General features: G+C 67.6%; 448 protein-coding genes, 1 tRNA gene, 2 other RNA genes, 1 pseudogene and 1 riboswitch (1 of these 453 cut by a window edge). Of the genes and pseudogenes, 256 read left to right on the top strand and 196 right to left on the bottom strand.

Annotated elements, in window-relative coordinates; genetic code table 11:
• From AC1REK_RS09215 to chpT, 3 genes are all read right to left on the bottom strand, one after another.
• Positions 1-50, bottom strand: partial view of a chemotaxis protein CheW gene (locus tag AC1REK_RS09215; protein WP_492268285.1) — the 5' portion only. 451 nt of this gene lie to the left of the window's left edge; 50 of the gene's 501 nt are visible here — the first part of the coding sequence; its start codon is at positions 48-50; its stop codon lies off the left edge, out of view.
• The gene (locus AC1REK_RS09210) at positions 47-2,641 is read right to left on the bottom strand and encodes a chemotaxis protein CheA (RefSeq protein WP_492268286.1); all 2,595 of its coding nucleotides are present in this window, start codon (positions 2,639-2,641) and stop codon (positions 47-49) included. The genes AC1REK_RS09215 and AC1REK_RS09210 overlap by 4 nt, the downstream gene beginning before the upstream one ends.
• A gap of 129 nt (positions 2,642-2,770) precedes the next feature.
• A complete protein-coding gene (chpT, locus tag AC1REK_RS09205; protein ID WP_316016851.1) occupies positions 2,771-3,409 on the bottom strand; it encodes a histidine phosphotransferase ChpT in 639 nt (212 codons plus the stop codon).
• Between the two features lie 239 nt (positions 3,410-3,648).
• On the opposite strand from chpT, the gene AC1REK_RS09200 reads away from it, so the two are divergent.
• Complete coding sequence (locus AC1REK_RS09200) at positions 3,649-4,494, top strand: 3'(2'),5'-bisphosphate nucleotidase CysQ family protein (RefSeq protein WP_316016850.1); 846 nt, start codon at positions 3,649-3,651, stop codon at positions 4,492-4,494.
• Positions 4,495-4,497: 3 nt separating this feature from the next.
• Here AC1REK_RS09200 and AC1REK_RS09195 read toward each other — a convergent pair whose 3' ends face one another.
• Entirely contained in the window at positions 4,498-5,145 is a 648-nt protein-coding gene (locus tag AC1REK_RS09195) for a YHS domain-containing (seleno)protein (protein WP_492268287.1), read from the bottom strand.
• Positions 5,146-5,213: 68 nt separating this feature from the next.
• Here AC1REK_RS09195 and AC1REK_RS09190 point away from each other — a divergent pair, with 68 nt between their 5' ends.
• Together AC1REK_RS09190 and AC1REK_RS09185 are read left to right on the top strand one after the other, a co-directional pair.
• Entirely contained in the window at positions 5,214-5,789 is a 576-nt protein-coding gene (locus AC1REK_RS09190) for a DUF1134 domain-containing protein (protein ID WP_492268288.1), read from the top strand.
• Positions 5,790-5,874: 85 nt separating this feature from the next.
• Positions 5,875-7,125 (top strand): hypothetical protein, encoded by a 1,251-nt coding sequence (locus tag AC1REK_RS09185; protein WP_492268289.1) that lies wholly within the window; start codon positions 5,875-5,877, stop codon positions 7,123-7,125.
• Positions 7,126-7,138: 13 nt separating this feature from the next.
• On the opposite strand, the gene AC1REK_RS09180 is transcribed toward AC1REK_RS09185, so the two are convergent.
• On the bottom strand, positions 7,139-7,858 hold the full coding sequence (locus AC1REK_RS09180) for a nucleoside deaminase (RefSeq protein WP_327524019.1): 720 nt from the start codon (positions 7,856-7,858) through the stop codon (positions 7,139-7,141).
• A gap of 261 nt (positions 7,859-8,119) precedes the next feature.
• Here AC1REK_RS09180 and AC1REK_RS09175 point away from each other — a divergent pair, with 261 nt between their 5' ends.
• Together AC1REK_RS09175 and AC1REK_RS09170 are read left to right on the top strand one after the other, a co-directional pair.
• Complete coding sequence (locus AC1REK_RS09175; protein WP_492268290.1) at positions 8,120-9,052, top strand: sugar kinase; 933 nt, start codon at positions 8,120-8,122, stop codon at positions 9,050-9,052.
• Positions 9,049-9,909: a TIGR01459 family HAD-type hydrolase gene (locus AC1REK_RS09170; protein ID WP_492268291.1), complete on the top strand. Its 861-nt coding sequence runs from the start codon at positions 9,049-9,051 to the stop codon at positions 9,907-9,909. The genes AC1REK_RS09175 and AC1REK_RS09170 overlap by 4 nt, the downstream gene beginning before the upstream one ends.
• 3 nt (positions 9,910-9,912) lie before the next feature.
• Here AC1REK_RS09170 and AC1REK_RS09165 read toward each other — a convergent pair whose 3' ends face one another.
• Both AC1REK_RS09165 and ribA read right to left on the bottom strand, forming a co-directional pair.
• Positions 9,913-12,309: a glycosyltransferase family protein gene (locus tag AC1REK_RS09165; protein ID WP_492268292.1), complete on the bottom strand. Its 2,397-nt coding sequence runs from the start codon at positions 12,307-12,309 to the stop codon at positions 9,913-9,915.
• A 67-nt stretch (positions 12,310-12,376) separates the two neighbouring features.
• Entirely contained in the window at positions 12,377-13,504 is a 1,128-nt protein-coding gene (ribA, locus tag AC1REK_RS09160) for a GTP cyclohydrolase II RibA (protein WP_316016842.1), read from the bottom strand.
• A gap of 292 nt (positions 13,505-13,796) precedes the next feature.
• Between ribA and AC1REK_RS09155 the strand changes: the two genes are divergently transcribed.
• Positions 13,797-14,360 carry a cytochrome b gene (locus tag AC1REK_RS09155; RefSeq protein WP_492268293.1) on the top strand — a complete coding sequence of 188 codons (564 nt, stop codon included), beginning with the start codon at positions 13,797-13,799 and terminating at the stop codon, positions 14,358-14,360.
• Between the two features lie 2 nt (positions 14,361-14,362).
• Here the strand turns inward: AC1REK_RS09155 and AC1REK_RS09150 are convergent, their stop codons facing one another.
• The gene (locus AC1REK_RS09150; protein ID WP_492268294.1) at positions 14,363-14,881 is read right to left on the bottom strand and encodes an NUDIX domain-containing protein; all 519 of its coding nucleotides are present in this window, start codon (positions 14,879-14,881) and stop codon (positions 14,363-14,365) included.
• 337 nt (positions 14,882-15,218) lie between these two features.
• Here AC1REK_RS09150 and AC1REK_RS09145 point away from each other — a divergent pair, with 337 nt between their 5' ends.
• Positions 15,219-16,115, top strand: a complete 897-nt coding sequence (locus AC1REK_RS09145) for a metallophosphoesterase family protein (protein WP_492268295.1) — start codon at positions 15,219-15,221, stop codon at positions 16,113-16,115.
• A 151-nt stretch (positions 16,116-16,266) separates the two neighbouring features.
• On the opposite strand, the gene AC1REK_RS09140 is transcribed toward AC1REK_RS09145, so the two are convergent.
• On the bottom strand, positions 16,267-17,013 hold the full coding sequence (locus AC1REK_RS09140; protein WP_316016838.1) for a glucose 1-dehydrogenase: 747 nt from the start codon (positions 17,011-17,013) through the stop codon (positions 16,267-16,269).
• 237 nt (positions 17,014-17,250) lie between these two features.
• Here AC1REK_RS09140 and AC1REK_RS09135 point away from each other — a divergent pair, with 237 nt between their 5' ends.
• On the top strand, positions 17,251-18,345 hold the full coding sequence (locus tag AC1REK_RS09135; RefSeq protein WP_492268296.1) for a linear amide C-N hydrolase: 1,095 nt from the start codon (positions 17,251-17,253) through the stop codon (positions 18,343-18,345).
• A 63-nt stretch (positions 18,346-18,408) separates the two neighbouring features.
• On the opposite strand, the gene AC1REK_RS09130 is transcribed toward AC1REK_RS09135, so the two are convergent.
• Complete coding sequence (locus tag AC1REK_RS09130) at positions 18,409-20,217, bottom strand: ATP-binding cassette domain-containing protein (RefSeq protein ID WP_492268297.1); 1,809 nt, start codon at positions 20,215-20,217, stop codon at positions 18,409-18,411.
• Positions 20,218-20,346: 129 nt separating this feature from the next.
• Here AC1REK_RS09130 and AC1REK_RS09125 point away from each other — a divergent pair, with 129 nt between their 5' ends.
• A complete protein-coding gene (locus AC1REK_RS09125; RefSeq protein ID WP_492268298.1) occupies positions 20,347-20,703 on the top strand; it encodes a hypothetical protein in 357 nt (118 codons plus the stop codon).
• Between the two features lie 32 nt (positions 20,704-20,735).
• Here the strand turns inward: AC1REK_RS09125 and AC1REK_RS09120 are convergent, their stop codons facing one another.
• The 7 genes from AC1REK_RS09120 to mdoH form a co-directional block, all read right to left on the bottom strand.
• A complete protein-coding gene (locus AC1REK_RS09120; protein WP_492268299.1) occupies positions 20,736-21,779 on the bottom strand; it encodes an acyltransferase family protein in 1,044 nt (347 codons plus the stop codon).
• A 61-nt stretch (positions 21,780-21,840) separates the two neighbouring features.
• Positions 21,841-22,845 carry a glucokinase gene (locus tag AC1REK_RS09115; RefSeq protein WP_492268300.1) on the bottom strand — a complete coding sequence of 335 codons (1,005 nt, stop codon included), beginning with the start codon at positions 22,843-22,845 and terminating at the stop codon, positions 21,841-21,843.
• Entirely contained in the window at positions 22,842-23,621 is a 780-nt protein-coding gene (gene otnI / locus AC1REK_RS09110) for a 2-oxo-tetronate isomerase (protein ID WP_492268301.1), read from the bottom strand. Before otnI ends, AC1REK_RS09115 begins: the two co-directional genes overlap by 4 nt.
• Before the next feature lie 124 nt (positions 23,622-23,745).
• The gene (locus AC1REK_RS09105; protein WP_492268302.1) at positions 23,746-24,501 is read right to left on the bottom strand and encodes a sulfite exporter TauE/SafE family protein; all 756 of its coding nucleotides are present in this window, start codon (positions 24,499-24,501) and stop codon (positions 23,746-23,748) included.
• 179 nt (positions 24,502-24,680) lie between these two features.
• Positions 24,681-25,664 (bottom strand): hypothetical protein, encoded by a 984-nt coding sequence (locus tag AC1REK_RS09100; protein ID WP_492268303.1) that lies wholly within the window; start codon positions 25,662-25,664, stop codon positions 24,681-24,683.
• A 165-nt stretch (positions 25,665-25,829) separates the two neighbouring features.
• Positions 25,830-26,588, bottom strand: a complete 759-nt coding sequence (locus tag AC1REK_RS09095) for an FkbM family methyltransferase (protein ID WP_492268304.1) — start codon at positions 26,586-26,588, stop codon at positions 25,830-25,832.
• Positions 26,585-28,402 (bottom strand): glucans biosynthesis glucosyltransferase MdoH, encoded by a 1,818-nt coding sequence (mdoH, locus tag AC1REK_RS09090; protein WP_492268305.1) that lies wholly within the window; start codon positions 28,400-28,402, stop codon positions 26,585-26,587. The genes AC1REK_RS09095 and mdoH overlap by 4 nt, the downstream gene beginning before the upstream one ends.
• On the opposite strand from mdoH, the gene AC1REK_RS09085 reads away from it, so the two are divergent.
• The 5 genes from AC1REK_RS09085 to AC1REK_RS09065 all read left to right on the top strand — a co-directional run bounded on the left by AC1REK_RS09085 (position 28,401) and on the right by AC1REK_RS09065 (position 32,378).
• Positions 28,401-29,462 (top strand): zinc-dependent alcohol dehydrogenase, encoded by a 1,062-nt coding sequence (locus AC1REK_RS09085; protein WP_492268306.1) that lies wholly within the window; start codon positions 28,401-28,403, stop codon positions 29,460-29,462. The two genes, mdoH and AC1REK_RS09085, sit on opposite strands and share 2 nt — an antisense overlap.
• A 62-nt stretch (positions 29,463-29,524) precedes the next feature.
• Positions 29,525-29,926: a 6-pyruvoyl trahydropterin synthase family protein gene (locus AC1REK_RS09080; protein WP_316016827.1), complete on the top strand. Its 402-nt coding sequence runs from the start codon at positions 29,525-29,527 to the stop codon at positions 29,924-29,926.
• Positions 29,923-30,975, top strand: coding sequence for a glycosyltransferase family 4 protein (locus AC1REK_RS09075; RefSeq protein WP_492268307.1), 1,053 nt, complete (start codon positions 29,923-29,925; stop codon positions 30,973-30,975). Before AC1REK_RS09080 ends, AC1REK_RS09075 begins: the two co-directional genes overlap by 4 nt.
• The gene (locus AC1REK_RS09070; RefSeq protein ID WP_492268308.1) at positions 30,972-31,811 is read left to right on the top strand and encodes a class I SAM-dependent methyltransferase; all 840 of its coding nucleotides are present in this window, start codon (positions 30,972-30,974) and stop codon (positions 31,809-31,811) included. The genes AC1REK_RS09075 and AC1REK_RS09070 overlap by 4 nt, the downstream gene beginning before the upstream one ends.
• Before the next feature lie 66 nt (positions 31,812-31,877).
• Complete coding sequence (locus tag AC1REK_RS09065) at positions 31,878-32,378, top strand: GNAT family N-acetyltransferase (RefSeq protein ID WP_316016824.1); 501 nt, start codon at positions 31,878-31,880, stop codon at positions 32,376-32,378.
• A gap of 64 nt (positions 32,379-32,442) precedes the next feature.
• Here the strand turns inward: AC1REK_RS09065 and AC1REK_RS09060 are convergent, their stop codons facing one another.
• From AC1REK_RS09060 to AC1REK_RS09045, 4 genes are read right to left on the bottom strand one after another with little or no spacing between them, the layout of a single operon-like run.
• Positions 32,443-34,530, bottom strand: a complete 2,088-nt coding sequence (locus tag AC1REK_RS09060) for a hypothetical protein (protein ID WP_492268309.1) — start codon at positions 34,528-34,530, stop codon at positions 32,443-32,445.
• 35 nt (positions 34,531-34,565) lie between these two features.
• On the bottom strand, positions 34,566-37,388 hold the full coding sequence (locus tag AC1REK_RS09055; protein WP_492268672.1) for a DUF4159 domain-containing protein: 2,823 nt from the start codon (positions 37,386-37,388) through the stop codon (positions 34,566-34,568).
• 16 nt (positions 37,389-37,404) lie between these two features.
• Positions 37,405-38,319: a DUF58 domain-containing protein gene (locus tag AC1REK_RS09050; RefSeq protein ID WP_316016822.1), complete on the bottom strand. Its 915-nt coding sequence runs from the start codon at positions 38,317-38,319 to the stop codon at positions 37,405-37,407.
• 10 nt (positions 38,320-38,329) lie between these two features.
• Positions 38,330-39,358 (bottom strand): AAA family ATPase, encoded by a 1,029-nt coding sequence (locus AC1REK_RS09045; RefSeq protein WP_066471049.1) that lies wholly within the window; start codon positions 39,356-39,358, stop codon positions 38,330-38,332.
• A 184-nt stretch (positions 39,359-39,542) separates the two neighbouring features.
• Between AC1REK_RS09045 and AC1REK_RS09040 the strand changes: the two genes are divergently transcribed.
• The 4 genes from AC1REK_RS09040 (at position 39,543) to AC1REK_RS09025 (ending at position 42,375) form a co-directional block, all read left to right on the top strand.
• On the top strand, positions 39,543-40,124 hold the full coding sequence (locus AC1REK_RS09040) for a DUF1285 domain-containing protein (RefSeq protein WP_492268310.1): 582 nt from the start codon (positions 39,543-39,545) through the stop codon (positions 40,122-40,124).
• Positions 40,124-40,801 (top strand): CoA pyrophosphatase, encoded by a 678-nt coding sequence (locus AC1REK_RS09035; protein WP_492268311.1) that lies wholly within the window; start codon positions 40,124-40,126, stop codon positions 40,799-40,801. Before AC1REK_RS09040 ends, AC1REK_RS09035 begins: the two co-directional genes overlap by 1 nt.
• Positions 40,802-40,871: 70 nt before the next feature.
• Complete coding sequence (locus AC1REK_RS09030; RefSeq protein ID WP_316016819.1) at positions 40,872-41,138, top strand: DUF6111 family protein; 267 nt, start codon at positions 40,872-40,874, stop codon at positions 41,136-41,138.
• Positions 41,125-42,375, top strand: coding sequence for a CCA tRNA nucleotidyltransferase (locus tag AC1REK_RS09025; RefSeq protein ID WP_492268312.1), 1,251 nt, complete (start codon positions 41,125-41,127; stop codon positions 42,373-42,375). Before AC1REK_RS09030 ends, AC1REK_RS09025 begins: the two co-directional genes overlap by 14 nt.
• Positions 42,376-42,447: 72 nt before the next feature.
• Here the strand turns inward: AC1REK_RS09025 and hemF are convergent, their stop codons facing one another.
• The 3 genes from hemF to AC1REK_RS09010 are packed head-to-tail and all read right to left on the bottom strand — an operon-like array spanning position 42,448 to position 44,366.
• Positions 42,448-43,371, bottom strand: coding sequence for an oxygen-dependent coproporphyrinogen oxidase (hemF, locus tag AC1REK_RS09020; RefSeq protein ID WP_492268313.1), 924 nt, complete (start codon positions 43,369-43,371; stop codon positions 42,448-42,450).
• Between the two features lie 20 nt (positions 43,372-43,391).
• Positions 43,392-43,862: a tRNA (cytidine(34)-2'-O)-methyltransferase gene (locus AC1REK_RS09015; protein WP_492268314.1), complete on the bottom strand. Its 471-nt coding sequence runs from the start codon at positions 43,860-43,862 to the stop codon at positions 43,392-43,394.
• Between the two features lie 45 nt (positions 43,863-43,907).
• Positions 43,908-44,366, bottom strand: coding sequence for a RidA family protein (locus AC1REK_RS09010; RefSeq protein WP_316016815.1), 459 nt, complete (start codon positions 44,364-44,366; stop codon positions 43,908-43,910).
• Positions 44,367-44,643: 277 nt separating this feature from the next.
• Here AC1REK_RS09010 and AC1REK_RS09005 point away from each other — a divergent pair, with 277 nt between their 5' ends.
• The 9 genes from AC1REK_RS09005 (at position 44,644) to AC1REK_RS08965 (ending at position 54,297) form a co-directional block, all read left to right on the top strand.
• A complete protein-coding gene (locus tag AC1REK_RS09005) occupies positions 44,644-46,509 on the top strand; it encodes an ABC transporter ATP-binding protein (protein ID WP_492268315.1) in 1,866 nt (621 codons plus the stop codon).
• A gap of 194 nt (positions 46,510-46,703) precedes the next feature.
• Positions 46,704-47,255, top strand: a complete 552-nt coding sequence (petA, locus tag AC1REK_RS09000; RefSeq protein ID WP_316016813.1) for a ubiquinol-cytochrome c reductase iron-sulfur subunit — start codon at positions 46,704-46,706, stop codon at positions 47,253-47,255.
• Positions 47,256-47,315: 60 nt separating this feature from the next.
• A complete protein-coding gene (locus AC1REK_RS08995) occupies positions 47,316-48,599 on the top strand; it encodes a cytochrome b (protein ID WP_492268316.1) in 1,284 nt (427 codons plus the stop codon).
• A 13-nt stretch (positions 48,600-48,612) separates the two neighbouring features.
• Complete coding sequence (locus tag AC1REK_RS08990) at positions 48,613-49,479, top strand: cytochrome c1 (protein WP_327523501.1); 867 nt, start codon at positions 48,613-48,615, stop codon at positions 49,477-49,479.
• A gap of 150 nt (positions 49,480-49,629) precedes the next feature.
• Entirely contained in the window at positions 49,630-50,511 is an 882-nt protein-coding gene (locus AC1REK_RS08985; RefSeq protein ID WP_492268317.1) for an S-methyl-5'-thioadenosine phosphorylase, read from the top strand.
• A gap of 121 nt (positions 50,512-50,632) precedes the next feature.
• Positions 50,633-51,178, top strand: coding sequence for an adenine phosphoribosyltransferase (locus AC1REK_RS08980; protein ID WP_316016809.1), 546 nt, complete (start codon positions 50,633-50,635; stop codon positions 51,176-51,178).
• Between the two features lie 7 nt (positions 51,179-51,185).
• Positions 51,186-52,295 (top strand): S-methyl-5-thioribose-1-phosphate isomerase, encoded by a 1,110-nt coding sequence (gene mtnA, locus AC1REK_RS08975; RefSeq protein ID WP_492268318.1) that lies wholly within the window; start codon positions 51,186-51,188, stop codon positions 52,293-52,295.
• Positions 52,292-52,936 carry a class II aldolase/adducin family protein gene (locus AC1REK_RS08970; RefSeq protein ID WP_316016807.1) on the top strand — a complete coding sequence of 215 codons (645 nt, stop codon included), beginning with the start codon at positions 52,292-52,294 and terminating at the stop codon, positions 52,934-52,936. Before mtnA ends, AC1REK_RS08970 begins: the two co-directional genes overlap by 4 nt.
• Before the next feature lie 53 nt (positions 52,937-52,989).
• Positions 52,990-54,297, top strand: coding sequence for a GGDEF domain-containing protein (locus AC1REK_RS08965; protein WP_492268319.1), 1,308 nt, complete (start codon positions 52,990-52,992; stop codon positions 54,295-54,297).
• On the opposite strand, the gene AC1REK_RS08960 is transcribed toward AC1REK_RS08965, so the two are convergent.
• A complete protein-coding gene (locus AC1REK_RS08960; RefSeq protein ID WP_492268320.1) occupies positions 54,298-55,320 on the bottom strand; it encodes a MaoC family dehydratase in 1,023 nt (340 codons plus the stop codon).
• Between the two features lie 66 nt (positions 55,321-55,386).
• Positions 55,387-56,484, bottom strand: coding sequence for a redox-regulated ATPase YchF (gene ychF / locus AC1REK_RS08955; RefSeq protein ID WP_316016804.1), 1,098 nt, complete (start codon positions 56,482-56,484; stop codon positions 55,387-55,389).
• Positions 56,485-56,685: 201 nt separating this feature from the next.
• On the opposite strand from ychF, the gene AC1REK_RS08950 reads away from it, so the two are divergent.
• Positions 56,686-57,288, top strand: a complete 603-nt coding sequence (locus AC1REK_RS08950; RefSeq protein ID WP_492268321.1) for a hypothetical protein — start codon at positions 56,686-56,688, stop codon at positions 57,286-57,288.
• Positions 57,289-57,294: 6 nt separating this feature from the next.
• Here AC1REK_RS08950 and pth read toward each other — a convergent pair whose 3' ends face one another.
• From pth to AC1REK_RS08910, 8 genes are all read right to left on the bottom strand, one after another.
• The gene (gene pth / locus AC1REK_RS08945) at positions 57,295-57,906 is read right to left on the bottom strand and encodes an aminoacyl-tRNA hydrolase (RefSeq protein ID WP_492268322.1); all 612 of its coding nucleotides are present in this window, start codon (positions 57,904-57,906) and stop codon (positions 57,295-57,297) included.
• 88 nt (positions 57,907-57,994) lie between these two features.
• Entirely contained in the window at positions 57,995-58,603 is a 609-nt protein-coding gene (locus AC1REK_RS08940) for a 50S ribosomal protein L25/general stress protein Ctc (protein WP_492268323.1), read from the bottom strand.
• 136 nt (positions 58,604-58,739) lie between these two features.
• Positions 58,740-60,590, bottom strand: coding sequence for a bifunctional diguanylate cyclase/phosphodiesterase (locus AC1REK_RS08935; RefSeq protein ID WP_492268324.1), 1,851 nt, complete (start codon positions 60,588-60,590; stop codon positions 58,740-58,742).
• A gap of 100 nt (positions 60,591-60,690) precedes the next feature.
• Positions 60,691-61,254: a VUT family protein gene (locus AC1REK_RS08930; RefSeq protein ID WP_316016799.1), complete on the bottom strand. Its 564-nt coding sequence runs from the start codon at positions 61,252-61,254 to the stop codon at positions 60,691-60,693.
• Positions 61,244-61,987: a 7-cyano-7-deazaguanine synthase QueC gene (queC, locus tag AC1REK_RS08925; RefSeq protein ID WP_492268325.1), complete on the bottom strand. Its 744-nt coding sequence runs from the start codon at positions 61,985-61,987 to the stop codon at positions 61,244-61,246. Before queC ends, AC1REK_RS08930 begins: the two co-directional genes overlap by 11 nt.
• Positions 61,988-61,997: 10 nt before the next feature.
• Positions 61,998-62,942 carry a ribose-phosphate pyrophosphokinase gene (locus AC1REK_RS08920; protein ID WP_316016797.1) on the bottom strand — a complete coding sequence of 315 codons (945 nt, stop codon included), beginning with the start codon at positions 62,940-62,942 and terminating at the stop codon, positions 61,998-62,000.
• A gap of 184 nt (positions 62,943-63,126) precedes the next feature.
• Positions 63,127-63,690, bottom strand: coding sequence for a hypothetical protein (locus tag AC1REK_RS08915; protein WP_492268326.1), 564 nt, complete (start codon positions 63,688-63,690; stop codon positions 63,127-63,129).
• 202 nt (positions 63,691-63,892) lie between these two features.
• Positions 63,893-65,044 carry a M24 family metallopeptidase gene (locus AC1REK_RS08910; RefSeq protein WP_492268673.1) on the bottom strand — a complete coding sequence of 384 codons (1,152 nt, stop codon included), beginning with the start codon at positions 65,042-65,044 and terminating at the stop codon, positions 63,893-63,895.
• Positions 65,045-65,222: 178 nt separating this feature from the next.
• Between AC1REK_RS08910 and AC1REK_RS08905 the strand changes: the two genes are divergently transcribed.
• The 6 genes from AC1REK_RS08905 to AC1REK_RS08880 all read left to right on the top strand — a co-directional run bounded on the left by AC1REK_RS08905 (position 65,223) and on the right by AC1REK_RS08880 (position 70,498).
• The gene (locus tag AC1REK_RS08905; protein ID WP_066472549.1) at positions 65,223-65,477 is read left to right on the top strand and encodes an accessory factor UbiK family protein; all 255 of its coding nucleotides are present in this window, start codon (positions 65,223-65,225) and stop codon (positions 65,475-65,477) included.
• A gap of 293 nt (positions 65,478-65,770) precedes the next feature.
• A complete protein-coding gene (locus AC1REK_RS08900) occupies positions 65,771-66,277 on the top strand; it encodes a type III secretion system chaperone family protein (RefSeq protein ID WP_066471096.1) in 507 nt (168 codons plus the stop codon).
• Positions 66,278-66,428: 151 nt separating this feature from the next.
• Complete coding sequence (proC, locus tag AC1REK_RS08895; RefSeq protein WP_327524094.1) at positions 66,429-67,244, top strand: pyrroline-5-carboxylate reductase; 816 nt, start codon at positions 66,429-66,431, stop codon at positions 67,242-67,244.
• A 65-nt stretch (positions 67,245-67,309) separates the two neighbouring features.
• The gene (locus tag AC1REK_RS08890) at positions 67,310-68,050 is read left to right on the top strand and encodes a TetR/AcrR family transcriptional regulator (RefSeq protein ID WP_492268327.1); all 741 of its coding nucleotides are present in this window, start codon (positions 67,310-67,312) and stop codon (positions 68,048-68,050) included.
• Positions 68,051-68,153: 103 nt separating this feature from the next.
• The gene (locus tag AC1REK_RS08885; RefSeq protein WP_316016791.1) at positions 68,154-70,142 is read left to right on the top strand and encodes a methyl-accepting chemotaxis protein; all 1,989 of its coding nucleotides are present in this window, start codon (positions 68,154-68,156) and stop codon (positions 70,140-70,142) included.
• A 2-nt stretch (positions 70,143-70,144) separates the two neighbouring features.
• Positions 70,145-70,498, top strand: a complete 354-nt coding sequence (locus AC1REK_RS08880) for a tRNA-binding protein (RefSeq protein WP_492268328.1) — start codon at positions 70,145-70,147, stop codon at positions 70,496-70,498.
• Between the two features lie 3 nt (positions 70,499-70,501).
• Here AC1REK_RS08880 and AC1REK_RS08875 read toward each other — a convergent pair whose 3' ends face one another.
• Together AC1REK_RS08875 and AC1REK_RS08870 are read right to left on the bottom strand one after the other, a co-directional pair.
• Positions 70,502-71,419 (bottom strand): pyridoxamine 5'-phosphate oxidase family protein, encoded by a 918-nt coding sequence (locus tag AC1REK_RS08875; protein ID WP_492268329.1) that lies wholly within the window; start codon positions 71,417-71,419, stop codon positions 70,502-70,504.
• A 5-nt stretch (positions 71,420-71,424) separates the two neighbouring features.
• Positions 71,425-72,048, bottom strand: a complete 624-nt coding sequence (locus tag AC1REK_RS08870; protein WP_492268330.1) for a glutathione S-transferase family protein — start codon at positions 72,046-72,048, stop codon at positions 71,425-71,427.
• Positions 72,049-72,116: 68 nt separating this feature from the next.
• Here AC1REK_RS08870 and AC1REK_RS08865 point away from each other — a divergent pair, with 68 nt between their 5' ends.
• Entirely contained in the window at positions 72,117-73,052 is a 936-nt protein-coding gene (locus tag AC1REK_RS08865) for a LysR family transcriptional regulator (RefSeq protein ID WP_492273791.1), read from the top strand.
• Between the two features lie 14 nt (positions 73,053-73,066).
• Here AC1REK_RS08865 and AC1REK_RS08860 read toward each other — a convergent pair whose 3' ends face one another.
• On the bottom strand, positions 73,067-73,990 hold the full coding sequence (locus AC1REK_RS08860; protein ID WP_492268331.1) for a transcriptional regulator GcvA: 924 nt from the start codon (positions 73,988-73,990) through the stop codon (positions 73,067-73,069).
• A gap of 105 nt (positions 73,991-74,095) precedes the next feature.
• On the opposite strand from AC1REK_RS08860, the gene AC1REK_RS08855 reads away from it, so the two are divergent.
• Positions 74,096-74,320, top strand: a complete 225-nt coding sequence (locus tag AC1REK_RS08855; protein WP_492268332.1) for a DUF1127 domain-containing protein — start codon at positions 74,096-74,098, stop codon at positions 74,318-74,320.
• 86 nt (positions 74,321-74,406) lie between these two features.
• Here AC1REK_RS08855 and AC1REK_RS08850 read toward each other — a convergent pair whose 3' ends face one another.
• The 3 genes from AC1REK_RS08850 to AC1REK_RS08840 all read right to left on the bottom strand — a co-directional run bounded on the left by AC1REK_RS08850 (position 74,407) and on the right by AC1REK_RS08840 (position 77,170).
• Positions 74,407-75,807, bottom strand: coding sequence for an ATP-binding protein (locus AC1REK_RS08850; protein ID WP_390893218.1), 1,401 nt, complete (start codon positions 75,805-75,807; stop codon positions 74,407-74,409).
• A 53-nt stretch (positions 75,808-75,860) separates the two neighbouring features.
• Entirely contained in the window at positions 75,861-76,589 is a 729-nt protein-coding gene (locus AC1REK_RS08845) for a response regulator (RefSeq protein WP_492268675.1), read from the bottom strand.
• A 62-nt stretch (positions 76,590-76,651) separates the two neighbouring features.
• Positions 76,652-77,170, bottom strand: coding sequence for a MarR family winged helix-turn-helix transcriptional regulator (locus AC1REK_RS08840; protein WP_492268676.1), 519 nt, complete (start codon positions 77,168-77,170; stop codon positions 76,652-76,654).
• Between the two features lie 176 nt (positions 77,171-77,346).
• On the opposite strand from AC1REK_RS08840, the gene AC1REK_RS08835 reads away from it, so the two are divergent.
• On the top strand, positions 77,347-78,234 hold the full coding sequence (locus tag AC1REK_RS08835) for a branched-chain amino acid aminotransferase (protein ID WP_316016784.1): 888 nt from the start codon (positions 77,347-77,349) through the stop codon (positions 78,232-78,234).
• A gap of 57 nt (positions 78,235-78,291) precedes the next feature.
• Here the strand turns inward: AC1REK_RS08835 and AC1REK_RS08830 are convergent, their stop codons facing one another.
• The 5 genes from AC1REK_RS08830 to uvrC form a co-directional block, all read right to left on the bottom strand.
• Positions 78,292-79,374, bottom strand: coding sequence for a DUF1176 domain-containing protein (locus AC1REK_RS08830; protein ID WP_492268333.1), 1,083 nt, complete (start codon positions 79,372-79,374; stop codon positions 78,292-78,294).
• A gap of 2 nt (positions 79,375-79,376) precedes the next feature.
• Positions 79,377-79,832 (bottom strand): molybdenum cofactor biosynthesis protein MoaE, encoded by a 456-nt coding sequence (locus tag AC1REK_RS08825; protein WP_492268334.1) that lies wholly within the window; start codon positions 79,830-79,832, stop codon positions 79,377-79,379.
• A gap of 162 nt (positions 79,833-79,994) precedes the next feature.
• Positions 79,995-80,246 (bottom strand): MoaD/ThiS family protein, encoded by a 252-nt coding sequence (locus tag AC1REK_RS08820; RefSeq protein WP_492268677.1) that lies wholly within the window; start codon positions 80,244-80,246, stop codon positions 79,995-79,997.
• A 23-nt stretch (positions 80,247-80,269) separates the two neighbouring features.
• Positions 80,270-80,881, bottom strand: coding sequence for a CDP-diacylglycerol--glycerol-3-phosphate 3-phosphatidyltransferase (gene pgsA, locus AC1REK_RS08815; RefSeq protein ID WP_316016781.1), 612 nt, complete (start codon positions 80,879-80,881; stop codon positions 80,270-80,272).
• 138 nt (positions 80,882-81,019) lie between these two features.
• Complete coding sequence (uvrC, locus tag AC1REK_RS08810; RefSeq protein WP_492268678.1) at positions 81,020-83,116, bottom strand: excinuclease ABC subunit UvrC; 2,097 nt, start codon at positions 83,114-83,116, stop codon at positions 81,020-81,022.
• A gap of 391 nt (positions 83,117-83,507) precedes the next feature.
• Here uvrC and AC1REK_RS08805 point away from each other — a divergent pair, with 391 nt between their 5' ends.
• The 8 genes from AC1REK_RS08805 to AC1REK_RS08770 all read left to right on the top strand — a co-directional run bounded on the left by AC1REK_RS08805 (position 83,508) and on the right by AC1REK_RS08770 (position 88,472).
• On the top strand, positions 83,508-83,717 hold the full coding sequence (locus AC1REK_RS08805) for a cold-shock protein (protein ID WP_066471138.1): 210 nt from the start codon (positions 83,508-83,510) through the stop codon (positions 83,715-83,717).
• A 141-nt stretch (positions 83,718-83,858) separates the two neighbouring features.
• Entirely contained in the window at positions 83,859-84,134 is a 276-nt protein-coding gene (gene rpsU, locus AC1REK_RS08800; protein ID WP_492268335.1) for a 30S ribosomal protein S21, read from the top strand.
• Positions 84,135-84,167: 33 nt separating this feature from the next.
• Positions 84,168-84,425, top strand: a complete 258-nt coding sequence (locus tag AC1REK_RS08795; RefSeq protein ID WP_492268336.1) for a hypothetical protein — start codon at positions 84,168-84,170, stop codon at positions 84,423-84,425.
• A gap of 149 nt (positions 84,426-84,574) precedes the next feature.
• On the top strand, positions 84,575-85,417 hold the full coding sequence (lgt, locus tag AC1REK_RS08790) for a prolipoprotein diacylglyceryl transferase (RefSeq protein WP_492268337.1): 843 nt from the start codon (positions 84,575-84,577) through the stop codon (positions 85,415-85,417).
• Positions 85,414-86,520 carry a class I SAM-dependent methyltransferase gene (locus AC1REK_RS08785; RefSeq protein ID WP_492268338.1) on the top strand — a complete coding sequence of 369 codons (1,107 nt, stop codon included), beginning with the start codon at positions 85,414-85,416 and terminating at the stop codon, positions 86,518-86,520. Before lgt ends, AC1REK_RS08785 begins: the two co-directional genes overlap by 4 nt.
• Before the next feature lie 17 nt (positions 86,521-86,537).
• On the top strand, positions 86,538-87,302 hold the full coding sequence (pgeF, locus tag AC1REK_RS08780; RefSeq protein WP_492268339.1) for a peptidoglycan editing factor PgeF: 765 nt from the start codon (positions 86,538-86,540) through the stop codon (positions 87,300-87,302).
• A gap of 100 nt (positions 87,303-87,402) precedes the next feature.
• The gene (locus AC1REK_RS08775) at positions 87,403-87,687 is read left to right on the top strand and encodes a DNA methyltransferase (protein ID WP_066471148.1); all 285 of its coding nucleotides are present in this window, start codon (positions 87,403-87,405) and stop codon (positions 87,685-87,687) included.
• Between the two features lie 155 nt (positions 87,688-87,842).
• Positions 87,843-88,472: a 2-hydroxychromene-2-carboxylate isomerase gene (locus AC1REK_RS08770; protein WP_492268340.1), complete on the top strand. Its 630-nt coding sequence runs from the start codon at positions 87,843-87,845 to the stop codon at positions 88,470-88,472.
• A gap of 13 nt (positions 88,473-88,485) precedes the next feature.
• Here AC1REK_RS08770 and AC1REK_RS08765 read toward each other — a convergent pair whose 3' ends face one another.
• Together AC1REK_RS08765 and AC1REK_RS08760 are read right to left on the bottom strand one after the other, a co-directional pair.
• Complete coding sequence (locus AC1REK_RS08765; protein ID WP_492268341.1) at positions 88,486-89,235, bottom strand: SDR family oxidoreductase; 750 nt, start codon at positions 89,233-89,235, stop codon at positions 88,486-88,488.
• Positions 89,225-90,022 (bottom strand): glycosyltransferase family 2 protein, encoded by a 798-nt coding sequence (locus AC1REK_RS08760; protein ID WP_492268342.1) that lies wholly within the window; start codon positions 90,020-90,022, stop codon positions 89,225-89,227. The genes AC1REK_RS08765 and AC1REK_RS08760 overlap by 11 nt, the downstream gene beginning before the upstream one ends.
• A 398-nt stretch (positions 90,023-90,420) precedes the next feature.
• Here AC1REK_RS08760 and AC1REK_RS08755 point away from each other — a divergent pair, with 398 nt between their 5' ends.
• Complete coding sequence (locus AC1REK_RS08755; protein ID WP_492268343.1) at positions 90,421-91,071, top strand: outer membrane protein; 651 nt, start codon at positions 90,421-90,423, stop codon at positions 91,069-91,071.
• 210 nt (positions 91,072-91,281) lie between these two features.
• Here the strand turns inward: AC1REK_RS08755 and AC1REK_RS08750 are convergent, their stop codons facing one another.
• From AC1REK_RS08750 to AC1REK_RS08725, 6 genes are all read right to left on the bottom strand, one after another.
• Positions 91,282-91,887, bottom strand: coding sequence for a glutathione S-transferase (locus AC1REK_RS08750; RefSeq protein ID WP_492268344.1), 606 nt, complete (start codon positions 91,885-91,887; stop codon positions 91,282-91,284).
• Between the two features lie 35 nt (positions 91,888-91,922).
• The gene (locus tag AC1REK_RS08745; RefSeq protein WP_492268345.1) at positions 91,923-92,774 is read right to left on the bottom strand and encodes a 23S rRNA (adenine(2030)-N(6))-methyltransferase RlmJ; all 852 of its coding nucleotides are present in this window, start codon (positions 92,772-92,774) and stop codon (positions 91,923-91,925) included.
• 149 nt (positions 92,775-92,923) lie between these two features.
• Positions 92,924-93,598, bottom strand: a complete 675-nt coding sequence (locus AC1REK_RS08740) for a ribonuclease T2 family protein (RefSeq protein ID WP_492268346.1) — start codon at positions 93,596-93,598, stop codon at positions 92,924-92,926.
• A gap of 9 nt (positions 93,599-93,607) precedes the next feature.
• Entirely contained in the window at positions 93,608-94,111 is a 504-nt protein-coding gene (locus AC1REK_RS08735) for a hypothetical protein (RefSeq protein ID WP_492268347.1), read from the bottom strand.
• A 130-nt stretch (positions 94,112-94,241) separates the two neighbouring features.
• Complete coding sequence (gbd, locus tag AC1REK_RS08730) at positions 94,242-95,375, bottom strand: 4-hydroxybutyrate dehydrogenase (RefSeq protein WP_492268348.1); 1,134 nt, start codon at positions 95,373-95,375, stop codon at positions 94,242-94,244.
• Between the two features lie 178 nt (positions 95,376-95,553).
• On the bottom strand, positions 95,554-96,459 hold the full coding sequence (locus tag AC1REK_RS08725) for a DMT family transporter (protein ID WP_492268349.1): 906 nt from the start codon (positions 96,457-96,459) through the stop codon (positions 95,554-95,556).
• A 168-nt stretch (positions 96,460-96,627) separates the two neighbouring features.
• On the opposite strand from AC1REK_RS08725, the gene AC1REK_RS08720 reads away from it, so the two are divergent.
• Both AC1REK_RS08720 and AC1REK_RS08715 read left to right on the top strand, forming a co-directional pair.
• On the top strand, positions 96,628-96,936 hold the full coding sequence (locus AC1REK_RS08720) for an ArsR/SmtB family transcription factor (protein WP_316016762.1): 309 nt from the start codon (positions 96,628-96,630) through the stop codon (positions 96,934-96,936).
• Complete coding sequence (locus tag AC1REK_RS08715) at positions 96,936-97,478, top strand: SRPBCC family protein (protein WP_316016761.1); 543 nt, start codon at positions 96,936-96,938, stop codon at positions 97,476-97,478. Before AC1REK_RS08720 ends, AC1REK_RS08715 begins: the two co-directional genes overlap by 1 nt.
• Before the next feature lie 18 nt (positions 97,479-97,496).
• On the opposite strand, the gene AC1REK_RS08710 is transcribed toward AC1REK_RS08715, so the two are convergent.
• The 4 genes from AC1REK_RS08710 to AC1REK_RS08695 all read right to left on the bottom strand — a co-directional run bounded on the left by AC1REK_RS08710 (position 97,497) and on the right by AC1REK_RS08695 (position 101,050).
• Positions 97,497-98,048 (bottom strand): winged helix DNA-binding protein, encoded by a 552-nt coding sequence (locus AC1REK_RS08710; protein ID WP_316016760.1) that lies wholly within the window; start codon positions 98,046-98,048, stop codon positions 97,497-97,499.
• A gap of 105 nt (positions 98,049-98,153) precedes the next feature.
• Positions 98,154-99,149, bottom strand: a complete 996-nt coding sequence (locus AC1REK_RS08705) for a TRAP transporter substrate-binding protein (RefSeq protein ID WP_327520725.1) — start codon at positions 99,147-99,149, stop codon at positions 98,154-98,156.
• 41 nt (positions 99,150-99,190) lie between these two features.
• Positions 99,191-100,498, bottom strand: a complete 1,308-nt coding sequence (locus tag AC1REK_RS08700) for a TRAP transporter large permease (RefSeq protein WP_316016758.1) — start codon at positions 100,496-100,498, stop codon at positions 99,191-99,193.
• 3 nt (positions 100,499-100,501) lie between these two features.
• On the bottom strand, positions 100,502-101,050 hold the full coding sequence (locus tag AC1REK_RS08695) for a TRAP transporter small permease (RefSeq protein WP_316016757.1): 549 nt from the start codon (positions 101,048-101,050) through the stop codon (positions 100,502-100,504).
• A 246-nt stretch (positions 101,051-101,296) separates the two neighbouring features.
• On the opposite strand from AC1REK_RS08695, the gene AC1REK_RS08690 reads away from it, so the two are divergent.
• Together AC1REK_RS08690 and AC1REK_RS08685 are read left to right on the top strand one after the other, a co-directional pair.
• Positions 101,297-104,896, top strand: coding sequence for a hydantoinase B/oxoprolinase family protein (locus AC1REK_RS08690; RefSeq protein WP_492268350.1), 3,600 nt, complete (start codon positions 101,297-101,299; stop codon positions 104,894-104,896).
• A 127-nt stretch (positions 104,897-105,023) separates the two neighbouring features.
• Positions 105,024-105,719 (top strand): SDR family oxidoreductase, encoded by a 696-nt coding sequence (locus AC1REK_RS08685; RefSeq protein WP_492268351.1) that lies wholly within the window; start codon positions 105,024-105,026, stop codon positions 105,717-105,719.
• A 16-nt stretch (positions 105,720-105,735) separates the two neighbouring features.
• On the opposite strand, the gene AC1REK_RS08680 is transcribed toward AC1REK_RS08685, so the two are convergent.
• The gene (locus tag AC1REK_RS08680; RefSeq protein WP_492268352.1) at positions 105,736-106,353 is read right to left on the bottom strand and encodes a LysE family translocator; all 618 of its coding nucleotides are present in this window, start codon (positions 106,351-106,353) and stop codon (positions 105,736-105,738) included.
• Positions 106,354-106,447: 94 nt separating this feature from the next.
• On the opposite strand from AC1REK_RS08680, the gene AC1REK_RS08675 reads away from it, so the two are divergent.
• The 4 genes from AC1REK_RS08675 (at position 106,448) to AC1REK_RS08660 (ending at position 110,884) form a co-directional block, all read left to right on the top strand.
• The gene (locus AC1REK_RS08675; protein ID WP_492268353.1) at positions 106,448-107,032 is read left to right on the top strand and encodes a GNAT family N-acetyltransferase; all 585 of its coding nucleotides are present in this window, start codon (positions 106,448-106,450) and stop codon (positions 107,030-107,032) included.
• An 87-nt stretch (positions 107,033-107,119) separates the two neighbouring features.
• Positions 107,120-107,923, top strand: a complete 804-nt coding sequence (dapB, locus tag AC1REK_RS08670; RefSeq protein ID WP_492268354.1) for a 4-hydroxy-tetrahydrodipicolinate reductase — start codon at positions 107,120-107,122, stop codon at positions 107,921-107,923.
• Between the two features lie 138 nt (positions 107,924-108,061).
• The gene (locus AC1REK_RS08665) at positions 108,062-109,723 is read left to right on the top strand and encodes a methyl-accepting chemotaxis protein (protein ID WP_492268355.1); all 1,662 of its coding nucleotides are present in this window, start codon (positions 108,062-108,064) and stop codon (positions 109,721-109,723) included.
• A gap of 69 nt (positions 109,724-109,792) precedes the next feature.
• The gene (locus AC1REK_RS08660) at positions 109,793-110,884 is read left to right on the top strand and encodes an ATP-dependent DNA helicase (protein WP_492268356.1); all 1,092 of its coding nucleotides are present in this window, start codon (positions 109,793-109,795) and stop codon (positions 110,882-110,884) included.
• Positions 110,885-110,896: 12 nt separating this feature from the next.
• On the opposite strand, the gene AC1REK_RS08655 is transcribed toward AC1REK_RS08660, so the two are convergent.
• A complete protein-coding gene (locus AC1REK_RS08655; protein ID WP_492268357.1) occupies positions 110,897-111,598 on the bottom strand; it encodes a GntR family transcriptional regulator in 702 nt (233 codons plus the stop codon).
• A gap of 239 nt (positions 111,599-111,837) precedes the next feature.
• On the opposite strand from AC1REK_RS08655, the gene AC1REK_RS08650 reads away from it, so the two are divergent.
• Together AC1REK_RS08650 and AC1REK_RS08645 are read left to right on the top strand one after the other, a co-directional pair.
• Positions 111,838-112,818: a glycosylasparaginase gene (locus tag AC1REK_RS08650; RefSeq protein WP_492268358.1), complete on the top strand. Its 981-nt coding sequence runs from the start codon at positions 111,838-111,840 to the stop codon at positions 112,816-112,818.
• A gap of 48 nt (positions 112,819-112,866) precedes the next feature.
• Positions 112,867-113,889 carry an amino acid ABC transporter substrate-binding protein gene (locus AC1REK_RS08645; RefSeq protein ID WP_492268359.1) on the top strand — a complete coding sequence of 341 codons (1,023 nt, stop codon included), beginning with the start codon at positions 112,867-112,869 and terminating at the stop codon, positions 113,887-113,889.
• Between the two features lie 151 nt (positions 113,890-114,040).
• Here the strand turns inward: AC1REK_RS08645 and AC1REK_RS08640 are convergent, their stop codons facing one another.
• The 3 genes from AC1REK_RS08640 to AC1REK_RS08630 form a co-directional block, all read right to left on the bottom strand.
• Positions 114,041-114,358 (bottom strand): DMT family transporter, encoded by a 318-nt coding sequence (locus tag AC1REK_RS08640; protein WP_316016747.1) that lies wholly within the window; start codon positions 114,356-114,358, stop codon positions 114,041-114,043.
• A 193-nt stretch (positions 114,359-114,551) separates the two neighbouring features.
• On the bottom strand, positions 114,552-115,307 hold the full coding sequence (locus AC1REK_RS08635; protein WP_492268360.1) for an anti-sigma factor: 756 nt from the start codon (positions 115,305-115,307) through the stop codon (positions 114,552-114,554).
• Positions 115,304-115,867 (bottom strand): sigma-70 family RNA polymerase sigma factor, encoded by a 564-nt coding sequence (locus AC1REK_RS08630; protein ID WP_492268361.1) that lies wholly within the window; start codon positions 115,865-115,867, stop codon positions 115,304-115,306. The genes AC1REK_RS08635 and AC1REK_RS08630 overlap by 4 nt, the downstream gene beginning before the upstream one ends.
• 201 nt (positions 115,868-116,068) lie before the next feature.
• On the opposite strand from AC1REK_RS08630, the gene AC1REK_RS08625 reads away from it, so the two are divergent.
• Positions 116,069-116,857, top strand: a complete 789-nt coding sequence (locus AC1REK_RS08625) for a DUF4394 domain-containing protein (protein WP_492268362.1) — start codon at positions 116,069-116,071, stop codon at positions 116,855-116,857.
• Between the two features lie 139 nt (positions 116,858-116,996).
• Here the strand turns inward: AC1REK_RS08625 and leuD are convergent, their stop codons facing one another.
• The 5 genes from leuD to AC1REK_RS08600 all read right to left on the bottom strand — a co-directional run bounded on the left by leuD (position 116,997) and on the right by AC1REK_RS08600 (position 120,077).
• Positions 116,997-117,599, bottom strand: a complete 603-nt coding sequence (gene leuD, locus AC1REK_RS08620; protein ID WP_492268363.1) for a 3-isopropylmalate dehydratase small subunit — start codon at positions 117,597-117,599, stop codon at positions 116,997-116,999.
• Positions 117,600-117,647: 48 nt separating this feature from the next.
• Positions 117,648-118,106: a metallopeptidase family protein gene (locus AC1REK_RS08615; protein WP_492268364.1), complete on the bottom strand. Its 459-nt coding sequence runs from the start codon at positions 118,104-118,106 to the stop codon at positions 117,648-117,650.
• Between the two features lie 13 nt (positions 118,107-118,119).
• Complete coding sequence (locus tag AC1REK_RS08610; RefSeq protein ID WP_291638809.1) at positions 118,120-118,365, bottom strand: hypothetical protein; 246 nt, start codon at positions 118,363-118,365, stop codon at positions 118,120-118,122.
• 26 nt (positions 118,366-118,391) lie between these two features.
• Complete coding sequence (gene leuC, locus AC1REK_RS08605; protein WP_492268365.1) at positions 118,392-119,810, bottom strand: 3-isopropylmalate dehydratase large subunit; 1,419 nt, start codon at positions 119,808-119,810, stop codon at positions 118,392-118,394.
• A 90-nt stretch (positions 119,811-119,900) separates the two neighbouring features.
• On the bottom strand, positions 119,901-120,077 hold the full coding sequence (locus tag AC1REK_RS08600; RefSeq protein WP_316016741.1) for a hypothetical protein: 177 nt from the start codon (positions 120,075-120,077) through the stop codon (positions 119,901-119,903).
• 223 nt (positions 120,078-120,300) lie between these two features.
• On the opposite strand from AC1REK_RS08600, the gene AC1REK_RS08595 reads away from it, so the two are divergent.
• Positions 120,301-120,699, top strand: coding sequence for a hypothetical protein (locus AC1REK_RS08595; RefSeq protein WP_327520742.1), 399 nt, complete (start codon positions 120,301-120,303; stop codon positions 120,697-120,699).
• A gap of 135 nt (positions 120,700-120,834) precedes the next feature.
• On the opposite strand, the gene kynA is transcribed toward AC1REK_RS08595, so the two are convergent.
• Positions 120,835-121,683, bottom strand: coding sequence for a tryptophan 2,3-dioxygenase (gene kynA / locus AC1REK_RS08590; RefSeq protein ID WP_492268366.1), 849 nt, complete (start codon positions 121,681-121,683; stop codon positions 120,835-120,837).
• A 103-nt stretch (positions 121,684-121,786) separates the two neighbouring features.
• On the opposite strand from kynA, the gene AC1REK_RS08585 reads away from it, so the two are divergent.
• The 3 genes from AC1REK_RS08585 to AC1REK_RS08575 all read left to right on the top strand — a co-directional run bounded on the left by AC1REK_RS08585 (position 121,787) and on the right by AC1REK_RS08575 (position 124,991).
• Positions 121,787-123,010: an aminotransferase class V-fold PLP-dependent enzyme gene (locus AC1REK_RS08585; protein ID WP_492268367.1), complete on the top strand. Its 1,224-nt coding sequence runs from the start codon at positions 121,787-121,789 to the stop codon at positions 123,008-123,010.
• Positions 123,011-123,129: 119 nt separating this feature from the next.
• Positions 123,130-124,728: an AMP-binding protein gene (locus AC1REK_RS08580; protein WP_492268368.1), complete on the top strand. Its 1,599-nt coding sequence runs from the start codon at positions 123,130-123,132 to the stop codon at positions 124,726-124,728.
• An 11-nt stretch (positions 124,729-124,739) separates the two neighbouring features.
• Positions 124,740-124,991, top strand: a complete 252-nt coding sequence (locus AC1REK_RS08575) for an acyl carrier protein (RefSeq protein ID WP_327520745.1) — start codon at positions 124,740-124,742, stop codon at positions 124,989-124,991.
• Between the two features lie 12 nt (positions 124,992-125,003).
• On the opposite strand, the gene AC1REK_RS08570 is transcribed toward AC1REK_RS08575, so the two are convergent.
• Both AC1REK_RS08570 and rplS read right to left on the bottom strand, forming a co-directional pair.
• Positions 125,004-126,530: a hypothetical protein gene (locus AC1REK_RS08570; protein ID WP_492268369.1), complete on the bottom strand. Its 1,527-nt coding sequence runs from the start codon at positions 126,528-126,530 to the stop codon at positions 125,004-125,006.
• Between the two features lie 148 nt (positions 126,531-126,678).
• Entirely contained in the window at positions 126,679-127,074 is a 396-nt protein-coding gene (rplS, locus tag AC1REK_RS08565; protein ID WP_316016734.1) for a 50S ribosomal protein L19, read from the bottom strand.
• Positions 127,075-127,292: 218 nt separating this feature from the next.
• Between rplS and AC1REK_RS08560 the strand changes: the two genes are divergently transcribed.
• The 4 genes from AC1REK_RS08560 to AC1REK_RS08545 all read left to right on the top strand — a co-directional run bounded on the left by AC1REK_RS08560 (position 127,293) and on the right by AC1REK_RS08545 (position 133,329).
• Positions 127,293-128,033, top strand: a complete 741-nt coding sequence (locus AC1REK_RS08560) for a sulfite exporter TauE/SafE family protein (RefSeq protein WP_316016733.1) — start codon at positions 127,293-127,295, stop codon at positions 128,031-128,033.
• A gap of 106 nt (positions 128,034-128,139) precedes the next feature.
• Complete coding sequence (locus AC1REK_RS08555; protein WP_492268370.1) at positions 128,140-128,928, top strand: SDR family NAD(P)-dependent oxidoreductase; 789 nt, start codon at positions 128,140-128,142, stop codon at positions 128,926-128,928.
• Between the two features lie 386 nt (positions 128,929-129,314).
• The gene (locus AC1REK_RS08550; RefSeq protein WP_492268371.1) at positions 129,315-131,393 is read left to right on the top strand and encodes an elongation factor G; all 2,079 of its coding nucleotides are present in this window, start codon (positions 129,315-129,317) and stop codon (positions 131,391-131,393) included.
• Between the two features lie 211 nt (positions 131,394-131,604).
• A complete protein-coding gene (locus AC1REK_RS08545) occupies positions 131,605-133,329 on the top strand; it encodes an AMP-binding protein (protein ID WP_492268679.1) in 1,725 nt (574 codons plus the stop codon).
• A gap of 28 nt (positions 133,330-133,357) precedes the next feature.
• Here AC1REK_RS08545 and AC1REK_RS08540 read toward each other — a convergent pair whose 3' ends face one another.
• The 3 genes from AC1REK_RS08540 to dapF all read right to left on the bottom strand — a co-directional run bounded on the left by AC1REK_RS08540 (position 133,358) and on the right by dapF (position 136,171).
• A complete protein-coding gene (locus AC1REK_RS08540) occupies positions 133,358-133,930 on the bottom strand; it encodes a hypothetical protein (RefSeq protein ID WP_316016730.1) in 573 nt (190 codons plus the stop codon).
• Between the two features lie 83 nt (positions 133,931-134,013).
• Entirely contained in the window at positions 134,014-135,288 is a 1,275-nt protein-coding gene (gene mtaB, locus AC1REK_RS08535) for a tRNA (N(6)-L-threonylcarbamoyladenosine(37)-C(2))-methylthiotransferase MtaB (protein WP_492268372.1), read from the bottom strand.
• Between the two features lies 1 nt (position 135,289).
• Positions 135,290-136,171, bottom strand: a complete 882-nt coding sequence (gene dapF / locus AC1REK_RS08530; protein ID WP_492268373.1) for a diaminopimelate epimerase — start codon at positions 136,169-136,171, stop codon at positions 135,290-135,292.
• A gap of 143 nt (positions 136,172-136,314) precedes the next feature.
• Here dapF and AC1REK_RS08525 point away from each other — a divergent pair, with 143 nt between their 5' ends.
• Positions 136,315-137,241 (top strand): GyrI-like domain-containing protein, encoded by a 927-nt coding sequence (locus tag AC1REK_RS08525; RefSeq protein WP_492268374.1) that lies wholly within the window; start codon positions 136,315-136,317, stop codon positions 137,239-137,241.
• Positions 137,242-137,258: 17 nt separating this feature from the next.
• Here the strand turns inward: AC1REK_RS08525 and AC1REK_RS08520 are convergent, their stop codons facing one another.
• The 3 genes from AC1REK_RS08520 to AC1REK_RS08510 all read right to left on the bottom strand — a co-directional run bounded on the left by AC1REK_RS08520 (position 137,259) and on the right by AC1REK_RS08510 (position 139,628).
• Positions 137,259-138,317: an MBL fold metallo-hydrolase gene (locus tag AC1REK_RS08520; RefSeq protein ID WP_492268375.1), complete on the bottom strand. Its 1,059-nt coding sequence runs from the start codon at positions 138,315-138,317 to the stop codon at positions 137,259-137,261.
• A 74-nt stretch (positions 138,318-138,391) separates the two neighbouring features.
• A complete protein-coding gene (locus AC1REK_RS08515) occupies positions 138,392-138,991 on the bottom strand; it encodes a class I SAM-dependent methyltransferase (protein WP_492268376.1) in 600 nt (199 codons plus the stop codon).
• Between the two features lie 10 nt (positions 138,992-139,001).
• Positions 139,002-139,628 (bottom strand): LysE family translocator, encoded by a 627-nt coding sequence (locus tag AC1REK_RS08510; RefSeq protein ID WP_316017852.1) that lies wholly within the window; start codon positions 139,626-139,628, stop codon positions 139,002-139,004.
• A 218-nt stretch (positions 139,629-139,846) separates the two neighbouring features.
• Here AC1REK_RS08510 and AC1REK_RS08505 point away from each other — a divergent pair, with 218 nt between their 5' ends.
• The gene (locus tag AC1REK_RS08505) at positions 139,847-140,290 is read left to right on the top strand and encodes a hypothetical protein (protein ID WP_492268377.1); all 444 of its coding nucleotides are present in this window, start codon (positions 139,847-139,849) and stop codon (positions 140,288-140,290) included.
• Between the two features lie 9 nt (positions 140,291-140,299).
• Here AC1REK_RS08505 and AC1REK_RS08500 read toward each other — a convergent pair whose 3' ends face one another.
• Both AC1REK_RS08500 and AC1REK_RS08495 read right to left on the bottom strand, forming a co-directional pair.
• Positions 140,300-140,887 carry a CAP domain-containing protein gene (locus AC1REK_RS08500; protein ID WP_492273789.1) on the bottom strand — a complete coding sequence of 196 codons (588 nt, stop codon included), beginning with the start codon at positions 140,885-140,887 and terminating at the stop codon, positions 140,300-140,302.
• Between the two features lie 99 nt (positions 140,888-140,986).
• Complete coding sequence (locus AC1REK_RS08495) at positions 140,987-141,400, bottom strand: hypothetical protein (RefSeq protein WP_492268379.1); 414 nt, start codon at positions 141,398-141,400, stop codon at positions 140,987-140,989.
• Between the two features lie 304 nt (positions 141,401-141,704).
• Between AC1REK_RS08495 and ffh the strand changes: the two genes are divergently transcribed.
• The 7 genes from ffh to trmD all read left to right on the top strand — a co-directional run bounded on the left by ffh (position 141,705) and on the right by trmD (position 147,115).
• Positions 141,705-143,282, top strand: a complete 1,578-nt coding sequence (gene ffh, locus AC1REK_RS08490) for a signal recognition particle protein (RefSeq protein WP_492268380.1) — start codon at positions 141,705-141,707, stop codon at positions 143,280-143,282.
• A complete protein-coding gene (locus AC1REK_RS08485) occupies positions 143,279-143,812 on the top strand; it encodes a GNAT family N-acetyltransferase (protein WP_492268381.1) in 534 nt (177 codons plus the stop codon). Before ffh ends, AC1REK_RS08485 begins: the two co-directional genes overlap by 4 nt.
• Positions 143,813-143,824: 12 nt before the next feature.
• A complete protein-coding gene (rpsP, locus tag AC1REK_RS08480; RefSeq protein ID WP_316017847.1) occupies positions 143,825-144,184 on the top strand; it encodes a 30S ribosomal protein S16 in 360 nt (119 codons plus the stop codon).
• A 97-nt stretch (positions 144,185-144,281) separates the two neighbouring features.
• A complete protein-coding gene (gene rimM, locus AC1REK_RS08475) occupies positions 144,282-144,806 on the top strand; it encodes a ribosome maturation factor RimM (RefSeq protein WP_492268382.1) in 525 nt (174 codons plus the stop codon).
• A complete protein-coding gene (locus tag AC1REK_RS08470; protein ID WP_492268383.1) occupies positions 144,796-145,467 on the top strand; it encodes an HAD family hydrolase in 672 nt (223 codons plus the stop codon). Before rimM ends, AC1REK_RS08470 begins: the two co-directional genes overlap by 11 nt.
• A 231-nt stretch (positions 145,468-145,698) precedes the next feature.
• On the top strand, positions 145,699-146,343 hold the full coding sequence (gene catB / locus AC1REK_RS08465) for a type B chloramphenicol O-acetyltransferase (protein WP_492268384.1): 645 nt from the start codon (positions 145,699-145,701) through the stop codon (positions 146,341-146,343).
• 76 nt (positions 146,344-146,419) lie between these two features.
• Entirely contained in the window at positions 146,420-147,115 is a 696-nt protein-coding gene (gene trmD / locus AC1REK_RS08460) for a tRNA (guanosine(37)-N1)-methyltransferase TrmD (RefSeq protein WP_492268385.1), read from the top strand.
• Positions 147,116-147,198: 83 nt separating this feature from the next.
• Here the strand turns inward: trmD and AC1REK_RS08455 are convergent, their stop codons facing one another.
• The 7 genes from AC1REK_RS08455 to AC1REK_RS08425 all read right to left on the bottom strand — a co-directional run bounded on the left by AC1REK_RS08455 (position 147,199) and on the right by AC1REK_RS08425 (position 151,043).
• Positions 147,199-147,582 carry an ACT domain-containing protein gene (locus AC1REK_RS08455; protein WP_492268386.1) on the bottom strand — a complete coding sequence of 128 codons (384 nt, stop codon included), beginning with the start codon at positions 147,580-147,582 and terminating at the stop codon, positions 147,199-147,201.
• Positions 147,583-147,884: 302 nt separating this feature from the next.
• Complete coding sequence (locus AC1REK_RS08450) at positions 147,885-148,307, bottom strand: rhodanese-like domain-containing protein (RefSeq protein ID WP_492268387.1); 423 nt, start codon at positions 148,305-148,307, stop codon at positions 147,885-147,887.
• 74 nt (positions 148,308-148,381) lie between these two features.
• A complete protein-coding gene (locus tag AC1REK_RS08445) occupies positions 148,382-148,981 on the bottom strand; it encodes a sugar O-acetyltransferase (RefSeq protein WP_492268388.1) in 600 nt (199 codons plus the stop codon).
• Between the two features lie 51 nt (positions 148,982-149,032).
• On the bottom strand, positions 149,033-150,235 hold the full coding sequence (locus AC1REK_RS08440; protein ID WP_316017840.1) for a pyridoxal phosphate-dependent aminotransferase: 1,203 nt from the start codon (positions 150,233-150,235) through the stop codon (positions 149,033-149,035).
• A gap of 144 nt (positions 150,236-150,379) precedes the next feature.
• The gene (locus AC1REK_RS08435; RefSeq protein ID WP_327520765.1) at positions 150,380-150,583 is read right to left on the bottom strand and encodes a hypothetical protein; all 204 of its coding nucleotides are present in this window, start codon (positions 150,581-150,583) and stop codon (positions 150,380-150,382) included.
• 35 nt (positions 150,584-150,618) lie between these two features.
• Positions 150,619-150,849, bottom strand: a complete 231-nt coding sequence (locus AC1REK_RS08430; RefSeq protein WP_316017838.1) for an RAG2 PHD domain containing protein — start codon at positions 150,847-150,849, stop codon at positions 150,619-150,621.
• A gap of 8 nt (positions 150,850-150,857) precedes the next feature.
• Entirely contained in the window at positions 150,858-151,043 is a 186-nt protein-coding gene (locus AC1REK_RS08425) for a hypothetical protein (RefSeq protein ID WP_492268389.1), read from the bottom strand.
• Between the two features lie 132 nt (positions 151,044-151,175).
• Between AC1REK_RS08425 and AC1REK_RS08420 the strand changes: the two genes are divergently transcribed.
• A complete protein-coding gene (locus AC1REK_RS08420; protein ID WP_327520767.1) occupies positions 151,176-151,655 on the top strand; it encodes a YaiI/YqxD family protein in 480 nt (159 codons plus the stop codon).
• Here the strand turns inward: AC1REK_RS08420 and AC1REK_RS08415 are convergent.
• Complete coding sequence (locus AC1REK_RS08415) at positions 151,652-152,464, bottom strand: crotonase/enoyl-CoA hydratase family protein (RefSeq protein ID WP_492268390.1); 813 nt, start codon at positions 152,462-152,464, stop codon at positions 151,652-151,654. The genes AC1REK_RS08420 and AC1REK_RS08415 overlap by 4 nt on opposite strands.
• Before the next feature lie 150 nt (positions 152,465-152,614).
• Here AC1REK_RS08415 and AC1REK_RS08410 point away from each other — a divergent pair, with 150 nt between their 5' ends.
• From AC1REK_RS08410 to AC1REK_RS08395, 4 genes are all read left to right on the top strand, one after another.
• Positions 152,615-153,589, top strand: a complete 975-nt coding sequence (locus AC1REK_RS08410; RefSeq protein WP_316017834.1) for a Bug family tripartite tricarboxylate transporter substrate binding protein — start codon at positions 152,615-152,617, stop codon at positions 153,587-153,589.
• A 154-nt stretch (positions 153,590-153,743) separates the two neighbouring features.
• Positions 153,744-155,045, top strand: a complete 1,302-nt coding sequence (locus AC1REK_RS08405; protein ID WP_492268391.1) for an NAD(P)H-dependent oxidoreductase — start codon at positions 153,744-153,746, stop codon at positions 155,043-155,045.
• A gap of 114 nt (positions 155,046-155,159) precedes the next feature.
• A complete protein-coding gene (locus AC1REK_RS08400; protein ID WP_492268392.1) occupies positions 155,160-156,110 on the top strand; it encodes a phosphatase PAP2 family protein in 951 nt (316 codons plus the stop codon).
• Positions 156,111-156,189: 79 nt separating this feature from the next.
• Complete coding sequence (locus AC1REK_RS08395) at positions 156,190-157,311, top strand: PQQ-dependent sugar dehydrogenase (protein WP_492268393.1); 1,122 nt, start codon at positions 156,190-156,192, stop codon at positions 157,309-157,311.
• A gap of 3 nt (positions 157,312-157,314) precedes the next feature.
• Here the strand turns inward: AC1REK_RS08395 and AC1REK_RS08390 are convergent, their stop codons facing one another.
• The 4 genes from AC1REK_RS08390 to AC1REK_RS08375 are packed head-to-tail and all read right to left on the bottom strand — an operon-like array spanning position 157,315 to position 159,084.
• Positions 157,315-157,617 carry a hypothetical protein gene (locus AC1REK_RS08390; RefSeq protein ID WP_492268394.1) on the bottom strand — a complete coding sequence of 101 codons (303 nt, stop codon included), beginning with the start codon at positions 157,615-157,617 and terminating at the stop codon, positions 157,315-157,317.
• Positions 157,618-157,645: 28 nt separating this feature from the next.
• Positions 157,646-158,407, bottom strand: coding sequence for a class I SAM-dependent methyltransferase (locus AC1REK_RS08385; protein WP_492268395.1), 762 nt, complete (start codon positions 158,405-158,407; stop codon positions 157,646-157,648).
• A 5-nt stretch (positions 158,408-158,412) separates the two neighbouring features.
• Positions 158,413-158,769 carry a DMT family protein gene (locus AC1REK_RS08380; RefSeq protein ID WP_492268396.1) on the bottom strand — a complete coding sequence of 119 codons (357 nt, stop codon included), beginning with the start codon at positions 158,767-158,769 and terminating at the stop codon, positions 158,413-158,415.
• Positions 158,770-158,823: 54 nt separating this feature from the next.
• The gene (locus AC1REK_RS08375) at positions 158,824-159,084 is read right to left on the bottom strand and encodes a SemiSWEET family sugar transporter (RefSeq protein WP_316017827.1); all 261 of its coding nucleotides are present in this window, start codon (positions 159,082-159,084) and stop codon (positions 158,824-158,826) included.
• 165 nt (positions 159,085-159,249) lie between these two features.
• Between AC1REK_RS08375 and AC1REK_RS08370 the strand changes: the two genes are divergently transcribed.
• On the top strand, positions 159,250-160,428 hold the full coding sequence (locus AC1REK_RS08370) for a lytic murein transglycosylase (protein WP_327520776.1): 1,179 nt from the start codon (positions 159,250-159,252) through the stop codon (positions 160,426-160,428).
• Between the two features lie 6 nt (positions 160,429-160,434).
• Here AC1REK_RS08370 and AC1REK_RS08365 read toward each other — a convergent pair whose 3' ends face one another.
• Genes AC1REK_RS08365 through thiB form a run of 3 tightly spaced genes read right to left on the bottom strand, consistent with a single transcriptional unit; the run spans position 160,435 to position 163,685 of the window.
• A complete protein-coding gene (locus AC1REK_RS08365) occupies positions 160,435-161,133 on the bottom strand; it encodes a thiamine ABC transporter ATP-binding protein (RefSeq protein WP_492268397.1) in 699 nt (232 codons plus the stop codon).
• Positions 161,126-162,661, bottom strand: a complete 1,536-nt coding sequence (locus AC1REK_RS08360; protein WP_492268398.1) for an ABC transporter permease subunit — start codon at positions 162,659-162,661, stop codon at positions 161,126-161,128. The genes AC1REK_RS08365 and AC1REK_RS08360 overlap by 8 nt, the downstream gene beginning before the upstream one ends.
• A 4-nt stretch (positions 162,662-162,665) precedes the next feature.
• Positions 162,666-163,685 carry a thiamine ABC transporter substrate binding subunit gene (gene thiB / locus AC1REK_RS08355; RefSeq protein ID WP_492268399.1) on the bottom strand — a complete coding sequence of 340 codons (1,020 nt, stop codon included), beginning with the start codon at positions 163,683-163,685 and terminating at the stop codon, positions 162,666-162,668.
• 57 nt (positions 163,686-163,742) lie between these two features.
• Positions 163,743-163,854, bottom strand: a riboswitch (TPP riboswitch).
• A gap of 121 nt (positions 163,855-163,975) precedes the next feature.
• On the opposite strand from thiB, the gene leuB reads away from it, so the two are divergent.
• The gene (leuB, locus tag AC1REK_RS08350; RefSeq protein ID WP_316017822.1) at positions 163,976-165,085 is read left to right on the top strand and encodes a 3-isopropylmalate dehydrogenase; all 1,110 of its coding nucleotides are present in this window, start codon (positions 163,976-163,978) and stop codon (positions 165,083-165,085) included.
• A 96-nt stretch (positions 165,086-165,181) separates the two neighbouring features.
• Here leuB and AC1REK_RS08345 read toward each other — a convergent pair whose 3' ends face one another.
• Positions 165,182-166,291, bottom strand: a complete 1,110-nt coding sequence (locus AC1REK_RS08345) for a branched-chain amino acid ABC transporter substrate-binding protein (protein ID WP_492268680.1) — start codon at positions 166,289-166,291, stop codon at positions 165,182-165,184.
• A gap of 334 nt (positions 166,292-166,625) precedes the next feature.
• On the opposite strand from AC1REK_RS08345, the gene msrP reads away from it, so the two are divergent.
• Both msrP and AC1REK_RS08335 read left to right on the top strand, forming a co-directional pair.
• Positions 166,626-167,582, top strand: a complete 957-nt coding sequence (gene msrP / locus AC1REK_RS08340) for a protein-methionine-sulfoxide reductase catalytic subunit MsrP (RefSeq protein ID WP_492268400.1) — start codon at positions 166,626-166,628, stop codon at positions 167,580-167,582.
• A gap of 65 nt (positions 167,583-167,647) precedes the next feature.
• Complete coding sequence (locus AC1REK_RS08335; protein WP_492268401.1) at positions 167,648-168,211, top strand: methylated-DNA--[protein]-cysteine S-methyltransferase; 564 nt, start codon at positions 167,648-167,650, stop codon at positions 168,209-168,211.
• Positions 168,212-168,655: 444 nt separating this feature from the next.
• Here the strand turns inward: AC1REK_RS08335 and AC1REK_RS08330 are convergent, their stop codons facing one another.
• From AC1REK_RS08330 to AC1REK_RS08320, 3 genes are all read right to left on the bottom strand, one after another.
• A complete protein-coding gene (locus tag AC1REK_RS08330; protein WP_066471375.1) occupies positions 168,656-169,546 on the bottom strand; it encodes a LysR family transcriptional regulator in 891 nt (296 codons plus the stop codon).
• Positions 169,547-169,686: 140 nt separating this feature from the next.
• On the bottom strand, positions 169,687-170,652 hold the full coding sequence (gene trxB / locus AC1REK_RS08325) for a thioredoxin-disulfide reductase (RefSeq protein ID WP_492268402.1): 966 nt from the start codon (positions 170,650-170,652) through the stop codon (positions 169,687-169,689).
• Between the two features lie 107 nt (positions 170,653-170,759).
• Complete coding sequence (locus AC1REK_RS08320; protein WP_492268403.1) at positions 170,760-171,755, bottom strand: mitochondrial fission ELM1 family protein; 996 nt, start codon at positions 171,753-171,755, stop codon at positions 170,760-170,762.
• 158 nt (positions 171,756-171,913) lie between these two features.
• Here AC1REK_RS08320 and AC1REK_RS08315 point away from each other — a divergent pair, with 158 nt between their 5' ends.
• On the top strand, positions 171,914-172,378 hold the full coding sequence (locus AC1REK_RS08315) for an Lrp/AsnC family transcriptional regulator (protein WP_316017816.1): 465 nt from the start codon (positions 171,914-171,916) through the stop codon (positions 172,376-172,378).
• A 14-nt stretch (positions 172,379-172,392) separates the two neighbouring features.
• Positions 172,393-172,845 (top strand): GNAT family N-acetyltransferase, encoded by a 453-nt coding sequence (locus tag AC1REK_RS08310; RefSeq protein WP_492268404.1) that lies wholly within the window; start codon positions 172,393-172,395, stop codon positions 172,843-172,845.
• Between the two features lie 4 nt (positions 172,846-172,849).
• On the opposite strand, the gene AC1REK_RS08305 is transcribed toward AC1REK_RS08310, so the two are convergent.
• From AC1REK_RS08305 to carB, 5 genes are all read right to left on the bottom strand, one after another.
• Positions 172,850-173,338: a hypothetical protein gene (locus AC1REK_RS08305; protein WP_492268405.1), complete on the bottom strand. Its 489-nt coding sequence runs from the start codon at positions 173,336-173,338 to the stop codon at positions 172,850-172,852.
• Position 173,339: 1 nt separating this feature from the next.
• On the bottom strand, positions 173,340-173,819 hold the full coding sequence (locus tag AC1REK_RS08300) for a hypothetical protein (RefSeq protein ID WP_492268406.1): 480 nt from the start codon (positions 173,817-173,819) through the stop codon (positions 173,340-173,342).
• Positions 173,812-174,294: a hypothetical protein gene (locus tag AC1REK_RS08295; RefSeq protein WP_492268407.1), complete on the bottom strand. Its 483-nt coding sequence runs from the start codon at positions 174,292-174,294 to the stop codon at positions 173,812-173,814. The genes AC1REK_RS08300 and AC1REK_RS08295 overlap by 8 nt, the downstream gene beginning before the upstream one ends.
• A 95-nt stretch (positions 174,295-174,389) precedes the next feature.
• Positions 174,390-174,863, bottom strand: coding sequence for a transcription elongation factor GreA (gene greA / locus AC1REK_RS08290; RefSeq protein WP_066471398.1), 474 nt, complete (start codon positions 174,861-174,863; stop codon positions 174,390-174,392).
• 105 nt (positions 174,864-174,968) lie between these two features.
• Positions 174,969-178,301 carry a carbamoyl-phosphate synthase large subunit gene (gene carB, locus AC1REK_RS08285; protein WP_316017811.1) on the bottom strand — a complete coding sequence of 1,111 codons (3,333 nt, stop codon included), beginning with the start codon at positions 178,299-178,301 and terminating at the stop codon, positions 174,969-174,971.
• Between the two features lie 417 nt (positions 178,302-178,718).
• Here carB and nhaA point away from each other — a divergent pair, with 417 nt between their 5' ends.
• A complete protein-coding gene (nhaA, locus tag AC1REK_RS08280; protein WP_316017810.1) occupies positions 178,719-179,921 on the top strand; it encodes a Na+/H+ antiporter NhaA in 1,203 nt (400 codons plus the stop codon).
• Between the two features lie 121 nt (positions 179,922-180,042).
• Complete coding sequence (locus tag AC1REK_RS08275) at positions 180,043-181,104, top strand: class I SAM-dependent methyltransferase (RefSeq protein WP_492268408.1); 1,062 nt, start codon at positions 180,043-180,045, stop codon at positions 181,102-181,104.
• A gap of 730 nt (positions 181,105-181,834) precedes the next feature.
• Here AC1REK_RS08275 and AC1REK_RS08270 read toward each other — a convergent pair.
• Together AC1REK_RS08270 and AC1REK_RS08265 are read right to left on the bottom strand one after the other, a co-directional pair.
• A complete protein-coding gene (locus AC1REK_RS08270; RefSeq protein WP_492268409.1) occupies positions 181,835-183,010 on the bottom strand; it encodes an AAA family ATPase in 1,176 nt (391 codons plus the stop codon).
• A gap of 68 nt (positions 183,011-183,078) precedes the next feature.
• On the bottom strand, positions 183,079-184,290 hold the full coding sequence (locus AC1REK_RS08265) for an MFS transporter (protein WP_492268410.1): 1,212 nt from the start codon (positions 184,288-184,290) through the stop codon (positions 183,079-183,081).
• Between the two features lie 137 nt (positions 184,291-184,427).
• On the opposite strand from AC1REK_RS08265, the gene AC1REK_RS08260 reads away from it, so the two are divergent.
• A complete protein-coding gene (locus AC1REK_RS08260; protein WP_492268411.1) occupies positions 184,428-184,775 on the top strand; it encodes an ArsR/SmtB family transcription factor in 348 nt (115 codons plus the stop codon).
• Between the two features lie 274 nt (positions 184,776-185,049).
• Here AC1REK_RS08260 and AC1REK_RS08255 read toward each other — a convergent pair whose 3' ends face one another.
• Positions 185,050-186,432 carry an amidohydrolase family protein gene (locus AC1REK_RS08255; protein ID WP_492268412.1) on the bottom strand — a complete coding sequence of 461 codons (1,383 nt, stop codon included), beginning with the start codon at positions 186,430-186,432 and terminating at the stop codon, positions 185,050-185,052.
• Between the two features lie 302 nt (positions 186,433-186,734).
• Here AC1REK_RS08255 and zigA point away from each other — a divergent pair, with 302 nt between their 5' ends.
• The 3 genes from zigA (at position 186,735) to AC1REK_RS08240 (ending at position 190,034) form a co-directional block, all read left to right on the top strand.
• Positions 186,735-187,949, top strand: coding sequence for a zinc metallochaperone GTPase ZigA (gene zigA, locus AC1REK_RS08250; RefSeq protein WP_492268413.1), 1,215 nt, complete (start codon positions 186,735-186,737; stop codon positions 187,947-187,949).
• A 186-nt stretch (positions 187,950-188,135) separates the two neighbouring features.
• Positions 188,136-189,434, top strand: coding sequence for a hypothetical protein (locus tag AC1REK_RS08245; protein ID WP_492268414.1), 1,299 nt, complete (start codon positions 188,136-188,138; stop codon positions 189,432-189,434).
• Positions 189,435-189,629: 195 nt separating this feature from the next.
• Entirely contained in the window at positions 189,630-190,034 is a 405-nt protein-coding gene (locus tag AC1REK_RS08240) for a GtrA family protein (RefSeq protein WP_327520796.1), read from the top strand.
• Here AC1REK_RS08240 and AC1REK_RS08235 read toward each other — a convergent pair whose 3' ends face one another.
• A complete protein-coding gene (locus AC1REK_RS08235; protein WP_492268415.1) occupies positions 190,035-190,766 on the bottom strand; it encodes a class I SAM-dependent methyltransferase in 732 nt (243 codons plus the stop codon).
• 212 nt (positions 190,767-190,978) lie between these two features.
• Between AC1REK_RS08235 and AC1REK_RS08230 the strand changes: the two genes are divergently transcribed.
• A complete protein-coding gene (locus AC1REK_RS08230; protein ID WP_492268416.1) occupies positions 190,979-192,235 on the top strand; it encodes a class I SAM-dependent methyltransferase in 1,257 nt (418 codons plus the stop codon).
• Between the two features lie 184 nt (positions 192,236-192,419).
• Positions 192,420-192,911 (top strand): hypothetical protein, encoded by a 492-nt coding sequence (locus AC1REK_RS08225; RefSeq protein ID WP_492268417.1) that lies wholly within the window; start codon positions 192,420-192,422, stop codon positions 192,909-192,911.
• Positions 192,912-192,945: 34 nt separating this feature from the next.
• On the opposite strand, the gene AC1REK_RS08220 is transcribed toward AC1REK_RS08225, so the two are convergent.
• Positions 192,946-193,911, bottom strand: coding sequence for a LysR family transcriptional regulator (locus AC1REK_RS08220; RefSeq protein WP_492268418.1), 966 nt, complete (start codon positions 193,909-193,911; stop codon positions 192,946-192,948).
• 166 nt (positions 193,912-194,077) lie between these two features.
• Here AC1REK_RS08220 and AC1REK_RS08215 point away from each other — a divergent pair, with 166 nt between their 5' ends.
• The 3 genes from AC1REK_RS08215 to AC1REK_RS08205 all read left to right on the top strand — a co-directional run bounded on the left by AC1REK_RS08215 (position 194,078) and on the right by AC1REK_RS08205 (position 196,576).
• Positions 194,078-194,797 (top strand): PIG-L deacetylase family protein, encoded by a 720-nt coding sequence (locus AC1REK_RS08215; RefSeq protein ID WP_327523702.1) that lies wholly within the window; start codon positions 194,078-194,080, stop codon positions 194,795-194,797.
• Between the two features lie 48 nt (positions 194,798-194,845).
• Positions 194,846-195,817: a Bug family tripartite tricarboxylate transporter substrate binding protein gene (locus AC1REK_RS08210; RefSeq protein ID WP_492268419.1), complete on the top strand. Its 972-nt coding sequence runs from the start codon at positions 194,846-194,848 to the stop codon at positions 195,815-195,817.
• A 69-nt stretch (positions 195,818-195,886) separates the two neighbouring features.
• A complete protein-coding gene (locus AC1REK_RS08205; RefSeq protein ID WP_492268420.1) occupies positions 195,887-196,576 on the top strand; it encodes a 4-carboxy-4-hydroxy-2-oxoadipate aldolase/oxaloacetate decarboxylase in 690 nt (229 codons plus the stop codon).
• Positions 196,577-196,635: 59 nt separating this feature from the next.
• Here AC1REK_RS08205 and AC1REK_RS08200 read toward each other — a convergent pair whose 3' ends face one another.
• Positions 196,636-197,535, bottom strand: a complete 900-nt coding sequence (locus tag AC1REK_RS08200) for a DMT family transporter (protein WP_492268421.1) — start codon at positions 197,533-197,535, stop codon at positions 196,636-196,638.
• 91 nt (positions 197,536-197,626) lie between these two features.
• Here AC1REK_RS08200 and AC1REK_RS08195 point away from each other — a divergent pair, with 91 nt between their 5' ends.
• Positions 197,627-198,562: a LysR family transcriptional regulator gene (locus AC1REK_RS08195; RefSeq protein WP_492268422.1), complete on the top strand. Its 936-nt coding sequence runs from the start codon at positions 197,627-197,629 to the stop codon at positions 198,560-198,562.
• A 28-nt stretch (positions 198,563-198,590) separates the two neighbouring features.
• Here the strand turns inward: AC1REK_RS08195 and AC1REK_RS08190 are convergent, their stop codons facing one another.
• From AC1REK_RS08190 to carA, 4 genes are all read right to left on the bottom strand, one after another.
• Complete coding sequence (locus AC1REK_RS08190; protein ID WP_492268423.1) at positions 198,591-199,685, bottom strand: helix-turn-helix transcriptional regulator; 1,095 nt, start codon at positions 199,683-199,685, stop codon at positions 198,591-198,593.
• 450 nt (positions 199,686-200,135) lie between these two features.
• Positions 200,136-200,939, bottom strand: coding sequence for a prephenate dehydrogenase/arogenate dehydrogenase family protein (locus tag AC1REK_RS08185; RefSeq protein ID WP_492268424.1), 804 nt, complete (start codon positions 200,937-200,939; stop codon positions 200,136-200,138).
• Positions 200,940-201,115: 176 nt separating this feature from the next.
• On the bottom strand, positions 201,116-201,442 hold the full coding sequence (locus AC1REK_RS08180) for an NIPSNAP family protein (RefSeq protein WP_492268425.1): 327 nt from the start codon (positions 201,440-201,442) through the stop codon (positions 201,116-201,118).
• Between the two features lie 14 nt (positions 201,443-201,456).
• Positions 201,457-202,665: a glutamine-hydrolyzing carbamoyl-phosphate synthase small subunit gene (gene carA / locus AC1REK_RS08175; protein ID WP_492268426.1), complete on the bottom strand. Its 1,209-nt coding sequence runs from the start codon at positions 202,663-202,665 to the stop codon at positions 201,457-201,459.
• Positions 202,666-202,799: 134 nt separating this feature from the next.
• Here carA and AC1REK_RS08170 point away from each other — a divergent pair, with 134 nt between their 5' ends.
• Positions 202,800-203,261, top strand: a complete 462-nt coding sequence (locus AC1REK_RS08170) for a GatB/YqeY domain-containing protein (protein ID WP_492268427.1) — start codon at positions 202,800-202,802, stop codon at positions 203,259-203,261.
• Here AC1REK_RS08170 and AC1REK_RS08165 read toward each other — a convergent pair whose 3' ends face one another.
• Both AC1REK_RS08165 and AC1REK_RS08160 read right to left on the bottom strand, forming a co-directional pair.
• Complete coding sequence (locus AC1REK_RS08165) at positions 203,262-203,648, bottom strand: BrnA antitoxin family protein (RefSeq protein ID WP_492268428.1); 387 nt, start codon at positions 203,646-203,648, stop codon at positions 203,262-203,264.
• Positions 203,627-203,914 (bottom strand): BrnT family toxin, encoded by a 288-nt coding sequence (locus AC1REK_RS08160; protein WP_492268429.1) that lies wholly within the window; start codon positions 203,912-203,914, stop codon positions 203,627-203,629. Before AC1REK_RS08160 ends, AC1REK_RS08165 begins: the two co-directional genes overlap by 22 nt.
• A 240-nt stretch (positions 203,915-204,154) precedes the next feature.
• Here AC1REK_RS08160 and dnaG point away from each other — a divergent pair, with 240 nt between their 5' ends.
• Positions 204,155-206,047 (top strand): DNA primase, encoded by a 1,893-nt coding sequence (gene dnaG, locus AC1REK_RS08155; protein ID WP_492268430.1) that lies wholly within the window; start codon positions 204,155-204,157, stop codon positions 206,045-206,047.
• A 202-nt stretch (positions 206,048-206,249) separates the two neighbouring features.
• Positions 206,250-208,274, top strand: coding sequence for an RNA polymerase sigma factor RpoD (gene rpoD / locus AC1REK_RS08150; protein WP_492268431.1), 2,025 nt, complete (start codon positions 206,250-206,252; stop codon positions 208,272-208,274).
• A 35-nt stretch (positions 208,275-208,309) separates the two neighbouring features.
• Here the strand turns inward: rpoD and gcvA are convergent, their stop codons facing one another.
• Positions 208,310-209,233, bottom strand: coding sequence for a transcriptional regulator GcvA (gene gcvA, locus AC1REK_RS08145; protein WP_492268432.1), 924 nt, complete (start codon positions 209,231-209,233; stop codon positions 208,310-208,312).
• A gap of 228 nt (positions 209,234-209,461) precedes the next feature.
• Between gcvA and AC1REK_RS08140 the strand changes: the two genes are divergently transcribed.
• The 4 genes from AC1REK_RS08140 to AC1REK_RS08125 all read left to right on the top strand — a co-directional run bounded on the left by AC1REK_RS08140 (position 209,462) and on the right by AC1REK_RS08125 (position 212,210).
• Positions 209,462-210,649, top strand: coding sequence for an aminotransferase class V-fold PLP-dependent enzyme (locus AC1REK_RS08140; protein ID WP_492268433.1), 1,188 nt, complete (start codon positions 209,462-209,464; stop codon positions 210,647-210,649).
• 112 nt (positions 210,650-210,761) lie between these two features.
• Positions 210,762-211,037 carry a hypothetical protein gene (locus AC1REK_RS08135; RefSeq protein ID WP_492268434.1) on the top strand — a complete coding sequence of 92 codons (276 nt, stop codon included), beginning with the start codon at positions 210,762-210,764 and terminating at the stop codon, positions 211,035-211,037.
• A 127-nt stretch (positions 211,038-211,164) separates the two neighbouring features.
• Complete coding sequence (locus tag AC1REK_RS08130; RefSeq protein ID WP_492268435.1) at positions 211,165-211,776, top strand: LysE family translocator; 612 nt, start codon at positions 211,165-211,167, stop codon at positions 211,774-211,776.
• A gap of 2 nt (positions 211,777-211,778) precedes the next feature.
• The gene (locus AC1REK_RS08125) at positions 211,779-212,210 is read left to right on the top strand and encodes a secondary thiamine-phosphate synthase enzyme YjbQ (RefSeq protein WP_492268436.1); all 432 of its coding nucleotides are present in this window, start codon (positions 211,779-211,781) and stop codon (positions 212,208-212,210) included.
• A gap of 4 nt (positions 212,211-212,214) precedes the next feature.
• Here AC1REK_RS08125 and AC1REK_RS08120 read toward each other — a convergent pair whose 3' ends face one another.
• The 3 genes from AC1REK_RS08120 to AC1REK_RS08110 form a co-directional block, all read right to left on the bottom strand.
• Positions 212,215-212,769, bottom strand: a complete 555-nt coding sequence (locus AC1REK_RS08120) for a TetR/AcrR family transcriptional regulator (RefSeq protein WP_492268437.1) — start codon at positions 212,767-212,769, stop codon at positions 212,215-212,217.
• A complete protein-coding gene (locus AC1REK_RS08115) occupies positions 212,766-213,137 on the bottom strand; it encodes a hypothetical protein (protein WP_492268438.1) in 372 nt (123 codons plus the stop codon). Before AC1REK_RS08115 ends, AC1REK_RS08120 begins: the two co-directional genes overlap by 4 nt.
• 184 nt (positions 213,138-213,321) lie before the next feature.
• A complete protein-coding gene (locus tag AC1REK_RS08110; protein WP_492268439.1) occupies positions 213,322-213,636 on the bottom strand; it encodes a hypothetical protein in 315 nt (104 codons plus the stop codon).
• A gap of 253 nt (positions 213,637-213,889) precedes the next feature.
• Here AC1REK_RS08110 and AC1REK_RS08105 point away from each other — a divergent pair, with 253 nt between their 5' ends.
• Together AC1REK_RS08105 and AC1REK_RS08100 are read left to right on the top strand one after the other, a co-directional pair.
• Positions 213,890-214,174 carry an HlyU family transcriptional regulator gene (locus AC1REK_RS08105; RefSeq protein ID WP_316017780.1) on the top strand — a complete coding sequence of 95 codons (285 nt, stop codon included), beginning with the start codon at positions 213,890-213,892 and terminating at the stop codon, positions 214,172-214,174.
• A gap of 277 nt (positions 214,175-214,451) precedes the next feature.
• A complete protein-coding gene (locus AC1REK_RS08100; protein WP_492268440.1) occupies positions 214,452-215,726 on the top strand; it encodes a putative bifunctional diguanylate cyclase/phosphodiesterase in 1,275 nt (424 codons plus the stop codon).
• Here the strand turns inward: AC1REK_RS08100 and AC1REK_RS08095 are convergent.
• Positions 215,723-216,760: a 2-dehydropantoate 2-reductase gene (locus tag AC1REK_RS08095; RefSeq protein ID WP_492268441.1), complete on the bottom strand. Its 1,038-nt coding sequence runs from the start codon at positions 216,758-216,760 to the stop codon at positions 215,723-215,725. The two genes, AC1REK_RS08100 and AC1REK_RS08095, sit on opposite strands and share 4 nt — an antisense overlap.
• Before the next feature lie 178 nt (positions 216,761-216,938).
• Between AC1REK_RS08095 and AC1REK_RS08090 the strand changes: the two genes are divergently transcribed.
• Positions 216,939-218,162, top strand: a complete 1,224-nt coding sequence (locus AC1REK_RS08090) for an MFS transporter (protein ID WP_327524624.1) — start codon at positions 216,939-216,941, stop codon at positions 218,160-218,162.
• Here the strand turns inward: AC1REK_RS08090 and AC1REK_RS08085 are convergent.
• Both AC1REK_RS08085 and AC1REK_RS08080 read right to left on the bottom strand, forming a co-directional pair.
• Entirely contained in the window at positions 218,131-218,577 is a 447-nt protein-coding gene (locus AC1REK_RS08085) for a VOC family protein (RefSeq protein ID WP_492268442.1), read from the bottom strand. The genes AC1REK_RS08090 and AC1REK_RS08085 overlap by 32 nt on opposite strands.
• 71 nt (positions 218,578-218,648) lie before the next feature.
• Entirely contained in the window at positions 218,649-219,461 is an 813-nt protein-coding gene (locus tag AC1REK_RS08080) for an AraC family transcriptional regulator (protein ID WP_492268443.1), read from the bottom strand.
• Between the two features lie 164 nt (positions 219,462-219,625).
• On the opposite strand from AC1REK_RS08080, the gene AC1REK_RS08075 reads away from it, so the two are divergent.
• The 5 genes from AC1REK_RS08075 (at position 219,626) to AC1REK_RS08055 (ending at position 224,617) form a co-directional block, all read left to right on the top strand.
• The gene (locus AC1REK_RS08075) at positions 219,626-219,994 is read left to right on the top strand and encodes a hypothetical protein (RefSeq protein WP_492268444.1); all 369 of its coding nucleotides are present in this window, start codon (positions 219,626-219,628) and stop codon (positions 219,992-219,994) included.
• Positions 219,987-220,397, top strand: a complete 411-nt coding sequence (locus tag AC1REK_RS08070; protein ID WP_316017773.1) for a hotdog domain-containing protein — start codon at positions 219,987-219,989, stop codon at positions 220,395-220,397. Before AC1REK_RS08075 ends, AC1REK_RS08070 begins: the two co-directional genes overlap by 8 nt.
• Before the next feature lie 509 nt (positions 220,398-220,906).
• Entirely contained in the window at positions 220,907-223,309 is a 2,403-nt protein-coding gene (locus AC1REK_RS08065; RefSeq protein ID WP_492268445.1) for a methyl-accepting chemotaxis protein, read from the top strand.
• Between the two features lie 129 nt (positions 223,310-223,438).
• Positions 223,439-224,431 carry an iron exporter MbfA gene (gene mbfA / locus AC1REK_RS08060; RefSeq protein WP_492268446.1) on the top strand — a complete coding sequence of 331 codons (993 nt, stop codon included), beginning with the start codon at positions 223,439-223,441 and terminating at the stop codon, positions 224,429-224,431.
• A 110-nt stretch (positions 224,432-224,541) separates the two neighbouring features.
• Positions 224,542-224,617, top strand: a tRNA-Ile gene (locus tag AC1REK_RS08055).
• 60 nt (positions 224,618-224,677) lie between these two features.
• Here the strand turns inward: AC1REK_RS08055 and AC1REK_RS08050 are convergent.
• The gene (locus AC1REK_RS08050) at positions 224,678-225,265 is read right to left on the bottom strand and encodes a TetR/AcrR family transcriptional regulator (protein WP_316017770.1); all 588 of its coding nucleotides are present in this window, start codon (positions 225,263-225,265) and stop codon (positions 224,678-224,680) included.
• Between the two features lie 225 nt (positions 225,266-225,490).
• Between AC1REK_RS08050 and AC1REK_RS08045 the strand changes: the two genes are divergently transcribed.
• From AC1REK_RS08045 to AC1REK_RS08025, 5 genes are all read left to right on the top strand, one after another.
• Positions 225,491-226,903, top strand: coding sequence for an FAD-binding oxidoreductase (locus AC1REK_RS08045; protein ID WP_492268447.1), 1,413 nt, complete (start codon positions 225,491-225,493; stop codon positions 226,901-226,903).
• Positions 226,904-226,935: 32 nt separating this feature from the next.
• Entirely contained in the window at positions 226,936-227,223 is a 288-nt protein-coding gene (locus AC1REK_RS08040) for a YciI family protein (protein ID WP_492268448.1), read from the top strand.
• Positions 227,224-227,285: 62 nt separating this feature from the next.
• A complete protein-coding gene (locus tag AC1REK_RS08035) occupies positions 227,286-228,104 on the top strand; it encodes an SDR family NAD(P)-dependent oxidoreductase (protein WP_492268449.1) in 819 nt (272 codons plus the stop codon).
• A 273-nt stretch (positions 228,105-228,377) separates the two neighbouring features.
• On the top strand, positions 228,378-229,325 hold the full coding sequence (locus tag AC1REK_RS08030) for a TAXI family TRAP transporter solute-binding subunit (protein ID WP_492268450.1): 948 nt from the start codon (positions 228,378-228,380) through the stop codon (positions 229,323-229,325).
• A gap of 150 nt (positions 229,326-229,475) precedes the next feature.
• Positions 229,476-231,428: a TRAP transporter permease gene (locus AC1REK_RS08025; RefSeq protein ID WP_492268451.1), complete on the top strand. Its 1,953-nt coding sequence runs from the start codon at positions 229,476-229,478 to the stop codon at positions 231,426-231,428.
• Positions 231,429-231,437: 9 nt separating this feature from the next.
• Here AC1REK_RS08025 and AC1REK_RS08020 read toward each other — a convergent pair whose 3' ends face one another.
• Together AC1REK_RS08020 and AC1REK_RS08015 are read right to left on the bottom strand one after the other, a co-directional pair.
• The gene (locus tag AC1REK_RS08020) at positions 231,438-231,884 is read right to left on the bottom strand and encodes a hypothetical protein (protein WP_492268452.1); all 447 of its coding nucleotides are present in this window, start codon (positions 231,882-231,884) and stop codon (positions 231,438-231,440) included.
• A gap of 237 nt (positions 231,885-232,121) precedes the next feature.
• On the bottom strand, positions 232,122-232,868 hold the full coding sequence (locus AC1REK_RS08015; RefSeq protein WP_492268453.1) for a superoxide dismutase: 747 nt from the start codon (positions 232,866-232,868) through the stop codon (positions 232,122-232,124).
• Positions 232,869-233,084: 216 nt separating this feature from the next.
• Between AC1REK_RS08015 and AC1REK_RS08010 the strand changes: the two genes are divergently transcribed.
• The 12 genes from AC1REK_RS08010 (at position 233,085) to AC1REK_RS07955 (ending at position 244,456) form a co-directional block, all read left to right on the top strand.
• Positions 233,085-234,539: a methyl-accepting chemotaxis protein gene (locus AC1REK_RS08010; protein ID WP_492268681.1), complete on the top strand. Its 1,455-nt coding sequence runs from the start codon at positions 233,085-233,087 to the stop codon at positions 234,537-234,539.
• Positions 234,540-234,625: 86 nt separating this feature from the next.
• A complete protein-coding gene (locus AC1REK_RS08005) occupies positions 234,626-235,093 on the top strand; it encodes a response regulator (protein ID WP_316017762.1) in 468 nt (155 codons plus the stop codon).
• A 171-nt stretch (positions 235,094-235,264) separates the two neighbouring features.
• Positions 235,265-235,546: an STAS domain-containing protein gene (locus AC1REK_RS08000; RefSeq protein WP_327524608.1), complete on the top strand. Its 282-nt coding sequence runs from the start codon at positions 235,265-235,267 to the stop codon at positions 235,544-235,546.
• Positions 235,547-235,551: 5 nt separating this feature from the next.
• Positions 235,552-235,911, top strand: coding sequence for a response regulator (locus tag AC1REK_RS07995; RefSeq protein WP_066471565.1), 360 nt, complete (start codon positions 235,552-235,554; stop codon positions 235,909-235,911).
• A gap of 9 nt (positions 235,912-235,920) precedes the next feature.
• Positions 235,921-238,188 (top strand): chemotaxis protein CheA, encoded by a 2,268-nt coding sequence (locus AC1REK_RS07990; RefSeq protein WP_492268454.1) that lies wholly within the window; start codon positions 235,921-235,923, stop codon positions 238,186-238,188.
• A 2-nt stretch (positions 238,189-238,190) separates the two neighbouring features.
• Entirely contained in the window at positions 238,191-238,694 is a 504-nt protein-coding gene (locus AC1REK_RS07985) for a chemotaxis protein CheW (RefSeq protein WP_291635457.1), read from the top strand.
• Positions 238,695-238,782: 88 nt separating this feature from the next.
• Positions 238,783-240,756 (top strand): methyl-accepting chemotaxis protein, encoded by a 1,974-nt coding sequence (locus AC1REK_RS07980; protein WP_492268455.1) that lies wholly within the window; start codon positions 238,783-238,785, stop codon positions 240,754-240,756.
• Positions 240,757-240,814: 58 nt separating this feature from the next.
• Positions 240,815-241,630 carry a CheR family methyltransferase gene (locus tag AC1REK_RS07975; protein WP_327524604.1) on the top strand — a complete coding sequence of 272 codons (816 nt, stop codon included), beginning with the start codon at positions 240,815-240,817 and terminating at the stop codon, positions 241,628-241,630.
• A 10-nt stretch (positions 241,631-241,640) separates the two neighbouring features.
• Positions 241,641-242,234 carry a chemoreceptor glutamine deamidase CheD gene (locus tag AC1REK_RS07970; RefSeq protein ID WP_327524603.1) on the top strand — a complete coding sequence of 198 codons (594 nt, stop codon included), beginning with the start codon at positions 241,641-241,643 and terminating at the stop codon, positions 242,232-242,234.
• Positions 242,234-243,343 (top strand): chemotaxis-specific protein-glutamate methyltransferase CheB, encoded by a 1,110-nt coding sequence (cheB, locus tag AC1REK_RS07965; protein WP_316017756.1) that lies wholly within the window; start codon positions 242,234-242,236, stop codon positions 243,341-243,343. The genes AC1REK_RS07970 and cheB overlap by 1 nt, the downstream gene beginning before the upstream one ends.
• Positions 243,344-243,353: 10 nt before the next feature.
• Positions 243,354-243,740: a response regulator gene (locus AC1REK_RS07960; protein ID WP_492268456.1), complete on the top strand. Its 387-nt coding sequence runs from the start codon at positions 243,354-243,356 to the stop codon at positions 243,738-243,740.
• A gap of 155 nt (positions 243,741-243,895) precedes the next feature.
• Complete coding sequence (locus tag AC1REK_RS07955; protein ID WP_492268457.1) at positions 243,896-244,456, top strand: glutathione peroxidase; 561 nt, start codon at positions 243,896-243,898, stop codon at positions 244,454-244,456.
• Between the two features lie 21 nt (positions 244,457-244,477).
• Here the strand turns inward: AC1REK_RS07955 and AC1REK_RS07950 are convergent, their stop codons facing one another.
• The 6 genes from AC1REK_RS07950 to fliK all read right to left on the bottom strand — a co-directional run bounded on the left by AC1REK_RS07950 (position 244,478) and on the right by fliK (position 250,714).
• The gene (locus AC1REK_RS07950; protein WP_492268458.1) at positions 244,478-245,896 is read right to left on the bottom strand and encodes a mannose-1-phosphate guanylyltransferase/mannose-6-phosphate isomerase; all 1,419 of its coding nucleotides are present in this window, start codon (positions 245,894-245,896) and stop codon (positions 244,478-244,480) included.
• A gap of 220 nt (positions 245,897-246,116) precedes the next feature.
• A complete protein-coding gene (gene mog / locus AC1REK_RS07945) occupies positions 246,117-246,662 on the bottom strand; it encodes a molybdopterin adenylyltransferase (RefSeq protein ID WP_492268459.1) in 546 nt (181 codons plus the stop codon).
• A 9-nt stretch (positions 246,663-246,671) separates the two neighbouring features.
• Positions 246,672-247,679: an NAD-dependent epimerase gene (locus tag AC1REK_RS07940; RefSeq protein WP_492268460.1), complete on the bottom strand. Its 1,008-nt coding sequence runs from the start codon at positions 247,677-247,679 to the stop codon at positions 246,672-246,674.
• A 61-nt stretch (positions 247,680-247,740) separates the two neighbouring features.
• Positions 247,741-248,886, bottom strand: a complete 1,146-nt coding sequence (locus AC1REK_RS07935) for a GNAT family N-acetyltransferase (protein ID WP_492268461.1) — start codon at positions 248,884-248,886, stop codon at positions 247,741-247,743.
• On the bottom strand, positions 248,883-249,155 hold the full coding sequence (locus AC1REK_RS07930; protein WP_327524597.1) for an EscU/YscU/HrcU family type III secretion system export apparatus switch protein: 273 nt from the start codon (positions 249,153-249,155) through the stop codon (positions 248,883-248,885). Before AC1REK_RS07930 ends, AC1REK_RS07935 begins: the two co-directional genes overlap by 4 nt.
• Entirely contained in the window at positions 249,152-250,714 is a 1,563-nt protein-coding gene (gene fliK, locus AC1REK_RS07925; RefSeq protein ID WP_492268462.1) for a flagellar hook-length control protein FliK, read from the bottom strand. Before fliK ends, AC1REK_RS07930 begins: the two co-directional genes overlap by 4 nt.
• 116 nt (positions 250,715-250,830) lie before the next feature.
• Here fliK and AC1REK_RS07920 point away from each other — a divergent pair, with 116 nt between their 5' ends.
• On the top strand, positions 250,831-251,841 hold the full coding sequence (locus tag AC1REK_RS07920; protein ID WP_316017747.1) for an aldo/keto reductase: 1,011 nt from the start codon (positions 250,831-250,833) through the stop codon (positions 251,839-251,841).
• A gap of 117 nt (positions 251,842-251,958) precedes the next feature.
• Here AC1REK_RS07920 and AC1REK_RS07915 read toward each other — a convergent pair whose 3' ends face one another.
• Positions 251,959-252,369 (bottom strand): DUF2000 family protein, encoded by a 411-nt coding sequence (locus AC1REK_RS07915; protein ID WP_492268463.1) that lies wholly within the window; start codon positions 252,367-252,369, stop codon positions 251,959-251,961.
• On the opposite strand from AC1REK_RS07915, the gene AC1REK_RS07910 reads away from it, so the two are divergent.
• The 3 genes from AC1REK_RS07910 to AC1REK_RS07900 all read left to right on the top strand — a co-directional run bounded on the left by AC1REK_RS07910 (position 252,368) and on the right by AC1REK_RS07900 (position 253,897).
• Positions 252,368-253,225, top strand: a complete 858-nt coding sequence (locus AC1REK_RS07910) for an AraC family transcriptional regulator (protein ID WP_492268464.1) — start codon at positions 252,368-252,370, stop codon at positions 253,223-253,225. The two genes, AC1REK_RS07915 and AC1REK_RS07910, sit on opposite strands and share 2 nt — an antisense overlap.
• A 188-nt stretch (positions 253,226-253,413) precedes the next feature.
• Positions 253,414-253,638, top strand: coding sequence for a helix-turn-helix domain-containing protein (locus AC1REK_RS07905; protein WP_492268465.1), 225 nt, complete (start codon positions 253,414-253,416; stop codon positions 253,636-253,638).
• 13 nt (positions 253,639-253,651) lie between these two features.
• Positions 253,652-253,897 carry a hypothetical protein gene (locus AC1REK_RS07900; protein WP_316017743.1) on the top strand — a complete coding sequence of 82 codons (246 nt, stop codon included), beginning with the start codon at positions 253,652-253,654 and terminating at the stop codon, positions 253,895-253,897.
• A gap of 75 nt (positions 253,898-253,972) precedes the next feature.
• Here AC1REK_RS07900 and AC1REK_RS07895 read toward each other — a convergent pair whose 3' ends face one another.
• Both AC1REK_RS07895 and AC1REK_RS07890 read right to left on the bottom strand, forming a co-directional pair.
• Positions 253,973-254,287 carry a hypothetical protein gene (locus AC1REK_RS07895; RefSeq protein ID WP_492268466.1) on the bottom strand — a complete coding sequence of 105 codons (315 nt, stop codon included), beginning with the start codon at positions 254,285-254,287 and terminating at the stop codon, positions 253,973-253,975.
• A 111-nt stretch (positions 254,288-254,398) separates the two neighbouring features.
• Positions 254,399-255,010: a TetR/AcrR family transcriptional regulator gene (locus tag AC1REK_RS07890; RefSeq protein ID WP_492268467.1), complete on the bottom strand. Its 612-nt coding sequence runs from the start codon at positions 255,008-255,010 to the stop codon at positions 254,399-254,401.
• A gap of 100 nt (positions 255,011-255,110) precedes the next feature.
• Between AC1REK_RS07890 and AC1REK_RS07885 the strand changes: the two genes are divergently transcribed.
• A complete protein-coding gene (locus AC1REK_RS07885; protein ID WP_492268468.1) occupies positions 255,111-255,851 on the top strand; it encodes an SDR family NAD(P)-dependent oxidoreductase in 741 nt (246 codons plus the stop codon).
• Positions 255,852-256,017: 166 nt separating this feature from the next.
• Complete coding sequence (locus AC1REK_RS07880; protein WP_492268469.1) at positions 256,018-257,130, top strand: acyltransferase family protein; 1,113 nt, start codon at positions 256,018-256,020, stop codon at positions 257,128-257,130.
• Here AC1REK_RS07880 and AC1REK_RS07875 read toward each other — a convergent pair.
• A complete protein-coding gene (locus AC1REK_RS07875; RefSeq protein ID WP_492273788.1) occupies positions 257,108-257,878 on the bottom strand; it encodes an MBL fold metallo-hydrolase in 771 nt (256 codons plus the stop codon). The two genes, AC1REK_RS07880 and AC1REK_RS07875, sit on opposite strands and share 23 nt — an antisense overlap.
• Positions 257,879-258,017: 139 nt before the next feature.
• Positions 258,018-258,590 carry a hypothetical protein gene (locus AC1REK_RS07870; RefSeq protein ID WP_492268471.1) on the bottom strand — a complete coding sequence of 191 codons (573 nt, stop codon included), beginning with the start codon at positions 258,588-258,590 and terminating at the stop codon, positions 258,018-258,020.
• A gap of 155 nt (positions 258,591-258,745) precedes the next feature.
• Between AC1REK_RS07870 and ettA the strand changes: the two genes are divergently transcribed.
• The 5 genes from ettA (at position 258,746) to AC1REK_RS07845 (ending at position 263,112) form a co-directional block, all read left to right on the top strand.
• On the top strand, positions 258,746-260,398 hold the full coding sequence (gene ettA / locus AC1REK_RS07865) for an energy-dependent translational throttle protein EttA (RefSeq protein ID WP_327523239.1): 1,653 nt from the start codon (positions 258,746-258,748) through the stop codon (positions 260,396-260,398).
• Positions 260,399-260,620: 222 nt separating this feature from the next.
• Positions 260,621-260,974, top strand: coding sequence for a PAAR domain-containing protein (locus AC1REK_RS07860; protein ID WP_492268472.1), 354 nt, complete (start codon positions 260,621-260,623; stop codon positions 260,972-260,974).
• Between the two features lie 10 nt (positions 260,975-260,984).
• The gene (locus AC1REK_RS07855; RefSeq protein WP_492268473.1) at positions 260,985-261,959 is read left to right on the top strand and encodes a DUF4123 domain-containing protein; all 975 of its coding nucleotides are present in this window, start codon (positions 260,985-260,987) and stop codon (positions 261,957-261,959) included.
• Between the two features lie 10 nt (positions 261,960-261,969).
• Positions 261,970-262,587, top strand: a complete 618-nt coding sequence (locus AC1REK_RS07850) for a hypothetical protein (protein ID WP_492268474.1) — start codon at positions 261,970-261,972, stop codon at positions 262,585-262,587.
• A 27-nt stretch (positions 262,588-262,614) separates the two neighbouring features.
• Complete coding sequence (locus AC1REK_RS07845; RefSeq protein ID WP_492268475.1) at positions 262,615-263,112, top strand: hypothetical protein; 498 nt, start codon at positions 262,615-262,617, stop codon at positions 263,110-263,112.
• A 27-nt stretch (positions 263,113-263,139) separates the two neighbouring features.
• Here the strand turns inward: AC1REK_RS07845 and AC1REK_RS07840 are convergent, their stop codons facing one another.
• A complete protein-coding gene (locus AC1REK_RS07840) occupies positions 263,140-264,054 on the bottom strand; it encodes a LysR family transcriptional regulator (protein ID WP_492268476.1) in 915 nt (304 codons plus the stop codon).
• A gap of 90 nt (positions 264,055-264,144) precedes the next feature.
• Between AC1REK_RS07840 and AC1REK_RS07835 the strand changes: the two genes are divergently transcribed.
• Complete coding sequence (locus tag AC1REK_RS07835; RefSeq protein WP_492268477.1) at positions 264,145-265,068, top strand: hypothetical protein; 924 nt, start codon at positions 264,145-264,147, stop codon at positions 265,066-265,068.
• Positions 265,065-266,078 (top strand): DUF2891 domain-containing protein, encoded by a 1,014-nt coding sequence (locus AC1REK_RS07830; RefSeq protein WP_492268478.1) that lies wholly within the window; start codon positions 265,065-265,067, stop codon positions 266,076-266,078. Before AC1REK_RS07835 ends, AC1REK_RS07830 begins: the two co-directional genes overlap by 4 nt.
• Before the next feature lie 12 nt (positions 266,079-266,090).
• On the opposite strand, the gene AC1REK_RS07825 is transcribed toward AC1REK_RS07830, so the two are convergent.
• The gene (locus tag AC1REK_RS07825; RefSeq protein ID WP_492268479.1) at positions 266,091-267,236 is read right to left on the bottom strand and encodes an alpha-hydroxy acid oxidase; all 1,146 of its coding nucleotides are present in this window, start codon (positions 267,234-267,236) and stop codon (positions 266,091-266,093) included.
• A 69-nt stretch (positions 267,237-267,305) separates the two neighbouring features.
• Positions 267,306-267,932, bottom strand: coding sequence for a YitT family protein (locus tag AC1REK_RS07820; RefSeq protein ID WP_492268480.1), 627 nt, complete (start codon positions 267,930-267,932; stop codon positions 267,306-267,308).
• A 118-nt stretch (positions 267,933-268,050) separates the two neighbouring features.
• Here AC1REK_RS07820 and AC1REK_RS07815 point away from each other — a divergent pair, with 118 nt between their 5' ends.
• The 3 genes from AC1REK_RS07815 (at position 268,051) to AC1REK_RS07805 (ending at position 271,236) form a co-directional block, all read left to right on the top strand.
• Positions 268,051-270,249, top strand: coding sequence for a glycoside hydrolase family 3 N-terminal domain-containing protein (locus tag AC1REK_RS07815; protein ID WP_492268481.1), 2,199 nt, complete (start codon positions 268,051-268,053; stop codon positions 270,247-270,249).
• A 135-nt stretch (positions 270,250-270,384) separates the two neighbouring features.
• Positions 270,385-270,588 carry a cold-shock protein gene (locus tag AC1REK_RS07810; RefSeq protein WP_327522053.1) on the top strand — a complete coding sequence of 68 codons (204 nt, stop codon included), beginning with the start codon at positions 270,385-270,387 and terminating at the stop codon, positions 270,586-270,588.
• 84 nt (positions 270,589-270,672) lie between these two features.
• A complete protein-coding gene (locus AC1REK_RS07805) occupies positions 270,673-271,236 on the top strand; it encodes an MOSC domain-containing protein (protein ID WP_492268482.1) in 564 nt (187 codons plus the stop codon).
• A 13-nt stretch (positions 271,237-271,249) separates the two neighbouring features.
• On the opposite strand, the gene AC1REK_RS07800 is transcribed toward AC1REK_RS07805, so the two are convergent.
• Positions 271,250-272,113 (bottom strand): DMT family transporter, encoded by an 864-nt coding sequence (locus AC1REK_RS07800; protein ID WP_492268483.1) that lies wholly within the window; start codon positions 272,111-272,113, stop codon positions 271,250-271,252.
• Positions 272,114-272,197: 84 nt separating this feature from the next.
• On the opposite strand from AC1REK_RS07800, the gene AC1REK_RS07795 reads away from it, so the two are divergent.
• From AC1REK_RS07795 to AC1REK_RS07775, 5 genes are all read left to right on the top strand, one after another.
• Positions 272,198-273,625, top strand: a complete 1,428-nt coding sequence (locus AC1REK_RS07795) for an aminotransferase-like domain-containing protein (RefSeq protein WP_492268484.1) — start codon at positions 272,198-272,200, stop codon at positions 273,623-273,625.
• A gap of 248 nt (positions 273,626-273,873) precedes the next feature.
• Positions 273,874-274,887, top strand: coding sequence for an ArsR/SmtB family transcription factor (locus AC1REK_RS07790; protein ID WP_492268485.1), 1,014 nt, complete (start codon positions 273,874-273,876; stop codon positions 274,885-274,887).
• Entirely contained in the window at positions 274,887-275,798 is a 912-nt protein-coding gene (gene metF, locus AC1REK_RS07785; RefSeq protein ID WP_492268486.1) for a methylenetetrahydrofolate reductase [NAD(P)H], read from the top strand. Before AC1REK_RS07790 ends, metF begins: the two co-directional genes overlap by 1 nt.
• Positions 275,799-275,939: 141 nt before the next feature.
• A complete protein-coding gene (metH, locus tag AC1REK_RS07780; RefSeq protein WP_492268487.1) occupies positions 275,940-279,689 on the top strand; it encodes a methionine synthase in 3,750 nt (1,249 codons plus the stop codon).
• 83 nt (positions 279,690-279,772) lie between these two features.
• Positions 279,773-280,117 (top strand): endonuclease domain-containing protein, encoded by a 345-nt coding sequence (locus tag AC1REK_RS07775; protein WP_492268488.1) that lies wholly within the window; start codon positions 279,773-279,775, stop codon positions 280,115-280,117.
• A 120-nt stretch (positions 280,118-280,237) separates the two neighbouring features.
• On the opposite strand, the gene AC1REK_RS07770 is transcribed toward AC1REK_RS07775, so the two are convergent.
• A complete protein-coding gene (locus tag AC1REK_RS07770) occupies positions 280,238-281,134 on the bottom strand; it encodes a LysR family transcriptional regulator (protein ID WP_492268489.1) in 897 nt (298 codons plus the stop codon).
• Positions 281,135-281,251: 117 nt separating this feature from the next.
• Between AC1REK_RS07770 and AC1REK_RS07765 the strand changes: the two genes are divergently transcribed.
• Positions 281,252-282,451 carry an MFS transporter gene (locus AC1REK_RS07765; protein WP_492268490.1) on the top strand — a complete coding sequence of 400 codons (1,200 nt, stop codon included), beginning with the start codon at positions 281,252-281,254 and terminating at the stop codon, positions 282,449-282,451.
• 186 nt (positions 282,452-282,637) lie between these two features.
• Here the strand turns inward: AC1REK_RS07765 and AC1REK_RS07760 are convergent, their stop codons facing one another.
• Positions 282,638-283,108: a VOC family protein gene (locus AC1REK_RS07760; protein ID WP_327522043.1), complete on the bottom strand. Its 471-nt coding sequence runs from the start codon at positions 283,106-283,108 to the stop codon at positions 282,638-282,640.
• Between the two features lie 460 nt (positions 283,109-283,568).
• On the opposite strand from AC1REK_RS07760, the gene AC1REK_RS07755 reads away from it, so the two are divergent.
• On the top strand, positions 283,569-284,135 hold the full coding sequence (locus AC1REK_RS07755) for a manganese efflux pump MntP (RefSeq protein WP_492268491.1): 567 nt from the start codon (positions 283,569-283,571) through the stop codon (positions 284,133-284,135).
• Between the two features lie 54 nt (positions 284,136-284,189).
• On the opposite strand, the gene AC1REK_RS07750 is transcribed toward AC1REK_RS07755, so the two are convergent.
• The 7 genes from AC1REK_RS07750 to AC1REK_RS07720 form a co-directional block, all read right to left on the bottom strand.
• A complete protein-coding gene (locus AC1REK_RS07750; RefSeq protein ID WP_492268492.1) occupies positions 284,190-285,158 on the bottom strand; it encodes a diguanylate cyclase domain-containing protein in 969 nt (322 codons plus the stop codon).
• Between the two features lie 109 nt (positions 285,159-285,267).
• Positions 285,268-286,500 carry an ABC transporter permease gene (locus AC1REK_RS07745; protein WP_316017715.1) on the bottom strand — a complete coding sequence of 411 codons (1,233 nt, stop codon included), beginning with the start codon at positions 286,498-286,500 and terminating at the stop codon, positions 285,268-285,270.
• On the bottom strand, positions 286,497-287,243 hold the full coding sequence (locus tag AC1REK_RS07740) for an ABC transporter ATP-binding protein (RefSeq protein WP_492268493.1): 747 nt from the start codon (positions 287,241-287,243) through the stop codon (positions 286,497-286,499). The genes AC1REK_RS07745 and AC1REK_RS07740 overlap by 4 nt, the downstream gene beginning before the upstream one ends.
• Positions 287,244-287,253: 10 nt before the next feature.
• Entirely contained in the window at positions 287,254-288,903 is a 1,650-nt protein-coding gene (locus AC1REK_RS07735; protein ID WP_492268494.1) for a hypothetical protein, read from the bottom strand.
• 112 nt (positions 288,904-289,015) lie between these two features.
• Positions 289,016-289,804 carry an N-acetylmuramoyl-L-alanine amidase gene (locus AC1REK_RS07730; protein ID WP_492268495.1) on the bottom strand — a complete coding sequence of 263 codons (789 nt, stop codon included), beginning with the start codon at positions 289,802-289,804 and terminating at the stop codon, positions 289,016-289,018.
• On the bottom strand, positions 289,801-290,547 hold the full coding sequence (locus AC1REK_RS07725) for a TerB family tellurite resistance protein (protein WP_316018758.1): 747 nt from the start codon (positions 290,545-290,547) through the stop codon (positions 289,801-289,803). Before AC1REK_RS07725 ends, AC1REK_RS07730 begins: the two co-directional genes overlap by 4 nt.
• Before the next feature lie 224 nt (positions 290,548-290,771).
• Entirely contained in the window at positions 290,772-291,062 is a 291-nt protein-coding gene (locus tag AC1REK_RS07720; RefSeq protein ID WP_066472615.1) for a YMGG-like glycine zipper-containing protein, read from the bottom strand.
• 295 nt (positions 291,063-291,357) lie between these two features.
• Here AC1REK_RS07720 and AC1REK_RS07715 point away from each other — a divergent pair, with 295 nt between their 5' ends.
• Complete coding sequence (locus AC1REK_RS07715) at positions 291,358-292,026, top strand: lytic transglycosylase domain-containing protein (protein ID WP_492268496.1); 669 nt, start codon at positions 291,358-291,360, stop codon at positions 292,024-292,026.
• Positions 292,027-292,071: 45 nt separating this feature from the next.
• Positions 292,072-292,464: RNase P RNA component class A (gene rnpB, locus AC1REK_RS07710), an RNA gene on the top strand.
• 68 nt (positions 292,465-292,532) lie between these two features.
• Here the strand turns inward: rnpB and AC1REK_RS07705 are convergent.
• Complete coding sequence (locus tag AC1REK_RS07705) at positions 292,533-292,958, bottom strand: organic hydroperoxide resistance protein (RefSeq protein WP_327522036.1); 426 nt, start codon at positions 292,956-292,958, stop codon at positions 292,533-292,535.
• A gap of 205 nt (positions 292,959-293,163) precedes the next feature.
• On the opposite strand from AC1REK_RS07705, the gene AC1REK_RS07700 reads away from it, so the two are divergent.
• The 13 genes from AC1REK_RS07700 to murB all read left to right on the top strand — a co-directional run bounded on the left by AC1REK_RS07700 (position 293,164) and on the right by murB (position 307,939).
• Complete coding sequence (locus tag AC1REK_RS07700; RefSeq protein ID WP_492268497.1) at positions 293,164-293,652, top strand: MarR family winged helix-turn-helix transcriptional regulator; 489 nt, start codon at positions 293,164-293,166, stop codon at positions 293,650-293,652.
• Between the two features lie 372 nt (positions 293,653-294,024).
• A complete protein-coding gene (locus AC1REK_RS07695) occupies positions 294,025-294,483 on the top strand; it encodes a division/cell wall cluster transcriptional repressor MraZ (protein ID WP_492268498.1) in 459 nt (152 codons plus the stop codon).
• 26 nt (positions 294,484-294,509) lie between these two features.
• Complete coding sequence (gene rsmH / locus AC1REK_RS07690) at positions 294,510-295,505, top strand: 16S rRNA (cytosine(1402)-N(4))-methyltransferase RsmH (protein WP_492268499.1); 996 nt, start codon at positions 294,510-294,512, stop codon at positions 295,503-295,505.
• A 2-nt stretch (positions 295,506-295,507) separates the two neighbouring features.
• A complete protein-coding gene (ftsL, locus tag AC1REK_RS07685; RefSeq protein ID WP_316018753.1) occupies positions 295,508-295,897 on the top strand; it encodes a cell division protein FtsL in 390 nt (129 codons plus the stop codon).
• Positions 295,894-297,672, top strand: a complete 1,779-nt coding sequence (locus AC1REK_RS07680; RefSeq protein ID WP_316018752.1) for a peptidoglycan D,D-transpeptidase FtsI family protein — start codon at positions 295,894-295,896, stop codon at positions 297,670-297,672. Before ftsL ends, AC1REK_RS07680 begins: the two co-directional genes overlap by 4 nt.
• Before the next feature lie 12 nt (positions 297,673-297,684).
• On the top strand, positions 297,685-299,148 hold the full coding sequence (locus tag AC1REK_RS07675) for a UDP-N-acetylmuramoyl-L-alanyl-D-glutamate--2,6-diaminopimelate ligase (RefSeq protein WP_492268500.1): 1,464 nt from the start codon (positions 297,685-297,687) through the stop codon (positions 299,146-299,148).
• Position 299,149: 1 nt separating this feature from the next.
• Positions 299,150-300,577: a UDP-N-acetylmuramoylalanyl-D-glutamyl-2,6-diaminopimelate--D-alanyl-D-alanine ligase gene (locus tag AC1REK_RS07670; RefSeq protein WP_492268501.1), complete on the top strand. Its 1,428-nt coding sequence runs from the start codon at positions 299,150-299,152 to the stop codon at positions 300,575-300,577.
• Between the two features lie 19 nt (positions 300,578-300,596).
• On the top strand, positions 300,597-301,679 hold the full coding sequence (mraY, locus tag AC1REK_RS07665) for a phospho-N-acetylmuramoyl-pentapeptide-transferase (RefSeq protein ID WP_327522031.1): 1,083 nt from the start codon (positions 300,597-300,599) through the stop codon (positions 301,677-301,679).
• A 4-nt stretch (positions 301,680-301,683) separates the two neighbouring features.
• Complete coding sequence (gene murD, locus AC1REK_RS07660; protein ID WP_492268502.1) at positions 301,684-303,111, top strand: UDP-N-acetylmuramoyl-L-alanine--D-glutamate ligase; 1,428 nt, start codon at positions 301,684-301,686, stop codon at positions 303,109-303,111.
• A 219-nt stretch (positions 303,112-303,330) separates the two neighbouring features.
• Positions 303,331-304,470, top strand: coding sequence for an FtsW/RodA/SpoVE family cell cycle protein (locus AC1REK_RS07655; RefSeq protein WP_327522028.1), 1,140 nt, complete (start codon positions 303,331-303,333; stop codon positions 304,468-304,470).
• Positions 304,467-305,567, top strand: coding sequence for an undecaprenyldiphospho-muramoylpentapeptide beta-N-acetylglucosaminyltransferase (gene murG / locus AC1REK_RS07650; RefSeq protein ID WP_492268503.1), 1,101 nt, complete (start codon positions 304,467-304,469; stop codon positions 305,565-305,567). Before AC1REK_RS07655 ends, murG begins: the two co-directional genes overlap by 4 nt.
• Positions 305,568-305,606: 39 nt before the next feature.
• The gene (gene murC / locus AC1REK_RS07645) at positions 305,607-307,019 is read left to right on the top strand and encodes a UDP-N-acetylmuramate--L-alanine ligase (RefSeq protein WP_492268504.1); all 1,413 of its coding nucleotides are present in this window, start codon (positions 305,607-305,609) and stop codon (positions 307,017-307,019) included.
• Positions 307,016-307,939: a UDP-N-acetylmuramate dehydrogenase gene (gene murB, locus AC1REK_RS07640; protein ID WP_492268505.1), complete on the top strand. Its 924-nt coding sequence runs from the start codon at positions 307,016-307,018 to the stop codon at positions 307,937-307,939. The genes murC and murB overlap by 4 nt, the downstream gene beginning before the upstream one ends.
• Here the strand turns inward: murB and AC1REK_RS07635 are convergent.
• Together AC1REK_RS07635 and AC1REK_RS07630 are read right to left on the bottom strand one after the other, a co-directional pair.
• Positions 307,894-308,814 carry a DMT family transporter gene (locus AC1REK_RS07635; protein WP_492268506.1) on the bottom strand — a complete coding sequence of 307 codons (921 nt, stop codon included), beginning with the start codon at positions 308,812-308,814 and terminating at the stop codon, positions 307,894-307,896. The genes murB and AC1REK_RS07635 overlap by 46 nt on opposite strands.
• Before the next feature lie 34 nt (positions 308,815-308,848).
• Positions 308,849-309,430 (bottom strand): nitroreductase family protein, encoded by a 582-nt coding sequence (locus tag AC1REK_RS07630; protein WP_492268507.1) that lies wholly within the window; start codon positions 309,428-309,430, stop codon positions 308,849-308,851.
• Positions 309,431-309,542: 112 nt separating this feature from the next.
• On the opposite strand from AC1REK_RS07630, the gene AC1REK_RS07625 reads away from it, so the two are divergent.
• From AC1REK_RS07625 to recN, 8 genes are all read left to right on the top strand, one after another.
• Positions 309,543-310,058, top strand: coding sequence for a MarR family winged helix-turn-helix transcriptional regulator (locus AC1REK_RS07625; protein WP_492268508.1), 516 nt, complete (start codon positions 309,543-309,545; stop codon positions 310,056-310,058).
• Positions 310,059-310,165: 107 nt separating this feature from the next.
• Positions 310,166-311,080 carry a D-alanine--D-alanine ligase gene (locus tag AC1REK_RS07620; protein ID WP_492268509.1) on the top strand — a complete coding sequence of 305 codons (915 nt, stop codon included), beginning with the start codon at positions 310,166-310,168 and terminating at the stop codon, positions 311,078-311,080.
• Between the two features lie 26 nt (positions 311,081-311,106).
• Positions 311,107-312,012 carry a cell division protein FtsQ/DivIB gene (locus AC1REK_RS07615; RefSeq protein WP_316018739.1) on the top strand — a complete coding sequence of 302 codons (906 nt, stop codon included), beginning with the start codon at positions 311,107-311,109 and terminating at the stop codon, positions 312,010-312,012.
• Entirely contained in the window at positions 312,009-313,334 is a 1,326-nt protein-coding gene (ftsA, locus tag AC1REK_RS07610) for a cell division protein FtsA (RefSeq protein ID WP_066471751.1), read from the top strand. The genes AC1REK_RS07615 and ftsA overlap by 4 nt, the downstream gene beginning before the upstream one ends.
• Before the next feature lie 129 nt (positions 313,335-313,463).
• Positions 313,464-315,173, top strand: a complete 1,710-nt coding sequence (gene ftsZ, locus AC1REK_RS07605) for a cell division protein FtsZ (RefSeq protein ID WP_492268510.1) — start codon at positions 313,464-313,466, stop codon at positions 315,171-315,173.
• 318 nt (positions 315,174-315,491) lie between these two features.
• The gene (lpxC, locus tag AC1REK_RS07600) at positions 315,492-316,442 is read left to right on the top strand and encodes a UDP-3-O-acyl-N-acetylglucosamine deacetylase (RefSeq protein WP_316018737.1); all 951 of its coding nucleotides are present in this window, start codon (positions 315,492-315,494) and stop codon (positions 316,440-316,442) included.
• Between the two features lie 175 nt (positions 316,443-316,617).
• Complete coding sequence (locus AC1REK_RS07595; RefSeq protein WP_327522017.1) at positions 316,618-317,520, top strand: outer membrane protein assembly factor BamD; 903 nt, start codon at positions 316,618-316,620, stop codon at positions 317,518-317,520.
• 113 nt (positions 317,521-317,633) lie between these two features.
• Positions 317,634-319,322 carry a DNA repair protein RecN gene (gene recN / locus AC1REK_RS07590; protein ID WP_492268511.1) on the top strand — a complete coding sequence of 563 codons (1,689 nt, stop codon included), beginning with the start codon at positions 317,634-317,636 and terminating at the stop codon, positions 319,320-319,322.
• A gap of 4 nt (positions 319,323-319,326) precedes the next feature.
• On the opposite strand, the gene aidB is transcribed toward recN, so the two are convergent.
• A complete protein-coding gene (gene aidB / locus AC1REK_RS07585; protein ID WP_492268512.1) occupies positions 319,327-320,145 on the bottom strand; it encodes an AidB family quorum-quenching N-acyl homoserine lactonase in 819 nt (272 codons plus the stop codon).
• 232 nt (positions 320,146-320,377) lie between these two features.
• Here aidB and AC1REK_RS07580 point away from each other — a divergent pair, with 232 nt between their 5' ends.
• Positions 320,378-322,423 carry a DEAD/DEAH box helicase gene (locus AC1REK_RS07580; protein WP_492268513.1) on the top strand — a complete coding sequence of 682 codons (2,046 nt, stop codon included), beginning with the start codon at positions 320,378-320,380 and terminating at the stop codon, positions 322,421-322,423.
• A 440-nt stretch (positions 322,424-322,863) separates the two neighbouring features.
• Positions 322,864-323,118, top strand: coding sequence for a PepSY domain-containing protein (locus tag AC1REK_RS07575; protein ID WP_492268514.1), 255 nt, complete (start codon positions 322,864-322,866; stop codon positions 323,116-323,118).
• A gap of 119 nt (positions 323,119-323,237) precedes the next feature.
• Here the strand turns inward: AC1REK_RS07575 and AC1REK_RS07570 are convergent, their stop codons facing one another.
• The gene (locus tag AC1REK_RS07570) at positions 323,238-324,047 is read right to left on the bottom strand and encodes a DUF2189 domain-containing protein (protein ID WP_492268515.1); all 810 of its coding nucleotides are present in this window, start codon (positions 324,045-324,047) and stop codon (positions 323,238-323,240) included.
• A gap of 194 nt (positions 324,048-324,241) precedes the next feature.
• On the opposite strand from AC1REK_RS07570, the gene ligA reads away from it, so the two are divergent.
• On the top strand, positions 324,242-326,392 hold the full coding sequence (ligA, locus tag AC1REK_RS07565) for an NAD-dependent DNA ligase LigA (protein WP_492268516.1): 2,151 nt from the start codon (positions 324,242-324,244) through the stop codon (positions 326,390-326,392).
• Between the two features lie 144 nt (positions 326,393-326,536).
• Here the strand turns inward: ligA and pepT are convergent, their stop codons facing one another.
• Both pepT and AC1REK_RS07555 read right to left on the bottom strand, forming a co-directional pair.
• Positions 326,537-327,772 (bottom strand): peptidase T, encoded by a 1,236-nt coding sequence (gene pepT / locus AC1REK_RS07560; protein ID WP_492268517.1) that lies wholly within the window; start codon positions 327,770-327,772, stop codon positions 326,537-326,539.
• A gap of 91 nt (positions 327,773-327,863) precedes the next feature.
• Complete coding sequence (locus AC1REK_RS07555; RefSeq protein WP_492273787.1) at positions 327,864-328,943, bottom strand: alpha/beta hydrolase; 1,080 nt, start codon at positions 328,941-328,943, stop codon at positions 327,864-327,866.
• A 27-nt stretch (positions 328,944-328,970) separates the two neighbouring features.
• Here AC1REK_RS07555 and AC1REK_RS07550 point away from each other — a divergent pair, with 27 nt between their 5' ends.
• Positions 328,971-329,216: a hypothetical protein gene (locus AC1REK_RS07550; protein WP_492273786.1), complete on the top strand. Its 246-nt coding sequence runs from the start codon at positions 328,971-328,973 to the stop codon at positions 329,214-329,216.
• Between the two features lie 188 nt (positions 329,217-329,404).
• Here AC1REK_RS07550 and AC1REK_RS07545 read toward each other — a convergent pair whose 3' ends face one another.
• On the bottom strand, positions 329,405-330,421 hold the full coding sequence (locus AC1REK_RS07545; RefSeq protein ID WP_492268519.1) for an AraC family transcriptional regulator: 1,017 nt from the start codon (positions 330,419-330,421) through the stop codon (positions 329,405-329,407).
• A gap of 73 nt (positions 330,422-330,494) precedes the next feature.
• On the opposite strand from AC1REK_RS07545, the gene AC1REK_RS07540 reads away from it, so the two are divergent.
• From AC1REK_RS07540 to AC1REK_RS07525, 4 genes are all read left to right on the top strand, one after another.
• Positions 330,495-331,709: an MFS transporter gene (locus AC1REK_RS07540; RefSeq protein WP_492268520.1), complete on the top strand. Its 1,215-nt coding sequence runs from the start codon at positions 330,495-330,497 to the stop codon at positions 331,707-331,709.
• A 97-nt stretch (positions 331,710-331,806) separates the two neighbouring features.
• The gene (locus AC1REK_RS07535) at positions 331,807-332,670 is read left to right on the top strand and encodes an AraC family ligand binding domain-containing protein (RefSeq protein WP_492268521.1); all 864 of its coding nucleotides are present in this window, start codon (positions 331,807-331,809) and stop codon (positions 332,668-332,670) included.
• Between the two features lie 15 nt (positions 332,671-332,685).
• A complete protein-coding gene (locus tag AC1REK_RS07530; RefSeq protein WP_327522006.1) occupies positions 332,686-333,399 on the top strand; it encodes an AzlC family ABC transporter permease in 714 nt (237 codons plus the stop codon).
• On the top strand, positions 333,396-333,695 hold the full coding sequence (locus tag AC1REK_RS07525; protein WP_066471812.1) for an AzlD family protein: 300 nt from the start codon (positions 333,396-333,398) through the stop codon (positions 333,693-333,695). Before AC1REK_RS07530 ends, AC1REK_RS07525 begins: the two co-directional genes overlap by 4 nt.
• A gap of 9 nt (positions 333,696-333,704) precedes the next feature.
• Here AC1REK_RS07525 and AC1REK_RS07520 read toward each other — a convergent pair whose 3' ends face one another.
• Positions 333,705-335,549 (bottom strand): aminopeptidase P family protein, encoded by a 1,845-nt coding sequence (locus AC1REK_RS07520; RefSeq protein ID WP_492268682.1) that lies wholly within the window; start codon positions 335,547-335,549, stop codon positions 333,705-333,707.
• Between the two features lie 305 nt (positions 335,550-335,854).
• On the opposite strand from AC1REK_RS07520, the gene AC1REK_RS07515 reads away from it, so the two are divergent.
• Both AC1REK_RS07515 and AC1REK_RS07510 read left to right on the top strand, forming a co-directional pair.
• Entirely contained in the window at positions 335,855-336,097 is a 243-nt protein-coding gene (locus AC1REK_RS07515; protein WP_316018723.1) for a hypothetical protein, read from the top strand.
• Positions 336,098-336,165: 68 nt separating this feature from the next.
• Positions 336,166-336,294 (top strand): hypothetical protein, encoded by a 129-nt coding sequence (locus AC1REK_RS07510; protein ID WP_316018722.1) that lies wholly within the window; start codon positions 336,166-336,168, stop codon positions 336,292-336,294.
• 26 nt (positions 336,295-336,320) lie between these two features.
• Here the strand turns inward: AC1REK_RS07510 and AC1REK_RS07505 are convergent, their stop codons facing one another.
• From AC1REK_RS07505 to AC1REK_RS07490, 4 genes are all read right to left on the bottom strand, one after another.
• Positions 336,321-337,268 (bottom strand): 50S ribosomal protein L11 methyltransferase, encoded by a 948-nt coding sequence (locus AC1REK_RS07505; RefSeq protein WP_492268522.1) that lies wholly within the window; start codon positions 337,266-337,268, stop codon positions 336,321-336,323.
• A 163-nt stretch (positions 337,269-337,431) separates the two neighbouring features.
• Complete coding sequence (locus tag AC1REK_RS07500) at positions 337,432-338,646, bottom strand: MFS transporter (protein WP_492268523.1); 1,215 nt, start codon at positions 338,644-338,646, stop codon at positions 337,432-337,434.
• Between the two features lie 33 nt (positions 338,647-338,679).
• A complete protein-coding gene (locus AC1REK_RS07495) occupies positions 338,680-340,107 on the bottom strand; it encodes an FAD-binding oxidoreductase (RefSeq protein ID WP_492268524.1) in 1,428 nt (475 codons plus the stop codon).
• A 121-nt stretch (positions 340,108-340,228) separates the two neighbouring features.
• Positions 340,229-341,140: a LysR substrate-binding domain-containing protein gene (locus tag AC1REK_RS07490; RefSeq protein ID WP_492268525.1), complete on the bottom strand. Its 912-nt coding sequence runs from the start codon at positions 341,138-341,140 to the stop codon at positions 340,229-340,231.
• 96 nt (positions 341,141-341,236) lie between these two features.
• Here AC1REK_RS07490 and argH point away from each other — a divergent pair, with 96 nt between their 5' ends.
• The 7 genes and pseudogenes from argH to AC1REK_RS07455 all read left to right on the top strand — a co-directional run bounded on the left by argH (position 341,237) and on the right by AC1REK_RS07455 (position 346,845).
• The gene (gene argH, locus AC1REK_RS07485) at positions 341,237-342,652 is read left to right on the top strand and encodes an argininosuccinate lyase (RefSeq protein WP_492268526.1); all 1,416 of its coding nucleotides are present in this window, start codon (positions 341,237-341,239) and stop codon (positions 342,650-342,652) included.
• Positions 342,649-343,542, top strand: coding sequence for an amino acid ABC transporter permease (locus tag AC1REK_RS07480; protein ID WP_492268527.1), 894 nt, complete (start codon positions 342,649-342,651; stop codon positions 343,540-343,542). The genes argH and AC1REK_RS07480 overlap by 4 nt, the downstream gene beginning before the upstream one ends.
• A complete protein-coding gene (locus AC1REK_RS07475; RefSeq protein ID WP_492268528.1) occupies positions 343,539-344,318 on the top strand; it encodes an amino acid ABC transporter ATP-binding protein in 780 nt (259 codons plus the stop codon). Before AC1REK_RS07480 ends, AC1REK_RS07475 begins: the two co-directional genes overlap by 4 nt.
• Before the next feature lie 44 nt (positions 344,319-344,362).
• The gene (locus AC1REK_RS07470) at positions 344,363-345,193 is read left to right on the top strand and encodes an ABC transporter substrate-binding protein (RefSeq protein WP_316018714.1); all 831 of its coding nucleotides are present in this window, start codon (positions 344,363-344,365) and stop codon (positions 345,191-345,193) included.
• Positions 345,194-345,314: 121 nt separating this feature from the next.
• Positions 345,315-345,575, top strand: a complete 261-nt coding sequence (locus AC1REK_RS07465) for an AbrB/MazE/SpoVT family DNA-binding domain-containing protein (protein ID WP_244494940.1) — start codon at positions 345,315-345,317, stop codon at positions 345,573-345,575.
• 11 nt (positions 345,576-345,586) lie between these two features.
• Positions 345,587-345,967, top strand: a pseudogene (locus tag AC1REK_RS07460) (type II toxin-antitoxin system death-on-curing family toxin); the annotation flags it as partial.
• Entirely contained in the window at positions 345,964-346,845 is an 882-nt protein-coding gene (locus tag AC1REK_RS07455) for a beta-keto acid cleavage family enzyme (RefSeq protein WP_492268529.1), read from the top strand. The pseudogene AC1REK_RS07460 and the gene AC1REK_RS07455, both read left to right, overlap by 4 nt.
• Here AC1REK_RS07455 and pdxR read toward each other — a convergent pair.
• The gene (pdxR, locus tag AC1REK_RS07450; protein ID WP_492268530.1) at positions 346,829-348,289 is read right to left on the bottom strand and encodes a MocR-like pyridoxine biosynthesis transcription factor PdxR; all 1,461 of its coding nucleotides are present in this window, start codon (positions 348,287-348,289) and stop codon (positions 346,829-346,831) included. The genes AC1REK_RS07455 and pdxR overlap by 17 nt on opposite strands.
• Positions 348,290-348,389: 100 nt before the next feature.
• Between pdxR and AC1REK_RS07445 the strand changes: the two genes are divergently transcribed.
• The 10 genes from AC1REK_RS07445 (at position 348,390) to AC1REK_RS07400 (ending at position 356,823) form a co-directional block, all read left to right on the top strand.
• Positions 348,390-349,025 (top strand): FMN-binding negative transcriptional regulator, encoded by a 636-nt coding sequence (locus AC1REK_RS07445; protein ID WP_492268531.1) that lies wholly within the window; start codon positions 348,390-348,392, stop codon positions 349,023-349,025.
• Positions 349,022-349,801, top strand: a complete 780-nt coding sequence (locus AC1REK_RS07440; RefSeq protein WP_492268532.1) for a YggS family pyridoxal phosphate-dependent enzyme — start codon at positions 349,022-349,024, stop codon at positions 349,799-349,801. Before AC1REK_RS07445 ends, AC1REK_RS07440 begins: the two co-directional genes overlap by 4 nt.
• A gap of 78 nt (positions 349,802-349,879) precedes the next feature.
• Positions 349,880-351,244 (top strand): ABC1 kinase family protein, encoded by a 1,365-nt coding sequence (locus tag AC1REK_RS07435; RefSeq protein WP_492268533.1) that lies wholly within the window; start codon positions 349,880-349,882, stop codon positions 351,242-351,244.
• Between the two features lie 21 nt (positions 351,245-351,265).
• On the top strand, positions 351,266-351,931 hold the full coding sequence (locus tag AC1REK_RS07430) for a hypothetical protein (RefSeq protein WP_492268534.1): 666 nt from the start codon (positions 351,266-351,268) through the stop codon (positions 351,929-351,931).
• A 164-nt stretch (positions 351,932-352,095) separates the two neighbouring features.
• Complete coding sequence (locus tag AC1REK_RS07425) at positions 352,096-352,383, top strand: aa3-type cytochrome c oxidase subunit IV (RefSeq protein WP_316018706.1); 288 nt, start codon at positions 352,096-352,098, stop codon at positions 352,381-352,383.
• Between the two features lie 23 nt (positions 352,384-352,406).
• Positions 352,407-353,546, top strand: a complete 1,140-nt coding sequence (locus AC1REK_RS07420; RefSeq protein WP_492268535.1) for a Re/Si-specific NAD(P)(+) transhydrogenase subunit alpha — start codon at positions 352,407-352,409, stop codon at positions 353,544-353,546.
• A 25-nt stretch (positions 353,547-353,571) separates the two neighbouring features.
• The gene (locus tag AC1REK_RS07415) at positions 353,572-354,003 is read left to right on the top strand and encodes an NAD(P) transhydrogenase subunit alpha part 2 (protein WP_316018704.1); all 432 of its coding nucleotides are present in this window, start codon (positions 353,572-353,574) and stop codon (positions 354,001-354,003) included.
• Positions 354,004-354,007: 4 nt separating this feature from the next.
• On the top strand, positions 354,008-355,414 hold the full coding sequence (locus AC1REK_RS07410) for an NAD(P)(+) transhydrogenase (Re/Si-specific) subunit beta (RefSeq protein WP_492268536.1): 1,407 nt from the start codon (positions 354,008-354,010) through the stop codon (positions 355,412-355,414).
• A gap of 66 nt (positions 355,415-355,480) precedes the next feature.
• Positions 355,481-355,963, top strand: a complete 483-nt coding sequence (locus AC1REK_RS07405) for a GNAT family N-acetyltransferase (RefSeq protein WP_492268537.1) — start codon at positions 355,481-355,483, stop codon at positions 355,961-355,963.
• The gene (locus AC1REK_RS07400; protein ID WP_492268538.1) at positions 355,960-356,823 is read left to right on the top strand and encodes an alpha/beta hydrolase; all 864 of its coding nucleotides are present in this window, start codon (positions 355,960-355,962) and stop codon (positions 356,821-356,823) included. Before AC1REK_RS07405 ends, AC1REK_RS07400 begins: the two co-directional genes overlap by 4 nt.
• A 106-nt stretch (positions 356,824-356,929) precedes the next feature.
• Here AC1REK_RS07400 and AC1REK_RS07395 read toward each other — a convergent pair whose 3' ends face one another.
• From AC1REK_RS07395 to AC1REK_RS07375, 5 genes are all read right to left on the bottom strand, one after another.
• On the bottom strand, positions 356,930-357,787 hold the full coding sequence (locus AC1REK_RS07395) for a tetratricopeptide repeat protein (protein WP_316018700.1): 858 nt from the start codon (positions 357,785-357,787) through the stop codon (positions 356,930-356,932).
• A 181-nt stretch (positions 357,788-357,968) separates the two neighbouring features.
• The gene (gene rpsU, locus AC1REK_RS07390) at positions 357,969-358,202 is read right to left on the bottom strand and encodes a 30S ribosomal protein S21 (RefSeq protein WP_316018699.1); all 234 of its coding nucleotides are present in this window, start codon (positions 358,200-358,202) and stop codon (positions 357,969-357,971) included.
• A 170-nt stretch (positions 358,203-358,372) separates the two neighbouring features.
• The gene (locus AC1REK_RS07385) at positions 358,373-359,473 is read right to left on the bottom strand and encodes a 5-(carboxyamino)imidazole ribonucleotide synthase (protein ID WP_492268539.1); all 1,101 of its coding nucleotides are present in this window, start codon (positions 359,471-359,473) and stop codon (positions 358,373-358,375) included.
• Complete coding sequence (gene purE / locus AC1REK_RS07380) at positions 359,470-359,967, bottom strand: 5-(carboxyamino)imidazole ribonucleotide mutase (protein WP_327521985.1); 498 nt, start codon at positions 359,965-359,967, stop codon at positions 359,470-359,472. The genes AC1REK_RS07385 and purE overlap by 4 nt, the downstream gene beginning before the upstream one ends.
• A 101-nt stretch (positions 359,968-360,068) precedes the next feature.
• A complete protein-coding gene (locus AC1REK_RS07375) occupies positions 360,069-360,287 on the bottom strand; it encodes a YdcH family protein (protein ID WP_066471873.1) in 219 nt (72 codons plus the stop codon).
• A 230-nt stretch (positions 360,288-360,517) separates the two neighbouring features.
• On the opposite strand from AC1REK_RS07375, the gene AC1REK_RS07370 reads away from it, so the two are divergent.
• Entirely contained in the window at positions 360,518-360,706 is a 189-nt protein-coding gene (locus AC1REK_RS07370; RefSeq protein WP_066471875.1) for a YdcH family protein, read from the top strand.
• Between the two features lie 170 nt (positions 360,707-360,876).
• On the opposite strand, the gene AC1REK_RS07365 is transcribed toward AC1REK_RS07370, so the two are convergent.
• Positions 360,877-361,806, bottom strand: coding sequence for a LysR family transcriptional regulator (locus tag AC1REK_RS07365; protein ID WP_492268540.1), 930 nt, complete (start codon positions 361,804-361,806; stop codon positions 360,877-360,879).
• Positions 361,807-361,903: 97 nt separating this feature from the next.
• Between AC1REK_RS07365 and AC1REK_RS07360 the strand changes: the two genes are divergently transcribed.
• The 3 genes from AC1REK_RS07360 (at position 361,904) to AC1REK_RS07350 (ending at position 363,865) form a co-directional block, all read left to right on the top strand.
• Positions 361,904-362,506: an NAD(P)H-dependent oxidoreductase gene (locus tag AC1REK_RS07360; protein ID WP_492268541.1), complete on the top strand. Its 603-nt coding sequence runs from the start codon at positions 361,904-361,906 to the stop codon at positions 362,504-362,506.
• A 30-nt stretch (positions 362,507-362,536) separates the two neighbouring features.
• Positions 362,537-363,541 carry an NADP-dependent oxidoreductase gene (locus AC1REK_RS07355; protein WP_492268542.1) on the top strand — a complete coding sequence of 335 codons (1,005 nt, stop codon included), beginning with the start codon at positions 362,537-362,539 and terminating at the stop codon, positions 363,539-363,541.
• 108 nt (positions 363,542-363,649) lie between these two features.
• Positions 363,650-363,865: a DUF4287 domain-containing protein gene (locus AC1REK_RS07350; RefSeq protein WP_316018693.1), complete on the top strand. Its 216-nt coding sequence runs from the start codon at positions 363,650-363,652 to the stop codon at positions 363,863-363,865.
• Positions 363,866-364,001: 136 nt separating this feature from the next.
• On the opposite strand, the gene AC1REK_RS07345 is transcribed toward AC1REK_RS07350, so the two are convergent.
• Positions 364,002-364,889, bottom strand: coding sequence for a LysR substrate-binding domain-containing protein (locus AC1REK_RS07345; protein WP_492268543.1), 888 nt, complete (start codon positions 364,887-364,889; stop codon positions 364,002-364,004).
• A 207-nt stretch (positions 364,890-365,096) separates the two neighbouring features.
• Between AC1REK_RS07345 and AC1REK_RS07340 the strand changes: the two genes are divergently transcribed.
• A complete protein-coding gene (locus AC1REK_RS07340; protein WP_492268544.1) occupies positions 365,097-365,720 on the top strand; it encodes a glutathione S-transferase family protein in 624 nt (207 codons plus the stop codon).
• A 113-nt stretch (positions 365,721-365,833) separates the two neighbouring features.
• Positions 365,834-366,793, top strand: a complete 960-nt coding sequence (locus tag AC1REK_RS07335; protein WP_492268545.1) for an LLM class oxidoreductase — start codon at positions 365,834-365,836, stop codon at positions 366,791-366,793.
• A gap of 37 nt (positions 366,794-366,830) precedes the next feature.
• On the opposite strand, the gene AC1REK_RS07330 is transcribed toward AC1REK_RS07335, so the two are convergent.
• On the bottom strand, positions 366,831-368,459 hold the full coding sequence (locus AC1REK_RS07330; protein ID WP_492268546.1) for an acyl-CoA synthetase: 1,629 nt from the start codon (positions 368,457-368,459) through the stop codon (positions 366,831-366,833).
• A gap of 121 nt (positions 368,460-368,580) precedes the next feature.
• Positions 368,581-369,339 (bottom strand): sulfite exporter TauE/SafE family protein, encoded by a 759-nt coding sequence (locus tag AC1REK_RS07325; RefSeq protein WP_492268547.1) that lies wholly within the window; start codon positions 369,337-369,339, stop codon positions 368,581-368,583.
• A gap of 209 nt (positions 369,340-369,548) precedes the next feature.
• Here AC1REK_RS07325 and AC1REK_RS07320 point away from each other — a divergent pair, with 209 nt between their 5' ends.
• A complete protein-coding gene (locus AC1REK_RS07320) occupies positions 369,549-371,465 on the top strand; it encodes a propionyl-CoA synthetase (protein WP_492268548.1) in 1,917 nt (638 codons plus the stop codon).
• Positions 371,466-371,556: 91 nt separating this feature from the next.
• Here the strand turns inward: AC1REK_RS07320 and AC1REK_RS07315 are convergent, their stop codons facing one another.
• The 3 genes from AC1REK_RS07315 to AC1REK_RS07305 all read right to left on the bottom strand — a co-directional run bounded on the left by AC1REK_RS07315 (position 371,557) and on the right by AC1REK_RS07305 (position 374,374).
• Positions 371,557-372,441, bottom strand: coding sequence for an MBL fold metallo-hydrolase (locus AC1REK_RS07315; protein WP_492268549.1), 885 nt, complete (start codon positions 372,439-372,441; stop codon positions 371,557-371,559).
• A 33-nt stretch (positions 372,442-372,474) separates the two neighbouring features.
• Entirely contained in the window at positions 372,475-373,206 is a 732-nt protein-coding gene (locus tag AC1REK_RS07310; RefSeq protein ID WP_316018685.1) for a DUF1013 domain-containing protein, read from the bottom strand.
• Positions 373,207-373,375: 169 nt separating this feature from the next.
• Positions 373,376-374,374 carry an NAD(P)H-quinone oxidoreductase gene (locus AC1REK_RS07305; protein ID WP_492268550.1) on the bottom strand — a complete coding sequence of 333 codons (999 nt, stop codon included), beginning with the start codon at positions 374,372-374,374 and terminating at the stop codon, positions 373,376-373,378.
• 143 nt (positions 374,375-374,517) lie between these two features.
• Between AC1REK_RS07305 and AC1REK_RS07300 the strand changes: the two genes are divergently transcribed.
• Both AC1REK_RS07300 and rcdA read left to right on the top strand, forming a co-directional pair.
• On the top strand, positions 374,518-374,718 hold the full coding sequence (locus AC1REK_RS07300) for a DUF1192 domain-containing protein (RefSeq protein ID WP_327521972.1): 201 nt from the start codon (positions 374,518-374,520) through the stop codon (positions 374,716-374,718).
• Between the two features lie 536 nt (positions 374,719-375,254).
• Positions 375,255-375,779 carry a protease adaptor protein RcdA gene (gene rcdA / locus AC1REK_RS07295; protein WP_492268551.1) on the top strand — a complete coding sequence of 175 codons (525 nt, stop codon included), beginning with the start codon at positions 375,255-375,257 and terminating at the stop codon, positions 375,777-375,779.
• Between the two features lie 220 nt (positions 375,780-375,999).
• Here the strand turns inward: rcdA and rpmE are convergent, their stop codons facing one another.
• A complete protein-coding gene (gene rpmE / locus AC1REK_RS07290) occupies positions 376,000-376,233 on the bottom strand; it encodes a 50S ribosomal protein L31 (RefSeq protein WP_066471911.1) in 234 nt (77 codons plus the stop codon).
• 161 nt (positions 376,234-376,394) lie between these two features.
• Here rpmE and AC1REK_RS07285 point away from each other — a divergent pair, with 161 nt between their 5' ends.
• Positions 376,395-378,158 carry an ABC transporter transmembrane domain-containing protein gene (locus AC1REK_RS07285; RefSeq protein ID WP_492268683.1) on the top strand — a complete coding sequence of 588 codons (1,764 nt, stop codon included), beginning with the start codon at positions 376,395-376,397 and terminating at the stop codon, positions 378,156-378,158.
• Positions 378,159-378,383: 225 nt separating this feature from the next.
• On the opposite strand, the gene AC1REK_RS07280 is transcribed toward AC1REK_RS07285, so the two are convergent.
• Complete coding sequence (locus AC1REK_RS07280) at positions 378,384-379,139, bottom strand: SDR family oxidoreductase (RefSeq protein ID WP_492268552.1); 756 nt, start codon at positions 379,137-379,139, stop codon at positions 378,384-378,386.
• Positions 379,140-379,263: 124 nt separating this feature from the next.
• Here AC1REK_RS07280 and AC1REK_RS07275 point away from each other — a divergent pair, with 124 nt between their 5' ends.
• Complete coding sequence (locus AC1REK_RS07275; RefSeq protein WP_327523799.1) at positions 379,264-379,659, top strand: winged helix-turn-helix transcriptional regulator; 396 nt, start codon at positions 379,264-379,266, stop codon at positions 379,657-379,659.
• A gap of 142 nt (positions 379,660-379,801) precedes the next feature.
• Here the strand turns inward: AC1REK_RS07275 and AC1REK_RS07270 are convergent, their stop codons facing one another.
• The 4 genes from AC1REK_RS07270 to AC1REK_RS07255 all read right to left on the bottom strand — a co-directional run bounded on the left by AC1REK_RS07270 (position 379,802) and on the right by AC1REK_RS07255 (position 383,911).
• Positions 379,802-380,098 carry a type II toxin-antitoxin system HicB family antitoxin gene (locus tag AC1REK_RS07270; protein WP_492268553.1) on the bottom strand — a complete coding sequence of 99 codons (297 nt, stop codon included), beginning with the start codon at positions 380,096-380,098 and terminating at the stop codon, positions 379,802-379,804.
• 1 nt (position 380,099) lies between these two features.
• Entirely contained in the window at positions 380,100-380,294 is a 195-nt protein-coding gene (locus tag AC1REK_RS07265) for a type II toxin-antitoxin system HicA family toxin (protein WP_492268554.1), read from the bottom strand.
• 198 nt (positions 380,295-380,492) lie between these two features.
• Positions 380,493-382,856: a UvrD-helicase domain-containing protein gene (locus AC1REK_RS07260; protein WP_492268555.1), complete on the bottom strand. Its 2,364-nt coding sequence runs from the start codon at positions 382,854-382,856 to the stop codon at positions 380,493-380,495.
• Between the two features lie 128 nt (positions 382,857-382,984).
• A complete protein-coding gene (locus tag AC1REK_RS07255) occupies positions 382,985-383,911 on the bottom strand; it encodes an alpha/beta hydrolase (protein ID WP_492268556.1) in 927 nt (308 codons plus the stop codon).
• A 153-nt stretch (positions 383,912-384,064) separates the two neighbouring features.
• Between AC1REK_RS07255 and AC1REK_RS07250 the strand changes: the two genes are divergently transcribed.
• Complete coding sequence (locus AC1REK_RS07250; RefSeq protein WP_327523786.1) at positions 384,065-385,705, top strand: acyl-CoA dehydrogenase family protein; 1,641 nt, start codon at positions 384,065-384,067, stop codon at positions 385,703-385,705.
• Between the two features lie 191 nt (positions 385,706-385,896).
• Here the strand turns inward: AC1REK_RS07250 and msrB are convergent, their stop codons facing one another.
• Positions 385,897-386,328, bottom strand: a complete 432-nt coding sequence (msrB, locus tag AC1REK_RS07245) for a peptide-methionine (R)-S-oxide reductase MsrB (RefSeq protein ID WP_316018763.1) — start codon at positions 386,326-386,328, stop codon at positions 385,897-385,899.
• A gap of 216 nt (positions 386,329-386,544) precedes the next feature.
• Between msrB and AC1REK_RS07240 the strand changes: the two genes are divergently transcribed.
• Genes AC1REK_RS07240 through AC1REK_RS07230 form a run of 3 tightly spaced genes read left to right on the top strand, consistent with a single transcriptional unit; the run spans position 386,545 to position 389,303 of the window.
• Positions 386,545-387,798 (top strand): BtaA family protein, encoded by a 1,254-nt coding sequence (locus tag AC1REK_RS07240; RefSeq protein ID WP_492268557.1) that lies wholly within the window; start codon positions 386,545-386,547, stop codon positions 387,796-387,798.
• A 44-nt stretch (positions 387,799-387,842) separates the two neighbouring features.
• Positions 387,843-388,460, top strand: a complete 618-nt coding sequence (locus AC1REK_RS07235; RefSeq protein ID WP_492268684.1) for a class I SAM-dependent methyltransferase — start codon at positions 387,843-387,845, stop codon at positions 388,458-388,460.
• A gap of 42 nt (positions 388,461-388,502) precedes the next feature.
• Positions 388,503-389,303: an ion channel gene (locus tag AC1REK_RS07230; RefSeq protein WP_327523784.1), complete on the top strand. Its 801-nt coding sequence runs from the start codon at positions 388,503-388,505 to the stop codon at positions 389,301-389,303.
• 72 nt (positions 389,304-389,375) lie between these two features.
• Here the strand turns inward: AC1REK_RS07230 and AC1REK_RS07225 are convergent, their stop codons facing one another.
• Positions 389,376-390,038 carry a MarC family protein gene (locus AC1REK_RS07225; protein ID WP_492268558.1) on the bottom strand — a complete coding sequence of 221 codons (663 nt, stop codon included), beginning with the start codon at positions 390,036-390,038 and terminating at the stop codon, positions 389,376-389,378.
• An 89-nt stretch (positions 390,039-390,127) separates the two neighbouring features.
• Complete coding sequence (locus AC1REK_RS07220) at positions 390,128-390,688, bottom strand: thioesterase family protein (protein ID WP_316018672.1); 561 nt, start codon at positions 390,686-390,688, stop codon at positions 390,128-390,130.
• Between the two features lie 200 nt (positions 390,689-390,888).
• Between AC1REK_RS07220 and AC1REK_RS07215 the strand changes: the two genes are divergently transcribed.
• Both AC1REK_RS07215 and AC1REK_RS07210 read left to right on the top strand, forming a co-directional pair.
• Positions 390,889-392,310 (top strand): FAD-binding oxidoreductase, encoded by a 1,422-nt coding sequence (locus AC1REK_RS07215; protein ID WP_492268685.1) that lies wholly within the window; start codon positions 390,889-390,891, stop codon positions 392,308-392,310.
• 103 nt (positions 392,311-392,413) lie between these two features.
• Positions 392,414-396,160, top strand: a complete 3,747-nt coding sequence (locus AC1REK_RS07210; protein ID WP_492268559.1) for an AsmA family protein — start codon at positions 392,414-392,416, stop codon at positions 396,158-396,160.
• Between the two features lie 97 nt (positions 396,161-396,257).
• On the opposite strand, the gene AC1REK_RS07205 is transcribed toward AC1REK_RS07210, so the two are convergent.
• Positions 396,258-396,866, bottom strand: coding sequence for a LysE/ArgO family amino acid transporter (locus AC1REK_RS07205; RefSeq protein WP_492268560.1), 609 nt, complete (start codon positions 396,864-396,866; stop codon positions 396,258-396,260).
• A gap of 93 nt (positions 396,867-396,959) precedes the next feature.
• Here AC1REK_RS07205 and AC1REK_RS07200 point away from each other — a divergent pair, with 93 nt between their 5' ends.
• Positions 396,960-397,868, top strand: a complete 909-nt coding sequence (locus AC1REK_RS07200) for a LysR family transcriptional regulator ArgP (RefSeq protein ID WP_492268561.1) — start codon at positions 396,960-396,962, stop codon at positions 397,866-397,868.
• Here AC1REK_RS07200 and AC1REK_RS07195 read toward each other — a convergent pair.
• From AC1REK_RS07195 to AC1REK_RS07170, 6 genes are all read right to left on the bottom strand, one after another.
• Positions 397,852-398,094 (bottom strand): ribbon-helix-helix domain-containing protein, encoded by a 243-nt coding sequence (locus tag AC1REK_RS07195; protein WP_492268562.1) that lies wholly within the window; start codon positions 398,092-398,094, stop codon positions 397,852-397,854. The genes AC1REK_RS07200 and AC1REK_RS07195 overlap by 17 nt on opposite strands.
• Positions 398,091-398,291: a DUF4169 family protein gene (locus AC1REK_RS07190; RefSeq protein ID WP_492268563.1), complete on the bottom strand. Its 201-nt coding sequence runs from the start codon at positions 398,289-398,291 to the stop codon at positions 398,091-398,093. The genes AC1REK_RS07195 and AC1REK_RS07190 overlap by 4 nt, the downstream gene beginning before the upstream one ends.
• Before the next feature lie 3 nt (positions 398,292-398,294).
• Positions 398,295-399,689, bottom strand: a complete 1,395-nt coding sequence (gene fumC / locus AC1REK_RS07185) for a class II fumarate hydratase (protein ID WP_492268564.1) — start codon at positions 399,687-399,689, stop codon at positions 398,295-398,297.
• Positions 399,690-399,698: 9 nt separating this feature from the next.
• Complete coding sequence (locus AC1REK_RS07180) at positions 399,699-400,313, bottom strand: SspB family protein (protein ID WP_492268565.1); 615 nt, start codon at positions 400,311-400,313, stop codon at positions 399,699-399,701.
• Between the two features lie 111 nt (positions 400,314-400,424).
• Positions 400,425-400,810: a transfer-messenger RNA gene (gene ssrA, locus AC1REK_RS07175) on the bottom strand.
• A 92-nt stretch (positions 400,811-400,902) separates the two neighbouring features.
• Complete coding sequence (locus AC1REK_RS07170) at positions 400,903-401,175, bottom strand: PepSY domain-containing protein (protein WP_492268566.1); 273 nt, start codon at positions 401,173-401,175, stop codon at positions 400,903-400,905.
• 231 nt (positions 401,176-401,406) lie between these two features.
• Between AC1REK_RS07170 and AC1REK_RS07165 the strand changes: the two genes are divergently transcribed.
• From AC1REK_RS07165 to AC1REK_RS07125, 9 genes are all read left to right on the top strand, one after another.
• Positions 401,407-402,201: a thymidylate synthase gene (locus AC1REK_RS07165; protein WP_492268567.1), complete on the top strand. Its 795-nt coding sequence runs from the start codon at positions 401,407-401,409 to the stop codon at positions 402,199-402,201.
• Entirely contained in the window at positions 402,198-402,680 is a 483-nt protein-coding gene (locus tag AC1REK_RS07160) for a GNAT family N-acetyltransferase (RefSeq protein WP_327520945.1), read from the top strand. Before AC1REK_RS07165 ends, AC1REK_RS07160 begins: the two co-directional genes overlap by 4 nt.
• A gap of 4 nt (positions 402,681-402,684) precedes the next feature.
• Positions 402,685-403,212 carry a dihydrofolate reductase gene (locus tag AC1REK_RS07155; protein ID WP_327520910.1) on the top strand — a complete coding sequence of 176 codons (528 nt, stop codon included), beginning with the start codon at positions 402,685-402,687 and terminating at the stop codon, positions 403,210-403,212.
• A gap of 168 nt (positions 403,213-403,380) precedes the next feature.
• A complete protein-coding gene (hflK, locus tag AC1REK_RS07150) occupies positions 403,381-404,556 on the top strand; it encodes an FtsH protease activity modulator HflK (RefSeq protein ID WP_492268568.1) in 1,176 nt (391 codons plus the stop codon).
• The gene (hflC, locus tag AC1REK_RS07145; RefSeq protein ID WP_316021441.1) at positions 404,553-405,488 is read left to right on the top strand and encodes a protease modulator HflC; all 936 of its coding nucleotides are present in this window, start codon (positions 404,553-404,555) and stop codon (positions 405,486-405,488) included. Before hflK ends, hflC begins: the two co-directional genes overlap by 4 nt.
• Before the next feature lie 23 nt (positions 405,489-405,511).
• Entirely contained in the window at positions 405,512-405,697 is a 186-nt protein-coding gene (locus AC1REK_RS07140) for a DUF2065 domain-containing protein (RefSeq protein WP_066471979.1), read from the top strand.
• Between the two features lie 209 nt (positions 405,698-405,906).
• On the top strand, positions 405,907-407,427 hold the full coding sequence (locus tag AC1REK_RS07135) for a DegQ family serine endoprotease (protein WP_492268569.1): 1,521 nt from the start codon (positions 405,907-405,909) through the stop codon (positions 407,425-407,427).
• Positions 407,428-407,707: 280 nt separating this feature from the next.
• A complete protein-coding gene (locus AC1REK_RS07130) occupies positions 407,708-408,769 on the top strand; it encodes a hypothetical protein (RefSeq protein WP_492268570.1) in 1,062 nt (353 codons plus the stop codon).
• The gene (locus AC1REK_RS07125; RefSeq protein ID WP_492268571.1) at positions 408,766-409,038 is read left to right on the top strand and encodes a hypothetical protein; all 273 of its coding nucleotides are present in this window, start codon (positions 408,766-408,768) and stop codon (positions 409,036-409,038) included. The genes AC1REK_RS07130 and AC1REK_RS07125 overlap by 4 nt, the downstream gene beginning before the upstream one ends.
• A gap of 129 nt (positions 409,039-409,167) precedes the next feature.
• Here AC1REK_RS07125 and serB read toward each other — a convergent pair whose 3' ends face one another.
• Positions 409,168-410,064 carry a phosphoserine phosphatase SerB gene (gene serB / locus AC1REK_RS07120; RefSeq protein ID WP_492268572.1) on the bottom strand — a complete coding sequence of 299 codons (897 nt, stop codon included), beginning with the start codon at positions 410,062-410,064 and terminating at the stop codon, positions 409,168-409,170.
• Here serB and miaA point away from each other — a divergent pair.
• Positions 410,063-411,001 (top strand): tRNA (adenosine(37)-N6)-dimethylallyltransferase MiaA, encoded by a 939-nt coding sequence (gene miaA, locus AC1REK_RS07115; protein ID WP_492268686.1) that lies wholly within the window; start codon positions 410,063-410,065, stop codon positions 410,999-411,001. The two genes, serB and miaA, sit on opposite strands and share 2 nt — an antisense overlap.
• Before the next feature lie 9 nt (positions 411,002-411,010).
• On the opposite strand, the gene AC1REK_RS07110 is transcribed toward miaA, so the two are convergent.
• Entirely contained in the window at positions 411,011-412,471 is a 1,461-nt protein-coding gene (locus tag AC1REK_RS07110; RefSeq protein ID WP_492268573.1) for a GGDEF domain-containing protein, read from the bottom strand.
• 334 nt (positions 412,472-412,805) lie between these two features.
• Here AC1REK_RS07110 and AC1REK_RS07105 point away from each other — a divergent pair, with 334 nt between their 5' ends.
• From AC1REK_RS07105 to AC1REK_RS07075, 7 genes are all read left to right on the top strand, one after another.
• Positions 412,806-414,569, top strand: a complete 1,764-nt coding sequence (locus AC1REK_RS07105; RefSeq protein ID WP_316017423.1) for an acetolactate synthase 3 large subunit — start codon at positions 412,806-412,808, stop codon at positions 414,567-414,569.
• A 138-nt stretch (positions 414,570-414,707) separates the two neighbouring features.
• The gene (locus AC1REK_RS07100) at positions 414,708-415,421 is read left to right on the top strand and encodes an aspartate/glutamate racemase family protein (protein ID WP_492268574.1); all 714 of its coding nucleotides are present in this window, start codon (positions 414,708-414,710) and stop codon (positions 415,419-415,421) included.
• Entirely contained in the window at positions 415,418-416,125 is a 708-nt protein-coding gene (locus tag AC1REK_RS07095) for a glutathione S-transferase family protein (protein ID WP_492268575.1), read from the top strand. Before AC1REK_RS07100 ends, AC1REK_RS07095 begins: the two co-directional genes overlap by 4 nt.
• Before the next feature lie 2 nt (positions 416,126-416,127).
• Positions 416,128-416,664: an acetolactate synthase small subunit gene (gene ilvN, locus AC1REK_RS07090; RefSeq protein ID WP_316017426.1), complete on the top strand. Its 537-nt coding sequence runs from the start codon at positions 416,128-416,130 to the stop codon at positions 416,662-416,664.
• A gap of 82 nt (positions 416,665-416,746) precedes the next feature.
• Positions 416,747-416,962: a hypothetical protein gene (locus tag AC1REK_RS07085; RefSeq protein ID WP_316017427.1), complete on the top strand. Its 216-nt coding sequence runs from the start codon at positions 416,747-416,749 to the stop codon at positions 416,960-416,962.
• A gap of 78 nt (positions 416,963-417,040) precedes the next feature.
• Positions 417,041-417,781, top strand: coding sequence for a helix-turn-helix domain-containing protein (locus AC1REK_RS07080; protein ID WP_327524633.1), 741 nt, complete (start codon positions 417,041-417,043; stop codon positions 417,779-417,781).
• A gap of 278 nt (positions 417,782-418,059) precedes the next feature.
• Positions 418,060-418,779 carry a haloacid dehalogenase type II gene (locus tag AC1REK_RS07075; RefSeq protein WP_492268576.1) on the top strand — a complete coding sequence of 240 codons (720 nt, stop codon included), beginning with the start codon at positions 418,060-418,062 and terminating at the stop codon, positions 418,777-418,779.
• A 3-nt stretch (positions 418,780-418,782) separates the two neighbouring features.
• On the opposite strand, the gene AC1REK_RS07070 is transcribed toward AC1REK_RS07075, so the two are convergent.
• On the bottom strand, positions 418,783-419,328 hold the full coding sequence (locus tag AC1REK_RS07070) for a DUF924 family protein (RefSeq protein ID WP_327522573.1): 546 nt from the start codon (positions 419,326-419,328) through the stop codon (positions 418,783-418,785).
• Between the two features lie 161 nt (positions 419,329-419,489).
• Between AC1REK_RS07070 and AC1REK_RS07065 the strand changes: the two genes are divergently transcribed.
• The 6 genes from AC1REK_RS07065 (at position 419,490) to AC1REK_RS07040 (ending at position 422,714) form a co-directional block, all read left to right on the top strand.
• On the top strand, positions 419,490-420,140 hold the full coding sequence (locus AC1REK_RS07065; protein WP_327522572.1) for a TetR/AcrR family transcriptional regulator C-terminal domain-containing protein: 651 nt from the start codon (positions 419,490-419,492) through the stop codon (positions 420,138-420,140).
• A 34-nt stretch (positions 420,141-420,174) separates the two neighbouring features.
• Positions 420,175-421,194 (top strand): ketol-acid reductoisomerase, encoded by a 1,020-nt coding sequence (ilvC, locus tag AC1REK_RS07060; RefSeq protein WP_492268577.1) that lies wholly within the window; start codon positions 420,175-420,177, stop codon positions 421,192-421,194.
• Between the two features lie 171 nt (positions 421,195-421,365).
• Positions 421,366-421,554 carry a hypothetical protein gene (locus AC1REK_RS07055; protein WP_316017433.1) on the top strand — a complete coding sequence of 63 codons (189 nt, stop codon included), beginning with the start codon at positions 421,366-421,368 and terminating at the stop codon, positions 421,552-421,554.
• A 50-nt stretch (positions 421,555-421,604) separates the two neighbouring features.
• Entirely contained in the window at positions 421,605-421,826 is a 222-nt protein-coding gene (locus tag AC1REK_RS07050) for a hypothetical protein (protein WP_316017434.1), read from the top strand.
• 81 nt (positions 421,827-421,907) lie between these two features.
• Positions 421,908-422,036 (top strand): hypothetical protein, encoded by a 129-nt coding sequence (locus AC1REK_RS07045; RefSeq protein ID WP_316017435.1) that lies wholly within the window; start codon positions 421,908-421,910, stop codon positions 422,034-422,036.
• A 294-nt stretch (positions 422,037-422,330) separates the two neighbouring features.
• Complete coding sequence (locus tag AC1REK_RS07040) at positions 422,331-422,714, top strand: DUF1127 domain-containing protein (RefSeq protein WP_492268578.1); 384 nt, start codon at positions 422,331-422,333, stop codon at positions 422,712-422,714.
• A gap of 160 nt (positions 422,715-422,874) precedes the next feature.
• Here the strand turns inward: AC1REK_RS07040 and AC1REK_RS07035 are convergent, their stop codons facing one another.
• Both AC1REK_RS07035 and AC1REK_RS07030 read right to left on the bottom strand, forming a co-directional pair.
• Positions 422,875-423,252: a ComEA family DNA-binding protein gene (locus AC1REK_RS07035; RefSeq protein WP_492268579.1), complete on the bottom strand. Its 378-nt coding sequence runs from the start codon at positions 423,250-423,252 to the stop codon at positions 422,875-422,877.
• A 204-nt stretch (positions 423,253-423,456) separates the two neighbouring features.
• A complete protein-coding gene (locus tag AC1REK_RS07030; RefSeq protein ID WP_316017438.1) occupies positions 423,457-423,996 on the bottom strand; it encodes a DedA family protein in 540 nt (179 codons plus the stop codon).
• A 210-nt stretch (positions 423,997-424,206) separates the two neighbouring features.
• Between AC1REK_RS07030 and AC1REK_RS07025 the strand changes: the two genes are divergently transcribed.
• The 11 genes from AC1REK_RS07025 (at position 424,207) to AC1REK_RS06975 (ending at position 435,075) form a co-directional block, all read left to right on the top strand.
• Positions 424,207-425,082, top strand: a complete 876-nt coding sequence (locus tag AC1REK_RS07025; protein WP_492268580.1) for an ABC transporter ATP-binding protein — start codon at positions 424,207-424,209, stop codon at positions 425,080-425,082.
• Positions 425,079-425,867, top strand: a complete 789-nt coding sequence (locus AC1REK_RS07020; protein ID WP_492268581.1) for an ABC transporter permease — start codon at positions 425,079-425,081, stop codon at positions 425,865-425,867. Before AC1REK_RS07025 ends, AC1REK_RS07020 begins: the two co-directional genes overlap by 4 nt.
• An 11-nt stretch (positions 425,868-425,878) precedes the next feature.
• Positions 425,879-426,367, top strand: a complete 489-nt coding sequence (locus tag AC1REK_RS07015) for a hypothetical protein (protein ID WP_492268582.1) — start codon at positions 425,879-425,881, stop codon at positions 426,365-426,367.
• A gap of 96 nt (positions 426,368-426,463) precedes the next feature.
• A complete protein-coding gene (locus AC1REK_RS07010; RefSeq protein WP_316017442.1) occupies positions 426,464-427,492 on the top strand; it encodes an ABC transporter substrate-binding protein in 1,029 nt (342 codons plus the stop codon).
• 155 nt (positions 427,493-427,647) lie between these two features.
• Positions 427,648-428,700 carry a sensor histidine kinase gene (locus AC1REK_RS07005; protein ID WP_492268583.1) on the top strand — a complete coding sequence of 351 codons (1,053 nt, stop codon included), beginning with the start codon at positions 427,648-427,650 and terminating at the stop codon, positions 428,698-428,700.
• A 90-nt stretch (positions 428,701-428,790) separates the two neighbouring features.
• On the top strand, positions 428,791-429,195 hold the full coding sequence (locus AC1REK_RS07000; RefSeq protein ID WP_492268584.1) for a nuclear transport factor 2 family protein: 405 nt from the start codon (positions 428,791-428,793) through the stop codon (positions 429,193-429,195).
• Positions 429,196-429,287: 92 nt separating this feature from the next.
• Positions 429,288-430,136 (top strand): pyridoxal kinase PdxY, encoded by an 849-nt coding sequence (pdxY, locus tag AC1REK_RS06995; RefSeq protein ID WP_492268687.1) that lies wholly within the window; start codon positions 429,288-429,290, stop codon positions 430,134-430,136.
• A gap of 4 nt (positions 430,137-430,140) precedes the next feature.
• The gene (locus AC1REK_RS06990) at positions 430,141-431,268 is read left to right on the top strand and encodes an endonuclease/exonuclease/phosphatase family protein (protein WP_492268585.1); all 1,128 of its coding nucleotides are present in this window, start codon (positions 430,141-430,143) and stop codon (positions 431,266-431,268) included.
• Positions 431,268-432,170 carry a PhzF family phenazine biosynthesis protein gene (locus AC1REK_RS06985; RefSeq protein ID WP_492268586.1) on the top strand — a complete coding sequence of 301 codons (903 nt, stop codon included), beginning with the start codon at positions 431,268-431,270 and terminating at the stop codon, positions 432,168-432,170. Before AC1REK_RS06990 ends, AC1REK_RS06985 begins: the two co-directional genes overlap by 1 nt.
• A gap of 13 nt (positions 432,171-432,183) precedes the next feature.
• Positions 432,184-432,906: an NUDIX hydrolase gene (locus AC1REK_RS06980; protein WP_492268587.1), complete on the top strand. Its 723-nt coding sequence runs from the start codon at positions 432,184-432,186 to the stop codon at positions 432,904-432,906.
• A 96-nt stretch (positions 432,907-433,002) separates the two neighbouring features.
• The gene (locus tag AC1REK_RS06975) at positions 433,003-435,075 is read left to right on the top strand and encodes a M3 family metallopeptidase (protein WP_492268588.1); all 2,073 of its coding nucleotides are present in this window, start codon (positions 433,003-433,005) and stop codon (positions 435,073-435,075) included.
• 115 nt (positions 435,076-435,190) lie between these two features.
• Here the strand turns inward: AC1REK_RS06975 and AC1REK_RS06970 are convergent, their stop codons facing one another.
• Positions 435,191-435,520, bottom strand: a complete 330-nt coding sequence (locus tag AC1REK_RS06970; protein WP_327524724.1) for a hypothetical protein — start codon at positions 435,518-435,520, stop codon at positions 435,191-435,193.
• 111 nt (positions 435,521-435,631) lie between these two features.
• Between AC1REK_RS06970 and AC1REK_RS06965 the strand changes: the two genes are divergently transcribed.
• Positions 435,632-436,114, top strand: a complete 483-nt coding sequence (locus AC1REK_RS06965; RefSeq protein ID WP_327524725.1) for a hypothetical protein — start codon at positions 435,632-435,634, stop codon at positions 436,112-436,114.
• Positions 436,115-436,411: 297 nt separating this feature from the next.
• Positions 436,412-437,977 carry a 2-isopropylmalate synthase gene (locus tag AC1REK_RS06960; RefSeq protein ID WP_492268589.1) on the top strand — a complete coding sequence of 522 codons (1,566 nt, stop codon included), beginning with the start codon at positions 436,412-436,414 and terminating at the stop codon, positions 437,975-437,977.
• Positions 437,978-438,041 lie beyond the last annotated feature (64 nt).

Here is a 438,041-nt window from a genome sequence, read left to right as displayed (position 1 = left end):
TCCTCGAAGCCGGATTCGTCGGCCTCGTCCCTGGAGACTATCGTGCTCATGCCGCTTGCCTCTGTGCCCGGCACTCGGCCAGCTCCGCGATCAAGGCGCGGCGGTCGAATTTGGTGACGACCTCGTCGAAGCGGGCCTGTGCCGCGGCGAGGTGCAATTCGGGGGTCGGCAAAGTCGACAGCCCGATGATCCGCAGGCCGGCATGCCTCGGCTCGGCGCGGAGGCGGGCCGCAAGCGCCAGGCCGGCAGCCGGATCGCGGTCCAGATCGAGCACGACCGCTGCAAGATCGGCATGGCCGGCGGCGATGCCCGCCGCGACCCCGATGTCGGCGCTCTGGCTGACCCGCATGCCCGAGGCCTTGAGCACCGGCAGCAGCATCTCGCGCAGGAAGTCGGAAGGCTCGATCAGCAGCACATGCGGCGCGTCGGCGAGGGTCGCATCGCGGCGGCTGCGCAGCCAGTTGGCGTTCGCCTTCGGCAGATAATGGGCGAGATCGAGGATCTCGGTCGCGCGGCCGCGGATGATCGCCGAACCGACCACACCTTGTTCGGCCATGGCGACCATCTCGATGTCGAGCGTCTCCTCGACGATGTCGACGATGGCATCGACCGCGAGCGCCATGGTGAAGTCGCCATCCGAGAAGATCACCAGCGGCTGCAGGCCGCTGGCCCGGATCTCGACGCCCTCGACGGGCACGATCGGCATCAGCCGGCCGCGGTAGTTGAGCAGGGAACGCCCGCCGCCGCTTTCGAAGATTGCGGCATCGACCTCCTCGAGCCGGGTCACCAGTGCCAGCGGTACGGCCTTGAGCCGGTTCGCTCCGGCCCGGAAGACCAGCATGGTGGTCCGCTCGGCAGCGGTGGCGACGTCACCGGCCGTGCCGGGGAGGGGGCCGTCCTGGCCGGCGGTCAGAGCCCCGACCAGGCGCGCGACGCCGTTCGGGTCGATGATCAGCACGACGGCGCCGTCGCCCAGGATCGTATTTCCGGAGAAGAGCGGAATGTGCCGCAGCTTCGTCGACATCGGTTTGACGACGATTTCTTCGGTGTGGAACACCGAGTCGACGAGGATGCCGAACTGGCGCTCGCCGACCTGCGTCACGACGATGAAGCCGTCCTCCAGCGAGGCCGTGCCGCGGTCCATGACGCCGGCGAGCGCGATGATCGGCAGCAGCCGGTCGCGCAGGCGCAGCACCGGCGAATCGTTGATGCTCTCGATGCGGTGCTCGCTGCCCGCCTTGACCCGCACCAGTTCGCGCACGACGACCTGGGGAATGGCGAAGCGCTGCGCGCCCGAGGCGACGATCAGCGCCGAGACGATGGCCAGCGTCAGCGGGATCTTGATGGTGATCGCCGTGCCGGCTCCGGCGATGCTGGCGATGTCGACGACCCCGCCGATCGCGTCGACATTGACCTTGACGACGTCCATGCCGACCCCGCGCCCGGAGATCGCGGTTATGTCCTCGGCGGTGGAGAAACCGGGGTGGAAGACGAAGCGCAGGACCTGCGCCTCGCTCATCTTCTCGAGCTCGGCCTCGCTGGCCAGCCCTTTCTGCAGCGCCTTGTTGCGGATGCGGGCGACATCCATGCCGCGGCCGTCATCGGCGATGGCGATGGTGACCGCGCCGCCCTCGTGATAGGCCGAGACGCGGATCGTGCCGGCTTCCGGCTTGCCGAGTGCCAGCCGCTCCGCCGGCGGCTCGATCGCGTGGTCGGCGCAGTTGCGCACCATATGGGTCAGTGGATCCTTGATCTGGTCGAGGATCTGGCGGTCGAGTTCGGTGTCTTCGCCCTCCATCACCAGCTCGATCTTCTTGTCGAGATCCGTGGAGAGGTCGCGCACGATGCGCGGCAGTTTCGACCAGGCGTTGCCGATCGGCTGCATCCGGGTCTTCATCACGCCGTCCTGCAGCTCGGCGGTGATCAGGGAGAGGCGCTGCAGCGGCGCCTTCAGCCCGGCATCCTCCTGCTGACGCGCGATCTCGAGAAGCTGGTTGCGGGTCAGCACCAGCTCGGAAACCATGGTCATCAGGTGTTCGAGCGTGTCGACATTGACGCGTAGCGTGGCCGGCCCGACGGGACGCGTCGCCTCTTCGCTGCCAGCCGCGCGCGGCTGGTCAAGCGGGCTCGGTGCCGCCCTGAAGACCAGGTCGATATCGTCGGACTTTGTGTCGCTGGCAGGCCTGTTCTCGGCCGCCGATCTGGCGAGGTAGGCCGCGACCGGGTCGAGGTCAGCGGGTCCCTCGCGGCTCGCCAGTTCCTGCTTGGCCTTGGCGGCCAGGGCACGCAACTGGCCGATCAGAGGCTCGTCATTGCCCGGCGGCTCCTGCCCCTTCTCGGTCAGCTCGGCCATGATCTCCTTGATCTGGTCGATCGTCTCGAGGATCGCGGTGACGGCGGTCGAGGAGACCGAGGCGCCGTCGCGGAGCTGGCCCATCACCGATTCCGCGGCGTGGGTCAGCGCCTCCAGGCGCGGCAGGCCGATGAAGCCGCAGGTGCCTTTGACGGTGTGAACCAGCCGGAAGATGTTGCGCAGGATATCGGTGTTGTTCGGTTCCTGCTCGAATCTGACGAGCTCGCGATCGACCGTGTCGAGATGCTCGCCGGTCTCGCTAAGGAACTCTTGCAGCAACTCGTCCATGCGAGGACCGTTCACTCACGCCACTGATGCCGCCGGGATTGTGCGGGCGAAGGGTTTATGATCGGTTGAGAACGCCCGGAAAAACGGTGTTTCCGAGCGCTTGCCCTTTGGTTTTTCGAGCGTTTCGGCTCAGGCCTGATCGGCGGAGATGCTGACGGTGTCGCCCTCGATGCTGAAGGCTATCGCCATTCCGGCCGCGCGGGCGACCATTCCGGTATAGACCGGCTGCACGGCATGGGCGTCGATCGCGCCACTTTCGGAGCGGCCGGCGATGAGGTCCTCGACATGGGCGGGAATGCGGGCATGCGAGCCGGTCGCAGTGATCCGGAAGGTGCCCTGCTCGCCAGTGACCGTGGTACGGCAGGTGATCTTGCCGCCGCGCGGGATCGCCTGCGTCGCCAGCACCAGCAGGTTGAGGACGAGCTTGACCTGGTTCTTCGGCAGCAGGGCGCGCGGCGCCTCCCAGTCGAGCGAGAGCTTCTCGTCGTTGAGGAAGCCGTTGGCGACGTTGCCGGCATCGCCGAGGTCGATCATCGCTCCGGCGGAGCCGGCCGCGCCGAAGGCGAGGCGGGCGAACTGCAGGCGGGCGGAGGCATTGCGGGCGCTCTTCTTGATCAGGTCGAGCGCGAATTCCTTCATCGAGGGATCGTCCTCCTCGAGAACCTCGAGCGCGTTGACGATGGCGCCGACCGGGCTGATCACGTCATGGCAGACGCGGCTGCACAGAAGCGCTGCCAGATCGAGCGGCTCGAGCGTGATGGCGGTCATGATCTGGTCCTGGGTCACAAGGGGGCAGCGCCACCGGCGCCGGCATAGGTGTCGCAGAATGCGCGAGTCTGGTTTGCGGGAAGTTAAGCATAAGAGCCGGGGGCGAATAACTTCGGCCAGCATGTCCGCCCGGGATGGCGGCCAGAAGGCGAGCCGGCTTTCCCTTTCTCCTGCAATGCACTAGGTGGTTATCTCTCGCGCAGCGTGTCCGACATGGGCTGCGGGTAGGCTCGGAAACCATGACGATTGCTCCCGACGATCCGCTGCTCGACGACCGGGACCGGCTTGCCGGCCTCCTCGGCGAGGCGGCGCGGCGCAGCGCGGCGGTCCTGCTCGCCAAGCGTTCGGCCCGCGACGTCAAGCTCAAGCCGGACGGCTCGCCGGTCTGCTCGGCCGACATGGCTGCCGACGAGGCGGCGAAGGCGGCGCTGGCGCAACTGCTGCCCGATTTTCCGGTGATCAGCGAGGAGAGCGTCGGCGAGATCGAGGTCGCGCCGGTCTTCATCCTGCTCGACCCGCTCGATGGAACGCGCGAATTCCTGGCGGGCGGCGACAGCTATTGTGTCTGCATCGCCATCATCTGCGCCGGCCGGCCGATCGCGGGCGCGATCGCCGCGCCGGGTCTCGGCCGGCTCTGGTATGGCGGCGAACGCGCTTTTGCGCAGCCGCTGGGGCCGGATGCGGCGCCTGCCGGCGCTCCCGTCATGATCCAGGTCAGGGCCGAGCCCGCGGCCGGGCCACGCATGCTGGTCAGCCGGTTCCATGGCGATCCCGTCAGTGCCGGAATCGCCGCCGCGATCGGCGACGGCGAGGGGGCCCCGGTGTCTTCGGCGGTGAAGTTCGGCCTGATTGCCGCCGGCGAGGCCGATCTGCATGTCCGCTGCGGCACGACCATGGAATGGGATGTCGCCGCTGGGGAAGCGATCCTGGACGCAGCCGGCGGTGTGGTGCGGACCCTCACCGGCGCGGTAACGGCCTATGGCTGCAGTGAGCGGGCCTTCCGCAATCCGCCTTTCGTCGCGGCGGGCAGCGAGGACCTCGCGGCTCGCGCCATCGCGCAGGCCCTCTGCAGCCCCTCCGCCTGAGGCTCAGCGGGCGATCTGCCGGGCCACGGCCGGCCAGTTGATCTGCGCCTTCTCTTGCAGGCCCGCATCGGCCAGGAAGCGGCGGCGGCTCTCTTCATCGCGGAAGAAGAACAGCTGGTTGCCGATGAGCGCGAAGCGGCGCGGATCGGCATCGGCAGCATAGCCATCGGCGACCGCACTGGCGTCGAAGCCGGCGAAGCGCGGCTCGTAGAGCGCGGGAGCGTCGAGGAAGGCGTCGCGATTGGCGGCGCTGGCGAAACGCCAGACGGCCCCGGCATGGGTCAGCTCGTGCTCGGGCAATCCCGGCATCGGCTCGCCGAGATGGTAGGCGACAGGATCGAAACCGGCGAGTGCGATCGGCGAGCGCGTGCTGCGCATCATGGTTTCGCCGATGCCGGGCAGGTCGGGCAATCCGGCCGGCAGGGACCGGGCCTGGTCCTGTCCACGGGCCGCGCCGACAGACAGCGCAAGCACGGCTCCGATCAGGGCGAGGATGTGCCGATTTTGCCTTGCTGCGGCCTTCATTGCCGGAAAATCCTCGGAAATGCGTCGTCGCGCGCGGCAGGCGGGCGGTTGTTCACCGCTTGGATACATATGCAGGGTATCCAAGCAGTTACCGTAATCGCGTGGAATCGACGCGTATTGGCGCACTTCTGCGCCGCCGCCGCCCGGATCGAAGGCAGAATGCCTGGCGCCCGGGCCGGCCTGGAGACGATGTGATGAACCAAACCCGCCGCAACCTGCTGGCTGCCGCGCTCCTGCTCGCGGCCAGCGCCGCGAGCGTAGTCAGCGCTCCTGCTGCCGCTCAGCAGAACTCCTTCTCGCAGAACGAGCTGGTCACCTCCGGCCATCAGTTCTTCGGCAATGTCTCGCGCGGCTTCGCGCTCACCGTCGAGGAGGCGGTGCGCCGCTGGGGTGAGCCCAACGGCTATGTGCTCGGCCAGGAGGCGTCCGGCGCCTTCGTTGGCGGGCTGCGCTATGGCGAGGGCACGCTGTTTACTCGCAATGCCGGTGACCGCAAGGTCTTCTGGCAGGGGCCCTCGGTAGGCTTCGATTTCGGCGGGGAGGGCGCCCGCACGATGATGCTGGTCTACAACCTGCCGAGCGTCAGCGCGCTGTACCAGCGCTTCGCGGGCATCGACGGCTCGGTCTACTTCGTCGGTGGCTTCGGCTTCACGGCGATGGCCGCCGAAGGCGTCACGCTGGTGCCGATCCGCACCGGTGTCGGCTGGCGGCTCGGCGTCAATCTCGGCTATCTCAAGTTCACGCCGGAAGCGACCTGGAACCCGTTCTGAGCAGTCGAGCTGCCGTTACTGGAATTGTGCTTTCGATCATGGCAAGCTGACTTTTCGGGCGTAGTCTAGAATGGAGCTGCCAGCCTTGATCGAAGCCGTCATGCTCGTTGCGCTCGGCTTCCTGGCTGCCAGTCTGCTTGCGCTCGCGGCGCTGCCGGCTCTGGCGCGGCGGGCTGATCGGCTGGCGCGAAGGCGGGCCGAAGCGGCATTTCCGCTGTCGCTGGCGGAGATCGCAGCCGACCGCGATCATTTGCGGGCCGAGCTCGCCATGCGCGAGCGGGCGCTCGAGCAGCGGGCGGAGAGCGGCTTTGCCGCCAAGGCCGGCGCGATGACCGAGGTCGGCCGGCGCGACATGGCGATCAGCCGGCTCGAGCGCGATCTTTCCGATCATCGCAAGCGCATCGAGGGCCTCGAAGCGGATCTGACGCAGACCCGGCACGATCTTGCCCTCACCCGCGAGGAACTCGCCCGCGAGAGCGCCGGTCACCGGACCACGCAGGCGACACTTTCGGAGCGGGTCGACGATCTTGCTGCGCTGGAAGAGCAGCTCGCTGAGACGCGGACCGCGCTCGGCGGTACCGGTGCCGACCTTGCGGCGCGCAGCCACGAACTCGCCGAAAGCAGGGAGACGAACGGTCGGCTCGAAACGCTCCTGGCGGAGCGCGAGGCGGAACTGGGGGCGATCCGGATTTCGCATGACGGCCAGCGTGTCGCATTGGTCGAGGCCGGCACGCAGCGCCTGACGCTGGAGACGAAGCGCGACGAGCTTGCGTCAAGGCTGGCCGCGAGCGAGAAGGCGCTGGCCGAGGTGAGGACGTCGCTGGCGGCGATGAAGATCGACCGCGACAGCGAGCGCCTGCGCGCCGACGCCGTCACCGGTCGCGCCGTCGAAGCCGAGGCCGCACATGCGGCGGCCGATGCCAATGCCGTCAAGCTCGGAGCCGAGATCGTCAGGCAGGAGGCCGCAGTGAAGCAGGGATCGGTCGAGCTCGCCGAAGCACTCAGCCGGATCGCGACCTTGGAGAAGCAGCTGGAAACCGCCGCGGCCGCCAAGGCCGAGCTCGAGCAAGGGCTGGCGACAGAGGCCACGCGGCAGCGCGAGACCATGCGCGAGCGCGACGAGACGATCGAGGCGCTGCATGGCGAGGTGCTGACCCTGCGCGGCGCGCGCGATCAGGCGCGGGCCGATCGGGCCGGGCTGAAGCGCGAGCTTGCGACGCTGCGGCGCCAGGGCGGCACGGGCGACAAGGCCGACGAGACCGCCTTGCGCCAGGAGATCGTCAGGCTGGCCGACACCTTGCTGGCATCGGCCGAAAGCCGCGAGGCGGCGGAGTAGGCCGCGCCCTTCCTCAGTAGGGATGACGGTCCTTCTTGTTCATCCAGGCCTCATAGGCCTTCAGACCGGTTTCCCGCTCGAAGTTCTCGGCGACCTTGATGCGCCGGTCGGCCCAGGGCTTGGCGAAGTCCTCGTACTGGAAGGCGTCGTCGAAGCCGATCGCGCTCGTGTCCTTCAGGCTCGCAGCGAAATAGACGTTGTCGATGCGTGACCAGTAGATCGCGCTCATGCACATCGGGCAGGGCGCGCCGTTGATGTAGATGCTGCAGCCCTTGAGCATGCGGGCGCGCTCGGGAACCGGATCGGGCGAGCCCTGCTCGCGCGGGATCATTTCGAGGATGGTGCCGGCGCCGTAGTCGCTGCCGAGCAGAGCTTTCGGGTTCAGACGTGCCGAGGCGTCCATGATCGCGGTGACTTCGGCATGGAAAACCGGGATGCCGGTGAGCAGCACGCGATTCTGGCCGCGGCCGATGATCTCGCCGTCCTTGACGATCACCGCGCCGAACGGGCCACCCCAGCCCTTCTCGACGGATTCGATGGCGAGGCGGGTGGCCTCTTCCATGAACTTCTTGTCGCCGGGTGGCGGCGGGGCGGCGTTGGCCGAGCGGGCCGATAGGCCGATCATGCCGGCAGCGCCGGTGGCAACCGCCGTCGCCAGGAATTTGCGCCGTCCCGGCGCCGCGGGCGCCTCGCACCCCGCCTCATGGGCGGCCTTGCAACTGCAGCTCTTCATGCCGTTTGGCTCTCTCGCTTGGTGAGGGAATTCTGACAGGCCGGATGCGGACGCCGCCCTTCTGCTTGCGACAGGATAGGGTGGCGCGCAGAGCCGCGCCTCTCCTTACGGCAGAAGTGCTGTGCGATTGGTTACCTAGCGTCAGGTTCTGGTCGGCGAGAGAGCGGAAAACCGGTTTCCCCTTTTCGGCGGGATGCTCTAGGGAGACGACGCGTCTTCGCTTGGGCGCAGCCTCTCTGTGCGGCTCTATCGGTAGGGATGATGACGGATATCGTTTGTATCGGCGAGCCCCTGGGCGAGTTCAACGCGACACGCGACGAGGCGGGCGCCTACCGCTTCGGCCTGGGAGGCGACACCTCGAACTGCGCCATCGCGGCGGCACGGCAGGGCGCCAGCGTCGCCTATGCCGGGGCACTCGGCAATGACGAGCCGGGGCGAGCGCTTCGAACGGCCTGGGCGCAGGAAGGCATCGACGACAAGCATGTCTCGACCCATGCGACGGCGCCGACCGGGCTCTATTTCGTGGCGCATGGCGAGCAGGGACACGTCTTCTCCTATCTGCGCGCGGGCTCGGCTGCGAGCCTCTACGGCCCGGCCGATCTGCCGCGGGAGCTGATCGCCTCGGCCAAGGTGGTCCAGGCTTCCGGCATCAGCCAGGCGATCTCGGCCAGCGCCTGCGACGCGGTGTTCGAGGCTTTCGAGCTGGCGCGCCAGAACGGCGTGCTGACCGCCTACGACACCAATCTGCGCCTCAAGCTCTGGCCGCTGACCCGGGCCCGGTCGATCGTCCATACCGCCTGCCAGATGGCCGACATCGTCCTGCCGGGCGACGGCGACGCCAAGCTCCTGACCGGCCTCGAAGAGCCCGACGCCATCGTCGATTTCTATCTCAGGCTCGGTGCCAAGGTGGTGGCGCTGACGCTCGGCCATGAGGGCTCGCTGGTCGCGACGCCCGAGCGCCGCCAGCGCTTCGTGCCGATCAAGGTCGAGGCGGTCGACGCGACCGGTGCCGGCGACTGCTATGACGGCGCTTTCCTCGCCGAGTACATCCGTACCGGCGACGCTTTCGTCGCCGGCGCCTATGCGAATGTCGCGGCGGCGCTCTCCACCCAGGGCTATGGTGCGGTAGCCCCCCTGCCGCGCCGGGCCGAGGTCGAGGCGCGGATCGCAGCAGAGGCAGCTCTCAAGGCATGACTATTCCGATCCTGACGCAAGCGGGCGAGCTCCTCGCCCGCTACGAAGTGCTGATCAGCGACGTCTGGGGCGTCGTCCATGACGGCGTGCTGGCGCTGCCGCCGGCCTGCGAGACCCTGACGCGCTATCGCGAGGCGGGCGGCACCGTCGTCCTGCTCTCGAATGCGCCGGGGCCGTCGGAGCAGATCGCCGGCGTGCTCGACGACAAGCGCGTGCCACGCACTGCCTGGGACCGGCTGGTCACCTCTGGCGATGTGACGCGGGCGCTGATCGGGGCGAGCCATCTGCGCAAGGCCTACCATATCGGCTGGCATGAGGACCGCGCTGTGTTCAAGGGCTTCGACGTCGAGCTCGTCGACGAGGACGAGGCCGAATTCGTCGTCGCGACCGAGCTCAACGACTATCGTACCGAGCAGCCCGAGCAGTACCGGCCGCAGCTCGAGCGCTTCGCGGCGCGGGGGCTGCCCTTCATCTGCGGCAACCCCGACCTCGTCGTCCATGTCGGCCATGATCTCCTGCCCTGCGCCGGTGCGCTGGCGACGATCTACGAGGAGCTCGGCGGCCGGGTCGCCTGGGCCGGCAAGCCGCATCGGCCGGCCTACGACCTTGCTCTTGCAGCGGCGCGCGATGCGCGCGGCGGCCGCGACGTCGATGCCGGCAAGGTGCTGGTGATCGGCGACGCCGTGCGCACCGATCTCGCCGGCGCGCGGCTGATGGGCTTCGACAGCCTGTTCATCGCCGGCGGCATCCATCGCGACGAGACGATCCGCGATGGCGCGGTCGATCCTGCGGGGCTCGCCAAGGTGCTGGCGACGCATGCGCCGCTCCCCGTCGCCGCGATCGCAGCGCTGGCCTGAGGCTCACACCGGCGGCGGGTTCGCCTTGCGGATCCGCTCGCCTATCGCCTGGAAGAGGCCTTCGAACGGCCGGAAGGTGAAGCGGATCGTCGAGCGGCCGGGCGGCACCTGCACGGCGCGGAAGATCACATTGGCACGCAGCAGCTCGGCCGGCTTGCCGTCGACCTCGACCTGCCACCAGGGCTGCCAGACATCGTTGAGGACGACGAAACCGCCCGCGGGCGCGTCGGCCTCCAGCGTGACGTCGGTGGTGCCGTAGTCGCGGATGCTCACCGTGCCCGGCCCGGCGGGGCCGCCCGGCAGCTTCGGCGGTGCCTTGTCCAGCAGCACGGTGCGCCGCGGATCGAAGCCCGCCGGCCATTGCCCGCTCTTCAGGATGGCGTCGAAATCGGCCTGCTGCGCATTCGTGACGAGCAGGACGCGCGGCAGGGCCCGCGGATTCTCGTAGACGAAGGCGTCGGCGGTCCGGGCGATCTGGACGAGGTCACCGGGCTTCAGCGCCTTGTCGATCTGCTCGACCGGTACGCCGGTGGCGATGAAGCGCAGGCCGAGCATGTCGGCGAGCAGCGAGCGGTAGGACGGCATCAGCGCCGAGAAAGTCCGCTGATCGGGCAGGGCGACATGGTCGCCGGCGCCGGTGGCGGCGCTGTAGAGGCCAAGCCGCAACGGATTGTAGCCGAGCGTATTGTCGAGCCCGTGGACCAGGCTGGCATTGGGCCAGTGGAAGTCGATGCCGGCGAGCTCGATGCGGTCGCGACGATCGGGGCCGGCGGTGCGCGCGGTCTCGCGCTTGAGCAGGGCGATGGTCTCGTTGCTGCTGTCGGCGCGCAGGACCTCGTAGCGCGAGGAGGGCAGGGCAGTCGACTCGCTCGGGCCGTTGTTGACCGAGAGGTCGATGGTCATCGTCATGGCGAGGATCAGCGTGGCGGCCATGCCGGCGCCCTGCAGCGCGAGGCCGCGGGCCGCGACGAGGGCGCCGGCGACCAGCAGCAGGCACAGCAGGGCGGTGATTGTCGGCAGCGCCGCGATGGCGAGCCGGCCCGTCGTCCAGGCGAGCCAGATGGCGAGGCCGAAGGCGGCGCCGAGCAGGGCGGCTTCCAGGGCTATCTGCCAGGGCCGGGCGCGCGGCGCGGTGTCGGTCAGGACGAGATGGGTGAAGTAGCCGCCGAGGATGGCGAAGAGCGCGCCGAGGATGAAGAGCGCATCGGCCGGCCGGCGGTAGAGATCGATGCCGGGCAGGGCCGCGAACATCAGCTGGAAGCCCGGCGTATAGCGCCCGAGCGCGTAGACCAGCACCAGGATGGCGGCGACGCTGAGAGCGATGATCTCACGCCGCCAGAGGCCACCACGCACGACGCCGACGCCGATGATCATCAGCAGCGGCAGCAGGCCGAGATAAAGCACGCTCATATTGCGGGCGAGGTAGAGATCGACCGGGCCAAAGCGAGCTTCCCAGGCTGGGCTCGGCGGCCCCCAGAAATTCTCCAGCGGGCCGGCGGCACCGTAGAGATTGGCGATCAGCCCGGTGAGCAGCGAGGCCGGATGCAGCGAACCCTTGCCCGCTCCCACGAGATCGATCGCCGGGCGGTTCGATTCCTGGGCGAGGAAGGCGGTGAGCAGGATCGGTATGGCAGCGACCAGCAGAGCGCCGAGCACGCCGAGGGACAGCGGCATCAGGCTGCCCTTGAGGGCGCGCAGCGGCTGCTTCGCCATGGCGATCGCGGCGACGACGAGCCCGGCGAGGACGTAGACGCCGATCAGCGCGACCTGGTCGCGTCCCAGCACCATGAAGCCGGCGACGATGCCGGCGAAGAAGCCATAGCTCCAGGAGCCGCGCTCTAGGGCGCGCGAGAGCAGCAGCAGCGTGATGGCGAAATAGGCCAGGCTCAGCACCTGCCCGACATGCTGGATGCGCCAGGCGGCCGAAGCTCCGAAGGCGAAGGCGAGGGCGCAGACCACGGCACCGCCCGGATGCCAGTTGCGGTCGCGGAAGACGAGGACGAGGCAGAGCGCGCCGACCAGCAGCGAGCCGAGCAGCGCGCCGTCGCTCCAGCGGAAATCCGGTGTCGGATTGATCAGCGCGATCAGCGCGAAAGGCGGCGAGAAGATCAGCGATTGCGGATCGGCGACCTGCGGCGAGCCGGCAAAGACGAAGGGCGTCCAGAACGGCGACAATCCCTTGTGCAGGGCGCTGGCGAGGAACTGGAGCTGCGGGTGGAAATGCGCCTTGGCGTCCCAGGGCACGGTGACGACGCCCGACAGCCAGGGCCAGGACAGAGCGAGCCAGGCGGCGCAGACGATCAGGAAGACCTTGGCGACAGGCCAGGGCGCGCTCACCGCCGCGGGATCGGACCGTTCTTGCTCGGACAGCTTCTGCTCGGACCGCTTCTGTTCGGACATGGCGGCTTCCTGCCCCAGGCCCCGCACCGGATCAATGCCCGGCGCGGGCTCGCTGCCTGGAGCGAGGTCAATCCTTCGGGGCGGCACGCGCCATCAGCGCGTCCATGTCGATGAAATGGCCGGCGCGATCGCGCTTCGAGGCGAGATAGCGGACATTGTGGATATTCGGGCGGCCGAGCACGCGCTGGGTCGCGGCCACCTCGAGTCCGGCGGCCTTGATCGCGCCGACCTTGAGCGGATTGTTGGTCAGCGCCGTAACGCGGGTCACGCCGAGCTGCTTCAGCATTTCGGCGGCGAAGTCGAAATGGCGCTGGTCGAGATCGAAGCCGAGCACTTCATCAGCGTCGTAGGTATCCCAGCCCTGGCTCTGCAGCTTGTAGGCGCGCATCTTGTTGGAGATGCCGTTGCCGCGCCCTTCCTGGTCGAGATAGAGCAGGATGCCGCCCTCGTTCTGGGCCATCCACTCGACGGTCTCGCGCAGCTGGTCGCCGCAATCGCATTTCAGCGAGCCGAACAGGTCGCCGGTCAGGCAGGCGGAATGCAGGCGCACCGGCACGGCGGCCGACAGGTCCGGCTTGCCGACGATGATCGCGACCTGGTCGCGCAGGCCCTCGCCGCCACGAAAGACGACGAATTCGGTGTCGGGGGCGCCCTCCAGCGGCACCGGCGCGCGGCCGACGATGGCGAGGGTCGCGACCTGCGCCGCGCGATAGCCGTTGATGGCGGCGATGGCGACCTCGACCAGCGGCTCCCCGGCGATCTGCGCCGCGGCGACCGGGACCAGGATGATGGCGGGCAGGACGAGCGCAAGGCCGGCGAGCTCGAGCGCCGCAGCGTCGAGCGTATTGGCCGGGCCGACCGGCGCATCGACGCGCGCATCGATCTTGAGGGCGAGGGTTTCGACGCGGGCGATGTCGATCGCGGGCATGGCGAGGACGCCGGTCTCGCTGCGGCCCTTGGCGCCGAGGCGGCGCAGGCGCGCGGCGCTCAGCACCAGCCTGGCATTGCCTTCCGCAAGCGTTTCGAGCCGCTCGGCGATGTCGACATCCGCAAGCTCTGCCGAGAGGGCCAGCGCCAGGTTCTCGCCGTCGCGCAACAGGACGGGGCGGCCGGCCCGAAATTCGGCGAGCGCCCGGTCGACTGCGATGATCTCGGTCTCGCCGGGACGGCCGAAAAGCGTACGCGACTTAGGCATGGCTGAGTCCGTCAGATTGCGCCGGCTGGCGGCGGAGGAGATGGTCTTATACGCTCGTTTCGGCGGGACGGATGCCATCCGGCGCAATACGGCGTTCCTACAACGTGTCCGGTGCTGCGTGGTTCCCAACTTCGTGAGCGCAGCCGGGCTTTCAGGCGGTTTTCCAATGCCATCCGGTCGACTGCATGGTGGGCTATAAAAGCGAGACGTTGAACGCGAGATGAATGCGGGTGCCAGACCCTTATCTGGGGCGCCGGCAAGTGGATGCGAAATGATGCAGGCACATGACCCCATGACAAGGATGGGAGATTGCGAGGCGGTCTACAGCGCCGCGGCGCGGCGGTTCCATTGGATCACCGTGGCGGCCGTCTTCACCATGATCCCGCTCGGCCTCGGCATGACCTATCGCGGCAATACGCTCGATATCTGGGACGGGCTGACCAACGCGCTCTATTCCGCGCACAAGCTGCTCGGCTTCCTGGTGCTCTGGCTGACGGCGGGACGGCTGGCCTATCGGCTCCTGCACGGCGCGCCACCGGACGAGCCGACGCTGGCCTGGTGGCAGAAGGCAGCCTCCCATCTCGTCCACTGGGCGCTCTACGGGCTGCTGCTGATCGTGCCGCTGCTCGGCTGGATCGGCGTCTCACTATATCCCGCCCTGACGATCTTCGATCTGTTCAACCTGCCGGCGCTGGCTGCACCGAACGAGGAGGTGGCGAAGCGCGTGCTCGCTCTGCATGGCTGGCTCGCGATCCTGCTCGCGCTCGCGGTCGGCGGGCATATCGTCGCGGCGCTCTCTCACCATTTCATCCGCAAGGACGGCGTGCTGCGGCGGATGCTGCCGGGGCTTAGATAGCTTCACCAGCGGCTGTCTATCGGAGCGCCCGCCGTAATCTCGGCAAGGCGGCGGCGTGTACCGGCAGTCGTCGTTTCCGGCAGGGCCGAAAGCGCGAAGAAGCCGATTTCGGCGATCTCCAGATCGGAGCTTTTCGGCGCGGTCCGGGTGAAATCGCGGATGACGAAGACCGCGACATGATCGCGCCGCGCCCCTTCATAGCTCAAAAAAAGGCCGTGCAGTACGGCCGGGCCCGTCAGCGCGACATTGGCCTCCTCGCGCAATTCCTTGCTGATCGCGTCAGCAACCGTCTCGCCAGGCTCTACGCCGCCGCCCGGCAGATGCCAGCCGGGCGAGTAGGTGTGGCGGACCAGCAGGACCTCGCCCGCCTCGTTCAGCACGGCACCGCGCACGCCCAGCGTCAGGCCACGGCTCATCCGGAAATACAGGTGAAGGAACCGGCCGACCAGGCGCCATAGCGGCTTGGGCAGCCTGTCGAGCAGCGCGCGCCGTGGCACAGGCGAAGGCGAAGAGCTGCTCATCTTGGTGGCATTTTTCGCTGTGCGGCGAAATGTCTATGCAATAGGCGCATATCGGACCCCATATTTGCCCTCTCGTACCAACACAAACGCGCCTTAAATCATGCGGATAAGGCCTCACCTACCGCTGGGGAATTTGTCATGCTTCTCGCCTTCATCACCTCCTGGTTTCAGGCCAAGCCCGCCTTCGTCTGGAAGCCGGCGCTGACCCTGACCGATCCGCGCATCGTCTCGGAACTGACCGACTCCTTCAACTGAGACGTTGCGGACCCTGCGTCACATTGGTCGGATCGTCCGTCTTTGCTTGACTGCGCCTGCCTGCTGAGGGCAAGCGCAAGGTGTGTTCACGCTTGCGCATCTGTCGGACCCGCATCTCGGGCCGCTCGCCCGGTTCTCCCTACGGGAGCTGATCGGCAAGCGCGCGACCGGCTACGTCAACTGGCGGCGCAAGCGTCGCCATGCCCATGACATGGAGATCCTCGGGCTGATCGTCGCCGATATCCTGGCGCAGAAGCCCGACCATATCGCCTGTACCGGCGACGTCTCGCATATCGGCCTGCCGAACGAGTTCAAGACGGCGCTGACCTTCCTCGACACGCTCGGCCCGCGCGACAAGGTCTCATTCGTTCCCGGCAACCACGACGCCTATGCCCGTTCCTCGTTGAAGGCGCTGGCCGGCGAGCTCGGCCCCTGGTGCGCCAGCGATGGCGGCGAGGCCGGCTATCCCTGGTATCGTCGGCGTGGTCCCGTCGCGCTGATCGGCATGAATTCGGGCATCCCGACACTGCCGCTGATGGCGACCGGGCGAATCGGTCCGGCGCAGATCGTCATGGCCGAAAAGCTCCTGGCGCAGGCCAAGGCCGAGGGGCTGATCCGCGTCATCCTGATCCATCACCCGCCCTATGTCGGCGGTGCCCGGCGCACCCGCGAACTGCTCGACGCGCCGGCCTTCGAGGCGATGCTCGCCCGCGTCGGTGCCGACCTCGTCCTGCACGGTCATAACCACCGCTTCTCGCTGGCCTGGCGGCCGGGTGCGGGCCACGACGTGCCGATCGTCGGCGTGCCCTCGGCCTCGATCGGCCCGCGCGGGCATGGCGAGCTCGCATCCTGGCACCTGCTGCGGATCGAGGGGACGGCGGAGGCGCCGGCGATCACGCTCGAGCGGCGCTGCTTCGATCTCGACGGCACGGTGAAGCTGCAGCAGTCGATGCCGCTGACCGGTGGCGGCATCGTCTGACATTCCAGCAGCTCTCAGCCCTCATCCTGAGGAGGCCGCTCAGCGGCCGTCTCGAAGGATGCTCCAGGAGGGGCGGAAGTCGCTGAAGCATCCTTCGAGACGCAGCCTGAGGGCTGCTCCTCAGGATGAGGCGGAGTTGTGCGATTGCCGCTCAGACGCAGCGGCCGCCGTCGACCGCCAGCACCGAGCCGGTGACCATTTCGGACTCGTCCGAGCACAGGAACAGCGCGGCGTTGGCGATGTCCTGCGGCGTCGAGAAACGGCCCCAGGGAATGGTCGCGGTGAAGGCCTTGCGCTTTTCAGGCGTGTCCTCGCCCATGAAGGTCGCGAGCAGTGGCGTCTCGCCGGCAACCGGGGCGATGGCGTTGACGCGGATCCGGTCGGGCGCAAGCTCGACCGCCATCGATTTGGACAGCAGGTTCGCGGCGCCCTTCGAGCCATTGTACCAGGTCAGGCCGGGGCGCGGCCGCACGCCGGCGGTCGAGCCGATGTTCAGGATGACGCCGCCGCCATGCTCGCGGAAATGCGGCACCGTCGCCTTGGCCATCAGGAAGATCGACTTCACGTTGACGTCGAAGACGCGGTCGAACTCGGCCTCGCTGACATCGAGCATCGGCTGGTTGCGGTGGCTGATGCCGGCATTGTTGACGACGATGTCGAGCCGCCCGAAGCGCTTGATCACGCGGGCGGCGGCGCTGTCGACGCTGCGGGCCTTGCCGACATCGCAGGCGACGGCGAAGGCCTTGCGGCCGATCGCTTTGGCCGCTTCCTTCGCCTTGTCGCCGTTGATGTCGAGCACCGCAACGCGCGCGCCCTCGCGCACGAAGGTCTCGGCGATGCCGAAGCCGAACCCTTGCGCCGCACCGGTGATCAGCGCGGTCTTGCCCTTCAGTCTCATGGTGTTTCCTCGGGATTCTTCGTGTCCGAGGAGTTTGGGGCGTTTTGCCGGCCGGGATAAATACGCTTTCGCGATCGGGCGGATAGCGAAAACGTATGGGCGGTCGGTCATGGCAGCCGGCGGCAGCATTCGGATCGGCGGGCACCCCCTTGCAGCGCGGCCATGCAGGGATGTCTCGGCATTGTCGGGTTGTCGGCGCTAGGATGCGATTCCGAGACGACCATCACGAGATTGCCGATGACCAGACCTTCCCATCGCCCGGATCAGCGGTCGCGCTTTGCGGGGCGTCGCGTCGCGGCCTTGGCGCTCGTCGCCACTCTGCTCGCGGATACGGCCGCCCAGGCCTGCACCCGCCTCGTCTACTTCGGCGCCGACGGCCGAAACCTGACGGCGCGCTCTATGGACTGGAAGAGCGATGTCGCGACCAATCTCTGGATCCTGCCCCGCGGTATCGAGCGCAATGGCGAAGCCGGGCCGAACTCGCTGAAGTGGACGGCGAAATACGGCAGCGTCATCGCCTCCGGCTACGACATCTCGACGACTGATGGCCTGAACGAAGCCGGGCTTTCCGCCAATCTGCTCTGGCTGGTGGAATCGGAGTATCCGAAGTTCGATGCAGGATCGAAGCCGGGCCTGACCATCGCCGCCTGGGCCCAGTACGTTCTCGACAGCTTCGGCACCGTGGCGGAGGCCGTGGACGCCCTGCGCAAGGAGCCGTTCACGATCGTCACCGACGCCGTCCCGGGCGAGACGCGGCTCGCGACGCTGCATCTTTCGATCTCGGATGCGACGGGCGACAGCGCGATCGTCGAGTACATCGGCGGCCGGCAGGTGATCCACCATGACCGGGCCTACCAGGTCATGACCAATTCACCGATCTTCGACCAGCAGCTCGCGCTCAACACATACTGGAAGCAGATCGGCGGCACCGCGATGCTGCCGGGGACCAACCGGGCCTCGGACCGCTTCGCCCGCGCCTCGTTCTACGTCAATGCGATCCCGAAATTCGAGGATCCCGACCGCGCCGTCGCCAGCGTCTTCAGCGTCATCCGCAATGTCTCGGTGCCGTTCGGGCTGACGACGCCGGACCAGCCGAACATCTCCTCGACGCGCTGGCGCACCGTCGTAGATCACGCGCGAAAGCTCTATTTCTTCGAATCCGCGCTGACGCCGAACACGTTCTGGGTCGACCTGAAACAGGTCGATTTCTCGGCCGCCGGCGGTGTCCGCAAGCTCGATCTCGGCAAGGACCAGACCCAGATCTACTCCGGCAATGCGACTGCCCGCTTCGTTCCGGCCAAGCCGTTTCCGTTCCTGGGCAAGAATCCGTAGCTCAATGATTTCCAGCGCCGGCAGGCAAACTGCGGCCGGCGCCTGTGTTCAGGCGAGGCGCGCTCAGGCGCCGATTTCCTCGCGCAGCATTTCCAGCTCGAGCCAGCGTTCCTCGGCCTCGGCGATCTCGCGCGCCACCTCGTCCAGCCGCGTCGTCGCCTTGGCGAAGAGCTTAGGGTCGCGGGTGTAGAGATCGCCCGCCAGCGCGGTGTTGAGCTTGCCGGCCTCGGCCTGCAGCTTCTCGATCTGCTGGGGAAGGGTCTTCAGCGCGTGCTGCTCGTTGAACGACAGCTTGCGCTTCGACGTTGCAGGACTTGCTGTGGCAGATTTGGTGGCTTCCGACGCTGCTGCCTTTACCGGCACCGCCCGCGCCTTGGCGCCGACGCCGCGGCCGCGCTGGGCCAGCATATCGGAGTAGCCGCCGGCGAATTCGGTCCAGACGCCGTCGCCATCCGAGATCAGGGTCGAGGAGACGACGCGGTCGAGGAAGTCGCGGTCGTGGCTGACCAGCAGCACGGTGCCGGCATAGTCGGCGAGCAGTTCCTGGAGGAGGTCGAGCGTCTCGATGTCGAGATCGTTGGTCGGCTCGTCCAGCACCAGGAGATTGGAAGGCTTGGCCAGGGCGCGGGCCAGCATCAGCCGACCGCGCTCGCCGCCCGACAGCGCGCCGACTGCGGTGCCGCGCTGGATCGGCTGGAACAGGAAGTCCTTCATGTAGCTGATGACATGGCGCGGCTGGCCGCCGACCATGACCTGGTCCGAGCCGCCGCCGGTCAGCGCGTCGCCGAGCGGCGTCGCAGGGTCGAGGCTCTCGCGACGCTGGTCGAGCGTCACCATTTCGAGGGAGGCGCCGAGCTTGATCTTGCCTGAATCGGGAGCGAGCGCACCGGTCAACAGATTGATCAGCGTGGTCTTGCCGGCGCCATTGGGGCCGACGATGCCAATGCAGTCGCCGCGGGCGACTCGGATCGAGAAGTCCCGGACGATCGGCTTGTCGCCATAGCTCTTGGAGACATTGATCGCTTCGATCACCAGCTTGCCGGAGGCCTGCGCCTCGCTCGCTTCGAGCCGGACCGAGCCGACGGCATGGCGGGCGGTCCGGCGCTGGTCGCGCAGGGCGTGGAGCTCGCCGAGACGGCGCTGGTTGCGGGTACGGCGCGCGCTGACGCCATAGCGCAGCCAGTCCTCCTCGCGGGCGATCTTGCGGTCGAGCTTGTGCCGGTCGAGTTCCTCCTGCGCCAGCACCTCGTCGCGCCAGGCCTCGAACTCGCCGAAGCCGCGTTCGACGCGCCGCGTCACCCCGCGGTCGAGCCAGATCGTGGCGCGCGAGAGCGAGCTCAGGAAGCGACGATCGTGGCTGATCAGCACCATGGCCGAGCGCAGCGATTTCAGCTCCTGCTCCAGCCATTCGATCACCGGCAGGTCGAGATGGTTGGTCGGTTCGTCGAGCAGCAGGATGTCGGGCTCGGGCGCTAGGACGCGGGCGAGGGCGGCGCGGCGGGATTCGCCGCCCGACATGCTTGCCGGATCCTCTTCGCCGGTCAGGCCGAGTTCCTCGACGAGATAACGGGCGCGATAGGGATCGTCACCCGGTCCGAGGCCGGCCTCGACATAGGCGAGCGAGGTCTTGTAGCCGGAGAAATCAGGCTCCTGCGGCAGATACCGCACGGTCGCGCCGGGCTGCAGGAAGCGCTCGGCGCTGTCGGGCTCGACGATGCCGGCGGCGATCTTCAGCAGCGTCGACTTGCCGGAGCCGTTGCGGCCGACCAGGCAGACCCGCTCGCCGGCGGACACCGCGATCTCGGCGCCCTCGAGCAGCGGGTGGCCGCCGAAGGTCAGAGCAACGTCGCGGAGATGCAGCAGGGGGGCCATGGCGATCCTTTGATGTCAGGCCGCCCGGATAGACCGCCCGGCCTCTGCTGTCACCTCCGGCACGGGCTTGTCTGTTTCGGAATCCATTATAGGATACATTTCGTATCCCTTATTGGACGAAGGCACTCCATGAGACAGCCGGCGCCCCGCAAGCCCCGTGCCGCCCGCATCGGTGATAATGGCGGTCCTCCGCTGGAGGAGAAGCGGCCTGCGCCGGAAACCGGAAAGGGCGAGATCGGCCGCCATTTCGACTGGCGCTTCGCCCATCGCCGGGCCTGGAAGAAGCCCCGCGAGATCGCGCTCAGGCGCGAGGAGCGGGCCGAGGCGCTCGGCCTCACCTATGAGGAATATACGCTCGAAGTGCTGGAGCGCGGCTATTTCCCGCAAGCAGAGTATGTCGAGACGATTGTCGCGAAGAGGCCGGAGCGGCGGCGCGATGGCGGCGTGGTCGGGCAGTCGCTGAAGGGCATGCGGCTGAAGAGGTAGGGCTGCTCCTCAGGATGAGGCAAGCGAGCGGGTCAGGCGCGCAGCAGGCGCCGCAACAGCTTCGTCATCGGCTTCTCGAACCAGCGATAGACAGCCATTGCCCCAAGCACTGCGGCCGCCAGGGCGGCAATGATGAAGGCCGTCGTTGCGCCGGGCGCGGTGTGCAGAAAGATCTGGCGCACGGCTCGCATGGCGAAGGGGTGGATGAGATAAAGCGCATAGGAGGCGTCGCCGAGCCGCGCGAGCTGGCGCACCAGCGCCGAGGGCGCCGATTGGCCACGGCCGCAGGCCGCGGCTGTGACGAGGAGCAGCGCGGCCGGGCCGCGATAGGCGAGAGACCCCCAGGGCGTATGCGCCCAGTCGCTGCCTGCCGCGGCAACCAGTATCGCCACGCCGGCCGCGACCATCAGCCAGCGCAAGCGGCCTTCGAGACGCAGGCCGCGGTTACGCAGCAGCGCGATCGCCATGCCGCCGGCGAACTCGAGCACGATCGGCTGGGCCCAGAAGCCGAAGGGCAGCGGCAGGGGGATCATCGCTTGCGTGGCGACGAGGCCAAACAGAGCGAGGGCCGTCGCCGGCACGACGAGGCGCGCCGGCAGCAGCAGCGCCGCGCCGAACAGCGTGTAGAACAGCATCTCGTAGTTCAGCGTCCAGCCCAGCGAGTAGACCGGCTGGATTGCTCCCGCCGCATCCTGCAGCGGCCAGAACAGGTAGGAGGCGAGAATCTGTCCGGCGCTCGGAGCGCCCGAATTGAGCAGGGCCGGCGAGGCCAGCATCACCAACAGGAACAGCGTGGTCGCGGCCCAGTAGAGCGGCACGATCCGGGCGATCCGGCGGGCGAGGAACAGCCGCGCGCCGCCCGCCTGCCCGAACAGGCCGGACGAGGCGTGCACCATGATGAAGCCGGAGATGACGAAGAACAGGTCGACGCCGGCATCCCAGGGCAGGATTGTCCAGGGCGCGAACGGCACGCCGGCCTGTCCGGCCAGGAAGCCCGCATCCGACTGGACATGGTGCACGGCGACCATCAGCGCAGCGAGCGCGCGCAGGACCTGGATGCCGTAGAGCTGGGACAAGGCGCGAAGGGCTCGAAAGCGGGAACGGGATCGCTACGGCGTCAGGCGAGCCGCAACGCGTTCACGCAAACCACAACCGGGCGGGGTCGTCGAGCCCGAAACGTTCCGGCGCGCTGGCGATCGCGGCAATTCCGTGCTCGGCGGCCGCGTCGGAGGTGATGACATGCAGGGCAAAACGCGCGGCGAGATCCTCGACCGGCGGCTTGGCGCTGAAGACGGCGTGGATCGTCGCCTTGTCGGCTAGTGGCAGGATGCGCGGCGCTATGCCGCCGGCGAGGTAGACGCCGCCGGTCGCCTTGTAGGCCAGGGCGAGATCGCCGGCGACGCGCGCCAGAAGGCGCCAGAAGCAGATCACCGCCATCAACGCGGCCGGGTTGCCGTCGAGAGCGAGGGTGGTGACGTCGGCGGCGCTGATATCCGGCTCGGCGAGGCCGGATTCACGCACGACGGCACGGTGAAACCGGACGAGACCGTCGCCGCGCAGCAGCGCCTCGATGGTGACGCGCGGCAAGCCGTCAGCCAGCGCCGGCCAGAGACGGGTCTCGGTGGGATCTTCCGGACCGATGCCGATATGGCCGCATTCGGTCGGCACCAGCATGCCGGTCTTGCCGCGGCTCAGCAGGGCCGCGGCGCCGAACCCGGTTCCAGGGCCGAGCACCAGACGGGGGCCGGCCGGTTCCGGCTTGCCGGGCACGAGTGTGACGGTGTCCTCCTCCCGCAGCACCGCGAGATAGGCCGCCAGCCCCTCGAAATCATTGACCAGCAGCCCCTGTTCGAGGCCGAGGGTCCGCGCCAGTTTCGGCCCGTCGAAATGCCAGTTGGCATTGGTGAGCTGGGCGGTGCGCCCGTCGAGCGGACCAGCGACCGCAAGGATCGCCGAGCGCGGCCTTGTGTGGAGCGTCGAAAGCACCGATTCGAGCGCGGCCTCCGGTGTCGGATGAGCGCCGGTCGCGATCCGGGCGAGCGGCTGCGGCACTCCGCCCGGCTGCGAGAGCAGCGACAGCCGACAGTTCGTGCCGCCGATATCGGCGATCAGAACGGGGCCTGGGAAGCGCGGGGCCCTCAAGCCGGCGCCTTCCAGTCGGCGAACCAGCCAAGCCCTTCGAGGGTGCCGGCGCGCGGCCGATACTCGCAGCCGACGAAGCCGGGATAGCCGAGCGAGTCGAGCTGGGCGAACAGGCTCGGATAGTCCGGCCGCGTGCCGTCGGGCTCGTGGCGGCCTTCGGCGTTGGCGATCTGGACATGGCCGACGAGCGGGTAGAGCGCTTCCAGCCGCGCGCCGACTTCGCCGTGGATCAGCTCGCAATGGTACATGTCGAACTGCAGCTTGACGTTCGGCCGGCCGGATTCGCGGACATAGGCGGCCGCGGAGTCGAAATCGTTGAGGAAATAGCCCGGCATGTCCTTGCCGTTGATCGGCTCCAGCAGGAGATCGATGCCGTGCTCGCCGAGCTTGTCGGCGGCATAGGCGATCGAGGCGCGATAGGCCTGCTGCGCAGCGGGGTCCTTGGGGTCGGCATGGCCTGCCATCATGTGCAGGCGCTTGACGCCGGTTTCATGGGCGTAGGCCAGGGCGGTCTCGATGCCCTTGCGGAATTCCGCCTCGCGGCCCGGGATCGCGGCCATGCCGCGTTCACCCTTCTCCCAGTCGCCCGGCGGCAGGTTGAACAGCGCCTGCTCGAGCTCGCCGCCGGCCAGAGCAAGGCCGACCTGTTCGGGCGGATGCTCATAGGGGAACAGGAACTCGACAGCCTCGAAGCCGGCATCGGACGCCGCCTTGAAGCGGTCGAGGAAGGCCCATTCGTTGAACATCATCGAGAGATTGGCGGCAAAGCGAGGCATGGAGTTCTCTTCAGTCGATTCAGCCCGGGCAGGCTAGTCCGATCCGCCCGCTGCGTCATGCGGATAACGCGACTGGAGGCACTCCGTTCCGGAATGCGCGGTCTGCACTCGGGGTTTTCCGGGCTCAGAGGCGGCCGACAAGCTGCGGCAAGGACGATGCGAGCAGGGCAAAGCCGGACAAGGTGAGGAGGCCGAGCACGATCCTGCGGAAGCTCGCCTCGCTGATGCCGATATAGAGCCGCGTGCCGAACAGCGTGGGGATCAGCATGGCCGGCGCGACCACCGCGAAACCCGGCAGCATCTCGCGGGTGACGGCGCCGCTGGCGAGATAGGCCAGCATGGTGGCGGCGAGCGTCGCCAGGTTGAAGTTCTGGATGATGCTGCGCTGGGCGTGCTTGTCGTAGCGGCGAAGCGTGCACCAGAGCGTCGGCAGCACGCCGGTGAAGCCGCCGAAGCCGCCCATGATGCCGCCGGCGAGCCCGACCGCGCCATCGGCTGCGCGCCCGCCAAAGCGGATGGCCGGCAGATGCGTCGCGAACAGCATGGCGGGGCACCAGATGACGAGCAGGAGCCCGAGCGCTGCCTTGAACATGTTGGCGTCGAGCAGGGGCAGGATGGCGACGCCGATCGGGATGCCAGCGAGCCCGCCGAGCAGGAAGGGCCAGAGCCGGACGAAATCGAAGCCGCGACGGACCGAGAAGGCGGCGATGACCTGCCCGGTCAGGCTGCCGAACACCGCCATCACGGCGGCGAGCTTCGGGTCCAGCGTCCAGGCCCAGATCGACATCGCGACCAGGCTGAAGGCGAAGCCGGAGAGCCCCTGGACGAAGCCGGCGAGCGCCGCGCCGAGGGCGAGGCTCAGGATGATGGTGGTGTCCATGAAGGGCCCCCGGTCCGCAATATGTCGCCTAGCCCATGCGTCCCGCTCGAAACACTCACTGTCGTCCCGGGCGACCGGAGGGAGACCCGGTATTCATGCCGGAACGGTTCAGGCATGGGTCCCGGATCGGCGCCGCTTTGCGGCTTGTCCGGGACGACCAGTCGAGAGCTTGAGGAAGGCTACTTCTTCGCCTCCGGCTTGGCCGGCGGGTTCGGGTCCTTCGAGAAGCTGCGGAAGACCATGTCGGGCGAGGAGGTGTTGTGGCGCGAATGGGTGGCGCGGCCCATCCAGACATCGGTCGCCTTGCCGCCGGCGAAGGGCATTAGCGGCTCCTCGCGCCAGCCCTTGGCGCCGGGCTCGCGGATGGCGATGCGGGCGACGTCGTTGTTGAACTCGGTGACATACATCGAGCGCAGGGCGGCGAAGGCCTTGCCGCCGGTGACCGGCTTGTCGAGCACTGCGTCGAGCACCATGCGGTCCTGATCGACGCTGTCGAGCTTGAGGGTGCCGGAGGAGCCGTCCTTGAAGGCGAGATTGAAGGAGAGCGTCTTCGGATCGAAGGCGATCTCCTTGATGTTCACGACCGGCCGTGCGCCGTCCTGCTCGATCGGCCCGAACAGGAAGGAGGAGCCGTAGGCGGCGGCGGAGAGCTGCGGCGGCGGCAGCGGCCGGACGCGCCAGTAGCCGTCCTGCGGATAGACCACCAGAACCTCATAGGAACCGGTCTTGCCGAGCTTCCAGAGCTGGACGAGATGCAGCCCCTTCTCGACGCGGTCGCCGACCCGGAAGGTGGTGTCGGCCGGGCGCCAGAAGCTCTCGAAGGTGTAGCCGACCAGCCAGTACTCGATGCTCTCGTAGAAGGTGATGCGCTGCGGCGGCACCGGCGCCTTGTGGACGGGATCGCCACTCATGTCGCAATCGGTCCAGTCGGCATCCCAGTTGTCGCGCAGCAGCCCGGCGATATAGGCCGGGTGCGCCGCTTCGATGCGGAAGCGCCGGACCTCGGGCGAGATCGCCTTGATGGTGACGTTGTCCTTCTCGGCGCAGAGCACCGGCTCCGACTCGTTCTTGACCTCGACGACGACGTCGCTGGCGGCATGGCCGGTGGCGGCCGAGATCAGCAGGGCGAGCGAGACGGCGAGCGGGCGGGCGAGGCTGAGCATGTCCATCCTTCGAAAGCGGAGCGGGCCGCCATGGTGAGTGCGGCGAGATGAACGCAGGCTGGCTGGCGCCGGCCGGCATTCCCATGGCTTCATAAAGAAGGCCGCGCGCCGGCGAAAGCGCGCGGCGATGCTGCCTCGCCCGTCAGGCCGCTCGGATCGCCGCCGTCAGCGCGGCAGAACCGCATAGACGTCGCCGGAATTCGCGGCGTGCGGCAGATCGCGCAGATGGCCGCCCATCGCCTCGGCGCCGACGGCCTCGGGAAAGACGAGCGTCTGGCTCTCGCCGAGTGCGACGTTGAACCGGTAGGGGCCGAGCGCCTCGACCAGCGCCAGGCAGGCCTCGGCGACGTCGCGCTGGATCGTGGTGAACTCGAAGGAGAGCGCCGGGATCGGCCGCGTCAGGCCGGCGAGGACATGCGCCTCGAAACCCTCGACGTCGACCTTGATGAAGGCCGGCATGCCGTGCTGGCAGATCAACGCGTCGAGCGTGGTGCAGGGAACCTCGATCTCACGATCCCAGATCTGCTCGCGCCAGCCATCGGCGTCGACGGCGGCACCGACGAAATCCGTCGAGACGGTCGAGACCGTCGGGTTCGCGCTGTTGATCCTGAGCGTCACCGTGCCCGGCCGGTCGCCGCAGGCGGCCTCGACCAGGGTGACGTCGGGATCGCGGCCATGGATCAGCCGGATGGCGCGGGCCGGGCCGGGCTGCGGTTCGAGCGCCACGACGCGCGCGCCGAGCCGGCGAAAGCTGGAGATGCGGTCGCCGACATGCGAGCCGATGTCGAAGGCGAGGTCACCAGCTCTTAGGAAGCGCGCATAGAGCGCGTCCATGGCGGCGTTGCGGGCGCTATCGCCATAATAGACGCGCAGCGAGCGCGACAGGCTCTTCGCGGTGCCCCTGGGATAGGCGACGGGCTTCATTTCGGCTCGTCCGCCTGGATGGCGACCAGCTCGCGCGGCGGGTCGAAATCCTCGGGGATGCCGCAGAGGCCGCGACGTGCGAACCAGCGGCCGAGTGCAGGCGAAGCCGTCAGCATCGCGAAGGGGATCGCAAGGAGATAGCCGGCCGTCAGCGGCAGCGACCAGATCAGTACCGTCGGCGAGAGCAGAGCGAGCGTGCCGAAGATGTAGAGACCGAAGAGCAGATGCGGCCACAGGCCTTCGAAGGCGGTGGCGAAGGAGAGGGCGTGGGCATCGCGGGCCTGGCCGTTCCAGCCGATCTTCGCCTTGCCGAAGGCGAGGCCGACCATGAAGATCGTGGTCCGGAAGGTCGAGACCGCGCCCTGCAGGAAGGCGAAGACCACTTCGATCAGCGAGGAGGTGACGAAGCGGGCGGTGCCGCCATAGCGCTTCGTGCCGTCCTTGCTGAGCAGGATGTCGGCAAAGCCCGCGAGCTTCGGCGAGAGATACATCGTGAAGAACAGGACATAGAGGAAGGCGGCGAGGCCGGCGGGATAATCGAGGATGCCGCGGTCCTGCCAGACCTTGAGCGGCAGCAGCGCGATCATCAGCGTCCAGGCAGGCAGGCCGATGAACATCAGGATCGCCCAGGCGAGCTGGAAGCGGCTCATGAACTTGAGCCCCGGAATATCCATCAGCTTGAGATATTGCAGGTTGCCGAGGCACCAGCGCAGGTCGCGCCTGGCGAATTCGAGCATGGTCGGCGGGTTCTCCTCCCAGCTGCCCATCTCGACCGGCAGCACGCGGACCTCGTAGCCGGCGCGGCGCATCAAGGTCGCCTCGACCTGGTCATGGCTCATCACGGCGCCGCCGAGCGGCGGGCCGCCCGGCAGCACCGGCAGGTGGCATTGGTCACGGAAGGGCGCGATGCGGACTAGGGCGTTATGGCCCCAGAACGGGCCGCAATCGCCGATCCACCAGGCCGAGCCCATGGTGTAGGGCCGCATGCCGTGGCGCATGCCGAACTGGAAGATGCGCGCAAACGCGGACTTGCTGGGCATGCCGACGACCAGGCTCTGCAGGATGCCGAGCTTCGGCCAGGCCTGCATCATCCGCGTCAGTTTGATGATGGCGTCGCCTGACATGACGCTATCGGCGTCGAGCGGCAGCATCAGCTCGTAGCGGTCGCCCCAGCGCTCGCAGAAATCGCGGACATTGCCGGCCTTGTAGCCGGCATTGTCGGTGCGGCGGCGATAGGTCAGGCGCGAGGCGTCGCCGATCGTCGCGGCGAAGGCGGCTGCGAGCTCTTCCTCGGCTTCGGCCACGGCGGCGTCATTGGTGTCGGAGAGCACGAAATAGTCGAACCAGGCGCCTTCTCCAGTGGCGTCGAGGCTCTGCTTGACGATGGCGAGACGGCGGAAGGCGCGTGCCGGGTCCTCGTTGCGCAAGGTCATCAGGATCGCCGTGCGGATGGCGAGCGGGGTGGCCGCGTCGCCGGCCGCGGCGAAGGGCGCGACGCGCTCGAGCCCGTCCTCGACGCCATGCAGCAGCCAGAGGCCGATCGCGGCGTTCCAGAAGCCCAGCACCGTCCAGGGCGCGCCGAACAGGAAGGCGACGAAGATCACGATGTCGGCGAGGCTCCAGCCGCCTGCTGCCAGCACATGGGCGAGGCCGTAGAGCAGGGCGGCGAGCGTCGCGAGATTGAGGCCTGCGACCAGCAGCCGGCGCGAGCGCAGGCTGGCGGTCCGCTGCAGGCCGGCCGGTGTCAGGCCGCGGTCGAGTCCTGGCTCTTGCGCCGCCGCCTGGAACGTGGTCGGACCGGGACGCTGGTTCATGGCGGTCTCTGTCATGCGCTGGGCTGAGCTGAAGCTGCAGGGAACGTCGCGGAGGATCTGCGTGATAGAACCGGCAAAGCCCGCCAAGGCAAGCGGCAAAGCGGCTGCGACAGCGCTCTGGTATGTCGCGCCGCGTGAATGCGCCCTGAACGATCTTCCTCTGCCGCAGCGCGGGCCGGAGGACTGCCTCGTCCGGACGCTGTGGAGCGGCATTAGTCGCGGCACCGAGCGGCTCGTCTTCGAGGGGCGGGTGCCGGTCGCCGAGCATGAGCGCATGCGCGCGCCCTTCCAGGAAGGGGCGTTCCCGTTCCCGGTGAAATACGGCTATTGCGCCGTCGGGATCGTCGAGGAAGGGCCCCCTGCGCTGCTCGGCGAGACGGTGTTCTGCCTCTACCCGCATCAGGACCGCTTCGTGGTGTCGGCGAGCCGGGTTTCGCGCGTGCCGAATACGGTGCCGGCGAGGCGGGCCGTGCTTGCCGCCAACATGGAGACCGCGCTGAACGCGCATTGGGATGCCGGCTCCGGCCCGGCCGACCGCATCGTCGTGGTCGGCGGCGGGGTGCTCGGCCTGCTGAGCGCGTTCATCGCCGCGCAACTGCCGGGCGCAGAGGTGACGTTGGTCGATGTCGATCCCGCCCGCGCCGCATTGGCAGAGGCGCTCGGCTTTGGCTTCGCCCAGCCGCAGGACTGCCCGGGAGACGCCGATCTCGTCTTTCATGCCAGCGCCAGCGCGCCCGGACTCGCGACCGCGATCGGCGCGGCCGGCTTCGAGGCCCGGATCGTCGAATTGAGCTGGTATGGCGAGGGCGCGGTCGCCGCCCCGCTCGGCGGGGCCTTCCATTCGAAGCGCCTGCAGCTGGTCTCGTCGCAGGTCGGGCAGGTTTCGCCGTCGCGCCGGTCGCGCTTCGACTACGCGCGCCGGGCGCAGGCCGCGCTGGCGCTGCTGGCCGACGAGCGGCTCGACGCGCTGATCACTGAGGAGATCGCCTTCGCGGAGGCGCCCGCGCGGCTGCCGCTGCTGTTTGCGGGCAAGGGGATCACGGCGGTGCTGCGCTATTGATGTTGAAGGGTAGGCAGAAGCGCGCGACGGGCTTAAGCAGGCTGGGCTGAAGGAGACTGTCCATGTTTTCCGTCGAAGTCCGCGACCGCATCATGATCGGCCATTCGCTGCCCGATCCGTTCTTCGGCCCGGCGCAGGCCATGCATGGCGCGACTTTCGTGGTCGATGTCGCCTTCTTCCGCGAGAGCCTGACCCGGCACAACGTGGTGGTCGATATCGGTGCGGCGCTTTCCGTGCTGAACCAGACGCTGAAGCCGCTGAACTACAAGAATCTCGACACCCTGCCGCAATTCCAGGGCGTGCTGACCACCACCGAATTCCTCTGCAAGTACATTTTCGACGCGATGGCGGCGGCGGCCCGTTCCGGCAAGCTCGGCGCCGATGCCGCCGATCTCGCCAAGATCCGTGTCACCCTGCACGAGACCGATCTTGCCCGCGCCAGCTATGAGGGCGCGCTCGCGTGAGCGAGATCGCCTTCGCCATCCCCGGCGATCTTTCGCTGCCGACCGGCGGCTACGCTTATGATCGGCGGCTGCTGGCTGAATGGGCCCAGATCGGCGTGGCGGCGCATCATCTCAAGCTGCCCGGCAGCTTTCCGGCACCGAGCGAGGCCGATCTCGCCGAGGCCGGCCGGCTGATCCTGTCGCAGCCCTATGACCGGGTGCTGCTGATCGACGGGCTCGCCTATGGCGCCTTCCCGGAAGGGCTCGCCGCTGGGCTCGCCGGACGTGTCGTCGCGCTGGTCCATCATCCGCTCGGTCTCGAGACCGGACTTGACCCGGAGCGCGCCGCCGCCCTGCTGGCGCGGGAGACGGCGGCTCTCCGCTATGCCAGCGCCGTCATCGCCACCAGCCAGAACACCAAGCGCATGCTGGTCGTGGATTTCTTCGTGCCGGAAGCACGGATCACCGTGGCGGAGCCCGGTGTCGACCCTGCGCCGCGCGCTTCCGGCTCACCGGACGGAGGGCCGCTTCAGCTCCTGGCGGTCGGCTCGTTGGTGCCGCGCAAGGGCTATGACGTGCTGGTCTCGGCCCTTGCCGGGCTCGAAGAGAAGAACTGGCGGCTGACCATCATCGGCGCGGCCGACCGTTCGCCGGAGACGGCGGCGGCGCTGGCGGCGCAGATCGCCGAAGCGGGCCTCGGCGATCGCATCCGGCTCGCGGGGGCGCTCGACCAACCGTCGCTGGAAGCGGCCTATGCCGGCACCGACCTCTTCGTGATGCCCTCGCTGTTCGAGGGCTATGGCATGGTGCTGACGGAAGCCCTCGCCCGTGGCCTGCCGATCCTCTGCACCACCGGCGGTGCGGCGGCCGAGACCGCGCCGGACGCAGCCGCGCTCAAGGTCCCGCCCGGCGATGTCGCGGCGTTGCAGGCCGGGCTCGCCCGGCTGCTCTCCGATGCCGGGGAGCGTAGAAGACGCGCCGACGCCGCGTGGCATGCAGCCGGTGCATTGCCGCGCTGGCGAGACACCGCGACAATCGTCGCGCAAACCTGTGCGAAGGTGTCGCCATGAGTGGATTCTCTCCGGATTGGCTCGCCCTGCGCGAGCCGGCCGACCATGCCGCCCGCAATCCGCAGGTGCTGGCCGCGGTCGGTGCCGCCTTCGCCAGCCGGCAGTCGCTGACGGTGATCGATCTCGGCTGCGGCGCCGGCTCGAATCTGCGCGGCACCTATTCGGTGTTGCCGGCGCGCCAGTACTGGACGCTGGTCGATTTCGACCCGGCCCTGCTGGCCGTGGCCCGCGAGCGCCTCACCGCCTGGGCCGACGAGGCGGAGGCGCTGGGCGAGGAGCTGGTGCTGCGCAAGGGCGACAAGTCGCTGACCGTCGATTTTCGCAAGGCCGATCTCAACACGGATCTGGAATGGGTGCTCGGCTGGCAGCCCGACCTCGTCACCGCCGCCGCCCTGTTCGACCTGACCTCGGTGCGCTGGCTCGAGCGTTTCGTCGCCTCGCTGGTGAGCCAGCGCCTGCCGCTCTACACGGCGCTGACCTATGACGGGCGCGAGAGCTGGGAGCCGGCCCATCCCGCCGATGCGAAGATGCTGGCCGCCTTCAACCATCACCAGCACACCGACAAGGGTTTTGGCCCTGCCGCCGGCCCGGAAGCGACCGAGACGCTGGCGCAGGCTTTCCGCAAGTCGGGAAGCGCCGTCACCGTGGGCGAGAGCCCCTGGGTGCTGGACGCCGGCAGCGCCGCGCTGACGCGCGAGCTCACGGCCGGCATCGCGGCGGCAGTGGCGGAGACCGGCCATGTCGATGCGGAGACGATCGCGAGCTGGCTCGCCGCCCGCGCCAAGGCGGGTTCCGGCCGGATCGGCCATCTCGACCTGTGGGCCCGGCCGGTCTGACTCCGCCGGGTCGCGGCCACCACACGATTGCCATTTCATGCAAATTCCGCCATCCCGCTGCCGACCATGACCTCCCTGCCTCTGACCATCCGCCAGGAACTGCCGGGCGACGCCGCGGCGATCGAGCGCCTGCACGAGCGCGCCTTCGGGCCGGGGCGCTTCGCCCGCACCGCCTCGCGCCTGCGCGAGGGCCGGCCGCACGAGCCGACGCTCTCCTTCGCCAGCCATGTCGGCACCTTCCTGGTCGGCTCGGTCCGGGTGACGCCGATCCTCGCTGGCGGCGGTCCCGGGCTGATGCTTGGCCCGCTGACGGTCGATCCGGCCTTCGAGGGCAGGGGAATCGGCGCTGCGCTGATGAACGCGGCGATCGAGGCGGCGCGCGGCCAGGGCCATGAGCTGATCCTGCTGGTCGGTGACGCGCCCTATTACGCCCGCTTCGGCTTCAAGCCGGTGAAGCCCGGCCAGCTCGTCCTGCCCGGGCCGGCCGATCCCGGCCGCTTCCTGGCGCTCGAACTCGCCGAAGGCGTGCTGGCGAGGCGCAGCGGCGCGGTGGCGGCGCTGCGGTAGGACCAGGCTCTCTGTCGCCATTCCGGGTTCGTGCCTGCGGCATGCCCCGGAATGACGGCGCGGGTCAGCTTTCCTTGCGGAATCTGCGGCCGCTCTCGCCGATCCAGCCGGCGACCAGCGCGCCGAACAGCAGGGCAAGCCCGATCAGCCCGATGAACAGCGGCGAGATCTGCACGCCGCGGACGATGCCGGAATCGCTGATGCGCAGGCCGATCCAGTCGGCGCCGGCGAATTGCCGGCCCGAGCGCACCGGCACGATGCGCGGCACGCTGACGCCGGAGCCGTTCTCCTGGCCGATGCGGCGCGAGGAGCCGCCGGTCGCTTCCGCCAGTGCCTGCAACTGGGTGGGGTCGCTGACCACTTCCATCAGTTCGCGCGGGTTCTCCGGGCCGACGCTGGCGAAGGCAGTGAGATTCTCGGTGGTGACCTTGTGCAGACCGAACTCGGTCGTCGCGGTGCGGGCGGTGAACAGGCCGGGGCGGCCGGGCTCGAAGGGCACGGTGCGCGTCGAGCCGTCGGGCGCGGTGATCGTCGCGGGAGCCGGCGCATCGCCAAGCGTCTGGCGCTCGATCTCGAGATTGCGGCCGCGGGCGACAGCACGCAGCGCCTCCTCCTCCAGATCGGGCTCCTTCATCAGCCAGTGGCCGAGACGGCGCAGCAGATCGAGATGCGGGCCGCCATCGCGGAAGCCGCGGGCCCAGAGCCAGGCATGGTCGGAGAGGAAGAGGGCGACGCGGCCCTTCTGCTCGCGCGCCAGCATCAGCAGCGGGCGCTCGCCCGGACCGGTCATCACAGCCGAGCCAGTGCGGGCGCGGGCGCCGACCATGCGCAGCCATTCGCCCCAGCGCGGCGGCTCGACCTCGGCGCCCGGCAGGTCGCGGGTGACCGGGTGGCGGCGGCCGGGCTCGCTGACGCGGGCGCGGTAGGCCTCGTCGATGACGCTGCCATCGGGCTGCGCCGGCAGGATCTGGCCGAGCGGCGTGCGCGCGAGCGATTGCGAGCCGGAATATTCCGGGCCAGCTGCGACGAGCAGGGCGCCGCCCTCGCGGACATAGCGGACGATGTTGTCGAAGTAGAGCAGCGGCAGGATCGACTGGTTGGCGTAGCGGTCGAAGATGATCAGGTCGAAATCCTTGATCTTGACCTGGAAGAGCTCGCGCGTCGGGAAGGCGATCAGCGACAGCTCGTTGATCGGCGTGCCGTCCTGCTTCTCCGGCGGGCGCAGGATGGTGAAGTGGACGAGGTCGACATTGGCGTCGGCCTTGAGCAGGTTGCGCCAGGTGCGCTCGCCCGGATGCGGCTCGCCGGAGACCAGAAGCACGCGCAGCTTGTCCCTGACGCCCTCGATGGTGATGACGGCGCGGTTGTTGGCGAGCGTCAGCTCGTTGTCGAGCGGCGCGGCCTCGATCTCGACGACGTTCGGCCCACCGCGGTCGATCCTGACCGGCACCTGCACCGTCTGCCCGGCGATGACCTCGCGGCGCGCGATGACCTCGCCGTCGCGACGCACGGTGAGAGCGGCGCGGCCCGGGCCGCCCTTCTCGACGACGCGCAGGCGGATGTTCTGATCCTTGCCGACGATGCCGAAGCGCGGGGAATCGACCAGCACGATGCGGCGGTCGATCTCACGCTCGCGGCCGGTGGTCAGAACGTGGAGCGGGGCGCGCAGGCCGAGCGCCTCGGCATTGGCCGGTGCATCATGGGCGAGTCCGTCGGTGATCACGATCGCTCCGGCGACACGCTCCGAGGGAACGTCGGCGAGGCTGGAGGCCAGCGCCTCGAACAGCCTTGTGCCGTCGCCGGCGCCCTGCGCGTCGGTAACTTCGACGGTACGCGTCTCGACTCCGCTGACGCCGCGCAGCTGGTTCTCGACCTCGGCCTGGGCGGCCTGTGTCTGCGCACTGCGATCGGAGAGGCGGTTCGAGCCGGAGCGGTCGACGACGACGGCGACGACGTCCTTGACCGGCTCGCGCTCCTCGAAGACCAGTGACGGGTCGGCGAGCGCGATCGTCAGCACGGTCAGCGCCAGGGCGCGCAGGATGGCGCTGCGGCCGGCGAGCACCAGCGCCGCGCCGGCGGCGAGCGCGGACAGAACCGCGAGTCCGATCAGCAGCGGCAGCGGCACCAGCGGGGCGAAGGTCAGGCTCCACATCGGCTAGAATTCCAATCCCATGCCGGTCCGCCGCATCACTGCCCCAGCCTTTCCAGCAGGGCCGGGACGTGAACCTGGTCAGCCTTGTAGTTGCCGGTGAGAGCGTACATCACGAGGTTGACGCCGGCGCGCAGCGCCATTTCGCGCTGGCGCGGATCGCTGCCCGACATCGGGACGAGCGCTTCGCCACGCCGGCCTACGGCCCAGGCTGAAGCGAGGTCGTTCGAGGTGATGACGATCGGCGAGACGCTGTCGCCGGCGCGGGCCGGGCGCCGGCCATCCTCGCCGGCCGGCGGCAGGATCTCGACCCAGGTCGTGCCTGTGTCGTAGCGACCGACGAAGCCGTCGAGGATGTAGAAGGTCTTGGTCAGGACGTGGTCGCGCGGGATCGGCTCCAGCTCCGGAATATCCAGGGTCTGGAGCATGCGGCGGAGCTGGTCGCCCTCGGGCGTCGCGCCGCCGCCGGGCCGGGCGCTCATCGCGTCGCGGGTGTCGAAGATCACGAGGCCGCCGCCCTTCATATAGGCTTCGAGCTTGCGCAGAGTCTCGGCGGAAGGGATCGGACGGCCGGCGACGACGGGCCAGTACAGGATCGGGAAAAAGGCGAGCTCGTCGCGGGCGACGTCGACGCCGACCGCTTCGCCGGGTTCTAGGGCGGTGCGGGCGCCGAGCACGATGTTGAGCCCGGCGAGCCCGGCCTTCGACATCTCGTCGACCGATTTGTCGCCGGTGACGACATAGGCGAGGCGCGTCACCGCGCCGGCGGCGAAGAGTTCGCGCGGGATCGGCGGGCGCTGGTCGGCCGGAGCCGCGGGCACAGGCGTGGTGGCGGGCTGCGCCCGTAGTCCTTCGGGGGCGGCGAGCAGGCCGAAGCCGAGCGCGAACAACAGCGCGACCGGCGCGGCGCGGCGGCGCGCGATGTTGAGCCGGCCGCCGAGCCAGAGCGTCGCCAGCGTGTCGGCGACGAGCAGGACGAGCGCCAGCACAAGGAGCAGCGGCCTCATGTCCTTGGCGACCGGCTGGTCGACCGGCAGCAGCGGGGCGCCGAGCGAGGCAAGGTCGAGCGCGGCGAGATTGTCGGCCGGAGCGAGCGTGTTCACGGCCATGGTTCCGTCGCTGGGCCCGTAGATGCCGGGCGGGTGGGCGAGGATGGCGCGGCCGGTGAAGCTGCGCGGCACCGGCTGTGCCGTCACCGGCGGGCTGCGGAAGGCGCCGAGCCCGTCGAGAACCCGGGTCGGCGACAAGGTCTCGATCCTGACATCGCCGGCCTGCGCCTCCGCGGCGTCGGTCCCGGACAGGGCAACGATCTTGCGCAGCATCTCGACGAAGAGGCCCGAGAGCGGCAGGTTCGACCAGGTCGTGTCGGCGGTGACGTGCATCATGGCGAGCATGCCGTCGCCGCGTCGCTCGCCGGTGACGACGGGCGTGCCGTCCTCCAGCGCCGCCCAGGTCTTGCGAGCGAGGTCGGGCTCGGGTTCGGCCAGGATCTGGCGGCTGACCCTGATCTCGTCGCTGACCTGCGTGCCGAAGAAGGGGCTCTCGCGGTTGAACGGGGCGAGCTTGCGCGGCGTCTCCCAGGACAGGCCGCCGCCGAGGGTGCGGCCGCCGCGGCGCAGGCGCACCGGCGTCAGCTCGTCGGAAGCCGCGGCGAGGCGTGCACCGGCGAAGCGCAGCAGCACGCCGCCACGCTCGATGAAGGCGTTGACCTTGTCGGCGGTGTCGCGATCGAGCGCGCCGATATCGGCCAGCACCAGCACGGAGAGGTTCTGGGCCAGCAATTCGCCGATCGGATCGGTCGAGCCGGCGCGCGGCTCGCGAATCTCGGCGAAGGGCGAGAGCGCCCGCGAGACATAATAGGTCGGCGAGAGCAGGGGCTGGGCGGTGTCGGCGGTGGTGCCGGAGACGATGCCGACACGGCGGCGCTTGGCGCGGTCGTCGAGCAAAGCGACGGCCCCGGCGCTGCGCTCGCCGACGATCTCGAGCCTGGAGACGGCGTTGCGGACCTCGATCGGCAGCGTCAGCCTGGCCGTGGTCTGCAATTCGGTGGTGCCGAAGACGAAGGGCGCGTCGCCGAGCGGCAGGCCCTTGAGGTCGAGCGCCCTGACCTGGCCGCTGGCGGCGGCATTCACGCTCGGACGCAGCACCTTGACGGTGAGCGCGCCGGCGAGGTTCTCCGGCGCCGTCAGCGCGAGCTGATCGGCCGGGCTGGTATGGATCGACAGGCGTCCGCCCGAGGCCTCCTGCCGCATCCTTGCGAGAAAGTCGTCGTCGCCGCCGAGCCCGAGCCCGTCGGCGATCCAGACGGTCTCGGCCTGCGGTTGAGCCCGCCAGAAGGCTTCGAGGCGCTGCAGATGGGCGCCGCGATCGGGCGCGTGCGGCTGCAGCGAGAAGGCGCGCAGGCGCTCGACGGCGGCGCGCGGCTCGGAGAGCGCGATCTCGGCCGGGGCCTCGGCGAGGCCGACCAGGGCGACGGCGCGACCATCGCGGGCCGCGGCGGCGACCCGGTTCTCGGCAATGGCGAGCCGCTCGGTCCAGTCGGTGGCGGCGCCGAAGCCGTTGTCGATCACCAGCAGCAGCGGGCCGCGCAGGGCGGCGGCGTCGCGCACCGGGTTCCAGACCGGGCCGGCGACGGCGAGGATGGCGAGCGCCGCCACCGCCATGCGCAGCGCCAGCAGCCACCAGGGCGTATGGGCCGGCATTTCGCGCTTGGCGACAAGGTCGCGCATGATCTTCAGCGGCGGGAAGTCGATCCGCCGCGGCCGGGGCGGCGTGACCCGCAAGATCAGCCAGAGCGCGGGCAGCAAAGCGAGCGCGATCAGGGCCAGCGGGGCGGAAAAGGCGATCGGCAGGGATGACAGCATGGCTCGCCCTCCCTCAGCCGCCCGGGCCGCGCGAGGCGGCGATCAGGCTGGCGATGCGCAGCACGCCCTCGCTGGCTGGCCGGTCGGTGCGGTGAAGGGTCAGGGTCCAGCCGGCATGGCGGCAGGCCTCGCGGATGGCGTCGCGATGCGCCTGCAGGCGCTGGCGATACTCCTCGCCCCAGGCGCCGGCATCGCCGACGCGCAACGACAGCCCGTCCTCGAGATCGAACAATTCGGCCTGGCCGGAGAAGGGGAAGGTCTCCTCGATCGGATCGACGATCAGGAGGAGGTGGCCCTTGGCGCCGCTGCTCGCCATGGTGGCGATGCGCCTGGCAAGGCCCTCGGCCGGCGTGAGCGCGTCGGTGATCAGGATGGCTTCCGCCAGGCGCGGCAGCGGCTGGTCAGGCGGCAGGTCGGCATCGCCGCCATGCCTGTCGGCGAGGATCGCCTGCGCCAGGGACTCGACGATGCGGCGCGAGGCCAGCGCCCGGGTCAGCCCCATATGGCCGACGCGCTCGCCGCCCTCGACCAGCGCCTCGGCCAGAGCGAAACCGGCGACGAGGGCGCGGTCGACCTTGCTGGCCAGCGCCAGCGACGAGGAGAAACCCATCGAAGCCGAGCGGTCGATCCACAGCCAGATCGCGTGCGAGGCCTCCCATTCGCGCTCACGCACGAAGAGATGGCCGTCGCGGGCGGAGCGGCGCCAATCAATGCGCGAGGCGGATTCGCCGGCGACCAGCGGCCGGTATTGCCAGAAGGTCTCGCCCGGGCCGGAGCGGCGGCGACCATGGATGCCGTGCACGCTGGCCGAGACCCGGCGCGCCTCGAGGACCAGCCGCGGCAGGCGGGCGGCGAGATCGAGCGAAGCCTTGAGGACCGGCTGGGCCGGCTGGCGTTCGGCCGGTCCGAGGACGCGCGTGCGGAGCATCAGCTTTCCCTCATCCCAGGCGCTCGACCAGCCTGGCGACGACGCTTTCGACGGTCTCGCCATCGGCGCGCGCGGCGAAGGTCAGGGCGATGCGGTGCTTCAGCACCGGCGCCGCCAGGGCCGCGACATCGTCGATCGAGGGCGCGAGCCGGCCTTCGACCAGCGCACGGGCGCGGGCGGCGAGCGTCAGCGCCTGGCTGGCGCGCGGACCCGGCCCCCAGGCGAGCTTGTCGGTGACCGCCTTGTCGCCATCGCCCGGGCGGGCCGAGCGGACGAGGTCGAGAATGGCGTCGACGACGGCTTCGCCGACCGGCAGGCGGCGCACCAGCCGCTGTGTCGACATCAGCGTCTCGGCCGTCATCGCCTGGACGGGCTTGTGCTCGGCGACGCCGGTGGTCTCGAGCAGGATGCGGCGCTCGGCCTCGCGATCGGGATAGTCGACGTCGATCTGGAGCAGGAAGCGGTCGAGCTGGGCCTCGGGCAGCGGATAGGTGCCTTCCTGCTCGATCGGGTTCTGGGTGGCGAGGACATGGAAGGGCGCCGGCAGGTCATGGCTCTCGCCGGCGACGGTGACATGGTGCTCCTGCATCGCCTGGAGCAGGGCCGACTGGGTGCGCGGCGAGGCGCGGTTGATCTCGTCGGCCATCAGGAGCTGGGCGAAGACCGGGCCGCGGATGAAGCGGAAATGGCGCTTGCCGTCGGCGCTCTCGTCGAGAACCTCGGAGCCGAGAATGTCGGAAGGCATCAGGTCGGGGGTGAACTGCACGCGCCGCGCCGAGAGGCCGAGCACGGTGCCCATCGCCTCGACGAGCTTGGTCTTGGCGAGGCCGGGCACACCGACCAGGAGGCCGTGTCCGCCGGCGAGCAGCGTGACCAGCGAGAGGTCGACGACCTTCTGCTGGCCGAAGATCACCTGGCCGATCTCGTCGCGGGCGGCGCCGATGGCGGCAAGGGCCGCCTCGGCCGCCTCGACGACGCCGTCGTCGAGATTGATCGGGGCTCCGGCTTCCTGGGACTGTGCGCGGGCTTGCGCCACCATGGCGATCTCCTTCAGCCTCGCCGCGGCGCGGCCATGACCTGTAATCCGGAACTGTGGCCCCGGGGAGGGACCGGCTCAAGGGGCCTGTGCGTGCCGGTGCACAACACTGCGCTTCACGATTATGTAGAGTTCAAGGCGAGAAAGCGATGCAACCGGCATGCCGCAGGCAGGAAACAGGTCACAGATGAGTGAGACGGGAAGCGCCATGGACCGGCTGCTCGGCGCGTTGGGTAACGGTAAAACGCGCGGCCTGCCGCCGGTAGAGCGCTGGAATCCGCCTTTTTGCGGCGATCTCGACATGCGCATCGCCAGCGACGGCACCTGGTTTTATCTGGGCACGCCGATCGGCCGTCCGGCTCTGGTCAAGCTCTTCTCCTCGGTGCTGTGGCGCGAGGGAGGCGATTACTTTCTCGTGACCCCGGTCGAAAAGGTCGGGATCAAGGTCGAGGATGCGCCGTTCCAGGCGGTCGAGATGGCGGTGTCAGGGGAGGGCGACGGGCGCAGCATCGCCTTCCGCACGCAGGTCGACGAGGTCGTGAATGTCGATGGCGAGCATCCGATTCGGTTCGAGCGCTCAAGCAGTGATGGGGTGAAGCCCTATGTGCATGTCCGTCGTGACCTCTGGGCGCGGGTGACGCGGGCGCTGACCTACGACCTGCTGGCGCTCGGGGAAGTCCGCGAGGTCGACGGCGCCCGCCAGTTCGGCGTCGCGGTCGCGGGGGCATTCTATGTCGTCGCGCCGGCGAGCGAGATCGAGGGGCTGTGATGCCGGTTTCCGGACGTTTGCTAAGGCAGGGACGGGATTGGGATTTCTCCGATATCGCCGATGTGCTGGCAGGAAGGCTGCGCGCCGTGCCTCCGGCTTTCGGCGACCTGATCGCCCGGCCGCGCGGCGACCACGACCTGCAGGAGGAGCCGGTCGAGATCCCCGACGAGGCGGGCGCGATCGCGGCGGCAGTGCTGATCCCGATCGTGCTGCATCCTGGCGAGCCGACCGTGCTGCTGACGCAGCGGGCGACCGCGCTGCGCAACCATTCCGGGCAGGTTGCCTTCCCCGGCGGGCGGGTGGACGCGGTCGACGGCTCGCCGCTGATCGCGGCACTGCGCGAGGCGGAGGAGGAGATCGGGCTGGCGCGCGACAGGGTCAGGACCGTCGGCTATCTCGACGCCTATCTGACCGGAACGGGTTATCGCGTCGTGCCGGTGGTCGGGCTGGTCGAGCCGCCGCTCGCACTGACGATTAATCGGCATGAGGTCGACGAGGCCTTCGAGACCCCGCTGTCCTTCCTGATGGATCCGGCCAACCACCAGCGCCATGCCCGCGAATGGAAGGGGCGACATCGCACCTACTATGCGATGCCGCATGACGGTCACTATATCTGGGGTGCAACGGCCGGGATGATCCGCAATCTTTACGAGCGCCTGGCCACCGGAGAGTTCTGAAGCAGATGATGTCGTTCGAAGACCAGAAGCCAGCGTTCGGCGTCATGCTCGCTGGAATAGGTCACGCCTGATGCTGCGCACGCTGATCGAGGAGTTCCTGCTCTTCGTCCTGCCCTTCTGCCTGTTCGCGGGCTACCTCGTGATCCGGCGGCGCAATCCCTTCGACGTCGAGCACTGGAGCGGCCACCTGTTCTGGCTTTCGGTGGTCGGGCTCGTCCTCGGCATCTCCGCCTTCATCTATGCCGGCATCGTCGCCCCGCGGCACACCGGCGCCTTCGTGCCGCCGCATGTCGAGGGCGGCCAGCTGGTGCCGGGCCAGTTCAATGACAAGCCCTGAGCAAGGCCGGCTCGCGCCGTTGCTGGCGCGGGGCGAGGTCGCGGCGCTGATGGCGGCGCTGAACCGGGACGGCGAGGAGGCGCGCATCGTGGGCGGCGCCGTCCGCAATGCGCTGCTCGGCGAAGAGGTGGCGGATATCGATGTCGCGACGACCGCGCTGCCGGAGGAAACGGTGCGGCGGGCGAAGGCGGCCGGCTTCAAGCCCGTACCGACCGGGATCGAGCATGGGACGATCACCGTCGTGGTCGCCGGCATGCCTTTCGAGGTCACGACGCTGCGCCGCGATGTCGAGACCGACGGCCGACACGCCGTCGTCGCCTTCGGTCGCGATTTCCGGCAGGACGCGCTGCGGCGCGACTTCACCATCAATGCGCTCGGGCTCGATGCCGAAGGTCGGCTGCACGACTATGCCGGCGGAGTGGGCGATCTGGCGGCGCGCCGGGTCCGCTTCATCGGGCAGGCGCGCGAGCGCATCGCCGAGGATTATCTGCGCATCCTGCGCTTCTTCCGCTTCCATGCCCGCTATGGCGCGGGCGAGCCGGACAAGGCGGCGCTCGAAGCCTGCACCGAGGGGCGGGCCGGGCTCGAAGGCTTGTCGCGCGAGCGGGTGCGGGCGGAACTGCTGAAGCTGCTCGCCGCACCGCGCGCCGCCTCGACATTGCGGGCGATGGCTGGGGCCGGGCTGTTGGTGCCGGTCATCGGCGGCGTGCCGCAGCTCTCGCGCTTCGAGGCGATGGCCGGCGACGGCGAACAGGGTGGGGATCGCGTCCATCCGGATTTCAGGCTGGCGGCCCTGGCGGTCCTGACCCGCGAGGACGCGGCGCGGCTGCGCGAAAAGCTGCGGCTGTCGAATGCCGAGTCAGGGCGGATCGAGGCGATCGCGCTGGCGCTCGAGACTGTTTCAGGGCGCGAGAGCCTGCCTGCCCTCGCCGAGCTGCGCGAGACGGCGCACCGTGTCGGGACCGATGCGGTCGCCGCGGCGCTCGTGCTGCTGAACGCCACCGCGGGCGCGGCGCGGGCGGAAGAAGGGCAGGCGCTCATCGCCGGCCTCGGCCAGACGCCGCGCTTCCTGCCGAGCGGCAAGGATCTGCTGGCGCTCGGCGTGGCGGCGGGGCCGCTGCTCGGGCAGGTGCTGGAGCAGGCGCGGCGCGACTGGACCGCGGCCGGCTGTCCGGCCGGGCGCGACGAGCAGATGGCGCTGGTCGCAAAAGCGGCCGCTATGCTGTCGCCGGCATAAGCTTACCGGTCGCCCGGAGCGCCGCTGCTGCGGTGCTCCGGGGCGATAACGTGCCTCAGCGGCGGGCCGTGATTACGGCCACCGCACCGTCGGCGGCAGCGAGGACAGGATCGAATCGACATTGCCGCCGGTACGCAGGCCGAAGATCGTGCCGCGGTCGTAGAGCAGGTTGAACTCGACATAGCGGCCGCGGCGGACCTGCTGCTCGTGCCGGTCGGCCTCGGTCCAGGGCGTGCCGAGATTGGCGCGCATGATCCTCGGGTAGATGTCGAGGAAGGCCTCGCCCACGGCGCGGGTGAAGGCGAGATCGGCCTCCGGCTCGCCGCTCCAGACATAATCGTAGAAGATGCCGCCGATGCCGCGCGGCTCGCCCCGATGCTTCAGGAAGAAATACTCGTCGCACCAGGCCTTGAAGCGGGCATAGTCGGCGACGCCGGCATGGGCCTCGCAAGGCGTCCGCATCGCGGCGTGGAAGGCCTGCGCATCGGGGTCGTCCTGCTCGCGGCGCCGCACCAGCACCGGCGTCAGGTCGGCGCCGCCGCCGAACCAGGGCTTGGTCGTCACGACGAAGCGGGTGTTCATGTGCACGGTCGGTGCGTGCGGATTCCAGGGATGGGCGATCAGCGAGATGCCGGTGGCGTGAAAGCGCGGATCCTCGGCCGAGCCCGGAATTTGGCCGGCGAATTCCGGCGCGAAGGTGCCATGCACGGTCGAGACATGGACGCCGACCTTCTCGAAGACGCGCCCGCTCATCAGCGACATCACGCCGCCACCGCCAGGGGCGCCGTCATGGTTGCGGCGCTGCCAGGGTGTGCGGACGAAGCGGCCGGGCGTCGAGCTCTCGGGCGGGTAGGGGCCCGCCGCCTCGTCCTCGATCGCCTCGAAGGCGGCGCAGATGCGGTCGCGCAGGCTCTCGAACCAGGCGGCGGCGCGCGGCTTCAGCGCCTCCACGGCGGCGGGGTCGAAGCTAGGGCTCGCAGTCTCTTGCTGTTGCATGTCTTTCTCGTTCGAATGCGTCAGGCGGCCGGGACTGGATAGCCGCCAAGCTGCCGCAAGGCCTCGCCAACTACCAGCGCGGCGGCGATGGCGACATTGAGCGAACGCAATCCCGGGCGCATCGGCACATGCACGCTGGCATCTGCCGCTGCCGCGACCTCGGAGGGTACGCCGGCCGATTCGCGCCCGACCAGCACGATGTCGCCGGGCCGGAAGGCGAATGCGGTATGGGCAACGGCGCCGTCCGTCTCAGCCAGGACCAGGCGGTGACCGGCGTCGCGGCGCCAGCTCTCGAAGGCGCCGAAGGAAATATGCCGCGTGATCGCGGCGCGTTCGAGATAATCCATGCCCGAGCGACGGAAATTGCGGTCGGACACGTCGAAGGAGGCCGGCTCGACGATGTCGACGGCGACACCGAGGCAGGCCGCCATGCGGATCATCGTGCCGGCGTTCTGCGGAATGTCGGGCTGGTAGAGGGCGAGGCGCAGCATGGGCGCGTCATCCGCGCTGCGCCTGCCGGCGTCAAGGCATCACGCTCAGGGGCGGACGGCGATGGCGACGATCTCGACCTTCGCATCCAGGGGAAGGCGCGCGACCTCGACCGTGGCGCGTGCCGGCGGGGCGGTCTTGAAATAACTGCCATAGACCCCGTTCATCTTGCCGAAATCGTTGAGGTCCTTCAGGAAAACGTTGGTCGAGACGATATGGTCCATGGTCAGGCCGTCGGCTTCGAGCACGGCCTTGAGGTTTTCGAGCGTCTGCCTCGTCTGGTCCTCGATGCTGGCGTCCTTCATGAACTGCTTGGTCTTCGGATCGATCGCGACCTGCCCGGCGAGAAACACCATGTTCCCGACCTTGATCGCCTGCGAATAGGGGCCGATCGCCTCGGGCGCGTTCGGTGTCGCGATCACCGTCTTGCCCGCGGTCTGGGCGATGGCCTGTGTGGCCAGAAGGAGTGTGCCCGCCAAAGCGAGCGCGGCGTGAAACCTGATCATCGAGCAGACCTCCGGATCGCCGCCTTCATGCGCGGCGCGGCCTCATGCTCTGCGGGGTGATGATGCGCGGCAAGCAGGAAACCGGCGCGATTGCAACTTAAGTCGGGAGTCTTTCGTCGTAGATCCTGCGGCCACTGCAGGGCGGCGCGCTTGCGCCATGCTGCAGTCTGCTGTCATGGCATGACGGAGCCGCGCTTGCAGGCTCTGGTTGCCGCAAGCTGCACGCACCATATCGGTCACGTAGCCATTGCCTGCCTAGGAGGGCGATCCCACGTCCATGTTCGCCCCGCTGTTCCGGTTCCTCGAAAGCCGCGTCGACGTCTTCGAGCCCTTCGACGAGACCAGGACGCCGCCGCGCGGCGTCTTCCCCTTCATGTGGCACCACATCAAGGGCGTGAAGGGCTGGATGGCGCTGATCATGCTGACCGGCCTCGGCTTTTCCGGCATCGAGGCGGCGATGTATCTGATGGTCGGCTGGTTCGTCGACCTGCTCACCACCCAGTCGCCCGAGACGGTGTTCCGCGAACATGGCTGGCTACTCGCCGGCGCGGCCTTTCTCGTGGTGGTGGTGCGGCCGCTGGTCTATTTCGCCAACCATGCCATCGTCGACCAGGTCGTGGTGCCGCAGATCACCAACCAGATCCGCTGGCGCAACCATGTCTACACGCTCGGCCACGCGCTTTCCTATTTCCAGAACGATTTCGCCGGCCGGCTCTCCGCCCGGGTGATCCAGGCCGGCCAGGCCATTCGCGGCGCGACCATCGAGGTGATCGACGATCTCTGGTACGCGCTGATCTTCGCCTCAGTGGCGATCGGCTTCTTCGGCTCGACCAGTCTGTGGCTCGCTTTGCCAGTGATCGTCTGGCTCGCCGCCTATGTGACGCTGCTGATCTATTTCGTGCCGCGCGCCAAGAAGCGCTCGGAGGCGAACTCGCTCGGCCGCTCGACCACGACCGGGCGCATCGTCGACGCCTACACCAACATCCTCACGGTCAAGCTCTTCGCCCGCGCCGACGCCGAGCGCTCGGCGGTGCGCGATTCGCTGACGCGCTGGAACGATTCCTTCCTCAACCTGTCGCGGCTGATCACCGGCGTCAGCGTCATCCTGCAGACGATGAACAGCCTGCTCGTCGTGGTGACGGCCTGGCTCTGCCTGACGCTGTGGAGCCACGGCGAAATGACCCCCGGCGCGGTGGCTGCGTCAATCGGTCTCGTCCTGCGTCTCGTACAGATGTCGACCTGGCTGATCCATCTGGTCCGCGGCATCTTCGAGAACATCGGCTCGGTGCAGGAGAGCATGGAGACGATCGCCAAGCCGCACGATCTCAGCGACGCGCCGGACGCGAAGCCGCTGGCGGTCACCGACGGCGCGGTGCGCTTCGAGCAGGTCCGCTTCAATTACGGCCGCAAGACCGGGCTTTTCGAGGGGCTCGACCTCGACATCCGCCCCGGCGAGAAGGTCGGCCTGGTCGGCCCGTCAGGGGCCGGCAAGTCGACCCTGGTCAACCTCCTGCTGCGGCTCTACCCGCTCGAAAGCGGCCGCATCCTGATTGACGGCCAGGACATCGCCGGCGTCACGCAGGAATCGCTGCGGGCGCAGATCGGCATGGTCACGCAGGACAATTCGCTCCTGCACCGCTCGATCGGCGACAATATCGCCTATGGCCGGATCGGCGCCACGGAAGCTGAAATCGCCGAGGCCGCGCGCCGGGCGGCCGCCCATGAGTTCGTGCTCGGCCTGACCGACCAGGACGGGCGCAAGGGCTTCGAATCGCGGGTCGGCGAGCGCGGCGTCAAGCTTTCGGGCGGGCAGCGCCAGCGCATCGCTATCGCGCGCGTGCTGCTCAAGGACGCGCCGATCCTGATCCTCGACGAGGCGACCTCCGCGCTCGATTCGGAGGTGGAAGCCGAGATCCAGGCGCAGCTCGCCACGCTGATGGAAGGCAAGACAGTGATCGCGATCGCCCACCGGCTTTCGACGATCGCGGCGCTCGACCGGTTGATCGTGCTCGACAAGGGCAGGATCGTCGACAGTGGCAGCCATGCAGAGCTCGTCGCGCGCGGTGGCCTCTATGCGCGGCTCTGGGCGCACCAGTCCGGCGGCTTCCTGGCGTTGGCGGACAGCGACCAGATTCCGGTCTGAGCCTGCCGCAAGGCCGGGTTGCTGCGCCGCGACAGGCTGCGGCGCGAGCGACAGTAGACTTCATCAAAACTGCATGCCAAAGAGCCCCGAGCCGACAAGCTGCCTCACGGCGGCTGAGGCAGGCGTTCGCATTGCGGACGCCTGACATTTTTGTTTGAGCCGGCAGGGCCGGCGGCCGAGTAGGGAACTGGATCGTGGCGCACGCGACCGAGACGACAGGCACCGAGACCACCCGCCGTGACTTCCTGATGCTGGCGACCGGTGCTGCAGGCATTGTTGGAGCCGGCGCGGTCCTGGTGCCGCTGATCAGCCAGCTCGCCCCCGACGCGCAGACCGTTGCCGCCGGCGCCCCGATCGAGCTCGATCTGGCCCCGATCGCGGAAGGTCAGGCGATCAAGCTGTTCTGGCGCGGCAAGCTGATCTTCGTGCGTCACCGCACCAAGAAGGAAATCGACGAGGCCCGCGCGGTGAACGTCGCGACGCTGCCCGATCCGCAGTCCGACCAGGAGCGCGTCAAGGAAGGCCATGCGCAGTTCCTCGTGGTCTACGGCAACTGCACCCATCTCGGCTGCGTGCCGCTCGGCAATGCGCCGGGCGACCCGAAGGGTGATTACGACGGCTGGTTCTGCCCCTGCCATGGCTCGCACTACGATTCGTCGGGCCGCATCCGCAAGGGACCTGCGCCGCTGAACCTTCCCATTCCGCCCTATGCGTTCATGGCGGACACCAAGATCAAGATCGGCTGAGCCTGAGTAGACGGGCGAAGACGGCATTCAGCGGATTTGAGAGAGCTTGAGGCGAGCAGCATGAGCGGGCACAGCACCTATCAACCGAAGACGGGTATCGAGCGTTGGCTCGACGCGCGCCTGCCGATCGTGCGGCTGATGCACGATTCCGCGGTGTCCTATCCGGTGCCGCGCAACCTTAACTATCTGTGGACCTTCGGCGGCATCCTGATGTTCATGCTGGTGGCGCAGATCATCACCGGCATCGTCCTGGTGATGCACTACACGCCGCATGCCACCATGGCGTTCAACTCCGTCGAGCACATCATGCGCGACGTGAACTACGGCTGGCTGCTGCGCTATCTGCACTCCAACGGCGCCTCGATGTTCTTCGTCGCCGTCTACATCCACATCTTCCGCGGCCTCTATTACGGCTCCTACAAGGCTCCCCGCGAGGTGCTCTGGATCCTCGGCGTCGTCATCTTCCTGCTGATGATGGCCACCGCCTTCATGGGCTACGTGCTGCCCTGGGGGCAGATGTCCTTCTGGGGCGCGACCGTCATCACCAACCTGTTCTCGGCCCTGCCGGTGATCGGTGAGACGATCGTCACCTTCCTGTGGGGCGGCTACTCGGTCGACAACCCGACGCTGAACCGCTTCTTCTCGCTGCACTACCTGCTGCCGTTCATGATCTTCGGTGTGGTGATCCTGCACGTCTGGGCGCTGCACCATGTCGGCCAGAACAACCCGACCGGCGTCGAGGTGAAGAACGTCGCCAAGGACACGGTTCCGTTCACCCCCTATGCGACGATCAAAGACCTGTTCGGCATGGTCTGCTTCATGTTCGTCTTTGCCTATTTCGTCTTCTACCAGCCGAACTTCATGGGCCACGCCGACAACTACATCCCGGCGAACCCGGCGGCGACGCCTGCGCACATCGTCCCGGAATGGTACTTCCTGCCCTTTTACGCGATCCTGCGCGCCATCCCCGATAAGCTCGGCGGCGTCATCGCCATGGGCGGCGCGATTGCGATCCTCGCCTTCCTGCCCTGGATCGACACCTCCAAGATCAAGTCGATGACCTATCGTCCGATCGCCCGCCAGTTCTTCTGGGCGTTCTTCGTGGTCTGCATCGCGCTCGGCTATCTCGGCGCCATGCCGGCGGAAGGCGGCTACGTCATCGCCTCGCAGATCTTCACCGTCCTCTATTTCGGCTACTTCGTCGCGCTGGCTCTGATCGGCATCTTCGAGCGGCCGCGGCCTCTGCCGGCTTCCATCGCGGACTCGGTGCTGGGCAACCTCCAGGGCGGTTCGGGCGCGCGTCTCGGCGCCGCCACCGCCTCCGCACCGAACGCCAAGGGTTGATGAGACCATGCGCATGATCCCTTTCCGTCTCTCGCTCGCCGCTGGCCTGGCCGTCATGGCCCTGGCCGGCCCGGCCTTCGGCGCCGGTGAGCGCGTCAAGCCGCCGGCCGAGACCTGGTCCTTCTCGGGCCCCTTCGGCAAGTTCGACCAGGCTCAGCTCCAGCGCGGCTTCAAGGTCGTCAAGGAAGTCTGCGCCAGCTGCCATTCGATGAACCTGATCAAGCTGCGCAACCTGTCGCAGCCGGGTGGCCCGGGCTTCACCGCCTCGCAGGTCGCGGCGCTGGCGGCGACCTACACGGTCAAGGACGGGCCGAACGAGTCCGGCGAGATGTTCGACCGGCCGGGCCGTCCGGCGGATGCCTTCCCGGCTCCGTTCCCGAACGAGCAGGCTGCGCGCGCCGCCAGCGGCGGCGCCTATCCGCCGGACCTCTCGGTCCTGGCGAAGGCGCGGACCTATGAGCGCGGCTTCCCCTGGTTCATCTTCGACATCTTCACCCAGTACCAGGAGCAGGGGCCCGACTACATCACGGCCCTGCTGCGCGGCTACACCGAGCCGCCGGCCGGTCACTCGCCGCTGCTGCCGGGCCAGTACTACAACACCTATATGCCCGGCCATCTGATCGCGATGCCGCAGCCGCTCAATGACGGCCAGGTCGAGTATCCGAAGGGGCCGGACGGCAAGCCGCAGGTGCCGGAGACGGTGGCGCAGTACGCCAAGGACGTCTCGGCCTTCATGATGTGGATGGCCGAGCCGCATCTCGAGGCGCGCAAGCGCATCGGCATGCAGGTGATGCTGTTCCTGATCATCTTCGCGGGCCTGCTCTACTACACCAAGAAGAAGGTCTGGTCGCGCCTGCCCGAGCACGCCTCGTCGCACTGAGCTTTGACAGCGTTCGAAATCGAGAGCCCCGGCAACGGGGCTCTTTTCGTTTGCGCAGCCGGCTGTGGACGCCGCTTCTGACGGCCGGTAGCGGTTGCTGCAACGTCACAAACTCCTGATCCTGATCCGGAACGATAACGGAGAACGAGCATGGCTGAAGCGGTTCTGGGGATCATCGGCGGCTCGGGCATCTACGATCTGCCGGGGCTGACCGATCTGCGCGAGGAGCGCATCGAGAGTCCCTGGGGCGAGCCTTCCGACGTGCTGCGCATCGGGCGGATGGGGGCGACCAAGATCGTCTTCCTGCCGCGTCACGGCCGGGGCCATGCGATCCCGCCCTCCGAGATCAACTACCGCGCCAATATCGACGTACTGAAGCGCGCCGGCGTCACCGATCTCGTCTCGCTCTCGGCCTGCGGTTCCTACAAGGCCGAGCTCTATCCCGGCCTGTTCGTGCTGGTCGACCAGTTCGTCGACCGCACGGCGGGGCGCCAGAGCTCGTTCTTCGGCCGGGGCTGCGTCGCCCATGTCTCGCTGGCGCACCCGGTCGGTCCGGCCCTGCGGGCGCGGATCGCCGAGGCGGCGACGGCGGAGGAGCTGCCTTTCGTCAATGGCGGCACGCTCGTCACCATGGAAGGCCCGCAATTCTCGACCTATGCGGAATCGCTGACCTATAAGGGCCTTGGCTACGATCTGATCGGCATGACGGCGATGCCGGAAGCCAAGCTCGCCCGCGAGGCCGAGATCACCTATGCGACCGTTGCGATGGTGACCGACTACGATTGCTGGCATGAGGAGCATGGCGCGGTCGACGTCGCCTCGGTGATCGCAGTCCTGCATGCGAACGCCGACAAGGCACGCCGGCTGGTGGCGCGGCTCGCAGCCGATTTTCCGGCGGAGCGGGTGCCGTGCCCGGCCGGCTCCCACAACGCGCTCGACTTCGCGCTGGTCACGGCGCCGGAGTTCCGCGATCCCGCTTTGCTCGCCAAGCTCGATGCGGTGGCGGGGCGCGTGCTGAAGCCGGCCGGCTGAGCCGCTCACCCTGTCGCGGCGCCGGCGATACCGGCAAGTCTAGGGGGAGCATCGCGAAAGCGGGTTCCCAGTGCTTCGCCTCCTGCTCTAAGAGGGAGCACCGCAGCCGATGGAAGACCTGATGGACCGGCCCTCTTTCTCCGATCTGAAGAACGCGATCCGGACGATCCCCGATCATCCGGCGCCGGGAATCCTGTTCCGCGACATCACCACGCTGCTCGGCGATGCGCGGGCCTTCCGCCGTGCGGTCGACGAACTCGTCCAGCCCTTCGCGGGGTTGAAGATCGCCAAGATCGCCGGAATCGAGGCGCGCGGCTTCATTCTCGGCGGGGCCGTGGCGCACCAGCTCTCGGCCGGCTTCGTGCCGGTGCGCAAGAAGGGCAAGCTGCCCTTCCAGACCGTGAGCATGCCTTACTCGCTGGAATACGGCAGCGACGAGATCGAGGTTCACAAGGACGCCGTTTCGCCTGGCGAGCGCGTGCTGCTGGTCGACGACCTCGTCGCGACCGGCGGCACGGCGGAGGCGGCGGTCAAGCTGCTTTCCTCGCTCGGAGCCGAGGTCGTCGCCGCCTGCTTCATCGTCGACCTGCCGGATCTCGGCGGTGCCGACAAGGTTCGCCGCCTCGGCGTGCCCGTGCGCACGCTGGTCTCCTTCGAAGGACATTGAGGCGGGCATGAAGATCGACGGCAAGGCCTATCGCACGATCTGGCTCGGCGAGGATGGCTGGAGCGTCGTGGTCATCGATCAGACTCAGCTGCCCTTCAGCTTCGAGACGGTCCGGCTGATGCGGGTCGAGGAGGCAGCAGACGCGATCCGCCACATGACCGTGCGCGGCGCGCCGCTGATCGGCGCGACCGCCGCCTATGGCGTGGCGCTCGCCCTGAGGGGCGATGCCTCCGATGCCGCGCTTGAGCGGGCGCTCGCCTTGCTCGGCGCGACGCGGCCGACAGCGGTGAACCTGCATTGGGCGCTGGCGCGGATGCGGGCGCGGCTGATCGAGCTGCCCGAGACGGAGCGCGTCGCTGCCGCCTATGCCGAGGCCGCGGCGATCTGCGACGAGGATGTCGCGCTCTGCCGCGCCATCGGCGAGCATGGCCTCGGGCTGATCCGCGCCATCGCTGCGGCCAAGCCGGCCGGCGAGCGGATCAACATCCTGACCCATTGCAATGCCGGCTGGCTCGCGACTGTCGACTGGGGCACTGCGCTGGCGCCAATCTATCTGGCGCATGATGCGGGCATTCCGGTGCATGTCTGGGTCGACGAGACGCGGCCGCGCAATCAGGGCGCGGCTCTGAGCGCCTATGAGCTCGGCGCCCATGGCGTGCCGCACACGGTGATCTCCGACAATGCCGGTGGCCATCTGATGCAGCATGGCGAGGTCGACATGGTGATCGTCGGCACCGATAGGACGACGGCGACCGGCGACGTCGCCAACAAGATCGGCACCTATCTCAAGGCGCTGGCGGCCCATGACAACGGGGTGCCGTTCTATGTCGCCCTGCCGTCGCCGACCATCGACTGGTCGCTCAGCGATGGCCTCGCGGAGATCCCGATCGAGGAACGCGCGGCCGGCGAAGTCACGCATCTGCGTGGGGTCGGCGAGGATGGCCGCCCGGGCATTTTCCAGGTCACGGCGCCGGGCAGCCCGGCCGCCAACCCGGCCTTCGACGTCACGCCGGCCCGGCTCGTCACCGGCCTCGTCACCGAGCGCGGCGTCGCGCCCGCGAGCTTCGAGGGGCTGAGCCGGCTTTTCCCTGAACTGGCGCAGGAGCGCATGAAATGACCGAGACCGAACTTCGCCAGCAGATCGTCGAGGTGGCGCAGGCGATCGACCGAGCCGGGTTCTGCCCGTCGAAGTCGGGCAATGTCTCGGCGCGCTTCGAAGGCGGTCTGCTGATCACGCCGTCTGGCCTGCCTTATGCGAAGACGAAGCCGCAGGACCTGATCCATCTGACGCTCGACGGCAGCGTGCTCTCGGGTGCCGGAAAGCCCTCCTCGGAATGGCCGTTCCATACCGAGATCTACAAGGCCCGCCCGGACGCGCAGGCGATCGTGCACACGCATTCTCCGCGCGCCACTGCGCTCGCCAGCGCGCGGCGCGGCATTCCCGCCTTCCACTACATGATCGCGCTCTGCGGCGGGGCCGATGTGCGCTGCGCCGAATACGCCACCTTCGGGACGCCGGAACTCGCGGCGAATGCCGTCAAGGGGCTGGAGGGGCGCAAGGCGGTGCTGCTCGCCAATCATGGCGTGATCGCGCTCGGCGGCAGCCTAGCCGGCGCCCACACCATCGTCGCCGAAGTCGAGAACCTCGCCGGGCAGTATCTCGACCTGCTGGCCTCCGGGCTCGAGCCGGTCATCCTCGATGCGGCCGAGATGGAGAGGGTCTCGGCGCGGTTCGCGGGTTACGGAAAGGTAGGTTGATCTTAACGGCGCGTCTTACTGGTTGTTAAGGCCTCTTCTTTAATCAAGGGAGCATGAAGCTCTCGCGCTATCTGCTCGATTCGCTCGACGCCCTCGGTATTGGGGCTTGTGAATACGACGCCGATATGCGGGCCCTGGGCTGGAACAGCACCTTCCTCCAGCTCTTCCCGGAGGATGAAGGCGAGATTTATGTCGGCGAGCCCTATGCCGACAATCTCGTGCGCTTCTATCGCCGCCGCCTGCCGCCCGAGGAACTGCCGGATATCGACCGGCATGTGGCCGAAGGCGTCGCGCGGCATGAGAACCAGACCCAGCCGTTCGAATTCAGCCATCACGGGCGGCGCCTGCGCGCCGCATCCCTGCAGGCTCCGGATGGCGGGCGCGTGCGCCTGTGGCAACGGCTCGATGTCGACAGCCAGGCGGAGACGGCGCCTGAGATGACGCTGCCGCTGATCGACGCGCTTCCCTTCATTCCCGACGGCGCGACGATTCTCGATGCGAATGACCGCATCATCGCCGCCAACAATGCCTTCCGACGGCTCTACGACCTGCCTCGCGGCGCGCCCGTGGTCGGGCGCAAGCTCGACGAGATCATTGCCCGCTGCTGGGCAGGAACCTCGCCCGTGGCGGCCTGGAGGGCGGCGATCAGCAACGGCTTGCGCTATGATGGCGTGCCGTTCGAGATCGAGCTTCCCGGCCAGCGCTGGCTCAGGCTGATCGCGCGGCACAGCGCCGGCGGCCTCAGCTTCTTCACCCATGCCGACATCACCGTGGCCAAGCGCCAGCAGATGGAACTGCTGGAGGCGCAGGAGGCGTTACGCCGGGCCAATGCGGCGCTGGCGGAGCTGGCGGAGACGGACGGGCTGACGGGGCTCGCCAATCGTCGCCGTTTCGTGGCGCGGCTGACCGATGCCGTCGCTCTCCCGCAAACGCTTTCGCTGATGATGATCGATGCCGACCACTTCAAGTCGATCAATGACCGCTTCGGCCATCTGGTCGGCGATGCCTGCCTGCGCATGATCGGCAAGGTCGTCGCGGACCAGGTCGCGCCGGTCTCGGCGCTCGTCGCGCGGATCGGCGGCGAGGAGTTCGGCGTGCTGCTCGCCGGGGTACGCCTCGAGGCGGCATACGGCATGGCGGCGGCCATTCGCCGCTCGCTCGCCCTTGTGCCCTGGCAGACGCTCCACCCCGATCTGACGGGCGTCACCGTATCGATCGGCCTCTGCGCAGGCGAAGGACCACTGGACGCCACCAGCCTGCATGCACTGGCTGATGACGCGCTCTATGCGGCCAAGCGCAATGGCCGCGATCGCATCGAGACGGCGAGCGGGCCCGCGCTGCCACGGCGCATCGCCGGCTGATCAGGCCCGACGTTCGACGAAGGCGCAGCCCTCGAAGCTGAACACGGTCTCGCCGTTCTGGTTCACGCCGGTGTTGTGGTGGAAGAACAGCCCCCATTGCGGGCGCGAGGCGCTGGCGCGCTTGTCGGCAAGAACCGAGTGATAGGTGATGCGGTCGCCCGCATAGACCGGCTTCAGCCAACGTAGGTTCTTGAAGCCGGGGGAGGGGCCGAGGCGAGGCGCGCTGGCGTCTCCGAAGGCGGCCTTGAAGGCAGCCTCCTGGCCGCGCCGATGGACGACCATCGCCGCCATCCAGCCGGCCGCAGTGTGCCAGCCCGAGGCGCAGAGCCCGCCGAATGAGCTCTGGCGAGCCGCGTCCTCATCCATATGGAAGGGCTGCGCGTCGAAGGAGCGGGCGAAGGCGACGATCTCCTCGGCGGTGAAGAGGAGGCTGCCGAGCTCATGACTCTCGCCGACTACGAGATCGTCGAAGAAGCGGGCCGGCGTCGCTGGGCCGGCGGCCGGCTCGACCTCGCTGGTACGAGCCGGCGCGACATAGCTCGGTGAATGCGCCAGCCAGTTGCCGGCAGGAGCCTCGAAGCCCGAGCCGCGGCGGCCGAACATGATCCAGTTGGTCTGCTCCAGCACGGGCTCGCCGCGCTGGTTGAGAAGCTCGAAGCGGAACTTGACCAGGCCCATTTCCGGGCGCGAGCGCGATTCCTTGGTTTCGATGACGGTCCAGCGCAGGCTGACGACGTCGCCCGGCTTGAGGGGCCGCAGCCATTTCACCTCTTCGATGCCGGGTGCACCCATCGAGGTTGAATCGAGGATGAAGCTTTCGGCGATCAGCCGCATCAGAAGCGCGCAGCTATGCCAGCCGGACGCGATCAGGCCGCCGACGAAGCTCGCCTTGGCGGCCTCCGGATCGGTGTGGAAGTCCTGCGCGTCGAAGCGGCGGGCATAGGCGAGGATGTCCCCCTCCGAGATCGCGAGCGAGCCCCCCTCGACGACCGCGCCCGCGACAAAATCCTCGAAGTACCGCATTGCCTATGCCCCCTGTCCGGCGCGAGTTGCGAGCGTTCGCCCGTTGGCGGGCGAACGCAAAGCGCGTTAGTTGGCGAAGCGGAAATGCAGCACGTCGCCATCGGCGACGACATATTCCTTGCCTTCGAGCCGGAACTTGCCGGCCTCGCGCGCGCCCGCCTCGCCCTTGTTGGCGATGTAGTCGTCATAGGCGATGGTCTCGGCGCGGATATAGCCCTTCTCGAAATCGGTATGGATCACGCCGGCGGCTGCGGGGCCCTTGGTGCCGTTCTCGATCGTCCAGGCGCGGGCTTCCTTCGGGCCGACGGTGAAGTAGGTGACGAGGTTGAGCAGGGCGTAGCCGGCGCGGATCACCCGGTTGAGGCCGGGCTCCTCGAGCCCGACCGCGTCGAGATAGTCCTTCTGGTCGGCCTGCGGCAGCACCGCGATCTCGCTCTCGATCTTGGCGGATACGACGACGGCGACCGCGCCTTCCTCGGCGGCGCGCGCCTTGACCAGTTCGGAGAAGGCGTTGCCCTTGTCGGCGCTCGCCTCCTCGACATTGCAGACATAGAGCACGGGCTTCGACGAGAGCAGGCCGAGCATCGCAAAGGCCCTGCGCTCCTCGGCGGCGACCTGCACCAGCCGCGCCGGCTTGCCGTCGCGCAGCAGGACAAGGCAGCGGTTCATCAGCTCGGCCGCTTCCTTGGCCTCCTTGTCGCCGGACTTCGCCTTTTTCTCCAGCGGCTGGACACGCTTCTCGAGGCTCTCGAGATCGGCGAGCATCAACTCGGTCTCGATGGTCTCGATGTCGTCGATCGGCGAGATCTTGCCCTCGACATGGGTGATGTCGCCATCCTCGAAGCAGCGCACGACATGGGCGATGGCATCGCATTCGCGGATATTGGCGAGGAACTGGTTGCCGAGGCCTTCGCCGCGCGAGGCGCCGCGGACCAGCCCGGCGATGTCGACGAAGGTCAGCCGGGTCGGGATGATCTCCTTCGAGCCGGCGATCGCGGCGAGCTTCTCCAGCCGGTCATCGGGCACCGCGACGTCGCCGACATTCGGCTCGATCGTGCAGAAGGGATAGTTCGCCGCCTGGGCCGCCGCGGTCTGCGTCAGCGCGTTGAACAGGGTCGACTTGCCGACATTGGGCAGGCCGACGATACCGCATTTGAAGCCCATTTTTGCTCGCTCATCAGGTCGCGGCCACGCTCCGGCGGCTGCGATACAGCATTTCGGTTCTCGGGGGCGTTATTGGGTGCATGGCAGCAAAAGACAAGATGGCACGCCGGAGACTAGCTCGCGCGAAAGTGCATGGCGGTCGCCGCTGGCGGGGCGCAGGACTGGTCCTCAGCCATCTGTCGGCGGCCGGAGATCGGTTCGATGCGCCTCCCTTCGTTTGCCCTCGCCACTGTGCTTGTCAGTTCCGCCGTCTTCGGCGTGGCGGCGCAGACGCAGCAGGTCCGCATCCGCGGCAGCGTCGAGAGAATTGAGGGACAGATGCTGACGGTGAAGACGCCGGACGGCATAGCTTCCGTCGCTCTGGCGCCGAACTATGCGGTCGGTGCCATCGTCAGGGCGTCGATGGCGGACATCAAGAAGGGCAGCTTCATCGGGGTCGGGGCACGCACGTCGTCAGGAGGCGAGCTTCAGGCGGTGCAGGTCGTCATCTTCCCAGAGGCGATGCGCGGCACCGGCGAGGGGCATCGACCCTGGGCGGTGCTCCCCGAGGCGACGATGACCAACGCCACGGTCGCCGAGACAGTCACGCAGGTCGGGGGCGGCAGCGTCACGCTGACCTATCCCGGCGGCGAGCAGAGGATCGCGATCCCGCCCGAGGCCAACATCGTCATGGCGGCACCAGCGCAGGCGAGCGACCTTGCCGCCGGCGCACAGGTGGCGCTGACGGCGCAGCGGCAGGCGGATGGCGGCCTGACCACCAGCCGTGTCACCGTCGCGAGGGCTGGTGCGCAGCTTCCGCTCTGAGCGGCGTCAGTCCGCCTTCTCGCCGAGACGCTTCACCGCGCCATGGCCGCGCGCTTCCATGAAAAGGTGCACCTTGTTCTGGAAGCCGGCATCGTCATGGGCGGCGAGGAGGGTGGCATTGTCGGCGCAGGCGCTGCAGAGATCCTCGACCCAGGCTTCCTCAGCCTTGCCGAAATCGTTCAGCACATAGGCGTGGACGAGAGCCTTGTCGCCGGGATGGCCGATGCCCATGCGCACGCGGCGATACTCGTTGCCGATCGCAGCGGTGGTCGAGCGCAGGCCGTTATGGCCGGCATTGCCTCCGCCGAGCTTGATCCGCAGCTTGGCGGGAGCGAGGTCGAGTTCGTCATGGAAGACGATCACGTCCGCCGGCGCGATTTTGAAGAAGCGTGCCGCCTCGCCGATGGCCCGGCCGGATTCGTTCATATAGGTCTGCGGCTTGAGCAGGAGCACCTTCTCGCTGCCGATCGTCGCCTCGCAGGCCTGCCCCTGGAATCGCACGCGCCAGGGCGCGGCGCGGCAGGCGCGGGCGATCGCCTCGACCGCCATGAAGCCGATATTGTGGCGGTTGCGCGCATAGCGCGTGCCCGGATTGCCGAGGCCGGCGAAGATCAGCATTCCTGCTCTCCAGCATCTGCCAAAAGAAAACGGCCGGGCGAGCCCGGCCGTCTGACGGTAGTCGCACCGTATGGCGAAAGGGCCCTGATCAGGCCTTGGCGGCTTCCGTCTCGGCAGCTTCCGGCTCGGCATCGACCGTCGGCGGCAGGATCGTGACCAGCGTGAGATTGTCACGCGAGGTCAGCGAAACGCCGGCCGGCAGCTTGATGTCGTTGCTGTGCAGGGTATCGCCGACCTCAAGGCCAGCGACCGAGACTTCGAGGAATTCCGGGATGCTCTCGGGAGCGACGTCGATCTCGACGGTGTGCTCGACGATCTGCATGGTGCCGCCGCTCTTCAGGCCGGGGGACGATTCCTGGCCGACCACGTGCACGGGCACCTGGACCTTGATGGTCTGGCCGGCGGCGACGCGCAGGAAGTCGACGTGCAGCGGGGTGTCCTTGACCGGGTCGAGCTGGTAGTCGCGCGGGATGACACGGGTCTTCTTGCCGTCCACCTCGATCTCGAGCAGCGTGGTCAGGAAGTGGCCCGCATAGATCATCAGGCGGGTCTGGTTGGCGTTGAGCGCGATGGCCTGCGGGGCTTCGCCGGCGCCGTAGATCACGGCGGGGGTGAGGCCCTGACGACGAACTGCCCGGGCGGCCCCCTTGCCGACCTGAGCGCGCGCCGAAGCCTGGATCTGCTTCACAGCGGTCATTGGTGTTGTCCTTGCTTTCAAATGACAAGGCCGCCTGGTGGCGGCCGTCTCGGTTCGCGCTCCTGCCTCCAAGGGTGTCAGTGGAGCGCAGGCAGGCTCATAGGCGAAATAGCCGCCGATCTCAAGCCCGGCCGCCTCAGGCCGCCGTTGCGGCTTGCGTATCCGGCTGCGCCGCCGGTCCGCGTTGGCGCAGGTCCTGGATGAAGCTGGCGACGCCGGCGGCGGGTATGGCGCGCGAGTAGAGATAGCCCTGGCCGAAAACGCAGCCCATGGCGCGCAGGCGCGCGAGCTGCTCGGCGGTCTCGATGCCCTCGGCGACGATCTTGACGCCGAGCCGGTTGGCGATCCCGACCAGCGCCTCGACGATGACGTTGCTGCGGGCGCCGGCCTCTATGCCGCCGATGAAGGAGCGGTCGATCTTGATGATGTCGACCGGGAAGTCGAGCAGATGGGTCAGCGAGGCGAAGCCTGTGCCGAAATCGTCGAGCGCCACCTGGATGCCGCGCTCGCGCAGCGCTTCCATGGTTCGGGCGACGCCGTCGCGGCGTCCGCCCATGATGACCTGCTCCGTGATCTCGACGACGAGGCGCTCGAGCGGGAGCTGGGCGCGCTCGAAAACCCGGGAGATGCGCTGGACGAGGTCGCCCTTCTGGAAGTCGGCGGTGGTGAAGTTGATGCCGACATGCCGGAGCTCAAGTCCGCCGCTCTGCCATTGCGCCATGTCGGCGGCGACGGCCGCGAGCATCTGCCCCGAGATCCGGTAGGCGACCTTGGGATCGAGCATCGCCTCGTGGAACTCGCCGGCGGCGACGATGCGGCCATCGTCGAGCCGCATCCGGGCCAGCGCCTCGACGCCGGCGAGCTCGCCGGTGTCGAGGCGGATGATCGGCTGGTAGTGCGGCAGCACCCGGCCGCTGCCGAGGGCGTCGTCGACGGTCTGGACGATCTGGACGCGCCGCATCATCGAGGTGCGAAGCCCGTACTTGAAGCGGACATACCGGCCGCGCCGGGTCTCCTTGGCGTGATACAGCGCGAAATCGGCGTTCTGCCGCAAGGTGACGCTATCGGTGCCGTCGGCTCCGGCCAGGGCGGCCCCGATCGTGACGCTCGGGATAATGGTGTTGCCGTCATGGTCGAAAGGGGCGGGCATCGCGGCAAGGATGGCTGTCGCCGCCGCGCGCAGCTGCGGAGCCTGGCCGCAATCCGGCAGCAGGACGGCGAACTCGTCGCCGCCGATCCGGAAGGCCGTGCCGGTCCCCGCGACCTCCGCCAGCCGTGCCGCGACGGTTTCGATCAGGCGGTCGCCGGTGGCGTGGCCCATCGTGTCGTTGACCGCCTTGAGATGATCGATGTCGATCAGCAGCAGGCCGAAGCAGGGCTCGGCCCTGGCGGTCATGCGGGCGATGGCGTCGTTGAACTGCGCCCGGTTCGGCAGGCGGGTCAGCGCGTCGAAATAGGCGAGCTGATGGTTGCGCGTCCTGACCTCGTCATGCTCGATCGCGATGGCGCAGAGATGGACGCAGGTCGCGACGATGCGGCGCTCCAGCGCGTCCGGGCCGCGCTTGCGGCGATAATAGAAGGCGAAGCTGCCGACCACGCGGCCGTCGCGCGCCTTGATCGGGCTCGACCAGCAGGCGCGCAGGCCGAGCGGCAGCACCAGCCCTTCATAACCCTGCCAGAGCGGATCGCTGGCGATGTCGGTCACCTCGACGGCACTGCCGCGATGGATCGCGGTCCCGCAGGAGCCGACGCGCGGTCCGCATGAAACGCCGCGCAGGGCCGCGGCGTAGCTCGCCGGCAAGCTGGGCGCCGCCAGCGGCTGGAGGCAGCTTTCCGCATCGACGGCGACGACGGAGCAGACGACCTCGGGGGCGATGGCTTCGACCCGCAGGCACAGCGAGGTCATGATCGCCGTCAGCGGCTCGCCGCGCGCGATCGCCTCCAGGGTTGCGTTCTGCAGGGACTGGAGACGTTCGACGGAGTCCAAACAAGCCTCGAGGCAGCAACAAGCACATTTCCGCGATCATGCCCCAAGGGCATGAACCTACGGTTGCGCCGTTATCTCGAATTGTTCGGAAAACGGCCCTTCAGGCCGGCATCAGGCCGAGGCGCTCGTCGCGCCGCCGCAGCCAGAACATCAGCGGCAGCGCCAGCAGCACCATCCAGGCCTTGCCGATGATCTGGCCCGTCAGGAAGTCCAGGCTGCCGAAGGCCAGCTGCAGGAAGACGATGCTGTCGACGACGAGCCCCATGATGCTGGAGGCGGCGACCGCGGCAACGAAATGATTGCGCTGCAGCGGCGTGTAGACCGCGAAGTCGGTCAGCTCCGACAGCAGGAAGGCCGCCATCGAGGCGATGACGATGGCGGGTGGGGCGAGCAGACCGGAGAGAAGCGCACCGGCGGCAATCGCGATCAGCGCCGCCTTGGCGCCGAGCCGGCGCTGGACGATGTCGCGCAGCACGAGCGCGAGCCCGACCATCAGCACGCCGCTCGGTGCCATGATGCCGGGAGCGACCGGAACGAGACAGGGGCCGTTCGGCGCGCAGACCGTGCCGGCATTGCCGATCAGCCAATTGGCCGCCGGAATGCTCAAGCCGAAGAGGACGAGGGCGATCAGTCCCTCGATGCGCCGTTGCCGGTCAGTCGTCATAATTCGGTCCGCTGTCACCTGGCGCGGCCTCGAAGGCCGCGAAACCTTTCGAACGCAAGTCGCATGCCGGGCAGTGGCCGCAGCCATAACCCCAGGCGTGGCGCCTGCTCCGGTCGCCGAGATAGCAGCTATGGGTGTCCTCGACCACCAGGTCGAGCAGGGGCTGGCCGCCCAGCCGGCGGGCAAGGGCGAAGGTCTGCGCCTTGTCGCGCCACATCAGCGGCGTGTGCAGCACCAGCCTGCGGTCGAGCCCGAGGCCGAGCGCGACCTGCATCGCCTTGACGGTGTCGTCCCGGCAATCGGGATAGCCGGAATAGTCGGTTTCGCAGACGCCGAGAACGATGTGCCTGCAATCGCGGCGATAGGCGAGGGCGGCGGCGAAGGAGAGGAAGATCAGGTTGCGGCCGGGCACGAAGGTCGTCGGCAGGCCGCTCTCGGCGAAGGCGATCTCGCTCTCGCTGGTCAGGGCGGTGTCCGAGATCCTGCCCAGCGTCGTCAGATCGAGCAGGTGGTCGGGGCCGAGGCGCTCGGCATAGGCCGTAGCGAGCGCAGGCAGCTTGTCTCTGATCGTCAGCCGGGCTTCGAGCTCGATGCGATGGCGCTGGCCATAGTCGAAGCCGACCGTCTCGACGCCGGAAAAGCGCTGCAGCGCCCAGGCGAGGGCGACGGTCGAATCCTGGCCGCCTGAGAAGAGGACGAGGGCTCGGTCGCCGCCGGGCGTCGGGGCCGCCATGGCGGGCCCGTCAGTCGAACAGGCTGGAGACGCTCGATTCGCTCGCGGTGCGCTCGATCGCCTCGCCCATCAGATTGGCGATGGAGATGACCCGGATGTTGCGTGCGACCTTCACCGCCTCGGTCGGCATGATCGAATCGGTGATCACCAGTTCCTTGAGCTTGGAATTGGCGATGCGCGCCACGGCGCCGCCCGAGAGCACGCCGTGCGTGATGTAGGCGTAGACTTCCTTGGCGCCCTGCGCGAGCAGCGCCTCGGCAGCGTTCACCAACGTGCCGCCGGAATCGACGATGTCGTCGAGCAGGATGCAGGAGCGGCCTTCGACCGTGCCGATGATGTTCATCACCTCCGACTCGCCCGGCCGGTCGCGACGCTTGTCGACGATGGCGAGCGGCGCGTCGATGCGCTTGGCGAGGGCGCGGGCGCGCACCACGCCACCGACATCCGGCGAGACGACCATGGCGTTCTTCCAGTCGAGCCGGTCCTTGATGTCGCGGGCCATCAACGGAGCGCCGAACAGGTTGTCAGTCGGGATGTCGAAGAAGCCCTGGATCTGTCCGGCATGCAGGTCGAGCGTCAGAACGCGGTCGACACCGGCATGGGTGATCAGGTTGGCGACGAGCTTGGCCGAGATCGGCGTGCGGCCGGAGGCGCGGCGATCCTGCCGAGCATAGCCGAAATAGGGAATCACCGCCGTGATGCGCCGCGCCGAGGAACGGCGCAGGGCGTCGGTGATGATCAGCAGCTCCATCAGGTGGTCGTTGGTCGGGAACGAGGTCGACTGGATGACGAAGACATCCTGGCCGCGAACGTTCTCCTGGATCTCGACGAAGACCTCCATGTCGGCGAAGCGCCGGACGGAAGCCTTGGCGAGCGGGATGCCGAGCGAGGCGCAGATGGCCTCAGCCAGCGGCCGGTTGGAGTTACCGGCGACGACTTTGATGGAGGAGTTCATGCCGGGCGCACCGTGAGGACTGGCAGTCCAAGCCGCGAGGGGCCGGCTTGGTTCGAACGGCTCTTAACAGTGGTGCGACGGTGAGTCGACCGCTGCACTGCAACAGAACTGCAACAGAAACGTGGAAAAGCCATGACCGATCAGGTTGCCGATAGGTCAGTTCGGCCGGTCTGATGGCCGGCTGCTAGAGACGCTTGGCGCCGCCCGCCGATCCCGCCCGGGCCGTCGTCGACTTGCTCTCGGCCGCCTTGCCCTTGGCATCGGGCTTGGCCTCCGCCTGGGGCGCCGTGGTCAGGAAGCCAGCGATCGCATCCATCGAATCGGAGGCCGCCTTGGCGACGATGGTCTGGTCGATGCCTGCCCAGGGATCACCGCCGCTGCTGCGGCGACCAAGGCTCTCGCCCTGGACACGCTGCGCGCGCTTCTTGGTCTCGTCATAGACGTCCCAGACGAAGGCGAGCGAGGTCTGGCCGTCCTCGGTCGGCTGCGCGGTCAGATAGCCGCGGACGCGGAACCGGGCCGGCTTGTCGCCGGGGACGATCTCCATCTTGCGCTCCGCCGCAGCTTCGCCGAGCAGCCCGGCGAAGGCAGCCGTGACCTGGTCCGGCGCACCGGAAATGCTCTGCACCGAGACGGGCACGCCGGGAGCGTCGACCCGAGGTCGCGCGGCGGTGGTGGTCTCCTGGCAGCCCGCAAGTGCAAGCGCAACGAGCGACCCCAGAAGGGGTGCGTAAGTACGAATCGACATGTTGCCTCCCGCCCTGTTTGTTGTCGGGCTCGGATTGCTTGGTCTTCCCTGCGGCGTCCGTTCTAGATCATGTCGTGCGAAAGTGAAATGCGCTTTCGATGTGCAAGACTAACCGGCTCTTCATCAAACTCCTTGACGCGCTGGCGATTCAGCGCCGCGCGAAGCGCAGGCGGCCTCTCCGGCATGGCTGGCGCGCATCGGATCAACGCAAGACCAGATCGAGATCGGGCAGGTTCAGCGCCTCGGCGCCGTCCTCCCCGACGAGATAGGTCCGGCCGAGGCACATCGCGGTCTCGCTCTCCGAATCCATCAGGATCATGTGGGCGAACATCACCATGCCGGGCTCCAGCACCCAGTCATTGCCTTCGTAGAACATCGGCCAGTCCATCCAGGACGGGGTGAACTTGGCGCCGAGCGAGTAGCCGCAGGCATTGAGCCGGTGGCCCGACAGGCCATGGGCGTCGAAGCTGCGTGCATGGGCGGCGAAGACGTCGCCGGCGGTGTTGCCGGGCTTCAGCGCCGCCTCGCAGGCGAGCAGCGCGTCCTTCGCCGCTTCGTGATAGCGAATGTGCAACGGGCGCGGCTTGCCGATGACGACGGTACGCATGATCGCGGCGTGGTAGTGCCGGTCGGCGCCGGCGAATTCGAGCGTGATCTGGTCGTCGGGGTCGAGCTTGCGGCGGCCGCTCTTGTAGCGGCAGAGCAGCGCATCGCGACCCGAGCCGATGATGAACTCGTTGCCGGGATAGTCGCCGCCGCCGGAGAAGATCGCATTGTGCTGGGCGGCGAGGATCTCGCCCTCGTCGGCGCCGGCACGGATCAGGTCGAGCGCCGCCTTGTCGGCCGCGTCGGACAAGGAAGCGGCGCGGCGGACATGGACGATCTCCTCCACCGACTTCACCGCTCTCAGGCGCGTCACCAAAAGGGAGGCGTCGACGAGTTCGGCGATGCCGGAGAAGGCAGCCTCGAGCTTGCGGCTATTGGCGGCGACGAGACCATAGGATTCGAACTCGACGCCGATGCGCTTGCCGGCGAGCCCCATGTCGCGCGCCAGTTCCAGCAAGTCGCGGGCGGGGTTGGCGTCGCGGCCGTCCTTCCAGATCCGGATGTCGGAGAGATTGGAGGTGTGCTGGGCCTGGCGCAGATCGGCCGAGCGGGTCAGCAGCGCCATGGTGCCGTCCGCCTTCACCACGAGGCACTGGAAGAAACAGAAGCCGAAAGTGTCGTAGCCGCTGAGCCAGAACATCGATTCCTGCTGGAACAGGAAGGCGGCGTCGAGCCGCTCGCGCGCCATGGCGGCGAGCAGGGCGTGACGGCGGCGGGCGAACTCGGCGGAGGAGAAATGCAGGGCCATGGCGAAGGACCGTCGGGCGTTGCGATGCATCAGGGATAGCGTGCTGGGGTCGCCAAGGCGAGAAGGGCGCGGCCGTGACGAAAGCGCCGAGCCGGCGCATGCGCGATTGCGCCGCGCGTGCTCCTTCGCCATATCTCCGGTTCAAGGCGCACAGGGCGCCGCAGCGCCGGAGGCCGCCATGGTCAGCACCAGCAACCGCATCCTCGACGACATCGCCCGTCTGGCCACCGACGCGGCCGGGGCGGCACAGGGCGTGCGCCGCGAGGTCGAGACCGTGGTCAAGACCCAGATCGAGCGGTTGCTGCGCGACATGGACGTGGTCACCCGCGAGGAATTCGAGGCGGTGCGCGAGATGGCACTCTTGGCGCGCGAGGAGAACGACAAGCTCGCTGCCCGCCTTGCCGCGCTCGAGGGCAAGTCCGCGAAGGACTGAACGGCTCCCCTCGCATGGACTCGTGCTGTGGACAGCGCCGCGAGGGGATTGAGCCGGCGGTCGAATCCGCCGAGCTTGGATAGCGTGTTGGGCACGTTGACCGCCTGCGCTATCGTCGATGAAGAGAGGTGATTCGTCGGCAGGCTTCGTCTCGCGAAGCTTTCCGATGATCCGGCGGCCGCTCGCGGCCGTTCAGTCGGGTTGTGTGCCTTACGCTTTTCCCAGTCGCCGTGTTCCTGTTCTCAAACGCGTCGGACCTGCGTTCGCAGGGCGCCGGCAGTTGGACCCTGGGCATGATGGACCTTGATCTGGATGCCGAGAGCGATCGGCCTTCCAATCCTCTCGACCTGATTGAACGCCTTGCCTCCCTCAACCATTGGAGCTTCGACCGCGACAGCGACGATGAGCTCTCGGTCGCCGTCACCGGCGGCTGGGCGGACTACCACGTCGCGATCACCTGGCTCTCGGAAGTGGAATCGATCCACGTCGCCTGCGCCTTCGACCTGAGGGTGCCGGATCGCCGCCGGTCCGAAGTCCTGAACCTGGTGAGCCTGGTCAACGAGCAGCTCTGGCTCGGCCATTTCGACCTGTGGAGCAATGAGAACGTGGTGATGTACCGCCATGCGCTCCTGCTCTCGGGCGGGGCGGAGCCGACCGAGGAACAGGCGGCCGGCATGATCAAGGCCGCGATCGACGCCTGCGAGCGCTATTTCCAGGCGTTCCAGTTCGTCGTCTGGGCCGGAAAGAGCGCCCGCGAGGGCCTCGAGGGCGCGCTGCTGGAGACGGTCGGCGAAGCTTGAGCGGCCCGCCGGCGGCCGCGATCGGGCTTGACCCGGCACCCCCCATGCGCGTCATGGTCGGGCTTGACCCGACCATCTCATGACAGAGATTCTCGGGTCTCCGCTTCGCTGCGCCCGAGGATGACGCGCGGCATCGACAAGAGAGACGCCCATGTCCAGCCAGCTTCCGCAATCCCTCGTGCTCGTCGGGGCCGGCAAAATGGGCGGCGCCATGCTCGAAGGCTGGCTCCGCATCGGCATGGCAGGACCTGGGATCACCCTGGTCGATCCGCATATCAGCGAGGCCATGTCGACGCTCGCTGCCGAAAAGGGCATGGCGGTCAATCCGCCGAAGGTCGCTGCCGCCGAAGTGGTGGTGCTGGCGACCAAGCCGCAGATGCTCGACACCGCCGCCCCTGCCGTCCAGGCGCTGATCGGCCCGCGCACCCTCCTGATCTCGATCCTCGCCGGCAAGACGCTCGGCGATCTCGCCCAGCGCCTGCCCAATGCCGGGGCGATCGTGCGGGCCATGCCGAACCTGCCGGCCTCGGTGCAGCGCGGCGTCACCGCCGCCGCCGCCGGGCCCGGCGTCAGCGCCGCCCAGCGGGAGATGGCTGACGCGCTTCTCGGCAGCATCGGGAAGGTCGAATGGCTGGCCGATGAGGGGCTGATCGACGCCGTCACCGCAGTTTCGGGTTCCGGCCCGGCTTATGTCTTCCATCTGGTCGAAGCTCTCGCCGCCGCGGGGGCGGCCGCCGGCCTGCCTGCCGATCTGGCGGGGCGGCTGGCGCGGGCGACGGTCGAGGGCGCCGGCGAAATGCTGTTCCAGTCGGACCTCGCGCCGGGAACATTGCGCCAGAACGTGACTTCGCCCGGCGGCACGACCGCCGCGGCGCTCGAAGTGCTGATGGCCGAGGACGGCATGCCTCTGCTGATGCGGCGCGCCGTTGCTGCCGCCAAACGTCGCGCCGAAGAGCTTTCCGGCTGAGCGGCCTTTCAACCGGCGCCGGTGGAGCCTAGATTCAGGATATCTGCAGGCGACAGGAGAATCCGATGGCACGCAAGCCCGCTTCCCCCAAAGCCGAGCCGGCTGCCGCGAAACCGGCGGCCCCGAAGCCCGATCCGCGCCGCGCCGTGGTCGATGCGCTGTTCCGGCTCGCGGCCAATCGCTCCTGGGACGAGATCGAATTGCCCGAGATCGCACGCGAGGCCGGGCTCTCCCTTGCCGAGATGCGTGGCCTGTTCCCCTCGAAGCTCGCCATTCTCGGCGGGCTCGGGCGCATCGCCGACGACGCGGTGCTGGCGGGGAACTCGGACGATCTGATGGAGGAAAGCTACAAGGAGCGCGTCTTCGACCTGGTGATGCGGCGGCTCGACGCGCTGGCGCCCTACAAGGCCGGGCTGCGCGCCGTGATGCCGGCGCTGCGGCGCGACCCGTTGGCGCTGGCGGCGCTCGGCCGCAACGCCGTGAACTCCTGGCGCTATATGCTGGCCTCCGCGGGCATCCCGACCGAGGACAGCCTCGGCGGCGTCAGGGTGCGTGGCGCGGTGCTGCTGATGAGCCGGGTCGCGGAGACCTGGCTCGAGGATGACGAGCCGGAGCTGTCGCGGACCATGGCGAAGCTCGATCGCGAGCTGAAATCCGCCGGCCGGATCATGGCGCGCGTCGAGGATGTGCACCGGCTGACGGCGCCGCTGCGCGGCCTTGCGCGGGCGCTGTGTGGTGGCAGGAGGGAGAGCCGCCGCGAGCGGCTGCGCAACGAGGATGGTGACGGTTACGCGGCGGCGATCTGAGGCGCCGCGCCGAGCGGCCGGGATCGTGGCCAAACCGTGGCAGTGTTAAGCGGCCTTTAGCGATTTCTCGCAACTGTGCGGACCTCACCTTCGAGGTCCGCCAATGTCATTTCTGAAGAAGATCGCCTCCCTGTCGATCGGCCGCTCGTTCGGGCTGGTCGCGATTCTGGCCGCCGGTATCGGCGTCGCCAGCGTTGCCGTGACCTTGAACCAGGCCCGCATCGACATGATGGACCTGAAGCGTTCGGAGGTGAAGGACATCGTAGAGGCGGCCGCGTCGACCGTGAACGCCTATGTGGCACGGGTTGAGAAGGGCGAGCTCAAGGAGGCCGAGGCTCAGAAGCTGGCGCTCGACGCCATCGCCAATGCCCGCTTCGACAACGGCAACTACCTGTTCGTGGTGCGCTTCGACGGCGTCAACATTGCCCATGCCAGCCCGAACCTTGTCGGTACGGACATGATGGCGTTCAAGGACGCCAATGGCCGGTTCTTCGTCAAGGACATGGTCGAGCTCGGCAAGACCAAGGGCTCGGGCTTCGTCGACTATTTCTGGCTGAGGAGCGGCGACAAGCAGCCCTCGCTGAAGATTTCCTATGTCGCGGCCGTGCCGAAATGGCAGTGGGCGATCGGAACCGGCATGCATGCCGACAGCGTCGATGTGGCGTTTGCCGGGCTGGTTCAGGATGTCGCCATCGTGCTCGTGCCGCTCGCGCTGCTGATGTTCGGGCTGGTCTTCTATCTGAGCCGCCGTGCTTCGCGCATGCTCGCCGGGCTCTCGGAAAACATGGGCGCCCTCGCCGCCGGCGATCTCCGGGTCGCCATCGACCATCAGGAGCGCCAGGACGAGGTCGGCAACATGGCGCGTGCGCTGGTCGTCTTCCGCGATGCCGCCCTGGCGAAGCAGCAGGTCGAGGCCGAGAAGGCCCAGGCCGAAGCCGAAGCGAGCGATCAGCGCCGCGCTGCCGATACGCAGCGCAACCTCAACGAGGCGCAGCGCAGCGAGGAGGCGCAGAAGCAAGCCGTTGTCGTCGAGGCGCTCGGCGCGGGTCTCGAGCATCTGACCGCGGGCGATCTGACCTATCGTATCGATGCCGTCTTCAGCGGCGAGTACGCCAAGCTGAAGCAGGACTTCAACACGGCCATCGCCCATCTCGAAGAGACGATGCGCCAGATCGCGACCAACACCGAGAGCATGAAGGCCGGCGCCGGCGAGATCAGCCAGGCGGCCGACGATCTCGCCAGCCGCACCGAGCAGCAGGCCTCCTCGGTGGAGGAGACCGCGACCGCGCTCGACCAGCTCACCGCGACGGTGCGCCAGACCGCCGAGGGCGCCCGGCAGGCCAGCCAGGCGACCACCCAGGTCAAGGGCGAAGCCGAGCAGTCCGGCCAGATCGTCCGCGAGGCGGTCGCCGCCATGGGCGGCATCGAGAAGTCCTCCGAGGAGATCTCGCAGATCGTCGGCGTGATCGACGAGATCGCCTTCCAGACCAATCTGCTGGCGCTCAACGCCAGCGTCGAGGCGGCCCGCGCCGGCGATGCCGGCAAGGGTTTTGCCGTCGTCGCCTCCGAGGTGCGTGCGCTCGCCCAGCGTTCGGCCGACGCCGCCAAGGAGATCAAGGGGCTGATCACCGCCTCCACGATCGAGGTCGAGAAGGGCGTGGCGCTGGTCGGCCAGACCGGCAAGGCGCTCGAGCGCATGTCCGGGGAGATCACCCGCGCCACCTCGCTCGTCGCCGAGATCGCCTCGGCTGCCGGGGAACAGGCGACCGGGCTGCAGGAGGTCAACACCGCCGTCAACGAGATGGACCAGGCGACGCAGCAGAACGCGGCGATGGCCGAGCAGTCGACCGCCGCCTCGCAGGCGCTGGCCCAGGAGGCCGACCGCCTCGCCGCCCTGGTCTCGCGTTTCAAGCTCGGCGGCGACGTGACCGCGCTGAAAGCCATGGCCGCCCGGATGGCGCAGGTCGCGAACGCTTCGACCGCTCCCGCGCCGCGCCCTGCGCGCGCCGCCGCCCCAGTCGCCAGCAACGGCCATGCAGCGCCGCGCAAGCCGGTTCTCGCCAGCAATGATCGGGGTTGGGAGGAGTTTTGAGCGTGTCTCCCGAGCCCGCCGCGCCGATCGGCTTTGAGGATTTCCTCAAGGTCGACATCAGGGTCGGTACCATCGTCGAGGCCGAGCCCTATCCCGAAGCGCGCAAGCCTTCGATCAAGCTCGTCATCGACTTCGGCGGCACGATCGGCCGCAAGAAGTCCTCGGCGCAGATCACCCGGCATTACCGGCCCGAGGACCTCCCGGGCCGGCAGGTGCTGGCGGTGGTGAACTTCCCGCCGCGCCAGATCGGCAAGTTCATGTCGGAAGTGCTGACCCTCGGCATTCCCGATGGTGATGGCGAGGTGGTGCTGATCGGTCCGGGGCTTTCGGTTCCGGATGGCGGCCGGCTGTATTGAGCGTCAGCCGGCGGCGGCTGCCGCTGGTCGCCAGACCCCTGTCGCGAGTGTGGTCGGAGCTGGTTCCGCGACGGACCAGCGCAGCGGCAGCGCCGCGCGGCGCCTCCAGCCGCGCTGGCTGCGGAAGCGCCAGAGCCGCTGCGCTCCGGCGATTTCGGCGAGCTCTTGCCCGCCCCAGAGGATCTCGGTCTCGCCCTGGAGCTGGAGCACATCGCCGCTCGAAAAATCGATGAAGAGCAGGCTCGCGGCCGGTTCGAGCAGCAGGTTTCCGAGCGTGTTGAAGTAGCTGTTTCCAGCGAAATCGGGGACGGTCAGGCAGTCGCCCTCTACGGCGACGAATCCCGGCCGGCCGCCGCGATGCGAGATGTCGACGCCGCCCGCCGCTGCACTGGCGATGAACAAGGTGTCGGAGCGCGCGATCAGGGCACGAGCCTCCGCGTCGAGACCAGCGAACGCCTCGGCCGGGGCGGTGACGGCGGGAACCCGCATCGGTTCGCGGCTCTGGATGTATTTGGCGCAATTGCCGAAGCTCTCGCTGACCTCGACCGTCAGGCCAGCATCGGCGAGCGCGCTGATCGTGCCATTGGCGCGGTTGCGCCGGCGCGTGCGGAAGTCCAGCCCGAGCAGGCCGATCGGCGCCCCGACCGCGAAGGCCGTCATGGCCGGGTCATGCGGCGACGGCCGCGCTGCGATCGCAAGCTCCGTCGGCGAGGGGCTGGTGACGAAGCCCGCTTCGCCGGTCAGCACCGTCGCGATCGGGTGGCCTGCCGTGTCGAGCCCGGCGGCGAAGATGTAGGGCAGCAGCCCGAAGAACTCCCGGTGCTGGTCCGGCATGAAGCTGCGGATGCCGGCGCCGCGCGAGCTTTGCCCGGCAAGCGCCTGCGCCTTCAACTCGCCTTGGTGGAAGGGCTGCCCGTCCATCGCGGTCAGCCTCTTGCCGGAATTGGCGAGCGCGGCATCGGCTTGAAGAAGGGCAGGGCTTCGACGCGGGCGAGCCAAGCGCCTATTGCGGGGAACGTATCGAGCGGAATGCCGCCCTCGGGGGCGTGCGCGACATAGGAATAGCAGGCGAGGTCGGCGAGCGTCGGATGTTCGGCAGCGAGGAAGCTTCGCTGCTGGAGATGATCTTCCATGAAGCCGAGGAGGCGGGTCGCGATGCGCTCCGCCCGCACCGGCTCGTCGGGAAAGTTGAACTGGGCGATCATCCGCGCGGCGGCGGGGCCATGCATCACCTCGCCGGCTGCGATCGAGAGCCAGCGCTGCATCTGTGCCGCCGTCACGGGCTCGTCCGGCATCCAGGCGCTGTGAGGCGCATAGCGCCGGACCAGATAGACCATGATCGCATTGCTGTCGGCGAGAGTGAGGTCGCCATCCTGCAGGACCGGGATCTGGCCGAGCGGGTTGAGGGCGCGAAAGGCCTCCGCCCGACGGATTTCCGCCGGCGCGGGCACGAACTCGAACTCCAGCCCGAGCGCGCGCAGGAGGAGTTCGACCCGGTGGGTGTGACCGGAGAGAGCGGTGCCGTGCAGGACGATGCGGGAGCCGGACATGAGAACCTCGTTGTTGTCCGGCAAATCTGATTGTTTCGCACAGCGGTCGAAAGACGGTATGATCGCAAATCAGAATTCCATCGGGGGCAACGAAGCTGGACCGTCTCGACGAGCTTTCGATCTTCGTCGCGATCATCGACACCGGCAGTCTCGCTGGAGCGGCAAGACAGCTCCGGCGTTCCCGTCCGGCGGTGACGCGTGCGCTTGCCGCTCTCGAAAGGCGCGCGGGCGTCAGCCTGATCGCCCGCACCACCCGGCAATTGATGGCGACGGAAGCGGGCCGCGAGCTGGCGGCCTCGGCGCGGCGGATCCTGTCGGAGTATGATGTATCGCTGTCGGGCGTCGCCGGTGCGCCGGTGCGCGGGCTGCTGCGGATCACGGCGCCGCTCGCCTTCGGCCGGCGCCATGTCACGCCGATCGTCGCCGAATTCCTCGACCTCTATCCCGAGGTCCAGGTCGAGCTGACCCTGTCCGACCGCAATCTCGACCTGATCGAGGAGGGGCTCGATCTTGCGGTCCGGATCGGGGCACTGCCGAATTCGCGGCTGGTCGCCCGCAAGGTCGGCGAGGTCAGGCGGGTGCTGGTCGGCGCGCCGGATTATCTCGAACGCCGCGGCGTCCCGCAGCGCCCGTCCGATCTCGCCGGGCACGACACCATCGCCAGCATCGCCGCCGGCCAGACCCTGCTCTGGCGTTTTGCCGGCAGCGGCCGCGATGCCGGCGTGACGATCACGCCGCGGCTGATCGTCAACGAAGTCGAGTCGGTGCTGATCGCGGCCCGCTCGGGGCGCGGCCTGGCACGGGCGCTGTCCTATCAGGTCGCGCCGGATCTCGCGGAGGGCACGCTGGTCCGGCTGCTGCGCGAATGGGAGCCGCCGGCCGCGCCGGTCCAGCTCGTTATCCCGGGCGGCCAGCATCTGGCGCCGAAGGTTCGGGCCTTTCTCGACCATGCGGCGGCGCGGCTGCAGCATTTGCCGGTGATCCGGCCGGAACACGGCGGCTGAAGCCACTGCGGCTTTCAGAGCTGCTCGTTATGGGCCCTGGCCTCGTCGCGGATCCAGTTGCGAAACGCCGCGATCGCCGGCCGGTCTGCCGACGCTTCCGGGCAGACCAGATAATATTGATGCGGGCTCCTGACCTGATGGGGAAAGGGGCGGACGAGACGGCCCGCATCCTGATAGTCGCCGATCAGGACGCTGGTCGCGAGCGCGACGCCCTGGCCCGAGGCGGCCGCCTGCAAGGCCAGGAAGGTATGGGAGAAGCGCGGGCCCTGGCTGGCATCGACATCGTCGACCCCGGCCAGAGCGAGCCAACGCGGCCAGGTGATGTAGTCGGGGATGCCTTCCGCCGCCTCGTGCAGCAAGGTGTGATGGCGAAGATCCGACGGCGAGCGCAGGGGGCGCAGCGGGTCGTTGAGCAGGGCGGCGCTGCAGACCGGAAAGAAGTGCTCTTCCATCAGCAGGTCCGAGCGCAGGCCGGGATAGACGCCCTGGCCGAACCGAATCGCGACGTCGACATCCTCGCGGCCGAAATCGGTGAGGTTCACCGAGATCGAGATGCGGACCTCGAGCTCGGGATGGCGCTCCTTCAGCGAACCCAGCCTGGGGATCAGCCAGCTCAGGGCGAAGCTCGGCATGGTGCTGACCGTCAGCACGGTGGAGGCGTCGGGTCGCATCGCCTGCGCGGTGGCTTCGTTGAGCTGGTCGAGCAGGCCCGAGATCGCGGCGGCGTAGCGCTCGCCGAGGCCGGTCAGCGCCACGCCCTTGCTCGGCAGGCGGATGAACAGAGGGCGCCGCAGCCAGGCCTCCAACGCCCGGACCTGCTGGCCGATCGCGCTGGCCGTGACCGCGAGCTCCTCGCCAGCCCGCTCGAAGTTGAGATGCCGGGCAGCCGCCTCGAAGGCACGCAGCGAGGTCAAGGGCGGAAGCTGGCGACGGGACATTGGCTGGCCAAGTTCAGCTTGGGCGGAAGCGTAGAACTTCTCATTTGCTCTGTCGGCCTGCAAGGCTCAGATTCACAGGCATAATCTCCATGAGAGGAGGCCGCCATGCCGGCCAGGATCGCCACAGAAAATCTATCCCAGCTCGCCGAGAAGCACGCCGCTGCGGGTATTTCCGGCCTGCTGCTGCGCTTCGAGGACTGGCTCGCCATGCGGGCAAGCGCACGGGCCCTCTACCGCATGGACGATCAGGCGCTTTCCGACCTCGCCTTGTCGCAAAGCGATGTCGAGCGGGTGAATCGGTCGGCGCGCAAGGCGCCCTGGCGCCAGTAAGCCGTCTGCAGCGCACAAGGACAAGCAGCCCCGGGGAGCGTAGCTCATCCCGGGGCTCAGGTGTATTCGCCTGAGAATCCGCTGCCTCAAACCGGCAGGCGCACCGTCGCGCGCAGGCCGCCCAGCGGCGATTCTCCCAGGATGATGTCGCCGCCATGCGAGCGGGCGATGTCGCGGGCGATGGCGAGGCCGAGGCCGGTGCCGCCGCCATCGACATTGCGGGCCTCGTCCAGGCGGAAGAACGGCTTGAACACGTCCTCACGGAGTTCCGGCGCGATGCCCGGCCCGTCATCGTCGACCATGACGATGAGGTAGCGCGCATCATGCGTGGCGCGGATGGCGATGCGGTCGCCGAAACGGGCCGCGTTGGACACCAGATTGGTCAGCAGCCGGCGGACGGCATCGGGGCGAACGACGACGAGCGGGTCGCCGACGACAGTGAGCTCGGTCTGGTGGCCCTGGCGCTCGGCATCGGCCTTGAGATGTTCCAGCAGCGAGCGGATGTCGGTCTCGACCGGCGATTCGCCTGCATCGCCGCGCGCGAAGGCGAGGTAATCCTCGAGCATGCGGCTCATCTCGTCGACATCCTTTTCGATCGCCTCCAGGTCGGGCGATCTCTCAAGCAGCGCGAGGGAGAGCTTGAAGCGGGTCAGGATGGTGCGCAGATCGTGGCTGACGCCGTTCAGCATCATGGTGCGCTCGCCGATCGAGCGTTCGACGCGGCGCTTCATCTCGATGAAGGCATTGCCGGCGCGGCGAACCTCGCGCGCCCCGCGCGGGCGGAAATCGGCGTCGCGCCCCTTGCCGAAGGCCTCGGCCGCGTCGGCGAGCCGCAGGATCGGCCGGATCTGGTTGCGCAGGAACAGCACCGCGATGGTCAACAGGATCAGCGAGGTGCCCGTCATCCAGAGCAGGAAGATGTGGCTGTTCGAGGCATAGGCCTGGCTGCGTCGGGTCAGGACCCGCATCACGTCCTTGCCGAGCTTGATGCGGATCTCGATCAGGCTGGAGCGGCCGACGGTGTCGAGCCAGAACGGCCGTTTCACCTGCTGGCTGAGCTCGGTCGAGAGCGCGCTGTCGAGCAACGAGAAAAAGGGGCGGGGTCCCGGTGCCGGCAGGTCGGTATCGGGCAGAATGTCGACGTCGAGGCCGAGCCGCTCCTGGGCGATGCGCGAGAGCAGGGCGGCGTCCTTGTCCTGCGGGTAGCTCTCATAGACGTCGATCAGGGCGGCGATATCCTGGGATACCGCCGCTGAGAGCCGCTGCGTCACGGTCTGCCAGTGGCGCTCCATGAAGACATAGGCGATGACCGATTGCAGCAAGACCACCGGCGCGATGACGATGACCAGGGCGCGCGGATAGAGCCCCTTGGGCATGATCCGGCTGATCGCCCGCGCCGGGCGCTTCTGCAGGCGCTTGAGCGGCGCGAACAGCGTGGCGCCGATCCGCGCCAGCACGGCGCCCACCGGGCGCAGCCAGGCACCGATTCTCGCCGCGAGCGGGAGGAGGCGGCGCCGGAGTGAGGCGTCGGCCATGATCTTCAGCCCCGGTCGATGACGAGGCGGTAGCCGACGCCGCGAACGGTCTGGAGGTAGAGCGGGTCGGCCGGATCGCGCTCGATCTTTCGGCGCAGGCGGTTGATCTGGACGTCGATGGTCCGGTCGTTGGCAGCCGAGCCCTGATTGGCGAGCTGCTCGCGCGGCACGTGCTCTCCGGCCCGCTCGGCGAGCACGGTCAGGATTTCGCGCTCGCGCTCGGTGAGGCGGATCGATTCCTCGCCCTGGCGGAGTTCGCCGCGGGCGAGGCCGAAGACGAAGGGGCCGAAGCGGACATAGTCAGGCCGGGGCGGCGCCGGCGGCGGTTCGGGTTGGGCAGTGCGCTTGAGGATGTTGCCGAGGCGCAGGATGAGCTCGCGCGGCTCGAACGGCTTGGCGAGATAGTCATCGACGCCGATTTCCAGCCCGTTGATGCGGTCGCCGCTCTCGGTCCGGGCCGTCAGCATCAGGATCGGGATCTCCGAGCCGGCGCGCAGGCGCCGGGCGAAGTCGAAGCCGTTCTCGCCCGGCATCATGATGTCGAGCACCATCGCGTCGAAGACGAGATGGCCGAGCCGGGCGTCGGCCTCGGCCGCATTGGCTGCAGTGGTGACGCGGTAGCCGTGATCGCCGAGGAAACGGGCCAGCAGGTCGCGCAGGCGGCGGTCGTCGTCGACCACCAGGATATGTGGGGCCTCGTCCGGAATCGGTTTGCGCTGGCCGCTCGGCGCCATCATCCCCGTCCCCTCGATTCTGTCGGAGCTCCGCTCATGCTCCTTTCGAGTAGCACGAAGCGTCAGGTCGACCCAGCCAGATGCGCCATCACGCTGCGCCGCGCAGCAGGATCGATCAGGCCGGCGAGATAGCGTGTGATGATCGGGGCGGTTTCGGGGCCCGCCGCTTCGAGCGCGCGGCCGATGCGCCTTGCCTGCAACTCAGCGAGGCGTATGGCGAGCTCGCGGCCCGCCTCGGTGGCGTGCAGTTTGCGCTGACGCTTGTCACGGGTGCCGGGGCGCTGCTCAACAAAGCCGGTCTCGACCAGTTCCTTCAGCACGCGGTTGAGGCTCTGCTTGGTGATCTGCAGGATGTCGAGCAACTCGGCGATGGTCATGCCCGGTCGGCGCTGGACGAAGTGCAGCACGCGGTGATGAGCGCGGCCGAAGCCGTAATCAGCGAGGATGCGGTCGGGATCGCCGACGAAGTCGCGATAGGCGAAGAAGAACAGCTCGATCAGGTCGTAGGGCACCGGCTGGCTCGACGCCTCGGATGTGGCCGGAGTGACGGGATTCGGGGTGGGCGTGCTCACGTTCGTGATCTCTTTTTATGTCAGCCTTGTTGACATATCTCAGACGTAAGATTACCGGTCAAGCACGCGGAGCGACCGATTATGTCGCAAGCGCCGGTCTCGGCGTAGTTTTGATACCGCGCTTGCACCCGCTTTCGCCTTGTGGCGATGTCGGCTGCAAGAAAAGGATCAGGAGGATCTGTACCATGTCAGTCATTCCTTTCGACCAGCGCGACGGCGTCATCTGGTTCGACGGCAAGCTCGTGCCGTGGAAGGAAGCCAAGGTGCACGTACTCACCCATGGGCTGCATTACGGATCCTGCATTTTCGAGGGCGAGCGCGCCTATGACGGCGTGATCTACAAGTGCACCGAGCACTCGCAGCGCCTGCAGAAGTCGGCCGAGATCATGGATTTCACGATCCCCTATTCGATCGCCGAGCTCGATGCCGCCAAGTATCTCTGCCTCAAGGAGAACGGCCTGCGCGACGCCTATGTCCGCCCGGTCGCCTGGCGCGGCTCGGAGATGATGGCGGTTTCCGGCCTGAACAACGCGATCCATACCGCGATCGCGGTCTGGGAGTGGCCGAGCATGTTCGACATGGCGCAGAAGCTGAAAGGCGTGCGCCTCGACGTCGCGGCCTATCGCCGGCCCGACCCTGCCTGCGCCCCGGTGCACGCAAAGGCCGCCGGCCTCTACATGATCGCGACGCTCTCCAAGCATAAGGCGGAGCGTGCCGGCTATGCCGACGCGATGATGCTCGACTGGGAAGGCAATGTCGCCGAGTGCACCGGCGCCAACATCTTCTTCATCAAGGACGGCGTGATCCACACCCCGACCGCCGACCGCTTCCTGAACGGCATCACCCGCCAGTCCGTGATCGAGCTGTGCAAGAAGCGCGGCTTCGAGGTGGTCGAGCGTCGTATCCGGCCGGAGGAGCTGGAAGGCTTCTCCGAGTGCTTCATCACCGGTTCCGCCGCCGAGGTGACGCTGGTCTCCGAGATCGGTCCCTACAACTTCGTCACCGGCAATATGGGCAAGGTGATCATGGAAGACTATTCGGACGAGGTTCGGCCGAAGTCCAAGGCGGCCTGAGACCGGCCTGCATGTCCGATTGAACTCGTCCCGGGCAGCTCGGCTGCCCGGGATTTTTCATTTCGTGACCTTCACATCGCTGCGGAAGAGGACCAGCCAGTCGTCCGACGGTATCTGGCGGCATTCGCCCATCGTGCTGAGCGTCGTGAGCGCGAAGTCGGAGCCGGTCCAGGCGTAGGTGCCGGAGCCGCCGCAATCGCCGATGCCGCGGCCCTTGGCGAAATAGCCGAGCTGGCCGTCCTTCGGGGTGTAGTCCGAATTGATCAGCACGTTGTTGTCGTTGCCGGCGAAAGCGACCTTGCGTGCACCGGCCACCGCATCGCCCGTGACCAGCCAATAGCCGGTGAGGATATTGTAGGCGCCGGCGCCGCAGTAGAGCCCGATAAGCTTGCGCCCGCCATCGAGCGGCCAGACGCGGTCGGGATTGTAGCGGGCGCCTTCGTCATCCTGCTCGCAGGCGTCCGGATCGCTCGTCTTCAGATGCTTGCGCAGGGCCGCGGCCAGTGTCTTCGCCGCGCCTTCGGCCAGCGCCGGCCCGGTCGCCCTGGCGGTGATCACTGGCAGGGCCGGCGGCGACGGCACGGTGCTCGCGGCAGCGGGGCCCTTGCGGACCAGCGCCGTCGTCGTGTTGAGCCGGCCCTGCTGCTCGTCGATCCAGAGCATGGCCGCGACCGAGCCGGCGAGCGAGATCGCGTAGCTCTTCCCGGCCAGGGACGCAGAGAGCTTCGTCGCCTTGCGCGCCGCGGCGATCAGCGCCGCGGCGTCGGCTTCCGAAAAGACGATGCGGGCGGTCTCGGCGTCTTCGACCGTGGCGGCCAGCGGCTTGCCGCCGGAAGGGAAGGGCGCGCCGTCGAGCTTGAGGCCGATCGTAAGCGGTGCCTTTAGCTTCTCGCCTGTCAGCTTGAGCGAGAGGGAGATGGCGCCGTCAGGGCCGGCGGGCCTTTCGAGCCTGAGGTAGCCGACGGTCTCGGCGGTTTCATCGGGCAGCGAGAGCGCCGTGCAGCTGCGAAGGTTGTCGCAGCCGGCGATCCAGTCGCGGAAGGTCTTGCCCTGGCTCTGCGCCGATGCCGGGGCCGTCGCGGCCATGAGGATCGCCCCCCAGAGCGGGACCAGCCTCGCCACCAACCATCCCGTGCCCATCGTCAGCTCCAGCGTTCCGCCGCCTTGTCGTCGACTTCCTTGGCCTCGACCCAGCCGCCAAGCGTGCCATCGGCGAGGTGCTCGCGCTTCCAGAAGGGCGCGCGGGTCTTGAGATAGTCCATCAGGAAATCGGCGGCCTCGAAGGCCTCGCGGCGATGGCTCGATGCGGCGATCACCAGGACGATCTGCTCGCCTGGCCTGATCAGGCCGAAGCGGTGGATCGCAACGAGGCCGGAGAGCGGCCAGCGCGCGGCAGCTTCAGCGGCGACGCGCGCGATCTCGGCTTCGGCCATTCCCGGATAATGCTCGAGTTCAAGCGCCGCGAGGCGGCCGCTCTCATCGCGGCAAAGCCCGGTGAAGCTGACGACGGCGCCGATATTGGCGTTGCCGCGGGCGAGCGCCGCGACCTCGGCGCCGAGGTCGAAATCCTCGCGCTGGATGCGGATGATCGGAGTCATCACGCAAGCTCCGAAAGAAAGCGCCGGTTTTCCCGAACAGTCGTCCCGGCCGAAGCGAAGCGGAGAGCCGGGATCCATGCCTGAACCGTTCCGGAATGGATCCCGGGTCTCCCTACGGTCGCCCGGGATGACCAGAAAGGTTCACTCACGCTCAAAGAACTCTCACCCACCGGTCATCGGCGGGAAGAAGGCGATCTCGCGGGCGCCGGCGATCGAGGCAGCCGGCTTGGCATGGGTGTGGTCGATGGCGGCGCGCACGATCGCCTCGTTCTCGAAGGCGAGCTCATAGCCCTCGCCACGGGTCTTCAGCCAGCGCACCAGCTCTGCGATGGTCCCCGTGCCCAGCGGCGGCGTGACGATCTCGTCGGCAAGCCCGACGCGCTCGCGCACCCAGGCGAAATAGACCAGCTTCAGCGATTGGGTGGCAACGTGCTGGTTCATGGCGCGCGCTCATCCATGGCGACGAGATGGCGGATACCGGCGTTGAGATAGTCCCAGCCGGTATAGATCGTCAGCAGGGCGGCGACCCAGAGCATGACGATGCCGATCTGCGTGTTGTGAGGCAGGACCTGATCGCCCGCCGGACCGACGACGAGGAAGCCGAGCGCGAAGAGCTGCGCCGCGGTCTTCCATTTCGCGACCTTGCTGACGGGGACGCTGACCTTGAGGTCGGCGAGGAATTCGCGCAGGCCGGAAACCAGAATCTCGCGGCAGAGGATGACGATCGCTGCCCAGATCGACCAACCGTGAATCGTGTCGGTATGGACGAGCATCAGCAGGAGAGCACAGACCAGCAGCTTGTCGGCGATGGGGTCGAGCATGCGGCCGATCGCCGATTGCTGGCTCCAGGCGCGTGCGAGCCAGCCGTCGAGATAGTCGGTAACGGCCGCCGCGACATAGATCGCCAGGGCCGCCCAGCGGGCCCAGTCGTCACGCGGCCAGAACAGCAGCGCCACCAGCGCCGGAATCGCAGCGATCCGGCCATAGGTCAGCAGGTTTGGCAGCGACCAGGGGCCGCGTCGCCGGATAGCGTCAGGAAGAATCGTCACGAAGGATACCAAGCCGCGCGTTTGCGACAGCGTCAACACGCAACACGGTGATTGCATGGCGAAGCTGCGTTGCGAAATCGGCAGGTCGCCGGTGGAGCAGGTTCGCGGGGCGTGCGAGCGAACCTGCCGCAACGACCTTCAGCGGTCGTGAAAATGATCGTGAACGGCCTTCGCGGTCGCCGCGTTGACGCCGGGCGTCCTCATCAGGTCGTCGAGCTTGGCGCGCTGGATCGCCTTGACCGTGCCGAAATGTAGCAGGAGCGCGCGCTTGCGGGCGGGGCCGATGCCGGGGATCTCGTCGAGCGGGTTCTTGGTGATGTCGCGCTTGCGCTTGGCGCGGTGCGTGCCGATGGCGAAGCGGTGGGCTTCGTCGCGCAGGCGCTGGATGAAGTAGAGCGCCGGGTCGCGCGGCGGCAGCTTGAACGGCTCGCGTCCCACCATGAAGAATGTCTCGCGCATGGCGTTGCGATCCTCGCCCTTGGCGATCGCGACGAGCGCAATGTCGCTGGCGCCGCATTCGGCCATGATCTTGCGCGCCGCCTCGAACTGGCCCTTGCCGCCGTCGACGATGACGAGGTCGGGCCGCGAGGGGAAGGGGGCGTCGTCTTCGGGCAACTCGGAAGCCGGCCCCGCCATCTTTTCAGCAGGAATGGTAGCGGGAGAGGGACTCGCCCCCCCGAGTTCGTCCACAACTGTGTCAGGCTGCTCGCCCGTCTCCGCCTGAACCAGTTCGGCTGCTTCGGTCGCCGCTCCCCCCTCCTTCGCCAGCCGCGAGAAGCGCCGCTTCAGCACCTCGCGCATCATGCCGAAATCGTCGCCGGCGATGGTGTCGCTGGAGATGTTGAAGGTGCGGTAATGGCTCTTCATGAAGCCGTCCCTGCCGGCGACGACCATGCCGCCGACCGCGTTCGTGCCCATGATGTGCGAGTTGTCGTAGACCTCGACGCGGCGTGGCGCCTTCTCCATGCCGAAGGCGGCGCCGAGCGCGTTGAGCAAGCTCTGCTGGCCGGCATTGTCGGCGAGCTTGCGGGCGAGCGCCTCATGCGCGTTCTTCTGGGCATGGGCGACGAGATCGCGCCGCTCGCCGCGCTTGGGCGCCGCGAGTTCGACCTTGCGGCCGGCGCGGGCGCAGAGCGCCTCGGCAATGAGGTCGGCCTCCGGCAGATCATGCGAGACCAGCACCAGCCGCGGGGGCGGCTTGTCGTCGTAGAACTGGGTGACGACCGAGGCCAGCACCTCGGCCGGGCTCAGGCTCTTGTCGGCGCGCGGGAAAAGCGCGCGGTTGCCCCAGTTCTGCTTGTTGCGGAAGAAGAAGATCTCGACGCAGAACTGCCCGGCCTGCTCGTCGATCGCGAAGACATCGGCTTCCTCGACCCCTTGCGTGTTGATGTCCTGCCCGGCCTGCACGGCCGAGAGCGCCGCCAGCCGGTCGCGATAGCGCGCCGCCTTCTCGAATTCGAGTTCCTCGGCCGCCGCCTGCATGCGTTCCGACAGGAGCTGCTTCACCGCCGAGGAACGGCCGGAGAGGAAGGCGCGGGCCTGGTCGGCCAGGGCCTGATAGTCAGTGTGCGAGATCTCGCCGGTGCAGGGACCGGAGCAGCGTTTGATCTGGAAGAGCAGGCAGGGTCGGGTACGGTTCTCGTAATAGCTGTCCGAGCAGGAGCGCAGCAGGAAGGCCTTCTGTAGCGCATCGATGGTGCGCTCCACCGCCCAGACCGAGGCGAAGGGGCCGAAATAATCGCCCTTGCGCTGGCGCGAGCCGCGGTGCTTGGCGATCTGCGGGGCCGGATGGTCGCCTGACAGGAAGATGTAGGGGAAGGATTTGTCGTCGCGCAGCAGCACGTTGTAGCGCGGCCTGAGCTGCTTGATCAGGTTCGATTCGAGCAGCAGCGCCTCGGTCTCGGTGCCGGTGGTGACGAATTCCATGTTCGCGGTCTCGGCGATCATGCGCGCGACCGCATTGGTATGCGCCATGCCGCGGGCATAGGCCGTGACCCGGTTCTTCAGGCTCTTGGCCTTGCCGACATAGAGCACCTCGCCGGCGCGATCGAACATCCGGTAGACGCCCGGCCGGTTCGGCAGGTGCCTCGCGAACTCGGCGATCACCTCGATGCCCGCCTTGAGCGCGCCCGGAGCGGCCTCTCCGAGATCGAGCGCAGGCTCGGGCGCGGGGAGGGCGGTTTCCTCCTCCAGCTCGATCTCTTCCTCGGGCAGGTCTGGGCGTTCGCGATTCATGGGCTGCATGTAGGATGTCGCAGGCGCTTCGTCATGTCAGGAGCGGCTTCGTTCCTGCTCGACGCGCCCGACGTCTGGTCCGCGCCGGTTAACCTGTCACTCGCACGCTTGAATTGCACTGTATTCAGGCCGGCGGAGCGACCGTTTTCCGTTGATGTGATCGAGATTCCATAGACCGCCTGCGAAGGATGCCACGAGGTGATCTGATCTATTTTTGAATTTTTAATTGACAAAAGCGTTTCCGGATTCCATATCTATGTCTCGATATTAGGCCGAACGACTTGGCCTCGGTGCTCGTGAACGCGCCGCGCTGACGATCTTCCTCCTCTGTTCGAAATCGCCGCTGCACTAATTCGTGCGGCTTCATCAAGTACGACTGTAGGAGGCTCCCATGAGCTCGGGTTCGGTCAAGTGGTTCAACGCCACCAAGGGTTTTGGTTTCATTCAGCCGGATGACGGCGGTCAGGACGTCTTCGTCCATATCAGCGCCGTCGAGCGGGCAGGCATGCGCGATCTGCGCGATGGCCAGAAGATCAGCTACGAGCTGGTGCAGGACAAGCGCTCCGGCAAGATGTCGGCGGATAATCTGCGCGCCGAATGAAAGCCCGCTGCTACGGGGCAAGCGATCTGAAAGGCGACCACGGATGTACTGGCGCCATCACGTAACGCTCTGAAGCAAGGGCTATCGAGGGGTCGGGACATCAAGCCCGGCCCTTTTGCTTTTTTGAAGAGAGGATGTCCGATGCAGGTTCTTGTGCGCGACAACAATGTCGATCAGGCGCTTCGCGTCCTGAAGAAGAGGATGCAGCGCGAAGGCGTGTTTCGGGAAATGAAGCAGCGCCGATCCTATGAAAAGCCGTCGGAGCGCCGCGTGCGCGAGCGCGCCGATGCCATCCGGCGTGCAAGGAAGGCGGCTCGCAAGCAGGCGCAGCGCGACGGCCTGTTGCCCGCGCCGAAGCGTAAGCCGCCGCTCGGCAGAACGCCCCGGCCCGGTCTGCCGCCCGTTTCGACGAACTGACGCGCGTCCGGCGCCAGCCGGGGAGAGGTTGCCATGTCGAGCCGCAGCATGAAGCTGGAAGATGCCAAGGCCCGCGCGCAGGTCGCCTTTGAGAAAACCGAGCAGCGCAAGCGCGATGCCTCGCAGGTCTGGCAGGCGATCGAGGACGAGGCCCTCCAGGTACGCCTTAAGACGGAACGCCTGAAGGCGCTGCGTCTCGCCAAGGAAGCGAGCGAGGCCGAAGCCAAGGCCAAGCTGCCGGAGCCGAGCGAAGCGAAGCCGGTCCGCCGTCGCCGGGCCAAGGATAACTGACCGCGGTTCGACGATTCCGGGCTGCCGTGGCCGGAGCGCAGGCTGAGCCTGCCGATGCGGTCGCCGGCGGGAGAGCGGTGCGCATTTCCGCTTGACCGCGCCCTGTCAGCGTTCGACATCACGCGCAACGCCCCCCGGATTGCCTGCCCATGCCCGTCTTCGTCCTTCCCTTCCCGGTGATCGATCCGGTCGCGCTCCAGATCGGGCCGCTCGCGATCAAATGGTACGGGCTCGCCTATGTCGCCGGGCTGCTCGGCGGCTGGTGGTATGCTCGCAAGCTGGTGATGGCCGATGGGCTGTGGGGTGGGCGTGCTCGGCCCGGGGCCGACCAACTCGACGACATGCTGCTCTTCGTCGCGCTCGGCGTCGTGCTCGGCGGGCGCCTCGGCTTCGTGCTGTTCTACGATCTCGAACGCTATCTCGCCCGGCCGCAGGACATCATCGCGGTCTGGCAGGGCGGGATGTCCTTCCATGGCGGACTGATCGGGGCCGCGACCGGGCTCGTCCTGTTCGCCCGCCGGCGCGGCGTGCCGGTGCTCAGCGTCTTCGATCTCTCGGCCGCGGTCGTGCCGATCGGCCTGTTCCTTGGCCGCATCGCCAATTTCATCAATGCCGAGCTCTGGGGCCGGCCGGCGCCGGACGTGCCCTGGGCGATGGTCTTCCCCCATGCCGGGCCGGTGCCACGCCATCCGAGCCAGCTCTACGAGGCCTTTGGCGAGGGGCTGGTGCTCTTCATCCTGCTCGCTCTCATCGTGCGGGCTGGCGGGTTCAAGAGGCCGGGCCTCGTCGCTGGCGTGTTCGGCATGGGCTATGCAGTGGCGCGCATCGTCGCCGAATTCTTCCGCGAGCCCGATCCGCAGCTCGGCTTCCTGTTCGGGACGGGCAGCGGTGCCGGTGGCGGCCTGACCATGGGCATGCTGCTGTCGATCCCGCTGTTCCTGGCCGGTCTCGCCCTGTTCCTGGGCGCCCGGCGAGGGCCGGCGCAACCGTGACGCCGCTGGCGCTGGACCTCGCAGGGCTGATCGCACAGGAGGGGCCGCTCAGCCTCTCCCGCTACATGGCGCTCTGCCTCGGCCATCCCAGCCATGGCTACTACATGAAGCAGGACCCGTTCGGCGCGGAGGGCGATTTCACCACAGCGCCGGAGATCAGCCAGATCTTCGGCGAGCTGGTCGGGCTCTGGGCCGCGACGGTCTGGCGGATGATGGGCGAGCCGGCCGCGTTCCGCCTCGTCGAGCTCGGACCGGGACGTGGCACGCTGATGCAGGACATGCTGCGGGCGGGCAGGGTCGTGCCGGGCTTTCGCGAGGCGCTGACGGTCCATCTCGTCGAAACCAGCCCGGTGCTGCGCGAGCGGCAGATGGCGACGCTGGCGGCGAGCGGCGTCGCGCCGCATTGGCATGAGCGGCTCGACCAGGCGCTCGAAGGCCCCGCGATCGTCGTCGCCAACGAATTCCTCGATGCGCTGCCGCTCGACCAGTTCGTGCTGACGCCAGAAGGCTGGCGCGAACGGCTGGTCGGCCTCGACGGCGAGGGGCGCTTTGCCTTCGGCCTGTCTGCCGAGCCCGAAAGGCAGATCGCGCGCGCAGCCCCGCAAGGCGCCGTGCTGGAGCAGCCGCTTGCGGCGCTGGAGACGGTCGCGATGGTCGCGCGCCATGTCGCGGCAGAGGGCGGCGCGGGGCTCTTCATCGACTATGGCGCGGCGCAGACCGGCTTCGGCGATACCCTTCAGGCGATGCGGCAGCACGGATTCGTCGATCCGCTGGCCGAGCCCGGCGATGCCGACCTCACCGTGCATGTCGATTTCGCGCGCATGGCGCAGGCTGGGTTGGCGGCCGGCGCGACGGCGCACGGTCCGGCAACGCAGCGCGATTTTCTGCTGGCATTGGGACTGGAGCAGCGCGTCGCGGCGCTGTCGCGGCGGGCGACGCCGGAGCAGGCGCGCACGCTCGCCGCGGGTGCGAACCGGCTGGTCGAGGCCGGCACCGCTACCGATATGGGGCAGCTCTTCAAGGTGCTGGCACTGGCCGACCCGCGCCTGCCGCTTCTGCCCGGATTTGACCTTCATCGCCTGCCAGAGCAGGCCGCCCCCTGAAACGGAGCCGGAAAGCGATGTTCATCACCTCTCCTGACCTCGCCGGCGAAACCGGCATCCGGCACGCCTTCTTCACGCGCGAGGGTGGGGTCTCGACCGGGATCTACGCCTCGCTGAACGGCGGCGTCGGCTCGCAGGACGACCAGGCCCACGTCACCGAGAACCGCGCGCGGATGGCCGCCCATCTCGGCGTCGAGCGTGACAAGCTCGTCAGCATCTACCAGGTGCACTCGCCGGATGTGGCGGTGGTGACCGGTCCCTGGCCGGATGAGCGCCCGAAGGCCGACGCGATGGTGACGATCGCCCATGGCGTCGCGCTCGGTGTCTCCAGCGCCGATTGCGGGCCGATCCTGTTCGCCGACAGCGAGGCGGGGGTCATCGGCGCGGCCCACTCCGGCTGGAAGGGTGCTTTCGGCGGCGTCGTCGGCGCGACCGTGACGGCGATGGAGAAGCTCGGCGCGCGCCGCGAGCGCATCGTCGCGGTGCTCGGCCCGACGATCAGTGCCGCGGCCTATGAGGTCGGGCCGGAGTTCATCGAGCGCTTCAAGGCAGAGAACGCGACCTATTCGCGCTTCTTCCACGCTTCCGAGCGTCCGGCTCATGCGATGTTCGACCTGCCGGCCTTCATCGCCCACCGCGCCCAGGAGGCGGGAATCGGCCGCTTCATCGATCTCGCCCTGTGCACCTATGGCGACGAGTCCAGATTCTACAGCTATCGGCGCACGACCCATCGCCAGGAGGCCGACTACGGCCGGCTGATCTCGGCGATCGCGCTGGGCTGATCCTCGCTGGCCTGCCCTTGCGTCATCTTTTGTTGCTTGCGGGACGGGACGGAGTCATCCTTCCGCGGTCATCCACCATCAACATGGCTGCGGGGGACGCATGGAACAGATCCTGATGAACCTGGTCGCCGGCGCGATCGGCGGCAATGCGGCCGGCAAGGCTTCGCCGACCTTCGATCTCGGTACCATCGGCAACACGATCGCCGGTCTTGTCGGCGGCGGCGTGCTCGGCCAGCTGGTTCCGATCGTGCTGCCGGCGATCACCGCGGCGGCGGCAGGCGGCAATCTCAGCATTGGCGGCATTCTCGCCAACCTGATCAGCGGCGGTGCCGGCGGCGCGATCCTGACCGCGATCATCGGCGCGGTGAAGAACAAGGCCGCCTGAGGCGCGCAAAGCCGGAAAGCGCTCGTCGTCGCCGAAGGCTCGGACGCTGCTGCTCAGCCCGTTCACGCGATTCGCGCATGAGCATTCGCGCCGGAACGACTTGTCGCGGCGCATCGCTAGAGGGCAATCTCTCGCGCCTTGCGTGGAGACCGGCGATGCAGCGACAGATCGACTATTACTTCTCCCTCCTTTCGCCCTGGACCTATCTCGGGCACGAGCTTTTCCTGTCGATCGCCGCGCGCCATGGCTGCGCCGTCAACTATCTTCCGGTGCCGCTGCGTTTGGTCTTCGACGAGACCGGCGGCCTGCCGCTGCCCAAGCGCCACCCCGTACGTCAGCGCTACCGCATCCTCGAACTGCAGCGCTGGCGCGAACGGCGCGGCAAGCCTCTCAACCTGTTCCCACGCCATTTCCCGCTCGACATCGCGCTCGCGGATCGGGCGTTGATCGCCGCGACGCTCGCCGGCAAGGACCCCGGTGCTTTCATGGAGCGCGTGCTGGCCGGTGTCTGGGCGCAGGAGCTGGACCTCTCGCAGCGGGCGCTGGTGATCGAGATGGCAGAAGCGTCCGGGCTCGACGGCGAGGCCCTGGTCGGCCAGGCCGAATCGGAGGCGGTGGCGGCGCGCTATGCCGCGTCGAGCGAGGCGGCGGTCAAGGCGGGCGTCTTCGGCGCGCCCAGCTATGTCCTCGGCGGCGAGGTGTTCTGGGGCCAGGACCGGCTCGAACTGCTCGATGACGCGCTGGCGAGCGGCCGGGCGCCCTACAGCACCGAGGCCAAGGCCTGAGCGCTCCGCGCCGTCAATCGACGATATCGGGCGTGCGCCAGGACAGGTGCTGGCCGGCGTCGACCGCGATCATCTGCCCGGTGATCGCCTCGGCACGGGCGAGATAGAGCACCGCGTCGGCGATCTCGCGGGGCTCGACCTTGCGGTTCAGCACCGTGCCAGCCGCCTCGGTGGCGAGGGCGCTTTCGCCGCCATGGGAGTTGGCGAAGGTCGGGCCCGGACCGACGGCGTTGACGCGGATGCGCGGGGCGAGCGACTGCGCCATGGTCGTCGTCGCCGCCAGCAGCGCCGCCTTGGTCAGGGTGTAGGAATAGTATTGCGGCGTCAGCTTCCAGACGCGCTGGTCGATGATGTTGACGATCGCGCCTTTCCGGTCAGCCGGAAGCCGGTTGGCCATCGCCCCGGCGAGGACAGAGGGCGCGCGCAGGTTGGTCGAGAACTGCCGGTTCCAGCGCAGCACCTCGAGGGAGCGGACATCGTCGACCAGGAAGCTCGAAGCGTTGTTGACCAGCAGTGTCACCGGGCCGAACGGCGCCTCCGCCGCCGCCGGCAGGCCGTCGGTGGAGGCGGCGTCGGCCAGATCGGCTGTGACGACGGCCGCCTGGCCGCCCTTTTCGCGAATCTGCGCGGCGAGCTCCTCGGCCTCGCTGCGGGACTGATTGCAGTGAATCACGACCGCATAGCCCGCTTCCGCCAGGCGCTCGACGATGGCGCGGCCGATGCGTCGCGCCCCACCGGTGACGAGTGCGACTTCAGCGGTCATCATGACCTCCCTCACGGCGCTCGCCGCGGCGCTGGAGCCGGCGCTCCCAGTGCTTGGCGACGCGCAGATAGCGATAGAATGCGTAGTTCATGGCCGTCATGAAGCCGTAGACACCGCGCAGCGCATGGCGGCGGCCGATATAGGCCTTGAAGAAGTTGCCGGGGAACTCCAGCGCCAGCCGCAAGGCCGAGAGCGTCGCGCCACGCTGATCGAGGTCGTCGGCTTGGGCGTCGCTATAGGAATTGAGCTTGGCGATCTGCTCGCCGAGCGAACGCACGGAATAGTGGTGGATGGTGCCTTTCAGCCGGCCGACCCGGGTTCCGGGCTGAAGTTCGACCCTGTCATGCACCGGGGAGGGCGAGTAGCGCCCCTTGTCGCTGCGATAGAGGCGTACCGGTGTCAGGGCGTAGGCAAAGCGGTGCGGCGCGCCCTCGCCGGGGAACATCTCGGCGATACGCAGTCTGTAGGCTTCCTCGGGGGGCTCCCCCGTGGCGAACAGGGCGGCGATCTCGTCCACGAGCTCGGGAGGCGCGACCTCGTCCGCATCGAGGTTGAGCAGCCAGCGATGGCGGCACTGGTCCTCAGCGAAGCGCTTCTGCTGGCCGTAGCCGGGCCAGGGGTTCTCGATGACGCGCGCGCCGAGTCCGGCGGCAACGGCCTGCGTGCCGTCTGTCGAGCCGGAATCGACCACCACGATGTCGTCGCTCAGCGAGCGCACCGCCGCAATGGTCCGGCCGATCCGGTCGGCTTCGTCGCGGGCAATGATGAAAATCGAGAGAGGCGGCACGCAAAACGTCTCGGTGGCGGGCGGGAATGTCGGCTAAAGCATGGGGCGAGGGAGCCTGCAAGCAGCCGGGCCGGCGGGCCCCCGAGAGGCGGGCCTGCGAGGAGCGCGGGAACCGAATTCAGATTGCGGCGTTAATGTGTTCGCGTCGTCCAGTCATAGATTTGGCGGCTGCCGATACGTTACCGTTTGATTCACCATTCACGCTATCTTAACAATCACTAACCGAAGTTGATCAATATGCCTTTATGGTTCCGCATTCTGCCGCAATTTCGCCGCGGTCTGGCAAGCAGTTGTGTTTTCGCAGCAACAGACACGGCCAGCGAATACCCCTATAACGGGGACATCGAAATCACCGTCGGTCCAGCGCCGGCCCCAGTGACGACACCAAGGAGTATACTATGAAGAAGTTTCTGCTCTCGGGCGTTGCGGCCCTTGGCCTCATCGCCGCCGGCGCTGCCTCCGCTGCCGACCTGCCGAGCCGCAAGGGCCCGGTCGTTGCTCCGGTCTACGTTCCGGTCTTCACCTGGACCGGCTTCTACGTCGGTGCCAACGCCGGCTACGGCTGGGGTAACGTGAGCCTCAACGGCTGGGCAAACAACATCGGCGACCTCGACGGCTTCGTCGGCGGTGGCCAGGTCGGCTACAACTACCAGATCGGCCAGTTCGTGGTCGGCCTCGAAGCTGACATCCAGGGCGCCGATCTCGGCACCGGCCGCGACGTCTTCGGTGACAGCGTCAAGACCGAGTACTTCGGCACCGTCCGCGCTCGCGTCGGCGTCGCCTTCGACCGGTTCCTGCCCTACGTCACCGGTGGTTGGGCCTACGGCAACGTCAAGACCTCGATCCCGGGTCTGGCCTTCTCGTCCGACCGCACCCACACCGGTGGCTGGGCTGTCGGCGCGGGCGTCGAGTACGCCTTCACCAACAACCTGATCGGCGGCGTCGAGTACCTCTACGTCGACCTCGGCGAGAAGAACATCGCTGGCTTCGGCACCAAGGTCGGCACCGACTTCTCGGTCGTCCGCGCCCGCCTCAGCTACAAGTTCTGATTTCTCCTCCCGGAGACGGAACGAGACCCGGTGGCTTCGGCCACCGGGTTTTTCTTTGCCCGGAGCTTGGCCGCCGTGAAGCTTTTCGCAGCCTTGTCTTGCCCGGACATTGCACAAAAGGCCGCCCCTCAGGAGCGGCCTTGTTCGGAACTGCAATCGGATAGACGGGGCGTAGCGCCGTGAACCGTCTGGCCGGCTATGAGGCTACCGTCAGCCCTTGAAGCGTGTCGCCTCGAAGGCCGGCACCTTTGCAGCGAAGGCATCGAGCCAGGCGACGAGGCGCGGATGCGCTGCGCGCCATTTGCCTTCATGGCGCAGGTCGAGATAGCCGAGCGCGCAGGCAAGTGCGATTTCGCCGATTCGCGGGCGGTCGGCAAAGGCCGGCGGCTCGGCTTCGAGTGTAGCTAGCGCCCGGTCGATCTTGCCCTGCTGGTTCTCGACCCAGCCGGCGTGGCGCATCTCAACCGCCCTGAAGCGGACTTCGTAGACCTGGAGCAAGGCTGCGTCGCAGATGCCGTCGGCGAGCGCCTGCAGCCGCAATTGCGCGAAGCGTTCCGCACCGGCCGGGATGATCCGCCAGCCACCGGCAAGATGGTCGAGATAGTCGACGATGACCCGCGAATCGAACAGGCTCGACCCGTCCTCGAGGACAAGGGTCGGTATCTTGCCGAGCGGGTTCTGCTTACGCAGAGGGTCGGCGGGGTTGGTGGTGTCGGCCACCAAGATCTCGATCTTGTCCGTGAGACCGAGCTCGATCATGGAGATCTTGACCTTGCGGCCAAAGGGCGAGGCGGGGGAAGAACGCAAGGTCAGCATGGCAAGGCTCTCGGGCTCGCTGCGAATCGGAACGATCAGCCGTCGGGGCGGATCGCCTCGCATCGATAGCGCGGCCGCGGGCCTTGCGCGAGGCGCTCGCACAGCGCCGGCAGCAGGATTTCCGCTTCCTGCGCGAGCAGCCAGGGCGGATTGACGACCAGCAGCCCGGTCGCGCCGAGACCTCCGGCTGCCTCAGGCCGATCGACATCGATCTCGAGCCTGAGCAGGCGGCCAATGCCGGCGTCCGAAATTGCCGATACGAGGCCATCCACGGGCCGCCGATCCTTGATCGGATACCAGAGCGCGTAGGTGCCGGTCGGCCATTTGCGCCAGGCGGCGACGAAGGCGTCGGCGAGCGTCGCAAACTCGTCCTTCTCCTCGAAGGGCGGATCGATCAGGACCAGTCCGCGCCGCTCCTTTGGCGGCACATTGGCGCCGAGGGCGACCCAGCCGTCGATGGCCAGCGCCTTGCAACGCGAGTCGCTTCCGATTGCCTGGACCAGCTTGCGGTGGGTGTTCTCGTGCAGCTCGGCGGCGATCAAGCGATCGTCGGCGCGCATCGCCTGACGGCAGAGCCAAGGCGAGCCGGGGTAGGCGTCGGCGCCGTAGAGAGCTCGAGCGGCCGCCACCGCCTTGCGCCAGGGGGCGAGCAGTTCCTCCACCGCCGGGGCGAGAAGGGACTGGTCGAGCCGTGCCACGCCGTCGCGCCATTCATGTGTGCGCAGAGCCTCGTCCGAGCCGAGATCGTAACGTCCGGCGCCGGCGTGGGTGTCGATGATGCGGTAGGGCTTATCCTTGCCGTTGAGATGCGTGAGGATACGCATCAGCATGACGTGCTTCAGGATGTCGGCGAAATTGCCGGCGTGAAAGCCGTGACGGTAGTTCATGCAGCGGTCTTAGAGCATTTCCTTGAAACGCGGAAATGCTCTAATCCCTTGTTTTATCGGATTTTCTTCAAGCTGACCGCTGACGGCTCTGCTTGAGCATGCCCGGGCCCGATCTCGCTCCGGCTGATATCGGCCGTGGCAGCTAGGGCTCAGGGACTGGCGTTGACCTTGAAGTCCGGCGCCCGGCAGCCGGAGCGGTCGACTTCCTGGCAGGTGCGGAAGCTCCGCAGGTCCCGGGTGAAGCAGATCCGCACTTCCTGGAGCACGCCGCGGCGGCAGGCGACCGACATCATGTCGGTGCGCAAGCCGGGATTGGCGGCAACGAAGGCGCGTTCGAGATCCATCGGCGTCCAGATCTGCTCGCGGCCGCTGTCGCGCAGGGGAGGCGGGATCACGATCTTCTCGCGGGCGCGGCGAACATCGGCGAAATAGTCGCTCGGGCTCGAGCCGGTGCAGGTGCCGTGCTTGCGCCATTGATAGCGGGCGAGCCCTTCGGACGGGAACAGCCCCTCGGCTTCCGACATCGCCATTCGTGAAGGACTGCGCCCGGACGGGCCGCAATCGGTCGGATAGCCTCGCTCGTTCTGCGGCCAGAGCCCGTGCACGACGAAGCCGAGATTGGCGCCGGGCGCGCATTGCTCGCGCGCCCGCCCGCGGCCGCCATCCTCCAACTCGCAAAAGCCCGGCGACCAGGAGAGGGCGAGCACATAGAAATCAAAATCGCCGGGCGCACCGCCACGGCTATGCTGCGCCTGCGCCGGAGCGCCGAAGGCAACAAGACCGAGCAGCGCCAGCGATGACAGCCAGGCGCGTGAAAGCTTCATGCGCCGACGTTACCGCTCGGGGCCGGGGCGCGCCATCTGGCAGCCGGGGGCGTAGGAGCGGTGGCGGTCGAGCCCGTCGACGCACCAGTTGACGTTCCAGGTCCAGCCGAACAGGCCGAGGTTCTCACGCACGGAGTAGTCGACCCGGCGCAGGACGCCGTCATTGGTCATGACGCGCGCGGTGCAGAAGCGGCGCGGGATGAAGTCCGCACCCCAGGGGCGCCAGGCGATCGGCCGGACATGGTCGAAGCTGACAACTCGCAGCGGGCCCCAGAACTTGGCTTCGCGCGAATTGAACCAACTCGTGATCTCGCCCAGCACCGCCGGGTCCTCGCAGGCAGGCAGGTTGCCGTACATCGGGATGATGCGTTCTTCGGCGCGGTCGGCCGGGTCGACATAGCGGCCGCCCGAGCGATAGGCCGGGTCGCCATAAACTTCACCTCCTGCCCGCGCCGGCAGGGCAGCGAGGCAGAGCGTGGCGGCAAGGGCCGAGAGGAGCGAAACGCGGCGCATGGGCGGCCTTCGGAAAAAGGGACTGAATCCGTTCCGCTACGATGGCGGCGAGCCCCGTTCCGGTCAAGGCGACGGTTGCCTTTCGGGCGCAAACCGTCGCTGATTGTGACTTTCCTATCGCGCTTTCCGGTCAGCCGAAGGACTCTTCCAGCATGGCCTCATAGTCCGCGGCGCTGGCGGCGCGCGGATTGCTTGCGCTGGAATGATCCTTCACCGCGGCCTCTGCGATGGCGGGCAGGACCTCGCGCGGCACGCCCATCGCCGAGAGCGAGGCCGGCATGCCGAGCCTTGCGGTGAGGCCGGCGATCCATTCTGCGAGATCGGCATCGGCGGAGAGGCCGAGTGTGCGACGAATCTCGGCATACTTGTCCTTGGCCGAAGGCTCGTTGAAGCGCAGCACGGCCGGCAGGAGCACGGCGTTCAGCGTGCCGTGATGCAGCGAGACCTGCTTCAACCCGCCGAGCGGATGGGAGAGGGCGTGCACGGCGCCGAGCCCCTTCTGGAAGGTGAGGCCGCCCTGCAGGGCCGCCATCAGCATTTCCTTGCGTGCCTCGCGGTCGGAGCCGTCGACGACGGCGCGTTCGATATGGCCGACCGCGCGCTTCAGCCCGTCCAGCGCGATCGCCTCGGCGACCGGGTTGTCGCGCGGGCTGAGATAGGTCTCGATGCAATGGGTGATCGCGTCCATGCCGGTCGCGGCGGTGAGCCAGGCCGGCAGGCCGAGCGTCAGCTCGGGATCGCAGATAGCGAGCTTCGGGATCAGGTGGGGCGAGATGAAGCCGAGCTTGCGGCCGTCGTTCAGCGTGATCAGGGCAGCGCGGCCGACCTCGCTGCCGGTGCCGGCCGTGGTCGGGATGGCGATGACCGGCGCGACCTTGGCGGTGATCTTCGGGATGCCGCCGAGGATCGCGGCATAGGTTTCGAGCGGACCGTCATGGCCGGCGAGTAGGGCGACGCCCTTGGCGAGATCGATCGGCGAACCGCCGCCGATGGCGATAAGCCCGTCGCAAGCGTGCTCGCGATAGACGGCGAGCGCGGAGAGGACGGCTTCCTCGGTCGGGTTGGTTGGGGTCTCCGCGAAAAGCGCGGCATTGCCGAGGACAGGCGAGACGGCGCGCAGGCGCCCGATCAGATCGGTGGCGGCGAGGCCGCGGTCGGTGACGATCAGCGGACGGGAGATGCCGAACTGGGCGAGGCCGTCGGCAACCGCCTTCAATTCGCCGAAGCCGAACTGCACCGTCGTCAGATAGGAGATCGTCGCCATCATCGTTCCTCGCCAGCGCCCGGCTCTGCGGCCGGGCCGGAGACTTGTCGCGCGTCCGCGCCGACGATACCAGCCCCGCAGCCCCGACCTCGACGCAGGACACCCCGGCAGGGAGCGGGACGATCGCCAGACGGCCGAACCGGCAGCGGGCTGCGGCGGCCGCCGCTGGCGCGCGCGCTTAGTTCTGTTCGACGCGGTCCTTGGCGGCTGCCTCGGACAGCGCGTTTCCGGCCCGCCTTTCGAGCACGAGCAAAGCGAGGCCGGCGGCGATGATGAGGGCGGCGCCGAACAGCATGGTCGGCGTCGGCCAGTCGCCGAAGACGAACCAGCCGAACACCAGCGCCCAGACGATCAGCGTGTACTGGTAGGGCACCACGACCGAGGCCTCAGCCAGCTTCAGCGAGCGCGTGACGCACAGATGCGCGACCATGGCGATGATGCCGAGCAGGCCGAGCAGGCCGAGATCGGCAAGGGTCGGCGTCACCCAGCCGGTGGGCAGCAGCACGAGGCCCATCACCAGCGCGCCGAGCGTCTGCCAGAAGACCAGGGTGACGTCGGGCGTTCCGCGCAGTTGCCGGCCGGTGATCATCATGGCCGCAAAGGAGAAGCTGCCGACCAGCGCAATGATCGCCGGCAGGGACAGGCTCTGCCCGGAGGGGTTGAGCGCGATCGCGACGCCGACGAAGCCCGCAGCCACCGCGAGCCAGCGGCCGGCATCGACCCGTTCGCCGAGTAGCAGCGCCGCCAGCACCACCGCCCAGACCGGCGCGGCCAGCCAGAGTGTCATCGTGTCGGCGAGAGGCAGATAGGAGACTGCCCAATAGAAGAGAGCGACCTCGCAGGAGCCGAGCGTGACGCGCAGCAGCTGCAGGCCGGGCCGCTCGGGGCGTAGCGTGCGGCCTACGCCCTGCTTCACCACGAAGGGGATGATCACCAGGAGTGCGGCTGCCGAACGCAGGAGCAGGACCTGGCCGACCGTATAGGTCGCGACCAGCCATTTCCCCATCACGTCGTTGAGCGAGAACAGCAGGATGCCCAGCAGCATCATTGCGATACCGGCGAGCGTGGTGTTGCGGCTGGGCATGGCGATCTTTTGGGCAGGGCGGGAGCCGGTTCCATCGCCCGTTGCCGACGCCGAGGCAAGTCGCCCGACGCAAGGGGAGGCCGCGTCAGGTACAGGGCCGCTGGCACAATTCATTTTTGTATTGACTTAATTAAGCAGAAAATGAAGTATCGGGACATGGACAGGTTCATGGCTCTCGCAGACCCGACGCGCCGCCGCATCATCGAGATGCTGGGCGAGGGGGCGCTTGCGGCCGGCGAGATCACGGCGCGCTTCGAGGTCAGCGCGCCGGCGATCTCGCAGCATCTCAAGGTGCTGAAGGCGGCCGGCTTGGTGACGGTCGAGGTCAGCGGCCAGCGCCGCATCTATCGGCTCGATCCCGAGGGGCTGGAGGCATTCGAGGCCTGGGTCCGGCAGGTGCGCGGCTTCTGGAACGCCTCGCTCGGCCGGCTGGAGCAGGAACTGGCAAAACCCGAGAAGGACGAGGGAGTGGCGTGATGAACGAGTACGGGGTTGTCCTGGAAAGCGGCGCGGTGCGTTTCGAGCGTGTCCTGCCCGGGCCGCTGGAGCGGGTCTGGGCCTACATCACCGAGTCCGGCAAGCGCGGGACCTGGCTGGCCTCGGGCGAGATCGAGCCGCGGGTCGGCGGCAAGGCCGAACTGCTGTTCAAGCACTCGGAGATCACCGACGAGGCGCCGCCCGAGCGCTATCGCGAGGTGCATGAGAAGGGGTGGCTCAGCCACGGCACGGTGACACGCTACGAGCCGCAGCGGGCGATCGCCTTCACCTGGCCGGGCGAGGGGCAGGCGACATCGGAGGTGACGTTCGAACTTGCGCCGGAAGGCGAACGGGTCAGGCTCGTGGTGACGCATCGCAAGCTGGCCGACAAGGCCGAGATGACCAGCGTCTCCGGCGGCTGGCACATGCATCTCGGCATCCTCGAGGACCGGCTGACAGGCGCGCCGCCGCGCGGCTTCTGGTCGAGGCTCGGCGGGCTCGAGGCGGAGTACGCTGCGCGCTACGCCGAAGCGGCGAAGTAACGCTCTGCCGGGGAGAGCCTAAAGGCTTGCCGCAGCACGCGTCGCCTGGTCGTACTGGCCGGAGAGCGAGCGCATCACGGCGGCGATCTCGGAGAGGCGCGCCGGGTCGATGCCCGTCGCCAGCACCGATTTCACCAGCAATTGCTCGCGGACCTGGGCATAGCGCCGGCAGGCCTCCTCGCCAGCGGGGGTCACCGCGGCGGTCTTTTCCTTGCCCTTGCGCCCGCCCTTGATCAGGCCGAGGCGCTCGAGCTTCTTCAGCGCGTAGTTCACGACATGCGTGTCCTCGATATTGAGGATCAGGCAGATATCGGCGAGGCGCTTGGGCTTGCCGCGATGGTTGACGTTGTGCAGCACCAGCACGTCCATCGGCGTCAGATCGGGGATGCCCGCCGCCGTCATGCCGCGCAGCATCCAGCGATGGAAGGCGTGCACCGTCATGCTGAGCGCGAACTCGAACTCCGAGAGGGCCGGCATCGCGCCCGAAGCCAGATGGCCGGAGGAGACGATCGGGCCGAGCAGCGAGGCCGCAAGCTTCGTATCGGGCGGGGTGGCGTCGGGATCTTGCATCGCGCGGTCATCCTTGGCGGCGAGGTCCCTCGCAAGCGGGGCCTCGTCATGTCGTGGGCCGGTGTGCATAGCCGCCCGCGCGCGAGCGGGCGGCTATGCGTGGCGTCACATCTTCTTGTAGGCGTCGATGATCGCCTGGCCGTCGGCGCCGGCCTTCTTCAGCCAGTCGGCGGTCAGGGTGTCGCCGGCCTTCTTGAAGCCGGAGGCGAGCGCTTCGCTCGGCTTCTGGACCTTCATGCCCTTCGACTTGAGCTGGTCGAGATACCAGTTGGTCTTCTCTTCCCAGAGCTTCCAGCCGCGTGCCTCGGCATCGGCCGACGCCTTGAGGATCGCGTCCTGCGTCGCCTTGTCGAGGGCGGCGAAGGCGGCCTTGTTGACGAAGGTGGCGTTCTTCGGAATCCAGGCCTGGACGTCGTAGAAATGGCTCAGCGTCTCCCAGGCCTTGGAATCGTAGCCGGTGCCGCCGGAGGACATGAAGGAGTTGACGACGCCGGTCGCCAGCGCCTGCGGCAGCTCGGCCGCCTGGATCGTCACCGACTGCATGCCGAGGATCTCGCCGAGGCGGGTGGTGCCGACATTATAGGCCCGCCATTTCAGGCCCTTCATGTCGTCGGTCGAGTTCAGGTCCTTCTTGGCGTAGACGCCCTGCGGCGCCCAGGGGACCATGAACAGCAGCTTGATGCCCTGGCTGTCGAGCTTCTTCTCGACCGCCGCCTTCGAGGCGGCATAGAGCTTCTTGGAATCCGCAAAGGAGGTGGCGAGGAAGGGCACGACGTCGATGCCGAAGACCGGATCCTCATTCTCGTGGATCGACATCAGCACTTCGCCCATCTGGGCCTGGCCGGTCTGCACGGCGCGCTTGATCTCGGGCGCCTTGAACAGGGAGGCGTTGGCGTGGACGGTGACCGAGAGCTTGCCGCCGGTTCCCGCCTCGACGTCCTTGGCGAAGGTGACGAGGTTCTCGGTGTGGGGATTGTCGCCCGGATAGGCCGCCGGCAGGTTCCATTTCGTCTGCGCCAGCGCGCCGGTCGCCGCGAATGAAAGGCTGGTGGCGGCGACGCCTGCGACCAGCAGGCCCCTGATGAAATCGATACGCTTCATGGTGTTCTCCGTTCCCTCTTGGTTGTGATTGTCGTTGCGCATCATTTCGGAAAGGCGAGTTCGGGCAGATACATCACGATCTGCGGGAAGATGGTAATGATCGCCACTGCGGCGACCAGCAGAAAAAAGAAGGGCAGGGCGGCGAGCGCCACCGTGTTGGAATCCTTGCCGGACATGGTCTGGAGCACGAAGAGGTTGAAGCCTACGGGCGGCGAGACCTCTGCCATCTCGACGATCAGCACCAGGAAGATGCCGAACCAGACGAGGTCGAAGCCGGCGGCCTTGATCATCGGGATGACGATCGCGGTGGTCAGCACGATCATCGAGATGCCGTCGAGCGCGGCGCCGAGGATGATGTACATCACGGTCAGCGCGGCGATCAGCGCGTAGGGCGAGAGGTGCAGCGAGTCGACCCAGGCGGCCAGCGCCAGCGGGATGCCGGTATAGGCCATCGAAGTCGACATGAAGGAGGCGCCGGCGAGGATCAGCATGATCATGCAGGTGATCCGCGTCGTGCCCATCACGCTCTGCCAGAAGGCTTCCCTGGTGAGCGAGCCCGACCACCAGGCGATGCCGAAGGAGCCGAGCACGCCCCAGGCGGCGCATTCGGTCGCCGTCGCCCAGCCCAGCAGCAGCGACAGGAAGACCAGCGCGATCAGCAGCATGCAGGGAATCAGGTTGGCGGATTCCCTGAGCTTCTCGCGCAGCGGCATCTTCGGCTCGGGCGGCGGCGCCTTGTCGGGATGCATGAGGTGCCAGACCGCGATGTAGCCGGAATAGAGCGCCATCACGAGCAGGCCGGGCAGGAAGCCGGCGAGGAAGACCTGGATGATCGAGACGTTGGCCGCCACCGCATAGACCACCATGGTGATCGATGGCGGGATCAGGATGCCGAGCGTGCCGGCGCCGGCGAGCGAGCCGAGAGCGAGCTTCTCGTTGTAGCCGCGCTTCTTCAGCTCGGGCAGGGCGATCTTGGCCACCGTTGCGCATGTCGCCGCCGACGAGCCGGAAACCGAGCCGAAGATGCCGCAGGCCAGCACGTTGACGTGCATCAGCCGGCCCGGGAGCCAGTTCAGCCAGGGGGCGAGGCCGCGGAACATTTCTTCTGAAAGCCGGGTGCGATAGAGGATCTCGCCCATCCAGATGAAGAGCGGCAGGGCGGCGAGCGTCCAGGAGGCGCTGTTGCCCCAGATCGTCGTGGCGAGCACGGAGCCGGCCGGAATCCCTCCGGCGACGAACTGCATCGCCACCCAGCCGCAGGCCATCAGCGAGATCGCGATCCAGACGCCGCCCGCCAGCAGTACAGCCAGCAGGCCGAGCAGCAGCGCAGAGATTTCGATCATGGACATGGCTCAGACCCCGCTCTGCATGGCGCGCTCGACGATCTCCTCGTCGGATTGCGGGGGAGGCTTCTCGTAGCGCGGTTCGTTGCCGCGCAGCACGACATGGATGAATTCGTCGAGCATGGCGATGAACAGGATGACCAGCCCGCCCGAGAAGCCGAGCTGCGGAATCCACATCGGCATGGCGACCACGCCGCCGGCGACGTCGTTGAAGGCATAGGACTGCCAGGTCATCACCGAGGCGTGCCAGGCGAAGAAGCCGGTGAAGCCGAGGCCGAGCACGAGGGAGAAGGTCTCGAACAGCCAGCGCTTGCGGCCCTTGAAGCGGTCGATCAAGAGGCCGACCCGGATCATCTCGCCGGATTTGAAGGTGTGGGCGAGGCCGAGAAAGGCCATCGCGGCCATGCACCAGGAGGTGAAGTCGTCGCCGGCGGGAATGTTGAACCCGACCTCGCGGCCGAGCGAGAGCCCCATCATCAGAACGAGAATCGCAATCAGGAAGCAGCCGGCGGCGTAGCCGGCGAAGAGGTAGAGCTTGTCGAGCGCCGTGCGGATCATCTGGCGCTCCGCTGCGCCGGGACAGGCTGAGCCATGCGGACGGCGTTGAAGCGCCGGCGCTCTCCGGGCCAGAAGGCCAGGGCCGATCCCGTCATTGCTCTCTCCCTTGTCCCGGCCGGCCTGGCCCCTCAGCCATGTTCCGGTCACAATTGCGATCGTAGCCGCCGAATTCGACTTGTCAATTTTTCATCGACGATTTATCGATGAAGTGTAATCCAAATCTCTGTCGTCACTTGGGAGGGTGCGATGACCGCGAGCCGTTGGGATTTCTGGATCGACCGTGGCGGCACCTTCACCGACGTGATCGGCCGTGATCTGCATGGCAAGCTTCATGCCAGGAAGCTGCTCTCGGAGAACCCCGGCGCCTACCGCGACGCAGCCGTGCAGGGCATTCGCGACCATCTCGGACTGAAGGCCGGCGAGCCGATCCCCGAGGCGCTGGTCGGCGAGGTCAGGATGGGCACCACGGTCGCGACCAACGCGCTGCTGGAGCGCAAGGGTGACCGCACGCTGCTCGTCACCACCAAGGGTTTTCGCGATGCGCTGCGCATCGGCTACCAGGCCCGGCCCGACATCTTCGCCAAGGAGATCATCAAGCCGGAGCAGCTCTACGAGGCGGTGGTCGAGGTCGAGGAGCGCGTGCTGGCCGACGGCGCCGTCGAGCAGGCGCCTGACGAGGCGGCGATCCGCGCCGCCCTGCAGGCGCAATACGATGCCGGCTTCCGCGCCGTCGCCATCGTCTTCATGCACGCCTATCGCTATCCGGCGCATGAGCAGGTCGCGGCGCGTATCGCCCGCGAGATCGGCTTTCCCCAGGTCTCGGTCAGCCACGAGGTCTCGCCGCTGATCAAGCTCGTCGGGCGCGGCGACACCGCCGTTGTCGACGCCTATCTCTCGCCGATCCTCGGCCGCTATGTCGCGCAGGTCTCCGAAGAGCTCGATATCGCCCGCACCGGCGCGCGCCTGATGTTCATGATGTCCTCGGGCGGGCTCACCGCCGCCGAGCTCTTCCAGGGCAAGGACGCGATCCTGTCGGGCCCGGCCGGCGGTGTCGTCGGCCTCGCCGAGACCGGCCGCTCGGCTGGCTTCGACAAGGTGATCGGCTTCGACATGGGCGGCACCTCGACCGACGTCGCCCATTTCGACGGCGAGTATGAGCGCGCCTTCGAGACCGAGGTCGCAGGGGTGCGCATGCGCGCGCCGATGATGCTGATCCATACGGTCGCCGCGGGTGGCGGCTCGATCCTGCATTTCGACGGGGCGCGCTTCCGCGTCGGCCCGGATTCCGCTGGCGCCAATCCGGGGCCTGCCGCCTATCGCCGTGGCGGCCCTCTCGCGGTGACCGACGCGAACGTCATGGTCGGCAAGCTGATCCCGTCCTATTTCCCGGCGATCTTCGGCCCGAAGCAGGATGCGCCGCTCGATGTCGAGACGGTGCGCAAGAAATTCGCGACGCTGGCGGCACAGGTTGGTGACGGCCGCTCGCCCGAGGAGGTCGCCGACGGCTTCATCCAGATCGCCGTCGCCAACATGGCCGAGGCGATCAAGAAGATCTCGGTGCAGCGCGGCTACGACATCACCCGCTATGCGCTGAACTCCTTCGGCGGCGCGGGCGGCCAGCATGCCTGTCTCGTCGCCGACGCGCTCGGCATCAAGACCGTGCTGCTGCACCCGTTCTCCGGCCTACTCTCGGCCTATGGCATGGGCCTTGCCGAGATCCGGGCGACGCGAACGGCCGCGCTCGACGTGCCCCTCGATGGCGAGGCCAAGGCGGCGATCGCGACCGTAGCCGAGCGGCTCGGCGCCGAGGCGACGGCCGAGGTTGCAGGCCAGGGCGTGCCGGCAGGCGACATTGCCATCCATGTCCGCGCCCATATCCGCTATGCCGGCACCGACACCGCGATCGCGACGCCGTTCGGCAGCCGCGCCGAAATGCAGGAGGCCTTCCAGAACGCCCATCGTGCGCGCTTCGGCTTCATCGACGAGACCAAGGCGCTGGTCGTCGAGGCGGTCGAGGTCGAGGCGGTCGGCGGCGGCGCGAAGTTCGAGGAGGCCTCGGCCAGCGAGGCGGCCGGCGAGCCGGCCATCGCCGAGCGTACCCGCCTGTTCTCGAAGGGGCAGTGGCATGACGCGGCGATCGTGCGGCGCGAGGCGCTGGCGCCGGGACAGTCGGTCGCCGGGCCGGCCATCATCATCGAGCCGAACCAGACCGTGGTGGTGGAGGAGGGCTGGAGCGCCAAGCTCACGGCCAAGGACCATCTCGTCCTCGTGCGCAGCAAGGCGTTGATCCAGCAGGCGGCGATCGGCACCAAGGCCGATCCGGTCATGCTCGAGATCTTCAACAACCTGTTCATGTCGATCGCCGAGCAGATGGGCGTGACGCTGCAGAACACCGCCTATTCCGTGAACATCAAGGAGCGGCTCGACTTCTCCTGCGCGGTCTTCGACCAGACCGGCGCGCTCGTCGCCAATGCGCCGCACATGCCCGTGCATCTCGGCTCGATGGACCGCTCGGTCGAGACGGTGATCTCGAACAACCCGGTGATCCGGCCGGGGGACGTCTACTGCCTGAACGCGCCCTATAACGGCGGCACGCACCTGCCGGATATCACGATCTGCACGCCGGTCTTCGACGCGCAGGACAAGGACATCCTGTTCTGGGTGGCGAGCCGCGGCCACCACGCCGATGTCGGCGGCACCGCACCGGGCTCGATGTCGCCGCTGGCGACGAACATCGAGGAAGAAGGCGTCTATATCGACAATTTCAAGATCGTCGATCAGGGACGCTTCTGCGAGGAGGAGCTGATCAAGCTCCTGACCGGGGCGCGCTACCCCGTGCGCAACGTCGTCCAGAACGTCAACGACCTGAAGGCGCAGATCGCAGCCAACGAAAAGGGCGTGGCGGAGCTGAAGAAGATGATCCGCTCCTTCGGCCTCGACGTGGTGCAGGCCTATATGGGTCATGTCCAGGACAATGCCGCCGAGAGCGTCGCGCGGCTGCTCGCCAAGCTCCACGATTGCGAGTTCACCTATCCGATGGACCAGGGCTGCGCGATCAAGGTGAAGATCACCGTCGACCGCGAGAAGCGCGAGGCGACGGTCGACTTCACCGGCACCTCGCCGCAGCGCGAGGACAACTTCAATGCCCCGGCGCCGGTGACCCGCGCCGCCGTGCTCTATGTCTTCCGCGTCATGGTCGACGATGCGATCCCGATGAATGCCGGCTGCCTCAGGCCGATCAAGGTGATCGTGCCAGAAGGTTCGATGCTCGCGCCGCGCTATCCGGCTGCCGTTGTTGCCGGCAATGTCGAGGTCTCGCAGGCGGTGACCAACACGCTGTTCGGTGCGCTGGAGGCGATGTCGTGCTCGCAGGGCACGATGAACAACCTGACCTTCGGCAATGATCAGTACCAGTATTACGAGACGATCTGCTCGGGCTCGCCGGCCGGGCCGGGCTTCAACGGCACCTCGGGCGTGCACGTCCACATGACGAATTCGCGCCTGACCGATCCGGAGATACTGGAGACGCGCTTCCCGGTCGTGCTCGAGGACTTCCACATCCGCGCCGGCTCGGGCGGCAAGGGCGAATGGAATGCCGGCGACGGCACCAGCCGCACCATCCGTTTCCGCAAGAGCATGGACTGCGCGATCCTTGCCTCGCATCGCAAGGTCAGGCCGTTCGGCATGAAGGGCGGCGAGCCCGGCGAGCTCGGGCGGACGCTGGTGCGCCGGCTTTCGGGCGAGGTCGAGGAGCTGAAGCCCTCGGACCAGACCTTCCTGCAGGCCGGCGAGGCGGTCACGGTGCTGACGCCGACGGCGGGGGGGTATGGAAAGCGCAAGGGCTGAGACATAGCTCTTCGCCTGTCGTCACTGCGAGTGCGGCGAAGCAATCCGGGGTTGCGCTTTGTCGCCTTGGATTGCCTCGCCGGCTGAAGTCTCCTCGCAAGGACGCTTGCGCCAAGGAGACCTGAGCATGTCGCAGACCTGGATGATCACCGGCGCCAATCGCGGCATCGGCCTCGCTCTGACGATGGAATTGCTGCGACGGGGCGATCATGTGATCGCCGCGGCGCGCGATCCCTGGGGCGGGGCGCTGGCCGAGCTCGCGGGCGTGCATGTCGGGGAGCTGACCCCGCTAGAGCTCGACGTGACCTCCGACGACAGCGTCGCCGCTGCCAAGCGGGCGCTCGCCGGGCGGCCGCTCGACGTGCTCGTCAACAATGCCGGGCTCTATGGCCCGCGCGACCGCCAATCGGCCTTCGAGATGGATTTCGACGCCTGGCGCGAGGTCTTCGAAGTCAATGTCTACGCGCCGTTGCGGGTGGCGCAGGCTTTCCTGCCCAATATCGAGGCCGGCAGCGGGCGAAAGATCGCGACGATCTCCAGCCGGATGGGCTCGCTCGGCGGCAACCCGTCCGGTGCCATCGCCTATCGATCCTCGAAGACGGCGGTGAACATGGTGATGGTCGCCTTCGGCAATGCGGTGCGCGCGAGCGAGATCGCCGTGCTGCTGTTCCATCCCGGCTGGGTGCAGACCGACATGGGCGGCGGCGGGGCCGATATTCCGGCGACCGAGAGCGCCGCCGGTCTGATCGAGACCATCGACGCCTCCGGCATGGCCGAGACCAACAGCTTCCGGACCTGGAAGGGCGAGACGATCCCCTGGTAGACGGTGCCGCTGGATCTCAGTTGCTGCGGGTCGAGGCGAGCCAGAGCCCGCCGCCGATCAGGAAGCCGCCGCTGAACCTGGAGAGCAGGCGCACGCGCCGCTGCGACAGGAAGCGGCCAGCCCGGCCGGAGAGCACGGCATAGGCGCCGTCGCTGACTGCCGCGAACAGCATCGTGGTCGCGCCCATGATCGCGATCTGTGTGGCGTAGTCGCGCGTCGGATCGAGGAATTGCGGGAAGAAGGCGCCGAAGAAGAGCAGCGTCTTCGGGTTGCTCAGCGCGACCAGCAACCCCTGCAGGAAGAAGCCGCCGCGCGGTGGGCGCGCTTCGGCTGCACCTTCGGCGGCCTCACCGGTGCTGCGGTACATCTTCCATCCCAGCCAGATCAGATAGGCGGCACCGGCGAGCCGCACCCAGTCGAACCAGTGGCCCATCGCCGCGATCACCGAGCTGAGGCCGATGCCGACGATCGCTATCATGATGGCGAGGCCGGCCTGCGTTCCTGCCATGTTGAGAAGCCCGGCGCGGCTACCATGCCTGAGACTGTTGGCGATGATCAGCGTCACGGTCGGCCCGGGCACGATGATGATGACCAGGCAGGCGAGGAGATAGGCGGCGAAGAGTTCGAGTGACATGGGTGAAGCCTCCCGAGGCTTGGCGGCCGCCTTGGAGGCGACGCTTCATTCCTCGCCTGTTTGCGGAAGCCTGTCGAGAGAGGGGAGAAGACGCGTGGCGAGCACCGGGTTTCACGTCGTTCCTCTGACGTCGGAGCTCTGGCCGGCGTTGGAGGACCTCTTCGGGCCGCAGGGGCCGTGCTATGGCTGCTGGTGCAATCATTTCCGCATGGCGCCGAAGCTGCGCAAGCCCTTGCTCGGCGAGGGCGCACGGCGATTGTTCGAACAGCGCGTCAAGCAGGGGCCGCCGCCCGGCGTGCTCGCCTTCTTGGGCGAAGTCCCGGTCGGCTGGCTGCAGATCGGCCCGCGCGCGCATGTGCCCGAGTGGAACAATCCGCGCCGTGCCTCGACGCCGCTGCCCGATGCGCCGGCGCAGGACGAGCGCAACTGGGCGGCGTCCTGCTTCTTCGTGCGCAAGGGCTTTCGCGGCCAGGGCGTCACCGGCGCGTTGCTCGACGGCGGCATCGACTTTGCGCGCCGCAGCGGCGCCCGGCTGCTCGAAGCCGCGCCGATGGCGAACGATACGAAGCGCAGTGGCGAGGGGCTCTATGTCGGGCCCGAAGGCGTGTTCCGGCGCGCCGGTTTCGCGGAGGTTGCTCGGCATAAGGAGGGCCGGCCGCTGATGCGGCTCGTGCTCTAGCCAAAGCTCTCCTCTGGTCGGCGCCGATGGACCTTGCCGGGGCGCTCGCCTAATCCTCGCTTGTTCGAGATTTGCGAGGAGCCGCCCATGATCCGCATCACGCTCGCCGGCTGCACCGGCTGGGTCGGCAAGGCGCTCGTCGCCGCGATCATGGCTGCGCCCGATCTAGGACTGGTCGCGGGCGTCTCGCGCCAGGCGGCCGGGCGCGACCTCGGCGAGGCTGCGGAGCTTCCGGCGAACGGACTGCCGGTCTTCGCGACGGTCGCGGAGGCGCTTGGCGTGCCGAGCGACGTGTTGATCGACTACACCAAGCCGGACAGCGTGAAGGGCAATGTGCTCGCCGCCATCGCGGCGGGGCGGCATGTCGTGGTCGGCGCTTCCGGCATGTCCGGCGAGGACTATGCCGATATCGCGGCGGCCGCCGAGCGTGCCGGCGTCGGTGTGCTCGCCGCCGGAAACTTCTCGATCACCGCGACGCTGCTGCGGCGCTTCGCCCGCGAAGCGGTGAAATACGTGCCGGATGTCGAGATCATCGACTATGCCTCGCCTTCCAAGCCCGATACGCCTTCCGGCACGGGGCGAGAACTCGCTGAGACGCTCGCCGCCGAGCGCATGGCCGGGACCTCGCTGGCGGTTTCCGAACTCGGCGGCGTGCGCGAGACGCGCGGCGGCGCGATCGGTGCGCCTCACCCCGTGCAGGTGCATTCGTTGCGCATGCCAGGCTTCGTGCTCTCCTGCGAGGCGGTGTTCGGCCTCGCCGATGAGCGGCTGGTGATCAGGCATGATGCCGGGACCTCGGCCGCGCCCTATGTCGGCGGCACATTGCTGGCGGCGCGTCGTGTCGGCGAGCAAATCGGCCTGCGCCGTGGGCTCGACAGTCTGATGGCATGAACTGCCGCGGATCACGCCGTTCTTAGAAAAATATCGTTCTTTCAAATACTTAGCTGGCTTCATTAAGAATCTGTTCGTTCGCAGCTGCGAGAAGAGCCGCGTTGGGCATGACGGTGAGGCGGGATGCGGCGGTTCGGTTTGACGGCGAAGATCACCTTGCTCTTCGCCCTGTTCGGAATCGCGGCGGCCCTGGGGCTGGCGAGCGCGCTGGGCGGCCTCGCCTCGGTGCATCAGATCGATCGCGAAGCCTTCAACGGCCTCCAGCTCGCCAATCGCGCCTCGCTGCTGTCGAGCCGGGTGGCGCAGGCCTCGCTGCTCAGCCGGTTCGATGACGGCGCCGGTCCGAAGCAGGTCGAGGAGGCGATCGATGCGCTCGACGCCGCCGTCGAGCTGGTCGACGCCGCCCGTGCCAGCCTGATTTCGGCCCTGCCGCCTGTGCTGCTGCAGGCCCATCCGACGCTCGATGCGCGCATCCGGACCTTCATCGACTTCCAGCGCGACATCGTCGACATCGGTCGTCGCGTCTCGGCCAAGGCTGCGCTGATCGAGGCCACGGCGGACGCGGCGAGGGACAATGTCCGCGAGATCATCAGCGTCACCGCAACGATCCGCGACGATCTCGACCGGCAGGCAGGGCAGGCGGCCTCGCGCGCCGAGGCGCTGGCGCAACAGGTCAGGCGGCGGGTGATCCTGATCGCCGTCGGCCTGCTGCTCGGCGGCGGGGCGCTCGCCATCGCCCTGCTGCGCGCGCATCTGACCCGGCCGCTGCGCGAGCTGATGGCGGCGATCGACGCGACCATGGGCAGCGACGAGATCATCGAAGTGCCGCATCGGCGCCGGCGCGACGAGATCGGCGAGCTCGCCCGCACGGTGCGGACGCTGAGCGAGGCGCGCGCCACGCTGGTGACGCGCGATGCCGAGGCGGAGCAGGCGCAGGCGCATCAGGCGCGCCGCACCGAGGAACTGCACCGCATCGCCGAGGAGTTCGAGACACGGATCGGCAGTCTGCTCGCCGACATTGCCGGGTTGAGCGAGGGCCTGCGTGCGGCGCTCGGCGATTCCGCCGTCCAGGCCGAGCAGATCTCGCAGAGCGGCGGCGCCGCCGCAGGGGCGGTGATCGACGCGGCCGAGGAGGCGAACAGAATCTCGGACGCTGCCCTACGGCTCGAGGATGTGGTCGAGCAGATCAACCACGAGGTCCGGCGCGTCTCGCAGACGGCGACCGAAGCGACGCGCGACGCTGCCGGCACGGCGAGCCTAGTCGGGCGGCTGACCGACAATGCCGGGCAGATCCGCGATGTCGTCGCGCTGATCGAGGCGATCGCACGCCAGACGAACCTCCTGGCGCTGAACGCCACGATCGAGGCGGCGCGGGCCGGCGCTCATGGCCGCGGCTTTGCCGTGGTGGCGGGCGAGGTGAAGGCGCTGGCGACGCAGACGGCGGACGCCACGGCCCAGGTTGCGGCGCGCATCGCAGCGGTCGACGAGGCCCTGTCCCAGGCGGCGACGGCGATTTCCGGCATCGTCACGCGCGTCGGTGCGGTCGAGCAGACCAGCACCGAGATTTCCAGCATGGTCGCCTCGCATAGCGGCCTGCTGCAGAATCTCGGCGAGACCATTGCCCGCATCTCGGAGGTGACGCGCGCCGGCGTCGAGGCGATGACGACGATCGTCGAGGCCAACTCCCTCAGCGTGAGCCGCGCCGAGCAGGGTGCGAGCGGCGCAAAACGGCTCGACGAGCGCATCGGCTCGCTGCAGGTCGAGGCGAACCAGTTCGCGCGGCGCCTGCGCTCTGCGTGATCGGCACTTGCCGTAAGAGCGCGACTCGCGGCCATTGGGCGCCATGTCCGCAACAGAACGCTTCCCACGATGAACTGGTCGCCGCAGCAGGACGACGCGCTCCGCGCCGTCGCCGACTGGCTGAAGGGCGGCGCGCCGCAGCTCTTTCGCCTGTTCGGCTATGCCGGCACCGGCAAGACGACGCTCGCCCGGCATATCGCCGAAGATGTCGACGGCACGGTCGTCTTCGCCGCCTTCACCGGCAAGGCGGCGCTCGTCCTGCGCAACAAGGGCTGCGAGGGCGCGCAGACCATCCACTCACTGATCTATCGCTCGCGCGGGGTCGACGAGGAGAGCCCGACCTTCGTGCTCAATCGCGAGAGCGTCGCGGCCAAGGCCAAGCTGATCATCATCGACGAATGCTCGATGGTCGACGAGGAGCTCGGCCGAGACCTGCTCTCCTTCGGCACGAAAGTGCTGGTCCTAGGCGATCCGGCGCAGCTGCCGCCGGTCAAGGGCGGCGGCTTCTTCACGGAGCATGAGCCGGACATCATGCTGACCGAGGTGCACCGCCAGGCGGCCGACAACCCGATCGTGCGGATGTCGATGATCGTGCGCGAGGGCGGGCGGCTCGAGGTTGGAGAATACGGCGAGAGCCGGGTGATCCGGCGCGACGCGATTACGCCCGAGATCGTGCTCTCGGCCGGGCAGGTGCTGGTCGGCCTGAACAAGACGCGCCGGGGCTACAATGCCCGGATGCGGCAGTTGATGGGGCACAGCTCGAACGTGCCTGTCGTGGGCGAGAAGCTGGTCTGCCTGCGCAACGACAAGAGCAAGGGGTTGCTCAATGGCGGCGCCTGGATCGTGCAGGAGCTGAAGACCTCGAAGAAGGGCCTCGTCACCATGCGGGTGACACCGGAGGACGATACCGGCGGCAAGCCGGTGAAAGTCTCGGTGCTGCCGAACTTCTTCGACGGTACTGAGGAAGAGGTGCCCTGGGAACTGCGGCGCCACACGGACGAATTCACCTTCGGCTATGCGCTCACGGTCCACAAGGCGCAGGGCTCGCAATGGGACGATGTCGTGCTGTTCGACGAGGCCTACGCCTTCCGCGAGCACCGGGCGCGCTGGCTCTATACCGGGCTGACGCGCGCGGCCGAGACCATCACGGTGGTGGTGTAGCGGCTGGCGCGTTCAAGCGCGGCCGGCGTCGCCCTCCTGCCGCCGCAGCGCCTTCAGCCGGCTGATCAGGTGGCGGGCGCCCATCAGGATGTGCTGCTCCAGATGCTCCGTCGCGCGGGCGACGTCGCCCTGCCGGCAGAGGTCGAGCAGGATGCGGTGCTCGCGGTTCATCTTCTCGCGCGAGCCGGTCAGCCTGATCGGCAGCGGAAAATGCCGATAGGCGTTGAGGTAGAGCTTGCGCACCAGCGCCAGGGTCTGGGGCCGGTTGGCCGGCGCGTAGAGCGTCGCGTGAAAATCCCAGTTGAGGTTCGACCAGTTCTCGTCGCGCCGGTCTTCGACCATCTGGGCGAATAGCGCCTCGGCCTTCTGGTAGTGCTGCTCGGAGAGCAGCGGCATGGACTGTTCGAGCAGCCAGGTCTCGAGCCGGGCCCGGATTTCGTAGACCTCCTCGAGATCGTCGATCGACAGACTGGAGACGACCGCGCCCTTGTGGGATTGCATGGTCACCAGCCCTTCGGCCTCGAGCTGGTGCAGCGCCTCGCGGATCGGAACGCGGCTGACGCCGAACTCCGCCGCCAGCTTCTCCTGCCGCAGCAGCGATGCTTCCGGCAGGGCCCCGGACAGGATCTGCTCGCGCAAGAGGTCGACGACCCGGCCGGTGGTCGTGACGCGATGCAGCGTCATGGTCTTCTCAGGGCTGGTCGCGCTCGTCATCGCCTGATTTCTGGATTCCCGGCCTCGGCGGCTCACCCTGTTCCTGCCGCAAAACCGGCCCTCATTCAATCCGATGGCCCGATGGAAGCAGCCTTCCTGACATTATTGGATCCGATCATCGATCGATCATGGCCCAGAATTGGCCATAATTCGACCATGATTAGCCCGTTGCGGATGCGGTCGGCTTCCATTAGATAAAAATTGGATTCAATATTCAAAACACCCGGAAGGCACCTGCGATGATCGCGATCAGCAACAATGAGGGGGCCAGCGGCATCGGCGCGACGGCGCACAAGCTCCTCGGTGGTGCCGGGGCGCTGGACGCGATCGAGGCCGGGGTGCGGCTGGTCGAGGCCGATGAGAGCGTTCGGACGGTCGGGCGCGGCGGCTGGCCGAACCTGCTCGGCGAGGTCGAGCTCGACGCCTCCGTGATGGACGGCTCGACCCTGCGGACCGGCTCGATCGGGGCGCTGAGCGGCTATCTGCATCCGATCAGCATCGCGCGGCAGGTGCTGGAGCAACTGCCGCATGAGCTCCTGGTCGGGGAGGGGGCACGGCGCTTCGCCGCCGAGATCGAGGCCGAGGCCGGCGATCTCCTGATGCCGCATGCCCGCACGGCCTGGGCGCGCTGGTTCGCGGAGGAGGTTGGCGATGCGCAGCGCGCCGCCTGGCCCGACGTGCCGATGGCCGAGCTCTGCAAGCAGGCGATCGACCCCGAGATCGGCCGCGACACCACGGTCTTCCTGGCTCAGGACATGGCCGGGAACATCGGAGCCGGGACGAGCACCTCCGGCTGGGGCTGGAAATATCCCGGCCGCCTCGGCGACAGCCCGATCATCGGCGCGGGTTCCTATGCCGATACCCGCTATGGTGCCTGCGCCTGCACCGGCGTCGGCGAAATGAGCATCCGGGCCGGCACCTCCCGCGCGGTGGTGCTTTACATGAAGATGGGCATGAGCGTGGAGGAGGCGGTCTACGAGGCCGTCGCCGACATGCGCAGCCTGAAGGGCGGCCTGATCGGGCGTGTGACGATCCATGCCATCGACGCCGCCGGCGGCCACAAGGTCGTCGCCGTCAACGGTCTGCCGGAGAACCATTACTGGCTCTGGCGCGAAGGCGAGGCCGAACCCGCCAGCCATCCAGCCGAAATCATCGCGATCAGCGAGGATGCCGCGCCCAAGCCGACCGCCCATCGCCGCTATGAGCGCATGGGTCTCTGAAAGCCGAGTTCGGCTCGACCACGATCAACCGCAGGAGGAGGAAGCTCGATGACCCGGATTGGAAGGACCGCGCTGCTGGCGCTGGCTGGCTCGCTGCTGATCAGCAGCGGCGCCCTGGCGCAGACGACGCTGGCGAAGGTCAAGGAGCGCGGCCAGCTGCTCTGCGGCACCAGCACCGGCATCGCCGGCTTCAGCCTCGCAGACGGACAGGGCAAATGGTCGGGGCTCGATGTCGATGTCTGCCGGGCGCTCGCGGCGGCGATCTTCGACGATCCGAACAAGGTCAATTTCATCCCGCTCGCCAGCAAGGACCGGCTGGTCGCGCTGCAGAGCGGCGAGATCGACGTGCTGCCGCGGACCACGACCTGGACGCTCAGTCGCGACGCCGGCCAGGGCCTCGATTTCACGGCGGTCAATTACTATGACGGCCAGGGCTTCCAGCTGCGCAAGAAGGCCGGCATCAAGTCGGTCAAGGAGCTGGACGGCGCCTCGATCTGCACCGTGCAGGGCACCACGAACGAGCTCAACCTCGCCGACTACTTCCGCGTCAACAAGATGAAGTACGAGGTCGTGGCGTTCCAGGGCATCGACGAGACGGTGAAGGCCTATGAGAGCGGTCGCTGCGACGCGATCTCGACCGACATCTCCCAGTTGGTCTCCTACCGACTGAAGATGGCCGATCCCGCCGAGCACATCCTGCTGCCGGAGGTGATCTCGAAGGAGCCGATCGGCCCCTATGTCCGCCAGGGCGACGACCAGTGGTTCGACATCGTGCGCTGGACCGTCTTCGCGATGATCAATGCCGAGGAGTTCGGCGTGACCTCCGCCAATGTCGGGGAGATGCTGAAATCCGACAATCCGGAGATCCAGCGCCTGCTCGGCGTCGGCACGAAGCTCGGCGAAGGGCTGGGGCTGACGGCCGACTGGGCGGCCAGGATCGTCCGCCATGTCGGCAATTACGGCGAATCCTATGAGCGCAATCTCGGCTCCGGCAGCCGCATCAACCTGCCGCGCGGCCTGAACAATCTCTGGTCGAAGGGCGGCATCCAGTTCGCGCCGCCGATCCGCTGATCGGCGACGACCACCATTGTCCGGATGCGCTGCCGCTCCGGGCGTGGGCACACCAATGAGGCGAAGGCGGCGCTCATGGCGAGCGCCGCCTTTCGCAAAACGACTGCCTGGTGGCTCTGGCGCGTACGCCGCGAGGCCGGGCCGGCCGGTGTCAGTGCGCCGACATCTTCATCATCACCAGCCCGGAGACGATGAGGCCGGCGGCGGCCAGGCGCATCGGGGTTGCGGCCTCGCCGAGCACGAAGACGCCGACGAGGAAGGCACCGACGGCGCCAATGCCGGTCCAGATCGTGTAGGCGGTGCCGAGCGGCAGGCTGCGCATCGCAATCGCCAGCAGGGCGAAGCTGCCGATCATGGTGACGATGGTGATGGCTGTCGGCGTTATCTTGGTGAAGCCGTCCGACTGCTTCATGAAGAACGCCCAGACGATTTCGAGCACGCCGGCGACCAGGAGGTAGACCCAGGCCATTTCTCTTCTCCCATGGAGACAGGCCGGGTCGTCCCGGCAAATCTGCCCATCATGGGGGAGGTCGTCCTCGCCTGCTTATGTTGCACTGCGATAGCGAATTTTCAAGGCTGAGGGCGCCGATTCCGGAGAGATCGGCACCGTTTCCCGGCTGATCTCGCCCCATTCCGCTACCAGGGCTCGCGCATTGGCTTTCTCACAGCCGCTGCGCTGTCGTACCCTTGGCGATGATCGGGCCGGTCGGACGGCCGGTCGGCGAGCCGCTTGCCGGCTCCAGCGTGATCTCGAAGAGCTGGTCCTTGCCGAGCGGAAGGTTGTCGAGGCGCAGCGGCGTGGTGCGGGCGCGGTCGATCAGGCCGACGGAGCGCGGGCCGACGGCGCGGTCCCAGAGCGTCCAGATCTCCAGGGCCTTGCCGGCGGGAACGTCGATCGATTGCAGCGGCAGCATCTCGACGCGGCCATCGGCATAGGTGTTTACCACGGCGGCGGCGATGCTGGCATCGGTCATCAGCACCGCGACCATTACAGGCTGGCGCCGTGCGCGATCGAGCGCACCCATAAGGCCAATCGCGAGCATCACGGTCGCGAGCGCGCCGGCGAAGGCGGCGCCGCGCCAGACGAACAGGCTGTTCCACCAATCGGCAAAGCGGCTGCGCGTGGCGGAAGCAGTGCCAGCCGCCGTGGGCGCCGCCGCGGCGCTTGGCAGGAGGCCGGCAATCCCGGCTTCGATCCTGCTCCAGAGATCGGCGGGAGGGGCAATCGGCGTTGCCGTCGCGTCGACCTCGGCGAGATGGCTGCGCCAAGCCTCGACGGCACCTGCGAAGTCGGGATCGTCGGCTTGGCGACGCTCGGCGGCGGCGCAATCTGCGCCCTCGATCAGGCCCAGCACATATTCGCCGGCCAGTGCATCGCGTTCGGCGGGAGGAAGGGGGGCTTCGGCGGAGGCGCTCATCCGAGGCACTCCTTGAGCGAGATCAGCGAGCGACGGATCCAGGATTTCACCGTGCCCATCGGCATCTTCAGCCGCCCGGCGATCTCGCCATGGGTCAGCCCCTGGACGAAGGCGAGCAGGACGAGGCTGCGCTTCTGCGGGGGCAGGGTCTCCAGGCAGGCGCGGAGCGCGCTGGCGTCCGAGAGCTTCGACATCACCGTCTCCGGATCGTCCTCCTCGCTCGGCGTTTCCTCGGCGAGCGGGGCGTCGCGCGTCTCGGTCCGCTTTTCGTCGCGCAGGATCGAGAGCGAGCGATTGCGCAGGATGGCGTAGATCCAGGTCAGGCCGGCGCCGCGTTCGGGGTCGAAGCGAGCGGCATGGCGCCAGATCAGCACGAAAGCGTCCTGCACGGCTTCCTCCGCCAGAGCGCGGCGCTTCAGCAGACGCTGCGCCACCCCCAGCATACGCGCCGACTCGGCATCATAGATGCGCCGCAACGCCGATTGGTCGCCGGAGGCACAGGCCAGCAACGCCTGCTCGATCTCGCCCGTCCCGCGCGCTGGCACGGCGCCCGTCGCCATCCTCGTCTCCTCGTCGGCGGCGCGGACCGTCGGGCGCGCGCCAGTGCGATTCTACACGGCAATCCGGCCTCCGGATGCAGCCCGGGCTTTTATTTCTTGCGGCGGCATCCGCCGGGGCACGCTGGCGCTACCCCTCCTGACGGGCACGCTCAGGCGGCTCCGTCCAGGCTTCGAGACCCGATGCGAACCGGAGGAAAGACCATGTGCCACACCCGAGCCCTGCTTCTCACCTCGACCGTCCTCGCAGCGGCCTTCGCGCCGCTGGCGGCGCAGGCTGCCATGCTCGCTGCTCTATCCGGCGACGACACGCTGACGATGATCGACACCACGACCCAGAAGGCCGGCAAGTCGATCAAGGTGACCGGCATCAACGGCAGGATCGCCGGCATCGATGTCCGCCCCACCGACGGCATCCTCTATGCGCTGGCGACGGACGGGACGATCTACACGGTCGACAAGGCCGGCAAGGCGACGATGAAGTCGAAGATGGACACGGTGCTGGCCGCCAGCGCGATGGCAACCGTCGACTTCAACCCGGCGGCCGACCGGCTGCGCGTGATCGGCTCGGACGGCACCAATCTTCGGGTCAATGTCGAAGATGGCAAGACCACTGTCGACGGCAAGCTGAAATTCGCCGAGACCGACATGCACAAGGGCGAGGCGCCGATGGTGGTCGCCGGCGCCTATAGCAACTCGGTCAAGGGCACCAAGGAGACGGCGCTCTACGACATCGACGGCAAGATCGGTGGACTGCTGAAGCAGGCACCGCCGAACGACGGCGTGCTCGGCGCGATCGGCAAGCTCGGCGTTGCCGCGAAAGCAGTCGCCTTCGACATCGAAACCGCCTCCGACGGCAGCAATACCGGTTGGCTGCTGGCGGATGGCGCCCTGCACAAGGTCGATCTCTCGACAGGCAAGGCGGCGATGGTGGGCAAGGTCAGTGGCCTCGACGGCACGGTGCGCGATATTGCAGCGCTGCCGGCGATGTGAGCGCTAGAGCCGGATCCGATCAGATTGAAACCATCTGATCGGAACGGGCTCTGGGGGGCAGAAGCGGAAAGGGCCGCCGCCTCGCGAGAGACGGCGGCCCTTTCTCAAGGGGAGCCATGCCGGCGGCCCAATGCCCGGATCACGCCCAGGCGCGGGCCTTGAGCTTCTCTTCATAGGCGTCGATCTTCGTCGCCTTTTCCATGGTCAGGCCGATATCGTCGAGGCCGTTGAGCAGGCAGTGCTTGCGGAACGGGTCGATATCGAAGGTCACGGTACCGCCATCGGGGCCCTTGATGGTCTGGCTCTCGAGATCGATCGTCAGCGTCGCGTTGGAGCCGCGCTCGGCATCGTCGAACAGCTTGTCGAGGTCCTCCTGCGAGACCTTGATCGGCAGGATGCCGTTCTTGAAGCAGTTGTTGTAGAAGATGTCGGCGAAGCTGGTGGAGATCACGCAGCGGATGCCGAAGTCGAGCAGGGCCCAGGGGGCGTGCTCGCGCGATGAGCCGCAGCCGAAATTGTCGCCGGCGACGAGAATCTCCGACTTGCGATAGGCCGGCTGGTTCAGGACGAAGTCCGGGTTCTCCGAGCCGTCCTCCTTGTAGCGCATCTCCGAGAACAGCGCGGTGCCGAGGCCGGTGCGCTTGATCGTCTTCAGATACTGCTTGGGGATGATCATGTCGGTGTCGACATTGATCACCTTCAGCGGGGCGGGCGTCGAGGTCAGGGTGGTGAAGGGCTGCATGGGCTTTGTCTCCTGAATGCTGTGGGGAAGGCGGCTTGCGGCGGCAGGTCAGCCGGCCGCCCGCTCGATCGCTTCCATGTCGTCGTCGTCGAAGCCGAAATGGTGGCCGATCTCGTGCACCAGGACATGGGTCACGATCGCCCCCAGGCTTTCGTCATGCTCCGCCCAGTAATCGAGGATCGGGCGGCGGTAGAGATGGATGGTGTTGGGCATCTGCCCGGTCTGCGGCGCATAGCCCTGCTGCGGCAGGCCAACGCCGGAGAACAGGCCGAGCAGGTCGAACGGGCTCTCCGCCTCGAGCTCCTTCAGGACATCGTCCTCGGGAAACTCGGTGACGTTGATGATCAGGTCGGCGCAGAGCTTGCGGAAATCCTCGGGCAGGCGGTCATACGCCGCCTGCGCCAGGATCTCGAATTCGGAGCCGGACGGTGCGCGCACGCCGTCCCAGTCGAGGCCTTGCGAGCTTTCCGCCGGGGCGGATGCCTTGATCGAGGGAACGCTTGCCATCAAACGCTTGCCATCACCAGATCTTCAATTGGTATCCGAGCCACCAGGACAGGCCGATAAAGGCGATCAGGGAGAGCCCGCGGCCGATGCGCCGGCCCCAGAGCTCGATCTTGTCGCCTTCCGGCGCGTCCTTGCCGGAGAAGTGGTCGGCGGCGCGGCCCATGGACGAACCGAGGAAGCTCTCGGATTCGCGCTTGACGCGATCCAGGGCTTCCTTGGCCTCGCCGGCACGGGCGGCTTCGCGGGGATCGGTGCTCATGACGTCCTCCCGCGATCGCCCCGCACTCAGCCCAGCGTGCGCACGTCGACGAAATGGCCGGCCAGCGCCGCCGCCGCCGCCATGGCGGGGGAGACGAGGTGGGTGCGGCCGCGATAGCCCTGCCGGCCCTCGAAATTGCGGTTCGAGGTCGAGGCGGCCCGCTGGCCCGGCTTGAGCTGGTCGGGGTTCATGCCGAGGCACATCGAGCAGCCCGGCTCGCGCCATTCGAAGCCGGCGGCGATCAGGATCTTGTCGATGCCCTCGGCCTCGGCCTGCTGCTTCACCAGACCGGAGCCCGGCACCACCATGGCGTAGTCCAGGCTCGCATGGATCTTCTTGCCCTCGACGATCTTGGCGACGGCGCGCAGATCCTCGATCCGGCCATTGGTGCAGGAGCCGATCCAGATCACGTCGAGCGGGATCTCGGTCATCTTGGTGCCGGCGGTCAGGCCCATATATTCGAGCGCCCGCTTCTTCGAGGCGCGCTTGACCTCGTCGGCGATCTGCTCGGGATCGGGCACGTTGCCGGCGACCGAGATCACGTCCTCGGGGCTGGTGCCCCAGGAGACGATCGGCGGCAAATTGTTGGCGTCGAGCTTGACGATGCGGTCGAAATGCGCGCCCTCGTCGGTGCGCAGCGTCTCCCAGTAGCGCACGGCCTCGTCCCAGGCGGCGCCCTGCGGCGCCCGTGGCCGGCCCTTGAGATAGGCGAAGGCCTTCTCGTCGGGGGCGACCATGCCGGCGCGTGCACCGCCCTCGATCGCCATGTTGCAGACGGTCATCCGCCCTTCCATGGTGAGGGCGCGGATGGCGTCGCCGGCATATTCGATCACCGAGCCAGTGCCGCCGGCGGTGCCGATCTCGCCGATGATGGCGAGGGTGATGTCCTTGGCGGTGACGCCCTTGGCCAGGGTGCCGTCCACCTGGACGAGCATGTTCTTGGCCTTCTTCTGGATCAGCGTCTGGGTCGCCAGCACATGCTCGACCTCGGAGGTGCCGATGCCGTGTGCCAGCGCGCCGAAGGCGCCATGCGTCGAGGTGTGGCTGTCGCCGCAGACGATGGTCGTGCCGGGCAGGGTGAAGCCCTGCTCGGGACCGACGATGTGGACGATGCCCTGGCGGATATCGAGTTCGTCAAAGTACTCGACGCCGAAATCCTTCGCGTTCTTGGCCAGCGCCTCGACCTGGATGCGGCTCTCTTCTTCGGCGATGCCGGCCTTGCGGTCGGTCGTCGGGATGTTGTGGTCGACGACGGCGAGCGTCTTGGTGGGAGCGTGGACCTTGCGGCCGGTCATACGCAGGCCCTCGAAGGCCTGCGGGCTGGTGACCTCGTGGACGAGGTGCCGGTCGATGTAGAGCAGGCAGGTCCCGTCATCCTGGCGGTCGACGACGTGGTCCTCGAAAATCTTGTCGTAAAGCGTGGTCGGGGCTTTGGTCGCAGTCATTGGCTTCGTGCCTTCGGTATGGAAATCGATCTGGCGGCCGGGCGGGCCGGGGCGCGTGCAGAGGGCCTGTCGCCGGCCGGACGGCCGGTCTCAGGCCCGGCTAAGGCCGGCTGCGAGCGAAGCGGTGAAGCGGCCGAAGAAGCGCCAGGGCAGGCGGGCGTGATCATGCAACGCGGCAAAGCCCTGCGTCGTCGGGAAGCGGCGCGGATTCAGCGTGCGGCGCATCACGCGCCGGCAACCGTCCTGAATGTGCGGCTTCTTGTTCATGGCGTGGTTCTATCAGTTCCAATCTGCGGCGGCAACGCGAAGCGCTCGCAGAGCGCCCTTGCGGCAGCCGCGCACTGGCTCGAAGCGAGCGTACCGGGCGCAATCGCCCCGGCTTGCCTCGTTCGCGCCCGAAAACTGCTTCCTCATGCGGGCGAACATGGTTTATCGGCTCCGAGGTGTTCCGCAGCGACAGGCTGCGGGCCGGCAATGGCAGGATGACGAGATGGCGCGGTTCTTTCCCTTCATGCTGCTGGCGGTCGTCGCCTATGGCGTCGCGGTCGCCGCCATGGGCGTGCCGCTTTCGCAGGAGCTGCTCAATCTGCGGCTGCCTTCCGGTTCGGTCTTCACCCTGACGATGAGCGAGCTCCTGCTCTCGATCTCGACCATCGTCCTGTTCTTCGAGATCATGAACGCGACCAGCGCCAAGTCGAGCTCGATCTTCAATCATGGCTTGTCGCTGGTGCTGTTCATCGCCTGCGGGCTGATCTTCCTGTTCGTGCCGGGTTTCGGCACCGGCACCTTCCTGATCATCACGCTGATGTCGCTGGTCGACGTCGTCGCCGGCTATTCGATCAGCATCCTGACGGCACGGCGCGACATGACCTTCGGCAACCAGGAGTAGGACGTAGTCCCGCCATCGCTCTTTGGGGGCATGCGAGCCGTTGAGCCCTGAAGTCGGAACGGATTTTTTCCGTCATGGTCGGGCTCGTCCCGACCATCCACGTCGTGAGTTCGGGCATGGGCTGACGGCTGCGACCTAAAGCTCGCTGCGCAGCTCCCAGAGCTCGGGAAAGAAGGAGCGCTCCAGCGCCGTCCTCAGGAATTTCACGCCGCTCGAGCCGCCGGTGCCCGGCTTGAAGCCGATGATGCGCTCGACCGTCTTCATGTGGCGGAAGCGCCATTGCTGGAACTGGTCCTCGACATCGACGAGTTCCTCGGCAAGCTCGTAGAGGTCGAAATAGCGGTGGGTGTCGCGATAGACCGTGAGCCAGGCCGCGCGCACGGCCGGGTTCGAGACATGAGGCTGGCGCCAGTCGCGCTCCAGGCATTCGGCCGGAATGGGCAGGCCGTGCCGCGCCAGCAGCCGCAAGGCCTCGTCATAGAGGCTCGGCGCCGCCAGCAGCGCTTCGAGATGGGCGTGATGCGCCTCATGGTGCTTGTGCATCGCCAGCATACGCGGGTCCTTGGCGCCGAGGCGGAATTCGAGGGCGCGGTACTGGTAGGACTGGAAGCCCGAGGACTGGCCGAGCGCGTCGCGAAAGGCGAGATAGTCGGCGGGCGTCATGGTCGAGAGCACGTCCCAGGCGCTGATCAGCTGCGCCTGGATGCGCGAGACCCGCGCCAGCGACTTGAAGGCCGGCTGCAATTCGTCGTTGCGAAGCGCGGCAATGGCGCCGTCGAGTTCATGGGTCGCGAGCTTGAGCCAGAGTTCCTGGACCTGATGGATGGTGATGAAGAGCAGTTCGTCGGGGGCGTCGCTCAGCGGCTTCTGCGCTGCGAGCAGGAGGTCGAGGCCGAGATAGGAGCCGTAGTCCATGCGGTCCTTGAAATCGGTCGTCATACCGGGTTCGATCCGGCTGCCCGTGCTGCCTGTATTGCCTGCCATCACGGCCTCCTTGCCTGCGGTCCGGCGCCTTGACGCAAGGTGGCTACCGGATATTTTAAGTTTAAAGTATTTCGGCGGGCGAACAAGCTGCGGCGAGGTTGCGATGACGGTTTCCGGTGAGATTGCCGTGGGAGCGAAGACGGAGATCGGTGCGCCGCCCTTCGACCTGTCGGTAGAGTTCTCGCGCTTCCGCCAGAACTGGCCGGAGCGGCTGCATTTCGCGGCGCACAGCCATCATTTCTGGCCGGACGCGACGCGCGCAGCGCAATTGCGCTGCTGGGACGATGCGGCAAGGCTGGTCGACGGCAAATGGGAAGAGGTGCTCGGCCCGGTCTGGCAGCGCGTCGCGCAGGGCATCGCAAAGCATCTGAATCTGCCGGGCATCGACGGGCTTGTGCCGGCGAACAATACCCACGAGTTCGTCAACCGGCTGCTCTCCTGCCTGCCGCGCGAGCGCAAGGCCCGCATCCTGACCAGCGATGCCGAGTTCCATTCCTTCCGTCGGCAGGTGGAGCGGCTCGCCGAAGACGGGCTGGTCGAGCTCGTCGCGGTGCCAGCCGAGCCCTTCGCGACCTTGCCCGAGCGGCTGGTCGCAGCGGCAAGAGCCGATGCCGGCATCGACATGGTGTTCGTCAGCCAGGTCCATTTCAATTCCGGCTACGCGCTGACCGATCTGGAGGCGCTGGTCGAGGGCGTCTCGGCGCCCGGTCGCCTCGTCGTCATCGACGGCTATCACGGCTTCCTGGCGCGGCCGACCGATCTATCCGCCATTGCCGACAAGGCCTTCTATATCGCCGGCGGCTACAAATACGCGATGTCGGGCGAGGGCGCGTGCTTCATGCACTGCCCGCCGGGCTTCGGCATGCGGCCGCGCGACACGGGCTGGTACGCTTCCTTCGGCGCGCTGGCCGGCCCGCAGGGCGAGATCGGCTATGCTGAGAATGGCTGGCGCTTCATGGGCGCGACCTTCGATCCTTCCGGCCTCTATCGGATGGGCGCGGTTCTCGATTGGCTCGACGGCCATGAACTCGACGCCGGCAGGATCCATGGCCATGCGCTGGCCCTGCAGGCGATCGTTGCCGACGGGCTGGCGCGGAGGCCTTGCGGCGTGCTCACGCCGGAAAACCTGGTTGTGCCGCTGAGCGAGCCGGCACGCGGCAATTTCCTGACCTTCCGCCATGCCGACGCGGCCCTCTGGCATGAGAAGCTCAGGCAGGCCGGCGTCACCGTCGACCTGCGCGGAGACCGGCTGCGCCTTGGCTTTGGGCTCTACCAGAATGCGGCTGACGTAGAGATGCTGCTAGGGCGGCTGGCACGCCTTCCCTAGAGAAAATCGCCGGAAACCGCGACGAGTTTTCAACGGTTGCGTTTGTGAGCGTCTCGTTAACGCTCGCAACACGTGTCCGCCCTATGCTATGGCGCTCACCGCGCGCATCGGGAGGCATCGTGCCGGAACAAGACTTCAACCTCGCCTTGCCTTTCGCGCGGCAGACGGTTTTTTCCCCTGAGAGCGTCATGCTCGCGGTCGCCGGGCGCGAATATACCTATGGACAGCTAGGGCAGGAGGTCGCGCATCTCGCCGGCGCGCTGGCGCCGCGGCTGCAATCGCGCCGCGTCGGCATCCTGGCGACACGCAGCCTCGAGGCCTATGTCGGCATCCTGGCCGCCTGCTGGGCCGGCGCCGCCTATGTGCCGCTCAACCTGAAATGGCCCGAGGAGCGGCTGGTCGCCCTCTTGCAGGCGCTGGAGCTCGATGCCCTCGTCGTCGACGAGAATGGCGCGGCGCTGCTGACGCCGGCCGTGCTTGAAGCGGCTCCGGATCTCGTCGTGCTGCCTGCCGGGCTGGCGAAGGAGGCGGCGCGGCCGGGCCAGTCAGTGACCGAGCGGACCGCGCTCGACACGGCGCCATTGCCGGGGCCTGCGCAGGTGCGGGCCGATGCGGTCGGCTACATCATCTTCACCTCGGGCACGACCGGCATGCCGAAAGGCGTGATGATCTCGGCCGGCTCGCTCGACCACTATATCGCCCAGAGCCGGTTCTGGACGCGCTACACCGCGGATGACCGGATCGGCGAGGCCTGTGACGTCACCTTCGACCTGACGGTCCATAATCTCTTTCTCTGCGTCGAAGCCGGCGCTTCGCTGCATGTCATGTCGCAGCTGGAGCTGATGGCGCCGGCCCGCTTCATTCGCAGCCATGAATTGACCGTCTGGATGTCGGTGCCGACCGTGATCGGCCTGATGCGCAAGAGCGGCGCCCTCAAGCCCGGCGTGTTTCCCAGCCTGCGCATGTCGATCTTCTGCGGCGAGCCGCTGCCGGTGGAGGCGGCGCAGGCTTGGGCGGCGGCGACGCCGAACGGCCGCGTCGAGAACATCTATGGGCCGACCGAGTGCACGGTGGTCTGCATGCGGCAGACGCTGACCGAGCCGCCGGTGGTGACGCCTTCGCGCGGCATCCTCGCGATCGGCGAGCCCTATCCGACCATGGAGGTGGCGATCCTCGATGAGAAGCAGCAGCCGGTTCCGCCGGGCATGCCGGGCGAGATCGCGCTTTGCGGGCCGCAGGTCGGGCTCGGCTATTTCGGTCAGCCCGAGTTGACCGCCGACCGCTTCCGCCTGCTCGACGGGCGGCGCTGGTATCTGACCGGCGATCTCGGCAGCTGCGATGCTGACGGCGTCTTCCATCACCTCGGACGTGTCGACAACCAGGTGAAGGTCAAGGGCAACCGGATCGAGCTCGAGGAGGTCGACATGCATCTGCGCCGCGCCGCCGGCAGCGAGCTCGTCGCCACCGTCGCCTGGCCGGTCGCCTATGGTTCCGCCGAAGGGCTGGTCAGCTTCGTCGCCGGCAGTGAGCGCGAGCCGGAGGCGATCCGCGAGGCGATGCTGGAGAGCCTGCCGCGCTACATGGTGCCGGGTGCGGTCTACCCGCTCGAAGCGCTACCGCAGAACGTCAACGGCAAGGTCGACCGGCGGGCGCTGGTGGCGTTGCTGGAAAGTGGCCGCATGGCCGAAGCCGCGACGGCGCCCGAAACCGTCGCCTGAAGGAGAGATATGTGACCAAGGTTTCGGCTGTCGCCATCGTCAGGGAGACTGTGCTCGCCATGCTGGCCGAGCGCGGCCATCGCGGCGCCATCTCCGACCATGATTCGCTGTTCTTCAGCGGCAAGCTCGATTCGATGGCGGCGACGGAAGTGCTGATGCTGCTCGAGCGCGAGATCGGTATCGATCTCGCGGATGCGGATTTCGACATCACCCAGCTCGACACGCTGGCGCAGATCGAGGCGCTGATCGGCGAGCACGCCTGACGCCGGCGGCGCTCAGATGCCGAAGAGATGGAGCAGGAAATCGGTCCGCTCCGCCAGCCCGAGATGGCCGCTCTCATCGGCGAAGATCTGCACCACCGCGAAGAAGCCGATGACGACGAACCGCGGCGCGACTTCGTAGCGCCAGAAGCCGTCCTCCGGCTTTGGCTTGCGCTTGCGCAGCTGTGAGAGGATCAGCGCCAGGGTCAGCAGGGCCGCGTAGAAGACATAGCTTTCGAAGCGCATGATGGCGCCGAGAAACCCATGCTCGGCCACGAGATGGACCTGCGAGATCACCGTGAAGAGCAGGTTGCCGACGAAGGCCGCGCAGAAGGTAGCGAAGGCGATGCGCAGGCGCGGGTGCGCCTTGAACCAGCGCGCAAAGGCCGGATAGAAGAAGAAATCCAGCAGCAACTCTTTGAAATAGAAGAGGTATCGGTTCCAGAACTCGGCGATGCTGCGGGCACTCAGCGGCCGTGCCGTGTTGCGCGGAATGCCGTAGCCGGCCATGCGGACGATGGCGACGAAGACATGGGCGAAGGCGGCGGTCGCCAGCACGGTCAGGATGAAGTTCTTGGCGACGATCAGCCAGCCGGCCGTCGCGGCCGGCGGCTCGCCCTGCGCCGTCATCGTCAGCGCCTCGTTCAGCGTCGGCCAGTCGGCGACATCGTAGAAGGCGGCGGAGAGCAGCGTGTGCAGCCCGGCGAGGATTGAGGCCCAGACGGCGAGCTTCAGCGCCCGCAGCCGGGTTGCGGCGAGCTCGGCTTTGGTCTTCGCCTCGAAGGTCGCGAGATAGGTCAGCGTCTTGAACGGAATCGACGGTCCGCCCCAGAACGGGCGCATGAAGCCGAGATAGAACGGCAAGGGGCGCTCGATCCGGCCGCGCTGGTCGACGAATGCATAGGACAGGAAGAAGAACGAAGCCGCGTAGATGACAATGAAGGTCCAGAGCGTCGCATAGGCCGGCGTCTCAGGCTCGAGCAGGCCGGTCGCGGCGATGCAGGCGGCGAGGGTCGCGAACTGCGTCAGCACCGGCCGGCGGGCGAGCAGGCTGGCGCGGTAGCGCCGCTGCAGCCGCAAGGCGAGGCCGCAGAACAGCAGGAAGCCCATGGCAATCGGCGCCTGCCAGGCGAGATGCGGCAGCTCGACCAACTCCGGCGTCGCCTCGCGCAGCTTCTCGGCGAAGTCCTGCTGCTGCTGGCTCCGGAACGGCCGGAGCACAATGTAGAGCAGCCCGGAAGCGGCCATGACGAGGAGGCGGCGAGCCGGAAAGAGGGCGCAGCCGAGCAGGGTCAGGCCGACCAGCGCCACGGCGGAAAGCGAGATCTGGAAGCTCAGCGCGAGCGCGGCGAAGAAGGCCGCATGCAGCAGGATCATGCCGAGCGGGGTTGCGACGAAGGCGAGAGCGGCTTCGTTGCGGTCGAGGCCGAGCCAGGCCCTATGCCAGGCTGGCTGCGCGAGCTTCAGGCGTGCGGCCGAAAAGGGGGCACATCGCGGCTCCCCGCCCGATGCGCCATCGCCATGTCTTGCCGTGTCCTGCACCAGCCGTCCCGCCCGCTCCAGACCTGTGCGGCGTTTAGACGGCTTTCCTCAAATTTCCGTTGCTCGGCGGCTGCAAAACGCAAAACGCGGCCCCGAGAGGCCGCGTTCCGGAAAATTTGCTGGTGGCAGCGCTTGGTTGCCGCCGTTCTTACTTCGCGCCGTTCTTGCCGTTCTTGGCCGGCTTGGCCTCGACGCGCTCGGCGATGCGGGCCGACTTGCCGCGACGATCGCGCAGGTAATACAGCTTGGCGCGGCGAACCTTGCCCTTGCGGACGACCTTGATGGAGTCGAGGTTCGGCGAATAGAGCGGGAAGACGCGCTCGACGCCCTCGCCATAGGAAATCTTGCGGACGGTGAAGCTCTCGTTGAGGCCGCCGCCATTGCGGGCGATGCAGACGCCCTCATAGGCCTGAACGCGGCTGCGCTCGCCTTCCTTGACCTTGACGTTGACCTGCACGGTGTCGCCGGGCTGGAAATGCGGGATTTCCTTGCCTTCGGCGAGCTTGGCGATCTGCTCCTGGTCGATCTGCTCGATGATGTTCATGGTTCTCTCCATGGCCGTTGTCGCGTGTGTTCACGCGGGCGTTACGGCGCGCTGTTTTCAGTTGAGAGCCGGGCCATACAGCAGCGCGACAGGTTTGTCGAGACGGTGCCGATGTCGCGGCCGAAATCGCCGAGGCATGTCGATCGCGGGGCTTGCGCGTCAATAGCAGAATCGGCTGCGGTGAGCCATCGGCGAGGCGGCGACGAGGGCAAGGCGCGGTGGCGGATATCCTGACCTTTGCCTCCCTGTTCACCCTGCTCGTCGGGCTGGCGGCCGGCGTCGTCGGCGGGGTGGTCGGAACCGGCTCTTCGATCATGCTGCTGCCGGTGCTGGTCTGGTCCTTCGGGCCGAAGCAGGCGGTGCCGATCATGGCGGTCGCCGCGGTGATGGCGAATCTCGCGCGCGTTCTGGCCTGGTGGCGCGAGGTCGACTGGCGCGCCTTCCTGGCCTACGGTCTGCCTGGCATCCCGGCTGCGATGCTCGGGGCGAGCACGCTGCTGCGCCTGCCGCCGGCGCTGATCGATGTCGGGCTCGGCCTGTTCTTCCTCGCGATGATCCCCGGCCGGCGCTGGCTGGAGGCGAAGCGGATCAGGCTTTCGCTCTGGCAGCTCGGACTGGCGGGAGCCGCCATCGGCTTCCTGACCGGGCTCGTGCTTTCGACCGGGCCGCTCAGCATTCCCGCCTTCATGGCCTATGGGCTGACAAAGGGCGCGCTGCTCTCGACCGAGGCCGCGACCTCGCTGTTCATCTACATCACCAAGGTCGCGACCTTCCGCTCGCTGGGCGCGATGCCGCTTGCCATCCTGGCCAAGGGCCTGATCGTCGGCGCGTCGCTGATGGTCGGCACTTTCGCCGGCAAGGCGCTGGTGATGCGCATGGACCGGGCGACCTTCCAGCTCCTGCTCGACGGCATGATGCTGTTCTCCGGCCTGTTCCTGATTGCCGCCGCATTCCGTTGATCGTGGCGCGGCGTTGATCGCAGCGGGGCCTGCCGGCAAGCGCGCTTCCGACCGGCGGGCGGGGGCTGTATGGAAGGCGACAGCAAGTCGCCGGGAGTCATGCGCAATGTCGGAAAGCTCGATCAGGACCGTTCTCGTCACCGGCGCTGCGCGCGGCATCGGGCTGGCGACGGTCAAGCGCTTCCTTGCCGACAACTGGCGCGTCGCGCTGCTCGACATCGACGCGCACGGCCTTAGCGAGGCGATGGCGGAACTCGATGCGCCGACGGTGACTCTGTCGCTGGTCTGCGACGTTGCCGACCCCGTCGGCGTCGCTGCTGCGGTCGATGAGGCGGTCGAGCGCTTCGGCCGGCTCGACGCCCTCGTCAACAATGCCGGGACGGCGGTCTTCAAGCCGCTGCTCGAGACCACGCATCAGGAATGGCAGCGCGTGCTCGACGTCAACCTGACCGGGCCGTTCCTGACGACCCAGGCAGCCGCTCCGGCGATGGCCGACAATGGCGGTGGCGCCGTCGTCAACATCACCTCGATCTCGGGCCTGCGGGCATCGACGCTGCGCGTTGCCTACGGCACCAGCAAGGCGGCGCTCGCCCATCTCACCAAGCAGCAGGCGGCCGAGCTCGCCGGACTCGGCATTCGGGTCAATGCGGTCGCTCCCGGCCCGGTCGAGACCGCCATGGCCAAGGCGGTGCACTCGCCGGAGATCCGCGCCGACTATCACGATGCGATCCCGCTCGCCCGCTACGGGCTGGAGGAGGAACTCGCCGAGGCGATCTTCTTCCTCTGCAGCGACAAGGCGAGCTACATCACCGGCCAGGTGCTCGCCGTGGATGGCGGCTTCGACGCGGTCGGCATCGGCCTGCCGACCCTGCGCGGCCAGCGCCGCAATCGCTGAGCGTAGATAAGCGGGGTCGTTCCGGACAAGCAGCGAAGCTGCGCAGATCCGGGACCCATGCCTGAGCCTTCATCGATGGTGCTCAGGCATGGGTCCCGGGTCTCCCTTCGGTCGCCCGGGACGACGCGCGCGCTGATCGGCGAGAGAAAAGTCCGGCAGGGGGGTCGGCAGGTCAAAAAGCGCGACAACATTCCCCTTGCACCGGCCCGCATTCGGCGCGAACCTTTCTCCCGACATCCCTCTTCGACGGCCGCCCGACCCTGTCGGGCCCGAGCGACCGCCGCCTCACCGGCGTGGGCGCTTTCCGTTCCCGCCGGTCTTCCGCCGCCGGGAGCGAGGCCCGTAGCCTTGGCGTCCCCATGCGGCCAGAACCGAAGGAGGACGACATGGCTGCGATTTCCGCCAATGGAGGAAGCCCGTCCGGCGTCAGAGGCAAGGGGCCACGATGCATCGCCATCGTCGGTCCCTTCCAGAGCGGCAAGACAAGCTTGTTCGAGAGCATATTGGAGCGCTGCGGCGCCGTTTCGCGCGCCGGATCGGTCAAGACACGCAACAGTGTCGGCGACGCCTCGGCCGAGGCCCGCGCCCATCAGATGAGCACCGAGCCGAATGTCGCCACCGTCAGCTTTCTCGGCGAGCGCTTCACCTTCATCGACTGCCCCGGCTCGGTCGAATTCCTGCACGAGATGCGCCATGTCCTGACGGCGGTCGATGCCGCGGTCGTGGTCTGCGAGGCCGACGACCGCAAGGCTCCCGCGCTGGAACTGGTGCTGCGCGAGCTCGAGGAAGCCGACATTCCGCGCTTCCTCTTCCTCAACAAGATCGACACGGCGACTCGCCGGGTCCGCGAGACGCTGGCGCTGCTGCAGCGCGCCTCGCGCACGCCGCTTTTGCTGCGGCAGATCCCGATCTGGCGCAACGGCATTGCTGTCGGCTTCATCGACCTCGCTCTGGAGCGCGCCTTCGTCTATCGCGAGCATGCGCCGAGCGAGGTGGTGCCGCTTGCCGCCGAGGAGGTCGAGCGCGAGCGCGACGCCCGCTTCTCGATGCTCGAAAAGCTCGCCGACTACGACGATACCCTGATGGAGGATCTGCTCGGCGACATCGAGCCGCCACGCGACCTGATCTTCGACGATCTCGCCCGCGAACTCAGGGAGCGGCACGTCGTGCCGGTGCTGATCGGCGCTGCCGAGCGCGGCAACGGCGTGACGCGCCTGCTCAAGGCGCTGCGCCACGAGGCGCCGGGGCTCGAGGCGACCCGCGGCCGCATCGGCGTCGTCGACAGCGGCGCGCCGCTCGGGCTGGTGATGAAGACCTGGCATTCCGGTCAGGGCGGCAAGCTCTCGCTCGCCCGGGTGTTGCGCGGCCGGCTCTCCGAGGGCGACACGGTGACGTCCTCCGCCGGCATCGAGGCGCGGATCGGCGGCGTGCTCGAATTGAAGGGGCCGGAGCAGTTGCGCCAGCCGGTCGCCGAGGAGGGGGAGGTCGCCGCGTTCTCGCGCCTTGAAGGCGTGCGCACCGGCGATGCGATCGCAGCGGGCAAGGTCAGGCCGGACGCGATCAGCGCCGTCGTGCCGCCCGAGCCGGTGCATGCGCTGGCGGTGACCGTGAAGGAGCGCAAGGACGATGTCCGGCTGGCGGCGGCGCTGGCCCGGCTGATCGAGGAGGATACCGGGCTCAGCCTGCAGCATCTTTCCGAGTTCAGCGAGATGCGCCTGTCGGGCCAGGGCGAGATGCATCTGCGCGTCGCGCTGGAGCGGCTCTCCGGCCGCTATGGCGTCGCGGTCGAGAGTGCGGCGACCGAGATCGGCTATCGCGAGAGCATTCGCGGCAAGGCGAGCGCGCGCGGGCGGCACCGCAAGCAGAGCGGCGGCCATGGCCAGTTCGGCGATGTCGTGCTGGAGATCGCGCCGCTCCCGCGCGGCGAGGGCATCCGCTTCGTCGACAAGATCACTGGCGGCGTCGTGCCGCGCCAGTACATCTCCTCGGTCGAGGCGGGCGTGCGCGATTTCTGCCAGCGCGGGCCGCTCGGCTTTCCGCTGGTCGACATTGAGGTGACCCTGACCGACGGCTCCTATCATACCGTCGATTCCTCGGACATGGCCTTCCGGCAGGCGGCGCGGATCGCGATGAGCGAGGCCTGTCCGCAGGCGAAGCCGGTGCTGCTGGAGCCGATTCTCGCGGTCGAGATCGTGATTCCCTCGGATGCGATGTCGCGTGCCTCGGCGCTGGTCTCGGCCCGGCGCGGCCAGATCCTCGGCTATGATGCGCGGCCGGGCTGGCGGGGCTGGGACCAGATCAATGCCCAGGTGCCCGAGGCGGAGATGGGTGGGCTGATCGTCGAGCTGCGCTCGGCGACTTCCGGCGTCGGCTCGTTCAGCGCCCGCTTCGATCATCTATCCGAACTCGCCGGCAAGCCGGCGGACGCTGTCGTGGCGGCGCAGGCGATGGCCCAGGCACGATAACCGGGTTGCGACGGATAGGTTCATATGTAAACTTTTTTGTGCGGAAGCGCGGCGGGTGCTTGCACCCGCCGCGAGCATTTCGCACTGTAGTGCAAGCCATGAGACGAGACGGGCTTTCGCCGGGCGAGGTGTCCAGGCGGATCGTCTCCGGCGAGCTTCGACGGCCCGGCAACAGGGCGCGAGGCGCTAAGGGAGGACGACGATGAACGCGATGACCGCCGCGGACACCACTCCGGACCCGCGGCCCTGGCTGGCCCATTATCCGGCCGCCGTACCGGCAGAAATCGATCCGGCCGCGCCCGGAACCCTGGCGGAGCTGATCCGCTCGGCCTGCGAGCTCTACGCGCAGCGCAATGCCTTCGAGAGCTTCGGCAAGAACCTGACCTATGCCGAGATCGGCCGTGCGGCGCGGGCCTTCTGCGCCTGGCTGCAGGCGCAGGGCTTCCAGAAGGGTGACCGCATCGCCCTGATGATGCCGAACATCCTGGCCTATCCGGCAACCATCTTCGGCGCGCTGCTCGGCGGCTACACCGTCGTCAACGTCAACCCGCTCTACACGGCGCGCGAACTGACGCATCAGCTGACCGATTCAGGCGCCCGCGCGCTGGTGGTGATCGAGAACTTCGCCCATGTCGTCGAGGAGGCGCGGCCGAACCTTAAGCTCGACGCCATCGTCGTCGCGACGGCCGGCGACCTGATGGGCTTCAAGGGCGCCATCGTCAATTTCGTCGCCCGCAAGATCAAGAAGGTGGTGAAGCCCTTCACCCTGCCGGGCTCGTTCCAGCTCAAGGCCATCCTGGCCGGTCCGGCGACGATGGCACCGGTCAACGTCGTGCCCGATGACATCGCCTTCCTGCAATATACCGGCGGCACGACCGGCGTCGCCAAGGGCGCGATGCTGACCCATCGCAATGTCGCGGCCAATGTCGAGCAGGCGCGGCTCTGGCTGGGCTGGGCGGTCGAGCCGCCGCTCGGGCGCAGCGACTACCAGCACGTCATGGTCACGGCGCTGCCGCTCTACCACATCTTCGCGCTGACCTGCTGCTGCATGTTCATGCTCAGGATCGGCGCCAAGGGGCTGCTGATCGCCAATCCGCGCGACATCGCCGGCTTCGTCAAGACGCTGAAATCGAGCCGCTTCACGCTCTTCTCCGGCGTGAACACGCTTTACAACGCGCTCGGCAACCACCCCGATATCGGCCAGGTCGACTTCTCGGAACTGCGCTTCTCCGTCGCCGGCGGCATGGCGACCCAGGCGATCGTCGCCAAGCGCTGGCGCGAGGTGACCGGCAAGCCGATCATCGAGGGCTACGGCCTGTCCGAGACCTCGCCAATGGCCTCGGTCAATCGCCCTGACATCAACGAGTTCACCGGCACGATCGGCTTCCCGCTGCCTTCGACCGACATTGCGATCCGTGACGCCGACGGCAACGAGACGCCGCTGGGCGAGCCTGGCGAGATCTGCATCCGCGGACCGCAGGTGATGGCGGGCTACTGGAAGCGGCCGGACGAGACCGCCAAGGTGATGACGCCGGACGGCTTCTTCCGCTCGGGCGATATCGGCATCATGCTGCCCGACGGACAGGTCAAGATCGTCGACCGGATGAAGGATATGATCCTGGTCTCCGGCTTCAACGTCTATCCCAACGAGGTCGAGGACGTGCTCGCTGCCCATCCCGGCGTGCTCGAGGCGGCGGTGATCGGCCTGCCCGACGAGCATTCCGGCGAGGCCGTCGCGGCATTCGTGGTGAAGAAGGATCCGGCGCTGACAGCAGACGCCCTGCGCGCCTTCTGCAAGGACAGCCTGACCGGCTACAAGGTGCCCAGGCAGATCATCTTCCGCGATACCCTGCCGAAGACCAATGTCGGCAAGGTGCTGCGCCGGGCCTTGCGCGAGGAAGTCGCCGCGAGTGCAGCCAGCGCGGCGAAAGGCTGAGGCGAGGTGCCTCAGCCCTGAGCGCCACTCATTCCGGCGCGTGGATCGTCGCCCGCAGCGCCTTGAGCTGCGCCAGCGAGGAGGCGAGTCCGGCCTTGTCAGTGACGCAGATCAGGGCGGTGCGTCCCTTCGGCGTCTCCAGGGTCGAGGTGAACATACGGACGTTCTCGGCATTGGGGCCGGTCTTCGGCGTCACGACCAGTTCGATGCCGTTGAAGCCCTGATGCTCGAAGAGCTTGAGGTCGGAGACAGTGCCGATTGTCTCGAACATGTCGCGATAGAGCTGCTGCCATTCCGGCTTGGCCATCTGCGCGTTGATGATCTCACGGTTGAGCTGGGCGTTCTGGGCAGCGGGCTTGAAGCCGAGCGTGCAGAGCCGGCCATCGGCGTTGGCCGCCTTGGGCGTTCCGGTGGTCGAATCGATGTCGATCGTGACGTCGAATTGCGGATGCGGCCTGCCGGCCTTGCCGACGAAAGGCTTCGGCGGCGAGACGGACAGGTTCGTGGCCGGGTCGCCATAGGACTGGGCGCCGGCCGCGGTGCAGGCGAAGGCGAGCGGCAGCGCGGCGAGGAGGGCGGTCTTGCGGAAGCGATGGATCATGGCGTGAGGCTTAGGTCCAGATTGCGACATGGGCGAGACGTCTGCGCCGTACGGCGTTGCATGAAGGGGAAGCGGGCGGCGCGTCAAGCCGCGAGCAGCGCCTTGTCGCCGCAGGATCGCGGCGTGACCTCGACGATCTGCCCGGCAGGGACGCTGTGCCCGAAGCGGACAAGGGTGAAATCCTCGGCCCGGCCGCTATCGCCGCGCTCGGTCAGGATGGCGAGCTTGCGGCCGATCCGGGCCTTGAGGTGACGCTGGTGGGCCGCCTGCGCCGCCTCGCGCAGGCGCTGGGCCCGCTCGCGCACGATCTCGCCGGGAAGCTGCGGCATGCGCGCCGCCGGCGTGCCCGGTCGGGCCGAGAACGGGAAGCCGTGGACATAGGAAAGGCCGCAGTCCTTGATCAAAGCGAGGGTGCGCGAGAACATCGCTTCGTCCTCGGTCGGGAAGCCGGCGATCAGGTCTGCGCCGAAGACGATGTCCGGCCGCAAGGCCCGCACCTCCGCGCAGAAGCGCACGGCATCGGCGCGGCCATGGCGGCGCTTCATGCGCTTCAGGATGAGGTCGTCGCCCGATTGCAGGGAGAGATGGAGATGCGGCATCAGTCGCGGCTCGGAGGCGATCAGATCGCGCAGCTCGTCGTCGATCTCGACAGCGTCGAGCGAGGAGAGGCGCAGGCGCGGCAGGTCGGGGAGTGCCGCCAGCAGGGCGCGGACGAGGCTGCCGAGCGAAGGAGCGTCAGCCCGTTCGCGGCCATAGCTGGTCAAATCGACGCCTGTCAGGACGATCTCGCGGGCGCCTTCGGTGACAAGTGCCTGCCCCTGGGCGACCACGTTCTCGACGGCGGAGGAGCGGGCATTGCCGCGGCCGAGCGGGATGACGCAGAAAGTGCAGCGATGGTCGCAGCCGTTCTGGACCTGCAGGAAGCCGCGGGTGTGATTGGCGAGGGCGCGGGTGCGTTGAGGTGCGGCGCCGCGCGCCAGCATGATGTCGCCGACCTGCAGCTTGTCCTCCGGGGGGCGGTCGCCACCGCCGCGCAGGCTGTTGGAAGCGGCGAGCCGGCGCCAGTTCTCCGGCTCCAGCTTCTCGGCATTGCCGAGCACCGCTGCGACTTCGGGCATGGTCGCGAAGCGGCCGGGCTCGATCTGCGCCGCGCAGCCTGAGACGATCACCGGCCGTTCGGGCCGTTCGCGCCGGAGCCGGCGGATCGCCTGGCTGGCCTGGCGGACCGCCTCGGCGGTGACGGCGCAGCTGTTGACGATGGCGATGTCGCGCAGGCCCGCCGCCTCGGCCTGCGCCTGCATCCCCTCGCTCTCGACGAGGTTGAGGCGGCAGCCGAAGGTGAGGGTCTCGACCGGCATCTCAGGCCGCGACGAAGAGCGCCGGCTCCAGCACGCCTTCGCGCTCCAGCTCGACAGGGCCGGTCATCAGGACATGGCCGTCGCTCTCGCGCCATTCGATGACGAGATCGCCGCCGGGCAGGCTGACGGTGGCCTTGCGGTCGCTGAGCTCGCGCCGGACGGCGGCGACCAGCGCCGCGCAGGCGCCGGAGCCGCAGGCGCGGGTGATGCCGGCGCCGCGTTCCCAGACGCGCAGCACGATATGGTCGGGCGCCTTCACCGCGGCGAGGCTGATATTGGCACGGTCGGGAAAGATCGGATGGTTCTCGAGCAACGGGCCGATCTGCTCGAGATTGAAGCGATAGGGATCGTCGACGAAGAAGACGGCATGCGGGTTGCCCATGCTGACGGCGCCCGGCGTGTGCAGGACCGGGGCGTCGATCGGGCCGATCTGCAATTCGAAGCCGCTGGTGTCGTGGAAGGGCTCGGCGAGCGGGATCTCGTCCCAGGCGAGTCGCGGCTTGCCCATGTCGACGGTGAAGACGAGGTCGGAGAGGCGCCTGGCTGGCAGCAGGCCGCCCTTGGTCTCGAGCGTGAGCGTCTTTCTCGCCGGATCGCCCATCTCGGGGTCGGCCATCATCGCCCAGGCCACGCAGCGCGTGCCGTTGCCGCAGGCACCGGCCTCGGAGCCATCGGTGTTGTAGATGCGGACGAAGGCGTCGGTTCCCGGCGTCCTGGGATCGTGCAGGACCATCAACTGGTCGAAATGCATGCCCGGCGCGGCGGCGATGGCACGCGCCTCCGCTTCCGATGCGACTGACTTGGTGCCGCGCAGGTCGAGCACGGTGATCTCGTTGCCGAGGCCGTTCATCCTGAGGAACCGGCGATGCGCGAGAGCGTTCATATCGTCACATGTCCATGATGATGCGGCTCTATGACTGAGACGCCGAAAAAACGCCACCCTGTGAGGCTCTTGTCTGCGCATGCGAACAGCGTAGCTTGCGGCGCAACGACGCGATTCGGTCGTGTCAGGTCGGGACTATCGGGATGCGACACTCCAACCTGTGCATGATCGCCCTGGCGGCCGGCCTTGCGGTTTCCGTAGCCGCGTCGGCCCAGACCAGGGTCGCGCCCCCGGCGAGCGTTGAAAGCGCGCCGCTCGCACCGCCGGCAGGCCAGGCGACTACGGGGCAGGCGACGCCCGTGCAGAGCGCCCCGTCGACGCAGGCACAGCCGGGGCAGGCGCAGACCGGCCAGGCGCAGGCTCCGCAGACCCAGCCTCCAGCCGCGAACGAGCCGCAGCCGGTCCAGCCCGCGCCGGTCCCGCAGGCGCCGGTGACGCCCCAGCCGGTCCAGCCGGCACCCGTCCCGCAGGTTCCGCTCGAGCCGCAGCCGGTGCAGCCGCCGCCGACCCTGCCGAATCCATTGCCCGCGCCGCCGACGCAGCAGCAGACCGGCGCGCCCAATCCCAATGCGACGCTGGCCGGCAAGCCGGGTGACCCGTCTGATGTCGACGAGGTCGCGCTCACCGCCCGGCCGGTGCTTACCCTGCCGGGACAATCGAGCTGGGACCAGGGCTTCCAGCGCCTCGCCGAGAGCATCAACCTTCTGCGAGCCGAGGCGACGAAGGCCGGGCTGAAGATCGCCGGGCGGCCGCTGGCGCTGTTCGTCGAAACCGATGATAACGGCTTCAAATTCGAGGCGATGCTGCCCGTCGACCGTGCGCCGGATGCGGCTGCGTCGGGCGGGCTGGCGAACGGCGTGCGGGCCGGTCTGTCGCCGTCGGGGCGTTCGCTGCGCTTCGTCCATACCGCGCCCTATGACGACATCGATTCGACCTATGAGACGATCACCGCCTATCTCGAGGCCAAGAACATCGTCGTGAAGGACGCTTTCCTTGAGGAGTATGTCGGCGAGCTCAAGGATCCCGGCGACCCGAACCTCGAGATCAACGTCTACGTCCAGCCGAAATAGGCTGCCGATCGAACGACCTACACTTCCCAGACCAGCCCGGGCTGCATCGCCCGGAAGCGCTCCGGCGGCAGCCCGGCCTTGTCCAGAGCGACGGTCAGGGCTTCGGCCGGACGGCTGACGCCCTCGTCGGTGAGCTGGAACGTGCCCCAGTGATGGCCGAGCGCCTGCTCCGCGTGCAGGAAGCGCATCACCTCGACCGCCTCTTCAGGATTCATGTGGTTGTCGCCCATGAACCAGCGCGGCTCATAGGCGCCGATCGGCAGCAGTGCGAGGCGGAAGGGCCCGTGCTTTTCCCCGAGCTCGCGATAGAGCGAGCCGTCATGGAATCCGGTATCGCCGATATGGAAGAGCTTGCCGGCCGGTGTCTCGATGACGAAGGAGCACCAGAGCGCCATGCGCCGGTCGAAGGCGCCGCGCGCCGACCAGTGATAGCTCGGTACCAAGGTCACGGCGACCTTGTCGGACAGCGTCAGGCGCGTGCCCCAGTCATGGGCCTCGGCCTGGATCGCGGTGTCATGCGCCTTGACGATGCTGTCATTGCCGAGCGGCATGATCATCCGCGGCCGGTCGCGCTGGTGCAGGCGCGCCAGCGTGTCGACATCGAGATGGTCGTAATGGTTGTGGGTCACCAGCACGACGTCGATCTTCGGCAGGTTGGCGAAGGCGACGCCAGGCGCGTTCACCCGCTTGGGCCCGAAGAAGGAGAAGGGGCTCGCGCGTTCCGAATAGACGGGGTCGACCAGGATGTTGAGGCCGGCTGCCTGGAGCAGGAAGGAGGCGTGGCCGAGATGGGCGACGCGCAGGCTTTCGACGCTGGCCGGCGGCACATCCTGCGGCGGCGCCGGGAAGTGCTCCGGGAACTTTTCCTTCTGCCGGTCACCGGTCTGCCAGCGCAGAAAGTCGAGCAGCCCCTTGGTCACGGGGCGCCCGTCGCTGAAGGTCAGCCCGTTGAAATGGTCGCTGACCGGCCCCTGGTAATAGGGATTGCGCGAGCGGGCATAGGAGGCCCAGGCGACACCGCCGGAGGCGAAAAGCGCGGGGATTCCGAGGAAGCGGAGAAATTTGCGGCGGTTCATGACAGCCGATGTGGGCGGCGATCGGATGGTTTCAAGTCGCAGGCTTGGCGGGAAAGCGGGAGAAACACCTGCGTTCAAGCGTTCTTGATCGCGAAGGCGTGCAGCCAGCGGGTCGGCTCGCCGTCATAGCCGCCGCCGGATTCCGCCGCGATATCGAGGCTGTGCCAGGCCTCGGCGCCATAGGTTGCGCGCAGCCATTCCGTCGAGGGGTAGTTGTAGTAGCGCCCGAAACGATCCCGCCCTTCCGCATCGCCGGCCTTGAAGCTGGCATAGAAGACGCCGCCCGGCCGCAAGGCTGCGTGGACCCTCGCGATGATGGCGGGGAGGGCGGCGCGCGGCACGTGCAGCAGGCAGGCATTGGCCCAGATGCCGTCGTAGGCCGCGCTGGCGGCGAGGTCCTCGAAGAGCAGGACCGCTACCGGCCGCCCGAGCCGGAGCGCGGCCTGGGCGGCGAGTTCCGGCGAGCCGTCGGTCGGCGTCACGTCGAAGCCGCGCGCCAGCAGCGCCGCGCTGTCCTGGCCGCCGCCGCAGCCCAGTTCGAGCACCTGCCCACCGGCCGGAAGCAGGCCGGCGAAGCGCTCGATGCGGGCGCGGTCTGCTTCGCGCTCGCGCCCGGCATAGGTCTCGGCTTCCTCGGCGTAGAAGCCGAGCGTCGCGCTGTCGCGGGCGGGCATGATGCGAACCTCAGTGGCTGCCGGAGCGCATCGCGACCGTCGCGATCCCGGCCCCGACCAGCAGGGTGCCGCCGGCCTTGTTGAACAGCCCGATGGCCCGTGGATTGCTGACCACCGAGCGGGCGCGCGAGGCGATCAGCGCGTAGCCGAGCGCGTTGGCGAAGGCGAGCCCGATGAAGGTCGCTTCGAAGATCAGCATCTGCGTCCAGAAATCGGCCTTCGGATCGAGGAACTGCGGCAGGAAGGCGACGAAGAAGGTGATGCCCTTCGGGTTCAGCGCCGTCACTAGCCAGGCATGGCCGAGCATCTTCCACGCTGAGGTCGCGTCCTTGCGGGGCTCGGCGTTCAGGCTGCCGCCGGCGCGGAAGAGCTTGATGCCGAGATAGATCAGATAGGCCGCGCCGATCCATTTCAGGGCGGTGAAGATCGTCGCCGAGGTCGCGAGCAGGGCGCCGACGCCGAGCATGGAAAGGGTCATCGCGGTGAAGTCGCCGAGCGCGACGCCGACCGCCATCGGGAAGGCGGTGCGCCAGCCCTGGCCGAGCGCATAGGAGATCACCAGGAGGATGGTGGGGCCGGGGATGACGAGCAGGACGGCGGTGGCGGCGGCGAAGGCGGCCCAGGTTTCGAAGGTCATGAGGAAAGGCTCCCGTTAAAGACGAGAGCCATCACCAGCCGGGGCGGTTTGTAAAGGGGGCGGTTTGGCCGGGCTGACGCAGCGCTACCAGGCGATGCCAAGAAGTCGAGCCATCTCGGGAACGGGTCGTTCAGTCTGCGGCGGTCGCCCGGAGAAGCACAATGGACTGGTTTCATGCCCCTGCGTCAGATTGGGGGCGATTTCGAACGAGGCCGCCCATGCCAAAACTGCTCTCGCGTATCCTTCTCGCCGTGATGCTGTGCTTCGCCAGTTCCGTTGCGCAGGCCGAATGGCGCCGGGCCGGGCCGGTCTGGAATCAGGACGATGCGCGCGGCAAGTGTCCTCGCGTCTGCGGGCGCGATGGCTGGGACGGCAATTGGCGCCAGACCGGCCCGGGCTTCGAGGCGATCTGCAATTGCGGCAACCGCTGGAGCGGAGGCGGCTACGGGTATGGCTCTGGCGATCGCGGCGTCGATCAGCGCCGCGGCGGCTGGGACAGGCCGCGCGGTCCGCGCACGGTGCAGGTCGATGCGGGGCCGATCTGGCACAATGGCGATGCGCAGAACAAATGCCCCGGCGTCTGCAACCGGGTCGGGCGCTGGAACGGCAACTGGCAGACGATCGGACCGGGGCGTTCGGTCTGCGGCTGCGTCACGCGCTAGCCGCTGCGCTCAGAGCGACGGCCCCCAGCGGAAGGTCGTGGTGCCGCGGCCGCTGGCCGGCACGAGCGGCCCGGCGGAGAGTTCCTGACGCTTTTCCGGCTCGGCAGCGAGCACGATCGTCCACCAGGCGCCGTAGCGGGTCTGCGGATTCTTGGCGAGGGCGATGCCCATGCGCGTCGCCTGCGGCATGACAAGGTTGGCGGCGTGGCCGGAGGATTTCTTCCAGCCTTCGAAGGCTTCCTGCGTCGAGAAATAGCCGGCGCCGAGATTCTCGGCCGCGCGCACCGTGTCCAGGCCGGCGGCATGGACGCGCGCGTTGAAGGTGCCGGCGGCGTCATGCGAGAGGCTGTCATTCGCCGCCATCGCATCGGCCTGGCGCTGGGCCATGGTGGTCAGCGCCGGGTCGAGCCGAACCGCGCCGAGGCCGCGCTCGGCGCGATGGGCGTTGAGGATGCGGACCGCTTCGGCCGAATCGAGCCTGACGGCGGCGAGGCGTTCCTGCCGCTTTGCATTCGGCGCGGCGGTCTCGCGCTGCTGGGTGGCGCAGCCGGCCAGCAGCAGGGCGGTCAGAAGGGCTGCGCCCGAACGTGTCATCATGCTCATCGATCTTTGTCCGTCCCGCCGCATGCGGGCAGCGGGACGGCCTAATGCCGGATTCGGGCAAGAATGTCGCTGCTCTTGATAATCTCGCGGCGCTCAGCCGCGTCCGCCGTCGATGACGCGGCAGAGCGCGGCGCGCGTATAGGCTTCCGGCGCGAGCTGGCCCTGCTGGACGACGAAGGCGGCATCGACGCGTGTGCCGCCGCCACTTTTGCGGGCGGTGATGCGCAAGGTCTGCGGACGGCCTGAGCCGGAGGTCTCCTGCACCGCGAGCACCGAGCTCGTGGCCTTGTCGATGCGGATATCGGCGAAGCCCTCGGCCGAGACGGCAGCGGCGAGGTCCTTGAGCACCGCGGCCGGGGCGCGCTTGGCGATGCTGTCCCAGGTCTTGTAGGTCAGGCCGGTCAGCATCGGCGTACCGACCACGGAAAAATTGCCCTCGCAGGACTGGGCCTGCGCCTGGGCGAGGCCGAGCGCCAGCATTGTCGCGGTGGTAGCCAAGAGCTTCATGTCGTCTCCGTCGTGGGTTGAGCGGGGTCGCTTTGGGGGGCACAGAAAGACGGCCGCGCGAGGTGTGCTCGCCGGCAGCCGCTGCGCTATTGTGGCGTTTAGCTTGACTTTCGCCGCAATCTTCCGCTTTAAGGCGCCATCCGTTTCGCCGCATCGACGAGACTTCATCCGCCGACCGGGCCGCTCGCATGAGCCCTATGAGCCCGGAGGTCAACGCCCGACAGCGCGTCTGCGCCCTCGGGCGCGAAACCGCTTGGGGGCTGAGGCTGGTTCGGCCGGCATTTGAGGCAGTAAGCAGGAACGCATGTTCGGCACGCTGAGCGACAGACTCTCCGGCATCCTCTCGGGCCTGACCCGCAGGGGTTCGCTGACCGAGGACGACGTCAACGCCGCGCTGCGCGAGGTCCGCCGCGCCTTGCTCGAGGCCGACGTCGCGCTCGAGGTCGTCCGCTCCTTCACCGACAAGGTCCGTGAGCGCGCCGTCGGCGCCGAGGTGCTGAAGTCGGTCACGCCCGGCCAGCAGGTCATCAAGATCGTCAACGACGTCCTGATCGACACGCTCGGTGGCGAGGGCGAAGGCATCACCTTCGATGCCGTGCCGCCGGTGCCGATCCTGATGGTGGGTCTCCAGGGCTCCGGCAAGACGACTTCGACCGCGAAGATCGCCAAGCGCCTGACCGACCGCAACAAGAAGCGCGTCCTGATGGCCTCGCTCGATACGCGGCGTCCGGCCGCGATGGAGCAGCTCGCCGTGCTCGGCCAGCAGGTCGGCGTCGAGACGCTGCCGATCATCGCCGGCCAGAGCGCCGTGCAGATCGCGCGGCGCGCGGTCGAGGCGGCGAAGCTCGGCGGCTACGACGTCGTCATGCTCGACACGGCCGGCCGCGTCACGCTCGACGAGGCGCTGATGGCCGAGGTCGCCGAGGTCAAGGCGGCGACCAATCCCCATGAAGTCCTGCTCGTCGCCGACGCGCTGACCGGTCAGGACGCGGTCAACACCGCCCGCGCCTTCGATGGCCGGGTCGGGCTGACCGGCATCGTGCTGACCCGCATGGACGGCGACGGCCGCGGCGGTGCTGCGCTTTCGATGCGTGCCGTCACCGGCAAGCCGATCAAGCTCGTCGGTACCGGCGAGAAGACCGATGCGCTCGAGGATTTCCATCCCTCGCGCGTCGCCAACCGCATCCTCGGCATGGGCGACATTGTCGGCCTCGTCGAGAAGGCGGCCGCCACGGTCGACGCCGACAAGGCGCAGGCGCTGGCGCAGCGCCTCGCCAAGGGCAATTTCGACCTTGGCGACCTGCGCATGCAGCTCCAGCAGATGGAGAAGATGGGCGGTCTCGGCGGGCTGATGGGCATGATGCCCGGCATGGCGCAGATGAAGAACCAGCTCGCCAACGCCAAGATGGACGACAAGGTCATCGGCCGGCAGATCGCGATCATCAACTCGATGACGCCGGCCGAGCGCAAGAATCCCGACCTGCTCAAGAACAGCCGCAAGAAGCGCATCGCCGCCGGTTCAGGAACGTCCCCCGAGGCGATCAACAAGCTGCTCAAGATGCACCGCCAGATGGCGGACATGATGAAGCAGATGGCCAAGCAGAAGGGCGGCATGCTCGGCAAGCTCGGCCAGATGTTCGGGCTCGGCGGTGGCATGGGCGGCCTGCCCGGCGGCATGCCCGATCCCTCGAAGATGGACCCGGCACAGCTCGCCGAACTCCAGAAGCAGCTCGGTGCCGGCGGGGGACTTCCCTCTCTGCCTCCGGGTGGCTTTCCGGGCCTGCCCAAGGGCGTCACCCCGCCTGCCGGCATGATGCCGAAGCTGCCGGGTCTTGGCGGCGGCCTGCCCGGCCTCGGCAACCCGTTCGGGAAGAAGAAGTGATTCCCGTTCTGGAAACAGAACGGCTGGTTATGCGCGGCTGGAAGGCCGGCGATTTCGATGCCATGGCCGCCTTTCTGGCCGATGAGGCGCTGACGCGCTTCGTCGGTGGAACGAGCGGCCGGGAGGATGCCTGGCGGCGTTTCGCCAGCATGGCCGGGCACTGGATCCTGCGCGGCCATGGCCTCTGGGCGCTCGAGGCGAAGGACGATCGCCGCATCGTCGGCTGGTGCGGCCTCCTCTCGCCGGAGGGCTGGCCCGAGCCCGAGATCGGCTGGAGCCTTTTCGCGGGCGAGCACGGGCGCGGTTATGCGACCGAGGCAGCCCTGCGCGCCCGGGACTATGCCTATCGTGACTTGGGATGGACGACGCTGATGAGCCTCATCCATTCCGACAATCGACCCTCGATCCGCGTGGCCGAGCGTCTCGGTGCCGCGTTCGAGAAACCCTTCGTGATCCGTGGTTCGGAGGTCGGCATCTACCGGCACCCGGCCCCCGAGCCAGCGAAATCGATACCTGCAAACCTGAACTGACTGGAGAAGACCATGTCCCTCAAGATCCGCCTGACCCGTGGCGGCGCCAAGAAGCGCCCCTATTACCGCATCGTCGTCGCCGACGCCCGCTCGCCGCGCGATGGCCGCTTCATCGAGAAGATCGGCGCCTATGACCCGATGAAGGCGAAGGATTCGCCGGAGCGCGTCGTGCTCGACATCGAGAAGGCCCAGGCCTGGCTCGCCAAGGGCGCCCAGCCGACCGACCGCGTCCTGCGCTTCCTCGATGCCGCCGGCATCGCCAAGCGCCCGTCGCGCAACAACCCGAAGAAGGCCGAGCCGGGCGAGAAGGCCAAGGAGCGCGCCGCCGCCAAGGCCGAGAAGGCTGGCGCTTCGGCTGACGCCGAGGCGTGAGCTTGGTGATGTCGATGCAGCTTCCGGGCGGGGCAGCGCTTCGCCTCGGGAGCTTCTTCGCAAGGGATGCCCGGGCTCTGCCCGGGCATGATGCATCGTGACTGCTGACGAACTCGTACTGCTCGGCATCGTCGGCGCGCCGCATGGCGTGCGGGGCGAGGTCCGGATCAAGACCTTCACCAGCGATCCGCTGGCGCTGGCCGAATACGGCCCGCTCACCGACGAGAAGGGGCGGCGCTTCGAGATCGCGGCTTTGCGCCCTGCCAAGGAAGTGGTCGTCGCGCAGATCAAGGGCGTGACCAGCCGCGAGGGCGCCGAGACGCTGAACGGCGTCAAGCTCTTCGTCGAGCGCTCCCGGCTGCCCGAGCCCGAGGACGAGGACGAGTTCCTGCAGGCTGATCTCATCGGCTGCTCGGTTATAGGTCCTGATGGTGCCAATCTTGGCACCGTGACCGCCGTCGCCAATTATGGCGCCGGCGACCTGCTCGACATCGAGACGCCGGATGGCCGCTCGGTGCTGATGCCCTTCACCAAGGCCTTCGCGCCGCGCATCGACATCGCCGGAAAGCGGATCGAGACGCTGCCGCCGGCCGGCCTGTTTGAGGACGACGATGCTGCGTAACATGCCGGCCAAGGCCCTGATCTTCGACATGGACGGCACCATCGTCGACAATATGCGCTTCCATGACGATGCCTGGGAGCAGTGGTATGGCGGCCGTGGCCTGCCCTTCGAGCGCGCGACCTTCTCGGCGCAGACCGCGGGCATGGCGATCTCCGACATCATCGGCCCGCATTTCCCCGGCGCCGACGCGGCCGAGCTCGACCGGCTCGCCGAGGAGAAGGAGAGCCTTTACCGCGAGACCTACCGTCCGCATGTCGCGCCCATCGGCGGCCTCGTCGACCTGCTCGTCCGTGCCCGTGACCATGGCGTGCCGATGGCGGTGGGAACCGCTGCGGCGCCGGCCAACATCTCGCTGATCCTCGACACGCTCTCCCTGCGCGAGCGCTTTGCGACTGTCGTCTCGCCGAGCCAGGGTTTCCGCGGCAAGCCGCATCCCGACATGTTCCTCGCCGCTGCCGAGCGCATGGGCGTCGATCCCGTCGACTGCCTCGTCTTCGAGGATGCGCCGAACGGCGTCGAGGCGGCGCGCCGCGCCGGCATGCGCGCGGTTGCCATCCTGACTATGCTGGGCGCCGAGGCTTTCGCCGGCTTCGACAACGTCATCGCCAGCGTGCCGGACTTTTCAGCGCTGGACGGGCTGCCGGCTCTGCGCTTCGCCTGACATCTGAAGGGCCGGCTCGCCTCCGGTCCCGCGGATTTGCCCTGAGGCCGTAACCACGGCTATGGTCCGGCACCATGAAGCAGGCCCACTGTACCAGCTGCATCGCGTCCCCGCGCCACTGAGCCGAGGGACGAAGACCGGAGGGCATCGGCCAGGCCGAGCGCCCAGCTTACCCATGTCTTTCAGCTGGCTGCGCTCGGCGAGCGCATGCCGCTTTGCGAGCAGAGCTTCATGACCAACTATTTCGAAAGCCCCTTCAAGGGCATCCCGCTGACGCAGCAGGTGCGCCGTCCCAACATCGTCGTCGGGCGCTACAGCTATTATTCCGGCTATTATCACGGGCACAGCTTCGACGATTGCGCCCGCTATCTGCTCCCGAACGAAGGCGCCGACCGGCTGATCGTCGGTAGCTTCTGTTCGATCGGTTCGGGCGCCGCCTTCATCATGGCCGGCAATCAGGGCCACCGGAACGAATGGGCGAGCACCTTCCCGTTCCATTATCTACCGGATCAGCCGCATTTCGTGGCCGCGCGCGACGGCTATCTTCCGGCGGGCGACACCGTGATCGGCAACGATGTCTGGATCGGCTCCGAGGCGATCATCATGCCGGGCATCACGGTCGGCCATGGCGCGGTGATCGGGACGCGGGCGCTGGTGACCCGCGATGTCGAGCCCTACGCCATCGTCGGCGGCAATCCGGCGAAGCTGATCCGCAAGCGCTTCGACGAGGCGAGGATCGCGATGCTGCTCGAAATGGCGTGGTGGGACTGGAGCGACGCGCATCTGCGCGACGCCATGCCCCTGCTGACCAGCGCCGACATCGAGGGGCTGCACGCCCATTGGTGCGCGTGCGTCCGGGAAAAGGGCGCCGCATAGCGCACCCCGGGCATGGCACGGAGCGATGGCTGCGCCGCGCTGATGACGCGGCCGTCGTTTCGTGCCAGCAGAGGGCATGACCTTCCATGCCTCGATCCTGACGCTCTACCCCGACATGTTCCCGGGTCCGCTCGGCGCCTCGCTGGCCGGCGAGGGCCTGCGCAGCGGGCTGTGGTCGCTCGACACCCACCAGATCCGCGACCATGGCATCGGCCGGCATCGCAATGTCGACGACAACCCGGCCGGGGGCGGCGCCGGAATGGTCCTGCGCTGCGACGTGCTGGCGGCGGCGATCGATGCCGCCGTCCCTGCCGATGATCCGCGGCCGCGGCTGCTGATGTCGCCGCGCGGGCGCAGGCTCGACCAGCGCATGGTCCGGGAGTTCGTGGCGGGCGAGGGCGTCGTCATCGTCTGCGGGCGTTTCGAGGGGGTCGACGAGCGCGTCATCGAGGGGCGCGGCCTGACGGAGGTCTCGATCGGCGACTACATCCTCTCCGGCGGCGAGATGGCGGCGATGGTGCTGCTCGATGCCTGCGTGCGGCTGATTCCCGGCGTGATGGGCAAGCAGGCTTCCGGGCAGGAGGAGAGCTTCGAGAACGGGCTGCTCGAATACCCGCATTACACCAGGCCGCGCGAATGGGAGGGCAGGGGCCTGCCCGAGGCGCTGCTCTCAGGCGACCATGCCCGGATCGCACGCTGGCGGCGCGAGCAGGCGGAGAAGATCACGCGGGAGCGGCGGCCGGATTTGCTCGGCGATCACGACCGCTCCTGAAGGGCCCCGGCCGCCGCTCCGGCTCTCGGCGTTGCGATCGATCGCCCGGCGCGCCTGGTGAGAATTGTTCCGCGGTCGACTGGTCAGGTCAGCCTGTGTCCAGCCTCGATCAACAACGCGCACGCCTTCTCGAAATCGACGGCTTTCACCAAGAGATGGTCGCCGTCGAAGGTCGAGACCACGAAGATGCCGATGCCGTTGGTCGACAACGGCGCGATCACCGACAGGACGATGCCGGTTTCGCCAAAGGCGAACGGCCCCTGCAGCTTGAGGCAGGACCATCCGCCATCCATGCGCACGTCGTGCGGGATACGGTTCTGCAGGCAGACGATGGACAGTTCGTCATCGCTGCGGCTGATGCTGACGAAGCCACCGCCGTCGGCCCAGGCTGGAAACGGATCTGAGGGACCCAGCCGCGCCACGCCGTAGGCGCCGGCTAGTGCTTTGAGTGAGATGCTGGACGCCATTTGCGACCTATCCTTTCCTGATAGTTTCTGTGCGGTGGGCCATTGCGCTGGTCGCAAGGCGATGATGTCGGGCAACAAAAATCCCGCCGACCGGGAGGTGGCGGGTTGGAGACAATTCTTCGACGCTGGGAGGGAGGTTAAAGCCTCCGAAACTCTCGTCGTCGCGCAATCGGCACACCCCGCTGCAGGTTGATGCAGCGTTGGCGTCGAGCGATGTGTGAGGGGCGCGAACCGAGACTCATTGCGCGAGCATGTGACCGGCGATCCGCCTCGTCAATCTGTCGGTTGCAGATGTCGGGGCCTCAAGGATAAGCCTTCACCGGCAGGTTCTCGCTGAGCCAGCCCTTGTCCCGGGGATTGCCGAGCAGGCCACCGCGGACGTCGACGACATCGCGCCAGCCGCGGCCCGCGAGCTTGCGTTGCAGGCTGGACGAGCGGTTTCCGGTCCGGCAGATCAGCGCGATCGTCTTGCCGGGATTGTCGAGCTTCACGCCGGCGAGGCGGGCCTCGAAGCCGCTGCCTTCCATGTCGAGCCGGATCGCACCCTCGGGCACGCCGGTATCGGCCCATTCCTCGGGTGTGCGGATGTCGACGAGGACGAGGCGGCCAGCCTTCGCGGCGTCATGCGCCTCGCGCACCGAGAGCGAGGGGTCGGGCGCCTGGGCACGGCCGTGGGCCGGCAGAAGGAGCATGGCAGCGACGGCGAGTAAGGCGCGGCGTTTCATGCCGGAGCGTTAGCGAATGCGCGCTGCGCCGGCAATTCACGATGCCTGGAAGCGGCGCGCAACGACTGCGGCGCTCAGCCGCGCGCCGGGCGAAACCCGGTCTTGTCCGCCTCGGTGATAGCGCGCAACACCTTGCAGGGCACGCCGGCCGCGATCACACCGGCCGGCACATCGCGCGTCACGACGCTGCCGGCTCCGATGATGCTGTCGTCGCCGATGCTGACGCCCTGGTTGATCTGGACGCCGCCGCCGACCCAGACGCGGTTGCCGATGGTGACGGGCCTCGCATAGCAGCCGCCGGCGATACGCTCGCCAGGGTCGATCGCATGGTTGGCGGTGTAGATGCCGACGCGTGGCCCGAGCAGGACATTGTCGCCAATGGTGATCTGCGCACCGTCCAGCATGACGCAATCGAAATTGGCGTAGAAGCTGCGGCCGATCGAGATGTTGAAGCCGAACTCGCAGCGGAAATTCGGCTCGAACAGTGCGCCCTCGCCGACCTCGCGCAGGAAGGCGCGCAGCAGCGCCTCGCGTTCCGCGGCCGGCTGGCCGAAGCTGCGATTATAGGCGTCGGTCAGGCCGACAGCGCGGGCCCGCGCCGCGATCAGCTCGGGCGAAAGGTCGTCATACATGCGCCCGGACAGCATCAGGGCGCGCAGTTCTTCGAGATTCATCGCGGAATGAGACGAGGCCGGCGACTGGAGTGCCGGCCTCAACCCTCAATGTCAGCGCAGCTCGGCGCAGAAGCGCTGGATGCGGCGGCAGGCCTCTTCCAGCGTCTCGTCGGCGGTGGCGTAGGAGATGCGGAAGTTCGGGCCGAGGCCGAAGGAGGATCCGTGCACGGCGGCGACGGATTCGGTCTCGAGCAGGCCGAGCACCAGGTCCTCGTCGGTCTCGATCTTCTTGCCGTTCGGCATGGTCTTGCCGATCAGCTCCGAGCAGTCCGGATAGACGTAGAAGGCGCCTTCCGGCGTCGGGCACTTCAGGCCGCGGGTCTGGTTCAGCATCGAGACCACGAGGTCGCGGCGGCGCTCGAACGCCTTCTTGAATACCGGCAGATGGTCCTGCGTGCCGTTCAGCGCCTCGACGGCGGCCCATTGCGAGATCGCCGAGGTGCCCGAGGTCTGCTGGCCCTGCACGGTGTCCATCGCGGTGATCAGCTGCTGCGGGCCGGCCGCGTAGCCGATGCGCCAGCCGGTCATCGCATAGGACTTCGAGACGCCGTTCATGGTGAGCGTGCGCTCGTACAGGCCGGGCTCGACCTGGGCCGGGGTGACGAACTGGAACTCGCCATAGACCAGATGCTCGTACATGTCGTCCGAGAGGATCCAGACATGCGGATGGCGCATCAGCACGTCGGTGAGCTTCTTCATCTCGTCATGGGTATAGGCCGCGCCCGAGGGGTTCGAGGGCGAGTTCATGATCACCCATTTGGTCTTCGGGGTGATGGCGCGCTCGAGCTCTTCCGGCTGGAGCTTGAAGTTGTCCTCGATGCGGGTGTTGGCGAAGGTCGCCTTGCCGCCGCAGAGCTGGACCATGTCGGGATAGCTGACCCAATAGGGCGCGACGCAGATCACCTCGTCGCCGGGGTTCAGCGTGGCGAGCAGCGCGTTGTAGATGACGTGCTTGCCGCCGGTCGAGACGATGGTCTGACCGGGCTTGTAGTCGAGCCCGTTCTCACGCTTGAACTTGGCGGCGACGGCCTCGCGCAGCTGCGGGATGCCGGCGACCGGCGTGTACTTCGTCTCGCCGCGGCGGATTGCGGCGATCGCCGCCTCCTTGATATTGTCCGGCGTGTCGAAGTCGGGCTCGCCGACGGAAAGCGAGATCACGTCTTTGCCCTGCGCTTTCAGGTCGCGCGCCTTCTGCGTGATGGCGATGGTCGCAGACGGCTTCACGCGCTTCAGGGCGTCGGCAAGGAAAGCCATGATCCATATCTCCGGGAGCTTGCAGGGCGCGCCTTCCGGCGCGGGCGTGGTTTAGGACCCAAGCGCCGGTACCGCAAGCGCAACTCCTTGATATCGGCCAGAAGCAACGCGAATGGCCGGCTGCGTCCCGCCGGGTGGCGCGTATCAGCCGGCCTCGGCCAGCCGCTGGCGTCGGCGCCGCACCGTCGAGACCGCGACGGCGTTCCAGCGCGGGCGGCCATAGCAGGGGAAACCGCGGCGGTTGAGCCGGCGGGCGATATCGGCGGGATCATGGATGCCGGCTTCGACGAGCTGGTCGATCAGCGCGCCCGCGGCCTCCAGGAAGATGTCGAGCAGCGCGCGCTCCAAAGCGCGCGCCGCCCGATCGGCATGACGGGGATGGGTCAGTGGATGCCTGTGCCGAAGGAGGGCTCGACAGGGGCGGGCGAGAGCAGCACGGCATTGGCATGCCCGCCCTCGTAGAGCGCGAAGCGCATCGCCTCCTTCTGGTCGCGGAAGATGCCTTCGCTGCGGCCTTCGAGATCGCGCGCCACCCAGAAGCCACGCTTCGACTGGCCAACGAGAAAGAGGTGGCTTTCGGCGCCGAGCGGCAGCGGAGATTTGGAACGGGGCATGGCGGATCTCAATTCGGCAAAGCGAGCCAGGCGCGCAGGCCGATGAAGCCGGCCGTGGCGAGCGCGAAGACCGCGAGCGCGACCATCTCGGCGCAGAGGATGCCGACCATCGGGCGCTTATGGGCGAGACTGGCGTAGACGGCGTGAGCGCGCCGCTGCTGGGAATTGCGTTTGAGGGCAGTTTCAGTCGACATTTCGACCTCCGTTGAGGTCCTTGGATGTATGTCCGACGCCGATAAGGCCGCCATGCGGAAGGTGCGGCCGGGCATAAGGCCGGCATAAGGACCGGCTTGCATGCGCGCTTCGTCCCTGCGATGGCCCTTTCCATGGACGAGAGCCCCAAGACCATCGCGATCTATGTCGATGCCGACGCCTGCCCGGTGAAGCCGGAGATCTACCGTGTCGCCGAGCGGCACAGGCTCAAGGTCTTCGTCGTCGCCAACAGCTTCCTTGCGGTGCCGCGCGAGCCGCATATCGAGCGTGTCATCGTCTCCGACGGCTTCGATGCCGCGGACAACTGGATCGCCGAGCGGGTCTCGCGCGGCGCGATCGTGATCACCGCGGACATCCCATTGGCCGACCGCTGCCTCAAGGCCGGCGCCGACGTGATCGGGCCGACCGGCAAGCCCTTCACCGAGGCCTCGATCGGCATGGCGCTGGCGACGCGCGACATGATGGAGGATCTGCGCGCGATGGGGGCGGCGAGCGGCGGGCCGAAGCCGTTCTCGCCGAAGGACCGCTCGGCCTTCCTGCAGGCGCTCGACCTTGCGATCCAGCGCCTGAAGCGGGCGGGGTTCGCAGCCTAGATATCCCCGAAATCGCCGCCGCGGCCCTTTCCTGCGGCGAAGCGGCCGGCGCCGGCCGCCCCCTCCGTCGCGATGGTCTGGACGCCGCCTTCCCATTCGCGGGCCAGAGCCTCGCGAATGGGAAGGCCATGGCCGGCGATCGCGCTTTTGCGGTCGGCCAGCATTGCCCCTTGCGGGAAACGCGCGATCTGCTGCGCCATCGCCTCGGCCGCCGCGCGTGTCTGGCCGCGGCCGACGACCTGCTCGCAGAGCCCGATCCGCAGCGCCTCCTGCGCCTCGACCTTGCGGCCGGTCATGATGATTTCGAGCGCCCGGCCCTGGCCGACGAGGCGCGGCAGGCGCACCGTGCCGCCATCGATCAGCGGGATGCCCCAGCGCCGGCAATAGACGCCGAAATAGGCGTCATGCGCCATGATGCGGACGTCGCACCAGAGCGCGAGTTCCATGCCGCCGGCCACGGCCGGCCCCTCGACGGCGGCGATCAGCGGCTTGTTCATCTCCAGCCGCGACGGGCCCATCGGTCCGCGCGGCGCGGGGGCGTCGCCCTCGGGAAAGGCGAGGCCGTCGACGATCTCGCTCCGGAAGCGCCCGGCATCGGTGAAGGCCTGGGCATATTTCAGGTCCCAGCCGGCGCAGAAGGCGCCGCCTTCGCCCCAGAACACGATCGCCGCCGTCGCCGGGTCGGCATCGAGCTTCTGGAAGGCTTCCGTCAACGCGACGGCGCTGTCCGGGTCCATGGCGTTGCGCGCCTCGGGGCGGCTGTGGATCACGGTCGCAACCTTGCCCTGGCGTTCGATGCGGACGGTCATGCGGTATTCCTCCCTGGACCCGGCTCTTGCTTCTTTGGTCGCAGGCTACAGGCAGCAGTGCCGCGCCCGCCAGTGCTGGACGCATCGGCGCTTTGCCCGTAATCCTCGGCCCAACGCCCGTGGCTTCATCGGGCTTCCGGGAGGAATTTGATGACGCTTACCCGCCGTTCCACGCTCGGCCTCGTCGCCGGCGCCGTCTTCGCTCCGGCCATTGCCCGGGCGCAGAGCTTCCCGTCGAAGCCGATCACGCTGGTCGTTCCCTATCCGGCCGGCGGGCCGACCGATGCGATCGCGCGTTTCGTGGCGCAGGAAATGTCGACGACGATCGGTCAGAGCGTCGTGGTCGACAACCGTGCCGGTGCCTCGGGCGCGGTCGGCACGCGCGCCGTCGCCAAGGCCGATCCGGACGGCCACACCTTCATCTTCGGCAACAACCAGACGCATGGGAACAACATGTTCCTGCTGAAGGAGCCGGGCTATGACGCGGTCAAGGACTTCGCGCCGGTCGCCGGCGTCGGCGCCTTCGAGCATGCCTTCGTCGTGCGCAACGACCTGCCGGCCAAGAACATCGCCGAGCTGATCGCACTCGCCAAGGCCGAACCGGACAAGCTGAACTACGGCTCGACCGGCGTCGGCTCCGGCTCGCATCTCGCCATGGAGCTGTTCATGCAGCGCACAGGCATCAGGATGACGCATGTGCCGTTCCGCGGCGCGGCGCCGCTGGTGCAGGAGATCATCGGCGGGCGCATCGACATCGCCAATTCGACGCTGCCTTCGGTGCTCGAGCAGATCAATGCCGGCACCCTGCGGGCGCTCGCTCTCGCCTCGCCGGAGCGCAACCCGCGCGCCAAGGACATCCCGACCCTGCGCGAGCAGGGCGTAAGCAATGCCGACGCCGATAGCTGGGCGGCCTTCTTCGCGCCGGCGGCGACCCCGGCGCCGGTGCTGGAGAAGCTGTCGCAGTCGGTGATGGCGGCGATCGCCAAGCCGGAGATCACCGAGAAGATCCTGAAGCTCGGCTTCACGCTGAAGGTGCGCGACCCCGCCGCCTTCAAGCCCTACCATCTCCAGGAAATCGCGACCTGGGAGAAGATCATCAAGGAAGCCGGCGTGAAGCCGGAGTGATCTAGTTTCAGGCTTTGATACCCGCAGCCCTCATCCTGACAAGCGATCGCAGATCGCGTCTCGAAGGATGGTTCCAGCGTGCTCTGGAACATCCTTCGAGATGCCGCTGCGCGGCTCCTCAGGATGAGGGCTGCGGTTCTTTCGGGAGGACTGCATGAACCTGATGCCCAAGCTCGCCGCCCGCGCCGAGGCCGGCCGCCCCGTTCGCTGTGCCCTGATCGGGGCCGGCAAGTTCGGCTCGATGTTCCTCGCCCAGGTGCCGCATATCGAAGGACTAGAGGTCGCGGTGATCGCGGACCTCGATCCCGAGCGGGCGCGTAACGCCTGCCGCACCGTCGGCTGGGACGAGGCCCGCCTGGGGCAGACGCGCTTCGTCGCCGACGGGCTCGAAGCGGCGCAGGCCGATGGCGTCGAGGTGGTGATCGAGGCGACCGGTCACCCGGCCGCCGGAGCACGCCACGCGCTCGCGGCCATCGCGGCCGGGCGCCATGTCGTGATGGTCAATGTCGAGGCCGACGTGCTGGTCGGCCCGGTACTGGCGGCGAAGGCCAAGGCGGCCGGCGTCGTCTATTCGATGGCCTATGGCGACCAGCCGGCGCTGGTTTCCGAGATGGTCGACTGGGCGCGGGCGGCCGGTTTTACCGTTGCCGCCGCCGGCAAGGGCACGAAGTACCTGCCGGCCTATCACCAGGTGACCCCGGACGGGGTTTGGGGGCATTACGGGCTGACGCCGGAGGCGGCCAAGGCCGCCGGCATGAACCCGCAAATGTTCAACTCCTTCCTCGACGGCACCAAATCGGCGATCGAGATGGCGGCGATCGCCAATGCCTGCGGGCTCGACGTGCCGGAGGACGGGCTGTCCTTCCCGCCCTGCGGCGTCGACGATCTCGCCCATGTGCTGCGGCCGAAGGCGGTCGGCGGCCAGCTCGAGCGCGACGGCATGGTCGAGGTGGTGTCCTCGCTGGAGCGCGATGGGCGCCCGGTCTTCCGCGACCTGCGCTGGGGCGTCTATGTCGTGCTGAAGGCGCCGAACGCCTATGCCGCCGCCTGCTTCAAGCAATACGGCCTGCCGACCGATTCCACCGGCCTCTATGCGGCGATGTACAAGCCCTTCCACCTGATCGGGCTCGAACTCTCGATCTCGGTGCTGAACGCTGCGCTGCGAGGCGAGGCGACCGGGGCGACGCGCGGCTGGCGGGGCGATGCGGTCGCGACCGCCAAGCGCGCGCTCAAGGCCGGCGAGATGCTGGACGGTGAGGGCGGCTACACCGTCTATGGCAAGCTGATGTCGGCCGCCGCGAGCCGCGCCGCCGGCGCCCTGCCGATCGGGCTTGCCCACCACGTCAAACTGAAGCGCGACGTTGCGGCGGGGGCCGTGGTGACGGCGGACGACGTCGTGCTCGACGAAGCCTCGCAGATCGTCACGCTGCGCCGGGAACTCGCGACGCTGTCCTGACGCGGCGCTCCCATAGGGCAGACTTTAACCATCGCGATTGACCGCGCCTTAAGCCGGTCCGGCCTAGAACGGGCCGGGCCGACGGGGTTTCGGCAGATGGCGAAGGGGAAAGCGGTGAGCATCCGCGCAAGCATCGCGAGCTGGACGCTGATCTTCGGAGTGCTGCTGGTCAGCCTCGGCTGGCTGCCTTTCACTAATGTCTCGATCGTCCCGATGTCGCTGATCGGGCCCTTCGCGGCGGGCGCTGCCTGCGCAATGCTGGCCGGCTACTACCGGGTCTATCGCGCCGAGACCAAGCTCGCGGACGGGCTGGATTGCATGGGCCAGGTCATGGCCTTCATGATCGCCGGCGTCCTGCTGTCCTATCTCGCATCCACGCTCAATTTCCCCGAGCAGGATGCCGCATTCTATGCGCTCGATCGCAGCCTCGGTCTCGATTGGCTGGCCTATCTGAAGGCGGTCGATGCCCGGCCTTGGCTCGGAACGATCCTGGGCCTGGCTTATGCCAGCATCCTGCCCCAGATCATCATCCTGGTCATCGTACTGGCCTTTTCCGGTCGAGGTGACGCGGCACGGGTCATGGTTCTCGCCATGATGCTCGCGGCGCTGATTTCGATCGCCATCTCTGCCGTACTGCCGGCAGTGGCGATGTTCGTCCATCTCGGCCTGACGCCGGCGGATTATCCCAATCTCAATCCGGGCGCGGCCTTCGTCCATGTCGCCGACATCAAGGCACTACGCTCCGGCGCGCCGTTTCTCGTCGACCTGTCCAGGACGGAAGGCATCATCACCTTCCCATCCTATCACGCCGCCATCGCCCTGCTGATGCTGCTCGCCGGCTGGGCCCATCCCTGGCTGCGTTGGCCCTTCCTGGTGCTCAACCTGCTGATGATCGCCGCGACGCCGATCGACGGAGGCCACTATTTCGTCGACGTCTTTGCGGGGCTCGCCATCGCGCTGCTGTGCCATGTCGCTGCGCGCCGCTTCCTCGCCGCCAGCTCGGTCAAGCCGGCGACGCGCCCAGCCGAGATCTCCCCGGTGCTGGCGGGCTCTCAGCCCGGATAGGCCGCCGAAACGCGCTTCTGCCGTTGTCCCGATCGTCGCCCGGCCTATGTAAGGAGGCCAAGTGGGCAATGGAGGCCATATGCGCGGGATCGTCTCAGCTTTGATCGTGGTTTCCGGGCTTGTCGCCAATCCGGCGATGGCCCAGCAGCGCTACCCGTCCAGCGCCGGCGAATTGCTGGTCGAGACCGTGGCCAGCGGGTTGGAAAACCCCTGGGGCCTCGCCTTCCTGCCCGATGGCCGCATGCTGGTGACTGAGCGGCCGGGGCGGCTGCGGCTGGTCTCGGTGGACGGCAAGCTCTCGGCGCCGCTCTCCGGGGTGCCCAATGTCACCGGGCGCGGCCAGGGCGGCCTGCTCGACGTGGTGCTCGATCCCGGTTTCGCGCAGAACCGCCTCGTCTATCTCTCGTTTTCCGAGCCGCGGGCCGGTGGCAATGGCACCAGCGTGGCGCGCGGCCGGCTGAACGCGGCCGGCACGGCGCTGGAGGGCACGAGCGTGATCTTCCGGCAGATGCCGACGGTCAGCAGCAACATGCATTTCGGCTCGCGGCTGGTGTTCGACCGGACGGGCGCGCTCTTCGTCACCACGGGCGACCGCTACAGTCAGCGCGACCAGGCCCAGAACCCCGAGAACCATATCGGCAAGGTCATCCGTATCCGCCCGGAGGGCGGGGCGGCGGAAGGCAATCCGAAGAAGCCGGGCTGGCAGCCGGAAGTCTGGTCGATCGGCCATCGGAACGTTCAGGGAGCTGCGCTCCATCCCCAGAGCGGGCAGCTCTGGACCGTCGAGCACGGCGCGCGCGGCGGCGACGAGGTCAACACGCCGAAGGCCGGGCTAAACTATGGCTGGCCGGTGATCACCTATGGCATCGACTATTCTGGCCTTCGGATCGGCGAGGGCACCTCCAAGGCCGGGCTGGAGCAACCGCTCTTCTACTGGGACCCGTCGATCGCGCCCTCGGGTGCCGTCTTCTACACCGGCGACCGCTGGCCGGCCTGGAAGAACTCGCTCTTCGTCGGCGCGCTCGCCGGCCAGATGCTGGTCCGCGTCTCGACGCAGGGCGAAAGGGTGACCGGCGAGGAGCGGCTGCTGACAGATATCGGCGAGCGCATCCGGGACGTCCGGCAAGGGCCGGACGGCTATCTCTACCTGCTCAGCGACGATGCCAAGGGCAAGATCCTGCGGGTCCGCCCGGCGCGCTGAGCCTCACGGCCCGCAATCCCATTCGCGTTCGACGACGAAGACCTTGCGGGTCGAAAGCTGCCCGCGCGCGTCGTAGAGATCCCCGACATAGTATTCCGTGCCGGCGGCGTCGCGCACGCTGCGATCGACCTGCAGCGACCAGCCATAGCCGACATGGTTCGGTGCCTTCCAGTCGCGATGGATGTTGGCCGGCGAGGCCGAAGCGAGGATGCGGGCGTTTTCGTCGCTCGGCGAACAGGTCGGTCCGGCAAGGGCCGGGGCGGCGGCGACAGTCAGCGCGCTGGCGATCAGTGCCAGTTTTCTCATCTTGGTAGCCCTTGATCGATGTGGATGGTCAGGTGATCTCGGCGAGCCTGGTGTCAAGCGACAGCACCAGGCACCAATGCGGCTCGAAATCGGCACCGAGCGGCCAGATCTGCTCCTTAAAGATCTCGAGCAGCGCCGCCTGGTAGCGTTCGAACCAGTCGCGCTGGCAAAGCACGAACTTGGTCGCGCCGACAATGGTCTCGCGGTCGATGATGCACAGGGGAACAATGCCGGGATTGGCTTCGAGATAGTCCTGCACCGCGACCATCAGCGTCGGGTAGCCGGGGTGCAGCATGTCGTCGAGCACGATCAGCCCGCCCTCCGAAAGGCACGCGGTGGCGAGCGCCAGGTCCTTGGACAGCGCGGCGCGCGAATGCTCGCCGTCGACATGGATGAAGCGCAGCCTCTCGCCGCGGGCGTGGGCCAGCAGCTCGGCGGGTGCCATCGCTCCGGCATCGCCCTTGATGGTGACGCGTTGCTCGGGCGCGATGCCGTATTTCAGGCAATTGGCCTCGAAACGGTCCTTCACCTCCGGGTTCGGCCATTCGAAGATGTCGATGCCGAGCGCGATTTCGCCGGGCTCGAGCGCATGCGCCAGGGCGATGAAGAAGCGGCCCTCGAAGGCGCCGATCTCGGCGATCGGCCCGGTGACGCCTTCCTCGGTCTGCAGCCGCAGCAGCCTTGCGCAGATCGCGGCGGCAAAGCGCGAGGACATGCCGACGACCCGCTCATAGCCGTCGCTAAGATAGGCCTCGACCGCGGGGTGGCCCGAGGCGGGGAACGGCGCCATGGTGCTCAGGCCTTTCCGTGGAAGATGAAGAAGGCGCCGGCGGCGATCAGGGCGAAGCCGATGGCGTGGTTCCAGCTCAGCGATTCCTTCAGCCAGAACACCGAGAACAGCGCGAAGACGCAGAGGGTGACGACCTCCTGGATCGTCTTCAGCTCTGCGGCCGAATAGACGCCGTGGCCGATGCGGTTTGCCGGGACGGCGAGCATGTATTCCGGCAGCGCGATCATCCAGCTCGCCAGGATCGCCAGCCAGATCGCCGAACTCTTATAGGAAAGATGCCCGTACCAGGCGAAGGTCATGAAGACGTTCGAGGCGATCAGCATGCCGATCGGCAGGAGATGCGCGGTCGTGATAGTGGGCATGGCGGGGTTCCGTGGCGGGCGGGGCCTGGCGTCTCGAAGCGGGACCTGCGCGACTCAGCCGTGGCGCAGCTTCATCGCAAGTATGACCGAAACCAGGCAAAGCGAGACCGCATTCGCGCCGATCAGCGGCCAGGACGCGATCAGCATGCCATAGACCAGCCAGAGCACGATGCCGCTGGCGAACATCGCCTGGGTCCAGAGCGAGATCGCGCGGGTGTCGCGGGTGCGGATCGTCTGCACCGCTTGCGGCAGCCAGCACAGCGTCGTCAGCGTCGCGGCGGCGAAACCGAGGGTCTCGATCAGAGCAGGCTGCATGGCTGGTCCGGGGGCGATTCGCGCTGTCTGCGCAGGCATAGATCAGGCCGTGTCCGCGCGCGACTGGCTAGAGGGGAATAAGGCGCGGGCGCGAAAGGCCGCATGGTTAACCTCCTTTAACCGGAGCGCCCTAGTTTCGTGCCATTCCTGCGATTCGGTGGACCTATGCGCGCTCTGATCCTGGCCTTGCCTTTCGTCCTCGCCGCTCCGGCGGCCTTTGCCAATTTCGACCGGTGCGTCGCCGGCCTGCGCTCGGATGCGGCGGCCAAGGGCGTCTCCGGCGCGACCTTCGACCGGGCCATGGCGGGCGTCACGCCCGACATGAAGATCATCGAGGCGATGAACAACCAGCCGGAGTTCAAGACGCCGATCTGGGACTATCTCGGCACGCTGGTCGACGACGAGAAGGTCGCCGAAGGGCGAGCCATGCTGCGCCAGCACGCCTCGACGCTGGCAGCAGCCGAGAGTCGCTTCGGCGTCGACCGCCACACCATCGTCGCGGTCTGGGGCGTCGAGAGCGATTTCGGCAAGGCCAAGGGCCGCTGGCCGCTGGTCCAGGCGCTGGCGACGGGCGCCTGCCTCGCGCCGCGGCGCAACGCCTTCTTCAAGGGCGAGCTGATCTCGACCCTGCAGATCATCCAGCGCGGCGATGTCCGCGCCGACCGGCTGACCGGCTCCTGGGCCGGTGCCTTCGGCCACACCCAGTTCATTCCCTCGACCTATCTCAGGCTCGGCGTCGACGGCGATGGCGACGGGCGGCGCGATCTCGTCGATTCGATCCCGGACGCGCTGCACTCGACCGCGAATTTCATGGACAAGGCCGGCTGGGTCACCGGCGCGACCTGGGGCTACGAGGTCCGGGTGCCGCGCAGCTATTCCGGCGCGACCGGGCGCAACCCGAAGCGGCCGGTCTCGCATTGGGCGGGCCAGGGCATCGTCAAGTTCGACGGCTCGGCCCTGAACGGCACGGGCAATGCCGGCCTGCTGATGCCTGCCGGGCGCAACGGCCCGGCCTTCCTGGTCTTCAAGAACTACGATGCCGCCTTCAGCTACAACGGCGCGGATTCCTATGCGCTCGCTATCTCGCTGCTTTCCGACCGGCTGCGCGGCCGGCCGGGCGTGCAGGGGCAGTGGCCGACCGACGATCTGCCGCTGTCGCGCGAGCAGCGCCGCGAGCTCCAGCGTCTGCTGATCGCGCGCGGCTACAATGTCGGTGAGCCCGACGGCGCCGTCGGCTCGCTGACGCGGGCGGCGATCAAGGATGTCGAAGGCAAGATCGGCATGGAGCCGACCGGCCGGCCGGGCGAGAAGGTTCTGCGCGCGCTGAAGGGCGGGCGGCTCTGACCGGCATCAGCGGCCCAGAAACCGCCTGACCGCTTCCGGGCCGTCCTTTGCCGTCAGCTCATCCCAAGGTCCCGCCGCCTCGACGCGGCCATTGGCGACGAAGGCGAAGAGGTCGGCGGTTTGCGACGCCTCCTCCGGGGTGTGCAGCGTCATCAGCACGGTCAGGCCGTGGCTGCGCCTGAGCGCGTCGACGCGGTCGATCATCTCGCGGCGCAGGCCGGGATCGAGCGCGCCGAAGGGCTCGTCCAGCAGCATCAGCGGCTTGCCGCGCAGCAGGGCACGTGCGAGCGCGACGCGCTGGCGCTGGCCGCCGGAAAGCTCGGCGGGGCGGCGCGAAGCAAACTCTGTCAGATTGACCTCCGCCAGCGCCGCCGCGACGCGCTCCCGCTCGCCGGCATCCAGCCGCAGCGAGGGCCTCAGCCCGAGCGCGACATTCTCGGCCGCGGTCAGATGCGGGAAAAGGTTGTGGTCCTGGAACAGGATCGAGACCGGCCGCGCGGCCGGCGCCAGCGGCAGCAGATCCTGTCCAGCGAAGCGCAGTGTGCCGGCATGCGGCCGCTCGAAGCCGGCAATGGCGTGGAGCAGCGTGGTCTTGCCTCCGCCGGAAGGGCCGATTACGGCGCAGAGCGCACCGGCTGGCACCGTCAGATCATAGCACGCCGCGAAGTCCGGATAGCGTAGGGCGAGCCCGGCGATCTCAAGCATGGCGCGCGCTCCAGCGCTGGGTCAGGAAGGCGAGGCCGCCGGCGCTGAGGACGAGCACCAGCGCGAGCGCGCTGGCCTCCTCGATCCGATAGGCGCCGAGGCGGTTGGCCAGAAGGTAGGGCAGGGTGGTCAGTTCCGGGCCGCCGAACAGGGCGATGACGCCGAAATCGCCGAGCGAGAGTGCCGTGGCGAAGGCGAAGGCTGCGCCGAGCGCCCCGCGCAGCGCCGGCCATTCGACCAGACGCAGTCGGTCCCAGCCGGCGATGCCCAGGCTTTCCGCCAGTCGGCCATGGCGCTGCGCACTGGTCGCAAGCGCCGGAGCGAGCAGGCGATAGGCGTAAGGAAGGGCCATCAGCGCATTGACCAGCGGCACCAGGACGAGGCCGAGCGAGGCGGGATCGGTGAAGCCGCGCAGCAGGACATAGAGTCCGGCGACGAAGGCGAAGGGCGGCAGGCCGAGCATGGCGAAGGCGGCGAGATCGGGCAGGCGGGAGCGCTGCGGCAGTCGGCGTGCGCCGCTGGCGAGCAGCAGAGCAAGGAGGCAGGCCAGAAGGCCGGCGCTGACGGCGATGACCGTGCTCGTGACGGCAGCCTGGATGAATTCGGCCGAGGCGAGGGTCGTCATGGCACCGAGCCCGCCCGCGACGCTGAAAAGCGGCGGTGCGATCAGCGCCGCCGCGAGGATCAGCACTAGGCCATCGAGACGGCGCAGGGCGAAGAGGTCGGGCCGGGGGGCGTTGCGCTCGGCGCCGGCTTCCTCGCGTGCTTTCGGCGTCAGCGCGGTCATGGCCGCGGCGAGGGCAAGGCAGATCAGCAATTGCAGGCCGGCCAATGCGGCGGCGCGGACGAAGTCGGCCTCGAAGCGGATCGCCTCGTAGATCGCGACCTCCAGCGTCGCATTGGCCGGGCCGCCGCCGAGCGAAAGCACGATGGCGAAGCTGGTGAAGCAGAGCAGGAAGACGAGGACAGCCAGCGCCGGCGCCTCACGGCGGATCACCGGCCAATCGAGGTGGCGGAAGCAATCGGCGGCGGAGAAGCCGAGCGCCGAGGCGAGCCGGCGCCGCTCGCCCGGTTCGCGCTCGAAGGCGTGGAGCAAAGCGCGTGTCACCAGCGGCATGTTCATCACGACATGGGCGATGACGATGCCGTGCAGCCCATAGATCGAGGGCGGCTCGGCGCCGAGGCTGCGGGCCAGCGAGCCCAGCAGGCCGGAGCGGCCATAGATCGCGACGATGCCGAAGGCGATGACGATGGTCGGCGCGACCGCGGCGGTGGTGAGCAGTGCGAGCAGCAGCTCGCGGCCGGGGAAGTGCCGGCGCAGCAAGGCGAGCGCGAGCCCAGTTCCGAGCACCAGCGAGAGCAGTGTCGAGAGGGCCGCCTGCAAACCGGCCGAGGCGATCAGGCGGGTGAGATAGGGGCCGAGCGTCGCGAGCGTGGCGATGTCCGAGCCGGCTCGCGCCAGGCCGAGCAGCGAGCCGCTGGCGAGGGCGAGGATCGCGAGCGCGGTGAGCGTGGCCGGCCTGAGCAAGGTCTCAGCGGCTCGTCGCGGCGAGCCAGGCGTCGATGAAGGCCCTGCGCTGGCTGCGGACCGTCTCCGGCGCGACCAGCAGGGTCTTCTCCGGCCTGATCACCTCTGCGAAGGAGGCGGGCAGGCCAGCGGCCGGAAGCTTCGCCGGCATCATCCAGTTGCCTTCGGGGATCAGCGACTGGAAGGCGTCGGAGAGCATGAAGGCGAGGAAGCGCTTCGCCAGTTCCGGCTGTTTCGTCGCCCGCGTCATGCCGGCGAGCTCGACATGCAGGTAGTGCCCCTCCGCGAAGGGCGCTGCCTTGTACTGCGTCTTCTTCTCGGCGCCGAGATGGTACGCCGGCGAGGTGGCGTAGGAGAGCACCATGTCGGCCTCGCCCTTGAGGAACAGGCCATAGGCCTCGGACCAGCCCTTGGTGAAGGTGACGATGCGCGGCTTCAGCTTGCTCCAGGCGGCATCCGCTTCGTCGCCATAGACCGCGCGCATCCAGAGCAGGAAACCGAGGCCGGGCGCCGAGGTGCGCGGGTCCTGCAGCACGAGCTTCGGCCCCTTGGGGTCGTCGACGAGCTGCTTCAGGCTCTGCGGCGGCGTCGCGAGCCTGGTGGAATCGTAGACGAAGGCGAGATGGCCCCAGTCGAAGGGCAGAAGCGTATCGTCGGTCCAGGGCGTCGGCAGGGTCAGTGACGCGCCGTCCTGACCGTGGGGCTGGAACAGGCCGCTCGCCTTCGCCTCGGCCGCGAGGTTCATGTCGAGGCCGAGCACGAGATCGGCCTTCGTCGTTTCGCCCTCGAGCTTGAGCCGCGCCAGCAGCGAGCCGGCATCGTCGGCGGCGACCCAGTTCAGCGTGCAGCCGCACTGCGCCTCGAAGGCGGCCTTGACCTTAGCTCCGGGGCCGTATTTCCCGGTAAAGGAGGAATAGGTGTAGACGCTCAGCGCCGGCTTCTCCTGCGCCTGCGCAGGGGCTCCGAAGAGCAATGCCGCCAGCATTCCGGCGATCAGTCCCGCTCTGCCGCTCAGACCAGTCATGACGTCCCCGCATGCTTCGTTGGGGCTTTGACGGGGAGGGCTTTGCGTCGCCATTTGCCGGCGTCGATGCTCAATCCCTCCGCCGGCACGACCCGGATCAGGTTCTACGGGTCGTGGCGCCCTTATGCGCCCCTCTCAGCCCGGTTGCCGGGCACCCCGTTGAGACCCCTGACGGATAGGCCTCCGTCGCGCCCAAGTCCAGCCTGCGGCTTGCTTCGCGCGGCTTCCGCCCGTAACCAGCGCGCAGGGGCGCGAAGGCCCTGAAGATAACAGCATTCCGAGAGGCGACCATGGCGAACCACAAGCTCCTGCTTCTGCCCGGCGACGGCATCGGCCCCGAGGTGATGGGCCAGGTCGAGAAGATCGTTTCCTGGTTCGAGAAGCAGGGTCTTGCTTCCTTCTCGCTCGAGCGCGGCCTCGTCGGCGGCTCGGCCTATGACGCCCACAAGGCGGCGATCTCGGAAGGCGACATGAAGCTCGCCCAGGAGGCAGACGCGGTGCTCTTCGGCGCGGTCGGCGGCCCGAAATGGGCTGATGTCCCCTATCAGCATCGCCCGGAGGCCGGCCTGCTGCGCCTGCGCAAGGATCTCGGCCTGTTCGCGAACCTGCGTCCGGCGATCTGCTATCCGGCGCTGGCCTCGGCTTCGTCGCTCAAGCCGGAAGTGGTCGAGGGCCTCGACATCCTGATCGTGCGCGAGCTTACCGGCGGCGTCTATTTCGGCGAGCCGAAGGAAATCGTCACGCTCGAGGACGGCCAGAAGCGCGGCGTCGACACCCAGCTCTACACCACCGGCGAGATCGAGCGCATCGCGCGCGTCGCCTTCGAGCTGGCGCGCACCCGCCGCAACAAGGTCTCCTCGGCCGAGAAGCACAACGTCATGAAGACCGGCGTGCTCTGGAAGCAGACGGTCACCGCGCTGCACGCTGCCGAGTACAAGGATGTCGAGCTCGAGCACGTGCTCGCCGACAACTGCGCGATGCAGCTGGTGCGCTGGCCGAAGCAGTACGACGTCGTGGTCTGCGACAACCTGTTCGGCGACATCCTCTCCGACGTCGCGGCGATGCTGACCGGCTCCCTCGGTATGCTGCCCTCCGCCTCGCTCGGTGCCGAGGACCCGGCGACCGGCAAGCGCAAGGCGCTCTACGAGCCCGTGCACGGTTCGGCTCCGGACATCGCCGGCAAGGGCCTGGCCAACCCGATCGCGATGATCGGCTCCTTCGCCATGGCGCTGCGCTATTCCTTCGGCGCCGGCGAGGCTGCCGACCGGCTCGAAGGCGCGATCGCCGACGTGCTGGGCGCCGGCACCCGCACCAAGGACATCGCCGCTCCGGGCGCCAACGCCGTCTCGACCACCGAGATGGGCGAAGCCATCATCAAGGCGCTCGAAGCGCGCGGCTGAGGCGGTTTATCGCTGTATGCGCGGTCCCAGCGGGGCGGCGCATACCTGCTCAATAACAGGGCCGGTGCGGGACATCCCCGCACCGGCCTTATTTCGTCAGTCGACGGAGACGATCTTGCCGCCTTCCCATTTGAACATGGAGAAGGCCGGCGAGCTGAGGTCTCCGTTCTTGCCGTAGGACAGCTTGCCGATCGCGGTCGGCACCGTCATGCCGGATTTCAGCGCGGTCGCGACGGCGGTGGCACTGTCGGCCTTGCCCACCTTCTCGATGCCGGCCTTGAGCACTTCGACGGCGGCATAGGCGTTGAGCGTGAAAGCCTCGGCCGGGATGCCCTTCGCCTTCAGCGCCGCCACGGCCTCGGCCGAGTCGGGGCTCTTCTGGGCGTCGGTCGCGTTGGTGAACAGCGAGCCGGCCGCCGACTGGTCGGCGATCGCCCAGAACTCCGTGTTGGACAATCCCTCGCCGCCGATGATGGTGGCGACGATGCCGGCGTCCTTGAGCTGGCGGGCGAGAAGGCCGCCTTCAGGGTGGTAGCCGCCGAAATAGATCAGGTCGATATTGGCGGCCTTCAGCCGGGTGATGACGGCCGAAAGGTCCTTCTCGCCGGGCGTCAGCGTCAGATAGAGCGCTTCCTTGACGCCGCCGTCATTGATGCCCTTCTTGAAGGCGTCGGCGAGGCCCTTGCCGTAGGTGCCCTTGTCGTGGAGCACCGCGATCCGCTTGTCCTTCAGGTTCTTCAGCACGTATTTCGCGGCGACTTCGGCCTGCTGGTCATCGCGGCCGCAGGTGCGCAGGACATTGCTCAGGCCACGGCTGGTGAGGGCCGGGGCGGTCGCGGTCGGCGTCACCATCAAGGTGCCGTGCTCGGCGAGGACGTCGGAAGCCGCCATCGCGACGCCGGAGGTCACCGGGCCGACGACGAACTTGACCTTCTCGCCGACCAGCAGGTTGGCGGCGGAGACGCCCTGCTTGGGATCGCCGGCGTCGTCGGCGAGCTTCAGCACGACTTTCTCGCCGAGAATGCCGCCCTTCTTGTTGATCGCCTCGACGGCGGCCTCGGCGCCGTTGCGGACCTGGTCGCCATAGGCGGCGACGGGGCCGGTCAGCGGCGCGATCAGGCCGATGACGATGTCGGCGCGGGCCGGCAGAGCGGCCAGAAGGGTGGCGGCGAAGGCCGTTCCAACCAGGAATTTCAACTTGCCCATCGCAATCGTCTCCTCGACGTTCATCCAGCTTCCGCCCGCGGTTCGGCCGCGCTGGTCGGGGACGCGCGACAGGCCTTTCCTCCGAAAGGCCTGAACTCTCTACCGAGCGGAACTGGCTGTCCGACCATTGCCGAAATTTCTAGCATGCGCCTGCGATCCGGGCACGCCCCGGCAGCGAGCGTGGCGAGCATGACCGCGATGCAAGGTGGATGGCGCCCTGCGGAAGGAAGGCCGAGGGCGCGACAGAGCGCCGCTGATCCTCTCCCGCTCGTGAATTGCGCATCGGCCCGCTCTGTGGACTAGCTGCCGCCGGATAACCGGAGCTTGTCGTCCGATGCTGATCAAGACCCGCGCCGGCTGGGAGATTCCCGAAAGCCAGGCGACCCCCGAGGCGACCTTCATGGACCGCCGCCGCTTCATCGCCGCCGGTGCCGGGCTGATCGCCGGTGCCGCCTTGCCGGAGATGGCGTTCGCCCAGGGCGCGGACCCGACGCTCGACCTCTATCCGGCCAAGCGCAACGAGGCCTACAAGCTCGACCGGCCGGTGACCGAGGAAGAGCTCGCGGCCAACTACAACAATTTCTACGAGTTCGGGACCTCGAAGGATGTCGTTGCCTCGGCGAAGCGCCTCGGCACGCGGCCCTGGACGGTAACGATCGATGGGCTGGTCGAGAAGCCGTTCGAGATCGGCATCGACGAGTTGATCCGAAAGATGCCGCTGGAGGAACGGCTCTACCGCTTCCGCTGCGTCGAGGCCTGGTCGATGGCGGTGCCCTGGACCGGTTTTCCGCTGAAGAAGCTGGTCGAGCTCGCCAAGCCGCTTTCGGGCGCGAAATACGTGCAGATGCAGACCTTCATGAATCCGCGCGTGGCGCCCGGCCAGTCGCAGCGCTGGTATCCCTGGCCCTATACCGAAGGGTTGACCATCGCCGAGGCGAGCAATGAGCTCACGCTGATGGTGACCGGGATCTACGGCAAGCCGGTACCGAACCAGCATGGCGCGCCGATGCGGCTGATCGTTCCCTGGAAGTACGGTTTCAAATCGGTCAAGTCGATCAACAAGATCAGCTTCGTCGCCGAGCGGCCGAAGACCTTCTGGGAGGGCTTGCAGGCGTCGGAATACGGCTTCTGGGCGAATGTGAACCCGGAGGTCTCGCATCCGCGCTGGAGCCAGGCGAGCGAGCAGGTGCTGGGCTCGCGCGAGCGGCGGCCGACCCTGCTGTTCAACGGCTATGGCGAGCAGGTCGCCGATCTCTACAAGGGCCTGGAGAAGGAGCGGCTCTGGGCCTGAGCTTGCCGGGATGGTTCGGCAGGAAACGGGTGCCGTAGTGCCTTCGCCTGCGCTAGCGTCGAGCCATGCAAAGCTTCTGTCTCTTCGATACCGCGATCGGCAGCTGTGCCCTGGTGTGGCAAGGCGAGAAGATCATCGCCGCGCAACTGCCGGAGCATGACGAGACCACGGCCCGCAGGCGCCTGGCCCACCGTTTTCCGGAGGCTGGCGAGGCCGAGCCCGTTGCTTTCGTGCAGGAAGCGATCGCCGAGATCGTCGCCCTGCTGGCCGGCGAGCAGCGCGATCTCGGCCATCTGCCGATCGATCTCAGCGCCACGTCGGAGTTCAACCAGCGCGTCTATCGCGTCACGCTGGCTATCCCGCCCGGCGAGACGCTGACCTATGGCGAGGTCGCGGCACGGATCGGCGAGCCCGGCGCGGCGCGGGCCGTCGGCGTGGCACTCGGTCAGAACCCGATCCCGATCATCGTGCCCTGCCATCGGGTGCTCGCGGCCGGCGGCAAGACCGGCGGCTTCTCGGCCGATGGCGGCGTCGAGACCAAGCTCAGGATTCTGACGATCGAGAAGGCGCGGACGAGCGCCGAGCCGTCGCTGTTCGATTCGCTGCCGCTGGAAGCCAGGCGGCGATAGGAAGGCGCCCTTCCATCGTAGAGCAGGCCGCCCTTCGCTGATTCCGGAGCTGCGGCGCTATGCAGCCTGTCAGGAATGACGGTGATCAGCAGGCAGCAGCGAACGTCGCGACCAAGAAAAAAGGCCGGCGTCCCGAAGGAGCCGGCCTAGAAGTTTGAAATATTCGGCGCAAGCGCCAAACATCTCAGAGGGGAACGGCTGGAACGAACTCAACGCCGGGAGGAGAATGCGGAGCCCGTTCCGAACAACCGTGAGCACAATATCGAGCAGGACCTGCCTTTTTGCAATGCAGCATTGGGCGGGGCGGTCATGCATCCACAGCATGATGAAATGCTAGGATTTGACATAATTGCCATAATTGACGTGACGCAATGCGTCAGGGGCGGGACGGGAGACCCCGTCGCCGGGTTTTCGGGCAGGCTCTGCCTGCCGGGCGGCCAGGGCTCAGAACGTCCAGCGCTGAGCCTTCTGGATCAAGAAATCACGGAAAACCTGGACACGGGCGACTGATTTCATCTCTTCCGGGTAGACCAGATAACTTTCGAGCTGCGGCATCTCGGTCTCGCGCATCAGCTGCACGAGCGGCGAGCCCGCCTCGATCAGGTAGTCCGGCAGGATGGCGATGCCGGCTCCCGAATCGACCGCCCGTTTCATCGCCGTGATGTTGTTGACGGTGAGATGGATCGGGCGCGGGTTGCGCTGGTCGCGGCCGAGCGTGCCGAGCCAGTGCACGGCGGTCAGATAGGACGGCGAGGTGTTGCCGAACGACAGAAGCCGGTGATTGTCGAGATCCTCATAGCTCTTCGGCTCGCCGAAGCGCTTGATGTAGGCCGGCGAGCCGTAGACGTGGAAGTGCACGGTGAAGAGTCGGCGCTGGATCAGGTCCGGCTGCTGCGGCTGGCGCAGCCGCAGGGCGATGTCCGCCTCGCGCATCGAGAGGTCGAGTTCCTCGTCGGTCAGGATGAGGTCGACCTTGATGTCGGGATAGAGGTCGAGGAACTCGGCCAGGCGCGGCGTCAGCCAATGGCCGCCAAGCCCGCGGGTCGCGGTAACCTTCAATTCGCCGGAGGGGTGCTCGCGTGTTTCCGAGAGCTGCGCGCGCGTGCGCTCCAGCCGCTGGGTCATCTCGCGGGCGGCGCGCCAGAGCAGTTCGCCCTGCTCGGTGAGGATCAGGCCGCGGGTATGCCGGTGGAAAAGCGGCGCGCGCAGTTCGCGTTCCAGCGCGCCGATCTGGCGGCTCACGGCGGACTGGCTCAGTCCGAGCCCGTCACCGGCCTTGGTGAAGCTGCCCGATTCTGCGACTGTGTAGAAAATCCGGATGCGGTCCCAATCCACCGCCTTCCCCCCTGTTATGCGTTCAGCGCATGATGGGAGGGAGGGGACGCGAGGTCAATGTTTCCTTTGCCGGATGCCTGGTTTTTAGCCCTTAAACTCGTTGGGTAACTCATCAGCAACGCTGATGAGTTAACAAAACCCTATTCCGCGGCCTCGCGGAGCTCGGATTCGTTGGCTGCGAGCCAGCGTTCGGCGTCGAGCGCGGCCATGCAGCCGAGGCCGGCCGCGGTCACGGCCTGGCGATAATGCTCATCCGTGACGTCGCCCGCGGCGAAGACGCCGGGCACATTGGTCTGAGTCGTGCCGGGCGTAACTTCGAGATAGCCCGATTCGCGCATGGCGAGCTGGCCGGTGAAGAGCTCGGTCGCCGGCTTGTGGCCGATGGCGACAAAGACGCCGTCGGTCGGCAGGTCCTGCAGCGCGCCGGTCTTCAGGTTGCGCAGGCGGACATGCGTCACCGAGGGCGGCTGCGTGCCACCCAGGATCTCTGCGACTTCCGAATCCCAGACGATCTCGACCTTGGGATGCTTGAACAGGCGGTCCTGCATCACCTTCTCGGCGCGCAGCGCGTCGCGCCGGTGGACGAGCGTAACCTTGGCGGCGAGGTTGGCGAGATAAAGCGCCTCCTCGACGGCAGTGTTGCCGCCACCGACGACCACGACCTGCTTGTTGCGGAAGAAGAAGCCGTCGCAGGTGGCGCAGGCCGAGACGCCGAAGCCCTGGAAGCTCTGCTCGGAGGGCAGGCCGAGCCACTTGGCCTGGGCGCCGGTGGCGATGATCAGCGCATCGCAGGAATAGGTCTCGCCGCCATCGCCCCAGAGCCGGAACGGGCGCTGCGAGAGATCGACGCGGGCGATGTGGTCGGAGACCATCTTGGTGCCCATGTGCTCGGCCTGGGCGCGCATCTGCTCCATCAGCCAGGGACCCTGGATGACGTCGGCGAAGCCCGGATAGTTCTCGACATCGGTGGTGATCATCAGCTGGCCGCCGGCCTGCATGCCGGAGATCAGCACGGGCTCGAGCAGAGCGCGGGCGGCATAGATCGCGGCGGTGTAGCCGGCGGGGCCGGAACCGATGATCATCACCTTGGCGTGGGTATGGGCCATTCTCGTCTTCCTCTGCCGGCCGGGCCGGTGAATTTTTGCCTTTGCCGGCCCATGCCGGCGACATCGCCATTCCGGCCGAAGCCGGACATATCGGTATCGGGAGGCCGTCAGTCCAGCCCTGCCGCCGCCCTGTGACGCAGCCAGCCTTCGCCGACGGCCCGCGCGATCGCTTCCGTCGAGTCTAGCGGCTCGTAGCGCCCGCCTTCAAGCCGGCCCTCGAAGTGATGCACAGCGCCATAGGCCTTCAGCGCTTCCAGGAATTTCGCCAGCCGGCCATGGCCGCCATGCGGCTCGAAGACCAGAATCGGCGCGCCGGTCGCCGTGGCTTCGCCGATCATGTTGGTCGAGTCGGCGGTGACGACGATCGCATCGGCGAGCGCCAGCAGCGGCACATAGGGATTGGCGCCTGTTCCGTCCCACCACCAGCCGCCATGGCGCCGGAATACGGCGCTGACCGCGGCGTCGAGCGCGGGCGGGGTGCGGCGTGAGCGCGACCCCATCAGGGCGACGCCGGAGGCGGCGAGCTCCTCCAGCCGGGCGGCGAAGGCCTCGATATCCTGCGGCCGGAAGCGGTGATGGCGGCTGTCGCCGCCGACCAGCACGGCGGCACGCGGCGAGGGCAGGGCGGCGAGCTCCGGCGGCGGTGTCTGGCGTGCTGCGGCGAGCGCGGTCGGGGCGAGGCGGTGCGGCGAGGTGATCGTCACGAGGACGTTGTCGCCGCGCAGGCGGTCGTGCTGCGGCACCCAGATCAGGTCGGCGGCGCCGGTGCCGGTACGCGGGTCCTTGAGGAAGACAGTGAAGCTGCGTCCGTTCGAGGCCTTCTTCAGTGCGCGCAGATAGGCGACGGCGCGCCGGCCCGAGGCGATGGCGATATCGGGGAAAGGCGGGCGGAGCGGGCTGCCGGGCCGGTCCGGCGCCTCGCGTGGGTCGATCGGCCCGCGCGGCATCAGCCAGGACCAAGGCTTCCCCGGGGCGACCCGGCGGATCTCGGGGACGAGGCCGAGGCGCTCGGCCACGCCGATGCACTGGACCTCGTCGCCGGCCTTGCCGTCGGTCAGCACCCAGAGGGTGGGAATGGCTTCCGAAGCCTGCTGCTCGCCCACGAATGATGCCCCCGACGCGAGCCCCATTCCCGGCAGCTTTCAGGCTGCGCCGCGGGAAGAGGGCTCCAGTTGTCGCCCCGCCGAACTCGGCTTGGCCTGCGCCTTGTATCGCGTGGACACTGCGTCTACACCAGCGCGACCTTTTTCCGGGAGGATTTGTGCGTTCCAAGCTCGACGAGATCGATCTCCGCATCCTGACCGAATTGCAGCGTGACGGGCGGATGACCAATGTCGAGCTCGCCAGCCGCGTCGGCATTTCGCCGCCGCCCTGCCTGCGGCGGGTCAGGGCGCTGGAGGAGGCGGGGGTGATCACCGGCTACCGGGCGCAGCTCGATGAGCGCAAGCTCGGAATCGAGGTGGTCTGCTTCGCCTTCGTCCACCTTGCCAGCCAGGCCGAGGCCGATCTCGCCGCCTTCCAGAGCCGGATCCGCGACTGGCCGGCGGTGCGCGAATGCTGGACGCTCTCCGGCGACATCGATTTCATCTTGAAATGCGTCGCGACCGATCTGAAGGCCTTCCAGGATTTCGTCGGTGACCTGACGGCGCTGCCCAATGTCCGCAATGTCCGGACCGCGCTGGCGCTCGACCGGGTCAAGGACGAGCCGATCGCGCCGCTGGGTTGAGCGTCGGCCACGACATGCAACCGACCATCCGCAAGGCGGCGATCGGCGATCTGCCTGCAATGCTGGACCTCTATTCCCAGCTGAATGCCGAGGATCGGCTTCCGGACGCGGGTTCCGCTGCCGCCGTCTGGGGCCGGATGCTCTCCAGCGAGATGATGAGCGTGCTCGTTGCGGAACTCGACGGCCGGGTGGTCGCGACCTGCGTGCTGGTGGTCGCGCCCAATCTGACGCGTAACATGCGGCCCTTCGCGCTCATCGAGAACGTCGTCACCGAACGAGGCCTGCGCGGGAGCGGCGTTGGCAAGCGCGTGATCCAGGCGGCGATCGAGCAGGCCTGGGCCGAAGGCTGCTACAAGGTCATGCTGCTGACCGGGCGCAAGGACGAGGCCGTGCTCGGCTTCTACGAGGCCTGCGGCTTCAAGCGCGGCAAGACCGCGTTCGAAATCCGGCGGCCGGTTGCCAGCTGAGGCCTCAGCCGAGCACCATCTTCCTGATCCAGGCGGCGTGATTGACGACGAGGCGCTCGACGCGGCGCTCGTCGATACCGGGTGAGAACCAGAAACCGGAATCCCCGGCCCCGTTCATCGACAGGATCGGATAGGTCGCCAGCACCTCGCCCTTGCGGCCGGTGACGGTGACCAGGCTCTCGAGATAGTCCGAGGTCGCGCCGTCATCGATATCGCCGCCGACATAGGTCGGCAGGGTCAGCCCGCGCACGGCGACAGTGAGCGTCGCGCCGCCAGGCTGACGCACCCCGGCGAAATCGCGCGCCAGCTCCTGCTCGAGCCGGGTCCTGACAAGCTCGGCGCGGGGGCCGACGCCGAGCTCGACCAGCTGCGAGACATCGACGCGAATGGTGCCGATCGCGGTGCGAGGGCCGAGCGGGGGCGTGGTCTGGCAGCCGGCCAGCAGGGCCGCGGCAACGCCCAGGGCGAAAAGGCGGCGGGTCGGTAGCATCATCTCAACCACCTAGGTAGCGCCTGATCCATTGCGCGTTGCTGGCGACCAGGGCCTCGATCCGGCGCTGATTGACGTCGGGCCGATACCAGGCGCCGCCGGAACTCGGAGCCATGATGGCGAGGACCGGATAGCGGGCGATCTCGCGTCCGTCGGCGCCGATCAGCCGGGCCTCGCTTTCGAGGGTGTCATTGCCCATGGTGACCGCCTGTCCGCCGGCATAGCTCGTCAGGTAAAGGCCGGTGACGGTGACCTGCAGCGTTGCGCCATGCCCGCTTCGGAGGCTGGCGAGCTCGCGCTCCAGCATCGGCTTGATCATGGCGGCCGTGGCGCTCTGGCCCTTGGCGGCCAGCGGGCCGGTGTCGACGCGAATCGCGCCGATCGCGACCGGTGGAGCGGTCTGCGCAGTCGTCTGGCAGCCGGCCAGCGTTGTGGCGGCAATGCCGATCAGGAAAGCGCGGCGCGCGAGCATGGTCTCAGCCACCGAGATAGCGCTTGATCCAGAGCACGTTGTTCTCGAGCAGCGCCGCGACGCGGCGCTCGTCGACATCGGGCCGGTACCAGGCGCCGCCGAAACTGGAGAGCAGGGCGGTGCGGATCGGGTAGCTGGCAAGCACCCGGCCACGGTCGACGAGTTCGGCGACGCTGTCCATGTTGTCGGTGTTGTCCGAATCGCCGGGGCTGCCGCCGCCCGCATAGCTGGCGAGCCAGAGGCCCTGGACGGTAACATAAAGCGTCGGCGCGCCGCGTTGGCGCTGGCCGCCGAGCTGATAGGCGAGCTGCTGCTCGAGGGCGCGTGCGATGCTGGCGGACCTTTCGCCCCAGCCTTGCGGGCCGAGACGGGTGGCGTCGACGCGGATGGCGCCGACCGGTGCGCCCTGGGCCTGGGCCCCAAACGAAACGAGCCCGCCTGCGGCTAGCGCGGCGGACCCGGTGAGAAAAGCGCGACGGCTGGTCATGGCTGCATCTCCGGCGGCAGGCACCACCCTCAATCTAGGGGCTGATGCCGGGATGGCCAAGGAGCCACGACCAGGAAGCGACGCTGAAAAACGGCTCAGCGAAAGGCGACGCCGACCACCTCATAGGACTTGCCGCCGCCGGGCGTGTTGACCTGCACGGAATCGCCGACCTTCTTGCCGATCAGGGCGCGCGCGATCGGCGAACCGATCGAGACCTTGCCTGACTTCACGTCGGATTCCGGCTCGCCGACGATCTGGTAGAGCTTCTCTTCCTCGGTGTCGTCGTCGATCAGCTTGACGGTCGCGCCGAATTTGATGGTGTCGCCGCCCAGCTTGCTGACATCGATGATGTCGGCGCGGCCGATCAGCGATTCCAGCTCCATGATGCGGCCCTCGTTCAGCGACTGGGCTTCCTTGGCGGCGTGATACTCGGCGTTCTCCGAGAGGTCGCCGAGGGCGCGTGCCTCGGAGATCGCCTGAATGATGCGTTGGCGTTCGACCTGCTGCCGCTGCTTCAGCTCGACTTCGAGAGCGGCGAAACCGCCGGCCGTCATAGGAACCTTGTCCATCGTCCCGTCCCAGTTCCGAAACGCGATGCGGCGCCGGTCGGATTGAACCACACCAGCGCCGTCGCTTTCGATCGTTAGAAAAACTACCCCGGCGCGCTGCCCGACTCAGGCGGCGCTGTCGAAGTAGGATTGTAGCGACCTCACTTCGAGATCGCCGCTGCAATAGGCCTTGATGCCCTCCGCCGCAGCGATCGCTCCGGCCAAGGTGGTATAATAGGGCACCTTGTGCAAGAGGGCGGCGCGGCGCAGCGGGCGTGAATCCGCAAGTGCCTGGGGCCCTTCGGTCGTGTTGAAGACCAGCTGGATTCCGCCGTTCTTGATCGCGTCCACGATGTGCGGGCGGCCTTCCAGGACCTTGTTGATCTTGGTGGCGCGGATGCCGTTGTCCTGGAGCAGGCGCTGGGTGCCGCCGGTCGCGACGATCTGGAAGCCGAGCTCGGCGAGCATCCGGATCGAGGGCAGGATCCGCAGCTTGTCCTGGTCGCGGAGCGAGACGAAGACGGTGCCCTTGACCGGGACCTTCGAGCCGGCGCCGAGCTGGCTCTTGGCGAAGGCGACGTCGAAGGAGCGGTCGAGGCCGATGACCTCGCCGGTCGAGCGCATCTCCGGCCCGAGCAGCACGTCGACGCCAGGGAAGCGCGCGAAGGGGAAGACCGCTTCCTTCACGCCGACATGGCCGAGCTTCTCCTGCTTCAGGCCGAAGCTGGCGAGGCTCTCGCCCGCCATCAGCCGCGCCGCGATCTTGGCGATCGGCTTGCCGATGACCTTCGCGACGAAGGGCACGGTGCGCGAGGCCCGCGGATTGACCTCGAGCACGTAGATGACGTCGTTCTGGATGGCGTACTGGACGTTCATCAGGCCGCCGACATCCAGCGCCAGCGCCATGGCGCGGGTCTGGCGTTCCAGCTCGGCGATCATCTCAGGGCTGAGCGAACGCGGCGGCAGCGAGCAGGCGGAGTCGCCGGAATGGATGCCGGCCTCCTCGATATGCTCCATGATCCCGGCGATGAAGGCGTCCTTGCCGTCCGAGAGGCAGTCGACGTCGACCTCGATGGCGTCCGAGAGATAGCGGTCGAACAGCAGCGGGTTCTTGCCGAGGACGGTGTTGATCTGCCCGGTCTTGTCGTTCGGGTACTTCGCCTTGACCTCGGAGGGGATCAGCGAGGGCAGGGTGCCGAGCAGGTAGTTCTCGAACTGGGTCTCGTCGCGGATGATCTCCATGGCGCGCCCGCCGAGCACATAGGAGGGGCGGACCACGAAGGGCAGGCCGAGCTCGGCGGCGATCAGGCGGGCCTGTTCGACCGAATAGGCGATGCCGTTCTTCGGCTGCTTGAGCTGGAGCTTGTCGAGGAGGCGCTTGAAGCGGTCGCGGTCCTCGGCGAGGTCGATCGCGTCCGGCGTGGTACCGAGGATCGGGATGCCGGCCTGCTCGAGCGCATGGGCGAGCTTCAGCGGGGTCTGGCCGCCGAACTGCACGATGACGCCGTGGAGCGTGCCCTTCTGCTTCTCGGTCTCGAGGATCTCGAGCACGTCCTCGGCGGTCAGCGGCTCGAAATAGAGCCGGTCCGAGGTGTCGTAGTCGGTCGAGACCGTCTCGGGGTTGCAGTTGACCATGATGGTTTCATAGCCGGCATCGCGCAGGGCGTAGCAGGCATGGCAGCAGCAATAGTCGAACTCGATGCCCTGGCCGATGCGGTTCGGCCCGCCGCCGAGGATGACGACCTTCTTGGCGGAGGACGGCATGGCCTCGTCGGCCGGGGCGCCGGCGAAGGGCATGGCATAGGTCGAGTACATATAGGCGGTCGGCGAGGCGAACTCTGCGGCGCAGGTGTCGATGCGCTTAAACACCGGCCGGACGTCCAGCGAACGGCGCAACGCCTTGACCTCGGCCTCGGTCTTGCCGGAGACCGCGGCGAGGCGCTTGTCGGAGAAGCCCATCGCCTTGACCTGACGCAGCGCGATCGGCGTCTGCGGCAGTCCGTGGACGCGGATCTTCTCCTCGGTGTCGACGATGCCGCGCATCTGGGCGAGGAACCAGGGGTCGATCTTGCAGCTCTCGTGGATCTGCTCGTCGGTGAAGCCGAGGCGCATGGCCTGGGCGACATGCAGGATGCGGTCCGGAGTCGGGGTCGAGAGCGCTGCCTTGACGGCGTTGCGGTCGTCGCCCTGGCCGAGGCCCTCGACCTCGATCTCGTCGAGCCCGTCGAGGCCGGTCTCCAGCGAGCGCAGCGCCTTCTGCAGCGATTCCTGGAAGGTGCGGCCGATGGCCATGGCTTCGCCGACCGACTTCATCGCCGTGGTCAGTGTCGGCTCGGAGCCGGGGAACTTCTCGAAGGCGAAGCGCGGGATCTTGGTGACGACATAGTCGATCGTCGGCTCGAACGAGGCCGGGGTCGCGCCGCCGGTGATGTCGTTCTCGATCTCGTCGAGCGTGTAGCCGACGGCGAGGCGCGCCGCGACCTTGGCGATCGGGAAGCCGGTGGCTTTCGAGGCCAAGGCCGAAGACCTCGATACGCGCGGGTTCATCTCGATGACGATCATCCGGCCGGTCTCGGGATCGACCGCGAACTGCACGTTCGAGCCGCCGGTCTCGACGCCGATCTCGCGCAGCACCGCCAGCGAGGCGTCGCGCATGATCTGATATTCCTTGTCGGTCAGCGTCAGCGCCGGGGCGACCGTGATCGAATCGCCGGTGTGGACGCCCATCGGGTCGAAGTTCTCGATCGAGCAGACGATGATGCAGTTGTCCGCCTTATCGCGGACGACCTCCATCTCGTATTCCTTCCAGCCGAGGACGCTTTCCTCGATCAGGATCTCGCTGGTCGGCGAGGCGTCGATGCCGCGCTCGCAGATCTCGATGAACTCGCTCTTGTTGTAGGCGATGCCGCCGCCGGTACCGCCCATGGTGAAGGAGGGGCGGATGATCGTCGGCAGGCCGATATCCTCGAGCGCTTCCAGCGCGGCGCCGAGCGTCTTGACGTGGTGCGAGCGCGGGGTCGAGAGGCCGATCTTGGTCATCGCCTCGCGGAAGCGCTCGCGGTCCTCGGCCTTGTCGATGGCGTCGGCGGTGGCGCCGATCATCTCGACGTCGAACTTCTCCAGCACGCCCATCTTTTCGAGCGAGAGGGCGCAGTTGAGCGCGGTTTGCCCGCCCATGGTCGGCAGCAGGGCGAAGCCGCCCGGCAGGACGTTGCGTTCCTTCTCGATGATCTTGGCGACGATCTCGGGCGTGATCGGCTCGACATAGGTCGAATCGGCCAGCTCCGGGTCGGTCATGATCGTCGCCGGGTTCGAGTTGACCAGGACGATGCGGTAGCCCTCGGCCTTCAGCGTCTTGCAGGCCTGGGTGCCGGAATAGTCGAATTCGCAGGCCTGGCCGATGATGATGGGCCCGGCGCCGATGATCAGGATCGTCTTGATGTCTGTGCGCCTGGGCATGGGTCTCGACCGTGCTTGCGAGCGCGCGTCACCCTCGTCCGGTCGTGCGAACGGCGGGCAGCGAGCGCCTGAATGAATGCTAGGCGCTCGCTATAGACGGGAGCGGCGGCCGGGGGAAGCAGAAAGCGCGGGCAGGTGGCATGCGCGGGCTGGCATGCCTTTCGCCGGCGGGTTCGAGAGGCGTCGTTGGCCCGGGCAAGGGGAGGCCGGTTCGGGTTGCGGGCCCCGGCCATCGATGCGATAGAGGGCCCGGGTGTTCCGCCGCGATGGTGCGGCGGGCAGGTTTTTTTGCGCTGGTCGGGCCGCCAGCGCGAGGAGACCTGCATCGATGATCCCGGCCACCCGGGCGCGCCTCCTGCGTGCGCGCCGCGCTTTTTTCCGCATTTCCGCAATCGCCTCGGGCAAGGGGCAGCGTCGATGAGCGGGACCTCCAACGCGCGCAAGCCGATCACGACGCTCCGCAAGTTCGTCGAGAGCGAATCCGCCGGCGGTCTCGTCCTGATGGCGGCCGCGCTGCTTGCCATCGTCATCGCCAACTCGCCTCAGGCTCCGGCCTATTTCGCCGCGCTGAAGGTCTATATCGGGCCGCTCAGCCTGCTGCACTGGATCAACGACGCGCTGATGGCGGTGTTCTTCCTGTTCGTCGGGCTCGAGATCAAGCGCGAGATGCTCGACGGGCAGCTCTCGACCTGGTCGCGCCGGATATTGCCGGGGGCGGCGGCACTGGGCGGCATGGTCGTTCCCGGCCTGATCTTCCTTGCCTTCAACCGGGCCGATCCGTCCGCGCTGCGCGGCTGGGCGATTCCGGCGGCGACCGATATCGCCTTCGCGCTCGGCGTGCTGTCCCTGCTCGGCTCCCGCGTGCCGGGCTCGCTCAAGGTCTTCCTGGCTGCGCTCGCGATCATCGACGATCTCGGCGCCGTCGTGATCATCGCGCTGTTCTACACCGCCGAGATCAACCTCTATGCCTTGCTCGGCGGCGTCGTCGTGTTCGGGCTTCTTTTGGGGCTGAACCGTCTCGGCTATCGGAAGCTGCCGGCCTATCTCGCCCTCGGGCTGGTGCTGTGGGTGTTCACCCTGATCTCCGGCGTCCATGCGACCGTGGCCGGCGTCCTTCTGGCGCTGACCATCCCGATCAGGACGACGCCGGCCAAGCCCGAGGCCGATCCGGCGCACTCGCCGCTGCATCGCCTCGAACACCATCTGCATCTGCCGGTCGCCTTTCTGATCGTCCCGATCTTCGGCTTCGCCAATGCCGGCGTCTCGTTCTCCGGCCTTTCCTCGGCGGTACTGGGCGACATGCTGGCCGTCGGCGTCGCCGCCGGCCTGTTCTTCGGCAAGCTGATCGGGGTGCTTGGCGCGGTCGTGCTGATGGAGCGCAAGGGCTGGGCCGACCTGCCGGCCAATGCGAGCTGGAGCCAGATGGTCGGCGTCGCGCTGCTCTGCGGCATCGGCTTCACCATGAGCCTCTTCATCGGCCTGCTGGCCTTCGAGGACCCCGCCATGCAGGCGCGGGTGAAGTACGGCATTCTCGCCGGTTCGCTGCTCTCGGGCGTGGCGGGCTATCTCGTGCTGCGGCTCGCCCGCAGGGAGGCCCCGCCGCCGCGAGCCGCCGGTTGAGGCGGCGGCCGCCTTCGCGCTTTCCGAGCCCCTGCCGCAGGTATAGCATCGCCGCTTCCGCGATGGCGTCGAGCCGGTTCGCGACTGTTCCCGGCCACGCCCCAACCAGAGGAGCATGGTCATGCGTCAACCAGATCCGCAAAAGCTCGATGCCCTGGTCGGACGCCTTGTCGGGGACGTCGGCGCCTGCGTCACCGGTTCCCTGATCGTGCTGGGCGACCAGCTCGGCCTCTACAAGGCGATGGGAGACGGCAAGCCGGTCTCCGCCGCGGAACTCGCCAGCCGTACCGGCGTCAAGGAGCGCTATGTGCGCGAATGGCTCTCGGCGCAGGCGGCGGCCGAATATGTGCAATATGACGAGAAGACGGATCGCTTCAGCCTCTCGCCCGAGCAGGTCATGGCCTTCGCGGAGGAAGGCAGCCCGGCCTTCTTCGCCGGAGCCTTCGAGATCGTACAGTCGATGTGGGTTGACGAGCCCAAGGTCGAGCAGGCCTTCCGGACCGGCGAGGGGCTCGGCTGGCACGAGCACAGCAAATGCCTGTTCCGCGGCACCGAACGCTTCTTCCGGCCGGGCTACAACGCCAATCTGAAGACGAGCTGGATTCCGGCGCTCGACGGCGTCGAGGCGAAGCTGGAGAAGGGCGCGGTCGTCGCCGATGTCGGCTGCGGCCACGGCGCCTCGACCATCCTGATGGCCCAGGCCTATCCGAGATCGCGCTTCTTCGCCTTCGACTATCACGGGCCCTCGATCGAGAAGGCGCGCGAGGCGGCCGACAAGGCCGGCGTCGGCGACCGGATCGTCTTCGAGCAGGCCTCGGCCAAGGATTTCCCGGCGAAGAAATACGATCTCGTCGCGATGTTCGACTGCCTGCACGATATGGGCGATCCGGTCGGCGCCGGCCGCCATGTCATGGAGACGCTGGCCGATGACGGGACCTGGATGATCGTCGAGCCCTTCGCCCATGACCATCTCAAGGACAATCTCAATCCCGTCGGGCGGATCTTCTACGGGGCGTCGACGATGATCTGCACGCCCGCCTCGCTGTCGCAGGAGGTCGGGCTCGGGCTCGGGGCACAGGCCGGCGAGATGCGCCTGCGCAAGGTCGCGCTCGATGCCGGCTTCTCGCGCTTCCGCCGCGCCACCGAGACGCCGTTCAACATGGTGTTCGAGGTTCGTGCCTGATCAAAGTGCAATCTTTGTATAGGATTACCTCGGCGGCAGGCCCGCGCGCTTGTTGCGAGCGGATCGAGGCAAAGCTCAGTGTTGTAGGTTCCTGCGCTTCGGCGAGGGGGAAGTTAATGAGGCCCAGCGCGGTCAGGTTCGGCGGGCGATGAGCTCTCTCAATCGAGTATCCACTTTTACCAACGATGCTGCGGCACCATCGTTGATTGCGCGTGTTACATTCCATTGGCTCTCGGCGAACCCAGCCATCTGAGCCGCATATTCGGGCCCTTGCTCCTGGCCACTGCCTTCGTGTGGCACAATCGCCTCCCGAATGTCTCGCGATCGAGATGAGCGGGCTAGATCGATAACGTAGCGTTTTGGATTTGGGAGTGTTTCCGGGCTGGCATTCACTCTAGCAACTGGGATTCTGAGAAAATCCGCCAGCCCTTGCCGGTCTGCCAGTATCCAGCTCTCAACCTCTCGAACCGCGATTCTCACGCAAAAATTATCGGTCGGTCGCACGCCGAGGCGCTGTAACAACTCCGGTGCGCAAGCCGAATCGCGATCCAGATCGCGTAGAATCAGCCATGGACTGCCGTGTTCGGAAGCGCTTCGATACTTTTGTAACAACGGGTCTAATTTGTGCTTTCCGTGTGCGGGCCTTTCAAGGCCAGGCTCAGCCCCCGCATGAGCAATTAGTCGCCGCGCGATAGCTGCGTCGACTATCCCTTCGGATGCAAAATTTATCTTAACCACTGACGACGTCGAAAAGTGAAAGCTGATTGATATTCCTTGGGCGAGCCATCGGCATTACCGCTTCGCCAACAGTGAAGCCCGCCTTTACCATATTCATAACATCTTGGTTGTCCGCTGCCATCTCAGCGGTTGTGCCATTTTTTCCTGGCTCCAAGCGGAACACTTCGTGAGTGCCAATTCCGGGCTCGCCTGCAATCGCTTCGGAATGAGTGGTCATGAGAACTTGTCGCCCCGAATGACGCTGCATGCGAGCGATCATGGCGGGCAGCTGCCGCGCCACGTCCTCATGCAATGACAATTCAGGCTCTTCTAGGAGAAGGGGCCCATCTCGTTCGCTCGTCGACCACAGAAATCCGATCAAACGAAGCGTCCCATCAGAAAGCTGACTTTCGTTTTGAGTTGTCGGATTCGGTCTCCAGTGCTTAAACAATACCTTAAGATGTGGACTTCCGCGTTTGTCTACCTCTAGTTCAAGGTTGACGAATTGCGGGACCGCAATCCTTAAAGCTTCCGAAATTCGCCTTAGCCGAGCGTTACGTGTTTTTGGAGGGGTCGCATTTATTCGTTCCAAAAGGTCTCCACCATACGGGTCTTCGCCTTTTTCCAAAGCGCGCCGTGAATCGCGCATAATCTGAGGAACGATGTGTAGGTAGCGTATAGATTCAAAGAATTCGACCAGCTCTCGGAAATGAGCATTTTGACCAGCTTGCTGAATTAAAGTCTGCGCCAGCTTTTGTTGGTCATCAGCGTCGCTGCGGCGTTGAGCGGCAATTTCTTCACCGTTCCGCTTTACGACTTCCTCGGTGACGCTGGCGAAATTGTCTTTACCTATCCGAGTGAAGCTGAGCCGATAAGACCACTGTAAAGGGTCTTCATCATCTCCAACATCGACGTCGATAACGACGTCTGTGCGCGTTCCCCTTGCGTAAAGCGACCGGAGCTTTGGTATGCCGCCGCGTTCCTCAACTGCAGCAGCTAGCCCACCGCCAACAGGTTTAACCAAATCACGGAGAAACCGAATCGCATCGAGCAGATTTGACTTACCCGATGCATTCGGTCCCACAAAGATCGCGCGCTTTCCAAGCCGTACTTCGACCTCGCGAAAGTTTCGCCAATTTCTTACTTTGAGCCGAGTAAGTCGGAGTGCTGATTTTGCGCGAGGCGCCATGCCAATAGATTCCTATTCGGCGTACAGCATAGCGTTCGAACAATCGCATTCAACCATCTGGGTCCCACTCACCGCAGAATCGGGGCGGCGGCGACCTTGCTGACGCAGGCAGCTTCGCGCGCCGCGGCCCGTTTCCGCCGCAGCGAGACCAGCAGCAGGCCGAGTGCGCCGAGCTCGCAGAGGGCTCCGACGAAGCCGAGCTGCCAGGATGCGCCATGGCGCAGGACCTGCTGGCCGAGCGCGGCGCCGGCCGCGATGCCGACATAGAGCGCCGAGGCGTTGAGCGAGAGCGCGACGACGGTGGCGTCCGGCGCCATCGCGGCGAGCCGCGACATTTGCGAGGGATGGCCGGCCCAGCCGGCGCCGCTCCAGACCATCATCACCACCGGCAGAACGAAGATCGCGAGTGCTGGCGGCAGGGTCAGGGCGACGAGCGAGGCGGTGGCGAGCGCGGCGGCGAGCAAAGCGAGCACGAAGATCAGCGTCGGCTCGGGGCCGAAGCGGTCGCTGGCCCTTCCGCCCCATTGGTTGCCGAGTGCCGAGCCGATGCCGGCGACGACGAGGGTTGCGCTGAGCCAATGGCCGGTGATGCCGGCTTGGGCGGCGAGGAAGGGTGCGATGTAGGTGTAGAGGGTGAAGGCGCCGGTGGTCCAAAGCGCGGTGGTGCCGAGCGCGAGCAGCACGTCGCCGCGACGGGCGACCTGCAGCCGCTCTGCGAGGGTGTTGGCGCCGCGCGGCAGTCCCGCCGGCATCTTGAGGAGCAGGCCGAGCAGGGCGAGGGCGCCGAACAGCGCCACGACGAGGAAGGCGAAATGCCAGCTGAGCGTTGCGACGGCGGTGCCGAGCGGCACGCCGAGGATCAGCGAGACGGTCATGCCGCCGGTGACGAGCGCGATCGCGCGGGCTCTGCGCTCCGGCGGCGCCAGCGAGACGGCTACCGCGTTGGCCGCCGGCATGAACACGCCGGCGCCGAGCGCCATCAGGATGCGGGCCAGCATCAGCCAGCCGAAATCGCTGGTGAAGGCGGCCAGCAGATTGGCGAGGGTGAAGACGCCGAGCGAGCCGATCAGCACGCGCCGCCGGTCGAGATTGCCGAGCAGCGTCGAGAGGACTGGCGAGCCGATGGCATAGGCGATGGCGAAGACCGAGATCAGCAGGCCGGCCATGTCGACGGAGACGCCGAAGGCGGCGGCGAGATTGGGCAGGATGCCGGTGATGACGAGGCTGCCCGTGCCGATGGCAAAGGCGCCGCCGGCCAGCAGGAGAAGGCGGATGTCCATGGCAGATCGCTCCGTAGGGAGTTGCCGACAATTTCAATGATTATTGAATCATGGGCGCCGGCCGAACATGAGTCAATCCTAAATTCAAGGATCATTGAAACTTGTCAGGAGCGGCGCCGGCAATTAAGCCTGAGGTGATGAAGCAGCTCTTCCATCCCGAGATCGAGGACGTCGTGCCGGCCGACGTGTTCGCTGCGCTGGGCGATCCGATCCGGCTCGGCATCCTGGTCTCGCTCGCCGATTGCGACGAGGTCGACAAGGCGCGTTGCGGCGCCTTCACCGAACTCGCCTCGCCCTCGCTGCTCTCCTACCATTTCGCCAAATTGCGCGAGGCCGGGATCACGCGCTCGCGGGCGGAAGGGACGGTGCGCTTCCTCAGCATCCGCCGCGAGGAGTTCGAGCGGCGCTTCCCCGGCCTGCTCAACAGCGTGATCGAGACGGCGCGGCGCGACCCGTCGGTGCCACGGATCAAGCTCGACGTGTGACTGCCCTCTCCGTCATGGTCGGGGCGACCGCCAGTTCACGGCTTTTACGATGTGGCGGATGCTTTCCAGAAGGTGATGAAAGACCTGTCACGCGCGGGGAACCCTCTCCTGGAAGGAGAGGGTAGGGTGAGGTGTAGGTCGTCCGACCAGTTCCGCGAGCGCTCAACGCGCGGCTAGGTTCAGGCCAACGTTTCCAGTCCGAACACCTCACCCCTACCCTCTCCTTCCAGGAGAGGGGATCCCGCGCCAGTCTCGTCCGCCGGGGAAGGTCCGCCTAACCGCAACACGGACAGCCCGGCCCAAACACGGCGCGGCTGCCGAGCGCCGCGAGCTTTCCGCGCCAGCCCGGTACCTTCTCCCTGATCCGGGCCATCGTCCGCTCGCGGTCGAGGCGGGTCGGGCGGCCGTCCTCGACCAGAAGCGCCCCGTCGACGATGCTGGTCACCACGTCGCTCGCCCTCGCGTAATAGACCAGCGCGGCGTAGTCGCCGTAATAGGGCTGGAGGTGCGGGCGGTCTATGTCGACCATGATCAAATCGGCCTTCTTGCCCGGCTCCAGCGAGCCGATCTCGTCCTCCAGCCCCATGACGCGGGCGGCGCCGATCGTCTGCAGTTCCAGCGCCTGCGCGCAGGAGAGGGCGGTCGGGCTGCCAAGGCGCAGGCGCATGGCGTTGAGCGCGTTGCGCATGCCCTCGAACGGGTCGTTCAGCATCCAGTCGGTGGCGAAGCCGGTCGGGATGCCGCGCGACATGATATCCTCCAGCGGCGGATAGCGGCCGCGGCGCGGATAGATCGTCGGGCAGTGGGCATAGGCCGCGCCGCTTTCCTGGACGGCGTCGAGATCGCCCGTCCCGGCGAAGACGAGATGGGCCAGCACGACATCCGGGCCGAGCATGCCGACATCCCGCAGGAACTCGACGGGGCCGCAGCCATACGCCGCCTTGATCTGATCGACCTCGCCTGCGCTCTGGGCGGCGTGGATATGCATGCCGATGCCGAGCCGGTTCGCCTCGGCACGGGCCGCCTTCAGCAACTCGGGCGAGCAAGTGTCGGTGGCATGGGTGCCGATGCGCGCGGTGATGCGGCCATCGGCGGCGCCGTGCCAGCGCTCGGCGAAGGCGACGCCGTCGCGCAGGCGCTCCTCGCCGATCGTGGCATGGTGGGTGTAGTCGCCGCGCCAGAGCTCGTGCAGGCGGACATCGAAGACCTTGTGGGCGATCTGGGCGCGCAGGCCGCAGCCTTCGACCGTCTCGGCGAGGCGGTGCGGTGCGTACCAGATGTCGTTGATCGTGGTGATGCCGGCCTGGAGCATGTCGGCGCAGCCGGCCTCTGCCAGCAGCGCCCATTCATCCTCGGTGATGTCCTTCTCCATCCGGAAGGCGACTTCGAGCAATGCCGCCTTCGCCGCATGGTCGTCGGTCTGGCTGCGGAAGACCAGCGAGGCCGCGTGCGAATGGCAGTTGACGAAGCCGGGCAGGACTGCCCGCCGAGCGCCGTCGATGGTGCGGGCCGGGTTCCAGTGCCCCTGCGGTTGGCGGGGCCCGGCATGGAGGATGCGCCCGCCTAAGATCGCGACCTCGCCGTCTGGAATAATCGGTATTCCCGGGCTGACCGGATAGAGGAATTCGGCGCGTACCAGGAGGTCGATCTCGATCATGGCGCGGGCTCCTCCGTCGGCAAGGGAAGGGCGAGCTTAGCGGCGTTTGAAGCGTTCTGAAGCGCTCATCAATGCAGGGCCGCTACTCACCAAAGGGCACGAGTCATCCCGGGCGACCGGAGGGAGACCCGGGATCCATTCCGGAACCTCTCTCGGAAAGGCTCAGGAATGGATCCCGGATCTCCGCTGCGCTCCGTCCGGGATGACGGTGCGATGGAATGTGGAAGCTCCAATCGCAGCCTTGCGTCCGCAATCTGCTCTCGTTATGAAATGTTACAACGTAACAAAATATGAGATCCGAGATGGACTCCCGCCTTCCCGTCACCGTGCTTTCCGGCTTTCTCGGCGCCGGCAAGACGACGCTGCTCAACCACGTCCTCAACAACCGCGAGGGCCGCAAGGTCGCGGTCATCGTCAACGACCTCAGCGAGGTGAATATCGACGCCGACCTCGTGCGCGCCGGCGGCGGCGATCTCTCGCGCACCGACGAGAAGCTGGTCGAGATGAGCAATGGCTGCATCTGCTGCACCTTGCGCGACGATCTCCTCGCCGAGGTCGGCCGGCTCGCCCGTGACGGACGCTTCGACTATCTCCTGATCGAGGGCACCGGCATCGCCGAGCCGCTGCCGATTGCTGCCACCTTCGAGTTCCGCGACGAGGACGGCTTCTCGCTCTCCGACCTCGCCCGGCTCGACACCATGGTGACGGTGGTCGATACGGTGAACCTGCTCAGGGACTACGGCTCGCGCGACTTCCTGCGCGAGCGCGGCGAGACGGCGGGCGAAGGCGACGAGCGCACGCTGGTCGATCTCCTGGTCGAGCAGATCGAGTTCGCCGATGTGGTCGTGCTCAACAAGGTCGGCGATGCCGGACCCGAAGCGGTGGCGCAGGCGAAACTGGTGATCCGGGCGCTCAACCCGGATGCACGTTTGATCGAGGCCGATTTTGGCCGCGTGGCCCTCGATCAGATCCTCGATACCGGCCTGTTCGACCATGAGAAGGCGCAGGAACACCCGCTCTGGCACAAGGAGCTCTACGGCTTCAAAGACCATGTGCCGGAGACCGAGGAATACGGCATCTCCTCCTTCGTTTACCGGGCGCGCCGGCCGTTCCATCCGGAAAAGTTCAACGCGTTCCTGGCGCAGAGCTGGCCGGGGCTGATCCGCGCCAAGGGCCATTTCTGGCTGGCGACGCGGCCGGAATGGGTCGGCGAGATGTCGCTCGCCGGGGCGATCTGCCGGACCGAGGCGATGGGCTTCTGGTGGGCCGCCGTGCCGCGCCCGCGTTGGCCCGACCATCCCGAATGGAAGGCGATCCTGAACCGGCACTGGCATTCGGTCTGGGGCGACCGCCGGCAGGAGCTGGTCTTCATCGGCACGGGGCTGGACGAGCAGGCGATCCGCGCCGCGCTCGATGCCTGCCTTATCGGCGAGACGCCGACGATCGCCTTCAGGCCCGAGCGCTATCGCGACCTGCCCGACCCGTTCCCGGCCTGGCGCCGGGCCGAGGCCGCCTGAGATCCCGCCAACTCAGCCCTCATCCTGAGGAGCCGCGCAGCGGCGTCTCGACGGGTGTTCCAGCTGGTTCCGGAGCCTCCTGGAGCATCCTTCGAGACGCGCCTCTAGCGCTCCTCAGGATGAGGGCAGGGGAGGTCCGCGTCGTTTTCTCGTCGCCCGCTGTGGCGCCTGTCCCGGAGGTTTAGAATGCACCCTCATTTGCTGTCTTCCCTTGCGCTGTCCGTCGGACTCGCGAGCGTGCCGGCCTTTGCCCATGATCATGCCGTGCTGCGTGGCCGGCTGGTCTTCGCCGACCATGAGAAGCCGGTCGTCCGCGTGCTCGATCTCGATACAGGCGAGGTCACGCACAGTTTCGATGTGCCCAAGGCCAATCCCGGCTTCGCCACGGCGCAGGGCGGCCGCTTCGTGGTGATCAAGACCGGCGACGATGCCGGCACGATCCGCTTCCTCGATACCGGCCTGACGATCGAGTCGCATGGCGACCACAACGATGTCGAGAAGGGGCCGGTGAAGCTCACCGACCTCGTGCTGACGGGTCAGAAGCCGGCCCATGTCATTTCGGGCCATGGCCAGCTCGCGCTGTTCTATGACGGCATTCGTCCCTGGGACGGGCCGAGCACGGCGAAGGCGGTGCTGGTTGCGATCAACGATCTTGCCAAGGATAAGCCGGCGCTGACGGAATGGCCAAGCCCCGGGCCGCAGCACGGCATCGTCGTGCCGCTCGGCGCGCGGCGCTGGCTGACCTCGGTGCCCAACCCCGCCTATGTCAGGGGTGACGACCGCAAGGCGTCGTCGCGGCCGGACGGTTTCGAAATCCAGCAGCAGGATAAAAGCGGCTGGCGCAGGCTTGCTTCCTTCAACGATCCGGCGAAGGCCGACGCCTCCTGCAAGCTCTATCACGGCCATGCTGCGGCCGGCGGGCGCCATGTCTTCGGCTGCGCCGAGGGCGAGGGCGGTGGCATGCTGATCCTGTCGCAGAGCAAGAGCGGCTTCAGCGCGCGCAAGCTCGCCTATCCCGACGAGCGCCGGATCAGCGCGATCAAGGCGCGGGCGGGCGCCAAGTTCATGGTCGCCAATTACGGCAAGGCGGCGCCCTATGATGCGCTGCTGCGGGTCGATCCGGCGGCGCAGTCGCTGTCGACGAACGATGTCCTGCCGGTGCCGGGCGGCCAGCCGGCCTGCCAGTTCGAGCTTTCCGGCAATGGCAAGCGCCTCGCCAATCTGACGCCGGACGGCAAACTGCGGATCTACGAGATCGCGCCGGCCTGGAAGGAGCTCGCCAGCTTCGAGGCGGTGCCGGCCTTCGACTGCCAGTATGGCGCGCGGACGCCGACGCCGTCGCTGGCGGTGATCGGCGGCAATGCCTTCGTCAGCGATCCCCTGAACGGCCGCATTCGGGAATACAGCCTCGATTCGCTGAAGCAGGGGCTCGACCTGCCGGTCGAGGGCAAGCCGGCCAATCTCGCCGGCAGCGATGCGGGGTGAGGACCGGCATCATAGACCGCGAGTCGTCCCGGGCGACCAAAGGGAGACCCGGGACCCATTCCGGAACCGTGATTGGAAATGCTCAGGAATGGATCCCGGATCGGCGCCGCTGCGCGGCTTGTCCGGGATGACTCGAGAGAGGAAACCGCATGGCTTGTAGGCTTCCGTTCAGCATCCGGGGTATAGGCATCCCGGATGCTGAACCGTCTTCCCCGCCATACGCGCCAGGTCATCGCCTATGCCTTTTCGGGCGTGATGGCGGCGGTTGCGCATTACGGCTCGCTGATCGGTCTGGTCGAGCTCGGCGGGGCTGATCCTGTTGCAGCCTCGCTCGCCGGCTTCGTGCTCGGCGGCTTCGTCTCTTACGCGCTGAACCGCTGGCTGACCTTCGAGGCGACGCGGACCCATGGTGAAGCGAGCTGGCGCTTCGGGCTGATCGCCTTCGGCGGCTTCCTGCTGACCGGGGTGCTGATGCACCTCTTCGTCAAGGTTGCCGGCCTGCCCTATCTGCCGATGCAGGTGGTGACGACGCTGATCGTGATGGTCTTCACCTTCGCCGGCCACAAATTCTTCTCCTTCGCCGATCGCGAAGGGGCGTGATCAGGCACTCGCGCTTGCTTGAGGCGCAATCTCCGGGACCGTGAGCGCCTTCCTGGCCGAGAAGGCCATACGGTGCGGGTTATGGCCGAAATTCGCGCGGCGTGTGACGCCTTCGAAACCGGCGGCCTCGACCAAGGCGGTGATGCCGACGGCGCTGTAGGTCGAGAGGCCGTATTGGGCGCGCAGCTTGCGGTAGTCCGAGAAGACGGTGCGGACGAGGCCTCCGAGCGCGGCGAAGAAGAAGCCGCCGCGCCAGGCGAAGGCAAGCAGTTCGCTCGCATCGGTCAGGGGCGAGAGATCGGGCGGGATCACATCGGCGAGGATGAGCTCGCCGCCGGGCCTGAGCTTGGCGAGCCAGGTCGCCAGCGCCCGTTTCAGTTCGTCCTCGCTCAGATACTGGATCAGCGAGTTGGCGACGACGAGATCGAGCGAATCATCCGGCAGCGCCTCGACCTCTTCCGGCGAGACGACCAAGAGGTTGGCCAGCGAACCGAAACGCGCCCTCAGCCTGTCACGGACGGTCGGCGCCGCCTCGCACAGGATCAGCTTTCCGCTGGCGGCGGCGGCGAGATCGGCTGAGAGCGCTTCGCCGCAACCGACATCGAGAACGGCCGCATCCCTGCCCGGTACAGCGGCGGCGATGTCCTGCGCGATGCGCCGGTAGTGCAAGGCCTTGTGGCGCTCCGAGACGTAGATCGCGTGCTCGCCATTCCAGAAGTCGCGCCAGGACATCGGGCCTTTTCCGTTTCGGGCCGGCGCGGAGGGCGCCTTTCCGGCTAGCCCTAGCCTGTTTCCGGGGAGCGCGGAACCGGGGCGTCTCGGGTTTCGCCAGCGCGGAAAAGCGCCGCGCTCAACCGAAACAGCCGCAGGTGCGGCCAAACGGTTTGCGCTCCGGCTGGCGAGACCCTAGCCTTTCCGGAGCCGAACATGTGCCCGGGGGGACCATGCTGCTGCTGCCTAAGCTCCTGAAGCGTTTCGTCCGCCAGGGCCGTCTCACCGTGATAACGCCGGATGGCAAGCGCCATGTCTTCGGCCCCGGTCCCGGCCCGATCAGTTTCGCCGGCCAGAACAAGATCGCACCCGACGTCACGGTGCGTTTCTCGGACGACAGGATCGAGCGCGAGATCTTCCTCAATCCCGAGCTCGCACTGGCCGAAGGCTATATGGACGGGCGCGTCAATTTCGAGGACGGCTCCTCGATCCACGACCTGCTCTCGCTGTTCTGGCTGCAGCGCAAGGAACTGCGCAAGCACCCGCTGCAGCAGGCGATCCGCAAGGTGCGGTTCAAGATCAGGCGCTTCCGGATGCACAATCCGCTCGGCGTCGCCGGCAAGAAAGTGAAGCATCACTACGACATCCCGACCGAGTTTTACCGGCTCTGGCTCGACGAGACGATGACCTATTCCTGTGCGTATTGGCATTCTCCGGACGTAGGATTGGAGAACGCGCAGAAGGCCAAGCTGCGCCATCTCGCCGCCAAGCTCAGGATCGAGCCGGGCATGCGCGTCCTCGATATCGGCTCGGGCTGGGGCGAGCTTGCGATCTATCTCGCCAAGGCCTGCGGGGCGAAGGTCACCGGCCTCAACGTCTCGCCGGACCAGATGGCGGCGGCGCAGAAGCGAGCGCAGGCGGCCGGCGTCGGCGATGCCGTCAGCTTCATCAACAAGGACTATCGCGAGCTTACCGGCACGTTCGACCGCGTCGTCTCGGTCGGCATGATGGAGCATGTCGGCGTCGCGCATTACCTCGAATATTTCGAGAAGATCCGCGATCTGCTCACGCCGGACGGGATCGCGCTCGTCCACTGCATCGGCCGGGTCGGGCCGCCCGGCTTCACCGGTCCGTTCTTCGACAAGTACATCTTCCCGGGCGGCTATGCTCCGGCGCTGTCGGAGGTCTTCGCCGCGGTCGAGCAGACCGGCCTGTGGCATTCCGACTGCGAGTTCTGGCGCCGGCATTACCACTGGACGCTGGAAGCCTGGCGCGAGCGCTTCATGGCGCATCGCGACGAGGTCGTCGTCATGCTGGGCGAGCGCTTCGCGCGGATGTGGGAGTTCTACCTGTCCGCCTGCTCGATCTCCTTCGATATCGGCGGTGACATGGTCTTCCAGCTCCTGCTCGGCCAGCACAAGAGCGCTGTGCCGGTGATCCGCGACTATGTCACCGAGGCTGAACAGGAACTGGAGCGGCGCGGCTTCTGAAGGCATGCCGTCGCTGCCGGGACGCGGCTGGCGAAGCTCTTCCAGCATCTTCGAGCGCTGCGGAAAGATGATCGGAGAGGTACGCCAGAATATCAGCCGGCGCCTCTGACCCGTCCTGCCGAAACCAGCTATCCTGCCTGCGCTTTCCGCTCATTCAGCTTTCACATCCAGCGCGGTGATGAAGATGAGACTGGTCGCCGGAGCCATGCTTTGCGCTGCAGCTGTCCTGCTCACGTCGGGCGCAGGCATCGCGCAGCAGAAATCGGCCGAATGGGTGCTCGGCGTCGACAAGGACACGCAGGAGGAGCTCGGCCTGAAGAAGCCGCCGAGGGTCGCGCATGTACGCGCCAAGGCCGGCCGGAAGAGCAGTTTCGTCCTGACAAAATGCAGCAGGAACGCGATCGAGGGACGTTTCGACGACGATCCGACGATCAATGTCGAGAAGCTGGCTGGCGGTTCGGACACCAAGAAGATCTTCGTCTCCTTTGACGGCGTCTCGGCGGTCTCAACCTTCGCGGACAACGGCTATGCCCCCTGGTATGTCGCGCTCCCGACGCCGCCCCGCAATGCTACGACGATCAATCTCTGTCCGACCGCTGAGGCGGCGGGTTTGCGCTGCCTGCGCTTTCCGATCGAGGGTTTCGCCGGGGCCCGGCAATTCGTCTGCGGGCGCTGAGCGGTCGGTTCTGCCGCCGAGCGGCACGTTCCGCTCAGCCGGGCAGGGCGCGGAGATAACCAGTCGCGGTGAGCTCCCCGACATAATCGAGGATGATCTGGCGCAGGCTGTCGACGGTGCGTGACGGGCCGGACGAGCGCCGCACCATGCCGCCGGGGCGCGGCTCCGTCTCGATATGACAGGGCACGAGGCGCAAGCCGCCGCGGACGAGGTCGCCGACCATGGTCAGGCTCGAGAGCATCGAGACGCGATCCGAAGTCATCAGCACCTCCCGGATCATCGACATCGAGCTGGCGCGCAGCACCGGTGTCTCCAGCTCCAGCCGGTTGCCGCGCATCGCCATCTCGATATCCTGGCCAAGTCGCTGGTCGAGCGTCGGCAGGATGAAGGCTTGCGTCTTCAGGGTCTCCAGATCGATGCGCCCGTCCTTGAAGAGCGGATGGCCGTAGCGGGCAAGCAGCGCCAGCGGCTCGTCATAGAGCGGCTCGCGGATGAAGCTGTCGGGGATGACCGGCTCGTAAAGCCGTCCGACGATCAGGTCGATCTTGTTCGAGCCGAGCAGCGCCAGCAGCTCGTGCATGCGGCCCTCGACGATCTGCACGGTGGTGCCTGGATGGGCCGTGTTGAAGCGGGTCAGGACCTGCGGCATCAGCCCGGTCGCGGCCGAGGGCAGAACGCCGACGACGATCGCCTCCAGCATGCCGGTTTCGATCAGGATCAGATCCTCGCCGATGCGGTCGACCTCGGCGAGCACGCGGCGGGCGCGGGCGATCACCGCTTCGCCATAGCGGGTCAGCGCGACGCCGCGGGGCAGGCGATCGAAGATCCTGACGCCGAGATAATCCTCGAGATCGAGCAGGCTGCGGGTCGTCGCCGGCTGGGTCAGGCCCAGCGCCCGCGAGGCCTTGAGCACGCTGCCCTCATCGGCGACTGCGACCGCAACCCGCAGCTGCCGCATGCGCAGGCGCTGCTTGAGAAGGGAGAAGCTGCGTCCGGCCATCTGAGACACCATGCAAGGCGCGCGCTAAGGGGCGCGCAGGAGCGAAGACGAGAGATATACCGGTAGCGGTATATCTGTATCCGATAAACGCCGTATTTTTCGGAGTTTTCGGCGGTTATGGTCCTGAACCTATCAGGGTTTCGTAATGCCGCCGAGAGGATATGCCGTGTCGGATAAGAGCTTTGTCGTGGTTGCCGCCCATGTCGGCGATTTCGTCTGGCGTGCGGGAGGGGCAATCGCCTGCCATGCGAAGCTGGGCCTGAAGCCGATCGTGGTCTGCCTGAGCTATGGCGCCTATGGCGAGTCGGCCAAGCTCTATGAGGACAAGGCGATGACGGCCGCGAAGGCCCGCGACATCCGCCGCGAGGAAGCCGAAAACGCGGCGAAGATCCTCGGCGCCGAGATCCATTTCCTCGGCGAGGAGGACTATCCGCTGCGGCCGACGGCGGAGATGTTCGAGACGACGGTCCGCCTGCTGCGCAAGCACCAGCCCGCCTTCATGATGACACATCCGCGCGTCGACCCCTCGAACTGGGACCATGTCGAGACCTTCCGCTTCGCCGTCGAGGCGCGGCAAGTCGCGCAGGCGCAGGGGCGGCCCTGGGGCGAGATCGCGGGTGCGCCGCAGGTCTACTGCTTCGAGCCGCACCAGCCCGAGATCTGCGAATACGTTCCCGACACCTATCTCGATATCACCGAGGTCTGGGAGCAGAAGTTCGCGGCGATGCAGTGCCTCAAGGGCCAAGTCTCGCTGTGGAGCTACTACAAGGGCGTCGCCGAAAAGAACGGAAACCTGGCGCGGCGCCGCAATTTCGGCTCGGCACTCTATGCCGAAAGCTTCCAGAGGGTGTTCCCGACGACGATGAACCGGCTGGACCCGGTCTGACGGTAATCAAGAAGCACAAGCCAAAAAACACAATCGAGGGGAGAGAAGATGCCTGGGAGAGCATTGAAGAGCCTGATCATCGCAGCGTCGGCGCTGCTGCTGTCGCAGGCTGCCAGCGGCCAGGACTATCCGAGCAAGGTTGTCACCGTCGTCAACGGCTTCTCTTCGGGCGGGGCCGTCGACACCGTGGCACGGGCGCTGTCGGAGCGGCTTTCGGCCAGCCTCGGCCAGAACTTCATCGTCGAGAGCCGCCCGGGCGCCGGCTCTAACCTTGCCGCCATGGCGGTGGTCCGCAGCGCGCCGGACGGCCATACCCTGCTGCTCGGCACCAACGGCCTCGCGATCAACATGGCGCTCTACAAAACGCCGGGTTTCGACGTGGAGAAGGATCTCGCGCCGATCTCGATGGTCGGCGACATCCCGGCGGTGATCGCGGCGCACCCGTCCTTTCCCGCCAACTCGATCGCCGAGCTGATCGCCTACGCCAAGCGGAAGCCGAACGAGGCCTCCTACGCCACACCGGGGAACGGCTCGCTGCCGCATCTAGCCGTAGCGCTCCTGTCGAAGCAGGCCGGCATCGAACTGCGGCACGTCGCCTATCGCGGCGGCCATCCGGCGGTCACCGATGCGATCGGCGGGCACGTGCCGCTGGTCGTCGTCAATGCGCTCGAGGCGACGCCCTACATCAAGGAAGGGCGGCTGAAGGGGCTGGCGGTCACGGGGCCGGCGCGCCTCGCCAACCTGCCGGACGTGCCGACCGTGGCCGAGGGGCCGGGGCTCGCCGGCTTCGACGCGCAGACCTGGTGGGCGCTGTTCGCGCCGGCCGGCACGCCGCCGGCCGTGGTGCAGAAACTCCAAAGCGAGGTCCATAAGGCGCTGGCCGATCCCAAGCTGCGCGAGCGCATCGAGACCGTCGGCGGCCGCGTCCGCAGTTCCACCGCCGCGGAACTGGGCGCCTTCGTTACCACCGAGCGCAAGAAATGGGGCCAGGTCGTCGCCGATACCGGCTTGCGCGAGTGAACTGATCTTTCGCCTCGTCGCGGGTCCTGCGGCGAGGCACCGCTTCCCGATGAATGAGACGAGGCCTCGATGAACCCTGTCGTGATCCGCACGAACAAGCGCGCCGCTGCCGCCGACATCGCATCCTTGGCCGAGCTCGGCGTCTCGACCACGCATGAGGCGATGGGGCGCAGCGGCCTGATGAAGCCCTATATGCGGCCGATCTATGCCGGCGCGCAGATCGCCGGCAGCGCTGTCACGGTGCTGGCCCAGCCCGGCGACAACTGGATGATCCATGTCGCGATCGAGCAGGTGAAGCCCGGCGACGTCCTCGTCGTCGCCTGCACCACCGACAACACCGACGGCATGTTCGGTGACCTCTTGGCGACCTCGCTGATGGCGCGCGGCGGCGTCGGCCTGATCATTGATGCCGGGGTGAGGGACGTTCGGGTGCTGACGCACATGGGCTTTCCCGTCTGGTCGCGGGCGATCTCGGCCAAGGGCACGGTCAAGGCGACTTTGGGCTCGGTGAATATCCCGGTGGTCTGCGCCGGGGCGCTGGTCAACCCCGGCGATGTCGTCGTCGCCGATGATGACGGGGTCGTGGTCGTGCCGCGCCTCGATGCGGCTTCCGTCGCCGAAGCCGGGCGCAAGCGCGAGGCCGGCGAGGAGGAGAAGCGGAGCCGCTTCGCGGCCGGCGAGCTCGGGCTCGACATGTACGGGATGCGCGAGGGGCTGGCGAAGGCGGGCCTAGTCTACTGCGACGATTCCGAGGGCTGAGTTTTGCTTGAGCGGAGCCAGCGACGAATGTCGCCGGTCGCTCCGCCCAAGGTTCGGTCTCAGCGCTTCAGGTTGACGATCACCACGCCGGCGAGCGCCATCGCGCCGCCGAGGATGCCGAGCGCGGTCGGTACCTCTCCAAGCCAGAGGAAGCTGATCAGCATCGCGGTCGGCGGCACGCCGTACTGGAAATTCGAGGCGCGGGCGGCCGGCAGGCGCGAGAGCGTGATCGCCCAGGTGCCGTAGGCGATGAGACTCGGCACGACGGCGAGATAGACCACCGACCAGAGTGCCTGGTTCGGCGCGGAGGGGATCTGCTCCAGCGCGCCGGGCAGGAAGGGCGAGAGCGCGAGCCCGCCGATCGCCATGTTCCAGGCGGCGACCGATAGCGGCCTGTGGCGGGCGAAGAGGGGCTTCTGGACCACGGTCGAGATCGCGTTGCAGAAGGCGGCGCCGAGGATCAGCAGGACGCTGATGCCGATGTTCAGGTCGAGCCCGTTGCCGAGTGCGATCACGCCGATGCCGGCGAAGGAGAGGGCGGTGCCGAGCCAGGCGACGAGGCTGAAGCGCTCGTTCAGGATCAGCATGGCGAGCGCGGCGGTCATGATCGGGTTGGTGTTGATGATGAAGCTCGCGGCGCCCGCCGGCACGACGCGCTGGCCGAGATTGAGCAGGATCGCATAGAGCGCGATGAAGACGATGCCGCCGGTGAGGAAGCGCCAGATATCCGTGCCGGAGGGCAGGGCGGCGCGGGTTGCGACCAGGAAGAGCGCCGCCGGCACGCCGGCGAGCGCAAAGCGCAGCGCCGCCATTTCGAGCGGCCCGAAGCCGGTCAGTCCAGCCCGGATCGCCGGGAAGGAGGAGGCCCAGGCGATCACGGTGAACGGGACCGTGAAGAGCAGCACGGGATCGATCGTCGAGCCGGTCCGGGCTGGGGTCGCGGAGCAAGCGGTTGTCATGGCGGGCCTCGAGGGCTGGTGACGTTTCGCTCCCGATAGACGCTTCTCCGAGCTGATTGACAAACGAGTAATTCGATGGCGAGCTGTGACGATGGATCACAGCTCGAACCTGCCGCCGCTCGACACGCTACGCGCCTTCGAGGCGGCGGCGCGCTCCGGCAGCTTCTCGGGCGCGGCGGAAGCCTTGAACCTGACCCATGGCGCGGTCAGCCGGCAGGTGGCGAAGCTCGAACATTGGCTCGGCCTGCGCGTCTTCGTGCGCCAGGCGCGCGGCGTCGTGCTGACGCCGGAGGGGCAGCGGCTGCTGCAGCGGACGCAGGAGGCCTTCTCGCTGTTCGCCGACACCTCCGATCGCTGGAGCGAGCAACGCGGCGCCGCGGTGGTGCGCTTCAGCGCGACGCCCTCGGTCTGCTCGCTCTGGCTGATGCCGCGCTGGCAAAAGCTGGAAAGCGGTGATCCGGCCCTGCGCATCGTGCTACAGGTCGACCACCGGATGGTTGCGCTCGATGAGGAGGGCATCGACCTCGCCATACGCTGCGGGCGCGGCGGCGCGCCGGGCCGGGTCTCGGTGCAGCTTTTCGAGGAATGGTGCTTTCCGGTGGCCTCGCCGGCGCTCGTGCAGGCGATCGGCGAGGGCGGGCCGCAGCGGCTGCTGGATCAGCCGCTGATCCATGATTCCGATGCGGCCGGCTGGCGCGCCTGGTTCAATGCCCAGGGGCTGGACTATCGCCCGCGCCCGCAGGACCGGCGCTTCGAGGATTACAACCTCGTGCTCGACGCTGCGGCCTGCGGGCTCGGCGTCGCCCTGGCGCGGCCGCCTCTGGCGCAGGCGCAGATCGATTCCGGCCGGATCGCGATCGTCGATCCGCGCACCGCGCTGAACCCGGTTTCCTATTGGCTCGACCGGCCGCTCGGCCAGCCGCGCCCTGCCGCATCGGCGCTGGCGACGCGGATCGCAGCCGAAGCCGGGTTGCCGCCGGCCAAGCTTGCGAGCTTCCTGAAGCAGGAGGCGCGCGCCGCGGCATAGGGCGGCGTGCCGCTTTCGGGCCCTGGGCCTATTTCCTTGAAGCCAGCGGTGCGAGGCGCCGGATGAAGTCGGCCTGCGACCGGCAACCGGTCTTCGCCAGCACTTGTTTGATCTGGCTGCGAACCGTCTCGCGGTTCACGCCGCGGGACCGGGCCAGTTCCTCGCCGGTCAGCCCTTCCAGGAGCCCTGCGGCGATAGCTGCCTCGGCTTTCGTCAGGTCGTAGAGCTCGCAGAGAAGCGAGGCCGCGATCTGCAGGCTCCGCTCCGAGGTGGTGACGACGAGCATGGCCTGAGCCCGCGAGAAGATGTCCCGCGCCTGCCTGCGGATCGGCAGGACATGGATGACGAAGGCCGGGCGGTCGTCCCTGCGCGGCACCGGGATCGAGCGGGTGTCGCCGAGCTGGTCGCGGGCAAGCTCCGAGAGGGCCTTCTGCAGGAGGGCATCGGCCCGTTCGTCGTCGATCGCGACCTTGTCCCTGGCCCCGATGACGATCTGGCCTTCGAGCCTCTCGAAGCTCGCATTGGCCGCGAGCACACCCTGGCCGGCGCCGATGAGCGCCGCAGGGGAGCCCGCTTGCTCGAAGGAGGCGAGACTCGCCTGCGCACGCTGCATCTGCAGCTTGGAGGCGAGCACCGCCGCCCGGGCGAGATGCGGGCGCACACCATCGAGGAGCGTGGTTTCCCTGCGAGACACCGGGCCCATCTCGAATCTGCGCTCGAGGGTGAAGACGATGTCGTCGCCAGACGAGGAGCGGACATGGGTTGCCGTTCCCCAGCCATAGCCTTCCGGCCTCAGGAAATCGGTGTAGAGGGGCGTTCGAGCCAGCTCTTCGTCGGTGAAGAGGTCGTGGTCGGTGACGAAACCGGTGCCGCCATGGGCGAGCAGGCCGGCCATGCGGGCATTGCGGTTCATCCAGCCCTGCTGCATGAACCGGTCGAAGACCGGCGCGAACTCTTTGGAGGCCACCCAATTGGTGCCCTGGCCGGAATGGGCGAAAAGCAGCCCGCCAGTGCAGCCCACGATCTCGGCCAGTCTTGCGATCGCGCCCGGCCACACGTCGGGGACCACTGCGGCCTCGTAAAGCATGGCGACCGCATCGCCGAACTCGGCTGCGTCAAGCATAGGCATCGTCCCCCAAGCAATGGGATGCGATACGGCTACAATTTCGTCAATCATCACTTGGGCGAAAGAGCGCGCGTTCAGTCCGCGGACCCGACTTTCTCTACGAAAGTTCCGGCGGCTCGGCTGGCGGGAGTGCCAAGCGACGGATCGTTGGCCTCGGCGATGCCCTTCTTCGCGGTTGGTGCGGCGAGAGGCCAAACCTCCAATCGCGGCCGTGACAAAACGTCCGAAAACAGGCTGCCCTCATTGACCGTGCGCGTAAGCGCTATATACAGTCGTATATAGCGCTTACGCGCTTCGAATCTGAGGTCGACAGACTTGCCGCCTCAGATTTCCCTTCAACTGCCTGATCCCCGCGAGGGCGATCAGGCATTTTTTTTTTGCCCGGAACCGAAACCCAACGGCGCCCGATGGGGCCTTTTCGAGCGCTCGCTCGCCGTTGCCGGTGTTCTAGTCAGCCAGCAGAGCCTCTGCTTTCGCCTCGGACGGTGCCTGATGCTGGTTGCCGTCGAGATGTGCCCGCATCTCCTCGGCCAGCGTGAAGAAGCGGTCGCGTACTGTCCGTGCATGCGGGTTGGCGCGCTCGATGGCGAGAAAGACACCGGGTGCATCGTGACGGACCATCTCGGTCGCCTGCATCAGGAGGTCGAAGCTCGCGGTCGTCATCCGGCGCGGCAAAGGCTCCATCTGGACCAGAATCTTGGCGATCAGATGGGTCAGACCCTGGACGAGCGCAACCTCGCGGTCATGGGCATCGGGCGTGGTCAGGATGACATCGAGGCCGAGCACGCCGCGCAGGAAGGCCGCGATCCGGCCGGCGCTGCGGCCGCGGATCGGGCAGATCGCGATCTTCAGGCCCCTGATGCCATTGCGCGCGCTCTGCGGCCCGAACAGCGGGTGGGTCCCGACGATCTCGACATGCTCCGGCAGTCCGGCCTGCATGGCGAGAGCCGGGCCGATCTTGACCGAGCCGACATCGAGCACGACCGCGCCGGCGCGCAGATGCGGGGAGAGCGCGGCGAGTGCCGAAGGGACGGCGCCAACGGGAACTGCGAGGATGACGAGATCGCAGGCGCCGATCTCCGGGATTTCGGCGGGGACGAGGCCCTTGCCAGCGTCGTCGAACTGGGCGGGTCGGTCCGGATCGAAGACGCGGAGCTGGAAATGCGGCTGAAGATGGCGCGCCATCAGTCGGCCGAAGGCGCCGAAGCCGATGATGCCAATCGAGGTGACGGTCTTGCGGGGGGTATGCATCGCGTTTTCCTTGGGGGAGGCCGCGATGCCGGGTGACTGCCTGATTTCAACCGCCAGCGCGGCGGTTGAGACATGGGAATGCCACCGCCTTATGAGGACGGGGCGTAATAGTTCCGGGCGAGGAGGCAGGAGATGGCCATGGCCGGCTTAGAGCGCCACGCCGCGCTCCTGTCAACTCAGAGCTGCGGCGAGTAGGCGGTCGGCGTCAGCGTCCGGTCCTCGATCGCGCCGACGAGGTCGCCATGCTCGATCGCGCTGACGCGCTTGATCTCGATCCATTCCGGGTCGGCCTTGAAGCTCGCCCAGCGTTCCGCCTTGGTCTGCGCATCGGGCCAGGCGAGAAGATAGGCGAACTCGGTGCGGGTCGCGCTCCTGGTCTCCCAGAGCGAGAGGATGCGGAAGCCGTGGCGGGCCATGATGCGCATCGCGTGATCTCGAAAGCGGGCGTGGAACGCGGCCTTGTTGCTCTCGAAGATCTCGTAGATGCGCAACTGGTGGATCATGGCGCCCGCCTTGCTCAGACCGCGTTCTTCGCCTTGTCCTCGGCCATCATCTCGACGAAGCGCGTGAACAGGTAGTGGCTGTCCTGCGGGCCGGGCGAGGCTTCGGGGTGGTGCTGGACGCTGAAGGCCGGACGGTCGGTCAGCGCGATGCCGCAATTGGAACCGTCGAAGAGCGAGACATGAGTCTCGGTCGCGTTCTGCGGCAGCGATGCCGGGTCGACCGCGAAGCCGTGGTTCATCGAGACGATCTCGACCTTGCCGGTGGTCTTGTCCTGAACCGGATGGTTGGCGCCGTGATGGCCCTGCTTCATCTTCAGCGTCTGGCCGCCAATGGCGAGCGCCAGCATCTGATGGCCGAGGCAGATGCCGAAGGTCGGGATCTTGCGCTCCAGCAGCTCGCGGATCACCGGCACGGCATATTCGCCGGTCGCCGCCGGGTCGCCCGGGCCATTCGAGAGGAAGACCCCGTCCGGGGCGAGATCGAGGATCTGCTGGGTCGTCGCGGTCGACGGCACGACCTGGACGTCGCAGCCGGCCTTGGCGAGCAGGCGCAGGATGTTGCGCTTGACGCCGTAGTCGATGGCGACGACGCGATGCGCGGCGGCCTCGCGCTTGCCATAGCCGCGGGGCCACTGCCAGGGCGTCTCGTCCCAGTCGAAGCGCTGCGTCGAGGCGACGAGCGGCACGAGGTCGAGGCCGGCCATGTCGGGCAGGGCGGCGGCTTCGCGCTTCAGCGCGTCGAGGTCGAAGGCGCCGTTGGGATCATGGGCGATGATGGCGTTGGGCATGCCCTTGTCGCGGATCAGCGCGGTCAGGGCGCGGGTGTCGACGCCGCAGATGCCGACGATGTTGCGGGCCTTGAGCCAGGCGTCGAAATGCCTGCCGGCGCGCCAGTTCGAGGGCTCGGTGATCGCCGCATGGAGGACGACGCCGCGCACGCCGGAGGAAGCGGCGGCGTTCACCGTCTCGGTGTCGTCGTCGTTGACGCCGACATTGCCGATATGGGGGAAGGTGAAGGTGATGATCTGGCCGGCATAGGAGGGGTCGGTCAGGATCTCCTGATAGCCGGTCATCGCGGTGTTGAAGCAGACCTCACCCGGCGCCTGGCCGATCGCTCCAAGGCCGAAGCCTTCGAGCACGGTCCCGTCCGCCAGCACCAGAACCGCGGTCGCGCGCGGCTCGCTCCAGCCCGCCGCGGCGGGGTTCCCTTCGTCAACGGTCATGTCTATGTCTCGTCCAGGCCGCTCGGAAGCGCGGCAGTGAAGGCAGGGCCCCGTATGGTGCCGCCGGTCTGGAGCGCGAGCCTTAAAGAGCCGCCCCCGTGCCGTCAATGAATGAGACGAGGATAAGGCAAGTCATGTCCACCCTGCGCGAGCAATTCTCCGCCGACCTGAAGACCGCGATGAAGGCGGGCGAGAAGGGCAAGGTCTCGACCATCCGCCTGATCCAGTCGGCGCTGAAGGACAAGGACATCGAGGCGCGCGGCGCCGGGAAGGGTGAGATCTCGGCGGACGAGATTCTCGCCATGCTGCAGAAGATGATCAAGCAGCGCCAGGAATCGATCGCGATCTACGACGCCAATGGCCGCCCCGAGCTCGCCGATGGCGAGCGCGCCGAGGTTGCGGTGATCAGCACTTATCTGCCGCAGCAGATGGGCGAGGCCGAGGTCAAGGCTGCCATCGAGAAGGCGATCGCCGAGACCGGCGCCGCTGGCGTCAAGGACATGGGCAAGGTGATCGGCGCGCTGCGCGCCGCCTATGCCGGCCAGATGGACTTCGGCAAGGTCTCGCCGCTGGTCAAGGGCATGCTCGGCGGCTGATCAGCCGGAGCGGCGGCGGGCTGCCGGCTTGGTCTTCGGGCGCCGCTTCGCGGCAGACATGTAGGAGCGCAGCACAGCGTTGATGCGCTTCTGGTAGCCTGCGCCTTCGTGCTTGAAGAAATTCAGCACGTCCTCATCCAAACGGATTGAGATCGGCTGCTTGCGAGCGGGGCGGGAGATTTCGACCTGCGTCCAGTCGATATCGAGCAGGTCTTCCCAATCGGGGTCGGAGCGGGCAGCCGTTTCGATGTCGTCATCGGTCATCGCATCGACGCGTGCCCAGTCCGTCTTGTCCGTCACGCGCTCAAGGCGGCCGTCTTCATGCTCGACGATGGAGGTGCCGTCGTCGAGGTTGGCGACGAAAGTTACGATGTGTTCGCGTTCCATCGGTTGCGCTCTTCGCGCCTAGCGGCGCGTGCCGAGATGATCCGGATTCGCTCTTCGCGCACCGTGTAGATGACGGCGATGAGCCGACCTTCCGCACTTCCAATCAGGACACACCGCTGTTCAGCGTGCGGGCCGAGAGAGCGATATTCGAAGCTGTTTACATCATCGAACGCCTTGATGGCGTCCTTAAAAGCGATGCCGTGCTTGCGGATATTGGTGGCGTTCTTTTCGTAGTTCCATTCAAATCGTGCTTCGGACGCATCCATGGCTGTGACGCTCGCAGTCGGTGAGTTTGATGATTGTGCTCATCAGGCTTCTCCTTCGAGCGCCGCACCATCGCGGCCCAGGCATTCTTTGACCAGAAATGTATATACGATTGTATTTCAAAAATCAATCCCGATGCTTATTGCGTGTTTGGCCGGCTCGGCTGTGGATAGCGCAGATAAGCAGGGGCTATTGCCAAACGCCGATTGGCAGAGCCCGCTCGCATCGCCACATAGGAAGCCATGAAGTTCCCGCCCTCCGTCCTTGAGGAGATCAAGGCGCGGCTGCCGGTCTCGGCGGTCGTGGGCAAGCGCGTGCGTCTCGCCAAGGCGGGGCGGGAATGGAAGGGGCTCTCGCCCTTCAACGCCGAGAAGACGCCGTCCTTCTTCGTCAACGACCAGAAGGGCTCGTTCTTCGATTTCTCCTCCGGCAAGAACGGCGACATCTTCAAGTTCGTGATGGAGACGGAAGGGCTTTCCTTCCCGGAGGCGGTCGAGAAGCTCGCTTCGGAGGCAGGCGTCGCGCTGCCGAAGGTCTCCTTCGAGATGCAGGCGCAGGAGGAGCGCCGCAAGGGCCTGCACGAGGTGGTGGAGCTCGCTGCCCAGTTCTTCGAGGCCGAGCTGCAGACCGAACGCGGCGGCCTCGCGCGGCGTTACCTCGCCGGGCGCGGGCTCGAGGGCAAGGCGCGCCAGCTCTTCCGCATCGGCTATGCCCCGCCCGACCGTTTCGCCCTGCGTGATCATCTCGCCGGCAAGGGGGTCGGTGCCGAGCTGATGATCGAGGCCGGGCTGCTGGTCCATGGCGACGAGATCGCCGTGCCCTATGACCGTTTCCGCGACCGGATCATGTTCCCGATCCACGATGCGCGCGGCCGGGTCATCGCCTTCGGCGGCCGGGCGATGAGCGCCGAGGTCTCGGCCAAATACCTGAACTCGCCGGAGACGCCGCTCTTCCACAAGGGCGCGCTGCTGTTCAACCATCACAATGCCCGGAAAGCCGCGCACGACACCGGGCAGGTCATCGTCGTCGAGGGCTATGTCGACGTCATCGCCATGACGCTGTCCGGCTTTCCGCAGGTGGTCGCGCCGCTCGGCACGGCGCTGACCGAGGACCAGCTCGGCCTGCTCTGGCGCATGGCCGACGAGCCGGTGATCTGCCTCGACGGCGACAAGGCCGGGCGCAAGGCGGCGAGCCGGGCAATCGACCTCGCGCTGCCGATGCTGGAGCCTGGCAAGTCGCTGGCCTTCGCCCTGCTGCCGGAAGGACAGGACCCCGACGACCTCGCGCGCTCCGGTGGCAAGCAGGCGATCGGGGAGGTGGTCGGCGCGGCCAAGCCCTTCGTCGACATGCTGTGGAGCCGCGAGTTCGAGGCGAGCCAGCTCGACACGCCCGAGCGTCGCGCCGCCTTCGAGCGTAGGCTGAAGGAGCCGCTCGGGCTGATTCGCGATGAGGCGACGAGGCGGCATTACCGGCTAGAGATCGACGAGCGCCTGGGCCAGCTCTTTGCCGTCGCCGCTCCGGCGCCGCGTAATGAACAGCGCTCAGGCTATTCCGGCGGCGGCGGTGGCAGGGGCGGGCGCGGCGGCTTCGGCGGCGGCGCAGCCCGGCCGAACCTGCCCTTGCGCGCCAGCCCGCAGCTCGCCCGCTCGCCGCTTCTGCAGCGGACGCATCGCGAGAATCCGCGCGAGGCGTTCATCCTCCTGGCGCTGGCGAGCCATCCGGACCTCGTCCTGCGCTGCGTCGACGACATCGCTGAACTCGGGCTCGAAGGTCCGGCCGCCGAGCGCTTCCGCCAGGCGCTGCTCGACGCGACCGTGGAGGGCGGCTTCGATCAGGAAGCCTTCCGCAGGCGGCAGGAACAGACAAGGGTGGCTGAGGCGCAGGCCGCGCTGCTGGCGGTCACCGGCCCTGCCGAGCGGCTGAAGCTCCTGCAAACCGCTGATCCTGAATCGGTTTTTGATTCGATTAATCAAGCTCTCGTCTTGCATCATCGGGCGCGCACGCTACATAGCGAGCTGAAGGCAGCCGAACGCGCATTGGCTGACGAAGCGACCGAAGCCAATTTCGCCTGGATGAAGGATGTGAAGGCCCGCCTCGAAGCTGTCGAGGGTACGGAGGCCAACTCCGATGACTGACCGGGCGTGGCGTGTTGCATTTCGTCGGCAAATTCGGTGAAGGCGGCAGATGGTGCACGATTCATCAACGATGGATGGCGCTATCTGTGTCGGGATGATTTGGGTGGGTGCGCGGCCGATCTCACGGCCGCGGCGCCCTTTTACGCGTCGGGGCATCGTGCAGACGATGGCGCGGCGGCTTAAGAAGGCGGAGCGCTGATTTATGGCCACCAAAGCGAGCGAGCGGGAAAAGTCCGAACCGGTCTCGGCGGAAGCGCCCCCGAGCGCGGACGGACCGCTTCTCGACCTTACGGATCAGGCCGTAAGGCGGATGATCAAGCTCGCCAAGAAGCGTGGTTACGTGACTTATGACGAGCTGAACGAGGTCCTGCCGTCGGAGGAGTTCACCTCCGAGCAGATCGAGGACGTGCTCGGCCAGCTCAGCGAGCAGGGCATCAACGTCGTCGATAACGAGGATCCGGAAGCCTCCGGCGAGGAGCGCGCCGCGGCGCGCGCCGGCAAGGAAGGCGATGACGAGGAAAGCGAGGGCGGCGACCTCGTCGACGCCTCGCGCTCGGCGCTGCCCGTCGAGGTCAAGCGCAATCTCGAGCCGACCGAGCGCACTGACGATCCCGTGCGCATGTATCTGCGGGAGATGGGCTCGGTCGAGCTGCTCTCGCGCGAGGGCGAAATCGCCATCGCCAAGCGCATCGAGGCTGGCCGCGAGGCGATGATCGCCGGGCTCTGCGAGAGCCCGCTGACCTTCCAGGCGATCATCATCTGGCGCGACGAGCTGATGGAGGGCAAGGTCCTCCTGCGCGACATCATCGACCTCGAAGCGACCTATGCCGGTCCCGACGGCAAGAACCCGTCCCAGGTGCCGGGCGAAGGCGAAGAGGGCGAGGGCGGCGAAGAGGCGCCGGCCTTCGGCGCCGAGGGCGAGCAGCCCCCGGAAGGCGACGACGACGACATCGAGAACAACGTCTCGCTCTCGGCCATGGAAGCTGAGCTGAAGCCGCGCGTGCTCGAGACCTTCGATTCGATCGCCAGCAACTACACCAAGCTGCGCCGCCTGCAGGACCAGGACATCGCCAACCGGCTGGAGAACACCAAGCTCTCGCCGTCGCAGGACCGCAAGTACAAGAAGCTGAAGGACGACATCATCGTTGCGGTGAAGTCGCTCTCGCTCAACAACAACCGCATCGAGGCGCTGGTCGAGCAGCTCTACGACATCAACAAGCGCCTGATCTCGCACGAGACCCGCCTGCTGCGCCTGGCCGAGAGCTATGGCGTCGCCCGCGAGGACTTCCTGCGCCAGCATATCGGCGGCGAGCTCGACCCGAAATGGGTGCTGCGCGTCTCCAAGCTCGGCTCGCGCGGTTGGAAGGAATTCGTCGGGGTCGAGAAGGACCGGATCAAGGACCTGCGTGAGGACATCCACACGCTGGCCTCCGAGACCGGCCTGGAGATCCAGGAGTTCCGCAAGATCGTGCTGATGGTCCAGAAGGGCGAGCGCGAGGCCCGGCAGGCGAAGAAGGAGATGATCGAGGCGAACCTTCGTCTCGTGATCTCGATCGCCAAGAAGTACACCAACCGCGGCCTGCAGTTCCTCGACCTGATCCAGGAAGGGAACATCGGCCTGATGAAGGCGGTCGACAAGTTCGAGTACCGCCGGGGCTACAAGTTCTCGACCTATGCCACCTGGTGGATCCGGCAGGCGATCACCCGCTCGATCGCCGACCAGGCCCGCACGATCCGCATCCCGGTGCACATGATCGAGACGATCAACAAGATCGTCCGGACCTCGCGCCAGATGCTGCATGAGATCGGCCGCGAGCCGACCCCGGAGGAGCTGGCCGAGAAGCTGGCCATGCCGCTGGAGAAGGTGCGCAAGGTCCTGAAGATCGCCAAGGAGCCGATCTCGCTCGAGACGCCGATCGGCGACGAGGAGGATTCGCATCTCGGCGACTTCATCGAGGACAAGAACGCGATCCTGCCGATCGACGCGGCCATCCAGTCGAACCTGCGCGAGACCACGACGCGCGTGCTCGCCTCGCTCACCCCGCGCGAGGAGCGCGTGCTGCGCATGCGCTTCGGCATCGGCATGAACACCGACCACACCCTCGAGGAGGTCGGCCAGCAGTTCTCGGTGACGCGCGAGCGCATCCGCCAGATCGAGGCGAAGGCGCTGCGCAAGCTCAAGCATCCGAGCCGCAGCCGGAAGCTCAGGAGCTTCCTGGACAACTGACGCGAAGTTCGAACGGGGCGCTCAGGCGCTCCGTTTCATTTTGGCGGGAGCGATCGGCTTCCCGCGGATCCGGCCTCAGCAATTTCCTGTCTGAGCCAGCTCACGAACATCGCCGCAGCCGGCTTGCCTCCGCCGCTGCCTGGAAGCACCGCCCAGTAGCCAAGCCCGGTCGCGGTCGCGACATCCGGTAGGGGCGCGACCAGGGCGCCGCGGCGGAGATGGTCCGCGACCAGAAGGCTTCGGCCCATCGCGACCCCCTGGCCGGCGAGAGCTGCCTGCAGAACGATGTTGTAGTCCGTAAGCTGCAGTTGGCGGGAGGCTGCGATATCCAGGCCGACATGCCGGGTCCAGGCCTCCCATTCGGTCGGACGATGGCTGGCCAGCAATGTATGGTCGAGGATGTCGGCGGGCCTGGCCAGCGGTCGACGGGCCGCCAGTTCCGGGCTTAGGACGGGCATGAGCCGCTCGGCGGCCAGCAAATCGCAGTGCAAATCCGGCCAGGGGCCGACGCCGTAGCGAATCGCGATGTCGGCTTCTCCGGCGGCGAGATTGGCCCGGTTCAGGGTCGGGTCGAGGACGAGGTCGATCTGCGGATGCATCTCCCGAAAGCCGTCCAGCCGGGCGACCAGCCAGTTCGCAGCAAAGGATGGCAGCAGGCTGACGACCAGGCTCTGGCGGGCGGCATCCGAGCGGATGTCGCGCGTGCCTTCGGCGATCAGGGCGAAGGCACCCGCGACCTTGTCGAGATAACGCGCGCCTGCCGCGGTCAAGGCGACGCTGCGGCCCTTCCGGTCGAACAGCGGGACACCGAGGCTCTCCTCCAACGCCCGGATATGATGGCTGACGGCGCTCTGCGTGATCAACAGCTCCTCTCCGGCGCGGCGGAAGCTCAGCAGGCGGCCGACGGCCTCGAAGGCACGCAGGGCATGGAGCGGCGGCAGGGCAGGTGAGGAGCGCATGGCGTCGGGGTTCCAATCGGTATCGAGCACGAGGTCCTAGCGCAGACCCTACTCATGAGCCAGATCGATCGCAGGGCTGGGTGTTTCGAATTGGCCCGCCGCGAACGGCACTGTCATGGTCGGGGGCGAGAGGATTTCGACCATGATGATCACTGACCGCCTGCAGGTGCCCGGGGCCATGCTGCCCGCCGCTGCCGAGAGCAGCGTCGAGCCGGCCGAGGTCCGGCGATGAGCGGCCTCGACATCGAGCAACTGCGCGCCGCGACCCCGGGCTGCGCGACCAGCGTCCATTTCAATCACGCCGGCGCCTCGCTGATGTCCGGGGCCACGCTCGCGGCGGTGACCGAGCAGCTGCGCCGCGAAGCCCTGTACGGCCCTCATGAGGCCAGCGTCGCGGTCCAGGGCAGGCTCGACCAGGCGCGCGCTGACGCTGCCCGGCTTCTGAACGCGAGGGCGACTGAGATCGCCTTCACGTCGAGCGGCTCCGCCGGCTGGGGGCTGGCCTTCGCGGCTCTGCCGCCGCTGCGGGCTGGCGACCGGATCCTAGTCGGGCGACATGAATGGGGCGGCAATCTCGCGACCATGCAACGCGCGGCTACCCGTGCTGGAGCGAGGATCGAGGTCATCCCTTGCCGCGAGGATGGCTCGGTCGACCCGGATGCCCTTGCAGGCATGATCGACGAGCGCGTCCGCCTGGTCGCATTGACCTGGCTGCCTGCCAATGGCGGCCTCATCAACGACGCGGCGGCGATAGGCCGGGTGACGCGTGCGGCCGGCATCCCCTATTTCGTCGATGCCGGGCAGGCGCTCGGCCAGATTCCCGTCGATGTCGAGGCGATCGGCTGCGACGTGCTCAAGGGGGCAGGGCGCAAGCATCTGCGCGGGCCGCGCGGAACCGCGATCCTCTATGTCCGGGCTGCGTTTTGGCCGCAGCTCGACACGGTGTTCTCGGACGTCCTGTCCGCGCCATGGACCGTGCAGGGGCCGGCGCTACGTGATGATGCCCGGATCTTCGAGACCAGCGAGCATGCGGTCGCCCTGCTGCTGGGGCTCGGCGTCGCGCTGCACGAGGCGCTGTCGCTCGGCGTGTCCGCGATCCGGGAGCAGATCGACCTGACGGCGAAACGGTTGCGGGCCGAGCTTGCGGCGATCGACGGCGTTGCCATCCACGATCTCGGGCAGCAACGGTCCGGGCTGGTTTCCTTCACTATCGACGATCTCGACGTGAACGCGGTCAAGAACCGGCTGGCGAGTGCCGGGATTTCGGTGGGGGCCAACGGACCCGCCTACACGCCCTTCGACATGGAGGCGCGCGGGCTCGCCGGCATCGTGCGTGCTTCGGTCAGCTATCTCACCAGCGAGCAGGAGATCGAACGCCTGCTCGCCGCGGTTCACGGTATCGCGCGGGAGAACTGAGATGACGCCTTTCGGCTTCAGGCTGCTGACGTCGTCCCGGCAAGTTACGTTGCGTTCGCCATTCTTCCGCTAAGATCGCCAGGAGAAATGCTGCATCGACAGGGGAGCGCGCATGACCGGCATTCCAGATTCCACTCAAATCGACGTTGCCAGGGCTGCCGCGCAGGCGGAACTCGAGAGCGAAGCGAAGAAGCAGGCGAGCTCTTCGGCTGGAGATGCGGCCGGCGGCGCTGCCGATATCGGTGGCAACGTCATGATGGAAGGCGTCGGCGAGGTCGTGTTTGCTGCGGCCGGAACGGTCGTCGAAGGGATCGGCAGCGTCGCCGGGGCGGTTGCCGAAGGCGCGGTCGCGGTTATCGGCGGCATCTTCGAGGGGCTGGGTAGCTAAGCGACGAGCGCTACGAGCAAGCATGGCGCGATCCGGCATGGCAGAGCGTTGTTGACGATGCGGCATGGGACGCTCGACAGCGCCCGGACAGGCATGTTTGATGCGGGCCTCTCGGTTGGAGCCGCTCATGTCCCCCGAATTCCTGTTGACCTCGCTGATCATCGTCGCCTCGCCGGGCACCGGCGCGATCTATTCCATCGCCGCCGGTCTGGCGCGCGGTGGCAAGGCGAGCGTCGTCGCAGCCTTTGCCTGCACGCTAGGCATCGTGCCGCATCTCATCGCCGCGATGATGGGACTAGCGGCGCTGCTGCATGCCAGCGCGGTCGCCTATGAGATCGTCAAATATGCCGGTGTCGCCTATCTGCTCTGGATGGCCTGGCAGACGCTGAAGGAGCAGGGCGCGCTCAAGGTTGAGACCAAGGCCGACCCGCGCTCGTTCTGGCGCGTGATGGTCGACGGTATCGCGATCAACGTGCTGAACCCGAAGCTCTCGATCTTCTTCGTCGCCTTCCTGCCGCAGTTCATCCCAGCCGACGAGGCGAGCCCGCTGGCGCGCATGCTCGAGCTTTCCGGCGTGTTCATGGCGATGACCTTCGTCGTCTTCGCGCTCTACGGGCTGTTCGCGGCGGCGATGCGCGATCATGTCGTGACGCGCCCCGCGGTGATGACCTGGCTCAGGCGCAGCTTCGCCGCCGCCTTCGTCGCGCTCGGCGCCAAGCTCGCACTGACCGAGCGCTGAGCGTGGCGAGCCTGCCGCGGCAGGCTCGGCTTGCAATCGAGACGCGCGGCGCCGGGCTCTACGAATTCACCGAGGCGGCCGCGCGTTTCGTGCGCGAGGCTGCGGTCGATGCCGGACTGCTCACCCTGTTCGTCCGGCACACCTCCTGCTCGCTGCTGATCCAGGAGAATGCCGATCCGGACGTCCAGCGCGATCTCTCCGCCTTCTTCGCCCGGCTGGTGCCACCGGCCGACGATCCAGCCATGAGTTATCTGGTTCATCGCGACGAGGGGCCCGACGATATGCCGGCCCATATCAAGGCGGCGATCCTTCCAGTCTCGCTCTCGATCCCGGTGAGTGGTGGCCGGCTGACGCTCGGCACCTGGCAGGGCATCTATCTGTTCGAGCATCGCACCAGCCCGCATCGGCGCGAGGTCGTGCTGCATCTGGCCTGATCGGTCACCCTTCGGCCGGGCGCGTCAGCATTCGCATGAGGCTGCGGTAGCAGTCGTGCAGGTCCTGCGGCGACAGGCCCAGGTCGAGTTGCTGGAAGCCGACGAAGGCGGCGTATTCGATCCGGGCCAAGGCGAGGGCTTCTCCCGGCGTGCGCCCGGCCTCGCCATGGAGGCGGGCGAGATAGTCGATGCGTTCGCGGTCGACCGCCGTGCAGATCGCCGCGACGCCGGCATCGAGTTGGGCGACGCGGCGCATGCCCTGCTCGACGCGGGCATCGAGGGCGAGCGCCATTCTGTCGAGCGCCATCAGCCGCTCGCCTGCGACTTCGCCCCGGTCAGCCGCCTGCATCAGGCGCAGCGTAAAGCTCTCGCGCCAATGCCCGGCAAGCGCGGCAAGAAACGCTTCGATCGCCGGGAAATGCGCGTAGAACGAGCCTTTGGTCTTGCCGACGCGCCGGCACAATGCGTCGACCGTCAGGCCTGCCGGCCCATCCTCTGCGAGGGCGGCAAGGCCGAGTTCGAGCCAGTCCGTCCGCCTGAAGCGGGGAGGGGCCTTCACCACCATAGGCCGAGCGCGCCGCAGGCGGCCATCGGGGCGAACAGCGCCCATTGCGGAAAATGCGCGAGGCGCAGGCGGAGGCCGCCGATCATGCCGAGGCTCCAGAGGGCGAAGAGGCCGGCGCCCACGGTAGCGAAGATGGCGAGGTCGCGGCTACCATGGCCGGAAGCTGTAAGCGCGAAGGCGAGCGCCTGTCCGGCGAGGATGATCGTCACCAGATGCCAGCAATAGTACATCGTGTACTTCGGGACATTCCGGAGCCGCTCGGCGGCGAGCAGCGGGCGGGCGATCTCGCGCCCGCCGAGCCAGGCGTGGACCACCGTCGTGACCAGAGCGATGATGGCCGCAACTGCCAGCCAGAGGTTCATGGCCAGGCTCCTCAATATTCAATACCGTACGGTATGGTATTGAATTTGACAGGCGGCGCAAGTGCCATGCGGGCGGGACTGAAGTGGGGAACCTCGATTGCCCGCATCTGCGGCAGAGCTTCAACTCTGGCGGGGATGATCCCTACGGCCTCGCCGATCGGAGAACGAGAGCGCCCACCGCCAATCAACGGGCGGCGAAGTTCTCTTCCGGTGGTGGCGGCTCCCAGTCTTCGCCTGACGCGATGAGGCAGCTCAGGCCGCGCGGGGTCGTCGCGAAAATGGTGAATGTGCCTTGCGGGCTGGCGAACAACTCGATCACGAGCCCGCTATCGGCGAGCCCCTGCCCGAGGCGGCGTTCATCGAAGAGTTTGCCGAGCTTCGCCACCACCTCGTCATGCCTGCCACAGGCGAGCCCCGCCGGAGCCTGAGCGGCTGCTGAAGCAAACAGGGCGAGCCCGAACGCGAGGGCCGCCAGGAGCATTTTCAGGACACGTGTCATGGCTGCTCCGATGACAGAGCGGGCCAAGAGAGGATCAAGCTGGTCTGTAGGCCTTTGCTTCCGCCCTGCCTGACTCAAGACATGGGGATCGCTCGCGCAAAGCAACAGAGGCCTACACGGTCGTCGCCCGGTGCGCCGGCACTCTCCTTCGCTTCCGCGGAGCGGCAGGAAAAGGCGAGCCTGTCCCGGAGCGAGATGCTTGGCGCTGCGGCGGTCATCTGCGCTATAGAGGGCCAAACAGTCGGAGCCAGCCATGTCCTTTCTCAAATCCCTGTTCGGCCGCAAGGAGACCGCGCCGGCCGAGCCTGTCGCGCTCAAGACCGCGGAGCACAAGGGCTTCACCATTCGCGCCATGCCGTTCCAGGAAGGCGGCCAGCACCAACTCGCGGGGGTCATCGAGAAGGAGATCGACGGCGAGTTGAAAAGTCACAGCTTCATTCGGGCCGACCGGTTTCCGGGGGCCCAGGAGGCGGCGGACTTCGCTTTGGTCAAGGGCCGTCAACTGATCGATGAGCAGGGCGAGAAGATATTCAAGTAAACTAATGATAGTTTTCGGGTATGATAATAAATGACGTATCGTTACCTTGCCGGGGGCGCGACAGAGTTCGCTTCTCGATGCGGGGAAGCGGTACGGTTTTGTAAAAATTGTCGGCTTTCGCTTCTGCGTTCCTTCACTATCCGCATAGCGTTCGCCTTGAACGGGCCGCTTCGTGACCTCCGGCCGGGCGTCGAGCTGAGCGATTTAAAGCTTTGTTCGGATTTTTAGTTCCTTGATGGGACGGTATCGCCCAGGCCGTCCTCAAGACAGGTTTCGCATGTTTCGTAGTGCCGTGGCCGGCCAGACGCCGGCCGAGGGCCAGACCAGCAAGGCCGGGCCCGCCGGCGAGGTCGACATGGCTCTCGCCATCCTGTCCCAGCAGGGCTTCCAGTCCAGCGTGCTCGACGATGCCTGGTTCAAGGCCATCGTCGCCAACCTGCCCGCCGCCGTCTACACGACGAACGCCGAGGGGCATCTGACCTATTTCAATCGCGCTGCGGCACGTCTTGCCGGGCGTGTGCCGCAGATCGGCAAGGACAGGTGGTGCGTGGCCGAGCGCCTGTTCCTGCCTGACGGCACGCCGCTGCCGCACCAGGATTCGCCGCTCGCAGTGGCGCTGCGCGAGAAGCGCCCCGTGCGCGGGGCCGCGGCCGTGGCCGAGCGGCCCGACGGCACCCGCGTCGCCTTCATGCCATTCCCGACGCCGCTCTACGATGGCGAAGGCAGGCTGGTCGGAGCGGTCAATCTGCTGGTCGAGCTGTTCGGCGGCGCGGAGGTGGAAGACGAGGCCAGCGAGGCCAGGCACAAGGTGCAGGAGGATCTGCGCCTCGCCATCGCCGCAGAGCAGCTCAGGCTGCACTACCAGCCATTGTTCGATGCGGCAGGCGTTCTGGTCGGCTTCGAGGCGCTGGCGCGCTGGACGCATCCGGAGCGCGGGGAGGTTCCGCCTTCCGAATTCATCCCCGCCGCCGAGGAGTGCGGGCTGATCCTGCCGCTCGCCGAGCAATTGCTGCGCCGGGCCTGTGCCGAGGCGGCCGGCTGGGCTAACCCGCTGCGGATCGCCGTCAACATCTCGCCGCTGCAGTTCCGCCATGGCGACCTGCCCGGGCTGATCGAGACCGTGCTGGCCGAAACCGGGCTGGAGCCGGAGCGGCTCGAGCTCGAGGTCACCGAGGGCGTGATGATCACCGATTTCGACCGGACCATGCTGGTCCTGCACCGGATCAAGGCGCTCGGCGTCAGGATCGCGCTCGACGATTTCGGCACCGGGTACTCCTCGCTCTCCTATCTCCATGCCTTCCCGCTGACGACGCTGAAGATCGATCGCAGCTTCGTCGCCAATCTCGGCGTCGCCTCCGAGGCGGCGGCGATCGCGCGCGCAGTGATCTCGCTCGGCCATGCCCTCGGCATCGAGGTCGTCGCCGAGGGCGTCGAGACGCGCGAGCAGTTCGACTTCCTGGTCGACGAAGGCTGCAACTACCTGCAGGGCTACCTGCTGGGCCGTCCGATGTCGGCCGAGGACTACGCCGTGGAGATGGGCCGGAAGGTCTAGCTCGGCGCGCCGGCGGGACCGGCTGCGGCCTTCTGCAGTTCTGCCAGCAGCGCGTCGCCCGGCCAGTTCCTGCGGCCGTCGCTCCGTTCGGCGGCTCGCACCAGTTCCGTCAGCCGGGCGTTCACCGGTGCACCATGCCCGAGCTGCGCGGCCAGGCGCTCCACCTCGCCGTTGAGCCAGTCGATCTCGGTTATCCGGCCCGCAGCAAGATCGTCCGCCATCGAGGAGCGCGCCAGCGGGTCGATCGCCAGCATTCTGCGGGCGAGGCGCCGAAAGAGCGCGTCAGGCAAGCGCAGCACGGCCGGAAGCCAGCGCGCCGGCACCGGCGTCAATCTGGCTGGCCGGATGCCGGACTTTTCCAGCAAGGCGAGCGCCTCCTCCTGTGCCAGCGCCAGGCACTGGCGGTAGGCGTGCTGGCCGAGCTCCTCGCGGAGCGGGAGGCCGGAGAGCGCGTTGATCGCGTTGTTGAGGTTGAGCAGCAGCTTGGCCCAGAGCACCGGCTCCATATCGAGATGCCTGACGAGCGCCAGCCCGGCATCTGCGAAGCGCGCCAGGAAGGGTTCGAGGGCCGGCGATGCCTCGGCGTGCAGGTGCCCCGCGGAGCCTTGGTGGAAGGTGCCTGGGCCGCTCTTGACGACATTGAACGGCACCATGCCGGCGAGCACGCGCTGGCGGGGCAGGGCAGCCTGCAGCAGCCTGGCGTTGCCGATACCGTTCTGCAGGCTGAGTACGACCGCATTCGGAGACAGGACCGGGGCGAGCTCCGCTGCGGCAGCCTCCGTCCCGGCCGACTTTACCGTGACCAGTACGAGCGCGGCAGAGGCTGCGGCGGTGGGCCCGGCCGCGAAGGCGATGGCGGCTGGCTCCAGCCGCCAATGCCCGCCGCGATAGTCCGAGAGGGAGAGGCCATGCCGCTGCAGCTCTTCGCCCAAAGGCATGCGGCCGACGAAGCTGACGTCTGCGCCGCCCGCGAGCAGGCGCCCGCCGAGATAGCAGCCGATCGCGCCGGCTCCGTAGATGCAGATCCTGGCCATGACATGTTCCGCGCCCCGAAGACGAAGGTGAAGCAAGAAGCCTCCGCGATAAAGCGGCCGGCGGCCCTCCATCCGCGCCGCATCGCCCCGCAGCGGGTGCGCTTGCTGGCCCCCGGGCGCCCGCCTATTGCTCGATCAAACAGAAACTCGTTCTCCGGCTTTGGCCAGGGGAGGGAACATGACCAGCGAAGATCCGCGCTACGCGCCAGATTCCTCCTATGCCTGGTTCAGGCTGGCGCTCGCTTTGCTGGTCGGCATGATCGCCTGCGTCGGGTCCTGGTCGGCGGTCGTGGTGGTGACGGCGGTGCAGCAGGAATTCGGCGTGCTGCGTGCCGACGCCTCGCTGCCCTACACCTTCGCCATGATCGGCTTCGGCATCGGCAACATCCTGATGGGCCGGCTGGTCGATCGCTTCGGCATCGTCCTGCCGATCGTGCTCGGCGCGCTGCTGCTCGGCGGCGGCTATGCGCTCGCCTCGGTCTCCGCCACGCTCTGGCAGTTCGCGCTGGCGCATGGCTTCCTGATCGGGCTCGGCGCCGCGACCGGCTTCTCGCCCTTGATCGCCGATCTCTCGCACTGGTTCAGGCGCTATCGCGGCCTCGCCGTCGTCTTCGGCGCGTCGGGCAGCTATCTCGCAGGCATGTTCTGGCCGCAGCTGATCAACTGGGGCGTCGAGACCTATGGGCTGCGCACCACGCATCTGTGGCTCGGCATCGCCTCGCTCGTCGTGATGCTGCCCCTGGCGCCCTTGTTCCGCCGCCGGCCGAATGCGGCGACCTTTGCTGCGGCGGAGGCCATCAGCGCCGGCGCGCGCGGCAGCCTCGGCCTGTCGCCGAACCAGCTGCAGGCGCTGCTGGTGGTCGCGGGCTTCTGCTGCTGCGTCGCGATGTCGATGCCGCAGGTCCATATCGTCGCCTATTGCAGCGACCTCGGCTACGGCGTGGCGCGGGGCGCCGAGATGCTGACGGTGATGATGGCGCTCGGCATCGTCAGCCGGATCAGCTCGGGCTTCATCGCCGACAAGATCGGCGGCACGGCGACGCTCGCCCTGTCCTCGCTGATGCAGGGCATGGCGCTGTTCCTCTATCTCTGGTTCGACGGTTTGAGCTCGCTCTTCATCGTCACCGGCATCTTCGGCCTGTTCCAGGGCGGGATCGTACCGATGTACGCGGTGGTGATCCGCGATTACATGCCGCCGCGCGAGGCGGGCATGCGCATCGGTGTCGTGATGTCGGCGACGGTGTTCGGCATGGCCTTCGGCGGCTGGGTCTCGGGGCTGATCTTCGACGCGACCTCGTCCTATCGGCTCGCCTTCCTCAACGGCCTCGCCTGGAACCTGATCAACCTCTCGATCGTCTGCTGGCTGATGTTCAAGGCGCGGCCGAAGCTGGCAGCGGCGTGAGCGGTGCGGCACTCGGTCGATAGGTGCCGAAGCACCAGACATGGCCCTCCGGGTCGCGGCAGATGAAGTCGCGGCTGCCATAGGAGGTGTCGGTCGGCCCCAGGACGATCTCGGCTCCTGCCTTGCGGGCGCGCTCGCAGCGGGCGTCGATGTCGTCTGTCGCGATATAGGGCGAGGCGCTGGTGCCGCCGAGTTCGGAAGGCGTCTTGACCAATTTGGCGAAGTCGGTGCCTTCGCCTGAGCCGAACATGATGATTCCCTCGCCGAGCCGAAGCTCGGCATGGACGACCTTGCTGCCATCCTCCGAGAGAAAGACGGCGTGCTTCTCGAAGCCGAAGGCCTCGACGAGCCAGTCGACCATCTTCACCGCGTCGCGGTAGCGCAGGCCGAAATAGATGGCGGCGGGTTGCGGCATGGGGGCATCTCCGGTTGGGGCGCGCACCAGCAAAGCCGAGCCGCGGCGCGCCGTCTTGAACGAAACGGACCTCAGGCCGGTTCCAGTATGCCGTGCTCGCCGGCATCGTTGCGGGTGAGGGCGCCCGGCGGCAGGCCGGCCAGCGCGGTGAATTCGCGGGTCATGTGGGCCTGATCGGCATAGCCGGCGGCCTGAGCGATCTCGGCCCAGCCAGCGGGCCGGGGGCATGCCGCCAGTTCGCGCGCATGCTCGAAGCGCAATATGCGGGCGATGGTCTTCGGCCCGACCCCGGTCTCGGCCGTGAACCGCCGGGTCAGATGGCGCTCGCTCCAGCCGGTCTCGGTAGCGAGTGCGCGCATCCGGCCGCGGCCGCGCCGGGTCCCGAGCCAGGCGAGGCCGGCGGCGACTTCCGGCGAGAGGCAGCGCCCGCGCGCCAGCCTGTCGCCGATGACCTGGTCGAGCACAGCGAAGCAGTCGTTCCAGCACCGGCACGCGCGCAGGCGTGGGCCGAGCCGGCGCAGCGGGCCGAGATCGTCAAGGTCGACGATCCGGCCGGCCATGTCGCGCTGGTCGAGCTGGAAGAAGCCATAGGCGCCGGCCGGGGTGAAATCGATCTGCACGCAGGCGGCGAGGCCGGTCGAGGAAACCAGGACGGGCCGGTCGATAATGCCGGCGGTGAAGCCTTGAGGCGCGCTGCTTTCGCCGCCGGCGACGGCGAGTGCGAAGGGGGCGGCGAAGTTGACGATCAGCGGGACAATCAGCACGGGGACTTCGCGGCGCAGGATCGGCTGCGCACGGTGCTCGCGATAGCCGGTATAGCCGAGGACGGCACCCGCGAGATCGGGCCTCGGCGCCGCTCGTACCAGTTCCCAATCCACCTGCATTGCCGGTTCCGTCTGGCTTGGCGGATACTGGCGCGTATCGGAATCGCGCTCAACGACAAAGGCAGAGCCATGCTTGCGACCGGACCGGACGAGACTGCGCCGGAACAGCCCCGAACCGCCGGGCGTGGCCGGCCCGCCGACCGCCGGGCAGGAGAAGGGCATTGATGCGCCTGACGCGTTTCGAGCATCGCCGCCAACCGGTGGCCCCGCTGCGGCGCTTCGCGCTGCGCATGGGCCGCGCGATGCTGCTCTGGCTGGCGCTCACCGTGGTCGGGCTCGCCATCGGCATGGTCGGCTATGCTGCCAGCGAGCAGATGAGCGCTGTCGACGCCTTCGTCAACGCGGCGATGATCCTCTCAGGCATGGGGCCGGTCACCGAGCTCAAGACCACAGGCGGCAAGCTCTTCGCCGGCTTCTATGCGATCTTCTCAGGTCTGTTTGTGGTGATCGCCACCGGCTTCGTGCTGGCGCCGGTGCTGCATCGTGTGCTCCATTCCTTCCATGTCGAGGAAGGGAAGGACGCCGATGACTGAGCCTGGCCTGCAGCCCGAGGAGAAGCCGCGCGGCGCCCTGACGGTGCGCACCATCGCCATGCCGGCCGACACCAACGCCAATGGCGACATCTTCGGCGGCTGGGTGATGTCGCGCATGGACCAGGCCGGCGGCATCGCCGGGGTCGACCGGGCGCAGGGGCGCGTGGTGACGATCGCGGTCGAGGCGATGACCTTCTTCCGGCCGGTCAAGGTCGGCGACGTGCTCAGCGTGTATACAACGGTCGAGTCCGTCGGCCGGACCTCGATGAAGATCTATGTCGAGGCCTGGGCGAAGCGCTTCCGGACCACGATCCACGAGAAGGTCACGGACGCGACCTTCACCTTCGTCGCGATCGACGAGGAAGGGCGCCCGCGGCCGGTGCCGCCCCCGGCCGAAGACTGAGCCACGCCGGCCGGCTCCGCGCGGAAGGCAAGATCCAGTGTTCGCAACGGGTGTGGCGAGGAGTCGCGCCCAAGCGCTGCGGCGCGTGATTACTCACGGTAAGATGCCGGGGCTGCCCCAATGGAGTGCTCCGGAGCCGGGCGGCGGGCAAGTCCTAAACGAAAGTAAACCGGCATCGGGGCGCATTGATTCAGAAGACTCCACTCGCTTAAACGTTCTTTAAGCGGACCTCCCCGATCTTGTCGGACAACAGGCGCCAGCCTGACCTGCAAATTGGGGAGCCAGATGGTCGATCGCCGCGACATCCTGATAGGGTTTGCCGCCAGCGCCGGGGAGCTACCCGTTCCTCCCGACCGTTTCGCGGGCGTCCCGACCAAGGCCGAGATGGCCCCCGGCACTGCCGGCTCAGTTTCCATCTGATCGTTTTGTAAAGGCCAGCCGCTCGAGGGGAGCGGCCGGCGTCTTCTTGCTGCCGCGACCGCGCGGTCATGCCTTCGGGAGTATCGAGTATGTCGAAGACAAAGAAGCCGGCGCGCCCGCCGAAGACGGCATCGCGCGTCGGCATCGCCGCGCGAATCTATGCCGCGCTCGGCGTGCTCACCGTCCTGACCGTGGTGGCCTCGGGTGTGGCCTGGCTCTCCTATGAGCGTGTCTCGGCCACGGTCGACGACATGGTCGAGCGCAAGATGCCCGTGGTCGAGCTCTCGCTCGAGCTCTGGCAGGCGGCGACGACTTCGACCGCCCTGGCCTCGCGCTTCATGGAAGTGCAGACCGTGCGAGACCGCGCCGCCTTGACCGGCGAGTTCGACAAGGTCGAGGCGCGGCAGTTCGATCTGGTGCGCAAGATCGGCCAGCTCGGCAGTGTCGACAACAAGAAGGCCCAGACGGCACTCGACACGCTCTCGCGCCACATCAACGATATCAACGACCTGACCGGCGAGCGGCTGCGCAATGTCGCGGAGGCGGAAACCGCGCTCAACAACCTGGCCAAGGCGCAGGAGAATTTCGTCAAGGCTGCCAGCGGCGAGGCGGAGCAGGCCAAGTTCGCGCTGACCTTCGGCTTCGATGATCTCGGTTCGCTGACCGGGGACGCGCTGGCCGGCGCCGTCCGGACCCTGGTCGACCGGGATTTCGTGATCTTCGAGCTGGCTCGGACCCTGCAGGCCGACGTCAACGAACTCGTCGGCTTGCTGCGCGAGATCGCGCAGATCAACGATCAGCAGAAGCTCGGCACGGCGCGCGAGCGCTTCAACGGGGTTGCCTACAAGCTCCGGACGCTCCTGCAGGATGCCGACAAGGTCAACACCAACCAGACGCGCACGCGCACGGTGCAGGACCTGATCGCCATCGGCGAGGGCACCGAGGGCCTGATCGACATCCGCAACCGCGACATCACCACGCGGGAATCGATTGCGCGCGGGCTGAAGGAAGTCGACGACGCTGCCGAAGTGCTGCGGCGCGAGGTCGACGTGCTGGTCCAGGGCGCACGCGGCGAGGCCAAGGCTGCCAGCGCCTCGACCATCGAGACGATCGAGACCAGCAAGCTCTGGCTCGGCCTGATCGGGCTCGGCTCGCTCCTCGTCGCACTGGCGCTCTCGGTGTTCTATGTCCGCCCGATGATCGTCGGACGCCTCAACCGGCTCTGGGCCGCGACCAAGGCGATCGCCGACGGCCAGCTCGAAACCAAGGTCGAGATCCGCGGCAATGACGAGATCTCGGACATCTCGAAGAGCGTGCTGCTGTTCCGCGACAATGCGGTTGCCCTGCGTGCCGCCGAGCTCGCCAAGGTCGAGGACGAGGCCCGGGCGCAGGAGCAGCGCAAGGCGATGATGGCCGAGCTCGGCCAGGCCTTCGGCGACGTCGTCGAGGCGGCGGCCCATGGCGACTTCAGCCGCCGGGTCTCGGCGAACTTCGCCGATGCCGAGCTGAACGCGCTCGCGGGCTCGGTGAACGAGCTGCTCGAGACCGTGCAGACCGGCCTGAGCGAGACCTGCGAGGTCCTGTCGGAACTTGCCGCCGGGCGCCTGCATACCCGCGTCGAAGGCCTCTATCATGGGGCGTTCCAGGAGCTTAAGGACGGCACGAACGGCCTCGCCGGCGAGTTCGAGAGCACGCTGGCGCGGCTTTCCGAGACCGTCACCGCGGTCCGCAGCGCCACCAGCGAGATCCTCGACGGCGTCACCGATCTTGCCGAGCGCACCAGCGAAGAGAGCAACGCCGTCTCGGTGGCGACGAACCAGCTCGGCGCCTTCGCCGGCAATGTCCAGAAGACCGCCAAGGATGCGGCCGAGGCCGTCGGCATGGCCCAGAGCGCCGAGGAGCGCGCCCAGCAGGGCGAGCAGGTGGTCGCTTCGGCGCTGGAAGCGATGCAGCGCATCCGGTCCTCGTCGAGCAAGATCTCGGAGGTCATCCAGATGATCGACGAGATCGCCTTCCAGACCAACCTGCTGGCGCTGAACGCGGCGGTCGAGGCGGCCCGCGCCGGCGACAGCGGCAAGGGCTTCGCAGTCGTCGCCGCCGAGGTGCGCAGCCTCGCCAAGCGCTCGGCGGACGCCTCCAACGATGTCAAGAAGCTGGTCGATGCGGCTCATGGCGACGTCAAGGTCGGCGTCGGCCTGGTCGAGCAGAGCTCGGCGGTGTTCGGCAGCATCCTGACCTCGGTCAACGACCTCTCGGCGCTGATGAACGGCATCTCGCAGACCGCTCGCGGTCAGGCCAGCGACGTCTCGACGATCAACCGCGAGATCGACGGCATCGGCACCATGGCGCATCAGAACGCGGCGCTGGTCGAGCAGACCAATGCGGCACTGGCGCTGACTGACGAGCAGACCCGCTCGCTGAAGGAGCACATCGCCCGCTTCAGCTTCCGCGAGGGGCATGCGGTCGAACATGAGCATGCGCGCGCCGCCTGACCGGCCGGCAGCAACCTAGCCCGACATGACGGCCCCCGCCCTTGGCGGGGGCCGTTCTGCTTTGTCGCACCGTCTTGCCGGCCCGCACGCGCCTCATTATCTGGAATCATTCTAAACAAGGATCGGACCATGCTTTCTTCGCTCCTGCCGGCCGGACTCGGCGGCCGCCGTCGTTTCGACAGCCTGTCCGAGCGCGAGGTGCTGGCTCTCGCGATCTCGTCGGAGGAGGAGGATGGACGGATCTACGCGACCTATGCGGAGACGCTGCGCCAGGCCTACCCCGCCTCCGCTGCGGTGTTCGACGGCATGGCGGCGGAGGAGGACGGGCATCGCCAGCGCCTGATCGGCGAGTACCGCCGGCGCTTCGGCGATGTGGTGGTGCCGATCCGCCGCGAGCATGTCGCCGACTTCTACGTCCGCAAGCCGGTCTGGCTGGTCGAGAATCTCGGGCTCGCGCGGATCCGCGAGGAGGCGGCGGCGATGGAGCGCCAGGCCCGCGACTTCTATGTCGCGGCAGCGAGCCGCTGTAGCGATGCACAGACCAGGGCGCTGCTCGGCGACCTCGCCGCGGCCGAGGCCCGCCATGAGCGGCGCGCCGGCTCGCTCGCCGACGAGCACCTCGCATCCGAGCCGAAGGCGGAGGAGGATGCGGCGGCGCACCGGCAGTTCCTCCTGACTTGGGTGCAGCCGGGCCTCGCCGGGCTGATGGACGGCTCGGTCTCGACGCTGGCACCGATCTTCGCGACAGCCTTCGCGACCCAGAACCCGTGGACGACTTTCCTGGTCGGGCTCTCGGCCTCGATCGGCGCCGGCATCTCGATGGGCTTCACCGAAGCCGCCCATGACGACGGCAAGCTCTCCGGACGCGGCTCGCCCTGGAAACGTGGCCTTGCCTCCGGTGTGATGACGACGCTCGGCGGGCTCGGCCACGCCTTGCCCTACCTGATCCCGTCTTTTTGGACGGCGACCGCGATCGCGCTCGTCATCGTCTTCATCGAGCTCTGGGCGATCGTCTGGATCCAGAACCGCTATATGGAGACGCCGTTCGCCCGCGCCACCTTCCAGGTCGTGCTCGGCGGGGCGCTCGTTCTCGCCGCCGGTATCCTGATCGGCGGGGCGTAAGGCCAGCCTTGATGCTCTCGCAGGCAACCGGATCGCTAATCTGCGTCCGACAGGGCGCTTGGCCATCTAACCCGTTGCATCCGCAGCGGGGCGAATGCTAGGCCTGCCGCGGGCCGGTAGCTCAATGGTTAGAGCTCGCTGCTCATAACAGCGCCGGTGCCGGTTCGAGTCCGGCCCGGCCCACCAACCTCTCTGCAGATCAGCGCCTTCGGGCTGTCAGCGGATGTCGTTTCCGGGGGGCAGCGCTCAGTTGCCGCGAGGCGTCAGGCCGTTCAGCGCCAGCGTGACGTGCTCGCGAATGAACTCCGCCGTCAGCGGCTGGTGCCCGACGAGCAGCCGGTAATAGAGCGGCGCATAGAGCATATCGAGGATGACATCGGGGTCGGCCTCGCGGATCAGGCCGGCCGCGATCGCCGCATGCACGATCTCGGCGCCCTGCTGGCGCCGGGCGAGCACATAGCCCTCACGAAACGCCTGGGCAATCTCGGGATCGGACTGCCCTTCGGCGATGAGGGCGCGGACCATGTTGCCGATCGGGCCGTGGAATTCCTCGGCCATGCGGTGCAGCCGGTCGAAGACGCTCGTCATGTCGAGCTGCTCCGGATAGGGCAGGGCATTGCTCGCCTCGCGCAGAAAAGCCGACATGATCACGGCGGCGCGGTTCGGCCACCATTTGTAGATCGTCGCCTTGCTGACCTTGGCGCGTTGGGCGATCGCCTCCACGGTGGCGGCCTGCAGGCCCTCCGTCGCCAGCAGGTCATAGGCCGCCGCCAGCACCGCGTTCTCGGCTGCGGCGCTGCGCTTGCGGCCGCGGGTTCCGGCGGACTGCGTCATGCTCTCAGGTCCTTTCCCGCTGTCACGGCTATTTACAATACTGAACGTTTAGTTTTTAAATGGCGACAATCAAGTGCCGCCGGGCGCGCCGCACAGCTCCGGTTCCGCCGAAGCCATGCCGCGCGCCGCCGGTCGCGCGATCCACCGGCAAAGAACGCACAGCGCCCGCTTTCTGGCGGGCGTTGCTCTGTGGCCCATGCCGGCCCGCAATTATCGAGGACGGACATGACATTGGCGGCGCAAGATTCTTCCAAAGCAGGGCCGAACGAAGCCGTCGAACTGGTCATCTCCGCCTTGGCTGACCGCTTCGGCGAGCAGGTCACGCGCAACAGCGTCATCCGCGAGCAGCACGCCAACGCGACCTCCTGGCATCCGCTTGAAGTGCCCGACGCGGTCTTCTTCGCGCGCTCGACCGAAGATGTCGTCGCCGTCGTGAAGCTCTGCGCGGCGCATAAGGTGCCGCTCATCCCTTTCGGCACCGGCACCTCGCTCGAGGCCGGCGTCAATGCGCCATTCGGCGGGATCTCGCTTGACCTCAGCCAGATGAACGCCGTCCTCGCCGTTCACGAGGAGGACATGGACTGCGTCGTCCAGGCCGGCGTGACGCGCAAGGCGCTGAACGCGCATCTGCGCGCCACCGGCCTGCATTTCCCGATCGATCCGGGTGCCGACGCCTCGCTCGGCGGCATGGCTTCGACCCGCGCCTCCGGCACGACCGCCGTGCGCTACGGCACGATGAAGGACAATATCCTCGGTCTCACCGTGGTGATGCCGGACGGCACCGTCTGCAAGACGGGTACGCGGGCGCGCAAATCCTCGGCCGGCTACGACATGACGCGCCTGTTCATCGGTGCCGAAGGGACGCTTGGGGTGATCACCGAGCTGACGGTCAAGCTGCATGGCATCCCGCCGGCGGTCGTCGCGGCCGTCTGCCCCTTTCCCGATCTGGCCTCGGCCTGCAATGCGGTGATCGCCAGCATTCGCTACGGGCTGCAGCCCGGCCGCATCGAACTGGCCGATGCCTTGCAGATCCGCGCCTGCAACGCCTATTCGAAGCTCGCGATGGCCGAGACGCCGACGCTGTTCGTCGAATTCTCCGGCCTCGAAGCGGCGGTGCAGGAGCAGGTCGAGATCTTCGGGCAGATCGCCGGGGAATACGGCTGCCAGTCCTATGAATACGCCTCGACCCAGGATGAGCGGAACGCGCTCTGGACCGCGCGGCACGATGTCTACTGGGCCTGCCTGCAGTTGCGACCCGGCTCGAAGTTCATCGCCACCGATGTCTGCGTGCCGATCTCGCGGCTGGCCGATTGCATGACCGAGACCCATGACGACATCGCGCGCAGCGGCCTCGTCGCACCGATCGTCGGCCATGTCGGCGACGGCAATTTCCACGTCTCGATCATGGCGATGACCGAGGACGCCGAGGAAATGGCCAGGACCAAGGCCTTCATCGACCGGCTCAACCATCGCGCCATCGCCATGGACGGCACCTGCACCGGCGAGCATGGCATCGGCGAGGGCAAGCGCAGCTTTCTGCGGGACGAGCTGGGCATCACTGTCGATTACATGCGACGCCTCAAGGCGACGCTCGACCCCCATGCGATCATGAATCCGGGCAAGGTCTTCGAGGTCTGAGCCTCGTATCCGGAACCCAAGAAGGAAGCACCATGCTGTTTGCGATCATCTGCCTCGACAAACCGGGGGCGACCGCGCTGCGCACCGAGCTGCGGCCAAGCCATCTCGATTATCTCGCGCCGCACCGTGAGCAGATTCTCTTCGCCGGCCCGTTCCTGGCGGAGGATGGCGCGACCTCGACCGGCAGCCTGATCGTCATCGATTGCCCGAACCGGACGGCGGCGGAGGAGTTCGCGGCTGGCGATCCCTATGCCCGCGGCGGCCTGTTCCAGAGCGTCGAGCTGCGCGCCTGGCGCAAGGTCCTCCCCGAAGGGGCCTGAGCCAAACCCAGTCAACGCAATTGGGAAAGCGACGCGTTCGCTGGCCAGGAGAGGAAAAGACGATGTCCGCGCAAATTGACCAGCGTTCGATCATGGCCCGCCGCCGGCAGGACGGTGCGGCGATCGTCGTGACCGGGGCCGCAGGCGGGATCGGCGGTGGCATCGTCGAACGCCTGCTGGCCGACGGCTGGCGTGTGATCGCGACCGATCTCAGTGCGTCCGCGCTCGAGCGCCTGCAAGACGGGGCGCCGGGCGATGCCCTGTCGCTCGCGGCGCTGGACGTTTCCGATTCCAAGGCGGTCGATGCGCTCGCCGCGGATCTGAAGGCGCGCGGCACGCCGGTCGCCGGATTGGTCAATGCCGCCGGGCTGCTCCAGGACATCACGCCTTTCATGGCGATGGACGAGGCAGCCCATCGCCGGATCTGGGATGTGAATTATTTCGGCGCCCTGGTCTGCACGCGCGAATTCGGCGCCGCCATCATGGCGGGCGGCGGCGGTTCGATCGTCAACATCACCTCGATCAATGAGAGCCGACCGCTGCCTTTGCATGCCTATGCTCCGACCAAGGTCGCTCTCGGCTCCCTGACTGCGTTGACCGCGGGCGAGTTCGGGCAGGCCGGACTTCGCGTCAACGCGGTCGCTCCGGGCTTCACGCTGACGCCGATCATGCGGCAGAAGATCGAGTCCGGCATGCGCGACGACAGCGCCATCAAGCAGGCGACCGCGATGGGCCGGCTCGTCGAGATCGAGGAAATCGCGGCGGTCGTCGGCTTCCTGATGTCGGATGCCGCGAGTGCCGTTTCGGGCGCTTCGATTCCGGTCGATGCGGGCTGGCTCGCAACCGCGCATTGGATGAATTTCGGCTCTGCGCTGCGATAGTCGTCTCGGCCCCTCGGAACGCGCTCGCGCTGGCGCCTCGGGCATACCCCGATCCCCGATACCGACCTGCCCGGCGCGGGAACCCATCATCTTGCCTCGGGCACGGTCTTGAACCTCGTTGCTGGCCCGCGGGAAATCGGGGCTTGCCACCTCGGTTTCAGTCGATAGCTTCAAGGCAGCGGCGAGCACGGCCTGAAGGCCGGCCGACCGTTGGGGGAGCGACCGTGCGCAAAGACGCGGCGCCGAGGAAAATCGCTCGAGGGAGGAAGACCGATGTCACGCCTACCGACCTATCTGTTCTGTCTGGCCGCCACCACCATGCTGAGCCTGCCTGCGGCGGCGGCGGAGATGCGGCTGATGACCGGCCCGCAAGGCGGCGTCTGGGTGCCGCTCGGCGGCCAGCTCAAGGATCTCTGGGAGAAGGCGGTTCCGGGGCTCAGCGTGCAGTCGCTGCCGGGCGCCGGTATCGCCAATGTCCGCGCCATCGAGGAAAACAAGGCGGAAGTCGGCTTCGGCAACTCGATCTCGACAGTCGACGGGCTCGCCGGCAACGCGCCTTTCCCGAAGAAGCACGAGAACATCTGCAATGTCGCTTCGCTTTATCCGCAGTATTTCCAGATGCTGGTGCCGGCGGATTCCGGGATCAAGACCGTCAAGGATTTGAAGGGCAAGGCGATCACCACTCAGCCGCGCGGCAATACCGGCGAGCTCATCACCGGGCAGCTGCTGAAGGTCCACGGGATGAGCTATAGCGACGTCAAGATCTCCTTCGTCTCCTATACGGACTCGGTCGAGCAGGTGAAGGACGGGCATGCCCAGGCTTTCTCGCTCGGCACCGCCATTCCCTCAGGCGCGGTTATGGACCTTGCCTCGGCGCGTGACATCAAGCTGCTCGACCTTTCTGCCGATCTCGACGGCATGAGGAAGCTCAACCCCGGCTATACGCTGGTGACGGTGCCGAAAGGCACCTATCCGAAGCAGGGCGACGATGTGAAGGTGATCGGCTACGCCACCCATATCGTCGCCTCGTGCAAGCTGCCGGCCGATCAGGTCTACGCCATGACCAAGGCAATCGCCGACAATGTCCCGGCGCTGGCGGCGACGAGCAAGGCGCTATCCGATCTGACGCCCAAGCTGATGGCGGAGGATGTCGGCGTGCCGTTCCACCCCGGTGCGGCCCGGTTCTACAAGGAAAAGGGCATCACCGTCGCGTCGAAGTGACCGGTTCCCGACGCCTCGTGCGGACGGTTTGAAGACCTGGCGCGCCGGCAGCGCCGGCGCGTGCTCCCAGAAGCCACCGATCCCTTCGTGTCGCCTTGCGGCGTGAACCTCGTCGCCATGCGGGATCGGTCTCCGAGCCAGGATGCGCCCGTGGACATCAGCGTTCCCAAACCCGAATTCAAGTTCGAGTTCAGCCATGTCGGCATCGTCCGGCTGGTCACGGCGGTGATCGCCGTCGCCATGGCGCTCTATCATATGTGGGTGATCCTGCCGCCGGCGCTCGGCGGCCAGGGGACGCCGGAAGCGATCATCTTCCGCGGCACGCATCTCCTGTTCGCGCTGGCGCTGACCTTCCTGATCTATCGCAGGACGGGAGCCGATGCGGCGCCGTCGCCGCTCGACTATGCGCTGCTCTTGCTGGCGGTCGCGCCGATCAGCTACCTGTTCTGGAACTATGACTACATCGTCAACCGGATCTACTATGTCGACGACCTCAGCCCGGTCGACATGGCGATGGCGGTCCTGCTCGTCGTCATCGTGCTCGAGGCGACGCGCCGGCTGATCGGCTGGGCGCTGCCGATCACGGCGATCGCCTTTCTCTGCTACGCGCTGTTCATCGCCAGGGTCGAGCCGATGCGGCTGCTCGACCAGCTATTCATGACCACGGAGGGCGTCTTTGGCGCGCCGCTCGGGGTGTCCGCCGCCTATGTGATGATCTTCGTGCTGTTCGGCTCCTTCATGGAACGCACCGGCACGGGCCAGCTCTTCATGGATTTCGCGCTCTCGCTGACCGGTCATACAGCCGGCGGGCCGGGCAAGGTCTCGGTGGTCTCGTCGAGCCTGTTCGGCACGATCTCCGGCAGCGCGGTCGCGAACGTCATGGTCGACGGGCCGATCTCGATCCCGCTGATGAAGCGCACCGGCTTCAAGGCGCATTTCGCCGCCGGCGTCGAGGCGGTGGCCTCGACCGGCGGGCAGATCATGCCCCCGATCATGGGCGCGGCCGCCTTCGTCATGGCGGAGTTCCTCTCGGTCTCCTACAGCCAGGTGGTGATCTGGGCGCTGATCCCGGCAGTGCTCTACTATGTCGCCTGCTTCGCGGCGGTGCATTTCGAGGCCAAGCGCCACGGTATCCTCGGTGTGCCACGCAGCCAGCTGCCGAAACTCGGCACGACGCTGCGCCAGCGTGGCCACCTTTTCCTGCCGGTGCTGACCATCCTCGCCGTGCTCTACTCCGGCTACAGCGCGCCGCTGGCGGCTCTGGCGGGCACGCTGCTGTGCTTCCCGGTCGCGGCGCTGCGGGCCTCGACCCGCGGCAATGTCCGGATACCCATCATCATCGATGCGATGATCGACGGCTCGCGCAATGCGCTCGCGGTGGCGCTCGCCTGCGCCTGCGCCGGCATCGTCATCGGTGTCGTCGCCCTGACCGGCGCCGGCATCGTCTTCACCCAGGCGGTGATCGGCCTGTCGCAGAACTATCTGCTGCTGGCGCTGCTGCTGACTGCCGTCGCGGGCATCGTGCTCGGCATGGGCATGCCGACGACGCCGGCATACATCGTCATGACCTCGCTGCTGGTGCCGGCGCTGATCAAGCTCGGCGTGGCGATGCCCGCGGCGCACATGTTCGCCTTCTACTTCGCCATCCTGTCGGCGATCACGCCGCCGGTCGCGCTCGCGGTCTTCGCCGCGGCGGGGCTGGCAAAGGCCGACCTCTGGAGCAGCGGCTGGGCGGCGGTGAAGATCGGCGCTGCCGGTTTCATCGTCCCGTTCATGTTCGTTTACGAGCCGGCCCTGCTGATGATCGGCGATTGGCCGACGATCATCTGGCGCTTCGTCTCGTCCTGCATCGGCATCGCGCTGCTTGCCGCCGGTTTGCACGGCTATCTGCTGCGCCGTGCGGCCTTGTGGGAGCGGTTCGTGCTGATTGCCGCGGCGTTCTGCCTGGTGAAGCCGGACTGGGTGACGGACCTGATCGGGCTCGGCCTGGCGCTGGCGATGCTCGCCTGGCAATGGCCGGGCCGGGAGCGGGCGCAGGTTGAGGCAGGCAGCACGACGGCCGCAGTCGAGACGGCTGCGGCCGAGCCGGATGTCGTGCGGTGAGGCCGCCCTCTATTTGAAGCCGATCAGCACGCCGTCGGCGCCGAGCGAGAGCTGCAGGCCCTGGCGGCGGGTGTCGAGGCTGATGGTCACGCCCTTGTCGTTCTTGAGCACCATTCGCCCCTGGCCGGCCCGGCCGGCGGCCCAGCCCTCTCGGAGCTGGACATAGGCACCGGCGAAATCCTGCCGCTGCCTGAGCCCATAGACCCGGCCGGTAGCGGTGAGCTTCGCCGCGCCGATGCCGCCGACACCGAGCCCGCCGACGCTGATCGGATAGTTGCGGCCCTTGAAAGCAAGAGTGCCGCCGCCGACCTGGCCCTGACCGATGAAGGCGACGGAAAAGACCTCGATGCGGACCGAGCCGCTCGGCGGACCGAGCGTGCGCTGCTGGGCGATGGCGGCAGGCGGGAGAAGCATCAGCGCGACCGCGCCGATGCGGGCTAGGCTGTTCAATGTCACGGGCACGCTCCCTGCTAGGCGGATGCACTCTAAACGATAGATCCCGGCGGGTAGTTCCGCCAGTCGTGATCTCCGTGTCGTGTTGCCGAATTCTTCCGAATACCGCGCTTTTCTGGTCGGGGGCTTGGCACCCGCTTCGCTAGAACGGGGAGGGCGTCCGGGCTGGACGGCCCCCAAGCAGAATGCCCGGCCGCGGGGCCGGGCATCGAGAGGGGTGGGCCGTCGCCGGTTTGTCGCTCAGATCGTCAGCTTGCCGGCCTTGGCGGCCGCATAGCGCGCGTTGACCTTGTTCCAGTCGACGACGTTCCACCAGTTCTTGAGGTATTCGGCGCGGCGGTTCTGGTATTTCAGGTAATAGGCGTGCTCCCAGACGTCGTTGCCCATCAGCACCATCTGCTTGTCCATCAGCGGGGTATCCTGATTGGGCTTGCTGGCGAGGGCGAGCTTGCCGTCCTTGGTTACGGTGACGAATGTCCAGCCCGAACCGAAGACGCGCAGCCCGGCCGTGTCGAAATCGGTCTTGAACTTGTCGAAGCCGCCAAGATCGCGGGTGATGGCGGCGGCGACCTCGCCGGTCGGCGCGCCGCCGGCGTTGGGGCCCATGATCTCCCAGAACATGGTGTGGTTGGCATGGCCGCCGCCCGAGTTGCGCACGGCGAGGCGGGCGCCCTCCGGCACCTTGCCGAGATCGCCAAGAAGCTGCTGAAGCGGCGTCTGGGCGAGGACGCCATGGTCCTTGGCGGCGGCGTTCAGCCCGGCGACATAGGCCGCGTGATGGCGGTTGTAGTGGATGTCCATGGTGGTGGCGTCGATATTGGGCTCGAGCGCCGCCGCCTCATAGGCGCGCTTGGGCAGCGAGAACGGGCCGGTGGGGGCGGCCGGGGCGGTTGCCTGCGCCCAGACCTTGGGGGCGATCGCCAGGCCGGCCGCGGCGGCGCCGAAGCCGAGCAGCGAGCGGCGGGAAAACGAATTGACGTTCTGCATGAGGGTCCTCCGAAAGCCGGCCGCCTGGTGCCGACTCTGCCGCTACGTTAACCTGAAAAGCCGAGCCTGGATGCAGCGATCTCGAAACGAGTGCCGCTCTTGGCCGGCACACGCATTCGGACAGCCGAAAATGGCGCGAGCGGGGCCATTAACCGGCGATTTACTGCGTTCCTTTAGGTTCCGAGCGCAGATTTCTCATGCGGAAGTGCCGTGTCCATGCACGCTCTGGCTCTGAAGGCGCCTGCCCCGGCCAATGAGGACGCGCCCGACGCGCAGGCCGCCTCGCGCGCCGTCGTCGAGATCGCCGAGCGTTTCGGCAAGCTGAGCAGCGAGATCACCGACATCTCCGGCCGCATCGGCGACGTCAACGGCCAGCTCGACCGGCAGACGGCGGGGCTGCACCGCGTCGTCGGCTCGGTCGACCAGGTGGCACGCGCCAATCAGGCGATCCAGCGCTCGGCCGAGGAGGCGCAGAACGCGGCTTCGGTGGTGAAGAGCGGGCTCGAACGCGTCACCGGCGCGGTCCGGCTCGGGCTCAATGCGGCGCAGAACGACATCGCCGAACTCTCGAACGGGGCGCAGTCGATCTCGCAGGCTCTGGCCGGTGCGGTCGAGCGGGCCCACAAGCTGCGCGAGGCGAGCGAGGCGATCCAGTCGATCACCCGCGAGATCCAGCTGCTCTCGATCAATGCCGGGGTCGAGGCGGCCCGCAGCGGCGCTGCCGGGCGCGGCTTCGCGGTGATCGCGGCCGCCGTCAAGCAGCTCGCCGAGCAGACTCGCGACGCTACCAATGCCAGCTCCAGGCAGCTCGATGCGCTCGTCGCCACGGTGGACCAACTGGCGAACCAGAGCATCGCCAATGCACAGGCAGCGCGGCGCGCCAGCGAGGAGAGCCAGGGTATTTCCCGCCAGATCGGCGAGCTCGACCATTTCGGCAAGTCGGTGGTCGGGCTGATCGCCGAGATCGACAGCATCTCGGCGCCGACCCGAGAGAATGCAGTGGCCTTCGCCAAGGTCGGCGGCGAATTGAAGGATCTGGTCGGGGGGGTCGAGCAGTCGAGCCACAGCCTCGAAGTGGCGTCGCGCCGGGCGAGCTCGCTGGTCTCGACCAGCGAGGCGGTGCTCGGCTCGATCGCGGCTTCCGGAGTGCGCACGCCTCAGTCCGAAATGATCGAGACGGCGATCGAGGCTGCGACGGCTGTCGCCGGGATGTTCGAACAGGCGCTGGCGAGCGGCCAGATCGGCATGGCCGAGCTGTTCGACGAGACTTACCGGCCGGTGCCGGGCAGCAACCCGGTGCAGCATATGACCCGCTTCGTCGAGCTGACGGACCGCCTGCTGCCGCCGCTGCAGGAAAAGCTGCTCGCCGGCAACCGGCGCGTGGTGTTCTGCGCTACCGTCGACCGCAACGGCTTCCTGCCGACGCACAACCGCAAGTATGCGCAGCCGCAGGGGCCGGACCCGGTCTGGAACAACGCCAATTGCCGCAACCGCCGGCTGTTCGACGACCGGACCGGGCTTGCCGCGGCGCGCAACCAGAAGCCGTTCCTGCTGCAGACCTATCGGCGCGACATGGGCGGCGGCAATTTCCTGGTGATGGAAGATCTTTCGGCCCCGATCTTCGTCAGGGGGCGGCACTGGGGAGGCTTCCGCTTCGGACTCAGCGTGTGACGGGTGCGGAGTGGAGCGAGTGGCTCCGGAAGTAGCGGGCGGCCTTGCCCGGATGTGGTGTTGAGTATCGGGTCGTAATCGCCGTCATGCATATCGCTCCCGCCTTTCCGAATCTCTCGGTCTTGCTGATCGATGCCAGCCCGCATTACCGGCGCATCATCCGGACGATGCTCTATCAGGCGCAGCTGCAGCGGATTTTCGAGGCCGCGGACCTCGCCGGCGCGGCGACGATGTTCATCCAGAAGCAGCCCAACATCGTCATCCTCGACTGGGATCTGCCTGACGGGGACAGCATGAAGTGCCTGGCCTCGATCCGCTCCTTCAAGACCTCGCCCTTCGCCAAGGCGCCGGTGCTGGTGATGATGGAGAGGCCGGACCGCCGCGCCGTCGTGCAGGCTGCCAAGCTCGGCGCCCATGAGATCATCGTGAAGCCGATCTCGCCGAACAATCTCTGGCTGCACCTGTCGGGGATCATCAACATCCCGCGCAAATACAAGGAACAGAGCGGCGCGATCACCCTGGTGCCGCGGGCGATCAGCAACAGCCTGTTCTGACGCTCTTTTCCTGCAGCGCGGATCCGAGTCCCGGCATCTGCCGCGAGCGCGCAGCGAGCGCATCCTGCATGCCCCGAAACGGTCACAATCCTTCCGGGCTCGGCCAGCGCTTAGCGAAATTTTTACCAGTTCCGTGACAGCCTCCAGCCACGATTCATAGGTTGCGCCGCCGTGGTCATCACCGTTTCCTTGCCGCCGCTTCTCGGCCGTTCCGAGGCCGCAGCCTTCCGAAATCAACTCCTCGTCGCGCTGGAACAGCGGGAAAGCGTCAGCGTCGAATGCGCCGGCGCCGGCCCCTTTCCGAGCCTGTGGATCCAGCTTCTGCACGCGGCCGCGGCGAGCGCCGCCGTGCATGGGCTGACCGTCACGCTCAAGGCGATGTCCGAGGAGTGCCGCCAATCCTTCCAGGCGATCGGCTTCGATTTCGCCCAAAGCGCCCTCGTCGTGGAGTGAATGCGATGCGTATCCTGGCAATCGACGACACCAAGACCCTGCTTAGCCTGCTCAGCATGACGCTGCGCAATGCCGGGCACGAGGTCGCCGAAGCCGAGAACGGCGAGGAAGGCCTCGCCCGCTTCGACCAGTTCAAGCCCGATCTCGTGATCACCGACCTCAACATGCCGGTGATGGACGGCATCGAGTTCACGCGCGCCTGCCGCGCGCGGCCGGCCGGGCAGAACACGCCGATCATCGTGCTGACCACCGAGAACGGTGCCGAGATCAAGGCGGAAGGCCGCCGTGCCGGCGCCAGTGCCTGGATGGTCAAGCCGTTCGAGCCCAACACCCTGCTCGGCCTCGTCGCCCGCTACCAGAACTGAGGCGACTCGATGGATGCTCTGGCCGAACTGAAACAAACCTTCTTCCAGGAATGCGAGGAACTCCTCGGTGCTCTCGAGCAGAAGCTCCAGGCGCTCGACGAGGGCTCGCGCGATTCCGAGGACGTCAACGCCGCCTTCCGCGCCATCCACTCGATCAAGGGTGGTGCGGGTGCCTTCGGTTGCACCGAGCTCGTCGCCTTCGCGCATGTCTTCGAGGCTTCGCTCGACCATCTGCGCTCCGGCCGCGTCGCCCTTGAGGATGCGCCGTTCAGCCTGTTCCTGCGCTGCTCTGATGCGGTGTCCGATCTCGTCGCGGCTGCCCGCAACGACGAGCCCGCCCAGGCGCGTCCGGACCTGCTGGCTGCGCTGGAGAAGGTCGGACAGGCCAAGCCCGAAGCTCCGGCGCCGGTGAGCGATGAGCCGCCCGGCATCGCCGCGCTCGGCAATCTGCTCGCCATGGTCGAGGCCAAGACCGCTGCGCCGGCCGCGCCTGCGGCCGATGATGGCTGGGATGACGAACCCGCCGCAGCGGTTGCGCCCACGCCGGCCCGCCCCGGCCGCGATGTCTGTGTGCGGATCAATCCCGAGAGCGACCTGTTCCGCCGGGTGATCGAGCCGCGCGTCGTGATCGGTAGCCTGCCTGCCGAAGAGATCGTCTCGGTGACCTGCGACATGAGCCAGGTCCCGGCGCTCGAAGCGCTCGACGTCACCGACTGCCATATGCGCTTCAACGTGATTCTGCGCACCGAGCTGCCGGTCGAGGAAATCGTCGCCAAGTTCGACTTCACCCTCGCGAACGAGGAGTTCGAGGTCGAAGTCATGCCGGCGGCGGCCAATGACGACGCGGTCGAGGAGATTGCGGCGCCCGTTTCCGAAGTTCCGCAGAATGTCGCGGCGGATCTCTCCGCGATCCTCGCCCGCCTCGGCCCGGCTCCGACCGCGGCCGCGCCTGCCGAGGTCGCGTCCCCGCAGCCTCAGCCGCCTGTCGCCGTGGCGGCTTCCGCTCCGCCGCCGCCAGCCCCGCCGCGTCCCGCGGTCAAGCCGGCGGCCAACGACGCGGCCGCCGCGCGCCAGCGCCAGGCAGTCAGCGTGCGTGTCGATCTCGACCGGATCGACCGGCTGATGAACCTCGTCGGCGAGATCGTCATCACCCAGTCGATGCTGGTCGAATGCGTCCGCTCGCTGCCCTATGACGTCTACGCCAAGACCGCCGAAGGCATCCTGACCCTGTCGCGCCAGACGCGCGAGCTGCAGGACCATGTCATGGCGGTGCGCGCGCAGCCGGTGAAGGCGGTGTTCCAGCGCATGCCGCGCCTGGTGCGCGAGCTCGCCCAGACGCTCGGCAAGGAAGTGAAGCTCGTCCTCGAGGGCGAGAACACCGAGGTCGACAAGACGATCATCGAGGAACTGGCCGACCCGCTGACCCATATGATCCGCAATTCGATGGATCACGGGCTGGAGACGCCGGACGAGCGCATCGCTGCAGGCAAGCACCCCGAGGGCACGATCAGGCTGATCGCGGAGCACCGCGCCGGCCGCATCGTGATCTCCGTCACCGATGACGGGCGCGGCATCGGCCGCGACAAGCTTTTGGCCAAGGCCCGGTCCCGCGGCCTCGTCGGACCGGACGAGAGGTTGGCGCCGGAGGAGATCGACCAGCTGATCTTCGCCGCCGGCCTGTCGACGGCCGAGGCGGTCAGCGACATCTCCGGCCGCGGCGTCGGCATGGATGTGGTCCGCCGCAACGTCGAATCGCTCGGCGGACGCATCAGCGTCGATTCCGAGCCGGGCCGCGGCTGCAAGTTCACGCTCGCTCTGCCGCTGACGCTCGCTGTGCTGGAAGGCATGGTGATCCGCTGCGGCGACGACCGCTATGTCATCCCGATCGCCAGCGTGATCGAGACGCAGCATCTCGCCAACACCCCGATCGAGCACCTGACCTTCGGCCAGGAAGTCCTGCGCTGGCGCGGCGAGGTCACGCCGCTCTACCGGCTCGGCGCAGTGATGGGCTCGTCCGGCACGCGTGACGAGAACATCATCATCATCGCCGAGACCGAGCGCGGCGGGAATGTCGGCATCGCGGTCGACGAGATCGTCGGTCAGCAGCAGGTCGTGGTGAAGAGCCTCGAAGCCAATTACGGCACGGTCAACGGCGCTTCGGCCGCGACCATCCTCGGCGACGGCCTCGTCGCCCTCATCCTCGACGTCGATTCCATGCTGCGCCTGGCGGCTGCCGGCGGCCGCCAGACTGCTCCCGAACTCAAATTGGCTGGATGACCATGACCCTGCAACTCGGCGAAAAGCACTTCACCTCGGCGCAGCCGGAATCGGCGGCGCGCCGGATCGTCACCTTCCGGGTCGGCGACCGGACCTTCGGCATCGATGTCGGCATGGTCCGCGAGATCAAGGGCTGGCAGGCGACGACGCCGCTGCCGCATGCGGCCCCGCATGTCCGCGGCGTGCTCAACCTGCGCGGCGTGATCCTGGCGGTCTACGACCTTCGTACCGCGATCGGGCTCGGCGTCACCGATGCGACCGCGACCCATGTCATCGTCGTCGTCGATGTCGAGGACAAGACCGCCGGCCTGCTGGTCGACTCGGTCTCCGACATCGTCGACGTGCCGGTCAGCGCGGTTCGTCCGGCGCCGGATCTGGAGCGCGACGAGCACGGTCTGATCGAGGGGCTCGTCCTGCTCGACACCGACATCGTGGCGCTGCTCGACCTCGCGGCGGTGATCAAGGACGGTGGTGACGCTCAGGCTCGGCAGGCCCGCGCCAACTGAGCCGTCGCAAGACCGCCGGAGGACGCCCGCCAAAGCGCCAGAGGAAGCTGCCCCGCCTGCGACTGCACCGAAGAGACCAACAGAGCCTATGAGCATGATGCCGGCGGGCCTTTCGAAACTGACCTTCAAACTGCCGGCGCTGTTCGCCGGCGGGTCACTGCTCGCCGCCGCCGGGGTCACGATCGCGGTGCAGCAGGCGACGGCGGCGAAGCTCGCCGCCCTTGGGCTGAGCGGTTCGCAGGCCGAGACGGTGACCTCCGCCATGCTCGGACCGGCGCTTACCTTCGGCTCTGCGGGAATCGCCGTTGCTGCCGGGCTCGGCTGGCTCGCTGCGCGTTCGCTGGCGAGGCCGCTGGCGGCGATGCGCGAGGGCACCGAGCAACTGGCGCAGGGCAAGGAAGCCGAGCTGCCGGAGCTGGCGCGCCGGGACGAGGTCGGCGAACTCGCCCGCAGCCTGCAGCAGCTCCAGGACAGCAGCGTCGAAGCCAGCCGTATCCGCGCGGCCCTCGACGGCTGCCGCACCAACATCATGGTCTGCGATGCGCAGGGCCGCGTCGTCTTCGCCAACCGCTCGCTACTGAAGTTCTTCGCCGAGGCGCAGGATGATTTCCGCATCGCCTTTCCCGGCATTTCCGCCAAGGACATGCTCGGCAAGGTGATGGATGTCTTCCACAACCAGTCGTCCGGCGGGTTCGTGGCCGGCGGTATGCGCTCGCTGCGCTTCGCTCTGGGCCGGCGCACGGTCGCGCTGACCCTGAGCCAGATGGTGCAGGCGGACGGGCGCCTGCTCGGCGCGACGATGGAGTGGCGCGAACTGACGGATGAGGTCGCGGCCGCCAACGAGGTCGCCGATGTCGTCTCGGCCGCAGCGGAAGGCGACTTCTCGCGGCGCATCCCACTCGCCGGGAAGTCGGACGCGTTGGCGCGGATCGCCGAAGGCATCAACCAGATCAACGTCATCGTCGAAGGGGCGGTCGGCGAGTTCGCCGAGGTGCTCTCCGGCATGGCCGATGGCGATCTCAGCCAGCGCATCGACGGCGACTATCAGGGCCTCCTCGCCGAGTTGAAGGCCGGGCTCAACGAGACCATGGCGCGGCTGGCGCAAACCGTGTCCGGCATCCAGGGGACCTCTGGCCATGTCGCGACGACCGCGGCCGAGATCCGCTGCGGCGCCGCCGATCTCGCCCGCCGTACCGAGGACAGTGCCGGCAATCTCGAGCAGACGGCAGCGACGACCGAGCAGCTCGCGGCTTCGGTGAAGCAGAGTGCCGAGCGCTCGCGCCGGGCGACGGATCTGGCCGGGGAGGCGATGGGCGTCGCCGAGGCGGGCCAGAAGGTGGTCGCCGACGCCGTCGGTGCGATCGAGCGTATCGAGGCGTCCTCCGCCCGCATTTCCGAGATCGTCTCGGTGATCGACGGCATCGCCTTCCAGACCAATCTCCTGGCGCTCAACGCCGCGGTCGAGGCGGCGCGCGCCGGCGATGCCGGCAAGGGTTTTGCCGTCGTCGCCTCGGAGGTGCGGACGCTGGCGCAGCGTTCGAGCCAGGCGGCCAAGGACATCAAGGGCCTGATCGTCAACTCGAACGAGCAGGTTGCCGATGGTGTGCGCTTCGTGCGCCACACCGGCGAGGCGCTGAACCGGATCGTCGCAGCGGCTGGGCAGGTCTCCAGCACCGTGGCCGAAATCTCCGAGGCCACGGCCGAGCAGGCCGGCGGCATCGCGGAGATGAGCCAGGCCGTCGCGCATATGGACGAGGCGACCCAGCAGAACGCGGCGCTGGCCGAGCAGAGCGCCGGCTCTGCGAACAGCCTCGCCAGCCAGATCGAGGCGCTGCGGAACCTCGTTGCCTTCTTCCACACCGGCGAGGCCCAGGCGCGGGCCGTGCCGGCCACCAACGGCTTTGCCGCGCCTTCCCGGGCAGCCGCCGGTGTTCCGACTGCGCCGAGGCAGGCCGCGGTGTCGGTGAAGCCCTATCGCCAGGCCGAGGTCCGTGCTCGCGCCGTCGAGCCGCGCCGCAAGGTCGCCGGCGGCGGGCGCTTCGAGGAATGGGCGGAGTTTTAAGTCTTTGCGTGCCCAGAGTCAGACCATGCTAGCCCCGCCGCCCCAGGCCGAACCCACCTTGACCCGCGACGACATGGGCTTTGTTGCCAAGCTCGTCTACGAGCATGCCGGCATCGTCATTCGCGAGCACAAGGAAGCGATGACGCGCGGGCGGCTGGCGCGGCGCGTCAAGGCGCTGGGGTTGAACTCGGTCGCCGAATACTGCGCCTTCCTGAAGACGCCAGCGGCGCTCGACGAAATCCCCGAGCTGATCAACGCCGTCACCACCAACCACACCGCCTTCTTCCGCGAGCGCCACCATTTCGACCATCTGCGCGGCGATGTGCTGCCGCGGCTGATCCAGGAGCGCGCCGCCCGGCGCGGCCGCATCCGGATCTGGTCCTCGGCCTGCTCCTCGGGCGAGGAGGCCTACAGCATCGCGGCGGTCTCGCGCGACGTGATCGGCCATCGCGGCGACCTCGATTTCAGGATCCTCGCGACCGATATCGACACCGACATTCTCGACCGTGCCGCAGCAGGGCTCTATCCGCTGGAGCTGTTCGAGCGCCTGCCTGCCGATCTGCGTCCGCTCCTGCGCTTCGAGGGCCAGGCGGGCCGCGGCGAGGCGCGTATCAGCGACGATCTCAAGCGCCTGATCGCCTTCAAGCGGCTCAACCTGATCGAGAGCTGGCCGATGAAGGGCGCGTTCGACGTCGTCTTCTGCCGGAATGTCTTCATCTATTTCGACACGCCGACCAAGGCCGCGATCCTCGATCGCTTCGTCTCGCTGATCCATCCGGGCGGCTTTCTCTATCTCGGCCATTCGGAATCCCTGCCGCAGCCACACCCCAAGCTTCGGCTGATCGGCCGGACGATCTACGAGCGCACGCCATGAGCTTTGCCAGATGAGCCTTGCCCGATCCTCACGGCGTTATTTCGATCCGCGCTTCGACGCGACGATCATCACGGTCGCGCCCGGTGAGCATGAGATTACCTCCGCGAAAGACGAGATCGTGGCGACGGTGCTCGGCTCCTGCATCTCGGTCTGCATGCGTGACCCGAATATCGGGGTCGGCGGGCTCAACCATTTCCTGCTGCCAAAGAACAATGGCGGCTCCGACACCAGTGCCGGCGAGCGCTATGGCGACACCGCCATGGAGGTGCTGATCAACGGGCTGCTCAAGCGCGGCGCCAGGCGCGGCCAGCTCGAGGCCAAGGTCTTCGGCGGCGCCCGCGTGCTCTCCGGCGCCACCATGCTGGCGATCGGCGAGGGCAACATCACCTTCGTCAACGAGTTCCTCGCCCGCGAGGGCATCCCGGTCGTGTCCAGGGATGTCGGCGGCACCCGCTCGCGCCGCATCCACTACCAGCCCACGACCGGGCGCGCCTGGGTCCAGCATGTCCAGCAGGCCGCGCGCGATCCCGAGCGGGAGCAGGAGCTTGCCTACCTCAACCGCCTCAAGACCCAGCCGGTGGCGGGCGAAGTGGAGATCTGGTGATGGGCATGCCGAACCCCTCCGCCGGCCCGGTGAAAGTCCTCGTCGTCGACGATTCCGTGCTGATGCAGAAGCTGATGACGCAGATCATCAACTCGACGCCCGGCTTCCAGGTGATCGGCGTCGCCGGCAGCGCCGAGGAGGGCTGGGACGCGATCCAGGAATTGCGGCCGGACATCCTGACGCTCGATCTCGAACTGCCGGGCCGTCACGGGCTGAAGCTGCTCGCCCGCGTGCTGAAGCAGGACCCGCTGCCGGTGCTGATCGTCTCGGCCTTCGGCGGGCCGGGCGCCGACAACACCATCCAGGCGCTGGAGCTCGGCGCGATCGACTTCATCGAGAAGCCGGACGGTACCACCCATACGCTCGACAGCTTCATGAAGCATGTCGGCACGGCGCTGCAGCGGGCCTCGGCCAGCCGACGCCTGCTGATGGCGGCCCGCGCCGCGAAGGAAGCCCCGGCCGCTGCCGTGCCGGCGCGTCCGACGATCGCCCGCGAGATCAGCCGCACCGTCGGCAAGTCGCCGCTGATCGCGATCGGCGCCTCGACCGGCGGCGTCCCCGCTGTCCAGGTGGTGATGCGCGATCTCGCCTTCACGCGGCTGCCGATCGTCGTCGTCCAGCACATGCCAGCCGGCTACACCGCGAAGTTCGCGGCGCGGCTCGCGGCGGCGACCGGGCTCGATGTCCGGGAAGCCGCCGATGGCGACCGGCTGCGGCCCGGCATGGCCGTAGTCGCGCCCGGCGGTCACCGCCATCTCGAGATCGAGGAGCGGCGCGGCGAATTCGTCTGCCAGCTCAGGGAAGGGCCGCTGGTCAGTGGGCACTGCCCCTCCGTCGACGTGATGTTCCATTCGGTGGCGCGGGCCGCCGGCGCCCAGGCGGTCGGCGTGCTGCTCACCGGCATGGGACGTGATGGCGCTGACGGTTTGTTAGCCATGCGCAAAGCCGGGGCCGAGACGTTAATCCAAAGCGGTGAGACCTGTGTGGTAAACGGGATGCCGAAAGCCGCGTTCGAGATCGGCGCCGCTGATCGGGCCGTCGCGCTCGACCAGATCGGTGGTGTCGTCGCGGGGTTGATCGGCGAGCGGCCGCATCAGCGGACCGCGTGAGGAGAGTGTTATGACAAAGGCGAGAAGCGATTATCGCATCCTCGTGGTCGACGACCAGAAGAGCATGCGCGGGCTCGCGACCTATTTCCTGAAGCAGATCGAATTCCAGGACATCGACGAGGCGGAGAACGCCCGCGAAGCCCTGATGAAGATGCAGACCAAGCGCTACGACTTGCTGCTGCTCGACTGGAACATGGACGGGATGAGCGGCATCGACCTGCTCCGCGCGATCCGCTCGGTGCCCGAGCTCAACCAGATCAAGATCATCATGGCGACCTCTGAGCGCTCGGTCGACAAGATGGACGAGGCGACGACCAACGGCGCCGACCACTATGTCGTGAAGCCTTACGAACTGCGAGACCTCGAGGTTCGGGTCAAGAAGGTCCTGTCCTGCTGAGCTGCCTGCTGCGGCGGCAGTTTCTTGCGAAGCCCCGGCCCCAGGCCGGGGCTTCGTCGTTCCGGGGCGGGCTGGGGCAGGGGCGCCGAAAAAACCGGCTCCCACCTTTTCTCATTTTGCTCTACGATGTGTTCCGATTTCGCCGGAGCCAGCCCATGCGTCTCCACCGCCGCCAGGTCCTTGCCCTACTCGCCTATCCGATGATCGCCGAGGTGAACGCGGCGCAGGGCGACAGCAACGCCTATGCTTTCAGCTTCGACAGGGCAGAAGGCGGAAGGGTCCCGCTCGAGGCCTATCGCGGCAAGCCGATCCTGATCGTCAACACGGCGACGCGCTGCGGCCTCGCCGGACAGTTCGCCGGGCTGGAGCAGCTCTGGCAGCGCTACCGCACGCGCGGTCTGATGCTGATTGCCGTGCCGAGCAATGATTTCGGCGGGCAGGAGCCGCTCGCCGGGGCGGCGATCGCCGAGGCGGTACGGCAGAGCCATGGCGCGAACTACCTGATCACCGAGAAGGTCGCGGTGCGTGGCGAGGCGGCCCATCCCTTCTATCGTTGGGCGGCTAGCCAGCGCCCGGCCGAGACGCCGAGCTGGAACTTCCACAAATACCTGGTCGGCCGCGACGGCAGCCTTGCCGGCAGCTTCAGCTCGCGCACCGACCCGGTCTCGCCCGAGCTCGTCCAGGCGATAGGGCAGGCCCTGGAGAAGCGGCGCTGAAGGGAGCGGCAGGCACCGCTCTCAGTTGCGTGCGTAGATGTCCTCGATCCTGACGATGTCGTCCTCGCCGGTATAGGAGCCGACCTGGACCTCGATCAGTTCTAGCGGAATCTTGCCCGGGTTCTTCAGTCGGTGGGTGCAGCCGATCGGCAAGTAGACCGACTCGTTCTCGTGGACGAAGACGGTGCGGTCGTCGACCGTGACCTCGGCGGTGCCGGAAACCACGACCCAGTGCTCGGCGCGATGGAAGTGCTTCTGCAGGCTGAGCTGGCCGGCTTCCTTGACGTGGATACGCTTGACCTGGAAGCGCGTGCCGAGGTCGACGCGCTGGTACCAGCCCCAGGGACGGTATATGCGCAGGTGCTCGCTGGCCTCCGGCCGGCCGCTCGCTTTCATCTGCTCGACGAGGTTCTTGACCTTGCCGGCAGCGGCCATCGAGGCGACCAGCACGGCGTCGCGGGTTGCGACGACGACGACATCGTCGAGGCCGACGACGGTGGTCAGCATCTCGTCGCTGCGCACCAGCGAGCGATGGGTGTCGATCACCACTGCAGGGCCTTCGAGCACGTTGTCGTCGCCGTCCTTCGGCTTGATCTCATGGATCGAATCCCATGCGCCGATATCCGACCAGTCGAAGGAAGCAGCCAGCATGCCGGCCGAGTCGGTACGCTCCATCACCGCGTAGTCGATCGAGATCTTGGTGGCGCGGGCGAAGCTCTCTGGATCGAGCCTCAGGAAGTCGAGGTCCCGCCCGGCCTTCTCGACGGCGGCCTCTGCGGCTTCGAGCACCTCGGGGGCGTGGCGCGCTAGTTCGCTCAGCATGGTCCTCGCGCCGAAGAGGAAGTTGCCGCTGTTCCAGAGGTAACCTTCGGCAAGATATTGCGTGGCGAGTTCGAGCTTCGGCTTCTCGACGAAGCGGGCGAGGCGGCTGGCCCCCGGCTCAGCGAGCTTCTCGCCCGGCGCGAGATAGCCATAGGCCGTCGAGGGATGCGTCGGCGGAATGCCGAGAGTCATGATCAGGCCGGCGGCGGCGAGGCGGGCGGCGCGCTTGCAGTCGCTGCGAAAGGCTGCCGCATCGGTAATGAGGTGGTCTGAGGCGAGGGCGAGGCCGACGGCTTCGGGGTCGCGTCGGCTGGCCAGTACGGCGCCGACGGCGATCGCAGCGGCGGAATCGCGGCGCTCGGGCTCGAGCACGATCTCGCCCTCGATGCCGCAGGCGAGCATCTGCTCGGCGGCGATGAAACGGAAATCGTTGTTGGTGATGACGATCGGTGTGTCGAAGGTCGCGTCAGCCAGCCGCAGCAGCGTCGCCTGAAAGGTCGAGAGCCCGCCTTCGAGCAGCGGAATGAACTGCTTGGGCATGGTATCGCGCGACAGCGGCCAGAGCCGGGTTCCGGCACCGCCGGCCATGACGAGCGGGATGATCTTGGGCGAAGGCATCTGGTGTTCCCGGGCGAGCGAAATGGCGTTCGCGTTCCTCTAGCACAGCGAGGCTACCATCCAATAAACGGAGTCGGCGGGCCGAGCCGTTTCAGAGGTCGGCTGCCCGGGCGTACGACGCTGCCAGGAGACCGGCCCGCGAGGTGCGCCACGGGATGCGAGGTGTTTCCCGCGTGGCGCTGACCAGATCGCCCTCAAGATCAGTCCGCGTGGAGAGCGCTCAGCCCTTTGGCTTCTGTCCCGGGCGGAACGCGACGATCACCGCCGGATCGGTCTCAAGATAGGGCCCCTCGATCAGGTCGATGCAATAAGGGATCGCCGGCATCACCGCGTCGAGGCATTCGGCGATGGCGCGCGGGCGGCCGGGCAGGTTGACGATCAGCGACTTGCCGCGGATGCCGGCGAGCTGGCGCGAGAGGATCGCGGTCGGCACCTTGGCGAGGCTGACCTGGCGCATCAATTCGCCGAAGCCCGGCATCAGCTTGTAGATCACGTCCTCGGTCGCTTCCGGCGTGACGTCGCGCGGGGCCGGGCCGGTGCCACCGGTGGTGACGATCAGGCAGCAGCCCTCGACATCGGCGAGCTCGGTCAGCGTTCGGGCGATGCCGGCGCGATCGTCGGGGATGACGCGTGAAACTGCCTGCCAGGGGCTAGCCAGTGCCTTGCCGAGATAGTCGAGGATCGCCGGGCCGCCTTCATCGGCGTAGACGCCGGCCGAGGCGCGGTCCGAAACGGTGACGATGCCGATCTTCGCAGGTGACGTCATGGCCTGTCCTCAAACCCGGTAGAAATCGCGGTACCAGCGCACCATCCGCCCGATGCCTTCGGCCAGCGGCGTGTGGGGGCGAAAGCCGACGGCAGCCTCCAGCGCCGAGACGTCGGCGGCGGTGCGCAGCACGTCTCCCGGCTGGCGCGGCCTCATCTCCATGACAGCCTTGCGTCCGACCGCCTGCTCGATGGTGGCGATGAACTCCATCAGCGGCACGGGTGCGGAGTTGCCGATATTGTAGAGTCGCCACGGCGCCGAGGAGGTCGCCGGGCTGGGATCGTCGCCGGACCAGGCCGGGTCCGCGGCGGCGACGGTGTCGAGCGTGCGAACCACGCCCTCGACGATATCGTCGACATAGGTGAAGTCGCGCTCGTGGCGGCCTTCGTTGAAGACCTCGATCGGCTCGCCGGCCAGGATCTTCCGGGTGAAGATCATCGGCGCCATGTCGGGCCGGCCCCAGGGTCCGTAGACCGTGAAGAAGCGCAGGCCCGTGGTCGGCAGCCCGTAGAGATGGGCGTAGGCATGGGCCATGCCTTCATTGGCCTTCTTGGTCGCGGCATAGAGGCTGACCGGGTGGTCGGCATTGTCCTCGACCCGGAAGGGGGTGCGGGTATTGGCGCCGTAGACCGAACTCGACGAGGCGTAGACCAGATGCTCGACGCCGTTCCGGCGGCAGCCTTCGAGGATATGGCCGAAGCCTGTCAGATTGCTGTCGAGATAGGCCTGCGGATGGGTGATCGAGTAGCGCACGCCGGCCTGGGCGCCGAGATGGACGACGCGCTCGAAGCGGCCTTCGGCGAACAGCACCTGAATGGCTTCGCGGTCGGCGAGATCGAGCTTCTCGAAGCTGAAGCGGTTATGGCCGGCGAGGCGTTCCAGCCGTGCCTGCTTCAGGGCGGGATCGTAGTAGTCGTTGAGATTGTCGATGCCGACGACCTCGTCGCCGCGTTCCAGCAGGACTTTGGCCGTCTCGTTGCCGATGAACCCGGCTGCTCCCGTCACCAGAACGCGCATCGCCTTCCCAAGCTGCTGTCGAACGCCTCGACGACGTCTATCGGTCAGCGCGCGGCCACGGTCAACGCGCTGCGCCGCCGGCTGAGCCGAGCTTGCGGTCGCGCCATTGCCGCAGCAGCATCCGCCCGCGGGCGGCGAGACGTGGCAGGGGCGAGCCGGCGGAGCCGATCGCCAGGATCGCATGCGCCATGGCCTGCCGTTCGCCCCAGGGATAGGCGGAGGCGTCGACCCGGTCGCCGGCGCCGCTGTCGAGGCGGAAAGGCTGGCTGGTGGCGAGATCGGCGCGCAGCATCTCGATGGCGAGGCCACGGCCGGGCGAGAGCCGGGCGAGCGCCTCGTCATAGGCGATCTTGAGGAAATGCGACTGGCCGGCGAAATCGAGCAGCACGCCGGCTGCGATTGGGACATTGTCCAGCCGAAGCAGGTCGATCCGCGCCATGTCCGCCGCGGCGAATCGCCCGATCACCTCGCGAAAATAGGCGGCGTCGGCGGGAAGCTTGGCGAGTGCGGTGCCGTTTGCGCCCTTCCAGCCAGCGGTTTCGAGCGCGAGGAACTCTTCCAGCGCTGCGACACCGTCTGCGCGGCGATGGCGGCTGTAGACAAGAGTGCCAGCCTTCTCCAACTGGCGATGTTGTTGCAGACGCTTCTTGTAGCCTTGGCCGAGCGAGCGCCGCAGATAGGCTTCGGCCGTATCGCCCGGCATCGGAAGCGCCATTGGTCTATCCCAGGCTTCGAAGCGGTGCAGCGCGCTGCGGGTTTCGGCGCAGCCAGCGGCCAGGGCCTCGAACGTCGCCCCCTCGACCGGCAATAGCGGCAGGCGCAGCCGTTTCGGCAGGTCGGCGGCTTCGGCGATGAAGCGCAGCAGGGCGAGCGCGGTGGGCGCGGCAGCCTCGCGGTCGAGCACCGGAGCGGAGGACACCTCGTAGAGCGGGACCAGAGGCGCCTGCAGCATGGCGACAAAGCCGGTCTGGAGGCTGCGTATCCGACGGAAGGCCCAGACGCCGAGCAACATGCCATTACCGTCATCAGCGCAGAGGATGACGATATCGTCCGCCTGCTTCACAGGGCCCGACAGGGCCGCGGCGATGGCGGCGGGCGCCATGTGCAGGTTCGGCGCCTCGGCGCGCAGGCAAAGATCGGCGAAGGCGGCCGCCATCTCCCCATAGCGCGCAGCGGAAACGCGGCTGACGCCGATCCCTTCGCTCATGTCCGCCTGAGGTCGCGCCGCAGCGAGAGCACGAAGGCGATGACCTGCGCGGTGGCGCGGTAAAGCTCCTCGGGAATGGTGTCTTCGAGCTCGACGGCGGACAGAGCCTCGGCCAGCAGCACGTTCTGCTCGACGGCGACATCGTGTTCGCGCGCCGTTTCGACGATTTTCTGCGCGATCTCGCCGCGCCCCTTGGCGGTGACGCGCGGGGCGCCGTGCCCGTCATATTCGAGCGCGACCGCGATCTGCCGGGAAAGCGGCTCGCTCATGAGCGGCGGTCCAGGAACTGGCCGGAAGCGGCCTTGGCCGGGCGCGGCTGGCCGGTGTGCACTTCGAGTGCGGCGCTTTCGAAACGGGCCTGGACGAGCGAGGCCTCGAGATCGGGTCCGGCCTGACGCAGCAGGCGGCTGGTTTCCTCGCGTTCGGCCCAGAATGAGACCGAGATGGCGCGCCCTTGCAGGGTCACCAGACCCTGGAGGGCACCCAGCGGCTCGGCATCGAGCCCGAAGCGAACCCGCCAGATCGGGGCCTCGGTCGTGGCGCTGCCCGGCTGCGGCGGGTCGCGCTCGATCTCGAGCGGCAGCATGGCGGTGCCGTTGTGGAGGGCGAGCGGGATTTCGGCGAGCCAGCGTGTCGGCGCCTGTGTCTCGCCGCGAGCGGCCTCGGGTGGCAATGAGGCGTATTGCGCCAGCGTGATCCGGTCGAGCCCCGCCTCGGCCTGTTCGAACAGGGTCTGGGCGATGATCGCGGGGCGCGAGGCCGGCGTCAGGCTCGGCTCCTGGACCGGCTGCGGCGTCAGTAGCCCGGGGCGCGGCATGGCCGGCCGGGGATCGGTAGCTGGCGCGGTCGAGGCGTTCTGTCCGGGCGATGCCGCAGGGCGTGTCTGGGCGGGCTCGCCCTCAACAGATCGCTGATCGCCGGCCGCCAAAGGCTGGATGGCCGGGCGCAGCAGGTCGCGTAGCGCCTGGAGCCCGGCTTTGAGATCGGCCTGAGGCGGCCGTGCCTCGCCATTGGCCTGGCGGGCTTCGAGGAAGAGGCCGGAGCGCGCGACTGCCTTGCGCAGCGCTTCGCCGGTGAGCGGCTTGCTTTCGACCGGCAGGCGCTGGGCGAGGATCTGGTCGACCAGTGCGAGCAGCGGCTTCGGCAGGACCAGTGCGACCGAGCCTTGCGCCAGTCCGGCGAGATTGGCGAAGAGCGGGGCGAGGCTGTCCTGCCGGGCGATGGCGGCGCCGAGCTGCGGTCCGGCGATGGCGCGGGGCGAGGCAGGGACGGGCGGCGGCTGGATACCCGGAGTGGGGAGCGTGGCGCTCGCCCGTTCGGTCGGAAGCGGCGATGCGGCGGACGCTGCCGCGGCGACAGGTGCCGAGGCCGAAGCGGCAGGAGAACCAGCCGCGGGAAGAGGGGAGGTGCCCGTTGCTGCCGGCTGCTGAACCGGGGCGCCGGGGCGTGCCGTTGGAAGGGCTGCCTGGGCCGGGCTCGCTGGCGGGTTCACGGCAGGGGCAGGTTCACCGGAGGGAGCAGGGCGGGTGCCGACCAGGACGGCCTGCATCGGGGCGCCGGGCTTGGCCGGCTCGTCGAATCTGAGCAGCAGGCTGGCGCCCGGCTGCAGGGCGGCCTGCCGGGCTTCCGGCCCTGCCAGCACGAGTGCGATCTTGACGCCATTGACCAGGGCAGTGGCGTTGCCCTCGCCGTCGAGCGACAGAAGCTTGGCTTCGACCGTCTTGCCCGCGGCAAGGCCCGCGCCGTTCAGCGCCGCGAGCAAGGTCGCGAAGTTCTGGCTCTGCGCCAGCGTGGCGAGGTTCGCCTTGAGGGTCGGCTGAACGGGCATGGGCGGAGCCTGTCACGAAAGGTTGAGGATTTCCTTGCGCAAGGTCGCCCTGCGCCGGTCGCGCTGGCGCGGAGCGGGCGTATCGGGCAGGTTTCCTGCTCCCCGTGGAGATCGTCATGAAGTATCGCCAGCTCGGCCGCTCCGGCCTCAAGGTCTCGCCGCTATGCCTGGGCACGATGATGTTCGGCGCGGCGACGCCGGAGCCCGAATCCCGCGCCATCATCGACCATGCCGCCGCGGCCGGGATCAATTTCATCGACACCGCCGACGCCTACTCGGACGGACGCTCGGAGGAGATCGTCGGGCGCGCCATCGCCGACAGGCGCCATGACTGGGTGCTGGCGACCAAGGCGGCCAACCCGATGGGGCCGGGGCCGAACCAGCGCGGGCTCTCGCGCAAATGGCTGCTCCAGGCCTGCGACGCCAGCCTGAAGCGGCTCGGCAGCGAGTTCATCGACATCTACTACCTCCACAAGGAGGATCACGAGACGCCGCTTGCCGAAACGGTGCGAGCCGTCGGCGATCTCGTGCGGCAGGGCAAGATCCGCCATTTCGGCGTCTCGAACTTTCGGGCCTGGCGCGTCGCCGAGATCTGCCGACTCTGCGACGAGCTCGGCATCGACCGGCCGGTGGTCAGCCAGCCCTATTACAACGCGATGAACCGCATGCCCGAGGTCGAGCACCTCCCGGCCTGCGGCTATTACGGGCTCGGCGTCGCCAGCTATTCGCCGCTGGCGCGCGGCATCCTCACCGCGAAATACGAGCCCGGCCAGGCGCCGCCGGAAGGCACGCGGGCCGGGCGCGCCGACCGGCGCCTGATGCAGACCGAATGGCGCGAGGAATCGCTGGTGATCGCCCGCCAGATCCGCGACCACGCCGCGGCGCGCGGGATGACGCCGGTGCAGTTCGCAGTGCTCTGGGTGCTGAACAACAAGCTCCTGACCGCGGCGGTGGCCGGGCCGCGCACCATGGAGCAGTGGCAGGCCTATCTCTCCGCGCTCGATGTCAGCTTCAGCGCGGCGGACGAGGCGCTGGTCGACGCGCTGGTGCCCGCCGGCCACCCCTCGACGCCGGGCTACACCGATCCTGCCTATCCGCTCGAGGGGCGGGTTGCGCGGACGGGGTGAGCGCGCTCTCCAAAGGAAGGCGTGGATGGTTGGAACAAGCCTGACCATGACGCGGATATGGTCGTGCGCCCCCGCTCCCTACCCTCTCCCGCAAGGGGAGAGGGGAGCGCGGCACCGCTAAGGATGCAGCTTCAGCCCCTTGATCGCCTTGTCGACCGCCTTGCGTTCGCCATGGAGAGCGATGCCGACGAGATCGAGCGCGTCGGTCGCGACCACCTCGACCGCGGCGCGGTTGGCTTCGTCATGGCCGGTGGCGAAGAGTTCGCGGGTGTAGAGCGAGGGGCGCAAGCCCGCTTCGTCGGCTCTGCGCAACACGCGGGAAAGGTCGGTGGAGGCCGCAGCGAAGACCAGCACCGGCTGACGGATCAGCGGGCCATAGACCTTGCCCGAGCCGTCGCGGTAAGCTTCGCCGCCAAGTTCGGGCGTGGCGGCGACGAGCCCACCTGAGAGGAAGCAGGCGACGTTGAGCTTTTGCCAGCTGGCGAGCTCCTCGTGGACGATGACGGCAATCTTGGTGTCGAAGCGCATGACGGGCACAATAGGGAACGGGCGGTCGGCCGGTCTTGAACGTTCGTGCGTTCGGGGCGACTGGATCCGCACGGCGCCGGACGAGGCCGGTCCCGAGCGGATCGAGGCCTTCTTTGGCGGCCATGCCTATGATCCGCACCGGCACGACACCTATGCGATCGGCTACACGCTGAGCGGCGTCCAGAGCTTCGATTACCGCGGCGCCAAGCGGGACTCGACGCCGGGCGACTTGATCGTCCTACATCCGGACGAGGTGCATGACGGGCGAGCCGGCATGGCCGGCGGGTTTCGCTACCGCATGGCCTATGTCGAGCCGGGGCTGATCATGCAGGCGCTCGCCGGCCGGGCCAGCGCCGCGCCCTTTGCCGGCGATGCGGTCTGCCGCGATGGCCGGCTGATGCGGGCGCTGATCGGTTTGCTCGGCGATCTCGATCATGCGCTGGAGCCGCTGGAGCGCGACCAGGCGGTGGGGGAGCTGGGCGAGGCGCTTCTGGCGCTGGATTCGTCCTGCGTGCGGCGCCGTTCGGAAACACAGGCCGAGCGGGCCTGCGTTCTGGCGCGCGATTTCCTGGCGGACAGCCTCGACGAGGCCGTCGACTCGCAAAGGCTGGAGGCGGTGACCGGGCTCGACCGCTATGCGCTCGCCCGGCATTTCCGCCGCCGCTATGGCACCAGCCCGCATCACTATCTGGTGATGCGCAGGCTGGAGCGGGCGAGGGGGCTGATCCGGCGGGGCGAAGGTCTCGCCGATGCCGCCGCGGCGAGCGGCTTTGCCGACCAAGCCCATATGACGCGGCGTTTTCGGCAGGCCTACGGGCTTTCGCCGGGCCGCTGGCGGGCGATGCAGGCCGGCTGACGACAGCAGGAACTGGTCCCCGATCCAGGGTGGGCACGTGAAAGGCACTGCTTCTGTGCCGGGGCAGAGGCCGCGGCGCCTCGCTGCGTGCTCCGAGGGGCGAGCCTGACTTAACCGCTCCTTAACTGTCTCGGCGTCCCCTTATGGCGTCCATCGGGGTCTTTGGGGGGCTCGAAAGGACCGCGACCATGCGCAATCCCGCTTCCGGGTTGGCCGCCGTCGAGCATCTCGTCGGCCTGCCTGTCGCTGACGTCGAACGAAACCTGATCCTGGCGACCCTGCGCGATATCGGCGGAGACCGAACCGCTGCCGCGAGCATGACGGGCATCGCCATAAGAACGCTGCCGAACAACATGCGCGCCTATGCGGCGCAGGGCTGCGAGATGCCGGATTCCGGGCAGGCCGCACACTGAACGAGGTCGCGTGATGAACCAGAACGAGGCCGTCGCCGCGAGCAATCTGGTGTCATCGGCGACGCTGGCGGCGTTGCTGCGATGCCTGCTGCTGAAAGGCACCCTCGAGGCCAGGGATGTTCGCGAGGTCTACGAGTCGGCCCTGCTGCTGCTCGAACAGCAACAGGGCATCAGCCCGAAAGGGCAGGAGGCGTTCATCGCTGCAAGGGCCGCCATCGAGCAGTCGCTCCAGGCCTCGCCTTCCGGCGCGGCGCCATAGTAGCGGGGACAGGAAGCGCCGGGGCGGGACGCCGGATTTGGCCGTCGGCCGGCTGTCCGAAGGTGAAGGCGAGCGTCAGTTCAGGACGCAGAAGCCGCCGACGACGACCTGCGAGCGGCACCAGACTCGCGGCTCCTCGGCGGCAGTCAACCGTAGCGGCACCGGTTCGGCGGCCCGGTTCGGACTGGCGGCGCGCGGCTGCTGGGCGGGCGCCGGCTGGCTGGTCTGCCGGCTGCGAAGGCCGGGCGTGACGATGAGCGAGCCGTCGCGGTTCGATGAGCTCGTCTGGCTGTCGCTGGAACGGCTGCCGCCGAACCTGAACTTCGCCGCTTCGGCGCTGGCCGGAACGAGCATGATGGCGAGCGTGGCGACAGCAAGGGCGCGGATCATCGAAAGCTCCATCGACTGCCGGCGAAGGTGCCGGAGTTCGGCGGACTTGCCCAGCAAAGCCTCGATTCAATCTGAGCAAGGGGTTAAGCGCATCGGCGGAACCCGGCCGGTTCAGCTCCTGGCCTGCGTCAGGCCTTCCCAGGCTGCCATCGCTGCCTGCGCGATCGATTCCAGCTCCGGCAGCGTCGCGCCATCGCGGGCCCGGATCGACATGCCCTGCTGCACGGTAACGTAGAACGAGGCGATGCCCGCCGGATCGCATGTCGCCGGCAGCTCCCCTGTCTCGACCGCCCGGCGCAGCCGCGCTTCGATGATCGCCTGCGCTTCGGCTCTCGCATCGCGTAGCGCCGCGCCGGTCTGCGGGCTCGTGCCGGCGCCGTGGATCACCGACAGCACGACCATGCAGCCGGCCGGCTTGCCGGAGCGCGTGAAGAGTGCAGCGGAGCGCATCAGATAGGCTTCGATCGCGGCCCTGGCGCTCGGGGCTTCGGCTATCTGGCGGCCGAGTTCGACCCCATCGCCCTCTTCATACAAGGCCATCGCCTCGCGATAGAGCGCGTCCTTGCTGCCGAAGGCTGCGTAGAGGCTCGGCGCGTTGATGCCCATGGCGGCTGTGAGTTCGCTCATCGAGGTCGCCTGGAAGCCCTTCTCCCAGAACAGCATCATCGCCCGATGCAGGGCTTCGTCCCGGTCGAAGCTGCGTGGCCGGCCGCGTTCAGCCAAATCAAATTCCTTTCTGTATCGATCGATAAATAATCTTCTTGACGGAAGACCGCAAGCGCGTCACCTATTATGTATCATTTGGTACAAAATAGGTGATGCGATGACGAGGATGGCTGGAAAGAAGGCGCTGGTGACAGGCGGCAGCCGCGGCATAGGGGCGGCTACGGCGCTGCGGCTGGCGCAGGAGGGGGCGGATGTCGCGATCACCTATGAGCGAGCCCGCGACAAGGCGGAAGCCGTGGTCGAGCAGATCCGCGCGCTTGGCCGCAAGGCGATCGCGCTGCAGGCCGACAGTGCCGATGCGCCGGCGCTTACGGCGGCGGTCGACCGCGCTGCAAAGGAGCTCGGTGGCCTCGATATCCTCGTCAACAATGCCGGCATCTGGCATTATGGCGAGGTCGGCGCCTGGAGCCTGCAGGAGATCGACGCGATCCTTGCGGTCAATGTCCGGGCCGTGATCGTCGCTTCGCAGGCGGCAACGGCGCATCTGCGCGAGGGCGGGCGCATCATCACCACCGGCTCCTGCCTCGCCGAGCGCGTGACCGACCCCGGCATCGCGCTCTATGCGATGAGCAAGGCGGCGCTGATCGGCTTCACCAAGGGACTGGCGCGCGATCTCGGGCCGCGCGGCATCACCGTCAACGTCGTCCATCCCGGCGCGACCGACACCGACATGAACCCGGCCGTCGGCGAGCATGCCGATGCCCAGCTTGCCCGCATGGCGATCCCGCATTTCGGCAAGCCGGAGGATATCGCCGGCCTCATCGCCTATCTGGCGAGCGAGGAGGGGCGGTTCATCACCGGGGCCGGGCTGACCATCGATGGCGGGGTGAACAGCTAGGTCGCCACGAGCGATCGGGGACGGGCTGTGCCGATATGGCTGAGCCCTTTCCCGATCACTTCGTTGACGATCCGTTTCCGGATCACCCCTGGTTTCGGCGATCGACCTAACCCGGCGCTAAAGCCGGTATGGCAGAGTGGCGAGGCTTAGCGGAGCCTTGCCTGAAATGTCGGACTTCACCGAAGCGACGCCGAAACGCGTCGCTTCTCGCCTGGACTGGGTCGATACCGCCAAGGGCTTCTGCATCATCCTCGTGGTGCTGATGCATGTCGTCGTCGGCTTCGAGGTCGCGCAGGAGCGCGAGAGCTGGATCGATCCGTTCATCGAGTGGGCGAAGCAGTTCCGGATGCCGGGCTTCTTCCTGCTCTCGGGACTGTTCGCGCCGCGGCTGATCGGGAAGAGCTGGCCGGAGTTCCTCGACCGGAAGATCGTGCCGCTCGTCTATTTCTACCTGCTCTGGCTGGCGATCCACTGTCTGCTCAAATTCACGAGCTGGGGCGATGGCGATATCGCGACGTTGTTCAGCGCCTATGCGTTGGGGCTCGTTCAGCCTTTCGGCCTGCTCTGGTTCATCTATCTGCTGGCGGTGTTCTTCGTGATGACGAAGGCGGTGCGGGCCTATCCGGTCACGTCCTGGCTGGTGGCGGCGGCGATCGCGACCGTTCCGGTGACGACCGGCTGGCTGCTCGTCGACCAGTTCGCCGCTTTCTTCGTCTTCTTCCTGAGCGGAGCGCTGTTCGCCCCGGCACTCTTGCGCTTCGCCGACTGGGCTCGCGAGCATCGCGCTGCCGCATTGAAGCTCTGGCTTGGCTGGGCCGTGGTGAGTGCCTTGCTGGCCGGCTCCTTCGGCTATCAGGCGCTGCACGAGACCTTCGCGGCCGATCTGGTGCTCGGTCATGCCGGCGCGCTTGGCGTCATCGCGTTTTCGGTCCTGTTCGCCGAGCGTCTTGGCTGGATCGCCTATTGCGGCCGCAATTCCCTGCCGATCTATCTCGCCTTCTTCATCCCGATGGCGGCGACACGGGTCCTGCTGATCAAGACGGAGGCGGAATTCGATGTCGGGCTTGCCTCGCTGCTGATCGCGGGGCTTTGCGTTGCGCTGCCGCTGGCGCTGCATCGGCTCACCCGGGGAACGATGCTCGGCTTCCTGTTCGAGCGCCCGCGCTGGCTCAGGCTAGCTTCAGCGGATAAGCGCGGCGCCGAACCCGCGGTGCGCGGATCGGCGCCCGAAACGCAGGGCCGCGCCGCACCGGAGTTCAATAGCCCGGCAGGACGATGATCGTCGGCTTTGCCGGCAGCGAAGCCTTCGACAACACGATCTGCGACTGTTCGCGGCGCTCGACCGGCCAGAGATCCTGCGAGCGGGACAGGAAACGGTTGAGCGTGCCGCCGCCGAAGAAGTGCATCGGGATCATCACGCGCGCCTGCAGCGATTTCAGCACGTCGAGCATGCCTTCCTGGTCGAGCGTGTAGCTGCCGTCGACCGGAAAGAGCACGATGTCGACGCGGCCGAGCGCGCGTAAGTGGCCGGGCTCCAGCGGATGATGCAGATGGCCGAGATGGGCGATGCAGAGATCGCCGATCTCGAAGACGAACATTGAATTGCCGTCGAAATCGGTGCCGCCGGAATAGGTGCGGATATTGGTCGGGACATTGCGCACGCGCAGGTCGCCAAAGGTGATGTCATGTTTTGCCGCGCCGGCGCCGCTCTGGTCCCAGCCAGGGAGGACCCGCTTGATCGCCGGGTCGGGCGCCCGCGAATAATGCGTCGAATGCGCCTTGTTCATCGTGGCGATGTCGGGCGTCCCAGGCGGGCGGACATAGTCGTTGTAGTCGGTCGCGGCCTTCACCCCGCCCGGCGTCTCGATCAGGAAGGTGGCATGGCCGATGAAGGTCAGCCGCACCTCGTCCTTGCCGAGATTGGCGAGGCTGATCGGCAGGCGGCTTCTCGCCATTTCCGGGCGGCAGCCCGGCTCGCCGGTCTCGGAACGGGCAGGTGAGACGAGGAGGAATGCTGTCGCCAGCATGGCGAGGCCATGTCGCAAGAGAGTGTCCGACAAGCCCATCGCAAGCGCTCCGTCTCTGCCCAGCGGGCAAAGTTTCAGGCAAAAGCCGGGCCGTGGAAAGTCCGGGTGCGCGCTCTGGCGGTTTCGTGACCTGTCGGTCTCAGCTGGTTCTGACCGTGACGGAGGCGTCGGCGAGGCGGCGAAACAGGGTCTTGCGCCGCAGCAGCGGCACCCAGTCGTAGAGGAACATCTCGGCAGGCCGCCAGATCACCACCCAGCCGACGATGACGAGGCTCTCCTGGACGACCCGCATGAACGGCCCCTCATAGGCCTTGGTCAGCAGCCAGATCAGCGCCATGCAGAGGGCAAGCCCGGCCAGGCCGATCATGAAGGCGAGGCGGCCGTCATGGAAAAGCTGGCGGATGGCGCGGGCCTCTTCGCGCTCCCTGACACGGAACCAGCCGGTGATCGCATCGGGGATGGACGCGGCCGGGTCGGGCGCTGCAGTAGCAGCTGATTGCAGGTGGACCACGATCTCGATCGGCTGCTTCTTCGGCAGCTCCTCGGCCCATTCGACGATATACTGCTCGGCTTCGGCCGAAAGATCGCGCTCGCGGAAGGGAAACGGGTCGAGATTGTTGAAGAGCTGGGCGCTGTCGGTCAGGCGCAACTCGATCGCGCCCATGCTGTTCGAAGCCGCCACCGCCAGTCCCTCCACCGTCGCAGCGTTCATACGCGCCGTCGCGATGCGGTGAAAGCGCGCGTTGTGTCCCGGAGAGCCGCCTGCGCATAGCGCGCCGGTTGCGGGCCGCTGCCCCTGTCGCTACATACGCGACAGATTTCCCGAAAGCCTCAGGCCATCACGTCCGGAGCGGAGTTCGCACGCTTATGTCCCGTCAGTTCATCTACCATATGCGCGGCCTGTCGAAGACCTATCCGGGCGGCAAGCAGGTCCTGAACAACATCCATCTTTCCTTCTACCCCGATGCCAAGATCGGCGTGCTCGGCGTCAACGGCGCCGGCAAGTCGACCCTGCTGAAGATCATGGCCGGCTACGACAAGGAATGGACCGGCGAGGCCTGGGTCGCGGACGGTGCCCGCGTCGGCTACCTGCCGCAGGAGCCGAAGCTCGACGAGAGCCTCAACGTCCGCGACAACGTCATGCTCGGCGTCGCGCCCCAGAAGGCGATCCTCGACCGCTACAACGAGCTCGCCATGAACTATTCGGACGAGACCGCCGACGAGATGACCAATCTCCAGGACGAGATCGAGGCCAAGGGCCTGTGGGATCTCGATTCCAAGGTCGACCAGGCGATGGACGCGCTGCGCTGCCCGCCTGACGATTGGGCGGTCGACAAGCTCTCGGGCGGCGAGCGCCGCCGCGTCGCGCTCTGCAAGCTCCTGCTGGAGCAGCCCGAGCTCCTGCTGCTCGACGAGCCGACCAACCATCTCGACGCCGAGACCACCGCCTGGCTCGAAGGCCATCTGCGGACCTATCCGGGCGCGATCCTGATCGTCACCCACGATCGCTACTTCCTCGACAACGTCACCAGCTGGATCCTCGAGCTCGATCGCGGCCAGGGCATCCCCTATGAGGGCAACTATTCGGCCTGGTCGGTGCAGAAGCAGAAGCGCCTCGAGCAGGAAGGCCGCGAGGACGTCGCCCGGCAGAAGACGCTGGCGCGCGAGCAGGAATGGGTCTCGGCCTCGCCGAAGGCCCGCCAGGCCAAGAGCAAGGCCCGTATCCAGCGCTATGACGAGCTGGTCCAGAAGGCCTCGCAGAAGGGGCCGGACACCGCCCAGATCATCATTCCGATCGCCGAGCGGCTCGGCAACAACGTCGTCGATTTCGAGGACCTGTCGAAGGGCTTCCAGGACAAGCTGCTGATCGACGGCCTGACCTTCAAGCTGCCGCCGGGCGGCATCGTCGGCGTGATCGGCCCCAACGGCGCCGGCAAGACGACGCTGTTCAAGATGATCACCGGGGCCGAGAAGCCCGATGCCGGCACGATCAAGATCGGCGAGAGCGTCCAGCTCGGCTATGTCGACCAGAGCCGCGATTCGCTCGACGACAAGAAGAACGTCTGGGAGGAGATCTCGGGCGGCAACGACATCATCTATCTCGGCAAGCGCGAGATCAATTCGCGCGCCTATTGCTCGGCCTTCAACTTCAAGGGCGGCGACCAGCAGAAGAAGGTCGGCTCGCTCTCGGGCGGTGAGCGCAACCGCGTCCACCTCGCCAAGATGCTGAAGTCCGGCGCCAACGTCCTGCTGCTCGACGAGCCGACCAACGATCTCGACGTCGACACGCTCCGGGCTCTCGAAGAGGCGCTGGAGGATTATGCCGGCTGCGCCGTGATCATCAGCCACGATCGCTGGTTCCTCGACCGCATCGCGACCCACATCCTCGCCTTCGAGGGCGACAGCCATGTCGAGTGGTTCGAGGGCAACTTCGCCGATTACGAGGAAGACAAGAAGCGCCGCCTCGGCATCGATTCCACGATCCCGAAGCGCATCCAGTACAAGAAGTTCACGCGCTGAGGCGCTGAAACCCATACGGTAGAGCTGCCGGCCGGGCGCGCGAGCGCCCGGCCTTTTCATTTCGTGCGGCAATTGACAGCGCGGCGGGCGCGACGGAACATTCCGTTACCGTAGCGTCAACGAGGTGCTGTTGCTTGAGCGCCCACCGACGCCACCGGAATCGAGGAGGCGTCGGCCATGGGGATGCCTGCCGCCCGCGTAACGGACATGCACACGTGCCCGATGGTGACTGGGCTGGTTCCGCATGTCGGCGGGCCGATCATCCCGCCCTGCGCACCGACCGTCCTGATCGGCGGCCTGCCAGCGGCGCGCGTCACCGACATGTGCACCTGCGCCGGCCCCCCCGACATGATCGTCAAGGGCTCGGCCAGCGTGCTGATCATGGGGCAGCCAGCGGCGCGCATCGGCGACATGACGACCCATGGCGGCGTGATCGTCACCGGCCAGATGAACGTGCTGATCGGGGATTTGAGTGGCGTCGGGGCTGATCTGGGGGCGGGAGGGGCCGTCACACCGCCAGGCAAGCCTTGCATGAAGGCTGCCGCAAGCAACAGCTCACCCTTCGTGACGCCATGAGCGCTCCTGAGTGGCGATATCAGCATTACGACCGGAGGAAGGGCAGGCGGTCTTGAGTCCGCCGGCTTCAGAACCGGTTCATGGTTTGGCGAGGCTTCTTGCCGCCGCGCGTGCCCGCCTGCCCGCAGAGCATTTCGCAGTGCTTGATGGCGCGCTCCACGACGACTTGCCCATGGCGCTCGAACGGCACGGAATCAGGGCACGGCCGCTATTCCTCGAGGCCGGAGATGCCTCGGCTGTCGCCTCGGGACCGTTTCTGATCCCACTCGACTCCGATGGGCAAATCGCGGGGCTGCAAGCTGTCATCGGTGCCGCCCGAGCGCCGGTGATCTGGTCGTGGCTCCAGGGCGAGGCTTCGCTCTATCGCCATCTACGCACCCTGAACCTGGTCGAGGTGCCGATCGAGCAGGATGTCGACGACGATGCCGATCGGGACGACCAGCCGATGCCGAGACGTCGCAGCGTCCTGTTCAGGCACTGGGACCCGAACGTACTCGCCCAGGTGCAGCCCTTGCTCGACGTGGCGCAGAAGGCACGGCTTTTGGGCGCTGCGCCCGGCCTTGCCTATCTGCCGGAGGCCTCGGCGGCGCACTTGGCCGAAGTCGGCTGGCTGATAAGCGAGGGCATGGCCAAGCCGCCGGGCATGCTCGCCTTCTCCGAGGCGCAGTTCGCGGCTCTGGCGGATGGTCGCATTCAGGAAAGCCGCCGCAACATCATGGCCTATCTGCGCGAGACCGCTGCCGAGGACCTTCCCGAGGTTTCCGACCCGGAGCTCTATGCAATGGTCGTGCAGGCGGAGGCGAGCGGCAATGTCATCGGCCTGCGCAGCGAGCACGCGCATGGGCTGTGGGCGTTCCTACACGTCATAACCGGGGGCGAAAGCAGCCAGTCGCGCGAGATCAGGCAGCATTTCTACCAAGCGGCAGAGGAACCGGAACTGGTGCTGCAGCAGGTCCTGGACGCCGTGCTGGCCGAACTCGGCTGAGATCGCAGGTATGGCCATCCCTGTCATCGTCGGCATCATCGTCGGGGCGGCCGCCCGCCAGCTCGCCAAGATGGCGGCCAAGCGGGCTGCGGCCAAGCTGGCGCAGGAATACGTCAAGAAGCAGCTGAAGAAGAAGATCGCCGATGCGATCAAGAAGGCTGGAGAGAAGCTGAAGAAGGCGGCGGAGGATCGCGCCAAGAATTGCAAGAGCTGCGGCCCCGACCGCGACCCCTGCCGCGTGCTGAAGAAGGGCGATCCGGACGGGAAGGGCGATTTTCGCGGCGGCAGCTATGGCGGGACGAAAGGGCAGGGAGCGCTCAACCGGGACTCGAACCACATGCCGGCGGACGCGGCCAGTCCGCTGCGAAAATCCCAGGGGCCGTCCGTCCAGATGGATCGGACCGACCATACCCAGACCCGCTCCTATGGCGGCGGCACCGCGGCCGAGAACTACCGGCTGAAGCAGGAGCGCCTCGCCGATGCCGGGAAGATCGAGGAAGCATTCGCCATGGACGTTGCCGATGTGATGCGCATCGCCGCCGAGGGAGGTGATGTGTCAAAATATGCCGATGCGATCGCCGAAGCGACGGCGTATCTCTGGTGCCTGAAGAAGCATGGGCTGGCCTGACACGCTCGGTCGGAGAAGGGACTGACGATGGAGATCGAACCGCGCATCGGCGTCGGGCCGCTGAAGCTGCTGATGTCGCAGGACCAGGTTGCGGCCGTCGTGGGACCGCCGGACAGCCTCTACGATCCCTCCGACGACGACATCTTCGATGACGACGACCTGAAGTTCTACCGGAACCAGATCGTCGAGATCCGGAAGAAGTCCAAGGTGATGGACCTGCTCGACTTGACCTTCGAAAAGGACCGGCTGGTCTGCATCAATATGCGCGGCACTTCGGCCGACTATGCGATTGCCGGCATGGCGATCAATAGGGACCGCATGGCGCTGTTGGCTCATGTCCAAGCGATCGATCCCGATGTCTATATCCGCAGCGAGAACTACGCCTTCATGACGACCGGGCTGTGCCTCTCACGCGCTAAGAACCGCAAGGACATCAACTACGCCCGCCTCTATGACGTCGCCTTCAAGAAGAAGCGGCTGGCCTACGAGCTCTACAAGAAGCATAGCGGGCCGATCATTCCGTAACCGGCGCTGGGGGCGAAAAGCCGCCCCTCACAGCGAGTGCCCGACCCGCTCGATCGTCGCCAGGAACCATCTCAATGCCGGGTCGCTCGCAGCGCGGCGGTTGTGCAGCAGGTCGATGGCGAAGGGCGGCGTGTCATAGGGCAGGGGGATGAGCGCGACGCCGGCGATCTCGGCGAAACGCCCCGCGATCCGCCGCGCCATGGTCGCGACGAGGTCGGTGCCGGCAACGGCGAAGGGCACGGCGACAACATGGGCGAGGGTGACGGCCACCCGGCGCTTGCGGCCTTCCATGGCGAGGATGGCATCGACCACGCCCGGCGAGCCGTCGCCGCCGGCGGCGGAGAACAGCGCATGCGGCAGCCGGAGATATTCATCGGCGCTGAGCAGCGGAGTTGCCGTGACGCGCGCCTTGTCGCGAATGCAGACGAAATCCTCGTCGAACAATCTCTGGCGCACGGTGCGGCCTGAGCCCGGCAGATGGCCGCCGATCAGCGCATCGACGTCGCCGCGTTCGAGGGCGGAGAGGCTCGATGCGGGGTCGGCGATCGGCCGAACCACCAGATCGATGCCCGGCGCCTCCTGCCGCAGCAGAGTGACGAGCGCGGGTACGACCACGAGGTCGCCATAGTCGGTGACGGCGATGGTCATGCGGCGGCGCGCGGTTGCGGGCTCGAAGCCAGCATCCGGCGCGAGCGTCGTCCTGATCTGAGCGAGCGCCTCGCCGATCGGCCGGGCCAGCGCCAGCGCTCTCGCGGTCGGCTGCATGCCCGCGGCCGTGCGGATGAATAGCTCATCGCCGAAGAGTGCACGCAGGCGCGTCAGCGCGCTGCTCATCGAGGGCTGCGCCAGGCCGATGCGCTGGCCGGCGCGGGTGACGTTGCGCTCCTCCATCATCGCTTCGAAGGCGACGAGGAGGTTGAGGTCGACGGCAGCCAAATTCATCTGAACGATAGTACAGATAGTAAAAATCGATTTCCACAATGTCATGCGGGCTGCTGAAAGGAGCGGAGTCGAACCCGCCGGAAGAGGCGCATGCGAATAACCCTGTCGCGCCTCGTGCCACGCGGGCCGACGATCCTGGTGCTCGGCGTCCTTGTCGGCCTGGCCTTTCCGGCGCTGGCGGAGCTGGCCCGGCCGTCGATGCCGGCGATGATCTTCGTCATCGTGCTCGGCACGCTGCTGCGGACCGATGGAAAGGCGGTGGTCGCCGTGCTCGGCCGTCCCGCGCTTTCCGTGCTGCTCCCCGTCACCGTGATGGTCGCCTGCCCGGTGCTGATGGGCCTGATCGCCTATCGTTTCGGCCTCGGCCCCGAACTTGGGCTCGCTCTGGTGCTGGCGACTTCCGCGCCGCCGTCGAGCGGCACGGCGGCGGTGGCGCGGATGCTCGGGCTCGACGGCACCGTGCCGCTGGCCGTGACGCTGCTCTGCATGGCGCTCGCCCCGCTCACCGTGCCGCTTCTCGCCGGCTGGTTCGGCGGGATCGGCATCAGCGCTTTCGATCTCGCCTTGCGCCTCGCCCTGCTTGTCGGCGGCGCGGAGGGTGTAGCCCTGCTGCTGCGGCGCTTCGCGGCGACGCAGTTGCAGAGCCGTGGCGAAGCCGTCGACAGGATCGTGGTTGCGGCGCTGCTCGTCTTCGTGGTCGCGACCATGGCGGGCGTGCGCGAGCAGATCGCGGCGGACTGGCACGGCGCGCTGCTCTGCCTCGCGCTCGCTTTCGCCTGCAATCTTGGTCTGCAGGGAGCGGGGGCCGCCCTGCTACCCGGCGCGCTCGCCGAGCGATTGACCGTCGGCCTCATCCTCGGCAACCGCAATGTCGGGTTGGTCTGGTCGGCGCTCGGCGCCGCCGCCTCGCCGCGCATGGCGCTGTTCTTTGCTGCGACGCAGTTGCCGATCTATCTCACCCCGCGTCTGATCGACCTGATTATCAGCTACGCCAGAGCAAGGAAGCCATCGTGACCGCAGCCCGACTGACCGAGGACCTCGCGCTCCGTTTCGCCCGCATCGCGCTCGGGCATGTCCGGCGCGAATACCCGAACAAGCCCGACCATACGCTGGCCGGGCCGCAGGATGCGCAGACCCCGCGCGAGCTGCACCCGATCTTCTACGGCAGCTATGACTGGCATTCCTGTGTGCACAGCTACTGGATGCTGGCGCGACTGCTGCGGCGCTATCCCGGCTTCGCGGCTGCCGCCGATATCCGCGCTCTGTTCGATGAGCAGCTAACGCCCGAGAAGGTCGCGGTCGAATGCGCTTACCTCGCCGCCCCGACCGCGCGCGGCTTCAAACGCCCCTATGGCTGGGGTTGGCTGCTCAAGCTGGCGGCGGAGCTCAGCCTGCTCGACGACAAGCGATGGTCGGAGATTATCGCGCCGCTGGCCGAGGTCTTCGCGCAGCGCTTCCGTGATTTCCTGCCGCTCGCGACCTATCCGGTGCGGGTCGGGACGCATTTCAACACCGCCTTCGGCCTGCGCATGGCGGCGGACTATGCCACTGCGACGGCGGATGCGGATTTCGCGACCCTGCTGCGGGAAACCGCCTTGCGCTGGTATGGCGAGGATACGGACTGCCCGGCCTGGGGCGAGCCGAGCGGCGACGATTTCCAGTCCTCGGCCCTGATCGAGGCCGAGTGCATGCGCCGCCTGCTCGAGCCGGATCAGTTTCTGCCCTGGTTCGACAAGTTCCTGCCGAGGCTGGAGCGCCAGGAACCGGCGACGCTGTTTCGGCCGGCCACCGTCACGGATCGCAGCGACGGCAAGATCGCCCATCTCGACGGGCTGAACCTCAGCCGCGCCTGGTGCTGGCGGGCGCTGGCCGGGGCGCTGCCGGAGGGCGATGTCCGCCGGGTGATCGTCGAGGCGGCCGCGGCGGAGCATCTCGCAGCGGGAATTCCCCATATCGCCGGCGACTATATGGGCGAGCACTGGCTCGCCAGCTTCGCCGTCCTCGCTCTGGAAGAGGAGCCTTGAGCGCCGAGGGGCTCAGGCCTTGCCCTTCACCAGGATGCGGCCGTCGACGTCCTGGATGTCGCGCAGGCCGCAGAGGGCCATGGTGATGTCGAGCTCCTTGCGGATGATGTCGAGGCAGCGGGTCACGCCTTCCTCGCCCATCGCGCCGAGGCCGTAGAGGAAGGCGCGGCCGATCAGCACGCCGCGGGCGCCCAGCGCCACGGCCTTGATCACGTCCTGGCCGGAGCGGATGCCGCCATCCATCCAGACTTCCATGCGGCCGCCGACCTGCTCGACGATGCCGGGCAGCGCCGCGATCGAGGAGACCGCGCCGTCGAGCTGGCGTCCGCCATGGTTGGAGACGATCAGCGCATCGGCGCCGCTCTGGGCCGCGAGCTCGGCATCCTCGGCGTCGAGGATGCCCTTGAGGATCAGCTTGCCGCCCCAGCGATCCTTGATCCACTTGACGTCGTCCCAGCTCAGCGCCGGGTCGAACTGCTCGGCGGTCCAGGACGAGAGCGAGGAGAGGTCGCCGACGCCCTTGGCATGGCCGACGATGTTGCCGAAGGTCCGGCGCTTGGTGCCGAGCATGCCCATGCACCAGCGCGGCTTCATCGCGAGGTTGATCATGTTGGCGAGCGTCGGCTTCGGCGGGGCGGAGAGGCCGTTGCGGATGTCCTTGTGGCGCTGGCCGAGGATCTGGAGGTCGAGCGTCAGCATCAGGGCCGAGCAGCCGGCCGCCTTGGCGCGGTCGATCAGCCGGCCGATGAAGTCGCGGTCCTTCATCACATAGAGCTGGAACCAGAAGGGAGCCGGGCTGTTCTCAGCGACGTCCTCGATCGAGCAGATGCTCATGGTCGAGAGCGTGAAGGGCACGCCGGCCTTGGCGGCGGCGCGGGCCGCCAGGATCTCGCCATCGGCATGCTGCATGCCGGTGAGGCCGGTCGGCGCGAGCGCGACGGGCATCGAGACGTTCTGGCCGACCATGGTCGAGGCGAGCGTGCGGTTGGTCATGTCGACCGCGACGCGCTGGCGCAGCTTGATCGGGGCGAAATCGGTTTCGTTGGCGCGATAGGTGCCCTCGGTCCAGGCGCCTGAATCGGCATAGTCGTAGAACATGCGCGGCACGCGGCGCTTCGCCTGGATGCGCAGATCCTCGATGGTCAAGAGCTGGGCCATGGTCGCCTCGTCCCGCATTGTCGTCGCTGCGCTCGGTCGCATGGAATGTCGCGGGAGGCAACGCCTGCGTCATGTCACGCCGAGATAGCGGCCCGGCTTGTGGTTGATCGCGAGGTTGAGATTGAGCGCGACGGCGCCGACCAGCGACAGCGCCACCTTGTCGAGCGGCAGCACCAGCGCGGCAGCGGCGAGGATCGCGGCGTCGATGCCGAGTTGGACCCAGCCGGCGCGCAGGCCGTGCCGCTCCTGCAGATAGGCGGCGAGCACATTGACGCCGCCGAGCCCGGTGCGGTGCCGGAACAGCACGAGCATGCCGATGCCCATCAGCGAGCCGCCGGCGATCGCGGCATAGAACGGATCGATCTGCTCGATCCGGATCAGCTGCGGCGTCGCCCAGCTCAGTCCCGACACCAGTGCGACGGCGAGGAAGGTGCGCAGCGTGTAGCCGCGGCCGAGGCGCTGCAGGGCAAGCCAGTAGAAGGGCAGGTTCAGGAGGAAGAAGCCGGCGGAGAAGGAGGGGCCACCGGCCGCTTCGACCAGGAGCGCGAGGCCGGCGAGCCCGCCGGTCACCAGCGTCGCCTTGGCGTAGATCACGACGCCGAGGCTGACCAGCATCGCGCCGAGCAGCATCGCCAGCGCGTCTTCATAGAGGCGGTGCCGGTTGGTCGCGCCCGTGCCGATCGTCATCTGTGTCATCCGTCGACGCGCCGCGCTTCAGCTTCCATTCATGGCCCGGCGGCGAAGCAATGGTTGAGCCATCCGCGCCGATCCTGTACCGGGCGCCCGACCTTCCGAGCAAGCACAAGGCTTCGACATGATTCTGCGGCTCTTCGCTGCACTCCTGACCTGCGGCTTCGCCACGATCGCTTTCGCCCAGCAGGGAGTCGGCTGGAAAACCGGCCCCGAGGCTGCCGCGATCGAGCGCAAGGTCGATGCGCTGATCGGCAGGATGACGCTGGAGGAGAAGGTCGGACAGCTCCACCTCTCCGGGCGCGGCGAGGGCTTCGACATCAATCAGGTCAAGGCCGGCCGGATGGGCGCGGTGATGAACTTCGTCGTGCCGCAGGAGGTCTGGCAGGTCCAGGAGGCGGTGCGCCAGTCGCGGCTGAAGATCCCGCTGATCATCGGGCTCGACGCCGTCCACGGCTTCTCGACCTACTTTCCGCTGCCGCTCGGCCAGGCGGCGAGCTGGAACCCGCAACTGATCGAGCAGGCGGCCTATTGGACCGGCCGCGAGGCGAGCGCCGCCGGCATCAACTGGACCTTCGCGCCGATGGTCGACATGTCGCGCGATCCACGCTGGGGCCGCGTACTGGAAGGTGCGGGCGAGGATGTTCATCTCGCGAGTGTCGTCGCTGCGGCGCGGACCCGCGGCTATCAGCGCGGCGGCGTCGCGGCGAGCGTCAAGCATTTCGTCGGCTATGGCGCCGGCGAGGCCGGGCGCGACTACAACTCGACCTGGATCCCGCTGAGCCAGCTCCACGACCTGCATTTGCCGCCCTTCAAGGCCGCCTTCGAGGCCGGTGCGATGACCGCGATGGCGGCTTTCAACGCGCTGAACGGCATGCCGGCCACGGCCCATCGCGGCATGCTGACCGATCTCCTGCGCGGCAAATGGGGCTTTCGCGGCTTCGTCACCTCGGATTTCGGCTCGATCACCGAATTGCGCCTGCACGGTATCGCCAAGGACGACGCCGAGGCGGCGCGCAAGGCGCTGCTCGCCGGCATCGACATGGACATGATGGGCGACGTCTTCCACAAGCACCTCGCCAATGAGGTGAAGGCTGGTCGCGTGCCGGTGAAGGCGCTCGACGAGGCGGTGCGGCGCGTGCTGCGGGTCAAGTATCATCTCGGTCTGTTCGAGCGGGGAGATGTCGACGTCGCCGCGGCGCCGTCGCTGATGCAGACGGAAGAAGCCCGCAAGGTTGCCCGCCAGGCGGCGCGCGAGGGCGTGATCCTGCTCAGGAACGACAAGGCGACGCTGCCGATCGCGCCTTCGGTGAAGTCGGTCGCGGTGATCGGCGCCATGGCGGTGCCGGAGGATGAGCGGGTCTGGACCGATCCGGCCGGGCTCGGCCGTCGCCTCGTCCAGCCGCTGCCGGATGCGCTGCGCGAGCAGCTGCCTTCGGATATCGCCGTCACCTACGAGCCGGCCTTCACCAAGAACTGCGGCACCGAATTCAAGGACAAGGACGCGGCCGTGAAGGCCGCCGCCGCCGCCGACCTCGTCGTCGCCATGCTCGGCGAGGATTGCGAGTTCATGGGCGAGGGCGCCTCGCGCACCGATCTCGGCCTGCCGGGCGTCCAGCAGGAGCTGCTCGCGGCGCTGGTTGCGACCGGCAAGCCGGTGGTGCTGGTGCTGGCGACGGGGCGGCCGCTGGTCCTCACCTGGGCCGACAAGCATGTCGCGGCAATCGTCCAGACCTTCCATGGCGGCACCGAGGGGCGCGCCGCCATCGCCGAGGTGCTGGCCGGCAAGATCAATCCGGCGGGGCGGGTGCCGATGAGCTTCCCGCGCTCGGTCGGGCAGATCCCGGTCTATTACGACCAGTTGCCGACCGGCCGGCCGCAGAAGATCCGCCAGCGCTATGAATCGATCTTCATGGACGAGGCCAACGAGGCGCTCTACCCGTTCGGTTTCGGTCTCTCCTATAGCCGCTTCGCCTATGCCAATCCGCGCGTTTCTCGCGAGAAGGTGGCGATGAACGGCGTCGTCGAGATCAGCGTCGACGTGACCAACCAAAGCGAGCGCGACGGCCAGGAGGTCGTTCAGCTCTATGTCCGCCAGCCGGTTGCCGAGCGGTCGCGGCCGCTGCGCCAACTCAAGGGTTTCGACAAAGTCTTCGTGAAGGCCGGCGAGACGAAGACTGTACGTTTCAAGCTGGAGGCGCGAACGCTGGGCGCCCATGACGATGCCGGCCGCTACCAGCTCGATCCCGGCATGGTCGAGGTCTATCTCGGCGGGTCGTCGCTGGCAGAGGCGAAGACGCAATTCGAGATCACGAAACCCTGAAGAGGTCCGCTTTAATTGCCAATGCTTTGATCTCGACAAGATTTCGTTTTCGGTCAATCCTCGATTGGCGCGGCTCCTGGAGAGCTAGTCTCCAAGGCGCGTCGCGAGACCATGAATGCTCCAAAGGATGCGGCGATGGCGACCGGAACCGTGAAGTGGTTCAATACCGAGAAAGGCTTTGGCTTCATTCAGCCCTCCGATGGCGGCAAGGACGTGTTCGTGCACGTCACTGCCGTCAAGGAAGCGGGGATGCTGACGCTGACGGAAGGACAGAAGGTCTCGTTCGAGCTCAAGACCGAACGGGGCAAGACAGCGGCCGGCTCGCTCAAGCTGATCTGAGCCGGCCGAGCGCATGAGAACGGCGAGGCCACCGCCGGCCCGGCCGCAGTGACGGCTGTGCTCGCAAGCGGAAGGCTCGTTGCGGTGCTGCAGGCCGCGCGGACGGATCGCTCCGGCGCAGGTTTCGTCACGACACCAGCCGATCATCTCGATCTCGATCATCACGGTATTCCAGGCGACCGCCATCACGGCGCGACGCGGCGTGCCGGTGCGCGCGAGCCCTGGCTGCCGCGGGGAGCCGTGCTGCGCAACGATCGGCAGCTCTCGGCGCTGTGCCCGGATGAGCTTGCCGAGATCGCCGCAGCGCTCTCGATCGAGGCGTTGCTGCCGCAATGGATCGGCGGCAACCTCGCGGTCGAGGGATTGCCGGGCTTCTCGCAGATCGCGCCGGGCAGTCGGCTCGCGATCGGTGGTGCCTGGGGCGGCAAGGGCCGTTTCGACGGCAACGCCGTCCTGCGGGTCGAGGCCTACAACTCTCCGTGTCGGTTGTCGGGGCGGGCGGTCGCGGCGGCTGTCGGTCGGCCGGAGCTCGAATTTTCCTTCGTCAAGGCGGCGGCGCGCTTGCGCGGACTCGTGCTCTCGGTCGATCTGCCGGGACGGATCGCGCCCGGCAATGCCGTGGTCGTGCTGAAGCCGATGCAGGGCTGACCGTCGGCCCGGTCTACCGCGCAAAGCGCCTTGCGCCGGCGACGCAGGCCACCACCGCGATCGAGGTCGCCACCATCTGCCAGCCGACGGTCTCGCCGAGCAGCAAAGCCGCCAGCGACAGCCCAAAGAAGGGCTGCAGCAATTGCAATTGCCCCACCGCGGCGATGCCGCCCTGGACGAGGCCGCGATACCAGAAGACGAAGCCGATCAGCATGCTGAACAGCGAGACATAGGCGAGCCCGAGCCAGGCCGGGGTGCCCGCCTGGGCGAACGAGGCCGGCAGCGTCAGCAGCGTCAGGCCGGCCATGATCGGCAGTGACAGGACCAGGGCCCAGGAGATCACCTGCCAGCCGCCGAGATGGCGCGAGAGGCGGGCGCCCTCGGCATAGCCGAGCCCGCAGGCGACGATCGCGGCGAGCATCAGCAGATCACCGACCGGAGAGGCGGCGAAGCCTTGCGTCCAGGCGAACCCGACGACGCAGAGGCTGCCGAGTCCGGCGAAGAGCCAGAAGGCCGGGCGCGGACGTTCGCCGCCGCGGAGCACCCCGAAGATCGCGGTCGCGAGCGGCAGCAGGCCGACGAAGACGATCGAATGGGCGGAGGTGACGTGCTGGAGGGCGAGCGCAGTAAGCAGCGGGAAGCCGACGACGACGCAGAGGGCGACCACGGCGAGCGGCAGAAGGTCTGCGGGCTCAGGTCGCTTCTGCCTGAGCGCGAGCAGGAGCGCGAGCCCCAACAGCCCGGCGATGGCGGCGCGCGCCACCGTCAGGAAGATCGGGTCGAAATCGGCGACGGCGACGCGCGTCGCCGGCAGCGAGCCGCTGAAGATGAGCACGCCGATGAAGCCGTTGAGCAGGCCGTTCGCAGTCTTGTCCATGATGCCTCCTGCGGCTCGTCTGCATGTCGCGAGAGGTCACAGATTTCCAGAGACAGTCCAATACAGTTCGGGCAAACTGTCCTGATGCTGGAAGCGGTACAGGTTAAGGAAACAGCCGAGCTGCCGGGCGCCGACGACACGCTCGTCGGGCGCGTCATGGCGACGATCCGGCAGCGCATCGCCGGCCGGACCTTGGCGCCTGGTGCCAAGCTCCCCTCGATCCGCGGGCTCGCCGAAAGCATGGGCGTGTCGAAATCGACGGTGGTGGAAGCCTATGAGCGGCTCGCTGCCGAGGGGGCTATCCAGGCGAGGCGCGGCTCCGGCTTCTATGTCCGGCGCCTCCCGCCGCTGTCGCTTGCCGACGTCGCCCCGAAGCTCGACCGGGCTGTCGATCCGCTCTGGATCTCCCGGCAATCGCTCGATGCGGGCGAGGGGGCTTTGCGGCCGGGTTGTGGCTGGCTGCCGCCCGACTGGATGCCGGAGGCTTCGATCCGCCGAGCGTTGCGCCGGCTCGGCCGCGCCGATGCGGCGACGCTGGCCGAGTATGGCACGCCGCTTGGCCTGCCGGCGCTGCGTCAGCTTCTCGCCAATCGCCTCGCCGAGCGCGGTGTCGAGGCGTCGCCCGACCAGATCGTCCTGGCGGAGTCCGGCACGCAGGCGATCGACCTCGTCTGCCGCTTCCTGCTCGAGCCCGGCGATACCGTGCTGGTCGACGATCCCTGCTACTTCAATTTCCAGGCGCTGCTGCGCGCCCATCGCGCTCGCATCGTCAGCGTGCCCTATACGCCGTCGGGGCCCGATCTCGACCTGTTCGCGCAGGCGCTGACCGAGCACCGGCCGCGGCTCTACATCACCAATTCGGCCCTGCATAATCCGACCGGTGCGACGCTTTCGGCGGCGACCGCGCACCGCCTGCTCAAGCTCGCCGAGCAGGCGGGCCTGACCATCGTCGAGGACGACATCTTCGGCGATCTTGAGCCGGAATCCGCGCCGCGCCTCGCCGGGCTCGACGGGCTGGAGCGGGTGATCCAGATCGGCAGCTTCTCGAAGACGCTGTCGGCTTCGGTGCGCTGCGGCTACATCGCTGCACGGCGCGACTGGATCGAGGGGCTGACCGATCTCAAGGTCGCGCTCTCCTTCGGCGGCGGGCGGCTCGCGGCCGAGCTGGTACTCGACCTCCTCAAGGACGGCAGCTATCGCCGGCATGTCGAGGGGCTGCGCCAGCGGCTCGCCCGCGCCATGGCGGAGACGACCGGCCGACTGGCTGCGCTCGGCATCGAGCCCTGGCTGACGCCGCGCGGCGGCTTGTTCCTCTGGTGCCGGCTGCCGGGCGAGCTCGATGCGGGGGAGATCGCCCGGCAGGCGCTCGCCGAAGGGGTCGTGCTCGCGCCCGGCAACGCCTTCAGCCTGTCGCAGACGGCGCGGCATTTCATGCGCTTCAACGTGGCGCAGGCCGCCGATCCCAGGATTTTCAGCGTGCTGCGCGCGACGATGCGGGCGGGTGTGCGATAGCAATCGAGGGCAGGGCGGTGAAGGCGGGGATCAGGGCCCGCTCTCGCCAACAGAATCGCGGTGGCGCTGCTTTGCCCTGGCAATCAGCGGTGGTCGCTTGCCGTGCCTCTATCCAATCTCCGAGGGGGCGCGCGTTTGTTTGATCCGTCTGTATCGACTGAAATATCGGACACTGCAGGCTTGCATCATTCTCGTCCCTGACATAAAGATATCTTTATATCTTTTACAGATTTTCGAGGTGCTCGCCGGTGACCCGCCGCTTCCACCATTCGCTGCCGACCCTGCTGGCCTCGCTGCGTGCGGCGGGCGAGGAAACGCGCCTGCGGATTCTGGCGCTGCTGGCGGAAGGTGAGCTCTCGGTCTCCGATCTCACCGATATTCTCGGCCAGTCGCAGCCGCGCATTTCGCGGCACCTCAAGCTGATGGCCGAGGCCGGCCTGCTGCGGCGCTCGCGCGAGGGGGCCTTCGCGTTCTTCCGGCTCGACGATGCGACGCCGGGCGGCGCGCTGGCATTGTCGCTCGCCCGCGATCTCGATTCGGCAGATCCGGTTCTCGCCGCCGATCGGGAACGGCTCGCTGCCGTGCGCGCGACCCGTTCCGCTGCGGCCCAATCCTACTTCGCCAATGTCGCGCGCGAATGGGACCAACTGCGTTCGCTGCACGTCTCCGATGCCGCGGTCGAGGCTGCGGTCGAGGCCGCGGTCGGCGAGCAGCCGCTGCAAGCCCTGCTCGATCTCGGCACTGGCACCGGGCGCATGCTGGAGCGGCTGGCGCCAAAGGCGGCGCGTGCGGTCGGCGTCGATGCCAGCCACGCCATGCTGGCGGTGGCGCGGGCCAACCTTGAGAAGGCCGGGCTGTCGCGGGTCGAGCTCCGGCAGGGCGATATCTACGCGCTGCCCTTCGCGCGCGGTTCCTTCGATCTCGTGATCGTGCACCAGGTGCTGCATTTCCTCGACGATCCGGCCCGTGCCTTGCGCGAGGCGGCGGCGCTGCTCGCTCCGGGCGGGCGGCTGATCCTGGTCGACTTCGCGCCGCACGAAATGGAATTCCTGCGCACCGAGCACGCTCATCGCCGGCTCGGCTTCGAGAAGGACGAGATTCTCGGCTGGTTCGCCGAGGCCGGCCTCGAATGCGATCTTGCCGAGGAGATCACGGCCGCCGATGGCGGAAGCGGCCAGCTCGGCGTCATGCTCTGGCGCGGCCGCGACCGGCGCCTCCAGGGCGATTTTCCCCTTCGACAGTTCGATCGTGAGGTTGCGTGATGAACGCTTTCCGCCCCAGCCGGCACGGCTCGCGCCGCCCGCGCGTCTCCTTCGAGTTCTTCCCGCCGAAGAACGAGGAGATGGAGGTCAGCCTCTGGGACAGCGTACGCCGGCTCGAGCCGCTCGGACCTGCCTTCGTCTCGGTGACCTATGGCGCCGGCGGCTCGACCCGCGAGCGCACCCACAACACGGTGAAGCGCATGGTCGACGAGACCAGCCTGAAGCCGGCGGCGCATCTGACCTGCGTCTCCGCCTCGTGTGGCGAGGTCGACGAGGTCATCCGCGCCTATTGGGCGGCCGGCGTGCGCCATATCGTGGCGCTCCGTGGCGATCCGGCCGGCGGGCTCGGCACGGTCTACGAGCCGCATCCGCAGGGCTATCACCAGACCTCGGACCTCGTCGCCGGCATTCGCAAGGTTGGCGATTTCGAGGTCACGGTCTCGGCCTATCCGGAGAAGCATCCCGAGGCGGCCTCGCTCGACGCCGATATCGACGCGCTGAAGAAGAAGGTCGATGCCGGCGCGACCCGGGCGATCAGCCAGTTCTTCTTCGATAACGACGTTTATTTCCGCTATCTCGACAAGGTCCGCGCGCGCGGCATCGAGATCCCGATCCTGCCGGGCATCGTTCCCGTGCAGAACTTCAAGCAGACCGCCGGCTTTGCCCGCAAAACCGGGGCGAGCGTGCCGCAATGGCTGGCCGATCGCTTCGAGGGGCTGGAGGACGATCCAGCGACGCGCCGGCTGGTCGCCGCCGCCGTCTGCGCCGAGCAGGTGCTCGACCTCATCGACCGTGGCGTCTCGGACCTGCATTTCTACACGATGAACAAGGCCGACCTGGTCTATGCGATCTGCCATCTCGTCGGGCTGAAGCCGGAGAAGGCGCAGGCGCAGCAGGTCGCGGCGGAGTGACGTCGTCATTGCGAGCGTAAGCGAAGCAATCCAGGAGCGGCAGAGCTCCATGTTCCCCTGGATTGCTTCGTCGCTACGCTCCTCGCAATGACGGGAAGGGCGCTACCAGCGCCGCAAAGAACCGAGACGAAAGCGTTCCCGATGTCCGACTACAAGCCCACTCCCGCCGACGGCGCCGAGATCGAGCGCGCTCTGCGCCAGGCCGCTTCCGAGCGCATCCTCGTGCTCGACGGCGCGATGGGCACGCAGATCCAGAATCTGAAGCTCTCCGAGGCCGACTTCCGCGGCGAGCGCTTCAAGGGCTGGAACCACGACCTCAAGGGCAATAATGACCTGATCGCGCTGACGCAGGCCGATGCGCTGCGCGACATCCATCTCGCCTATTACCGGGCCGGTGCCGACATCGTCGAGACCAACACCTTCTCCGGCACCTCGATCGCCCAAGCCGATTACGGCATGGAAGCGATCGTCTACGAGCTCAACGTCGAATGCGCCCGCATCGCGCGCGAGGCCGCCGAGATCGCCCGCAAGGAGGACGGTCGCCGCCGCTTCGTCGCCGGCGCGATCGGCCCGACCAACCGCACCCTCTCGATCTCGCCGGACGTCAACAATCCCGGCTTCCGCGCCGTGACCTTCGACCAGGTGCGCGATTCCTACGCCGAGCAGGTGCGCGGCCTGATCGATGGCGGCTCCGAATTGCTGCTGATCGAGACGATCTTCGACACGCTCAACGCCAAGGCGGCGATCGTCGCGATCCAGGAGGTCTTCCGCGAGAAGGGCTCGAAGCTGCCGGTGATGATCTCCGGCACGATCACCGACCTCTCCGGCCGCACGCTCTCGGGCCAGACGGTCGAGGCCTTCTGGAATGCGGTGCGCCATGCCGACCCGCTGACGATCGGCCTCAACTGCGCCCTCGGCGCCCGCGAGATGCGCGCCCATATCAAGGACATGTCGCGCGTCGCCGGCACCCTGGTCTGCGCCTATCCCAATGCCGGCCTGCCCAACGAGTTCGGCCTCTATGACGAGCGGCCGGAAGCGACCGCCAAGATGCTGGCGGAGTTCGCCGATGCCGGCTTCGTCAACATGGTCGGCGGCTGCTGCGGCACGACGCCCGACCATATCCGCGCCATTGCAGAGGCGGTTGCCGGCAAGGCGCCGCGCGCCGTTCCGGAGCCCAAGCCCTATCTCAGGCTCGCCGGTCTCGAGCCGTTCACGCTCGACGAGACCATTCCGTTCGTGAACGTCGGCGAGCGCACCAACGTCACCGGCTCGGCCAAGTTCCGCAAGCTGGTGACGGCCGGCGATTATGCCGCCGCACTCGACGTCGCGCGCGAACAGGTCGCCAATGGCGCGCAGGTCATCGACATCAACATGGACGAGGGCCTGCTCGATTCCGAGAAGGCGATGACCGAGTTCTGCAACCTGATCGCCTCGGAGCCGGACATCTCCCGCGTACCGATCATGGTCGACTCGTCGAAGTTCCATGTGATCGAAGCCGGCCTGAAGACGATCCAGGGAAAGCCGATCGTCAACTCGATCTCGATGAAGGAGGGCGAGGAGGCTTTCCTCGAGCATGCCCGCATCTGCCGGCAATACGGCGCCGCCGTCGTGGTCATGGCCTTCGACGAGACCGGCCAGGCCGACACCTATGAGCGCAAGATCGAGATCTGCACGCGCGCCTACAAGCTCTTGACCGAGGTCGCGGGCTTCCCGCCCGAGGACATCATCTTCGATCCGAACATCTTCGCGGTCGCGACCGGCATCGAGGAGCACGACAACTACGGCAACGACTTCATCAACGCGACCCGCACCATCCGCGAGACGCTGCCGCACGCCCATATCTCGGGCGGTGTCTCGAACCTGTCCTTCTCGTTCCGCGGCAATGAGAAGGTGCGCGAAGCGATGCACTCGGTCTTCCTGTACCATTGCATCAAGGTCGGCATGGACATGGGCATCGTGAATGCCGGCCAGCTCGGCAGCTACGATGACCTCGACCCGGAACTGCGCGAGCTCTGCGAGGACGTTGTCCTCAACCGCCGCAAGGATTCCACCGAGCGGCTGCTCGAAGCGGCGCCGCGCTTCAAGGGCGATGGCTCGGCGGCGGTCTCGGGCAAGGATCTCGCCTGGCGCGAGGCCGATGTGCACAAGCGGCTCGAGCACGCGTTGGTCAACGGCATCACCGAGTTCATCGACCGCGATACCGAAGAGGCGAGGGCGCAGGCCGAAAAGCCGCTGCATGTCATCGAAGGGCCGCTGATGGCCGGCATGAACGTGGTCGGCGACCTGTTCGGCGCCGGCAAGATGTTCCTGCCGCAGGTGGTGAAGTCGGCCCGCGTGATGAAGCAGGCGGTCGCCTATCTCATGCCGTACATGGAAGAGGAGAAGCGCCTCAATGGCGGCGCCGAGCGTTCGGCCGCCGGCAAGGTGCTGATGGCGACGGTGAAGGGCGATGTCCACGACATCGGCAAGAACATCGTCGGCGTCGTGCTCCAGTGCAATAATTACGAGGTGATCGATCTCGGCGTGATGGTGCCGACACAGAAGATCCTCGACACCGCGCGCAAGGAGAAGGTCGACATCATCGGCCTCTCCGGGCTGATCACGCCCTCGCTCGACGAGATGGTCACCGTCGCCTCCGAGATGGAGCGCGAGGGCTTCGACATCCCGCTGCTGATCGGCGGGGCGACGACGAGCCGCGTCCATACGGCGGTGAAGATCCATCCGGCCTACAACCAGGGCCAGGCGGTCTACGTCACCGATGCTTCGCGCGCGGTCGGCGTCGTCTCCAGCCTGCTCTCGCAGGAGCAGAAGGGGCCTTACGTCGAGGGCCTCCAGGCCGAGTACGAGAAGGTCGCCGCCGCCCATCGCCGCTCCGAGGCCGAGAAGCAGCGCCTGCCGCTCACCAAGGCGCGCGCCAACGCCTTCAAGCCGGACTGGGCCGGCTACCAGCCGCCGAAGCCGACCTTCCTCGGCACGCGCGTCTTCCGCAGCTACGACCTCGCTGAGCTTGTACCGCTGATCGACTGGACGCCGTTCTTCCAGACCTGGGAGCTGAAAGGCCGATACCCTGCGATCCTCGAGGACGAGAAGCAGGGCGAGGCGGCGCGCGCGCTCTGGGACGATGCGCAGGCAATGCTGAAGCGCGTCGTCGAGGAGCGCTGGTTCAATCCGAAGGCGGTGATCGGCTTCTGGCCGGCCAACGCCGTCGGCGACGACATCCGTCTCTATACCGGCGAGAGCCGGCAGGAGAAGCTCGCCACCTTCCATGGCCTGCGCCAGCAGCTTTCCAAGCGCGACGGCAAGCCCAACATGTGCATCTCGGACTTCGTCGCGCCGGAGGGCGGTTCGCCCGACTATATCGGCGCCTTCGTCGTGACCTCGGGCGCGGAAGAGGAGCGCATTTCGGAGCGCTTCGCCCGCGACAACGATGATTACCGCTCGATCATGGTCAAGGCGTTGGCCGACCGCATCGCCGAGGCCTTCGCGGAGCGCATGCACCAGCGCGTGCGGACCGAGTTCTGGGCCTATGCGCCGGACGAGAACTATTCGAACGAGGATCTGATCCGCGAGGAATACCAGGGCATCCGCCCGGCGCCGGGCTATCCCGCCCAGCCCGACCATACCGAGAAGGCGACGCTGTTCGAACTCCTCCAGGCCGAGCGCCGGGTCGGCGTCAAGCTGACTGAGAGCTATGCGATGTGGCCGGGCTCTTCGGTTTCCGGACTCTATCTCTCGCATCCGGAGTCGTATTATTTCGGCGTCGCCAAGGTCGAGCGCGACCAGGTCGAGGACTATGCGGCGCGCAAGGGCATGGATATCCGCGAGGTCGAGCGCTGGCTGGCGCCGATCCTGAACTACGAGCCGAGTGCCTATGCGGAGGCGGCCGAGTAGGAGCTAGGTGAGGCGCGGGGAACCCCTCTCCTGTAAGGAGAGGGGCAGGGGTGAGGTGTACGCGCTCTCCGAAGGAAGCTCCGATGGTCGGCGAGCATCAACATTTCGCGCGCAAGCTCCGCCGCCAGGCAACCAAGCCTGAAGACATCCTCTGGGCGCTCCTGCGTGGACGCCGTTTCGGTAGCGTGAAGTTCCGCCGCCAGGTTCCTTTGCTCGATTACACCGTCGACTTCCTCAGTTTCGAGCGCAGGCTCGTCATCGAGCTCGACGGGCGCCAGCATGATGTTCAGCGCGACTACGATATCGCCCGCAGCAACGAGATCGAGCGCCATGGCTTCATGCTCATCCGCTTCCGCAATGAGGACGTGCTGAATGATTTGGATGCCGTCATCGCGCAGATCGGGGCGGAGTGCGCAGCGCTTGGGTGAGGTGTAGATGCCTGCTCGTGGTGCCAGGGCCGACTGCGCAGATGGGTTCACGCCAACGTTTTCATTCCGAACACCTCACCCCTGCCCCTCTCCTTCCAGGAGAGGGGTTCCCGCGCCCCTTCAATCGATCGCAGCTTTCAGGAACTCCTCCGCCGCAAAATCGACGAAGGCCCGCAATTTCGGCGAGGCGTAGCGGCTGGCGGGCCACATCACGCTGAGCTTGGTCTGCGCCTCGACATAGCTTTCGAGAATGCGGACGAGGGAGCCGCGCCGCAGGTGCTCGGCGACGGATAGATCAGGAACGCAGGCGATGCCGAGCCCGCTTTCGGCGAGGCCGATCTGCGCTTCGAGCGCGTTCGTGACAACGCTGGGCTGGATTTCGACCTGCGCGGGCTCACCGCCTCTGGACAAGGGCCATTGGTGGAGCTTGCCGGTGTTGGCGAAGCGGTAGACGAGGCAGGCGTGCCGGGCGAGGTCTTCCGGCGCCTCCGGCGTGCCCATCCTGCGGAAATAGTCCGGCGACCCGACGAGCGCCTGACGGAAATGGCCGAGGGTGCGGGTCATCAGCCGGGAATCGGCGTGCTCGCCGGTGCGGAGCACCACGTCGAAACCCTCGCCGATGACGTCTACAACCCGGTCGGTGGCATCGAGTTCGAGTTCGATCTCGGGGTGGCGCCGTTTGAAGGCCGCGAGCTTGGCCATCGGGATCATGCTCATCGAGGGCAGGCTGACGCGCAGCTTGCCTTGCGGCGTCGCCCGACTGCGCGAGAGTTCGAGCTCTGCGGCCTCGTATTCGCAGAGGATGCGCCGGCAGCGTTCGAGGAACATCGCGCCCTCCGGCGTCAGCGTGACGCTGCGGGTCGAGCGGTGGAACAGCCTTGCGCCGAGCCGCTCCTCCAGGCGCGCCACCGCCTTGCTGACGGCCGAGGCTGAGATGCCGAGCTTGCGGCCGGCCTCGGTGAACCCATCGGCTTCTGCCGCATGCACAAAGGCGAAGAGTGCTCCGAGACTGTCCATGCGGCGGTCACCCAGTCATGACGAGAATGTCCAAAGTGTCGTGAGTTGTGTCCTGTTTTTCGCTCATTGGAAACCAGCTACCTCAAGCGCCGATCCATCTTCGAAGGCGCGATAGCCATGACATCAGCGACAGATACGATATCGACCGGCACGAGCGAGGCGAGGCTGCCCCTGGGGGGCTTGCTGGCGCTCGCCATGGCGGCCTTCATCACGCTCCTCACCGAAATCCTGCCATCGGGGCTGCTCCCGCAAATGGCTGAGAGCCTTGGACAATCCGAGGCGCTGATCGGCCAGCTCCTCACCGCCTATGCGGTCGGCTCGCTCGTCTCCGCCATTCCCCTGACGATCGCCACGCAGAACTGGCGGCGGCGTACACTGCTGCTGATTGCCATCGGCGGCTTTGCCGTCGTCAACACGGTGACGGCGATCTCCGATAGTTACGCAGTCACGCTGGTCGCCCGTTTCGTCGCCGGCATGAGCGCCGGGCTGCTCTGGGCGCTGGCGGCCGGCTATGCCGCGCGCATGGTGCCCGAGCATCTGCAGGGGCGCGCGATCGCGATCGCCATGGTCGGAGCGCCGCTCGCCCTCTCGCTCGGCATTCCGGTGGGCACCTTCCTCGGCACCCTTGTGGGCTGGCGCTGGACCTTCGGCGCGATGAGCGGGCTGACGGTGCTGCTCGTGTTCTGGGTTCTGGCTAGCGTGCCTGATTTTCCCGGCCAGAAGCGGGGACAGGAGTTCGGGCTGAGGACGGTCTTCACGTTGCCGGGCGTACGGCCTGTCCTGTTCGTGGTGTTCGCCTATGTGCTCGCCCACAACACGCTCTACACCTATATCGCGCCCTTTCTGGAGCCGGCCGGCCTCAAGGAACGGACCGATGTCGTGCTGCTGGTCTTCGGCCTCGCCTCGCTGCTCGGCATCTGGATCACGGGAGCCCTGATCGATCGCTGGTTGCGCCAACTGGTTCTGGCGAGCGTCGCGTTGTTCGGCCTTTCCGCATTGGCCCTCGGAATCGCGGGTACCATGCCTGGCGTGATCTATGGCGCGGTCGCCGTCTGGGGACTGGCCTTCGGCGGGGCCGGGACGCTGTTCCAGACCGCTTCCGCCAAGGCGGCGGGCCGCGCGGCCGATGTCGCCCAGTCGATGCTGGTGACGACCTGGAATCTCGCCATCGCCGGCGGCGGCATCCTCGGTGGCCTCTTGCTGAGCGGGTTTGGAGTCACACCGTTCCCGTGGGTGCTGGCCGCGCTTCTGATCGCGACATTCGCGGTCGCATGGGGCGCAAGGAGCCATGGCTTTGGCGCTGCCAAGGTCCGCTAGTTCCGCTGCTGAACAGGCTGTGCCTAGTCGGAGGATACCCCGATGCGGCTCAGCCTGGTTCCTGCTTCGGGTGATGCGGGTGGGCCTCGGCCGAAGCAGGGCTGCACCAGCATGGAAAAGCCCTCCTGCCCGGCGCAGGCCGGTCATCGGGTTTAGTCATAGAACACCGCTGCGTGCGCGAAGGCTTTAACCCTTGGCCGCGGCTTCCAGGCCGGCGATATCGAGCTTGACCATCTTCAGCATCGCCTCGGCGACGCGTTTCGCCTTGGCGCGGTCGGGATCGCGGACCAGCTCGATCAGCCGCTTCGGCACGATCTGCCAGGACAACCCCCAGCGATCCCGAAGCCAGCCGCACTGCTCGATCATGCCGCCCGCGCCGAGCGCGTCCCAGAGACGGTCGATCTCGGCCTGCGTCTCGCATTCGACGACGATCGAGAAGGTGTGGTTGAAGCTGTCGGAGCGTGCCGCCTCGAAGGCCTGGTAGCGCTGGCCGCCAATGGTGAAGGTGGCGATCTTGACGCTCTCGGCCGGCCCGCTGGGCGAGTCCGCCGGCAGGGCGCTGGCCCATTCGCGTGCCGAGTTCGGAATGAGCGAGGTATAGAGGCTGATCGCTGCTTCCATGTCCTTCTCGAACCAGAGATTCTGGGTGACTTTCATCGCCGGCCTCCTTCCTGTGACGTCAGGCCGATACTGGCCCGTCAGTCCAAGGACGGTCGAGAGCGGAAGGTTCCGACAGGACGCAGCCGTTTTTCGAAATGGCCTTGCCGGCGGGCACCCCTCGGTGCCTCGGCGGGATGAAGCGCACAGTTTCGCCACGGCGTGTCGGAGCGCTCGCCGATGGGGCGCCGGCACGCGGCGCTATTGCCGTTACTGCAAATGCGTCTCAATGACAAGATATTGATAACATTAATCAATTGACATTTTTCGGTCTGCTCTTTAGCTCCTGGCGGGACGGGGAGTAGCGGCGCGCAGAGGCGCGCGGTCGCATCAACACGCTCGCGGCGAGGACTGCGTGGTGCGACCAGCCGAGTGAACTCGGCCAAGCGAGACCGTGGCGGTGTGCCTTGCGGACAAGGCCCGAAATCCGTCCGGTCCTTCGTCCGCGCAAGAGAAAGTCATGTCACCCGTTTCCATAGCCGTTCTCGCCGTCGGCATGTCCGTCGACGCCCTGCTCGCTTCCATCGGGCGTGGCGCCGCATCGCGCCGGCCGCGTTTCGCCGAGGCACTCCGCACCGGTGCGATCTTCGGCGTCGTCGAGGCGATCACTCCGCTGATCGGCTGGGCGGCGGGTCTGGCGGCGAGCCAGTACGTGGCGGCCATCGACCACTGGATCGCATTCATCCTGCTCGGCATCGTCGGCGGGCGCATGGTCCTGCATTCGCTGAAGCCTGCCGAGGAACGCTCCGCCTCGGCACAGGACAGCTCGCTCTGGGCGCTGATGGCGACAGCGATCGGCACCAGCATCGACGCCATGGCGGTCGGCGTTTCCCTGGCCTTCCTCGACGTGAACATTCTGGTCGTCGCACTGGCGATCGGCTTTGCGACATTCCTGATGTCGACCGGCGGCATGATGGCCGGCAACCTGATCGGCGCCACATTCGGCCGGTGGGCCGAGCGTGTCGGAGGTATGGCGCTCGTCTGCCTCGGGCTTTCGATCCTGTTCAGCCACCTGATGGAGGGCTGACGCCGTAGCTTCCGGAGGTTCCGGACACCGGGGATCCGTGCCGGGTCCTCGGCCTCAAACCACCCGCAGCACGTCAGCGCTGGCCGCCTGCACCGCTGCCTTCGCATCCCGCACCGGATCGCCGTAGAGGCGCAGGCAGTTCCGGCCCGCCGTCTTGGCGATGTAGAGGGCGGCGTCAGCCTCGGCGAAGCGCCGTTCCGGATCGTGCAGCAGGCCGGGGCGCAGCAAGGTCGCGCCGATCGAGGCGCTGATTTCGATCGTGTTTTTGTGCCAGGTGACCGGGCGCGCCAGCGCCTTCTGTGCCTCTTCAAGGCGGTGGAGCAGATAGGGGCGGCCACCTGCCGAGCAGAGCAGCAGGGCGAACTCGTCGCCGCCGATGCGGGCAACGATCGCGGCATCGCTCAGCGAGGTTTCCAGCCGCATTGCGAGTTGCCGCAGGCATTCGTCGCCGGCGGCATGGCCGAAGCGGTCGTTGATCGGCTTCAGATTGTCGAGATCGACGATGGCGAGGAGGCCGAGCGCGCAGCCGTCGCCGAGACTGCGGCGGAGGTCCGAGAGCTGCATTTCGAAGGCACGGCGGTTGGCGAGGCCGGTCAGCGGATCGCTGTAGGCGAGCCGGCGCAGCCCCTGCCACATGTCCTTCTCGCTAGTGATGTCCTGCTTGGCGCCGTGGATACGGACGGGGCGACCATGCTCGTGCGTGACGGAGGCGGAGAGGCGCATCCAGCGCTCGGCTCCCGCGGCGGAGCGAATCCGGGCATCCATGACGAAGCTCTGGCCGCTGGCGATCAGCCGGCCGCGCAGGCGCTCCATCTCGGCGCGGGACTCGTTGTGATAGAGGTCGACGGTCGAAGGCCGGTGCAGTGTCGAGCCGCGTGGCAGGCCGAACAGGTCGTAGACACCGTCGGTCCAGCAGAGCTGCGTCGTCCTGAGGTCACATTCCCAGGCGCCGAGCCCCGCCAGCAGGGCAGCCTGATCGTAGAGGCGCCTTGCCTCGCCGTCGGAGAGCTGATTGCGGTTCAACGATCGTCTCGCATGCAGTGACGCGGCAGGGCGCTGCTTCTGGGGGCGATGTGCGATGAAGCTAGGCGGAAATGGTTAACGCTTGCCTGACTCGCCCCCCTGGCGTGGACTATTCGCGCCTGAGCGCCTCGATCGGGTCCAGCCGTGCCGCCTGCCGCGCCGGGTAGAAGCCGAAGAAGACGCCGATCAGCCCGGAGACCCCGACCGCGATCAGGATGGTCTCCACCGAGATCACGAAGGGCCAGCCGGCGAAACGGGCGATCGCCGTCGCGGCGCCGACGCCGAGGGCGATGCCGACGGCGCCGCCGATGGTGGCGAGCGTCGTCGCCTCGATCAGGAACTGCGAGAGCACATCGCGCTGGCGGGCGCCGACGGCGAGCCTGAGGCCGATCTCGCGGGTGCGCTCGGTCACCGAGACCAGCATGATGTTCATGATGCCGATGCCGCCGACCAGCAGCGAGACACCGGCGACGGCGGCGAGCAGCCAGGAGAGGGTGCTGGCGGCGGCGGTCGCGGTGTTGGCGATCTCGGTCAGGTTGCGGACGATGAAGTCGTCATCCTGGTCCTCGGTGAGGCGATGGCGCTGGCGCAGCAAGGCGCGGGTCTGCTCGATGCCGGGGTTGATCGCCGGCTCGCTGGCGAACTTGACCATGATGGTCTGCACCGAGCGGTCGCGGGCATAGTTGCGTCCGACGATGCGGCGCCGGCCGGTGTCTAGCGGCACGAAGATGACGTCGTCCTGATCTTGCCCAAGCGCCGACTGACCCTTGGCCGCCATCACTCCGATGACCTTGAAGGGCACGTTGCGGATGCGGAACATCTGGTCGAGCGGATCAGAGTCGCCGAACAGGTTGCGCGCCACGGTCTGGCCGATGATCGCGACGATCTCACCGCGCCGAATCTCCTCAGGCTCGAACAGCCGGCCCTCGGCGAGGCCCCATTCGCGGGCGGTGAAGAAATCGAGATCGGTCGCGGTGATCATCGTCGACCAGTTGGTCCCCGCATAGACCGCCTGGGCACGGGTGGTGATCACCGGGGCGGCCGCGACGACGTCCTCGACCTCGTTGACGACGGCGCGGGCATCCTCGTCGGTCAGGGTCGAGGAGGCGCCGGCACCGAGCCGGACGCCGCCCTGGGTGACGTTGCCGGACTGGATGATGGCGAGATTGGCCCCGAGCGACTTGATCTGACTGTCGACGCGCTCGCGGGCACCCGAGCCGATCGCGACCATGGCGATCACCGCGGCGACGCCGATGATGATGCCGAGCATGGTCAGGGCCGAGCGCAGCGCATTGGCGCCGATGGCGGAGAGGGCGGAGCGAATGGCTTCCAGCAGGCTCATGCGGCGGCCTCCGCAGAGGGAGCGCGGTCGAGTTCCGCCAGTGCGGCGCGGGCATCGGCCGGCTCCTGGCGGGCATCGGCGATGATATGGCCATCGCGGAAGCGCACCACGCGGCGGGCGTGGCGGGCGACCTCGGCGTCGTGCGTGACGAGCACGACGGTGACGCCCTCGCGGTTGAGGTCCTGGAAGAGGGCGAGGATTTCCAGCGCGGTGCGGCTGTCGAGCGCGCCGGTCGGCTCGTCGGCGAGCAGCAGGCGCGGCTGGTTGACGAGGGCGCGGGCGATCGCGACGCGCTGCTGCTGACCACCGGAGAGCTGCATCGGCCGGTGATGGGCGCGTTCGGCGAGGCCGACCCGGCCGAGCGCGGCGAGCGCCCGCTCGCGGCGTGCCTTGCGGTCGACCCCGGCATAGACCATCGGCAGTTCGACATTGGCGCAGGCATCGACGCGCGGCAGCAGGTTGAACTGCTGGAAGACGAAGCCGAGCTTGCGGTTGCGCAGTTCGGCGAGCCCGTCGCCCGAAAGCGTCTCGACTTCGACGCCGTCGAGCCGGTACTGGCCGCCGGTCGGCCGGTCGAGGCAGCCGATCAGGTTCATGAAGGTCGACTTGCCGGAGCCGGAGGGCCCCATCACCGCGACGAGATCGCCGGCCTCGATGTCGAGGTTGACCCGGTCGAGCGCGGTGACGCGGCCGGAATCGAGATCGTAGACCCGGGAGAGCGCGCGTGCCTCGATCAGGGCCATCGCCGGCGCCTCAGAACAGCCGCGGGCCGCGCGGGGCGGGGCCGCGGCTCGCCGGCGTCGGCTCGGCGCCGCGGGGACCGCCGCCGACCACGACCTGCGTGTTCTCGGCGATCTCGGCGGTGGGCACGATCTGGGTGAAGGCGCCGTCGCTCGGGCCGAGCCGGACCGCGAGCGGCTTGGGCTGGCCGTCGCCATCGAGCACATAGACGCGGCCGGGCGCGAAGTCCTGCGCCGCCGGGCGCCCCTCCTGCATCAAGGCCTCGAACTTGGCGCGGCGCTCGGGATCGAGCACGGCGGCGATCTTGCTGCGCATCTCCTCGCGCGCGGCGCGGAAGGTGGCGCGGCGCTCTTCCTCCGAGAGCCCGGCGGTCGGGCGCCGGCCTTCGCCGCGCCGCTCGGCGAAGATCGCGGCGATCGCCTGCTTCTGCTCCGGCGTCGGCTGCACGTCCTCCTCGATGCGCTCGCGCAACGCGCCGGCGGCACGGTTCCCGCCGCCGCGAGCGGCCGGCGCCTCGGCGGGGAGGGCGGTCGGGCCGCCGAGCGGGCGGAAGCGCAGGGCAGCGTTCGGCACGCGCAGCACGTCCTGCCGGTCGTCGGTGACGATCTGGACATTGGCGGTCATGCCCGGCAGCAGCGCGAGGTCGCGGTTCTCGACACGCACCACGCCGGTATAGGTGACGACGTTCTGGATGGTCTGGGCGCCGAGACGCACCATCTCGACCTTCCCCTGGAAGCTGCGGTTCGGATAGGCGTTGACGCTGAAGGAGACGGTCTGGCCGGTCTTGAGGCGCCCGACATCGGCCTCGTCGATATTGGCGTAGATGTCGATGATGCGCAGGTCCTGGGCGATCTGGAAGAGCTCCGGCGCCGAGAGCGAGGCGGCGACGGTCTGGCCGAGATTGACCTGACGCTGGACGACGACGCCGTCGACGGGCGAGCGGATATCGGTGCGCTCGAGATCGATCAGGATGTCCTTCAGCTTGGCCTCGCGCTGGGAGATCAGCGCCTCGCCGGACTGGACCTGCCCTTCGGCGAGCGAGATATCGGCATCGAGCCCGCTGATCTCGGCCTTGAGCGAGGCGATCTGGGCTTCGTTGGAGGCGAGCGTCGCGGTCTGGATCTCGACCTGGGTGCGGGCGCTGTCGAGGCCCTGCTGGGCGCCGGCGCCGCGGGTGAACAGTTCGTTCTGGCGGTCGAAGGTGCGCTTGGCGTCGGTGAGCTGCGCCTTGGTGCGGTCGCGCTGCGCTTCGAGGTCCTTGACGGTGGAATCCGCCTTGGTCCGTGCGACCCTCGCGCGCTCCAGCTGGGCGCGCTTGACCACGAGATCGGCCTTGGCCTGGGAGAGGTCGGCGGCCGCGGCGTCACGGCGGGTCTTGATCTGGTCGCTGTTCAGCCGGGCGACGATCTGGCCCGCCTTCACCTGCGAATTATAGTCGGCGAGGATCTCGACGACCTGGCCGGACAGCATCGAGCCGACGACCACGGTGGTGACAGGGGTCAGGGTGCCGGTGGCGCGGACCGAGGCGGTGATCTGGCCGCGATCGATCGCAGCCGTGCGGTAGGCGGCGTCGTTGGCCACGCCTCCTGTCGGCCGCAGGGCCAAATAGCCGGTGGCGAGCACTGCCGCACCGATACCGGCCCCGATTACCCAGACACGCACGTTCGCTTCTCCTCCGGCAGCGCAGCACGGTCGCCCTACCATAGCAGCAGCATGCCAGAAACGGGCGGCGCAGACGAGTTAACTCGCTGCAATGTTGGAGAAAGCTGCGGCTCTACGCCGTCCGCGCTTCCTGTGTCAGCGCCAGGAGGTCGCGTAGCGTCGTGATGGTCGAGCCATCGGCGACGCCGTCGATCTTCTGTGGCCGCCAATGGCGCTGGAAGGCGGCGACGACGGCTTCGAAGCGCTCGTCATAGACCCCGTCCACCGCGACGCCGTAGCCGAGCATGGCGAACATCGCCTGCAGGGCCTCGACCGGCGGGCCGGCATCGCCGCGGGCGAAGAAGCGGCCGCCCTTGATCGGCGCCGGCTCGACCCAGATGCCGACGCCGCCTTCAGCGAAGCGACGCCAGGGAAACTTCTCGCCGGGATCGATCTTGCGGCCGGGCGCGATGTCGGAATGGGCGAGCACGCGCTCGGGCGGGATTTGCCAGCGCTCGCAGATGTCGCGGCAGAGGTTCAGCGTCGCGGCGAGCTGTTCCTCCGGGAAGTCGGGAAGGCCGCCGGGATGGCCGGGATTGGCGATCTCGATGCCAATCGAGGCGGAGTTGAGATCGGTCTCGCCGGCCCAGTGCGAGGCGCCGGCATGCCAGGCGCGGCGCTCCTCGGGCACGAGCTGGAGGGCGTGGCCGTTCTCGAAGACGAAGTAGTGGCAGGAAACCTGGGCGATCGGGTTGCACAGCCATTGCAGTGCCTCGCCGGTGTCGGGCATGCCGGTATAGTGCAGGATCAGCGTGTCCGGGCGGCGATCGGCAGACCCGTCACGGAACTTGCGCTCGCCATGGTTGGGCGAGGGGAAGACCTTGGCGGCGAAGCGGCTGTCGGGCTTGGTCGTGACGCTCATGCCGGCGCAGCCAGCCGGCCAGCGAGGCCGCGCTCCTTCTGGATCGCATCCCAGGCGGCATTGATTGCAGCCAGCCGGCGCGTCGCGATGCAGATGGCCTCCTCGGGCAATCCGCGGGCGATCTCGCGATCGGGGTGGTTCTCGACCACCAGAGCGCGATGCAGCTTGCGGATCTCGGCGTCGCTCATCTCGCGGCTGGCGCCGAGCACGAGATAGGGATCGTCGCGGCGGCGGACATGGCGTGCCTCGATGCGGGCGAAGCCGGCCTCGTCGATGCCGAAGATCATCGCGACGTCGTGCAGATAGTCGTGCTCGCGCTCATGGATCGCGCCGTCGGCGGCAGCGATCAGGAAAAGCCCGTCGAGCACGTCCTCGAGCAGGGCCGGCTCCTCGCGGAAGCTCTCGGCGATCTGGCTGGCATAGGCCTCGAAGCCGGCGCTGGTCTGCTTGGCGAGGTCGAACAGGCGCTCGATATGACCCTGCTCGTCGGCTGGCACCGTGACGATGCGGCGGAAGGCAGCGACCTCGTCGCGCGTCACCACCCCGTCGGCGCGCGCCATCTTGGCGGCGAGCGCGACGAGACCCGTGGTGAAGATGAGCTGGCGGGGCGCAGGGCCGAAGGGCGCACCCTCGCGGTCGACCAGAACATGGCCGGCAAGCGCGCCGACGAGCGCTCCGAGCGGCCCGCCGAGCGCAAAGCCGAGGCCTCCGCCTCCCAATGCGCCCCAGTGGAATGATTTCATCGTTCAGCCCGTCCCGGTGCAGGACGTGAAACGGTGGGAACCGGTCTTCCGCATGAGGCCCGATCTAAAGCATCGTGCCGAAAAGCGATATCCACTTTATGGACGAAAGCCGGCGCTGCGACAAAGCGGCAGCCACAAGGCGATGGATCGCCAGTCGACGTCCGGCAGGACGCATGGCGATCCATCGGATGAGAGGCGTTCAGGCCTGCTCGAACGAGACGTGCTCAGCGGCAGTAGAGCCGGCCGTAGCGGTCGCGGTAATAGCCATAGGGGCAGCCGTCGTAATAGCCGTCATCATAATAGGGCGAGGTCGCCGAGCCGATGATGGCGCCGCCCGCCGCGCCGATCAGGCCGCCGGCAACGGCGCCGCCCGCGCGGCCGGTGGCGAGACCGCCGATTACGGCGCCGGTCGCGGCGCCGATCGCGGCGCCTCCGCCGACGCGCTGCTCATGCGGCGTGCAGGCCGCGGCGCCCAGAGCGAGGCCGACGGCCGCGACTGCCAGCAATTTCTTCATCTCATTCCCCCGTCTCAGGTCGATCCAGCGCAACAAGGCGCTTTTGGTCTCGACCGGCCCATTGCGACCGGCAATTGCGGTCGCAATGCGGCAATGATTTGGCCTTTTGCCTTGACTGCGTCAACGCCGCCGCACCCGAATCGTTCCATGCTTCAATACATGATGATTACTTTTGAATGATTTAGACAGTAATAATCAATCCGGCGTAGTATAATATAGATTTGCTGGCGAATCTGCCGGATTGTCGTCACATTCGTCTTTCATTTGCCCCGCTGTTCAATCCGATCAACGCCACATGGGGCTCCCCAATATGAACCGGATCTATGGCAGCGGCTGCGCCGCCTTCGCGATTTGCCTGGGCCTACTGCAACCGGCTGCTGCCGAGATCAATGCCGAGACCGATGCCCGCGCCTTCATCGTGCGCGAGGCCGAGATCAGGCGGGCCAAGGAGGCGGTCGAGAGCGGTCAGCAGCAGGCGCGCCTCGCACCGGAAGCGGCTGCCGAGGCGGGTTCCTCGGCTGCGCAGAAGCTCACCGGCAGACCCGGAAAGGGCGAGAGGCCGCGCCGTCAGGCGCTGGCGGCGCCGGCCGGCAGCGACAATCTGCGGGCTCTCGTCGCCCGCCACGCGGCGGCCAATGGCGTGCCCTTTTCGCTGGCCGATGCGGTGGTCCGCATCGAGAGTCGCTACAATCCGCGCGCAGCCAATGCCGGCAATTACGGCCTGATGCAGATCCGTCACCAGACGGCGCGCGGCGTCGGCTATAGCGGCGGCGCGGCCGGGCTGCTCGATGCCGAGACCAATGCCCGCTACGGCATGAAGTATCTGGCGCAGGCCTACCGGCTCGCCGGCGGCGACACTTGCCGTACCGTGATGATGTATCAGAGCGGCCACATGGCCAAGCGCATGAGCGGCGCGAACCGCACCTACTGCTCCAAGGTGCGCACCATCACCGCCAGCAACTGAGCCGGCGCTTGACGCCGGAGGCGCAAGAGCGCACAGGCGATCCCGCCAGTCGGCCGGACGGCCGCTCCCGCTTCGCGGGGGAGGAAAGTCCGGGCTCCACGGAAACACGGTGCCGGATAACGTCCGGCGGGGGCGACCCCAGGGAAAGCGCCACAGAGATCGAACCGCCCCTGGCTTCGGCCGGGGGTAAGGGTGAAAAGGTGCGGTAAGAGCGCACCGCGTACCCGGCAACGGGGACGGCATGGCAAGCCCCACCGGGAGCAAAACCAAATAGGGACGATGCTTTCCGCGCAAGCGGGGAGGGGCCTGTTTCCTGGCCTGGTCGTCCGGGTTGGTTGCTCGAGGCGCGCAGCGATGCGCGTCCCAGAGGAATGGCCGTCACGTCGGGGGAGAAATCTTCCGGCCATCCAGAACCCGGCTTACAGGCCGGCTGGCGCCCAAAACTTCGCAACGAAAAGGGCCGGGAGCGATCCCGGCCCTTTCGCGTGTCGTCGGTTCGGGAGGGCTCAGCCGGCGACCGTCAGATCGACCTTGATGTTGCCCCGGGTCGCGTCCGAATACGGGCAGACGATGTGAGCCTTCTGGACGAGGTCCTCGAGCTTGGCCTTCTCGATGCCGGGCGCTGCGATCGTCAGCTTGACGGCGATGCCGAAGCCCTTGCCGTCGTCGCGAGGGCCGATGCCGACATCGGCGCTGACGCGCGCATCATCCGGAATCTTCACGCCTTCCTTGCCGGCGGCGAATTTCAGCGCCCCGAGAAAGCAGGCCGAATAGCCCATGGCGAAGAGCTGCTCGGGATTGGTGCCGTCGCCGCCGCCGCCGCCGAGTTCCTTGGGCGTGTTGAGCACGAGCTTGACGTTGCCGGTGTCGGTCGCGGCCTGGCCTTCGCGGCCGCCCGTCGCGGAACCATGGGCGGTGTAGAGGATCTTCATCGCTGCTCTCCTTGCTGGGCGGTCGTCCGCCGTGGTTGATGTGAATTAGATTGTGCACAATCAAATTGCTTGCAATTCAAATTTCCGTGAACCTGCGGCGCGCGGCGCGATGAAAGAGTATCTTGGCTCCATGGCAGGGGAGACTGTTCTGAGGGCGGGTTGTTCCAATCCGATCGGATTTGCTTCCCCTGACTGAGGAGCCACGATGCGGGCAACTGACGGCAAGGACATGACGAAGGATGCGAATTCGCGGTTGGTACGCGGTATCGACGAACAGATCTGCTTTGCGGTCTATTCGGCCGCCCATGCCTTCAACCGGGCCTACCGGCCGTTCCTGGCCGAGCTCGGTCTGACCTATCCGCAATATCTGGTCATGCTCGTGCTGTGGGAGCAGGACGGCCAGAGCGTGAAGGCGATCGGCGAGCGGCTGATGCTGGATTCCGGCACGCTGACGCCACTGCTCAAGCGCCTCGAAGGGAATGGCCTGATCCTGCGCAAGCGCGGCCGTGAAGATGAGCGGCAGGTGCTGGTCGATCTGACCGAGGCGGGCCGTGCCCTGCATGAGAAGGCGGGTCGCTCGGTCAATCCGGTGCCCTGCGCGGTCGAGGAAAGCGGCGTCCCGCCGACGCGCCTGCTGGAGGAAATCCGGGCCTTGCGGGAGGCCTTGCTGCGTCGCGCAGCAGCGGAAGATTAGGTCCGGCCGAGCGGAGCCGGCCGCCTCAAAAATATTTCTTCGCGGGCAGGCCGGATGGGGCGGCCGCGCATGCGGCGCCGCTTGTGCCCGCGCGCCGGAAATCGACGTTTTTACGGATAGTTAACCTTAACGGGCTGTGATGTTTCCAGGCTGGCGCAGGGTCGCGTCTGGCCCCCTGAATCCGTTGACGCCCATAATATCCCATGGTATCCCAAATCATCCCGTCGAAACCGACAGGCAAGCGACAGGTCAGGGTCCGTGTGCCGCGCGGATTCAGGCCAAGGGCTTCGCTTTGTCGGGTTCGACGGGAGTATCAGCGGTCGGCTCTGACCGGCCTGCTCCGCACCGTGGAAACCTGGCCGGGAGGCGGCGTTGACGGACCGCTTCGTCTCCCATTTCACCAACAAGCTGGACGCCAAGGGCAGGGTCTCGATCCCTGCGACCTTCCGTGCCGTGCTGGCGAAAGACGGCTACGAGGGGCTCTACGTCCATCCGGCGCTCGACCAGGCCAGCCTCGACTGCGGCGGCCATGCGCTGCGCGCGACGATCGACGACATTCTTTCGCGCTTCTCGCCCTTCTCGGAGGAGTGGGATTCGCTCTCCACGGCGCTGAACGGAACCTCGGAAGTGTTGAAGGTCGACCCGGAGGGGCGCATCGTGCTGAGCGAGGCGCTGAAGGCCCATGCCGGCATCGGCGACGCGGTCGCCTTCGTCGGGCAGGGGCACAAATTCCAGATCTGGGAGCCGGAGCGCTTCAAGGCCCATCTCGACCAGGCGCGGGCGAAGCTGCGGGACGTCAGGCGCGCGCTCGGCGCGGCGGTGGCCTCGTGAGGGCGTCGTCTGAAGGGGAGGTGGCCATGCCGCACGTACCCGTCCTGATGGAGGAGGCGCTCGACGCGCTCGCGCTGAAGCCGGGTGGTCGCTATCTCGATGGGACCTTCGGTGCCGGCGGCTATTCCCGCGCCCTGCTGACGCGCGAGCCGCAGGCGGAGCTTCTAGCCCTCGACCGCGATCCCAATGCCATTGCCGGTGGAGCCGATCTCGTCGCCGCCATGGCCGGGCGGCTGACCCTCGCGCAGGCCCGTTTCGGCGCTCTCGCCGAAGAAGCCGAGCGTTTCGGCATGACGCCGCTCGACGGGGTGGTGCTCGACATCGGCGTCTCGTCGATGCAGCTCGACCAAGCGCAGCGCGGCTTCTCGTTCCGCTTCGACGGGCCGCTCGACATGCGCATGGAGGCCGATGGCCAGAGCGCTGCCGAGCTCGTCAACGAGGCCGACGAGGGCGTGCTCGCCAACATCATTTATCACTATGGCGAGGAACGGCGCTCGCGCGCCATTGCCCGCGCCATCGTCGAGGCACGCCGCAAGGCGCCGCTGACCACGACCAAGCAATTGGCCGATCTCGTCGCCGGCATCGTCCGGGCCGATCCCAACGGCCCGCATCCGGCGACGCGGACCTTCCAGGCGCTCCGGATCGCGATCAATGACGAGCTCGGCGAGCTCGTCCGGGCGCTGCATGCCGCGGAGGCGGCGCTGGCGCCGGGCGGACGCCTCGCCGTCGTGACCTTCCATTCGCTCGAGGACCGCATCGTCAAGCAGTTCTTCGCGCAGCGCTCCGGCAAGGCTCCCGCTGCCTCGCGCCATGCGCCGAGCGCAGCGGTGCCGACGGCGACCTTCCGGCCCGTGATCAAGGGAGCGTTGGCGCCGTCCGAGGCCGAGATGCGTGCCAATCCGCGGGCCCGTTCAGCGAAGCTGCGGGCCGCCGAGCGCACCGAGGCCGCGGCGCGCTCGCCCGATGCCGAGCTGGTCGCACTCGCCGTCGTGCCCGCCCCGCAAACCCGCCGGAGAAGCTGAGCGTGATCAAGCTGCTGCACGTCATCGCCATCGGCGCGCTGGTCTCCTCGGCGCTCTATGCCTATTCGATCAAGTACGAGACGACGCTGGAGGCCGAGCAGCTGCAGAAGCTGAAGGCCAAGGCCCAGCGCGAGCGCGACGCGATCGCCGTGCTGAAAGCTGAGTGGCAGTTCCTCAACCGGCCCGACCGGCTGCAGGCGCTGGCCGACCGGCATCTCGATTTGCAGCCGCTGGTGATCAACCAGGTCGTGCGCCTTTCCGACATCCCCAATCGCGGGCCCAAGGTCGATTCGATCGGCCGCAAGCTCGAGGATCTCGGCCTCGGCCTGCCGACCGAGACGCCGCGCAACGTCAAGAGCAACAACTCCACCACGCCGGGAGGCCGCCCATGACGACCGAGCCCGTCGCTCCAGCCGTAGTTGCGGCACCGGTGGTCGAGAAGCCGCGTCGGCCGAGCCTGCGCGCCGGCCTGCTGCGCGACGTCTTCCGGATGAGCGGGGAGAAGAGCGGGCCGCGCGTCGGCCTCGTCATCCTCGGCTTCAGCGCACTCTTCCTGGCGATCACCGGCCGGCTGGTGGCGCTCGCTGCCTTCCCGAATGACCAGGTCGGCTTGCGCCGGGCGACCTCGAACGCGATCTCGGCGGCGCGGCCCGACATCGTCGATCGCAACGGCACGGTGATGGCGACCGACATCCGGACCGTCTCGGTCTTCGCCGAGCCGCGCAAGATCCTCGACAAGGACGAGGCGACGGAGCTGCTCACGGCGGTGCTGCCGGACCTCAACGCCAAGGAACTGCGCGACAAGCTCGGCACCAAGAAGGGCTTTGTCTGGGTCAAGCGCGAGATCACGCCACGCCAGCAGGCCGAGGTGCACCGGCTCGGCATTCCCGGCGTCGGCTTCGTGCCCGAGAACAAGCGCGTCTATCCGAACGGCCCGGCGGCCGCGCATGTGCTCGGCTTCGCCAATGTCGACAATGTCGGCATCGCCGGCATCGAGAAATACATCGACTCGCAGGGGTTGCAGGACCTCAACGGCGCCGGGCTCGCGGTGCAGGCCTCCGACCTGAAGCCGGTGACCTTGTCGGTCGACCTGCGCGTCCAGCACCTCCTGCGCGACGAACTCCTCAAGGGAATGGAAAAGTACCGGGCGCTCGCCGCGGCCGGGGCAGTCATGGACGTGAACACCGGCGAGATCATCGCTACCGTTTCGCTGCCTGATTTCGACCCGAGCAACCCGGTCGACGCGCTCGAGAAGGACCGGATCAACCGGATCAATGTCGGCGTCTACGAGATGGGCTCGACCTTCAAGGCGCTGACCGTCGCGATGGCGCTCGACACCGGCAAGGCCAACATCAATTCGAGCTATTCGACCGCCGGCGGCATGATGCGCTTCGGCCGCCAGGTCATCCGCGAGTATCGGGGCGGCACCGGCCGGACGCTGACGGTGCCGGAAGTGTTCGTGCACTCCTCGAACATGGGCACCGTCAAGATGGCGCTCTCGGTCGGCGTCGAGGGGCACAAGGCCTTCCTGCGCAAGATGGTGCAGCTCGACCGCATGCAGACCGAGCTGCCGGAGAGCGCTTCTCCGATCGTGCCGCAGCGCTGGGGCGAGCTCAATACCGCGACGATCGCCTTCGGCCACGGCCTCGCGGTGGCGCCGATCCAGGCGCTGGCGGCGGTCGCGGCGCTGGTCAATGGCGGCAAGCTGATGACGCCGACCTTCATCAAGCGCACGGCCGAGGATGCGGAAGCCGTCAGCACCCGCGTGATCAAGCCCGAGACCTCGGAGGCGATGCGCTACATCATGCGCCTCAACGGCGAGCGCGGCTCGGCCCGAAAAGCCGATGTCGCCGGCTACTTCGTCGGCGGCAAGACCGGCACGGCCGAGAAGGTGATCAACGGCCGCTACGCCAAGAACAAGAACTTCACGACCTTCATGGCGATCGTGCCGGCCGACAAGCCGCGATACCTGTTCCTTTCGATCTATGACGAGCCTAAAGGCTATGCCGAGAGCGGCGGCTATTCGACGGCCGCCTGGAATGCCGGCATCACCACCGGCAAGGTCATTGAGCGGGCGGCGCCGATCCTCGGCCTGCCGCCGCGCTTCGAGCCGCCGGTCGCGCCCTTCCCCTTGATGGCGAAGCTCGGCGCCTGGGGCACACGCTAGGCGGAAGAAGAGATGGACAATACCGGTTTCAGCCTCGGCCAGCTCTTTCCCGGGGCGTTTCCGGACGATGCCGAGCGGCGCGTCGCGGGCATCGCCTTCGACAGCCGCAAGGTCGCGCAGGGCCAGGCTTTCGTCGCGCTCGCCGGCGCCAAGACCGACGGCGCACGGTTCATCGCCGATGCTGCGGCGCGCGGCGCGGTTGCCATTGTTTCCGGCCAGCCCCGGCCAGCGGGGCTTGCCCCCGGCATCGCGTTCGCCGAGGTCTCCGATCCGCGCCGGGCACTGTCACTCGCCGCGGCCAAGGTGCATCCGCGCCAGCCGGCGACCATCGTCGCGGTGACCGGCACCAGCGGCAAATCCTCGGTCGCGGAATTCACCCGCCAGATCTTCATGGCGCTCGGGCGGGAGGCGGCGAGCCTCGGCACGATCGGCATCGTCACCGCGGCCGGGGCCGATTACGGCTCGCTGACCACGCCCGACCCGCTCTCGCTGCACGCTTCTCTCGACCGCCTGGCCGGGGAAGGCGTCAGCCATGTCGCGATGGAAGCCTCCTCGCACGGGCTCGACCAGCGCCGGCTCGACGGGGTGCGGCTGACGGCCGGCGCCTTCCTGAATCTCGGCCGCGACCATCTCGACTATCATCCGAGCGTCGAGGACTACCTCGCTGCCAAGCTCCGGCTCTGGGAGTTGCTCCCCGCCGGAGCACCGGTGGTGATCAACCGCGACGAGCCTTACGCCGCCGAGGCGGCGCAGGCGGCGAGTGCCGGCGGACATCCGGTGATCGGCATTGGCCGCGGCGGGGACCGGCTCAAACTGCTTTCGGTCGAGCGCGAGGGCTTCTCGCAGCGGCTGCGCGTCGCAGTCGATGGACGCGAGGTCGAGGTGATGCTGCCGCTGGTCGGCGATTTCATGGCCGGCAATGCGCTGGTCGCGGCGGGGCTCGCCATTGCGGCCGGCGAGGAGCCGCAGGCCGCCGTCGCGGCGCTGTCTGGGCTCAAGGGCGTGCCCGGCCGGCTGGAGCGCGTGGCCGAGCACAATGGCGGGCTCGTCGTCGTGGACTATGCTCATAAGCCCGATGCGCTCGCGGCGGTGCTCAGGACGTTGCGCCCCTATGCCAGCGGCAGGCTGATCTGCGTCTTCGGCTGCGGCGGCGACCGCGATCGCGGCAAGCGACCGCTGATGGGCGGGATCGCGGCGGAGGGCGCCGATATCGCCATCGTCACCGACGACAATCCGCGCAGCGAAGACCCGGCCGCGATCCGCGCCGAGATCCTCGCTGCCGCGCCGGGCCTGCGCGAGATCGGCGACCGGGCGAAGGCGATCGCTGCAGGTGTCGCCGAATTGCAGCCCGGCGACCTCCTGGTCGTTGCCGGCAAGGGCCATGAAACCGGCCAGATCATCGGCGACCGGACCTTGCCGTTCTCCGACCATGAGACGGTGCGGCAGGCGGTTGCCGAAATCAGCGGGAGAAGATGAGATGACGGCTGCGCCGCTCTGGACCGGAGCCCGCCTGATCGAGGCGATGGAGGCGCGGGCGCAAGGCCCGCAGCCGGCCGCGGTGACCGGCGCTTCGATCGATACCCGGACGCTCGAGCCGGGCGATGCCTTCTTCGCCATCCAGGGCGACGCGCGCGACGGGCATGATTTCGTCGCCGCCGCGCTCGAGAAGGGCGCGGCGCTTGCTGTCGTCGACGAGGCGCACGCCGGAGCTTTCCCGGCAGAGGCGCCGCTGGCCGTCGTGCCGGACGTGTTGCGCGCGATGGAGCGGGCCGGCGTCGCGAGACGCGCCGAACTCCATGCGGGCGTCGTCGCGGTCACCGGCTCGGTCGGCAAGACCGGCACCAAGGAGGCGCTGCGCCTCGTGCTCTCGCGACAGGGCAAGACGCATGCGCCGGTCGCCTCCTACAACAATCATTGGGGCGTGCCGCTGACGCTGACGCGTACGCCGGCGGATGTGCGCTACGGCGTCTACGAAATCGGGATGAACAGCCCCGGCGAGATCCTGCCGCTCGCCCGTATGGTCCAGCCGGAGGTGGCAATCATCACCACGGTGCAGCCGGTGCATCTCGCCGCCTTCGAGTCGATCGAGGGCATCGCCCGCGAGAAGGCGGCGATCTTCAGCGGGCTGAAGGCCGGGGGCACGGCGATCATCAACTCCGACATCGCCCAGACCGGCCTGCTGCGTGAGCTGGCGCAGGCGAGTCCCGCCGGGCGCATCATCAGCTTCGGTGAGAGCGAAACGGCCGATGTCCGTCTGCTCGGCTGCTCGCTCAAGCCGGACATCTCGACGGTCGAGGCCAATGTGCTCGGCCGGCCGGTCACCTACAAGCTCGGCAGCCCCGGCAAGCACATCGTTCTGAATTCGCTGGCGGTGCTCGCAGCAGTCGAGGCGATCGGGGCCGATCTCGCCTTGGCGGCGTTGGCGCTCGCCGAGCTGAAGCCGCCGGCCGGACGCGGGGCGCGCCAGATGCTGCATGCGCCGTCCGGGCCGTTCACGCTGATCGACGAGAGCTATAACGGCAACCCGGCCTCGATGCGGGCCGCGATCGAGAATCTCGGGCGGATCGACGCCCATGGCCGCGGCCGGCGCATCGCCGTGCTCGGCGACATGCTGGAACTCGGCGAAAGCGGCCCAGCGCTGCACAAGGGGCTGGCCGAGGCTGTCACCGGCAACGGGGTCGATCTCGTCTTCGCATGCGGACCCCTGATGCGTTCTCTCTACGATGCCTTGCCTTCACGCCAGCGTGGTGCTTATGCCGCCCAGGCGAGCGGACTCGAGCCCCTGGTGCTCGATGCGCTGCGCGCCGGCGACGTCGTCACGGTCAAGGGCTCGCTCGGTTCGCGCATGGGCTCGATCGTGAAGGCGATGACCGCCCGCTTCCCGGTCGTCACGGCCGACGACTGAGGACAAGGAACAGGTTCCAATGCTGGTCTGGCTAGCCGATTTCGCGGTTCACTTCCCGATCCTGAACGTTTTCCGCTACATCACCTTCCGGGCCGGCGGGGCGACCGCGACCGCGCTGCTCTTCGTCTTCTTCTTCGGGCCGGCGGCGATCTCCTGGCTCCGGATCAAGCAGGGCAAGGGCCAGCCGATCCGCACCGACGGGCCGGAATCGCATCTCGCCAAGCGCGGCACGCCGACCATGGGCGGGCTGATGATCCTGACCGGGCTTTTCGTCGCGACGCTGCTCTGGGGTAATCTGCGCAACCCTTACGTCTGGATCGTGCTCGGCGTGACCGCGACCTACGGCGCCATCGGCTTCTATGACGACTATCTCAAGGTGACGAAGCAGTCGCATAAGGGCTTCTCGAGCAAGGCGCGCCTCGGCCTCGAGATCGTCATCGCGCTCGTCGCCTGCACGGCGATCATGCTGGTCAGCCCGCCCGCGATCGCCAGCGGCTTCGCACTGCCGTTCCTGAAGGAATGGATGATCCCGCTCGGAATTCTGTTCCCGGTGGTCACCGCCTTCGTCGTGGTCGGCGCCGGCAACTCGGTGAACCTGACCGACGGACTGGACGGGCTCGCCATCGTGCCGGTGATGATCGCGGCCGGAACCTTCGGCTTCATCGCCTATCTCGCCGGTAACGCCATCTTCGCCAACTACCTGCAGATCCACCATGTCCCCGGCGTCGGCGAGCTTGCCGTGATCTGCGGCGCGATGATGGGCGCCGGCCTCGGCTTCCTCTGGTTCAACGCGCCGCCGGCGCAAATCTTCATGGGCGACACCGGCTCGCTCGGTCTCGGCGGCATGCTCGGCACCATCGCGGTCGCGATCAAGCACGAGATCGTGCTCGCCATCGTCGGCGGCCTGTTCGTGGTCGAGGCGCTCTCGGTGATCATCCAGGTCGCGGTGTTCAAGCGTACCGGCAAGCGCGTCTTCCTGATGGCGCCGATCCACCACCATTTCGAAAAGCTGGGCTGGACCGAGCCGCAGGTGGTGATCCGCTTCTGGATCATCTCGGTGGTTCTGGCGCTGGTCGGCCTCGCCACGCTGAAGCTGCGTTGAGCCGATGACACCGGTCACCGTTTTCGCCGGCAAGACCCTCGCTCTGTTCGGCCTCGGCGGCTCGGGGCTCGCGACCGCCCGCGCGCTCGTCGCAGGCGGGACCGAAGTCGCCTGCTGGGACGACAACCAGGCAAGCCGCGACAAGGCGGCCGCCGAAGGGCTCTCCATCGTCGACCTCGCCAATGCCGACTGGTCGCGCTTTGCCGCCTTCGTGCTTTCGCCCGGCGTGCCGTTGACCCATCCCGCACCGCACTGGACGGTGGAGAAGGCGAACGCCGCCAATGTGCCCGTGATCGGCGACATCGAATTGTTCTTCCTCGAGCGCGCCAAGCTCGCGCCGGACGCGCCGGTGATCTGCATCACTGGCACCAACGGAAAGTCGACGACGACCGCCTTGATCGCCCATGTCCTGGCCTCCGCCGGCCGCGATGTGCAGATGGGCGGCAATATCGGCACCGCCGTGCTGGCGCTGGCGCCTCCGGCCAAGGACCGTATCCACGTCATCGAGTGCTCGACTTTCCAGATCGATCTCGCGCCCTCGATCAAGCCGAGCGTCGGCATCCAGATGAACCTGACTCCAGACCATCTCGACCGGCACGGCACTTTCGAGGCCTATGGCGCGATCAAGGAACGGCTGGTCGCTGCGTCCGATCTCGCGGTGATCGGCGTCGACGACGAGCCCTCGAAGCAGATGGCGCGGCGGCGCGCCGCCTCGGGCAAGCCATTGGTCAAGATCAGCGGCGAGCAGCCGCTCGACGAGGGCGTCTTCGCCGGCGTCACCGCCAATCAGGGCAAGCTCGACACGCGTATCGTCGAAGTGAAAGACGGCAAGCCGAAGGTCGTCGCCAATCTCGCTGGCATCGGCAGCTTGCGCGGAGCCCACAACGCCCAGAATGCGGCGGCCGCCTTCGCAGCCTGCGTGGCGGTCGGCCTCACGGCCGAGGAGGTCGCCGCCGGCTTCAAGAGCTATCCGGGCCTCAAGCACCGGATGGAGGAACTCGGGCGGATCGGCCGCGTCGTCTTCATCAACGATTCCAAGGCGACCAATGCCGACTCCACCGAGAAGGCGCTGACCTCCTTCCGCGCGATCTTCTGGATCCTCGGCGGCAAGGCGAAGGAGGGCGGCATCGAGTCGCTGCGGCGGTATTTCCCGAACATCGCCCATGCCTATCTGATCGGCGCGGCGAGCGATCTCTTCGCCGCGACCTTCGACGATGACGGCCGCGTCGCTTACGAGCGCAGCGGCACGCTCGACGTCGCGGTCGCGGCCGCAAGCGAAGCTGCGCTGGCGGCAGCGGGCGAGGGCGAGATCGCGGTGCTGCTTTCGCCGGCCTGCGCTTCTTACGACCAGTTCCCGAATTTCGAGGTTCGCGGCGATGCCTTCCGGTCGCTGGTCAAGGCGCTGCCGGGGTTCGAGGCGGTGGGCGTCTAGGTGGTGCGTTACGGCCATCCGGCCGAAGCGCAGCGCAGAGACGGGATCGATGCCTGAGCCTTTCCGAACGAGGGTCAGGCATGGGTCCCGGGTCGCCTGGGAACGACGGCTGCCGACGGTAAGAACTCAACTCGGAATCAATCGGTTAACCATTCATTGACAGAGTGATTCGCTGGAGCAGGCGCCTCGATCTGCCTGTTCGCTGACGGAGCCGGATAGATGAATTCGCGCGCAGAACCCAGCCTGAGCGGCCGTTGGTGGTGGTCGATCGACCGCGTCATCCTTTCCACGATGGTGGCGCTGATGGTCTCCGGCGTCGTGCTGCTGATGGCGGGCGGTCCGCCGGTCGCCGAGCGGCTGGGCCTGTCGACCTTCCATTTCGTCAACCGCCAGGCGGTCTATCTTCTGGCGGCGCTGGCGGTCTTCCTGATCACGTCGCTTTTGACCCCGCGCCAGGTCCGCCGCGCCGCCCTGATCGTCTATCTCGCCGCGCTGGCCGGGGTGATCGGCACGCTCTATTTCGGCGTCGAGGTCAAGGGCGCCAAGCGCTGGCTGACGCTCGGCCCGCTCGGCTCGGTCCAGCCCTCGGAATTCCTCAAGCCGGCCTTCGTCGTGATGGCGGCCTGGGCCTTCGCCGAGGGCAGCCGGCGGCCCGATCTGCCGGGCACGATCATCGCCTTCCTGCTCCTGCCGATGACCATCGTGCCGCTCGTCCTGCAGCCGGATTTCGGTCAGACGGTGCTGGTGACGCTGGTCTGGGCGGGCCTGTTCTTCGTCGCCGGGCTGCACTGGTTCTGGGTGATGGGCCTCGGCGGGGCAGGCGCCTTCGGCCTGCTGATCGCCTATCAGCTCGTGCCTCACGTGCGCGGCCGCATCGAGCGCTTCATGGACAAGGGCTCGGGCGACACCTTCCAGGTCGATACTGCGCTGGAGAGCTTCGCGCAGGGCGGCTGGCTCGGGAAGGGGCCGGGCGAGGGCACGGTCAAGCGCATCCTGCCGGACGCGCATACCGACTTCATCTTCGCGGTCACGGCCGAGGAATTCGGCGTCGTCGTCTGCATGGTCCTGGTCGCGATGTTCGCGATCATCGTGCTGCGGGCGCTGTTCGTGGCGCAGCGGGCGGAAGACCCGTTCGTCCGCCTCGCGGTGACCGGCCTCGCTTTGCTCTTCGGCACCCAGGCGGCGATCAACATGATGGTCAACCTGCACATGATGCCGGCCAAGGGCATGACGCTGCCCTTCATCTCCTATGGCGGCTCCTCGCTGATCTCGCTGGCGCTCGGCACCGGCTTCCTCCTGGCGTTGACGCGAAAGCGGCCGCGGGCCGAGAATTTCGGCGCGACGGGGCGCCGGCCGTGACGACAGGGGCGCGGGCTCCGCTGATCGTGCTCGCCGCGGGCGGCACGGGCGGGCATCTCTTCCCGGCCGAGGCGCTGAGCCACGCCCTGCATGCGCGCGGCCTGCGGGTGGCGCTGATCACGGACACCCGCGCCGCCGAATATGCCGGCAGCTTTCCGGCGGAATCGATCCATGCCGTGCCGGCTGCGACGCCGTCCGGCCGCTCGCCGCTGAAGATGCTGCAGGCGGCGCTGGTGCTGGCCAAGGGCGCCTTCGCGGCGCGCCGCGAGATCAAGGCGCTGAAGCCGGCGCTGGTCGTCGGCTTCGGCGGCTATCCGACGGTGCCGCCGGTCTTCGCCGCCGCGCTGATGGGTGTGCCGACCATGGTGCACGAGCAGAACGCCGTGATCGGCCGGGCCAACCGCTTCCTCGCGGGCCGGGTGAAGGTGATCGCCACCGGCTTCGCCGAGGTCGGCGGACTTTCCGCCACGCAGGCGGCGAAATGTCGCCAGGTCGGCAATCCGGTGCGGCCGGCGGTGATCGAGGCCGCCTCTCCCTATCCCTCGCTCGAGGGCGGGGTGAACCTGCTGGTCTTCGGCGGCAGCCAGGGCGCGCGCGTGATGGCCGACATCGTGCCCCCGGCGATCCAGCTGCTCAGCGCCGAGGAGCGGGCGCGGCTCAGCATCGTCCAGCAGGCGAGGGCCGAGGATGACGAGCGGGTGCGCGGCATCTATGCCGCGTTTGGCGTCAGGGCCGAGATCGCGCCCTTCTTTAAGGACCTGCCGGCGCGGATGGCGGCCTCCCATCTCGTGGTGGCGCGCTCGGGCGCCTCGACCGTCGCCGAGCTCTCGGTGATCGGCCGGCCGGCCCTGCTGGTGCCGCTGCCTGGCTCGCTCGACCAGGACCAGGCGGCCAATGCCGCGGTCCTCGAAAAGGCTGGCGGAGCCATCCGGATCATGCAGCCGGATTTCACGCCGCGGCGGCTCGCCAGCGAGCTTTCGGGCCTGCTTGCCGACCCCTCGCGCTTGACTGCGATGGCTGCGAGCGCCAAGAGCGCCGGAATTCCGGACGCCGCCGACCGGCTGGCGCGCCTGATCGCCGAAACCGCCCAGATCTGAATTTTCCCAAGATTTGAACTTTCCAGAGAGTATCGCACCATGAAGCTGCCGCCGAAGCTCGGCTCCATCCATTTCGTCGGTATCGGCGGCATCGGAATGTCGGGGATCGCCGAGGTGCTGCACAATCTCGGCTACAAGGTTCAGGGCTCGGATGCCTCCGACAACGCCAATGTCCGGCGCCTCGCCGACAAGGGCATCAAGACCTTCGTCGGCCATGCCGCCGGCAATCTCGGCGAGGCCGAGGTCGTCGTGGTCTCGACCGCGATCAAGCGCGACAACCCGGAATTGATGGCGGCGCGCGAGAAGCGCCTGCCGGTGGTCCGCCGGGCCGAGATGCTGGCCGAGTTGATGCGGCTCAAGAGCTGCGTCGCCATCGCCGGTACCCATGGCAAGACCACCACGACCTCGCTGGTCGCGACCCTGCTGGACAAGGGCGGGCTCGACCCGACCGTGATCAATGGCGGCATCATCAACGCCTACGGCACCAATGCCCGCATGGGCGAGAGCGACTGGATGGTGGTCGAGGCCGACGAGTCGGACGGCACCTTCCTGAAGCTGCCGGCCGATGTCGCGATCATCACCAATATCGACCCCGAGCATCTCGACCATTTCGGGACGTTCGACGCCATCAAGGGCGCCTTCCGCTCCTTCGTCGAGAACCTGCCCTTCTACGGCTTTGCGGTGATGTGCATCGACCATCCGACCGTGCAGGAGCTGGTCGGGCAGATCGAGGATCGCCGGGTCATCACCTATGGCGAGAACCCGCAGGCCGATTTCCGGCTGACCGATATCGACCTTTCCGGTGGCCAGGCCCGGTTCACCCTGCTGATCCGCGACCGCAAGAACGGGCGCGAGGACGCGATCCGCGATCTCGTCATGCCGATGCCGGGCCATCACAACGCGCTGAACGCCACCGCGGCGATCGCCGTCGCCTATGATCTTGGCGTGCCGGTCGAGACGATCCGCCAGGGGCTCGCCGGCTTCGGCGGGGTCAAGCGCCGCTTCACCCGCACCGGCGAATGGAACGGGGCGCAGATCTTCGACGATTACGGCCACCATCCGGTCGAGATCGCCGCCGTGCTCAAGGCGGCGCGCGCCTCGACCAAGGGCAAGGTCGTCGCCGTGGTCCAGCCGCACCGCTATACGCGGCTCTCCAGCCTGTTCAACGACTTCGCCTCCTGCTTCAACGACGCCGACACGGTGATCGTGGCCGACACATATGCGGCCGGCGAGCAGCCGATCCCGGGTGCCGATCGCGAAGGCCTCGTCGCCGCGATCAAGGCGCGCGGCCATCGCCATGCGCTGCCGCTGGAATCCTCCGAAAAACTCGCCGGCATGGTCGCGACGCTGGCGGGGCCGGGCGACTATGTCGTGCTGCTCGGCGCCGGCAACATCACGCAATGGGCCTATGCCCTGCCGGGAGAGCTCGCGGCGCTGGGGGGCGGCAAGTGAGCTTCCCGGACATCACGCCCGCCCTGCACGCCGCCGCCCTTGAGCTGCGTGGACGTCTCGTCGCCAATCAGGAGATGGCGGGGCTGACCTGGTTCCGCGTTGGCGGGCCGGCGCAGGTCCTGTTCACGCCGGCCGACGAGGCTGATCTCGCCTATTTCCTCTCCAGGCTGCCGGCTGAGATCCCGGTTACGGTGGTCGGGCTCGGCTCGAACCTGATCGTGCGTGATGGCGGCATTCCCGGCGTGGTGATCCGCCTCGGCGGCAAGGCCTTCGGCGAGATCGTGCGCGAGGACGGCGACCGGCTGCGTGCCGGCACCGCCGTGCCGGACGTCAAGGTGGCGCGGGCGGCGGCCGATGCCTCGCTCGACGGCCTCGCCTTCTATCGCGGCATCCCCGGCTGCATCGGCGGAGCTCTGCGGATGAACGCCGGCGCCCATGGCGGCGAGACGACGGATGTGCTGGTCGAGGCGCGCGGTGTGACGCGTGCCGGCGAGATCGTGACGTTCTCGCATGCCGATATGGGCTTCAGCTACCGCAACTCGGCAGCTCCGAGCGACATGATCTTCACCTCCGCGCTGTTCCAGGGGCGGCCCGGCGAACAGGCGGCGATCCTGGCCGAGATGGACCGCGTCACCTCGGCGCGCGAGGCGGCGCAGCCGATCAAGGAGCGCACCGGCGGCTCGACCTTCAAGAACCCCGAGGGCGGCAAGGCCTGGCAACTGATCGACGCCGCCGGCTGCCGCGGCCTGCGCATCGGCGGGGCCCAGGTCTCCGAGATGCACTGCAACTTCCTGATCAATACCGGCGGTGCGAGCGCCGCCGATATCGAAGGGCTCGGCGAAGAGGTCCGGCGCCGGGTCAAGGACAATTCAGGCTACGAGTTGCACTGGGAGATCAAGCGCTTCGGCGTCGCGGCCTGAGCGGGCGCCGCCGCTTCGACTGGCTTGGGCCGTGACAGCATGATCCCGGCGACGGTCGAGCCGAAGATGATGGCGATGCCGAACCATTGCTGGGCGTTGAACCATTCATTGAGCAGGGCGGCGCCGAGGAAGGTCGCGACCAGCGGGCTGAGCAGGCTCAGGAAGGCGACACCCGTGCCGATCGCGGCGATGCCGCGCACCCAGAGCCAATAGGCGAGGGCGGTGCCGATCACGACCAGATAGCTCAGGCCGACGAGATTGCCCATGGTCGGCGCGGGCGGCAGGCCCTCGACCATCAGCGCGACCGGCAGGAGCAGCAGTCCGCCGAGGGTGAGCTGCCAGGCGGCGAGCGCGAGCGGCGTGCCGACCTTGCCCCAGCGCTCGATCAGCACCGTGCCAGTCGCCATCGAGGCGGCGCCGACGAGCGCGGCGGCGACGCCGATCGCATCGAGCTTCACCGTGTCGTCGATCACCAGCAGGCCGACACCGGCGGTCCCGGCGAGCGCGGCGAGTACTTGGCCGAGCCGGGGCCGGCGCAGCAGCAGGGGCCAGGCCAGGAAGGCGACGAGCAGCGGCTGCATCGAGCCCAGCGTCGCGGCGAGCCCGCCCGGCAGGCGCGCGGCGCTGAGGAAGAGCATGCCGAAGAACAGGCCGATATTGGCAAAGCCGATGATGGCGAGCGGCAGGAGCTTGTCGCGCGGCGGCAGGCCCGGCCCGAGCAGCATCAGGAGGATGCCGGCCGGCAAGGCGCGCAGCGCCCCGACCAGCAGCGGATGCTCGACGGGAAGCGTCTGGGTGAAGACGACATAGGTCGAGCCCCAGAGGATGGGCGCGAGGATCGTCGCGAACAGGATGCGGGTCTTGGTGTCGGCCATGGCCGTGACCTTTCGAAAGAGGCGGAACCGGCGCTCAGGCCGGGAAGGGGCCGGCGAAGGCGGTTTCGGTCAGCGAGCGTCGCGGGCTCGGCCATTCGCGTTCGCGCAATTGCGGCGGCAGCGTCTCGGGGTCCGCACGGCGGCCGAGCGCGACGGCGATCTCGATGCGGAAGCGGGGCGGGACGGCGAGGCTCGTGCGGGCGGCCTCGAACGCGATGCCGGCCATCGCATGGGCGTGGTAGCCGAGCCGGACAGCCTGCAGGGCGATGTGCGACCAGGCGGCGCCGGTGTCGAAGCTGCGGATCGGCGAGGCCTGCTGCTGGGCCGCGTCGTCCGTGCCGGTGTCCGACAGCAGGAAGACGAGGGCCGAGGCCGAGCCGGCCCAGCTCTGGTTGAAGCTGTCGAGCAGCGAGAGGAAGCGCGGCCAGTGCGCGTCGTCGCGCAGGGCGTAGAGGAAGCGCCAGGGCTGCACATTGTAGGCTGACGGAGCCCAGCGGGCGGCTTCGAGGATGGTCAGCAGCGCCTCGGTTGGCATGGGCTCCGGGTGGAAGGCGCGGGGCGACCAGCGCTCGATGAAGATCGGGTCGATCGGGAATGCGGCGGTTCTGTCCATCATGGTCTTGCTCACGCCTGGTTTGCGGCAGCAGAAGGTGGCTGCTAGGTTCATCCGAAGTGTGATAATTCGATATCGAATTATTTGATGACGGATAATTAGGCGCGGGATTTCCATGAGTCAAGCTGACGAAGCCGGGCAAGGCGGCCCGCTCGATTCGATCCTCATGCAGTGGCGGCGTGCCCGGCCGGACATCGACGCGAGTCCGATGGCGGTGTGCGGCGCGATCTGGCGGGCGGCGGAGCGCGTCCGGCTCGGTGTCGGGCGTAATCTCGCCGGCGAGGAACTCGACTTCGCCGGCTTCGACGTGCTGATGACGCTGCGCCGCCAGGGCGAGCGCGGCGGTTCGCTGACCCCCTCGGAACTCGCCAAGGACATGATGCTCTCGACCTCGGCGATGACGAATCGCCTCGACCGGCTGGAGAGGCGCGGTTTGATTGCCAGGCAGGCCGATCCACAGGATCGGCGCAGCCTGCGCATCGTCCTCACCGATGAAGGTTTCGCGCTGATCGAGCGGCTGGTGGTCTCCCATGTCGGGACCGAGGAGCGCCTGATTGCCCGGCTGGATAAGGCCGAACGGGCCTTGCTCACGACCCTGCTGGCGAAGGTCGCAGCTGAGGAGGGGGAGTGAGGCGCGGCCGCCACAGCCGGCTCGACATTAACCAAGGGCGCGGTTTCTTAACGCGTCGTTAACCATATCTGGCCAGTTTCGCCGCAGGTGCGGAGCTTGGAGCCAGCATGAGCAAACACGTCGCAGTTCTGATGGGCGGATGGTCCGTGGAGCGCGAGGTCAGCCTGAATTCCGGTGCCGGCTGTGCTGCCGCGCTGGAGCGGGCGGGCTTCCGCGTGACCCGGGTCGACGTCCAGCGGGACATCGCGGCGGTGCTCGAGAAGCTTCGGCCCGACGTCGCCTTCAACGGCCTGCATGGTCGTTTCGGCGAGGACGGCACCATTCAGGGCGTGCTCGAGATCATGGGCATCCCCTATACCCATTCCGGCGTGCTCGCTTCGGCGCTGGCGATCCGCAAGGACAAGGCCAAGATGGTCGTCGCCGCGGCCGGTGTCCCGGTCGCGCACGGCGTCAACGTCACGCGCTTCGAGGCCGCCAAGCGTCATGCCTTGCCGCCGCCTTACGTGCTGAAGCCGATCGACGAGGGATCCTCGGTCGGGGTCGTGATCGTCAAGAAGGGCCGCGAGCATCCACCCCAGGAAATCGCCCGGCCGGACTGGCCCTGCGGGGACCTCCTACTGGCCGAAACCTTCATTGCCGGGCGCGAGCTGACCTGCGCGGTGATGGACGGCAAGTCCTTGGGAGTGACCGAGATTCGGGCGGCGACGGGTGAGTTCTACGACTACGATGCGAAGTATGCGAAAGGCGGTTCGATTCACATCTGCCCCGCTCAAATTTTACCGAATATTTACCAGCGGATCGAAGAGTGTGCGTTAACGGCGCATCAAGCAATCGGGTGCCGCGGCGTCAGTCGTTCCGACTTCCGATATGACGACGAGACCGACACTCTCGTCTGGCTGGAAGTTAACACGCAGCCCGGCATGACCGAGACCAGCCTGGTACCCGAACTGGCCGCCCACGCGGGCATGAATTTCAGTGAGCTCGTCACATGGATGGTGGAGGACGCCTCCTTAGATCGGTGAACGCGGTGCTGGCAGGGTCCGGTCCGATGACACCGACGCGCGCTGCGGGGCCTCAACTCCTCGTCGGCGAGCGCTCGCGCCGCTGGTTTCGCGGCTCGCGGCGCAGCGCCTTCGCGCTGCCGCTGGCACAGCGCCTGCCGCGCGGCCTGGGCTCCTGGCTCGCCGTCGGCTTCCTCGCCCTGTCGGCGACGACGGGCGCCGCGCTCGGCGGCCATTTCGAGACGCTGCGCGAGACCTATGGCGAACCCAAGCACGCGCTGGCCCGGCTGGTCGGCCTCGGCATCGACCGTGTCACCATTTCCGGCCTGACCGAGCTTTCCGAGATCGAAGTGCTGGTCGCGGCGGGCATCGACCCGAAGATCTCGCTCGCCTTCTTCGATGCCGACGAGGCGCGCCGGCGGCTCGAATCGACTCCGCTGATCCGCGAGGCTTCGGTCCGCAAGCTCTATCCCGGCGAGATCGCGATCAACCTCACCGAGCGCGAGCCGTTCGCGCTCTGGCAGACCAAGGGGGATCTGTTCCTGATCGCGGCCGACGGCACGGTGATCGACCGGATGGATGATGGCCGCTTCGCCCATCTGCCGCTGGTCGTCGGAACCGACGCCAATCTGCGTGCCCGCGACTATGTCGCGCTGCTCGCTTCTGCCGGCCCGTTCGCGCCGCGCATCCGCGCCGGCAGCCTCGTCGCCGGCCGGCGCTGGAACCTCAAGCTCGACACGGGCATCGACATCCGCCTGCCCGAAACCGAGTCCGGTGCGGCGCTGAAGCGCCTGGTCGGCCTCGAACAGGATTTCCGGATCAGCGAGAAGGATCTGATCGCCATCGACCTGCGCCAGCCTGACCGCGTGACAATGCGACTGACCGAGGAGGGCGCGGCCGCACGGGCCGAGCTGCTCAAGAACAAGGGCAAGAAGAAGGGAGGCGAGGCATGAGCCTGACCTCCCAGGGCCTGACGCCGCGGATGCGGCCGCTCTCGTCGCGCAAGAGCGCGACCCTGTCGATTCTCGACATCGGCACGAGCAAGGTCGTCTGCCTGATCGCGGAGCTCAATCCGGCCGAGGCGAACGAGCGTCTGCGCGGGCGCACCCATGTCGCCCGCATCGTCGGCATCGGCCATCAGCGTTCGCTCGGCCTGAAGGGCGGGGCGATCATCGACCTCGACAGCGCCGAGCGCGCCATCCGGGCCGCGGTCGACGCCGCCGAGCGGATGGCCAAGGTCGAGGTGCAGTCGGTCATCGTCAACCTGACCGGCGGCCGGCTGAACTCGCAGCACTATCAGGCCAGCGTCGAGCTGCGCGGCGGCTCGGTCGGCGATTCCGACGTGAAGCGCGTGCTCGCAGCGGCCGCCAACCACGCCATCCGGCCGGGCAAGGCGGTGCTCCACGCGCTGCCGACGGGCTATGCGCTCGACGGCTCGCCCGGCGTGCTCGATCCGCGTGGGCTGATCGGCGGCTCGCTTTCGGTCGACATGCATGTCGTCGCCTCCGAGGCGGCTGCGGCGCGCAACGTCATGCTGGCGGTCGAGCGCTGCCATCTCGAGGTCGAGGCCGTCGTCGCGACGCCTTATGCGGCCGGGCTTTCCGTGCTGGTCGACGACGAGGCCGAAATGGGCGTCGTCGTGGTCGACATGGGTGGCGGCACGACCTCGCTCGGCGTCTTCGCCGGCGGTCACCTGACCCATGCCGACGCCATCGCGGTCGGCGGCAACCACATCACCATGGACGTGGCGCGCGGGCTTTCGACCCGGGTCGCGGCGGCCGAGCGGCTGAAGACGCTGCACGGCTCGGCGATCTCCAGCCCGTCCGACGATCGCGACATGATCGCGGTGCCGCAGGTCGACGATGACGAGCGCGACATGCCGAACCATCTGGCGAAGTCGCATCTCATCCGGATCATCAAGCCGCGCGTCGAGGAGATCCTCGAACTCGTGCGCGACCGGCTCAAGGCGGCCGGATTCTCGGCCGAGGCCGGCCGGCGCGTCGTCCTGACGGGCGGCGCCTGCCAGCTCACCGGCATGCCGGAAGTTGCAAGGCGCGTGCTCGGCGGCCAGGTCCGCACCGGGCGCCCGCTCGGTATCCGGGGCCTGCCCGAAGCGGGCAAGGGTCCGTCCTTCGCCGCGGCGGTCGGCCTGCTGGTCTATCCGCAGGTCGCCCATGTCGAGCATTTCGAGCCGCGGGCCGGCGCGTCCTACTTCGCCCATGCTGCCGACGGGTATTTCTCGCGTGTCGGCCGCTGGCTGAAGGAGAGTTTCTGAGAGTTGCGGTCCGCCCGGCCACCCGGCCGGCGGAACGGAGTGAGTTCGTGAAATCGGGGCCCCGGCCCCTGGCGTGGAAAACGGGACGGCGCCCGCCAGGGACCGGACGGAAATTTGAAAGAGGCAACCATGGCGATGAATCTGCAAGCCCCGGACATCCGGGAACTGAAGCCCCGAATCACCGTGTTCGGCGTCGGCGGTGCCGGCGGCAACGCCGTGAACAACATGATCGAGGCTGGCCTCGACGGGGTCGATTTCGTCTGTGCCAACACCGATGCCCAGGCTCTGGCGCTCTCGCGCGCCCCGCGCATCATCCAGATGGGTCTCCAGGTCACCGAAGGCCTCGGCGCCGGCTCGCAGCCGGAAGTCGGGCGCGCGGCGGCCGAGGAGGTCGTCGACGAGATCCGTGATCACCTCGCCGGTGCGCACATGGTCTTCATCACCGCCGGCATGGGCGGTGGTACCGGTACCGGCGCGGCGCCCGCCATCGCCCGCGTCGCCCGGGACATGGGGATCCTCACCGTCGGCGTCGTCACCAAGCCGTTCCAGTTCGAAGGCCATCGCCGCATGCGCATGGCCGAGGCCGGCATCGGCGAGCTCAACGAAGCCGTCGACACGCTGATCGTCATCCCGAACCAGAACCTGTTCCGTGTCGCCAACGAGAACACCGGTTTCGCCGACGCCTTCGGCATGGCCGACCAGGTGCTCTACTCGGGCGTCGCCTGCATCACCGACCTGATGGTCCGTCCCGGCCTGATCAACCTCGACTTCGCCGACGTCCGCGCCGTGATGCGCGGCATGGGCAAGGCGATGATGGGCACCGGCGAGGCGCAGGGCGAGAAGCGCGCGCTCTCGGCCGCCCAGGCCGCGATCAACAACCCGCTGCTCGACGACGTCTCGATGAAGGGCGCCCGTGGCCTGCTGATCTCGATCACTGGCGGCCGCGACATGAAGCTCTACGAGGTCGACGAGGCCGCCACCCGCATCCGCGAGGAGGTCGATTCCGAGGCCAACATCATCGTCGGCGCGACCTTCGACGAATCGCTCGAGGGCACCGTGCGCGTCTCGGTCGTCGCGACCGGCATCGACAAGCCGGTGAGCTCGCAGGCCGAGGTCGACGCGACCGAGGCCCGCATCGCCGAGGTCGCCGAGCGGCTGAAGGCCGAGGCTCGCCTGCGCACCGCCGTGCCGAATGTGCGCACCGCCTCCGCCCCGGCGCCGGCTCCCATCCCGCAGCCGGAGCCGGCTCCGGAGCTGCGCCTGCCGCCGATGCCCGAGCCCGTCCGCCCGGCCGCGCCGGCCAACTTCGCCGCCGACGTCCGCATCGAGCCGGTGCAGCCGCGCCCGGTCATGGCCGCTCCGCCGATGCAGCAGCCGCTCCCGGTCGAGGCCGAGCTGCCCTATCTTGAGGACAGCTTCATCCCGCCGGCGCCCGAGCGCGCCGTGATTCGGCCGACCCGCATGCCGCGGATCGAGGATTTGCCGATGCCGGCGCAGAACCAGATCGCGCAGACCCGCGCGGCCGCCGTTGCGCCGCAGGCTGCGGTCTCTGCCGATCAGAAGCGGATGTCGCTGATGCAGCGCCTGGCCTCCGTCGGCTTCGGCCGCAAGGAAGAGGAAGCCGTGGAGGCTCCGGCTCCGGCGCCGCGTCCGGCCCCGCCGGTCCCGGTTGCGCCGCCGAGCGCTGCCCATGCCGAGTTCATGCGCCGCCCGGCCGCGCCGCAGGCCTCCAGGCCGGCGCAGGGCCAGCTCGACCCGCATGGCCGCGCCGCCCCGGCCCGGCCTGCCGAGGAGGATCATCTCGAGATCCCGGCCTTCCTGCGGCGTCAGTCCAGCTGAGGTCAAAACAGGTCTCAGGACCAATTTTAAACAAAGGGTCCGGCGCAACCTTGCGCCGGGCCTTTTTTAACGTCTGAAAAACCATATACATCAATCGGATGGTGAGGTTTTTGGCGCTCCTTAAACTCTGTTACAGAGCGAAAGAAAGCGTGATTTTGAAGCCCCGCCTCCTGCGCTTATCTTGCAGGTCAACACCGGGAAGACGGATTCGGGGCGATGCCCTGGACTGCTCGTTTCAAGGGAACCGCGATCGATCGTCAGATTGGCAGCGCCGCCAGGCGCCGGACCGGATCGTCGCGCTAAGGATCGGATAAGAGTATGATGGCTGACCGGCAGACGACCCTTCGCTCGCCCGTAACCCTTGAAGGTATCGGCGTTCATTCGGGAGCTCCCGCCTGCCTGTGCCTGCGTCCCTCCGCCGCCAACACCGGTGTCGTCTTCCTCCGCAAGGGGCTCGAAGGCGGCCATGAGCAACTCATCCACGCCCGCCACAACAAGGTCAGCGCCACCGAGCTCTGCACCGTCGTCGGCGAGCAGGCTTCCGGTTCGGTCGCCACCATCGAGCATCTGATGTCGGCTTGCGCCGGTCTCGGGCTCGACAATGTGCTGGTCGAGATCGACGGGCCGGAAATGCCGATCATGGACGGCAGCGCCACCGAGTTCGTCACGGCCATCGAAGCTGCGGGCATCGTCGCCCTGGGCGCCGCCCGCCGCTATCTCAAGGTCCTGCGCCCGGTCCGTATCGAGCACGGCCGCGCCTTCGCCGAGCTGGCGCCGTCCGAGTCGGGTTTCCGCCTCGATGTCGAGATCGATTTCGACAGCCCTGCCATCGGCCGCCAGCGCAAGATCTTCGACCTCGATCCTGCCGCCTATGCCAGCGAGATCTCGCGGGCCCGCACCTTCGGCTTCATGCGCGATGTCGAGCAGCTCTGGAAGGCCGGCTTCGCGCTCGGCGCCTCGCTCGACAACACCGTCGCCATCGGCGAGGACAAGGTGATCAATCCCGAAGGCCTGCGCTATGCCGACGAGTTCGTGCGCCACAAGGTGCTCGATGCGGTCGGTGACCTCGCACTGGCCGGCTATCCGATTCTCGGTGAGTTCCGCTCCTATTGCGGCGGCCATCGCATGAACGTGCGCATCCTCGAGGCTCTGTTCGCCGACCGCGCCAATTATGCGATCGTCGAGGCCGAGCCGGTCTACGCGCCGCGCGCTGTCCAGATGGCGGCCGGCGCTCCGATGCCGGCGGCTCTGGCGCCCGATCTGCACTGAAATCCGGCGATCACGCGACGCCGCGCCTTGCATTCGCCGGCTTCCTGTCGGAAGCACGGTGGCGATTTGCATTGCATGAAGCGCCCTTCACGGTTGGCGAAACGGTGACTTCTGGAGTAAAGCCATTTTCGCCCGCCTTCGAAAGCGGCGCTGAAGGACGGATGAAGTGAGCGTCATGCGGCTGAAGACATTCAATACCGGCGAAATGGCGAGCGGCGGCAGGCGGCTTGCGCTCGTGTTCTCGCTGGCGGCTGCGCTCGGCGGCTGCGATACGCTGAGCTCGATGAACCCGTTCGACAAGCCTGAGGTCTACAAGCCCGAAGTGCTGCCGACCGTGCCGGCTGACAAGCTGTACAATGAGGGCCTGGCCCGCATGCAGAACGGCGACAGCGAGGGCGCGACCAAGAAGTTCGAGGAGATCGACAAGCAGGCGCCGTTCTCGCCCTATTCGCGCAAGGGCCTGATCCTCACTGCCTATACGAACTACCAGGCGAGCAAGTGGGACGACGCGATCACCGCGTCCAAGCGCTTCCTGGCGCAGAACCCGGCGAGTCCGGATGCCGCCTATGCGCAGTACATCATGGCGATGTCCTACTTTAACCAGATCCCGGACGCGACGCGCGACCAGGAGCGGACGGAGCAGGCGCTGCGGGCGATGCAGGAGCTGCTCGACCGTTATCCGAGGTCCGAATACGTCGTCGACGTCCGCGAGAAGATGCTGGTCGCGCGCGACCAGCTGGCCGGCAAGGAGATGAATGTCGGCCGCTTCTATCTCGAGAAGCGCAATTATCCCGGCGCCGTGAACCGGTTCCGCGACGTGATCACCAAGTACCAGACGACGCGCCATGTCGAGGAGGCGCTGATGCGCCTGACCGAGGCCTATATGGCGCTCGGCATCACCAACGAGGCGCAGACCGCTGCGGCGGTGCTCGGGCACAATTTCCCCGACAGCCCCTGGTACAAGGACGCCTATGTGCTGCTCGAAAGCGGCGGGTTGCAGCCGCGCGAGGATCGCGGCTCCTATATCAGCCGGCTGTTCAACGGGTTCAGCCGCACCGTCACCGGCCTGATCCGCTGAGTCGGCGGGCGAGCGGCAACGGTCCGTCCGTGCACGCCCCGGCATCCAGCTGCCCGGACCGGCCCGTGTCGGCCGGGCATGCCCAGAACCCGCACACCGGCTGAGTCCGCCTCATGCTCGCCCAGCTCTCGATCCGCGACATCGTTCTGATCGACCGGCTCGATCTGGCCTTTCATGACGGGCTCAGCGTCCTCACCGGCGAGACCGGCGCCGGCAAGTCGATCCTGCTCGACGGTTTCGCGCTGGCGCTCGGCGGGCGCGGCGATGGAGGCCTCGTCCGCCATGGCGAGACGCAAGGGCAGGTCAGCGCCGTCTTCGATCTGCCGCACGAGCATCCGGCGCGCGCATTGGCGCAGGCGCAGGAAATCGACACCGACGGCGATCTGATCCTGCGCCGGGTGCAATATGCCGACGGACGCACCCGCGCCTTCATCAACGATCAGCCGGTCAGCGTGCAGATCCTGCGCATGGTCGGTGCGGCGCTGGTCGAGATTCACGGCCAGCACGACGACCGGGCGCTGACCGACCCGGCCCAGCACCGTTCCATCCTCGACGATTTCGGCGAGCTGACGCGGCAGGCCGGCGAAGTCGCCCAGGCCAGCGAGGTGCTGAAGCGCGCCCGCCAGGCCCTGCAGAGCCAGCGCATGCGGGTCGAGACGGCGCGCAAGGAGGCTGATTTCCTGCGCCATGCCGTCGCCGAGCTCGCCAAGCTCGCCCCGGAGCCGGGCGAGGAGGAGGCGCTGGCCGGCGAGCGCCAGGCGATGATGCAGGCCGAGAAGGTCGCGCGCGACATCTCCGAGGCCTATGAGGCCGTCGGCGGCGGCGCGTCGCCGGTCGCGGCATTGTCCGGCGTGCTGCGCCGGCTGGAACGCCGGGCGGCGCAGGCGCCCGAGCTGATCGATCCCTCGACGGCGGCGCTGAACACCGCGATCGTTGCGCTGGAGGAGGCCGGCGAGGTGCTCGCTGCGGCGATGCGCGCCGCCGAATACGATCCGCGCGTGCTGGAGAGGGTCGAGGAGCGCCTGTTCGCCTTGCGTGCCGCGGCGCGGAAATTCGACGTACCGGTCGATGCCCTGCCGGCGCTGGCAGAGACAATGGCGGCCGATCTCGCCGCGCTCGACGAGAGCGAAGGCTCGCTGAAGCGGCTGGAAGCCGAGCTCGCCGAAGCGGAAGCGGCCTATATCGCCGGGGCGACCGCTTTGTCGGCCGGGCGGGTTCGTGCGGCCGCTGCGCTCGACGCCGCCGTCAAGATCGAGCTGCCGCCGCTGAAGTTGGAGCGGGCGCGTTTCATCACGCAGATCGACAGCGATTCCGAGGCGCGCGGACCGGAAGGCTTCGATCGCGTCGAGTTCTGGGTCGAGACCAACCCGGGAACCCGGCCCGGGCCGATGATGAAGGTCGCGTCCGGCGGCGAGCTCTCGCGCTTCATGCTGGCGCTGAAGGTCGTTTTGGCCGAGCGCGGCTCGGCGCCGACGCTGGTCTTCGACGAGATCGATACGGGCGTCGGTGGTGCCGTCGCGGATGCGATCGGGGAACGGCTGGCGCGGCTGGCGTCCCGGGTGCAGGTCGTCTCGGTGACGCATGCGCCGCAGGTCGCGGCCAAGGCCGGGCGGCATTTCCTGATCGCGAAATCCGCGCAGGCGTTGGAGGGTGCAAGTGAGCGCACCGTCACCCGCGTCACGCCGCTGGAACAGGAGACGCGGCGCGAGGAGATCGCCCGCATGCTCGCGGGCGCCTCGATCACCGAGGAGGCGCGGGCGGCCGCCGGCAAGCTGCTCAATGCTGCGGGGATGCGCGACTAGTCGATCAGGCCGGGGTCAGTTCGTACCCCGTGCCTTTCTCGATCGCCCGCCTGAAGCCTTCGATATGACCGCCTGAGACGATCCAGCCTTCGCGCGCGGCCCGTTCGAGAACGGCACGACGGGAGGCGCAGGCAGTGGCGGCGTCGAAATCGTAGATGAAGCCGATATCCGGATCGGTGGCCTGCAGGTCGGAGAGATGCAGCGCATCGCCCCAGAGCAGCAGGCTCTCTTCGCCCTCGATCAGATAGCCGCTATGGCCGGCGGTGTGGCCGGGGAGCGGGATCAGCGTGATACCGGGCCGCACGCTGCCTGCCGGGACAGAATGGATGCGGTCGCCATAGTGCTTCTGCACCGCTGCGGTGATGGCAAAGCCTCCCTGCCGGTTCTGTGGGGTCTGCGCGCGATTGCCTTCGTTTCCGAAGAAGCCGAAATCCGCCTCGGGCACGATGATCTCGGCGTTCGGAAAACGGGCGCGTTCGCCGTCGAACAGGCCGAGCGCATGGTCGCCGTGAAGATGCGTGATCAGGACACGCTCGACCTGTTCGGGGGCGATGCCTGCCTTGGCCATGGCGGCGGGCGCATGTCCCATCGCCTCGCCCCAGGAAGGGCCGGTGCCGGCATCGATCAGCGTGATGCCGTCGGCGCCCTTCAGGGCGAAGCAGTTGACGGGGATGCGGACCTTCGGCTTGGCCCAGCGCGTCAAGGCCCCGTCGCGAGCGGCTTCGCCTTCGGCATGGATCAGGACATCGAGCGGCGCCTCGAAGACACCATCGTCCAGGATGAGCACGTCATAGGGTCCGAAACGCCGCCAAATATCGCTCATGCCCGCCGATCTCCGCTCCGGTGACACTTGTTAGATCACGCGGCTCTCGACGCGGGCAACGGAACGGGCAGCATGGCCGGCCTCCTCTGCCGCATGCGGGGCCGACCGATGCCGCATTCCCTTTTTCCGCGTTTTCCTCTATGTGCAGCGCAATATCGCGGTGCCGTGTCCGGCGCTGCCCTTCGATCTCCGCGCCGGCAGCCGGCCGGCTGGAACCTAAGGCCTGACATCGATGTCCTTCATCTCCACGAGCCCGCCGCTCGCGCGTGCGCTCGCCGAACGCAATTACAGCGAGCCGACGCCGGTCCAGAACGCGGTGCTCGAAGCCGCGGCGGCCGGGCGTGACCTGCTCGTCTCCTCGCAGACCGGCTCCGGCAAGACCGTGGCCTATGGCCTCGCCATCGGCGAGACCCTGCTCGACGGCGCCGAGACGCTCGGCCGGGCCGGCAAGCCGCTGGCGCTGATCATCGCGCCGACGCGCGAGCTCGCACTCCAGGTCCAGCGCGAGCTGAACTGGCTGTACCAGCAGGCGAATGCGCGGGTGATCTCCTGCGTCGGCGGCATGGATCCGCGCCGCGAGGCCGCGCTGCTCGATGAGGGCGCCCATATCGTCGTCGGCACCCCCGGGCGCCTGCGCGACCATATCGAGCGCGGCCGCCTCGACGTCTCGGCGCTCAGGGCCGTCGTGCTCGACGAGGCCGACGAGATGCTCGATCTCGGCTTCCGCGACGATCTCGAATTCATCCTGAAGACCGCTCCCGAGGACCGGCGCAGCCTGCTGTTCTCGGCGACGCTGCCCAAGGCGATCATCGCGCTCGCCAAGAGCTATCAGCGCGACGCGTTGCGCATCGAGGTCGCCGGCGCCGACCGCGGCCATGCCGACATCGAGTACAAGGCCGTCCGGGTCTACCCGAAGGAAGCCGAGCTCGCGGTCGTCAACCTGCTGCGCTTCCATGACGCCGCCTGCGCGCTGGTCTTCTGCAACACCCGCAATGCGGTGCGCCATCTCGAAGCGGCGCTGCTGGAGCGCGGCTTTGCGGCGGTCTCGCTCTCGGGCGAGCTCGGCCAGAGCGAGCGCAATTCGGCGCTGCAGGCGCTGCGCGACGGGCGTGCCCGGGTCTGTGTCGCGACCGACGTCGCGGCGCGCGGCATCGACCTGCCGGGGCTGACCCTGGTGATCCATGCCGAGCTGCCGAACGATCCCGAGGTGATGCAGCACCGGAGCGGCCGCACCGGCCGGGCCGGGCGCAAGGGCACCAGCGTGCTGCTGGTTCCGGCCTCGCGCCGCCGCAAGGCCGAGATGCTGCTCGGCGCCGCTGGCGTGCAGGCCGTCTGGGGCGGTCCGCCGACTCAGGACGAGATCCGCGCCCTCGACCAGGAGCGGCTGCTCCAGGACCCGCTGCTTTCAGGTGAGCCGGGTGAGGATGATGCTGGGATGATCGAGGCGCTGCTCGCCGGCCGCTCGGCCAACGAGCTCGCCGCGGCGCTGGTTCGGGTCTATCGCTCGCGCCTGCCGGCGACGGAAGAGGTCGGCGATCCCGGCTTCGGCCGCGACGACCGGGCGAGCCGCGCCCCGCGCAGCCCCGAGGACTATGTCAGGCCGCGCGACCGGGCCGGCCCGCGCTTCGACAATGCCGACCCCGATGCCCCGCGCAAGGCCGGACCACGCGGCGAGACCGTCTGGTTCCGCCTCAATGTCGGCCGCAAGGATGGCGCCGATCCGCGCCAGCTCCTGCCGATGCTGTGCCGTCGTGGCAAGATCACCCGCGACGAGGTCGGTGCGATCCGCATCTTCGACCGCGAGACTAAGGTCGAGATCGATGCCGACGTCGCCGAGCGCTTCGCCTCGCTGGCGAGCGCCGCCGACCGCGACAAGGTCGTGATCGAGCTGATGACGGGCGATGAGGAGCGTCGGCCGGCGAAGCCTTTCGCCGAGAAGGCCCACCACACCAAGGCGCCGCGGCGCGACGACGCGCCGGCTGAGCGCGGCTTCCGCAAGCCTTATGAAGGCAAGGGCAAGCCGTTCGGCCGGGAGAATACTCGCGAAACCTACGATCCGGTCAGGCGCGACCGCGAGCCGACGGCCGATGCGGCGGATTTCCCGCGCGGCGGCAAGCCGTTCGCCGGCAAGCCGAAGCATGGCGAGCGGGATTTCGGCGGCGCGAAGCCGTTCGGAGCCAAGAAGGCGTTTGGCGAGAAGAAGCCCTTCGCCGACAAGAAGCCCTTCGGCGCGAAAAAGCCCTTCGCGGGCAAGAAGCCGCGTCGCGACGATCGTTGAGCCGTTTCGTCCTAGTCCTTCCCAGCCTCCAGATCGCCGAGCGTCCTATCGGACGCGCGCAGGCGATCTAGAGGCCGCAGGAAGCGGATTCCACTTTCGGTCCGGTGCTCAGCGCAGGCCGAGGAAGGACAGGATCGCCAGGACGACGACGACAAGACCGACGATGTAGATGATGTTGTTCATGGCGGAACCCCCCGTTGGTTGCGTCAAGCCGCTCCTTCGCGGCATTCAGGCTGCGGCGTGCCTGCCGCAGCCGTTAGAGAACGCGCTTTCGCGCGCCATTGTTCCCCGCGATGCCAGTCGAGCCACTTGGCCTCTCCAAACCGGGGCGGCTCGCCTGCTGCGATTTGTCGTCGTGTTTTCGTCACGCGATGGCTCGAAGGTCACGGCGGAGTGGCCGCTCGTCGGTTGCTCCGCTGTCCTTCGCGCAGGAGATGTCGATGCGAACTCAATCCATGGCCGCGGGCGCGCTGCTCGCTCTTGCTATCGCGGTCGGTCCGGCCGTCGCCGCGCCTCCTTCGAACGCCAAGCCCCTGTCCCAAATCGTCGCCGGCATCGAGGCCGTCAGCGGCTTTGCGAGCATCAAGGAGGTGGATTGGGACAGCAACGGCTATTGGGAGATCGAGTACTTCAAGACCGACGGCTCGAAGGTCGAGGTCAAGATCGATCCCGTGACCGGTTCGCCGCGGAGATGACCGGCTGAGCGTCGGCCGCCGAACTTTTTTGCGATTAAGAGGCGGCCGTCGCTCCTGCGCACGCTCTCGAAGGACCGGGTTCCGATCCTTCCCGATTACCTGCGCGCTCGGGGACGAAGCTACCGCGGCACGACCTTGCGGTAGATGTGCCAGCTCGCATGGCCGAGGATCGGCATCACCACCATCAGCCCGACCAGCACCGGCAAGGTGCCGAGCACCAGCAGCGCGGTGATCGTCAGGCCCCAGCACATCATGGCGCGCGGGCTCGCCTCGACCGCAGCGATCGAAGTCCGCACGGCCGTACCGACGTCGACATGCCGGTCCAGCATCAGCGGGAACGAGATCACGGTCAGCGAGAAGGCCGCGATGGCGAAGAGCAGGCCGAGCGCATTGCCGACGATGATCAGCGTCCAGCCGTTCACGGTGGTGAAGAGCGGCACCAGGAAGCTCTCGGCCGAGGTCAGCGGCACGCTGCCCATGAGCCAGCGATAGAGCACCCAGGCGCTCAGCAGCCAGGCGATGAACAATCCGGTCAGCAGTCCGCCGAGCGTCGCGATCGGCCGGATCGCCGGGGATTTCAGCACGGCAAAGGCATGCAGCCAGGAGGAGTTGATGTGGAGTTCGCGGCGGCGGCTGATCTCGTAGAGGCCGACGGCGGCGAAGGGGCCGAGCAGCGCGAAACCGCCGAGCAGCGGGAAGAGCAGCGGGAAGATGTTGTAGCTGACCGTCAGCTGGGCGATCACGATGCCCGCCACCGGGTAGATCAGCGCAATGAAGAGCAGATGGCTCGGCTGCGCCAGGAAGTCGGCATAGCCCCGCCGCAGCGCGTCGCCGATATCGCTCATCGTCAGCGCGCGGACGGGCAGCGCTTCGGCGGGCCCGGCGCGCATCGAACTCATGCGGGGGTGGGTGCTGTTGATATCGGCCATGGCGATCATCCCGGTTCCGGCCCGGTTCGCCTCGATGGCCCTGACGTAATCCCTGGTTCGAGAGCCTTGAGGCGTCGAGCATCCAATTGTCAGCGCGGCAAGCTTACACCCGGTGGGCTCCTGTCACAAATCGACGAACGCAAACGTGACAAGGGGTGCTTCGCAGGGAGAGGCCCCTGCTCTAGAACAGCGCCATGACTGCCAATTCTGCCCTTCCCGTCGAAGACCTGACAGCCGAGGCCGCGCGCGCCGAGCACAAGCTGCTCGTCGCCGAAATCGCCGAGGCCGATCGCGCTTATTTCCAGGACGATGCGCCGGTCCTGGACGACGCCGTCTATGACGAGAAGCGCCGGCGGCTCAACGCGCTCGAAGGCGCCTTTCCCGAGCTGAAGGGCCCCGAGGCGCTTTCGGACAAGGTCGGCGCCAAGCCGTCCGGCAAGTTCGCCAAGATCCGGCATCGCGTGCCGATGCTCTCGCTCGGCAACGCCTTCGCCGACGAGGACGTCGCCGATTTCGTCACACGGGTGCGGACGTTCCTCGGCCGCAAGGACGACCAGCCGATCGCTTTCACCGCCGAGCCCAAGATCGACGGGCTCTCGCTCTCCCTGCGCTACGAGAAGGGCGAACTGGTCAGCGCCGCGACGCGCGGCGATGGCGAGGAGGGCGAGGACGTCACTGCCAATGCCCGCACCATCGCCGAGATCCCGCACCGGCTGAAGGGCAGCGACGTTCCCGATGTCGCCGAGGTGCGCGGCGAGGTCTATCTCGGCCATGCCGATTTCGCGGCGATCAACCAGCGCCAGCGCGAGAAGGAGGAACGGGAGTTCGCCAATCCGCGCAATGCCGCCGCCGGCTCGCTGCGCCAGCTCGACGTCTCGATCACCGCCTCGCGACCCCTGCGGTTCTTCGCCTATGCCTGGGGCGAGATGCCCGTCCTGCCGGCGCCGACGCAGTTCGGCGTGGTCGAGGCCTTCGCCCGCTGGGGTTTTCGTACCAACCCGCTGATGGTCCGCTGCGAGAGCGTCGACGAGCTGCTGGCGCATTACCGGCTGATCGAGGCGCAGCGGGCGACGCTCGGCTACGATATCGACGGCGTGGTCTACAAGGTCGACGAGCTCGCGCTGCAGGCGAGGCTCGGCTTCGTCGCGCGCGCGCCGCGCTGGGCGATCGCCCACAAGTTCCCGGCCGAGCTCGCGACCACTGTGCTGGAAGCGATCGACATCCAGGTCGGCCGCACCGGCGCGCTCTCGCCGGTGGCGCGGCTGAGGCCGGTGACGGTCGGCGGCGTCGTCGTCACCAACGCGACGCTGCACAACGAGGACTATATCCGCGGCTTCGATTCGAAGGGCTTGCCGATCCGCGACGGCAGCGACATCCGGATCGGCGACACCGTGACGGTGAAGCGCGCAGGCGACGTGATCCCGCGCGTCGAAGCGGTCGATCTCGCCAAGCGTCCCGCCAACGCGCAGCCTTACGTCTTCCCGACGACCTGCCCGGTTTGCGGCTCGGATGCGGTGCGCGAGCATAATCCGCGCTCGGGCAAGGAGGATGCGGTACGCCGCTGCACCGGCGGGCTGATCTGCGCGGCGCAGGCGGTCGAGCGTCTGAAGCATTTCGTCTCGCGCGACGCGCTCGACATCGATGGGCTCGGCGACAAGCAGATCGAGTTCTTCCATGCCGATCCAGATCTGCCGGTGAAGGAGCCGGCCGACATCTTCACGCTGGCGCAGCGCGACGGCGCCAATCTCAAGAAGCTCAAGGATAAGGAAGGTTTCGGCGCGACCAGCACCAAGAAGCTGTTCGAGGCGATCGATGACCGGCGCAGGCCGCCGCTGAACCGCTTCATCTTCGGGCTCGGCATCCGCCATATCGGCGAGACCAATGCGCGCCTGCTGGCGCGTCATTACGGCTCGTTCGAAGCGCTGCAGGCAGCCTGCCTCGCGGCAGAGAGCCCGGAGAGCGAGGAGCGCGCGGCGCTCGACGCGATCGACGGCGTCGGCCCGACCGTGGTCGAGGCGCTGCTGCAGTTCTTCGCGGAGGAGCACAATCAGGAGATGCTGGCGCGGCTGCTGGCGCAGGTGACGCCGCAGCCGCTGGAGGCGGTGGCGTCGTCGAGCCCGGTCGCCGGCCAGATCGTCGTCTTCACCGGGGCGCTGGAGCGCATGACCCGCGACGAGGCCAAGGCGATGGCCGAACGTCTGGGCGCGAAGGTCGCCGGCTCGGTCTCGTCGAAGACCAATCTGCTGGTGGCGGGGCCGGGCGCTGGCTCGAAGCTCAAGGACGCGGCCAAGCACGGCGTCAAGGTGATCGACGAGGCCGGCTGGTTCGAGCTGGTTGGCGGGTAACACCCGCTCCCAAGCAACCAATAGACGTCATCCCGAGCGCAGCGAAGCGAAGACCCGGGATTCATTCCTGAGCTTTTCCGATAGGGGTTCAGGAATGAATCCCGGATCGGCGCGGCTACGCCGCTTGTCCGGGATGACTCGGAATTAGGTTGGAGCGCGCCCTGCCGCCAGCGTGCAGATCATCCGCGCCACCTGATAGGATTTCTCGAAGGCCGGGACGGGCAGGAACTCGTAGCGCGAGTGGAAGTGGTAGGCGCCGGTGAAGAAGTTCGGCGTCGGCAGGCCGCGCGCCGAGAGCGCCGCGCCGTCGGTGCCGCCGCGCATCGGGATCTGCTTCTTCCGAATCTGCAGCGCCTCCAGCGCGGAAAACAGCAATTCGACCGGGCGCTGGTCCAGCCCGAGGCTGTCATGGATGTTGCCATAGGTGTCGGTGATGTGGGCCTCGACGCGGCCGGTCGGATAGAGCGCGGCGATCTCGGCCGCGACCGCGCCGATGCGGCGCTTGCGGGCCGCCAAGCTCTCCTTGTCGAAATCGCGGATCAGGGCACCGAGCTTCGCCTCGCTGGCATTGGCGGCGATGCTGTTGAACCAGACATAGCCTTCGCGCCCCTGCGTGTTCTCCGGCGTCTCTGCCCGGTCGAAGCGGGCGATGAAGTCCTGCGCCATCAGCACCGGGTTCACCAGCACGCCCTTGGCCGACATCGGATGGGCGCTGACGCCGGTCAGGGTGATCTCGGCGGCGGCGGCGTTGAAGTTCTCGATGACCACCTCACCGAGCTCGCAGCTGTCGATCGTATAGGCGAAGTCGCAGGCGAAGCGCGACAGGTCGAGCGCCCTGGCGCCGCGCAGGCCGATCTCCTCATCGGGCACGAAGGCGACGAGGATGTCGCCATGCGCGTCCTGCGGACCGAGATTGGCGAGCAGGGTCATGATCACCGCGATCGCCGCCTTGTTGTCGGCGCCGAGCACGCTCGTGCCGTCGCCGGCGATGATCTCGGTGCCAACCCAGTCGCGCAGCTGCGGATGCTCGGCGACCCGCAGCCAGATGTCCTGCTCGCGGTTGAGGCACAGGTCCTCTCCTTCGAAACGCAGCAACTGCGGCCGGATCTCGGGCGAGAGTCCGGCGTCGAAGGTGTCGAGATGGGCGATGAAGCCGATCTTCGGCGCATCCGGCACGGTGCCCCGCTTCACCGCCGTGACGGTGGCGTGCCGGTCGAGAACGACCTCGTCGAGGCCGAGCGCGCGCAGCTCGTCGGCCAGCATCGCGGCGAGTTGTTGCTGGCCGGGCGTGCTCGGCAGCGTCACCGCCTTCGCGTCGCTCTGGCTGGCAATCGAGAGATAGCGGAAGAAGCGGTCGATCAGCTGCTGGCGAATGCTCATGGTCGTTCCGTCGCGTACATGGTGGCGAGTGTCAGAGGGCGTCACGGGAGGAGGGCAGGGCGTTTGGCCCCAGGGTTCTCTGCCATCCGGCTCAGCCCGGTGCGGCTGCGCCCAGGACGAAGCGCTCGATCCCCTCGAAGAGCACCGGCCAGGCCGGTTCCTCTGGCACGATGACGTGATTGCGGCTCTCGAGCAGCAGGAATTCGGCATCGGCGATCCGCGAGGCCAGTTCCAGTCCCTGTTCGAGCGGCTGGACACCATCGTCATTGGCATGGATCACCAGGGTCGGCACCGCAAGCTTCTCGAGTAGATCCGAGACGTCGAAATGGTCGATCGCCCAGCGCAGCGCCGCGGCATTGTCGGCCGAGGTGGTGAGCCGCTGCAACTCGGCCAGGGATTCGATCTGCTCGCGGCTGCCATCGGGAATGAACAGGGTGGCGAAGGCCTTGATGAACGGGCTGTTCGCCTTGCCCCACCCATGCCGTATCAGGGTGAGCAGCGCCAGCCCCTGTTCCCGGTCGGCGCCCGACCGGACGAGGCGGCCTTTGACGAAGCCCCCATGCAGGACGAGGTGGCTCAGCCTTTCAGGGTGTCGCCCTGCATAGGCCAGCGCGATCGGCACGCCCTGCGACGTCCCGTAGAGCGCGAAGCGTTCGAGCCCGGCGGCATCCACGGCGGCTTCGAGGTCCTCGACGAAGCGATCCAGCGCGAAGTCGCTGATCTCCCGGTCGGAAAGGCCATTGCCGCGCTGGTCGTAGCGCAGGAGCGCAAACCGTTGGCCGAGCCGGCTCAACAGCGGGCGCCAGAGCGGGCTGTGCCAATCGTGTTCGAGATGGGTCAGCCAGTGCCCGGCCTTGACCATCGGGTATCCCGCGCCGCTGGTGGCGTACGCGATGCGGGTGCCATCGCGCGAGCGGCAAAAGGCGACGCGCTGATGCGGCGTTCTGCCGGGCGCTGCCGCCTCTGCGGCGGGCTGCTGGTGGCGCGGGGCTTCCACCGGCTCGACCGCGCCGATGAAGCGGAAACCGTGCCGCGCCACGGTGCGGATCCAGTCCTGACGCTTGCCGCCATCGTCGATCGCCGCGCGCGCAGCGCTGATCCTGGCGCTGATCGCCGAATCCGAGACGATCCGCCCGTGCCAGACCGCGGCGATCAAGTCGTCCTGCGACACCACGCGCTCGCGTTCGCACACCAGGTAATGGAGCAGATCGAAGACCTGCGGCTCGATCGCGCGCGGCCGCCCGTCCGCGAGAAGCTCCCGCGTTTCCGGAACGAGCTCGAATGCCCCGAAGCGATAGCGCATGCCGCTTCTTACCATGCGGAAGCCGGGGCCGGTATCGACGCCGGCAGCCTTCGCGAAAAAGCAGGGAAAGGACAAGAAAAGCACAAGAGCCCGGTCAAGCGCGGCGCCGCATGCTGCGCCAGTCTCGCCATGGCAGCCTAGCGAGGCGATCATGGCAGAGAAGCTTCACGACGCGACCATCCGGCGTACCGACGGCTCGATCGACATCGAATTTTATGCGCGTCGCAGTGCCCAGCTGCGTCGGGAGGCCATCGCCGCTGCGCCCGGGGTCGTCGCGAGATGGCTCCAGCTCGTGCTTGGGCGCGCGGGCAGGGCGGCAGGCCGGAGCATCAAGGCTCGCCGTGGTCCTGCGGGGCTGCCGAAGACGGCGGCAGGGGGCCGCTGAGCAAGGGCGGTCCGAGCGTCTCGCCCGCACGGAACCGGCTCGGCGACGCGCCGATCACGCGCTTGAAGGCGCGGCTGAACGAAGCTTCCGAATCATAGCCGAGGCGACGGGCGACGACCGCGATCTTCATCCGGTCGCGCACCAGCCATTGCCTCGCCTGGTGCATCCTGACCTGGGCGACATAGCGAGCGGGCGTCTCGCCGACGATCGCCGCGAAGCGTTCGGCGAAGGCGGAGCGTGAGGCGTGCATGACGCCGGCCAGCGCCTCGACGGTCCAGTCGCCGCTGGGATCGAGATGGATCGCGGCCAGGACCCTGCCGATATCGGGATCGCGCGCGGCGGCGACCCAGCCGGTGGGACTGCCGCAGCCGCGTTCGACCCAGGAACGGATCAGCGCCGCGGCGACGACATCGGCCAGGCGCGTCAGGATTCCGCCCGCGCCGACGCGATCAAGGGCGAGTTCACACGACATGGTGCTGAGCAGCGGTGGGATGGCGGGCTCATGCACTGCCATCTCATGCACCCACATCAGCTCCGGCATCATCCGCAGCAGCGGGTGCTGGGCATCGACATTGAAACACAGGCTGGCGCTGAAGAACTGGGCGTCCTCGCCATCACCACCGCCATGCGCATCGGCGATCTCGCCGCAACAGGCCTCGAAGGCGCAGCGGCCGAGCGGCTTCGCCTGGGCGCTCGGCTCGCTGGCGAGCGCGTGCTCGGCGCCGCGCGGCATCAACACGGCGTCGCCCTGTTCGAGCCGGTGCCATTCGCCCTCGGGGGTCCGCAGCCAGCAGCCGCGCTCGGCCATGAAATGGAAGCGCGCCGCGGCTTGGGCGGGAAACAGCAGGCACCACGGCGCTGCCATGCGGTAGCGCGCGTAGTCGACGCCTTCGAGACGCAGGCCACGCAGCATTTCGGTCAGCGGATCGCGCGTGGCGGTTCTGGACGAATTGTCAAGCATTGTGGAATTTCTAGCATGGAAGGTCCGAAGCGTCACGCCTAACTCCGGTGTCCGATCTTTCCGGAGCGACCCCATGTCGGATTCCCTTTCAGTCACCGCCGATCCCGCACTCGCCGGTATCGCGCCCCAAGAGCGCAGCACCGCAGTCTGGCCGGCGGTGTTTGCGCTCGGCATGGGCGTTTTTGCGCTGGTCAGCGCCGAGTTCCTGCCCGCCAGCGTGCTGACCTCGATCGCCGCCGATCTTTCGATCAGCGTCGGCGCGGCCGGACAGACCGTCACGGTGACCTCGCTGGTCGGGGTGGTCTCCGCGATCTTCACGCCGATCGTCACCAGCCGTTTCGACCGGCGCCTCGTCCTGTGGGCGCTGATCTCGCTGCTGGCGGTGTCGAGCACCCTCACGGCGCTCGCCAATGGCTATGCGATGCTGCTGGCGGCACGCTTCCTTCTCGGTCTCAGCCTCGGCGGCTTCTGGTCGATGGCGCCGGCGCTGTCGCTGCGGCTCGTCCCCGTGAAGTCGGTGCCGCGGGCGCTGGCGATCATTTCGGCCGGCGTCTCCGCCGCCTTCATCGGCGGAGGGCCGCTTGGGGCCTATCTCGACTCGCTGATCGGCTGGCGGATGGTGTTCGCGCTCTCGGCCGGTCTCGCCGGCGTCGCCCTGCTGGTGCTGATGGCGACGATGCCGTCCCTGCCGTCACAGACCGCTCCGAAGCTCGGCACCTTGGCGGTACTGCTCTCGCGGCCGAGCGTGCGCCTTATGCTGATCTCCGTATTGATCATCATCTCCGGCCAGTTCACCGGCTTCACCTATATCCGGCCGTTCCTCGAGCAGGTGCCGCAGCTCGGCGTGGCGGCGATCACCTCCGTCCTGCTCGGCTATGGCGTCGGCAACGTCATCGGCAACTTCGCCGGCGGAGCTGTGGCGGCGCGGGGCGTCAAGCTCGCCATCGTCTCCTTCGCGCTGGCGGTCGCGGCCCTGGCGCTGGTCATGACCCTGTTCGGGGCGTCGCCGATCGTGGCGGGGATCGCGGTCGCGGCCTGGGGCTTCGCCTTCGGCTTCGCGCCGGTCGGCTTCCAGAGCTGGATGGTGCGGATCGCGGCGGATCACGCCGAGGCGGCGAGCGGGCTCCTGACCGCCGCCTTCCTGGTCGCGATCGCGAGCGGCGCCGTCCTCGGCGGCCTGCTGGTCAATCTTGTCGGAGGTCTCGGGCCGATCGGCTACATGGCGGCCGCGACCTTCGCGGGTGCGGTTCTGGTACTCGTCGCCGGCAAGGAGCCGCCGCGCCCCTGAACCGCCCGCGAGCGGCGATGGGATGGCGACGCTCGCGTGATCGTCGCCATCACTTTTCTTCAAGACATCTGCGCCCGCATCCGCTCTATCTTGCGGCATGGATCTGATCACACAGGGCGAGGCACTGGAGCAGACTCCGCTCCAGGCGGGGGAGCGGGCGCATCTGTTCACGGCGCGTCGCTTCGACGGGCTCGAATTCCTGTCGGCGACGTTCCGTACCCACGCCTATGCCCCGCATGTCCACGACACCTATGCGATCGGCACGATCGAGGTCGGCTGCGAGATCTGGCATGCGCGCGGCCGCAGGCTCTATGCCGGGGCCGGCGACATCGTCTTCAACCAGCCGCTCGATGTCCATGACGGCGCCCCCAGCGAGGGCGGCTATCGCTACCGGATGAGCTACCCGACGGTCGAGCTGATGCGCGAGGTCGCGGCTTCGCTCACCGGCCGCGACGATATCGGCACGCCGTACTTCGCGGAGCCGACCGTGCGGGACCCGGAAGGGGCGGCGCTGTTCGGCGCCGCTCACCGCGTGCTGGAGGAGGGCGGGGACGCGCTCGCCGGAGAGGAAGGGCTGCTGCGCGCCTATGGCTGGTGCCTCGCCCGCCATGCCGACCTGACGGTGCGGGGGCTGGGGCGGGAGAGCGGACCCATCGCCCAGGCGCGTGAGCTGCTGGAGCAGCGCTATGACGAGGATCTCTCGCTGGCCGAGCTGGCAAAGCGCTCGGGCCTGCCGCGCCATCACCTGATCCGGGCCTTCCGTCGCGAGACCGGGCTGACGCCGCATGCCTATCTCGTCGACATCCGTGTTCGCCGCGCCCGCGAGCGGCTGCGGCGCGGCGATGCTCCGGGTGAGGTCGCGGCGGCGACCGGCTTTTGCGACCAGGCCCATCTGACCCGGGCCTTCAAGGCGCGGCTCGGCGTGACGCCGGGCGCCTTCCGCGCCGCTCATCTCGCCTGAACGAGTTTCAAAGCGATGTCCTGGACCAATGAGGCCCGCGCAGGGCTGAACGATATCTGGCCGGCGGCGCTGGCCGCGGTGCCGATCGGCTTCCTGTTCGGCGCGCTCGCGGCCGGCAAGGGGCTGTCGCCCCTCGAGGTCTTCGCGATGAGCGCGCTGGTCTTCGCCGGCGGTGCCCAGTTCGCCGCGGTCGAGCTCTGGGCGAGCCCGGCGCCGATCCTGGCGCTGGTGTTCTCGACGGCGCTGATCAATGCCCGCCATATCCTGATGAGCGCCTCGCTGGCGCCGAAGCTCTCGGGCTTTTCGCGGACGCAGACCTTCCTCGGGCTCTACTACATGGCCGACGAGAACTGGGCGCTGGCCGAGAAGCGGGCGCGCAGCCATCCGATCACCCCGGTCTACTGGTTCGCGATGGCGATCCCCTTCGTCTGCCTGTGGCTGCTGACCTCGACCACCGGCGCGATCATCGGCGCCGCGCTCGGCGACCCCAAGCGCTACGGCGCCGATTTCGCCTTCACCGCGCTGTTCATCGCGCTCGTCGCCGCCTTCTGGAAAGGCCGGGTCACGGCCTGGACGGTGGCCTCGGCCGGCATCGCCTCGGCGCTGGCCTACCGGTTCGCCGGCCCGCCCTGGCATGTGCTGGCCGGCGCGCTCAGTGGACTTGCCGCCGCCTGGATCGCCGCCGGCAGCGAAGCCGCCGCGCAACCCTGCGAAAGCCCGGCCGAATGAGCCTCGACCCGATCAATCTCGCCGCCTTCCTCGGCATGGCGCTGGTGACTTATCTCACCCGCATTGCCGGGCTCGCCCTGGTCGGTAGGCTGAACCTGACGCCGCGGGCGCAGGCCGCCTTCGACGCGATCCCGCCGGCCGTGCTGATCGCGGTGATCGCGCCGAGCGCGCTGGCGACCGGCTGGATCGAGACGGTCGCGGCACTGGTCTCTGGCCTCGCGGCGACGCGCCTGCCGCTGCTCGGGGTGGTCGCGGTCGGCGTCGCGACCGTGGTGGGGCTCAGAGCGTTGTTCTGACGAAGGCCGTCAGAGCGGCCGGCAGGCCTGCTCCAGCCAGGCCTTCGTCTCGCCTTCGACCAGCGGGCCGATGCGCTTCCAGACCTCGCCGTGATAGGCGTCGATCCAGGCGCGCTCGCCATCGTCGAGCAGCGCGGGCTCGATCAGCGCCCGCTCATAGGGGCACCAGGTGATCGTCTCGAAGCCGTAGATGGTGCGGTCGCCGCCAGGGATGGAGCGCTCCTCGACCACGATCAGGTTCTCGATGCGGATGCCGTAGGCGCCTTCCTTGTAGTAGCCCGGCTCATTGCTGAGGATCATTCCGGGCTCGAGCGGCGTGGTGCCGAGCTTGGAGAGGCGCTGCGGGCCTTCGTGCACCGACAGATAGCTGCCGACGCCATGGCCGGTGCCATGGTCGAAATCGAGCCCGGCCTGCCACAGCGGGGCGCGGGCGAAGGCGTCGAGCTGCGCCCCGGAGGTGCCTTTGACGAAGACGACGCGCGAGATCGCGACATGGCCCTTGAGCACGCGGGTGTAGCGGTCGCGCATTTCCGGGCTGGGCTCGCCGACCGCCATGGTGCGGGTGATGTCTGTGGTGCCGTCCTCGTACTGCCCGCCGGAATCGACCAGGAAGATGCCGGGCTCGATCGCCCGGTTGCTCGAATCCGTGACGCGGTAATGCGGCAAGGCGGCGTTCGGCCCGGCGCCAGCGATGGTGGTGAAGGAGACGTCCCTGAGCAGGCCGGTGCCGCGGCGCTCGGCCTCCAGTGCCGCCACCGCGTCGATCTCGGTCAGGCTGCCCTTCGGTGCCTCGCGTGCGAGCCAGGAGAGGAAGCGGGCCATGGCGGCGCCGTCGCGCAGATGCGCCGCGCGGGCGCCGCTGAGCTCGGCCTCGTTCTTGCGCGCCTTCATCAGCGCAATCGGATCGGTTCCGGCTTCCGGCGTGCCGCCGGCCTCGCGGATCAGGGTCGCCAGCGCCGCCGCAGCGGTGGTCGCATCGAGACGGACCTTGGCCTTGCTCGCGCCGAGCGCCTTCAGCTGCTCCTCCAGTGCCTGGGGCGGGGCGATCTCGCCGAGCGCGCCGATGGCGTCACCGGCCTCGTTGGTGATCTTCTCCGGGGCCAGGAAGACGGTCGGCCGGCCCTCGCGGGGCACGATGGCGTAGCCGAGCGGCAGCGGCGTGTGCTCGACATCGCCGCCGCGGATGTTGAAGGTCCAGGCCAGCGCATGCGGATCCGAGAGGACCAGCGCATCGACCTTGTCCTTGCCGAGCGCCTCCTGGATGCGGGCGAGCTTGCTCGCCGCGCTCTCGCCGGCGTAGGCGGCGGGATGCGCCTTGACCGGCGCCGAGGGCGGAGCAGGGCGGTCGCTCCAGAGCGCATCGATCGGATTGGGCGTCACCGCGACGAGCTCGCCGCCAGCCGCCGCCACCGCCTTTTCGAGTTTCGCGACGCCGTCGACGGTGTGCAGCCAGGGATCGTAGCCGAGCCTGCCGCCGGCCGGCAGGTTCGCCGCCACCCATTTGTCGAGCGGCGTTTCCTCCATCCTGACCGGCGTGATCACGGCGGTGTCGGTCTGCTCGGCGGACTGGATCGTGTAGCGGCCATCGACGATCAGCGCCGCCTTGTCGGCCAGCACCACCGCATTGCCCGCCGAGCCGGTAAAGCCGCTGAGCCAGGCGAGGCGCGCCATATGGGCAGGAACGTATTCGCCCTGGTGCTCATCGGCGCGCGGCACCACGAAGCCCGCCAGGCCCTGGCGCGCGAGGGCGGCGCGCAGGGCCGCGACCCGGGGCGCGACCTGCGACGGATCGCTCGGCTCGGAAAAGGACTGGAAGTGGGGAACGGAGGCCTTGGCGGGGATCGAGGCGGTCATGTCGGGTCCGGAAGCTGCGATATCGGCCATGCTGGCGTGCCGGCCGGTCAAAGGCCAGTGCAAATCCGGCATTTTCGTCGTGCCTGCACGGCAGGCTCCGGCTGACTTCCGATTGGGCGCTCTGTCGGTTCGTTATGCAATATTTTGCAATGATTAACGGGTGGCGGTTTTCGTTATGCGTTCCTTGCATGTTGTGCATATGCGAACACATCTTCTCGCAAGTGCGAAGAAGGCCCATCTTGCTGTCATAAGAGAACGAGGAAGCGACCGGGACTGTCCTTCGTTTTGCTGAGGAGATGGACCCTATGACCTATGTGCTGAACACCACCGCGGACCTGCCGGTAGCCAAGCGCACCGAGGCGACCACGAAGGCCGCCGGCCCGAGCTTCTGGCAGCGCCTCTACGCCGCCATGATCGAGAGCCGCCGCCGCTCGGCGCTGCGCGAACTGCGCGCCTATTCGTACCTCGCCCGCGAGTCCGAGCTGATCCTCGGTGGCTACCCGAAGGCTTCGCTGAAAAACGACGCCGAGCTGCCGTTCAACCGCTGAATTTCTATCCGCTGAAACCCGGAGCGCCGGCTGCGACACGCGCCGCGCCCTGATCGAGGAGAAAGACCATGATCGCTGTCATCAAGTACGTCTACGAGACCGTTGCCGATGCCGCCAAGTTCGCGGCCGCCGTCTGGCACGATGCCCGTGTCATGCAGGCGCGGGCCGAAGAGAAGTACGGCCACTTCGACTTCTGAGCGCGACGGCGTTCGAAGCAGACGGCCTATCGGAGGCGGCGTGGCCTGGCGGCTGCGCCGCCTCTTTTCATGACCAGCGTCGCCCAGCCCTCGCGCGAGGAGCGCCGCACCAGCGCGATGCCCTGGTGGCGATAGGCGGAAACCACACCTGCGACATCCATTTCGAGCAGGCCTGAAAGAATGATGACGCCGTCATCGGCCGTTACCGCGGCGATCGACGGCGCGAGCTTGCGCAGCGGTCCCGCCAGGATGTTGGCGAAGACCAGATCGAAGCGCCGGGGCCGGTTCGCCTTGGCGTGGCGCAGGCCGGGCGCGACATAAAGGTCGAGCGCCTGCGGGGCATTGTTGAGACGTGCATTGCGCGCCGCGACCTCGACGGCGACGGCGTCGATGTCGCCGGCGACGACCTTGCGCTTGACCTGCTTGGCGAGGGCGAGCGCGAGAATGCCGGTGCCGGTGCCGACATCGATGGCGTGTCGCGGGCGGCGCTTCTTCAGCTCGGCATCGAGGGCGAGCAGGCAGCCCGAGGTGGTGCCGTGATGGCCGGTGCCGAAGGCGAGCGCCGCCTCGATCTCGATAGCGACGTCGTTGATGCGCACATAGTCGCGGTCATGGGCGCCATGGACCAGGACGCGGCCGGCGCGCACCGGCTTCAGCCCTTCGAGGCTGTTGGCGACCCAGTCCTGCTGGCTGACGGTGGTGAACGGGGTGTCGTCGATGACCGTGCCGACGATCGGCCGCAGCAGGTCGCGCACCGCCTCCTCGTCGGGGTGGCTCGAGAAGTAGATCTCGACCTTCCAGGGCTCGTTCAGCGACAGGGTGGTGACGCCGCTCTCGACCTCGAAGGCGGAGATCGCGGTCTCCGTCGGGTCGAAGATCTCGCCGAGCAGTTCGGTCAGCGCGCGCGCCTGCTCGCCGCTGGTCGAGAGTTCGAGAACGGTCGTGACCGTCGAGGGGAGGAGGCCTTCACGCATGGCGCGGGCTTATAGCATCGGACCGAAAAGTGGAATCCACTTTTCGGAAAACTCCGATGCGATAACAAAAAGATAGGTGACCGTAGCCTCGTCCGGATGGACGCGCGGTGATCTCGTGGCCTGCCGGCGGCCTGTCCTGCGGCCGCGCACCTCGGAAGGCGCTTCAGGCGCCTCGCTTGGTCGCGAGCAGCAGGAAGCCGACGAGCCCGGCGGCGGCGCAGGTCAGGAAACCGAGATCGAAGCGGCCGGTCGCCGCGACGAGCAGAGCGAACGACAGAGGACCCACGACATAGCCTAGGAAGACGACGATGGTCGCGCCCGAGGCCGCCTCGCGGATCAACCCGCTCGGCGAGCGCCGGGCGATCTCGGCGATCTGGACGCCGTTCCAGCTCGATACGGTGATGCCGGCCACCGCCGCCAACGCATAGAGCAGCCAGGAGGGCCAGGCGGGCGTCGCCAGCATTAGCGCGAGCGAGGTTGCGCCCGACGCCAGGCAGACGAAAGCGAGCAGTCGTACGCTCGCGCGCATGCGGTCGGCGAGCCAGCCGAGCAGCACGCGGCCGAACACGCCGGTGGCCTGCATCACGGCGAAGGCGAGGCCGGCGGCGCGCAGATCGTAGCCGAGCTCGGACACCGCGAAGGTGATGAGATAGGCGAACCAGATGCCCTGGCCGATGGCGAGGCAGGCGCCGACTGCTGCGATCCGCATCACCGATGTCGAGGCGCGCAGCGCCCGTAGCGGCTCCAGCACATTGCCGAGCGAGAGGAAGGCGCCCGGCGCCAGCGATTGGCTCTGATCGCGCCCGGCATCGAGCTGGCGACGCATCGGCTGCACCACCAGGATGACGGCGACCACCAGCGCCGCCGAGAACAGCAGCGAGGCGCGCCAGCCATAGGCGGCGACGATCGGCGGCAAGGCGAGGCCGGCGACGATCCCGCCGGCGGGCACCCCGGCCTGCTTCAGCGAGAAGATCAGGGCGTGATGGCGCGGCGGGGCGATGCGGTGGAGAACGTCGCTGCCGGCCGGCGAGGACGGGCCGTAGCCGAGGCCGATCAGGAAGGCGCCGGCCATCGCCACCGGCAGCAGGGGCGGCAGCAGGAAGCAGAGCCCGAAAATGCCGAGGGCGAGGCCGAGCTGCAGCGCGCGGACAGAGCCGAAGCGCCGCATGATCGGCGCGCCCATCACCAGAAAGGCGATCGAGCCGATGGTGCTGATGCTCGAGAGATAGCCGATCACGGCGTCGGACCAGCCGAGCTCGGCCGACATGGCCGGCGCGATGGTCGGCGTCACCCGCGTCAGGAAGGCGGTGGCCATCTGCACGATGATCATCGCCGTGAGGGCGCTGACCCAGCCCGGGGTCGCTGGAGGCTCCTTCATGGTCGCGTCATGCCTGCCGGATTTTGGCGGCCTTCACGGCGACGCGGGCGGCAGGACCTTGCCGGGATTGAGGATGTTGTCGGGGTCGAGGCTCTGCTTGATCCGGCGCATCACCGCGATCGCTTCGTCACCATACTCCCGGCGCAGGAATTTTGACTTTCCGTAGCCGACGCCGTGCTCGCCGGTGCAGGTGCCGCCGAGATCGATCGCCCGGTTTACCAGGAGGGCGTTGAGGCGCTCGGCCTCGGCGATCTCAGCGGGCGAATCCATCTTGATCAGGAAGCCCATATGGAAATTGCCGTCGCCGACATGGCCGAGCGCCGGCACCGGGAAGGGCGCATCCTTGGCGTGCTCGCGGATCTCGGTGATGCAGGTCGCGAGCTCGGAGATCGGCACGCAGGCATCGGTGCCCCAGCTGCTGGCGCCCGGCCGCAAGGCGAGCAGGGCGTAGTGGAGATTATGGCGGGCCTGCCAGAGCTTCGTGCGCTCCTCGGCGCTGGCGGCATGGCGCCAGCCGCTGCCGCCATGGCCCAAGGCGATCGCATGCATCGCCGTCGATTGCTGCTCGACGCCGGCCTGCGTGCCATGGAATTCGATGAACAGCGTCGCGGTCTCGGGATAGCTCAGCCCGTTATGCAGGTTGATGGCGCGCATGCAGGTCTCGTCGAGCAGCTCGACGCGAGCGACCTGGATGCCGCTCTGGATGGTCTCGATGGCGCAGGAGACGGCGGCGCCGACATCCGGGAAGGAGCAGACCGCGACCGAGCTCGCCTCAGGGATGCCGTAGAGCTTCAGCGTGATCTCGGTGATCACGCCGAGCGTGCCCTCGGAGCCGACGAACAGCCTGGTCAGATCGTAGCCGGCCGAGGATTTGCGGGCGCGGCCGCCGGTCTTCAGCACGGTGCCGTCGGCGAGCACCACGGTCAGCGCCAGCACATTGTCCTTCATCGTGCCGTAGCGCACGGCATTGGTGCCCGAGGCCCGCGTCGCGGTCATGCCGCCGAGCGTCGCGTCGGCGCCGGGGTCGACCGGGAAGAATAGGCCGGTGTCGCGCAGATGCTCGTTGAGCTGCTTGCGGGTGACGCCGGGCTCGATCACGCAATCGAGGTCCTCGGTATTGACCGCGATGATGCGCTGCATGCGCGAGAGATCGAGGCAGACGCCGCCATGCAGGGCGACCACATGGCCTTCCAGCGAGGTGCCGGCGCCGAACGGAATGACCGGCACCTTCGCCTGATGGCAGAGCGCGAGGATACGGCTGACTTCCTCGGTCGTCGCGGGGTAGCAGACGACGTCCGGCGCCCTGGTCGGATGATAGGATTCGCCATGGCCGTGATGCTCGCGCTCGGACTGGGCCGTCGAGCAGCGGGAGCCGAGCAGATCGCGCAGCGAGGCGGTCAGCCCGTCGAGGGCGGGGTGAGGGAGGGTGACGGCGTCGGTGGCGGCGGCTGTAGCGGACATCGTCATCCTCGTTGAACGGCCAGTGGCCGGGCGGCAGCTTCCAACGTCTCTCTGTCGCATGCCATGGCTGGTGCAGCATGAGTGCCCTGCGTCGCCAAGCAGGTAGAAGGCTCGCTTTGCCTCACGCGCTGGCCTCCGCTTCGAAGCGGGTTGCTTCCTCGCGCAGCCAGCCGACCAGCGCCTCGACGCCGGGACCGCGCTGTCCCCGCGGGTTGAGCGTCATCCAGCAGCCGACGGTGCTGTCGAAGCCGAGGCTGAGCGGGTTGACCAGCGTGCCCGAGGCCAGCTCCTCGGCGACATAGCAGCGCGGCGCAAGCGCGACGCCAAGCCCTGCCATGACGGCGCGGATGATCACCGAATAATAGCCATAGCGTACCGTATGCGCCGGGACCGCGCCGCGCAGCCCATGCGCCTCCGTGAACTCGGCCCAGAAGGCCGGCATCTGGAAATGCTGCAGCAGCGTCATCTTCTGGATGTCGGCCGGGCTGGTGAAGCCGCCCATCCGCTCGAGCAAAGCAGGGGCCGCGACCAGCGCCACTTGACGCCCGAACAGATAGTGCGCCTCGCGGTCGGGCCAGGGGCCGGTGCCATGGACGATATCGATATCGGAGTCTTCGGTCTGGCTCTCGCTGATGAAGTTGGTGAACTGCACGTCGATCTCGGGATGGGCCTGGGCGAAACTGGGAAACCGCTCCATCAGCCAGCGCTCGCCGGCGATCGCGACGAGGTGCAGCCGGATCGGACGGCCGAGCGCGGTTCTTTCGGCGATGCGCCGGGCGCCACGCTCCATCTGCTCGATCGCCGCCTCCGCATAGGGCCGGTAGATCGTACCGGCCTCGGTGGCTTTGAGGCCGGTGGGGCTGCGCTCGAACAAGGCGATGCCGAGATGCTCCTCCAGCGCCTGGATCTGCTTGGAGACCGCGCTCTGGGTCAGGTGCACGGCCGAAGCTGCCTTCGCCGTCGATCCCAATCGCGCCACGGCAAGGAAGACCCGCAGCGCCGTGGTCGAGGGCGGGAGATTCGGGCTCGCCAATTAGATATTCCTTTTGCGACTATCCTGCCGGAGATCGTTTCGTTTGCCGGGTTCGGGGTCAAGAGGACAGTGTCGTCTGAAGGGGAGACCGTCAGCATGAATCAGACCACGCGCCTCTGGGGTGGCCGCTTCCGCAAGCCGCCGGACCCGCGGATGATGCGGCTTTCCAGCGCCGCCGGCGCCTATTCACGCCTCGCGCCCCAGGACATCGCCGGCGGCAAGGCCCATGCGGCCGAGCTCGAGCGGGCCGGGTTGCTGAGCCCTGACGAGGCGAAGCTGATCGTGGCGACGCTCGACGGCATCGCCGGCGAGTTCGCGGCCGGGACGTTGCTGCCCGGGCCCGAGGACGAGGATATCCACACCTTCATCGAGCGTGTGCTGGTCGCGCGCATTGGCGCGACCGGCGCCAAGCTCAGAGCCGGGCGCTCGCGCAACGACCAGGCCGCCAACAATCTCAAGCTCTATCTGCGCGAGCAGTCGCGGCTGATCGGCGCGATGCTTGCCGAGCTGCTGGCGGCGCTGGCCGGACAGGCCGAGCAGCATGCCGCCTCGGTCTGCCCCGGCTTCACCCATCTGCAGAGCGCCCAGCCGGTGACTTTCGGCCACTGGCTGATGGCGCATGGCCAGGCGCTTTCGCGCGACGCCACCCGTCTGCAGGACTGGGACAGGCGCTCGACGCTTTCCCCGCTTGGAGCGGCAGCGCTGGCCGGCTCGGCGATCGCGCTGTCGCCCGAACTCAGCGCCAAAGCGCTCGGCTATGATGGGCCGTGCGAGAACTCGGTCGACGCGGTCGGCGCGCGCGACCATGTCGCGGAGTTCCTGTTCGTCGCCGCGATGCTGGCGACCAATCTCTCCAGGCTGGCGGAAGAGGTGACGCTCTGGACCTCGCGCCAGTTCGGCTGGGTCGTGCTCGACGATGCCTTCGCGACGGGATCCTCGATCATGCCGCAGAAGAAAAACCCGGACATTGCCGAGCTCTCGCGCGGCCGGGCGGCGCGGCTCACCGGCGATCTTGTCGCCATGCTGGGCGCGCTGAAGGGCCTGCCGCTCGCCTATAATCGCGACCTCGCGGAGGACAAGCGCTCCGCCTTCGATGCGGTCGACGTGCTCGGCGAGGTGCTGCCGGCCTTTGCCGGCATGATCGAGACCATGGAAGCGAAGCCGGCGGTGATGCGGGCGCAGGCCGGCGCCGGCTTCGCGCTCGCGACCGAAGTCGCCGACTATCTCGCGCGCAAGGGCGTGCCCTTCGCCGAGGCCCATGAGATCTCCGGCTCGCTGGTGCGCTATTGCGAGGAAATGGGGCGCGAGCTGGAACATCTCGACGCGGTCGAGCTCAGTGCCATTGATCCGCGCCTCACAGAGGATGTAAGGGCCTGTCTCACCCTTGATGCTGCGGTGGCCGCCCGCAGCGGTTTCGGCGGCACGGCGCCAGCGCGCGTGGCCGAGCAGATCGCCCGTTTCCGCATCTGGCTTGCAGCTTTTGAAGATTGGACGCGCGGAGCGCAGAGATGACCAGCGCAGTCGGAATTGGAATAGGCCGGGATCTCGCCGGGGTCGCCGGCCTGAAGCTCGTGCCGCGCCGCTATTACGGGCGCTGGGTCGCGGCGGCGCTGATCATCCTGGTGCTGGCCTGGATCATCAAGGCGTTCGCCGAAGGCCAGATCGACTGGAAGGTCGTCGGGCAGTTCTTCACGGCGCCCGCCATTCTCGCCGGCCTCGTCAACACCATCATCATGACCGTCTGCGCCATGGCGCTCGGCATCGCGCTCGGCGTGATCTTCGCGATCATGTACATGTCGCCGAACCCGGTGCTGCGCGGCGTCGCGCTGTTCTACATCTGGTTCTTCCGCGGCACGCCGCTGCTGCTGCAGCTCCTGCTCTGGTTCAACCTGGCGCTGGTCTTCCCGACCATCGGCATCCCCGGCGTGATCGAATGGCGTACCATCGACGTGATCGGGCCGTTCATGGCGACGTTGCTCGGCCTCGGCATGAACCAGGGCGCCTACACCGCCGAGGTCGTGCGCGGCGGCATCCTTTCGGTCGATGTCGGCCAGACCGAGGCCGCCAAGTCGATCGGCATGACCCGGCTGACGACCTTGCGCCGGATCGTGCTGCCGCAGGCGATGCGGGTGATCATCCCACCGGTCGGCAACGAGGTGATCAGCATGGTCAAGCTGACCTCGATCGCCAGCGTGATCCAGTTCTCCGAGATCCTGCGCAATGCGCAGACGATCTACTATGCCAATGCCCGCGTCATCGAACTGCTGATCGTCGCCGCCGGCTGGTACCTGATCGTCGTGACCATCCTGCAGATCGGGCAGTTCTTCCTGGAGCGCCATTTCTCCAAGGGCCGCGGCGACCGCCGCGCCAAAGTCCAGGTCGCCGAGGAGGCCGGGGCATGAGCGCTGCCGCCAAGGACGCCATCGTCACCGCCGCCAACGTCACCAAACGCTTCGGTGAATTGCGGGCACTGAACGATGTCTCGCTGACCATCGCGCCGGGCGCCGTGCAGTGCATCATCGGGCCGTCCGGCTCCGGCAAGAGCACGCTGTTGCGCTGCATCAACCAGCTCGAGAAGATCGACCAGGGCGCGATCTGGGTCGATGGCGAGCTGATCGGCTACCGGATCAAGGGCGACGAGCTGCACGAGCTGAGCGATGCCGAGATCGCCCGGCAGCGCCTTGCGACCGGCATGGTCTTCCAGCGCTTCAACCTGTTCAACCACATGACGGTGCTGGAGAACATCATCGAGGGCCCGGTCACGGTGCTGAAGCGGCCGCGACAGGAAGCGGTGGCCGAGGCCGAAAAGCTGCTCGCCCGCGTCGGCCTCTCGGAGAAGCGCAATTCCTATCCGATCGAGCTTTCGGGCGGCCAGCAGCAGCGTATCGCGATCGCCCGGGCGCTCGCGATGAAGCCGAAGCTGATGCTGTTCGACGAGCCGACTTCGGCGCTCGATCCCGAGCTCGTCGGCGAGGTGCTCGCGGTGATGCGCGATCTTGCCGCCAGCGGCATGACGATGATCGTCGTCACCCATGAACTCGGCTTCGCCCGCGAGGTCGCCAGCGACGTCGTCTTCATGGACAAGGGCGAGATCGTCGAGCGCGGCCATCCGCAGCAGGTGCTGGTCGCGCCGCAGCAGGCCAGAACCCGCGACTTCATCGCCGCTGTCCTCAAGTGAATTCAAGCCAGGCCAGTTCGGCCTGAGAAAACAGGGAGATCACCATGCTTCGCCTTTCTCTCGCAGCCGCGCTCGTCGCCGGCACCGCGCTCGCCGCCCAGGCCCAGGCCCTGCCGGACCGCATCAAGAATGCCGGCAAGATCGTCATCGCGACCCAGCCGAACTACGCGCCGATCGTCTACAAGGACCCGGCGACCAACACGATGACCGGCTTCGACTACGAGCTCGGCGAGGCGATCGCCAAGGAACTCGGCGTCAAGGCCGAGTGGCAGGAGACCGCCTTCGCCCAGATGCTGCCCTCGCTGCAGACCGGGCGCGTCGACATGGTGATGGCCGGCATGAGCGACCTTCCGGCCCGTCGCGAGACCGCCGATTTCGTCAACTATCTCGTGTCTGGCGCGCAGTTCTACACGGTCACGGCGCTCGCCGGCTCGATCAAGACGCCCGAGGACCTCTGCGGCAAGACCGTCGGCGCCAGCCGCTCGACCAACTGGCCCCGCCAGATCGGCGAGTGGAGCGAGGCCAACTGCGTCGCCAAGGGCAAGCCGGCGATCAACGTCGTCGGCACCGAAGGCTCGGTCGATGCGCGTACCCAGCTGAAGACGCAGCGCCTGCAGGGCGGCGTCCAGGGCAGCGAGACGATGAGCCACAACCAGAAGCTCGAGCCCAACACCTATGTGGTGCTCGGCACGCCCTTCACCCGTTCGCTGGCCGGCATCCCGTTCCCGAAGACGGCCGAGGGCGGCCAGCTGCGCGACGCGGTCAAGGGCGCGCTGGAGCGCCTGCAGGCGAACGGCACCTATGACGCGCTGATCGCCAAGTACGGCCTGCCGGACAACACCCTGAAGCCGATCTCGGTCAACAAGGGCGAGTGAGCGGACGGCATCGGCGGGCCGAGAATTCGGCTCGCCAACCTGCTCTGAATGAGGGAGCGGCGCTGACGGGTGCCGCTCTTTCTGTTATACGGTCTGTACAACGCGAGCCCCGGAGCAGGCGATGAACAAGCCCGAAAAGCCCGCCGGCGAGCAGGCCATGGTCCTGCAGGTCCGCAAGATCGGCAACTCGGTCGGCATCATCCTGCCGAAGGAATTGCTGGCGCGGCTGAAGCTGGCGGAAGGCGACAAGCTGACGGTGGTCGAGCAGCCGGAACTCGGCCTGAAACTGACGCGCTACGACGATACCCATGCGCGCGGGCTCGAGATCGCCCGCCGTTCGTTCAAGACCTACGCGAACACCTATCGCGCTTTGGCGAAATGACCTAGGCCGTCTGGGTCAGCGTCGAGCTGGTGGTCGATATTCACGCCGAGCAGCTTGCCTTGTTCGGCGGGCCGGCCGGAATTCGCGATCAGGGGCTTCTGGAATCGGCGCTGGCGCGGGCTCCGAACAAGTATTCCTATGGCGAGCACGATCTTGCGGCCCTCGCGGCGACATATGCTTTCGGTGTTGCGCGCAACCATCCCTTCGTTGACGGCAACAAGCGGGCGGCGTTCGCAAGCATGATCGTTTTTCTCGGTCTCAACGGCATCGATTTCCTGGTGCCCGAGCCGGAAGCCACCGCAGCCATCCTTGCCCTCGCCGCCGGCGAAGTCGACGAAGAAGGCTTGTCGCGCTGGATTCGCGACAACTGGCCAAAGGATACTCCTGCATGAAGACGCCGATCTGGGTCGAGGCCGCGATCAACGGCCCCTGGGGCAAGGAGCGCCAGCCCGGCATCCCGATCGCGATCGAGGAGATCGTCGCTGACGGCATCGCGGTCGTCGAGGCCGGCGCATCGATCGTCCATCTGCATGTCTACGACGTCGAAACCGGCCGCCAGCGCGACGACTGGGAACTCTACGCCCGGGCGATCGAGGGGATCAGGGCGAAGGTCGACGCCATCGTCTACCCGACCATCCCGATCATGGGCTCTGGCTACGCTGGCGACATGCACGGCTCTGGCCGTTACACGCATCTCGAGGAGCTTGCGAAGCGCGGCCTCGTCGAATGGGGCGTGCTCGATCCCGGTTCTTGCAACTGGATGACCTATGCCGGCATGCCCGAAGGCGAGGCCGGTTTCATCTACCAGAATCCGGGCGAGCATATCCGCGAGGGTATGGAGGTGGCGCAACGCCACAAGGTCCATCCGAGCTTCGCGATCTACGAGCCGGGCTTCACCCGGCTCGGCGCTGGGCTGGCGAAGGCCTATCCGGGCATGCCGATGCCGATCTACCGGCTGATGTTCTCCGATGCCTTCGCCTGGGGCTTTCCGCCGAAGCTCTTCGGACTCGAGGCGCATCTTGCCTTGCTCGACGAATGCGCGCCCGGCGCTCCGGTGATGATCGCGGGGCTCGGCGTCGAGCTCGGCGAGCTGATCCCGCACGCGGTCGTGCGCGGCGTCCATGTCCGCGCCGGGCTGGAGGACGCGCATTTCGGCGAGACGCGCAGCAATCGGGAGCTGATCGCGGAGTTGGTGGCGCGCGTCGAGGCGGCGGGAGGCCGGCCGGCGAGCGCCGATGAGGTCCGCGCCGACCTCAAGGCGCGGCGCTGAACGCCTCGACCAGCTCGGTCAGGATCGCGACGCCGCGCTCGATCTCCTGGGGCTCGACGCTGGCGTAGCCGATGACAAGGCCGGCCATGTCCGGCCGGGCGGCGGTCTCCGGAGACATATAGAGCGGGCCGATCGGGTAGACGCCGATGCCGCGCTCGCGCCCCCGCGCGACGAAGGCGAGTTCATCCGCGGCCGCGATGTCGCGGAACCAGACCACGACATGCAGGCCGGCATCTGCCCCGGCGACGACGACGCGGTCGCCGAGCCGGCGGGCGAGGGCCGCTAGCAGGGTCGCGCGCCGCTCGGCATTGCGCCTGCGGCTGCGGCGGACATGGCGCTCATAGGCGCCGCTTTCGAGCAGGATCGTCAGCGCGTGCTGCTCGAGCCCCGGCGCGTGGCGGTCGGCCAGCGCCTTGGCGGTGGTGAAAACCGGGGCGAGCGCCGGAGGCAGCACGAGATAGCCGAGCCGGATCGTCGGCGAGAGCGCCTTTGAGACGGTGCCGAGATAGATGATCTCGCTGCCCTCGGCGAGCGCGTGAAGCGGCGGGACCGGTGCGATGTCGTAGCGATACTCGCTGTCGTAATCGTCCTCGATCACGCAGGCGCCGCAACGACGTGCCCAGGCCAGCAATTCGAGCCGGCGGGCGACCGGCATCACCCCACCGAGCGGGTACTGGTGCGAGGGCGTGACATAGGCGAACCGGGCGGACAGCGTGGCGAGACGGTCGGTCCTCAACCCTTCCTGGTCGGCCTCGACCGGGATGGCGATGCCGCCTGCCGCGGCGAAGACCTGCCGCGCCATGCCATAGCAGGGGTCCTCGACGACGAAGCTCTCGCCGGGTTCGAGCAGAAGCCGGGCGCAGAGGTCGAGCCCCTGCTGCGAGCCGTTGACGATGACGATCTGCTCCATCTCGCAGCGCAGGCTGCGGGCGCGCCAGAGATAGGCTTGAAGGGCTTTGCGCAACTCGTCTGCGCCGGCCGGCGCGTCATAGCTCAGCCGCCGCGGCCGCCGGCTCGCCGCCACGGCGACGGCCCGCTTCCAGATATCGGCCGGGAAATCGGTCGAGGCGAGATCGCCATAGCGGAAATCCGCGACGAGCCCGGAAGGTGCCTGCGGGCGCGCCGGAAGGACCGTCGCAGCGACGCGTTCGCCGAAGCGAGACAGAGTTGGCCTCGCCTCGCTCGCGCCTGTGTTGGGCGCTTCCGGTTTGGCTGCCGTCGGCATTGCCGCGACGCGAGTGCGGGCGCCCTGGCGGCCGGTGATGAAGCCTTCCGAATGAAGCTGCTCGTAGGCGGCTGTCACGGTGGTGCGGGATACGCCGAGCTCGGTGGCGAGCGCGCGGGTCGAGGGTAAGGGCGCACCTGGGCGATAGACGCCGGAGGCGATCTGCGCTTTCAGCGCGGTGTAGATGCCACGGGCGCTCTGGGGCCGAGCGGATGTCACATCGCGACCTTGCATAACTGGATCAGATGGAAATCCATAAACTGGCCATTTCAAGCGGTCCAGTATGAGCTTATCGTCGAGGCGATCAACAGGACCCGCCATGTACACGCCCCCGGCCTTCCGCGAAGACGACACCGCCGTGCTCCACGCGCTGATGCGCGCGGCGCGGCTTTGCAATTTCGTGACCGCGACGGCCGAAGGGCTGATGGCGACGCCGCTGCCGCTGTTCCTCGACGAGGGCGAGGGCGAGTTCGGCACGCTCTACGGGCATCTGGCCCGGGCCAACCGGCAATGGCAGGCGCCGGCGCTGGGCGAGGCGATGGCGATCTTCATGGGGCCGGACGCCTATGTCACGCCGAGCTGGTATGCGGCCAAGCGCGAGCACGGCAAGGTCGTCCCGACCTGGAACTATGTCGCGGTGCAGGCCTCCGGGCCGGTCGAGTTCTTCGACGATCCGGCGCGCCTGCGTGAGGTGGTGACGCGCCTGACGGATCTGCACGAGCGGCCCCGCGTCGAAGCCTGGGCGGTGTCGGATGCGCCGGAAGCCTTCGTCGCGGCGCAGCTGCGCGGCATCGTCGGATTGCGCATACCGGTCACCCGACTGATGGGCAAGCGCAAGATGAGCCAGAACCGCAGCGCAGAGGATCGCGCCGGCGTCGCCGCGGGCCTGCGGCAGGGCGAGCGCGCCAGCGACCATGTCGTGGCCGAGCTGGTGGCGGAGGAAGGCGCGTCATGAACATCGCAGCGTCGGTGTCGGGTGATCTCGTTGCCCGCTTCGGGCCCGATCCCGAGGCGATGTTCAGGCAGAATCTGGCGTCGGTGCGCGAGCGGATCGCTGCAGCCTGCCGGCGGGCCGGGCGCGATCCGGAATCGGTGCGGCTGCTGCCGATCAGCAAGACCGTGCCGGCGCAGATGCTACGGCACGCCTTCGCCGCCGGCATCGACCGGTTCGGCGAGAACAAGATCCAGGAGGCGCAGGCCAAGCAGGAGGCGCTCGCCGACCTGCCGGTGGCGTGGAGCATCGTCGGCCATCTGCAGAGCAACAAGGTCCGTCACCTGACCCGCTTCGCGGTGGAGTTCCATGCGCTGGACAGCCTGAAGCTGGCGGCGCTGCTCGATGCCTGGCTGGCGGCGGAAGGGCGCAGCCTCGACGTCTACGTCCAGGTCAACACCTCGGGCGAGGAGAGCAAGTACGGACTGCATCCCGACGCGTTGCGGGCCTTCGTCGAGGCCCTGCCGGACTTCCCGAGGCTCCGGCCGCGCGGGCTGATGACGCTGGCGCTGTTCAGCGACGAGATGGAGCGGGTTCGGCCGTGCTTTCGCCTGCTGCGCCGGCTGCGCGACGAGGCGGTGAAGCTGCATCCGGGCCTCAGCGAGCTGTCCATGGGCATGTCCGGCGATTTCGAGGCGGCGATCGAGGAGGGCGCCGACGTCGTCCGGGTCGGGCAGGCGATCTTCGGCAAGCGCCCGACGGCGAACGGGCTCTACTGGCCCGGGCTGGCGCCGGGCTGAGAGAGGGCGAGGGCTGGAGCTTGGCCGGGGCGGCACCTACATTGGCCGGACAAGCCCGCTCAGGCCCAGCGAGACCCGATGTCCGAACGCGATAGCGAAGCCAACCGATTCTCTGCCCGCGCGGCACGTTATGCCCGCGTCGGCGCCAATGTCGGCGGGGTTGCGGCGCGGATCGCGGGCACGAAGCTCTTCGGGCTCGAGGGGCGCAATGCGACCAATGCCGAGGCGCTGGCCAAGGCGCTCGGCGGCCTGAAGGGGCCGCTGATGAAGGTGGCGCAGCTCGTCGCGACGATTCCGGACGTCGTGCCGCCCGAATACGCCGCCGAGCTGCAGAAGCTGCAATCGGAGGCGCCGCCGATGGGCGCGGCCTTCGTCAAGCGGCGCATGCAGGCCGAGCTTGGCGCCAATTGGCGCGAGCGCTTTCGCGAGTTCGAGCTCAAGCCGGCGGCGGCGGCCTCGCTCGGCCAGGTCCACCGCGCCACCTCGCTCGATGGCGCGCCTCTGGCCTGCAAGCTGCAATATCCCGACATGGAATCGGCGGTCGAGGCCGATATCGCCCAGCTCGAAATCCTGTTCGGATTGCACCGGCGCATGGGTGCGGTGATCGACACAAGCGAGATCGCCAAGGAGATCAGCGCCCGCGTCCGCGAGGAACTGGATTATCGGCGCGAGGCGAAGCACGCAGCGCTCTACCAAAGCATGCTCGCCGAAACGCCCGAGGTGCGGGTGCCGGGCGTGGTCGCCGAATTATCGACGCGCCGGCTGCTGACGATGCACTGGCTGAATGGCGACAAGATACTCGCCCACAAGCAGGCGAGCCAGGAGGTCCGGGACCGGATCTCGACCGCGATGTTCCGGGCCTGGTGGCGGCCGTTCAGCCATCACGGCGTCATCCATGGCGATCCGCATCTCGGGAACTACACGGTCTTCCAGGAGGCCGGCGAGCCTCAGGGCATCAACCTGCTCGACTATGGCTGCATCCGGATCTTCCCGCCGAGCTTCGTCGGCGGCGTGGTCGACCTCTATCGCGGCCTGCTGGAGGGCGACGAGGCACGCGTCGTCCATGCCTACGAGGTCTGGGGCTTCAAGGGGCTGACCAAGGAGCTGATCGACACGCTGAACATCTGGGCGCGCTTCATCTACGGGCCGCTGCTCGAAGACCGCACCCGGCGGATAGCCGAGGGCGTCAGCCCGGCGGAGTACGGCCGCAAGCAGGCGTTCCAGGTCCATAGCGCACTCAAGGCTCGGGGGCCGGTGACGGTGCCGCGCGAATTCGTCTTCATGGACCGCGCCGCGATCGGCCTCGGCGGCGTCTTTCTGCATCTCGACGCAGAGCTGAACTTCCACCGGCTGTTCGAACAGGAGATCGAGGATTTCAGCGTCGCGCGGGTTGCCGGCGCGCAGGCTGCGGCCCTTTCCGCAGCGGGGCTGGCCGGCGCCTGAGCGCCTGCGCCATAATGCCTCATGTCGGCACAAGCTTCCTGCGGTGCGGGCAAGGGGGCGGAGATGGGCGGGCAGGGGGCGGAGGTCGAGGCGAAGGCCGGCAGCGAGCGACGGCGCTACGAATTATTCGTGCGGCGCGGCACGGGCGGCTTCGTGCTGAAGCAGAGCGATGAAGGCGTCGGGCTCGACGGTGACCTCCTGTTCTGGAGTACGCCGCAGGGCGAGGTCGCCAGGCCGCTCTCCGAGATCTCCGGCGTGCATCTGTCGACGGGGCTTATCCCTCGTCACGGCGATTTCGGTGCCTGCTCGATCGCATTCGTAGGGGCGCCGCCGCTGATCGTCAGCTCCAACACCGCCTATGGCTATGCCGATGAGGCGCGCAACCGGATGTATCGCGCCTTCCTCGAGGACCTGCACGCGACGCTCGCCGAGCACGCGCCCGGCAAGGTGCGCTATTCCTCCGGTGTCAGCGAGGCGCGCATCGCCTTCATCCAGGTGATGCTCATCGTCATGGGGCTGCTGATGGTCGCCCTGCCGCTCGTGCTGCTGGCGATGACCGGCGAGCTGAGCATGCTCTGGGTGATCTTCGTCGGAGTGGGCTTCGTCTGGGGCTATTTCGGCTGGGTGCAGAAGAACGCGCCGCGAACCTACGAACCGGACCGGATTCCGCCTGAACTGATGCCTTGAGCGCGGCCGGCCGTGCCCCGCGCCATCGGATGTTCTGACGCTACGTCGGCTTCGTCCAGCGGTTGCCTAGCAATGAGGCGGGCGACATGGTGTCATGCGTTGCCATCGGCTGCGCCAGTGCGCTACAGGGCAACAGGATTTTCATAGAGCAGGGACCATTTTTCATGGCCGACCACGGACATCACGCCGCAGACATTCCGCAGATGGACTATGCGGAGCATGAAGGCACCTATCATGGCTTCGTGCGTTTCGCCGAGATCGCCACGATTGCCTGCCTCGCCATCGTCACCGCGCTCGCCGTGGGCGGCACCAAGCATGCCTGGGGAACCGCGATCGTCGGGACCTTGCTCACGCTCGTCGGCACCGGCATCGGCATCGCCGCGCCGTCGGTGGGTTGGCGCGCACCCGCCGTGCCCTTCGCCCTGATGCTGCTCGCGCTCCTCCTCCTGTAACGCCCGAAAGGCCCGGCCTCCCCATGCGCATTGCTGTCCCCGCGGAAACGCAAGGGGCGGAGACCCGCGTCGCCGCGACGCCGGAAACCGTCCGCAAGTTCATCGGCCTCGGTGCCGAGGTCGTGGTCGAGAAAGGTGCCGGCACTGCTTCCGGCATCAGCGATGCGGAGTACGAGGCGGCCGGCGCCAAAATCGCCGCAAGCGCCGCCGAGGCACTGGCCGGGGCGGAAATCGTCCTGAAGGTGCGCCGCCCGGGCGAGGCCGAGATCGCCGGCCTGCCCACGGGCGCGCTCGTCGTCGGGATCATGGACCCCTATGGCAGCGAGCCGCAGGTCGAGGCTCTGGCCAAGGCCAATGTCGCCGCCTTTGCCATGGAGTTCATGCCGCGCATCACGCGCGCGCAGGTGATGGACGTGCTTTCCTCGCAGGCGAACCTCGCGGGCTATCGCGCCGTGGTCGACGCCGCGGCCGAATATGGCCGGGCGCTGCCGATGATGATGACGGCGGCCGGCACCGTGCCGGCGGCGAAGATCTTCATCATGGGGGTCGGCGTCGCCGGGCTTCAGGCGATCGCCACCGCCCGCCGCATGGGCGCGATCGTCACAGCGACCGACGTGCGCCCCGCCACCAAGGAACAGGTCGAATCGCTCGGCGCCAAGTTCCTCGCGGTCGAGGATGACGAGTTCAAGCAGGCGCAGACCGCCGGCGGCTACGCCAAGGAAATGTCCAAGGAATACCAGGCCAAGCAGGCCGAGCTGACGGCGAGCCACATCGCCAAGCAGGACATCGTCATCACCACCGCCCTGATTCCCGGACGGCCGGCGCCCAAGCTGATCTCGGCCGCCATGGTCGAGAGCATGAAGGCGGGTTCGGTCATCGTCGACCTTGCGGTCGAACGCGGCGGCAATTGCGAGCTCGCCAAGCCCGGCGAGACCGTGACGACGGCCAATGGCGTCAAGATCGTCGGCCACCTCAACGTGCCCGGCCGGCTGCCTGCGACCTCGTCGAGCCTCTACGCCAAGAACCTCTTCGCCTTCGTCGAGACCCTGATCGACAAGAAGGAGAGGAAGCTCGCGGTGAACTGGGACGACGAGCTGGTCAAGGCGACCTGCCTGACCAGGGACGGCGCCGTCATCCATCCGAATTTCGCGCCCAAGGCCTGAGCGGCCGACCAGGGAGTGTCACATCATGGCTAATCCGACCCCCGAACAGGCGCTCGAACAGGCCCGCTCGGCCGCTGCGCTTGCCAAGCAGGCCGCCGAGCTCGCCGAGAAGTACGCCGAGCAGGCGGCCCATGCCGCCGGCGCCGCGACCGGCGTCGACCCGACGGTCTTCCGCCTCGCCATCTTCGTCCTTGCCGTCTTCGTCGGCTACTATGTGGTCTGGTCGGTGACGCCGGCCCTGCATACCCCGCTGATGTCGGTCACCAACGCGATCTCCTCGGTCATCGTCGTCGGCGCGCTGCTCGCCGTCGGTGTCCAGGCCGCGCCCGCCCTGGGCGACGGGCCGCTCTGGGCCAAGGTGTTCGGCTTCATCGCCCTCGTGCTCGCCTCGGTGAACATCTTCGGCGGCTTCCTCGTCACCGAGCGGATGCTCGCGATGTACAAGAAGAAGGGCTGAGCGCATGGCCGCGAACCTCTCCGCCCTGCTTTACATCGTCTCGGGCGTCCTCTTCATCATGGCCCTGCGGGGGCTGTCGCACCCGACGACCTCGCGCCAGGGCAACCGCTACGGCATGATCGGCATGACGATCGCCGTGCTGACCACGGTGATCTTCTATCCGCCGGCCGGCTTCTCCGGCTGGCTGCTCGTCATCCTCGGCATCGCCATCGGCGGCGGCTTCGGCGCCTATATGGCCAAGCGCGTGCAGATGACGCAGATGCCGCAGCTCGTCGCCTTCTTCCACTCGCTGGTCGGCCTCGCCGCCGTGCTGGTGGCGGCGGCGGCGCTCTATGCGCCGGAAGCGTTCGGCATCGGCCAGGTCGGCAAGATCAAGGGCGCCAGCCTGTTCGAGATGGGGCTCGGCGTCGCGATCGGCGCGATCACCTTCACCGGCTCGATCATCGCCTTCCTCAAGCTCGACGGGCGGATGAGCGGCAAGCCGATCATGCTGCCGCAGCGCCATGCCATCAATATCGGCCTCGGCATTGCGCTCTTCGTGCTGCTGATGGCCTTCCTGAAGATGGAAAGCCACGTCCTGTTCTGGCTGATCGTGCTGGTCTCGTTCGCGCTCGGCATCCTGCTGATCATCCCGATCGGCGGCGCGGACATGCCGGTCGTCGTCTCGATGCTGAACTCCTATTCGGGTTGGGCAGCAGCGGGCATCGGCTTCACGCTCGGCAACATGGCGCTGATCATCACCGGCGCGCTGGTCGGTTCCTCCGGCGCGATCCTGTCCTACATCATGTGCAAGGCGATGAACCGGAGCTTCATCTCCGTCATCCTCGGCGGCTTCGGCGGCGACGACGCCGCGGCCGGTGCGGGCGGTGCGGTCGAGGCGCGCCCGGTCAAGCAGGGCTCGCCGGACGACGCCGCCTACATCATGAAGAATGCCGGCAAGGTCCTGATCGTGCCGGGCTACGGCATGGCGGTGGCGCAGGCGCAGCACGCCCTGCGGGAGATGGCCGACCTCCTCAAGAAGGAGGGCGTCGAGGTCAAGTACGCCATCCACCCGGTGGCGGGCCGCATGCCCGGCCACATGAACGTGCTGCTGGCGGAAGCCAATGTGCCCTATGACGAGGTCTTCGAGCTCGAGGACATCAACTCGGAATTCGGCCAGGCCGACGTCGCCTTCGTCATCGGTGCCAACGACGTCACCAACCCGGCGGCCAAGACCGACAAGACCTCGCCGATCTACGGCATGCCGATCCTCGACGTCGAGAAGGCCAAGACCGTGCTGTTCATCAAGCGCGGCATGGCGGCCGGCTATGCCGGCGTCGAGAACGAGCTGTTCTTCCGGCCCAATACGATGATGCTGTTCGGCGACGCCAAGAAGGTCACCGACGAGATCGTCAAGGCGATGGCGCACTGAGCCGCCCGCCATAGCAATGTCGCAAAGGGCCGGCTTCGATGCCGGCCCTTTTTTGTTGGAAACTCCATGTCTGAATTGCCGATCCGCCCTTTCGAGCCGCAGGACCGCGAGGCGGTCGTCGCGCTGCATTGGGAACTCAACCGCCATGAGCAGACCGTCTCGGGCGACCGGGCGCTCGACCGAGAGGCAGCCGAGGCCTGCCTCGCCGATGACGAGAAGCAGATGGCAGAGCGCGGCGGCGTCGCGCTGGTCGCGCTGATCGACGGCGCGGTTGCCGGCTATGTCTGCTGCGTCCTCGCCGATGGCGGGCCGTTCCTGCGTGCCGATCTGCGGCGTCAGGCCTATGTCACGACCCTTGTGGTCGGCGAGGCTTTTCGCGGGCGCCGCGTCGCCACTGCTTTGCTCGGCGAGGCGGAGCGTTATGCGCGCGGGCAGAGCGTCGCGGCGCTGGGCGTCGGCGTGCTCGCCGGCAATGCGGGCGCCGAGCGGCTCTACCAGGGCTTCGGCTTCCAGCCGCACGCCGTCGAAATGGTCAAGCGGCTGCGATGAGGCGGTTCTTCGCCGTCACCACGCTCGCTCTGGGGATCGCCTATGCCGGCGTTCTGGGGCTGCTTTACGTCAAGCAGCGCGACCTGCTCTATCCACGCAACCCGGCGCGGGCTGAGGTCGCTGCGGCCAATCTGCCCGGCGTCGAGGAAGTCCGGCTGACCACGGCGGATGGCGAGACGCTGATCGCCTGGGTGGTGCCGCCGCGTGAGGGCAAGCCCGTGCTGCTGTTTTTCCATGGCAATGCCGGCAATTTCGGCCCGGGGCGGCAGGTCCGGTTCAGGGCGCTGACTGAGGACGGCACCGGGCTGTTCGCGGTGAACTATCGCGGCTATGGCGGCTCGACCGGCGCGCCGAGCGAGGCTGGGCTCGAGCAGGACGCACTTGCCGCCTATGACGCCGCCATGGCCCGCTTCGGAGCCGACAGGCTGGTCGGATTAGGCGAATCGCTAGGCACCGGGGTGGTGCTCAAGCTCGCCGCCAGCAAGCCGCTCAGGGCCGTGATCCTCGAGGCGCCCTACATGTCGACCGCCGCGGTGGCGCAGCAGATCTATCCCTATGTGCCGGTCGCCCTGATGATGCATGACCAGTTCCGCTCGGATCTTGCGATCGGCAAGGTGCGCGGGCCGGTGCTGTTCCTGCACGGCGTGCGCGACACGGTCATTCCCTACAGCCAGGGCGAGGCGCTGTTTGCGCTGGCGAACGCGCCGAAGCGCTTCGTCCGGTTCCCGGAGGGGAACCACGGAAATCTGGTGTCGCAGGGGGCGGTGCCCGAAATCCGGCGCTTCCTCGCCGACCAGGCGGCGGGCGCGCTGCCGGCGAGCGCCGTGGTTCTGGCGACGCAGGAGGCGCCGCGGCAGTAGGAAGCAATTTGCAGGGAATTGCGCCGCGCCGACCACCCTCTTGGAATGGCAGGCCGGAAAGACATTTCTGGTTGCCCGGCCGGAGGTTCCGACCGGGCAGGGCCGCTCACATCCGGAACACGCCGCCGCCGCCGAGACGAGCCTGGCCGGCGCGGGCCGTCTGGTTGTTGCCGTCGAGGCCGAGCGCGCGCTGATAGGCCTCGCTCGCCTCGGTCTTCTTGCCGAGCTTCTCGAAGGCGAAGCCGCGGCCGGCCCAGGCCTCGGCATTGCGGTTGTCGACGTTGAGGGCGGCGGTGAAGTCCTCCAGCGCCGATTCGTACTTGCCGAGCGCGTTCAGGCTCTGGCCGCGGGCGATATAGGGCGGGGCGTTGTAGGGGTTGCGGTCGATCACCGAGTCGAAGTCGGTGACGGCGTGCTGGTGCTGGCCTTCCTTCTGGTAGACCAGCCCGCGGGCATGGAAGGTCTCGGCGGATTCGGGATTGAGGCGAATCGCGGTGTTGAGGTCGGCCAGCGCCTGCTGGCTGTTGCCCTGGGCGCGCAGCAGGTTGGCGCGGCCGACATAGGCCGGGCCGTAATTCGGATTGGCGGTGGTGGCGCGGGTGAAGTCCTGCAGCGCCGCGTCGTTGCGGCCGGTCTGGCGCAGGGCGAGCGCCCGGTTGGTGAAGGCCGGGGCGAAGTTCGGGTCGAGCTGGGTCGCCTTGCTGAAATCGGAGATCGCGTCCGAATAGCGGCCGATGCGGGCATAGGCGGCGCCGCGGGTGTTGTAGGCCTGCGGGTCGTTCGGGTTGCGGTTGATGACCTCGGTCAACGAGCCGATGTTGACGCTGGCGTTTTCCGTGTTCTCGGTCTGCAGTTCGGCGATCCCGGCACCGGAGTTCATGCTGACCGTGTCGCAGCCGGCGAGCGCGGCGGCGAGGCCAAGCGCGGTCAGCCAGTTCCTGCCTCGGAAGATGCTCTGTCTCATCGCTCTCGGTCTTGCCCCTTTTCGTAGCGCCAGCTGACGGCGAAACGTTCGTCTCCGATCAAACGCCTAAAGCGTGACAACTTTTGGTTAATGAGGCCGGAAAAAGCAACGACGCCCGCAAAGGTGGGCGGGCGTCGGGCATCATGGAACTGGTTTGCCTGTCAGGGCAGGGCGGCGCTGCTCAGGGGCGCTTCGGCTTCACCGGCGCGGGCAGCAGGCCCTCGCGCTGGAGCTTCTTGCGCATCAGCTTGCGGGCGCGGCGAACAGCCTCGGCCTTCTCGCGTGCCTTCTTCTCGGAGGGCTTCTCGTAATGGCCGCGGAGCTTCATCTCGCGGAAGACGCCCTCACGCTGCAACTTCTTCTTCAGTGCGCGGAGAGCCTGGTCGACATTATTGTCCCGAACGAGAATCTGCACGTCTTTGGTCCGTGGTTTACTGGTTGGCCTGGATCGGCGACGGTGCCCCCTCAAGGAAAAACCGCCTAGAAGGCCGTGCGGATATCAGAATTCCGACACCCTGTCCACGCCGCAGAGCGGCGCGAAACATGCGATTACGTCGATATTCGCGGGAGCAGCAGCTGGTCCGCTCAGTCACCCTGGGGAAGGACGCGCGTGACATGCCCCATCTTGCGGCCGGGCCTGGCCTCGCGCTTGCCGTAGAGGTGCAGATGGGCGTTTGGCTCGGCCAGGATGGCGCGCCAGTCATGGACCCTGTCGCCGATCAGGTTTTCCATCGTGACCGTTCCACGCCGGGTCGCAGCGCCGAGCGGAAAGCCGCAGACGGCGCGAACATGCTGGTGGAATTGCGAGGTCTGCGCGCCTTCGCTGGTCCAGTGCCCGGAGTTATGGACGCGCGGAGCGATCTCGTTGACGACGACCTGCTCGCCTGCGGCGTCCTCGACGATGAAGAACTCGACAGCGAAAACGCCGACATAGGCCAGCGCCTCGCCGATGCGCCTTGCCGCGTCTATCGCCGCAGCGCTCGCCACGGCGCCGATCCGCGCAGGAACGCGGGTCAGGGCCAGGATATGGTCGCGATGCTCGTTCTCGCAGACGTCGAAGGCGGCGAAGCTGCCATCGCTGCCACGCGCCGCAACGACCGAGACCTCGCGGGCGAAGCTGACGAAACCTTCGAGGATCGCCGGGAAATGGCCGATCTCCTCCCAGGCCTGCGTGAGGTCGGTGTCGGCGGTGATCTTGACCTGGCCCTTGCCGTCATAGCCGAAGCGGCGGGTCTTCAGCACGCTGGGGCGGCCGAGCGCGGCGACGGCCTGCTCGAGATCGCCCAGCGAATCGACCTGGCGGAAGGGCGCGACGGCGAGACCGAGCTCGGAGACGAAGCGCTTCTCGCTGAGCCGGTCCTGCGTCACGGCCAGCGCCCGGGCGCCGGGATGCAGCGGCGTGCGCGCGGCGAGGAAGGCAGCGGTTGCGGCCGGGACATTCTCGAATTCGTAGGTCACGACGTCGACGGCATCGGCAAAGGCCGCCAACGCCGCCTCGTCCTCATAGGCGCCGATGGTGTGGCGGGCCGCGACCTCATAGGCCGGGCTGTCGGGCTCGGGCGCGAAGATATGGGCGCGCAGGCCGAGATCGGCCGCCGCCAGCGCCATCATCCGGGCGAGCTGGCCGCCGCCGAGGATGCCGAGTACGGCGCCCGGCGCAAGGCCGGTGGGATCGGGCCGGCTCATTGGCCGTCTACCGGCTGGAGTGCGACCGCCTCGCTCTGGCGCTTTCGCCAGGCATCGAGACGCTCCGCGAGGGGGGCGTCGTTGAGGGCCAGAACGGCGGCGGCGAGGAGTGCGGCGTTGACGGCGCCGGCACGGCCGATGGCCAGGGTTCCGACCGGGATGCCGGCCGGCATCTGGACGATGGAGAGCAGGCTGTCCTGTCCGGAGAGCGCCTTGGATTCGACCGGTACGCCGAAGACGGGCAGCGGTGTCAGGGACGCCGTCATGCCGGGCAGATGGGCGGCGCCGCCGGCTCCGGCGATCACGACCTTGTAACCCTTGGCCTTGGCGCCCTTGGCGAAGTCGAACAGGCGCTCCGGCGTGCGATGCGCCGAGACGATCAGAGCCTCATGGCCGATGCCGAGCGCCGACAGCGTCTCGGCGGCGTGACACATTGTCGCCCAGTCGGACTGGCTGCCCATGATGATGGCGACGGGAGGGGTCGGCTCGGCCATGAAATGCTCGCTTCCCGGAGGGGAGGGGAAGGGGGCGATCTAGACCGGCGGGGCCGCTGCAAGCAAGGGCGGAATCGGCGCCAGGGCCGATTCCTGCCGGTTCAGGCGATGATGTCGGGCGTGAGCTGGTCCTCGAGATGGGCGATGCGGTCGCGCAGATAGAGTTTGCGCTTCTTCAGGCGCTGGACCTGGATCTGGTTGATGGCGCCGAGCCGCTCGAGCGCGTCGATGGCGCTGTCGAGATCGCGGTGCTCGTCGCGCAGTCGCGCCAGCTCCACCATGAGGACCTCGACCTCTTCGGCGCTCAACTCGAATCCCATAAGCCGTCTCAACATCGCCGCGATCGCTGCAGACTATGCGCAGGCCGGAGCGGCGCGGCAAGAGCGCCGCGACGGTGACGCAGGAGTGGCTCGCTCATATTCGCGGGCCTCGGGAAAGGTCCCGGAAGGGATCACAGAAACTCATGCTGCGCCGCACGGCTGCCCCGCAGACGTGAAGCCGGCTCTGTGTCAGACTTGCTCTTGCCAGAACGCTCATCAGGAGGATCCAGATGTCGCTGCAGACCCATCTCGCCGAGCTCGAGCGCAAGCATCGCCAGCTCGAGGAGGCCATCGCCCAGGCGGTTGCCAGCCCCTCGTCGGACGATCTCGGCGTGGCCGAACTCAAGCGGAAGAAGCTGCTGCTGAAGGATGAGATCGAGCGCGTGCGGCAAACCATGCCGGCACCGACGTTGCACTGAGGATTTCCGGCGGGTCGCGGCGACCCGCATCGCTCTCGCGTACCAACGCGATCACCGGCCCCGCGAGGGGCCGGCTTTTTTATACGCAACAGGCCTGCAATCGGAACTCTCGCACAGCCTGCCGCATCGCGCGCGAACCGGTAGCCAGTTCGCTCGAAAATGCACCGCGGTCACCGATGCGGGTCGGGGAGCGCCGGACCGTCAGCAAGCCGCATGCGCTCGGCTTCCTCCCGGATGATCCGGCCGAGCTCGAGCGCCCCCGGGCCGGCGCCGTCGGGATCCGGATAGACCAGGTAGAGCGCGCCGCTTCGCTCGGCCCCATTCTGCAGCGGCAGCGGCTTGAGCTCTCCCGAACGCAGCTCGTCGCGAATCCAGTCCTCCGGGTACCAGGCGAAGCCGAGCCCCATGCAGGCGGCATGGATCGAGGTCGCCTTGTGGCTCACCGTCAGGCGTCGCTCGGTCACGTCCCAGACGCTGGGGCGGACGCGCTTGCTGCCGCTGTCTCGGATGACGAGATGACGGTGGCCCTTGAGGTCCTGGATCGCCAGAGGCTGCTGCTGCTGGTGGAGCGGATGGCCGGGCGCTGCGGCGCAGATGGCGCGATAGCGGAGGATGACGTCGCCCGTATGCCCGGCAGGCAGGTTGTCGGCGCAGATGGCGAGGTCGACCGCGCCTGCCTGGAGAAGCTCGTCGGTACCGCCCATCACCGTCTCGTAGAGCTCGATCCGGGTTTCCGGATAGACCTCGCCGAACCTGTCCAGGCATTGCAGCATGAGCCAGGTCGGGAACAGCGCTTCGACGGCTAGGCTGAGCATCTGCTCGCGGCCCTTGGCGAGGTTGTGGGCCGCGCGCTCGAGACGCACGGCCTCGTCGACCAGGGCCTTGCCGCGCCGGTAGAGAATCCGGCCGTCGCGCGTCAGCGAGGCCTTGCGTCCCTCGATCTGGAAGACCGGTAGGCCGAGCTGCTCTTCGATCTGCCCCACGGCATAGCTGATTGTCGATTGCGATTTGTTCAGCGCCGCCGCGGCCTGCGCGAACCCGCCGGCGTCGACGACCGCGACGAAGGCGCGCCATTGGTCGAGAGAGATACGGGGCTGCATCTATCGATCTGTTCGATATTTAAGGCCGAAATATCGAACTATAATATCGATCTGTCAGATGATTTTCTAGCTCTATCGAAACCGATGGGGCACGCAGATGAAGGTCCTGATTGTTACAGCCGAGCCGCGCGGTAAGTCCTTCGCGGCGAAACTGGCAGAGCTTTATGTCGACGGCCTGGGCGCCTGCCGCGAGGTCGAGACGGAGTGGCTGGATCTGCTCGCGACAGGCTTCGATCCGCGCCTGCGGGCGGAGGACCAGGCGCTCTATCGCGGCATCGGCCCGGTGCCCGACGATGTCCGCCGCGAGCAGCAGCGCATCGAGGGAGCGGACATCGTCATCCTGGCCTTCCCGATCTACTGGTGGTCGCTGCCCGCCGTGCTGAAGGGCTGGATCGACCGGGTCTTCACCAAGGGCTGGGCTTTCGAGACCGAGGTGTCGCCGAAGCCGCTGGCGGGCAAGTCCGTGCGCCTGATCGCAACGGGCGGTGCCGGGCCGCGCGCCTATGACAAGCACGGTTATCGCGCAGCGATCACCGCCCAGATCGAGCACGGCGTCTTCCATTTCAGCGGCATCGAGGACGTGGCGACGCATCTGTTCCTGGAGGTCGAGGGAGCCGATCCCGCGGCCCGCGAACGTGACCTCGCCACCGCATTCACGCTTGGCGCGTCGCTGCCCTGTCGCGCTCCGATTGCCGCCTGAACAACTCCCCAAGTCGAAAGGTCAAAGACCATGACAACCCGTACGCGTGAAATCCATCTGAAGAGCCGCCCGGCCGGAGAGCCGACGCCCGAGGCCTTCGCGGTCGTCGAGACCGTGCTGCCTTCGGTAGCCGCCGGCGAGATACTGGTCCGCAACACCTGGATGTCGGTCGATCCTTACATGCGCGGCCGCATGGTCGACCGCAAAAGCTACATCGCGCCCTTCCGGCTCGATGCCGTTCTCGAGGGCGCTGCGGTCGGCATCGTCGAGGAGAGCGCCGATCCGGCCTTCGCCATCGGCGATCAGGTCGTCCACTTCGCCGGTTGGCGGGAGCATGCCGTGCTGAAGGGCGGGGCAGTGACGAAGATCGCGGCGGATGGCATCGCACCGCAAACCTATCTCGGAGCGCTCGGCTTTCCCGGCCTCACCGCCTATGTCGGGCTCGTCCGGATCGCCAGGGCGAAGGCTGGCGAAACGATCTTCGTTTCGGCGGCGAGCGGCGCGGTCGGCAGCACGGTTGCCCAGATCGCGAAATTACTAGGGTTGCGCGTCGTCGCCTCGGTCGGCTCGCGCGACAAGGCCGAGTGGCTTTTGAATGAGGTCGGTGTCGATGCGGTGGTGAACTACCGCGAGGCGGGCGATCTCGCCGCAGCCCTCGCCGAGGCGGCCCCGGAAGGTATTGACATCTATTTCGACAATGTCGGTGGCGACCACCTGGAGGCGGCGCTGGCACAGGCGAACGACCATGCCCGCTTCGTCCTGTGCGGCATGATCGCCGGCTACAACGCGGAAGGCGGGGCGAAGGGGCCGGCCAACATCTTCCTGGCGATCGAAAAGCGCGTCAGCCTCCAGGGGCTGATCGCCTCGGACCATGTCGCTGTCTTCCCGGAGTTCACCGCGGCGATGAGCGACTGGATCAGGCAGGGAAAGGTGAAGCTGCGCGAGACCATCCATGACGGGCTCGAAAGTGCGCCGGACGCCTTTATCGGCCTCTTCAAAGGCGCCAATACCGGCAAGATGCTGGTCAGACTCTGAGGCGGATTGTTCAGGGATGGTCGGCCCGAAGGCCCGGCCATCTCGTTGGCCGGGCGCCGCAAGGCTTCCGGAATCACGGGTGCAAGATCGGCAGAGAAGGAGCGTTTGATGACCACCGAGAAGGTAAAAGGCCCGGCTTCGTATTTCCCCTCGATCGAAAAGACCTATGGGCAGCCGGTCGATCACTGGTTCGCGATCCTGGCCGCCTCGCAAGACAAGAAGCACGGGGAAATGGTCACCATGCTCAAGTCGGAGCATGGCTTGGGGCATGGGCACGCCAATGCCCTCGTCGCCTACTACCGCGCCAAGAACATGGGCGGCTAGCTTCGGGCCTTGCCAGGCGTCCGCTCTGCCCTTCGCGGGCGGCGCCCGCGACAGTTCCCGCAGCGCGCAACGGCCGTCGCCGCGGTGCCATCCCAGCGCCGCCGCGCAGGAGGCGGCGATGCCTCCGGGAAACCGCTCAGCCCCCTGACGCCTCGCGCTTCAGCCACTCGATGAACGCAGCGAGCGGCTGGCGGCCCCCCGCGTCGGGCAATGTCACGACGTAATAGGCGAAGGCGGTCGGCCAGGGCTGGTCGAGCGCTAGAGCCAGGCGGCCCGAGGCGATCTCCTGCCTCGCATAGATATCGCGTACCAAGGCCAGGCCCTGGCCTGCCTCGGCCGCGCGGATCAGCAGGAAGTCGTCGTCAAAGGAAGGGCCGCGCTCGGCGCGCGGATCGTCCACCACGCCGAGCGCCTTGAACCAGAGCGGCCAATCGGCCCGGTCGGAATCCTGAAGCAGGGGATAGGCGAGGCAGTCGGCAGGTTCCTGTATCGGCGGCCCCTCCGCCAGCAGGGCTGGGCTCGCGACGGGTAGAAACACCGGCGCCATGAGGTGTTCCGAGATCAGGCCGGGATAGCTGCCCAGCCCGTGGCGGATCGCAATGTCGACCCGGTCCCGGCGATGATCGACAAGGCCGGGCGTCGCCTCGACACGAATTTCGATGCCGGGGTGCTCGCGGTTGAAGCGGCCGAGACGCGGCACCAGCCAGGAGGCTGCGAACGAGGGAACCGTGCTGACCGTGAGGGTCGGGCGGGCGCTGATCGCCTCCAGGGCCTCCAGGCTGCTTCCGATCTGTTCGAACGCCCGCAACAGGGCCGGGTGGACCTTGGCGCCAGCCTCCGTCAGCTGCACGCCATAGCGCGTACGCGCGAACAGCGCGACGCCAATCCTCTCCTCCAGTTGCCGGATCTGCTGGCTGACCGCGCCGGAGGTGACACCCATCGCCTCGGCCGCGCGCTTGACGCTGCCATGGCGGCCGGTCTCGGCGAATGCGCGTAGCGCAAGGAGCGGGAGGACAGGATTCATAATGCAGTCTGGCTAAATTCTATGCGCAGATATCGTCGTTTCAAGATGCTCCCTTGTTTCGATATCTATCCGAACAAGGGGCGCAAGAGATTTAGCAGATCTCGCTTCTGGTGGCGAGGCTCTCCAATCGCTTCGTCGGTGCCGTCGCTCGCCTTCACCCAAATCCGATGAAGCCGGCGCCGCAGAGCTGCCGGCAGGAAGCATGAGATGATCGATCTCTATACGGACTCCTCGCCCAACGGCTTCAAGGCGACGATCGCACTCGAAGAACTGGCGCTGCCCTACCGTCTGCACCATGTGAAAATCGACGATGGTGCGCATCGCCGGCCCGAGTTCCTGGCGCTCAACCCGCATGGACGCATCCCGGTCATCACGGATGACGACACCGGCGTCACCTTGTTCGAATCCGCGGCGATCCTGCTCTATCTCGCCGACAAGACGGGCCGATTGCTGCCGCAAGGGACGAAGGCACGCTGGGAGGCGATCAAGTGGCTTCAGTTCCATGCGGCGAGCATGGGGCCGTTGCTCGGCCAGCGCGTTCATTTCGAGATGTTCGCCGAGGAGAAGCTGCCGGCGGCCATCGAACGCTACCGGCGCCTGACGGAGGAGGCCTTTTCGACGCTCGACGCGCGGCTGGCCGGTGTCTCCTGGCTCGCTGGCGACGAGTATTCGATCGCCGACATCGCGACCTTCGGCTGGACCCATATCGCGGCGATCTGCGGCTTCAGCTTCTCCCACCACCGGAATCTCTTCCGCTGGCACGAGCGCGTCGCCGAGCGCCCCGCGGTTCAGCGGGGCATCGCGCTTCCCGCCCCGGCAACAGGCCCGTGAGCCCTTCCGAAGAGGTTGATCCCATGAACATCGCCACAAGACCCGTCTCATCCCCGCAAAGCCATAGCGGCGCGTCCTCAGAGGCTTTTGCGAGGCATCCCGGTTATCGCCGGATGTTCGCGCCGGGCCAGCTCACGCTTGGAATTTTCCTGCCGCTGCGCTTCTTCCAGGGCGACATGCGCGTGCTCGAGGGGCAGGCGGAACTCGTCGCCGATATCGACCGGCGTGGTTTCGCGGCCGTCTGGGTTCGCGACGTGCCGCTGTTCGATCCCGGTTTCGGCGATGCCGGCCAGGTCTTCGATCCGTTCACCTATCTCGCCTACCTCGCCGCACGAACGGAGCGTGTGGCTCTGGCGACTGGCAGCGCGATCTTCTCACTCCGCCATCCGATCGACCTCGCCAAAATGGCGACGACGATCGATCATCTGTCCGGCGGGCGCCTGGTACTCGGTGTCGCCTCGGGCGATCGGCCGGTGGAGTTTCCAGCCTATGGCATCGATGGCGAGACCCGGGGGGAACGCTTCGCCGAGGCGGTGACGTATTTCCGGAAGCTCGTCGGACCCGGCCAGCCCTCCATCGTCTCGCCGCTGGGGTACATGAACGGCGTCGATTTCCTGCCCAAGGCGGCCTTCGGCGGCATTCCGCTCCTCGTCACCGGCTCAAGTCGGCAGCCGCTGTCATGGGTGGCCGAACACGCCGATGGCTGGCTGACCTATCCGCATGCGACGCACACAGCGGAGGGTCCGCGCCAGCTCGCGCAGAAGATCAAGGCGTGGCGCGAGCTCGTCCCAGATGGCGGCTTCCGGCCGCATGTGACGAATGAATGGCTCGACCTCGTCGACGACCCGCATTTCCCGAGAACGCCGATGCAAGGTGGCTTTGTCCTGAGGACCGGGCGCAACGGCTTGATCGACCTGCTCGGCGAGTGGCGGGAGGCCGGCGTCAATCATGGCGCGCTCGGCATGCAGTTCGCCGAGCGTCCGGCCGCGGAGATCATTCAGGAACTCGCCGAAGAGGTTCTGCCGTTGTTCCCTTCCCATGAGGGCGTGGCGCCTCTCAGCGTGAAGTGGTGAGCGCTTCGGTTCCTTCTCGGTGCCGTGCGGCGGGGCGCTACAGCGCCCGCGCCATCTCGCGCAGCTTGAACTTCTGGATCTTGCCGGTCGAGGTCTTGGGGACCTCGGTGAAGACCACGGTCTTCGGGCATTTGAAGGAGGCGAGCAGGGTCTTGCACCAGGCGATGATCTCGTCCTGCGTCGCGGCCTTTCCGGGCTTGAGCTCGACGAAGGCGCAGGGCGTCTCGCCCCATTTCTCGTCGGGCCGGGCGACGACCGCCGCCGCCTGCACGGAAGGGTGCTTGTAGAGCGCGTCCTCGACCTCGATCGAGGAGATGTTCTCGCCGCCGGAGATGATGATGTCCTTGGAGCGGTCCTTGAGCTGGATGTAGCCATCCGGGTGGATGACACCGAGATCACCGGAATGGAACCAGCCGCCCTCGAAGGCGGCCGCGGTCGACTTCGGGTTCTTGAGATAGCCCTTCATCACGACATTGCCGCGGAACATCACCTCGCCGAGAGTCTGGCCGTCGCGCGGGACCGGCTTCATCGTCTCGGGGTCGAGCACGTCGAGCCCTTCCAGCGCCGGGTAGCGCACGCCCTGGCGCGCCTTCAGCGCCGCCTGTTCGGAGCCGGGCAGGGCGTCCCAGTCGCTATTCCATTCGTTGACGACGGCGGGGCCGTAGACCTCTGTCAGGCCGTAGAGATGGACCACCGAAAAGCCGGCCTGCGCCATGCCGGCGAGCACGGCTTCCGGCGGCGGGGCTGCCGCTGTGAAGAAGTTCACCTTCTGCGCGAAGCTGCGGCGCTCTTCGGCGGGCGCGTTGAGTAGCGCCGACATGACGATCGGTGCGCCGCACATATGGGTGACGCCATGGTCGGCGAGCGCGTCGTACATCGCCTTGGCGCGGACCTGGCGCAGGCAGACATGGGTGCCGGCGAGCAGCGAGATCGTCCAGGGGAAGCACCAGCCATTGCAGTGGAACATCGGCAGGGTCCAGAGATAGACCGGATGCCGGCCCATGCCGCCGGTGAGCACGTTCGAGGTCGCAAGCAGGTTGGCGCCGCGGTGGTGGTAGACCACGCCCTTGGGATCGCCCGTGGTGCCCGAGGTGTAGTTCAGCGCGATCGCATCCCACTCGTCGGACGGCATGACCCAATCGAAATCGGGATCGCCCTGCGCGACGAAGTCCTCGTATTCGACGCTGCCGAGGCGCTCGCCCGGGCCGTCATAGACCGGGTCGTCATAGTCGATGACGAGCGGCTTCACCTTGCAGAGCGCCAGCGCCTCCTTGACCGTCTTCGAGAACTCCCGGTCGGCGATCAGCACCTTGGCGCCGCCATGATCGAGCGAGAAGGCGATGATCGCCGCGTCGAGGCGGGTGTTCAGCGTGTTGAGGACGGCGCCGCACATCGGCACGCCGTAATGGCATTCGAGCATGGCCGGCGTGTTCGGCAGCATCGCCGCGACGGTGTCGTTCTTGCCGATGCCGTGCTTCGCCAGTGCCGAGGCGAGCCGGCGGGTGCGGGCATAAAGCTCGGCATAGTTGCGGCGCAGCGGGCCATGGATCACGGCGTTCCGCTCCGGGAAGACGCTCGCCGCCCGTTCCAGGAAAGGCAGCGGCGACAGCGGCTGGAAGTTCGCGGGGTTGCGGTCGAGATCGGTATCGTAGGGCGATGCGGTCATCGGGGCGCTCTTCTGCCGGAAAGTCGCCGCAGCTTTAGCCGCCGCGGCGCAGCCATGTAATCCATCCCTTTTGCCGATGCGGCGCAATGTCCGGCTCGGAAAGCGGGGGCGGGGAGGCGGCTCAGCCGAAGAGCGGCCGCAGGCCCTCATAGACAAGCTTCACCCCGACGGCGACCAGCAGCCAGTAGATCAGGGTGTAGAAGCGCTCTGCCGGAACGCGCCGCACCAGCCAGACGCCGGCGAGGGTGGAGAGGATCGCGACCGGGAAGAGCACTGCCGAGGCAGTGAGGTTCTGCGGGCTGAACTGGCCGAGGATGAAATAGGGCAGCACCTTGATCCAGTTCATCAGCGCGAAGAACAGCGCGCCGGTGCCGACGAAGACTGCCGGCGGCAGGCGCTGCGGCATCACGTAGATCTGGAAGGGTGGACCGCCGGCATGGGCGATCATGCTGGTGAAGCCGCAGATTACGCCCCAGAAGCTGCCGGCCGCGTAGTTGGCCTGCGTGACCGGGGCCTTCGCAGCCTTGCCGCCGAGCAGGCGACGCAGCGCGAAGCCGATCGAGATCACCCCGACCGCGAAGCCGACCACAGCGTCGGAGACCTTTGCCGCCAGGAGATAGCCGGCAAGCACGCCGAGCAGCATGCCGGGGATCAGGGTCGCGAGGTTCCGTCGGTCGAATTCGTGGCGATAGGACCAGACGGTGACGACGTCCTGGATGATCAGGATCGGCAGCATGATCGCGGCTGCCTGCACCGGCGAGACGATCAGCGCCATCAGGGGGAGCGAGAGCAGGCCGAGGCCCGAGAAGCCGCCCTTGGACAGGCCCATCAGGATGACGGCCGGGACCATGACGGCGAAGAAGGTGAGATCGAAGTTCATGGGGCGAAGTTCATGGCCTACCGACAGCTGCGGCCGGGCGGCCGGCGGGTGCAGCGCGTCCCATACGGGGTGCGCTGAAAGTCTGACATCCGGGCGCTTGCGCCGGAGGGGAGAGAGTGGGCACGATCCCCCGCGCCAAAACCGGCCCCCAGACGGCCCGCCCGGAGCCAAGCTCTAGGCCGAAAATCCGGCGAAGAGGAACGCATTTCATGACTGCCAGCCATGCAAGCCGCTATGCCGAAACCTATGCCGCCTGGCAGCGCGATCCGGAAGGCTACTGGCGCGGGATTGCCGGGGGGATCGAGTGGATCAGGCCGCCGCAGCAGATCTTCGATGCCAAGGCTGGCATCTACGGGCGCTGGTTCCCGGATGCGAGCTGCAACACCTGCTTCAACGCACTCGACCGGCATGTGCGCGATGGCAGGGGCGAACAGGCGGCGCTGATCTATGACAGCCCGGTCACCGGGACCAAGGCGACGTACAGCTACGCGCAGATGCTCGACGAGGTCGCGACGCTCGCCGCCGTGCTGCAGGACCAGGGCGTCGGCAAGGGCGACCGTGTCATCATCTACATGCCGATGATCCCGGAAGCGGCCTTCGCCATGCTGGCCTGCGCCCGGATCGGCGCCGTGCATTCGGTGGTGTTCGGCGGCTTCGCCGCCAAGGAGCTGGCGACGCGTATCGATGACGCCAGGCCCAAGCTGATCCTGACCGCGACCTGCGGCATCGAGCCGACGCGCGTGGTCGAATACAAGCCGTTGCTCGACGCTGCGATCGATCTCGCCGCGCACAAGCCGGATGCCTGCCTCGTGCTTCAACGGCCGCAGGTCGACGCCTCCATGCATGTCAGCCGCGACAAGAACTGGCGCACGCTCGTCGCCGTCGCCCGCGCCAATGGCCGCAAGGCGGAGTGCGTCGAGGTCGCCGCGACCGATCCGCTCTATGTGCTCTACACCTCGGGTACGACGGGCAAGCCCAAGGGCGTGGTCCGCGACAATGGCGGGCACATGGTGATGCTGCTCGCGACCATGAGCCAGCTCTACGACGTCCGGCCCGGCGAGGTGATGTTCACCGCCTCGGATGTCGGCTGGGTCGTCGGCCACAGCTACATCGTCTACGGCCCGCTGCTGCAGGGCGCGACCTCGATCCTCTATGAAGGCAAGCCGGTCGGCACGCCCGATCCGGGCGCCTTCTGGCGGGTGATCTCGGAGTACAAGGTCGTGGCGATGTTCACTGCGCCGACCGCCTTCCGCGCCATCCGCAAGGAGGATCCGCAGGCGACCTATCTCAAGGACTACGACCTCTCGCAGTTCCGCACGCTCTTCCTCGCCGGCGAGCGGGCCGATCCCGACACGCTGAAATGGGCGGAGGAGGTGCTGAATGTGCCGGTGGTCGACCATTGGTGGCAGACCGAGACCGGCTCCTGCATCGTCGGCAATCCCGTCGGGCTCGGCCTGCTGCCGATCAAGCACGGCTCGCCGAGCGTGCCGCTGCCGGGCTATGACGTGCAATGCCTCGACGAGGGCGGAAGGCCGGTCGCGGCGGGGACGATGGGCGCGATCGTGCTGAAGCTGCCGCTGCCGCCCGGGGCGCTGCCGACGCTGTGGAACGATGATGCCCGCTTCCACAGCGCCTATCTCGAGGCCTATCCCGGCTACTACAACACCTCGGATGCCGGCTTCATCGACGAGGACGGCTATGTCTTCATCATGGGGCGCACGGACGACATCATCAATGTCGCCGGGCACCGGCTCTCGACCGGCGGCATGGAGGAGGTGCTGGCCTCGCACCCCGCCGTCGCCGAATGCGCGGTTGTCGGCATCAAGGATGCCCTCAAGGGCGAGCAGCCCTGCGGTTTCGTGGTGCTCAAGGCCGGCGCGACGCTGGCGCCGGATCAGGTCGAGAAGGAGCTGGTCGGGCTGGTGCGCGACAAGATCGGCCCGGTCGCCGCCTTCAAGATCGCCATCACCGTCGGACGCCTGCCGAAGACGCGCTCCGGCAAGATCCTGCGCGCGACGATGAAGAAGATCGCCGATGGCGAGGACTATGCAGTGCCAGCCACGATCGAGGACCTCGCCGTCCTGGACGAGATCGGTACCGCGCTGAAGGGACGGGGGCTGGGCTGAAGCCGGACCGGTTCCAGAACTTGGATCTTCATCCTGAGGAGCGCCGCAGGCGTGTCTCGAAGGATGAGGGCCGAGAGCTGTCTTCGGAGGCTTAGAAGCCGACGGTCGCGCCGTTCCAGCGCAGCAGGCGGCCGGGCAGCTCGACCCGCATCAGGTCCTCGCCGATGATCAGCGGGCCGGCATAGCCGCCGGCGCGGAGCTCGCCGGCGAGGGCGGCGGTGTCGGCGCCGGGCGGCACGAGATGGGTCAGGGCCAATGCCTTGGCGCCGGAGCGTAGGGCGAGCCCCGCCACGACCTTCGGCGTCATATGATAGCTCTGCACCGAGGCGACGGTCTCAGCCGAGCGTACGCCGGCGACAACCGGCATCTGGCTGTCGATAAAGACCTCGCAGACCAGGAGATCGCAGCCCTGCGCCGCCTGCTCCAGCGAAGGCGTCAGCCGGGTGTCGCCGGAGAAGACGATCCGGCTTTCGCCCGCCGTGAGGGCTAGCCCGAAGGCGGGCTCGACGGGTTTGTGGTCGACCAGGAAGGCTTCGACCTCAAGGCCGCCGAGGCCGGCGATCGGCCCTTCATGCAGCTCTTCGAAGACGACCTCCAGACCCGTGGCGTCGGGCCGTTTCTCGAAGGCGATGCGCAGCGCACGCTCGCGGGCGAAGGCCTCGTATTGCCCGCGCATATTGGCTAGCGCCGGGGCAGGGGCGAGCACACGCCAGGGCCGGTCACGGCCCTGATGCCAGGAGGAAACGACGAGCTGGTAGAAATCGACCAGATGGTCGGAGTGCTCATGCGTGACGATCAGCGCGTCGATGCGGGCGCCGGCATGGCCGGCGGCGACGAGGCGCTGGCTGACGCCGGAGCCGCAATCGATCAGGACGCTGGTCCCACCGGCCTCGACGAGATGCGCAGGCCCCGCGCGGCGCAGGCTGACCGGCGGTGCACCGGTCCCGAGGAAGGTGAAGGCGAGATCGGTCGTCACGGTCACTCGCCCCCGCTTTCACTTCGGTCGAGCTCAGAGCTCGTCGTCGTCCTCGTCGACCGGGCGCTTCATCTGCTTCAGCTTGGCGAAGACGGAGTCGACGTCGATCGCCGCCTCTTCCTCGCGCTTCGGCTTGCTCATGTCGGCAAAGGGCTGGCTCGCCGGAACCGGCTCGGGAGCGGTGGTCTCCTCGGCCGAGAGCAGGGTCGAGCCGGCTTCGGCGGCGAGCGCGGCCGGACGGTCCTTGGCGGCGCGGGCGACTTCGAAATCGAGGTCGATCTGCGAGGCGAGGCCGAGGCTGACCGGGTCGACCGGGCTGAGCGTCTGGGCGTTCCAGTGGGTACGATCGCGAATCTGCGCGATGGTCGACTTGGTGGTGCCGACCAGGCGGATGATCTGCGCGTCCTTCAGCTCGGGATGGTTGCGCAGCAGCCAGAGGATGGCGTTCGGCCGGTCCTGGCGCTTCGACACCGGGGTGTAGCGCGGCCCCTTGGCGCGCTTGATCTCCGGCACCTTGACCTTGCGCTCGGCGAGCTTGAGGTGGTGGTTTGGGTTCTTGGCGGCGCGCTCAAGCTCCTCGCGGGTCAGCTGCCCGGAGGTGATGGGGTCGAGACCCTTGATGCCGGCGGCGACTTCGCCATCGGCGATGCCGCGCACCTCGAGCGGGTGGAGTTTGCAGAACTCGGCGATCTGCTCGAAGGTCAGGGAGGTGTTCTCGACCAGCCAGACCGCGGTGGCCTTCGGCATCAGCGGCGATGTAGACACGGGCTCGTCTCCTGAAGTGTCGCGGGCAAAAGCTCTCATGCGCCGACCGGCCGCCCCGGCCGGTCATCCAAATCATCGACGATGAACAGGATTGCGGCGTTATAGGGAAAGCCGTGATCGCTGTCCATGGAAACCATGGGCTGCGAGCCAGTTGCCCGGCTGGGAATTATCAGACCGTCAGCACGATCTTGCCGATATGGGCGTTGCTCTCCATCAGTGCGTGCGCCTCTGCCGCCTGGGCCAGAGGGAAGCGGGCATGGATCACCGGCTTGCAGCGCCCCTGCGCCAGCAGGGGCCAGACCTTGGCCTCCAGCTCCGCCGCGATGGCTGCCTTCTCGGGAATCGTGCGGGGGCGCAAGGTCGAACCGGTATGCGTCAGGCGCTTCATCATCAGGCGGCTGAAATTGACCTCGGCTTTCGGCCCGTTGAGGAAGGCGATCTGGACGATGCGGCCGCTCTCCGCCGCAGCCTCGTAGTTGCGGTTGATGTAGTCGCCGCCGACCATGTCGAGGATCAGGTCGACGCCGCGCTTGGCCGTCGCTGCCTTGGCGGCGGCTACGAAGTCCTCGCTGCGGTAGTTGATGGCGTGGTCGGCGCCGAGCTCGCGGCAGGCCCGGCATTTCTCCTCCGAGCCGGCGGTCGCCAGCACCGTCGCACCGAAAGCCTTGGCGAGCTGGATCGCCGTGGTGCCGATGCCGGAGGTGCCGCCATGGACCATGAAGCTCTCGCCGCTCTTCAGGCCGCCGCGCTGGAAGACGTTGGTCCAGACGGTGAAATAGGTCTCGGGGATGGCGCCGGCCTCCTCGAGCGAGAGGCCGGCGGGAATCGGCAGGGCGTTGCTCTCATGGACGACGGCGTATTGGGCATAGCCGCCGCCGGCGACGAGGCCGCAGAGCTGGTCGCCGAGCCGGAAGCGCGAGGCGCCTTCGCCGAGGCCGACCACGGTGCCGGCGATCTCGAGGCCCGGAATGTCGGAGGCGCCGGGCGGCGGCGCGTAGCCGCCCATGCGCTGCAGGACGTCCGGCCGGTTGATGCCGGCGATGGCGACCGCCACCAGCACCTCGCCGGGGCCGGGTTGCGGCACAGGGCGCTGCTGCGGCTTCAGGACCCCCGGGCCGCCTGGCGCCTCGAAGCCGATTGCGGTCATGGTCTGCGGCAGGGCGGTCATGGCGCTCTCCTGGTAGGGTGTCGGTCGGCCTTGGCATACGCGACCGCCCGCGGCGTCCTCGCGCGTTCGGTCTTTAAACAGGCATCATTTTTCCGGCCGATGGTCTAGTCTGCGCGCCGCAACCGATGCAAGGCGAGGCTGCGATGGCTGGATTTCTCGAGGACGACCGCCCGGCGCCCAAGCGCGCCCATGAGATCGGACAGGATCTCTCCCAGCTTTCCGTCGCGGAGCTCGAGGAGCGCATCGTCCTGCTCGAAGCCGAGATCGTGCGGCTGCGCGAGGCCAGGGAAAAGAAGAACGCCTCGCGCTCGGCCGCCGACGCCTTCTTCCAGAAGCGGGGCTGAGGCGACAAGGCACGGCCAGCCCCTGAAATGGCGGCGCGAAACGTCCATCGCGCAGCGCTGCACGCCGCAGACCGGAAGATCGTTCGAAGACAAGCCGTCGCGCGTGCCGATCGGGCAGGGACGACGTTCCGATTTCTGACGTTTTCGTTCCGGATCCGGCCTGCGGTGGAGCCTGCCGCGGCAAGGCGCGCGGGCGCCGAGGAAACGTCAATGCGGGCCGCGGCATTAACCGGCCCTTAACGATTCCAAAGTATGAATCTGATCGTCCAGTTTGTCTGGATGTCGAGTGGCTCCTGCCCACTCTGTTTGACGCCTCCCTGTTGACCTTCGAGCCGCCTTCGGGGCGGCTCTTTTTTGTTCGGGCCTTCCGAAGCAGCACTCGCTGCGAGGGCGGCCGTGAACCTGCCATTATTAAGGTTAACGAGGCCTTACCGCGGCCGCGACAAATGCTATGGCGCTATCCTTGCGGGGCTTCTGGCACGAACCGGCGCTGCGTCCCGCTTACGCACGCCATTGTGCCGAATGGAGACGCTGCAATGACCGATTTCCCCATGCTGAGGCTGCCGGCCGAAGACGGAGCGATCTCGTTCGCGCGCAACTTCGTCAAGTCCGACGCCTTCATGCAGCTCTTTCGCGAGGGCATGGGACTGGTCGAGTCGACGGCGAACTATCTCGACGGGGACGGGCGGCAGGAGTCGGCGGCCCTGCCGCGCGAGGTCTCGCTGATCTATGCGACCGAGAGCATGCGCCTGACGACGCGGCTGATGCAGATCGCCTCCTGGCTGCTGGTGCAGCGCGCCGTCGCCGAGGGCGAGATGACGGCCGAGCAGGCGCGGAGCGAAAACAACAAGGTCCGCATCGCCGAGTCGATGCTGCAGCCGACCAGCGCCGAGGCGGCCCGCCTGCCGGAGCGCCTGCGCGACCTGATCGCGCATTCTATGCGCCTGCAGGACCGTATTTCCCGTATCGAGACCCAGATGACGGCGGCTCCTGCGACGGCGGCCAACCCGGTGCGCGGGCAGCTCGCGAATCTGCAGGCCCGGCTCGCCCTGCAGGGCTGAACGGAGCCGCTCCCAAATCCTGAGACGTGAAGGCTGCCGGCGCCGACGTGCCCCTGCCGCTCGGCGAGGGGCGCTGGCGTGTCCTTCTCGGCGCGCAGCGGCGGCCAATCCTGCCAAATTCGCCCGCGGCCATTCGTCGCCGCAATGCAAAAAGCCCGGCCGCGAGGCCGGGCTTTTCGATTTCGAGCATCCGGTCCCGTTGGGGCCGGAAAACCGGGAATTACTTCTTGCCGAGGGCGCCGAGCGCGCCGAAGCGCGAATTGAAGCGCGAGACGCGGCCGCCACGGTCCAGCATGTGCTGGGTGCCGCCGGTCCAGGCCGGGTGGGTCTTCGGGTCGATATCGAGGTTCAGCGTGTCGCCCTCCTTGCCGAGGGTCGAACGCGTGAAGTATTCGGTGCCATCGGTCATGACGACCTTGATGGTGTGGTAGTCGGGATGAATGCCGGTCTTCATGGCGAATTCCTCAAGTTTCGAAAAGCGGGCGGCCGGAACACGGCGCGCATCGCCGGCTCTTCGAACAATTCGTACGAGCCTGTCGTGAAGTCGCGTGGCCATAGCGCAGCCTTGGCTGCGGTGCAAGCTTTTCGGGATATTTGAGAGTGGCGAAAGAAGTGATGGAAGACCGCAAGCAGCGCCCGGATTTCAGCGCGCTGCGTTCGTTCTGGCCCTATGCAAAGGCGCAGAAGCGACGGATCGCCTTCGCTCTGCTGGCTTTGGTCGTCGCATCGGGTGCGACCCTGGCGCTGCCTCTGGCAGTGCGCCGGGTCATCGATGCCGGCTTCTCCGGTGGCGAACAGGAACTCGCCAACTCCTATTTCGCCCTGCTGATCGGCGTCGTCGCGGTGCTGGCGCTGGCGAGCTCGGCGCGATTCTACCTGGTCATGACGGTCGGCGAGCGCATCGTCTCGAATCTGCGCGCCGACGTGTTCCGGCATCTGACGCGGCTCGAGCCGGCCTTCTTCGATGCCAGCCGGGCGGGCGATCTCGTCTCGCGGCTGACAGCCGACACCACCCAGATCAAGTCGACCTTCGCCTCGACGGCCTCGATCGCGCTGCGCAACGCCATCATGTTCCTCGGTGCGCTCGTCATGATGGTCGCGACCAGCCCGCGGCTTTCGGCGATCGTGATCGGCGTGATCCCGCTGGTTGTGCTGCCGCTGGTCTTCTCCGGCCGCACGGTGCGCAAGCGCTCGCGGGCGGCGCAGGACCGGTTGGCCGACGCCTCGGCCTTCGCCTCCGAGGCGGTCGGCGCGATCCGCACCATGCAATCCTTCGGGGCCGAGCGCGATACGGCGCAGCGTTTCCAGGATGCCTCCGAAGACGCCTATGCCGCCTCGCGCGATGCGACGCGCTCGCGGGCCTGGCTCTCGGGCTTTGCGATCTTCCTGGTCAGCGCCAGCGTGGTGATGGTGCTCTGGGCCGGGGCGACTGAGGTCTTCGCCGGCCGGATGACCGGCGGGCGGTTGTCGCAATTCGTGCTCTTTGCGGTGCTGGCGGCGAGCTCGCTCGGCCAGCTCTCCGAGGTCTATGGCGACATCTCCGCCGCCGCGGGTGCGGCCGGGCGGCTCGGCGAGATCCTGGCGACCAAGCCGGCGATCGCGGCGCCGGCCCATCCCAAGGCGATGCCGCAGCCGGCGGTCGGGGCGCTCTTCTTCGAGAACGTCTCCTTCCGCTATCCCGGGCGGACGAATCTCGCGTTGGCCGATCTGGATATTGCGGTCCGACCGGGCGAGCGCATCGCGCTGGTCGGCCCGTCCGGCGCCGGCAAGAGCACGGTGCTGCAGCTGGCGCTGCGCTTCTACGATCCCTTCGCCGGGCGCGTTGTGGTCGACGGCATCGCCGGGCCGGAAGCCGATCCGACGGACTGGCGCAGCCGCTTCGCGCTGGTGCCGCAGGAGCCGACGGTGTTCGGCGTCTCGGTGGCGCAGAACATCGCCTATGGCCGCCCCGGCGCCAGCCGGGCCGAGATCGAGGAGGCGGCGAAGCTCGCCGCTGCCGACGATTTCATTCGTGCCTTGCCGGAAGGCTACGACACCGTGATCGGCGAGCGCGGCGTGACGCTTTCGGGCGGCCAGCGTCAGCGCCTCGCGATCGCGCGGGCTGTCCTCAAGGACGCGCCGATCCTGCTGCTCGACGAAGCCACTTCGGCGCTCGATTCCGAGAGCGAGCGGGCAGTGCAGGACGCTCTCGACCGGCTGATGCAGGGCCGCACCACGCTGGTCGTCGCTCACCGGCTCGCCACCATCCTCTCGGCCGACCGCATCCTGGTGATGGAGGAGGGCCGGGTAGTCGAGGAGGGCACCCATGCCGCCCTCGTCGCCAAGGGCGGGCTCTATGCTAGGCTCGCGGCGCTGCAATTCGGGCGCGAGGCGGCTTAGTGTCTGACCGGGAATTCCCTGAGCCCTCATCCTGAGGAGCCATTCCGGAAGGAATGGCGCCTCGAAGGACGTTCCAGGAGGCTCCGGAGTCCGCTGGAACGCCCTTCGAGACGGCCCTTCGGGCCTCCTCAGGACGAGGGCTGGAGATTCGAGTCGGACTTGGGAGGCAGCTCAGTCAGCTATCGTCCCGGACGCAGCTCGCCCGGGACGACGGCAACCGATCGTTCAGCCGTGCTGCGCGTTCAGCTGGGCGAAGATCGCGGCGACCTGGCCGTTCTCGGCGGCGAAGCGCAGCGGCTTGCAGCGCTCGACGATGATCTCGCCTGATTCCGGCTGGCTTTCGAGCAGCGCCATGACCTCTGCAATGAACTCGGCCAGAGGCATGGCTGCGGGATCGACCGCCTGCTGCGGGCCGAGCAGCTCGGTCTGGACGTAGGGCGGGGCGATCTCGATGACCTCGACCGGGGTCGCCTTGAGCTGCTCGCGCAGCGCCATCGACCAGGAATGGATCGCAGCCTTGCTGGCGCTGTAGGTCGGCGTCGTCGCCAGCGGCACGAAGGCGAGGCCGGAGGAGACCGTCAGGATCGCGGCGCGCTGCTGCTTCAGGAGATGCGGCAGCAGCGCCGAAGTAAGCCGGATCGGCCCGAGCAGATTGGTCGAGATCGTGTCCTCGGCGGTCTCAAGGAAATCGCTGGTCGCGACCGCCTCGCTGCGCATGATGCCGGCATTGTGGATGACGGCGTTGAGCGCCGGGAAGCTCTCGACCGCCTGCCGGGCGAAGGCGGCGACGTCGTCCTTGTCCTGGACGTCGAGCAGGAGCGCCTCCATGCCCGGATTGGCTGAGGTCATCTCATTGAGCAGCGCCTCACGCCGGCCGGCGATGACGACCTGGTTGCCGGCCCGGTGCAGGGCTTCCGCCAGAGCCCGGCCGATGCCGGAGCCGCCGCCGGTGATGAGGATGGTGTTGCCGGTGATGTTCATCGCAAATCCCTTTCCTGGTTGCGAGACATCAGCTGGCGTCGCTACTCTCCAACGGAAAGAAGGCGCCCAAAGGTTCGATACGCACCAAAAGGAGAGTGTCGGCATGCATGCGATTCGCGAGGCGATGGCGACGATGCACAAGCGCAGCGAGGAGATCCCGCCGGTCTCGAAGGCGGTGGAGTCGCTGGTACGGCAGGTGATCGCGCAGGTCGCCGACAAATGGACGATGCTGGTGCTGGAGGCGCTGGAGGAGCACGGCACGCTGCGCTTCACCGAATGCGGGCGGATCGTCGGCGGCATCAGCCAGAAGATGCTGACCAAGACGCTGCGCGAGATGGAGCGCGACGGGCTGGTGATCCGCACCGTCCACCCGGTGATCCCGCCGCATGTCGACTACACGCTGACCGAGCTCGGCCGCGAGCTCAGCGCGGCCTTCTGCGGGGTCTGGACCTGGGCGGAGACGTACCATGCCGAAGTCTCGGCGGCGCGGCGGGCCTTTCGGGAGCGGGAGGAGGGGTAGGCTATTCCCGCTTCGAATGCCGCCTTCTCCGTCATGGTCGGGCTTGTCCCGACCATCCACGTCTTCGCTTCGCTGATCGATCGCGGTGGTCAAGACGTGGATGCTCGCCACAAGGGCGAGCATGACGGCGAGGCTCTGGCGGCTATTCTGCGGCTGGTCGGAAAGTCAGGCGAGGCGCCGGAATGAGCGCGATCGCATGGGCCGCCATATCGGCCGCGACTTCGGGATCGGCTTTCAGCTCGCTCGGCGTGCGGGCGCCCGGGATCGTCTTGCCGTCCTCGATCATCGACTCGATCCATAAGGCGAGGGCTTCCGGCGCATTCGCCATGGCTTCGTCCAGCGTGTCGCCGGCCGAGAAACAGCCGGGCAGGTCCGGAAACCAGACGCCGACGGCATGGTCGGTACCGGCATCCTCGATGATGGCGACGTAATGTGTCATATCAATCGCGCGGCCAGCCTGCCTGCTTGTAGATCTTCAGCACGAGACCGGGTCCGAGAGCCTTCTTCGGATGCGGCACGACGATAGTGTCACGGACGCCGGACTTTTTGAAGACATGGTGCGAGCCGGCGATGCGCACGCATTCCCAGTCCTCGCGTTCGAGGCGGCGAATGATGTCGCTGCTGTTGTTGAGCATCAGAGTCGTCCATGGAAGAGCGACTCAGGCTAATAGTATTCAATATGGAATTAAATAATAATTCGAATTCAGTATGTCAATGTGAATCTTCATATGGCGATGTGAATGTTCATATTCCAATTTGCATTTTGTCATCATCGCATTTGCATTAAAGTAGCTCTCGATGTGCATGATGTGCAATTGGCATTTGCATTAACGCTATCCCGCCTTCTGCACGAAACTGTCCAACACCATCTTCCGCCCGGCCTTGTCGAAATCCACGGTCAGCTTGTTGCCGTCGACGCTGGCGACCGAGCCGGGGCCGAACTTGACGTGGAAGACGCGGGCGCCGGGCTCATAGGCCGAGCCGCCTGTCGACTTGGCCGTGAGCTCGCCCTCGATCATCAGCGGGCCGCGCTTGCCGCCGCCGAAGCCGCGCTGGCCGGAATCGGAGAAGCCCGAGCCGCCGCCCGAGTTGAACCTGGCCTTGTTCTCCTGAGCGCGCTGCCAGCCCGGCGTCTGGTAGGAGGAGCCGAAGCTCTCCATGCGCTCGAAGCGCGAGGCGCCGTAGCCGCCCTGGCTGTAGGCGGTGGGCGCCTGGACGACCTCGACATGGTCTTCCGGCAACTCGTCGATGAAGCGCGAGGGCAGGCTCGACTGCCAGAGGCCGTGGATGCGCCGGTTCGAGGCGAAATAGAGCTTCAGGCGCTTGCGGGCGCGGGTCAGGCCGACATGGGCGAGGCGGCGCTCCTCCTCCAGACCGGCGCGGCCGCTCTCGTCGAGGGCGCGCTGGTTGGGGAAGAGCCCTTCCTCCCAGCCGGGCAGGAAGACGGTGTCGAACTCAAGCCCCTTGGCGGCGTGCAGGGTCATGATCGAGACGCGCGCGCCGGACTCGCCGCCATCGGCGTCCATGACCAGCGAGACGTGCTCGAGGAAGGCCGGCAGGTCGGGAAACTCGTCGAGCGAGCGGACCAGCTCCTTGAGGTTCTCCAGCCGCCCGGCGGCGTCGGCCGAGCGGTCCTTCTGCCACATCTCGGTGTAGCCTGATTCCTCCAGCACCAGCTCCGCGAGCTCGCCCTGGCGCATGCTCTCGGTCCGGGCCGACCAGCGGGCGAAGGCCTCGACCAGTTCGCGCAGCGCAGTGCGGGCCTTGGGCTTCAGTTCATCGGTCTCGACCATGGCCCGGGCCGACTGCATCAGCGAGAAGCCGGTCGCCCGCGCATGGTTGTGCAGAATCTGGATGGTGGCGTCGCCGAGGCCGCGCTTGGGCACGTTGACGATGCGCTCGAAGGCGAGGTCGTCGGTCGGCGAGACCACGCAGCGCAGATAGGCCATGGCGTCGCGGATTTCGGCGCGCTCGTAGAAGCGCGGCCCGCCGATGACGCGATAGGGCACGCCGACATGGATGAGCCGTTCTTCCATCTCGCGCATCTGCGCGGAGATGCGGACCAGGATCGCGACCTCGGCGAGATTCTCGCCCTTGGACTGCATCGCCTCGATCTCGTCCGAGATCAGGCGTGCCTCCTCCTGGCTGTCCCAGGCGCCGGTGATGGTGACCTTCTCGCCGGCCTCGTCCTCGGTCCGCAGCGTCTTGCCGAGGCGGCCCTCATTGCGGGCGATCAGCTTTGCGGCGGTGGCGAGGATATGCCCGGTCGAGCGGTAATTGCGTTCGAGACGCACCACGACCGCGCCCGGAAAATCGTTCTCGAAGCGCAGGATGTTGTCGACCTCGGCGCCGCGCCAGCCATAGATCGACTGGTCGTCGTCGCCGACGCAGGCGATGTTGCGGCGGCCCTGTGCCAGGAGGCGCAGCCAGAGATACTGGGCGACGTTGGTGTCCTGATACTCGTCGACGAGGATATAGCGGAAGCGCTCGTGATAGCTCGCGAGCACGTCGGGATGCTCGCGGAACAGCGTCAGGCAGTGCAGCAGGAGATCGCCGAAATCGACGGCGTTCAGCGTCTTCAGCCGGTCCTGATAGGCGGCATAGAGCTTGCCGCCCTTGCCGTTGGCGAAGACGCCGGCCTCGCCGGGGGGCACGTCCTTGGGGCTGAGGCCGCGGTTCTTCCAGCTGTCGATGAAGCCCGCCAGCATCCGGCCGGGCCAGCGCTTCTCGTCGATCCCCTCGGCCTGGATCACCTGCTTCATCAGGCGGATCTGGTCGTCGGTGTCGAGGATGGTGAAGTCGGAGCGCAGGTCGAGCAGCTCGGCATGGCGGCGCAGGAGCTTGGCCGAGATCGAGTGGAAAGTGCCGAGCCAGGGCATGCCCTCGGCGACCGGCCCGACGAGGTTTGCGACGCGCTCCTTCATCTCGCGCGCCGCCTTGTTGGTGAAGGTCACGGCGAGGATCTGCGAGGGATAGGCGCGGCCCGTCGAGATCAGATGGGCGATGCGGGTGGTGAGCACGCGGGTCTTGCCGGTGCCGGCACCGGCGAGCACCAGCACGGGACCATCGGTCGCCTCGACCGCCTGGCGCTGCTCCGGGTTGAGCCCCTGCAGATAGCCGGCCGCAGGCTGCGCGGCGGCGCGCGCGGCGAGGCCGCCGGGGCGGGGCAGGGGGGCGGAGGTGTACTGGTCTGACAAGGGGCTGGCTTGGGTTTTCTGCGTGATCGTGATTCGTTCACGGTCAATATAGGGGCAGGCGGTCTGGATTGCTCGCCGCCGCGGACGGTTTTCCGCGACGGCGTCCGGGGCACTCTAAACCCGCCCGCTCACCGCGCTGGCAGCAGGTATCTCAGCCCTTGCGTGAAGCCGCGCGGCGCGACTGTAAGGTGATCCTCTTCGTTGAGGACCACTGATTTCAGGCTCAGATTGGGGTACTTCCGGCCGCGCAACGCCGTTTCCAGGGTCCGGTTGTCGGCGACCATGTCGACGCTCTGGCTGTAGCGCCGGTCGCCTTTGCGCAGCGCCTCGTACTCGCCGACATAGAGATAGACCTTGGCCGGCAGGTCGCGGTTCTGGGCGGCATAGCTCGCTTCGAGACCCAGAGCGTGGCGCTTGTCGTACCAGAGCGACGGGCTGCCGAGGATGTAGCCGCTGAACAGGGCGGGCTCGGTGAAGAGGATCTGCGCACCCAGCAGGGAGCCGTAGGAGTGGCCGAGGAAGAGCGCCCGGGACGGATCGGCGCGATAGCGGGCGGCGATGAACGGCTTCACCTGATCGCGCAGATAGGTCTGGTAGGCTCGTCCCTGGCCATGAACTGTGCCGGCCGGCGCACTGCTCGGCCCGTTCGGTGTCGGCGTGTAGTCGCGCCGGCGGCTGGCCGCGCCATCCTCGCCCTTGGCATAGGACAGGCCGACCAGGATGAACTCTTCGAGTTTGGGCCCCTCGAGATTCAGGCGGCGGCTGATCTGCCGGATGATCGGGAAGGCGTAGTCGGCATCGGTGACGTAGAGCACCGGGTAGCGTCGCTGCGGCTCCCTGGCATAGGAGGGCGGCAGGGCGACGAAGACCTGATAGCCACGGCCGGAGACCGGATCGGGCACGTCCCAGACCTCGCTGCCGGCGACCTCGTAGGGTCGGCCTTCGCCCGGCTGAACCTTCGCGGCTGATTGGGGCTGGGCTTTTACCGGCATGGCGGCGAGGCCGAAGCCGGCGACAAGGGGGATGACCAGGGTATTCAGGACGCGTCGCAGCACGTGAAGGCTCACTCATAGGCCCGCGCCGGTCATGGCGCGCGCGGCGAGGTGCCGGGCGAACTCGGGCGGCAATCGGGCAGGTTCGCAATTCCGGGGCGCCGACATAGTCTGGTGGTTAATCACGGGGCGGTTCGCGGATCGGAAGGGAAGCTCATGGCCCAGGCGTCGCACGCCCACCAGGTCACCAATCAGGTGCCGCCGCTGGCCGATTACGATGCCTACGCCGCCGATCCCGTGCTGAAGGCGGCCGTCAGGGCCTTCGATGCCGGCTGGGCCGATGAGCGGCTGCACGATGCCGGGCGGACGGTCGGCGCCGCCGAGACGATCGAGATGGCGCGGCTCGCCAACCGGCACGGCCCGGAGTTGCGCAGCCATGACCGCTTTGGCAATCGCATCGACCAGATCGAGTTCCACCCGGCTTGGCACGCGCTGATGAGCCGGGCAATCGGCCAGGAGACGCATGCGCTGGCCTGGAACAGGCCCGGCCCGGGGGCGCAGGTGGCGCGAGCCGCCCTGCAATATCTCTGGTATGGCTGCGAGAGCGGGATCTGCTGCCCGATCTCGATGACCTATTCGGCGATCCCCGTGCTGAGGCAGGACCGGGCGCGCTGGGCGGAGTGGGGCGCGCTGATCTCGTCCTCGGCCTATGACAAGCGCCAGGGGCCGGCCGCCGGCAAGACCGGCGCCACGGTCGGCATGGCGATGACCGAGACGCAGGGCGGCTCGGATCTCCGCCAGACCCAGACCATCGCCTATGACAATCGCGACGGCACCTATTCACTGCACGGCAGCAAATGGTTCTTCTCGGTGCCGCATTCGGACGTCTTCCTGACGCTGGCCAGGACGGATGAGGGGATTTCCTGTTTCGTGGTGCCAGGCTGGCTGCCCGACGGGGCGCGCAACGGTATCGCGATCCAGCGCCTGAAGGACAAATGCGGCAACCGCTCGAATGCCTCCTCCGAGGTCGAGTTCAGAGGGGCGATCGGCCATATGCTCGGCGATCCCGGCAGGGGCCTGCGGACCGGGCTTTCGATGAACCACAATACAAGGCTCGACATTGCCGCGGCCTCGGCCGGGCTGATGCGGCAGGCGGTGATGCTCGCCGGCCATCACGCCCAGCACCGCACCGCCTTCCAACGCCTCTTGATCGACCAGCCGATCATGCAGAACGTGATCGCCGATCTCGCCATCGAGGCGGAGGCCGCGGCCTGGCTCGCGTTTAGGCTGTTCGCCGCGGTCGACCGGCAGGAGCAGTCCGAGAGTGAAAAGCTGCTGGCGCGGATCGGCGCGCCCCTGGCGAAGTACTGGGTGGCGAAACGCACGCCAGCGGTGATCGTCGAGGCGCTGGAATGCCATGGCGGCAACGGCTTCATAGAGGAGAGCCCGATGGCGCGGCACTATCGCGAGGCGCCGCTCAACTCGGTCTGGGAAGGCTCGGGCAATGTCATCTGCCTCGACTTGCTGCGCTCGCTCGAGCGCGAGCCGGGCTCGCTGCAGGCGCTGCTCAAGGAATTGCACGCGGTTTCGGGCCAGGACCGGCGCTATGACGCGGCACTGCAGGCGCTGGAGGGCGATCTGCCCGAACTCATCCGCCATGAAGGGCAAGCGCGCCGGCTGACCGAGCGGCTGGCGCTGATGCTGCAGGGCGCGCTGCTGCTCCGCCACGCGCCGCATGCGATCGCGGACGCCTTCGTCGCGACGCGGCTCGCCGGGCGCTGGTCCGGCCATTTCGGCGATCTGCCGCATGGCGTGGATGCCGCGGCCCTGGCGCGAAGGGCGGTGCCCGAGATTTGAGGCTCGGACAGCGCGGGGAACCCTCTCCTGTAACGAGAGGGCAGGGTGAGGTGTCGGAGATTTGACTAGTTCCGCGAGCGTTCACCGCGCGGTCAGGTTCAGGCCAATGTTTTCAGTCCGAACACCTCACCCCTACCCCTCTCCTTCCAGGAGAGGGGTTCCCGCGCTTCATTCCCGAGGGAGACGTTCGTTCAACCCACTTCAGGCGCGAAATTCATCGCGACGCCGTTGATGCAGTAACGCAGGCCGGTGGGCGGGGGGCCGTCGGGGAAGACATGGCCGAGATGGCCGCCGCAATTGGCGCAGTGCACCTCGACCCGGTGCATGCCGAAGCTATAGTCCTCGCTCTCCTCGACCGAGCCCTGGAGCGGCTGGTCGAAGCTCGGCCAGCCGGTGCCGCTCTCGAACTTCTTGCCGGCCTTGAACAGCGGCTGGTCGCAGCCGGCGCAGGAGAAGGTGCCGGCGCGCTTCTCGAAGTTCAGGGCACAGGAGCCGGCGCGCTCGGTGCCGTGGCCACGCAGCACGTAATACTGCTCGGGCGTCAGCTTCTCGCGCCATTCGGCGTCGCTGAGCTGGAAGGGGAATTCGCGCTCCGGCTTCCCCGTCTTGGCGAACATGTCCATCAGGCCCATGCAAGGCTCCTTTCCGCGCTGTCTCATCGGGAGTGTGGCGCGAGATATGGGGATTTGTCTTCCTGATTTCAGGGGGGCGGCGCGTCGCCCGCTTCGCGTTCGCGTTCGGCCGAGACCGAGTTCTTCTCCGGCGGCTTCCCGCGTCACCCAACCGTCACGCGACTCCTCTAGTCGGCTCGCCATCGCAATCGTGACATCGAGGCAGGCGTGACGCAGACGGTCAGGGCGGTCAAGCGCAACACCAGCCTCGGGCTCAACAATGCGGTCCATCGCAGCAAGGCGCTGTCGCGCGCCGGGCTCCTGGAGCGGATGTTCACGCTCGCCTTCTCCGGCCTCGTCTACCCGCAGATCTGGGAGGACCCGGTCGTCGACATGGAGGCGCTGGCGCTGCAACCGGGCGACCATCTGGTCGCGATCGCCTCGGGCTCCTGCAACATCCTGTCCTATCTCACCGCCGACCCGGCCAGGATCAGCGCCGTCGACCTCAACGGTGCCCATATCGCGCTCGGCCACCTCAAGCTCGCGGCGTTGGCCGAGATCGAGGACCAGCCGACCTTCCGGCGTTTCTTCGGCGAGGCACAGTCCAAGGCCAATGTCGCGCTCTATGACCGCGCCATCGCGCCGCGGCTCGACGCGGTCAGTCGCGCCTATTGGGAAGGGCGGAGCCTGACCGGGCGGCGGCGGATCGAGGCGTTCGCCCGCAATTTCTACCGCCACAGCCTGCTCGGTCGCTTCATCGGCGCCGGTCATTTCCTCGGCCGCCGGCTCGGCTGTGATCCGCGGATCATGCTGGAGGCGAAGTCGATGGAGGAACAGCGGGCGCTGTTCGAGGCCCATCTCGCGCCGGTCTTCGAGAAGAGACTGGTGCGTTGGCTGGTGCGCCAGCCGGCCTCGCTTTACGGGCTCGGCATCCCGCCGGCGCAATATGAGGCGCTGGCGGCCGATGGCGATGCCGGCATACGCAGCGTGCTGCGCCACCGGCTGGAGCGACTGGCCTGCGGCTTCGATCTCAAGACCAATTACTTCGCCTGGCAGGCTTTCGGCCGCGGCTATGGACCGGGGCCAGATGCTTCCGTCCCGCCCTATCTCGAGCCGCGCCATTTCGAGACGGTGCGGGCTCGTGCCGGCCGGGTCGGCTACCATCAGGGCTCGGTCACCGCCTATCTCGCGCAGCAGCCGGCGGCGAGCTGCAATGGCTACGTGCTGCTCGATGCGCAGGACTGGATGAACGACGCCGAGCTGACGGCGCTGTGGTCTCAGATCACCCGCACGGCGGCGCCAGGCGCGCGGGTGATCTTCCGCACCGCCGCCGATGAGCGCCTGCTGCCGGGGCGGGTGCCGGACGCGATCCTGTCGCAGTGGCAGTATCACGAGATGCGCAGCCGCGAGCTCGGCGCGCGCGATCGCTCATCGATCTATGGTGCCTTCCATCTCTATACGCAGGGCGGGGCGCAGGCGTGAGCGCGGTCCGGCAAAGCGAGGATGCAGCCGGGCTGATGGACCGGATGTACCGCTTCCAGCGGCACATCTACGACGCGACCCGCAAGTTCTACCTGCTTGGCCGCGACGGGCTGGTCGACCGCCTTCAGCCTCCGATGGACGGCAGCGTGCTCGAGATTGGCTGCGGCACTGGCCGCAACCTGATCAGGATCGCCCGCGCCTATCCCCAGGCGCGCTGCTACGGGCTCGACGTCTCCGAGGAGATGCTCGCGACGGCGCGCCAGCAGGTGGCAAAGGCCGGTCTTTCCGGCCGCATCACCCTGAGGCAGGCCGATGCGACGAGTTTCGATCCGCAGACGTTGTTCGGCCGGGCTGATTTCGACCGAGTCGTGATCTCCTATGCCCTGTCGATGATCCCTCCTTGGCGCGCGGTGCTCGCGCGGGCGCTGTCGACGCTGGCGCCGGGCGGTTCGCTCCACATCGTCGACTTCGGCGATCAGGCGCATCTGCCGGCGCCGTTCAAGGCGCTGCTGAACCGCTGGCTGGCGCTGTTTCATGTCACGCCGCGACCTGACCTCGCCGCCGAACTTGAGCAGCTCTGCACCGAGAGCGACGCGAGTGGCAGCACGCGGCGGCTTTATGGCGGCTATGCCGTGCAAGGGCTCGCGACCCGGCGAGGTTGAGCCATCTGGACGGCGCCGCCCTTGGCCTGATACGCCATCGCGATGAGCGAAACGCAGGATCAGGCTGGGCCCTCGGAGCGTTTCGAACGCACCTGCGACCGTCTGCGCCAGCTCTATCACGGCCGGACCCCGGCGGCGCTGCGCTTCCAGTTCGCGACGCTGATCGTCGATCTCCTGATCATCGGGTTTTTCATCGCGACGCCGCTGCTGCGCGGCAAACCGGCCTTTCTCTGGCTCGATTACGCCGTCGCCACCATCGTGCTGATCGAGATCGTGGCGCGGATGCTGGCCTCCTCCAACGTGCCGAGGCTCCTGCGGCAGCCCAGCATGCTGCTCGACCTCTTCATCCTGGCGACGTTGCTGGCGCCGCAATGGCTGGAGAATTTCGGCTTCCTGCGCATCCTGCGGCTCTGGTCGCTGTCGCAGCGCAACCTGCTCTGGGGGCAGTTGCGCGAGACGCGCTATCGCGAATGGGAGGATGTCGCGCGGGCGCTGATCAACCTCATCACCTTCCTCTTCGTGGTCACCGGCTTCGTCTATACCTTCTTCTTCATGGGCCGGCCGGGCATCGATGGCTATGTCGAGGCGCTTTATTTCACGGTCACCACGGTGACGACGACCGGCTTCGGCGACATCACGCTGCCCGGCATCGGCGGCAAATTGACCTCGATCGTGGTGATGATCGTCGGCATCTCGCTGTTCGTGCGGCTGGCCCAGGCGGTGTTCCGGCCGCAGAAGGTGACCTTTCCTTGCCCGCAATGCGCGCTCCAACGACATGAGCCCGACGCCGTGCACTGCAAGGCCTGCGGCCACATCCTGAAGATCCCGGACCACGATGACTGAGGCCGCCGCTGGCACTCATCGGGATGTGGCTGGTGCGACAGCGGCGAGGCAGTGGCTTTCCGTCCGGCTGCTTTATCGAGGTGCGAATGTCGAGGTGAGCAGCTCGCTCAGTCCCGACCACAGGATCTGGACGCCGAGGCAGAACAGGATGAAGGCCGACAACCGGACGGCGATTTCCGTGCCGCCTTTCCCGAGCAGCTTCTGCACGCGCACCGCATAGGCGAAGCAGAACCAGATGCTGAGCGCGATCACGAAGATCGCCAGCAGGCTCGCCAGCACGAAGATGAGCTCGCCGGAGGAGCCGGTGAAGGTCGCGCGCGACAGCCCGATGCTGATCGTGACGGCGATCGTGCCGGGGCCCGTCGTCAGCGGCAGGGTCAGCGGGTAGAAGGCCTGGGACATCAGATCCGTGCGGGGCACAGCGTCCGCGGTCTCGATATCCTTCTGGCTGCCTTCGTTGAGCAGCTTCCAGCCGGAGACGGCGACGATCAGACCGCCCGCCACGCGCAGGATCGGGATCGAGATTCCATAGAACTGGAGGACGAGCGAACCGAGAAGGAACGAGCCCATCAGGACGAAGAGCGAGTTCACGGCGATGCGGCGCGCGAGAACGCGCCTGGTTTCGGCCGCTGCGCCGCGCGTCAGCCCAAGGAAGACGAGGGCCGAGCCCGGTGGATTGACCACGGGAAAGATGGCCGCGAGCACGATCAGGAATGTGTTGACCGCAGCCGGCATGCAAACCTGCCCAGGATCGAGCGGACCACAATCCCGGGACTATGGCATGATCGGAGCGCTGTGCCGAATGCGTGGCGGCGTCCGGCGGCCTAGTGGCGCGTCTCTTTCTCGCGCTCGCCGCTCATCGACTCGACGGTAATCGCGGTCTTGACCGGCATGCCGATCATCCGGCCGACGATGGCCGGCAGCGGCATGCGGGCATGGGCGGCCTTCATCAAGGCGAGGCCGGCGAGGATGTCGGCCGGGAAGGGCGTGACCTTGCGGCTCGCCATGTCGACATGGAGCGAGAGGTTCTCCGAGGTCGCCGCCAGCCAGCCTTCGCTGGCATGGCGCATCTCGAGATAGAAATGCAGCCGCTTCTCGTCGAAGGCGATGAGCTGGGCGGTGACCCGGACCTGATCGCTCTCGGTCAGCTCGCGCTTGTAGAGGATGTGGCATTCGGCCGCGAAGACCGAGGCGTTGCGGGTCTCGACATAGTCATGGTTGAGGCCGATGAGCGAGAACAGCTCGTCCACGGCCCGGTCGAACAGGACGTGGTAATAGGCCATGTTGAGATGACCGTTGTAATCGATCCATTGCGGCTCGACGCGCATGTTCGACGAGACAAAGGGCGCGAAGAAAAGGGCGGTCGTGCGGGGTTCGTCATGCATGGGCGCCTCCTCTTGCTCTCGCTTCACCAATCGCGAGCCTGCCCCGGAGCCCTGCGCTACAGACCTGCCCGGCTTCGCAGCTTGGCACTTGCCGTTGCTCACGGCGCGCGGGAAAACAGCGCCATGGCGGCTGCTCGAAAGCCGAACGATTCCAGACTAGGCGATCCTTTCAGGTCATGACAATGCACTCTCCCGCCGCGATGGCTCAGACCCCCCCTGTCCCTGCCGCAGAGCTGCCGCCTTCGGCCCAGGCAATTGCGGCTGTCACGCAGGAACTCGCCGCTCGCTTCGGTAACCGTCTGGTAACCAGTCTGGCAGTTCGTCAGCAGCACGGGCACACCCTGACCTGGATTCCGAACCAGCCGCCGGATGCAGTGGTCTTCCCGCAGAGCACCGAAGAGGTGTCCGCTATCGTGAAACTCTGTGCGGCGCATGGGGTTCCGGTGATCGCGTTCGGGACCGGCACCTCGCTCGAGGGCCATGTCAACGCGCCCTATGGCGGTGTCTGCATCGACATGGGCCAGATGAAGAAGGTCGTGGCCGTGCATGCGGAAGACCTCGACTGCGTCGTCGAGGCGGGCGTGACGCGCAAGGAACTGAACGAGCATCTGCGCGACCAGGGGCTGTTCTTCCCGATCGATCCCGGCGCCGACGCCTCGATCGGCGGCATGGCGGCGACGCGCGCCTCCGGCACCAATGCCGTGCGCTACGGCACGATGAAGGACAATGTGGTCGCGCTGACGGCGGTGATGGCCGATGGCGCGATCGTGAAGACATCGAGCCGGGCCCGGAAGACCTCGGCCGGCTACGACCTGACGCGGCTGCTCGTCGGCTCGGAAGGCACGCTCGGCATCATCACCGAGGTGACGCTGAAGCTGCATGGCATCCCCGAGGCGATCTCGGCCGGCGTCTGCCCGTTCCCGTCGGTCAAGGCGGCCTGCGACGCGACCATCGTCACCATCCAGTCCGGCCTGCCGGTGGCGCGGATCGAGCTCGTCGACGACGTGATGATGCGCGGCGTCAACCTGCACTCCAAGCTCGGACTGCCGGAGACGACGATGCTGTTCGTCGAGTTCCACGGTTCGGAAGAGGGCGTGAAGGAGCAGGCCGAGCGCTTCGGCGAGATCGCCGCCGAGTTCGGTGGGGGACCGTTCGACTGGGCGACCAAGGCGGAGGATCGCAGCAAGCTCTGGCAGGCACGGCACGACGCCTACTGGGCTGCGCGCACGCTCCGGCCGGGTGCTGAATCGGTCGCGACCGATGTCTGCGTACCGATCTCGCGGCTGGCGGACTGCGTCGAGGAGACCAAACGCGACATCGAGGCGCTCGGGCTGATCGCGCCCATCGTCGGCCATGTCGGCGACGGCAATTTCCACACCCAGCCGATGGTCGACCTCGCCAATCCCGAGGAGGTCGCGGTCTGCCAGGACTTCATCGACCGTCTGGTCAAGCGCGCGCTCGCCATGGGCGGCACCTGCACCGGCGAGCATGGCGTCGGCCAGAAGAAGATGAAGTATCTCGAGGCTGAGCATGGCGCGCCGGCGCTGGCGGTGATGCGCCTGCTGAAGCGTTCGCTCGACCCGCAGAACATCCTCAATCCGGGTAAAATCGTCACGTTGTGAAAATATCGGTGGCGGCAGGAGGGTTATCTCTTCAGGGAGGTCGTGATCCTGCCGCGACTTGGGTGCATGATCGCGCGCGTGATGAACAGAATGTTGCAAGAGCGTGCGTGAGGCCCTGACCTTCCTGGCCGGGCTGTTGGTGGCGGCGTTGCTGGCGGCGCTGCTCGGGCCCGGCTTTGTCGACTGGCGGGAGTATCGCAACCATTTCGAGCAGCGCATCGGCGCGGCACTCGGGCTGGAGACGCGCATCGCCGGCGATATCGGCCTGCGCCTTTTGCCATCGCCGCGCCTGACCTTGCGCGGGGTCAAGCTGGGTGCTGCCGATGGCGAGAGTAGCGCAGCGACAATCGAGCGCCTCACGGTCGAGCTCGCTTTGTCGGCACTGGCGCGCGGCGATTTCCGCCTGACCGAGGCGGAAGCCGACGGCATGGCGCTCACCCTGGTTACCGACCCCAATGGGGCGGTGCTGATGCCGCCCCGCCATGGCACGGGACTGCCGGCGGCGACCGCGATCGACAACTTCGCGATCCGCCGCTCGGCCATCATCTGGCGCGAGGGCGACAAGCCGGCGCAGGTGCTGGCGCCGATCTCGGTCGATCTCGCCGCAGCCGGCCTCGGCGGGCCCTGGCGGGTCGAGGGCGAGGTCGCGGGGGCCTCGCTGCGGCTCGCCACCGGCGAGGCCGAGGCTGACGGCCGCCTGCGCGCCAAGATCTTCGTCACCGGCGAGCAGAACCAGGTTTCGTTCGACGGCGCGCTCGCCCTGCCGCTGGCTGGCGGGCAACTGCAGCCATCGCTCCAGGGCGCCTTCACGCTGACGCCAGGCGGGGCGCTCAGCCTTTCCGGCACAGTCAGCGGCGGGCACCGCCAGCTCGATTTCAGCGGACTCGCGGTCGAGATCGCCGGCGGGGCGGCGCGGCTGGAGGGGGAGGGCCGCCTGCTGCCGGCGACGGGCTCCGGCGGGTTTCAACTGCGGGCACGGCGGATCGACGCCGACGCGTTGATCGAGGCGCTCGGGCAGAGGCCGGGCTTCGAGCGTGCCCTGCAGGCGCTGCCGGGGGCGCTCGATCTTACGCTCGATCTCGACCAGATCGCCTGGCGCGGCGAGGATCTGAGCGGTTTTGCCCTGCGCGGACGCCTGAGCGAGACCGGGGTCTCGGGCGGGAGCGCCAATGTGCGCATCGCCAATGCGACGCTGGAAGCGACCGGCGATCTTGGCGACAATGGCTTTCGTGGCGAGCTTTCGCTGAAGGCGCCGGATGCGCGGCGCGCGGCACTGGCACTGGGCCGGCTCGGCGTCGAGCCGGCGCTGGCCGACAGCTTCGCCGCGTTCCGCGAGTTCGAAGGCGCTGCGACGCTGCACTGGCGTGACGAGCATCTCGCCGTCGAGCGGCTGAGCGCGAAAAGCGCCTCGGGCCAGCGCCTCGAGGGCTCGGCGGCGGTCACGCCCGGCAAGCTCGAAGCGAAGCTGCGGCTGGACGGGCTCGACCTTAACAATCTGCCGCCGGGCGAGAGCCTGACTGGCCTCGCTGGCGGGCGCGACCTCGCGCTCGATCTGACGCTGGGTGGCGTGCGCTATCGCGCGACGGCGCCGGGCTCGGCACGGCTCGCCTTGACCCGGGAGGGGCGCGACTGGCGGCTCAGCCGTTTGTCGGTCGAGGGCTTCGGCGGCGTCCGCGTCGAGGGGCAAGGCGCCCTGCTGCCGGATGGCGGCGAGATCAGCGGTCGGATTCGCGCGCCGCGCTTCGCCGCGCTGGCGGCGCTCGCCGGGCCGTTGCTGCCGGAGCAGGCGAGGCGGATCCTGCCGCGCATCGAGGACGGGCTCGCGGGGCTCGACGCAAGCTTCAGGCTCGCCCGCGCGCCCTCGGGCGAGACCAATCTCGTCGCCGAGGGGGCGGCGCAGGCAGGCCGGCTCGGGTTGAACGGGCGCCTCGGTTCGGCAGGGGAATGGACGGGCGGTGAGTTGCGCCTGGCGCTCGATGATCGCCGCCGCGCCTTTGCCGCCTTCGGCCTGCCGCGTCCGGCGCAGGGCGGGCCCGGCGAGCTCAGGCTTGATTTCGGTTCGGGCAGCCCGGTGGGCTCGCTGACCGGCCCGGGGCTCGCGCTCGTGCTGGAAAGCGCGGGCGACGGCGCGCGGATGAACCTGCAGGCCGACGGGCCCGGCCAGGTGATGCCGGACGGTTTGGCGCGCCTCTTGCCCCAGGGACTGATCGATGCCTCCGGCCGGGTTCGCGGCGGCGAGGAGACCGGGCTCGACGATCTCGTCGTCAACAGCGGAGGGCGTACCGCGCGCGGGGCGCTGAAGCTCGGTGCGGAAGGACAGATCAGCGGGTCTCTGGCGCTGCCGACCCTGGCCCTGCAGCCGCTGCTGGCGGCGACGCTCGGCGTCGCGCCGCCGACACCGGGCAGCATCTGGTCGCCGGCGCGTTTCCAGCCGGCGCCCGGGCTCGGCGAGATCAGGCTGGCGATCAAGACGGAACGGCTCGCGCTGACCGAGCAGATCGCCCTCGACAAGGCCGGATTCGAGCTCTCGGCCGGCAGGGATGGCCTCTCGATCAGCAAGCTGAGCGGCCGCCATGCCGGCGGCGAGGTCGGCGGCGGGCTCGCCCTGCGGCGAGAGGGCGGGCTCGCCCAGTTCAGCGGCCAGCTCGCGCTTCAAGGGCTCGACCTTGCGGTGCTGACCGGCGGCTCTCTCACCGGCAAGCTCTCCGGCCGGTTCGAGGCCGGCGGCTCGGGCGAAAGCCCGGCAAGGCTGATCGCCGGGCTGGGCGGGGCGGGCTCGATCAGCGTCAGCGGGGCCGGGATGACCCGGTTCGACCCCGCTGCGCTGTCCCGCGTCATCTCCGCGACCGGGGACGATGCGTCCGAGAGCGAGACGGAACGGCTGCAGGACCGGATCGGCGCGGCGCTGGAACAGGCGAGCTGGCCGCTCGGCGATGTCACCGTGCCGTTCACCCAGGCCGGTGGCGTGCTGCGCGTCCAGCCGGTTACCTTCGAACGGGCGGGGCTGCGCGCCGAGGCCAGCGGCACGGTCGACTGGCGGGCGATGAACCTCGACCTGCGCCTGGCGCTGCGCCCGCTCGCCGCGCCGCCGAAGGACTGGCCGCAGCAATTGCCGCAGGTCGGCGTTGCCTGGCGAGGTCCGATCGCGGCGCCGCGGCGCGAGACCGATGTGGCGGCGCTGTCCAATGTCGTCGCGGCCCGCGCGCTGGCCAAGGAGATCGCGCGCGTCGAGGCTTTCGAGGCGGACCAGCGCGAGCGCGCCATGCATGCGCGTCGTCTGCGGGCCGAGCGCGAGATGCGCGAGAACGAGCGCAAGCTCGGCGAGTTCCTGAAGGCGGAGGAGGAGCGGCGCCTCGCCGAGGAGAAGCGCGCCGAAGAGGCCCGCAAGGCGGAGGAGGCAAGGCTCGCCGAGGAAGCCCGCAAGGCCGAGGCGGCACGGCGTGCCGAGGAGGCGCGGCTCGCCGAAGAGGCTCGCAAGGCCGAGGCTGCACGGCGCGCCGAGGAGGCGCGGCAGGTCGAGGAGGCGCGCAGGGCCGAGATTGCCCGCAGGCTGGAAGAGGCGCGCCTCGCCGAGGAAGCGCGGAAGCTTGAGATCGCGAAGCGGCAGGAGGAAGCGCGCAAGGCCGAGGAGGAGCGACGCAAGGCGGAAGCCGACGAGCGCGCGCGGCAGGCGGCGATCCGCGCGGCGATCGAAGGCCGGTCCGGGCCGATGATCCTGCAGGGGGCGCCGCCCTCTTATATTCCGGGCGATCCCTATGTCAGGCCGCGCAGCGAAGCGCCACCGCTCGCCCCGCCACTGGAGATCCAGCCCGTGCCGCGGCCGCTCTCGCGCTCGCCGTTGCCGAACTGATCCGACGCGCTGGCAAACCGGTTGAGCAATCCCGGATGTCGGGCCAGCATTTCTCCGCAAGCCTTTGAACAGGTAGGCCTTCTGCTGGCTGCTCGCCTCAGCTCCCCCGGATCAGCTTGAAAGCGATCGCCCACATCGTGGCCGCGACGATGCCGTCGAGGATGCGCCAGGATCTGGGGTCGGCGAAGAGCGGGCGCAACCAGCGGGCGCCATAGCCGAGCCCGAAGAAGAACAGGAAGGAAGCGGTCATCGCGCCGGCGGCGAAGATCAGCTCCTGCCCGGGAAACTGGCTGGCGATGCTGCCGATGAGCAGGACCGTGTCGAGATAGACATGCGGGTTCAGCCAGGTCAGGGCGGCGCAGGTCGCGAGGCTCGCCGACAGGCTGGCGCCGCCGGCAGTGCCGACCGCCAGGGCCTCGGAAGAGCGGAGCGCCGAAAGCAGGCTGCGGGCGCCGTACCAGATGAGGAAGGCGGCGCCGCCATAGCGCAGCGTGGGCTCCAGCATAGGCAGCATCGCTGTGGCCTGCTTCAGGCCGATGACGCCGGCGAGGATCAACACCGCATCGGAGAGGGCGCAGGTCAGGCAGACCGCGAAGACGTGCTCGTTGCGCAGGCCCTGGCGCAGCACGAAGCTGTTCTGGGCGCCGATCGCGACGATCAGGCTGAGGCCCATGGTGAAGCCGGTGACGTAGACGGAGAAGGGCATCGGTGCGGGTTCCGGTTTGCCCGCTTCGCCTAGGCTCGATCGCGGCCTTAGTGTAATTAAATCTGATAACGCAGATTAAGCCAGGCTAACGTCATGCTCGATTATCCGGCGCTGCAGGCCGTCTCCCTTGTCGTCCGGACGGGCAGCTTCGAAAGGGCGGCTCAGGCCCTGAACGTCACGCCTTCGGCCGTCTCGCAGCGCGTCAAGCAGCTCGAGGAGCGGATGGGGACGGTGCTGATCGTCAGGGGGCAGCCTTGCACCGCGACCGAGCGGGGCGAGTGGCTCTGTCGCCATATGGAACAGCTCGGCCTGCTCGAAGAGGAGCTGATGGCGCGGCTGCCGGCGCTGGCCGAGCCGGATCAGCCCCAGCGGCGCGTCACGCTGCGGATCGCGACCAATGCCGACAGCCTGGGGACCTGGTTCCTCGGGGCGGTCGCGGCCTTCGCAGGAGAGAGCACCCATCTTCTCGACATCGCCGTCGACGATCAGGACCATACGGCCGAATGGCTGCGGCGGGGGCGCGTGCTTGCCGCCGTGACGTCGCTGGCAAAGCCGATCCAGGGCTGCCGCGTCATGCCTCTCGGCTCGCTTCGTTACCGCGCGACGGCGAGCCCGGATTTCGTCGTGCGGCATTTCTCCGAGGGCGTGACGCTGCCCGCGCTCGCGCAGGCGCCCTCGCTGGTCTTCAACCAGAAGGACCGGCTGCAGCGCCAGTGGATGCAGCTCGCCTTCGGCGCGAGCCCGGATCATCCCGTCCATTGGGTGCCGTCGACGCAGGGCTTCGTCGATGCGAGCATCTTGGGCATCGGCTGGTGCGCCAATCCCGAACTTCTCGTGAAGGATCATATCGCGGCGGGACGGCTGCGCGAGCTCGAGCCCGGCACACCGCTCGACATTCCGCTGTTCTGGCAGGTCAACCGGATCGCGGCCGACCGGCTGGTCGATCTCACGCGCGCCGTGGTCGAGACGGCGCGCCGGGTTCTCGTCAGACCGCAGGGCTGAGCGAAGCAGCACCGGCGCGGGCGCGATAATGCGCGAGGACGTGCAGGCGCAGGGCGGAGGAGAGGTTGGCCTCGCCGCGGGCGAGATCGATCTCGGCGACGAGGCTGGCGAGCGGCCGGCCCTCGCCGGCGGCGATCTCCTTCAGTGCCTCCCAGAAGGGTTCCTCGAGCGAGACGCTGGTGCGGTGGCCGGCGATCGCCAGCGAGCGCTTGTGCAGGGCGCTCACGCCTTGTCCTTGCCGTCCTTCGCCGCGTCCAGGCGGTGGCCTTCGAGCCGGGCCGTCTGCAGCGCCTTCTCGGCTTCCGTCAGCTTGCGTTCCGCCTTGGTGCGGCCGAATGCGATCCGGTTCTGCGCGGCCTGCGCCTCGGCCTCCGAGCGGGCCTTGGCCTTGCGGGCCCTGCGGAGGTTGACGATCTCGGCCATGGTTCAGGCCGGGCCGAGCATGTGCCCGGGCACGACGGTGCGGTCGAACAGCGCCGCGTCGACGCCGGCCCTGAGCGCTTCCTCACGCAGGGTCGTGCCGTTGTGATGGGCCGCCTTGGCGATGGCGGCGGCCTTGTCGTAGCCGATCGCGGGGGCGAGCGCCGTCACCAGCATCAGCGAGCGCGACAGCAGCTCCTCCAGCCGCTCGCGATTGGGCTCGATGCCCTCGACGCAGTTGAGGCGGAAGCTCTCAGCCGCGTCTGCCAGAAGGCGCGCCGATTGCAAAAAGGCCTGCGCGATCACCGGCTTGAAGACGTTGAGCTCGAAATGGCCCTGGCTGGCGGCGAAGGCGATGGTCGCCTGATTGCCGTGCACCCTCGTCGCCACCATGGTCAGCGCCTCGGCCTGGGTCGGGTTGACCTTGCCCGGCATGATCGAGGATCCCGGCTCGTTCTCCGGCAGGCTGAGCTCGCCGAGGCCCGAGCGCGGGCCGGAGCCCATCAGGCGGATGTCGTTGGCGATCTTGAACAGGTCCATGGCAAGCGCGGTCAGCGCGCCATGGCTGTAGGTCATCGCGCCATGGCTCGCCAGCGCCTCGAAGAGGTTGTCGGCGGTGCGGAAGGGCAGGCCGGTCAGGCGCGCGATCTCGGCCGAGAAGGCCTTGGCGAAGTCCGGATGGGCGTTGAGGCCGGTGCCGACCGCGGTACCGCCCTGGGCGAGCGCGAGCAGGCCGGGCAGGGTCTGCTCGATGCGGGCGATGCCGAGCTCCATCTGCGCGACATAGCCGGAGAATTCCTGGCCGAGCGTGACCGGCGTGGCGTCCTGCAGATGGGTGCGGCCGATCTTGACGAGGTCGGCATAGGCCTTGGCCTTGACGTCGAGCGCGTCCTTCAGCCGGGTCAGCGCCGGCAGCAGGTCCCGCGAGACGGCGAGCGCGGCGGCGATGTGAATCGCCGTCGGGAAGCTGTCATTGGAGGACTGGCCCTTGTTGACGTGGTCGTTGGGGTGGACCGGGCTCTTGGCGCCGAGGCCCGCGCCGAGGATCTCGTTGGCGCGGTTGGCCAGGACCTCGTTGGCGTTCATGTTGGACTGGGTGCCGGAGCCGGTCTGCCAGACCACCAGCGGGAAATGGTCGTCGAAGCGGCCGGACAGTGCCTCGTCGGCCGCCTGGACGATGGCGGCCTCGACCTTGGCATCGAGCAGGCCGAGGCGGGTGTTGACGATGGCGGCGGCCTTCTTGACCAGCACCAGCGCGTGAACGAGCGGCAAGGGCAGGCGCTCGGCCGGCCCGCCGATGCGGAAGTTCTCCAGGGAGCGCTGGGTCTGCGCCGCCCAGTAACGATCGGCGGCGACGGAGATCGGACCGAAGGAATCGGTCTCGGAACGATACTCGGTCATGGCAGGATCTCAGGTCTTCTTGCGGAATGCGTCGAGGCTGACGACCTGGGCGCCGCCTTCCTCCTCGGCTTCGGGCTTCTCCGTGGCCTCGGCAGGAGCCTCGGTGTCCTCGGCGGCGCCAGGCTTCAGCTTGGCAGCCGGCAGCGCCTTCGGCGGCGCCTTGCCGGCGAGGGCGAGAGGAGCGGCCGGGGCGACGCTGGGCTCGGAGGCGGCGCCGCGCGGGCCCTTCGGCGCCTCGGCGGCTTCCGCCTGAGCCTCGCCAGGAGCGTCCTGCGTCTCGAACTTCAGCCCGAACTGGACCGACGGATCGAAGAAGGTGGTGATCGCGTCATAGGGAATCAGCAGGCGCTCGGGCACGCCCGAGAAGGACAGGCCGACCTCGAAGGCGTGGTCGCTGACGTTCAGGTCCCAGAACTGGTGCTGGAGCACGATCGTCATCTCGTCCGGGTGCTTCTCGCGCAGCCGCTGCGACAGGCGCACGCCCGGCGCCGTGGTCCGGAAGGTGATGTAGAAATGATGGTCGCCCGGCAAACCGTCGCGGCCCGCCTCTGACAGAATCTTGCGGACGACTCCCTTGAGCGCGTCCTGGACCATCAGGTCGTAGCGGAGAATGTCCTGGGTCATCGCGTCCGGATTCCGTCTAGTCCATCATTGGAGAGCATGGCTCCCGCGAGACGACCGGTTCCCAGTTTTTCGCGCAACGCTCAACCGGCAGGCCGCCCTTCCTCCAAAAAAAGTGGAGGCTTCTGTTGCCAGGCGCCTCCGAGCCCCGCCTTACGTCGCTAAACGGAAGGACTTAGGTTTGGGAACCAGCACCGCTTACGCGGCGACAGCAACCCGAGCATTGTTGTCGTTGGCAACTATGCGTTAGCCCTGTAACGGCGGAACCATACCGAGCAAAAAGACGGCCTTTACACCCTCGTCGATCCTATTTCGCCCCCGCCGCAGCCCTGCAACCCGAGGGCTGCAAGTCTCCTGCCGCTCGCGCCGCAGGGCTGTGGTGGAGGCGCCGGGTACCGCCCCCGGGTCCGAAAGGCTTATTACGACGTCCGTTTATCGCCATAGCCGTCCTTGCGAACGGCAAAGCGAATATAGGCACTGTCGGCGCGGGGGGAAAGAGAGCAGGGCGGTTTCCCGGCTCATTTATCGCGAAGCGTCGCAAGGGTTGCCAGAATGAGACGCTTCCTCGCGGCGCTTTCTGCCTGCGAAGCCCTCAGCGCAGGCGCGAGCCGTCCTTGGCGTTCAGGTCGATCACAAGCTCGTCGCCGGAGACGTCGCGCCCGGCGAGCTCCCAGCGCCCATCCAGAAACGAGATCTCCTCGACATGGACGAGCCCATGGTCGAAGGCGATGGCGCGGGCCTGGGCCTCGCTGATCTTTCTTATGGCTATAAGCTTGGTCTCCGGTGGCTCGTTCGCGGCCGCGAGGGCCCCGCTGGCCATCATCGCCGCAGTGAAGGCGGCAGCCAGCAACTTCATTCTGCTCATGATCCAATCCTCATCAGCACGGGCCGATTTTGCGCAGGCCCGAAGCGCCCCTTGTCTTCATCGGGCATTCAGATTGGGGCGCAGGTTCGGCATTGCAGCGGGGCAGACCGTCACAGGTGATGCCGTTTTCGTGAGCGCCTGCGTGCGGTCGCGGGGCGGCATGCGCAAACGTCTCTGGACGGCGCGGCAGCGGCTCTTTTGGAGCGCGCTCGAATCCGGCTAGATGCGAGCATGCGCCAGTATCACGACCTCCTGAAACGCGTTCTCGACGAGGGTGTCCGCAAGGACGACCGCACCGGCACCGGCACGCTTGCCGTGTTCGGCCACCAGATGCGCTTCGACCTTTCCGCCGGCTTCCCGCTGGTTACGACCAAGAAGCTGCACCTGAGGTCGATCATCCATGAGCTGATCTGGTTCCTGCGCGGCGACACCAATGTGCGCTATCTGCAGGAGAACGGCGTCACCATCTGGGACGAATGGGCCGATGCCAACGGCGATCTCGGCCCGGTCTATGGCCGGCAATGGCGTTCCTGGCCGGCGCCGGACGGGCAGACGATCGACCAGATCGCCTGGCTGGTGAACGAGATCCGCCGCAACCCGGATTCGCGCCGCCTGATCGTCTCGGCCTGGAACCCGGCCGACATCCCGAAGATGGCGCTGGCGCCCTGCCACTGCCTGTTCCAGTTCTTCGTCGCCGATGGGAAGCTCTCCTGCCAGCTCTATCAGCGCTCGGCGGACGTCTTCCTCGGCGTGCCCTTCAACGTCGCGAGCTATGCGCTGCTGACCCATATGGTCGCGCAGGTGACGGGGCTCGGCGTCGGCGAGTTCGTCCACTCCTTCGGCGACACGCATCTCTACGTGAACCATCTCGACCAGGCGAAGCTGCAGCTTTCGCGCGAGCCGCGGGCGCTCCCGACGCTGAAGCTCAATCCGGCAGTGACGAAGCTCGAGGAGTTCCGTTTCGAGGATATCGCGATCGAAGGCTATGACCCGCATCCCGGCATCAAGGCGCCGATCGCGGTATGACGCTCTCCATTCGCCCCGCCCGGCCCGAAGATGCCGGCCTCGTGCTCGGCTTCATCCGCGAGCTCGCGGAATACGAGAAGCTGCTGCACGAGGTCGTGGCCAGCGAGGCCGACATCGCCAGGGCGCTGTTCGAGCCCGAGCCCAAGGTCTTCTGCGATATCGCCGAATGGGACGGGAAGCCGGCCGGCTTCGCGATCTGGTTCTACACCTATTCGACCTTCACCGGTCGGCACGGCATCTGGCTCGAGGACCTGTTCGTGCGGCCCGAGCATCGGGGGCAGGGCATCGGCAAGGCGCTGATGGTGCGTCTCGCCAAGCGCTGCGTCGACGAGGGGCTGTCGCGCTTCGCCTGGTGGGTGCTGAACTGGAACGAGCCCTCGCGGGTGTTCTACCGCTCGATCGGCGCGGTGGCGCAGGACGAGTGGACGGTGAAGCGCCTCGACGGTGAAGCGCTGGCGAGGCTGGCGCAAGGTGGCTGAGCCGGTGTCCGCAGATGGGGCGAAGCTGCCCGTCGTGCTCGTCGCGGCGGTCGCCGACAATGGCGTGATCGGCAGCGAGAACAGCCTGATCTGGCGCCTGAAGACGGATATGCGGCGTTTCCGCGCGCTGACCATGGGCTGCCCGATCATCATGGGGCGCAAGACCTTCCTCTCGATCGGCAAGCCGCTGCCGGGCCGGCACACTGTGGTGCTGACGCGCGATCCGGATTTCCGGGCCGAAGGCGTCGAGGTCGCGACTTCGCTGGAGGAGGCGCTGGCGCTGGCGCAGCGGCTCGGGGCGCAGAAGGGCGCGAGCGCCGTGATCATCGGGGGAGGCAGCGAGATCTACGCGCTTGCCCTGCCGCTGGTCGACCGGCTGGAGCTGACCTTCGTTCATGCCGCGCCGGAAGGCGACGCCGAGTTTCCGTCCTGGGACCGCGATGCCTTTCGCGAGACGTCGCGCAGCGACCATCCCGCTTCGGCGGAGGATGAGCATGCCTTCAGTTTCGCCAGCTTCGAGCGCCGCATTTGAGCCCTTTCGAGCGCCGGCGCGACAAATGGCTTACGACGAAAGGGGCTTGCGTCGTTGACGAATCCGTGGCCGATGCCCAAGTCACAGCGCATCGCGCCGCCCGGCGCTGACAATGAACTGCCGTTCGGTTATTGCACGGTCGGTATTAAAGTGAGGAACGGCTGAAGAATGCCTTGGAGCAACCAGAGCGGCGGTAGCGGGGGAAGCGGCGGCGGAGGTGGTCCTTGGGGCCAGCGCGGCGGCGGCGGCGGCAATGGCGGCGGTCCTTGGGGCGGCGGTCCATCGGGCGGCAGCACGCCTCCCGATCTCGAGGAAATCATCCGGCGCGGCCAGGACCGGCTGAAGAACTTCATGCCCGGCGGCAATCTCGGCGGGCGCGGCGCGCTCCTGATCGGCCTCGGCCTCGTGCTCGTCTGGCTCGCCACCGGCGTCTATACGGTGCGCCCGAACGAGGTCGGCCTCAACCTGATCTTCGGCAAATATGTCGGCAAGACCGGCCAGGGCCTGAACTACAACCTGCCTTACCCGATCGGCAGCGTGATCAAGCCTCAGGTCACCAACGTCATCACCACCGAGGTCGGCTTCCGGACCGTCGAATCCGTGCGCGCTTCGCGCCAGAGCGACGTGCCCGAGGAAAGCCTGATGCTGACCGGCGACGAGAACATCGTCGACATCGACGTGATCGTGCAGTGGCAGATCGATCCCGGTGCGCCAGAGGCCTTCGTCTTCAACATCCAGGATCCGCCGGGCACGGTGAAGGCCGTCGCCGAGAGCGCGATGCGCGAGGTCATCGGCCGGCGCAACATTCAGCCGGTGCTGACCACCGACCGCGCCCAGATCGAGACCGAGGTGCGCCAGCTGATGCAGGACACGCTCAACTCCTATCGGGCCGGCGTGCAGATCAGGCTGGTCCAGCTCCAGAAGGTCGATCCGCCGCAGCAGGTCATCGACGCCTTCCGCGACGTCCAGGCGGCGCGCGCCGACCAGGAGCGCCTGCGCAACGAGGCCGAGACCTATGCCAACCGGGTCGTGCCGGAATCGCGCGGTCGCTCGGCGCAGCTGATCCAGTCCGCCGAAGCCTTCAAGGACCAGACGGTCAATGAGGCGCTCGGCCAGATCAGCCGCTTCACCGCGGTCTACGAGCAGTACAAGAACGCGCCGGGCGTGACCCGCGAGCGTCTCTTCATCGAAACCATGGAGCGTGTCCTCGGCGGCATGGACAAGATCATCCTCGATCAGAACAAGTCCGGCAGCGGCGTCGTCCCCTATCTGCCTCTCTCCGAACTCGGTCAGCCCCGTCGTCCGGCCGGCCAGGCCCAGCAGCAGCAGGGAGCGGTGCGATGAACGGCTTCCTTCGCGTCGGCGCCCTCGCGCTGATCGGCATCGCGGCAGTCGTGTTCTACGTCGCGACCTTCGTGGTGCAGCAGACCCAGTCGGCCATCGTGCTGCGCTTCGGCGCGGTGCGGAGCGTCGTTACCGCGCCCGGCCTCTACTTCAAGCTGCCGGCGCCGTTCGAGCAGGTCGTCTATCTCGACAACCGCATCCTCGACCTCGACCTGCCGGCGCAGGAAATCATCGCCGCCGACCAGAAGCGTCTCGTCGTCGACGCCTTCACGCGCTACCGGATCTCCGATCCGCTGCGCTTCTACCAGGCGGTCAACAACATCCCGCGCGCCAACTCGCAGCTGGCTTCGATCGTCAACGGTAACGTCCGTTCGGTGCTGGCCGAGGCGACCTTCACCTCGATGGTCCGCAACGACCGCTCGCGGCTGATGAACCGCATCCGCGACGACGTGAACCGCGAAGCGGCCCGCTTCGGCATGACCGTGGTCGACGTGCGTCTGCGCCGGGTCGACCTGCCGCAGGCCAACTCGCAGGCGGTGTTCCAGCGCATGCAGACCGAGCGCCAGCGCGAGGCTGCCGAAGCCCGCGCGCTCGGTGCCCAGCAGGCGCAGGAAATCCGGGCCCGGGCCGAACGCGAGGCGACGATCATCGTCGCCGAAGCGCAGCGCAAGTCGGACGAGATCCGCGGCCAGGGTGAAGGCGAACGCAACCGCATCTTCGCCGAAGGCTTCGGCAAGGATCCGGAGTTCTTCGCCTTCTACCGGTCGATGCAGGCCTATGAAGCGAGCCTGAAGGCCGGCGATACGCGCATGCTGCTCTCGCCGGATTCGCCCTTCTTCCGCTTCTTCAACGATCCGGCCGGCGGCAAGCAGGGAGCGGCACCCGCCGCTGCCGGCGCTGCTCCGGCGGCCGGCGCCGCCGCCCGGCCCTGATCCTAACTGGGCGTCGGGGCGGCATGACGGATTTCCTCGCGGCATTGGGCCTGGTCTTCGCCATCGAGGGGATTCTGTTCGCTGCCATTCCGCATCTCGCCAAGGATGCGTTGCGCAGCGCGGCCGAGACGCCGCCCGATCGGATGCGCCTGATCGGTATCGTCTCGGCAATCGTCGGCGTGCTGCTGGTCTGGCTGGTACGCGGCTAGGCCGTCGGTGACATCCGATCGGGCGCGATCGACACCAGATTTCGACCGGCAGGTGGAATCCGCCCGCCGGTCGCTGCATTCGGCGGTCAGAAGCGCGTGATCGCGCAATCTTGCGTCGCCCTTCCGCCGCATTTTGGCGTTCTGAGTTGCGTTCAGATTTCGGCTGCGCTGCTATGCCAGCAAGGCGCGACCTTCTCACGAGGACATCGATGGCAAGCAAATTCTCCCATGCCTCCCGTCTGACGCGCATCGCACTGCTCGCCGGTGTCGCGCTCGGCGTTCCGCTTGCGGCGCCGGCCTTCGCGCAGGGCACCACCGTGGCGCCGCTGGTGCAGGGCCAGATCTCGCTGGCCGATCTTGCCGAGCGGGTGATGCCGGCGGTGGTCAACATCGCCGCGGTAACGACGAGCGAAACGCGCGGCCGCACTCTGCCGCAGCTGCCTCAGCTTGGCCCGGACACGCCGTTCGGCGATCTGTTCGAGGAGTTCTTCAACCGCCGCGGCCAGGGCGGGCAGCAGGGCGAGCGCCAGGCGCCGCAGCAGCGCCGCTCGCAATCGGCCGGCTCGGGCTTCGTGATTGACCCGTCGGGCATCGTGGTCACCAACAACCACGTCATCGGCGACGCCAACGAGATCACGGTGGTGTTCAGCGACGGGCTTCGCCTCAAGGCCGAAGTGGTCGGCAAGGACGCCAAGGTCGACCTCGCCGTGCTGCGCGTGAAGCACGACAAGCCGCTGCCCTTCGTCAAGTTCGGCGATTCCGACAAGATCCGCATCGGCGATCCGGTCATGGCGATCGGCAACCCGTTCGGCCTCGGCGGCTCGGTCTCCTCGGGCATCGTCTCGGCCCGCAACCGCGACATCAACCAGGGTCCCTACGACACCTATATCCAGACCGACGCGGCCATCAACAAGGGTAATTCCGGCGGTCCGCTGTTCAACATGGCCGGCGAGGTCATCGGCATCAACACCGCGATCCTGTCGCCGACCGGCGGCTCGGTCGGCATCGGCTTCGCCGTGCCGTCCTCGCTGGCGGTCAACGTCGTCGACCAGCTGCGCGAGTTCGGCGAGACCCGCCGCGGCTGGCTCGGCGTGCGCATCCAGAACGTCGATGATGCGACCGCCGAGGCGCTCGGCCTCGGCACGGCGCGCGGCGCGCTCGTCGCCGGCGTCGACGACAAGGGCCCGGCCAAGCCGGCCGGCCTCGAGATCGGCGACGTGATCGTCAAGTTCGACGGCAAGGACGTGAAGGATTCGCGCGATCTGCCGCGTATCGTGGCGGCGACGCCGGTCGGCAAGGACGTGCCGATGCAGGTGATGCGCAAGGGCAAGGAGCTGACCAAGACGGTCAAGCTCGGCCGCCTCGAGGATGGCGAGAAGGTCCAGCAGGCTTCGGCCAACAACAAGCCGGCCGAGGCCGCCAAGCCGGCCGTGACCTCGGCGCTCGGTCTCGAGCTCTCGGCCCAGAGCGAGGAGCTGCGCAAGCGCTACTCGATCAAGGACGGGCTGAAGGGCGTCGTCATCACCAAGGTCGACAGCAACTCGAACGCCGCCGACAAGCGCATCCTGGTCGGCGAGCTCGTCGTCGAGGTCGGCCAGGAGGCGGTGAACTCGCCCGAGGATGTGACCAAGCGCCTCGACGCCCTCAAGAAGGAGGGCAAGAAGTCGGCGCTGCTGCTGGTCTCGAACGGCCAGGGCGAGGTCCGCTTCGTCGCCGTGTCGATGAACTGAGCCGGCGCGTCCGGCTCACATCGGCCGACGAGAGAATCTGACGAGGAAAGGAGCTCCCCAGGGGGCTCCTTTTTTGTTGCCGGGATTTCTTGACTGGGCGCAATCGTTAGTTGTATCAACCTATGATTGCATAGATCAGCCAGGGCTATCATTCATGCCCGATGTCACCCCGCCTCCGACTCCACCAGGACCATCTCCTGATACGCCTGCGCCGGGGGCGGTTGCCCCGGATGGGAACGCGGCTCCCCCTGGTCCGGAGCCGCCGCCCCGACGAGGCATTATGGCAGGGCTTGCGGCGCTTTTTTCCCCGCTGAACCTCCTTGCCGGCTTCGGATTATTGGCCGCTGGATTTGCAGTCTGGCAGTTCGCGACGTTCCGGGAGGAGGGGCCGGTAACCGCAGCTTCGGTTGCCGCGTCCTGGAACAGCAGCATCGCCAAGCTGGGGATCACGCCCGTGTTCCCGCCCGAGGAGGACCTCCATGTCGGCGATGTCTGGGCTGTGGTTGAAGACGCCGACGAGAACCAGGCGATCCTCGGCAAGGCCGTCAGGATTGCGCACATCAATCTCAGGGAAGACCTGAAGCGAGAGGCGGCGCTCAAGCGGCCGACCTTCAGCGCTACAGCAGAACTCGAGGACGGGAAGAGGATCAGAAGGCAGAATTATTACGAGATTGAAGCAGCGGAACCGAACGAGAAGGTAAAGCTGTCCCTCGCACTGTTCCCGGGCATTACGATCACCAAGAGCACCCAGGCCGCGGGGATACTCGACAGGATTGGCTTGAACCTTGGGATTGCCAGCGGCCGGGTCGACGCCGAGTCGATCAAGATCCCCGTGTCGGAAACCTATGGAATTGCCGCAGGCACCGCTGCGGCCCGGCTGGATCTGTGGTGCAAGCATCCCGCGACCGAACTTTACTGTCGCGACGAATTCCTTCGACGGGTCATGGCGTTCGCAGTCAGCGATGGTGTCCTTGCGACCAAGGATGGCGCTTACGTCGCCAAGATCCAGCTGCGCCTCGTCAACCGCGTGTTCATGACCCGCGAGATCGAGCATCGCAGGGCGCGCGACGTCTCGCTCAGCGGCGGTGCGCGGGCTTCGGGCCCATCGGCCGAACCTCCGGCTGGCTCAAGCGATCCGTCGGCTCCAGCCGAAGCGCGGATCAAAGCTCTGGAAAGCCGCGTCTCGGCCCTGCTGAGCGGTGGTGCAGGTGCGACCTATGCGCGTGCCGACGGCAATGAGCTGGCCATGAACCAGATTCTCGAAAGGCCCGTCGTATTCGGCTTCAGGGCCGTCACCACATCCGTGAAGCCGTCAGCACCTGGCGAGGGGAGGGAGCGATGAGGCGCATTCTGACGATCGCAGCAGTATCTACCTTTTCGTCCATGGCGGTGGCTCAGGGAAACCCGCCGCCAGCGCCGGCGCCGCCCGAGCAATGCCAGCCCTATCCGGAGTGCGTGCTGTCGTCTTCGACGCTCGTCCCGGCCGCGCCCAACACCGGCATCCGGACGCAGAAGCAACCGGAGCTCAAGGCCGACAACGGCCTGACCGTACAAGGCATATCGCCGCTCGACCGGAGCACGTTCCGGGTGCCGTCACCCAGCCTGCGATAGATCGCCGAGCATCCTGTCGGATACGAATTGGCGGCCTGACACCTTGTGGGTCATCGAAGCGAAAAGCGGGATCTGCTTTTCGCTCCGTTGTTCCGAGGCAGGCGCGCGCGCATTTCGGGTCGAGATGCGTCAGCCCCGGTGCGGCTCGATCTCATCGCCCGTATAGCCCTGAGCGTAGAGCAGCGCGGTCAGGTCGGCATGGTCCAGCCGGGCGTCGGCCGCAGCGGCGACGGCGGGCTTGGCGCGGAAGGCGACGCCGAGCCCGGCCTCGCCGAGCATGGCAAGATCGTTGGCGCCGTCGCCGACGGCCAGCGTCGCCTCTTTCGGCAGGCCGAAGCGGCTGCGCAATTCGACCAGCGTGTCGAGCTTGGCCTGCTTGCCGAGGATCGGTTCGGCGACTTCTCCCTTCAGCGCGCTGCCGTCGCCGAGCAGGAGGTTCGAGCGGTCCTCGTCGAAGCCGATCATCCGGCCGATCGGCCCGGTGAAGACGGTGAACCCGCCCGAGACCAGTGCCGTGTAGCCGCCATGGGCGCGCATGGTCCGCACCAGGGCGCTGCCGCCCGGCGTCAGCGTGATGCGCTCGGCGATGATCTCGTCGACCACGGCGAGCGGGATGCCCTTGAGCAGCGCGACGCGCTCGCGCAGCGCCGGCTCGAATTCGAGCTCGCCGCGCATGGCGCGCTCGGTGATGGCGGAGACCTTCTCCTTCAGCCCGACATAGGCGGCGAGTTCGTCGATGCACTCCTGGCCGATCATGGTCGAATCCATGTCGGCGAGGAACAGGCGCTTGCGGCGCGTCGCCGCCGACTGGACGAGAATGTCGACGGCGGCGCCTTCGAGCGCGGCGCGCAGTGCCGCTTCGAGCTTGCGCGCATCGTCCGCTTCCGCGAAGAGGTCGACGGCGATCTCGCCATCGAGGCGCGCCAGGGTCGTCGGCCAGGGCGTTGCGGCGCGCAGGCGCGCCAGCAGCGCGTCGTCGAGCAGGGCCTGACCGTGGGCGGAAACGAGCGTGGCGACGAGCGACATGGGATCCGGAGCCGAAGTGACGTTCAGGGCGGTGCTCATCGCAGGTCCGACGGCAAGCGGCAAGTCGGCACTGGCTGCCGCTCTGGCGCAGCGCTTCGGCGGCGTCGTGATCAATGCCGATTCGATGCAGGTCTATCGCGATCTCTCGGTGATCACCGCCCGGCCGACGCCGGAGGAGATGGGGGATGTCCCGCACCACCTCTACGGCCATGTCGATGGCGCCACCAACCATTCGGTCGCGGCTTATGCGGCCGAGGCAGCCGCCCTGCTCGACGTGTTGGCGAGGAAAGGGCAAATGCCGGTGCTGGTCGGCGGCACCGGCCTCTATTTCAAGGCGCTGACCGAAGGGCTCTCCGCCATTCCGCCGGTTCCCGAGGCGGTCCGCTCCAGCTTCCGGGCCCATGCGGCCGAGCGCACGACCGGCGAACTGCACGCCGAGCTCTCGGAGCAGGACCCGGAGATGGCAGCAAAGCTGCGCCCCAGCGACCGGCTGCGGGTGATGCGGGCGCTGGAAGTGCTGGCCGCGACCGGCCGTTCGCTCTCAAGCTTCCAGGGCGAGCGTCAGCCGGGGCCGCTCGCGGGCGCGAGGCTGCTGCAGATATTCCTCGCTCCGGAGCGCGAGCCGGTGCGCGAGCGGATCGACCGGCGCTTCGACGCGATGATGGCGGCCGGCGCGCTGGAAGAGGTCGCAGCGCTGCGGGAGAGGCGGCTCGATCCGCTGTTGCCGGTGATGCGGGCGCATGGCGTGCCCGGGCTGATCGCCCATCTCGACGGCGCGCTTGCGCTCGAAGAGGCCGTGACGCGCGGCAAGGCCGATACGCGCGCCTATGCCAAGCGCCAGGTCACCTGGTTTCGCCACCAGATGGCGGGCTGGCATGCCGTTGCGCCCGAGGCCGGGCTTGCCTTCGCCCTCGCCGAACTCGAACAGGGGGGCTGAGCGGAGCGGTCAGGCTGCGGCGGCGATCTCTCCCCCGGCGCTGCGGATGCAGTTCCGGCCCTCGTTCTTGGCCCGATAGAGCTGCTTGTCGGCGCGGGCGACGAAGGCGTTGAAATCCTCGTCGGGATGGCGCGTCGCGATGCCGATGCTGGCGGTGACCTGAAGGTCGAGCGTCTCCGAAACCGGCAGATGGGTCCGGCGCAGGGCAGCATGCAGCCGCTCGGCGATGCGCTGTGCCTCATCCGCGCCGGTGTGCGGCAGCAGCACGGCGAATTCCTCGCCGCCGAGACGGCCGACGAGGTCCTGGCCGGGGCGCATCTGGCCGAGCAGGAGATCGGCGAAGGCGCGGATCACGGCGTCGCCGGCAGCATGTCCATGGCTGTCGTTGACCTGCTTGAAGTGGTCGAGATCGATGATGAACAGCGAGGTTTCGTCGCCGGAGGCAGCTGCGGATGCGATTTCGGCATTCGCCTTCTCGGTCAGCGAGCGGCGATTGAGCAGCGTCGTCAGCGGATCGGTCTCGGCAAGGCGGCGCAGTTCCTGCTCGCGCTCCTCGCGCTGGCCGAGTTCGTGCGAGAGGGCGCGCCGCGTCGCGCGCTCCTTGCCGATCTCGAGCGCCAGCGTCGCGGCCCGGCTCTGCAGGGTGAGGTTGGCGAGCTTCAATTCGGAAATGTCGGTGAGGGTCATCACCAGCCCGTCGCCGAGCGGGGCGAGGGCGATCTGCAGCCAGATCTCGCGCCCTTCGATTGTATGGCAGGTCTCGAGCATGTCGCCGCGACGCAGCTCCATGACATAGAGGCAGCGGCGCCAGACCGTGTCGTCGGCGAGGAAGGGCAGCGCCTGGCGCCCCTCGGAATCGACCAGCGTGTCTTCGGCATGTCCCGCCATCGCCGCCGCGCGGCGGTTGGCGGTGATGATCACCGTGCGGTCGATATTGCCTTCCTCGTCGCGCACGGCCCGCAGCGCGACGATGCCGGCCGGCGAGGTGTCGAGAACGGTCTTCAGCAGCTCCTCGTGGAAATGCATGGGCTTGCTGAAGACGATGAGGCGGCGCTCGCCGTCGGCGCGGGTCGTCGGCAGTACCAGGCGTTCCCAGAGACTGACACGGACCGTCTTGACGGCGCGGTGGATGGAATAGAGCGGCTTGCAGCTTGCCAGCACCTGATCATAGCAGGTGATGGTGAAGCGGGAGACGTTCGGCGACATGCCCGAGACGCGTGCGCCGGTCCGATCTCCGCCGACATTGCGGGCGATGTCGCGGCCGAAATGCTCGTAGACGTAGTCCCCTTCTGCCGGCGCCATGATCATGATGTCGCGACTGCAGAAGGAGAGCAGCTCGGTGCTGAAATCCTCGAAGGGCGCACCGCCGGGGTTTCCTCGTGCGCTGCGTTCGAAGCGGCGCAGCAAGTCGGCGACTTCGGGAGCGTAGGCTCTCTCGGCGATGTTGTGGGTGTGGACTTCCTGATACATCGCGCCCGGGTTCCGTCTCCCGGTTCGCTAGCAGGCGGGTCTTGAGAAAGTGTTCCCCTGCGGCAACAAATGTGCTGGCAAATTGCCGGCCGCCGCGTGATTGGGTGCCGCAATCCGCTTGACCGGCCAGCAGCGCTCGGCTAGCGTCCGCCAAATTCGTTCACTGCAAGGGCGCGACATGCGCAAGCTCATTCTCGTAAAGGTGCGCTGGTAGGGGCCGGTTTAACAAACCGGGTGTCCCCGACGCCAGCGCACGCCCAGGCCCCTCCGAGGGCCTTTTTTATTGCCTTTTTCCAGCCGAACCCGACAAGACAGACCTCCGCAGGAGACCGTTATGAGCGAGATGATGACCGGCGCCGAAATGGTCGTTCGCGCCCTCCAGGATCAGGGCGTCGAACATCTCTTCGGCTATCCCGGCGGCGCCGTGCTGCCGATCTATGACGCGCTCTTCCAGCAGGAGAAGGTCAAGCACGTGCTCGTCCGGCACGAGCAGGGTGCCGTCCATGCCGCCGAGGGCTATGCCCGCTCTGCCGCCGGCAAGGTCGGCTGCGTTCTCGTGACCTCGGGCCCGGGCGCGACCAATGCCGTCACCGGCCTGACCGATGCGCTGCTCGACTCGATCCCGCTCGTCGTCATCACCGGCCAGGTCCCGACGCATCTGATCGGCTCCGACGCCTTCCAGGAATGCGACACGGTCGGCATCACGCGCTCCTGCACCAAGCACAACTACCTGGTGAAGAGCATCGCCGACCTGCCGCGCGTCCTGCATGAGGCCTTCTATGTCGCCGCCAATGGCCGGCCCGGCCCGGTCGTGATCGACATCCCGAAGGACATCCAGTTCGCAACCGGCGCCTATAGCCGCCCGCGCGACAACCAGCACAAGACCTACCGTCCGACGGTGAAGGGCGACCTCAACAAGATCAAGGCCGCTGTCGAGCTGATCGCCAAGGCCAGGAAGCCGGTGTTCTACACCGGCGGCGGCGTGATCAATTCCGGCCCGCACGCCTCGGCGCTGCTGCGCGAGCTGGCGCGGCTCACCGGCTACCCGGTGACCTCGACGCTGATGGGGCTGGGCGCCTTCCCGGCGGCCGACCGGCAGTGGCTCGGCATGCTCGGCATGCACGGCACCTACGAGGCGAACCTCGCCATGCATGACTGCGACGTCATGATCAACATCGGCGCCCGCTTCGACGACCGCATCACCGGCCGGCTCGACGCGTTCTCGCCGCACTCGAAGAAGATCCACATCGACATCGATCCGTCCTCGATCAACAAGAACGTCAAGGTCGACATCGGCATCGTCGGCGACTGCGCCCATGTGCTCGAGGACATGGTCCGGATCTGGCGCGAGACCTCGCCGCAGATCGACAAGACGGCTCTGACCGCTTGGTGGACCCAGATCGATGGCTGGCGGGCGCGGAACAGCCTCGGCTACAAGCAGTCCGGCTCGGTGATCAAGCCGCAATACGCGATCGAGCGGCTCTACGAGCTGACCAAGGACCGCAACACCTACGTCACCACCGAGGTCGGCCAGCACCAGATGTGGGCCGCTCAGTATTTCCGCTTCCAGGAGCCGAACCGCTGGATGACCTCGGGCGGGCTCGGCACCATGGGCTACGGCCTGCCGGCGGCGATCGGCGTGCAGATGAAGAATCCGGGCGCGCTGGTGATCGACATCGCCGGCGAGGCCTCGATCCTGATGAACATGCAGGAGATGTCGACGGCGGTGCAGTACCGGCTGCCGGTCAAGATCTTCATCCTGAACAACGAGTACATGGGCATGGTGCGCCAGTGGCAGGAGCTGCTGCATGGCGGGCGCTATTCCGAGAGCTACTCGGCTTCGCTGCCGGACTTCGTCAAGCTGGCTGAGGCCTATGGCGGCAAGGGCATCCGCTGCTCCGACCCGGCCGAGCTCGACGCCGCGATCATGCAGATGATCGAGACGCCCGGCCCGGTGATCTTCGACTGCCTGGTGGCGAAGGAAGAGAACTGCTTCCCGATGATCCCGTCGGGCAAGGCGCATAACGAGATGATCCTGCCCGATTTCGAGGGCGATACCGGCGAGATCATCGACGCCAAGGGCAAGCAGCTCGTTTGATCGGGCCGGGTCATGCCCGGGCCTGACCCGGGCATCCCAGGCAGAGCGAGGCGCCGGTCGGCGCCTTCTCATCAGGAGTGTTTCGGGTCTGCGCCTCGCAACGCCCGAGAATGACGGCCTCGGCACAGGGGGGAGCAGATGGCGACCATCGGCCTGATCGGCGGGATGAGCTGGGAATCGACGGCGGTCTATTACCGGCTGCTGAACGAGGGCGTGCGCATGCGCCAGGGCGGGCTGCACTCGGCCGATGTCCTGATGCATTCGGTCGATTTTTCGCCGATCGCCGAGATGCAGGCGGCCGGAGACTGGGCGGCTGCCGGCGCGGCGATGGCCAATAGTGCCCGGCGCCTGGAAAGCGGCGGTGCCTCCTGCCTCGTGCTGGCGACCAACACCATGCACAAGCTCGCCGACCATATCACCCAGGCGACGAACCTGCCCTTCCTGCATCTCGCCGACGTCACCGCCAAGGCGATCCGCAGGACGCAGAGCCGCCGGCCGCTGCTGCTGGCGACGCGCTTCACCATGGAACAGCGCTTCTATCGCGACCGACTCGCCGCCTTCGGCGTCGAGGCGCTGGTGCCGGACGAGGCCGAGCGGACGGACGTCCACCGCATCATCTATGAGGAGCTCTGCCGCGGCCGGATCGAGCCCGCCTCCAAGGCGCGCTATCTCGAGATCGTCGGCCGGGCGATCCGCGAGGAGGGCGCCGACGGCGTCATCCTGGGCTGCACCGAGATCACGCTGCTGCTGTCGCAATCGGATTTCGAGATCCCGGTCTTCGACACGACGGCGCTGCATGTCGAGGCGGCGCTCGATTTCGTCGCCGAGATGGCCGAGCAGGTCGCGGCATGAAGCTGGTCATCGCCAACAAGACGTACTCGTCCTGGTCGCTACGGCCCTGGCTGCTGCTGACCGAGCTCGGCATCCCCTTCGAGGAGGTGCTGATCCCGTTCGGCCAGACCTTCGACGATCCCGAATGGAAGCGGGCGATCTCCGCCTTCACGCCGGCCGGCAAGGTGCCGGCCCTGCTCGACGGCGAGATCCAGGTCTGGGAATCGCTGGCGATCATGGACCACATCGCCGATCTCAGGCCGGACCTGCCGGTCTGGCCGCGCGAGCCGGCGGCGCGTGCCATGGCGCGCTCGATCGCGGCCGAGATGCATGCGGGCTTTTCTGCGCTGCGCGGCGCCTGCCCGATGAATATCGCGCGCCAGTTCCATCCGCGCGATCGCGGCGCCAAGGTCGCCGCCGATGTCGCGCGCATCACGGCGATCTGGCGCGAGGCGCGGACGCGGTTCGGCGAAAGCGGGCCGTTCCTGTTCGGTGCCTTCGGCGCCGCGGATGCGATGTTCGCGCCGGTCACAGCCCGTCTCACCGGCTACGGCATCGCGCTCGACCCGGTCAGCGCCACCTATGTCGAGACGGTACAGGCGACGCACGGCTATCAGTCCTGGCGCATGGCCGCGCTCGCCGAACCCTGGATCATCGACGAGGACGAGGTCGACGAGCCGGTCCTCGAGGAATTCCGCCCCCATCTCAGCCGCAGCAAGGCCTAACGATGAACACGACGCATTATCCGACCGCCCCGACCGCCCAGCCGATCGCGCGCCACACGCTGGCGGTGATCGTCGACAACGAACCCGGCGTTCTCGCCCGCATCGCCGGGCTGTTCTCCGGCCGCGGCTACAACATCGAGAGCCTCACCGTCTCCGAGACCGAGCACGAGAAGCACATCTCGCGCATCACCGTAGTCACCTCCGGTACCGCCAATGTCATCGACCAGATCAAGGCGCATCTCGACCGGCTGGTGCCGGTGCACCGCGTCGTCGACCTGACCTTGCAGGGCGAGGCGATCGAGCGCGAGCTCTGCCTGCTCAAGGTGGTCGGCAAGGGCGACCATCGCGTCGAAGCGATGCGGCTCGCTGCCGCCTTCGGCGCGCGTACGCTCGATGCGACGCTGACCTCCTTCGTCTTCGAGCTCACCGGCTCGACCGAGGAGATCGAGCGCTTCATCAAGCTGATGACCGTGGTCGGCCTGACCGAGGTCTCGCGTACCGGCATCGCTGCGATGAGCCGCGGCCCGGACGCGATGTGAGATCGGCCCGCGCGATGAAGGAGCCCTGCATGATTGATGGTCCCCCTGGCCTTCTGGCCTTCGCAGCCGGGAGGGCCGGCGCGTGATGCTCGGTCTGGAACAGTTCGCGCTCGGCCTCGGCATCCTCGGCCTCGCCTGCTTCACCTGGCCGATCCTGCAGCGGCTTTCGGGCCGGGCCCAGCCCGAGCCTCTCGGCAGCGGCAGGAGCCTGCGCTCGCCGTTGTGGTGGGCCGGTTTCGGCCTGACCGTCATCGCGATCTTCCTGCAGCGGATCGCGGCGCAGCAGGGCGGCGGCTGAGCCGCGGTCGCTTGCACTTGCTCGCGCGCGGCGATTGGCGGCAAATGCGCCGCATGATCCCTCGCATGTGAGCAGGCGATGTCGATCCATCTCGAAATCCGCAGCTATCGCGGCACCGACCGCCATAGCCACGATTACAGCCAGATCCTGCTGCCGATGCAGGGCGCCATGCGGCTCGATGTCGAAGGGCATCGCAGCGTCGTCTCGAGCAACTGCGTCGCCGTCATCCCGCGCGACCATGAGCATGACTTCGAGCCGAGCGTCGATTGCAGCATGCTCATCCTCGATGTCGAGACGGACGCCTTCGTGGGCGAGGCGGCGCCGGCCGTGCTGCGCGATCCCGTGCCGTCGCTGACGCGGGTCGAGCCCTGGCTGTGGCGGATGTTCCGTCAGCTCGGCGCCGAGGTCGAAGCCGGTGCCTGTCGGGCGAGCGATGCCGCCGGCCTGGCGCTGGCGGGGCTGAAGCTGGTCGCGCCGGCGGAGACGCCGCGGCCATGGTCACGTTCCGAAGCCAGGGTCCTCGATGCCGCCCATGGCGGGCAGGCGGCGAATGTCGCGGAGATGGCGCGGAACGCCGGCCTCGGCCAGAGCCAGTTCCACGCCCTGTTCCGGGCGACGACGGGGCAGTCGCCGAAGCAGTCGCAGCTCGCCCGGCTGTTCGACGAGGCGGCCGACCAGCTGGTCACGACCGCGCTGCCGATCTCCGAGATCGCCTACGCGATCGGCTACCAGAATGCCTCGTCCTTCAATCGGCAGTTCAGGCGGCGTTTCGGCCTGACTCCATCGGAGTTCAGGGCCGCGAGCCGGGGCGGCGCCTGACAAGCAGATCGACCGTCGTAGCTGTCGTCCCGGACGGAGCGCAGCGCAGATCCGGGACCCATTCCGGAGCCTATCCGAAAGAGGTTCCGGAATGGGTCCCGGGTCTCCCTCCGGTCGCCCGGGACGACCCGCACCTTCGGGAGAACGCAAACACCCTTCGGGGGGACGGCGCACGGAGAACCGGAGTTTCGGTCAAGCCGTTCGGAGCTTTGCCTCATCACGGCCGTCCGGGCCCTCGCTATGGTCGGCGCGACCCCGAGCCATGAGGACGACCCGCGATGAAACTCACCGATTTCAAGGTCCTGACCTTCGACTGCTACGGCACGCTGATCGACTGGGAGACCGGGATCTGGAACGCGCTGCAGCCGCTCATCAGTGCCGGCGGGCTCGATCTTGACCGCGAGGAGGCGCTCGCCGGCCGGATCGAGAGTGAAATCGAGGAAGCCGCGCCGTCGCTGCGTTATTCGACGCTGCTCGCCGCCGTCCATGCCCGCCTCGCCAAAGACCTGGGCGTTCACATCCATGCCGACCTGAACGAGCGCTTCGGCGGTTCTGTGCCGGACTGGCCGGCCTTCCCGGATTCAGCCGAGGCGCTGGCCTATCTCAAGCGGCACTTCAGGCTGGTGATCCTCTCCAATGTCGATCGCGCGAGCTTTGCTGCAAGCAACCGCAAGCTCGGGGTCAGCTTCGACGCGATCTATACCGCCGAGGATATCGGCTCCTACAAGCCCGATCCGCGCAACTTCGTCCATCTGCTCAGGCATCTGGAAGCCGATCTCGGCCTCGAAGCCGGGGCGGTGCTGCACACTGCGCAGAGTCTCTTCCACGACCATGTCCCGGCGGAGCGGGCCGGGCTTGCGCGGGCCTGGATCGACCGGCGCTTCGGCATGGCGGGCAGCGGCGCGACGCAAGATCCCGCGACGCGGCCGCATGTCGATTTCCATTTCAAGAGCCTCGCCGAACTGGCGGAGGCGCATCGCGCCGCGATGGGCGGCTGAGCTTCAGCCGCTGAAGCCGCCATCGTCGAGGAAACGCCGCTCCTCGGCCGAGCTCTGCCGGCCGAGGACGGGATTACGGTGCGGGAAACGGCCGAAGTCGCGGATGATGTCGCGGTGAACCACGGCGTAATGCACGCCTTCCGGGTCGTCGGCCGCCTCGCAGAGCGCGACGCAGCGCTGCTGGTCGGCGAGATCCTCGGAATGCATCAACGGCATGTAGATGAAGCGCCGCTCCGGGTTCTCGAAAGCCTGGTCGAAACCGCGCGCAATGGCGCGCTCGGCGACGGCTAGCGCCAGCGGATCGGCGGCGAAGGCCTGCGGCGAGCCGCGATAGAGATTGCGCGGGAACTGGTCGAGCAGGAGCAGCAGCGCATAGACGCCGTCCGGCGTCTCTTCCCAGTCGCTCAGCTCGCCGCGGGCGGCGGCTTCGACCGCGGCGAGGAAGCACCGGCGGATATCCGCATCGAAGGCGTCGTCCTTGGCGAACCACTTCTCCGGCCCGGCCTCGCGCCAGAAATCGAGAATCGCGGTGGCGGCGGGCGGGGTCATGGGCAAGGCTCCGTCGGGTTTCGGCAATGCGTTCGGCTCCCGCCTTATATAGGCCCTGCGGCGCCGCGGGGGAGGCCGGGCGTTGCCGCAGCTTTCCGCTTGCACGGCCGCTGGCCCTGCGATAGATCACGGAACCGTAACGTACGGTACTGTTCCGAGCCATGACCGATCCCGCCACCGAAAGCCAGGCAGAGGCGCTGACACCGCGACAGCTCGCGGTGCTCGATGCCGTGCTCGGACTGATGGTGGAGAAGGGCGATCAGCTGACCATGGCGGCCGTGGCGCGGCGGGCGAGCTGCTCGAAGGAGACGCTCTACAAGTGGTTCGGAGACCGGGACGGACTCCTGACCGCGACCGTGCAGTGGCAGGCCTCGAAGGTCCGCGCCGGCAATTACGACCGCCAGAAGCTCGATGCGCTGTCCTTGCGCGACAGCCTGATCCGCTTCGCCGTCAACTGGCTCGAGGTGATCTCGAGCCCGACCTCGATCGCGCTCAACCGCCTCGCCATCAGCCATGCCGCCACCCATGAGAGCAATCTCGGCGGCATCGTGCTCGCCAATGGACGCTTCGCCATCGGCGAGCGGCTGCGGCCGCTGCTCGAGGACGGGCGCGAGGCCGGGCTACTCGACTTCGACGATGCCGAGACGGCGTTCAGGACCTTTTTCGGCCTGGTCGGCCGCGACGTGCAAATCCGCCTGCTGCTCGGCGATGCGCTGAAGCTCAGCGCTGCCGAGATCGAGCGCGACGCCGCCCGCGCCGCCGACCAGTTCCTCGCACTTCACGGGCGGGCGAAACCCGCACCGAAAGCCTGAAACCAAGAGATCAACCCAAGGAAGGACGCATCCAATGCGCGTTTATTACGATCGTGACGCCGACATCAACCTGATCAAGGGCAAGAAGGTCTGCATCGTCGGCTACGGCAGCCAGGGCCATGCGCACGCGCTCAACCTGCGCGATTCCGGCGTCAAGGAGATCATCATCGCGCTGAAGGCCGGCTCGGCCACCCGCAAGAAGGCCGAGGACGCCGGCTTCAAGGTCATGACCCCGTCCGAGGCCGCCAAGGTCTCCGACATCATGATGATGCTGACCCCCGACGAGTTGCAGGGCGACATCTATCGCGACGAGCTGCACGCCAACATGAAGGAGGGCGCTGCCCTTCTGTTCGCGCACGGCCTCAACGTCCACTTCAACCTGATCGAGCCGCGCAAGGACCTCGACGTGCTGATGGTCGCCCCGAAGGGCCCCGGCCACACCGTCCGTTCCGAGTATCAGCGCGGCGGCGGCGTGCCGACCCTGATCGCGATCCACCAGGACGCGACCGGCAACGCGCATGACCTCGGCCTCTCCTACGCCTCGGCCAATGGCGGCGGTCGCGCCGGCATCATCGAGACGACCTTCAAGGAAGAGTGCGAGACCGACCTGTTCGGCGAGCAGGTCGTGCTCTGCGGCGGCCTGGTCGAGCTGATCAAGGCCGGCTACGAGACCCTGACCGAGGCCGGCTATGCGCCCGAGATGGCCTATTTCGAGTGCCTGCACGAAGTGAAGCTGATCGTCGACCTCATCTACGAGGGCGGCATCGCCAACATGAACTACTCGATCTCGAACACCGCCGAGTACGGCGAGTACGTCACCGGCCCGCGGATCATCACCGCCGAGACCAAGGCCGAGATGAAGCGCGTGCTCGCCGACATCCAGTCGGGCAAGTTCACCCGCGACTGGATGCTCGAGAACAAGGTCAACCAGACCTCGTTCAAGGCGACCCGCGCCCGCTATGCCGCTCACCCGATCGAGGAAGTCGGCGCCAAGCTCCGCGATATGATGCCGTGGATCAAGGCCAAGGCCCTGGTCGACAAGACCAAGAACTGATCCGGTCCTGGGCTGCGGGCTCGCCGCGGCCGGGCTCCGGCTTATCGAAAGTCAGGAACGGGCGCCGCAAGGCGCCCGTTTCGCGTTTGCAAGAACAGCTGAGGTTGGCTGCCTGGAACCGGACCGCTTCATGGACGTTGATGCTGCAGTCACGAACAGCAGGAGCGTCCGATGAACGACCGGAAGACGCTGAACCAGCGGGGCGCCAGGCACGGCCACCGGCATCATCATGCGAGCAGGGGCACGTCGCACGCCGCCCACCCGATCTCACGCCAGGAGCGGATGTTCTTCGCTCTGCTTGGCGGCTGCCTCGGGCTCACCCTGATCGCCAGCGCGATGCTGCAGCTGGTGGCGGGCTGAGCGCGTCAGAACCGGTCGCGACCTTCGGGCCGGCGACAAGGGAGATGGCAATGGAACAGGATGTGAGGGAGCGCGAAGCGCGGATTCCGACAGAAGGCGGCCAGCCGATTCCGCCAATGCGGGCGGATAAGCACACCGATGCCGACCCTGCGGTCGAAACGGCCGTCGAGGCACGGCAGGGCTTTCTCGACAGGCCTGTGCTGATGGTGCTGATCGGCGGGCTGGTGCTGGCGGTCATCGCCTGGATCGGCGTCGAGATCATCGCCTACTGAGCAGCGACCGCGACGCGGCTCGCACAAGGGACAACGGGAATACAAGGAACGAGACGGCTTTTGAGCGGAGGGGAGGCAACCATGGAACCGGTTAGAACCCTGCACGAATCTCATCTCGACGAGGCGCATGGCGTTCAGTTTGGTCTTTCGCATCTGGCGCTGGGCGGCTCTTTCGCGCTGCTGCTGTTGATCGTGATCGGCCTGCTGTAGTCATCCGCGGCCTCACTCCGCGCCGCGCCGGAGCTTTGCGTATCGCCGGCGCGGCGTGGGAGATTCTTCGCGCTTCTGAAGGTCCAATCGTCTCGGATGCAACGCGGCTTCCCCAGCCGTAGCCGCGGCACCTCGGCGCCGCCTTTCCGAAGGCCCGGGTCCGCGCGGATGAACTTCCGGCATTCGCTCGAGCGCTGCTGACAACAGCTGTCATTCGGCGCCGGAGATTCTGACAGCAGCTGACAGTGCGAGGGTGTCCTCTTCCGTCATCACTTCTGATGACGGAGAACGATCATGCTCAGCTTCATCATCGGACCGGCCCGGCACGTTCTCGCCACGGGCGGTTCGCTTGGCCGCGTCCCGGGCGTCTTCTTGGGCAGTATCGGTCGCTGGCTGCGGGCACGACGCGACTATGACCGACTCTGCGATATGAGTGAGCGCGACCTGCGCGATCTCGGCCTGCGCGATTGCAGTGAGCGCGATAGGATCGCTGCTCCGTTCTTCGGTGACCTGACCGGGATCATCGCCCTGCGTTGCGAGGAGCGGCGTGGCCTGGCGGGCGGAGAAAGCCTTGACGAGGCCCTGCGCAGCCAGAGTTCCGATGCGCCGGCGCAGCTCGAGCAGAGAACCGGCAATGCGACAAGCGGCCGGGTGGTCTTTCTCAGGGCGGTTGAATGAACGCTGGCTGAGGAAGCGACCGGTTGTAAAGTGCACGTCCGCGGCCTGCGGTCGAAAGCTCGACGAGAAATCGTTGAAAGTCCCGGCTCGCGTCCGGGAGAGATAGCCGCAGCAAAGAAAGGAAGCCGGCCGCAAGCGCGGCCGGCTTCCTGACGCGAGATCAGAAGGTGATCTTGTCCTTGATGTCGGCCTCGACATTGGCCGGCAGGACATTGCGCTTCACCAGGTCGTCGAAATTCTTGAACTTCGCCTTGGCGCGCTCCTCGATGATCTTCTTGGAGCGGGCCTCGCCGATGCCCTTGAGCGTGTCGAGCTCGCTGGCGCTGGCGCTGGCGGTGTTGATGTTGACCTTCTTGGCCTGGGCCTGTGTTGCGGCGGGGGCTGCGGGTTTGACAGCGGGCGCGGCCGGCGCGGCGGGCGTCGTCATGGGGGCTGCCGGCTTGGCAGGGGTCGCAGGTTGGGTCGCAGTCTGCGCGAAGGCCGGGCCGGCTGCGAGGGCAAGCGCGGCGAGGCCGATGGCGAAACGGGACATGGTCATGGCGTGGACTCCTGTTAAGTCCTGCCCGGAGGAGCTGAGCTGCGCGGATGCCGGGCCGTCCGTGCCGCCGCGTCGGTTGCGGACCGGGCGGGCCCGGTCTCGACGCGATGGCAGGACTTTCGGCCCGCGAGCCTGAACGCGATCTGAGACGTCCGTTCAGCTGGCGTTGTGTTTCGGAGCTGCCCCAAACCGGGAGCGCTGCGCCTATTTGCCGGTGAACTTCATCATCATTTCGGTCGCCTGGCCGGCGCCATAGATCAGACCGAAGCCCCAGGCGAAGGAGGCGCCGAAATTCGCGAGCTGGAAGGCCCAGAACGGCATCTTCACGATGCCGGCGACCAGTGCGATCACCGCCCTGATCGGCCCGAAGAAATGGCCAACAATGATGCCGAGGAAGCCCCATTTCTCGAAGAAGTCGTGGCCCCTGCGCAGCAGGTCGGGATTGTCGCGCAGCGGCCAATAGTCGTCGACGCGCGGGCCGAGCACGAGGCCGGCCCAATAGGACAGCCAGAAGCCGAAAGCTGCGCCAAGCGAGGCAGCGATCGAGAGCGGGACGAGATTCAAGCCCGACGCGCCGGCAATCGCACCGAAGGCGGTGAAGAAGACCGTGGCCGGCACCAGCCAGGACAGGATCGCGACGCATTCGGCGAAGGCGACGAAGAAGACGATCGGCAGCGCCCATTGCTGGTTTGTCCGCATGAACTCGACGAGAGCCTGAATCCATAGGTCGAGTTGCGCGGTCACCGGCCGGTCTCCTTCAAGGGCGTGCAGCGATACAGCAGAAGCTTGGGCGTTCGGCTACCCGGCCTGCGTTAAAAAAAGGTCCGCAAGGCTCGCATATCGTACGGGTTGCCTTCGTCGGATGATCGCCTACTCTTCCGCGAACGGAAAAATCGACCGGGAATCCGGTGCTTGCGGAGCGCGGCGCCATGCCCGGCGGGGGAAACGAGACTGATGCAGCCTAAAGACGGCCCGCCGGAGACGGCGGGCGAGGGGAGCGCCGCTCCCGCACCGGCCGTCCGCCTGGCGGGGCTGGACATCACCTTCCACCTGCAGGGCGGCACGCGATACCAGGCGGTCAAGGCGATCGACCTCAGCGTCGCCAGCGGCGAATTCGTCTCGGTGGTCGGGCCGACCGGCTGCGGCAAGTCGACCCTGCTCAACGCCGCCGCCGGCCTGCTCACGCCCTCGGCCGGCAAGGTCGACATCTTCGGCAAGCCGCTCTCCGGGCTCAACCGCCGCGCCGGCTATCTTTTCCAGCAGGACGCGCTGATGCCGTGGAAGACGGCGCTCGACAACGTCAAGGTGGCGCTGGAGCCGATGGGCGTCTCCGATGCCGAGGCCGACAAGCGGGCCCGCGACTGGCTGGCGCGCGTCGGCCTGCGCGCCTTCACCGAGCGCTATCCGCACATGCTGTCGGGCGGCCAGCGCAAGCGCGTCGCGCTGGCGCAGATGCTGATCCGCGATCCCGAGATTCTGCTGATGGACGAGCCCTTCGGGCCGCTCGACGCGCAGACCCGCCAGATCATGGGCAATCTCCTGCTCGATCTCTGGTCGAAGGATCGCAAGGCGCTGATCTTCGTCACCCATGATCTCGAGGAGGCGATCGCGCTTTCCGACCGGGTGGTGGTGATGTCGGCCGGTCCGGCCGCCGGTATCGTCGCCGACTACAAGGTGCCGCTGCCGCGGCCGCGCGACATCGCCGAGATCAGGCTGGACAAGGCCTTCCACGAGATCCACCGCGACATCTGGTCGTCGCTCAGGGTCGAGGTGCAGAAGGCCTACGCCATGGGCGAGGGCAAGGAACTGGTCGGGGAGGGGAGCCCGTGAGCCGGCTCAAGCTGCTTCTGCTGCAAATCCTGGTGATGATCGTCGCGCTGGCGATCTGGCATGTCATCAGCAACTTCCCGATCTTCGGCGACGTCAAGACGATCCGCTTCTTCTTCTCGACGCCGATCGACGTGCTGGCGCGGACCTGGAAGCAGCTAACCGGCACCGAAATCTACTGGCATCTCGGCATCACCCTGACCGAGACGGTGCTCGCCTTCGTCATCGGTTCGGCGGCCGGCATCTTCTTCGGCTTCGCCTTCGCCAGGAACGCGCTGCTGGCGGCCGTGTTCGACCCCTACATCAAGGCGGCCAACGCCCTGCCGCGCGTCGTGCTGGCGCCGATCTTCGCGCTCTGGTTCGGGCTGGGCATCTGGTCGAAGGTGGCTCTCGGCTTCACGCTGGTCTTCTTCATCGTCTTCTTCAACGTCTACCAGGGCGTGAAGGAGGTCTCGCCGACCGTGCTCGCCAATGCCCGCATGCTCGGCATGAACGAGCGCCAGCTCTTCCGCCATGTCTACTGGCCTTCGGCGCTGACCTGGATGTTCTCCTCGCTCCACACCTCGGTCGGCTTCGCGCTGGTCGGCGCGGTGGTCGGCGAGTATCTCGGTTCCTCGGCCGGGCTCGGCTACAAGATCCACGAGGCCGAGAGCGTCTTCGACGTCACCGGCGTATTCTCGGGCATGCTGATCCTGGCGCTGTTCGTGATCCTGATCGACTCGCTGGTGACCATGGTCGAGAACCGCCTCTTGGTCTGGCGCCCCGGGCAGAGTTCGACGACGACGTGAGCGGCGGACAGGTGACCGCGCGGACGGCCGCATGGGCGGTCCTGCTCGCTTTGGCGGGTCCCGGCGGGGTAGCAAGCGCTGCCGCCGAGACCAAGGCCGTGCTGCAGGTCAATGTCGAAGGCCGGGCCGGAGTGAACCGGCATCGGCTGGTCCTTACCAGCCGGTCGGCCGATGGCCGCGATCTGATGCTGTTGTTCTCCTGCCGCGTCGCTGAGGCCGGGACCTTAGGCGTCGCCCTCGATCTCGGCGCGGGCGCGATCTGGAGCATCGAAGGCGAGAATGTCGCGATGTCCCGGGATCGTGCGGCCGACGTCACCCGACGGATGGATGCGAGCGACGAGTATCTCACGCTCGGTGGGCGGGCCGCGATCGCGGCCTTCGGGCCGCTGCTCCAATCGCCCTGGATCGGCTTCGTCGTCCGCGAACGCTACACCGCTTCCTTCGACCTTGCCGCCGTCGACGCCCATGTCCGGCGCTTCCGCGAACTGTGCCCGACATGACACCGAGCGCAGACGCTTGCCGCAAGCCGTTGATACCGCCTATCGTTCAGCCCGAAGCCGCCTCAGAAGCGCTCAAAGACAACCCGGAGGAACCCCATGAGCTTTTCCCGCCGCACGGCGCTCGCCGCGCTCGCCTTCACCACCGCGCTCGGCTTTTCCGCCCATGCGCTCGCCCAGAACGCCGAGAAACCCAAGCTGACCCTCGGCGTCGGCGGCAAGCAGCTGCTCTACTATCTCCCGCTCACCGTCGCGGAGAAGAAGGGCTTCTTCAAGGATGAAGGCCTCGACGTCGAGATCAACGATTTCGGCGGCGGCGCGAAGTCGCTGCAGGCCTTGGTCGGCGGCTCGGTCGACGTCGTGACGGGTGCCTATGAGCACACCATCCGCATGCAGGCCAAGGGGCAGGACATCCGCGCGGTGATCGAGCTCGGGCGCTTCCCGGCGATCACCATCGCGGTGCGCAAGGACCTCGCCGACAAGGTCAAGACCGCGGCCGATTTCAAGGGGTTGAAGATCGGCGTCACCGCGCCGGGCTCATCGACGGCGCTGACCGCGCAATACGCCATGGTCAAGGCCGGGCTGAAGGCGACGGATGCGCCGATCATCGGCGTCGGCGCCGGGGCGAGCGCCGTCGCGGCAATCAAGCAGAAGCAGGTCGACCTGATCTCGCATCTCGACCCGGTGACCTCGAAGCTCGAGGCCGATGGCGATGTCGTCGCGCTGATCGACACGCGCACCGAAGCCGGCACCAAGGCGCTGTTCGGCGGCGCGAACCCGGCCGCCGTGCTCTATCTCAAGAACGACTTCGCCGAGAAGAACCCAGTGACCACGCAGAAGCTGGTCAACGCGCTGATGAAGTCGCTGAAATGGCTGGAGACGGCCAAGCCCGAGGATGTCGCCGATCTCGTTCCGGCGGAATACCATCTCGGCGACAAGCCGCTCTATCTGCGCGCGGTGAAGAACTCGCAGGAGAGCTATTCGCGGACCGGCATTTCGACCCCGGATGCGATGAAGAGCATGTACGATTCGCTGAAGCTGCTCGATCCCGAGCTGGCGACCTCGAATGTCGACCTGAGCAAGACCTTCATCGATACCTTCGCCAAGAAGGCGGGCGCCGGCTCCTAGTCCGGACGGCATCACGACCGGCGGCGAGGGGAAGCCGCTTGCCGCCGGTCGCGCAATGCTTTCAATAGGGAGCAAGCACTCCCTCAGGCGACGATGGTCGCCATCCCAGGTGACATTTGAACGATAGCAGACGGTTTCTCGATGGCGGCGGCGCAATGGCGGCGGCCATCGCAGCTCATGACTGGACGACGACACTTGGACCGCCGGAGAGCTGGCCCGCCGCATTGCGGGTGGCGGTCGGGATGATGGTCAATTCGCATTTTCCGAAATGCATCGTCTGGGGCCCCGAGCTCATCACCATCCATAACGACGCCTTCAGGGCGATCCTCGGCGACAAGCCACCGGCGCTCGGCAAGCCGTTCAGCGAGGTCTGGGCCGAGGTCTGGCAGGAGATCGGTCCGCTGGTCGAGAAGGCCTATGCGGGCGAAGCGACCTTCATCGAGGATTTTCCCCTCGTCGTCGATCGCTACGGCCATCCCGAGCGCGCCTGGTTCACCTTCTGCTACAGCCCGATCCGCGACGAGAACGGCGCCGTCCTCGGGATGATCGACACCGTCGTCGAAACCACGGCGAAGATGCAGTCGGAGCGCAACTCCCGCCTGCTCAACGCCGAGCTGGCGCACCGGATGAAGAACGTGCTGGCGATGATCGGTGCGATCGCCAACCAGACCTTCCGCTCGGCGAACTCGCTCGACGAGGCGCAGGCGACCTTCGGCGAGCGGGTGGCCGCGCTCGGTGAGGCGCATACGATCCTGACCCAATCGAGCTGGAGCGGCGCGCCGATCCGCGCGGTGATCGAAGGTGCCCTGGCGCCGCATCGCATCGCCGAAGGGCGCATCGTGATCAGCGGCCCGGCACTGGAACTCGGCGCGAAGCAGTCCTTGACGCTGGCGCTCGCGATCAACGAGCTCGCGACCAATGCGATAAAATACGGTGCGCTATCCTGCGAGGGCGGCCAGGTCGCCATCGGCTGGGGAATTGGTGCGCCGGACAGCGAGGAGTGCTTCGTCTTCGGCTGGGACGAAAGCGGCGGTCCGCCGGCGAGCGCGCCAACCCGCAAGGGCTTCGGCTCGCGTCTGCTCGAGCGGGTGGTGGCGCAGGACTTCCAGGGCAAGGTCACGCTGGACTATCGGAGCGTCGGCCTGCGCTATGAGCTGGAAACGGCGATGGCCGCCATCGCCAATGCCGAGCCGGTTCATTCGAGCTGAGGGCCGGGCCGGCGCCTGCCCGTGCAAATGGAATATGGACTCTCCCCGACAGTCCGGTCAGAGTATCGTCCTGACGTAAGGGGAGCCGACATGATCGAGCGCACCGCCGTCGCCGACCTCATCCGGAGTGCCTACGCCGCCCGCCATCGTGGCGATCTCGATGGGCTGATGAGCCATTTCCACGAAGAGTGCAGCTATCGCCTCGCGGGCGGCCCGGAAGCCTGCGAGGTCTTCGTGCAGCCCGACGGGCGCGCCGCGGTACGCGAGCAGATGGCCGGGCTGATCGCGACCTATGTCTTCAGCAATATCGAGGAACTGGCGCTGATGGTCGAGGGCGACAGGGCGACGCTGCACTGGCGCGCCGATGTCGTGTGCCTGCCGACAGGCCGGACCGGCTCCTTCGAGATCATGGACCTCATCACCGTCGCCGACGGCAAGGTGGCGAGCGTGACGCAGTTCACCGACACCGCCGGCGTCGCCCGCCTGTCGGTCTAGGAACGCGCCGGCTTGGGCTGTTGTCGCTTTCGATTTGCCGAGCCGGGTCGTGAGCGGGTAGATCATGCCCTCCCGCCGCGAGCCCCATGCCCATGAACATCCTCTCGATCCAGTCCCATGTCGCCTATGGCCATGTCGGCAATGCGTCGGCCGTGTTCCCGATGCAGCGGCTCGGCGTCGAGGTCTGGCCGATTCATACCGTGCAGTTCTCGAACCATACCGGCTATGGCGACTGGAAAGGCCGTGTCTTCGATGGCGGCATGATCGACGAGGTCATGGAAGGGATCGCCGAGCGCGGCGTCCTGCCGGCCTGCGACGGGGTGCTGTCGGGCTATATGGGCTCGGCCGATATCGGCCATGCGATCCTCTCGGCGGTGGAGCGCGTGCGGGTCGCCAATCCCAAGGCGATGTATTGCTGCGATCCGGTGATCGGCGATGTCGGGCGCGGCATCTTCGTGCGTCCTGGCATTCCCGAATTCATGCGCGAGCAGGCTGTGCCGGCCGCCGACATCGTGACGCCGAACCAGTTCGAATTGGAATTGCTGACCGATGTCGAGGTCAGGACCATCGGCGACGCCCATCGCGCCGTCGAGGCGCTGCGCGATGCCGGCCCGACGGTCGTGCTGGTCACCTCGCTGATCACCGACGAGACGCCGGACGATGCGATCGACCTGATGGCCGCCGATGGGCAGGGCACGTTCCGGGTTCGCACGCCGAAGATCGACATCAGCGTCAATGGTGCCGGCGATGCGATCGCCGCCCTGTTCTACGTGCACTATCTGCGCGACGGCTCGGCAGCGAGCGCGCTCGCCAAGGCCTCGTCCTCAATCTACGGACTGCTCAAGCGCACCAAGGATGCCGGCTCGCGCGAAATCCTGACCGTCGCGGCGCAGGACGAGTTCGTCACCCCCTCGCATCAGTTCGTGCCCGAGGCGGTCTGAAAGCATGCGGCTGCGCCTCGGCACCTTCAACGTCGAGAACCTGCTGACACGCCATCGTTTCGAGCCGGGCGGGCGCACCGAGACGGCGGCGGCGATGTCGCTGTTCCACTTCCCACGCGCCGATGAGCGGGACGCGGTCGAGCGCTCGCTGGCGGTGGCGCTGGAGGACGACAAGCGCCAGATGACGGCTCTCGCCATTGCCGAGGCCAATGCCGACATCTGGATGCTGCAGGAGGTCGACTCGCTCGCCAGCCTGCAGGCTTTCTTCGCCAATTATGTCCACCGCATCGCCGATCATCGCTATGGCCATTTCACGCTGATCGACGGCAATGATCGCCGCAGCATCGATATCGGCTTCGCTGCCCGGCGCGATCTGGTGGCGCCGCAGCAGGTCACGGTGCGCTCGCATCGGGAAATGAGCTTCGCCGAGGCGGAGGCCTTCTCGCCGGAGGTCGCCGCCTTCGGCATCGGCCCGCGCGACAAGGTTTTCGCGCGCGACTGCCTTTCGGTGACGCTCGCTTTCGGCGACCGTGAGTTGACGCTGTTCGGCTGCCATTTCAAGTCGATGAACAATGGCCGCGACGATGGCAGGCAGGCGACGCTGCCGATCCGGCGCGCCGAAGCGTTGGCGGTGAGACGCATCATCGAGGCCCGGTTCGGCAGCGGCTGGCGCGAGGCGAACTGGGCGATCCTCGGCGATCTCAACGCCTATCGCATCGGGCTCGGCCCTCTGGCGGAGCCGACGGACGAGGGGGAAAGCGGGATCGAGCCCCTGCTCGACGATTTCGCCGTCGATCCGATGCTGGCACTGCCGCCGCACGAACGCTGGACACATTTCCGGCGCTACTGGTCGGAAACGCACCAGAAGCTGCTCGAAAGCCACATGCCGCTCGATCATATCCTGCTCTCGCCGGCACTGGCGGCGGCGAATCCCGAGCCGGCGATCCAGCTGATCCGGCGCGGTCTGCCCTACCGCGTGCCGCTCGATCCACGTGAGGCGGACCGCTCGATGGGCAAGCTCGCCCTGACCAATGATCGCTATCCCCGCGTCGGTTGGGACCGGCCGAAGGCCTCGGATCATTGTCCATTGACGATCGAGCTGACGATCCCGAAATCGCAGGAAACACCTTGATGCCGCGCCGCTTTATTACGCTCGACGTCTTCGCCGCGCGCCCCCATGCCGGCAATCCGCTGGCCGTGGTGCTCGACGGCGAAGGGCTCGAGGCAGCGGCGATGCAGGCGATCGCCCGCGAGTTCAACCTCTCCGAGACGGTCTTCGTCCTGCCGCCATCAAATCCTTCGCACCGGGCCGCCATCCGCATCTTCACGCCCGAACGGGAGTTGCCCTTCGCCGGCCATCCCACCGTCGGGACCGCGGTGCTGCTCGCCTTGCGCGATGCGGCCGAGGGGCGGTCCGCGGAGCTGCTCGTGCTGGAGGAGGAGGTCGGCGTCGTGCCCTGCGCCGTCCGTCGCAATACGGCGCGGGCAGGCCACGCGACCTTCACCCTGCCGCGCCTGCCGAATGAGGTCGAGCCGGCCGCTTCCTGGCCGCTGCTCGCCGGGGCGCTCGGGCTCGACCGCCGCGACATCGGCTTCGACAGGCATGTGCCGAGCGTGTTCTCGGCCGGGCTCGGCTTCACGCTGGTGCCGGTGGCGTCGCGCAAGGCCCTTGCCGGCATCCGGCTAGACACCAGCCTCTGGTCGCAGGCGATGCGGCCGGCGGGACAAGAAAACGCCTTCGTCTACTGCCGCGAGACGGTCGAGGCGGGCCACCATTTCCATGCGCGGATGTTCGCGCCCGGCATGGGCGTCGTCGAGGATCCCGCCACCGGCTCGGCCGTTGCCGCCTTCGCCGGGGCGGTGATGCGCTTCGAGAAGCCAGGCGATGGCGAGCATCGCCTGGTGATCGAGCAGGGCTACGAGATCGGTCGGCCCTCGCAGATCGAGCTTGGGTTGCGGATCGCTGATGGCGTGCTCGTCTCGGCCACGATCGGCGGGGCGGCGGTGGTGATGAGCGAGGGACAACTGCTGTGAGGAGATTCGGGCGGTGAATGGCGTCGAGGATGGCAGCATCGTTGCGCTCCGGCGCGTCGAAGCCCGGGTGGAACCCTATGACTGGAGCTTCGCGACCGAGCGCGCCGATGAGGTCGCCGAGCACTGGGCGAAGGTCAGCGCAGGCAAGCCGACCATGTTCAACGGCCGCATCCTGCTGCAGCACCGGGCGGCGATCGAGGATGGCGTCTTCCAGGCCGGCTACTTCGGCGCCGACTACGCGGCTTTCCTGGCATGGCTCGGTCTCGGCTTGCCGGCGCCGGCTATCCGCAACGGATTCGCCATGGCGGCGCTGCGAGCAGCCGATGGCGCCTTCCTGCTCGGCCGGATGGGGGAGCGCACCGCCAATGCCGGCAGGGTCTACTTCGCCGCGGGCACACCGGACCATGAGGATGTCCTGCCCGATGGCAGCGTCGACCTCGCCGGCAGCGCTACCCGCGAGCTCTGCGAGGAGACCGGCCTCTCGCTCGATGAAGTCGTGGTGGAGCAGAGCTGGGACGCAGTGATCGTGCCCGGCCGCGTCGCCTTCATGCGCCCGGTCCGGATCGACCTGCCGGCCGAGGCGGCGCGCGCTCTGATGCTGGAGCGGATCGCGGCGCAGCATGAGCCCGAGCTTTCCGACATCGTGATCGTCCGTAATCTCGCCGATTGCAGCGATTACGACATGCCCCCCTTCATGATCGGCTACCTCGCCCATATCTTCGGGCGACAATCCTGATCCTTCCCAGGAAAACGTCGTTGGAACGGCGCCGCGTCTCCCATCGGGGCGAAGGGGGCCCGTTCGACTGACGCAGCAACGCTGAAAGGCCAGTTCATGACCGCATCCGAAGCCCTGAACCTGCCTGCCGGCAATCCCTTCGGGCAGCTCTGGGAGACGCCTTTCGGCCTGCCGCCATTCGCCGCGATCCGCCCCGAGCATATCCACGAGGCCTATCCGGCGGCGCTGGACAAACACCGGGCCGAGATCGAGGCGATCAAGGCCGACAAGGCGGCGCCCGATTTCGCCAATACGATCGAGGCGCTGGAGCGCTCGGCCCGTGGCATGAGCCGCCTCGGCGGCGTCTTCTACAACCTCGCAGGGGCCGATACGAACGACGCCTTGCAGGCGATCGAGCGCGAGATCTCGCCGGTGATGTCGCGCCACTGGTCGGCGATCATGATGGACGAGGGGCTGTTCGCGCGGGTCGACGCAGTCTTCCGCCAGCGTGAGAGCCTTCGCCTCGACGCCGAGCAGATGCGCCTGCTGGAGCGCACGCATCGCGGCTTCGTCCGCGCCGGCGCGGAACTCGGGGCGGAGGACAAGGCGCGGCTCGCGGCGATCAACGAACGGCTCGCCGGCCTCGGCACCAGCTTCGGCCAGAACCTGCTCAAGGACGAGGCGAGCTACGCGCTGGTGCTGGAGAACGAGGCGGATCTCGCCGGCCTGCCGCCCTTTGTCGTCGCCGCCATGGCGCGCGCGGCAGCCGATCGCGGCCAGGATGGCAAGCATGCGGTGACGCTGTCGCGCTCGATCATCGAGCCCTTCCTGACCTTCTCGACGCGGCGCGACCTGCGCGAGGAGAGCTTCCTCGCCTGGAGCAAACGCGGCGAGAATGGCGGCGCGACCGACAACCGCGCCATCGTCGCCGAGATGGTCAAGCTGCGGGCCGAGAAGGCTAATCTGCTCGGCTTCCCGACCTTCGCGCATTTCAAGCTCGACGATTCCATGGCGAAGACGCCGGCCAATGTCCGCGAACTTCTCGAACTGGTCTGGAAGCCGGCCAAGGCGCGTGCGGCGCAGGAAGCCGCCGACCTTGCCGCTTTGGCCCAGGCTGAGGGCGAGAACGGGCCGATCCGTCCGTCCGACTGGCGCCATTATTCCGAGAAGGTCCGTCAGAAGACCTATGCGCTCGATGAAGCCGTGCTGAAGCCCTACCTCCAGCTCGACCGCATCATCGCCGCAGCCTTCGACACGGCGGGCAAGCTCTTCGGCCTCGCCTTCACCGAGAAGCCGGAACTCGCCGGCTATCACCCCGATGTCCGCATCTGGGAGGTGACCGAGGCCGCGTCCGGCCGGCATATCGGCCTCTTCCTCGGCGACTATTTCGCCCGGCCCTCGAAGCGTTCGGGCGCCTGGATGAGCGCCTATCGCGGCCAGCGCAACCTCGATGGCGAGGTCCGGCCGATCATTGTCAACGTCTGCAATTTCGCCAAGCCTGCCGAGGGCAAGCCGGCACTGCTCTCGATCGATGATGCGCGCACGCTGTTCCACGAATTCGGACACGCCCTGCACGGCCTGCTCTCGGACGTGAAATACGGTTCGCTCGCCGGCACCTCGGTCTCGCGCGACTTCGTCGAACTGCCCTCGCAGCTCTACGAGCACTGGTTCCTGACCAAGGAGGTGATGCAGCGCTTCTGCCTGCATGCCGAAACCGACGAGCCGATTCCGGAGGCGTTGATCGAGAAGATCAAGAAGGCGCAGACCTTCAACCAGGGCTTCGCTACCGTCGAGTACACCTCCTCGGCGCTTGTCGATCTCGCCTTCCATTCATTGGAAGCAACGGCAGAGGTCGATCCGCTCGCCTTCGAGGCGGCCGAGCTCGCCCGGATCGGCATGCCCGCCGAGATCACCATGCGCCACCGCACCCCGCATTTCAGCCACGTCTTCTCGGGCGACGGCTATTCTGCGGGCTATTACAGCTATCTCTGGTCGGAGGTGATGGACGCCGACGCCTTCAACGCCTTCATCGAGGCGGGTGATGTCTTTGCGCCGGAGCTGGCGCAGAAGCTGCGGCGCTACATCTATTCGGCCGGCGATACGCGCGACCCGGCCGAGGCCTATACGCTCTTCAGGGGGCGCCTGCCGACGCCGGACGCGCTGCTCGAGAAGCGGGGGCTGGCGGCGTAGCACGGGCTCGGCTCGTCATGGTCGGGCTTGTCCCGACCATCCACGTCCTTCTTGATGCAATGCGATGGTCAAACGCGGATGCTCGCCACAAGGGCGAGCATGACGGCGGTGTCCTTCACGGATAGCCGAACTTCGACTTCGTCGCGCGCAGCTGGGACAGGGCGCCGGCCTCATTGCCGCCGGAGCAGGTGGCGCGGGCCTTCTCGATCTCGGCGCTGACGCGGACATGGACGTTGCGGGTGGTGTGGCCGGTCTGGACGTCGTTGTCGACCACCGCCTGGAAGCGCTCGATCTCGCCGCCGCAACCGCTGCCGGTCGGCATGCGGAAGGTGTTCGGGGTCACCCCGGTGGGCGCCTGCTCGGGCGAGGGGGCGGGCGGCGGCCCGGCGGTCTGGCAGGCGGCGAGCGCGAGGCAAAGGGCGGTTGCGAGAAGTCCAGCGCGCATGGTCGGCTCCGAAGCGGTATCGCGGAGAGCATGACCGATTCCGGCCCGGCAGCCAATCGCGCGGCGCCCGCTGGACACAGTCTCGTCACCAGTTTGCCGGATGCTGCCGCCATGACCATCGAAGCCCAGCTCGAACTCGCCGTCTTCGCCGACTATTTCCAGTTCTACGTCGAGGACGAGGCGGCGAATGAGGATTTCGGCCCGCTCTGGACGGACGAGGCCGTCGAGCGCCTGATCGCCGTGGGCGATTGCAGCGTCGGCATCGGCACGGTCCGCAACATGGCGGTGCCCGTCGCGGTTTCGCTCCATGGCGAGGAGCCGGAGGACGATTTCCACGAATGGGATCTCGTCAACGAATGCTCCCTCACGGTCCGCTCGGGGCGGATCGCCATTCTCGGCTGCACGGACGCCCTGCCGGATGCGGCGCGGCTTTCGCTCCCGCCCGGCCCCTACAGGCTGCGGGTTTCCTATGTCGGCCTCGACAGCCCCTGCGAGGACGGTCTGGAGGGAGACGACTTCTACCGCCTGCAGCTCTGGCCTGCGCCGCTGGCCGGGCTGCGGACCTTGAAGGAAAAGGCTTCCGCGACCCGCTGATTGCGTCTGCACTCCCGCCTTGCGCAGGCGCAGCCAAATCGGTTACACAGCCTCATTCGAAGAGGAACGCCTGTGGCCGCATCTGCCACCCATGCCCTGACGCTGAACCGCGCGATCGCGCGGGCCGCCGGCATGCGCGCTCCTCTCGCTCTTGGTCAGCTTCTTCTCCTTACCAGCCCCTGAGGGCCGACCGGGCATGCATGCCTGGGCGCTCAGGGGAGTGACGAGAACCGAAACCCAGACCCTCCGCGCCAGCGAAATCGAATAGCGGCGCGTTCCGAGCCAAGGAACAGCAGCATGACCGTCTCCAGCAAATCCGCCTCGTCCAAGGAACGGGTCCTGATCTTCGACACCACCCTGCGCGACGGCGAGCAATGCCCGGGTGCGACCATGACCTTCGAGGAGAAGCTCGAGATCGCCGACTGCCTCGACGCCATGGGCGTCGACATCATCGAGGCGGGCTTCCCGATCGCCTCGGACGGCGATTTCGAGGCGGTTTCCGAGATCGCGAGGCGGATCAAGCGCGCGACCGTGGCCGGGCTCGCCCGCGCGATCAGCGCCGACATCGCGCGTGCCGGCGAGGCGGTTCGCCATGCTGTGAAGCCGCGCATTCATACCTTCGTCTCGACCTCGCCGATCCATCTGCAGCATCAGATGCGCAAGACCGAGGACGAGGTGCTGGAGATCATCACCAAGACCGTCGCCCAGGCGCGCAACCTGGTCGAGGATGTCGAGTGGTCGGCGATGGACGCGACCCGCACGCCGATCGACTATCTCTGCCGGACGGTCGAGACCGCGATCAAGGCCGGCGCGACCACGATCAACCTGCCCGACACCGTCGGCTATGCGACGCCGGACGAGTACCGCGCCATGTTCCGCCAGATCCGCGAGCGCGTACCGAACGCCGACAAGGCGATCTTCTCGGTGCATTGCCATAACGATCTCGGCCTGGCGGTGGCCAACTCGCTGGCCGGCATCGAGGGCGGGGCGCGGCAGGTGGAATGCACCGTCAACGGCATCGGCGAGCGCGCCGGCAATGCTGCGCTGGAAGAGGTGGTGATGGCGCTGCGCGTTCGCGGCGACGTGCTGCCCTATGACAGTGGCATCGACGCCAGCATGCTGACCCGCGCCTCCAAGGCGGTCTCGACCGCCTGCTCCTTCCCGGTGCAGTACAACAAGGCGATCGTCGGCCGGAACGCCTTCGCCCATGAGAGCGGCATCCACCAGGACGGCATGCTGAAGCACCAGCAGACCTACGAGATCATGACGCCGGAATCGGTCGGCGTGACCAAGACCTCGCTGGTGATGGGCAAGCATTCGGGCCGCGCCGCCTTCCGCTCCAAGCTGAAGGAGATGGGCTACGATCTCGGCGACAACCAGATGGAAGACGCCTTCACCCGGTTCAAGGCGCTGGCCGACCGCAAGAAGCATGTCTACGACGAGGATATCGAGGCGCTGGTCGACGAGAACATCGCTACCGCCCATGACCGGGTGAAGCTGGTCTCGCTGACGGTGATCGCCGGCACGCGCGGCCCGCAGCGGGCAATGATGAAGCTCGATGTCGAGGGGCGCATCGTGGCCGAGGAGGCGGAGGGCAACGGCCCGATCGACGCCGTCTTCAACGCGATCAAGGCGATCGTCCCGCATGAGGCGCGGCTGGAGCTCTATGACGTCCACGCCGTCACCGAAGGCACCGATGCACAGGCCGAGGTCTCGGTGCGCCTGTCGCAGAACGGTGCCTCCGTGACCGGCCGTGGCGCCGATCCGGACACGCTGGTCTCGTCCGCCAAGGCCTATCTGGTGGCGCTCAACAAGCTGATCGCGCGCGGTGCGCGGATGCACGCGCAGGCTGCGGCCGAGTAGGTCGGTCCGGCATATTGCCGCTTTCGAGGCCGGTGTGGGGGGGGGGGGGGGGGGGGGGGGAGGG

The sequence above is a fragment of the Allobosea sp. GW823-FHT02B03 genome (assembly GCF_058797755.1).
This window is presented reverse-complemented; position numbering and strand designations above follow the sequence as displayed.

Excerpts from the sequence above, each read along its gene's own strand:
- AC1REK_RS09210 (WP_492268286.1), bottom strand. The coding sequence starts at position 2,641 with ATGGACGAGTTGCTGCAAGAGTTCCTTAGCGAGACCGGCGAGCATCTC.
- chpT (WP_316016851.1), bottom strand. The coding sequence starts at position 3,409 with ATGACCGCCATCACGCTCGAGCCGCTCGATCTGGCAGCGCTTCTGTGC.
- AC1REK_RS09200 (WP_316016850.1), top strand. The coding sequence starts at position 3,649 with ATGACGATTGCTCCCGACGATCCGCTGCTCGACGACCGGGACCGGCTT.
- AC1REK_RS09190 (WP_492268288.1), top strand. The coding sequence starts at position 5,214 with ATGAACCAAACCCGCCGCAACCTGCTGGCTGCCGCGCTCCTGCTCGCG.
- AC1REK_RS09180 (WP_327524019.1), bottom strand. The coding sequence starts at position 7,858 with ATGAAGAGCTGCAGTTGCAAGGCCGCCCATGAGGCGGGGTGCGAGGCG.
- AC1REK_RS09175 (WP_492268290.1), top strand. The coding sequence starts at position 8,120 with ATGACGGATATCGTTTGTATCGGCGAGCCCCTGGGCGAGTTCAACGCG.
- AC1REK_RS09170 (WP_492268291.1), top strand. The coding sequence starts at position 9,049 with ATGACTATTCCGATCCTGACGCAAGCGGGCGAGCTCCTCGCCCGCTAC.
- AC1REK_RS09165 (WP_492268292.1), bottom strand. The coding sequence starts at position 12,309 with ATGTCCGAACAGAAGCGGTCCGAGCAGAAGCTGTCCGAGCAAGAACGG.
- ribA (WP_316016842.1), bottom strand. The coding sequence starts at position 13,504 with ATGCCTAAGTCGCGTACGCTTTTCGGCCGTCCCGGCGAGACCGAGATC.
- AC1REK_RS09155 (WP_492268293.1), top strand. The coding sequence starts at position 13,797 with ATGACAAGGATGGGAGATTGCGAGGCGGTCTACAGCGCCGCGGCGCGG.
- AC1REK_RS09150 (WP_492268294.1), bottom strand. The coding sequence starts at position 14,881 with ATGAGCAGCTCTTCGCCTTCGCCTGTGCCACGGCGCGCGCTGCTCGAC.
- AC1REK_RS09140 (WP_316016838.1), bottom strand. The coding sequence starts at position 17,013 with ATGAGACTGAAGGGCAAGACCGCGCTGATCACCGGTGCGGCGCAAGGG.
- AC1REK_RS09135 (WP_492268296.1), top strand. The coding sequence starts at position 17,251 with ATGACCAGACCTTCCCATCGCCCGGATCAGCGGTCGCGCTTTGCGGGG.
- AC1REK_RS09130 (WP_492268297.1), bottom strand. The coding sequence starts at position 20,217 with ATGGCCCCCCTGCTGCATCTCCGCGACGTTGCTCTGACCTTCGGCGGC.
- AC1REK_RS09125 (WP_492268298.1), top strand. The coding sequence starts at position 20,347 with ATGAGACAGCCGGCGCCCCGCAAGCCCCGTGCCGCCCGCATCGGTGAT.
- otnI (WP_492268301.1), bottom strand. The coding sequence starts at position 23,621 with ATGCCTCGCTTTGCCGCCAATCTCTCGATGATGTTCAACGAATGGGCC.
- AC1REK_RS09105 (WP_492268302.1), bottom strand. The coding sequence starts at position 24,501 with ATGGACACCACCATCATCCTGAGCCTCGCCCTCGGCGCGGCGCTCGCC.
- AC1REK_RS09100 (WP_492268303.1), bottom strand. The coding sequence starts at position 25,664 with ATGCTCAGCCTCGCCCGCCCGCTCGCCGTCTCGCTCGCCCTGCTGATC.
- AC1REK_RS09095 (WP_492268304.1), bottom strand. The coding sequence starts at position 26,588 with ATGAAGCCCGTCGCCTATCCCAGGGGCACCGCGAAGAGCCTGTCGCGC.
- AC1REK_RS09085 (WP_492268306.1), top strand. The coding sequence starts at position 28,401 with ATGGCGGTCTCTGTCATGCGCTGGGCTGAGCTGAAGCTGCAGGGAACG.
- mdoH (WP_492268305.1), bottom strand. The coding sequence starts at position 28,402 with ATGAACCAGCGTCCCGGTCCGACCACGTTCCAGGCGGCGGCGCAAGAG.
- AC1REK_RS09080 (WP_316016827.1), top strand. The coding sequence starts at position 29,525 with ATGTTTTCCGTCGAAGTCCGCGACCGCATCATGATCGGCCATTCGCTG.
- AC1REK_RS09070 (WP_492268308.1), top strand. The coding sequence starts at position 30,972 with ATGAGTGGATTCTCTCCGGATTGGCTCGCCCTGCGCGAGCCGGCCGAC.
- AC1REK_RS09065 (WP_316016824.1), top strand. The coding sequence starts at position 31,878 with ATGACCTCCCTGCCTCTGACCATCCGCCAGGAACTGCCGGGCGACGCC.
- AC1REK_RS09060 (WP_492268309.1), bottom strand. The coding sequence starts at position 34,530 with ATGTGGAGCCTGACCTTCGCCCCGCTGGTGCCGCTGCCGCTGCTGATC.
- AC1REK_RS09050 (WP_316016822.1), bottom strand. The coding sequence starts at position 38,319 with ATGCTCCGCACGCGCGTCCTCGGACCGGCCGAACGCCAGCCGGCCCAG.
- AC1REK_RS09045 (WP_066471049.1), bottom strand. The coding sequence starts at position 39,358 with ATGGTGGCGCAAGCCCGCGCACAGTCCCAGGAAGCCGGAGCCCCGATC.
- AC1REK_RS09040 (WP_492268310.1), top strand. The coding sequence starts at position 39,543 with ATGAGTGAGACGGGAAGCGCCATGGACCGGCTGCTCGGCGCGTTGGGT.
- AC1REK_RS09035 (WP_492268311.1), top strand. The coding sequence starts at position 40,124 with ATGCCGGTTTCCGGACGTTTGCTAAGGCAGGGACGGGATTGGGATTTC.
- AC1REK_RS09030 (WP_316016819.1), top strand. The coding sequence starts at position 40,872 with ATGCTGCGCACGCTGATCGAGGAGTTCCTGCTCTTCGTCCTGCCCTTC.
- AC1REK_RS09025 (WP_492268312.1), top strand. The coding sequence starts at position 41,125 with ATGACAAGCCCTGAGCAAGGCCGGCTCGCGCCGTTGCTGGCGCGGGGC.
- hemF (WP_492268313.1), bottom strand. The coding sequence starts at position 43,371 with ATGCAACAGCAAGAGACTGCGAGCCCTAGCTTCGACCCCGCCGCCGTG.
- AC1REK_RS09015 (WP_492268314.1), bottom strand. The coding sequence starts at position 43,862 with ATGCTGCGCCTCGCCCTCTACCAGCCCGACATTCCGCAGAACGCCGGC.
- AC1REK_RS09010 (WP_316016815.1), bottom strand. The coding sequence starts at position 44,366 with ATGATCAGGTTTCACGCCGCGCTCGCTTTGGCGGGCACACTCCTTCTG.
- AC1REK_RS09005 (WP_492268315.1), top strand. The coding sequence starts at position 44,644 with ATGTTCGCCCCGCTGTTCCGGTTCCTCGAAAGCCGCGTCGACGTCTTC.
- AC1REK_RS08995 (WP_492268316.1), top strand. The coding sequence starts at position 47,316 with ATGAGCGGGCACAGCACCTATCAACCGAAGACGGGTATCGAGCGTTGG.
- AC1REK_RS08990 (WP_327523501.1), top strand. The coding sequence starts at position 48,613 with ATGATCCCTTTCCGTCTCTCGCTCGCCGCTGGCCTGGCCGTCATGGCC.
- AC1REK_RS08985 (WP_492268317.1), top strand. The coding sequence starts at position 49,630 with ATGGCTGAAGCGGTTCTGGGGATCATCGGCGGCTCGGGCATCTACGAT.
- AC1REK_RS08980 (WP_316016809.1), top strand. The coding sequence starts at position 50,633 with ATGGACCGGCCCTCTTTCTCCGATCTGAAGAACGCGATCCGGACGATC.
- mtnA (WP_492268318.1), top strand. The coding sequence starts at position 51,186 with ATGAAGATCGACGGCAAGGCCTATCGCACGATCTGGCTCGGCGAGGAT.
- AC1REK_RS08970 (WP_316016807.1), top strand. The coding sequence starts at position 52,292 with ATGACCGAGACCGAACTTCGCCAGCAGATCGTCGAGGTGGCGCAGGCG.
- AC1REK_RS08965 (WP_492268319.1), top strand. The coding sequence starts at position 52,990 with ATGAAGCTCTCGCGCTATCTGCTCGATTCGCTCGACGCCCTCGGTATT.
- AC1REK_RS08960 (WP_492268320.1), bottom strand. The coding sequence starts at position 55,320 with ATGCGGTACTTCGAGGATTTTGTCGCGGGCGCGGTCGTCGAGGGGGGC.
- ychF (WP_316016804.1), bottom strand. The coding sequence starts at position 56,484 with ATGGGCTTCAAATGCGGTATCGTCGGCCTGCCCAATGTCGGCAAGTCG.
- AC1REK_RS08950 (WP_492268321.1), top strand. The coding sequence starts at position 56,686 with ATGCGCCTCCCTTCGTTTGCCCTCGCCACTGTGCTTGTCAGTTCCGCC.
- pth (WP_492268322.1), bottom strand. The coding sequence starts at position 57,906 with ATGCTGATCTTCGCCGGCCTCGGCAATCCGGGCACGCGCTATGCGCGC.
- AC1REK_RS08940 (WP_492268323.1), bottom strand. The coding sequence starts at position 58,603 with ATGACCGCTGTGAAGCAGATCCAGGCTTCGGCGCGCGCTCAGGTCGGC.
- AC1REK_RS08930 (WP_316016799.1), bottom strand. The coding sequence starts at position 61,254 with ATGACGACTGACCGGCAACGGCGCATCGAGGGACTGATCGCCCTCGTC.
- queC (WP_492268325.1), bottom strand. The coding sequence starts at position 61,987 with ATGGCGGCCCCGACGCCCGGCGGCGACCGAGCCCTCGTCCTCTTCTCA.
- AC1REK_RS08920 (WP_316016797.1), bottom strand. The coding sequence starts at position 62,942 with ATGAACTCCTCCATCAAAGTCGTCGCCGGTAACTCCAACCGGCCGCTG.
- AC1REK_RS08915 (WP_492268326.1), bottom strand. The coding sequence starts at position 63,690 with ATGTCGATTCGTACTTACGCACCCCTTCTGGGGTCGCTCGTTGCGCTT.
- AC1REK_RS08910 (WP_492268673.1), bottom strand. The coding sequence starts at position 65,044 with ATGGCCCTGCATTTCTCCTCCGCCGAGTTCGCCCGCCGCCGTCACGCC.
- AC1REK_RS08905 (WP_066472549.1), top strand. The coding sequence starts at position 65,223 with ATGGTCAGCACCAGCAACCGCATCCTCGACGACATCGCCCGTCTGGCC.
- AC1REK_RS08900 (WP_066471096.1), top strand. The coding sequence starts at position 65,771 with ATGATGGACCTTGATCTGGATGCCGAGAGCGATCGGCCTTCCAATCCT.
- proC (WP_327524094.1), top strand. The coding sequence starts at position 66,429 with ATGTCCAGCCAGCTTCCGCAATCCCTCGTGCTCGTCGGGGCCGGCAAA.
- AC1REK_RS08890 (WP_492268327.1), top strand. The coding sequence starts at position 67,310 with ATGGCACGCAAGCCCGCTTCCCCCAAAGCCGAGCCGGCTGCCGCGAAA.
- AC1REK_RS08885 (WP_316016791.1), top strand. The coding sequence starts at position 68,154 with ATGTCATTTCTGAAGAAGATCGCCTCCCTGTCGATCGGCCGCTCGTTC.
- AC1REK_RS08875 (WP_492268329.1), bottom strand. The coding sequence starts at position 71,419 with ATGGACGGGCAGCCCTTCCACCAAGGCGAGTTGAAGGCGCAGGCGCTT.
- AC1REK_RS08870 (WP_492268330.1), bottom strand. The coding sequence starts at position 72,048 with ATGTCCGGCTCCCGCATCGTCCTGCACGGCACCGCTCTCTCCGGTCAC.
- AC1REK_RS08860 (WP_492268331.1), bottom strand. The coding sequence starts at position 73,990 with ATGTCCCGTCGCCAGCTTCCGCCCTTGACCTCGCTGCGTGCCTTCGAG.
- AC1REK_RS08855 (WP_492268332.1), top strand. The coding sequence starts at position 74,096 with ATGCCGGCCAGGATCGCCACAGAAAATCTATCCCAGCTCGCCGAGAAG.
- AC1REK_RS08845 (WP_492268675.1), bottom strand. The coding sequence starts at position 76,589 with ATGGCGCCGAGCGGCCAGCGCAAACCGATTCCGGACGAGGCCCCACAT.
- AC1REK_RS08835 (WP_316016784.1), top strand. The coding sequence starts at position 77,347 with ATGTCAGTCATTCCTTTCGACCAGCGCGACGGCGTCATCTGGTTCGAC.
- AC1REK_RS08830 (WP_492268333.1), bottom strand. The coding sequence starts at position 79,374 with ATGGGCACGGGATGGTTGGTGGCGAGGCTGGTCCCGCTCTGGGGGGCG.
- AC1REK_RS08825 (WP_492268334.1), bottom strand. The coding sequence starts at position 79,832 with ATGACTCCGATCATCCGCATCCAGCGCGAGGATTTCGACCTCGGCGCC.
- uvrC (WP_492268678.1), bottom strand. The coding sequence starts at position 83,116 with ATGAATCGCGAACGCCCAGACCTGCCCGAGGAAGAGATCGAGCTGGAG.
- AC1REK_RS08805 (WP_066471138.1), top strand. The coding sequence starts at position 83,508 with ATGAGCTCGGGTTCGGTCAAGTGGTTCAACGCCACCAAGGGTTTTGGT.
- rpsU (WP_492268335.1), top strand. The coding sequence starts at position 83,859 with ATGCAGGTTCTTGTGCGCGACAACAATGTCGATCAGGCGCTTCGCGTC.
- AC1REK_RS08795 (WP_492268336.1), top strand. The coding sequence starts at position 84,168 with ATGTCGAGCCGCAGCATGAAGCTGGAAGATGCCAAGGCCCGCGCGCAG.
- lgt (WP_492268337.1), top strand. The coding sequence starts at position 84,575 with ATGCCCGTCTTCGTCCTTCCCTTCCCGGTGATCGATCCGGTCGCGCTC.
- pgeF (WP_492268339.1), top strand. The coding sequence starts at position 86,538 with ATGTTCATCACCTCTCCTGACCTCGCCGGCGAAACCGGCATCCGGCAC.
- AC1REK_RS08775 (WP_066471148.1), top strand. The coding sequence starts at position 87,403 with ATGGAACAGATCCTGATGAACCTGGTCGCCGGCGCGATCGGCGGCAAT.
- AC1REK_RS08770 (WP_492268340.1), top strand. The coding sequence starts at position 87,843 with ATGCAGCGACAGATCGACTATTACTTCTCCCTCCTTTCGCCCTGGACC.
- AC1REK_RS08765 (WP_492268341.1), bottom strand. The coding sequence starts at position 89,235 with ATGACCGCTGAAGTCGCACTCGTCACCGGTGGGGCGCGACGCATCGGC.
- AC1REK_RS08755 (WP_492268343.1), top strand. The coding sequence starts at position 90,421 with ATGAAGAAGTTTCTGCTCTCGGGCGTTGCGGCCCTTGGCCTCATCGCC.
- AC1REK_RS08750 (WP_492268344.1), bottom strand. The coding sequence starts at position 91,887 with ATGCTGACCTTGCGTTCTTCCCCCGCCTCGCCCTTTGGCCGCAAGGTC.
- AC1REK_RS08745 (WP_492268345.1), bottom strand. The coding sequence starts at position 92,774 with ATGAACTACCGTCACGGCTTTCACGCCGGCAATTTCGCCGACATCCTG.
- AC1REK_RS08740 (WP_492268346.1), bottom strand. The coding sequence starts at position 93,598 with ATGAAGCTTTCACGCGCCTGGCTGTCATCGCTGGCGCTGCTCGGTCTT.
- AC1REK_RS08735 (WP_492268347.1), bottom strand. The coding sequence starts at position 94,111 with ATGCGCCGCGTTTCGCTCCTCTCGGCCCTTGCCGCCACGCTCTGCCTC.
- gbd (WP_492268348.1), bottom strand. The coding sequence starts at position 95,375 with ATGGCGACGATCTCCTATCTGACGACGGTGCAGTTCGGCTTCGGCGAA.
- AC1REK_RS08725 (WP_492268349.1), bottom strand. The coding sequence starts at position 96,459 with ATGCCCAGCCGCAACACCACGCTCGCCGGTATCGCAATGATGCTGCTG.
- AC1REK_RS08720 (WP_316016762.1), top strand. The coding sequence starts at position 96,628 with ATGGCTCTCGCAGACCCGACGCGCCGCCGCATCATCGAGATGCTGGGC.
- AC1REK_RS08715 (WP_316016761.1), top strand. The coding sequence starts at position 96,936 with ATGAACGAGTACGGGGTTGTCCTGGAAAGCGGCGCGGTGCGTTTCGAG.
- AC1REK_RS08710 (WP_316016760.1), bottom strand. The coding sequence starts at position 98,048 with ATGCAAGATCCCGACGCCACCCCGCCCGATACGAAGCTTGCGGCCTCG.
- AC1REK_RS08705 (WP_327520725.1), bottom strand. The coding sequence starts at position 99,149 with ATGAAGCGTATCGATTTCATCAGGGGCCTGCTGGTCGCAGGCGTCGCC.
- AC1REK_RS08700 (WP_316016758.1), bottom strand. The coding sequence starts at position 100,498 with ATGTCCATGATCGAAATCTCTGCGCTGCTGCTCGGCCTGCTGGCTGTA.
- AC1REK_RS08695 (WP_316016757.1), bottom strand. The coding sequence starts at position 101,050 with ATGATCCGCACGGCGCTCGACAAGCTCTACCTCTTCGCCGGCTACGCC.
- AC1REK_RS08690 (WP_492268350.1), top strand. The coding sequence starts at position 101,297 with ATGACCGCGAGCCGTTGGGATTTCTGGATCGACCGTGGCGGCACCTTC.
- AC1REK_RS08685 (WP_492268351.1), top strand. The coding sequence starts at position 105,024 with ATGTCGCAGACCTGGATGATCACCGGCGCCAATCGCGGCATCGGCCTC.
- AC1REK_RS08680 (WP_492268352.1), bottom strand. The coding sequence starts at position 106,353 with ATGTCACTCGAACTCTTCGCCGCCTATCTCCTCGCCTGCCTGGTCATC.
- dapB (WP_492268354.1), top strand. The coding sequence starts at position 107,120 with ATGATCCGCATCACGCTCGCCGGCTGCACCGGCTGGGTCGGCAAGGCG.
- AC1REK_RS08660 (WP_492268356.1), top strand. The coding sequence starts at position 109,793 with ATGAACTGGTCGCCGCAGCAGGACGACGCGCTCCGCGCCGTCGCCGAC.
- AC1REK_RS08655 (WP_492268357.1), bottom strand. The coding sequence starts at position 111,598 with ATGACGAGCGCGACCAGCCCTGAGAAGACCATGACGCTGCATCGCGTC.
- AC1REK_RS08650 (WP_492268358.1), top strand. The coding sequence starts at position 111,838 with ATGATCGCGATCAGCAACAATGAGGGGGCCAGCGGCATCGGCGCGACG.
- AC1REK_RS08645 (WP_492268359.1), top strand. The coding sequence starts at position 112,867 with ATGACCCGGATTGGAAGGACCGCGCTGCTGGCGCTGGCTGGCTCGCTG.
- AC1REK_RS08640 (WP_316016747.1), bottom strand. The coding sequence starts at position 114,358 with ATGGCCTGGGTCTACCTCCTGGTCGCCGGCGTGCTCGAAATCGTCTGG.
- AC1REK_RS08635 (WP_492268360.1), bottom strand. The coding sequence starts at position 115,307 with ATGAGCGCCTCCGCCGAAGCCCCCCTTCCTCCCGCCGAACGCGATGCA.
- AC1REK_RS08630 (WP_492268361.1), bottom strand. The coding sequence starts at position 115,867 with ATGGCGACGGGCGCCGTGCCAGCGCGCGGGACGGGCGAGATCGAGCAG.
- AC1REK_RS08625 (WP_492268362.1), top strand. The coding sequence starts at position 116,069 with ATGTGCCACACCCGAGCCCTGCTTCTCACCTCGACCGTCCTCGCAGCG.
- leuD (WP_492268363.1), bottom strand. The coding sequence starts at position 117,599 with ATGCAGCCCTTCACCACCCTGACCTCGACGCCCGCCCCGCTGAAGGTG.
- AC1REK_RS08615 (WP_492268364.1), bottom strand. The coding sequence starts at position 118,106 with ATGGCAAGCGTTCCCTCGATCAAGGCATCCGCCCCGGCGGAAAGCTCG.
- AC1REK_RS08610 (WP_291638809.1), bottom strand. The coding sequence starts at position 118,365 with ATGAGCACCGATCCCCGCGAAGCCGCCCGTGCCGGCGAGGCCAAGGAA.
- leuC (WP_492268365.1), bottom strand. The coding sequence starts at position 119,810 with ATGACTGCGACCAAAGCCCCGACCACGCTTTACGACAAGATTTTCGAG.
- AC1REK_RS08600 (WP_316016741.1), bottom strand. The coding sequence starts at position 120,077 with ATGAACAAGAAGCCGCACATTCAGGACGGTTGCCGGCGCGTGATGCGC.
- AC1REK_RS08595 (WP_327520742.1), top strand. The coding sequence starts at position 120,301 with ATGGCGCGGTTCTTTCCCTTCATGCTGCTGGCGGTCGTCGCCTATGGC.
- kynA (WP_492268366.1), bottom strand. The coding sequence starts at position 121,683 with ATGGCAGGCAATACAGGCAGCACGGGCAGCCGGATCGAACCCGGTATG.
- AC1REK_RS08585 (WP_492268367.1), top strand. The coding sequence starts at position 121,787 with ATGACGGTTTCCGGTGAGATTGCCGTGGGAGCGAAGACGGAGATCGGT.
- rplS (WP_316016734.1), bottom strand. The coding sequence starts at position 127,074 with ATGAACATCATCGAGCAGATCGACCAGGAGCAGATCGCCAAGCTCGCC.
- AC1REK_RS08555 (WP_492268370.1), top strand. The coding sequence starts at position 128,140 with ATGTCGGAAAGCTCGATCAGGACCGTTCTCGTCACCGGCGCTGCGCGC.
- AC1REK_RS08550 (WP_492268371.1), top strand. The coding sequence starts at position 129,315 with ATGGCTGCGATTTCCGCCAATGGAGGAAGCCCGTCCGGCGTCAGAGGC.
- AC1REK_RS08545 (WP_492268679.1), top strand. The coding sequence starts at position 131,605 with ATGACCGCCGCGGACACCACTCCGGACCCGCGGCCCTGGCTGGCCCAT.
- AC1REK_RS08540 (WP_316016730.1), bottom strand. The coding sequence starts at position 133,930 with ATGATCCATCGCTTCCGCAAGACCGCCCTCCTCGCCGCGCTGCCGCTC.
- mtaB (WP_492268372.1), bottom strand. The coding sequence starts at position 135,288 with ATGCCGGTCGAGACCCTCACCTTCGGCTGCCGCCTCAACCTCGTCGAG.
- dapF (WP_492268373.1), bottom strand. The coding sequence starts at position 136,171 with ATGAACGCTCTCGCGCATCGCCGGTTCCTCAGGATGAACGGCCTCGGC.
- AC1REK_RS08525 (WP_492268374.1), top strand. The coding sequence starts at position 136,315 with ATGCGACACTCCAACCTGTGCATGATCGCCCTGGCGGCCGGCCTTGCG.
- AC1REK_RS08520 (WP_492268375.1), bottom strand. The coding sequence starts at position 138,317 with ATGAACCGCCGCAAATTTCTCCGCTTCCTCGGAATCCCCGCGCTTTTC.
- AC1REK_RS08515 (WP_492268376.1), bottom strand. The coding sequence starts at position 138,991 with ATGCCCGCCCGCGACAGCGCGACGCTCGGCTTCTACGCCGAGGAAGCC.
- AC1REK_RS08510 (WP_316017852.1), bottom strand. The coding sequence starts at position 139,628 with ATGACCTTCGAAACCTGGGCCGCCTTCGCCGCCGCCACCGCCGTCCTG.
- AC1REK_RS08505 (WP_492268377.1), top strand. The coding sequence starts at position 139,847 with ATGCCAAAACTGCTCTCGCGTATCCTTCTCGCCGTGATGCTGTGCTTC.
- AC1REK_RS08500 (WP_492273789.1), bottom strand. The coding sequence starts at position 140,887 with ATGATGACACGTTCGGGCGCAGCCCTTCTGACCGCCCTGCTGCTGGCC.
- AC1REK_RS08495 (WP_492268379.1), bottom strand. The coding sequence starts at position 141,400 with ATGAAGCTCTTGGCTACCACCGCGACAATGCTGGCGCTCGGCCTCGCC.
- ffh (WP_492268380.1), top strand. The coding sequence starts at position 141,705 with ATGTTCGGCACGCTGAGCGACAGACTCTCCGGCATCCTCTCGGGCCTG.
- rpsP (WP_316017847.1), top strand. The coding sequence starts at position 143,825 with ATGTCCCTCAAGATCCGCCTGACCCGTGGCGGCGCCAAGAAGCGCCCC.
- AC1REK_RS08470 (WP_492268383.1), top strand. The coding sequence starts at position 144,796 with ATGCTGCGTAACATGCCGGCCAAGGCCCTGATCTTCGACATGGACGGC.
- catB (WP_492268384.1), top strand. The coding sequence starts at position 145,699 with ATGACCAACTATTTCGAAAGCCCCTTCAAGGGCATCCCGCTGACGCAG.
- trmD (WP_492268385.1), top strand. The coding sequence starts at position 146,420 with ATGACCTTCCATGCCTCGATCCTGACGCTCTACCCCGACATGTTCCCG.
- AC1REK_RS08455 (WP_492268386.1), bottom strand. The coding sequence starts at position 147,582 with ATGGCGTCCAGCATCTCACTCAAAGCACTAGCCGGCGCCTACGGCGTG.
- AC1REK_RS08450 (WP_492268387.1), bottom strand. The coding sequence starts at position 148,307 with ATGAAACGCCGCGCCTTACTCGCCGTCGCTGCCATGCTCCTTCTGCCG.
- AC1REK_RS08445 (WP_492268388.1), bottom strand. The coding sequence starts at position 148,981 with ATGAATCTCGAAGAACTGCGCGCCCTGATGCTGTCCGGGCGCATGTAT.
- AC1REK_RS08440 (WP_316017840.1), bottom strand. The coding sequence starts at position 150,235 with ATGGCTTTCCTTGCCGACGCCCTGAAGCGCGTGAAGCCGTCTGCGACC.
- AC1REK_RS08430 (WP_316017838.1), bottom strand. The coding sequence starts at position 150,849 with ATGCCCCGTTCCAAATCTCCGCTGCCGCTCGGCGCCGAAAGCCACCTC.
- AC1REK_RS08425 (WP_492268389.1), bottom strand. The coding sequence starts at position 151,043 with ATGTCGACTGAAACTGCCCTCAAACGCAATTCCCAGCAGCGGCGCGCT.
- AC1REK_RS08420 (WP_327520767.1), top strand. The coding sequence starts at position 151,176 with ATGGACGAGAGCCCCAAGACCATCGCGATCTATGTCGATGCCGACGCC.
- AC1REK_RS08415 (WP_492268390.1), bottom strand. The coding sequence starts at position 152,464 with ATGACCGTCCGCATCGAACGCCAGGGCAAGGTTGCGACCGTGATCCAC.
- AC1REK_RS08410 (WP_316017834.1), top strand. The coding sequence starts at position 152,615 with ATGACGCTTACCCGCCGTTCCACGCTCGGCCTCGTCGCCGGCGCCGTC.
- AC1REK_RS08405 (WP_492268391.1), top strand. The coding sequence starts at position 153,744 with ATGAACCTGATGCCCAAGCTCGCCGCCCGCGCCGAGGCCGGCCGCCCC.
- AC1REK_RS08395 (WP_492268393.1), top strand. The coding sequence starts at position 156,190 with ATGCGCGGGATCGTCTCAGCTTTGATCGTGGTTTCCGGGCTTGTCGCC.
- AC1REK_RS08390 (WP_492268394.1), bottom strand. The coding sequence starts at position 157,617 with ATGAGAAAACTGGCACTGATCGCCAGCGCGCTGACTGTCGCCGCCGCC.
- AC1REK_RS08385 (WP_492268395.1), bottom strand. The coding sequence starts at position 158,407 with ATGGCGCCGTTCCCCGCCTCGGGCCACCCCGCGGTCGAGGCCTATCTT.
- AC1REK_RS08380 (WP_492268396.1), bottom strand. The coding sequence starts at position 158,769 with ATGCCCACTATCACGACCGCGCATCTCCTGCCGATCGGCATGCTGATC.
- AC1REK_RS08375 (WP_316017827.1), bottom strand. The coding sequence starts at position 159,084 with ATGCAGCCTGCTCTGATCGAGACCCTCGGTTTCGCCGCCGCGACGCTG.
- AC1REK_RS08370 (WP_327520776.1), top strand. The coding sequence starts at position 159,250 with ATGCGCGCTCTGATCCTGGCCTTGCCTTTCGTCCTCGCCGCTCCGGCG.
- AC1REK_RS08365 (WP_492268397.1), bottom strand. The coding sequence starts at position 161,133 with ATGCTTGAGATCGCCGGGCTCGCCCTACGCTATCCGGACTTCGCGGCG.
- thiB (WP_492268399.1), bottom strand. The coding sequence starts at position 163,685 with ATGACTGGTCTGAGCGGCAGAGCGGGACTGATCGCCGGAATGCTGGCG.
- leuB (WP_316017822.1), top strand. The coding sequence starts at position 163,976 with ATGGCGAACCACAAGCTCCTGCTTCTGCCCGGCGACGGCATCGGCCCC.
- AC1REK_RS08345 (WP_492268680.1), bottom strand. The coding sequence starts at position 166,291 with ATGGGCAAGTTGAAATTCCTGGTTGGAACGGCCTTCGCCGCCACCCTT.
- msrP (WP_492268400.1), top strand. The coding sequence starts at position 166,626 with ATGCTGATCAAGACCCGCGCCGGCTGGGAGATTCCCGAAAGCCAGGCG.
- AC1REK_RS08335 (WP_492268401.1), top strand. The coding sequence starts at position 167,648 with ATGCAAAGCTTCTGTCTCTTCGATACCGCGATCGGCAGCTGTGCCCTG.
- trxB (WP_492268402.1), bottom strand. The coding sequence starts at position 170,652 with ATGGCCCATACCCACGCCAAGGTGATGATCATCGGTTCCGGCCCCGCC.
- AC1REK_RS08310 (WP_492268404.1), top strand. The coding sequence starts at position 172,393 with ATGCAACCGACCATCCGCAAGGCGGCGATCGGCGATCTGCCTGCAATG.
- AC1REK_RS08305 (WP_492268405.1), bottom strand. The coding sequence starts at position 173,338 with ATGATGCTACCGACCCGCCGCCTTTTCGCCCTGGGCGTTGCCGCGGCC.
- AC1REK_RS08295 (WP_492268407.1), bottom strand. The coding sequence starts at position 174,294 with ATGACCAGCCGTCGCGCTTTTCTCACCGGGTCCGCCGCGCTAGCCGCA.
- greA (WP_066471398.1), bottom strand. The coding sequence starts at position 174,863 with ATGGACAAGGTTCCTATGACGGCCGGCGGTTTCGCCGCTCTCGAAGTC.
- carB (WP_316017811.1), bottom strand. The coding sequence starts at position 178,301 with ATGCCCAGGCGCACAGACATCAAGACGATCCTGATCATCGGCGCCGGG.
- nhaA (WP_316017810.1), top strand. The coding sequence starts at position 178,719 with ATGAGCGGGACCTCCAACGCGCGCAAGCCGATCACGACGCTCCGCAAG.
- AC1REK_RS08275 (WP_492268408.1), top strand. The coding sequence starts at position 180,043 with ATGCGTCAACCAGATCCGCAAAAGCTCGATGCCCTGGTCGGACGCCTT.
- AC1REK_RS08270 (WP_492268409.1), bottom strand. The coding sequence starts at position 183,010 with ATGGCGCCTCGCGCAAAATCAGCACTCCGACTTACTCGGCTCAAAGTA.
- AC1REK_RS08265 (WP_492268410.1), bottom strand. The coding sequence starts at position 184,290 with ATGGACATCCGCCTTCTCCTGCTGGCCGGCGGCGCCTTTGCCATCGGC.
- AC1REK_RS08260 (WP_492268411.1), top strand. The coding sequence starts at position 184,428 with ATGAAGCAGCTCTTCCATCCCGAGATCGAGGACGTCGTGCCGGCCGAC.
- AC1REK_RS08255 (WP_492268412.1), bottom strand. The coding sequence starts at position 186,432 with ATGATCGAGATCGACCTCCTGGTACGCGCCGAATTCCTCTATCCGGTC.
- zigA (WP_492268413.1), top strand. The coding sequence starts at position 186,735 with ATGGACTCCCGCCTTCCCGTCACCGTGCTTTCCGGCTTTCTCGGCGCC.
- AC1REK_RS08245 (WP_492268414.1), top strand. The coding sequence starts at position 188,136 with ATGCACCCTCATTTGCTGTCTTCCCTTGCGCTGTCCGTCGGACTCGCG.
- AC1REK_RS08240 (WP_327520796.1), top strand. The coding sequence starts at position 189,630 with ATGCTGAACCGTCTTCCCCGCCATACGCGCCAGGTCATCGCCTATGCC.
- AC1REK_RS08235 (WP_492268415.1), bottom strand. The coding sequence starts at position 190,766 with ATGTCCTGGCGCGACTTCTGGAATGGCGAGCACGCGATCTACGTCTCG.
- AC1REK_RS08230 (WP_492268416.1), top strand. The coding sequence starts at position 190,979 with ATGCTGCTGCTGCCTAAGCTCCTGAAGCGTTTCGTCCGCCAGGGCCGT.
- AC1REK_RS08225 (WP_492268417.1), top strand. The coding sequence starts at position 192,420 with ATGAGACTGGTCGCCGGAGCCATGCTTTGCGCTGCAGCTGTCCTGCTC.
- AC1REK_RS08220 (WP_492268418.1), bottom strand. The coding sequence starts at position 193,911 with ATGGCCGGACGCAGCTTCTCCCTTCTCAAGCAGCGCCTGCGCATGCGG.
- AC1REK_RS08210 (WP_492268419.1), top strand. The coding sequence starts at position 194,846 with ATGCCTGGGAGAGCATTGAAGAGCCTGATCATCGCAGCGTCGGCGCTG.
- AC1REK_RS08205 (WP_492268420.1), top strand. The coding sequence starts at position 195,887 with ATGAACCCTGTCGTGATCCGCACGAACAAGCGCGCCGCTGCCGCCGAC.
- AC1REK_RS08200 (WP_492268421.1), bottom strand. The coding sequence starts at position 197,535 with ATGACAACCGCTTGCTCCGCGACCCCAGCCCGGACCGGCTCGACGATC.
- AC1REK_RS08195 (WP_492268422.1), top strand. The coding sequence starts at position 197,627 with ATGGATCACAGCTCGAACCTGCCGCCGCTCGACACGCTACGCGCCTTC.
- AC1REK_RS08190 (WP_492268423.1), bottom strand. The coding sequence starts at position 199,685 with ATGCTTGACGCAGCCGAGTTCGGCGATGCGGTCGCCATGCTTTACGAG.
- AC1REK_RS08185 (WP_492268424.1), bottom strand. The coding sequence starts at position 200,939 with ATGCATACCCCCCGCAAGACCGTCACCTCGATTGGCATCATCGGCTTC.
- AC1REK_RS08180 (WP_492268425.1), bottom strand. The coding sequence starts at position 201,442 with ATGATCCACCAGTTGCGCATCTACGAGATCTTCGAGAGCAACAAGGCC.
- carA (WP_492268426.1), bottom strand. The coding sequence starts at position 202,665 with ATGACCGTTGACGAAGGGAACCCCGCCGCGGCGGGCTGGAGCGAGCCG.
- AC1REK_RS08170 (WP_492268427.1), top strand. The coding sequence starts at position 202,800 with ATGTCCACCCTGCGCGAGCAATTCTCCGCCGACCTGAAGACCGCGATG.
- AC1REK_RS08165 (WP_492268428.1), bottom strand. The coding sequence starts at position 203,648 with ATGGAACGCGAACACATCGTAACTTTCGTCGCCAACCTCGACGACGGC.
- AC1REK_RS08160 (WP_492268429.1), bottom strand. The coding sequence starts at position 203,914 with ATGGATGCGTCCGAAGCACGATTTGAATGGAACTACGAAAAGAACGCC.
- dnaG (WP_492268430.1), top strand. The coding sequence starts at position 204,155 with ATGAAGTTCCCGCCCTCCGTCCTTGAGGAGATCAAGGCGCGGCTGCCG.
- rpoD (WP_492268431.1), top strand. The coding sequence starts at position 206,250 with ATGGCCACCAAAGCGAGCGAGCGGGAAAAGTCCGAACCGGTCTCGGCG.
- gcvA (WP_492268432.1), bottom strand. The coding sequence starts at position 209,233 with ATGCGCTCCTCACCTGCCCTGCCGCCGCTCCATGCCCTGCGTGCCTTC.
- AC1REK_RS08140 (WP_492268433.1), top strand. The coding sequence starts at position 209,462 with ATGAGCGGCCTCGACATCGAGCAACTGCGCGCCGCGACCCCGGGCTGC.
- AC1REK_RS08135 (WP_492268434.1), top strand. The coding sequence starts at position 210,762 with ATGACCGGCATTCCAGATTCCACTCAAATCGACGTTGCCAGGGCTGCC.
- AC1REK_RS08130 (WP_492268435.1), top strand. The coding sequence starts at position 211,165 with ATGTCCCCCGAATTCCTGTTGACCTCGCTGATCATCGTCGCCTCGCCG.
- AC1REK_RS08115 (WP_492268438.1), bottom strand. The coding sequence starts at position 213,137 with ATGAACCTCTGGCTGGCAGTTGCGGCCATCATCGCTCTGGTCACGACG.
- AC1REK_RS08110 (WP_492268439.1), bottom strand. The coding sequence starts at position 213,636 with ATGACACGTGTCCTGAAAATGCTCCTGGCGGCCCTCGCGTTCGGGCTC.
- AC1REK_RS08105 (WP_316017780.1), top strand. The coding sequence starts at position 213,890 with ATGTCCTTTCTCAAATCCCTGTTCGGCCGCAAGGAGACCGCGCCGGCC.
- AC1REK_RS08100 (WP_492268440.1), top strand. The coding sequence starts at position 214,452 with ATGTTTCGTAGTGCCGTGGCCGGCCAGACGCCGGCCGAGGGCCAGACC.
- AC1REK_RS08095 (WP_492268441.1), bottom strand. The coding sequence starts at position 216,760 with ATGGCCAGGATCTGCATCTACGGAGCCGGCGCGATCGGCTGCTATCTC.
- AC1REK_RS08090 (WP_327524624.1), top strand. The coding sequence starts at position 216,939 with ATGACCAGCGAAGATCCGCGCTACGCGCCAGATTCCTCCTATGCCTGG.
- AC1REK_RS08085 (WP_492268442.1), bottom strand. The coding sequence starts at position 218,577 with ATGCCGCAACCCGCCGCCATCTATTTCGGCCTGCGCTACCGCGACGCG.
- AC1REK_RS08080 (WP_492268443.1), bottom strand. The coding sequence starts at position 219,461 with ATGCAGGTGGATTGGGAACTGGTACGAGCGGCGCCGAGGCCCGATCTC.
- AC1REK_RS08075 (WP_492268444.1), top strand. The coding sequence starts at position 219,626 with ATGCGCCTGACGCGTTTCGAGCATCGCCGCCAACCGGTGGCCCCGCTG.
- AC1REK_RS08070 (WP_316017773.1), top strand. The coding sequence starts at position 219,987 with ATGACTGAGCCTGGCCTGCAGCCCGAGGAGAAGCCGCGCGGCGCCCTG.
- AC1REK_RS08065 (WP_492268445.1), top strand. The coding sequence starts at position 220,907 with ATGTCGAAGACAAAGAAGCCGGCGCGCCCGCCGAAGACGGCATCGCGC.
- mbfA (WP_492268446.1), top strand. The coding sequence starts at position 223,439 with ATGCTTTCTTCGCTCCTGCCGGCCGGACTCGGCGGCCGCCGTCGTTTC.
- AC1REK_RS08050 (WP_316017770.1), bottom strand. The coding sequence starts at position 225,265 with ATGACGCAGTCCGCCGGAACCCGCGGCCGCAAGCGCAGCGCCGCAGCC.
- AC1REK_RS08045 (WP_492268447.1), top strand. The coding sequence starts at position 225,491 with ATGACATTGGCGGCGCAAGATTCTTCCAAAGCAGGGCCGAACGAAGCC.
- AC1REK_RS08040 (WP_492268448.1), top strand. The coding sequence starts at position 226,936 with ATGCTGTTTGCGATCATCTGCCTCGACAAACCGGGGGCGACCGCGCTG.
- AC1REK_RS08035 (WP_492268449.1), top strand. The coding sequence starts at position 227,286 with ATGTCCGCGCAAATTGACCAGCGTTCGATCATGGCCCGCCGCCGGCAG.
- AC1REK_RS08030 (WP_492268450.1), top strand. The coding sequence starts at position 228,378 with ATGTCACGCCTACCGACCTATCTGTTCTGTCTGGCCGCCACCACCATG.
- AC1REK_RS08015 (WP_492268453.1), bottom strand. The coding sequence starts at position 232,868 with ATGCAGAACGTCAATTCGTTTTCCCGCCGCTCGCTGCTCGGCTTCGGC.
- AC1REK_RS08010 (WP_492268681.1), top strand. The coding sequence starts at position 233,085 with ATGCACGCTCTGGCTCTGAAGGCGCCTGCCCCGGCCAATGAGGACGCG.
- AC1REK_RS08005 (WP_316017762.1), top strand. The coding sequence starts at position 234,626 with ATGCATATCGCTCCCGCCTTTCCGAATCTCTCGGTCTTGCTGATCGAT.
- AC1REK_RS07995 (WP_066471565.1), top strand. The coding sequence starts at position 235,552 with ATGCGTATCCTGGCAATCGACGACACCAAGACCCTGCTTAGCCTGCTC.
- AC1REK_RS07990 (WP_492268454.1), top strand. The coding sequence starts at position 235,921 with ATGGATGCTCTGGCCGAACTGAAACAAACCTTCTTCCAGGAATGCGAG.
- AC1REK_RS07985 (WP_291635457.1), top strand. The coding sequence starts at position 238,191 with ATGACCCTGCAACTCGGCGAAAAGCACTTCACCTCGGCGCAGCCGGAA.
- AC1REK_RS07980 (WP_492268455.1), top strand. The coding sequence starts at position 238,783 with ATGAGCATGATGCCGGCGGGCCTTTCGAAACTGACCTTCAAACTGCCG.
- AC1REK_RS07970 (WP_327524603.1), top strand. The coding sequence starts at position 241,641 with ATGAGCCTTGCCCGATCCTCACGGCGTTATTTCGATCCGCGCTTCGAC.
- cheB (WP_316017756.1), top strand. The coding sequence starts at position 242,234 with ATGGGCATGCCGAACCCCTCCGCCGGCCCGGTGAAAGTCCTCGTCGTC.
- AC1REK_RS07960 (WP_492268456.1), top strand. The coding sequence starts at position 243,354 with ATGACAAAGGCGAGAAGCGATTATCGCATCCTCGTGGTCGACGACCAG.
- AC1REK_RS07955 (WP_492268457.1), top strand. The coding sequence starts at position 243,896 with ATGCGTCTCCACCGCCGCCAGGTCCTTGCCCTACTCGCCTATCCGATG.
- AC1REK_RS07950 (WP_492268458.1), bottom strand. The coding sequence starts at position 245,896 with ATGCCTTCGCCCAAGATCATCCCGCTCGTCATGGCCGGCGGTGCCGGA.
- mog (WP_492268459.1), bottom strand. The coding sequence starts at position 246,662 with ATGACGTCACCTGCGAAGATCGGCATCGTCACCGTTTCGGACCGCGCC.
- AC1REK_RS07940 (WP_492268460.1), bottom strand. The coding sequence starts at position 247,679 with ATGCGCGTTCTGGTGACGGGAGCAGCCGGGTTCATCGGCAACGAGACG.
- AC1REK_RS07935 (WP_492268461.1), bottom strand. The coding sequence starts at position 248,886 with ATGAGCGAAGGGATCGGCGTCAGCCGCGTTTCCGCTGCGCGCTATGGG.
- AC1REK_RS07930 (WP_327524597.1), bottom strand. The coding sequence starts at position 249,155 with ATGAGCGAGCCGCTTTCCCGGCAGATCGCGGTCGCGCTCGAATATGAC.
- fliK (WP_492268462.1), bottom strand. The coding sequence starts at position 250,714 with ATGCCCGTTCAGCCGACCCTCAAGGCGAACCTCGCCACGCTGGCGCAG.
- AC1REK_RS07920 (WP_316017747.1), top strand. The coding sequence starts at position 250,831 with ATGAAGTATCGCCAGCTCGGCCGCTCCGGCCTCAAGGTCTCGCCGCTA.
- AC1REK_RS07910 (WP_492268464.1), top strand. The coding sequence starts at position 252,368 with ATGACGGGCACAATAGGGAACGGGCGGTCGGCCGGTCTTGAACGTTCG.
- AC1REK_RS07915 (WP_492268463.1), bottom strand. The coding sequence starts at position 252,369 with ATGCGCTTCGACACCAAGATTGCCGTCATCGTCCACGAGGAGCTCGCC.
- AC1REK_RS07905 (WP_492268465.1), top strand. The coding sequence starts at position 253,414 with ATGCGCAATCCCGCTTCCGGGTTGGCCGCCGTCGAGCATCTCGTCGGC.
- AC1REK_RS07900 (WP_316017743.1), top strand. The coding sequence starts at position 253,652 with ATGAACCAGAACGAGGCCGTCGCCGCGAGCAATCTGGTGTCATCGGCG.
- AC1REK_RS07895 (WP_492268466.1), bottom strand. The coding sequence starts at position 254,287 with ATGATCCGCGCCCTTGCTGTCGCCACGCTCGCCATCATGCTCGTTCCG.
- AC1REK_RS07885 (WP_492268468.1), top strand. The coding sequence starts at position 255,111 with ATGACGAGGATGGCTGGAAAGAAGGCGCTGGTGACAGGCGGCAGCCGC.
- AC1REK_RS07880 (WP_492268469.1), top strand. The coding sequence starts at position 256,018 with ATGTCGGACTTCACCGAAGCGACGCCGAAACGCGTCGCTTCTCGCCTG.
- AC1REK_RS07875 (WP_492273788.1), bottom strand. The coding sequence starts at position 257,878 with ATGCTGGCGACAGCATTCCTCCTCGTCTCACCTGCCCGTTCCGAGACC.
- AC1REK_RS07870 (WP_492268471.1), bottom strand. The coding sequence starts at position 258,590 with ATGAACGCTGCGACGGTGGAGGGACTGGCGGTGGCGGCTTCGAACAGC.
- ettA (WP_327523239.1), top strand. The coding sequence starts at position 258,746 with ATGTCCCGTCAGTTCATCTACCATATGCGCGGCCTGTCGAAGACCTAT.
- AC1REK_RS07860 (WP_492268472.1), top strand. The coding sequence starts at position 260,621 with ATGGTGACTGGGCTGGTTCCGCATGTCGGCGGGCCGATCATCCCGCCC.
- AC1REK_RS07850 (WP_492268474.1), top strand. The coding sequence starts at position 261,970 with ATGGCCATCCCTGTCATCGTCGGCATCATCGTCGGGGCGGCCGCCCGC.
- AC1REK_RS07845 (WP_492268475.1), top strand. The coding sequence starts at position 262,615 with ATGGAGATCGAACCGCGCATCGGCGTCGGGCCGCTGAAGCTGCTGATG.
- AC1REK_RS07840 (WP_492268476.1), bottom strand. The coding sequence starts at position 264,054 with ATGAATTTGGCTGCCGTCGACCTCAACCTCCTCGTCGCCTTCGAAGCG.
- AC1REK_RS07835 (WP_492268477.1), top strand. The coding sequence starts at position 264,145 with ATGCGAATAACCCTGTCGCGCCTCGTGCCACGCGGGCCGACGATCCTG.
- AC1REK_RS07825 (WP_492268479.1), bottom strand. The coding sequence starts at position 267,236 with ATGGCCCAGCTCTTGACCATCGAGGATCTGCGCATCCAGGCGAAGCGC.
- AC1REK_RS07820 (WP_492268480.1), bottom strand. The coding sequence starts at position 267,932 with ATGACACAGATGACGATCGGCACGGGCGCGACCAACCGGCACCGCCTC.
- AC1REK_RS07815 (WP_492268481.1), top strand. The coding sequence starts at position 268,051 with ATGATTCTGCGGCTCTTCGCTGCACTCCTGACCTGCGGCTTCGCCACG.
- AC1REK_RS07810 (WP_327522053.1), top strand. The coding sequence starts at position 270,385 with ATGGCGACCGGAACCGTGAAGTGGTTCAATACCGAGAAAGGCTTTGGC.
- AC1REK_RS07800 (WP_492268483.1), bottom strand. The coding sequence starts at position 272,113 with ATGGACAAGACTGCGAACGGCCTGCTCAACGGCTTCATCGGCGTGCTC.
- AC1REK_RS07795 (WP_492268484.1), top strand. The coding sequence starts at position 272,198 with ATGCTGGAAGCGGTACAGGTTAAGGAAACAGCCGAGCTGCCGGGCGCC.
- metF (WP_492268486.1), top strand. The coding sequence starts at position 274,887 with ATGAACGCTTTCCGCCCCAGCCGGCACGGCTCGCGCCGCCCGCGCGTC.
- metH (WP_492268487.1), top strand. The coding sequence starts at position 275,940 with ATGTCCGACTACAAGCCCACTCCCGCCGACGGCGCCGAGATCGAGCGC.
- AC1REK_RS07775 (WP_492268488.1), top strand. The coding sequence starts at position 279,773 with ATGGTCGGCGAGCATCAACATTTCGCGCGCAAGCTCCGCCGCCAGGCA.
- AC1REK_RS07770 (WP_492268489.1), bottom strand. The coding sequence starts at position 281,134 with ATGGACAGTCTCGGAGCACTCTTCGCCTTTGTGCATGCGGCAGAAGCC.
- AC1REK_RS07765 (WP_492268490.1), top strand. The coding sequence starts at position 281,252 with ATGACATCAGCGACAGATACGATATCGACCGGCACGAGCGAGGCGAGG.
- AC1REK_RS07760 (WP_327522043.1), bottom strand. The coding sequence starts at position 283,108 with ATGAAAGTCACCCAGAATCTCTGGTTCGAGAAGGACATGGAAGCAGCG.
- AC1REK_RS07755 (WP_492268491.1), top strand. The coding sequence starts at position 283,569 with ATGTCACCCGTTTCCATAGCCGTTCTCGCCGTCGGCATGTCCGTCGAC.
- AC1REK_RS07745 (WP_316017715.1), bottom strand. The coding sequence starts at position 286,500 with ATGAGCCTGCTGGAAGCCATTCGCTCCGCCCTCTCCGCCATCGGCGCC.
- AC1REK_RS07740 (WP_492268493.1), bottom strand. The coding sequence starts at position 287,243 with ATGGCCCTGATCGAGGCACGCGCGCTCTCCCGGGTCTACGATCTCGAT.
- AC1REK_RS07730 (WP_492268495.1), bottom strand. The coding sequence starts at position 289,804 with ATGAGCGTCACGACCAAGCCCGACAGCCGCTTCGCCGCCAAGGTCTTC.
- AC1REK_RS07725 (WP_316018758.1), bottom strand. The coding sequence starts at position 290,547 with ATGAAATCATTCCACTGGGGCGCATTGGGAGGCGGAGGCCTCGGCTTT.
- AC1REK_RS07720 (WP_066472615.1), bottom strand. The coding sequence starts at position 291,062 with ATGAAGAAATTGCTGGCAGTCGCGGCCGTCGGCCTCGCTCTGGGCGCC.
- AC1REK_RS07715 (WP_492268496.1), top strand. The coding sequence starts at position 291,358 with ATGGGGCTCCCCAATATGAACCGGATCTATGGCAGCGGCTGCGCCGCC.
- AC1REK_RS07705 (WP_327522036.1), bottom strand. The coding sequence starts at position 292,958 with ATGAAGATCCTCTACACCGCCCATGGTTCCGCGACGGGCGGCCGCGAA.
- AC1REK_RS07700 (WP_492268497.1), top strand. The coding sequence starts at position 293,164 with ATGCGGGCAACTGACGGCAAGGACATGACGAAGGATGCGAATTCGCGG.
- rsmH (WP_492268499.1), top strand. The coding sequence starts at position 294,510 with ATGCCGCACGTACCCGTCCTGATGGAGGAGGCGCTCGACGCGCTCGCG.
- AC1REK_RS07680 (WP_316018752.1), top strand. The coding sequence starts at position 295,894 with ATGACGACCGAGCCCGTCGCTCCAGCCGTAGTTGCGGCACCGGTGGTC.
- AC1REK_RS07675 (WP_492268500.1), top strand. The coding sequence starts at position 297,685 with ATGGACAATACCGGTTTCAGCCTCGGCCAGCTCTTTCCCGGGGCGTTT.
- AC1REK_RS07670 (WP_492268501.1), top strand. The coding sequence starts at position 299,150 with ATGACGGCTGCGCCGCTCTGGACCGGAGCCCGCCTGATCGAGGCGATG.
- mraY (WP_327522031.1), top strand. The coding sequence starts at position 300,597 with ATGCTGGTCTGGCTAGCCGATTTCGCGGTTCACTTCCCGATCCTGAAC.
- murD (WP_492268502.1), top strand. The coding sequence starts at position 301,684 with ATGACACCGGTCACCGTTTTCGCCGGCAAGACCCTCGCTCTGTTCGGC.
- AC1REK_RS07655 (WP_327522028.1), top strand. The coding sequence starts at position 303,331 with ATGAATTCGCGCGCAGAACCCAGCCTGAGCGGCCGTTGGTGGTGGTCG.
- murC (WP_492268504.1), top strand. The coding sequence starts at position 305,607 with ATGAAGCTGCCGCCGAAGCTCGGCTCCATCCATTTCGTCGGTATCGGC.
- AC1REK_RS07635 (WP_492268506.1), bottom strand. The coding sequence starts at position 308,814 with ATGGCCGACACCAAGACCCGCATCCTGTTCGCGACGATCCTCGCGCCC.
- AC1REK_RS07630 (WP_492268507.1), bottom strand. The coding sequence starts at position 309,430 with ATGATGGACAGAACCGCCGCATTCCCGATCGACCCGATCTTCATCGAG.
- AC1REK_RS07625 (WP_492268508.1), top strand. The coding sequence starts at position 309,543 with ATGAGTCAAGCTGACGAAGCCGGGCAAGGCGGCCCGCTCGATTCGATC.
- AC1REK_RS07620 (WP_492268509.1), top strand. The coding sequence starts at position 310,166 with ATGAGCAAACACGTCGCAGTTCTGATGGGCGGATGGTCCGTGGAGCGC.
- AC1REK_RS07615 (WP_316018739.1), top strand. The coding sequence starts at position 311,107 with ATGACACCGACGCGCGCTGCGGGGCCTCAACTCCTCGTCGGCGAGCGC.
- ftsA (WP_066471751.1), top strand. The coding sequence starts at position 312,009 with ATGAGCCTGACCTCCCAGGGCCTGACGCCGCGGATGCGGCCGCTCTCG.
- ftsZ (WP_492268510.1), top strand. The coding sequence starts at position 313,464 with ATGGCGATGAATCTGCAAGCCCCGGACATCCGGGAACTGAAGCCCCGA.
- lpxC (WP_316018737.1), top strand. The coding sequence starts at position 315,492 with ATGATGGCTGACCGGCAGACGACCCTTCGCTCGCCCGTAACCCTTGAA.
- AC1REK_RS07595 (WP_327522017.1), top strand. The coding sequence starts at position 316,618 with ATGCGGCTGAAGACATTCAATACCGGCGAAATGGCGAGCGGCGGCAGG.
- recN (WP_492268511.1), top strand. The coding sequence starts at position 317,634 with ATGCTCGCCCAGCTCTCGATCCGCGACATCGTTCTGATCGACCGGCTC.
- aidB (WP_492268512.1), bottom strand. The coding sequence starts at position 320,145 with ATGAGCGATATTTGGCGGCGTTTCGGACCCTATGACGTGCTCATCCTG.
- AC1REK_RS07580 (WP_492268513.1), top strand. The coding sequence starts at position 320,378 with ATGTCCTTCATCTCCACGAGCCCGCCGCTCGCGCGTGCGCTCGCCGAA.
- AC1REK_RS07575 (WP_492268514.1), top strand. The coding sequence starts at position 322,864 with ATGCGAACTCAATCCATGGCCGCGGGCGCGCTGCTCGCTCTTGCTATC.
- AC1REK_RS07570 (WP_492268515.1), bottom strand. The coding sequence starts at position 324,047 with ATGGCCGATATCAACAGCACCCACCCCCGCATGAGTTCGATGCGCGCC.
- ligA (WP_492268516.1), top strand. The coding sequence starts at position 324,242 with ATGACTGCCAATTCTGCCCTTCCCGTCGAAGACCTGACAGCCGAGGCC.
- pepT (WP_492268517.1), bottom strand. The coding sequence starts at position 327,772 with ATGAGCATTCGCCAGCAGCTGATCGACCGCTTCTTCCGCTATCTCTCG.
- AC1REK_RS07550 (WP_492273786.1), top strand. The coding sequence starts at position 328,971 with ATGGAGCAGATCGAAGACCTGCGGCTCGATCGCGCGCGGCCGCCCGTC.
- AC1REK_RS07545 (WP_492268519.1), bottom strand. The coding sequence starts at position 330,421 with ATGCTTGACAATTCGTCCAGAACCGCCACGCGCGATCCGCTGACCGAA.
- AC1REK_RS07540 (WP_492268520.1), top strand. The coding sequence starts at position 330,495 with ATGTCGGATTCCCTTTCAGTCACCGCCGATCCCGCACTCGCCGGTATC.
- AC1REK_RS07535 (WP_492268521.1), top strand. The coding sequence starts at position 331,807 with ATGGATCTGATCACACAGGGCGAGGCACTGGAGCAGACTCCGCTCCAG.
- AC1REK_RS07530 (WP_327522006.1), top strand. The coding sequence starts at position 332,686 with ATGTCCTGGACCAATGAGGCCCGCGCAGGGCTGAACGATATCTGGCCG.
- AC1REK_RS07525 (WP_066471812.1), top strand. The coding sequence starts at position 333,396 with ATGAGCCTCGACCCGATCAATCTCGCCGCCTTCCTCGGCATGGCGCTG.
- AC1REK_RS07520 (WP_492268682.1), bottom strand. The coding sequence starts at position 335,549 with ATGACCGCCTCGATCCCCGCCAAGGCCTCCGTTCCCCACTTCCAGTCC.
- AC1REK_RS07515 (WP_316018723.1), top strand. The coding sequence starts at position 335,855 with ATGACCTATGTGCTGAACACCACCGCGGACCTGCCGGTAGCCAAGCGC.
- AC1REK_RS07510 (WP_316018722.1), top strand. The coding sequence starts at position 336,166 with ATGATCGCTGTCATCAAGTACGTCTACGAGACCGTTGCCGATGCCGCC.
- AC1REK_RS07505 (WP_492268522.1), bottom strand. The coding sequence starts at position 337,268 with ATGCGTGAAGGCCTCCTCCCCTCGACGGTCACGACCGTTCTCGAACTC.
- AC1REK_RS07500 (WP_492268523.1), bottom strand. The coding sequence starts at position 338,646 with ATGAAGGAGCCTCCAGCGACCCCGGGCTGGGTCAGCGCCCTCACGGCG.
- AC1REK_RS07495 (WP_492268524.1), bottom strand. The coding sequence starts at position 340,107 with ATGTCCGCTACAGCCGCCGCCACCGACGCCGTCACCCTCCCTCACCCC.
- argH (WP_492268526.1), top strand. The coding sequence starts at position 341,237 with ATGAATCAGACCACGCGCCTCTGGGGTGGCCGCTTCCGCAAGCCGCCG.
- AC1REK_RS07480 (WP_492268527.1), top strand. The coding sequence starts at position 342,649 with ATGACCAGCGCAGTCGGAATTGGAATAGGCCGGGATCTCGCCGGGGTC.
- AC1REK_RS07475 (WP_492268528.1), top strand. The coding sequence starts at position 343,539 with ATGAGCGCTGCCGCCAAGGACGCCATCGTCACCGCCGCCAACGTCACC.
- AC1REK_RS07470 (WP_316018714.1), top strand. The coding sequence starts at position 344,363 with ATGCTTCGCCTTTCTCTCGCAGCCGCGCTCGTCGCCGGCACCGCGCTC.
- AC1REK_RS07465 (WP_244494940.1), top strand. The coding sequence starts at position 345,315 with ATGAACAAGCCCGAAAAGCCCGCCGGCGAGCAGGCCATGGTCCTGCAG.
- AC1REK_RS07455 (WP_492268529.1), top strand. The coding sequence starts at position 345,964 with ATGAAGACGCCGATCTGGGTCGAGGCCGCGATCAACGGCCCCTGGGGC.
- AC1REK_RS07445 (WP_492268531.1), top strand. The coding sequence starts at position 348,390 with ATGTACACGCCCCCGGCCTTCCGCGAAGACGACACCGCCGTGCTCCAC.
- AC1REK_RS07440 (WP_492268532.1), top strand. The coding sequence starts at position 349,022 with ATGAACATCGCAGCGTCGGTGTCGGGTGATCTCGTTGCCCGCTTCGGG.
- AC1REK_RS07435 (WP_492268533.1), top strand. The coding sequence starts at position 349,880 with ATGTCCGAACGCGATAGCGAAGCCAACCGATTCTCTGCCCGCGCGGCA.
- AC1REK_RS07430 (WP_492268534.1), top strand. The coding sequence starts at position 351,266 with ATGTCGGCACAAGCTTCCTGCGGTGCGGGCAAGGGGGCGGAGATGGGC.
- AC1REK_RS07425 (WP_316018706.1), top strand. The coding sequence starts at position 352,096 with ATGGCCGACCACGGACATCACGCCGCAGACATTCCGCAGATGGACTAT.
- AC1REK_RS07420 (WP_492268535.1), top strand. The coding sequence starts at position 352,407 with ATGCGCATTGCTGTCCCCGCGGAAACGCAAGGGGCGGAGACCCGCGTC.
- AC1REK_RS07415 (WP_316018704.1), top strand. The coding sequence starts at position 353,572 with ATGGCTAATCCGACCCCCGAACAGGCGCTCGAACAGGCCCGCTCGGCC.
- AC1REK_RS07410 (WP_492268536.1), top strand. The coding sequence starts at position 354,008 with ATGGCCGCGAACCTCTCCGCCCTGCTTTACATCGTCTCGGGCGTCCTC.
- AC1REK_RS07405 (WP_492268537.1), top strand. The coding sequence starts at position 355,481 with ATGTCTGAATTGCCGATCCGCCCTTTCGAGCCGCAGGACCGCGAGGCG.
- AC1REK_RS07400 (WP_492268538.1), top strand. The coding sequence starts at position 355,960 with ATGAGGCGGTTCTTCGCCGTCACCACGCTCGCTCTGGGGATCGCCTAT.
- AC1REK_RS07395 (WP_316018700.1), bottom strand. The coding sequence starts at position 357,787 with ATGAGACAGAGCATCTTCCGAGGCAGGAACTGGCTGACCGCGCTTGGC.
- AC1REK_RS07385 (WP_492268539.1), bottom strand. The coding sequence starts at position 359,473 with ATGAGCCGGCCCGATCCCACCGGCCTTGCGCCGGGCGCCGTACTCGGC.
- purE (WP_327521985.1), bottom strand. The coding sequence starts at position 359,967 with ATGGCCGAGCCGACCCCTCCCGTCGCCATCATCATGGGCAGCCAGTCC.
- AC1REK_RS07375 (WP_066471873.1), bottom strand. The coding sequence starts at position 360,287 with ATGGGATTCGAGTTGAGCGCCGAAGAGGTCGAGGTCCTCATGGTGGAG.
- AC1REK_RS07370 (WP_066471875.1), top strand. The coding sequence starts at position 360,518 with ATGTCGCTGCAGACCCATCTCGCCGAGCTCGAGCGCAAGCATCGCCAG.
- AC1REK_RS07365 (WP_492268540.1), bottom strand. The coding sequence starts at position 361,806 with ATGCAGCCCCGTATCTCTCTCGACCAATGGCGCGCCTTCGTCGCGGTC.
- AC1REK_RS07360 (WP_492268541.1), top strand. The coding sequence starts at position 361,904 with ATGAAGGTCCTGATTGTTACAGCCGAGCCGCGCGGTAAGTCCTTCGCG.
- AC1REK_RS07355 (WP_492268542.1), top strand. The coding sequence starts at position 362,537 with ATGACAACCCGTACGCGTGAAATCCATCTGAAGAGCCGCCCGGCCGGA.
- AC1REK_RS07350 (WP_316018693.1), top strand. The coding sequence starts at position 363,650 with ATGACCACCGAGAAGGTAAAAGGCCCGGCTTCGTATTTCCCCTCGATC.
- AC1REK_RS07345 (WP_492268543.1), bottom strand. The coding sequence starts at position 364,889 with ATGAATCCTGTCCTCCCGCTCCTTGCGCTACGCGCATTCGCCGAGACC.
- AC1REK_RS07340 (WP_492268544.1), top strand. The coding sequence starts at position 365,097 with ATGATCGATCTCTATACGGACTCCTCGCCCAACGGCTTCAAGGCGACG.
- AC1REK_RS07335 (WP_492268545.1), top strand. The coding sequence starts at position 365,834 with ATGTTCGCGCCGGGCCAGCTCACGCTTGGAATTTTCCTGCCGCTGCGC.
- AC1REK_RS07330 (WP_492268546.1), bottom strand. The coding sequence starts at position 368,459 with ATGACCGCATCGCCCTACGATACCGATCTCGACCGCAACCCCGCGAAC.
- AC1REK_RS07325 (WP_492268547.1), bottom strand. The coding sequence starts at position 369,339 with ATGAACTTCGATCTCACCTTCTTCGCCGTCATGGTCCCGGCCGTCATC.
- AC1REK_RS07320 (WP_492268548.1), top strand. The coding sequence starts at position 369,549 with ATGACTGCCAGCCATGCAAGCCGCTATGCCGAAACCTATGCCGCCTGG.
- AC1REK_RS07305 (WP_492268550.1), bottom strand. The coding sequence starts at position 374,374 with ATGACCGCCCTGCCGCAGACCATGACCGCAATCGGCTTCGAGGCGCCA.
- AC1REK_RS07300 (WP_327521972.1), top strand. The coding sequence starts at position 374,518 with ATGGCTGGATTTCTCGAGGACGACCGCCCGGCGCCCAAGCGCGCCCAT.
- rcdA (WP_492268551.1), top strand. The coding sequence starts at position 375,255 with ATGACCGATTTCCCCATGCTGAGGCTGCCGGCCGAAGACGGAGCGATC.
- rpmE (WP_066471911.1), bottom strand. The coding sequence starts at position 376,233 with ATGAAGACCGGCATTCATCCCGACTACCACACCATCAAGGTCGTCATG.
- AC1REK_RS07285 (WP_492268683.1), top strand. The coding sequence starts at position 376,395 with ATGGAAGACCGCAAGCAGCGCCCGGATTTCAGCGCGCTGCGTTCGTTC.
- AC1REK_RS07280 (WP_492268552.1), bottom strand. The coding sequence starts at position 379,139 with ATGAACATCACCGGCAACACCATCCTCATCACCGGCGGCGGCTCCGGC.
- AC1REK_RS07275 (WP_327523799.1), top strand. The coding sequence starts at position 379,264 with ATGGCGACGATGCACAAGCGCAGCGAGGAGATCCCGCCGGTCTCGAAG.
- AC1REK_RS07270 (WP_492268553.1), bottom strand. The coding sequence starts at position 380,098 with ATGACACATTACGTCGCCATCATCGAGGATGCCGGTACCGACCATGCC.
- AC1REK_RS07265 (WP_492268554.1), bottom strand. The coding sequence starts at position 380,294 with ATGCTCAACAACAGCAGCGACATCATTCGCCGCCTCGAACGCGAGGAC.
- AC1REK_RS07250 (WP_327523786.1), top strand. The coding sequence starts at position 384,065 with ATGGCCCAGGCGTCGCACGCCCACCAGGTCACCAATCAGGTGCCGCCG.
- msrB (WP_316018763.1), bottom strand. The coding sequence starts at position 386,328 with ATGGACATGTTCGCCAAGACGGGGAAGCCGGAGCGCGAATTCCCCTTC.
- AC1REK_RS07235 (WP_492268684.1), top strand. The coding sequence starts at position 387,843 with ATGTACCGCTTCCAGCGGCACATCTACGACGCGACCCGCAAGTTCTAC.
- AC1REK_RS07230 (WP_327523784.1), top strand. The coding sequence starts at position 388,503 with ATGAGCGAAACGCAGGATCAGGCTGGGCCCTCGGAGCGTTTCGAACGC.
- AC1REK_RS07225 (WP_492268558.1), bottom strand. The coding sequence starts at position 390,038 with ATGCCGGCTGCGGTCAACACATTCCTGATCGTGCTCGCGGCCATCTTT.
- AC1REK_RS07220 (WP_316018672.1), bottom strand. The coding sequence starts at position 390,688 with ATGCATGACGAACCCCGCACGACCGCCCTTTTCTTCGCGCCCTTTGTC.
- AC1REK_RS07215 (WP_492268685.1), top strand. The coding sequence starts at position 390,889 with ATGGCTCAGACCCCCCCTGTCCCTGCCGCAGAGCTGCCGCCTTCGGCC.
- AC1REK_RS07205 (WP_492268560.1), bottom strand. The coding sequence starts at position 396,866 with ATGCCCTTCTCCGTCTACGTCACCGGCTTCACCATGGGCCTCAGCCTG.
- AC1REK_RS07200 (WP_492268561.1), top strand. The coding sequence starts at position 396,960 with ATGCTCGATTATCCGGCGCTGCAGGCCGTCTCCCTTGTCGTCCGGACG.
- AC1REK_RS07190 (WP_492268563.1), bottom strand. The coding sequence starts at position 398,291 with ATGGCCGAGATCGTCAACCTCCGCAGGGCCCGCAAGGCCAAGGCCCGC.
- fumC (WP_492268564.1), bottom strand. The coding sequence starts at position 399,689 with ATGACCGAGTATCGTTCCGAGACCGATTCCTTCGGTCCGATCTCCGTC.
- AC1REK_RS07180 (WP_492268565.1), bottom strand. The coding sequence starts at position 400,313 with ATGACCCAGGACATTCTCCGCTACGACCTGATGGTCCAGGACGCGCTC.
- AC1REK_RS07170 (WP_492268566.1), bottom strand. The coding sequence starts at position 401,175 with ATGAGCAGAATGAAGTTGCTGGCTGCCGCCTTCACTGCGGCGATGATG.
- AC1REK_RS07165 (WP_492268567.1), top strand. The coding sequence starts at position 401,407 with ATGCGCCAGTATCACGACCTCCTGAAACGCGTTCTCGACGAGGGTGTC.
- AC1REK_RS07160 (WP_327520945.1), top strand. The coding sequence starts at position 402,198 with ATGACGCTCTCCATTCGCCCCGCCCGGCCCGAAGATGCCGGCCTCGTG.
- hflK (WP_492268568.1), top strand. The coding sequence starts at position 403,381 with ATGCCTTGGAGCAACCAGAGCGGCGGTAGCGGGGGAAGCGGCGGCGGA.
- hflC (WP_316021441.1), top strand. The coding sequence starts at position 404,553 with ATGAACGGCTTCCTTCGCGTCGGCGCCCTCGCGCTGATCGGCATCGCG.
- AC1REK_RS07140 (WP_066471979.1), top strand. The coding sequence starts at position 405,512 with ATGACGGATTTCCTCGCGGCATTGGGCCTGGTCTTCGCCATCGAGGGG.
- AC1REK_RS07135 (WP_492268569.1), top strand. The coding sequence starts at position 405,907 with ATGGCAAGCAAATTCTCCCATGCCTCCCGTCTGACGCGCATCGCACTG.
- AC1REK_RS07130 (WP_492268570.1), top strand. The coding sequence starts at position 407,708 with ATGGCAGGGCTTGCGGCGCTTTTTTCCCCGCTGAACCTCCTTGCCGGC.
- AC1REK_RS07125 (WP_492268571.1), top strand. The coding sequence starts at position 408,766 with ATGAGGCGCATTCTGACGATCGCAGCAGTATCTACCTTTTCGTCCATG.
- miaA (WP_492268686.1), top strand. The coding sequence starts at position 410,063 with ATGGGATCCGGAGCCGAAGTGACGTTCAGGGCGGTGCTCATCGCAGGT.
- serB (WP_492268572.1), bottom strand. The coding sequence starts at position 410,064 with ATGTCGCTCGTCGCCACGCTCGTTTCCGCCCACGGTCAGGCCCTGCTC.
- AC1REK_RS07110 (WP_492268573.1), bottom strand. The coding sequence starts at position 412,471 with ATGTATCAGGAAGTCCACACCCACAACATCGCCGAGAGAGCCTACGCT.
- AC1REK_RS07105 (WP_316017423.1), top strand. The coding sequence starts at position 412,806 with ATGAGCGAGATGATGACCGGCGCCGAAATGGTCGTTCGCGCCCTCCAG.
- AC1REK_RS07100 (WP_492268574.1), top strand. The coding sequence starts at position 414,708 with ATGGCGACCATCGGCCTGATCGGCGGGATGAGCTGGGAATCGACGGCG.
- AC1REK_RS07095 (WP_492268575.1), top strand. The coding sequence starts at position 415,418 with ATGAAGCTGGTCATCGCCAACAAGACGTACTCGTCCTGGTCGCTACGG.
- ilvN (WP_316017426.1), top strand. The coding sequence starts at position 416,128 with ATGAACACGACGCATTATCCGACCGCCCCGACCGCCCAGCCGATCGCG.
- AC1REK_RS07080 (WP_327524633.1), top strand. The coding sequence starts at position 417,041 with ATGTCGATCCATCTCGAAATCCGCAGCTATCGCGGCACCGACCGCCAT.
- AC1REK_RS07075 (WP_492268576.1), top strand. The coding sequence starts at position 418,060 with ATGAAACTCACCGATTTCAAGGTCCTGACCTTCGACTGCTACGGCACG.
- AC1REK_RS07070 (WP_327522573.1), bottom strand. The coding sequence starts at position 419,328 with ATGACCCCGCCCGCCGCCACCGCGATTCTCGATTTCTGGCGCGAGGCC.
- AC1REK_RS07065 (WP_327522572.1), top strand. The coding sequence starts at position 419,490 with ATGACCGATCCCGCCACCGAAAGCCAGGCAGAGGCGCTGACACCGCGA.
- ilvC (WP_492268577.1), top strand. The coding sequence starts at position 420,175 with ATGCGCGTTTATTACGATCGTGACGCCGACATCAACCTGATCAAGGGC.
- AC1REK_RS07055 (WP_316017433.1), top strand. The coding sequence starts at position 421,366 with ATGAACGACCGGAAGACGCTGAACCAGCGGGGCGCCAGGCACGGCCAC.
- AC1REK_RS07050 (WP_316017434.1), top strand. The coding sequence starts at position 421,605 with ATGGAACAGGATGTGAGGGAGCGCGAAGCGCGGATTCCGACAGAAGGC.
- AC1REK_RS07045 (WP_316017435.1), top strand. The coding sequence starts at position 421,908 with ATGGAACCGGTTAGAACCCTGCACGAATCTCATCTCGACGAGGCGCAT.
- AC1REK_RS07040 (WP_492268578.1), top strand. The coding sequence starts at position 422,331 with ATGCTCAGCTTCATCATCGGACCGGCCCGGCACGTTCTCGCCACGGGC.
- AC1REK_RS07035 (WP_492268579.1), bottom strand. The coding sequence starts at position 423,252 with ATGACCATGTCCCGTTTCGCCATCGGCCTCGCCGCGCTTGCCCTCGCA.
- AC1REK_RS07025 (WP_492268580.1), top strand. The coding sequence starts at position 424,207 with ATGCAGCCTAAAGACGGCCCGCCGGAGACGGCGGGCGAGGGGAGCGCC.
- AC1REK_RS07010 (WP_316017442.1), top strand. The coding sequence starts at position 426,464 with ATGAGCTTTTCCCGCCGCACGGCGCTCGCCGCGCTCGCCTTCACCACC.
- AC1REK_RS07005 (WP_492268583.1), top strand. The coding sequence starts at position 427,648 with ATGGCGGCGGCCATCGCAGCTCATGACTGGACGACGACACTTGGACCG.
- AC1REK_RS07000 (WP_492268584.1), top strand. The coding sequence starts at position 428,791 with ATGATCGAGCGCACCGCCGTCGCCGACCTCATCCGGAGTGCCTACGCC.
- pdxY (WP_492268687.1), top strand. The coding sequence starts at position 429,288 with ATGAACATCCTCTCGATCCAGTCCCATGTCGCCTATGGCCATGTCGGC.
- AC1REK_RS06990 (WP_492268585.1), top strand. The coding sequence starts at position 430,141 with ATGCGGCTGCGCCTCGGCACCTTCAACGTCGAGAACCTGCTGACACGC.
- AC1REK_RS06985 (WP_492268586.1), top strand. The coding sequence starts at position 431,268 with ATGCCGCGCCGCTTTATTACGCTCGACGTCTTCGCCGCGCGCCCCCAT.
- AC1REK_RS06975 (WP_492268588.1), top strand. The coding sequence starts at position 433,003 with ATGACCGCATCCGAAGCCCTGAACCTGCCTGCCGGCAATCCCTTCGGG.
- AC1REK_RS06970 (WP_327524724.1), bottom strand. The coding sequence starts at position 435,520 with ATGCGCGCTGGACTTCTCGCAACCGCCCTTTGCCTCGCGCTCGCCGCC.
- AC1REK_RS06965 (WP_327524725.1), top strand. The coding sequence starts at position 435,632 with ATGACCATCGAAGCCCAGCTCGAACTCGCCGTCTTCGCCGACTATTTC.
- AC1REK_RS06960 (WP_492268589.1), top strand. The coding sequence starts at position 436,412 with ATGACCGTCTCCAGCAAATCCGCCTCGTCCAAGGAACGGGTCCTGATC.